The following is a 461373-nucleotide window of genomic DNA, read 5'->3' as shown; positions in this document are numbered from 1 at the left end:
CGTTCCAGACGCGGGTAACGCAACCCCGCGTGATAGGGAACGTCAACCGTCGCATAACGATCCCCGGCACGAACCAGCAGACGAATGGGGGGGGCACCGGTCGCGGTTGCCGCAGTGATGGCATCGGACAGGGTATCCGCGTCGAAGGCAAAGCCGTTAACAGCCACGATTTCCTCGTCCATCGTCAGCCCAGCCTGCCAGGCGGGACTGTTCCATTCGACATTCAGCAGTTTTCCCTTCTGGTTAAGGGAGAAGCCAAGGGAGAAGCTGTAATCATGCATCTTCAACAAGGCTTCGCGCGCGGACTGGTATGCGGTGGGTTCCGTCGCATAAGTCAGGCGATACCCACCCCGTGCCAGTCCTTCAAGCGGGGCATGGCGGGTTACAACATCCACACGGTCATGCAGAAATTTGGCCCAGTCATAAGGCTGGACTGCATTCAGTGCGGCAATCATGTCCTCACGCCGATAGGGGTGGGTCACGATGCTGCCATCATCAACACCAAAGAACCGACGCGCAACATCATCCAAGGAATGCTGCCCGTGCGACAGGTCACGCAATAGCGTATCCACCTCCAACCACAACAACTGCCCTTCGGAATAGTAATCCTCGCTCCGCTGCCAGCTACGCCAGGAAAGGGGCGTGCGTCGTGCGATGACGGGATCGTTGGTCGTATCCACCAGGGGACGCCACAAACGCCCCGCGCGCCCGTCATAGGTCGCGGCCACCATCGCGATCGCATCCAGCACCTGCTGCGGTGTCATCAAACCACTGCGTGCGGCCAGGACATAACCCCAATATTGTGTCTGCCCTTCATAGATCCACAGCAGGGCCCCGCGTTGGGGAGTATTGAAATCCGCAGCCCACAGGTCATCCGGCCGACGGAATTTTCCATTCCAGGAATGGGTGAATTCATGCGCAAGCAGGTCACGGACGGGAAAGGTCTTGTCCCATTTTGTGAAATAGCCGCGCGGTCCACTATTCTCGCTGGACTGATGATGTTCCAGACCTATGCGGCCAAGTTCTTCGGTCAGAGCAAGCAGGAAATCATAATGTTCATAATGATGGGAACCAAAGACTGCATTCGCCTGTACGACCAGGTTACGATGCACCTGAACCTGCGCATCCGTCGCCGCAAGTTCTTCTGGCCGGTCGGCTACGACATCAAGTGAAACCGGAACGCCATGTGGCGGCGTCAGGTCGAAACGCCGGAAATAACGCCCGGCAAAGACCGGAGAATCCACAAGTCGGTCAAACGAAGTATCCTGGAATGTGACACTGTCACCCGACACAGCCCCCATACGGGCACGTAGCGCCGTTCCATACTGCCACCCATGCGGCAACACCAGAGTTGGCGATACGGTAATGCCACGCGTAAAATATCCTGCGGGATAGAGGGTTACGGCATTCCATTGCACATTAAGCATGTCGGGCGTCATCACCACGCGTCCCACATCGGGGGATACAGGGGTCAGGATCTGAAAATCCAGTGTCACCGTGGTTGTGCCCGCAGGGATGGGGATATGAAAGGCACTGATATCCACCGTATCACGGACCCATGCGATATTCTGGCTACCGGCACGCACCGACAGGCCGCCAAACTGCGTGATCGAACCTGTTGGCGCATGGTCTCCCGGTACCCACATCGGATACCTGACGATGAAATCCCCCCCGTGGGCCGACAGTTCTGGCGCAACAGGAAGCGTTTCGTGAACGGTATAGATATGACGCGCAAGGTCTGTCCCATCGACCTTTAGCGCAATGGTCCCAGGCATGTGCGCATCCCGTGCCGCCGGTATCGGCGCGGGCAGGGGACGCGGCTGCGGCACAGGCGCATCAGCCCCCCGCGCGTTCGCATTCATCGCGACAAAAACAGCAAGTCCTGACAAGCCTGCAAACAGGATAGAACGCAAAACGCATACTCCATACAAACATAGTGTACCGGTCATATCCCGATACGAAATCCTGGCCTTTCAGGGCCTTTGTGGACAAACGGGCCTGAAGCAACATTCCGATGAAAATGGAAGTTCCTGTTTCATACTATATTTAAAGAAAGCCATATTCCGCATGACTTTTTAAAAACAGTTTCCCGGAAACTTCCATATCGGGGCATCATGCCGTCCAGAACATTTTTTCAAAGGCCACCAAAGCCGACACCAGAAATCCTGATAGTCCCATTTTAAAAAATCACCAGATTTTTACACGTGATTCTGGACTAATATACAGAGACTGTCCCGGCTGTACGTTCCAGGCCTTGTACCATGCATCGATATTGTGCATCGGGACATTGACGCGGGCACGCGGGGGGGAATGCGGATCGGTAATCACGCGCTGGCGGATCGTGTCATCACGCAGCTTTTCACGCCAGACCTGCGCCCATCCCAGGAAAACACGCTGATCCCCGGTCATGCCATCAATGACCGGGGCTTTCTTTCCCTTCAACGAGGCATGATAGGCATCAAGCGCCAGGGTCAGGCCGCCAAGGTCTGCTATGTTTTCACCCATCGTCAACTTACCATTCAGGTGTACGCCAGGCAGAACCTCGAACGCATCATACTGCGCCCCAAAGCGCGCCGAAAGTTGATTGAAGCGTTCTTCGTCTTTTTTGGTCCACCAATCGCGCAACTGCCCCTTTTCGTCGAATTTACGACCTTCATCGTCAAAGGAATGGGTCATTTCATGACCGATCACCCCACCGATCGCCCCGTAATTGATGGCCATATCCGCCGAAGGGTTGAAAAATGGCGGCTGAAGAATGGCGGCGGGAAAGACAACCTCGTTAAAAACCGGATTATTATAGGCATTAACGGTCTGTGGCGTCATATCCCATTCGTCACGGTCAACAGGCTGCCCAAGGTGGGCCAACCAGTAAGACCATTCAAACGCGACACCGCGCGCCGAATTGCCATATGCATCGCCGCCATGAACAACCAGCCCCGTATAGTCGCGCCATTTGTTGGGATAGCCGATCTGGATCGCAGAACTGTCCAGCTTGCGGATGGCAGCCTTACGCGTCGCCTTGCCCATCCACGCATTATGTTTCAGGCGGATGCGAAACGCCGCCTTCAGTTCCTGCGTCAGGCCCACCATCTTGTCACGATAGGGGGCGGGGAAATACCGGCTGACATAGACCTTGCCCAACGCCATGCCCATGGCTTCGCCTGTTGCATGTCCCGCCCGTTTCCACCGTGCGGTCAGTTGCGGCTGCCCTGACAGGGTCTTGCCATGGAAATTGAACGATGCATTGACAAAATTATGCGGCAGAACCTGCGCCGCATTATCCACAAGATGGAACGCCAGCCACGCACGCAGCGTCGTCATGTCTGTCCGGGCAAGGATCTGCGCCTCTGTCGTGATGGCGGACGGTTCGCCCACAATGATATGCCCCGACTGGGCCACGGCATCAGGAATGCGGGCCGCCTTCAGATAGGATGACCAGTCAAATCCGGGAGCTTTTTCCTGCAACATGGCAAGCGACATCGGATTATAAATCCGATCTGGATCACGCATATCCTGACGCGCCCAGTGCGCCTGTGCCAGAGCCGTCTCAAGCGCTACGATCGCGCCCGCGGCACCACGCGCGTCAGGCCAGCGGATCAGGGCGAGCATCTGTGCAATATATACCTGATAGGCGTCTTTTTTCGCCTGCATTTCGGGCTTCAGGTAATAATCACGATCCGGCATACCCAGCCCTGCCTGATCCAGTGTCAGGGCATATTTCGTGGGCGTACGGGCATCTGGCTGGATGCCCAGGGCAAACGGAGTGAACTGGAAACCATCCTGAGCAGTTCCCGACAGGGTGGCAAAATCGGTGATCGTGCGCAGCGCACGAATTTTCGAAAGATCATCGGACAGGGGACGAATGCCACGGTTCTCTATATTTTTTTCGTCAAGAAACGTGGCATAAAAAGTGCCAAGCTTCTGCTCGATTGTCTGGGGATCTTCGACCGGATGGGCGGACAGTTCCTCGAGAATGCTCCTGACGCGCGTCCGTGACAGTTCGGCCAGGGCATTGAACGGGCCATATGATGTCATGTCAGGTGGGATGACGATATCGCGTACCGCCGTACCATCCGCATATTCAAAAAAATCGTTCCCCGGCAGGGCTGAAGTATCACGTCCGGCGAGGTCAAATCCCCACCGTCCGAAATTGTCACTCACCACGCTGCCCGCCCCTTGTGCGGCCGGGGTGGCATGCGAAATGCCTGCACCACAGGTCGCCAGTAACGTGGCCCCCAAAAGTCCGGCGCGCATTGCCCGTCCTGTCATACCTGCCATTATGTATTCCCCGTTTCGAGAGCATGAGTAAGCATCTCCATTTTGACCTCAAAATGGAATCACGACAATATATCCACGCGTATAAGAAACATGAAGTTCACATCAGAAAACACAGATGTGACAATATGACGGTCCCCGCATCATGATACGGGGCAGGGCAGGGCAGGGCACGACATATCCGCATCACCGATTTTTCAGAAATGTATGCAAATTTGGTGTAACCGTATTTTTAAATTTTAAGGCTACAGATCCACCCAAAGGATAGATTTTTAAATATTCAAAGAAATATTCATGGTATTTTATTATTTTTAAATTTACTCTTATTGATCTTGATATTATTTTCAATGATATATTATTTAAAAATAAAAACACTAAAACAACTACTTTTATTAAATTATTATGTTCAAACTATCTCCTTTTCACAATAAAAAAGGCGCGACCCGTTACCGGATCGCGCCCTGACATCGAAACCGCACAATTAGAACTGTGCGGAAACCGAACCGAAGAACATACGCGGCGCAGCCACGTACAGGTTGGCGTTGTCGTCGCCACTCACACTCGCGGCGCCATACACACCACCAATGTAGTTCTTGTTGAACAGGTTGGTAATACCAAAGGTCGTCTTGATATTCTGCGCAAAACCGACCTTGCCAAAGTTGTAGCTGCCATTCAGGTTCGACGTCCAGTAAGACGGAATGTACTGGTCGTTCGTATAGGTCATGGCGCGACGGCTGGTATAGGTCGCATTGAAGTTGAACATCGCCCGATGCCACGTATAGGTCAGGTTCGCCTTATACATGAACTTCGGGTAATAGACCTGATGCTTGCCCTTCAGGCTCAGCATGCTGCCGCCATCGGGAATGCTGCCTTCATAAACTGCGTTATTCCAGCTGAAGCTGTTGGAAATCTCCAGCCCATGAACCGGACGGATGGCCGCCATCACATCCGCGCCGTTCATCGTTTCACGACCCACGTTCGCCACGGCACCATATGTGTTGCCGGTCGAACCCGACGTCACTGTCGCCAGACGGTTATAGTAGTCGGTGTGATAGAAATCAGCACTTGCCGTCAGCATCTTGGAGTTATAGCGATACCCCACGACGTAATTCCAGGTCCGCTCCGGACGCAGTGTATTCTTGTTGGCATTGAACACGCTCTGTGCCGAATTGGCCGCGCTGCCAAGACCGCCCCACACGGTGCCGGAGCTGCTCTGCTGACCATAGTCATAGGCGCGCATGTTCTCGGCAATATCGAAATACACTTCATGATGCCGCTGGAAGTGATAATCGAAATTGAAATGCGGCAGGAATGCATCGGCTGCCGTCATGCTGCCATCGGCAGGATGGCTGTAATACGTGCCCCAGTTGGAATATTTGGCAGAATTATCAAGCTTCGTGCCACCATGCGTATCCTGCAGCATGGATTTGAAGCCCGCACTGACCGTCATACCCGGAATGATATGATAGGTGTCCTGCAGATAGAACTGGAACGTATTGGTGTTGAAGGAATCAGAATACCACGTCGCCGCCTGCGATGCCTTGAAATCGCTCTTGGAATTGTGGGCTGCATCCACACCATCCTCATACATGCGCATGGGATAGTTGAAGGCATCATTTTCATACCAGATCCCGGTCTGGATATCGTTGCCATGCGTATGGATCGAGAAATTCTGTGTGAAGCCGATACGCTGCACATCAGGATGCCCGGTTTCCAGCGCCATCGGCACACCCGAGGTCGGGGAGACCAGGAACGGGTTGCTGCCGCTGTAATCGCCGCTGGAGACATGCGCATAGGCAATGGTCTTGGACGTTACGTTCGGGAAAATCTGGAATTCGCCTGTAATGGCGGACAGATAGTTACGCTGCGTCTGTGTACCGTCATAGGCGTAATCGCCAATTTCGTCATTCGACAGTATCCCTTCAAGATTGGAGGGAACGCCGCCATTCTGCGCGTAACCGGCATACTGCTTCGACAGGGCATAGTTGGGCTTCAGGTAGGTCGCGTTGCGCCCCATCTTCTGCCATATGTTCTTCGTCAGCCCCATGTAGTTGTACTGGGCAAAGTTCGAATAATCGAAAATCGCCGTGATCTTGCCGCGATCACCCACCGGCTGGACCAGCTTGAAATTAGCCTGCTGTTCCTGCTGGTCGCCAAAACCTTTCCACATATCCTGGTCCGTGCGCGCATAAGCCGCATAGAACCGGGTGCCCGTCGAATTCAGGACACCACTGTCGACGCGCCCGAACGTGCGGAATGCATTATAGCTGCCGAAGGTCTGACCGACACGTCCACCAGCCTTCAGCGAAGGATCGGACGTCGTATAGGTCAGCGCCCCGCCCAGGGTCTGCGCAGACGGCGTATCGAGCGCGCCGGCACCCTGCGACACGGTCATGCCCGCGACGTCTTCCTGGATTTCCATCTGATCGACACTAAGGCCGTTCCAGTTATGGAACCCCTGACCGCCCATCGGGATGCCGTCAAGTGTTTCACCAAGCTGCGTCTGGTTGAAGCCACGGACATACAGGGTGTTCGCCACCGTATCGAGACCGAAAGCATCATCCGATGCGAAATTAACGCCGGGCGTGGTCAGCGCAAGGATCTGGTTGGGGCTTGTGCCCTCAACGAAATGATCCATCTGCTCACGCGTTACGGCCTGAACCGCACCGTGGGAATGCACACGACCGACACTGACCTGCAGGGTTTCAGGCGCCGAATGCGGCACGGCAGTACTGCGTGCGGTGGCCTGCGCACGGGCAGGGGACACGCGGCCAGCATGCGTACTGGCAGCCTGCGGGGCATTCGTCCGGTGAAGACGATGGGCAGTCGTGCTGGAAGGGGTGGTCGCCCCTCCCTGCGTCGCGGCCACGGCCGTAGAACCGACCGACAGCAGCCACACAAACGCAGACCCTGCCAGCAAGGGCCGACGAGCCAGACGATTTTTTTCCCGCCTCACGATATTTGGCATAGAGGACTTTTTCCAATCACAGCCATGACGCGGTGCCGTATCGGATCATGCAATGATCCTGCACCGTCATATTGTTGATATTCACGCCGCGGCATGAGGAAAAAGTACGGAACATTTCGCTCATTGCTTCCCCCATAAAATCGGACCTGCCGACCGCCACAGCCTGTTTTTCAGATGAAAATCATTACAGTGTCAGAAGAGGGATTATTCAACGCCGAAAAAAGACAGCACACCACCCGTGCGCGCTTTGTGGTCAAAAAGCAACACATGGTCATGCCGACGCAAAAGTTCACATATGGATTTTTTTAAGTTTCCCGCATATGAAAATGCGAGTCATTAACATTTCACTTATTCATTTTTTTCATATATTTCAAAAAAAATCAAAGGTTGTTTTTGATTATATCTTTTATTGAATCCAGACAGAAATATAAATTCAATGCCCAAAAATATATTCCATCAGATACAGATCGATATCATTCTGTTATCACAATATTTTTCCACAGACCCATCATGCTTATGTCATAAAAAATACATAAAACATTCATTTTAGGGCTTGCTGTATCCAAAAAGCCCTAGCCAAAACCGGCAGAATAACATTCACGATAAAATATCATATTTTTCGAAAGATAAAATATGAAATGTACATTCCAAAGATAATGATCTTGCAAACCTATGCACGAACCTCTTTGCCAGCATCCTGTCATTCATTCTTTTTTTGATGATGTTAATTGAAATTACATACCATATTGAATAGGTTTTGCTTCGCCGTCTGTTGTCATAACAATAAGAGTAGAGGCAAAAGGTGCATCGCCACGAACCAGCCGCGCGATGCACCCCGCCAATTTTCACGTGATTGCCAGAGTCACAACCATCCAGATATCAGCCAAAACGCGCACGGACGCTGAAGGTCACGCTGGCAGGCTGGCCGGGAAGACCGTCACTGAACTGCTTGGAGCAGCCATAATTGCTCACCGCCTGTCCGGCGAACGGACCGCTGGTGAAATTCCCGCATGAAGAGGGGGAAATCTGGCGATATTTGTACTGCCAGTAGAACGTATTGAACAGGTTATAGACATTCACGTCGAAGTTCAGGGACTTGAGTGGCCCGGCATTCTTCAGGGGCATTTCGTAATTGAGATCAAGCGAGAAGATCATATAAGGCGCGATGCCGCCATGTGGGTCATACGTCGTGGAACCCGCCGTGGCATTATAATAGGCATAGCTTCCATAGCTGCCGATACCAGGAATCGGGCCGACATTCTCGCTGCCCGTCAGGTCATAGCTTGTATATTGATGCCCGGTATACTGTCCCTGAAAGCGTACATTGAAATCGTCGCCGTGACGGAACATGCTGCGTTTGTTGTAATCAATGCCGATCGTCGACAGCCATTGTGGTACACCGGTCACAGGGGAGCCGTTCGTCGCAATACCGAACTGATCTTCCTGAACCGAGATGGATTCCAGCGCCGTCGCCTTATAATGATCGCTGAGGTGAGAGAAATTGCCAAAGAGCTGGATCTGCGGCGTGACCTGATAGACCACCGACATTTCCTCGCCCTTCATGGCACGCTGTCCTGCGTTGGTATAAATTGACATGCCTGCATCGGGACCAGACTGATAATTGAACATGCCAAAGTCCCGATCAATCTTCTGATAGAAATAATCAATGGAGACAGTCAGGTTAGAGCGGTTATACTTGATACCACCTTCCGCCATATGAACGATGGAGGCGTTGGGCACACTTCCCATGACTTCGGGCGAAAAATCCGATGTCGGGGCATACAGGGCGGAATTCCCCCAACTTCCATACAATGACAGGCCCTTGGCCGCAGGCAGGACCTTATCAAGGTCATATGTCACGTTAATGAACGGCAGCCATTCACGATCCCATTTATGGGCGCTATAGGCACCGGTGCCACATCCGTATTGTTGGCAATATGCGCTAGATGCAAGGCCGGCTGGCACTGTCCCGCCATAGATCTTGCTGCCCGTCAGGCTGGACTGGGTTCCTTCGACCACAAAACCTGGCGTGATATGAAGGGTGTTCTTGAACAGGTCAATTTTATCCTGGAAATACCCCTGGTACATGACACGCTGCGGTCCCCCGTCATACCCGCTGATCAGGTTTGATGAGGTACGGGGAATATTTGATGTGCCCCATGCATATGTCGGGGAACTGTTGCCGGTTTCCTTTGCAATCAATGCGCCTACCTTGATGGTCTGCTGTATGCCCCACACTGTCGGGGGCGTAATCGTCAGGCGTGGACGGATGCCGTAGGTATCAGTGCGGGTATACGAAAGCTGCGCATTATATCCGCACGGGCTGGCCTGTCCGGCGGCACTCCACATATTTGCGACACTACTGGGACAGGCGGCGGAACCGGCGGGAAAACGTGATGCCCCGTCATAGGTATAGACCTGAGGGTCATAAAAGAGGTTCCCATACCCATACAATCCCTGCTCACCAAAACCTGCCGGGTTCTGGGCAAAGATGCTTGTGCCGGGCGGGTCATAGGCACCACTGCCCCCATTGGGCGCAAAAGCTGCGGGATTGGCATAGCTTTCCATGGTCGAATCAGAAAATTCGTAAAAACCTGTTACGCCCGCTGTAATATAATCATTGATATATTTATCATTTTTCAGGATCAGGGTAAAATAATCGTTGTTTTCTGAACTGAATGCCTGACTTGGGTCATAATTCGCATATTTCCCATATTCATTCAGATAGGCGATGGGCAATGGCTCTGCCACGAATTTCCCTGATCCGGTATTATACAGGGCCGTTAACTGGAACAATGACATGCCATCGTCATATGGCTTGTCAAAAGCAAATTCCATGTTGTTGTAACGCGCGGGGGTATGGTCGATATACCCACGTGTCTGCATGTTGGAATATTTGATCATCAGGCGCGGGGCATTGATCCCTTCACCCATCCAGCCATTGAGTTTGCCGCTATCGAACTGGAAGCCCTCGTTATAGGTGCCATAACTTCCAAGAGAGCCGAAAATATCAATCTGCCTTTTTTGCGCCGGGCGCAGGCTGTGATAATCAATGGTGCCACCAATCGTACCAAACGTCGTGGAGGCAGGGTAGGCGACACCAGGCATGATCGTCACGCCACTGATCTGATCAAGATTGAACCGCCCGCCGATGATGCTGTTGAGGTAGCCACCCGATCCCCCGTTCAGAAGATCCTGCATCGGCACGCCATCAAGGGTGGAGGCAACCTCTGACCCACGTGCACCACGGATGGACATGACCGGTTCATTATTACCGATCCCCTGTGAATAGACATTGACCGATGGGGCATCACGCAGGATGGAAACGATACTGCCCGTGATACCAGCCTGGCGGATATGATCTTCGCCCAGAACGGTCGCCGCACTTGGGGAATCTTTTTCACGCAGCAGGCGGCGCTGCGCCCGGACATAGATTTCCTCCATCTTGCTTTTCGGGCTGGCCACGGTCGTGCCCGCACCCTGTGCAGGTGTGGCAGCCGTCGGTGCGGTGGCAACCGGCGTTGCCTCTGCCTGGGGTACGGTCCGGGCAGGCGTCGTGGAGGTGGCGGATTGGGCATGATGCCCATGCGACGTGCCCCCTGACGCCGACGCCGGCGCCGACGCCGAAACCGCCGTCGCACTGTCCTGCGCGCGGACAGCATTACTGTAAAGCCCGGCGCATGTCGTCGCCATCAGGGCGACGGCCATCGTGGCTGACGGGTGCAGGACCCGATAGGCGCCGATGCTGCTTTTGTTCAAAGAGGCAGGTTCTCCCTGCTGCATTAACGTGCAATGCAGCAGGGGAATATTTATTTTCTTCATAGAGTTCCCCTTTGTGATGAGCCGATTCATGAACTATCGGTAATATCATTACAAAGGCGGAAACATCTGCGTTCAATACAAATATATAAAACTATAACATTAACTACTTTTAGTTGCCAAAAGACAACACAATGTAGTGTTATTATTTAAGTTTATATTTGTTTTTATTTAATGTTCCTCTCCTGCATCCATTCAGTCAGTTGCGTCCGCGCACGTGCATAAATCTCCGCATTGGACAGGATCTTGTCTGCTGCCTGTCGCGCCGAAATCAGGCTGCCACGCGAAGACGTGCTGGACGGATTACTCAACAATGCTTTGGCGATATCGGGATTCACCGTTTCTCCCGCAACTGCGGGCAACAGTTTTTCCTGCGACCATGGCGCCAGAAGTTTCCTGATGTCATCCTGATTTTCCAGAACAATATTCCAGACTTCGTCAGGATGTCCGCTTTCACGTGCGACAACCGCCAGCGATCTTACGATACGTCCGTTGGGAATGCTCCCGCTATAGGCGAAGGCAACCGTACGTCGTGTCAACGCCGTGTCATGTGATGCAGCCAGCGCGCCAAAGAAACGCAGCTTCTGTTCTGTATCCGGTGCCTTGCGGATGACATTTTCGATCTGGTCATATGTTTTGCCATCTGCTTCACGCCCTGCGATCGTGGCAACGGGATCAATCAGGCTGGCGGGCAGGGATTTAGAGGATTTCAGGTATTTTTCAAAACGTCCCTGCGCCTCGGTAATGATTGCGCGATCCCCGAACTGGCCCAATGCGTCGATCACCTTGGGACGCAGCAGGGTATCGGTAAAGGGTTCATCCGCACGCACATCCCAGCCAAGGCGCTGCATCTGTCCTTGAAGGATGGAACGGGCAAAATCGTGGAACCGTCCCTGCGCCGGCGTTCCCGTCATCATGACATCAAGGGCCTGCAGATGCGAAATTGTATCCTGCCAGACGGCGATATCAGCTTCCTGGGTGGCCGGAAGGTTGGCCACCAGTGACAGGTAATCCTTTAACGATGCCTGCCCGGACTGGAACATCGCAAACTCGTCACCCAGGATATTGGCACGGTCCGCCGGCCCGAAGGAAGCAAACTCCTTTTGCAGAAGCGCAAGGGATGCCGCGTCATAGCGGGTACGGTAATACCCATTTTCACCAAGGTTGATCTTGATCGCATGGTCACATCCCGCAATACGCAGGGTGGATGGGGCCTTGCCCAGCAGGATCTTGTGGACATCGCCACCAGCTGTTCCCGCAATGACCGGCACCTTCCACTTCAGCGCGGCTGCATGGGGATCATGGATGGTAAAGCGGCCCTGTGTCAGCGTCAGGACAGTTTCACCCGCCACACACCGGCGGGCAACATTGACCTGCGGGATTCCTGGCTGCTCGACAAAGCTACGCGCAACCGCGCCGATATCCTGACCCGAGGCATGCGACAGCGCGGCCCACAGGTCATCGCTGGTCGCATTGCCATAGGCATGGGCCTTCATGTAATCGCGCATGCCATCACGGAAACGGTCCTCGCCCAGCCAGTTTTCGACCATGCGGATCACCTGCTCACCCTTTTGGTAGCTGATCCGGTCAAATGCGCTGCTGGCCTCGCTTACGTCATGGATTGTCTGCTGGATGGGGTGGGTGGTGGATTGTGCATCCAGCGCCATCGCCGCTTCGCGATCGGAATGCTGGCGCGGCCAGATTTCCCATCCCGGATTGAAATGATTGGTGGCCTTGGTTTCCATCCACGAGGCAAAACCCTCGTTCAACCAGATGTCATTCCACCATCCCATGGTCACAAGGTCGCCTGACCACTGGTGCGCCATTTCATGTGCGACCACCAGGTACACCCATTCACGGGTTTCGGGGGAACTACGGCTTGGGTCAAACAGGACAGCGTCGTCAATGAACGTCATCGCCCCCCAGTTTTCCATGGCCCCCGCTTCGTAATTGCCGGGAATGGCCAGCAGGTCCAGCTTGGGCAGGGGATAGGGAACGCCAAAATACTGGTTATAATAAGGCAAGATGTCGGTTGCCGCGCCAAGCGCGTATTCACCGTTCTTCTGCTCCCCGCTGGGGGCGTAAACATTGATGGGTGTGTCACCCGCCTTGCCATGCACCGCACCAAGGTCGCCAGCCACCACGGCAAGGAGATAGCTGGACATACGTGGCGTGGTGGCAAAATTGACGTATTTCGTCCTTCCTGCCGCCTTTGTGACCGAGGTGACCGGCATGTTACTGACGGCGGTATAGGCGCGCGGCACACGCACGCTCAGTTGATAGGTCGCCTTCAGGCCCGGCTCGTCCCAGCTTGGGAACATGCGACGGGCATCGGCGACTTCGAACTGCGTCACCAGCATCCGCTTTTTCCGCCCCTTCGGATCACGGTAATCGTCATAATAGATACCGTTGGGGGTCTGGGGGATTGGCCCGGTATAGCGGATCGACAGCACATGCCGCCCCGCCGGAAGCTGCCCCGGGACAGGGACGCTCAACGTCGCGGTCTGGGCAGCCTCGTCTTGTGAAATCCGCAGGGCGGTGCCATCAACGCTTGCGGACTCAAGCTTCAGGCCCGCCTGATTCAATATGATCTGCCCCACCGGCTGTGTCACCGTCAGGTCGATATCTTCATGACCACTCAGTACGAGGGCCTTCATATCGGTATCGACACTGATACGATAGGCTGCGGGCACAACAGTCGTGGGCAATCCCCCCGGCGTCAGTTCGGGCGACGATGCATGGCCTGCTGCTATTGGTGCGGCGTGGGCGGCACCCCCTGCAAGCAGCGCCAGCACGGGAAGTGCCAGCATGGGCCGCATACGTGGCCCTGAAAACCTGCCTGAACCTTCGTCATCTGCAAAACGCACAATCATCCTCCGTTACGGAATGTTATTACCATTCCTGTCATAGCCACAAACCGTAACGGTTTCCTTTGTTGTTATGTAAAGTTAATGAAACAGCCAACGCAGGCATCGCACGCCGCCCACTGACCGGCCGCCATTGGGGCACCTCCACTGGTCCGCACCCATGGCGGGAAGGGAAGGGAAGGGGGCAGCCCCCAAGATGCAGTTTTTACACCCGATCCCGCACCAAGGTGTTTTTGGGCGTTCGGAACCGACCATTGCTATGATAAGGGCAATGCAACGATAACGCCCCATGGGCAACACTGGAGTGCAATGACATGAAACGGCTTTCCTGGCGGCACCTGCCGTCACTGGCAATCATGATTGCAGGCGTATCGTCAGGTGCGCTGGCTGAACGCTGCCTTGCGGCGGACACGCACGCTGCGACAAAGGCAACCGCGACGACCGATGCCTCCGCACTGATGGTACAGACCGGCAGCGATATTCCCGCCCATGTGGTTTTCCCCACCAGCGCGCGCAATTATGTCAAGCGTGACGTCATGATCCCGATGCGCGACGGTGTGAAGCTGCATACGGTCATCGTTATCCCCAAGGATGCATCTGGCGCGCCAATCCTGCTGACGCGCACCCCCTATCATGCCTCGGCGCGGGCGAACCGCATTCCTGATGCCCCCGACATCCGCTCCATCCTGCCTGAAGGCGACGATACGTTCGTCGAAGGCGGCTATATCCGGGTGTTTCAGGACATCCGTGGCAAGTACGGCTCCGAAGGGGATTACGTCATGACCCGCCCGCCGCGTGGTCCGCTGAACCCCACGAAAACGGATGAAACCACCGATGCGTGGGATACAATTGAATGGCTGGTCCATAACCTGCCCGAAAGCAATGGCCGCGTGGGCATGCTCGGCTCTTCTTACGAAGGTTATACGGTGGTCATGGCGCTGCTTGACCCACATCCGGCATTGAAGGTTGCCGCCCCCGAAAGCCCGATGGTCGATGGCTGGATGGGTGATGACTGGTATCATTATGGCGTGTTCCGTCAGGGTGGGCTTGATTATTTCACCATGCAGATGTCCGAACGCGCGGAAGGCCATGCCATCCCGCGTATCGACCATGACGATTACACCAATTTCCTGACCGCCGGTTCCGCCGGACAGTTCGCGCATAATGCGGGGCTGGACCAATTCCCGTGGTGGCAGCGCATGCTGGCCCATCCCGCCTACGACGCCTTCTGGCAGCAGCAGGCGCTTGATCACCTGCTGGCGCAGCGCAAGACAAGCGTCCCGACCTTATGGGAACAGGGATTGTGGGATCAGGAGGACATGTGGGGCGCCATCCATACATGGCAGGCCCTTCAGGCAACGGCCCCGACCGTGCCGAATGTCCTGGTCATGGGGCCATGGCGCCACAGCCAGGTCAATTATAACGGCTCCTCCCTGGGTCCGTTACAATGGAACGGCGATACCGCTTCGCAGTTCCGGCATGATGTGCTGCGCCCCTTCTTTGACCAGTACCTGCGGCCCGGTTCCGCCACCGTTCACCTGCCCGAAGCGATTATCTATAACACCGGCAAGAACCACTGGGACTATCTCGACCGCTGGCCACTGGCATGTGACGAACATTGTCCCCATTCGCTGCAACCTTTCTACCTCCATGCGGAACATGCCCTGTCGACCCGCCAGCCCACCCATGACGAACAGGCGTCGGATCATTACATCTCGGACCCGCAGCATCCGGTTCCCTTCCTGGCCCGTCCGTTCTCCTTTGTTTCAGATTCCGATCGCTGGAAGACGTGGCTGGTACAGGATCAGCGCTTTGCCGAAAGCCGTCCCGATGTCGTGACCTATGAAACCCCGGTCCTGACCGCGCCGGTCAAGGTCAGCGGCGTCCCGACGGCCGACATTTATGCCGCAACCACCGGGACGGATGCCGACTGGGTGGTAAAGGTCATTGACGTCAATCCGCCGACGACTGCCGACCGGCCTGAAATGGGCGGGTATGAACTGGCGGTGTCGATGGATATCTTCCGCGGACGTTACCGCCAGGGCTTTGACAAACCCACCGCCATCGTGCCGGGACAGCCGACGCGCTATCGCTTCACATTGCCGGCAGTCAATCATGTCTTTGAACCTGGACACCGGATCATGATCCAGATCCAGTCCAGCCAGTTCCCGTTATATGACCGCAACCCGCAGAAATTTGTCCCCAATATCCTGCAAGCCACCAAGGAGGACTATACGGTTGCCACGCAGGAAATCTATCACGACCACGCCCATCCTACGGCCGTATGGCTTCCGGTCGTGCCCTGAGTGCATGTGAATGCAGAGTTCAGACAGTGACGCCGACATGGAACCCATGTCGGCGTCTGGCAGGTCCGCCGCGTTCCGGGTCGTCCTTGCCATCGAGATATGGGAGCGGTTCGGGTTTTATGGCATGCAGGCGATCCTGCTGTTGTACATGGTCCAGAAACTGGGCATGCATGACACACAGGCCAACATGCTGTGGGGCAGTTTCGCGGCCATGACCTATGCCGCGCCGGTAGTGGGCGGATGGCTGGGTGATCAGGTGCTGGGGTCGCGACGGACAATGGTGATGGGCGCCATCATCCTTGCGACCGGCTACCTTCTGCTTGGGGGGATGACGGGCAACGCACATTCCCTGTTCCTCGGGATGGCCGTCATTGCGGTGGGAAACGGTTTTTTCAAACCCAACTCCTGCAACACGGTCAACCTGATCTATCGCGATCAGGAACAGAAGCTCGATGTGGCCTTTACGATATATTACATGTCGGTCAATATCGGCTCCACCTTCTCCCTTGTCCTGACACCATGGCTGCAACAGACATATGGTTGGGCCACGGCGTTCACATCATGTGGTGTTGGGCTGGTGCTGGGGATCGTGGCCTATTTCCTGCGCCGCCGCAGGCTGGATGGCATTGGCACGACGCCGGATTTCACACACGTCCCCCTGCGTCGCACCATCACGATCGCCGCGGCGACGCTGGCGGCCATCGCGGTCATCGCCCGCATCTTTGAATCCAATTCAATTCAGGGAATGCTGGTCATCGCGTCCGGCCTGACGATCATGGCGGCATGGATATTCCTGTATGTCCGCGCCGCACCGCATGAACGCCCCGGCCTGAAGATCATATATCTGCTGACATTTGAAGTTGCGCTCTACTTCGTCTTCTATCAGCAGATGGTGACGTCGCTGACATTATTTACCCTGCGCAACGTCAGCAAGGATTTCACCCTGTTCGGGCTGCATCTGTTTTCCATGTCGGCGGGCCAGTTCCAGGCGTTCAATCCCTTTTGGATCATGCTGGGCACCCCCATGCTGATCACGATATATAACTGGCTGGGACGCCGAAACGCAGATATCAGCATCGCCGGGAAATTCGTCATCGGCTTTGCCTGTGTCACCCTGTCATTCGTGATGTGGTGGATCAGCACGCGCCTGTGTGCGACCAATCAGGTCTCACCATGGTGGATGCTGTTCGGATATGCTCCCCTGTCGATCGGTGAACTGATGCTCAACAGCCTCGGGCTTGCCGCGATCGCCCGATATGTTCCCCAACGTATCAGCGCCTTCATGGCGGGCTGTTTTTATGTGCTGATCGGGTTTGCCATGTATGTCGGCAGCATGGTTGCCAATCTGGCGGCGATCGACAATGCGGGGGAAAGTGGTACTGATGCAGCACAGACGCTGGTGATCTATGGGACGCTGTTTCGTAACCTTGCCTTTGTGGCCGGGGCGGCAACCCTTGTATTCGCACTCCTGCTGCCACTGGTGCGGGGCTGGGAACGCGCGCGGCAAGCATAGGGGGCGCCTGACACTCACGTGGCGCCCTGAATATTTTTCCTAAATCCTATGAAAGATGCCGCCTTTTTCAAACAAGGCGACATCTGGATTACGGTCAGGCAGATGAACTAGAGCAGATCCTGTTTGAATGCGTGCATTCAAACAGGTGAAGATGCCCGTAAAAACAATAAACTGGAGCAGTTTCACCGAACCGGTTTTCGGTAAAAATGCTCTAGAGGCACAGCATACGGTCAAGGAATATCCGCGCCCGCGTGCTGCGCGGGGCCTCGAAAAAAGACGTGGCAGGGGTGGTTTCAAGTATCCTGCCACGATCCATAAAAACGATGCGATCGGCCACATGGCGGGCAAACCCCATTTCGTGGGTGACGAAAATGGCCGTGATACCTGCGGCACATAATTCATTGATGATGTTCATCACCCCACGGATGGCTTCCGGGTCAAGGGCGGCCGTCGGTTCGTCAAACAGCATGATCCGGGGCTGCATACATAATGCGCGTGCAATTGCCACGCGCTGCTGCTGTCCCCCGGAAAGCTGATGCGGATACATCTCCGCCTGTTCACTGATACCCACCTGCTCCAGAAAGCCGAGTGCAAGGGCACGCGCCTGCATCAGCGGCATATCGCGTACAAGCCGTGGGGCGAGGGTGCAATTATCAAGCACACTCAGGTGCGGAAACAGGTGATATGTCTGAAAAACCAGCCCCACCATACCCCGCAGCTTCACAAGGTCGGTCGTGCGGTCGATCACCTGCCCATCAATTGACAGGGTGCCACTGTCATGCACCTCTGTCTGGTTAAAACAGCGGATCAGGGTGGATTTACCCGCCCCAGAGGGGCCAAGGACAGCGATCTTCTCTCCTTTGAGGATATCAAGGTTGATATTGTCCAGCAGGTACATCTCCCCGCGTTTCCTGCATAATGCACGGGCCGCCACGACAATTGGCCGTGGCACCATCACGGGGTCGGAATCAACGTTCATGCGCACCTGCCCCATGGATCGGCCACCCAAGGCGATGTTCCATGATTTTCTGCAACATGATAAAAAACAGCACCATCAACAGGTAATAGACAAGAGCCGCCGCATAATATTCGCTGAATTCGAAACTCCGCGCGACCTCCACCTGCGCCACGGACAGAAGCTCGTGCAGTGAAATGACAGATGCAAGCGAGGTCGTCTTCAGCAGGGTAATAAAGTCATTGAGCGTGGGGGGCAGGGCAATGCGCAATGCCTGTGGGAAGACCACATGGCGATATGTCTGCCCCGTTCCCATTCCCAACGCACGTGCCGCCGCAATCTGCCCCGCATCCACCGCCACAAGGGCAGAGCGGTTGATTTCCGCCTGATAGGCACTCTCATTCAACGACAGGGATATCCACGCAGCAAGGAAGGGTGAAAACCATGCCTCCCTGAATATGGGACAGAACTGCGGCAATGCGTTCCATACAAACAGGAGCTGCAGCAGGGTTGGTACTGCGCGGAATATATAGATGTACAGGCCCAGCAGCGCACGTACAGGGCCCGGCTTCCCCCCAAGCCGCAGGGCGATGGGAATGGAAATGATGATGGCCGTCACATGCGACGCCAGTGCCAGCAGGAGTGTCACACCCGCACCACGAAGAAATGCCCCCGATGCCAGCGCACGGAAAAAATCCCCCCATGCAAAGGTGATGACAGGCCCTGCTGTCAGGTCCGTGGCACCGACCGGGTTGATCGACCACCTGCGCGCAATGGCATTGATCTGCCCATTGGCAGACAAAACGGCAATCGCATGCCGCAGGGCCTCATGGTCCTGCGCGTCCTTGCGCATATATAGGGCAAACTGCCGATAATCCGTATCATCGGTACGCAGGATGACATGCACCCTGCCATGAAGCTGCTTCTGGCGAAAATATATCTCCACATCCTGGCTGATGAAGGCAAAATCCCGCCCCAGCAGAACCTGCTGCACCACGTTTTCCTCGGTGGGGTACTGCTGGATTTCAATGGGCGCTCGATGCTGCGCCACAAGCTGCTCATTCAGATGCTCGACCATGGCGGTGTAACTGGTGCCCGCCTGCACGGCAATACGCCGGCCCGACAGGTCGGACATACGATCTATCGGTGGCGTCGTCGCCGGTGCGACAACCACCAGCGCCGTATCCAGATAGGGAACCGCATCAAAACTCCGCTCCCGACTGGGCAGGCGCGTAACCCCGCTTGCGACAAGCCCGCACCTGCCCGCCACGAGGGATGGGAGCAGCCCCACGAAATCCATGGAGGATACCTCCAGCCGTACATGCCAGTATCCCGCCAGCGCACGGGCAAGGTCGATATCCACACCGGAGGGCATGTCCGTATCACCCCCCGCATGTTTCATGAAAGTCATGGGCGGCAGCGTGGGATTGGTACAGACGTTCAGGACGCCATCATGGATAAATCCCGGCACAGGGGACGATTGCGCCCGGAGCAGGCACCCGGGAAAAAACAACAAAAGAAGACAGAAACAAACGAACTGAAGGCCCGTAACTGCATGAGGGGTGGAAGATCTCAATATGAGTCTTCCAGTATCGTGCGGAATGTTTCGATCATCATACTTGTATCGGGGGACGGGCGCACCAGGAAATGAAAGCTGGTCATCAGACGCAGGCTGTCGGGCGCGATCTGGCGCAACAGCCCGTCATCAACCAGGGGCCGGGCATATGCCTCTGGCAGGAAACCAATATAATTCCCCGAAAGAATCAGCAGGGCACGGGCATCCACGTTTTCCGCGCCAGCACAAAACGTCATCTGCCCCCTGATCCGATCCCATGCGGCAGAAGAAACCGCGCTGGAAACCTCGATCATGCGCTGCTGTTTCAGGATATCAAACGTAATGTCCGCTTCTTCCACCCGTGCCAGTGGATGCGTCATGGCGCAGTACAGACCAAGGGATTCCGTAAACAGCGCCGTACTTTGCATATCCGGCCGATGATGCCCATGCAGCACGATGCCCGCCGTGGCGCGCCCGTCAAGCACCGCAAGTTCCACTTCACGCGGGGATGCGGAACACATGTTCATGAAAACCGCGGGATGGCGCGCGGTAAAGGTCTTGATGGCGCGTATGACCGCCGTTTCGCCGTGAATCAGGATATTATCTGGCATATACAGCGAAAAACGTCCCGACAGGATACCGCTTGCTGTATTGATGCGCTGCTGGAAACGCTCGATATCCGTCAGCAACTCCTCCGTGGCCTCCAGCACCATGCGCCCTTCACCCGTCAGGGCAAAGCCGCTGCGCCCACGCTGGCACAGCTTGATGTTGAGGCGGCTTTCCAGGGCAGAGATATCAATGCTGATGGAAGATTTGCTTTTGCCCAGCGCGATTTCGGCTGCGGAGAATCCGCCGCGTTCGGCAACGGTGCGAAAGACACGCAGCAGCCTGAGGTCCACTTCGGCCACCTGGCCACGGAAACCACCACCCCGGCGTCGGCCCGCGGCCATCCGCTTTGTGGATGGCAGGGAAGGGGAGGAAAGGGTCATTGATGGGGCTGTCATGTGCGTCGGGGTCCGTCCATGGTGCCTGCGGGATAACGCTCAGGATGTCTTCAGTCAGATGGATATGACTGGCAAAGTCCGCTGATCGTTACTTGCCCGCTCCAGATTGTCCAGAGAATGCAACAATATGTGTCTGCGCACAAACAGGTTTTTTGATTGCGTGTGGTTAATAAAAAACCAAAGTGAACTCTGTATCATTCCTATCCCGTCATATCTGCCGCATTGCTACGCTGCTGTCTTTCCCTGCGATGCGGGGGTGCTTTTATCTGCGGGATTGTGACGTAATGAATACAAACCACTGGTTCATAGACAGCGAAAGCGGCGATCTGGCCGATGTGCTGTTGTGCCGGCCGGAACATTATTCATGGATACCAAGCAACGATATCGCGATTCAGACGCTGGCCCGTGGCCAGCGCACCAATCATGCGGACATGCTGTCACAGTTTGAAGAGCTGGTAGACGCCCTGCGCATGGCGGACGTCAACTGCCATTTCCTGACGCCACAGCCCGGCATGCCGTACGAGGTATATACCCGTGACAGTTCACAGACCACGCCATTCGGCACGGTCATTACCCGTCTGGCGCGTCCCGAACGCCGCGCGGAAGAAGGACCGGTGCGGCAGTTCCATGCGTCGGGTGAAGTCTGGAAAACCTGCACCCAGGGCCATATCGAAGGCGGCGACATACATTTCATACGTCCTGGCCTGCTGGTTGTGGGCGTAAGCGGTGGGCGCACCGACGAAGTCGGCGCCCGGCAGTTCACAGACTGGTTCACGCAAGAAGGCTGGACCTGCCGCCTGATCCGATTCCCGGCACATTTCCTGCATCTGGATGTCATCTTTACAATGATCAATGATGATACGGCCATCGCCGTCACTGATGTCCTGCCTGATGCCGACCTCGCATGGTTGCGGGCGCAGGGCATACGCCTGCTGTCCGTCACTTATAAGGAAGCAATGGAGGGCATGGGATGCAATGTCCTCGCCCTTGGGAAGGGACGGGTCATCAGCCCGCATCACAGCACGCGAATCAACCAGATGATACGTGCGGAAGGGATGGAGGTCCTGACACCACATCTTGACCAGTTTTCGCGCGGCGGGGGCAGCGTGCATTGCATGACGATGCCCCTGCGCCGGGCCTCCATCGGGGGCTGAGCATCCCACGCGACCATGTTCATAAGGCAACACCCGCGATGGCAACATGATCATTACGATATGTTTTTCATAATGGAACTTGATCGTAACGAATAACCCTGCATGATGCGTATTCATAATGATGGCCGTGGAATGTCGCGTGCCATCACCCTGATATAACGAGGAACGCATATATGAATACGGATGCGACTTTGTCGGCTGACGCCCAACGCGACCTGTTGCAGCGGGGATATTCGCGTCGGCAGTTTGGCCGGATCGGGGCGCTTCTGGGCACGGGCCTTGCGCTGGCGTCCCTGCCGGGACGGATCGCGCAGGCACGCGGGGTTGTGGCGTCGGCAGGCGATAACGCAGGCAAGGTGCTGATTGACAGCAACGAATGGTGGACCGGCCCCATGGAAGAAGGCGTCCGTGCCGGCGTCGCCATGGTGGCGCAGGGAAATCGTTACTGGCCCAACGGCAACCGTCAGGCACTGATCAAGGCTGTGGCCGAGATCGAGGGCGTACCGGCTGACCATATCATGCCATGGCCGGGATCTGGTGATCCGCTATGTCGCACCATCGTGACGTTCTGTTCACCGCAACGCGGGCTTGTCACGCTGGACCCGACCTATGAACCCTCATGGGAAACGGCCGAATGGCTGAAGGTCCCGCTGGCGAAGGTTCCTCTGCGGCGCGAAAAACACTGGAAAACGGATGTACGCGCCATGCTGGCGGCCGATCCGAACGCAGGTGTTTATTATATCTGCTCGCCAAACAATCCCACCGGCACGGTGACACCCATCGAAGATATCGAATGGCTGCTTGCCCATAAACCGGCAGGGTCGATCATCCTGGTGGATGAAGCGTATATCCATTTTTCGGGCACACGCAGCGCCGCCTCCCTTGTGGCAGCGGGCAAGGATGTGATCGTATTGCGCACATTCTCCAAACTATTTGGCATGGCAGGACTGCGCCTTGGCCTCAGTATGGGGCGTCCTGACCTGCTGGAAAAAATGATGCGCTATGACGGGTTTTCACAATCCTTCATGCTCTCCACCGTGGCACTTGCAACCGGACTTGCCAGTGTCACGCGCGCGCAGGAAATCGTCCAGCGTCGCAATCAGATGATTGCCAATCGGGAAATGACATTCGCACACCTGCGCCAGCGTGGGATCTCCTATATCCCCAGTATGGCGAACATGTTCATCGTTGACTGGAAACGCCCGGCCAAACCCGTGCGGGAAGCATTTGCAAAACAGGGTGTCCTTATCGGGCGTAACTGGCCCATATGGCCAAACTGTTCACGCATCACCGTAGGATCCGAAAGTGACATGCAAAGTTTCTGCAAGGCGCTCGATGTTGTCATCGCCTAATTCCACCATCACGGGGAACATGCCCGACGGTTCCCCCCATACACCACCATCACCCCGGTCAACCGTCACGGAACAGGCGCTGCGCCGCGAACTTGCCGCGGCCTATCGCCTGGTGGCGCATTTCGGGATGACCGACCTTGTCTATACCCATCTGTCGGCACGACTGCCGGGGGTGCGACATGCCTATCTGGTCAACCCGTATGGTTTCCTGTTTGAGGAAATAACCGCATCTTCACTGGTCACGGTCGATGCCGACGGCCATCCCCGCCAGCCAACCGCACATCCCATAAACCCGGCGGGGTTTGTGATTCATTCCGCCATCCATCGTGCCCGGCCTGATGCCGCATGCGTCATACATACCCACACCATCGCGGGCATGGCGGTTGCGGCACAGGATCGCAAGATCCTGCCCATCAACCAGATCAGCATGGAATTCCATGACCGCATCGGTTTCCATGCCTATGAGGGGCTGGCTGCGGAAGACAACCTGAGTGAACGCGAACGTCTTGTCCGCGACCTGGGGCAGAACCATGGACTGATCCTGCAAAATCATGGGCTGTTGACCGTGGGACGCACGGTGGCGGAATGTTTTTACCGCATGTACTACCTTGAACAGGCCTGCCGTATCCAGGTCGCGGCCCAGTCCACCGGCACATCGCTGCATTTCCCATCCCCCGCCAGCATCCTGCGCGCACGCCAGCAGTTCGAAGATGATACAGACCAGGGGCAACTGATATGGCAGGCGCTGCTTCGCAAACTCGACCGCGAACAGCCGGACTACCAGACCTGACCCCCTGACCATAAGGTTACGGATGGGGATGGATGTCCCATCCGCATCCGACTGCGTCCCCTGACATTTTCCAACAGGCCAATTTTAACGACTGCCCTGTGCCATGGGTTCCCCGCGCTCGCGGCATTGTAATCTCTATGCTATGAAAAATTGTCGTCACTACAAGATATAGCCTATTGCATATTTTGTAGCAGTGACGTTGAATGATGTGGCGACAAAGTTTTCAGGCAGGTTCCCATGTCCACTCCCCCCACCACGCCGCCCACGACACATGCCTGGCGTTTCACACGACAGGGAGCCGACAGCAGGAGCCTGCCGGAAGTCCATTCCAGCATTCACGTCCCCAACAGCAGCGCCCTGTGGTGGCGTCGTTTCCTTGCCTTCATCGGTCCCGGATACATGATATCGGTTGGGTATATGGACCCGGGCAACTGGGCCACCGACCTGCAGGGCGGATCGCAGTTCGGTTATCACCTGTTATGGGTAATCATGCTGTCGAACCTGATGGCGATCGTGCTTCAGGCCCTCGCGGCGCGATTGGGGATCGTAACCGGCCGGGACCTTGCACAGGCATGCCGGGACCATTTTTCGCCGGTGGTCAGTTACGCCCTGTGGGTGTCATGTGAACTGGCGATCATCGCGTGTGACCTGGCAGAGGTGATCGGAACCGCAGTCGCGCTGCAACTCCTTTTTGGCCTTCCGCTGATCGGGGGATGCGTGGTGTCCATCGCGGACGCCTTTATCGTCCTGCTGCTGATGCAGCGCGGCTTTCGCTATCTTGAGGCCTTTATAATCGGGCTCCTGATTATCATCGCAGGCTGTTTCGTGGTGCAGATCATCGCAGCCGTCCCCTCGATTTCCGCGATGCTGCATGGCTTCGTGCCCACAACGCAGATCCTGACCGACCCGTCCATGCTGTATATCGCCATCGGCATCATCGGGGCGACGGTCATGCCCCATAACCTTTATCTGCATTCATCCATCGTCCAGACCCGTGCATTCGAACGCACCCCGACCGGGCAGCGCGACGCCATCAAGTGGTCCACACTCGACAGCACGATTGCCCTTGTGCTGGCGCTGTTCATCAATGCTGCGATCCTGATCGTGGCGGCAGCGGCATTCCATGGCAGCGGCCATCAGGACGTGGCCGAAATCTCGGATGCCTACCGTCTGCTGTCGCCCGTGCTGGGGGTGGCGATCGCCTCGACCCTGTTTGCTACAGCCCTGCTGGCAGCGGGCATGAACTCGACAATAACCGGGACACTGGCGGGACAGATCATTATGGAAGGGTTCCTTCACCTGTCCCTTCCTGCGTGGGCGCGTCGCCTGCTGACACGTGGCCTTGCGGTCATTCCTGTCCTGTTCGTCACGCTGTTTTATGGCGAACATGGCGTGGGGGAACTGCTGATGTTCAGCCAGGTTATCTTGTCCATGCAGTTGCCGTTCGCGGTCATCCCGTTGGTGATGTTCGTATCAGACCGTGAAAAAATGGGGGAATTCACGATTTCGCCCGTCATGAAGGTCCTGGCATGGGTCATAGCCACCATCATCCTTGTCCTTAATTTCAAGCTGCTGTGGGACACCGTGACGTCTGCATCCTGAGTGAGATCAGCACGTCACGCCACACCATTCGTGCAAAGAGGGAACATGACAGGCCTATCCCATACGGCGGCCCCACCAGCGCAGGTGCATCTTGGCGCCCGACACACAGCGCCAGATTATTATATGGGCCGCCTTGTCATCATCGTCATGGCAATCGCGTGCATGACTCTGTTTTTCATCCTTCAATAACGCCGCGATCTGGCCACGCCACACAGGCATATGCATCAAAACGCATGCCTTCTTCTGGACGTGCGCGCGCATGTCGATTATTTTCCGGCATATGCCGGAGCCGGTTGCGCATCTGCTCCTGAAACGCGAATGAGACGGAAGAGCTGATGCCAGGCAAATCGTACGACCTTGTTTTAAAAAACGGGACTGTCGTCCTTCCCGATCAGACCGTGATGACGGATATTTTCGTCCACAATGGGCGCATTGCACAAATCGGCGGCACCGGGAATGCGCAACGTACGCTGCAATGTGATGGCCTGACCATCCTTCCTGGGGTGATCGACACGCAGGTCCATTTCCGCGAACCCGGCCCCGGTGATGCAGAAGACCTGGAATCCGGCAGTCGTGCGGCCGTGCTGGGCGGGGTAACGGGGGTGTTCGAAATGCCCAATACCCGTCCCCCCACCGATACCCCCGACGCCGTCACTGACAAGCTGGCCCGCGCACGGGGACGGATGTGGTGCGAACACGCGTTTTATGTGGGGGCCACAACTGACAACGCGGAACAGTGCGGGGAACTGGAAAAACTGCCGGGCACGGCGGGGATCAAGATTTTCATGGGTTCGTCCACCGGCAGCCTTCTGGTCTCTGACGATCGCATCCTTGAACGCGTCCTGCGTTCTGGCTCCCGCCGTGTTGCGATCCATGCAGAGGACGAAGACCGGCTGCTTGAACGGGTTAACCATCGCGTAGCGGGGGATCCGTCCTCCCATCCTGTCTGGCGGGACGAGGAAACGGCAATGCGGGCGACACAACGCATCGTCGCCCTGGCGCGCAAGACAGGCCGACGTATCCATGTCCTGCATGTCACGACGCCGGCGGAACTGGAATTCCTTGCTGCGAACAAGGATATTGCAAGCTGCGAGGTCACGCCGCAGCATCTGACCCTCGCGGCGGAGGACGCCTATCCCGAACTCGGCACGCTGGCACAGATGAACCCGCCGATCCGCAACCGTGCGGCGCGCGATGGTCTGTGGCACTGGATGGGGCAGGGGGTTCCTGACATCATCGGGTCCGACCACGCCCCCCACACCATAACGGCAAAAGAGCGATCCTATCCCGACTCCCCATCAGGGATGCCTGGGGTGCAGACGCTGCTGCCCCTTATGCTGGACCATGTTGCCCATGGGCGCCTGACACTGCGCAAGGTTGTGGACATGACCTCCGCCGGTCCACAGCGCCTGTTCGGGCTGGTGCGAAAGGGACGGATCGCCGTTGGTTATGACGCCGATTTTTCGATTGTTGATCCACAGGCCCGGTGGGAAATCAGGCAGGACTGGCTGGCATCACGATGTGGATGGTCTCCCTTTGTCGGTCGTACACTGACGGGTCGCCCCGTTGGCACCATTATCCGTGGCAATACCGTCATGTGGGAAGGGGAGTTGCCGGGCAAGGCAATCGGCCAGCCCTTCCGCTTTGACGCAACAGACCGGCCCCCGACAGTAAAATAGGACTGTATGATCTCGTACGGGGAACCTGGTGCTTATATCCGGCGCTTAGGTATAAAGCAGGTTAATCGCCTAAAATACAAAACCTATAATTTTATCAGTTTTTTCAATAAGTTCTTTTCAAGGTGACTCTGAAGACGGATTTGGGATGGTATGTAGATAATAGAATTACAGACCTGTACTCCTTTGATTTTCGCAACACACCACAATCCCACAGGATCACCCAACCGTCATGCCGGAAGCTACATGCAGATAAGTTCACGTGCGGCTGTGGCATTCCTGATTACATGCAGCCTGACGTCCCCGGGACATGCACAACCCGTTTCGCCTGACATCGCACAGGAAATGAATGACCTACGCTCGGCGATAAAAACGGAACTTGGGTCACAGGCCGTGCATCTCAACAGCAACCTGACCGACAAAGATCTTGCGCAGGCGAAACAGATTCTCGATGGGACGCATCTCTGGCCGGATACACCGCAGATCATACTGGTCGTGGACCGTTCCGAACGGGTGCAGCGATTGTGGATTGCCGTGGGGGGAGGGGAGCTTGAAAAGCTGACCGCGCTGGGTTCGGTCCGTGTCAGTACGGGACGTCCCGGCCGAACGGAGCATTTTCGTACCCCCGTTGGGGTCTTCATAAATGACGGGCAGATCTATGGTTATCGCGCGCAGGGAACGAAAAACGAATTCGGCGTGCGTGGAAATGGTAACAAAGGCATGCGCGTATGGGACTTTGGCTGGCAAACGACCGAGGACTGGCGCAAAAAGGACACGGTCGCGGTCGTGCGGCTGGAAATGCATGCAACCGATCCCGACCTGTTGGAAGGGCGTCTGGGCCGATCAGATTCCGAAGGCTGCATCCGCATTCCCTCGCGCTTTAATACGTTCCTTGACCATCATGGCCTGATTGATCGCGACCTCGATCATCTGATCCATGACGGACAGAATGCACGCGCCCTCCAGGCGCTGCTTGGCGCAAGCCACGATCCTGCCCCCCTTGCTGGGGACAGGGTGGTTGTGATCGATTCATCACAAACAGATGCGCAACTTTCGGACCCGGAACGGGCACGGAAGATACAAGATGATTTTGCAAAATTCCTTGCACAATCACAAAATCCCAATCCCAATCCCAATCCCAATCCCAATCCCAATCCCAATCCCAATCCCAATCCCAATTCTGCTCCTGCTCCTGCTCCTGCTCCTGCTCCTGCTCCTGCTCCTGCTCAAGGAGAACCTGCAGCGGAAGATACGACAACCCTATAATCCATATATTCTGAGTATTTCGTATATTTTTAAATTTACATATCCAATTAATATACCACATAATTTATATAATACTTAAGTATATGCACTTCACATCCAATTAAATATATATAATGAATCTATAGCATTCATAATGCATGCGGCAGCGACAGTAATTATGAATCCTACGGACTGATCGACCAGTGAATGCGAGATGATATTCTCCCGACCATTCCATCCAGAAGCCATAGGAATACGTAAAGGGAATAGACTTTCTCCACTACGGCGCATGGAAAACACAGCCCGCAGGTTTTGTAACAGGCCCAGATTATCGCCCAGATACCGATAAACTGAAAACCACTTTACCATGCCGCCATTCCGCTCACTTCAATCATCATCCCACTTCACCGATGACATGACCTGATCTGCTGGTGAAAAAAATCATCAGCTTCGGTCATGGCATGCGCCGAAATCTTCGGTGACAGATGATCAAATGCTTCATGGGCATAGGCGAATTCATGCGCCACCAACTGATCCAGCACGGCAGGCATCCTGACCAGGCGTGTTTCACGCGTTTGCGCCTTGGCACGGATCAGATCATCAATGATTTCGACTGTGCCATGTTCAAGTTCGCATTCACGCAGCAGGGAAGGAAAGTGCATCGGCACGACATTTTCCGCCGGATGCAGACGTAACCAACGCAGGGCAATCGCCGGACGCAGCGCATAAAACAGTTTCTTCAGCCGCATGTCCTGCCCCTGTCCGTTGCAATTCCAGTTATATTGTTTCTCGCCCAGATGCAGGTAGTGCCGTGCAACAAGGGGACGGCTACAGACCCGATGCGCCAGGGCCATGAACTGTGTCTGGAAGGCCGTGTCCATCCCATAGATAATGGGAGAAGACAGCCACTCCATGACCACCACATTTCCCTTCAGCAACAGGCGGACAGCCTTGGCCAGATCCCAGCCATTGACATCAAGTTCCTGCGTGAGCGGGATTTCGATGACATCACGCACGGGCCACAATGACAGATACTGCGCCATTGGCCTGATGAAGATGAACCGGCAATCATAATCACTGTCGAGGGAGGGAAAGCCCCATGCACGACTACCGCTTTCAATCGCCAGCGGGATGACGACGTCATGCTCCGCCCGGATCGTCGCAAGCGTCCGGTCGATATCCGTCAATGCGGTCTTACAGAAACTTTCGGGGATGGAGCGAAGCCATTCCTGTGCTTGCGTCATGTTCATCAGGCCAGTTCTGTATTTTCAATATATCTTTTCGGGTCAGGCGCACATCCTGCGCGCCAACGCGTGGTCCGGCAGGGGAGGCACGTCGTCGTCAGTATCCTAACATTATATTTCGCCATATGTTTTTGAATATAAATAACCGATATCCCCGGTTCAGGTATCATCGTCTGTCTTATATGCATTTGCCCACAGTTGGGTGGATGACAATCGCCATTTTCATATTACAGTTGCAATGACACCAGTATGAAAGAGGCCATTCATGCAGATCACGGCAATCAGTGATATCGATGGACAGTGTAGCCGCAGGGGCGCTGACATCCTGCTCGAAATTCTTGAAAGTGAGGGCGTCAAATATATCTTTGGCAATCCCGGCACGACGGAACTTCCGCTGATTGACGCCCTGCAGAAACGTCCGGACCTGCAATATGTGCTGGCCCTGCAGGAAGCCAGTGCTGTCGCCATGGCTGATGGTTATGCGCAGGCGGCGGGACGGCCGGGATTTTTGAACCTGCATACGGCAGGTGGTCTGGGCCATGGCATGGGAAACCTCCTCAACGCCAGCGTGTCGCAAACCCCCCTGGTTGTAACGGCAGGACAGCAGGATTCCCGCCATACCATCTCCGACCCCCTTCTGTTCGGGGATCTGGTCAGCATCGCCACCCCGGCCGTCAAGTGGGCGCAGGAAGTCATGCATGCCGATCAACTGCCGGTGTTGGTCCACCGTGCTTTCAATGACGCCATGGCGGCCCCGACCGGGCCTGTCTTCTTGTCATTACCCATGGATGTCATGGAGGAAATGAGTACCGTTTCCGCAGCCCCCCCATCGCGGATCGAACGTTGCTCCATCGCTGGCGGCCTGCCGGAACTGGCGCGGCACCTGGCGCAGATCGCACCAGGACGGCTGGGAATTATCGCAGGGGACGAAGTTCACGCCGCGGGGGCTGCGGCACAGGTGGCCGCCGTGGCGGAACTTCTGGGGGCACCGGTCTTCGGCTCCTCATGGCCGTCACGTGTTCCCTTTGCAACATCCCATCCCTTGTGGGAAGGCAACCTGCCAACACGGGCCACGGATATCGCGGCAAAGCTGGGAGATTATGATGCGATCTTTGCACTGGGTGGCAAATCGCTGATTACCATCCTGTATTCCGAAGGGTCTGCCGTGCCGCCGGGGTGCGCGATCTATCAGGTCTCCGCAGACATCGGGGATCTTGGGCGCACATTTTACACGCCACTATCGCTGGTGGGACATATCCGCGCCTCGCTCGAAGCGTTCCTGCCTTTGCTGGCCAAGGAGATCGAGGGGCGTCAGGATGTCTACGCCTCTGCGCGGGAAAAGGTCACGGCGCGTAACCGTGATCGCCGGAACGCGGCATTATCCATTGCACGACACAGGATGGAAGACCCCGTCATCGCGCCATGTGTCGCAGCCTATGAGGCCGTGCGCGCCATCGGGCCAGACATTGCCATCGTTGATGAAGCCATCGCCACCTCATCACACGTGCGCTCCTTCCTCAACAGCGACTGGCCCGCACAGTACTCCTTCCTGCGCGGCGGTGCGCTGGGCTGGGGGATGCCGGCCGCCGTGGGCGCATCGCTTGGTCTGGGGCGTGAACCTGTCGTCTGCCTGGTGGGGGATGGGGCCTCTCTTTACTCCCCGCAGGCAATCTGGACCGCAGCGCATGAGAAGCTGCCGGTGACTTTCGTCATCATGAACAATCAGGAATATAATGTCCTGAAGGGCTTCATGCGGGGACAAACGCACTACGTCTCCACCCGTAACGGCAATTACCTTGCCATGGACCTGAACGACCCGGTCATAGATTATCAGGCGATGGCTACATCCTATGGCCTGTCGGCATGCAGGATTACGCGGGCAACCGATATCGCCGCCGCCATTCAGGCAGGGATCGCATCGGGTCGCGCCAATGTGGTGGAAATCATGATCCGGGCTGAATAACCATGACATGATAACCATGACATGGGGGGGCAGGTGCTGCATGCCGCCCCATACCGGGCCACAGGATGCCATTTGATACGCCAAACCCCTTAATCCTGTTGGGTAATACGGGATATCCCCGATATGATGGAAGGCAGCTATTTGAAAAATAGGCTTTCCATGGATTGTGAAATCCCCCATTGCGTTATCAGCATGGCATATCGGGCGACCTGGACACCGCCAGAAGAGGTGATGACAGCCATTTCCAGTCGCGTGAAAGCCGCGCCACACGCGGGTTGCGCAAGGAGATTGTAAGCTGCTTCACCACATGGAATACCTGTTCCAGCATTATGGATATGGCGTAATCACCCTGATCGTCATGCTGGAAAGCATGGGATTGCCCCTGCCGGCGGAAACGCTGATCATCTCCGCCTCGCTCTATTGTGCGGCGACGCATCACATGGATATCGGCTGGGTTGCCGTGGCGGCCATCGTGGGCGCGATCATCGGCGATAATATCGGCTATATCATCGGGCGCATGGTCGGAATACCATTGCTGCAACGCTATGGCGCGCGGATCGGCATGACCCCGGATCGCCTGTTGCTTGGCCGGTTCCTGTTCCGTCGCCATGGCAGTGAAATTGTGTTCTTTGGCCGTTTCATCGCTGTGGTCCGTGTGTTCGTGGCCCTGCTGGCCGGTGCGAATCACATGACGTGGCCACGTTTCATGATCTTCAACGCGGCAGGCGGCATCTGCTGGGCTGGTGGCTATGCCATGCTGAGCTACTATCTCGGTCACAAGATCATGCAGCTTTCCGGTCCCGCCAGTGTCATCGGGGCCGTAACTGTTGTCATCGGGGTGGGAGGATGCGCCATTTTCCTACGCCGCAACGAAAAGCGGCTGACGGATAAGGCATTGCAGGAAGCCCGCCAGGACATGACTGACGACACCCAGAAAAATCCTTCGCAAAAGATACCGTGAAAATACCGATTACGATTTATCTTCGACGTCATGATGACTTTATGTTACCTCAGGTAACATGAGCCAGATGCATATCAGGTTGAAAATAATCACAATCTTATCGTTCGCGAGACTCTTATGACGGCTCCGTTTCCACCGGCTTCAACACAACATCCGCTGGCGGTCATTACCGGCGGGGCAGGGGGGATCGGTCGCCTTGTCATCGAAGGTCTGCTGACTGCCGGATACCATGTAATTGCGTTGACGCGACAGGGGAGTGTCCCGACACTGGAACACTCCCCCGGCATCACCAACATCCGCTGTGACCTTGGGGACCCGCAGGCCATCGGATTGGCGACGGACCGGATCAGGTCATTTGGCGCCCCCGTACGGGCACTCATCCACTGTGCGGGGGTCATCGTACCGCAGACCGTCTCCGACCTTGATGACGGGGCAATCAGGGAACAGGTGACGGTCAACCTGCAAACCCCCATCATGCTGACGACACGACTGCTGGACCTGGTGCCACGGGGCGGCCATATCGTCTTTGTCAATTCTATGGCTGCGATCGTTCCCCTGGGGGGGAGCAGTGTCTATGCCGCCACGAAATTCGGGCTGCGTGGCTTTGCCCTTTCCCTGCGGGAGGAGGTCCGGTCACGCGGCATCCATGTTTCCTCCATTTTCCCTGGGGCCGTGGATACGCCCATGCTGCAGAGGGAAATGCAAAATGGAGGGTCTGCCCTTAATTTCGTGACCTTACCAGTACCACCACAACACATCGCGACACTGATCCTGCGCGCCCTGCGTCAGCGGAGCCGGGATGTGTTCGTCCCTTCATCTGACGGGATTTTTGGCCAGCTTCTACTGATTTTTCCCGCCATCTGGCAGAAACTTCTGCCGGTCATGCTATGGATGGGGGAAAAAGGGCGGCGCAAATACCTGCGTGAACGCAAGGATGAAACGACCCCAACCTAAAAACCCCCAATCATGACATGAAGGCGGGGATCAGGCGATAACATCGATCATGCGCCGCACGGCATAGATATGGGTGGATGCCCCCAGAACCACCATGACGTGCCACAGCGCGTTGGAGAAAGGCAGCTTTTCGTAATTATAAAACAGCGTGCCAATCGAATAAAAAACAAGGCCAAGAATAATCAGGACAAGCACCTGCCACGGCAGGTGCCAGAAAACCGGATCTGGACACAAGAAAAACATCCATGCAACCACCAGATAGGGAAGGACCTGATATTTCTGGCTTTTTTCAAACCAGAACAGCTTCATCCCCATACCGGCAAAGGCCACGATCCATAACAGCACGCAGAAGTAGAAGCTGCGCCATCCATGCCCCCCGATAACGATGAAGGGCGTGTAGGTACTGGCAATAGCGACAAAGATCATGGCCTGATCAACCCGCTGCAACCCGCCCTTGATGCGACAGCCCGGACAGAAATTATATGCTGCCGAGCATATGCATACGAGGATCAGGCAGGTGCCATAAAGAACAACCGACTGCCGCACCATCCAAGTGGCAGTATGCGGCACCGAGACCCCCAACCATCCTGCACCGGCAATCATGACGGCCACCCCGACGACATGCACGATAAGGTCAGCAACACGTTCAAGCAGGGTGTAAGAGGGGAAGCGGGCTTTTATACTCATACCCGGCATTATATCGCAAATATCCCTCATCCGTGGACGCGGCAGCCATGCAGCACATGAATGAGAAAAAGTATGATCCTGTTGAAAATGATTATTCCCGGGCATTCCTGATTGGGCGGTGATATGTCTTTTCAGCTCGGCATGATCCGAAAGGCTGGTTGGAAAATTTGTGGCCAGTAACCTACTCGGGCATGTTGGAAATATCGCACATTGATGATCGCGACCGCGAGATGAATCATGGCAGCGAACGGCCTGTCAATCTTCTCGCGCTACCTGACGATGCACTCGAACTCCCTGAGCTTGCAGAAGCAAGCTCTCGATGAGAATGGAATGCTTTGGACAGGAGTTTATCGCGTTGAACACATACGGCATCATCTGGTCAGTGGATCATTGAGCGCCCTGCCGGCCAAAATTCATTTTGAATTCGCATTAAAAAGTAAATTCAAAATGAAATTTATTCTTAATTATTAACAAATTTTAAAATAACAAACATATTTTATATATTCCCAAAAAAAAATACCGAAGAAAATGCATTTATTATGTTTTTATATTCAAGGAAGAAAAATCTGCATCAAACCGAAATTATAGAATATTTCTCCCTACATCCTGACACTCCCATGAAAAAATCTTTCATGTTCATAAACAACGGATAAATCCATTTGCCGCATCGGCGATCATAACACTTATGAACCGAATTGACCGTATCCCTACAGGCAGGCTACGTTCGTCCCGACATAATCCATCTCAATGGCGACACCAGAGTAAAAGGTTCCATATTCATGAATTTCCGTTTTGATACAAAAGGATACCGGTCCCTGCTTCTTGGCTGTGTCGCCTCCCTTGCATGTGTTACGTCCGGGTGGGCCGCAGACCGTCTTCCCCCCGGACAGGCAGCACAGGCACCGGCGGTTTTCATGCCACAACCAATGCCGGACAGGCCCACGGCCTTCCGCTCGGCCGCAGGTATTCCGGGGCGTGCTTTCTGGCAGAACCGCGCGGATTATTCCATCCACGCCACAATACAGCCAGATACGAAAAGCCTTTCGGGGCAGGAAACCATTACCTATACCAACAACAGTCCCGATGCGCTGGATGTCATCTGGCTGAATCTGGAACAAAACGAATATAAGCCTGACTCACGTTCACAATATGCTTCGGAACGTTTTTCCACCCCGCGCACCGATGGTGTCCAGATTGAAAAAGTCGTTGTAGAATATAAGGGTATAAAGAAAGAAATCACCCCGATCATCAGCGATACCCGCATGCAACTGCGCCTGCCTGCCACCTTGCGGGGCAAGGGGGGGAAATTACGCATCCATGTAACATGGCATTACGTCATTCCCGGTCCGTGGGGTGGGCGTACATCTGTTACCCCAAGTAAAAATGGGGATATTTACGAAATCGCACAATGGTATCCCCGCATGGCGGTATATGACGACATCCGGGGATGGGATACTGCGCCCTATCTGACGCAGGAGTTCTATCTTGAATACGGAAATATCGACTATCGTGTAACGGTACCCTGGAATTACACGGTTGTGGGGTCAGGCACGCTGCTCAATCCCGGCGCCGTCCTGACCGCAACCGAACGACAGCGCCTGTCACAGGCCGCCCACAGCGATACACGCGTCCTGATCCGTACCGCACAGGATGTCACTGATCCGACCAGCCATCGTCATGACCATGGCGACATGACATGGCACTTCCGTATGGAAAACACCCGTGACGTGGCATTTGCCGCATCCCCGGCCTTTGTGTGGGATGCCGCGCGGATGAACCTGCCTGACCATGGGGTCAGCAAGGGTCCGCACCTTGCCATGTCCGTCTATCCCACAGAGGGGATTGGTCCTGATGGATGGGACCGATCCACCGAATATGTGAAGCACGCGATCGAATATTTTTCGGAACAGTGGTATCCCTATCCATGGCAGAATGCGATCAACCTGGGCGGTCATGGGGCAGGGATGGAATATCCCGGCATTGTCTTTGACGGCATGAAGGACCATGGGCCACAGCTATTCTGGATCACCACGCACGAACTTGGCCATGGCTGGTTCCCCATGATCGTAGGATCCAATGAACGACGCAACGCCTTCATGGACGAGGGATTCAATACCTTCATCGATACCTATGCGTCCGATCATTTCAACCATGGTGAATTCGCCCCCAAGAAGGACAATGAATTCGCCCCGCTGACGGGTATCCCGGCTGATGATATTGTCCCGCTCCTGCGTGACAAGGATGCCCCCCCGCTGATGGTGCCATCGGATCTGGTGCAGGAGCGTTATCGTCATCCGGTCACCTATTTCAAAGGGGCCTATGGGCTCAAGCTGCTGCGTGAACAGATTGTCGGGCCGGAACGCTTTGACCGTGCTTTCCGACGCTATATCGACGTCTGGGCCTACCATCACCCGACGCCATCGGATTTCTTCCGGTTCATGAGCAGCGAAACAGGCGAGGATCTGTCATGGTTCTGGCACGGATGGTATTTCGAAAACCGTGCGCCCGATTATGCCTGCACCGGCATTCATGCAACGTCCGACGGATACCGGATCAGTGTGCAGAACAAGGGCAGCCTGCCCATTCCGGTGACAATGCTTCTGACCTATGCGGATGGCTCGACCACGCGCCAGACCATTCCTACCGAAACATGGTATCAGCATACAGCCATCGACCTCCCGATCAAAACACAGGGTTCGCTGCGGACGGTGACGCTTGATCCCGACCATGCCATTCCCGACATTGATCGCAGCAACAATACCCTGCACACTCCCTGAACAGGGCTGGCGAATACACAATCGATTTTATCGCACTGCGCTCTGCTAGAGGACCGGGCGTATAATACGGGGGCCATTCGACAGGAATGGCCCCCTTTTTCATGATTTCGATCCGCATGTTACGCTGCGCAAACAGTGATCCAGACGGCCTGGCGGGATGGACCGGCATAAGCTGTCTCGCGCCATGCCACCATCTCGGCAAGGGATGCCGCATCCCCCGATTGACCCTATCATCCCATATATAATCGCAACCTTTGGCGCGTCACGGTCTTAAAAGCTGTAACGCCCCCGCATTTTCCGCCACGATGAAAGGCCATGATCAGACATCATGATACCCCGTAAATGCGCCGGTCCCATCCATGTTCCCCTTTCACGCCGCCTTGTCTTGCAGGCAGGGGCGGCGGTGACGGGACTGTTAAATACCCCATCGGCCGGGGCAGCAGGTTTGTCCGCACAGGGCCGGGATCACATGAATCCGGTCACGAATGACATCATGCAGCATGACGTGGATATCCGCCTGACAATCAATGGCACCTCCCATCACCTTGCAGTTGACACACGCACCACGCTGCTCGATCTGCTGCGTGAGCATCTGCATCTGACCGGCACGAAGAAGGGATGTGACCACGGCCAATGCGGTACCTGTACCGTCCTGCTTGATGGCAAACGGGTTCTGTCGTGCCTGTCGCTTGCCGCATCACATGACGACGCGCAGGTCATCACCATTGAGGGCTTGTGCAAAGAAGGGCACCTGCACCCCATGCAGCAGGCCTTCGTTGGACATGACGGGTTTCAGTGCGGATACTGCACGCCGGGACAGATCTGTTCGGCGATCGGTATGCTGCGTGAATGGAAGGCAGGTTTCCCCAGCATGGTTACTATGGAACGTAGGGAACATCCTCCCCACCTCGACCCCGCGGACCTGCGCGAACGCATGGCAGGCAATCTGTGCCGGTGCAGTGCCTATCCCAATATTCACGCCGCAATCATTGATGTCGCGCGACATTCCACATGAAACCATTTTCCTATGTCCGTCCCACCACAACCGAAGCCGCGACACGCGAAAGGGCAACAGGGGCCACGCTTCTGGCCGGTGGTACCAACCTGCTTGATCTGATGAAACTGCAGGTGATGCAGCCCGACCGTCTGGCAGATATCAACCGTATTGCACAATTACGCGGGATTACGACCGATGGCGCAGGTAACACGCATATCGGTGCACTGACCACCAATGCCGACGTGGCGGCGCACCCCCATATCCTGCACCATTATCCCGTACTGTCCCATGCCATCGTGGCGGGGGCATCGGGACAGATCCGCAACATGGCAACCACTGCCGGCAACCTGATGCAGCGGACACGATGTGTCGCATTTTACGACCGGGCGGCAGCATGCAACAAACGACATCCCGGCAGCGGGTGTGCCGCAATGGGGGGTGGCAACCGGATGAACGCCATCATTGGTGGCAGTGAGCAGTGCATTAGCGTTCACCCATCCGACATGGCCGTGGCGTTATGCGTGCTTGATGCACGGGTATGCACCCGGCGGGCAAACGGGCAGGGACGTGAAATCCCCATCGCTGACTTCCATCGCCTGCCCGGCGATACACCACATATGGAAACGGTGCTGCAAGCCGATGAAATGATCACCTCGATCATGATCCCGCCCACGCCGATAGGGCGACAGACCTATCGCAAGGTCCGCGACCGGGCCTCCTACGCGTTTGCGCTGGTTTCAGTCGCAGCCATAGTGCAGGTTCGGCAGGGATATATACAGGAGGCCCGCTTTGCCTTTGGCGGCATTGCCCCACGGCCATGGCGTATTGGGACGGCCGAGCAAGCCCTCATGGGACAACAGCCCACGCCTGCAATCCTGTCGCATGCGGCTGATATCGCCCTGACGGGTGCCAAAGGCCATGGCGACAATGATTTCAAAATTCCCCTTGCCCGACGGACATTGATGCAGGTTCTGACCATCCTGTCGCGGGAGGATGAAAATGACTGACCTTCCCCCCGGATCATCCGACCAGATTTCCTCTGCGATCCCGATGATCGGCGCGGGCATGCGCCGTGTGGAAAGCACACCGAAAGTAACGGGGCAGGCCCGCTATGCCTATGAACTGGATGCGTCCACACTGGGCGCAGCTGCCAACCCGCTTGTGGGGGTTATGGTACTGTCAACAATCGCCCGAGGACGTATCACTGCCAGCCTGACCGCGACAGCACGGGGCATGCCGGGGGTCCACCTCGTCCTGACCAGTGATAATGCCCCACCCCAGGCCCCATGGGGACCATTGCGCGCCAAGGACCGATTTGCACGTGCGCAACCCGTGCTGCGCGGTCCTGATGTCCATTATTATGGCGAACCCGTGGCCCTTGTCGTGGCGGATACATTTGAACAGGCACGCGCCGCCGCGATGGCCGTCGATGTGCGCTATGACAGCGAACCACATGCGGTGGTACTCGACCCCAGTACCGCGACAGAGCCGGAATTCCTCAATGGGTTCAAACCCGCCCATACGGATTATGGCGATTTTGATACAGCTTTTGCCAGATCCGCCGTCAGGGTGGATACGGTTTATGAAACGCCACACCAGAACCATGCCCAGATGGAACCCCACGCCACAACGGCGATGTGGCACAAAGACGGCCTGATCCTGCATACATCCGCGCAAAACCTTGTATCAATCCAGATGGGCATTGCCGCAACCCTGCAAATCTCGCCCCATCATGTGCGCGTCCTCAGCCCATATGTGGGCGGCGGATTTGGGGGCAAGCTGCCATATTTCGCCGATGCGATCCTTGCCGCACTCGCCGCACGCATGCTGGGCGCGCCCGTCAAGGTGGGCATGACACGCACACAGATGTTTTCCGCAACCACCCACCGCACCGCCACCCGCCAGACAGTGCGCATCGGTGCGGACCGGACGGGCCGCCTGTGCGCCATCTGTCATGATGCACTGTCACATTGCGCCTCGTTCGATAATTTCGTGGAGGACACAACCACCATCACGCGTGGCCTGTATCGTGCGGACGCCATACGCACGGATGCACACCTCAATCACCTTGACCTGCCACGTTCAGATTCCATGCGCTCCCCCGGTGATGCAGTCGGTATGGTCGGGCTGGAATGCGCCATGGACGAGCTGGCGCACGAACTGGGGATGGACCCTCTCGAACTTCGTCTGCTCAACGATACTCCCACCGACCTGACCGCAAACAGACCCTTCAGCAGCCGACATCTACGACAATGCCTGAAAGAAGGGGCCAGGCGTTTCAAATGGACAGCCCGCAATCCCCGGCCAGGGCAGGTAAGGGAAGGGGAGTGGCTGATGGGTATGGGGATGGCATGCGCGATGCGCTATAACCTGCTCAAACCCTGTCAGGCGCTGGCACATATTGATGCGCGGGCGAACCTGACGGTTCAACTGGCGATGACCGATCCCGGAACCGGCACCCAGACCATTCTGACACAGATCGCCGCAGGCACAATGGGGCTTCCCCTCACGCAGGTCCGTGTGGAAATGGGGGACACGACCTATCCCCCCGCACCGGGTTCGGGGGGATCATTCGGGGCCAAAAGCGCGGGATCAGCCGTCCTGCGTGCCTGCGAAAATCTGCGCACCCTGTTACTGGAGGCATCCATCCGTGATGAACACTCCCCCCTGTATGGACAGCCGATGGAGGCCATACAGCTTGACGCAGGCAGCCTTCACGCGGGGGGACGACATGAATCCCTTTCCAGCTTCCTGGAACGCGTATTTCCCCATGGCATGCAGGCTCACGGCGAAATCACGGCAGACCCGAACTCCCTGAAATGGTCGCAGGCTTCGTTTGGTGCGCATTTTTCCGAAGTTGCCGTTAACGCCATAACGGGCGAGGTACGGGTGCGCAGGATGCTCGGCGTTTTCGCATGTGGCCGCATCCTCAATAGCCGTACCGCGCGTTCGCAACTTCTGGGGGGTATGATATGGGGAATTTCAAACGCACTGCACGAAGAAAACACACCCGACCCACGCACGGGGCAATTCACGGCCCATGACCTTGCGAATTACCACATCGCCACCCATGCTGACATGCCTGATATGGAAGTTGTCATGATCGCGGAAGATGAACCGGTTTCCAACCCACTGCATATCAAGGGGCTGGGCGAAGTCGGGATCTGTGGCGCGGCAGCGGCAATTGGCAACGCCGTATTCAATGCCACGGGCATACGCGTGCGCAACTTTCCCATCACGATTGACCGGCTGCTGCCACATCTGCCGGAAATGCCAGCCTGAGTCATAAAGGACTGTTAAAAAATAAATCGCACCAGAAAAGTATTTTGTTGAAAACTCCTTACGAAATAAATGATTTTCTGATCACTACATGTCGGTATTAAAAAAGGGGGCACGCAATGACGTGCCCCCCTTTCATGCGATATGGTTCACTCAGAATCAGCGCTGCTGATAGAGCAGGCGCGCACGGATCGTACCCTTGAGATCACGCAGCTTGCCCAGGATGCGGTTGTCCTTTTCCACATCCCTGCCGGTATCGGCTTCTACGACAACATACCCCAATTCACCCGCCGTCTGTAGATACTGCGCCGTGACGTTGCAGCCCTCGCGGGAGAAGATTTCGTTAATCTGCAACATCACACCCGGCGCGTTGGTATGGACGTGCATGAAACGGGTGCCGTGCGGGTTTTCCGGCAGTTGCACAGTAGGAAAATTGACGGCCCCCAGTGTGGAGCCAATGTCGGAATAATCCAGAAGCTTGCGTGCGACTTCCTGACCGATACGTTCCTGCGCCTCGGCGGTTGACCCCCCGATATGCGGCGTCAGAATGACATTATCCAGCCCACGCAGCGGTGTTTCCAGGCTTTCGCCCGCAGCCTTTGGCTCCTTGGGGAACACATCGATCGCGGCACCCAGCAGGTGGCCATCCTTCAACGCCGCGGCAAGCGCGGCGAGATCCACAACATTGCCGCGCGCATTGTTGATCAGGAATGATCCCGGCTTCATCGCACGGATCTGCGCCTCGCCAATCATGTTCGCCGTTTCCGGCGTCTGGGGCACATGCAGGCTGATGACATCACTCAGTCCCAGCAGCTCCTCCAGCGTGGCGACAGGATGGGCATTGCCATGCACCAGTTTGTCGATCACGTCATAATAGAATACGCGCATGCCAAATGCCTCGGCCAGCACGGAAAGCTGCGAACCGATGGACCCATACCCCACGATGCCCAGCGTCTTGCCGCGCACTTCCCAACTGTTCGTTGCTGACTTCTTCCATACGCCTTCGTGGCATTCCACCGATTTGGGGAATATCCGGCGCATCAGCATGACAATCTCGCCCATCACCAGTTCGGCGACAGAGCGGGTGTTGCTGAATGGCGCATTAAAGACGGGAATCCCCCCCTCACGCGCGGCCACAAGGTCAACCTGGTTGGTCCCGATGCAGAAGCAGCCAATGGCGATCAGGCGGTCTGCACTCTCGATCACTTCTCGCGTCAGTTGCGTGCGCGACCGGATACCGACGATATGCACCCCCTCCAGCGCCTTGCGCAGGGCTTCGCCTTCAAGCGCGGTCTTGAGGCGGGTTACGTTTTCATACCCGTTTTCCTTGAGAAGCGACACGGCACTGTCATGCACGCCTTCAAGCAGCAGGATACGAATCTTGTCCTTGGACAGGGAAAGGTGGCCGACGGAGGGATGAGTCATGTGGAGTACTCACGCTTGTTCGATCAAAGGGATGCCCTATCCGATTGCTTGACGCATGGCTAGGGAGGAATGATGCAGGGCAGGGAATTAAGAGGCGGGGAAGTCAGGAAAACGTACTATTTCGCCAGAAGGCGACATGCCTGGTCCATAAGGGCGGGATTGCCGATGGCAAGGACACTGCCATCACCATCAAGCCGGAGCGGGCGCCCGGCCCAGTCCGTCATGCGACCGCCCGCACCTTCGACCACAGGGACAAGGGCGGCCCAATCCCATGGTTTCATGGTGCATTCGGCAATAATATCCACCTGTCCCAACGCCAGCAGGCCATATGCGTAACAATCCCCCCCCCAGCTCACGCGCTTGACCGCCCGCGACAGGGCCTCCCACCGCGGGCGGTAATCACCTTCGAGGATTTCAGGCGCGGTGCATGACAGTTCAGCCTGCGCCAGTGACGGGCACAGGCGTGTCCCGGCCTGTCCCGCAAGGCGTGAGACGTAACGCGTTGCCTCCCCCCGCACACCGATCCAGCGTTCACCGGTAATGGGCTGGTCAATAATGCCCAGTACCGGCACGCCATCATGCAGCAGCGCGATCAGGGTACCGAAGGTGGGACGCCCCGTCAGGAAAGCACGCGTCCCGTCAACCGGGTCAATCACCCAGCGATAGGCCGCGTCGGGCTGTTCCGTACCGAACTCCTCCCCCATGATCCCATGATGGGGCAGACGTTCGCCGATGACGGCGCGGATCGCACGTTCGGCGGAACGGTCGGCAATCGTCACCGGGCTGGCGTCGGCCTTGTCATCGGCGCGAACCCCCGCACGGAAAAACGGCCGCACAATACATGCGGCAACATCGGCCGCCGCCTGTGCCGCCGCAAGGAACTGCGTCTTTTGCGCCAGCGGGTCCGACATCAGTTCTTCTCTTCGACAAGGGTCTGGATATAGGCGACAAGGTTGGCCCGGTCTGTTGCCGATGTAATTCCAGGAAAGGCCATCTTGGTGCCCGGGGCAAAGGCATCAGGTTTCTTGAGCCATTCCGCCAGCAGGGCAGGGGTCCAGACGTCCTTCTTGTGCGCGCTCAGGGCTTCGGAAAATTCATAATCGGGAATATCACCGATATGCGTCCCCATAACGCCAAACAGGTCGGGACCGATGATGGACGGCCCATGCGGGGCAAAGCTGTGGCACATCGCGCACTGATGATCGGCGATCTCATGTCCCTTGGCTGCATCCGCGTGGGCCAGCAATGTCTCGATCGGCGGGTCCTGCCCGTCATCGGGCGTGGATTGCGGCATGGGAACCGCCGTCTGGGCTGCCGCGCGATGTGGCACGAGGAGGTTGCCCATACCCCAACTGCCCCCAAACGCCACCGCTGCGATCAGGAACGCTGCCCCCACCTGGTTAACCCGCATGCTGTTCATGAATAAAGACGCCTTTCGTGCGCGGTTGCATGACTTTGCTTCATTACCTAAACTGCCGTGCCGCTTGTGTGAAGCAGCCACAAGCTTGCACGTTTCGTGTCGCCTTGATGAACCGATGGGCCAAAACCAGATTTCATGAACCCGATTGTCATAATACCGGCCCGTATGGCGTCATCACGCCTGCCCGGAAAACCACTGGCGGATATCGCCGGACGCCCGATGATTGCGCACGTCCTTGAACGCGCCACACTGGCCGGAATCGGCCCGGTGGTCGTCGCCGCCTGCGATGCCGCTGTCGCGCAGGCCGTGGAGCAAGCGGGGGGACATCCCGTAATGACCGATCCAGACCTGCCATCGGGTTCCGACCGGGTATGGCAGGCATTGCAACGGGTTGACCCGCAGGGCAGGCATGACACGGTCATCAACCTGCAAGGCGACCTGCCCGGCGTCATGCCCGATATCCTGCACAAGGTTCTGCTGCCACTGCATGAGGCAGCCACCGATATCGCAACACTGGTGGCCCCCGTGCAGGACTCTGACGAAGCCGCCGCTGACTCGGTGGTGAAGGTGGCCTGTGCTTTTGCCGATGGCGCCGATACGGCACGCGCCCTGTATTTTTCCCGTGTCGCGATTCCATGGGGGCAGGGGCCATTATGGCACCATGTCGGCATCTATGCCTATCGCCGCACGGCCCTGCAGCATTTCGTCAGCAACCCGGAATCCCCGTTGGAACACCGCGAACGCCTTGAACAGCTTCGCGCGCTGGAGGCGGGGATGCAGATCGGATGCGCACGGATCGCGCATGCGCCATTCGGGGTGGACACCCCTGCCGACCTTGAACGCGCACGCGCCGCCGCGACTGCCACGATGCACGTGGCACAGGCACAGGCACAGGCACAGGCACTCACATGACCGGGGGCATCATCGCATTCCAGGGCACATTCGGCGCCTATTCCGACCTTGCCTGCCGACAGGCCCGTCCGGGCTGGACAACCCTGCCGTGTGAAACCTTTGCCGAGGCGATTGCCGCCGTGCATGAAGGCGGCGCGGATGCCGCGATGCTGGCCTGTGAAAACAGCCTGGCGGGACGGGTGCCAGATATCCATGCCCTGCTGCCACAATCCGACCTGTTCATCATTGGCGAACATTTCCTGCGCATCGAACACTGCCTGATGGGAATCCCCGGCGCGACCCTGCATGATGCGAAACGCGTCCATACCCATCCCGTCGCCATGGCGCAGATCCGGGGCCTGATAAAGGAAACAGGCCTGAAGCCGGTGGTGGAATTCGATACGGCCGGCGCTGCTGAACTTGTCCGTGGCTGGGGCCGCAAGGAAGATGTCGCCGTCGCATCGTCACTGGCGGCTGACCTGAACGGGCTTGTCATCCTGCGTCGCAATGTGGAGGACGCAACCCATAACACGACGCGCTTCTACATAGCGGCACGCACGCCCCCCGACCTGCCCGCGCGCATGCCCGAATGCATGACAACGGTGCTGTTTCGCGTCAGCAACCAGCCCGGGGCGCTGTATAAGGTGCTGGGCGGTTTTGCCACCAATGGCATCAACATGACACGCCTGGAAAGCTACATGCTTGACGGGTCGTTCGCGGCGACGCAATTCCTGCTCGACGTGGAAGGGCATCCCCATGACCCCGCCCTGGCGGCGGCACTGCGCGAACTGTCTTTCTTTGCAGAGCAGGTGGACCTGCTGGGGGTCTATCGCGCATCCCCCTTCCGCCGCAGGACCACGGATCAGGCGAACAGGGACCATGACGCGGCGGATACGGCCCGGACCGGAACGCCCGTCATGAAATGACAGCATGCCCCGCCCGCGGATGCTTTGCCATCCGCCCGCCCCATACCCATATCAGGGGATCATAGAGGCCGGGTCCATGCCCCGCCCCGTAACCGAGACAAAATTCAGGCCTGTCGCATTCATCTTTCAACCTGGCCCTTACGCCGGGGCGGACAGGACCTGCCAACAAAGTGGAAACAACCATGTTCAAGGGTTCCATTACCGCCCTGATTACGCCAATGAACCAGGATGGGTCGCTGGACCTGCCCTCCATGGGGCGTTTCATCGACTGGCAGATACAGCAGGGAACCTCCGCACTGGTTCCCGTGGGCACGACAGGGGAAAGCCCGACCCTGTCGCACGATGAACATGCGCAGGTGGTCGAATTCACTATCAAGACCGCCAATGGCCGCGTCCCTGTCCTGGCAGGAGCAGGATCCAACAGCACAGCCGAAGCCATCAAGATGGCCCTGCATGCGCAATCCGCCGGTGCGGCTGCGGTACTGGTGGTGACACCATATTATAACAAACCCACGCAGGAAGGAGTGTACCGTCATTTCATGGCGGTTGCCGATGCGATCTCGATCCCGGTCATCGTCTATAACATTCCCGGACGTTCCGTGATCGACGTATCCGTGGAAACCATGGCACGCCTAGCCAAGCATCCCAACATCATTGGCGTCAAGGATGCGACGGCGAACCTGTTGCGCCCATTACAGACGCAACAAACGGTGGGCAAGCCGTTCAACCAGCTTTCGGGTGAAGATGGCACGGCGGTGGCGTTCCTTGCTTCCGGCGGTGATGGCTGCATCAGCGTGACTTCCAACATCGCACCGGCACAATGCGCCGAAATCCAGGCCGCGTGGAATGACGGGCGGGTGATGGAAGCCATGGAAAAGCACAACCGGCTTTTCCCGGTACATGACGCCCTGTTTTGTGAAAGCAATCCCGTCCCTGTCAAATTCGCCGCCAGCGTGCTGGGATTGATGGGGGAAACCTGCCGCCTGCCGCTTGCCCCGTTGAGTGATGCATCCCGCGCACGTGTCAAGGATGCCATGTCCGCCGCAGGATTGCTGGACTGACCCCATGGCAGCGAAACAGAAAAATGGCAGCGGGATGATTTCTACGGGAATCGCAGCACAGAACCGCAAGGGCCGGTTCAATTATACGATTCTGGAAACGCTGGAGGCAGGACTGGTCCTGAAAGGGCCAGAGGTCAAAAGCCTGCGCATGGGACGTGCGACCATTACAGAGGCCTACGCCGCCGAACGTAATGGGGAGTTATGGCTGTTCAACAGCTATATCCCAGAATATCAGGGGGGGGTCCTGTCCCGCTTTGAACCACGTGCGCCACGCAAACTGCTGTTGCATGGCAAACAGATTGACCGCCTCCTTGGCGAAAGCGCACGCAATGGCGTGACCCTTGTTCCGCTGGATATCCACTTCAATAGCCGCGGTCTTGCCAAACTGACCCTTGGCATAGGAGAGGGACGCAAGAAAGCGGATAAGCGGCATGCCATTGCCGAACGTGACTGGCAACGTGACAAAGCCCGCCTGATCCGTAACAAGGGGCGGGAAGACTGATCTGACCGGTTACAGCACGACATAAAAAAACAGGGCGTCCCGTTATGGGAGGCCCTGTTTCCTTATGGCCGGGCGGCATGATGTTTTCACATCATGCCATCCAACACTCAATCAACGCTGATTGCAGCGGCTTCGGGGCCTTTCTGGCCTTCGACCACCTGCACATTGGCCGTCTGGCCTTCGGACAGGCTGGTCAGGCCGGAACGTTCCAGCGCGGATGCATGGACGAAAATATCCTTGCCGCCACTTTCCGGCGTGATGAAGCCAAAGCCCTTCGTGGCGTTGTACCACTTCACAATGCCACGCATGTCCTGCGCCTGCGACAGGTCAGGGGCGGGACGGCCAGAACGGGCGAACCCGCCACCGCCAGCACGCGGTGCACCACCAAAACCACGGGGGCGTTCCGGCTGCGCGGTGCTTTCGTCAACGGACACCACGGCGGCGACCTGGCGGCCCTTCGGGCCCTGACCAATGCGCACGACCAGCGTGCTGCCGGGGGAAACCGTCTCGAAACCGGTGGGGTTCAGTGCATTTGCATGCAGGAACACATCGCCCGATCCATCCGACAGCTCGACAAAGCCGAAGCCCTTTTCGCTATTGAACCACTTGACAGTGGCACCAATCTCCGGCCCGGATGCGACGATCTGCGGGCCTCCGCTGCCGGCAAAGGGGCGACGAGGGGCGGCAGGGCTGCTGGCGCGGTCATTGAATGACGGTGCCGACATGAAATCATCGTCAAATCCGCCGCGGCGCGGGGAGCGGGAGCTGCGGTCGGTCCTGTTACTTCTCAACGGTCGTAATCCCGAGGTCTAGGTGGCGGGTCCCGGTCACGGGAAGCCGCCGATATGGAAACGCTTTGTTCGCAGAATAGAGTTTTGCCTGTCTGGCATGACCGCAGTTCAGGCGGGCCGCCGGGAAACATTCTCTGTCCTGTCTTTGACCCTAGCATGAATCGCATCGGTATCACCAATATCTAAAGCATATTCCGGTGGCCGGATTCCACAGCATTTTTCACGTTCAAACATTTTTGTGACAAAGCAGGGGATCGCAAAGACATCTGCCCCCACCAGAACCCGCCTGCCCCTGCGCCGTTTCCATGGCATCAGGCGTCACGTGCGCGCATCCCGCGCCATCTCGGCCATGGGCATGTGCTTGGCATGTGCCTGACGCATGCCAAGCAAGCATTTATAAGAAGCAGGGAATATACCTGACATGAACCCGACGACCCTACCACCCGCCCCCCATAAGGTACGTGGGCGCGGACGCCCCCCCAAGGACATTTCCGAACAGCAGGACATCCGCCATCAACTCATACAGGCAGGAATCATCGCACTGACGGAAAAGGGATTCGGTGCCAGTGGCCTTGACGATATCCTGCGCGGGGCAGGTGTCGCCAAGGGATCATTTTACCACTACTTTGAAAACAAGGAAGATTTTGGGATCGCGGTCATCAGGGGATATGCCTGTTATTTCGATGCGAAACTCGCCCGGTGGCTGGATGATGACACCTATCCCCCAGTGCAGCGTCTGCGCCATTTCGTGGAGGACGCAAAAACGGGAATCATACGTTTCGACTACACACGTGGCTGCCTGATCGGCAATCTGGGGCAGGAGCTGGCTATCCTGCCAACTTCGTTCCATCAGGAACTGCGCGCCGTGCTGGCGGGATGGGAATGCCGGGTAGCCACATGCCTGACGGCAGCATTTGATACACCTTCTCCTGCCTGTGGCCATATCTGCCAGCGCTGGGCCGAATTTTTCTGGATCGGGTGGGAAGGGGCAATCCTGCGCGCCCGTCTTGAACGCTCGGTCAGGCCGATGAGCCTGTTTTCGGAAATCTTCCTCGAAATGGTAGAGGCCGGATGTGACCTGAAGGGCTAGGGCAGATCCTGTTTGAATGCGTGCCTTCAAACAGGTGAAGATGCGCGTAAAAACAATAAGCTGGAGCAGTTTTACCGAACCGGTTTCCGGTGGAAATGCTCTGGGTCCGGATTTTCACCCCGTCTTATTTTACCCTGCCTTCATGATCCGCTGCGCATCGGTGCGTGAGAAGAGTTCAAGCAATATGGCAATCGCCGCGTCGCGCCTGTGCACCGCTGGTGCGGTGCCGTCCACCACGCGTTGTGCATCCTGCGCCGCGGCGCGTAATAACTGCTCCACATGCACACCGGCTGCCATACGGAAATCCGGCAGCCCCGACTGACGGTGCCCCGCAAGATCGCCGCCACCACGGATTCGAAAATCTTCATCCGCGATGACAAACCCGTCTTCCGTATCACGCAACAACGCCAGACGCCGCCGCGCGGTCTGCCCCAACTGACCATCATGCAGCAGCAGGCAGAAGGAGTCTGCCTGTCCACGCCCCACCCGACCACGAAGCTGATGCAGCTGCGCCAGACCAAAACGTTCGGCATGCTCGATCATCATGACCGTGGCTGACGGGATATCCACCCCGACCTCGATTACCGTGGTGGCCACCAGGATACGTGTCTGCCCCTCGGCAAAGGCGCTGATCGCTTCTTCGCGCACGGCGATATCCTGCTGCCCGTGGGCCAGACCTACAAGATCGCCGAAATACTCCTTCAGCATCGCATGACGCGCCTCCGCCGCGGCGATGTCGAGTGCCTCGCTTTCGGATACCAGAGGGCAGACCCAGAAAACCTGCGCCCCACGCGCCAGCGCCCGGCGGACGGCCGCCACCAGTTCCGGCATGGCCGACAGGGCATGCAGCGAGGTGCGTATGGGCTTGCGTCCCGCCGGTTTCACATCCAGGCGGCTGACCTGCATATCCCCCCACTGCGTCAGCAGCAGGGTACGGGGAATGGGCGTGGCGGTCATGACCAGCACATCGGTCCGATCGCCCTTTTCACCAAGCATCATACGCTGCGCCACGCCAAAGCGATGCTGTTCATCAATGACGACCAATGCGAGGTCAGCGAATTCGACCTTATCCTGAAACAGCGCATGCGTCCCGATGACAAGGCGGGCCGCCCCGGTGCGAATGGCCTCCAGCGCCTGCTTGCGCGCACGCCCCTTGACGGAGCCACTCAGGAACGCCACGGGAACGGGGGAAAGCTTCTGGAAGGTCGCCAGATGCTGGCGCGCAAGGATTTCGGTGGGTGCCATCATCGCCGCCTGATGTCCGGCCTCCACGGCGCAGAGCATCGACAGCAGCGCCACCAGCGTCTTGCCCGCCCCGACATCGCCTTGCAGCAGTCGCGTCATGCGATGGGGGGCACGCAGGTCGCGGCCTATTTCCTCCAGCACACGGATCTGTGCCGTGGTGGGTTCATGACCAAATCGCGACAGGGCCACCGTACGCAACGCACCTGTGCCAATGATGGACCGGCCAGGCCGGTCGCGGTTATCGATCCGCGCACGCGCCATCGCGATCTGCATCGCCAGTAACTCGTCATAAGACAGGCGCGCGCGCGCGCGTTCGCTGGCGGCGGCATAACGTTCCCCTTCCATCAGGTCGGGGAAATCCGACGGGCGGTGCATGATGCGCAAAGCCTGCTCAAACGTCGGCCATTTGCGTTTGCGCATCATTTCGGGATCCAGCCATTCAGGCAGATCCGGAAAACGGGCAAAAGCCCCCTGCAGGGCGGTGCGCAACTGACGGGGAAAGAGTCCCCCCGTCAACGGCCATACGGGATCAAGCAGGGGAATCGTATTCTCCTGTTCCCCCATTACCAGGTAATCGGGATGCGGCATGCTCAGCCGATCACCGAACCGCTCCAGCATGCCTGATACGCATATCTGCATATCCACCCGCAACCGCTGTGCCTGATAGGGGGAAAAGAAGACCAGTTCGGCCTGACCCGTCCCGTCACCAACCACAATCCGCCATGGCTTGCGGCCCCGGCTGTTTTCGGGGGCGATGATCCGCACCACCCGTGCATGGAACGTACATACGCGCCCCGCCTCCGCCACAGCAAGCTGAGGGCGGTAACGCCGGTCCACCAGACCATCAGGCAGATGAAACAGCAGGTCGATCACGCGATCCCCCCGCGCCGCACGCGCGATCAGGCGTTCGACCGATGGGCCAATACCCGGCAACGTCCCCACACTGGCGAACAGGGGGGCCAGAAGCATGGCGTCCGGGGAGGAGGGGGCAGGGGGGCAGGGTGACACGCGGCTGTTCATCCGGCAGGTTGGCATGCAGGTCGTCCGGGCTGACATACGGCCCGGGGACGGCTATAGGACAAATGCGTTACAGAACAAAACGCAACCATAACGGGGTGGAACGCAATGCAAACCAATAATCCTGATCTGTCACGCCTTGATGCACGCCGGCGGCGTATCTATTACCGCGCAATGCATCGCGGCACACATGAAACAGATGTGCTGATCGGGGGATTTGTCGCCCCACGCCTTGAAGGCATGAGCGAAGCGGAACTTGACGCGCTGGAGGAAGTGATGGACCTGCCTGATGCCGACCTTGCCGACTGGCTGAGCGGACGACGCCCCATTCCGGCGGAAGTGGACACCCCCATGATGCGCGCCATCCTTGCCGATGCCAACGACCCCGAACGCCTGGCCGCGATCCGAGGCCCCAAATGAACGAGATCCGCGCCGCGCGACAGACATCCGGCCTGACCCATATCTGGGGCGTGCCGGAAGGGTATGACGCGTTTCTCCTCGCCCGTCGCCTGTCCGAACATGATGGCCCCCTGCTGCATGTGGCGCGCGATGACGCGGAAATGGCGCGGATTGGCGAACAGCTTGCCTTTATTGCACCCGATGCGGAAATCCTGCGTTTTCCGGCATGGGACTGCCTGCCTTATGACCGGGTTTCCCCCAATCCCGCCATCGTTGCCGAACGTGTCGCGACCCTGACCTGCCTGCTGGAAAAACCGACACGCCCACGCATCGTGTTGACGACGGTCAATGGCCTGATCCAGCGCGTCGCCCCACGCCGCGCATTCGCAGGGCAATCGCTCAACATCGCAACGGGCGAGGCACTGGACCAGGAATTCCTGATCGAACTTCTGGTCGCAAACGGCTACAATCGCACTGATACGGTGATGGAACCGGGTGAATTTGCGACACGCGGCGGGATTTTTGATATTTTCCCGGCCGGTGAAGCCGAACCCGTACGCCTTGACCTGTTCGGGGACGAGGTGGAAAATATTCGCGGCTTTGATCCCGCGACCCAACGCTCCACGACACAAAAAAACGCGCTGGTCATGCGGCCCGTGGCGGATTTCAGCCTCGATCCCGACAGCATCTCGCGCTTTCGCACCGGCTGGCGCGATCTGTTTGGCCCTGCGGCAGCCGAAGACCCGATGTACCAGCATGTCTCTGACGGGCGGCGGCATGCAGGCATGGAACACTGGTTGGCGCTGTTCCATGAACATATGGAAACCCTTGTCGACTATCTGCCCGGCGTGTCGATTTCACTGGCGCAGCAGGCGGAAGAGGCCTTTGCCGCGCGTCTGGAAATGATCACCGATCATTTCGAAGCCCGCCGCCAGCCCCCCCGCGAAGGAGAAGTGCCTTACCGCGCACTTCCGTCCCACCTGATGTATCTTGACCGCAAGGGATGGGACGCCATGCTGTCGGGACACCCGGCAATGGTGTTCATGCCCTTTGCACAGCCCGATGGTGCGTCAGGCATTGATGCAGGTGGCAGGCCGGGACAGATGTTCGCGCGGACCGCAACCGACGGCATGCGCGAAAATGTCTTTCCGATGCTGGCTGCGCGCATGAATGAATGGGCACAGACGGGACGGCGCACCTTTGTCACCGCCTGGAGCCGTGGCTCTGCCGAACGGCTGGGCGTACTTTTGCGCGAATATCATCTGCCGGTGCAGTCATTCGCGACATGGCGCGACGCGTCACGCATGAAGGCCGGCACGGTTGGATTGCTGACACTGGGGCTGGAACGCGGTTTCGTGGCCGAAGACATGGCGTTCGTGTCCGAGCAGGACCTTCTGGGCGAACGGATTTCGCGCCCACCGCGCCGCCGCAAGAAAGCCGACCAGTTCATTGCCGAAGCGTCTGAAATCGCGGAAGGCGACCTTGTCGTGCATCAGGATTACGGCATCGGCCGCTATGACGGGCTGGAGACGATTGGCGTGGGCAGTGCGCCGCATGACTGTCTGCGCCTGATCTACGACGGAAATGAAAAGCTGTTCCTGCCGGTCGAGAATATCGAACTGCTCAGCCGTTTTGGCTCGGAACAGACGGGGGTTGCGCTCGACAAGCTTGGCGGTGTGTCGTGGCAGTCGCGCAAGGCAAAGATGAAGCAGCGCATCCGCGACATGGCGGGTGAACTGATCCGTACGGCCGCGGCACGCGCCCTGCGCGAAGCCCCGGCGCTGACCCCGGCCGAAGGGCTGTGGGACGAATTCTGCGCCGGCTTCCCCTTTGTGGAGACCGAGGATCAGTCCCGCGCCATTGCCGACGTGCTTGATGACATGGCGTCGGGCCGCCCGATGGACCGGCTGGTATGTGGCGATGTCGGGTTTGGCAAGACGGAAGTGGCATTGCGCGCGGCCTTTGTCGCCGCGATGTCGGGCGGGCAGGTCGCGGTTGTCGTGCCCACCACATTGCTGGCGCGACAGCATTACCGCACGTTCGCCGCCCGTTTTGCCGACCTGCCGATCAAGGTGGCGCAACTGTCGCGCATGGTCACGGGCAAGGACGCCACCGCAGTGCGCAAGGGGCTGGAGGATGGCACGGTCAATATTGTCATCGGCACGCATGCGCTGCTGGCCAAGACGGTGAAATTCACGGATCTTGGCCTGCTGATCGTGGATGAAGAACAGCATTTCGGCGTTGCGCACAAGGAAAAGCTCAAGGCCCTGCGTGAAGATGTCCATGTCCTGACGCTCTCGGCCACCCCGCTGCCGCGCACCTTACAACTTGCGTTGACCGGTGTGCGGGAAATGAGCCTGATCGCCACCCCACCGACCGACCGCCTGGCGGTGCGCACCTTCATCATGCCATTCGACAGCGTCGTCATTCGCGAGGCCATCCAGCGTGAGCGGTTCCGTGGGGGGCAGGTGTTCTGTGTCGTACCCCGTGTCGAGGATCTGGACCGCATGGCAACGCGGTTACATGAAATCGTGCCCGATGCGCGGATGGTACAGGCACATGGCCGCCTGACCCCGACCGAACTGGAACGGGTCATGACCGAATTCAGCGATGGCAAATACGATATCCTGCTGTCCACCAATATCGTCGAAAGCGGTCTGGACATGCCTGCGGTCAACACGCTGATCATCCATCGTGCGGACATGTTCGGGCTGGGGCAACTATATCAATTGCGTGGGCGCGTCGGACGCGGCAAACAGCGGGGATATGCGTACCTGACATGGCCGCAGACACACATCCTGTCCGCTGCCGCGCAAAAGCGGCTGGAGGTCATGCAGACACTCGACACGTTGGGGGCGGGCTTTACGCTGGCATCGCATGACCTTGACCTGCGCGGCGCGGGAAACCTGCTTGGCGATGAGCAGTCGGGACATATCCGCGAGGTCGGGATCGAGCTTTACCAACAGATGCTCGAAGATGCTGTAGCGGACCTCCGCCATGAAAAAGGCCGTCGCAAGACAGAGGATCGCGACTGGACCCCCAACATCATCCTGGGCCTGCCCGTACTGATACCCGACACCTACGTGCCCGACCTGCCAGTGCGTCTTGGGCTGTATCGCCGGATCTCGGCCCTTGCCAACGATGCGGAGATCGAGGCGATGCAGGCAGAACTGATTGACCGGTTCGGCACCCTGCCCGATGAGGTACGCAACCTGCTTGATGTCGTCGCACTCAAGCGGATGTGCCGCATGGCAGGTGTGGAACGGCTGGAGGCCGGGCCAAAAGGCATGGTGATCCAGTTCCGCAATAACAGCTTCGTCAACCCGGCAGGACTGGTCACATGGATCGCACAGCAAAAGGACGCAAAAGTGCGCCTGCGCCCTGATCACAAGCTGGCGGTTATCAGGGAAATGACGAATGTGCAGCGTATCGCACAGGCCCGCAAGGTGCTTGGTGCGCTGAATGCGCTGGCGGATGCCGCCCCGGCCTGAAGAAGGCCGGACGGCTGCCATTGCTCAACAACATACACCCATCAGACAGGACAAAGTTTTCAGCAAATCCTTCGTCCAAACACGCCGGGGAAATCGTCACCTTATTAAAGGACGAAGGTAACATCCGGATACTTTGTGCCTGATCTGGAGCAGATCCACCGAAAACCGGTTCGGTGAAAATGCTCCGGTTTATGGTTTTTACGAGCATCTTCACCTGTTTGAAGGCACGCATTCAAACAGGATCTGCTCTAGGTGGCGCCCATCGGGCAGGTTGTGCGGGCCGTCATATCCCACCCGTGGCGATCAGGTTATCCCCCTGATCGCACACAGATTCAGTGGATGGGCAGGGGGATATGGTTGACCGTCAGGACACCTGCATCCCAGTTGACGTCCCATGACGTGCCAGTCGCGGAACGATGCCCGAACAGCTTGGCCAGCACCAACGCGGCGCTGGCTTTTGTCTGTCCACTCTCACGCAGGGTCGCGATGATATCATCAAGGTGCTGCACCGCAATATGACCTTCCCCGGCGGAGGCATCGGTATTGCCCGTCAGGGTTGCCTTGCCGTTGCCTGAAATCTGCATCGTGTCACGTACAGCCTTGATGGAGGTTAACTCCACCGGCACAGCGACACTTTCGCTCGGGTGTCCGACGATGGCTGCGGCAAGCGGCACGATCGAGGATGCCGGCATGGAAGCCGAGGCGAAGGCCTGCTGGGGCATGGTCGCCTCCAGCAGGTGGTTCTTGCTGCCATCAATGTTCACCCCCTGCGTCTCCAGCGTCATGACGGCAGGGGCATCGGGCGTGCGCCCGCCGGTCAGACGCAGATGGGCACGGCGAAAGGACAGGTGGGTCGCACCGGTGGACATGACCCCGTTATCCCATACCAGGTCATAACTCTTGCCCGACTGCACCCCGTCAAGGACAGGGGCGACAACCTGCAGGAAATAGGAATTCGGGCAATGGTCGGAATGATGCCCCGTCAGGGTCGCCACCATTACCAGGGATGCCGCATCCTCCAGATCATGCAATTCGGATGCATCCATCCCGCTACCACTTGCGGTGATATCGCCAGCGCGCAGTTCCTGATGGGCATTTTCCCCAGACAGGCGCAGGTCATACCCGCGGGAGACGATGCTGTCGGCCCCATGTGCCTGACTGCTGGTGGCGGTAGACACCGCACAGCCATCCGGCAGGGATGTCGCCCACGCGCCACCGGCAGCAGGGAAGGCGATCACCGGCGCACATGCGCCAAGGAGAAGCGATAAAAGAAGTTTCTTCATTGTGATGCGTAGACTGGCTTGGATACGTTAATTATGCAATCGGTGGCCGCACGTACAAAGCCAGATATCCCCCTGCAATCAGAAGTTTCAAACCCCATGTTCCGCAAGATCGACACGTTCCTGCTTTGCCTGGTTGCCACGATCCTTATCGCAACCTTTTTTCCCTGCACAGGCAACGAAACAAAATTTTTCCAGATACTGGCCATTATCGTCATCGGGATCATGTTCTTCTTTCAGGGCGCGCGACTGTCGCGACGCGCCATTCTCGACGGTATGACGAACTGGCGCATCCATCTTGCGATCCTTGGTTGCACTTTCGCGGTCTTTCCCCTGCTGGGGGTGGGGTTCCACCGCGTATTCCCCTCATTCCTTGATGCGGATACGTGGACGGGGCTTCTGTTCCTGTGCTGCCTGCCTTCGACAGTACAATCGTCCATCGCCTTTACCTCCATCGGGCAGGGGAACGTGGCGGCGGCGATCTGTTCGGCCACCATGTCCAACATCCTGGGCATTTTCATCACCCCAGTGCTGACCGGGCTGGTCATGCACCAGTCGGCATCCTCTCCAGGGGGGATCACGTCCATCATGCTGCAACTCCTGCTTCCCTTCATGCTGGGGCAGATGGCGCAGCCATGGATCGGGGGATGGGTCCATCGTTACAAGAAGCTGATTTCCATCACGGACCGGACCTCAATCCTGATTGTCGTCTACACCGCCTTCAGCGAAGCGGTGGTGCAGGGGTTGTGGCACCGTGTGCCGGCCGCACAGATCGGGCGCATCATGGTGGCGGACAGCCTGATACTGTTCACTGTACTGGTGTTGACTACCATCGGGAGCCGCCTGCTCGGGTTCAGCCGCCGTGACGAGGTGGCGATCGTGTTCTGTGGTTCGAAAAAAACACTGGCTTCGGGGGTGCCCATGGCCAATGTCCTGTTTGCTGGCCCCGTTGTAGGCATCATTGTCCTGCCCCTGATGATCTATCACCAGATCCAGCTTTTCGTCTGCGCGACCCTTGCCCGACACTATGCCCGTCGTGCCGCAGGCCATGACCCATCGAAACAGCCGCAACCCCGGGCGGGACAAAGGATCGAAGAGTAGGTATTTTTGCCACTCGCCGTTGCGACGCAGGAAGGCTATGACACGTGCGGTTTCATGGCGCGTGCCTGATCCGATTTATTGTTGCGCAAGAGGGTGGACGAACGAATCATGAGTGGACTGGACCCTGACAACTGGGACGCGCTGCGTCAGCTTGGTCACCGGATGCTGGACGACATGATCGATCGCCTCAGCCATCTGCGTGAACAACCGGTGTGGCAACCCATGCCCACCGACCTGCGTCAGGAACTGCGTACGGGCCTGCCAGATGCTCCATCCTCGCCCGAAGACCTGTATGCACGCTTTCAGGAACTGGTCGTCCCATATTCAACCGGCAATGTGCATCCGGGTTTCATGGGGTGGGTCCATGGTGGCGGCACCGCGATCGGGATGCTGTCGGAACTGCTTGCCGGGGGGCTGAATGCGAATTGTGGTGGTCGCGATCATGCCCCGATTGAGGTGGAGCGCGAGGTCATTCGCTGGGCCGCGCAGATCTGCGGCTTTCCCACCGACTGTTCCGGCCTGCTGGTGACGGGTTCGTCCATGGCCAACATGATCGCGGTCATTACCGCCAGCCGCGCCGTGCCTGACGGCCTGGCAATGCGCAAAGCCGGGGTGGGCACGCGGAAACTGACGGGATATGCCGCCGCCAGCGCACATGGCTGCATTTCACGGGCATTCGACCTGACAGGGCTGGGGTCCGACGCCCTGCGGATCATCCCGGTGGATCACAATAATCGCATGATCCTGTCAGCACTGGAAGATGCCATCGCGCGTGACCGCGACGCCGGATACGAACCGTTCATGGTGATCGGCACCGCCGGAACGGTGGATACCGGTTCCATCGACGATCTGGACATGCTGGCTGATATCACGGCGCGTGAAAAACTGTGGTTTCATGTCGATGGGGCATTCGGGGCACTGGCGGCCCTGTCTGCGGATCTGCGCCCGATGCTGCGCGGGATGGAACGCGCGGACAGCATCGCGTTCGATTTCCATAAATGGGCACAGGTCCAGTACGATGCGGGCTGCATCCTGGTCCGCGATCCTACATTGCAGGCCGCGGCCTTCGCACAATCACGCAGCTACCTCGCGCGTGAGGACAGGGGGCTTGCGACGAATGGCCCATGGTTCTGCGACCTTGGCCCAGACCTGTCACGCGGTTTCCGGGCGCTGAAGGTCTGGATGACGCTGGGTACCTACGGCGCAGAGCGGATGGGCGAAATGGTGGCGGGATGCTGCGCCATCGCCCGCCACCTTGCCCGCCGGGTGGAAGAAAACCCGCGTACGGAACTGCTGGCTCCAGTCACGCTGAATATCGTATGTTTCCGTGTTCTTGCCCCGGTGGACGACCTTGACCACTTCAACGGGGAAATCGTCAAGGACCTGCATGAAAGCGGCGTCGCAGCCCCATCCACCACCCTGATCCAGGGGCGCAAGGCCGTGCGCGCGGCAATCGTCAACCACCGCACGGTGGAAGCGGATGTGGACCGGATGCTGGATAAGCTGCTTGAACTCGCAGATGCGCGGCTTGCCCTCGAACAGCAGGACTGACTAACGGCAAAGGCCCGCGGGTTCCGTCTTTGTCAGAATGACGGAACCCGTTGACGCACTGTTTTCAAAAAATGACACGACAGGAGATGGCGTCAGCGCCGTCCCCGTGCCTTTTCCTCGGTAAAGAGTTCGGAAAGTTTCTGCATCATCGTGCCTCCGAGTTCTTCGGCATCGGTAATGGTGACGGCACGGCGATAGTACCGTGTCACGTCATGCCCGATACCAATGGCAAGCAGTTCGATGGCGCTGCGTGTCTCGATCTGCGCGATGACTTCGCGCAAGTGCGTCTCCAGATAGGAACCCGGGTTAACCGACAGGGTGCTGTCATCCACCGGCGCACCATCGGAAATTACCATCAGGATCTTGCGGCTTTCAGCACGGGCACGTAACCGACGCTGTGCCCATAGCAGTGCTTCGCCGTCGATATTTTCCTTCAGCAGCCCTTCGCGCAACATCAGGCCAAGATTCCTGCGCGCGCGCCGCCACGGCATGTCCGCAGCCTTGTACACTATATGCCGCAGGTCATTCAGCCGTCCCGGATTCGTGGGTTTTCCGTCTGTCACCCACTGTTCGCGACTGCGGCCACCTTTCCACGCACGGGTGGTAAAGCCAAGAACCTCCACCTTGACCGCGCACCGCTCAAGCGTGCGGGCCAGGATGTCACCACACATCGCCGCAACTGAAATGGGGCGGCCACGCATCGACCCTGAATTATCAATCAGCAGGGTTACGACAGTATCGCGGAAATCTGTATCGCGTTCATGCTTGTACGACAGAGAAAGCATGGGATTGACCACAACACGCGACAGGCGACCTGCATCGAGGATACCTTCCTCAAGGTCAAATTCCCACGCCCGTGTCTGCTGCGCCATCAGGCGGCGTTGCAGGCGGTTCGCCAGCTTCGAAACCACGCCCTGCATGCTCAACAACTGCTGATCAAGGGTCTGGCGCAGACGGAACAGCTCTTCCGCATCACAGAGATCTTCCGCCCCGACTTCCTCGTCATAGGCAGTGGTATAGGCATGATAGCCCGGAATCCTGTCCTGATCCGGTTCGTCCCCTTCATCAGAAGGGCCGCCGGCTTCCTCCGAACCGGACGCGGCGCCGTTCTGCTCGCCGTTATCCTGCTCGTCCTCTCCCATGCCGGTGCCCTGCGACATCTGCATCTGAAGCCCGGGTGCTTCTTCTTCCGCCGGACTGTCCTGCTCCTGCGGGTTCGGCTCCTCCGGTGCGTCAGAGGCATCGCTTTCATCTGACTGGGCAGTGGCGCTTCCGTCCTCATCTTCCGCCTGCGGGTCGATTTCCTGTTCGATCAGGTCGCATGCCACCAGCAATTGCCGGGCGGCACGGGCAAAATCGACCTGACTGTCCTGCCGGGCGACCATTGCATCAAGCGCCTGCAACACCGCCGCGGGCAGTTCATCCTGCCAGCGCTGCATGGTCATTTGCATGGATGCGGGCACAGGCTGGCCCGTCATACGCGCCCGCGCCAGCAGGCCGAACGCCATCGCAGACGGCATCGCGCGCCCGCCACCGGCATCATCAAACCCGGCCTCCGCACATTCCTGCGCCAGACGGGCCTGCAGGTTGGCCGCCATGCCGGACATGTATCGGGCGCCGACACTTTCAACACGCGCCTGTTCCAGCGCGTCATAGATTTCCCGCGCCTCGCCCGCATCTGGCTGTGCTGCGGCATGGACGGCCGCGTTATGATGGCGCACACGCAATGCCGCCGCGTCTGCCGCCCCACGCAGGCGCGTCATATCGGCATCGGACATACCCACCGCCGGCTGCGGCAGGCGCACCTGGGCACCAACCACCGATACGCCAGGGGCGACAGGGCCGTTCAGGAACATCACCTCCGTCGCGGCATTACCGCCCACGGCACGAACGGCCCCGACCGTCGCGCGCTTGAAACGCTCGGCGCGCGCGGTCCGCTGGGCCGGGCGTTCATCCGGGCGAGGGGATGGGGTCTTTTCACGCATGCCGTATGCCTGCCTGCTCTATGATCGTTTCAAGCCGCCTTACCGCCCGTGGGGCGGCATGGGGTCGGCATTGAAACAACGCTGGTAATATTCGGCCACGGTCGGTCGTTCCGCCTCGTCGCACTTGTTCAGGAACGTCACACGGAACGCGAATGCCAGATCATTGAAAATACGATAATTCTCGGCCCAACTGATAACCGTGCGCGGCGACATGACGGTGGAGATATCCCCCGCGATGAACCCCGAACGCGTCAGGTCCGCCAGGGCAACCATCGTTTCAATCCGTTTGGCGTCCTGCGGATCTTTCTTCGGGTCGATCCCCATCTTTGCCATGACGATTGTGCTTTCCTGCGCATGGGGCAGGTAATTCAGCGTCGTGACAATGTTCCAGCGATCCATCTGTCCCTGGTTGATCTGCTGCGTGCCATGATACAGGCCCGTCGTATCGCCAAGGCCAACCGTATTGGCCGTGGCAAACAGGCGAAAGGCCGGATTGGGGCGGATAACACGGTTCTGGTCCAGCAGCGTCAGGTGGCCTTCGACCTCCAGCACGCGCTGGATAACGAACATGACATCCGGGCGTCCTGCATCATATTCATCAAAAACCAGCGCGCAGGGATGCTGAAGCCCCCATGGCAGCAGTCCTTCGCGGAATTCGGTAATCTGCTTGCCGTCCTTCAGGACGATCGCATCCTTGCCGATCAGGTCGATACGCGAAATATGGCTGTCGAGGTTAATGCGCACGCTTGGCCAGTTCAGGCGCGCGGCCACCTGCTCGATATGCGAGGATTTGCCCGTACCGTGATAGCCCTGGACCATCACGCGGCGGTTGTACGCAAACCCCGCAAGGATGGCCAGCGTGGTGTCATGGTCGAACTGATAGGTCGGGTCGATCTGGGGCACATGGTCGGTGCGTAGTGAAAATGCGGGCACTTCCATATCGCTGTCGATACCGAAAACCTCTCGCGCCGACACTTTGCGGTCGGGCACGGAAATGGCGGAAATGGGGGGCAGGGGGTCACCCTGCGCGTTGACATTTCCGGGCGTGAGCTCTTCGAGTGCATTCATTGATATTGTGTCCGTCATATTCTGGTGCCCCCGCCATCATACGCCGCGATCCGGCACAACAGGTAAAGTCATGCGTGGCAGTATAGGAAGGGGACGGGCGATCAGCCATCACTTAAAACCTAGGCCGAACGGGCGAGATCACTGTCCGGCATCGCAACAAGATGGGCACGTATCGCCGTATAGGCAACATTGATTCCCTTCAGCCGCTCTTCCGCCGCGCGATCCCCACCATTTGCGTCGGGATGATGCTGTCGGGCGAGCGCCTTGTAACGTGTCTTGAGTTCCTCCATGGACAGGGGCCAGCCAAGATCAAGCACGCTAAGCGGATATTTCAGCGCATCCGGGGCGGTATGGCGCGGATCACGTTCCTGCGCGCGGCGGGCACGGGCGCGCGAACCGCCCTTCAGCAGGTCCAGCGGATCAAGGATTTCTTCCTCGTCAAAGGTGCGTGCACCATTGGCCTGCCCCAACCGCCATGATGGCCTGTTCCACGAAACGTCAGCACGGATATGCGCCTCGATCTGGCCGGGGGACATGCCCTTGTAATAATCCCAGCGCGCATTGTATTCGCGCACATGTTCCAGACAGAACCAGAAATACTGGTTCAGCGCATCGCGCGAACGTGGCGCGCGATAGCCAGCAGCCTCGGTGCATCCGGCCATGTCGCAGCAACGCTCCGGCGCATCCGGGTCGGGGTCAAAGGCCCTGGGACGTGTGTTCCTTCTCTTCATCATTGTCGTTATGTGCGTCCGTTCATGCTTCGTGCAAGAGCGAAGATGTGCGATGTGTTGGCCTATGGAGCAGAGGAAGCAGACAATGACAGACCGCACTGCGGGACGTGCCGCCCGAATCGAGACATGCCTTCGTGAACGCCTGACCCCGGTGGAACTGCATGTCCACGATGACAGCGCGCGCCATGCCCACCATGTAGGGATGCGTGACAATGGCGTGCAGGCCGGGGAAAGTCATTATAATGTCCTGGTCATCAGCGATGCCTTCGCCAATATGGGCCGGGTGCAGCGGTCGCGCCTTGTTCATGACCTGCTTGCCGCGGAATTCGCAGGGGGGATGCATGCATTGTCCCTGACATTGCGCACACCGGCGGAACATGAACGGATGGTGACGCAATGAAACCTGCATTCCCATTCCATGTGCGCCGCCTGATGGCTGGCGGCCTGCTGATGCTGCTGGGCGCATGCCAGGCCGTACCGGACAGCGCGACCCTAAGCCAGAAGGACGAGATCACGCGTGTCGAGCATTACCTTAACGACACGCACGGACTTGGCGCGCATTTTGTCCAGACATGGCCCGACGGGGGCAAGGGCGATGGCAAGCTGTATTATGATCCGGGCAGGCTGCGCCTGGATTACACCACACCTGCCGCGATGAAGCTGACGGCGGCGAACGGACATCTGGTGTTCATCGACCCGCGCCGCGATTCCGTGACACGCATGTCGCTTGGCCACCAGCCCCTTGGCCTGCTGCTGCAACAGCCCGTACATCTTGACGGGGCGATTGTCGTCACCGCCGTCCAGCACGGTACCAACAGCCTCCAGATATCCATGGCGCGTTCCGACAGCCCATCCCAGGGGCTGCTGACACTCGGTTTTTCGGATATCGCGGGTAAACTGAGCCTGATCGCCATCGAAATGACGGATGTCGAACGCCAGCATATCCGCCTTGACCTTGATGGCGCACATACAGGTCCTGCATGGCCTGACGATCTGTTTTCCCTCAACACCTCGAAGTAAGGGAAACAAGCCCCCGCCTGCAAAAGGCGTCCTGCCCCCCCCTTTGGTAACGCATGAAAATGCGAAAGATGGGGCAGGCGGGACAGGCTGCCCATTTATACCTGGAGGCACTCTCCCTCCACCGGCACGCTCCCGAAACACTCCTCCCAGCCTTCACACAGCGCGCGATCCAGCTCGTCCATGGTGATGTCCAGACCCAGTCGACGCAGACTGGTCACACCATATTCGCGGATTCCGCATGGGACGATCCCTTCGAAGTCCGACAGGACGGGATCAACATTGATCGCGACTCCGTGCCAACTGACCCAGCGCGAGACTCGCACCCCGATGGCCGCGATTTTCTCCTCCTGCCCACTGTTCGGGTCCACCACCCAGACACCTACACGCCCCTCGCGCCGTTCACCGGTCACGCCAAAACGGTACAGGGTCCGAATCAGCCATTCCTCCAGCGCGTGGACATAGGCACGGACATCGCGCGCAGGCACCGGGCCGTGCGGCTGCGTCAGGTCCAGCATGACATAGCACACACGCTGCCCCGGCCCGTGATAGGTCCACTGCCCGCCACGTCCCGCAGGCCATGTGGGATATCCCGCCGGATTGAACAGATCCTCCGCCCGGGCCGACGTCCCCGCCGTATAGGTGGGGGGATGTTCCAACAGCCAGACCCGTTCCCCCATCTCCCCGGCCCGGATTGCACGGGCGTCGTGCTCCATCCGGGCCAGAGCATCGGGGTAGGGAACCTGTATGGATGCCTTTTCCCATAAAATCTTGTTTTCAGTCATTGCCCGTTCGTCTTCCATCGGTTATACGGCCTGCATTGCTTCGCTATCGCTTACCCGATACCGAAGATAATGTATGCGGCCATGGCGGAATGGTAGACGCGCAAGCTTGAGGTGCTTGTGGGGGAAACCCCGTGGAAGTTCGAGTCTTCTTGGCCGCACCATACATTGTTCCAGACATACCGAACGGTTTTCGACAGGGCGGTGGTGGTTTATCCACCACCTGTTGGATCGTACCATTTGAATGGCAATTACGGACGGCATCGCCACAAAATCGGCACAATCATACATCTTTATAACGCCTGTCCTTCGGACCAGCCGATCAACATGTCGGCACATCATGCCAGCATAGCAATTATGGCATATCAGGTCCGGTCAGATCCGGAAAACCGTGCTGAATGCATGACAAAGCATGTCAGTTCCCCCTGTGGATGCATTCCAGACTAAAATAGTTGATTTAGGTCATGTTGTTGCGCGACACTGCGCCCTAAAGATGCAGTCGACGCGACGTTCCCGTGGTCCAGATATTGCCGATTGTCCTGGAATTCAGGAGGGCAGGAAAAGGGAAGTCCGAGGTTATTTGTAAAATAAGGTGAATTTTGTGATCAAGCCCCTGAAAAAAGCTGTCCTTCCTGTTGCAGGAATGGGAACCCGTTTCTTGCCCGCAACGAAATCGGTTCCCAAGGAGATGCTGCCGGTTGTTGACAGGCCGCTGATCCAGTACGCGATTGACGAAGCCCGCGAAGCCGGGATCGAGGAATTCTGCCTGGTGTCCAGCCGTGGCAAGGATTCGCTGATTGATTATTTTGACATTGCATTTGAACTCGAAGCCACGCTGACGGCACGCAAGAAAACATCGGCGCTGAAGGCTCTCGAACCGACCCGCGTCACGCCGGGTTCGATGATTTCCGTCCGCCAGCAGGAACCGCTTGGCCTGGGCCATGCCATCTGGTGCGCCCGCAGTTTCATCGGCAACGACCCCTTTGCCATCCTGCTGCCCGATGACGTTGTGCAGAGCAAGACCTCCTGCCTGAAGCAGATGGTCGAGGTCTATAACCGCACTGGTGGCAACGTTCTGGCGGTGACTGAGGTTCCGCGTGAAAAGACCGATCAGTACGGTGTGCTTGATGTCGGTAAGGACGATGGCAAGCTTGTTGAGGTCAAGGGCCTGGTCGAGAAGCCCAAGCCCGAAGATGCACCGTCCAACCTGTCGGTGATCGGCCGCTATATCCTGACGGCCGACGTGCTGCCGCATCTTGCCAAGCTTGAAAAGGGCGCCGGCGGTGAAGTGCAGTTGACCGATGCGATGGCCAAGATGATCGGCCACGTGCCGTTCCATGGCTTCCGTTACGAAGGGCGCCGCTTTGACTGTGGCAACAAGATCGGCTTCCTCGAAGCGCAGATCGCCTTCTCGCTGGAGCGTGAAGACCTGGCGGGTGAGGTGCGTGAGTTCCTCAAGACCTATCAGGCAAAATAAGGCCGGTGTCCTTTCGCCATCGCTTCGACCCGACAAGCCTGCGTGAATATGATATCCGCGGGATTGTCGGGAAGACCCTGACGGCACAGGATGCCTATGCCATCGGTCGTGCCTTTGGCAGCATAATCGCCCGCAGGGGCGGTACGAATGTTGTGATCGGTTATGACGGGCGCCTTTCCTCACCAGCACTTGAATCCGCGCTGGTGAGGGGGGCCATGGCGTCCGGCATGGCTGTAACCCGTGTGGGATGCGGCCCCACACCGCTTCTTTATTTCGCATCGGTGACACTTGGGGCCGATGGCGCGGTTATGGTGACAGGCAGCCATAATCCGCCGGACCATAATGGTTTCAAGATGATGCTGGATAGCAGGCCATTCTTTGGCAGGCAGATCCGCGATCTTGGCAATCTCTGCGCCACCGGCGATATGGTGCCTGAAACGACCGGAAACGTCCGTGACATGGACCTGACCGATGCGTATGTCCAACGTCTGCTTGATGATTGGGATGGCGGGGTACGCGCGCTGCATGTGGTGTGGGATAATGGGCACAGTGCGGCAGGCAGGGTGCTGGCCCGCCTCGTCCAGGGATTGCCAGGGCGGCATACCATCCTGAACGGCGAAATTGACGGGCATTTTCCCGTTCATCATCCTGACCCAACCATCCCGGAAAACCTTGAACACCTGATCGGCACCGTGCGGGCAGAGCATGCCGATATCGGCATTGCCTTTGATGGAGATGCTGATCGTATCGGGGTTGTTGACAATACCGGACGCATCATATGGGCGGACCAGCTTCTGGTCATACTGGCGCGTGACATACTATGTCATCATGCGGGCGCAACAGTCATTGCGGACGTCAAGGCAAGTCAGGTTCTGTTTGACGCGGTGAAAGGGGCAGGGGGCAATCCAGTGATGTGGGGGGCTGGTCACTCCCTGATAAAATCCAAGATGGCGGAAACCGGCGCCCTTCTGGCGGGGGAAATGTCAGGGCACATCTTCTTTGCCGATAAATGGTACGGTTTTGACGATGCGCTATATGCGGCCGTCCGGCTGTTGGGTATCGTCGCGCGTCTGCCAGGCCCACTGTCGGATATATGGCAGGCACTGCCGGTTATGATCAATACACCCGAATTGCGCTTTGCATGTTCTGACACACGCAAATTCGCTGTCATCCAAAATGTGGCCGAGCGTCTGCGCGCAGCAGGGGCGACGGTCTCTCTGATTGACGGGGTCCGTGTCAGCACTCCTGATGGATGGTGGCTGCTGCGTGCCTCCAACACACAGGCCATGCTGGTGGCACGGGCAGAAAGCATGACCGAAGCAGGACTGGCACGATTAAAGGCCGAATTGACAACGCAACTGCAGCAGTCAGGGATCAAAGCGCCCGACTTTTCCGCCCATGATCCCCATCATGGGTGCAATGGGTGAAAAGTCATTTAATGTACTGAAAACAAAATATTTTTTGTATATATCTGTTTGCAGTCACAGACGGTGGGTTTTGAAACAGGAGATTATTTCCAAACCATTCCTTCACTGACCATACGTGGGTGCCCCGGGATGATCGCGGGCCGTTTTTCATTGAACCTGACGCCAACAGGTTTAAAAGGCCCAAATCAGTCCTATATGATATTAGGCATTACTCCCGGGTTTATGGCTTCATGACGGCATCACTGCCCTTTCACTCATTTTTGATCCCTGGCCAGCATGTGGCCCATCCAGAACATCCCGAATGGGGAATGGGACAGGTGCAATCCGCCACGGGACGACGGGTTGTGGTAATGTTCCCCCATGCGGGGAAGGTTGCCATCGATGCAATGGTCATACAGTTGACGGTGGTGGACTGATTGGAACGCCTGATGACGCGCCCATTCCTTGATTCCTTTGGCCGGGCGGTGACGTATCTGCGTGTATCGGTCACGGATCGCTGCGACATGCGATGCCTGTATTGCATGGCCGAGGACATGACGTTCCTCCCCAAACCCGAAATCCTGTCTTATGAAGAACTTGAACGGATCTGTGCCGCGTTCATTCATAATGGGGTGCGGCGCATCCGTGTCACGGGCGGCGAACCACTTGTCCGGCGCGATGTCATGTCATTCTTTTCCGCCATGGGGGAATGGCTGCGTCGCCCTGTGGATGAACCCCGCCTGGACGAACTGACACTCACGACCAATGGTTCCCGCCTGGGTGAATTCGCAATTCCCCTTCATGCGGCAGGGGTAAGACGCGTGAATATCAGCATAGATTCCCTTGACCCCACGCGCTTTGCGACCATCACCCGACGGGGAAACCTGCGCAAAACGCTCGACGGCGTCCGGGCGGCAAAGGAAGCGGGCCTGAAAATCCGTATCAATGCCGTCGCCATGGCTGGCCTGAATGATGACGAATTCGACGATATGATCGCATGGTGCGGCCAGATCGGCGCGGACCTTTGCCTGATCGAGACCATGCCCATGGGCGAGACAGGGGACGACCGACAAAATCGCTATATCCCGCTGGACCGGGTACGGGCGGACCTTGCCCTTCGATGGACGCTGGAACCCCTGACCCATCGCACTGGCGGGCCTGCGCGCTATATGCGTGTGGCCGAAACAGGGCAGAAAATCGCCTTCATTACCCCGATGAGCCATAATTTCTGCGAAAGCTGCAATCGGGTGCGCCTGTCATGCACGGGACAGTTGTACTCATGCCTTGGCCACGAAGGCGCAAGCGACCTGCGTGGGCCACTGCGTGCCGGAATGGATGACGCCGGTATCCTGCGCCTGGTCCAGTCAGCCATAGGACGCAAGCCCAAGGGGCATGATTTCATGCTGGACCGGGCCGCCGACGACCCTGCCCGCATTTCGCGCCATATGAGTGTTACCGGCGGATAACCCCCGGAATTACAGGAATTCCCACCAGCTTTCCCCTGCGATAACATGGCAGGCCATATGCCCGCTTTTTGTTTTCCAATAAGTAATTTCAACCTGCTGTCGGCATATCCACACCACCATCTGCGCTACCGTCTTCGTCACCAAGGGCATCTTCAAGCGATGTCGTAAACTGCCCTGGTTTCAATGCACGCGGCTGTGTCACGGCAGGTGCCCACCCCGTCATGATCGCGACATGAAGCGGCATGGCCACATTTCCCTGTTCATCACGCGGCAACCCGGCCAATGCTGCGGGGAAAAGTGCGACAGGCGGGCTGGCACGATGCCGTTCAACCAACGCATTGGTTTCCCCTGCATCACGCAGATCACGCAGCAACATCATCGGCGAGCGATAAGCCAGTTCAATGACATCCGAATCGGCGACAGGCAATGCGAATCCAGCCCGCTGCAACAGGGCCGCACAATCGCGCAGTCCCGGGAACGGTGAAATCCGCACCGACGCCCCACCCAGCAGGTCATGTTCCGCCACAATCAGTGCCTGACGCAATTCCGCCAGTGTGGGCAGGATCGGCATACATGCCAGAAACAGTCCGTCAGGACGCAGGATATTGCGTATCTGCACCAGCGTGCCAGGCAGGTCATTAACCCAATGTAGCGACAAGTTGGCGATGACGAGATCGAATGTCCCCGCTCCGAAGGGAAGCCATTCCTCGTCCATACAGACGCATGGACCGGGTTCACGCGCGCACAGGGCAGGGGAGAGATCCGTGGCCACGACCTCGATTCCACGCGCCCTCAACATGGGGGCACTTACCCCACGGCCCCCAATATCCAGCGCATGGGAAAACCGGTGCGTCGTATCATCAAGCCGGTCCAAAAGCCGATCTGCGGCCGCCTGTATGATGGGCTGTACCCGCTGCAACGAGTTGCGCGCACGATCCCGGTGCAGGCGCACGGCATGACGGTCAAAAATTATCGGCGTCTCCATGACAGTGATGTGCGCCATCCGCTACCATCTGCCAAGGACACCATCACGTGAATGCGCCATGCTGATGTCGATATCTTTTCGCCTGTTTTCGCCATACCTGCACAAGGTCGCCGGTCAGGTTCTGGATCTGCTCCTGCCGCCGCACTGCCTGTCATGCGGGGAAGAGGTGGAGCAGGCCGGCCATGTCTGCGCGGCATGTTTTACACATCTGAACCTGATTTCCGCCCCGGCATGCCGCAAATGCGGCACTCCCTTTACATCCGAAGCCGCAGCCGGCGATGACCTGACCTGCCAGAACTGCCTTGATGCCCCGCCTCCATGGGACTCGGGAAGGGCGGCATTGGTATATGACGACTGGTCGCGCCGTCTTGTCCTTGGCCTCAAATATGGTGATCGAACGGAAAATGCGGCCTTTCTGGCACGCTACATGCATCTGTCCGCACGCGACCTGCTGATCCGCGACGCCATACTGGTCCCGGTGCCCCTGCACCGACGACGGTTATTTGCCCGTCGCTATAACCAATCCGCGCTGCTGGCGGGGGAACTCGCCCGGATGGGCGGCATGACGCACTGGCCCGATGCGCTGATGCGCACATGCCATACACGTCCACTCGGCCATCTTGCCCTGCCACAGCGCCGCGCGGTCCTGCATGGCGCGATTACGGTACGTTCCCACCGAATGGCGGCCCTGCGGGGAAGGCATGTCATCCTTGTCGATGACGTCATGACCACCGGCAGCACGCTTGCGGCATGCACCGTGGCATTGCGCGATCATGGGGCCGCACGTGTCGATGTCCTGTCCGCCACGCGTGTCTGCGTGACTGCGGATCGGCGACACCCGGCATCATATCCGTAACGGATACGGTTTCATTACCCACCAGCCACACGGACATGGCATTATGGGATGAAATTATCGTAGAGACGACATTGATCCAGCAGATGAAAGTTCCTCATGCCTAAAGTCGAGATCTATACCCAGCCCGGTTGCCCTTATTGCGTACGCGCCGTCAGGCTGCTGCAGTCAAAAGGGGTTACGTTCGAAGAAATTACCGCCCTGCACGGCACCGAAGCCCGCAGTACGGCGATCAGCCGTTCGGGCGGGCATATGACGATGCCCCAGCTTTTCGTGGATGGAAAATTCATCGGGGGCTGTGATGACATGATGGCGCTGGAGCGTGGGGGCAAACTCGACGCGCTGCTTGGCGTAGGCTGAACGGACGGGCGTGGGACAGGGGGCAGCCACATGATTCTCTACCGCCTGCGATGCGAAGGGGAGCATGAATTCGAGGGGTGGTTCCCCAACAGCGCCAGCTTTGAACGCCAGGCGGAAAAAGGATTGCTGTCATGTCCGTACTGTGGAGGACATGACATCACCCGCGCCCTGATGGCGCCCGCAATCCGCCGTGGCACCGGGGACGCTCCCGTCATGCCCGACACGCCTGACGCGCCCCCGGCGCAGCTCCCCGATACGGTCGCTTTACCCGATGCGGCGATGGCACTGTTGCAAAAAATGCGCGATGTCATCGAAGGACATTGCGTGAATGCTGGGGAGCAGTTTGCGGCAGAAGCCCTGAAAATGCATCGTGGTGAAAAGGAAGCCACGGCAATATACGGCAGCGTCACCGAAGATGAACGCGAAATGCTGGATGACGAAGGGGTCGAGGTGCTGACCATCCCCTGGGTCAGGCCCGCCGATAGCTGAACTGAGACTACGCTCGCTTCGTATCCACCGCATGTTACGCAGCGCACGACCAAGGAGAGGGTATCCATGCGCCGAACGACAGGAATGACCGGACGGATCGGTCAGGGACCGGAAACGGGCCGGGTCCGACCTCATCGCACGCCGGGTATCCTCACGCGGGTGCTGCTGGCCCTTGTTGCCGGTGTGGGCATGGGTGGTGCCCGTTCGCCCGCACACGCCACACCGGCGGCGACACCCTCCATCATCGGGGAATGGGAAACCAAGGATCATGACGGCGTCTTTCGCGTCATGCAGTGCGGCACGGAAATCTGCGGCGACCTTGTCGGGTTGAGCTATACCAAGGACGTTCCCAAGGACCATAACGGACATTCGGAATGTGGCCTGCGGATGCTGACGGGCTTTACGCCCGATCAGGGGGAGGCCGGCCACTGGAATGGCCATATCCTTGATCCCGACAGTGGCCACGTCTATCACGCCAAGATCTGGATTGCGCCTTCGGGGTCACTGAAACTCCGGGGGTTCGTGGGGGTTCCTCTGTTTGGGGAAACGGAAACATGGACCCCCTTCACCGGCAAGATCGGGCCGGAATGCCGCCTGCCATAGGCATGCAACCATTTTTGAAAATCTGAAATTGGGATAACTGAAATTCGATGAAGTCCAATCTTACCCGGCGCGCCGTTATTGCGGGGCTGGCGATGGCAGGGGTGCCGGTCGCATCGCGCCCGTCACTTGCAGAGCTGCCTCAGCGCTCACGGACCATCTGCTATATCGGTGGCTATACGCAGCACGGGCCACCGGGCGGCAGTGGCAACGGGGAGGGGATTTCAGTCTTCGAGATGAATCCCGACAATGGCAGCCTGTCGGCGTTGATGACATATGTCGATATCGCCAGCCCGTCCTTCATCGTCATTTCACAGGATTCGCGCTTTCTTTACGCCCTGAGTGAAATCGAGGATTTCAACGCCAATCACGAAGGATGCGTTACGGCATTTTCCGTCAATCGCAAAAGTGGCGAACTGACCAAGATCAATGTCATGCGTTCAGGAGGGGCCATTCCCGCCCATCTGAGCATCCATCATTCAGGCAAATATGTGATGGTTGCCAATTATATGGGCGGCAGTGTCGGCATCCTGCCCATTCGGCCCGACGGCAGCCTTGGCGACCCGACCGATGTGGTCAAGAACACCGGCCCGCGCATGCCCGATCGCGCCAGTGACAACCCGCCCGGGAATTTTGCCGTCAGCGACCATTCCGGCTCCCATGTCCATATGGTCGCATCCGACCCCAGCGGGCGCTTTGTCCTGGCCTGTGACGCGGGGCTGGACCGGGTCTATGTCTGGACGCTGGACCTGCACACGGGACGGTTGGTACCGGTCGCAAAGGCGCCGTTCATCAACATGACCCCCGGGTCCGCCCCACGCCACTTCGCCTTCAACGCGAAGGGAAACATGATCTATATCCTTGGCGAGCAGGATTCGAAGGTAGTGGCCGCCACCTTTAATGCCGAGACAGGCGAGATCGTCCCACAGCAGACCGTAAGCACCGTCACCCCGCATTTCCGCGGCAGCAGCCTTGCCGCGGGCATCCTTCTTTCACCTAGCGGGCGTTACCTGTACGTTTCCAACCGGCTTGGCGATTCATTGGCCAGTTTCCATGTCAATGACGATGGCACGCTCAACCTGGTCGATGAAATCTGGATGCATGCAGACTATGGCCGGTCGATGATGTTCGACCCCAGCGGATCGTTCCTGTTCTGCGCCAACCAGCGCAGCGATTCCGTCACATCATTTCGCGTCAATGGTGCAACGGGCGAATTGCAGTTCACATGGAACTTCACACCCGTTGGCAGCCCGACCACCTTTGCCTTTATGAACACGATCTGAGAATTTTTTTAAAACAGGCGACCGGCATTCCTGGATGCCGCTTTTTCGAATAAGCGGCATCTTCTGTAGCTTTCTGGAAACAGTTTCACCAAGAATTCAGTCCCGGCCCTGATCGTTTTCCCATCAGTCGCGCACGAGGCAGGCAATATAATTGACCCCGAGGTCACGGCTTTCACGCCATCCCCCCAGCGCGGGCACCATCCCGGCGATATCGGCGATTCGCAGTCCTGCCCGCACGGCCTGCTGCCCCAGTTCGGCAGGTGTTATGAATTTGCGCCATTCATGCGTGCCGACCGGCAACAGGCGCAGCACATATTCGGCCCCAATCTTTGCCATTGCCAGCGAACGCAGCGTCCGGTTCATGGTGGACACGACAAGTACACCCCCCGGCCGCAACATGGTGGCAAGCATCCCCAGGAACGCGGCGGGATCTGTGACATGTTCGATCACTTCCAGCGCTGAAATCGCATCGAACTGCGCGCCTTCGGCACATAACTCTTCCGCGCTGCCACAGCGATAGGCAAGGGGCCCGCTGCCTGCGGGTAACGGATGGTGACGCAGGTGCTGGCGTCCCGCCGTAATGGCTGCGCTGGAGGCATCAAGCCCTGTAACGTCGAATCCCGCCCGTGCGAACGCCTCGCTTGCCAGGCCCGCGCCACAGCCGATATCCAGCAGCGTGCGCCGCGTCCCCCGATCATCGGCGGTGGCGGGAAGGCGGGCCAGTGACCACGATATCCGCAGGTCATTCATCGCATGCAGCGGACGCATCGGTCCCGCCGGGTCCCACCATCTTTCGGCCAGTTCACTGAAACGGGCGATTTCCGAAGGGGAGACCGAACCCGGCCCCTGGGCTGACGAATCGTGAAGCTGCATGGGTGCAACGCCTTTCATATGGCTGTCTCGCGCTGGACGCAGAGGCGGGGGGGATGTATGTGACGCGCCTTGTACATAACCGCAATGCCCCGGACCACCCACCTGTGATAATGGCCCGGACAGCACGAATCCTGACCCACAGCGGAGAGCTTGTTCCAATGTCCACTACCGTACCGCGGATCGTTATGAAATTCGGTGGCACATCCGTGGCCAATCTGGAGCGGATTCGCGCTGTTGCCGAAAAGGTCCGCAAACAGGTCGATGCCGGATGCGAGGTCGCGGTTGTCGTCTCTGCGATGTCGGGCGTTACCAACCGGCTTGTCGGTTACTGCCAGGACCTGTCCACCCTTCATGACCCGCGAGAATATGATTCCGTCGTTGCCACAGGCGAACAGGTAACAAGTGGCCTGCTGGCGATCGCGCTTCAGGCGCTGGGGATCAATGCGCGTTCATGGCTGGGGTGGCAGATCCCCGTGCGTACGGATGACGCCCATGGCAAGGCCCGTATCGAGGGTATCGACGGACAGGCCCTGATCGCCTCAATGCAGGCGGGACAGGTTCCGGTGATCGCAGGCTTTCAGGGCGTGACCGCCGACAACCGCATCACCACGCTGGGCCGGGGCGGGTCAGACACCTCTGCCGTGGCGCTGGCGGCGGCGCTGCACGCCGACCGGTGCGATATCTATACCGATGTGGACGGAATTTATACAACCGACCCTAGGATCGTTGCCAAAGCACGCAAGCTCGATAAAATCACCTATGAAGAGATGCTGGAACTGGCGTCCGTCGGGGCCAAGGTCCTGCAGACCCGCAGCGTCGAACTTGCAATGAAAAAACGGGTGCGCGTACAGGTCCTGTCCAGCTTTACGGACGGCCCCGCACCTTCAGAAGGGCATCTGCCCGGTTCAATAGTCGTGGATGAGGACGAAATCGTGGAAAAGGAACTGGTGGCAGGGATTGCCTATTCCCGTGACGAGGCAAAAATTTCCGTGCGCCGGGTTCCTGACCGGCCGGGAATCGCCGCCGCCGTGTTTGGTCCCCTGACTGCGGCGAATGTAAACGTGGACATGATCGTGCAAAGCACCGGCGACGACGGCATGACCAACATTACCTTTACCGTGGGCAAGACCGATTTCGCACAGGCCATCAAGGCGCTGGAAGACGCACGCGACGTCATCCATTACGGCGAACTTGCCACCGATGACGACGTGGTGAAAATCAGCGTGGTGGGCGTGGGCATGCGTTCACATACCGGCGTCGCCAACACGATGTTCCGCACCCTCTCTGAACGCAACATCAACGTTCAGGTCATCTCGACCAGTGAAATCAAGGTATCGGTCCTGATCGCCGCCGAATATACCGAACTTGCGGTCCGCGCCCTGCACGCCGCCTATGGACTTGATGCAGCCTGACATGAACCAGACCAGCCCTTCCTCCACCACTCCCACGGATCCCCGCCGGGTTGCGGCGCGCGCACGCCTTGACCGGCTCTGGTCGGCGGGCACCAGCTTCCTTGGCAGCGAGGTCGCCCTCCTTGGCGGGGCAATGTCGTGGATCAGCGAACGCCACCTCGTCTCCGCAATTTCCAATGCGGGTGGCTTTGGCGTGCTGGCCTGCGGGGCCATGGAACCCGACCGTCTGGCAGAGGAAATCGCAGCCACACAGGCCCGCACCACCCGTCCGTTCGGCGTCAACCTGATTACCATGCACCCGCGTCTCAATGACCTTGTGCAGGTCTGCCTTGATGCGGGTGTCGGCCATGTCGTGCTGGCTGGGGGCATCCCGTCCGGTCCCGTGATCCGCGCGATCAAGGACGGCGGGGCAAAGGTCATCGCCTTCGCCCCCGCTTTCGTTCTGGCCAAGCGCCTGATGCGCATGGGGGTGGATGCGCTGGTGATCGAAGGCTCCGAAGCGGGCGGGCATATCGGTCCCGTATCGCTGACGGTACTCGCGCAGGAGGTCCTGCCCTTCGTCCATGACATTCCCGTCTTCGTGGCGGGTGGCCTGGGCCGGGGCGATGCGATTGTCTCCTATCTGGAGCAGGGGGCCGCAGGCGCGCAGCTTGGCACGCGCTTTGCCGCCTCCACCGACAGCATCGCGCATGAACGCTTCAAAAAGGCATTCATCCGCGCCAGCGCACGCGATGCTGTGACTTCGGTACAACTCGACGAACGCTTTCCCGTCATCCCCGTACGTGGCCTGCAGAACGAAGGAAGCCGCCGTTTCCTGAGCCATCAGGCAGAAACGCTGCGACGGTTCCAGTCGGGGGAACTGACGAAGGAACAGGCCCAACTGGATATTGAACATTTCTGGGCCGGTTCACTGCGTCGCGCCGTGATCGACGGGGATGTCGAAAACGGTTCGGTCATGGCGGGACAGTCCGTCGGCATGATCACCAGCGAACAGTCGGTGCGCGACATTATCGCCGAACTGGTGGAACAGGCGCTTGATGCCCTGATCCGGCAGGAAGACAGGATGCGCCGCGAATGAGCGAGGGCACACGCATGTTCCGCCAGAAAAATACGAACACCGGCGACACGGCCACCCCACCCACAGGCGGGGACCTTCCCCATAGTGTTGGTCAGGAACTGCGCGCGCGCCGGGAACAGTTGGGCTGGAGCCTGCCGGACGTCGCATCATGGCTGCGTATCCGCCTGCCATATCTGGAGGCGCTTGAGGAAGGCCGTGCACAGGCGCTTCCCGGCAGTGCCTATGCCATCGGCTTCCTGCGCACCTATTCCAAGGCACTCGGCCTTGCGCCAGAACAGTTGATCCAGCGTTTCAAGATGGAAACACGCGGGTCGTTCGATCGCAAACCCGACCTTTCATTTCCTGTTCCGCTGCCGGAAAAAAGCCTGCCGCTTGGCGTGATCCTGCTGGGTGGGATCGTTATCCTGGTGGGTGCCTATATAGGGTGGTACCGCATGACCGGGGCGTCGGAACATCCCGTCGTCACCACGCATACCGACCTGCCGGGCATTTCCACACCAGGCACGGCATCGCCACAAATCGCATCCGTCCTGCCCGCACCGGGGGAACTGCCGCCCAACCCGCCACAGCCCCTGCCGCAGCAGGAACAGAACAGTATCACGGCGCTGGCCCCATCCGGACCGCCCGAAGACACCAGCCCAGCCAAAGCGCCTTCCGGCCCGGTGGAAAAGATGGGAGAGGACAAGAACGCCCTTGCCAACACCCATCCTGACGCCGACCATCCCGCTGGTACGGATCCGGCAGGCCCCGCGGCGACAGCGGCGACGGACCAGATCACCCTGAACGCCTCCGCCCCGACATGGGTGCAGGTGCGCCAGCAGGGCGGTGGGGTCATCTATGACCATACACTGGGCAGCGGGGAGACATGGCAGGTGCCTGTGGACAAGCACGATCTTGTCCTGACCGTGGGCAATGCCGGTGGCCTTACACTCAGCGCGAATGGCGTGGTATCACCGCCGTTGGGACGGAACGGAGAGGTCCGGCGCAATATCATATTGAGTGCGCAGGCCATCAGCAGTGGCACCATCACACAGCCCCCCCCGACAACATCACGTGCGCCAATGCCGCCGCCCGCGGCGCGTCCGACGGGCACGATATCCGCCCCAATGCCGCCTTTGCCGCCAGTCGGACCCTCGGATGGAGGGAATAATGCGCTTCCCCCACTCCCACAAACCGACAAAGCGGAGTAATATGGTCGGCAACGACACGTTGTGAAGACAGCATGCGTATCCGTCACAGGATCTGAAAACAGGACTTCATCGCACCCCGTCATGGCATGACGGGGCGGCATGAACTCCCCGCCTCGTATGGAGGGCAGACAATGAGCAGCTATCGTCCTTATCAGCATATCGAACGCCGCAAATCGCGGCAGATCCACGTGGGCAAGGTTCCGGTGGGCGGGGATGCACCGATTTCGGTGCAGACCATGACCAACACCCTGACCACCGACGCGGAAGCCACGATCGCACAGATCCGCCGCGCGGAACTTGCCGGGGTGGATATCGTGCGCGTCTCATGCCCTGACGAAGAAAGCACGGCCGCACTTGCTGAAATCGTACGCGAAGTGAATGTCCCCATCGTCGCGGACATCCACTTCCACTACAAGCGCGCGATTGAGGCCGCCAAGGCTGGCGCGGCGTGCCTGCGCATCAATCCGGGCAATATCGGCAATGCCGCGCGCGTGCGCGACGTGGTCAATGCGGCCAAGGACTATAACTGCTCCATCCGCATCGGCGTGAATGCCGGGTCGTTGGAAAAGCACCTGCTGGAAAAATACGGGGAGCCAAACCCCGACGCGCTGGTCGAAAGCGCGTTGGAACATGCCAAGATCCTTGAAGATCATGACTTCCATGAATTCAAGATCAGTGTGAAGGCCTCGGACGTCTTCCTTGCCGTCGCAGCCTATCAGCAACTGGCCGATGTCTGTGACCATCCGCTGCATATCGGCATTACCGAGGCAGGCAGCAAACGCGCGGGCACCGTGAAGTCGTCCATCGGCCTGGGTAACCTGCTGTGGGCGGGCGTGGGCGATACGATGCGCGTTTCACTGTCGGCCGAGCCGGAAGAAGAGGTGCTGGTCGGATGGGATATCCTTAAATCTCTTGGCCTGCGTCATCGTGGCGTGAAAATCATTTCCTGCCCGTCATGCGCACGTCAGGGATTCAATGTGATCCAGACCGTCCAGACGCTTGAAGACCGGCTGGCGCATATCAAGACACCACTGACGCTGTCCATCATCGGCTGTGTGGTCAATGGCCCGGGCGAGGCACTGATGACCGACCTGGGTGTCACGGGCGGCGGCGCGGGACGACACATGGTCTATTCCGCCGGACGGCAGGACCATACGATGCCCGCCGGCGACATGGTCGAACATATCGTCGAGCTGGTGGAGGCAAGGGCCAAGGCCATGCAGGCCGAAGAAGACGCCCGCAAGGCAGCCGAAGACAAGACCCGCGCGTCGGAACTGACGCCCGCGGGCTGACACAGGCCGGGAGGGGAGGGAACGGCCCGCGGGCGTCAGTTCCGCGTCCCTTCCGGCTGGCCTGTCCCTTCGCATGTGGCGACGGAACGGGCATGATGTCGTTCAAGCAGGAATTTCGCAGTGAGCAGTTTACAGCCCGTCCGCGGCACCCATGACCTGATCGGGGAAACGCAGCGTCGTTTCGCCCATGTCATCGAAACGGCCCGTCGCATCACCGGACTTTACGGTTTTGACGAATGGGCGACACCGATTTTCGAGGATACGCGCGTTTTCAAGCGCACATTGGGCGATACGTCCGACGTCGTTTCAAAGGAAATGTACACCTTTGAGGATCGGGGGGGGTGAATCACTGACATTACGCCCCGAAGGAACGGCAAGCGTATGCCGGGCGCTGGTGACAAACGGGCTGACGCAATCCCTGCCACAGAAGGTTTTTTATGCGGGACCGATGTTCCGCTACGAACGGCCGCAAAAGGGACGTTACCGGCAGTTCCACCAGATTGGCGCGGAACTTCTCGGCCCGGCAGAACCGCTGGCCGATGCCGAAGTGATCGCGATGGGACGCGATATTTTGCAGGCCTTGGGCATTGCGCGCGATACCGTTCTGGAACTCAACACCCTTGGCGATATCGAAAGCCGGAATGCATGGCGCGCGGCCCTGATTACCTATTTTTCCGAACGGCGCGATGAACTTTCCAGCGAAAGCCTGAACCGGCTTGAACGCAACCCGCTACGCATCCTTGACAGCAAATCGCCACAGGACAAGGTCGTGGTGGAAGATGCCCCGCTGATTTCGGGATATCTCAACCCGCAGGCCCAGGCATTCTGGGATGACCTGCGCAAGACGCTGGATATCCTTGGGGTTCCATTCCGTGAAAACCCCCGCATCGTACGCGGGCTTGATTATTACAGCCATACGGCATTCGAATTCGTGACGGAACGGCTGGGTACGCAAGGTACCGTGCTTGCGGGTGGGCGATATGACGGGCTGGTCTCCGAAATGGGTGGACCACAGACACCCGCGATTGGGTGGGCAGGCGGGATCGAACGCCTTTCGATGCTGCTCGACGAAGCGCCTGCCGCCCCGCGTCCCGTCGTTGTCGTCCCGATGGGCGAAGGTGCCGCAGCAACCGGCATCACAGTGCTACAGGCATTACGGGGCGCGCATATCCGCGCGGAAACATCTTATCGTGGCAACCTCAAGCGACGCATGGAACGTGCAAACCGCCTGAACGCGACCCATGCCATCGTCATTGGCGAGGATGAGGTCGCACGGGGCGTTGTTCAGGTCCGCGACCTTGATAAGGGGCAGCAGGCCGAAGTTGCAATGGATCAGGTGACAGACTTCCTGCATGGCCTGTCGCGGGGCGCATAAGGGTGGCGCGGTTTGACGAACGACTTGACCGGATCGTAGCGCGTGGCGAGGAATTGCAGGCTCTATTGGCAGAGGGGCTGTCCGGGGCGGCATTCAGTCAGGCCTCGCGGGAATTCGCCGAACTTGACCCCATTGTCGCCAAGGTCAATGCCCTACGCGCCACCGAACAGGCGGTGCAGGACACGCAGGCCCTGCTTGATGATCCAGAAATGCGAAGTCTTGCGGAAAGTGAGCTTGCAGAACTGCGCAGGCGCATTCCCGAACTGGAACACGATATCCGCATTGCCATGCTTCCGCGTGACGAAGCGGATGATCGCAGCGCCATCCTGGAAATCCGCCCCGCAGCGGGTGGGGATGAAGCTGCCCTCTTTGCAGGGCAGATGTTCGGGGCGTATCAGCGATATGCGGATCAGCGTGGCTGGCGGTTCGAAATTCTTGAATACGATGAGTCCGAACTTGGCGGCCTGCGCGAAGGGATTGCCAGCATTACCGGCCGTGGCGTCTTTGCGCGCCTGAAATACGAATCAGGCGTGCATCGCGTCCAGCGCGTGCCCGCCACCGAAAGCCAGGGCCGCATCCATACATCCACAGTGACTGTCGCTGTCCTTCCCGAAGCTGAGGAAGTGGACGTGGAGATCAACGACAACGACCTGCGCATCGATGTCTACCGTGCCTCAGGCGCAGGGGGGCAGCATGTCAACAAGACGGAAAGTGCCGTGCGCATCACGCACATGCCCAGCGGTATTGTCGTGGCGATGCAGGAAGAGAAGAGTCAGCATAAAAATCGTGCAAAGGCGATGAAAATCCTGCGCGCACGCCTGTATGAACGCAATCGCGCCGCCGCCCATGAAACCCGGGCAGCAGACCGCCGCTCGCAGGTGGGGACAGGGGACAGGTCTGAACGCATCCGCACCTACAACTTCCCGCAAGGGCGCGTTACCGATCACCGCATTGGCCTGACGCTCTATAAGATCGACAAGGTCATGGGAGGGGAGTTCGATGAGTTCGTCGACGCCCTGACGCAGGAAGAACAGGCAGCACTTCTTGCGATGGACGAGGATTGAGAGGCGGCTTGTGCAGCCCCGCCTGATAACAGGCCAAAACAAAAAAGCTGTTGGCGAGGCTTTTCCCAGAAGGCCTTGCAAGACGACGTCTGAACTTTTTTCTGATATTTATCAAAGGATTATTTTCAGGCAGGTGCTACGCACGACAATCACGAGGTGGGGGCGGCACACAGGGAACTGCGGCCGGGATAATGTTCCACCACCGTGGGATCATCCGGGTCATCAAGATAGAATTCCGTAAAATTCTTTGCCCCCAATGCAACCAGATGATGGCCGTTGGGGGCATGCAGAACGCCTTCGCCGCTGACTTCGTGTGTTTCGGCTTTGCCAGAGGGCAGGCGGATCGTTATTTCTCCGCACAGGGCATAGCTGTGATTGACGCGGCCGACTGGCGTTTCGACATTGACAGTGCGTTCAGGATGGCGCGGATCAAGCTGAAATGTTGCGACCAGACGTTCGTCGATATACAGGCGCGACACCTCGGAAATCTCGTCCGAGGCACAACCATCTGTAACATCGAACGTACCCGCCAGTACCGGCGCTGCTGTGGCGACAAGGCCCAACATCGCCAGAGCAAGACCAAGACGAAGATGAACAACGGGTTTCATGATGACAGGGTATGATGGAAACACGCTCCAATGAAAGAGGATGATCCACCGCACACCCATGATTTACGCACGGTGCTGCAACAGGCCACCCAGCGCCTGTCAGCGGCAGGAGTGGAAACGCCACGACGTGAAGCACGGCTTTTGCTGGCGCATGCATTAGGGACCGACCTTGGTGGCCTGCTGCTGCGTGACTGGATCGAAAAAGGGGCGCTGGCACATTTTCATACGCTGCTGGAACGGCGGAGCCTGCATGAACCACTTTCCTACCTGACAGGCAGGGCCGGGTTCTGGTCCATGACGCTGGACGTTTCCCCGGCCACGTTAATCCCGCGCGCCGATACGGAAACATTGGTCGAGGCCCTTCTGGAACTGCGTCCCGATCGGACGGATATCAGCACAATCCTGGATCTTGGGACGGGAACGGGTTGCCTGTTGCTAGCAGCATTGCAGGAATATCCGCAGGCGTGGGGACTTGGGGTGGATCTTTCGCCCGATGCGGCACGTCTGGCCCTGGGCAATGCCCGGCATGTGGGCCTGTCGGATCGATGCAACATCATTTGCGGGAATTGGGCACAGGCCATTACAGGGCGCTTTGACGTGGTATTCAGCAACCCACCCTATATCCCGCATGCGGACCTGTCGGGCCTGATGCCTGATGTCCGCGATCATGAACCCCACCGCGCGCTTGATGGGGGGGATGACGGGCTGGTCTGTTACCGTATCCTGATGCAGTCCTTGCCACGACTTTTAAAACCGCGCGGCCTTGGGATCGTGGAACTGGGGATCGGACAGGATCACAGCGTCCCAGTGCTTGCACGTGATGCAGGTATGGACATCGTGGCGATACGTCCTGACCTGGGCGGTGTCGGGCGGGCGCTGATAGTGCGGCGGGCAGGGGAGCCGTGAAAAAATAATTTGGCGACCAATGATTTGCAGGTTATATTAACAGGGCATAACGGAACCGGAAACGTACGGCGTTTCACGGTTGCCCGGAAAGCGAACGATCCCGATTGTATATAATCAGGTGGCAGATCGTGGTCTGTCCTGTTGTCCCCGGACGTGGACCATGGGATCGGGGTTCGGCAATGATGTCGGGCATTCATTATTTATAACAGGCAGGGGCATAAAGACGTCCCTACGGTCAGATGCCCTGCGGGTGACCGTTAACATGAAAGTGCTGCGCAGCTTATGAACATAAAACGCATGCGAGGCCGTCACCATCGTTCTGGCGGCAGCAACGGCGGGGGGACGCGCCATAATAACGGACAGATTCCCCTGAACCGTAACCATGTCTTTGACAGTAACGGGCCTGATCTTCGCGTGCGGGGTACAGCACAGCAGCTTTTTGAAAAATATCTTCAGCTTGGTCGCGATGCCAGCGGCGCGGGCGACCGTGTGATGGCAGAAGCCTATTTCCAGCATGCGGAACATTATTTCCGTATTCTCAATGCCATGACGCAGGCCGCACAACAGAGCCAGCAGGAACGTCAGGAGCGTCAGGCCACCCGGCAGCAGCGCCAGCCCCACACACCGATACAGAATACGACAGAAGCCGATAGTGAGAGCGACGAGGAAGAAAATAACGAATCCGTCGCGGAAACGATCAAGCCAGAACCAAAGCCCGTCGAAAAAAGCCGCACCCGTACCCGCAGCAGCACTACGGCTTCGGCCACGAACGCCGAAGAACTTGCTTCCACCAATTCCTGAATAATGCATTGCTTGCCCCATGTGACGGCAGTGCGCTCACATGGGGCAAGATATTATTGCGGTGCCTCGCCATCAGGATGGCCCGGGGTGACAAGTTTCCATACCTTGCGCCGCCGTCCTGATGTCGGGTCGTCATCAACGCTGACCAATCCCTGATTGCGCAGCGCCTGAAGCGCAAGACGCGCATGATATGTGCCCATTTCGGGAAACATATCGCCTATTTCCTTGACCGACCGGGCTTTTCCATCAGACAGGATTTTCAGCACGATCTGTCGCTTGCTGTCATGGTTCGTCACACGCCAGGAACGATGTTGAAAAAACGTCATGGCTCACTCATACCAGATACGGCAGGCCTGACCTAGTGCAGATCAGGCAGGTATGCTGCCCATGTCCGCAGGGATACCCGCCGCGCAGGCAACATACGGCACCTTAAAAAAAGTCCCTGCGATTCTTTATCTCAGGAGCATCACAGGCTGTCGCCTTTTTATAAAAATATGATCCCACCGTTTCTAGCCTGCCGCGCCATCACGTATGACGCGCACGATGGCCGAGGTAAGACGTGACAGTTCGTCGGGACGCATGACAAAGGCCGGTGTCAGGTAAATGATGGTGCGGAATGGGCGCACCCATACCCCCAACGCGATCAGGGCGGCCTTCAGCCGGTTCATATCCGCGATCGTCGCCAGTTCCACAACTCCCACACCGCCAAGGACACGCACATCGCGCACATTTGGCAGGCCGCGACACGCCTCCAATTCGTGCGTCATCTGTTCACTGATGCGCGCGACCTGTTGCAGGCGGGGTTCCGTCCTGAACAGGTCAAGTGACGCATTCGCGCAGGCGCAGGCAAGGGGATTGGCCATGAATGTCGGACCATGCATCAGCGCATGTAACGGATTATCCGACAGGAAGGCTTCGAACACATGGGCACGCGTCACTGTTGCCGCCAGCGGCATGGTTCCTGCCGTCAGTGCCTTTGACAAGGTTATGATATCTGGCACGATATCGGCCTGTTCGCAGGCGAACATGGTACCGGTACGGCCAAATCCGGTAAAAATTTCGTCGAACACTAACAGGATATTATACCTGTCCGCCAAAAGACGCAGCCGCCGCAGCACCTCCGGCCCATGGAACAGCATCCCGCCGGCCCCCTGCACGAGGGGTTCCACCAGAATCGCAGCAATCTCATCGCCCGATTCGGACAAGAGTGTCTCAAGTGCTGCGAACGTGGCATCGTCATGGGGCAGGTCCACGATATAATGCTGTGGCAGGACACCGCTGAACAGCGCATGCATCCCCTCTTCGGGATCGCAGACTGCCATGGTGGCCAGTGTATCACCATGATACCCTCCCTTGAACGCCACCAGCCGATTGCGACGCGCAACGCCACGATTGATCCAGTACTGGATCGCAATCTTGATGGCGACCTCTACCGCGACGGAACCTGAATCGGTAAAAAATACCCGCTCCAGATCCCCTGGCAACATTTCCGCCAGCCGTGCCGCAAGCATCAGCGCAGGTTCATGCACCAGACCACCGAACATGACATGGGGCATACGTGACAGTTGCGCACTGACAGCCGCGCGGATGTAGGGATGGTTATACCCATGACAGGCCGTCCACCATGATGCGATGCCATCGGTCAGGATACGTCCATCCGCCAGATGAATATCACAGCCTGACGTGCTGACCGCAGGAAGGGGAGGCAGGACCGTCTTCATCTGTGTATAGGGCAGCCAGATGTGCGGCATGCCGTCATCCAGCCATTGGGGTCCACGCATGCGGGTTCTCCGTGATATTGGGACAGGCATGATTGGCCGATGCAGCAGCCATCGGCAGGAGAGGACGTTTCATGACGCGTTTTGATATTTTTTTCCAGACGGCGCTGAATACGTTGGAACAGGACGGCATACGCAGGACGCCGGCGACCATTACCCACCGCGACGCCGTGACGATCATGCGCGACGGACAGATGTTGCTGGACTTTTCCTCCAACGACTATCTTGGCCTTGCGCATCATCCACTCCTCATCGAGCGCGCCTGCGAGTGGGGGCATAGATGGGGCAGCGGCAGCGGTGCATCGCGCCTGGTCAGCGGCACAACCCCCGCCCATCGGCAGGTCGAAGCGCGGCTGGCAGATTTCAAGCAGACACAGGCGGCCCTGCTGTTCGCATCCGGCTGGCAGGCGAATGCATCCGTCCTGCCGGCCTTATGCCGCCTTGCCACAGCCCGGACGGGCGAGGCACCGCTGGTTTTTACCGACCGCCTGAACCACGCCAGCCTGCATCATGGCTGCCAGGCCGCAGGCATCCGCCAGATCCGCTTCCGTCATAACGACCTTGATCATCTCTCGACACTTCTGGAAACCCACCGTGACCGGCCGGGCATGCGCTTCATCGTCACCGAAAGCGTCTTCAGCATGGATGGGGACCGTGTTGACATACTGGCGTTACGTGCGCTGGCCGACGCGTATGATGCTTTCTTATACCTGGACGAAGCCCACGCGACGGGCGTGCTTGGGCCACAGGGGCGGGGGCTGTCGGGCCTGACGCATGATGCTGTTTCACAAGAGGCGGGTTCACAAGCGGCCCATGCACATGGGGTCGATCTGGTGATGGGCACTTTCAGCAAGGCTATGGGCAGTTTCGGGGCCTATGTCGCGGGATCACGCGCACTGTGCGAATGGCTGTCCAACTGCTGCTCCGGCTTTGTCTATACCACCGCGCTGCCCCCTGCGAACCTTGGGGCGATTGACGCGGCGCTGGAACTCGTGCCGTTGATGGAGACACAGCGACGGCGCCTGCAGGAGAATGCCCGGACCGTCCGGCAGGCGATCCATGAATGCGGCCTGTCGACCGGTGCATCGAACACCCAGATCATTCCCATCGAAATCGGGGATACACCCCGTACCATGGATTTTGCCGCCATTCTGGCGCGTGAAGGGATTCTGGGCATTCCCATCCGTCCCCCCTCGGTCCCGCCGAACGGCAGCCGTATCCGACTTGCCCTGAGCGCCGCCCATGATGATGCGATGATTGCAACATTGATCGCAGCCATCAGGACCGCCGCACAGGAGACGCGACATGCCCGCGACTGACCTGCCTCTGGTCTTTGTGCATGGATGGGCCTTCGGACCGGAAATCTGGGGCCAGATCCGGGCGGCACGCCCGAACCATACATGCCAGATGCTTGATTTCGGTTATTTTTCTTCCGTCGCGCAGACTGAAACGCCACAAAGGCCATTCATCGCGATCGGCCATTCGCTTGGGGCGTTATGGCTTCTCTCTACAATGCCGCAATATTGCCGGGGGATGGTACTGATCAACGGTTTTGCCCGTTTTACCGCGTCCGATGATTTTCCCCATGGTGTTCCGCCACGCCTGCTGACCCGAATGGCGCGAAAGCTTGCAACCGCCCCGGATGACACGGTACGTGATTTCCGACAGAAAGCCGGAACCGATCTGCCATTGCCCGGGCCGTCGCATCCCCAACGCCTGCATGATGGACTGCACCAGCTACTGACGCTTGATGCACGGCAGGATATGCGCATGGCCCATTGTCCCGTATCCTGTATTGCTGGCACAGGTGATCCGATTGCACCGCCGCCCCTGACACAGGGTTCCTTTGCGCCTGCAACCACCATTGAATGGCACGATGGCGGACACCTGCTGCCCCTGACGCATCCTGATGCCTGCCTGCAGGCCATCGACCACATGATGAAACGTATGACGCCGTGACCTCCTTGCATAAGCAGCTTATCGCCCGCAGCTTTGGCGCTGCCTCCGGTTATGACGCCGTGGCACGTATCCAGCGCATTGCCGCACGCCAACTGGCACAACGGATCGCGCAGACCTGCCCCACACCGGGACCACAACGTATCCTTGAAATAGGGTGCGGAACCGGGTTCCTGACACAACATCTGCGTCGGCTGTTTCCTGCGGCACAGATCGTGGCCACGGATATCGCACCAGGCATGTTGCATCAGACGCAGGCCAAGTTTCTTGATGATCCGGCTTTGTCCTGCCATGTCATGGATGCCGAACAGCCTGACCTGACGGGACCGTTCGATCTCATCTGTTCCAGCATGGCGATGCAGTGGTTCAGCGCACGACACGAAACCCTGCGACGGCTGGCCGCCCTGCTGTCGCCAGGAGGCGTGATGGCGTTCTCAACCCTGTGTCGCGACAGCTTTACACAATGGCGGGGATATTACGCCACACTGGGCCTGCCATGTCCGATGCCGGTTTATCCTGACCTTGCGATGCTTGAACAGGAATGGCCACGGACAGGAAAGGGATCATGGACCCATGAAACAATCATAGAGGTTCCACAGTCGGCGCTTAGCTTCTTACGTGAACTGCGTGCCATCGGGGCGGATGTTCCCACCACCTCACAAGTGCTGCCAGGTGGCCTGCGCCGTGTCCTGAAGCAGGCCGAGAGGGATGCCACCTTCAGCGTAAATTACAATATTGCATATGGAACATTCCGGCTCACCCAGAATTGCGGCGTGTTTGTTACGGGCACAGATACGGGTGTGGGAAAGACACTGACCTGCGCCGTGCTGGCGCGGGCATGGGATGCATTCTACTGGAAACCGTTGCAAAGCGGCATTGCCGATGAACCCGCCGATACCCTGAGCGTGGCGACATTGGCGCAACTCTCATCCGCACGGCTGCATCAGCCCGCCGGAATTTACGCGGCCCCGCTTTCCCCTGAGGATGCCGCCGCCTGCGAAGGGAAGGCAATAGATCCTGACCGGATTATCCTGCCCCACAATCCCGACAGCCGCCCTATGATCGTGGAAGGGGCAGGGGGTGTCATGGTGCCGATCAGTACGGACTTCCTGATGCTTGACCTGATGGAGCGCCTTGGCCTGCCCGTAGTGCTTGTGGCACGCAGCAGCTTGGGTACGATCAATCACACCCTGCTCAGCCTTGCCATGCTGCATCAGCGCAATATTCCCGTACTTGGCATCGTCCTGAACGGACCGGACAATCCCTATGCCCGCAGTGCCATCGAACGGCATGGCAAAGTCCGCATCCTTGCAGATTTCCCGCTGCTGGCAGATGTAAATGCCGAGGCCGTCGCGCAACTTGCCCATCGCGTGCCACGATGGGAGACACTGCGCCCCGGTAAAACCGATCCTTAATAACGCCGGATCAGCCCCGCAATGCTGCCCTGTATGGCAACCTTGTCGGCTGGCATGATGCGCGTCTCGTAACGCGCATTTGCTGGTTCCAGGGCGATCGTGCTGCCCTTGCGACGCAGCCGCTTGAGCGTCACCTCCTGTCCCTCGATCAGGGCGACAACAATTTCCCCGTTTTCCGCCTGTCGGTCCTGCCGCACGATCACGGTATCACCGTCAAGTATTCCCGCTTCGATCATCGAATCGCCACAGACTTCCAACGCGTAATAGGTCCCCACCCCGATCAGGCCCGCCGGCACGTCGATCAGGCGCGATGCATCGCTGATCGCCTCAATCGCGTGGCCTGCGGCAATACGCCCCAGGAATGGCACCTGAACCGCGTTGGCCGTATCCGCGACCTGCACGGCCGGAAGGGCAGGGGTAAAGTCTCCCTTGATGACGGTGGGGGAAAACATGTCGACACCACGCGCGCTGGCCGGTTCGACCGCTTCGATCTGCGGGATCTGGACCACCTCCAACGCGCGGGCGCGATGATGTTTGCGCCGCACGAACCCACGCTCTTCCAGTGCGGAAATCAGGCGGTGGATACCGGATTTCGACCTCAGGCCGAGTGCGTCTTTCATCTCGTCAAAAGACGGCGAAAAACCGGTCTGCTTCAGGTGCCTGTCGATATAAAGCAGGAGTTCATGTTGTTTACGCGTCAGCATGAAGGATATCTCCCGCCGGAAAGGAACAAAACCAGAAAACTTATTCTTCGTTCTATGTTAGTTCCTACTCTCAGGTCAACTCCCCCTATCCAGGAATATTCTGTCAGCAAATATCAAGACGGATGATCTGACACGCCTCTCCCTTGCTGGCAGGCGGGGCCTTGGCATCACGTATCACCAGCGCCTGACTGTCACACAGCACCTGCAACATTGCGGAATCCTGCTGTTCGAATGGCACGGCACGCAGCCGCCCTTCCTGGTCATGGTGCAACCGGGCGCGCAGGTAACTTTCCCGATGGTCATTCGCCCCCACATCCGCACCAAGGACCGCCATCGCGATTTCCGGCCCGACCTCGTGCCGTCCCATCAGACGCCGCAACGCCGGGGCGACGAACAATGTTCCACATACAAAGGCGGCCACAGGATTACCCGGTAGCCCGATCACCGGCATCGCACCCAGACGGCCATGCATCAGCGGCTTGCCGGGACGCATGGCGATCTTCCAGAAATCCATCTCCACGCCGATACGCTTCAGGGCCTCCTGCACAAGGTCATAGCGCCCCACGCTGGCCCCGCCGACCGTGACAAGCATGTCCATGCCCTCCACCATGCGTGCCAGCGCGACAAGGTCTTCCATCCGGTCACGGGCGACCGGCATCATGACCGGCTCCCCCCCGGCGGCACGGATCAGGGCCTCCAGCATGAGTGTATTGGAATTGACGATCATGCCCGGTTCCATCGGTTCACCCGGCAGGACCAGTTCATCCCCCGTCGCGACAATGGCCACCCGCGGGCGACGATGTACGCTGACCCATGGATGGTTGGCCGCAGCGGCAAGGCCGATGGTGCGGGCATCCAGACACCGGCCCGCAGGGATGATTTCGCGCCCCCGTCCAAAATCCTGCCCCCGCCTGCGCACATACAGCCCGACATCCGCAACCTGCGCCGTGGTTACGATATCATCATGCTGCGAGGCATTTTCCTGCAGCACGATCGCATCCGCCCCATTCGGCACGATACTGCCGGTATAGATCCGAACGCATTCCCCCGCCCCCACGGTACCGCCAAAGGGATGCCCCGCCGGGCTTTCGCCAATCAGGCGCAACCGGACACCCGCCGCCGACAGGTCGGCCGCACGCACCGCATACCCATCCATGGCGGAGATATCGGCAGGGGGATTATCAAGACGCGCCAATAAGGGCAGCGCAGTCACGCGGCCACCACCGCAGGAGAGGGAAACAACCTCCGGCGCGGTGGCCTGAAGCCCCTGCAGGATACGTTCACGGGCCTCTGAAACGCTCAACATGGCAGGCGAAACTCCTTTTTTTGCCGGTTAAGAGGATTTTGAAGGCGAATATCAAGACTAAAAGCTTGACCTGAGCCTTTTGTATGCGCATTTTCCGCCAAACTTGAACCACTGCTGCACCCGAGTGTTCCAGCAGCGGCGGAGCAGTGCTGAGGATATCATGGCAAAGACCAACACCATTCAGATCAAGCTCGTTTCCACGGCGGATACTGGCTACTTCTACGTCACGAAAAAGAACGCACGCGCCCAGACCGGCAAGATGGAAATGCGCAAGTATGACCCCGTCGCCCGCAAGCACGTCGCGTTCCGTGAAGCGAAAATCAAGTAATCCTGCAACTTGATGCGATATGAAAAACCCCGATCCATTCAGTTGGACCGGGGTTTTTTCATATCCACGCCCATAAGACGCGAAACGCAGGATCAGTAAAGCCGGTCATGCGGCCCATAGGGGACGACGATTTCATCCTGCCGGGCAAGGTTCTGCATGGATCGCGCCCGTTCATCCATCAGGTCACGATCAAGGGTATTTTCCTTGAGCCCGCGAACCCGGCGTAGCCAGACCTGCTGCTCGGCATAGGCATCTTTCTGCGCGCTATTGGCCTCGTCAAGCAGGCGAAGCTGTGCGGCATAACTATGCAGGCCATGTTCGCCGCCCATCACGTTCCACCCAAAATAGGCGGTCAGCCCGATAAAAAGGGCAGGGGGCAGGGCGCTTCCCACGACCCGTCTGATAATCTTGCCAATCTGCATCTGCTGTCCGGTATCCGTCCTTTTACCCCTGTCCGGTGGCATCCGTGAAACCGGATACCACCAACACGCACGCGACTTCAGCCCGCCTTGAGAATCGTGCGGCCCGCATATCGCGCAGCCGTCGCCAATTCATTTTCGATTCGGATCAACTGGTTATATTTCGCCGTCCGGTCAGAGCGGGAGAGGGAGCCCGTCTTGATCTGCCCACAATTCGTCGCCACTGCGAGATCGGCTATGGTGGAATCCTCCGTCTCACCCGAACGATGGCTCATAACGGCGGTATAGCCTGCATGCTGCGCCATCTGCACCGCCTCCAGCGTTTCGCTCAGCGTGCCGATCTGGTTGACCTTGACCAGCAGGGAATTGGCGACACCGGCCTTGATACCACGGCGCAGGCGATCCGGATTCGTGACGAACAGGTCATCCCCCACCAATTGCAGCTTCCCGCCCAGATTTGCCGTCAGTTCGGCCCAACCTTCCCAGTCATCCTCAGCCAGCCCGTCTTCGATCGACACGATGGGATAGCGCGCGGCAAGGTCCGCAAGATACGCAATCATCCCGCCCGCATCCAACGACTTACCTTCGCCCTTCAGCTCATAACGCCCGTCATGATAGAATTCCGTCGCCGCGCAATCGAGCGCGAACGTCACGTCATCACCGGGACGATAGCCAGCCGCCTCCACCGCACGACTGATGAAGCCGAGCGCCTCGTCCGCGGATTTCAGGGCGGGGGCGAACCCACCCTCATCACCCACATTGGTGTTGTAACCCGCACCAGACAGGCTCTTTTTAAGCTGAGCGAAAATTTCCGATCCCATGCGGATTGCGTCGGTTACGGTGGGGGCTCCCACCGGCTGGATCATGAATTCCTGGATATCGATGGGATTGTCCGCATGCTGCCCGCCATTGATGATGTTCATCATCGGCACCGGCAATGTGCGCGCATAAACCCCACCGACATAGCGGTAAAACGGGACCTGCAATTCTTCGGCTGTGGCCTTTGCCACGGCAAGGGAAACACCAAGTATGGCATTCGCACCCAGCCGGGATTTGTTAGGCGTGCCGTCGAGGTCGATCATCGCTTCGTCAATGGCGACCTGATCGCTGGATTCCGCCCCCTGCAGGACGCTGAGGATATCGTTTTCGACGTTGCCGACAGCCTTCAGCACGCCCTTGCCGCCATAGCGCGACTTATCGCCATCACGCAGTTCCACGGCCTCATGCGCGCCTGTGGACGCACCAGAGGGAACGGCCGCACGCCCCTTGGCGCCGGATGCAAGTTCCACATCCACTTCCACGGTCGGATTACCGCGACTGTCGAGAATTTCGCGGGCAATGATGTCGATGATGGCGCTCATGATATCCGTTTCCTCTTTTTCCAGAGTTTATTGAGGTATCGAAAACCGGATGCGCTTCCGATACCCGGTACGCGCGACGATACCAGAAACATATGACGTGTCACGTGCCTGAGTGCGATAAGAAGCTGTTTGATACTGCCTGTATGAAGACCATGGTCCAGATCACCATGAACATTCCTGATGAAGTGTGTGCAAAATGCGCCCCAGGCGCGTCATGTTTTTTCAAAATAACCGTGATCTGATTATTTTATATAAATATATCAAGACATTAAACAGATGACTCAAAGTTCAAAATAAATAAGGAGTGTCCCACACCGTGAAACGCCTTCCTCTTCTGGCCATCATCATGGGCATCGCCAGCCTGATCCCGATCATAGGATGTACCTGCGCGATCATCTTTCTTTCCCCCACCATAACACCACGCATGCTGGAGGTTACGGTGGGATATGGGGCGGTGATGCTGTCCTTTATGGGGGCGGTTCACTGGGGGCTGGCACTCGAAACACCCGCGATCATCACGCCGGGTCAGGAAGCAGGAAAAACCAATACCTACCGCCTGTTACTGGGCAGTGTGCCGGCAGGCATCGGCTGGCTGGCGCTATGCGCGGCGATGTTCCATGAACTGGCGGCGCTGCTGATGCTGATGGCGGGATTTGGTGGCATGCTGGTGGTTGAACGCGTGGCATGGCGCAAGGGGGCGATGCCACGCGGTTACATGACGCTGCAATGGATTGTCGTCACGGTGGTGGAGGTCTGCCTGCTTGCCGTAACGGTCATGGCGCTGTCATGGAAATACACTGCCTGAGGATAGCCTGCCTGTGACAGGCAGGCCCATAAGCCGTGACAGAGACATAATGACCTGGACATAACGAGGGCATTGTTTGAAAAGCCTTTTGGAAACAAACCTCGGCATAAGAAGCAGCATCCAAAACCTTCTGTATTTTCAACCAGCCCTCAGACGATGCCCTTTGTCAGCCGGTCATAACGCTGCAGATTGGACAGCAGGCCTTCCATCTGTGACAGCGCAATCATGTTGGGACCATCACTGGGGGCTTTATCCGGGTCTTCGTGCGTTTCGATGAAAACGGCGGCCACACCGATCGCAAGAGCCGCACGGCTCAAAACCGGGGCGAATTCACGCTGCCCCCCTGACGAACTGCCCAACCCGCCGGGCTGCTGCACTGAATGTGTCGCGTCATAAACAACCGGAAACCCGGTCCGTGCCATAATCGGCAGGCCACGCATGTCATTGACCAGCGTGTTGTAACCAAACGAGGTTCCCCGTTCGCACAACATGATACGCTCGTTACCGGTCGAGGCGATCTTGGCCGCCACATTGGCCATATCCCACGGGGCCAGGAACTGCCCTTTCTTCACATTGATGGCCGCCCCCGTTTCCCCTGCGGCAAGAAGAAGGTCAGTCTGGCGACACAGAAAGGCGGGAATCTGCAGCACATCGACGGCTTCGGCGGCGGGCGCACACTGCTCCGGCAGGTGAACATCGGTCAGCACGGGAATGCTGAAACGTTCACGTACACGGGCAAGAATTTCCAACCCACGATTCGCGCCAATTCCACGTGCGCTCGTCAGGCTGGTACGATTCGCCTTATCGAAAGAACTTTTATAGATCAGCCCGATTCCCAGCCGACGCGTCACGGCCTGTAGAAAATCAGCGGTCTCCACAGCATGGGATTCCGATTCGATCTGGCAGGGGCCAGCAATCAGGGTGAATGGCCGGTCATTGCCAATCACCAGATCCCCGACCCGGATTTCCACCTGCGCATTCTCCATCTGCACGTTCATTGGCGTGAAGTCCGCTTCAATGCCGCACCCACCAGCCCCGAAAACAGCGGGTGCGGATCAAACGGCTTGGACAGAAGTTCGGGATGGTACTGTACCGCGACAAACCACGGATGGTCGGGATATTCCACGATTTCGGGCAGGATTCCATCGGGCGACATCCCGGAAAAACGCAGACCCGTTTTTTCCAGTTGCTCGCGGTAATGGACATTCACCTCGTAACGATGCCGGTGGCGTTCACGGATGTCCGTCCGTCCATAAATATCCGCAACCCGCGATCCTTCGGCCAGACGTGCGGGATAGGAACCAAGCCGCATCGTGCCACCCAGTTCGCCGCCTTCGCGTCGACGCAACAGTTCATTGCCACGCGCCCATTCCGTCATCAGGCCCACAAGGGGCTCTTCCGTCGGACCGAATTCGGTGGAAGACGCTTTGGGAAGGCCCGCAAGATTACGTGCGCATTCGATCACCGCCATCTGCATGCCGAAACAGATACCAAGGAAGGGGATGTTGTTTTCACGGGCAAACTGCACCGCGCGGATCTTGCCTTCCGAACCCCGTTCCCCAAAGCCACCGGGGACAAGGATGGCATCGGAACGTGCCAGCGCCTGAAGGTTCGTATCAGACTTTTCAAAATCCTCGGCCTCGACCCAGTTCAGGCGCACCTTCGCACGATGGGCGATGCCACCATGGTGCAACGCCTCGATCAGGGACTTGTAACTGTCAAGGAGGGCCGTGTACTTACCCACGACCGTGATCGTCACCTCCCGCTCAGGGTGGCGGATCGCATCGACGATACGCTCCCACCGCGACAGGTCGGGTTCGTGGTCCGCAGGCAGCCCGAAATGGCGCAGCACCTCCGTATCCATGCCTTCGGCATGATAGGAAATGGGACAGGCATAGATCGTATCGACATCCCGCGCGGCAATGACCGCCTCGGGACGGACGTTACAGAAGCTGGCGATCTTGCGCCGCTCGTTGGTGGGAATCTCCCGGTCGGAACGACAGACCAGCATCTGCGGCTGGATGCCGACATTCTGGAGTTCCTTGACCGAATGCTGTGTGGGCTTGGTCTTGAGCTCACCCGCTGCCGCAATCCATGGCAACAACGTCAGGTGAATGAACATCGTCTGTTCGGGCGCAAGGTCATTACGCAACTGACGGATGGATTCGAGGAAGGGCAGGCTCTCGATATCGCCAACCGTGCCGCCAATCTCCACCAGGACGAAGTCCACGTCCTCTGTTCCCGCAACGATCATTTCCTTGATCGCGTTGGTGATATGGGGAATGACCTGCACGGTCGCACCAAGATATTCGCCACGCCGTTCACGTGCGATCACATCTGAATAGATCTGGCCCGTCGTGGCATTGTCTGCCTTGGTCGCGGGTACGCCTGTAAAACGCTCGTAATGCCCGAGGTCGAGATCCGTTTCCGCACCGTCATTGGTCACAAAGACCTCGCCGTGCTGATAGGGACTCATGGTCCCGGGATCGACATTCAGATAGGGATCGAGCTTGCGCAACCGGACCCGATAGCCACGGGCCTGGAGGAGGGCGGCAAGGGCTGCCGAAGCGATGCCTTTGCCAAGGGAGGACACCACGCCGCCGGTGATGAATACAAACCGCGTCATGGATGGCCTTCCTACACTGCTTGCGCCCGGCATGAAAGGCCCATGACGGGTGCAATCACGGATTGGGCGAAAAAATATCCAGCCCGGTGCCCCATGGGTGGGGAACCGGGCTGTTTGCATACGTCATTTGGTGGGCGTCGTCGTGGCCGGCACTGACGGGGCGGCAGGCTGCGCCAGGATGTCATGGCCCACACCAGAGGACGCGCCACGGTTCATGATCGCAAGCGTCAGCGACAGCACCATGAAAATGGTGCCCAAAACGGCAGTCGAACGCGTCAGGAGTGTGGCCGTGCCACGGCCCGACATGAAGGAGCCCATTCCCTGGGAACTGCCGATCCCAAGACCGCCGCCTTCGCTGCGCTGGATCAGGATCGTCCCGATCAGTGCCACCGTGACAAACAGATGCAACAAAAGAAGGACCGTGATCATACTTGTTCCCAGCTATCCCCTGCGGCGGGGGCGATAATATCAGATATCGACCGCCGCACGGACGATCGGCATGAACGTCTCCGCCGCCAGGCTGGCATTGCCGACAAGCGCACCGCCAACATCGGCGATGGGCAGGATATCGGCGGCGTTACGTCCATTGACCGACCCACCATAAAGGATTTTTATGGTTTTACCAGCGTCCCCGAACTGCCGGACCAGTTCCTCGCGGATGAACTGGGTCATGTCGGCGATGTCCTGCTGTGACGCCGCCGTGCCCGAACCGATCGCCCAGACCGGTTCATAGGCGACGATGCCGGTGAAACCCTGCGGCAGGGATCCCTGTATCTGCCATCCGACGGTTTCCTGCGAATCCCCATTGGAACGCTGGTCGGCGCTTTCGCCCACACATATGATGGGGATCAGGCCCGCGGCAGCGGCGGCAACCGCTTTTTCACGCACGGTCTCATCCAGTTCGTGATGGTCGCGCCGACGCTCCGAATGACCAAGGATTACGTATTGGACGCCAAGGTCACGCAGCATGCTGGCCGCAATGTCGCCAGTATGCGCGCCACAGGGATCCTGATGGCAGTCCTGTGCGCCAAGGGCGATCCCGTGTTCACGCAGTTTCGGCCCCAAGAGCGCGAGTTGCGTGAAGGGCGGACAGATGACCACCTGCGCGCCGGAAACATCCGCGCCCATGGCCGCGCCAATGTCATCGGCCGCCTTGGCCGCATCCGCGGTCATGCCGTGCATTTTCCAGTTGCCGACGATTATCTGCTTCATTTCTGCTTTTCCGGTTACTGCGCACACTGAAACTGTAAAATACCGCCGGCCTGCCCGTGCCTGATGGCAGGACCGGGGACGTTATGGCCCAACCTAGACCACGCCCCCCTGCAGGTGGCAACCCATCCGCACGAAGGGCAGGGACGCCCCCAACTGCCTTCTGGTCAAACGCACGGGGGGGCCGTATGGTGCCGCAGCTAAAAAATGGCCCATCCATGCCACGCGCGCATGGGTCATGTTGCGTTTACTTGCCGATTTTCGTCTGGGTCTGGTGTCTGCATGTTATCATTCTTGTGCCGTATTTTTGTCGATTCCTGGGTTGGCAGGGTTATCGTGGGGCTGTTTTTCCTGACATTCGTCGGGTGGGGTGTGGGGGATGTACTGATGAACATCGGTACCGAACGTGCCGATGTCGTGGCACGTGTCGGGCCGGACCCCATCCTTGTGCCAGCCTATGAACAGGCATTACGCACGGAAATGCCCCAGATCGCGCAGCAGATGCACCTTGACGATCCGTCGCAGATCCCGGCGGCCACGCGTGAACAGATCGCACAACAGGTCCTCCAGCGCCTGATCCTGCAGGATGAGGTCGCGCTTGCGGCACGCAACCATGGCCTGCTGGTGCCGGACAGCGCCGTGCGGGCCGAGATTTTCGCCATCCCGGCATTTCAGGACAAAAACGGGCAATTCGACCGCACCACCTTCAACAACCGCCTGCGCAGCAGCGGCATGACAGAAGCGCGGCTTATTGAACTGGTCCGTGCGGAACAGGCATCAAAAGCCCTGATGGAACCGATTCGCAACGGTGCGGGTGCACCCGACCTCCTGACGCGCCGCATCTTTGACCTTGAGGCACAGACCCGCAAGGTGGATATCGTGCGCGTTCCCTTTGCCGCGCAGACCCCCGCAGCCCCCAGCGACGCGCAGGCCCGCCGGTTCCATACCAACCATCCGTGGCTGTTTGAGGCGCCAGAGTACCGCCACGCCCGAATCGTGGTTCTGTCGCCTGAAACCGTGGCCCGCTCCATGACCATTCCCGATGCGGACCTGCATCATATGTATGAACAGCAGGCACAACGGTTCAACACCCCCGAAACCCGCTCCGTTCAGGTCATCACCGCCCCGAACGAGGCGCGCGCGCGCGAACTGCTGACGACATGGCAGGGCGGCGCAAGCTGGGACGCGATGCAGAAAAGCGCGGGCAAGGACAGCGCCAGCGTGGAAATGGACGATATCCGCATTTCCTCCATCCCGTCACAGGAACTCGGTCGGCAGATCTTCAACGCGCCGTCTGATACCGTCTCGCCCCCCATCCATACCGATGGCGGATGGGCCATCTTCCGCGTCCTCCATGTCACGCCTGCACATATTTCCGATTTTGAATCCGCACGTCCCGCCCTGCAGGCGCAGGCACTGGCCGAACGGGTGCAGACCCAGATTGGCGATCGGGTCCAGAAACTGCAGGACGCCATTGCAGGCGGCGGGCTGGATTCCATCCCATCCGAACTGGGCGCGGTGGCGGTCGCGGGCAATGTCGATGCCCATGGCATGACGCAGGAGGGCACACCAGCCCCCATCCCGGGCAGTGACGCCGTGCGCCAGGCGATTGTCGCGCGCGTCTTCTCCCAGCCAAAGGGCAGCAGCCCCGAACTGCTGCAGGCCCCCGAGGGAACATGGTACGCCGTTTCCGTGGATGGTGTGACACCCGCCCGTCCGCTGTCGTACGAGGATTTGGCGCAGAAGGTCCGTGACGCATGGATGGACGATGCCCGTCGTCATGCAGCAGACCAGACGGCAACGACGCTGTATACACAAGCCCAGACCATGGGGGGCCTTGCCCATATTCAGCCCGCTGTGCCCGACCTGGTACACAGCACCCCATTTTCGCGCGCACATGACGTGACCGAGGTCCCGCATGACATCGCGGAAATCGCCTTCCGCCTTGACCATACCGGACAGAGCCTGATGGTGGAGGCGGATGGGGCTTTTTATGTTGCGACGCTGACGGATATTTCCACCCCCGACCCGGCATCACAGCGCATGCTGTTCGACCGCATCCGCACGACACTGACGCAGGCCGTGGCCGATGATGTGGAGATGAGCTACGCTCAGGCACTGCAGAGCATCGTGAAACCCAAGCCCAACCCGAGCGCCATCAGCGCCGTTATGTCCGCCGTTTCCGGCAAGGGCAATCCAGAGGCAGGACAGTGAGCACAGACCCTTCGCAGTTCATTCCCCCGTTCCGGGCAACGCCGGCTTCCGACCGCGAAGAGGCTCTGGCCATGCTGCGCGATGGAAAGGCGACGGTTGCATGGCGGGTGAAACCTGCGGACCTGCTGACACCGGTTGCAGCCTTCTTGCATCTCTCACCACTGGCCAGTCGCCATGGTGGGGGCAGGGGCGGCCGCAATGCTTTCCTGTTCGAAAGCGTCGAAGGCGGCGTCTCGCGCGGACGGTATTCGGTGATCGGACTTCTGCCCGACCTGATCTGGCGCTGCCATGATGGTCAGGCCAGCCTGTGCATGGACCCAGCTGCTGCCCGACACGAATTCCACGCTGACGACCGCCCCCCGCTGGAGTCCCTGCGTGACGTGCTGCACGCCAGCCGGATCGGGCTTGCCGATCATCTTCCCCCGATGACCGGCGGGGTGTTTGGCTATCTTGGCTATGACATGATCCGACAGATGGAATACCTGCCGGATATTCCACCTGATGACCTTGACCTGCCCGAAGGCCTTATGATCCGCCCCGGCCTGTTCGCCATTTTCGATACGGTGCGCGACGAACTGCTGCTTGCGGTGCCGCTACGCCCCGACCTGGACACCCCCGCGGACGAGATATGGGACAAGGGACAGGCGCTGTTGCATCAGGCGCGTACGGCTCTGGCCACCCCATTACCGACGCCACCCCAGGAAACGGGGGCGATTACGCCGCCCATCCCCACATCCCCCTTCACGCGGGAGGAATTTTGCACGGTGGTGCGTCGTATCCAGGATTATATCGCCGCAGGTGATGCATTCCAGGTCGTACCCAGCCAACGTTTCGAGGCGGACTTCACCCTGCCGCCGTTCGCACTCTACCGCGCGCTTCGTCGGATCAATCCCGCGCCATTCCTGTTCTTTCTCGACCTTGACGGGTTCAGCCTTGTCGGCTCTTCGCCAGAGATCCTGGTACGCCTGCGCGATAACACGATGACGGTGCGTCCCCTCGCAGGCACACGCCCACGCGGCCGCACGGCCGCCGAGGACATGGCGCTGGAGCAGGATCTGCTTGCCGACCCCAAGGAACGGGCCGAACATCTCATGCTTATCGACCTTGGCCGCAATGATGTGGGCAAGGCCTGCGCGCTGGGCTCGGTCAAGGTCACGGAACAGTTCGTCATCGAACGCTTCAGTCACGTCATGCATATCTCCTCCAATGTAGAAGGGACGATCCGTCCGGGGCTGGAGGCACTTGACGCGCTGATGGCGGGATTCCCGGCGGGGACGCTGACTGGCGCACCAAAGATCCGGGCCATGGAAATCATCGACGAGGTCGAACCCACACGACGGGCGACCTATGCCGGGTGCATCGGGTATTTCGGCCCAGAGGGACAGATGGATACCTGCATCGGGTTGCGCATGGCGGTCGTCAAGGACGCAAAGATGTATGTACAGGCTGGCTGCGGTGTCGTCGCCGACAGTATTCCCGAGGCCGAGTACGAGGAAACCCGCCAGAAGGCCCGCGCCCTGTTCCGCGCCGCGGAAGAGGCCGTCCGTTTCGCCAGCCGCGAACAGCCTGAAAAAGCAGGTGAGTAAATGCTGTACGGAAATGCACACATTTATTTTATCGCTCGCCCCAACAGGGATTTGACCCTGCCACGCGGGGGGGTCATGATATCGCCATGATCCTTCTGATCGACAATTATGACAGCTTTACCTTCAACCTTGTCCACTATCTGGGGGACCTGGGGGAACGCTGTGACGTACGCCGCAACGATGCGCTGAGCGTGGAAGACGCGATGCGTCTGAAGCCTGAGGCGATCGTATTTTCACCCGGTCCCCGATCCCCGAACGAGGCGGGTATCTGCTGTGATCTGATCGCGCGCGCGGCGGGGGAAATCCCGATGTTCGGCGTGTGTCTGGGCCATCAGTCGATCGGTCAGGTTTTTGGTGGCCAGGTCGTGCGTGCCCCCATTCCGATGCATGGCAAGGTTTCGCCCGTAATCCATAACGGGACGGATATCTTTACCGGCCTGCCGGACCCGTTCCGCGCCACACGTTATCACAGCCTGACGGTTGACCCCGATACACTGCCGGATACGCTGGTGCCCACGGCATGGACGTCAGATGGTGTGATCATGGGGCTGCGGCACCGCGAACTGCCGATCTTCGGGGTGCAGTTCCATCCCGAAAGCATCGCCTCAGAACACGGCCATGATATCCTGGCCAACTTCCTTGCCATCGCGCGCACAGGGACTGCACCGTCCAAATCCAGGGCTGCCTGAACCGTCATGGCGAAGTCATCCGGCCAGTCCATGCCCGTCCCCATGGTTGGCGATTTCCGCTCCGCGATGCAGGCGCTGCTACTTGGCCGCGACCTCCCGCTTCAGGTCGCCGAAGAGGTGTTCGGCCAGGTCATGGACGGGCATGTCTCCGACATCCGCCTTGCCGCGCTCCTTACCGCACTCCATGCAAAAGGGGAGAGCGCGGACGAACTGCGCGGTGCCGTCAGTGCGATACGTGCGCGCATGGTGGGCGTCGACGGCCTGCCATCGGGGGCCATGGACGTCTGTGGCACAGGGGGCGACGGGCTTGGCACGTTCAATGTCTCCACCGCAGTGGCCTTCGTTCTTGCGGCTCTCGGCGTGCCGGTGGTCAAGCATGGCAACCGGGCATTATCCTCGCGTTCCGGGGCGACGGACGTGCTACGCGAACTTGGCGTTGGCCTGCCGGACGGGCATGATGATATCCGCGCGCTGGTGCATGCCTGCCGTGTGGCGTTCCTTGCTGCCCCCAACCATCATCCCGCCTTGCGGCATGTGGGGCAGGTCAGGCGGGAACTCGGCTTTCGGACCATTTTCAATCTTGTCGGCCCCTTATGCAATCCGGGACATGTCCGTCGGCAACTGGTGGGCGTATTCGATCCGAGCTGGCGGCGTCCGATTGTCCAGACCCTGCGTGACGAAGGATCGCTTTGTGTCTGGAGCGTCAGCGGCGCATGCGGTGATGGCCGCTGGGTGGATGAACTGACCCTTGCCGGGGAAAACCGGGTCTGCGCGCTTGATGACGGGATCATCCGTGAACTGTCCATCACGGCCACGGATGCGGGATTGCCCCCCACGCCGATCGAGGCGATCGCGGGCGGTACTCCAGACCATAATGCCCGCGCGCTGGAGGCCCTGTTGCATGGTGGGCGTGGCGCATACCGCGACACGGTCCTGCTGAACGCGGCCGTGGCGCTGCATGTGTCGGGGCATGGGAATATCATTCAGGGCGACGGACTTGCTATTGTCGCCCTGCGTAAGAACGTTGCCTTGGCCGCCAGCGTTCTTGACAATGGCGCGGCGCATGCCGTGCTTCAATCCGTTCGTGAATACCGGGCGGACAGGCCAGAATAGAGTAACACAGGGTAAAAAATGAACGACACGCCAATGATGCCGCAACAGACCGATTCTGTCCCGGACCTGGATGCCGATGATTTGCCCGATGTGCTCGACCGGATCTGCGCCCGCACCCGGGTGGATGTCGCGCAACGTGCAACCGTCATGCCGCTCAAGGAAATCACCGCGCGCGCGCGCGAGGTGGCAACCCCGCCGCGCGGCTTCGGACAGGCGCTGAAGCAGCGTACTGCCGACCACCAGATCGGGCTTATCGCGGAAATCAAGAAGGCGTCCCCCTCTGCCGGCATCCTGCGCGCCGATTACCAGCCCACCTTGATTGCACAGGAATATGAACAGGCAGGGGCGGCATGCATTTCCGTGCTTACGGAAGGATCGTGCTTTCACGGAAGCGCCGAAGACCTGACCCGCGTGCGCGAGGCGTGCAAGCTGCCGATCCTGCGCAAGGACTTCATCCTTGATCCGTGGCAGGTACATGAAAGCCGCCTGATCGGTGCGGACTGCATCTTGCTGATCATGGCGATCCTGACGGATGCAGAGGCTGCGGAACTCCTCGACATCGCACGCGGACTGGACATGGACGTACTGGTCGAAGTGCATGACGAGCAGGAACTAAACCGGGCGCTGGCGCTTGATACATCGCTTATCGGCATCAACAACCGCAACCTAAAGACCCTGAAGACCGACCTTGGTACGACACTGGAACTTGCACCGATGGTCCCGCCGGACCGGATCATCGTCTCTGAAAGCGGCATCCGCACGCACGAGGACATCGTGAAGCTGAATGCCGTGGGGGCGAGTGGATTTCTGGTCGGTGAAAGCCTGCTGCGCATGGATGACCCGGCGAATGCGGTCCGCATGCTGCTGGGCACCGCACCGGCATGACGGAAACGACACTGTCGCATCTTGATGCTGCGGGCAACGCCGTCATGGTGGATGTCTCTGGCAAGGCGCAAACCCGGCGTGAAGCGGTGGCAAAGGGCCGGATTACCATGCGCGGCACAACGCGGGACATGATCCTGTCAGGCACCGCGCCAAAGGGGGACGTACTGGCCACGGCACGGATCGCGGGCATCATGGCGGCGAAGAAAACTGCCGACCTGATCCCGCTCTGTCATCCGCTGGCATTATCATCGGTCAAGGTCGACCTTATCCCCACGACGGATACACCAGGTATTGAGATTACCGCACGCGTCAGCACCACCGGCCCAACCGGTGTGGAAATGGAGGCCCTGACGGCTGTCTGCGTGGCGGGCCTTACGCTGTATGACATGTGCAAGGCGGTCGATCGCGACATGGAGATCGGTCAAATTTGCCTGCACCATAAATCCGGCGGCGCATCAGGGCTTTATGAAAGGACGGCACCGCCATCCAGATAAACCGGACGCGACCCCTGGTTGCTGCGTGATTATCTGGCCTGGCCCGGTCTGTACGTCATGTAAGAAGGCAAGGACACTCAATGAGTGAAAAACAAGTTTCCGATGTCGTAGTCGGCCGTAACAGTCAGGCCATGACCCAGGCTGAACTGCAGGAAGCCTATTACCAGATGGTCCTGATCCGCCGTTTTGAGGAACGCGCGGGGCAGTTGTACGGGATGGGCCTGATCGGTGGGTTCTGCCATCTCTATATCGGGCAGGAAGCCGTGGTGGTCGGTATCCACATGGAGCTCAAGGACGGGGACAAAATCATCACGTCCTATCGCGACCATGGGCAGATGCTTGCCGCGGGCATGACGCCACGCGGGGTCATGGCGGAACTGACCGGACGTGAAGGCGGATATTCCCACGGCAAGGGGGGATCAATGCACATGTTCTCCCGCGAGAAGAACTTTTACGGCGGGCACGGCATCGTCGGTGCGCAGGTCTCCCTTGGTATCGGACTTGCCTTTGCCAACAAATATCGTGGTACGGACGAAGTTTCCGTCACCTATTATGGCGAAGGCGCATCCAATCAGGGCCAGGTCTACGAAAGTTTTAACCTTGCTGCCCTGCACAAGCTGCCGTGCGTCTTTGTCCTTGAAAACAACCATTACGGAATGGGCACCAGTGTGGAGCGGGCCTCTGCATCACGTGAATTGTGGCGCAACGGGGAACCATGGGGCATTCCGGGATTCCATGTCGATGGCATGGATGTGGAAGCCGTGCGCAACGCGGCACGTGACGCAGTCGCACATTGCCGCGCGGGCAAGGGGCCGGTACTGCTGGAGGTCGATACCTACCGCTATCGCGGTCATTCGATGTCCGATCCCGCCAAGTATCGCCAGCGGTCCGAAGTGGACGAAATGCGCAAGAACCACGACCCGATCGACCGTGTGCGCAAGGAACTCCTGAACATGGGCACGACGGAAGACGCGTTGAAAGCCATTGACGCCAAGGTCAAGGCCATCGTTGTCGATGCCAGTGACTTCGCCCAGACCAGCCCCGAACCCGATCCGTCCGAACTGTGGACCGATGTGCTTGTCGAAAGCTGAACACATGCCCATACAGATATTGATGCCCGCCCTGTCCCCCACGATGACAGAAGGGAAGCTGGCCCGCTGGCTGAAGAACACGGGGGAAGATGTCGCCCCCGGCGACGTGATCGCCGAGATTGAAACCGACAAGGCCACGATGGAAGTCGAGGCGGTGGAAGAGGGAACCATCGGGCGGGTTCTCGTTCCCGAAGGAACGGAAAATATCGCGGTCAATACCCCCATCGCCATCCTTCTTGCACCGGGGGAAGACAGTTCCGCCGCCAACGCGGCGCCTGTAGAACCCGTATCCGCAAACCCCGTATCCGCGACGGCGGCTGTACCGATGGCGCCCCCCCGGACGACCAGCGCCCCTGCCATACCCCCAGCCCCCCATATGGGCGCCGAAAAGGACTGGGGCGAAACCAGCGAGATCACAGTGCGTGAAGCCCTGCGTGACGCGATGGCCGCAGAATTGCGCCGTGACGGCGACGTTTTCCTGATTGGCGAGGAAGTCGCGCAGTATCAGGGCGCCTATAAGGTATCGCAGGGGCTTTTGGACGAGTTCGGAGAGAAACGTGTCATCGACACCCCGATTACCGAACAGGGCTTTACCGGCATGGCGGTTGGCGCGGCGCTGACGGGGCTGAAACCGATCGTGGAATTCATGACCATGAATTTCGCCATGCAGGCCATTGACCAAATCATCAATTCCGCCGCCAAAACGCGCTATATGTCCGGGGGGCAGATGTCCTGTCCCATCGTCTTTCGTGGGCCCAACGGTGCGGCGGCACGCGTGGGCGCGCAGCATTCACAGTGTTATGCAAGCTGGTACGGTCACATCCCCGGCCTGAAGGTCGTGGCCCCCTGGTCCGCCGCCGACGCGAAGGGGCTTTTGCGTGCGGCAATCCGCGACCCCAATCCCGTTATCTTCCTTGAAAATGAAATCCTCTACGGACAGAAATTCCCATGCCCGGTAGATGAGGATTTCATCCTGCCCATCGGCAAGGCCAAGGTCGAACGTGAAGGCAGCGATGTCACCATCGTGACATTTTCCATCATGGTCGGCGTGGCGCTGGAGGCTGCGACGCAACTGGCGGATCAGGGCATCAGCGCGGAAGTGATCAATCTGCGTACCATCCGTCCCCTTGATACCGAAACGATCGTGAACAGCGTCAAGAAGACCAGCCGACTTGTCTGCGTGGAAGAAGGCTGGCCCTTTGCCGGGATGGGGGCGGAAATCGCCATGCAGGTGATTGAACATGCGTTCGATTACCTCGACGCCCCACCGGTACGCGTCGCAGGTGCCGACGTGCCGATGCCATTCGCCGCCAACCTTGAAAAACTGGCATTGCCCAATGTCGAATGGATACTCAACGCCGTTCGGCAGATCGTCTGAGGGAGCAACGCGATGTCCACGAATATCCTGATGCCGGCGCTGTCTCCCACCATGACGGAAGGCAAGCTGCTGCGCTGGCTGAAAAAGGAAGGGGAGGCCGTTTCCGCCGGTGACGTCGTTGCCGAGATCGAAACGGACAAGGCCACAATGGAGGTCGAGGCGGTGGACGAGGGCATCCTTGGCCGTATCCTCGTGCAGGAAGGGACCGACGCAGTCAGCGTCAATACACCAATTGCCATCCTTGTGACCGAGGGGGAGGCCGTGCCCGATGCGCCCAGCCCCCCTGCCACACCCCCGACACCTGCTCCAGTCACAGCCCCGGCTGCCGCCGCCATCCCTGCCACGACCATGCCCGCCGCCACGGGGCAAGGCACGGGCCAGGAGGCCAGAGGACAGGCCAGGGGGCAGGCCAGGGGCCAGCGTATTTTCGCATCCCCCCTTGCACGGCGTATCGCCAGCCAGAAAGGGATCGACCTGTCCGCACTGAATGGAAGCGGCCCGAACGGGCGCATCGTCCGTCGCGATGTTGAACAGGCCACCATACAGCCCGCAGCGTCCCCTGCCGCACCACCCACGGCCACCGTCTCCACACCTGTACAGGACATCGCGGCCATTGCAGGCGATACCCCACACCACACCGTCGCCAATTCGACGATGCGTAAGGTCATTGCCCGCCGCCTGAGCGAAGCGAAATCGACCATTCCGCATTTTTATGTGGAGGTTGATGTCGAACTCGACGCGCTGCTTGCGCTGCGCACGCAACTGAACGCGGCATCCCCTGCGGATGGGCCGGGGGCTTACAAGATCTCGGTCAATGACATGCTCATCAAGGCCGCCGCCGTCACGCTGCGCCGGGTGCCTGACGTGAATGTCTCCTTTGCGGGCGACATGACGGTCCATTACGACACGATCGACATCTCGATGGCGGTCTCCATCCCCGATGGCCTGATTACGCCCATCGTCCGGCAGGCCGACCACAAAAGCCTTGGCCAGATCAGCGCGGAAACCCGTGACCTGATCAAGCGCGCGCGGGCGGGCAAGCTCAAACCCCATGAATTCCAGGGGGGAACATTCTCCATCTCCAACATGGGAATGATGGGGGTCAAGGCATTTTCCGCCATCATCAACCCGCCACAGGCCGCCATCCTTGCCATCGCGGCAGGAGAAGCGCGCCCTGTGGTGAAGGATGGGGGGATCAGCATCGCAACCGTCATGACCGTGACCCTGTCGGTCGATCACCGCGTCGTCGATGGCGCGCTTGCTGCGCAATGGGTTTCGGTCTTCCGTTCCGTAGTGGAAAATCCGCTAAGTCTCTTGGTCTGAGGACGCTGGCATGAGCACTTCCCAATTTGACATCATCATCATCGGTGGTGGTCCCGGCGGATATGTCAGTGCAATCCGCGCGGGGCAACTTGGCCTCAAGGTCGCGGTGGTGGAGGCCGCGCATCTGGGTGGTATCTGCCTCAACTGGGGCTGCATCCCGACCAAGGCGCTGCTACGGGCATCGGAAATCAACCATCTGCTGCATAACCTTGGGGAATTCGGGTTCGCGGCAGACAATGTACGTTTTGACCTTGAAAAGGTGGTCAAACGTTCCCGTGCGGTTTCGGCGCAGTTGTCGGCAGGTGTCGGACACCTGCTGAAAAAGAACAAGGTGACAGTCATCAACGGCTTTGGCCGCCTCGACGGCAGGGAGGGTGATAAGCGCCGTGTGTCAGTAACACCGGCCAAGGGAGGGGAGGCGATCTCCCTTGCCGCCCCGCATGTGATTATCGCCACGGGCGCACGGGCACGTGTTCTGCCAGGGCTGGAGCCGGACCAGAAACTGATCTGGTCCTATCGCGAGGCCATGGTGCCGACAACGTTGCCAAAACGTCTGGTGGTGATCGGGTCCGGGGCGATTGGAATAGAATTCGCGTCGTTCTATCGCAACATGGGGTCCGAAGTGACCATCGTGGAGGTTGCCGGACGTATCTTGCCGGTGGAAGACGAGGAGATAAGCGGTCTGGCCCGCAAGGCGTTCGAAAAGCAGGGAATGCAGATCCTGACGGGCGCGAAGATCGTGTCCGTTTCCAAAGGGGCCGAAACCGTGACCCTGAAGATCGAGGCTGGCGGCAAAACGCACGACATGACCGTCGATCGCGTGATTTCGGCGGTCGGGATTGTCGGCAATGTGGAGAATATCGGGCTGGAAGGCACGGCAATCGAAGTTGACCGCACCCATATCAAGGTCGATCCCTACTGCCGCACGGCGGAAAAGGGGATCTATGCCATCGGGGATATCGCCGGGCCACCGTGGCTGGCGCACAAGGCAAGCCATGAGGGGGTCATGTGCGCGGAAATGATTGCGGGGCGGGACGTCCATCCGATGGACCCGCTCAACATCCCCGGATGCACGTACTGCCGTCCACAGGTCGCTTCCGTCGGGATGACCGAGGCGCGGGCAAAGGATGCTGGCTATAAGATCAGGGTAGGGCGCTTTCCCTTTGTGGGAAATGGCAAGGCCATCGCGATGGGAGAACCCGAGGGACTGGTCAAGACCATTTTTGACGCACAGACCGGCGAACTTCTGGGTGCGCACATGATCGGGGCCGAAGTGACGGAGATGATCCAGGGTTACGTCATTGCCCGGACGTCGGAACTGACGGATGGCGAACTGAAGGAAACGGTCTTCCCGCATCCCACAATTTCCGAAGCCATGCACGAAGCCGTGCTTGCCGCCTATGATGGGGCGCTGCATTTCTGAAGGCTGCAAAGACCGCTTTCATGCGCCATGAACGGGGGAGGTATGTTACACTTTCCGCTTTTCCCGACCTTGTGATTGCCCGCCAGGTTCCGGGACGCAAGAATGCTTGACGCATGGAACGGTGCGTTCCACTTGTGGATATCTGCCTGTTTTTCGGGGTTTTACCGCTATGTCCGTACGTGTCCTGATCGATCATCGCAAGGAGGGTTCCCCCGCAGCGCGGCACCCGGAAAAAGCGCACCGGCCTGACAATCCCATTGCCAGAAAACCGGACTGGATCCGGGTGCGTGCGCCCAATAACCCCGTCTATCACGAAACCCGCAAGTTGATGCGTGACCAGAATCTGGTCACGGTGTGCGAAGAGGCAGCCTGCCCCAATATCGGTGAATGCTGGTCGCAGCGTCATGCAACCATGATGATCATGGGCGAGATCTGTACCCGCGCCTGTGCATTTTGCAATGTCACCACCGGGTTGCCAAACGCGCTGGATGCCGATGAACCGCAACGTGTGGCCGAAGCCGTAGCAAAGCTGGGCCTGCGCCATGTGGTCATTACGTCCGTTGACCGCGATGACCTGCCGGATGGGGGGGGCGCAGCATTTCGCCCGTGTCATCACCGCGATCCGGCAGGCGGCCCCCACCACCACCATCGAAATCCTGACCCCGGATTTCCTGCGTAAACCCGGATCGCTGGAGGTTGTGGTCAGGGCGCGGCCTGATGTTTTCAACCACAATCTTGAAACCGTGCCACGTCTGTATCCGTCCATCCGGCCTGGCGCACGTTATTACCAGTCGATGCGGCTGCTTGACGACGTCAAGCGCCTTGATCCGTCGATCTTCACAAAGTCAGGTCTGATGCTTGGGCTGGGGGAAGACAAGCCGGAAATACTTCAGGTCATGGATGACCTGCGTATAGCAGACGTTGATTTCATCACCTTGGGGCAATATCTCCAACCTACGGTCAAGCATGCTGCGGTGGCGCGATTTGTCACGCCGGATGAGTTCGCCGACTATGCCGCCATGGCCCGGGTCAAGGGGTTCCTTCAGGTAAGTTCCTCGCCACTGACACGGTCATCGTATCATGCAGACTCTGATTTTGCGGAATTGCGCGCCGCACGACAAAAGCGTCTGGAAGCCCAGAATGGCGCGATGGAGACGAAGTGATGCCCACCCATGCCGAACGTCGGTTGATCGCCTATTCTCCAGATCAGCTTTTTGATCTGGTGGCCGATGTCGGAAAGTATCCGCAGTTCCTGCCCTGGTGCGTCAATGCCAGCGTCAGGAGCCGCACCGCCACCCTGCTGGTGGCGGACCTGTCGATCGGTTTTGGCCCGTTTCGCGAAACCTTCACCAGCCGCGTTACCCTGGATCAACCACGGACCATCCGCGTTACCTATGAAAAAGGTCCGTTTCGATACCTTAACAACGTCTGGACCTTTACCCCTGATGAACGGGGATGCCTGATCGATTTCTTTGTTGATTTCGAATTCCGTTCCCGCCTGTTGCAGGCGGCAATTGGCGTTGTGTTCAACGAGGCCGTTCGCCTTATGGTTTCGGCCTTTATCCGGCGGGCCCGCGATATTTATGGTCCACCCACGATTATACCGCCCGCCAATCCCTCGACCATGCCCGCCAAGATGGGAAACGCATAAAAGCGGGCATGCCTATTTCCCGGAAAATGGTCTAATGAAATATTCTTCTTTCCTGATTTTCCTGCTGTCTGTAATGGCGGGGGCAGGGACGGCACATGCGTCTCCGGCTGGGGGGCATGCACATCATCACGCATCAACCAGCCAGCACCCCGCCCCCGGCAGCAACGCTGAAACAGCGGACCTCAACGCCATAAGCCTGAAAAAAGCCCGGGCCAGCATGACAACACCAGCAGCAGCCCCGCCGCAGGCCGTAACGAACGGCAAGGTTCAGCCTGTCCAGGCCGCAGGAACGGGAATGACTTCGCCGCCCATCCGCGTACCTGAAACCAGCGATACTGTCGCAATGTATTAAAACAGGATGTTACCAGACAGAAATTTGACTTTTTCTGCACGCGATCAGGTCATGGCACCTGATCGCAACATATATCAGATGTATATGAAATATACACTCGGATAATTACCAAATAATAGAAATAAAGTTATTTTTTATAAATTATACAGAACAAATTTTTATACGATTTATTTCGAATGAATGACATATTTTGGCTTTGTTATTTTTTGAAATTCCATCTCATTCCATAGAAAACATCCTACTTAACCAGTATGTAACGCCTCAAGCACCAGTGTCTGGGCATAAATAACTGCCTGCTGTCGGATTGAATCCCGGTTCCCGGAAAATACGACCGAAACCGTCCGGGTCTGCCGCTGCTTTATCGCAACCGCGAACCAGACCAGACCAACCGGCTTTTCAGCACTTCCCCCACCGGGGCCTGCAATCCCTGTTACAGATATCGCGACATCCGCATCAGGGGCGACCGCCACGGCCCCATCAGCCATGGCTGCGGCAACCTCGCTACTGACTGCGCCACGCAGGTCAAGCAGGATAGAAGGCACGTCCAGCAATCGCATCTTCATGGCGTTGGAATAGGTGACAAACCCACCCGCCACGAATTCGGATGCCCCTGCTGGCTGCGTCAGGGACCCGGCCAACAGGCCGCCGGTGCAGCTTTCAGCCGTGACAATACGACGTCCCTGCCGGGCCAGTTCTTCGAACAGCAGCAGCGCCCCCTGCATCATCGGGGTGGGCAATGACGGTTCCATATCCACTCTCCTGTTTCTACTTACCCCAACGCTGGGATCAGGCAATGGCATGCAGGGCCATGACAATCAGGCCCGCCCCCATACCCGCCACGATATCATCGCCCATGATGCCCACCGCATCATGACGCCTGTCAAACCAGCCAACCGGCCCCGGCTTCGTGATGTCAAACAGCCGGAACAGTGCGAACGCCAGCGCCAGCCACAGGCAATCGGCGCCACGCAGGGCAAAGGGGGAAAGTGGGGCAAGCGGCCACATCGACAGCCACATGCCTGCGACTTCATCAATGACGATCCAACCATGGTCTTCCCCATTGGACACCATGGCCGTGGCCCAATACCCGATGACACAGCATACCATGATGGCCATGCCCATCCACGCCACGTGCTGTAATAGCGGTATCCCCACCAGTAACGCCGCCAGAGACCCAACCGTCCCCGGTGCCCTGGGGAAAAAACCACAGCCACCAAAACAGGCAATCATCCGTGCGAGGAAACGCATTACCGTGCGACCTCCTGTCCTGTTATCGCCCGAGCCTGATAAACCGCCATATTTTCCATCACACGTTCCACATAATTGCGCGTTTCCTCGAACGGGATACTTTCAATCCAGTCGAGTACAACCTCGCCCGATGCATGGTCACGTGCAGGGTCCCCAAGGGAGGCAAGCCATGTATCAACACGATGCGGACCGCTGTTATAGGCGGCAAGCAAGTAGGGTACACTCCCACCAAAGCGCTCCATCAACTGCTGCAGGTAAGCAGCCCCCAGCGTCATGTTGACCTGCGGGTTCGTCAGCGTGGCTGCCGTTATCGTGCCAAATGACTGGTGCGTACGCCGCGCCAGCTCCTCGCCCGTGGCAGGACGCAACTGCATCAGGCCAACTGCATGCGCCCCACTGACGATGGTGGGATCAAAATTGCTTTCCTGCCGCATGACTGCAAGTTCCAGCCCCTGCGGCAGATCATGTTCTGCCGGAACATAGGGGCGCGGCCAGCCATCCTCCACCAATGCCAGCCCGTCACGACCTGCGCGGCGTGCAATCAGCACCGCGACATCAGGCATCGCAAGGCGGGTTGCCAACCGGGCAGCCATCACATGCTCCACCGGGTGGGTCGCTTCTTCATCCAGCTTGATGACGAAATCACGGGCATGATGAAAATCATTCCACGACGCCAGGATCTGGGCCGCACGCGCAAGGTCCGATGTCTCGAAACGCACGGACTCTTCGACCGTGGGTTCGGGCGGATGCAGGCGCACCAGATATTCACGCACGGACTGCCCGGCCTGACTTGGGGCCAACAGTCCATTGACCGCATTATCCTGCAGGCAGGTGATCGACATCTGGCCATAAAAAGTATTGGCAAGCTGTGCGGCCTCATCCCACGCAACACGGGACGCCGCGCGGTTGCCACGTGCGGCCTGCGCGCGCCCACTCCAGTATAATCCGCGGCTACGGGTAATCAGCGAAGTTGCCGTGGTCAGGGGGGCAAACGCCGCCAGCGCCTTTGCAGGCTGGTGCAGCCGTTGCAACATGATCCAGCCGCTCAGGAAACGCGTATCGTAAAAACTGACCTCCGGCAGGGCAGAACGGTCATCGGCAACCAGCAGGGCGTCACGATTACGCCCTTGCGCCAACAGATCACGCGCCAGCGCATCGCGAGCATGCCAGAATATCGCGGCCCCCGCCTTGTCCTGCTGCTGTTCTATGGTGAACCCCGAACGCTTCCATAACGCCAGGGCATCATCAAGGCGCTGCGCATGATCAAGCCAGCGCAACTGCTCCAGCACCAGTATGGCGTCATCGCGCTGGTCAGGTGGCACCAGTGCAAGCAGGCTTTCAGCGCCCATATCGTTATGATGAAAGGCAAGCCGCGCACGCGCAAGCGCCTGCTGCTGCGGATCAAGGAATGACACCTGCGCGTCCGCGGCGCCAAGGCGGCCTGTACGCTCCTGCCGATCGAAACGCCGCCAGTTATCCTGCGCGGTGAAGCTGGAACCAAACTGCTGCTGCATCAGGCGCGCATCGGCGGGTTGGTCATTTCCCGCGATCCATGCCGCACGCGCCCATTGCGTGATCCGCGATGGGGGAAGTGCCGCCCCTGTGGCACATCGGGCAAGGGCCTGTGCGGTGCCAAGTTGCCAACGCGCACACAACCGCGCGAGTACGGCAGGATCGCCTTCCTGTGACAGGGCACGCTCAAAACGCGCAACCATGACACCACGTCTGGGCCATGTGGTGCTTTCGGTCAGGAAATTGGCATATTCATCCGCCGTGCCGCCCGCAGGCGACAGCAGCCGCAGATAAACCGTCAGGCGGGCAGCGACCGGGCTGTCATCGGCATTGCCTGTCCCGGCCTGTCGCTCCGTAGGCCATGCGGGGGCAGGGGGGATGGCAGGACCTTCGGCATGAAGGGAAAGAACCGGGCAGGACATCCATACCCCGGCCGCCACGCAGGCAAGAAAGGCGCTACGCCGCAGCGCACCGTGCGCGCGACGCCGGAAATAACCGATAGCCCGACCGTCACCCGTCACGAAAGATGGGTCCACACTTCACCTCCGCCCTTGAAGATCAGCTCAACCGCCACAACCAGCACCACAAGCAGCCCGATCCATGAAATCCAGCGAAACCGCTCCAGCAGCCGTGCAATCAGCGACGCCGCGATGGCCATCATCAATACCGACACCACCAGCCCGGTTACGAGCACGCCTACATGTTCGCCCGCGGCCCCCGCCACGGCCAGCACGTTATCAAGGCTCATGGACAGGTCAGCCACGATGATGCGGATAATGGCGTTGCGCAATGACGCGGGGGCAGGGGCGCCATCTTCCCCCGCATGGCCGGGACCGCGCATTTCACGATACATCCGCCAGCAGACCCATAGCAGAAGGAGCCCCCCCGCAAGTGTCAGGCCGATGACCGCCAGCAGCCGGACGGCCACCAGTGCAAGGCAGATACGGATCAGTGCCGCACCCAATACCCCCGAAAGGATCGCAACCCTGCGCTGTGGGGCAGGCAGGCCGCGCACCGCCATCCCGACAACGATCGCGTTGTCGCCCGCAAGCGTGAGATCAATGAGGACAACCTGACCAAGCGCGTAAAGCGAGGAGGCGGAAACGGCAAATGACATGAAGCAGGGATATCCTGTTGCACCGCCCATAAGGGACGTGAAAGTAAGTTCGGTCTGCCCTGTTATATGCCGTGGGACGCGGATGCCATGCAATCATGCGTATCCGGATTTGAAATATGCACGAAAGGGAAGACGCGCGACGCGGAATTGGCTAGGAAAGGGTCCCACATTCCCCTATCGCGCATTTTGTTAAGGAAATCCAACCCTATGGTCCCGCGTTATACCCGGCCGGTGATGGCCGCCATCTGGTCCCCGGAAAACCGGTACCGCATCTGGTTCGAGATTGAGGCCCTCGCCTGCGAGGCGATGGCCGAATACGGCGCCATCCCCAAGGAATCCGCACGCACCATCCGTGAAAAGGGCGACGCCGCCATGGCGGCGTTCACGCAGGCCGACCTGGACCAGATTGACGAAATCGAAGCCGTGACACGCCATGATGTCATCGCCTTCCTGACATGGCTTGCCCAGAAGGTCGGCCCCGACAGCCGCTTCGTCCATCTGGGCATGACATCATCCGACGTACTTGATACCTGCCTGTCGGTGCAGATGGTGCAGGCGACCGACCTGCTGCTTGAGGATCTGGACAAGCTGCTCGCCGCGCTGAAACAGCGCGCATTCGAGCACAAACATACGCTGACGATCGGACGCAGCCACGCCATCCATGCCGAACCGACCTCGTTCGGGCTGAAACTTGCGGGACATTATGCGGAATTCGCGCGTAACCGCGAACGCCTTGTCCGTGCACGCGCGGAAATTGCCGTATGCGCGATTTCCGGGGCGGTGGGCACCTATGCCCATATCGACCCGCGCGTGGAGGAATATGTCGCACGCAAGCTGGGCCTCGAACCCGAAGGCGTTTCCACGCAGGTCATCCCGCGTGACCGTCATGCGGCCTATTTCTGCGCGCTGGCGGTCATCGCCAGTGGAATCGAACGCCTTGCGGTTGAAGTACGCCACCTGCAACGCTCCGAAGTGCGTGAGGCGGAGGAGTTCTTCCATCCGGGGCAGAAGGGATCGTCCGCGATGCCGCACAAGCGCAACCCGGTCCTGTCGGAAAACCTGACCGGGCTTGCGCGTCTGGTGCGTTCACATGTCATCCCGGCGCTGGAAAATGTGGCGCTGTGGCATGAACGCGACATCAGCCATTCGTCGGTGGAACGCAACATCTGCCCCGATGGCACGATCGGCCTTGACTTCGCGCTGATGCGCCTTGCCGGCATGATGGAAAAGCTGGTCATCTATCCCGATCGCATGCAGGCCAATATCGAAAGCCTGGGTGGCGTTGTCCATTCGGGTGAAGTGCTGTTGGCGCTTGCACGCGCAGGCATCCTGCGTGAAGATGCCTATCGCATCGTGCAGCGCAACGCGATGGAAACATGGACCAAACTGGGACAGCCCGACGGCAGGACGTTCCGCGAAAACCTCGACGCTGACCCGGAGGTTGCGGGACGCGTGCCTGCCGAAGTGCTGGATGCGGCGATGGACAGCACGGCGCATCTGCGGCAATTGGACCATACCTACAACCGCGTATTTGGTGAAACCGGCCCCCGGTCCGCATAAGGGAACAGTCGGCAGACCTGCCTGTCCGGTACCGGCGCGCGCCAAACCGGACAGGCCCAGACATACAGGATCAATGGCGTGTGTACTGTCGTTATCTCCCACCAGCCGGATGAGGCATGGCCGCTGCTGCTGGCGGCCAACCGCGACGAACGCCTCGACCGTCCGTGGGAAGCACCTTCGCGCCACTGGGGCGATCATCCCACCGTCGTGGGGGGACGCGACTGCGTGGCTGGTGGGTCATGGCTGACCATGAACGACGCAGGCGTCATCGGGGCGATCATGAACCGTGTCGGCAGCCTTGGTCCCGCGCCGGGCAAACGTTCACGCGGGGAATTGCCGCTTATGGTGGGGGATCATGGCTGTGCGCGCGACGCCGTGGCGCGGATCGCGGCCCTTGATGCGGGGGAATGGCGGTCATTCAACATGATCGTGGGTGATGGCACCGATGCCTTTTTCATCCGTGGCCCCGGCTATGGCACACCACAGGTTATCGCGCTCGACGTGGGAACGCACATGATCGCGACCACGGACCCAGATGATATGTCCATGCCACGGATCGCACGCCACCTGCCGCGTTTTCGTGCCGCGCCACGCCCCATGCCCCCCGCGTGGGAAAGCTGGACCGTGCTGCTGGCCGATCGCTCGCTTCCCGCTGGCAGCGAACTCAACATCCCCCCACGTTCGGGCTTTGGCACGTGCAGTTCCTCCGCACTCGGCATCTCGCGCGATCCTGCCGCCCCGAACGGACGGTCGTGGTTTTTCGCGGCTGGCGCACCAGACCGCGTGGGATATGCCCCGGTGGACCTGAACACCGCTCGCCCCGACATCAATGCAGGCGCAGGTTCCGGCACGGCGGCGACATAGAAACGTTATGGTATCTTCGACGCGCAATCGCTGCTATTGCATGCGCACATTCTGGGTCCTGTTGCGGACCCGCAGGGGAGGATGCCTGCGGCATGCTTCCCACAGCCGTATGTGAAGGACGAGTATGGGCCGCCGCCGCCAGCTTTATGAAGGAAAAGCAAAGATCCTTTTCGAGGGTCCGGAACCGGGAACCCTGGTTCAGTATTTCAAGGACGATGCCAGTGCGGGCAATGGCGCCAAGAAGGGCGTCATTACCGGCAAGGGCGTCCTGAACAACCGGATCAGCGAGCACCTGATGCTGCGCCTGCATGAAATCGGGATTCCCACCCATTTCATCCGGCGGCTGAACATGCGTGAACAACTGATCCGCGAGGTGGAGATCATCCCGCTTGAGGTCGTGATCCGCAATGTCGCCGCAGGCAGCCTCAGCAAGCGCCTCGGCATCAAGGAAGGCACCCGCCTGCCGCATCCGATCGTCGAATTCTACTACAAGAATGACAGCCTCAATGACCCGATGGTCAGCGAGGAACACATCACCGCCTTTGGCTGGGCATGTGCGCATGACCTGGAGGATATCGTTTCGCTGAGCATGCGAATCAACGATTTCCTGTGCGGCCTGTTTGTGGGGATCGGCATCACGCTGGTGGACTTCAAGCTGGAGTTCGGTCGCCTGTGGGAAAACGACAACATGCGCATCGTGCTGGCGGACGAAATCTCGCCCGATAACTGCCGCCTGTGGGACAGCAAGACCAGCCAGAAGCTCGACAAGGACCGTTTCCGCCAGGACATGGGCAAGGTCGAGGAAGCATATCAGGAAGTGGCCATGCGCCTTGGCATTCTGCCGGAGGCGACGAATTCCGACATGAAGGGACCGGAGGTAATGCAATGAAAGTACGCGTGACGGTCATGCTCAAGGATGGCGTGCTCGATCCCCAGGGCAAGGCAGTGGAACATGCGCTGCATGTGCTGGATTTCAAGAATGTCGGCGACGTGCGCATCGGCCGTGTGATCGACCTTGAACTTGCAGAAAGCGACCCGGCCCGCGCCATCGTTCAGGCCAACGAAATGGCCCGCGCGCTGCTTGCCAACCTCGTGATCGAGGATTTCGCAGCGGAGGTCGTTGAAGAATGAAGACGGCAACGGGCATTTTCCTCGCGGCCTGCGCGTTTGGCGCGGGCCTGCTGCCGCTGTCTGCTGCGCATGCGCAGCGGGTTTCGCGCATGCCTGCGTCGCAGCTTGGCACATTATGTACGCGTGCATCGGGCACGGGTCTGTGTGACTCCTACATTTCTGGCGTGGCGGACGCGGCAGCCCTTGCGCATCTGTTTGAACGCAACGCGGAAAAAGACCAGCATGACGTGGCCGCGTTCTGCATTGCACCTGCGACCAGCCTGTCGGACATGCGTGGCAAGGTCGTGGACTGGATGAAGGCGCATCACGACCAGTTATCCCGTCCGGCGGGGGAGGCTGTCTTTACGGCGCTTCATGAATCCTATCCCTGTGGCGACCACAAATGAAGGCGGGTATTGTTGTTTTTCCCGGCACCAACCGGGAACGTGACATGGCGATCGCGCTGCGCAGCGTGACCGGTGTCGCCCCCCGCATGATCTGGCATCGTGAAACGGACCTGCCGGACCTTGACCTTGTGGTATTGCCTGGCGGCTTCAGCTATGGCGATTACCTGCGCTGTGGGGCGATGGCGGCCCATGCCCCGATCATGCCCGCCATCCGCCGCTTTGCGCAGGCGGGGGGGCATATCCTTGGCGTCTGCAACGGTTTCCAGATCCTGACCGAAGCGCAACTGCTGCCGGGCGCGCTGCTGCGCAACGCCTCGCTGCGGTTCCTGTCACAGGACTGCTTCTTGCGTGTCGAACGCAACGATACGCCGTTTACACGTCACTGGGAACGCCACGACATCTTCCGCACCCCGATGGCACATGGGGATGGCAATTATATTGCCGACCACGACACGATCCGCATGCTTGAAGACACCAACCGCGTCGCCTTTCGCTATGTCGCGGCGGACGGGCGGCTTGACGCCATGGACACCACGCTCAACCCCAACGGCAGCATGGGGGCCATTGCGGGCGTCTTTAGCGAGAACCTGCGCATCTGCGGCATGATGCCGCACCCGGAGGACCTGGTTGATCCCCTGATGGGCGGAGAAGACGGAAAGCCCCTGTTTACGGGCCTGGTGGAGGCGCTGGTCGGATGAGCACAGCAGGACAGAAGCCCGTCAACGCGGCGCTGGCTAAGGAATTTGGCCTGACGGCTGATGAATATGGCAATGTGCTGTCCATCATGGGACGCACGCCGAGCCTGACCGAACTTGGCATTTTTTCCGTCATGTGGTCGGAACACTGCTCTTACAAATCATCGCGCGCGTTTCTCAAGACGCTGCCGACCAAGGCGCCATGGGTTATCCACGGGCCGGGTGAAAATGCGGGCGTCGTCGATATCGGACAGGGGCTGGCGGCCATCTTCAAGATGGAAAGCCACAATCACCCGTCCTTCATCGAACCGTATCAGGGGGCGGCGACAGGTGTTGGTGGCATCCTGCGTGACGTGTTCACCATGGGCGCGCGACCGGTCGCGAACCTGAACGCCCTGCGCTTTGGCGATCCTGACAACCCGCAGACGCGACGCATCGTCGATGGTGTGGTGCGTGGCGTTGGCGGATATGGCAACTGCGTTGGTGTTCCCACGGTTGGGGGGGAAATCAACTTCCACCCCGCCTATGATGGCAATCCGCTGGTCAATGCGATGACGGTGGGCGTGGCACGGCAGGACCGCATCTTCCTCTCGGCGGCGGCGGGCGTAGGCAATCCCGTCATCTATGTCGGGTCCAAGACCGGGCGTGATGGCATCCACGGGGCCACGATGTCCTCGTCCGAGTTTGACGAAGACGCACTGGCCAAACGTCCCACGGTACAGGTGGGTGACCCGTTTGTTGAAAAGCTCCTGATCGAAGCCTGCCTTGAACTGATGGCGACCGATGCGATCGTGGCCATCCAGGACATGGGGGCTGCGGGCCTGACATCGTCCGCCGTGGAAATGGCGGGCAAGGGCGGGGTGGGGATCGAACTCGACCTCGATCAGGTACCACAGCGCGAACGCGGCATGACAGCCTATGAAATGATGCTGTCGGAAAGTCAGGAGCGGATGCTGATTGTCATCCGTCCTGACCGCACGGAACAGGCACGCGCCATTTTCGATAAATGGGAACTTGATTTCGCGGTTATCGGTCATCTGACGGACACGGGACGCATCGTCCTGCGCCATCAGGGCCGGACAGAGGCGGACATCCCGCTTGCGCCGCTGGCGGATCAGGCCCCGATCTATCACCGTCCCACCGCACCGGCCCTGCCACCCGTGCCACTGGGGACGATCAGCGACCCGGTCGGCATCGAACAGGCGCTGCTGCGCCTGATCCGCTGTCCCGACCTGGCCTCGCGCGAATGGGTCTGGAACCAGTATGACAGCACGGTGGGCGGACAGACGGTCCGGCGTCCGGGTGCGGCCGATGCCGCCATCATACAGGTTGAGGATACGACCATCGGCCTTGCGATGACGACGGACTGCACACCGCGTTACTGCCGTGCCAACGCCCGCACCGGCGGCGCACAGGCGGTGGCCGAAGCATGGCGTAATCTGACCGCAACGGGTGCGCGCCCACTGGCGGTGACGGATAACCTCAATTTCGGCTCCCCCGAGAAGCCCGAGGTCATGGGGCAGTTCGTCGATGCCATCGCGGGGATGGGCGATGCCTGTCGCGCACTCGACTTCCCCGTCGTCAGTGGCAATGTCTCGCTTTACAACGAAACGCGCGGGCCGGATGGGGAGTCCGTTTCCATCCTTCCCACGCCCGCCATCGGCGGGCTTGGCGTATTGGATGATGTCACGAAAGCAATCGGGTTGGGCATGCCCGACGGATGTGACGTGATCGTGATCGGCGAAACACGCGGTGAACTGGGCCAGTCCCTATGGTTGCGTGAAATCCATGGCAGCCAGGATGGCGAACCACCTGCGGTCGATCTTCAGGCCGAACGCCGCAATGGCGACTTCGTGCGGGGGGCGATCCTGGATGGCACCATCGTCGCGTGCCATGACGTAGCGGATGGCGGACTGCTGGTCAGTGTGGCGGAAATGGTCATGGCGGGCACGGCGGGATGCACCCTGCTGGCACCGCAGGCCGGCATCCGCCCGGAAGCCTACTGGTTTGGTGAAGACCAGGCGCGCTACATCATCGCTGTTCGCGATGCAAAGGCGTTCATGGACCGGGCCGCGCAGGCCTCCATCCCGTGTCGCGTACTGGGTCAAAGTGGCGGGGACGGTTTGACATTGCCCAATGGCGCCACAATATCAAAGGCACGTCTTGTCGCGGTGAATTCGGAATTTTTCCCGCGACTTATGGATCGCTGAGCAGCAAGGACAGGCAGGAGAACAGCCGATGGCCATGACGGCCCAGGAAATCGAAACCTACATCCGTGGCGCTCTGCCGGATGCGCAGATCCACATTGACGACCTTGCGGGGGACGGCGACCATTATGCCTGCAAGGTGGTCAGCAATGCGTTTCGTGGCCTGTCCCGCGTAAAACAGCACCAGTTGGTTTACAACGCGTTGCAAGGACATATGGGGGGCAAGCTGCATGCGCTCGCCCTTCAGACAAGCACACCGGACTGATCCCCCGCATCAGGGACGGATAACCGGTTATCAGAACGAGGAGTCCAGTATTATGGCCGAAACCATCACCCAGCAGATCCAGGCGCAGATCGACGCCAATCCGGTCATGCTGTACATGAAGGGCGATGCAACCTTCCCGCAGTGCGGTTTTTCCGCACGCGTCGTGCAGATCCTCAAGCATCTGGGCGTACCGTTCAAGACCGCCAATGTCCTCGAAGATCCGGCCCTGCGTCAGGGTATCAAGGATTTTTCGAACTGGCCCACGGTGCCACAGCTTTACGTCAAGGGCGAGTTCATCGGTGGATGTGACATCGTGACCGAGATGTACCAGTCCGGTGAACTGGAAAAGCTCCTGACTGAAAAAGGTATCGTCCCGGCTTCTGCCTGAACGGACCGGAACAGCCACTGACAGAAAAAGCGGATGGGCAGCATAGGCGCCCGTCCGCTTTTTTTTGTTTCATATGATACTGAGCCTTGCCTTGTTTACCCGATTTTGCGTAGCTTCGCTGCAATGACTGAATTGGAGTGTTAGATGCGCCACACGTGCTTGCGAATCACGATCCTGTCGGTGGTTTGCGCGGGTTTCATCCACAGCGTCACGCCGCAGGCGCAGGCACGTAGCCATGCCATGACTGATATGGAAGCAGACCGCCTGACACTCAGCGCGCTGACTGCACCGCCCCCGCCGGTCCGTCACGTGACCTATCGCCATGCGGTGGGCACACATCATGCCCTGGTCACGTCTGCACACCATGTGACATCGTCGCACGTGCGCCATTCACTGGTTCATGAAGTGTCTTATCATCCACACGGTACGGCTGCCGTCCGGCATGCGACACATGCGAACATCCATCACCGGACCTGAATGCGTCCTGCCATCCAGCCTGTAGGTCACTCCATCCTGAATGCGTCCTCGATGCGGTGCATGTGACCATCGGGCAGGACAACAACCACGTCGAAGCGCATCCCGTCATATGCCCACCCCGCGTTGAGCATGCACAGGCCCTGCGCAGCGTTCATCAGGCGTTGCATGGTGCGAGGACTGATCGCATCGCCTGCCTGCATGATTGACGCGCGCGCCTTTACTTCCGTAAAGACCAGCAGCCCATCACGAATGGCGACAATATCAATTTCGCCCCAGGCCGTACGCGCACGATGCGCCAGAATGGTCCATCCCTCCGCCCGCAGATGGTCCATGACTTTCTGTTCTGCCTCAAGCCCCTTGTGATGGGAACGCCGTCCGACGGCACGCCTGCGCCATCCGGGCGACGAAGGGGGGACTGGCGATGTCACGACTCTCATCCTCATTTTCTGTAATCGGGGATAGCCCCAATATCGCATCCCAATATTACTGTACCCTGCGGGCACCGGATATGGCGGCCCATGTCGAATTTTCATGCTTTCATGGCGCGTACGGAATAATGACGGCATCATGATCTATACCTACGTCACATTCCTTGTCCCGATTGTGCTGGCCTTACGCCTGTGCATCATGGCGATCGTCATCGTCCATGTGCTGCTGACGAAACGTGACGTAGGGGCCTCCATCGGATGGATAGGCGTTACGGTCCTGATGCCACTGACCGGTGGTATCCTGTATCTGATGTTCGGCATCAACCGCGTGCGCCGCCGTGCCAAGCGTCTGGTTGGGCTGCATCCATGGTACAGCCGCACCATGACCTCACGCTGGCGCAGGGGCGAGGAGGGACGCTTCGCCCCGCTGGCGGACATGGTAACAAAGCTGACGCAACGCCCGTTGCTGGCGGGGAACCTTGTCATCCCCCTGCATGATGGGGACAGCGCATATCCGCAGATGCTGGCCGCAATCGAGGGCGCACGCAGCACGGTGCTGCTATGCTCCTATATTTTTCGACCTGACGAGATCGGACAGAAATTCTGCGATGCCCTGATTGCTGCACACCGGCGTGGCGCACAGGTACGGGTTCTGGTGGATGGCGTGGGCAGCGGATACTTCCATTGCGCAATCGCAGACAGGCTGCACAGGGCAGGGGTGCCGGTAGGCCGGTTCATGCATTCGCTGCTGCCATGGCGTATGCCGTTCATCAACATGCGCGATCACAAGAAGATCCTGGTTGTCGATGGCCGCACCGGTTTCATGGGGGGGCTGAACATCGGGGAAGAAAATCTGACGGCACGGCATCCCGCCCATCCCGTATCCGACACGCATTTCCGTATTTCGGGACCAGTCATCCATCAATTGAGCGAAGCCTTCGCGCGCGACTGGACCTTTACAACAGGGGAGGCCCTGGTGGCTGACCTGTTTTTCCCCGAACAGCAGGCCCATGGTGACAGCCTGACCCGCATCGTGACGGCAGGACCTGATTCCGACCTGGAGAAGATTGAATATACCATGCTGCAGGCCATTTCGATGGCCCGGCATTCAGTACGCCTCATGACCCCGTATTTCCTTCCTGACGAAAGGTTCCTGACGGAACTTGCCCTTGCGGCATTGCGTGGGATCGAGGTGGATATCATTGTCCCACGTCACAGCAACCATGTCGTGATCGACTGGGCACGTGCGGCAAACCTGCCACGTTTCCTTGATTCTGGCTGCCGGGTATGGCAGGCGCGGCCACCGTTCAACCATTCCAAGCTTCTGGTGGTTGACCGACACTGGTCGTTCGTAGGCAGTTCCAACATTGATGTACGCAGCCTGCGGCTGAATTTCGAAATCAATCTGGAGGTTTATGATGATGCGCTGGCAACCACGATTGACGATTTCATCATCCGTCACCGCCATGAACGCCTGACCCATCATGACCTTGACCGGCGTTCGCTACCGACAAAGCTGCGTGATGCCTCAGCCCGATTGCTGCTGCCTTATTTGTGAGGCAGCAGCTCAAGCCTTACGGCAATCGGCCGATGATCCGATGCGTAATTGTCGATCACGCGCTGCTCCACACAGGCAAGGCCGCGTATCAGGCATCGGTCAAGCCGGATCGGCAGGACGTCCGCCATGCGATGGGTTGGGGCACGTGGCCCGACATCACGGAAATGCCGGATCAACGTAGGGCCGACAAGATTGAAATCCCCAAGGATGGCCGCACGATACGGCAAAAGCTGTGACATGCGCCGCAATTGCCGACGGTTCAGTAATTGCCCATGCGACAGATGCACATTGGCGATGGCGAAGGGGCCACATTCGATAATCTGCGCCACACGCCGGATCAGCGTGCCAGAAGGCAGGGTACAGGTCATGGGGGGACGACGATAGGGCCAGGGGCTCCAGCATGCGACACCATGAATGCGCCCCGGCAGTGGAGAGCGTGCATAATGGCCACCGATCAAGGTTGGCAGGGCATCGATATCAACTGTCGCCTCCTGCATCAGGAGCAGGTCGGGCTTTTCCTGATGGATCAGGTGGACGACATCGCGCACCGTTGCGCCGATCTGGCGCAACAGGTTCCAACTGACGACCCGGATACTGTTTTCGGAATGGAAAGGTGGCTGGTATCCCGGCAGGGGACCTTTCCCCGGTTCGGCCACGATGGCCGGCAACCGCAGATACGGACGCGCAAGATTCATGGTTCGACAAATGGCTCCCTGACCTCGGGCGCCAGACGCGCGCCCGGATCGCCTGCGGCGAATTCCGCCGTCAGGGTATATCCCACACCAATAAGCACCGGGCCGAGGAAAATGCCAAGGCCGCCAAATGTCCAGATGCCCCCCAGAACACCCAGAACCGTCAACAGGTAGGGAAGTTGTGCCCCCCGGGCAATGAACATCGGTCGCATGATGTGATCGGCCCCCGACACGATGATGGTCCCGTAAAGCAGCAGGAACACGCCCCATCCGGGATGATGGGCGACAAACAGGAAAAACGCCGCAGGTATCCAGATCAGGGGGGCACCGATGGGCAGGACGGAAATGAAGGCGGTAATCCCGCCCCACAGCACGGGATTGGCAATACCCGCGATGGCGAACCCGATACCTGTCAGCACACCTTGCAACAAAGCCGTCCCGATGATGCCATACACGGTGCCCCGGATCGTGCGCCCGATGATCCCCAGGATACGCTCCGCGTACCCCCCGGCGATACGCCGCACGACGGAGACGAACGTAGCGCCCAGTGCCTCCCCGCCCAACCAGAAGAAAAACGCCATGAACAGCGCCATGCCCAGATGCGCCAGCCCGCTGGCCAGTTGCATGATCCCACCAAGGGCCCACTGCACCAGACGACCACTATAGGGACGTATCATCTGGTCGATATTACCCACATCCACCCGCCACTTTTCCCACGTTTCGTTCATCTGGGGACCAAGGTGGGGAATATGCTGCAACCACACAGGCAGCGACGGCAGATGGATGACGGTCGTGATGCTGTCGATGGCATCGGGCAGGGTCTGGGGCAGTTCGACAATGCCGCTGGATACCACCAGCGTCAGGGGAACAACCATCACCACGGCGGACATGACCGTCATGCCCAGCGCGGCGATAAGGGGATTAGTATGCCGCCGCAGCCGCACATAGATCGGCCATGTGGAAAATGTCAGGATCGCCGCCCACAGCAGGGCCGACATGAAAGGGTAGAGAATGAGTATGCAGCCAAAGGCGATCCCCCCCAGCATGAGCCCCATCATTATGCGTTCGACCATAACCGTCGCGATCCGTCCCGTGGCAATCCGTGCGAAGGCGTGATCCCGCTTTCGTCATGGCACAATATGCTGCACCTTATCGCAAAGCGCACAAACACCAAAGATTGGCCACAGACATGCATCCACTGATTTCCGCCGAAGACCTTGCCCACATCCTGTCGCATGACGATGTTGTCATACTGGACGCGACGCAGGCCCTGCCGGGACAGCAATTCGATCCCCAGGCCTGTTTCCTGTCGGGACACATTCCCGGCGCGCGCCAGTTCGATATCGACATGTTTTCGGACCCGGATTCCCCATTGCCGCATACAGTGCCGGGGCAGGCCCGCTTTACGCGCCTTGCCCGCGCACTGGGCCTGCATGATGGGACGCGGATCATTTTTTATGACCAAAAGGGTGTGGCCTGCGCCGCACGCGGCTGGTGGCTGATGGGGCTGTTTGGCCACGACCGCACGCAGGTGCTCGACGGTGGGCTGCCGGCCTGGCAGGGCGCCGGACTAAAGCTGGAAACAGGGCCAAGCACGGCCCCCATGGACACTTCCCCCCCATTCATCGCCCGCCCGCGCATGCGACGGCTGAAGGGACTGGGGGATATGCTCGACCTTACCCATGCGGCCGGGTCCTGCGTTATCCTCGATGCCCGGGCGCACGGACGCTTTACCGGCGAACTGCCCGAACCGCGGCAGGGCATGCCTTCGGGTCATATGCCTGGTGCCGCCAGCGTGCCGTATACCACCTTACTGGCATCAGATGGACATATGCTTCCCCCCCATGAGCTGCGCCAGATCTTCGCCGCCGCAGGCATGCATCCAGACAAGGAGGCCGTATGCACATGCGGCAGTGGCATGACCGCATGTGTGCTGGCACTCGGGCTGATGGCATCGGGATTAGGGCAACATGCCGTGTACGACGGGTCATGGGCGGAATGGGCCTCCACCCCCGGCACCCCGATCGTCACAGGGGACGCATAAGGGGGCGTTTGCAAAACGCCATCCCGGCGACCTGCCGAAATCATCGGATTTTCTGGATGCCTCCTTTGGGACAAAAGCGACATCCAGAAACTTTTATTTTTTTATCAACGGACTATTTTTAAAAATCCTGAAAACGTGGCTGGGGAAAGATTTAAATGGATCATGAAAACCTGCGTCACGCAGTCTCTCGCGGATGGCGGGACATGGCGTCACTTGCGGTGCGGGTGGCGCGTGACGCCCCGGTGGACGGGCAGGGCGTATTCGTCAACCCGGCGGTTGCACGCGGCTCAACCGTCCTTTTCTCCTCGCTTGAAGCGATGGAGAACGCCGGTCACAAACGCTATGGCGACGAACTGATCTATGGGGCGATGGGAACACCGCTGCAACACCGGCTGGAACATGCGATCGCCACGATCGAAGGGGCCACCCATACCCAGATCGCACCATCCGGGCTTGCGGCATGCACATTGCCCCTGCTGGCATTTCTTGACAGCGGTAGCCACTGCCTGATGTCAGATTCCGTCTATGGCCCGATGCGACGGTTTGCGGAAAAGGTGATGCGCCGCTTTGGCGTGGATATCACCTACTTCCCCCCCTGCGCCAGCGAAGAGGAACTGCAACGCCTGTGGCGGACGGAGACGAAGGCAATCTTTACCGAAAGCCCCGGCAGCCATTCGTTCGAGGTACAGGACATCCCCATGATGGCCCGCGTGGCCCATGGACATGGTGCACGCCTGATTGTGGATAATACGTGGGGGATCGGCATCTTCCAGCCCTTCCGCCATGGCGCGGACATTTCCATCCAGGCACTGACCAAATATCCCGCAGGCCATGCGGATACCATCATAGGGGCCGTATCCACCGCGAACGAATCCGACTGGCACCTGCTGCGCGATACCGCCATCCAGACCGGACAGGTCGCGGGACCGGATGACTGTGCCCTGACGTTACGGGGAATACGCACGTTACCAGTCCGTCAGGAACGACAATCCCAATCGGCAATTGATGTCGCCCTATGGCTCCAGTCGCGGGCAGAGGTCAGCCGCGTCCTGCATCCCGCCCTGCCATCATGCCCGGGACATGAATTCTGGAAACGGGATTTTTCGGGGGCATCATCGCTGTTTGGGGTCGTCCTGCGTCCTGATTTCACATTACCGCAGATGCAACACATGATTGATTCGCTGCAGATGTTTGGCATCGGCGCATCATGGGGCGGATATGAAAGCCTGATCCTGCCCACGACCCGGGGCATTACCCGTTCATGCGACAGCGTGACACAGGCTGGCCCGACATTTCGTATCCATATCGGGCTGGAGGATACACACGACCTGATTGCCGACCTGGCACGGGGTCTGGATGGGATGGCAAAGGGCAACACCTGATGCCTATGCCATACTGACACATATCAATGCCTTCCCACGGCTGCCTTGCCATTGTGATAACAGAAGTGGAGCACCCCCTCGGGACGAGGGCATGCGGATATTGAGGAGATGTTGAAATGGCCGGAAAGATGAAAGCAGCGGTTGTCCGCGAATTCGGAAAACCCCTGAGCATCGAGGAACTTGATATCCCCTCGATCCGTCCCAACCAGATTCTTGTGAAGGTCGATGCCTGCGGGGTATGCCACACGGATCTGCATGCCGCACGTGGCGACTGGCCCACCAAGCCCAAACCACCCTTCATCCCCGGTCATGAGGGGATCGGGCATGTTGTCGAAGTCGGTGCCGCCGTAGACTGGATCAAGGCCGGCGATGTCGTCGGGGTTCCATGGCTGTATTCGGCGTGCGGGCATTGCGAACATTGCCTGGGGGGATGGGAAACCCTGTGTGAAAAACAGGAGGACACGGGATATTCAGTCAATGGCTGTTTTGCTGAATACGTCGTGGCCGACCCGAATTATGTTGCGCACCTGCCCAAGGATATTGACCCGATCCGCACGGCGCCTGTCCTGTGTGCGGGCCTGACGGTGTACAAGGGCCTGAAGATGACAGATACACGCGCGGGCGAATGGGTTGCCATTTCCGGTGCGGGCGGCCTGGGGCAGATGGCCATCCAGTATGCTGTCGCCATGGGGCTGAATGTCGCGGCGGTCGATATCGACGACGGCAAGCTTGCCGAAGCCCGCAAGCTGGGCGCAAGCGTAACCGTCAATGCGCGTACTACCGATCCTGTTTCCTATATCCGGCAGAAAACCGGCGGCACGCATGGCGTTCTGGTTACGGCTGTTTCAAACACTGCCTTCACACAAGCGATAGGTTACGCACGCCGGGGCGGTACCATCGTCCTGAATGGCCTGCCCCCCGGTGAATTCCCCATCTCGATTTTTGACATGGTCATGAACGGCACGACCGTACGCGGTTCCATCGTGGGCACGCGTCTGGACATGATCGAAGCCCTGTCCTTCTTTACCGAAGGTAAGGTTTCTACCGTCGTTGCAACCGACAAGCTTGAAAATATCAACGATATCTTCGACCGACTGCAACATGGGCAGGTTGCAGGGCGGATTGTTCTGGATTTTCGTAACTGACGGAATGCAACCACAAGGCGCAGCCGACGTTGAAAACAGACATCCTTCGTCATGGAAACTATGCCCATGACGGCATGGGACAGGTTATCTCGGCCCCTCTCTTCACGTGGGGCAGGATGTCCGCCTGCTGTGCCTGAGTGTTTTTGGCGGATATCCATCGGACAAAATGGGTATTGGGAAATATGAGAAAAACATTACTGGTTGGATTTGGTATTATTGCCCTCATGAACGCATCGTCTTTACCGGCATGGGCTGATGACTGTGCCCAGGCGTCAGATTACGATGCCTGCGTGGCGGGAAAAAAGATAAAGCATGCGGGCCACACAGTTCATGACGAAGCAGCGGAAGATACGCAGCACGTCAAGAACTGGGGGAATAAAACCGGCAAGACGCTGGATCACTGGGGCCACGATACCGGAAACAAGATGGACCGCTGGGGTCATAAGACCGGTTCGGACATGGGCAAATTTTTCACGGGGAAATAGCCTGCACCCCCGACCCGACGTCCCAACCGGGTAAGAAAGGGATGCCACGACATCCAAGGACCAAAATAAAAGGCCCGGACGCCGTGGTGCCCTCATACCTTATTTATGATGGTCGCCCGCTTCATGCTCCCGCCAGCCGGTTTCCAGCGTGTGCAGGAATGACTTGAAATGCGCCTTCACATCAGAAGGGGAAGCCTTTTCAATCACTTCCTTCTTGGCCGCAGTCAGGATTGCCGCTGCATGAATCAATGCGGCATGAATGGCTTCTGACGGTTCCTTACTCATCAATCGGGTCCTTTTCCTTCGTTGGGATGCTTCACGATGAAAGGGAACATCGCTGCTAACAACTGTTATCCCCGCATACCGGCAAAACAGATCCGTCACGCCCCAAGCGGCAGCCTCCGCCTCCGTCCATAATTAAATCCAATAACGATTGGAAAATATCGACGATGAAATATAGCCATCTTGTATTCCCGATGTTTGCCTGCGCATTCATCCTTTCCCCTAAATTCGGCCATGCTGAACCTGGCGGATGCCTCAAGGGCGCCATGGCCGGTGGGGTCGCCGGGCATTTTGTCGGTAGTGGACACGCCAAGGGTGGGGCCGCCGCAGGTTGTGCTGCAGGCATGGTGCGCCGCCATAACGCACGCAAGGCCGCAGCAGCGCAGGAAGAGCATACAGCCCAACCATCATCCCCCGATGCGGATACGGGTTCGTCTTCTTCCCCTCACGAGACGACTTCGCCCCCACGATAAAAAAGAACCCGAAGATAGAAGACCGGTCATATCCGTATCGTCCAAAGGCTCCGTTTTTCTGGAGCCTTTTGAGAATTATACGTTTTTTCAGCACCTGAAACGGATATCACCGGACGAATATCAAACTGTCCTGCCCTGACTGAAAAACAGGTCACAGATATTGGCAGTCAGGACAACCGTATTTTTCATGCTGGTGATCGTCCGTATGGGCGGGGCCTGCCGACATATCTTATGGGCACCAGAACGTAGTCTGTTCCCGTGCCAGTGATACAACGGCATACTGGTTTTTCAGAGGAGTATAGTTGAAAACTGCATCTACGTGCCATGCGATAGCTCAAACAGGCACAACAAATCACCAAATTTTATTATACAAGTTTTTTATGAATATTTATTTCAGATAATATTTAAATTACACTATGCACAAAAATTAAATACACCGCAGGCAAAATTAATTTCTTACAATTACATTGTTTTCGCACAGTCTCCTAGACCCGTTCAACTGCCTTGCACTGCGACATGACAGGAGGCAGCATAATATTTATAACCATAACCCATCCTGCCACCGCAAGCACCGGTTCAGAATAATACCTGACAGATACTGGAAAAAGCAGACTCAATACCTGCCTTTATCAACAGGATATTTTCAGATGATCGCTTGGAGACCATTTAAAAATTCAGGATCGATAAAATCCTGAAATTACAAAGGTTTTTGGTAAAGCTTTTTCCAAAAAGCTTCAGAAGACGCCGCCTTTTTGAAAAAAGGCGGCACCCAAAAAACTTTTCCTGTTTTTTATCAATGAGTTGTTTTCAAACAACCTCTTATTTCAGAAAACCCACAAGGGACTCTGCCTCAGCCACGATGGGTTCAGCGATTACATTAGCCCGCCGCGCGCCATCACGAAGCGTATCACGCAGGAAACCCGGCTCTTTCAGCAGGCGGGTCGTCTCGTCTGCGATGGGGGCGATATGCTGGATCAGCACATCGGCCAATGCCTTTTTGAAGGGACCAAATCCTTCACCACCATGCTGGTCCAGCACGTCCTGAATTCCGCATTGCTGCAACGTGGCATAGATCGTCACGAGGTTGCGGGCTTCGGGACGGTTTTCCAGACCGGCTTCTTCGCTGGGCAGCGGTTCCGGGTCGGTCTTGGCACGACGGATCTTTTGCATGATCGTATCGGCATCATCTGTCATCTCGATCCGACTCTGGGCTGAAGGATCGGATTTCGACATTTTTTTCGTGCCGTCACGCAGGCTCATGATCCGCGCGCCCTGCGGTGGGATCAATGCTTCCACGATCGGGAAAAAATCCTGGCCATAATCATGGTTGAATTTCTGCGCGATATCGTTGGTCAGTTCCAGATGCTGGCGCTGGTCATCCCCAACAGGCACCGCCGTTGCCTTATAGGTCAGAATATCTGCGGCCATCAGGTCGGGATAGACATACAGCCCTGCTGAATGGTTTTCACGATCCTTGCCCGCCTTGTCCTTGAACTGCGTCATACGGTTCAACCACCCAAGACGCGCCACGCAGTTAAATATCCATGCAAGGCGCGCATGCGCCGTCACGGCGGATTGGTTGAACAGGATGTGACGCTGCACATCAATGCCCGAAGCCAGAAGCACCGCCGTCTGTGCCAGCGTCTGTTCGCGCAGGGCCTGCGGGTCCTGCCAGACGGTGATGGCGTGCATATCCACAAGGCAGAATATGCATTCGTTGTCACGTTGCAGCCCAACCCAGTTGCGTATCGCACCGAGATAGTTGCCAAGCTGCGGAATTCCAGTCGGCTGGATGCCGGAAAATATGCGTCGCATCCCGCTGTTTTCCGCTCTTTGCCGTATGGTCGTCAAGCGCGTTGATATCAGGGAAGGCGATGAATCTCATCAAGGCGGCGTCGTTCCTCGGCCACTGCGCTGGTGGGCAGGGGATGCGCCCGCACGGCCGCGATTTCATCGGCGCTAAACACCGGCGGCCGCTCCGAATCCCCACGCGCGGCAAGGTAGGTCAGGATAGACGCAATTTCATGATCGGACAGGCGGTTACGAAATGACGGCATTGAAAAATTATAATGCACGCCCCGGATGTCGAGTGGACCATTCAGACCATTAAGCAGGACATCCGCCAGATAATGTCGCCCCTCCGCCGTGGCGCCTATTACATCCACCCGCCCGATCAGGGGGGGAATCTCGCCCTTCATGCCCTCGCCATTATGATGGCAGATACCGCAATTGGTGCGATAGCGCGCAGCCCCTTCGTGCTTGCCCGAACAGGCCGACAGCAAAAATGCCCCCGCACAGAAGAGAACCATACCTTTTGCAACGCGAAACATATCCGGGAAAGTCAGCATGCGTCACGATACCCCCGTGGGCAGGGAAGGGATACGAAAAACGGCACCGGGATACGCCCCCGGTGCCGCTTTCTGTTCTAGCGCAGGATTACGCAACCGCCCCCTTAATGGGAACGCGAAACACCCAGAAGCTGGATCTTGAAGATCAGCGGGCTGTCCGGCTGGATGATGCCCATTGATTTATGCCCATAAGCCAGTTCCGGCGGGACATAAAGCATCCAGACATCGCCGACATGCATCATGGGCACGGCTTCCTGCCAGCCTTTGATGACCATTTCCAGCGGCATCTGCATGTAGGCGCCATGCCCATGCTGGTCCGAACTGTCAAAGATCCCGCCATCTGGCAGGCGACCTTCATAGATGACCATGACACTGTCGTTGACGGTCGGCTGCGCCCCGTCCTTAGGACCGGACTTCAGGACCTTATAGGCCAGTCCGTCCGGCAGGACCTTCACGCCGGGCTGCGTCTTCACGTTCGCCATGAACTGTGCGGGGGTCAGTTCAGGCTCATCTTCTTTTTTGCTTCCGCCACATGCCACCAGCGGTACCGCCAGCGCAGTCGCCAGAAGAAAGGGAATGACGCGTGAAAAACGTTTCATGACACCTCGGTTGATGGAATAGGGATGAATGGTAGGAAACCTCAAAGGGCGCCACCACGACGACCAATCTTGGCACCAAGACGCAGGCGCAGCGCATTCAGGCGGATGAAACCCTGTGCATCGGCCTGATTATAGGCGCCTTCATCATCCTCGAAAGTCACGACGCGGGTGTCATACAGGCTGTTGGGGCTTTCACGGCCAACACAGATCACGTTGCCCTTGTACAGCTTCAGCCGCACGCGACCGCTGACCGAATGCTGGCTCTGGTCGATCAATGCCTGCAGCATGCGCCGTTCAGGCGAGAACCACAGACCGTTATAGATAATCTCCGCATAGCGGGGCATCAGGCTGTCCTTGAGGTGCATCGCTTCGCGATCGAGCGTAATGCTCTCGATGCTGCGGTGCGCGGTCAGCAGGATCGTCCCGCCCGGCGTTTCATAGATGCCGCGCGACTTCATGCCGACAAACCGGTTTTCCACCAGGTCCAGCCGGCCGATGCCATTCATGCGCCCCAGATCGTTCAGGCGCGCCAGCAGCGTTGCAGGCGACAGGGCCTGCCCATTCAGCGCGACCGGATCGCCGGAGACGAAATCAATCGTGATTTCCGTCGCCTTGTCAGGTGCGGCCTCTGGGGAGATTGTGCGCTGGAAAACGATCTCGTCCGGCCCGACTGCCGGATCTTCGAGCAATTTTCCTTCGGACGAGGAATGCAGCAGGTTCGCATCAACGGAGAAGGGGGCTTCGCCCCGCTTATCCTTGGCGATGGGGATCTGGTTTTCCTCGGCAAAGGCAAGCAGCTTCGTGCGCGACGTCAGGTCCCATTCACGCCATGGGGCGATCACGGTGATATCCGGCTTCAGCGCGTAATAGGCCAGCTCGAAACGGACCTGATCATTGCCCTTGCCGGTCGCACCATGCGCCACCGCGTCCGCACCGACCTGTTCCGCAATCTCGATCTGACGCTGCGCGATCAATGGGCGTGCGATGGAGGTGCCCAGCAGGTACTGGCCTTCATACAGCGCATTCGCCCGGAACATCGGGAAGACGAAATCCTTGACGAATGTCTCGCGGAGATCCTCGACAAAAATTTCCTTAACGCCGAACATCTCGGCCTTTTTACGTGCGGGTTCCAGTTCCTCGCCCTGACCAAGGTCGGCGGTAAAGGTTACGACCTCACACCCATAGGCGGTCTGTAACCATCGAAGAATCACGGACGTATCGAGACCGCCTGAATAGGCGAGCACAACCTTCTTGACGTCCTTGGCGGCCATGGGGAGAGGTCTCCTGTCGACAAAACTGATAATTTTCCCTGCCGACCACCCTGTCGGCAGCATGCCGTCCTAGCATCCCAAAGCGCCCACGACCAGCAGCGAGGAAAGGTTTTATCAACCTCCCGGCAAAGCCATGCACGCAGGCACGGGCTCAGGCATTATCCGTGGTGGTGGCGGGCTGGCGACGGGCACGCTGGCTTTCGGTGCGCAACTGCCCGCATGCGGCAAGGATGTCACGCCCACGCGGCATGCGGATGGGGGATGCGAACCCGGCATCCATGACAATATTCGCAAACCGGTCGAGCTGTTCGCGCGTGGAGGGCTGAAACCGGCTGCCCGGCCACGGGTTGAACGGGATCAGGTTGACCTTGGCCGGGATACCCGCAATCAGACGCACCAGTTCACGGGCGTCGGCCTCGCTGTCGTTCACGCCACGCAACATGATATATTCAAACGTAATACGCCGCGCATTGCTGGCGGCGGGGTAACGGCGGCATGCGGCGATCAGATCGGCAATGGGATATTTGCGGTTCAGCGGCACCAGTTCATCACGCAGGTCGTCCCGAACGGCATGCAGGGAAATCGCCAGGTTGATGCCAAGTTCATCCCCGCATTGGTCCATCATCGGAATGACGCCGGACGTGGACAGGGTGATACGCCGCCGCGACAGGCCGATCCCTTCGCCATCCATGATAATCTTCATGGCCTTGGCAATATTTTCGTAATTGTACAGTGGCTCTCCCATGCCCATCAGTACGATGGTGGACAACAGACGCGGCGTTTCCCCCCGGGGACTGGGCCATTCGCCATAACTGTCGCGCGCAGCCATGAACTGCCCCACGATTTCCGCCGCGCCAAGGTTGCGTACCAGCCCCTGGGTGCCGGTATGGCAGAAGGTGCATGACAGCGTACAGCCAACCTGCGATGAAATGCACACCGCACCCCGGTCTTCGCGCCGGTCGGGGATATAGACGGTCTCCGCCTCCTGCCCGTCACGGAAACGGAACAGGAATTTGCGTGTCTCGTCACTCGACGTCTGGACAGTGGCAGCCTGTGGGCGGCTGATGACAAAACGCTCCGCCAGCTTTTCCTGCAGGGGCTTGGCAATCGAACTCATGCAGGAAAAATCGGTAGCCCCCTGATGATAGATCCAGTGCCATAACTGCTTGGTACGGAATGGCTTTTCCCCGATTTCCAGAAGAATTTCCGTCAATTCCTCCCGCGACAGTCCCACCAGTTCACGACGCCCGTCCGGCAGTACGGCCGAAGGCGGTGCGAACTGCGCCGATTTGGCAAGGATGCGGGTGCGTTCGTCATCGGTCAAAGCCGCTGCCGACGCGGCCTCCCGAACGGGATTGGCATATGGGGAAGTAACTTCGGACATAGCGAAACACGCCTTGATATTCGGGTCGGGACAGGTGCAGGAACGGGATTGCCCGCTCCCTAACACATCTGCCCCCCCGAAAGCGACCACAGACTATAAAGACTACGGCGAGAAGCCCTCTCATAAAATATGATGGAATTTCAAAAATCGGGGCCATCATGAATACGCAGATCCAACAGATGCCCCAACGGGAATGCCCACAATTAGGCAGGCAAGAGATCAAAGCCCTTGCGGGGGTATGACATGAAACCCACGCCGCATATAACGCTGTGCCGAGTTTCAGAACTGCCTGATCCTGTTGATATGATGCCGGCTTCCCCCGGCGTCCGACATGGCAGGCCCATAGGAGGCGGGCAGGGGGATGCGCGGACATGCACATCAGATACTGTTTTTTCGCCTTATCTTTAGCTACAACCGCCCATCCCTGAATATATTGACGGAACCTGACGGATAATGCGCATTGCCTATATCATAAACTCCCTTGAGGGTGGCGGCGCATGTTTCCCGGTTCCTGCCATCACATCCGTCTTTCGTCAGGCAGGACACGAAGTTGCGGTCTTCGCCCTGTCACGACGCGACGGCCTGGCACTTTCCCGACTGGAAGAGGCCGGACTTCAGGTGGAAATTTGTCCGACGGGGGAAAAACAACAGTTACAGACGCTGCGATGGCTCAATCAGGCGCTGACTGCATGGAAGCCCGATCTTCTGTGGACCTCGCTGATCCGCGCCACACTGCTGGGGCAGTTGATCGGCACGCGCCATCGCTGGCCCGTGGTCAGTTGGCAGCACAATGCAAATCCCAAACCCGCCAATCGACGCCTCCTGCTGGCGCAACGTCGGCTCTCATGTTTCTGGGTTGGGGATTCACAGTTCGTAACCGATGAAACGCACAGGATACTTGGCATTCCGCGCGACCGACTGGCGTGCTGGCCCATTTTCTATGCAACCCCAACGGCCCCGCAGGCACAGCCGTGGCGCAAGGGGGAAGTCATACGGATCGGGTCGCTGGGTCGCCTGTCGCGTGAAAAGGGATATGGGGATCTCTGTGCCGCTCTGGCACTGGTGCGCAAGGCAGGTCATAACCTGCCGCAATATGAAATTACCGTATGTGGTGAAGGAAACCACCGTGCCTTTATCGAGGAACGGTGCAGAGCGCATGGCCTCGACATGATCCGGTTTCCGGGTTTTGTGTCCAATACCCGCGATTTCATCGCGTCGCAGCATATGTATATACAGCCGTCACGCTGGGAAGGGTTCTGCGTCGCAATGCATGAGGCCATGCAGGGTGGCCTGCCGGTGCTTGGCACAACTGTCGGGGAAATGGGATATTCGGTGCAGGAGGGGAGGACCGGTTGGCGCGCCGCGCCACGAGACCCCCAATCACTGGCTGATGCACTGATCCGGGCACTGTCGCAACCGGAACGTTTCCATGACATGGGGCAGCAGGCGCGCGATTATGTCTGTACCCGGTTCAGTGAGCAGACCTTTACCCAGGCGGGGATGAGTATCCTGGAACGTGTGCGAACCATTACAGGAATTCGCAACTGATTGCCAAAGATCACCAACGCCATGCCATGGGCGCCATGTCAGGGACGTGGCGCCGGGAATTCATGATGGCTGGGGCCGGACATGGCGGATACGAAACCACGTCGCAGCACGCCGCAATGCGCCCCCGTCCGGTCTGCGCCTTATGTTCTATAATATATATTATGCCAACAATTATGTCCGTCTGGATGGGCATTGGCGCTTTGCGTCGCATTCCGGCATCATGAAATCCTGACTTACTGACGGATTGAATTCTGACCTATGGCTGACACGTTGCTGGCATGTATTCACGGCTTTGCGTTCTGTGGCATTGATGCCACACCCGTTAAGGTTGAAGTGCAACTTTCCACCGGGCTGCCATCATTCCTGATCGTCGGCCTGCCAGACAAGGCCGTCGCGGAATCCCGTGAACGTGTGCGTGCGGCCCTTTCGGCCATGGGGCTGGCGCTGCCGGCAAAGCGCATTGTCGTGAACCTGGCCCCGGCCAACCTCGCCAAGGAAGGATCACATTTCGACCTGCCCATCGCCCTTGCCCTACTTTGTGTCATGGGGGTCGTTCCTTATGATATGGCGAGCCGGTATGCGGCACTGGGTGAACTCTCGCTTGATGGTGGCATCAATCCCGTATGCGGCGTCCTGTCCGCGGGCATAAGCGCACATGATCTTTCGCTGGGCCTGATATGCCCACGCGCACAAGGCGTCGAAGCACGATGGGCCAGCGAGGCGATGGACATCCTCGCCGCGGACAGCCTCCCTGCCCTTGTCAATCATTTTCGGGGCCAGCAGATCCTGACGCCTGTTGAACTCCCCGACCTTGGGCGGGACACATCCGGTACGCCCACTCTCGACCTGGCAGATGTACGCGGTATGGAAAGTCCGAAGCGCGCGCTGGAAATTGCAGCAGCCGGCGGGCATTCGCTGCTGATGTCTGGCCCACCAGGGGCCGGGAAATCCATGCTGGCCGCACGCCTGCCAAGCATATTACCCAACCTGACAGCAGAAGAAATCCTGGAAGTCAGCCGTATCCACAGCGTCAGCGGCCTGCTATCGGACGGACATCCGATTATGCGCCCTCCTTTTCGCGACCCGCACCACTCCACCAGTCAGGCGGCACTGGGTGGTGGTGGCGCACGCGCACGCCCCGGCGAAGTCAGCCTCGCACATCGGGGCGTACTGTTTTTGGATGAACTGCCAGAATTTTCCCGCCATGCACTGGAAACCCTTCGCCAGCCCCTTGAAACCGGTTCCATCACAATCGCCCGCGCGGCAGCACACGTGACCTACCCTGCCCGTTTTCAGTTCATTGCCGCCATGAACCCATGCCGTTGCGGATATCTTGGCGATGCCGCGCAGGAATGCCGCAAGGCGCCGCGCTGTGGCGAGGATTATCAGGCCCGCATTTCCGGCCCGCTTCTGGACCGTATGGACATGTATGTACGCGTCGAACCCGTACCCCTGGGGCAGATCGCCGGGCTTGAACGTGGGGAAAGCAGCGCCATCGTGGCCGAACGGGTTGAGGCGGCCTATGCGCGGCAGCGCAACCGGCAGGACGGCCTGCGCAACGCCGAAGCCAGTATCGACCTGTTCCCCATTCAGGCGTCAGCACGCGATTATGCCGTCATGGCCTCCGAACGTCTGCATCTGTCGGCCCGTGGTTATACCCGCCTGTTGCGCGTGGCACGTACGATCGCCGATCTGGCAAGCGTGGCAGAGATTGAGCAGGGTCATGTTGCCGAAGCCCTCGCCTATCGTTTGCGCCGCCCTGTACGAAGATAAAAAATCCTGTCTTCAGGTGCTTGCATCCCATCAAAGGATCGACTAATAACACCTCACCGAACGGATGGGTGCGTAGCTCAGCGGTAGAGCATCGCCTTCACACGGCGGGGGTCACAGGTTCAATCCCTGTCGCACCCACCATCCGGCCTTCCCCTATAAGACAGAAATTTCTAGTGAATCTTGTTTCCATAAAAGATTCGCACGGCCACGCCCAAAAGAGCGATGTCCCGTTTTTTCTTATATAACCCCTTCCCGCCTCTATGCGTCAGTGACCGGACAGGTCGTGCGGCCCGCCCCTGTTTCGGGACGGGCCATATCAATTCCAGCCCGGATTAACGGACCTTCTTTTCCCCCAGGATGTGAAGGCACAGCGCCCGCAGTTCGTCTGCCGTCACGCCCTCCGGGTTATGTTCCGCCTTCTTGGCGATGTCCTTTTCAATACCGGCATGTTCCTTACCAACATGCGCGGCAAGCATGATGACTTCCTCACGGGTCAGCAGCTTGGGTTCATGCTGCCCGCGAGCAGCCAGCTTCTGCAGGTGTTCAGTAGCGGAAGGCGTATGTGAATCGGTCATTTCAGTATCATCCCTTTGTGATTCCATCACTCTATCGTGGCGATCACAGTCCGGTAAGAAACGCACGGGCATGGCGGGGTTACGTGAAAAGCGCGATACCCAGCCCCGCGCCAGGCGCGCAACATCGGGACACTGTTTGAAAACAGCCCCTTGTATACAGCAGCCTGCCCGGGCAGCTCTTCAGAACCCGAACATATGGTCCAGCGAAAACACGCCATCCGCGCGCAGGCGTCCATGATATCCGAACAGGCGGCAGGACTGGTCACGGATCATGACATATCCACCCGCCCCCGTGCGATCGATGGCATCCTGCCCGAAAATCAGGTGTGGCCAGAGCGTCAGCGACCCACGTGCGGGAATGCTGACCTGCCTTTCCCCTATCTTCCGGCCCGTTTCGTCATGCAGGACCAGCACGGTAGAAGATCTGTCATGCCACGCGCCCGACACAGGATAGATAAGATGACAGAAACTTGGCGCATGTCCCGCACCAGCCTGCAGGAAAAGACGTGTCGTCAACCCCGGCGGTGGCCCGGAATAAGATTGCGGTTCGTTGCGATAGGTCATGACCGTGTTGAAGATATGCGCCCCGAAACTGGTTTCCGCGACATGTCCCGTCATCAGATCTTCATACCGTATCAGGGCATGCAGCCAGCCATCCGCATGCCCCCCGTCACGGAAGTCATAGACCAGTTCCCCATGCCCTGCCCGCCCGGTGATGTCGGACAGGTCCTGCGCCATCTCAAAACCACGCGTCAGGCACCCAAGAAAACGTGAACCTGACGGTCGCCCCTCCTCGTCAAAACAGTCGATCCGCACTGGCATCGTCTCCAGCGCATGCGACATGGGCGCGGGTTGCAGTGTCGTGCGGTAACGCGCAGGATCGGGCACCGGGAACGGCAGGAGATAGCCCCGCCCGAAAAAACGCGATGGCAGGCTGGCAATCCCGGGATCATGCCCAAGGTCGCTGCGTTCCACATTCAGATGCGCAATGCGGATGCCGGTAGACGCCCGGATTTCATAGCGCGGACGCACCACATGATAACCGCCATGGAACTCAAGCTGCTCAGGCCATGCGGCGTGGGGCAGGTATTCGTTTACGCATACCCCCACCGTTTCATATGGGCCAAGGGGCCGGTCGATGGGAACCCGCGTATCATGACCCATGCGTCCCAACGCCATGGCGTTGGCGGGAACAGGCACCGCATGACTGTTCTGGACCCACAGGATCACCTTTTCCCCCCGTCGGGGCGCAGGCAGGTTGGCATAGCGTTCGGCAGGCCAGGCATTGGCATCATGCGTGACGGACAGGGTATTGCTGGCATCATCGCCATGGATTTCCAGCGCATATTTGACAACATCATGTCCCGCCACCCCAAGGACATGGATAAAAAGCTGGCCCGTAAAGGCGCCAAGGCCAAAACGACGCCGGACCTGCGCACTCTCCACAATGATTGACTGTTCTGGTGCGAAGGGGCCTTCAACCCAGCTTGCAAGGGGATGGCCATCCTGACCGAACAGGCGCAGCCATAACCGGACTTCGCCCGCGCCATAACGTGCCCAGTAATTGGTGGTGACAAGACGGGTGGACAGCCCCCCTTCATCGCGGAAAAATGCATGATTTGTCGCGAAATTCAGGCGATTGAGATAGGTCCCCGCGACAGTAAGCATCCCGTCAGGCAACCGGGCATCCGCCAGCGTGAAGATTTCCACCCCCACAGGCAGGATATCACGCAGCCGGGTGCAGACCCGTTCATGTTCGAAATCCAGCGCCCACACAGCCCGCACGGGGGCCTGCGGCAGATCGGCAAGTGCCCGGGTCAGGCCACAGGCCGTTGGCTGTCCCACCTTCTCGCTATCATGGACATAGATACCCTCAATCCGCATTTCCTGCGGCAGGAGCGCAAGGAGGGTAGCCGCATGTCCGGCCGGGTCATAGATCGCAACCGGCCCCTTATCGTGGAACACCCGCACCAGCGCCGCCAGACGCTCCGCCGCCAGGGGATGGGAAAATGCCTTGTAGGCGATATTGCCGCCAGTGCGTGCGTCATAGGTGCGGATATCGAGCATGCCTGTTTTATGTCATAATTGCCTGCTGGAAACACGCATTATTCGCAGATCATTTCAGGTTCAGCCTGTGACGCATTTCCTGCGCGACAGCCTGCGTGTCATCCAGCGGCGCAACCGGCCAGTCACGCATGCGCCCGTCAAATACCCGGATACGTCCCGCCTGTGTCAGGTCCTGCATGAACAGCCCGATCCGACGCGAACGCCCCGGCAACGCCGCGACCATGACCGGCGCCTGCGTCGCCACGGCCTCTGATATCATCGAAACACTGTCCGCCGTCACCACAATGGCGTCCGCGCAGGCAAGCAGGCCGAGATAGGGATTCTCCCCTTCCATGTCCCACACCCATGCCCCCTTGGGCGACAGGTGGTGCGACAGGATCTCCCTGACCTCCACACCGGTTCGCCGCGACGGGGTCAGCGCCAGGCCCACCCCGTCGCAGTCGATCATCCGCCCGAGCTGCGCGGCAAGGGCGTGCCCCTCCGCCGCACCAAGCCGGAATCGCCCATTCCCCCCACCGACAAGGACACTGACCAAGGGGCGTGGCAGGTGGGCAAGGCGTGGCGCCCATACGCGCCGGGCCTGCGCAAGGCATTCGGGGGAGACACCATGCAACGCCGTGCGTGACAGTACGACGTTCGGGCCTGAAATCTCGTCATGACGGTTGGCGATCACCAGGTCGAATTTCCGCAGGTCCATGCGCGGGTTCTGTATCTGCACCACCCGGCCACCACGTGCCCGCATGGCCGCGCCAACCGCCCCCCCCGTGCCACCGATGCTGATCATCACGCCCGACGGCCCCATGCAGGTTGCGGGCATCTGCAACGGACGGATGGCACGCAGGGGCATGGGCCACCATGATGCAGGCAGGTAACGCCAGCCGGGGCGTACCATGACCGGGCAGAGCACGGGGGTCAGCCCCGCACGCCGCGCGAGGCCGAAAGCCTGTGATTTCATGCCGGCAAAATCTTCGGCGATCACACCTGCCGTGGGATCGGCGGGGGGCATCAGTGGGGGCGTCATGGCATGCATCTGGCGCACCGGGAATCGCAACGTCAATCCCTTTCCCTTTTCCTGTGGGGGCAAAGCACTGTATGGCTTGGCGCGATGACCGAAGATCCCTGCGCCTCCTTTGTTGAAACCGGCCTTACGGCACCCGTGCGGGACAACCTGTCGCGCATGGGGGTACGCATTCCCTCGCCCATTCAGATACAGGCCATTCCCCCGATTCTGTCCGGGCGGGACGTGGAAGGCATCGCCCCGACCGGCACCGGCAAAACCATCGCGTTTGCCGCCCCCCTTACGCAGCGTCTGCTTGGGGCGCCACATGAACGCATCCCCCATGTGGCACGCATCATCTGCCTGTCCCCCACACGGGAACTGGCCAACCAGACCGGCGGGGCATGGCGCGGATGTGCGAAAGGCACCGGCCTGAAGGTGGTGGTGACCATCGGTGGCGTGCCAAGGGCGCGGCAGGTGCGCGACCTGGAGGCGGGCGCGGATATCCTTGTCGCCACGCCCGGACGTCTTGTGGACCTGTTATCCGATGGTGCGGTGGTGGCAGATGCCACGACGGCCCTTGTGGTGGACGAGGCTGACCGGATGCTCGATCTTGGTTTCATCGACGACATGATGTCCATCGCATCCCGCCTGCCGGTCACGCACCAGACATTGCTGTTTTCCGCCACCATGCCTGCCGAAATTGTCGATCTGGGGCGCAGGCTGCTGCACCGGCCAGTGCGGGTGAAGGTGGACGCCGCCGATGCCCCGCCACCACGTATCCGCCAGCAGGTCATGTTCATCCCCCCCCGACACAAGCTGGGTGCGCTGGTGTCTTTCCTGTCCACCCACCCGTCGCGGCGTGTTTTGATCTTTACCGAAACCCGGCGGCAGGCGGATGACCTGGCAAACGCTCTGGGACGGGAGATGACATGCGGTGTCATGCATGGTGAACACACGCAGGCGCGACGGGAACGTACGTTGCGTGATTTCCGCGATCACAAGCTGCATGTCCTGATCGCAACGGATGTGATGGCACGGGGTATTGACGTGGAAGATGTCATGCTGGTGGTCAATTACGATATTCCCCGCCAAGCTGAGGCTTATGTACATCGCATCGGGCGTACGGCGCGCGCGGGCCGCCAGGGAAGCGCACTGTCACTCTGCGCACCAGAAGAGCGCCTGTTGCTCAAGGACATCGAACGCGTGACTGGCGCGCGGCTGAAGGCAATCGATCCCCCCGCATAATCCCGACTGGATCAGTCCCACTGAATAATTCCCGCAGCGCAATCTGCCTGCGTAAAGCACGCGTGATGCTGGCGTATAAATGAACGTGCCATGGATTGCAGGCCGTGGGCGAGGCGATAAACTTGCCCCATGACCCCTCGCCTCCGTCCCCACCGGCATCCTGAAGGTGCGTGCTGCCCTACTGTACGGGACATGCTGCCCGCATGAAGCACCTTCCCCCTGTGGACGCCGTCCCGATACGCACGCGCCGTCGTGGCGTCTTCATGGAAACACTGCCCCCCCCGCCTGCGCCTTTGCCACGCTTCAAGGTCGAGGTTCCTCCCCCCGACCTGTCCGCATGGCGCGAGGGCAATTGCGGCATTCCCGGCGTCATGCATTTCGAAAGCCGCCGTGTCGGACCACATGTCGTGGTGGTGTGCCTGATCCACGGCAATGAATATACCGGCGCAATCGTAATGGACGAATTGCTGCGTGCGCGCATACGTCCCGCCACAGGGCGACTGTCTGTCATCTTCGCCAATATTGGGGCGCTGGCACAGTTTGATCCCGAACGTCCGGTGGCCTCACGCTTCATTGACGAAGACATGAATCGTGTCTGGTCCGAAGACACATTGCATGGCGCACGGTCTTCGCATGAACTCAACCGCGCGCGGCAGATCCTGCCGGTCATCCACACGGCGGACATTCTGATGGACCTGCATTCCATGCTGTGGCCCGGCAGGCCGCTGATCCTGTCGGGACGGGCTGCGCGCGGCATCACCCTTGCGCAACAGATCGGTGCGACGGAACTGATTGTTGCAGATGACGGCCATGCCGATGGCACACGCCTGATCGACTTTGCACGTTTTTCCTCCCCCCATACGCAGGCACGCGCATGCCTGCTGGAAGCAGGGCAGCACTGGCAGGTGCAAACACTGCATACCGCGCGCAGGGCCGTACGTGCCCTGTTGCGCCCGTCCTGCCTCCTGACAGGGAATATCCAAAAAACATGGGAGGTCGAAAAAACAATCGCCGAAACACCGCCTACAACGCGCATGCGATGCATGGTGGTCACGGACCTTGTTCGTGCGCAGTCCTCGCGCTTTACCTTTGTCTCGCCGTTCTGCGGCGGGGATATCATCGCACAGCGTGGCACGCTGCTGGCACGCGATGGCGATGACGAAATACGTACGCCCTATGACGACTGCATGCTGGTCATGCCCAACCTGCGACCGGGCCGGGGGCAGACCGCGCTGCGCCTTGCACGGCATGTCCCGTGATGGGCGGCAGGCAATAGAGCCCCAAACCCGGTATCGCGAGACGTAATCTGGCGTGGATTTTGACCGTAACACTTTGAAGGACGCCGCCTTCATGGAAAAAGACGGCGCCCGACAGTCACGTCATGACGTTATCCACGAACCTTCGCAGGCGGATAACGCATCAGACCCGATCAGGAATAGATCGGGAAACGCGCGCACAGCGCCTTGACACGTGCATGCACGTCCTGCTCCGTCTTCGGGCAGCCTTCTTCGCCCCCCTTTGCCAGCGCACTCAGCACTTCATCAATCATCAGGCCGACCTCACGGAATTCCGCCGCGCGGAAACCACGTGCCGTCGCAGCCGGACTGCCGAGGCGGATGCCCGACGTGATGGCAGGTTTTTCAGGGTCGAAGGGAATGGCGTTCTTGTTCGCGGTAATGCCCGCACGTTCCAGACTGCGTTCGGCGGCACGGCCCGTCACACCCTTGGGACGCAGATCAACAAGGATCAGGTGACAATCCGTGCCGCCCGTGACGATATCAAACCCACGTTCCACCAGTGTTTCACCCAGCACACGGGCATTGTCGGCAACCGCCTTCTGATACTCGATGAAATCGGGACGCAGGGCCTCGCCAAAGGCCACGGCCTTTGCGGCGATGACATGCATCAGCGGCCCCCCCTGAAGGCCGGGGAAAACGGCTGAATTGATCTTCTTGGCAAGATCGGCATCATTGGTCAGGATCAGGCCACCGCGCGGACCGCGCAGGGTCTTGTGCGTTGTGCTGGTCACGACATGGGCATGCGGAAGAGGCGAAGGATACAGTCCCGCCGCGACAAGCCCGGCGAAATGGGCCATGTCCACCATCAAGAAGGCGCCGACCTCATCCGCAATCGCACGGAAACGTGCGAAGTCGATGATGCGGGGATAGGCCGAGCCCCCCGCCACGATCAGCTTGGGCTTTGCCTCACGCGCCAGGCGTTCCATTTCCTCGTAATCCAGCAGGCCGTCTTCCTGACGCACGCCGTACTGCACCGCATTGAACCACTTGCCCGAATAGTTCGGGGCCGCGCCATGGGTCAGATGGCCACCTGCGGCAAGGCTCATGCCCAGCACGGTATCGCCCGGCTGCACCAGCGCCATGAATGCCGCCTGGTTGGCATTTGCGCCGGAATGCGGCTGCACATTGGCGAACTGCGCATTGAACATCTTCGTCACGCGTTCGATGGCCAAGGCCTCGACCTTGTCCACCTCCACACAGCCACCGTAATAGCGGCGACCGGGATAGCCTTCGGCGTATTTGTTCGTCAGGACACTGCCCTGCGCGGCCATGACGGCGGCGGACACCATGTTTTCACTGGCGATCAGTTCGATGCCGTCGCGCTGACGGATTTTCTCCGCCTCGATGATATTCGCGACATCCGCATCGACCTCGCTGAGGGGGGCACGAAAAAACTGCTTCAGGCCTGTCTGGTTCATAGGGTCCGACACCGTTATAATTCTCCATCGTCTAAAGACGGCTGATGCCTTCCTTGTGCAAGAGGGCATGGATACAGCGTTGCTATGTGCCATATCGTGGCGGTTAGACAACGCCAAAATGACGGAGCGTCCTGATTTGATCCTTTCCTGTGTCCCGATTGACGGGAAATATCGCGCATGACACGCACCGTAAGCAGTGGTTTCCTTGCATCCCTCCTGCGGCGGCAGGACGTGTCGGTCAAAGCCTCCTCAGCCGGGGGGCTGAAACGCGTGCTGGGGCCGGTCAACCTGATCGCGCTGGGCGTGGGGGGCACGATCGGCGCGGGCCTGTTCTCCCTGACCGGGATCGCCGCCTCCACCAATGCAGGGCCTGCGGTCGTACTGTCCTACCTGCTGGCGGCCATTGCATGCAGCTTTGCCGGGCTGTGTTACAGCGAACTCGCCAGCATGATCCCGATCGCCGGCAGCGCCTATACCTATGCCTATGCCGCGCTTGGTGAACTGGTGGCATGGATCATCGGGTGGGACCTTGTGTTGGAATATGCAGTCGGGGCGGCCGCCGTCTCCGTCAGTTGGTCACGCTATGTGACATCGCTGCTTGCGGGCTGGGGGATCGGGATTTCCCCGCGCCTGACCGCCTCCCCGTTTGAAACGGTACTGCTGTCCGATGGGACGCAGGCACATGGGCTGATCAACCTGCCTGCCGCCTTCATCATCGTGGCCATTTCCTTGCTGCTGATACGCGGCATTTCTGAATCCGCACGGGTCAATGGCGTTATCGTGGTCATAAAGCTGGCGATTATCGCGGCTGTGATCGGCTTTGGCCTGCCCTATATCAAGGTGGCGAACTATACCCCCTTCATTCCGCCCAATACCGGGGAATTCGGGCATTTCGGCTTTTCCGGCGTGATGCGCGCGGCAGGGACGATCTTCTTCGCCTATGCGGGGTTTGACGCCATTTCCACCACTGCACAGGAAACACGCAATCCCGCCCGTGACATGCCGATTGGCATCCTGGGCAGCCTGCTGATCTGTACGCTGGCCTATGTGCTGTTTTCCTTCGTGCTGACAGGGCTGGTCAATTACAAGGACATGCTGGGCGATGCGGCCCCCGTTGCGACGGCCATCGACCAGACACCTTTCGGCTGGCTGAAGGTCGCGGTGAAGATTGGTGTCATCTGCGGGTTTACATCGGTACTGCTGGTACTCCTTCTGGGACAGAGCCGGGTCTTTTACGCCATGTCACGCGACGGGCTGTTGCCGCGGATCTTCAGTGTGACCCATTCCGTGCGCCAGACGCCCGCCTATTCACACCTGTTCTTCATGCTGCTGACCGGCAGTTTCGCGGCGTTCCTGCCCATCGACCAGCTTGCGCACATGACCTCCATCGGCACATTGCTGGCCTTTGCCATTGTCTGCCTGGGCGTCATCATGCTGCGCATGCATGAACCCGACCGCACCCGCGCCTTTCGCGTGCCGGGGGGATATGTCATCCCGGTGCTGGGCATCATATCATGCCTTGCCGTCATGGCTTCGCTCGACGGGCTGACATGGGTCCGCCTTATCATATGGCTGGCGGTCGGGATCATGATCTACCTCTGCTATGGACATCGCAACAGTGTCCTGGGCCGCAGCAACGCAGGACATAAAGAGGACGATGCATAGGGCACGCACTGGATTTCATGTCCTGCGGGTTAACGCATCATAATTTGGCATCACACAGGCCCGGTTCCATACTCGGGCCGCTTTTTTCAGGAGGCTGCATTTCATGACCATCGGTCGTTTTCCCCATACCCGCCTGCGACGTAACCGACGGGACAGTTTCACCCGTCGCCTTGTGCGCGAAACCACGCTGACGACCGATGACCTGATCTGGCCGATTTTCGTTACCGAAGGCACGGATAGCGTCACCGATGTCGCCTCCATGCCCGGCGTGCGCCGCGTCAGCCTCGACCGGTTGGCCGCCCATGTGGAACCTGCGGCAAAGCTTGATATCCCTGCCCTTGCCCTGTTTCCCATCACGCCGACGGAACTGCGTGATGAAAAAGGGACCGAAGCCCTGAACCCCGACAGCCTGATGTGCCGTGCGGCACGCCTGCTGAAGCGTGAATTCCCGGAAATCGGCCTGATTGGCGACGTGGCGCTCGACCCCTATACCAGCCACGGCCATGATGGGTTGATCGAGGACGGATATGTCATCAACGACCCATCCGTGAAAATCCTGACCCAGCAGGCGCTGAACCAGGCGGCAGCCGGGATCGACATCATCGCCCCATCGGACATGATGGACGGGCGCATCGGTTCCATCCGTCAGGCACTTGACGCACAGGGCATGCACGACACGCGCATCATGTCCTATGCCGTCAAATATGCCAGTGCATTCTATGGCCCGTTCCGTGATGCACTGGGATCTGGCGGGTTGCTGAAGGGGGACAAGAAGACATATCAGATGGACCCTGCCAATAGCGACGAGGCCCTGCGTGAGGTTGCCCTTGACCTTGATGAAGGTGCCGACATGGTCATGGTCAAACCCGGCATGCCATATCTGGACATCATCCAGAAAGTGCGTGAAAGATTCGCGGTACCGACCTTCGCCTATCAGGTATCTGGCGAATATGCGATGATCATGGCGGCGATCCAGAACGGATGGCTGGACCGTGATCGCACGATCCTGGAAAGCCTGACTGCCTTTAAGCGTGCGGGCGCCAATGGGGTCCTGACTTATTTCGCACTTGATGCCGCACGGCTCCTGCTCGAAGGCTGATCTGCCCCCCCGATACCGACGCGAAAGAGATGTGATCGCGTCGGTATTGCGGTTTGTAATGCGATCCAGCCAAAGATACGTTATCATCACGGCCATCGTTCTGTTTTCCCATCCCTGCGCATTGGTATTTTTAACCGATGGAGGGAATGAAAACGGGCATCGTGAACTGCTGGTGAACCCGTATGACCTATACATCACCACGGCATCCGCAACTGTTCTATACAACTGCGCCGATGCCCTGCCCCTATCTGCCGGAGCGTATGGAGCGCAAGGTCGTTACCGATATTACCGGCCCACAGGCGGAACAGCTTCATAATCGGCTTTCCAGTGCTGGTTTCCGCCGCAGCCACACAATCGCCTATGCCCCGGTCTGCGCCGGATGTACCGCCTGCGTGCCCATTCGCCTGCCGGTCAACCGCTTCCGCCCCGATCGCACGCAACAGCGTATTTTCCGCCGTAACCGCGAACTGCTCAGCATGGATGTCCTGCCCCGTGCGACAGAAGAACAATTCGCCCTGTTCCGGCGATATCAACTGTCACGACATGGCAATGGCGACATGGCAGGCATGAATGCGGGCGATTACCGTAACATGATCGAAGATACGCCCATCCGGACCTTCATGATCGAATTCCGTGACCATAGCGGCCAACTGATCTGTGTCAGCCTGCTGGACCGGGTCGAAGACGGGCTCTCGGCCGTCTATACCTTTTTCGATCCTGATATGCCACGACGGTCCCTTGGTACTTATGCCATCCTGTATCTGGTGGAGCGTGTCCGCATGATGGGGCTGTCACACCTCTATTTAGGATACTGGATCAAGGGTAGCCCCAAGATGGCATACAAATCGCGCTTCCGCTCTGCAGAGATCATGCGGCGTGGCGTGTGGACCGAACTGGTGGAACCCCAGCACGATACGTCACATTTCCTGCCGGTACTGCCGGTTACGGTGGGATAGTCTCTCCTCCCCCCGACAACGGTTTGGGCAGCACGGTTTGAACTGTTCAAGTCCAGAGCATATGTCGACTGGACACCCCATGCCTCCAGAATTTATCGCCCATCAACAATGGAAAAATTCTCTCAATAATATTGGTTTTTTCTGAAGACAGGCGAAACATATTTCTGCCGTAGTGCTTAAAATCGCACATCCAAATAAATCATTAATACTTCCATACGCAAATAAAAAACCATTAGATCATATTATTTATTATAAGAGATAAAATTTATAGATACAATGATTGCATTTACTTAATTAGATTTATGATTCAAGTGTTATTATACTAAAAAACAAATATAAAAAATAAATACTACATGAATTATATTATGGAAAATCTCTCCATGTGGGAACCATTCCAAAAGAGATGTTGTAGAGGCACAGACACACATGACGCCCATTTGAATATATTTCTATTTTTTTTGTAGGATATTATGCATCTTAATTTGCATGTTTATGCGAATTATCCAAGGGCACTCTTAGGTGCCCTTGGATAATTGCTAGATACTGGTTTTCCGCCCGAGATGATATCAGGGGATATCTGTTCTGGGTACCTGGCTTTGCGGGGGTCAGTGATTCTGGATTTGCATGAAAATGGCTGACAGAGCGGAAAACCGACTTTAAGGCTCTACACAGCTTTCTACAAACACCTGTTCTCGTGCCTGTAAGGCATTGATTTTATTTCAGAAAAATAATGGCTGGGGGACCTGGATTCGAACCAGGGCTGACCGGGTCAGAGCCGGTAGTTCTACCGCTAAACTATCCCCCAGCAGATCTACCCCGTTAAGGTAGAAAGCGCTGTCGTTGCGGTGAAGGGGTGATAGCATCGGTGCATGAGGTGCGCAACCACCTTTTTTCGATCTTTTCATGCAATTACATATTTGACTTGCGTTTAATGCAGGACAGTCCCCACAATGATGGAATGCCTTGAAAGGCAAAGGATTGCACGCATGCTCCACGACGTTCCCCGTCCCGCTGTGCCGGGACAAGGCCACCAGATGTTCGGGATGTCTGATTTCAGGCGTCTTCCGTACGCCGCGCCCTTGTACGCGGCTCTGGATCTGGGAACTCACAACTGCCGCCTGATGGTGGCCGCTCCTGCCGGACGCGGCTTTCGTGTCATAGACAGCTTCAGTCGTGTCGTGCGGCTTGGCGAGGGACTGCATCACACGGGACGCCTTGGGCAGGATGCGATGGCCCGCACGGCCGACGCCCTGCGGGCATGTGCCTTACGAATGCGCCGTGCCGGACTGAAGAAATATACAGCCATCGCGACGGAAGCCTGCCGTCGTGCTGAAAATGGACTGGCGTTCCTTGATGGCATCCGCGACGAAACCGGATTGTCCATTTCCATCATCTCCGCGCGCGAAGAAGCGGAACTGGCGCTGACAAGTTGCGCCTCGCTGTTGCATGACGGTCGCTTCTCCCCCCTGCGGGAACGTGCATTGCTGTTTGATATCGGTGGCGGATCGACGGAAATTGCATGGGTGCGTACAGACCATGCCCGCGCGCGGCAGTCCCTGATCGGGTATCTGAGCCTGCCGATGGGCGTGATCACCATATCGGAACAGCTTGGCGATTCGGCATTTACGCCCGGGGGATACCGGCACATGGTCGCAATGGTCCGTGCGCAGCTGGAGGCGTTTGAGGACGTACATTGCATCCGGCGTGAAATTGCATGTGGCAATGTCGTATTGATGGGCACCAGCGGTACGGTAACGACGCTGGCCAGTGTCGCGCTGGGACAGATCCGTTATGACCGGTCCATGATTGACGGCGCGACCCTGTCAATGACGCAGGCGCTGAAGGTGATCAGGCGACTGAATGGCATGGATCGGGCGGGGTTGTCCGGCCATGTGGGAATCGGCCCTGACCGTGCGCGCTATATCATGGCGGGTTGCGCGATTTTCGAGGCAATCCAGCAGGCATGGCAGGTGCCCGAAGTGGTCGTGGCGGATCGAGGATTGCGTGATGGCATGCTTTTGCGCATGATTGACAGGAGTTCGCGTATCGCTTTGCAGCCGGTACCTTCATCCTTTTCTCCTGTCCGGCACAAGCTGAGGCCGACGAACGGTCCCTTACATGAAACGACGACCAGCAGACCCTAAACCCAGAATTCCGGGAAAATCACGTTCCAGCAGCCTGACCCCCGGCGAAACCCTGTCCAGTGCCGATTCCGGCGCTGTCCGTTCTGCCCGGAACCAGACCGTGACTGTCAAGAAGGCGCGCGGCCGCACCACGGCGCAGCATCGCTGGCTTCAACGGCAGCTTAACGACCCTTACGTGCAGGCGGCACAGAAACAGGGCTGGCGTTCACGTGCCGCATTCAAGCTGATAGAGCTTGACGACCGTTTTCACCTGATCCGGCCGGGCATGCGCGTGGTTGATCTTGGCGCCGCCCCCGGTGGGTGGGCACAGGTGGCGGTAAAACGGGGGGCAAGCCACGTCATAGGCGTGGACCTTTTGCCGGTTGACCCGGTGCCGGGCGCCACAATCATCGAGGGGGATTTTAACGATCCCGACATGCCAGAACGCCTGCGTGAACTGCTTGACGGTGCGCCGGACCTGGTGATGTCCGACATGGCCCCCAACACCACCGGACATGCCCCGACGGACCACCTGCGCATCATCGGCCTTGCCGAACTGGCACTGGATTTCGCGACCCAGATTCTCGCACCAGGGGGGAGCTTCATTGCCAAGGTGTTTCAGGGAGGGGCGGAAAAGCAGATGCTTCAGGCGCTGAAACGTTCCTTTGGGCAGGTCCGGCATGCAAAGCCACCAGCCAGCCGCAAGGAATCCAGTGAACTTTATGTCATCGCCACCGATTTCCGGGGACGTGATACGAACTAAGTGCCGGGGGCCTGTCCCCTTTTCTCCCGGTTCTGAGTGGGGGGACAGGCCGGGATTATGTTACGGGGTGTTCCACAGCCACGCGGCACCCCGGACGCCGGAACTGTCGCCATGGACATTCTTGACGATGGGGGTGTTGCAATTGGGGGTGATCGCATACCGCCGCATCATCGGGGGCACACGGTCATAAATGTCCTTGATATTGGACACACCACCGCCAAGCACGATGACATCAGGGTCAAGAAAGTTGATCGCCAGCGCACAGGCACGCGCCATGCGCTCCATGTACCGGTCCAGCGCCCCGATGGCTGTGATATCGCCACCTTCCGCCGCCTCCACAATACCGCCCGCGCTGCGGTGCCCGGGACCTTTCCAATCCTGCGCAAGGGCCGATCCACTCAGGAAACGCTCCATACACCCTTCGTTGCCGCAGAAGCATTTGGGCATGGGGAATTCCTCCAGCCGCGGCCACGGCAGTGGGACATGCCCCCATTCCCCCGCGATATGATGCGCCCCGATGATCAGCTTGTGGTCCGTGACAATGCCCGCCCCCATGCCGGTGCCGATAATGACGCCAAACACGGTCTTGTACCCCTGCCCCGCCCCATCAATGGCTTCGGACAGGGCAAAGCAGTTCGCATCATTTTCCACCCGGACATCGCGGCCAAGGGCCTCGGTCATATCCTTGTGCAGGGGCTGGTTATTCAGCCATGTGGCATTTGCATTTTTGATAACATGCGTGTCGGGACTGATGGAGCCCGGAATACCGATTCCCACCGTGCCCTGACCGCCAAGTTCGTGGTCCACGCCCGCGATCAGTTCACACATGGCACGAATGGCGCCACTATAATTGCCGGGATTGGTAATGCGCCGACGGACCAGCTCCTGCCCGTCCTGGCCAAGGGCCGCGATCTCGATCTTGGTGCCACCAAAATCGATTCCGATACGATAAGGCCCCATCAGCAGCTACTTTCGTGCGTCATGATTACATCCATGGCTTGTTTTCTTTTATGATCCGAACCTGGTCAGATTTCAAACCCCGCCCAGTCCCAACATGCCGGGGATGGGCCCCGTGTCAAAGGAACAGACGTGGCATGAACGAAATCCTACTTGATGCACGCGGACTGACATGTCCACTCCCCGTGTTAAAGGCAAACCGGATATTGCGTGGCATGCCTGGTGGTGGTCGCCTGCGTGTCATGGCCACCGATCGTGCATCCGTTGCCGATTTTCAGGCCTTCTGTCGGGAGACCGGGCATGCGCTCATCGCATTCGGTGAAGAGGGCGGCACCCTGTCTTTTGTCATTCGACGCAAGCAAGATACTGTAAATAAATAGTTTTTAATGGATTGGCATTGTCGTGGGCAGATATCCATGCAAGATGCCGTAACCTTTGCCAAGCAATCTGGCGACAATCGCGTGATATGTCCCCTTGGCAGAAGGCCGCCCAAAGTTGTAATTCCTGCGCCACCATGACGATGAAAGTGTGACATGCCGATGACAGATGACCTGACTTCCCTTTCCTTCGAGGATGCGCTTGCCGAACTGGAAGGCATTGTCCGTCAGTTGGAAGGCGGTCAGCTCAGGCTGGAAGATGCCATCAAGGCATATGAGCGTGGCGCTACCCTTCGCCAGTATTGTGAGACCAGGTTGAACGAGGCCGAGGCCCGCGTTCAGGCGATCATCCAGCGTGCCGATGGTTCGCTGGATACGAAATCTATGGATTGATGCGTCAGATGAGCCAAACAACAGCACCCTCGCCCGAAAAAGACGGCAAGGACCGTATGGTCCGTCTGCGCGCCTCCCTTGCCGCGCGGGCCGAAGCGGTCGAACACACGATTGATCGCCTGCTGGCCCCGGTCAGTGGCGGCGAAGCCCGCCTGATTAATGCCATGCGCTATGCCACGCTTGGCGGGGGCAAGCGCCTTCGTGGGTATCTGGTGGCCGAGGTGGCCAGCATGTTCAAGGTCGCGGAGGCCGGGGCCTATCGCGCCGCCGCGTCTGTCGAAATGCTGCATGCCTATTCGCTTGTGCATGATGACCTGCCGGCGATGGATGATGATGACCTGCGTCGCGGCCAGCCCTCCACCCATCGCAAGTTTGACGAAGCAACGGCCATTCTGGCGGGCGACGCGTTGCAGACCATGGCGTTCGGCATCCTGGCCGATCCCGCGACCCATCGCGATGCCGGTGTGCGTATCGACCTTGTCACCACACTGGCCGCCGCATCTGGCGCCGCCGGCATGGTGGGCGGGCAGATGATCGACATGGAGGGCGAAGGCCGTTCCCTGTCGCTTGAGGAAGTGGCGCGCCTGCATGCGCTCAAGACCGGCTGCCTGATCCGCTATTCGGCCGAAGCCGGGGCGATCCTCGGACAGGCGGCACCGGATCTGCGTGAACGCATCGCGGCCTACGGACGTGACCTTGGCGCCGCGTTCCAGGTGGCGGACGACGTGCTTGACGCCACTGCAAGCGCCGAGGAACTCGGCAAGACAGCAGGCAAGGACGAAGCCGCCGGCAAGTCCACCTATGTCGCCCTCCTTGGCGTAGAGGGCGCCGCACATGAGGCACGCCGCATCGCGGCGCAGGCCGAGGCGCATCTCGATATCTTCGGGTCCGAGGCAGATCGCCTGCGCGACCTTGTGAATTACGTGGTAGAACGCAGGAACTGAGCGCATGACTGATACCCCGACCCCCAAGGCGGATGCGTGGGGATCGATCCCGACGCTGGGCCGTTTTGCGCAGCTTGACCGTGTGCGTTACCCGCATGACATGCGCAACCTTTCGGTGGAGCAGCTCAGGGCGCTTGCGGACGAACTGCGGGCGGAGACGATCGACACGGTGTCGACCACCAGCGGGCACCTTGGCGCGTCGCTTGGGGTTGTGGAACTGACGGTTGCGCTGCATGCCGTGTTCGACACGCCCGATGACCGCGTGATCTGGGATGTCGGCCACCAGACCTATCCGCACAAGATCCTGACCGGGCGGCGCGACCGCATCCGCACCCTGCGCCAGCCGGGCGGCCTGTCGGGCTTCACCCGCCGCAGCGAAAGCGAATATGACCCGTTCGGCGCGGCGCATTCCTCCACCTCCATTTCCGCCGGGCTGGGCATGGCGGTGGCGCACCACCTGCGCGCCGAACACGACCCGTCCTATCGCGAACGCAACGTCATCGCGGTGATCGGCGATGGCTCCATCTCCGCAGGCATGGCGTATGAGGCGATGAACAACGCCTCGCATTGCGGACCTGGCGCGGAACGGCTGATCGTCATCCTCAACGACAATGAAATGTCGATCGCCCCCCCCGTCGGCGCGATGTCGAGCTACCTGTCGCGACTGATGTCCTCGCGCAAGTTCCTCAGCCTGCGTGACCTTGCCGCCAAGATGGCAAGGCGCCTGCCCGACCGGCTGGAGCGCACGGCGAAGAAGGCCGACGAATATGCGCGCGGCATCATCACCGGCGGCACCCTGTTCGAGGAACTCGGCTTCTACTATGTCGGCCCGGTCGATGGGCATAACATGACGCAGCTGGTCCAGATCCTGCGCAACCTGCGCGACGCGGATGACCTCGGCCCCGTACTGCTGCATGTCATCACCGAAAAGGGTCGCGGCTATACCCCGGCCGAATCGGCGGGTGACAAATACCATGCCGTCGCCAAGTTCAATGTCGTCACGGGCGAGCAGAAGAAAGGCCCCGCCGGGCCGCCGTCCTATACATCCGTCTTCTCACGCGAGCTGCTGCGGGTTGCGGAAGCGGACGACCGGATCGTGGCGATCACGGCGGCGATGCCCTCGGGCACGGGACTGGACAAGTTCGCCAAAGCCTTCCCGGAGCGTTTCTTTGACGTCGGCATCGCCGAACAGCATGCCGTGACCTTTGCCGCCGGCCTTGCGACCGAGGGGATGCGCCCGTTCTGCGCGATCTATTCCACCTTCCTGCAGCGCGCCTATGACCAGGTGATGCATGACGTGGTGCTGCAGAACCTGCCGGTGCGTTTCGCCATCGACCGCGCGGGTCTGGTCGGCGCCGATGGCGCGACGCATGCGGGCGCGTTCGACCTGAACTATCTCGGCTGCCTGCCGGGCATCACCATCATGGCGCCGAGCGACGAGCTCGAACTGCTCAACATGACCACCACATCGGCGGCGTTCGACGAAGGGCCGATCGCGCTCCGCTACCCGCGTGGCGGGGGGCTTGGCCTCGACCTGCCGGCGGTGGGACAGGTGATGGAAATCGGGCGCGGGCGCATCGTGCGCGAGATGACGCGCCAGTCCGGGCCGGAACGTGGCGGGATCGCGATCCTGTCGCTTGGCCCGCGCCTGGCCGAGGCGCTGAAGGCCGCCGACATGCTGGCCGCCCACGGGCTTGCCCCCACGGTGGCCGATGCGCGCTTCGTCAAGCCGCTCGACACCGCCCTGATCGAGCAGCTTGCCCGCAACCATGCCGTGCTGATCACCGTCGAGGAAGGCGCACCAGGGGGCTTTGGCGCCTTCGTCATGATGCACCTCGCCAGAACCGGGCTGCTCGACCGTGTCCGGTTCCGGCCCATGGCCCTGCCTGACCGCTTCATCGACCATAACACCCAGACCGCCCAATATCACGAGGCCGGCCTCGATGCGCAGGCGATCGTGGATACGGCCCTTGGTGCGCTGGGACGTTCCCCATCGCAGCAGATGGCCTGATCGGGCAACCCGGATCAGGTAACGGAGGGCAAGATGGCAAAACGGCGCGTAGACCAGATGCTGGTTGACCGGGGGCTGGTTGAAACGCGCACGCGTGCACAGGCCCTCATCATGGCCGGTCTGGTCTTTACGCCCAACCGCCGTATCGACAAGCCGGGGGACCAGTTAGCCGAGGACGTCCCCCTGACGGTCAAGGGGCAGGATCATCCCTGGGTATCACGTGGTGGCATCAAGCTGGCGCATGGGCTGGAACATTTCGGCTTTTCACCCCGGGGGTTGACCTGCCTTGATGTAGGTGCCTCCACGGGCGGATTTACAGACGTGCTGCTGACCCATGGTGCAGACAGAGTTTATGCCGTTGATGTAGGACATGGACAGATTGCGTGGAAGCTGCGCAATGACCAACGGGTTGTCGTGTTGGAAAAATGCAATGCACGACACCTGAATGCCGAAGTAATCCCGGATCATATAGGTGCACTGGTCTGCGACGCGAGTTTCATCGGCTTGCGGACTGTCCTGCCTGCGGCCATCGACCTGTGCGCACAGGGGACCTGGGCAATTGCGTTAATAAAGCCTCAGTTCGAAGCCGGTCGCGAGGCCATTGGCCCGAAGGGGGTGGTACGTGACCCTGCCATCCATGATGCCGTATGCACAATGATCCATGACTGGTGGCATTCCCTGCCGGGTTGGTCAGTCCTTGGAATTGAACCCAGCCCCATTACCGGACCAGAAGGCAACCGCGAATTCCTGATCGCAGCGCGCAAGGATGCCTGATCAAGCATAAAAATTTTCAGATGTAGTCTTGTGCAGCAAAGACAGCATTATGGAGGAAGCTTTTCTAACGCATCCATAAAAGATTGCTTGAAAACAAATCATCAATAAAAATAAGAAAAGTTTCTGGGCGCCCTCTTTTTTTTCAAAAAGAGGGTGGCTTCTGAAGTTTTGCAGGAAAATATTCAGAAAAATATTTATAATATCAGGATGTTATAGATCCTGGCTTTTCAAACAGTCTCTAACTGACAGAAATGAGTCATTTATGCTTTGGCAGGATACCGAGCATGGCGGCTGTCAAAAACATATGCCACGATCCAGCGACTCTACCTGAAACTCCGTCATATCGCTGACTTCAGTCGCGTGGCCTGCTCTGGTTCGGATAGCAGTGGTCTACACTGCCACCTAGGTCGAATACCCCATTATTCCGATTATAACCGCTTCTGGCACGAAGATGACCTGATATTACCACGCCACTTGCGATCAGTATGCTCTGCTCATGATCCCATCAGGTGCGTTTGTCGCGGCCCAGCGCACGAGGCAGCCACCAGAGCCCCCCGTCACTGCCCTATCTCCTGCCCCCCATGTTAAAATGAGCAGGAGGGTATTTGAAAAATTAGGATCAGCACCCCACTGGAAGCCTCAAAGTTTCAGGCGAAGCTTTTTTAAAGCTGAAAAGACACAGCATTAAAAAAACAAGCTAACACCTGAATTTTTACAACTCCCTATTAATGGGGTGTTTCAAATCCGCTCTTCCTAATGCCCGACCTCAGTCGGGTTTGCGTGGCTTGCGCATGGCCCATGCTGGAGCCGGGCGTCCCATGTCACCGCGTTTTCCCATCTGTTCCTTCATGTCCGACAGGGTCCGTACGCGCTGCGGATCGGGCCATGCCACCCCCGCATCCCCTGCAAACACCACGGCATCACGCAGGTGCCCTTCCTTATATTTCTGCAAGGCCACCCCAAGGCCCCGGGTCATTTCGGGCAACTGCGTCAATGCGAAGACAAGCATGCGCTTGTTGCTGCCGATAACCAGAACATGATCCCCCTGTGCCAGAGCACAGACCTGCGCGCTCTCACCTTCCTTGAGATTCAACACCTGCTTTCCGGTGCGCTTTTCCGCGACCATGTCCTCTTCACGCACAATCATGCCACGCCCTGCACTTGAGGCGAGAAGACGACGCGCATCCTGTGTCACCGGGAAGATCGTGATAATATCCTCCTCGTTCGACAGTTCGATCATCAGGCGCAGCGGTTGACCATCCCCGCGCCCGCGCGGCAGGTCAGCAGCACGTAGCGTAAAGGCACGGCCATCAGTGGCAAAACAACACAACCGGTCGGAACTCTGACATTCCACGATCAGGCGCAGCCCGTCACCTTCCTTGAACTTTTGGGCTTCGGGATCAACACCATGCCCGCGCACAGTCCTGATCCACCCCTTCTGTGACAGAATAACACTCAGCGGTTCACGCTCGACCGGCAGAGCCGCGGAAATATCGACTTCTGCTGGTGGCGCCGCCAGCGTGCTGCGGCGCGCGCCCAGCGTTCCGCCCCCGAATTTCTTCTGTATCCCCTTGATCTCGGACGTAATGTGCTTCCAGCGCAGGCTTTCCTTTTCCATCAGCGCCAGCAGGCCCGCACGCTCCTCCGTCAGGGCAGCATGTTCCTTGCGGATCTCGGTTTCCTCCAGCCTGCGCAGGCTGCGCAGGCGCATGTTCAGCACCGATTCCGCCTGAAGCTCACTCAGGTCAAAAGTCGCCATCAGGGATGCGCGCGCGTCATCTTCCTCCCGGATGATGCGAATAACCTCATCAAGGTTGAGGTAGACAGCAAGAAACCCGTCAAGGATTTCCAACCGCCGGTCCACCGCATCCAACCGATGGCGCGTGCGACGCACCAGCACGTCATGACGATGGTCCAGCCACGCCTGCAGCACTTCCTTAAGGCTGCGCACGCCAGGGACCTGATCTGCGCCCAGCACGTTCATGTTCAGGCCGAACCGGCTTTCCAACTGCGTTGCCCGGAACATGGTCTCCATCAGGACCTCGGGTTCGATACCACGTGACTTGGGTTCCAGCACCAGCCGGATATCAGCAGAACTTTCATCACGAATATCGCCCAGCAAAGGCAGCTTCTTCTGCTCCATCAGGTCCGCGACCTGTTCGATCAGGCGTGATTTCTGCACCTGATACGGGATTTCGGTCACTACGATCTGCCATGTGCCAAAACGCCCCTGCTCCACCTCCCAACGCGCACGTATGCGGAAGCTGCCACGCCCCGTTTCATAGGCGCGGGCAATAGCATCGCGATCTTCCACAATCATGCAGCCTGTGGGAAAATCCGGACCTGGCATGACCTCCAGCAATTTCGCAACCGTCACATCCGGGTCGCGGATCAGCAACATGGCGGCAGCGCAGATTTCCCCCACATTATGGGGGGGAATGCTGGTGGCCATGCCCACCGCGATTCCTGCCGCACCATTGGCCAGAAGATTCGGGAATGCCGCAGGCAGGACGACGGGCTCATGCTCCTCGCCATCATAAGTGGGACGGAAATCAACGCTGTCGTCGTTGATGCCCTCCAGCAGCGCCTTGGCAACTTCTGTCAGCCGTGCCTCGGTATACCGCATGGCGGCGGCGTTATCGCCATCCACGGAACCAAAATTCCCCTGCCCCTCCACCAGCGGATAGCGGACTGCGAAATCCTGCGCCAGCCGCACAAGGGCTTCGTAAACCGAAGCATCACCATGGGGATGGTATTTACCGATGACATCGCCGACCACGCGGGCGCATTTCTTGAACCCCGATGTCGGATCAAGGCGCAACTGCTGCATGGCAAAAATCATGCGTCGATGGACCGGCTTCATCCCATCGCGCACGTCCGGCAGGGAACGCGACATAATGGTGGACATCGCATAAGCCAGATAGCGTTCGCTCAGCGCGTCAACGAGTTTTGTATTCTCAACATGACCACGCGTGACATCGACAGACATGAAAATTCCTCCAGCACCGGAAGAACAGATAGCGAAAACGGCGGCATTGTCCAATGCCTCAATTCAGTAAAACTAAATCCCCGGCTCCGGCTGGTGGGATATATCACGCTTTTCAACCATCCTGCCCACCATATCCAGCAACCGGATACGCGCGGCAGGCAACGGGCGATGGCGTTGACCAAAGGCGTCACGCGCCAGGAAATGCCCCGTCAACCGCAACCCGGCCAACCACTGTTCAGGGGTACCTTCCTGCGTCGGATCCAGCAGGAAGGGTGGCAACACCAACAGGCGATCGCGCCATTGCCCCGCATGCCCATCACTGACGGCACGTCCACTGCGTGGGGAGACCCACGCCAGATCATCGGCCTGCCCACTGACGGCGCAGCATGAAAGGTCCAAACCGAACCCAAGATCGGAAAGCAAAAGCATTTCCCAACGTATCAGGGCCGCCATGCCCGACCGTTCGGCTTCTGCCGGCTCAAGGCTGATACGGGCCAGAAGCCGTGTCAGCTCCTCAAAAACCGCAAGATGAGGCTCACGTTCCGGCAGGCTGCTATCGGCCAGCGCACACAGGGACGCAAGCATGGCCAGGGGGTGCGCGTATTCCAGCACCCGCGCGGCAGAGGCATGAACCAGTTCGCCACGCAGGCTGCCAAGCTGCTCTGGCAGGCGTGCATTCCATCGGGCGGTAATGAGGTTTCCAGCCTGCCAGACCGGTCGGCCCTGCCGCGCCCCTCCGCCACGGACCATGCCGTGATAAAGACCATGTTCCCCCGTCAGGACATGGGCGATCATACTGCTTTCGCCGTAAGGCACCGCAGAAAGCACAAGGGCGGGAGCCTCCCATTCCATCAGGAAGCTCCCGCCCATTCAGTCATGCCGCAAAAATCCGGCAGGAAATCAGTGACCAGCGGCCTTTGCCACTTCGGCGGCAAAGTCGTTGTCTTCTTTTTCGATGCCTTCACCAAGCTGGAAGCGTTCGAAACCGATCAGCTTCGCACCAGCCTTTTCAACAATGGCACGAACACGGGTTTCGCCGTCATGCACCCACACCTGTTCCAGCAGGACCACTTCCTCATAGAACTTGCGGATACGGCCATCGACCATCTTGTTGATGATCGCATCAGGCTTGCCCGATGCCTTTGCCTGTTCCACCAGCACCGCGCGCTCGCGTTCCAGCGACTGCGGATCGACGCCGTCGATATCCAGCGACGCCGGACGGGTTGCCGCAACATGCATGCCGATCTGGCGGCCAAGCGTTTCAAGTGCTTCGCTGGCGCTGGGGGCTTCAACCGCTGCCAGCACGCCGATCTTGCCCAGGCCGGGGCTGACGGCGGAATGGATGTAGGTCGCAACCACACCCGACGGCACCTTCAGGACACGCGCGCGACGGATGGACATATTCTCGCCAATGGTGGCGATCAGGTGCGTCAGTTCGTCAGCAACCGTACGGCCGCTCTTCAGAACAGCGCCCTTGAGCTTTTCAAGGTCTTCACCAACCTTCAACGCAGCTTCGGCCACTTCGGCCACAAAGCCCTGGAAGTGTTCGTTACGCGCGACAAAATCGGTTTCCGCGTTCACTTCGACCATGGCGGCGACATTCGGGGCCGATGCAACACCAACAAGGCCTTCCGCAGTAACACGGCCGGACTTTTTGGCCGCAGCCGAAAGACCTTTTTTGCGCAGCCAGTCGATCGCGCCTTCGATATCGCCCTGCGCCTCGGTCAGCGCCTTTTTGCAATCCATCATGCCGGCGCCGGTCTTCTCGCGAAGATCCTTGACCAGAGCTGCGGTAATTGCCGCCATTATCTGTATCTCCTTACGACAGGCATGCGCCCTGCCGTCGGCAGGGCGCGTCCTTGTATCCGGTATAGGCCGGGTCGTATATCGACCCGTCCGGCACGCGGCCCCATGGGACCACATGCCGGTTGGTCACTCAGACCGCAGGGGTAGCGGCAGGCGCCTCTGCCGTGGCTTCGGTGGCGGCCACTTCGATCGCGGGATCGACGGGCAGTTCTTCAGCCGCACCAAAATCTTCGCCCGAAGCGCCAAGTTCAGCCGAAATACCATCCAGCACCGCGCCAGACACCAGTTCGCAATACAGTGCGATCGCGCGGATGGCGTCGTCGTTACCCGGGATGGGATAGGTCACGCCACGCGGGTCGGAGTTGCTGTCGAGGACCGCAACGACCGGAATGCCCAGCTTGTTCGCTTCTTCAACCGCCAGCTTTTCCTTGTTCGTGTCGATCACGAACAGGATGTCCGGCAGGCCGCCCATTTCCTTGATCCCGCCCAGCGAACGCTCCAGCTTCTCGCGGTCACGCGTGATGTCCAGAACTTCCTTCTTGGTCAGGCCCTGAGTGCCATTTTCCAGCATCTCGTCAATGCCACGCAGGCGCTTGATCGAACCGGTGATCGTCTTCCAGTTCGTCAGCATACCGCCCAGCCAGCGATGGTTGACGTAATACTGGCCGCAGCGCTTGGCCGCTTCGGCGATCTGGTCGGCCGCAGCGCGCTTCGTGCCGACGAACAGCACGCGGCCACCACCTGCAACGGTATCACGGATCGCCTTGAGCGCACGGTCCAGCATGGGGACGGTCTGCTGCAGGTCGATGATGTGAACCTGGTTGCGCACACCGAACAGGAACGGCGCCATACGCGGGTTCCAGCGGCGGGTGTGATGACCGAAATGCACACCGGATTCAAGAAGCTGGCGCATTGTAAATTCAGGCATAGCCATCTTGGCTCAATCCTTGTCTTCTGGTTTGTCCTCCGTGAAGCGCCGGTCCCGTCGGGACACCAGAGGCTCATGCTTCACGTGCGAATTGCCATGGTAAAAACAGCCATGGCACGGCGTCATATGACGACTTTCGGGACGGATTGCAAGTGGCACCCTCCCGGACAACAGGCATTTTTGAACGCATGTTCCCGCGCGGATGCTCCCCGTCCCCTATATCACTCCGCCACGCCATGCGGACGACGTCCGGGGGCAACCTTGCCGAACCATGTCATGACCGGTTTCATGCAGATCAGCAGCATCAGCAGCGATGCCAGAACAGAGGCACTTGCCGCCCCTTCAAGGTGCCAGCGCCACGCCATGAAATATACCAGCGGCAGATAGGCGATCGTCACGACGATGCGGGCCAGAAGAACCCGCGATACCTGCCCCACGACAGTCAGCAGCGGTTCCAGCGGCACGATGCCCAACCCCATGATGGCATTCCCCAGCATCAGCATGATCATCAGGTTGCCCCCCGGCCAATGCACACGCAGCATCCATGTCAGCAACGTATTGCCAGCCACCATGGCAAACAGCATCAACAGGAGCGAAAACCCCCCGATCAACATGAACAGCCGCAACGTTACGTGTTTCAGCCCATACCAGTCGCGTTTTTCACGCAGACGGATGAATTCGGGATACAACGCGGGCATCATCAACTGCGCGGGCTTTGCAATACCGTCACCGATCTGTCGTGAAACGCGATAGACGGCGGCATCCGCCGGTCCAAGCAGCCCGCCGACCAGAAGGGTGCCGAACTGGTTGAAGATCGTGCCAAGCACATGATTGCCACTGGTGGACAGGGTAAACCGCCAGATCCCAACCGCGTCACCTGCCTCAAGCTGTTGGAAAAACTGGAAACGCCCGACTTTCCCCCCGCTACGCAGCAGCCACCATCCCATGGCGCTGTTGGTGATGAACAGGGCAAGCTGCGTCATGCTCCAGACCAGCATGAAATAATACAGCCCCATATGCAGCCACAGGCCCAGCCCCGTGCCGACCATGCGCACGACAACGCCCGACAGGTCGCATACACTGCTAAGCCAGAAAGCATTGCACAGCCGGAAGACACCAGTGGACCACCCCGTGTTCATGACGCAAATGGTCAGCATGTAAACCATTGCGCCCACCTGATCCGTTTGCGGCCACCCCATCGAGGTACCAAACAATCCCACCCCCAGCATCCCGACAAGCGCGCCTGTCGCCCCACTCAGCAGGTCCGCGCGCATGCAAAACGACAGGAGACGACCGAAACGTGGCAGGTCGCCCTTGACGAACGGGTCCGTCCCGTAATGCAGCAGAGGTTGCCATGATGGCAGGTGGGTTGCCGACGAAATGGCGGAGCCGAACGTCGTCACCAGCATCAGCACACCGAACTGCGACAGACCAAGCGCACGCACGGACCATGCCATGTAAAGGAAACTGCACACGGCATTGGTCGCACGTCCCGCGACAAGAAAGCCCGTATTGCCGAAGATGCGCTTGAGCGCGGCGGTTTCCTCAACCACGATGGGAGGTTCCATGTGGCGCTTTGCCAGGTGAGTATGTCGGCGGCATGGGGGCAGGTAAGGAAATGATCACGCTTGTTTCCGTTTCTTGCCGCCGGTCACGGCGGGGAACGTCCACAAGGTGCGTCGTGGTCGGGCCAGAGGCAATGCTATCCATCGCGACATAGTGTAAAACGCTCCCGGCGGTAAGACTACCCCCACCGTTTCACGTCCCCTGCCCCATGTGCCCCTTGTCCGGTATGTCCGCGCCGGTGTGGCCGCTGTCCCATCCCTTGCGCGTTGCCGCCAGCGCCCAGCCAAGCGCGATGAACACCCATCCGGCCGTCGGCTGCGTGGTAAATGAACTTGTGGACTGCAACGGCCATATGATGACAAACGCCAGAACGCACATCACCATCTGTTCCGCCCCCCTATGGGCGCGCAATCCCCTTGCCATGGGATACAGCATGGCAATGACCACCAGACAGAACAGGATCGCCCCCGGCCATCCCGCCATGGTCGCAACCTGTATATAATAATTGTGCGGATGCAGGTTGCAGCCTGGCGCCCCGCCATGGGGGCCGTCAGGAATACCAAGGGCCGGCAGCCCCCGGAAATAGATCGGATTGGGACAGTTGATGCGAAACCCGTCATATCCCATTCCCACCCATGGATGGTCCGACACCATGACCCCCGCGCGGATGAACAGCATGCCGTACGGACTGTCAGCAAAACCATGCATCTGGTGTTCGAAACTGATGACCAGCTTGTTATAGGCCTGGGGCGCCACAACGGGCGAAACCGCGATCCCGCCCATCCCGATCACGCAGGCAAGGATAAAGGGCAGCCGTAAGGGGCGCACCATCAAGGCCAGGCACAGGGTGCCGAACAGGAATAACAGTGTCGGCATCCGCTGCGAAATCAATAGAAAAGTCAGGATCAAAAGGACAAGAAGCCCCCCCGCGCACAGCAGCCCCCCACGGGTGCGCCGCTGCGTAAGGGAAATGATGACCGGCATCAGGCCCGGGAACGCCGTCATGAACAACGCCTGCCCCGCCCGCGGGGCCCACAACGGCCCCAGCAGGGCTCCGTCTTCCCACCGGCCATACCCCATGATGTTACGTCCCCACAGATATTGCTGCCAGCTTCCGACGACCATCCACATCGCCACCCACGCATAGGCCCTGGCAAGATGATGCCTGTCTTTAGAATCGCTCAGTATCCAAAACGCCATGGCAGCGACAAACACCGGGTATCGCAACAGCAGAACGGATTGCACGACGGCATGCACTGACCCAGTGGCGGCGGATGCAAGGGCGATATCCGCCCCCAGCACGACCGACAGCACGAACCATGGCTGGCGCACCCATGACCAGTCGCGACATATGGCGCTGTGAACGACAAAGGCGCAGACGATCAGGCAGATAAGGATTTCGGCTGGCGCCAGCGCATAGCACAGCAAAAGCGGGAATGCATACATCCCCCACACGACAGGTTTTTTCATCCATGAGGAACCTGCGGGACAAGGGATGCGGGCACTGTCGGGCATAATGTTTCCAGATATTGGGACGGGTCGGGCCATGTGGAAATCGGGCCATATCCATCAAAAATTCCCCGCCCCTATTCCACATTTTCATACGGCCGCCCATCAGGTTTTCATGAACAGGCCGAATAGATGAAAAGAACCGAATGCCAGCACCTATTGCCGGAGGCGACGTTGTAACTGAAAAAGGTGTATCGCAGGCCAGAACCCCAGAACAGCCGCCACCAGCAGCGACATGCGCAGGGCATCAGCGCCAAAATGCGGCGTCAGCAGATCGCTGATCCACCCAAAGAGCGGTGGCCCAAGGCCAATGCCGATGGCGTTGGCAAGCAGCGCGTACAACCCCGTCGCGGCGGCGCGGCGATGCACAGGCACCACAGTGGGGATCGCGCCATAGATCGGCCCTGTACAAAGGGCCGAGATCACCGTCGTCAGCACCAGCATCACCAGCGAGAGACCAAGCGAGTGCGTCATTACCTGCAATATCTGGAACGGTTGGGCAACAAGATAGGCCCAGAAGGCAAAACGCATCGCACCGGAAAAGCCGAAGCGTACCGCCACACGATCGGCAATCGGTCCGCCGATGAAAGTACCCACCACGCTGGCGATACCAATCCCGATGCCGAACCACGCACCGGCGGCACCCGATGACAGGCCAAAAGAGCGCATATAAAAAGAAACACCCCACAAGGTGATCCCATAGCTTACGACCTGACTCGTCATCCCGTAAAAGAGCAGGGCACGTAATGGCCGGTTGGCCAGCAATGCCCGCCAGCTTTCCCCATTGCGCACCACGTGCGGCATCGGGGGTTCGGGGATGAACAGGTGCATCGCGATTGCCACCGGGATGCCCGCCAGGCCGACAGCCGCAAATGTCGCACGCCAGCCAATATGCTCAACCAGATACCCTCCTCCCGCCAATCCGATGACATAGCCGAGATAGGAAATGCCATAGGAAACCGCAAAGGACGTGCTGCGCTTCTCCGGTATGGAATAGGCTGCATTCAACGCGGAGGACGAAGGCGAAAACGCGGCCTGCCCAAGCCCCACGCAAATACGGGTTGCCGCCATGGTGGCAATCATGTGCGCACATCCCATCAGGGCTGTGGCGATACTCCACATCGCGATACCAAAAGATGCCATCCGTGCGGCAAATCCCCGATCGGAAATCAGGGCAAAAGGCACGATCATCACACCATAAAGCAGGGCGAAAGCAGTCCCGCCCAACAACCCCACCGTGGCATCAGAAAGGTGAAGATCATGCTTGATCGCATCATTTGCGGAAGAAAAGACAAAACGATCTATGAAATCGAGCATCCCCGCCACGCCAAGAAGCAGGATCACCGCAGGCGACCAGCCTTGGGGCGCAAGAACTGTAGCAGGAGTGCGATGAGCGCCGGGGTCGCGTTCGCTCATGCCCGGCCCCCTGCGTGCAGGCCCCGGTTCACCTGCCACCAGAACCATGGACCGAAGCCCCCCTGCCCAGACACCCCGGTCCTGTAAAACATCATGCATTACTTCCTTAATTTCGTACGCGCCAAAACCGGTACCATATTCACACACAGGGTAATGCGCCCCCCACCAAGGGCAAGACACATATCTTCTGCCCCATCTCCCCGAACACGGACACGGGCATGCATACCAAGGTCGCATTGGTATCGCCTGCTACTACATAGATGGCAGGGTCTTTCTTCCGGGCTTAGAGACTGTTTGAAAAGTCAGGCTCGATAACACCCTGAAATTATAAAGGTTTTTGGTGAATCTTTTTCTAAAAAGCTTCAGAAGACGCCGCCTTTTTGAAAAAAGGCAGCACCCAAAAACTTTTCTTGTTTTTTATCAATCACTTGTTTTCAAACACTCTCTTAGAGCCTGATTCGAAAGTTTTTCAGCACTGACAATGCCTTGCGGTTCTGCGGGTCAGCATGCGGATTGAGGCGATCAAAGTCCACGCTGTTGATGAGGCTATGGACTTTTCCCAGTCTTTGGCGAGCCGCCTGCATCGACCGAGCCAGGCGAATGTTCGTTCGACCACCCAGCGGCGAGGCAGGATTTCAAAGCCCCTGCCTGTGTCTGATCGCCTGATGATTTCGACCGTCCATTTTCCCATGCTGGCGAGCGTGGATCGCAGTTTATTACCGGCATAGCCGCCATCGGCGAAGATGTGGCGAAGCCATGGAAAGTGTTTGCGTATTGCCGCCAGGACATCGACAGCCCCGTCACGATCCTGAATGTCAGCGGCATGAACAAGGAGGAAGATCAGGAAGCCGCAGGTATCCGTCAGAATATGGCGCTTGCGACCTTTGACCTTCTTTCCAGCGTCATAACCGGAAATTCCCCCACTTTCCGTGGTTTTCACCGACTGGCTATCAATCACGCCCGCGCTCGGGGAGGCCTTACGCCCTTCGATCTCCCGCAGGTTCATGACCAGTAATGTGTTCATCGCTTCGAACAGTCCGGCATCACGCCATGCGTAAAAGTAGCGCCTGACGGTCGAGACCGGTGGAAAGCATTTCGGCAGCAGACGCCACGCACACCCACCCGAGGCGATATAGAGTATCGCGTTTACAACCTCGCGCATATCCGCCGTGCGAGGCCGTCCGCCCCGTTTCGCCGGGGGCACGAACGGCATAATCAAAGCCCACTCCGCATCCGTCATATCCGATGGATATCGCAATCCCTCCCGGCTATGTTCGTGTCGGGCAATACCAGTCCATGCCACCATTCACTCCATCTCTTCGCAAAGACGGATGAATCACAACATGCCGGTATTGTTCAAAAACTTTCGGATCAGGCTCTTAGGTTACTGCCGTGCCTCCCCATCTGCGGGTACCGGACCGAGGACGATATTGTTGCCCACGATGATTGCACTGGGGAATGTTTCGTTTATTGCGCAGACCGACCACCATGCAGTGCAGGCATTGCCCCCAGCCCCAGCCGAGCACATAATCAGCGCCCGTCCATTACACCGCCCTGTCCCGTTTCGGTGAGCTCATACATACTGCCATCAGCATCGGTCAGATACGCGCCATCAGAGATGGAGCGTATATATCCGTTTCCCATCTCCAGCGCATAGAACTGTGTGTTATTGTAGGCGCAAGATACCAGACGCAGCAGATTGGCCGCATCCTTCACCACACCGATATGTTGTGTACCTGTCCGGTTACTGGCACCACATTGCACATGCACGAAGAAGTTGGTGAGTTCACACGCGCCCGTCTGCTACTTTTCCATATCCGATCGGAAGCGCAGCATGAGCGAGATCATGCCCGCAGCAAAAGCCGGACGATAGGAGATGGCGGCATTCGGGCCGGATGGAATGCGCGTCATCAGTGCAGGTACCAGCACGATCGCGGCGTATAAATCGCCTCTACATATGCATATTTCGCAAGGATATAGCGATTGCAGATATTTGCATTGGTACCGAAAGTGATGGAACCACTTGTCTGATTATGCAGAAATACATGGCGTCCAAACCATCCGCCGACCAAGGTTTCCACAGTCGCCCCGTCTGACGTATTAAACTCGGCATAATCCGCGATATTCGCAGGAAGTGTAGATATGGTCGATGCCGCGATAATGGACATCGTTCTGTCCGGGCCGATGTTATGCGCGATTTCTGCCGCCACCACGTTCGCATCGCTGACGGTGAAATTGATCGGATACGCGATGCCGTTCATGTCGTTGCCGACAATGACCGTATGATCGTTTGCGCCTGCTGCTGAAACCCCTATGGCAGAATTGCCTGTCCCCTCGCCCCCACAGGATGAGGGCATGCGGTTGTTCGTGATAATGAATCCTGAATCGCCCTTCGATATAAAAACGCCTGTTCCAGAAGAACTGTTACCGCAGAACTGGCTGCCTGTTATGGTAACATTTTGCACACCCGTCCCGGCATGGAATGCGTCGCCATTCGCCAGGTAGAAGCGATGCCCCACGAACATGTACCCATTGACGTTGCCCCCGCCATTATTATTGATGGCGACATCCATGCTCTGCGCGTTAGCGGTCCATGACCCATCGAATTTCATGTCTGATGCCGTGGAAGTCGCCGCCCCCGTATCAATTTCCATCCCATATTGCTGCGCGGAATCCGAAAGGACCGTATTGGATGCAAACATATGAAAAACGGTCTGCTTTGCCTGCGGGTTAATAAGGGTCCCGATCTTTCCGCCAACCATGTCGTTGTTCTGTAACGTCAGGCCACCAGCATCCAGTATTTCGGTAAGAATGGCAGATGACGCATTAGTAGCGCCCGCGAAATAATCACCACTTACCGTGGTATTGATGATTCTCGGGTCCGTATTATTCCCCCCTGTCGACCCATGCCCGACACGGATGCCGACTGCTTTCACACCCTGAATGAAGACGGTATCGACCGTGACATTGTTCCCAGACATGTCGATCCCGTAATATGTACCGCCCTCGATCTGAAGATGGTCGATCTGGGATGAAACAGGCGCATTGGTGGCCGCATCAATCGGGTATTTCTGTGCCGATGTTACACCGCTGACGTTAATATACAGATCAGACAATCGGCTTCCGACCCATGAGTTCGTGACGTTATTCCCTGTAAAAAGAATCTGGGAATTATCACCAAAGATCAGTTCTGATCCTGACATACCGGTTCCCGACAGCCAGACCCCACGCGGCAGATTGACGGTTCCGGTAATGACACAGGCTTTACCAGGGATAAGGACGTGATGCAGGACACTGCCACCAGATCCGGTTTTTGTATCTGCAACCGCAGCAGTCGCCGCATTGAATGCCACCGTATCATCGGTCGTGCCGTCACATTTCGCCCCGAAATCCAGAACAGACAGGGCTTCCCCAAACTTGTCGGACACCAGGCGTGCATCAGGAGCATTGAGCGGAATGGAGGTGGATGCACCGATATTCATCCCGACTGCCGTGCCGTTCGTAATCGTAGGCCTGCTTAGCACTTGCCCTGTCGCGATGCCGCCATTGATGGTCGGTGTCGTCAGGCTCTGCCCCATTGCGGCGCCACCATGGATTGTTGGCGTTGTCAGGATCTGGTTAATGGAAGTGTCATCATTCCTGTTCAGCTTGAGCGCTTCCCCATCGCTGGCGCGCAGGATTTCATTTTCCAACGCCTGCCCAAGCGGCACCCCGTTATAAAGCAGTGCAGACTTCCAATCCGCAAGCGACGGGATATAGTTCTGCGTCCATTGGGATGGAGGCACCGGGGAACGCGCCTGCGCGCTGATGGGAACCAGCAGGGAAAGCGCCAGCGCAATATGTTTCATAATTCGGTCTCTCCATCGCCTGATCCTTGGCCGAGGGCGACTGCATTCTGGTAGGGCCTGCGTCATCCGATCGGACTGTCACCAATCGCAAGGATACCAAGGCGGCTGTGAGACATGTCGGCCGCAATATACTGGCTGTCACGGTTGGCGATATCGCGCGGTGCAAGGCCTGTGTTCTGCACGCCATTCAGCCTATCCGCAAGCATCAGATCTGCAAGAGGCGTCTGGTCCATGCGCATCAACACGATCAGGCGGTCCATATCGTCAGGGGTTCCCCAACCGCGATATCGTCGCCTATCGCAATGCGACCTCGAATTACGGGCACACCATGCGCCGCATCGCCGCATGGTGTGCAGCCAGGGGCATTCCGTTTTCCCGCTTCCGCATCCGTGACCTGCGCCATCCGGTGGTTCTAAGGCCGGTGGGGACATCTACCGGCTGAATCGCCATTGGGGGCACATCTCGGTCAAGATGACCGAGATCTACCTGTTCGTCCTGACAGCAGATGAGTTGGACCCTGTGCTGCATGTCGGTACAGAAGCAGGCATAGAAGCCCCATGAAGACAGCGGTTTTTGTACGCCCTACCCCTAGACGGCAGCGGAATACCTAGCTAAACAAGCCTCTATGGAGAGGTGGCCGAGCGGTTGAAGGCAGCGGTCTTGAAAACCGCCGTGCGTGTGAGCGTACCGTGGGTTCGAATCCCACCCTCTCCGCCATGCGCCCTTCTGCACGGCCAAGTTTTCATTTCACAGAACATAGACGATATGTGAACCGGAATGCCGGACCAAGAGATGCTGCCTTATAGGCAATATCTGCCTTATATTTCCGCGCATTTCTCCAATGCAAGAATGATTTTATATATAATCTGTATTCATGATGTTTTTACTGACATCAGCCACTGAACACACCAGAAATATATTGACAGACGACCGCACTTACTTTCGTTGTTACTTTTCCATACATCATGGGAAGGTTTAAATACAAAAAGCCCGCATCCGGGATGGATGCGGGCTTTTGCGTCATAGCAGACGCGTTATCGCATCAGGCGACGCGACGCCCCCCGCTGCGTGGACCACCATGACCACCGGGACGACCGCCGCGACCATTGCCGCCGCCACCGCCCGAGCGACCGCCACGCCCGCGACCACCACCGCCCAGCACCGGAGGACGCATCGTGGAATTAGCCGCCGCCTCGGAATGATAGGGATGTTCCAACACGACCGGAATCTTCTTGCCGATCGTCTTTTCAATATCGCGCAACCATGCACGCTGTTCTGCATCGCACAGCGAAACGGCCCAGCCATCACGCCCCGCACGCGCGGTGCGACCAATGCGGTGCACATAGCTTTCGGGAACATTCGGCAGGTCATAATTAAAGACATGCGTTACGTCATCGACATCAATGCCACGTGCGGCGATATCGGTGGCAACCAGCACCTTCACCGCGCCGGAACGGAAACCCGACATCGCACGTTCACGCGCACCCTGCGACTTGTTGCCGTGGATGGCTTCCGCCGTGATGCCATGTTCATTCAGGAACGCGGCAACCTTGTTGGCCTCATGCTTCATCAGGGTGAATACGACAGCGCGTTCAACCTTGGGCGAGTCCACCAGCAGCTTCAGCGCCTCGCGCTTGTTGCCCGTGTCCACATACATAACAGCCTGACGGATACGGTCCACCGTGCTGGACGGCGGTGTCACCTGTACCGTGGCGGGATCACGCAACAGGCCATGCGCCAGTTCGGAGATGCTCTTGGGCATCGTCGCGGAAAACAGCAGGGTCTGGCGATCGGTCGGCAGGGTGGCGACAATCTTGCGAATATCGCGGACAAAGCCCATGTCGAGCATCCGGTCGGCCTCGTCAAGGACAAGGATCTCAAGCCCGGCAAGATCGACATGCCCCTGCCCCATCAGGTCAAGCAGACGGCCCGGGGCTGCAACCAGCACATCAACGCCGCGACGCAGGGCCTCGATCTGTCGTCCCTGCCCCACTCCACCGAATACCACGGCATGGGTGAACTTCATGTGCCGCGCATACGAAGCAAAGCTGTCCGCGATCTGTGACGCCAGTTCGCGCGTCGGCGCAAGCACCAGCGCACGCGCCCCCTTGGGGTGGGCGCGGCCCTTGCTGGTCAGCAGGTGATTGAGGATCGGCAGCGCGAAGGCCGCCGTCTTGCCAGTGCCGGTTTGCGCCAGCCCGAGCAGGTCACGCCCCTGAAGCAGATAGGGGATTGCACCAGCCTGAATCGGGGTGGGCGTGGTATAGCCTTCCTCGTTGAGGGCACGCAGCAGCGGCTCCGCAAGATGAAGATCGGCGAACGTTGTCATGAAAAGCGCCTCCTGGCGCAAGGAAATATGGCCGGAAACGTCACGACAGCATGCGCGTCCGGAAAAACCTGATGAAGGAACACAAGACCTGCCCCTGCCGGTTCGCGCGGGGCGGCCGTCTGTCGTCGCAAAGTATCAGGTGTCGGGATGTAACTGGTCCTGTCGCTTCTGTCGTGTCCCCCGCGTCAAGGACACGCGCCTACATACCAGCAACCGGGACAGGCGCGGTCCGTCCCTTGGCGCGGCTTCTATCGGTTTGTGTCCATGCCCGCAAGTTTTTTCCACCACCCCACCCTGTCGGGCGCGGTGATGGGGATGGAATTCAGGATGGGAAACGATCGGTAAGGATGACTTCGGCATCAGGCAGGGCGCCCACGCGTGGCAGTGCGTCCTGCGTGGCACGGCCGATCACGACGAACATCGCCACTACATGGTCGTGCGGCAGGTTGATCAGCTTTCCCACGGCGTCATAGTCAAATCCATCCATGGGACAGGTCTGGTATCCGCGTGCCGTCGCCGCCAGCATCAGCGTCTGTGCCGCAAGGCCCGCGCTGCGCATGGTTTCATCACGCTGCACCTGTTCACGCCCCTGGTAATAATCACGGATCATGCCCGCCATCTGGGCCTGCACCTCCGTGGGGGCGCCGTTGAAATAACGGGCCGGATCCTTTTTCCATGCCGCCATGTCGGCACATACGACCACCAGCACGGACGCATCTGTGACCTGTGCCTGGTCCCACGCCACCTTGCGCAGTTCCGCGCGCAGGGCCGGGTCCTTCACCACGACGTACCGGCAATGCTGAATGTTGAAGGCACTGGGCGCATGCCTGGCCGCATGCAGCAGCGTCGTGAGTTCGGCCTCCTCAAGGCGATAGGTAGGATCATATGCCCTTATTGCGCGACGCGTGCGGATTGCCTCGAATGTATCCATGACCTTGTTCCCTTCTGTCCTGATTTATGTCCGGGACGTCACGTTGTTCCCGATGCGCCGAGATGCGTATCCCCGCGACGCAGCAGGAACAGTGCCTGTTCCCCGAACAGGTTGGCCAACCGGATGGAACGCCGCCATGGCGCACGTTCCCCATCCTCATCCACGGCCATCCATTCCTGCACAACGTAGCCTTCGTCACGACACAAGGTCAAAAAATCCAGAATCGTGCAGGGATGGATATTGGGGGTTTCATACCATGGCGTATCCCACACCGCCGTCATCGGCATGCGTCCGCTTAGCAACAGCTTGAAGCGAAGCTGCCAGTGACCGAAATTCGGGAACGACACGATGGCATGACGCCCGATCCGCAGCATCTGGCGCAATACCTCACGAGGGCGTTCGACGGCCTGCAACGTACGCTGAAGCACCACATAATCAAACGCATCATCGGGATAGTGTTCCAGGTCATGATCGGCATCCCCATGCATGACCGGCAACCCGTGCGCGACCGAACGCGTGACCTCCTGCATGTCGATCTCGATCCCGCGCGCATCGCATCCACTGACGCGGAACAGGTAATCCAACAGCAGTCCGTCACCACTGCCGATATCAAGCACCCTCGTCCCCGGCCGGATCATCCCGGCGATCAGTTTCTGGTCAAGACGCATGGTCAGGCAATCCGCGCATATTCTGCCGCCCCGGCCACAAATCCCCGGATGGTGCGGTCAAGATCAGGTTCATCAAGCAAGAAAGCATCATGCCCCTTGTCGCTGTCGATCTCGACAAAGGAAACATTGGCCGCGACCCGGTTCAGCGCACGCGCCAGCAGCCGTGCCTGTGACGTGGGGAACAACCAGTCTGAAGAAAACGAGACAATGCAAAAGCGCGTATGCGTTCCCCGGAACGGTCGCGACAGGTCGCCTTCATACTCCGCCCCGATGTCAAAGTAATCCATGGCCCGGGTAATGGTCAGATACGAATTGGCGTCAAAACGGCGGACAAAGGTGGACCCCTGATGCCGCAGGTAGCTTTCGACCTCGAACATCTCCCCGAACAGGGAACCTGGATTGGCCCCTGTGCCCTGTGGGGCGCTGCGGACGCGTCGCCCGAATTTACGGTTCAGCGCCTCTTCGGACAGGTAGGTGATGTGCGCCATCATCCGCGCAACCGCCAACCCACGTGCCGGGATCGCGTCATGTTCCCAGTACCGGCCACCATACCATTGCGGATCGGCGAAGATCGCCTGTCGGCTGACCTCGTTAAAGGCGATATTCTGTGCGGAATGAAAGGGCGCTGTCGCAATCGGGATCGCGGCGAACACCATTTCTGGAAAAGCAGCCGCCCATTCCAGCACCTGCATTCCCCCCATGGAACCACCAAGCACCGCGAACAGTCGGGTAATGCCCATATGGTCGATCAGCAGCTTTTGCGCCTGCACCATGTCGCGAATCGTGATAGGCGGAAAATCCGTGCCCCACGGTTCACACCGGCCATCAGGACATGGCCGCGGGGAACGCGGCCCGGTGCTCCCCATGCACCCACCAAGAACATTGATGCAGATGACGAAGAAGCGATCCGTATCAATCGGCAGGCCCGGCCCGACAAGGCGGCTCCACCATCCCGGCTTTCCCGTCAGGGGATGTGGTTCGGCCACATACTGATCCCCCGTCAGGGCATGGCAGATGAGGATCGCATTATCACGGCGGGGCGAAAGCGTGCCATAAGTGCGATAGGCCACCTCTACCGGGGCAAGGTGGAAGCCGCATTCAAGCATCAGGCCATCGGGAAACGCCACATGCTGATGCGAAAGGTACGATGCGGAAACGGTCTGGTCCATGGTCAAGCCGGCATCCCGTCAACACGTGACATGGACAGGTCGCCATGCCCCGATCCCCTGCGAACTCAGGGTGCAGCGGTATGGCATCTGCACGCAACATGCGCAAGATTTCCATATCAGGAATGCCCCCGCCCGACAGGCAGTCGCATTTGCCCATCACAGCAGCGTGACACCGGCACTCTCAACCTTCATGACATATGACCGTTATAACGCGATGTCCTTGCTACGACCGACCTCCCACGGTCGTAGCCTTCCCCAGCAGACGGAGCATGACATCATGGCAATCAAGAAATACGGCACGGCACAGTGGACCGGGGGCCTGAAGGATGGGAAGGGAAACGTCTCGACCGAAAGCGGTGCCCTGTCCAAGCAACCCTATGGCTTCAACACCCGCTTTGAGGCCACACCCGGCACCAACCCCGAAGAACTGATCGGTGCGGCGCATGCGGCATGCTTCGCCATGGCGCTTTCCGGCGTTCTGGGCAGCAAGAACATCACGGCGGATCTGCTGGAAACCAAATCCACCGTAACGCTGGAAAAGAAGGATGACGGGTTTGCGGTGACTGCCGTGCATCTGGACCTGCATGCAACGGTGCAGGACATCGACTTCGCCGCATTCAGCGAACTGGCCAATACGGCCAAGGCCGGGTGCCCGATCTCCAAACTGCTGAACGCCCCCATCACGCTTGAAATCGTGCTGGAACAGTAATTCACCAAGACGCCAAGGGTCGCCTTTATCCCCAGATAAGGCGACATCCCCTGATCCCCCTTATCAGGCCTCATAAACGCCCTGTAGAGTTCAGCTTCCCACCTGTCCCCTGTGCCGCAGCAGGTGATCGGCCAGTACACAGGCCATCATCGCCTCGCCCACCGGCACGGCGCGGATACCGACACACGGGTCATGGCGCCCCTTTGTCATGACATCCACGTTTTCGCCCGATCGCGTGACTGACGGTACGGGGGTCAGGATCGAACTTGTCGGCTTGACGGCGAAACGCGCGACGACAGGCTGCCCCGTGGAAATCCCGCCCAGTATGCCGCCCGCATGGTTGGAGGCGAACTCCAGCATATCGTCGCGCATGCGCATCGGATCGGCATTTTCTTCCCCCGTCAGGGCAGCCGCGGCAAAACCTTCGCCGATTTCAACCCCCTTGACGGCATTGATGCTCATCAACGCCATGGCAAGATCGGAATCCAGCTTGCCATAGATCGGTGCGCCAAGCCCCGGGGGCACACCTTCGGCCACAACCTCGATCACCGCACCGATGGAAGAACCGGCCTTACGCACATCCGCCAGCAGGTCTTCCCATTGCACCAGAGCAACCGGATCAGGACAGAACAGCGGGTTGCGCGACACAAGGTCCCAGTCCCAGCGCGCGCGCTCCACCTTGTGCGCGCCGACCTGCACCAGGGCCGCGCGGATACGGATCCCCTGTCCCAGCACCTTGCGCGCCACGGCGCCAGCGGCAACACGCATCGCCGTTTCCCGTGCGGAAGAACGCCCCCCGCCACGATAATCACGGATGCCATATTTGCGGTCATAGGTAACATCGGCATGGCCGGGGCGGTACCGTCCGGCAATATCGCCATAATCACGCGACCGCTGATCGGTATTATGGATCATCAGGGAAATCGGCGTCCCTGTTGTCTGCCCCTCGAACACACCGGACAGGATCTCCACCCTGTCCGCTTCCTGCCGCTGTGTCGTGAATTTCGACTGCCCCGGCCTGCGGCGGTCCAGCCAGGGCTGGATGTCCGCCTCGCTCAGCGACAGGCGCGGCGGGCATCCATCAACTACGCAGCCAATCGCCGGCCCGTGGCTTTCACCCCAGGTCGTGACACGGAACATGTGTCCGAAGGTATTGTACGACATCGTGCTATGCCCTGCCGTGCTGGTGGTTTCAGCTTCCCGCGACGGTCATGTCAGGGGCCGTGGGATTTTTCATGCCCACGATATGATATCCCGAATCGACGTGGTGGATTTCCCCCGTCACCCCCCCCGACAGGTCGGACAGCATGTAAAGACCCGCACCACCCACTTCCTCCAGCGAAACATTACGTTCCAGCGGGGAGTTGTACTGGTTCCATTTCAGGATATAGCGGAAGTCCCCGATGCCATTGGCCGCCAGCGTCATGACCGGCCCTGCCGAGATGCCGTTGACACGGATGCCATCGGCGCCAAGGTCCACCGCCATGTAACGGACCGAAGCCTCCAGCGCGGCCTTGGCCACGCCCATCACGTTGTAATGCGGCATGACACGCTCCGCCCCCAGATAGGTCAGGGTCAGCAGCGAACCACCAGACTTCATCAGGCGTGCGGCACGACGCGCCACCGCGGTAAAGGAATAGCATGAAATGTCGAGCGCCTTGAGGAATGCCTCACGCGGGGTGTCGACATACCGGCCCCGCAGGAACTGCTTGTCGGCCCAGCCGATCGCATGCACCACGAAATCAATCTGCCCCCATTCCTTCTCGATCGCGGCGAAGGTGGCGTCGATGGCCGCGTCATCGCTGACATCACACGGCAGGACAAGGCTTGATCCCACAGATTCAGCCAGCGGCCGCACCCGCTTGCCCAATGCCTCCCCCTGATAGGTGAAGGCCAGTTCGCCGCCCTGCTCCGCCACGGCGCGGGCGATACCCCACGCGATGGAGCGGTCGTTCGCGACGCCCATGACAAGTCCGCGCTTGCCTTTCATCAAAGAACCTGTAGCGGAGATTTTGGCCGCGGCGTCTGACATGCTACTACCCTTGGTGGTGAATGGCGTATGAAATTTCGGCATGGTGGTCGCACAAGCCGAAGCATCGGACAAGGTCCGGTGCGTGGAATTGTAGCGATTAATCCCGCCGTCGTAATTTACCTTATATTTCGATATGTTTCGTACCGGACCATGCCCTGCCTGTCATAACGTGGTCCCCAGACCGGATAAACACACATGACCACCAAGCTGATTGACCTTGATGCGGACCCTTTCGCCCTGTTCGATGCCTGGATGCGCGACGCAGTGGCGCATGAACCCAATGACCCTAACGCCATGGCGCTGGCCACGGCCACACCGCAGGGACTGCCGTCGGTGCGGATGATCCTGCTCAAGGGTGCTGACCGGCGGGGGTTCGTGTTCTACACCAACCTCAACAGCCGCAAGGCGGCCGAGCTGAAGGCCAACCCCCATGCGGCCCTGCTGTTCCATTGGAAAAGCATCCGCCGCCAGATCCGTATCGAAGGCCCCGTCGAACCCGTCACCCCGGCAGAGGCTGATGCTTATTTCGCAAGCCGCAGCCGGATATCCCGCCTGGGCGCCATTGCGTCAGAACAGTCACACCCCCTGCCGGACCGGGCCGTGTTCGAAGCACGGCTGCGGAATCTGGAAGACCGTTATCCCACCGAGGATACCCAGATCCCGCGTCCCGCCAACTGGAGCGGCTTTCGCCTGGTGCCGGACAGCTTCGAATTCTGGCAGGACCGTCCCCATCGCCTGCATGACCGCGCAACATGGACCCGTACGGCCGGGACAGACTGGACCCGGCAGCGTCTTTATCCCTGAACTTGCGGCGTTCTTATCCGTTTCCTGAAAGAGTGAGTTTTATACGACACGAAAAACAGGAACGGATACGAAAGGGGCGTCCATGCACATCCGCAAGATATTGCTGCCTTTGTCCGGCGCGGAAAATGCCGGGAGCGCCCTTGCAATCGGGGTGATGTTCGCCCAGCGTTTCAACGCCCATATCGCCGGACTGCATGTCGGCAGCGACTGGCAGGAAGTCAGCCCCATGGCAGGCGAAGGCCTGTCGGGCGCCATGGTGCAGGAAATGATCGCAGCCGCCCTGCATGAAAGCGCGGGGCACCTGAAAGAGGTCCGCCAGGCATTTCATACCTTTATCGAGGGGGCTGGCCTGCCGATTGTTGCGCCGCGCTCCGCGCTTTCGACCATTCCGATGGACAGGCCAAGCGCCAGCTTCACAGCCATGGCGGGCAACATGTACACCGTTGTCGCACATCAGGCGCGGATGTCAGATATCGTCATCGTGCGCAACACCGGGGCCAGCGGACAGGTCTCCTCCTCTGACGCCCTGCATGCCACCCTGTTCGACAGCGGGCGCTGCGTTGTCGTCGCCCCCATCGAACGCCCCGTCAGCGTGGGGCGACGCATCTGCATCGCATGGAATGGCACGACAGAGGCCGCAACCGCCCTGCGCCATGCCCTGCCGTGGATTGTGGAAGCAGAGGAAGTACGCATCCTGTATAGCCGCAGCTACCAAAGGCTTGGCCCGGAGGCGCGGCACGTCAAACATTACCTGGACATCCATGGCGTGGACACGACCATGCATGAATTCCACGCAGATGGCCGCGGCGTGGGCGCCGCCCTGCTGGAGGCATGCCACGATTTCAATGCGGATATGATGGTCATGGGGGCCTACTCACACTCCCGCCTGCGCCAGATGATCCTTGGCGGTGTGACACGCCATGTGCTGGAAAACGGGAAACTATCCGTTTTCATGAGCCGTTAATGCACAGTTAAAAATAGTGCAATAAGGCACTCCAGAGCAGGATGCTTGCCATGCAGACAATGAAGAATATATATCATTCCCCTTGCATGCATGGGGATTAGTGATTAACTCCTCCCCAATTAACGATTAAATATCGTGAACTGCGGAGGGAGATCGCAAGGTGCAGGTTGATCCGTCAATTATACGATCCCTGCAGGCCGAGGGGAATACCGCACATGATGTCATGCGGATTGCCCTGACGGGTACGCTGCGTGGACGTATCGGGCTGGTGTCCTCCTTTGGTGCGGAATCCGCCGTCCTGCTGGCCCTCGCCGCCGAAATTGATCCGGCGGTCCCCGTCCTGTTCCTGCAGACCGGGCAGCATTTTCCCGAAACGCTGGAATACCGGCAGGATCTTGCACGCTTTCTTGGCCTGACCAATGTGCGCGATATCCACCCCGCCCCCCCCCAGATCCAGAACCGCGACCCCGAAGGGCAATTATGGGCTTTTGACCCCGATGCGTGCTGCGCCCTGCGCAAGGTCGAACCCCTTGACGAAGCCCTTATCCCGTTTGACGGATGGATTACCGGGCGCAAACGCACACAGGCCAGCACACGCGCCAACCTGCCACTGGTGGAAAACGCCGATGACGGTCGTATCAAGATCAATCCGCTGGCCCGCTGGACACCGCAGGAACTGGATGCGGAAATGACGCGCAGGAACCTGCCGCGCCATCCGCTCAGCCTGCGCGGTTATCCCTCGATCGGCTGCGCGCCATGCACCCTGCCCGTGGGTGCGGATGCGGACCCGCGTTCCGGGCGCTGGGCGGGTCAGAACAAGACCGAATGCGGCATCCACGTCCGCAAGGCCTCCTGACCCTTACGGCAAGGGCACCCGCTTTTATGGTAAACCTGTCTTTAACCTTATCATCCCGCCACTCCTTCTTCCCCGGAAAGGAAGGTCTGTAAGTCCATGGACGATCTCGATCAGCTCGAAGCGCAGAGCATTTTCATCCTCCGCGAGGCGTATCGCAAGCTCAAGCCACTGGCGATGCTCTGGTCGCTGGGCAAGGATTCCAACGTGATGGTATGGCTTGCGCGCAAGGCTTTCCTTGGTCGCGTGCCGTTTCCGGTCATGCATGTCGATACCGGCAAGAAATTTCCCGAAATGTACCAGTTCCGCGACGAATATACCAAGAAGTGGAACCTCGACCTGCTGCTTGGCGACTGCCCGGCCGTGGAAGAGATCGACCCGACCCTGCCGCCTGCCGCACGGTCCGCCGCGCGCAAGACGGCCGGCCTTGCCGCGATGATCGAAAAGCACAAGCTTGCAGGCGTCATCGCAGGTATCCGCCGCGATGAACAGGCCACCCGAGCGAAAGAACGTGTCTTCAGCCCCCGCGGTGCAGGCCACAAATGGGATGTGCGCAACCAGCCCCCCGAATTCTGGGACCAGTATGCAACCCCGCATGAAGCGGGCATGCATATCCGTGTCCATCCCCTGCTGTCATGGCGTGAGATCGACATCTGGCGTTATATCGAGCGCGAGGGCATTCCGCTGGTTGACCTGTATTTCGCCAAGGACGGCAAGCGTTATCGCTCCCTTGGGGATCAGGACATCACCAGCCCGGTGGAAAGCAATGCCAGCACCGTGGCCGAAGTGATTGCCGAACTGGAAACCTCGCGCACGTCGGAACGGGCGGGCCGCGCAATGGACCATGAATCCGAAGATGCGTTCGAGCGTCTTCGCGTTGCCGGTTATCTGTGAACGTCGGGCCGAGCGGAGTATCAAGGACATGAATACGATTTCCCCTCCCGCCTCGCAGGAGGCAGCGACACCGATCGTCATCGTCGGGCATGTGGATCATGGCAAATCCACCCTGATCGGGCGGCTGCTTTACGACACTGACAGCCTGCCTGACGGACGTGTGGCGCAGATCATTGAATCCAGCACCAAGCGTGGCCTGGCGGTTGAATGGAGCTTCCTGCTCGACAGCCTGCAGATCGAGCGTGACCAGGGTGTGACAGTCGATTCCACGCGCATTCCCTTCCGTCTGGGACACAGGCAGTTCGTCATTGTGGACGCACCGGGCCACCGGCAGTTCCTGCGCAACATGATCACGGGCGCCGCCGATGCCGAAGCGGCCGTGCTGGTGATTGACGCCGCCGAAGGCGCACAGGAACAGACCCGCCGCCATGCGATGCTGCTGCGCCTGATCGGCATCCGCCACGTGATCGTCCTGATGAACAAGGTCGATCTGCTGGATTATGACGAAGCGAAAATCACCGCCTCGGAAAAGAGTGTGGCCGCCCTGCTCAAGCAGTTGGAGATTGAACCGACCCTGTTCGTGCCGGCCTCCGCGCGCGAAGGCGACAATATCGCATCGCGTTCGGAACGGATGGCCTGGTACAAAGGCCCCACCCTGACCGAGGCCCTGGCCCTTGTCCCGTCGCCTTCGTCACGTGCCGACCTGCCGCTGCGCCTGCCGGTGCAGGACGTCTACCGCTTTGATACGCAACGCGTTGTTGTTGGCCGTATCGAACGCGGCAGCATCCATATCGGTGACAGCGTGGTGATCGGACGCCATGGCACGGTGGCCCGCGTTGCCACCATCGAAAGCTGGCATACCGCGCCACAGACCACTGCCATCGCGGGACAATCGGTGGCCATCACGCTGGAACCCGATGTGATCCCCGATCGCGGCGACCTCCTGTTCCCGCCTGACGAAGCCCCGTTGAGCAGCGCGCGCGTGCGTGCACGCCTGTTCTGGCTGCGTCAGGAACCGTTGCGTGTGGGGGAAAGCTTCCGCCTGCGCCTGGCGACGGCGGAACATCAGGTAACGGTCGCATCCATTGATTCCGTCGTGCGGCTGGAGGACCTGACCGAACATCCTGCCGATATCGTCCCGCCCGAAGGCTTTGCCGAAATCACGTTGGCGGTGTCCGAAACGATGCAGTTCGATCCCTTCGTGCCGGGAACGGCGGACGGGCGTGGCGTACTGGTGGACCGCAACCAGCAGATCGTCGGCGGTGTGCCGCTGATCGGTGTTGCGGACATCGCCGCCGGGACAAGGGCAATCCACCCGACCGGCAGCACGGTATCGACATGGGATCGCGCCCAGGCCAAGGGGCATCGTGGTGGCGTGTTCTGGATGACCGGCCTGCCTGGTGCGGGCAAGAGCACGATCGCCCGTGCGGCGGAAATGCAGCTTTTCTCACGCGGGGTCGATGTTTCGGTTCTGGATGGGGATACGCTGCGCGCGGGCCTGTGTTCCGACCTTGGCTTCAGCGAAGCGGACCGGCGCGAGAATGTCCGTCGCGCGGCGGCCGTGGCGCGTATCTTGGCCGACAGTGGGCAGGTCGTGCTGGTTGCCCTGATCTCCCCCACCCTTGCGGATCGCGAATGCGCACGCCAGATCGTGGGGGACGGGTTCCATGAGGTGTTCATCGACACCCCACGGGAAACCTGTGAAACACGTGATCCGAAGGGACTTTACGCAGCGGCCCGCGCGGGAAAGATTACCGGCTTTACCGGGATTGATGCCCCGTATGAGGCCCCCGATAAACCGGCACTGCGTCTGGTGACAGAAAAACGCGACCCGTCCGAGAGCGCACGTGACCTTGTCACGTTCATCACCCAGACGACCGCGCTGACGCAGCCCACTTCCGGCAACGCCTGAGGGATGGGCGGACGGGGCGGATGGGCACCTTCCACCGCCCTGCCCGCCCCTTTGCGGGATGGTCCGTCACCATGGTCATGCCGGTCGATATATCTGGATTTATGCGTAAATATAAAATATACACACATAACTGTATGAATTAAGCATGCCTCCATCCATAAGGGTGGAATATGCCGCCTGCCTCGCCTGAAAGGGATTGACCAGAAGTGGATGTCAGGAACAACCGCCGCACAACAGCAGGCTCAAGCGTCATCACGGCCAATCGCCTGCTTGATGGGCGGATCGTCTGGCTGACGGATCAGGGAACATGGTCCGTGGATATTGCCTGCGCCGCGACATGGCCGAACGACCGGATTGAAACCGTGATCGCCGATACCGCCCGCCACCAGCAGGATCAGGGCGTCGTGGGCGTTTACGGCGTGCAGCTTGCGGATCAGGCGGCGGGGATCACCCCGCTTACGGTGCGGGAACGCATTCGCGCCTTTGGCCCCACCGTGCATCCACACTTCGTCCCCTCACATGAGGATACCCCCCATGCCTGACACAGCCCTGGCCCCAGCCGTTGGCCGTTATGCCTATGACCAGGTGGACCGCACGTTCCTGCATGAACGGGTGGAGCAGTTCCGCGACCAGGTGGCGCGCCGTATCGCTGGCGACCTGACCGAGGACCAGTTCAAGCCATTGCGGTTGATGAACGGCCTGTACCTGCAACTGCACGCCTATATGCTGCGTGTGGCTATCCCTTATGGCATGCTTGGTGCGGCACAGATGCGTGAACTGGCGCAGATTGCGCGCACCTATGACCGGGATTACGGGCATTTCACCACCCGGCAGAACCTGCAGTTCAACTGGATACGTCTGGAGGATACCCCCGATATCCTTGCCCGACTGGCGGCTGTGGACATGCATGCCATCCAGACCAGCGGCAACTGCATCCGTAACGTGACATGCGACGAATTCGCGGGGGCTGCGGCGGACGAGGTTCTGGACCCGCGCATCCATGCGGAAATCCTGCGCCAGTGGTCCACCCTGCACCCGGAATTTTCCTTCCTGCCGCGTAAGTTCAAATTCGCCATCACCGGCAGCCCCCATGACCGGGTGGCGGCACGTTTCCACGATGTCGGCCTGATCGCCCGCCCCGGCGATGACGGTCGCGCGGTGTTCGATGTATATGTCGGTGGCGGGCTGGGACGCACGCCGGTCATTGGCGTCCTGCTGCATGATGGCCTGCCGGAAGAGGATCTCCTTGCATGGCTGGAGGCGATCGTGCGTGTCTATAACGCGCACGGGCGTCGGGATAACATGTACAAGGCCCGCATAAAGATCCTTGTACAGGCCCTTGGGATCGAGCGTTTTCGTGAAGAGGTCGAAGCCGAATTCGCACGGATGGACCGGGCGCGCTATCGGCTGGACCCCGCCATTGTCACGGGCATTCGCGCACGTTTCGCCGTGCCCGACCTGCATGCCCCCGCCGATGCGGCACAGAAATTGCAGGCCAGTCGTGCCAGTACTCCCGCCTTTGACCGCTGGGTGCGCACCAACACGCATCCGCACAGGGTCGCCGGTTTCATCTCTGCGGTCATTTCGCTCAAACCCGATGGCGGAATTCCCGGTGACGCCACGGCGGATCAGATGGATATCATCGCCGGGCTTGCCGAACGTTACAGCTTTGGCGAAATCCGCATTACCCACATGCAGAATGTCGTGCTGGGCCATGTGCGGCAGGACCAGTTACTGGCGCTGTGGCAGGAACTCGCATCGGCGGGACTGGCAACGCCGAACATCGGCCTTGTGGGGGACATCATCGCCTGCCCGGGACTGGATTACTGTTCCCTGGCGAATGCGCGCTCCATTCCCATTGCGCAAAAGCTCAGCGCACGCTTTGCCGATCCCGGCCTGCAGGAACGCATCGGCGCATTGCGCATCAATATCTCCGGCTGCATCAATGCCTGCGGGCATCACCATGCAGGCCATATCGGCATCCTTGGCGTGGACAAGCGCGGGGAGGAATATTTCCAGCTTACGCTGGGCGGGTCGGGTGAAAATGATGCCGCCATTGGCCAGATCATCGGCCCGGCCCTGCCAGAGGACGAAACCGTGGACGCCATCGCGGCGCTGATTGATGCGTATCTGGTGCATCGACACGACGGCGAACGGTTTGTTGATACCTATCGGCGGCTTGGCGCTGCCGTCTTCAAGGATGCTGTCTATGCCCCTGCTTGAAAATGGCCGGATCGTCGCGGATGACTGGGTACATGTCCCTGATGATGCCCCCTGTCCTGCCGACGGGGCGGTCATCGTATTATTCGCCCGGGTGGAAGAAGCACTGGCGCGCCCTGGTGCCGCACCAGTGGGCGTACGCCTGAATCCCGACACGGATGTGGCGACCCTGAACACCGTGCTGCCGCGCCTTGGGCTGGTCAATGTGGACTTTCCGGGCTTTCGCGATGGACGCGCCTTTACCCAGGCCCGCGCCCTGCGTGAGCATCTGCACTTCACCAAAGAAATCCGCGCAACCGGGCATGCCCTGCCTGACCAGTACGAATTTATGCTGCGCTGTGGCATCACTACGGTCGAAATCGCTGAAAATGCCGACCCCTCCGTATGGGAAAAGGCGCATACACGCTTTACCGTGGCATATCAGCCTTCCGTCCTGAACGAAAAGTCACAGGGATTTGGCCTGCGCCGCTTTCTTGATGCCTGAAGGAATGCCGGGGTAAAGGGCACACCAGCTTGCACTTTCGCCCCGGCATCCCCCATGCTACCGCAAGAACATGCAAACGCATGTACCGCAACCGTGCAGCCTGACATTCCGCGACAGGATATGCGGCCACCTGTCATCCGCCGCGTGGGCGGGGGTGGCGACGATGCTTGCCCCCATATTGCGTATCCATCTTGCGCGGCGCGTTCGCAGGGGCAAGGAAATCGCCGCGCGCGTGGGCGAACGGCAGGGGATCGCAACCTGCCCGCGCCCTGACGGGCCGTTATTATGGCTGCATGCTGTCAGCGTGGGTGAAACCCTCTCCATACTCCCCGTCATCGCTGCATTACACCATGACCGGCCGGACCTGCATTTCCTTGTCACCACGGCCACCACCACGTCAGCAGCCCTGCTGTCCCAACGCATGCGCGGACTGCCCCATGGGGGACGGATCATCCATCAGTTCGTACCGCTGGACGTACCCGCGTGGATGCGTCGGTTCGTGCGCCATTGGCACCCCGATGCCGCAATACTTACGGAAAGCGAGTTATGGCCGAACATGACAGCGGCCTGCCTGCATGACCATGTCCCCGTACTCCTGATAAACGGGCGCATGTCCGATCGATCCTTCGCCATGTGGCGACGCCTGCCCTGCCTGATCGGCGCCATGTTACGCAGGCTGACATGGGCATGCGCACGTTCGGCAGAGGATGCACAACGTTTCCGTATCTTGGGACGCGACACCATCACGGTGCTTGGCGACCTCAAGGACGCAGCCCCGCCCCCACAGGTAGACACGGACCTTGCACTGCTGCGACGCCAGATTGGCCAGCGTCCCGTCTGGATCGCGGCCTCCACGCATCCAGGTGAAGAGGAAATCATCCTGCATGCAGCCTCCCTGGCGCGCGAGCATGTTACAAACCTGCTGACGATCCTGATACCACGCCATCCCGAACGCGGGGCAGCCGTGATGCAAATGGCGCGGCAAGACATCCCGCGTCGCGCCCTGGGGCAGGTTCCCGGCGAACAGGACAGCATATGGATATGCGACACCGTGGGGGAGATGGGCCTGTTTTACGCACTGCATTGCCCGGTCCTGATGGGGAACAGCCTGCTGCCTGCCCCACAGGGGGGTGGCCACAACCCGATGGAGCCAGCACGCCTTGGCAACGCATTGGCAAGCGGCCCGTCGATCGCCAATTTCCGGCAGGCGTTCATGACGCTGGGCGCGGCCGTGACATATGTGACCAATGCGCATGAACTGGCGCATTGGGTGGTGGACATGCTTTCCCACCAGGACAGGTTGCGCGACGCCATCAGGGCAAGCCAGTGCGTGGCAGCCAATGATACGCAGGTCGCCCGACGTGTCGCCACAGGGATCATAAAGGCGGTGTATCACTGATGCGCGCTCCACGCTTTTGGGACTGGCGGGCCGGGGGGCACGATTTTCCGGCAGGGCTGCTTTCCCCTGCGTCATGGCTCTATGCCGCCATTGGCACCCTGCGTCAGCGCCGCCACCCATGGTGCGCACCGGTGCCCGTCCTGTGTTGCGGCAACCTGACGGTAGGGGGAACCGGCAAGACGACAGTGGCACTGGACCTTGGCCGCCGACTTGTTACCCGTCATCGCCGGGTTGCATTCCTGACACGGGGATATGGGGGCGACATACGCCATTCCGTGCGGGTACAGGCCGGGATGCATACGGCACGCGATGTGGGCGACGAAGCCATGCTGCTGGCACAGGTGGCCCCGTGCTATGTCGGGGCGGACAGGACACAGACCGCACGCCTTGCGATCGCGGACGGGGCTGATTGCCTGATTATGGATGACGGGCTGCAAAATCCCGGCCTGCGGCGTGATTTTTCCATCGTGGTGGTGGATGGCCATCAGGGATTCGGCAATGGACGCGTGCTTCCGGCCGGGCCATTGCGTGAACCCGTATCGTCCGGCCTGTCACGCGCGCAGGCTGTGCTGCTGATCGGTGAGGACCGGACCGGCGTGCTCGGCAACCTTGCCCCCCACCTGCCGTGCCATCATGCGACATTGCAGCAGGAAAGAAGCAATCTGCCTGCGGGCTGCCATGTCGTGGCATTCGCGGGAATCGGACGGCCTTCCAAATTCTTCGACGGGATACGCCGCCTGGGCCTTGATATGCGACAGAGCGTCGCCTTTGCCGACCACCACCCCTATCACCCTGCCGAACTGGCACAATTATTGAAGACCGCACACGCGATGAACGCCCGACTGGTTACGACGCCCAAGGATTTTGTCCGCCTGCCCCCCGATTTTCAGGCAAAGGTCACAGCCATCGGGGTTTCACTCTGCTGGACCAACCCACAGGTGCCTGAACGCCTGCTGGATACCTGGTTGCGAAAGGCCGGGCAGTGACCCCGGCGCATGACAGGCCGCCACCGCGCCACATGAAGATAGAGGCGGCGCTACTGTCTGGCCTGCTTGCCATATTACGGCGCATGCGGCCGGAACAGGCATCCAACGTGGCGGGCCGGACCTGCCGCATGCTTGGCCCGTGGCTGCCGGTTTCAAAAGTGGCTGATGCCAACCTGCGCTATGTCATGCCACATCTGGGCCGTCGTTCACGGGCGCGAATCATCCGCGACATGTGGGAAAATATCGGCCGTAATGCCGGCGAACTTCCCCACATTGCACAGCTTCCACAAAATCCTGCATCCGGCCCCGGATGGGACGTTGTTGGCGCCGAACATCTGCGCGCACAGGCCGATACAGGCAAACCGGTCATGTTCGTATCGGGGCATATCGGCAACTGGGAAATGCTGCCTCCGGCTGTGGCACGCTATGGGCTGGTATTCTCTTCCTTCTACCGTGCGCCGAACAACCCCTATGTGGACCGGATGCTATGCGATCTGCGTAACAAGGCTATGGGACAGGCCGTGCCCCTGTTTGCCAAGGGCGCGCGCGGCGCGCGACAGGCACTGGCGCACCTGATCCGTGGTGGCCATCTGGGGATGCTGGTCGATCAGAAGATGAATGATGGAATCGAGGCCCGATTCTTTGGCAGGCCCGCAATGACCGCCAGCGCGATGGCGGCAATGGCGCTGCGACAGGAATGCCCGGTCATTGCGGGATATGTGGAACGACTAGGCCCGGCCCGCCTGCGCATCCATGTTTCCCCGCCACTGCCGCTGCCCGATACGGGCGATCGCAAGCAGGATCAGTTGCTACTGACGCAGCAGGTCAACGATTACATTGAACAAAAAATACGCCAACATCCGGGCAGCTGGTTATGGCTGCACCGCCGATGGAATGGGCAATTGAACAATTAATGGTCAATTAACGACTCTAAAGCGCAACAAAGCATTGCTTTTTTGTCACGCTTGGCAATTTCTGCCTCATTCTTCGGCTTCCTGCGACAGATTCAGTTTGGCAAGTACTCATGCAAGACTTACGGTCGAGACGTGCTGTTAACGCATAGGATATGTCAGAGGGCCGACATCATGAGCATGATGAATCATCAGTTTCCTGCCTCCAATGTTATTCCGCTTCGACAGGGGTTCCTGCCCCGCCATTACGAATATCTGATGCGTTGGCTGGAAGCGGGCACCTGCATGGGACTGTGTGATGTTGATGTCGCTTCGGCCGAAGATGGCGAAGGCATCGAGCATGTGCTTGTCTGGGTCCGTGAAAACGCTGACCCGGCCTACATGATCCAGCCCGAAGGCATGCGCTGGGTCCTGATCGACCAGTTGCGCGAACGCCGCCTGTCGTCCTATCGCAGCTTTGAAGCCGCGCTTTACGCCATACGTCCCGTGCTGTCCTGTGGTGCGACCGCTGCGGCATGAGCGCCGCAGCCTGACAGGCCTGACGCCATAGGGCGGGAAAAGTTCCCGCCCGTGCTTTTTATGCTTAGTTCGTGCCGTTCTGCAGCCGTCCCGAAGGGGCCTGGACCATCTGGCTCCCTCCTTCGGGCAGTATCTGGAAAATTGCCAGATCACGGCGCGTCCGGCCATTGGCTGTAAAGCCAAAGACGCCATCCACCCCGGAAAACCCTTCATTACGGGTCAGTGCCGGTAGCGAATACCCATTCCGCGCGCCGCTGGCTGGTGGCACCTGATCCAGCGCCTTGACCAGGGCCGCCGCGTCATAGGACAGATCCGCCAGCGGGGTTGGCATATGGTGGTACTGCGCCATGAACAACTGCACGAAATGCTGTCTGCTTGCCGGGTCCGGCGCGGCGTACCAGGCATTATGCAACTGCGCCAGCTTGCCCGCGAACGCCCCCCACAGGCCCGGTCCCATGATCCGTATCTGGGATGGGGAAACCTGCGCCACCCGTAGCCCTTCGATCACATGGCCAAGTTGCAGCCCCGTATCCGCCAGCAGCAGCGCATCGAATGGCGGTGGCGGCAGGGTGGATGCGTCTGCCGGCTGTGATGTGGGCGCCGGTACGGGGTCTGCCGGTGTTGATTCAGGGTTGGCTGGATCGACACCGGCGGGTGGGGCCTCAACCGGGGCAGCCGCCGCCGCCTGTGTCGCCGCACTCGCGGCGCGACTGTCATAGGCAGAGAGTGTCTTTATCTGTGCGGTAATTTCAGCCGGTGTTGTCCCATGATACATGATCTGGGGCGATTGCAGGCCATGTTCGCTACAGCTTTGCAAAAGGGCATCGCCCATGGCGTGCCCCAGCGCCGTATTGGGCAGGAAGGCCGCGAAATGCTGCCGGTTTTCACGGATGGCGGCCCCGACCATACGACGGACCTGCTGTTCGGGGGCGATACCCAGTATCCAGACATCGGAACGTGCGACCGACACATCGGATGTAAAGGACAGCATGGGCAGCCCTGCCTGCGTCGTGACAGCCGCCGCCTGTGTTGCATCCCCTGCCGTCAACGGACCAAGAATGATCCCGTCGCCCGCCTGCACCGCAGCCTGTGCCGCAGCGGTGGCACCACCGGGGGCGGCCGTGTCGTGGATATCGAGTTTGGGGGCCGTTGGCGTATTCATGGCCATACGCGCGGCACTGAGCATTTCCTGCCCCAGCCGCGCATTATTACCCGTCAGCGGCAGAAGCACGCCAACATTCCGCCCGGCATGAGGGGTCTTCGTCCCCTCCCCCCCACCGGCGCATGCCGCGAGCGTGGACATAACGACCCCGGCCAGCAATAAGGCCTTGCAAGGAAATCCCTGAGTGGCAGAAACAGTATCCTGTCCAAGCTTGCGGGTTACCAATGTCTGACGACTCATTTCTTTCGCCTTTGCAATCTCGATCCGCGACGATCCATAGCGGAGATGCGAAGCCACGTCATGCGGGGATGGAGGATATGCATGTCATATCGTCGCATGATGCAGGCATATTGACGCTGGTGGCAACGCCGATCGGTAATATGGGCGATATTTCCGCACGCGCCGTTCAATGCCTGAACGAAGCTGACCTGATCCTGTGCGAAGATACGCGCACCAGTGCGAAGCTTCTGCAGGCGCACGGCATCAAGACACGCACACGCCCCCTGCATGACCATAACGAGCAGGACCGCATCCCCGGCCTGCTGGAACAATTGCAACAGGGGCGCAAGATCGCCGTTATTTCCGATGCCGGCACCCCCCTGATGTCGGACCCTGGATATCGTCTGGTGCGCGCCGTTATCGCAGGTGGCGGGCATGTCACAGCGGTGCCGGGGGCCAATGCCGCCGTCATGGCGCTGACCCTGTCGGGATTGCCCCCCCATCCCTTCATGTTTTCCGGTTTTCTGCCGCCACGCGATGCCGCACGCCGTGAAAACCTGTCGGTCCTGCGCGCGGCGGAACAGGCGGGACTTTCGGCAACACTGGTCTGGCACGAAGCACCGCATCGCCTGGCGGAAATGCTGGCATCGCTTGCAGCGGTGTTTGGCCCGGATCGCCCGGCTGCTGTCGCACGCGAACTGACCAAAAGATTTGAGGAAGTCAGGCGTGGGCCGGTGGGCGAACTGGCACACTATTATCAGAACCATGCGGCCCGGGGGGAAATCACGGTCATCCTTGGGCCGCCACCGGCGGATGATACGGGACCACAGGATCTGGACACCCATCTGCGCGAAGCCCTGAAATCGCTTTCGCTCAAGGATGCGGCGTCACTGGTGGCAGGCATCGTCAACCTGCCCCGACGCACCGTTTATGCCCGTGCGCTGGAACTGACACGCGACGCACAGTGACAGGGAATCATGCATCCTGGGGGGAGCTTTTTTTCGAGATTGCGCCGCCCCCATGATGCTTTTGGGAAAAGACTTTTCCAAACTCTTTGTGTTTTCGAGGCGTGTGGAAATTATATTTCCCTATTTTTCGCCAATATCCGTGTTGAACAGGCGATCCGGCGGTTCCGCCCCCCCCACGGTGGCATGCAGCAGGTCCACCCGCGTGCTTTCCCCTTGCGCATCCTGAACGATCCATCCCCGCAGGCGCAGCCCCTTATCCTCTTGGAACAAAAGCGTCAGGCTGCCATCGCCGGGCGAATCAGCACGGACCAATGTAATTTCGATCTCCGGCCCCTCATGCATCAGGGCTGTCACCCGCACATCGCCTGACAGTTCAAGATGCGGACGCAGCAGGAGGCCGATCGGCGTCTTGTCCATTGGCATCGTCGTGGTCTGACCCAGTTCGCTGTCGTTAAAGACAACCTGATCATGGTTGGCAACCAGCAGAAGCGGGCTGGGTGGATCGTACTGGAAACGCATGCGACGATTCCTGCGGTCCAGCCACGCAGTGCCGGTGGACTGCTTTCCATCCGATGCTACCTGATGAAACTGCGCGGTCAGCAGCGTGATGGTGTTAAGGTGTTCCTCGATTCGATTGATGAGGGCATGGTCCTGATCCGAGGCGCCTACGACCATCTGCGCCTGTGCCGATGCTGGCTGGGCATAGGCCCCAAGCCCAAGCACCAAGGGCATCACCAGCATGAACGGGCGCATGCAGCGCAGGCGCAACAGAGAAGAACGGTCACGATGTTTCATCGGGCAATGATCCAACCAGAAAAAGCGCATGCACGTGCCTGCCCGATCACTTCGTCAAGATCAAGGCAAAGAGAGTATTTGAAAACAGATCATTGATAAAAAAGAAAAGTTTTTGGGTACCGCCTTATTTGGGAAAAAGGCGGCGTCTTCTGAAAGTTTAAAAAAACCTTCACCAAAAACCTTCATAATTTCAGCACGTTATCGATCCAGACTTTTCAAACAGTCTCAAAACGGCAGGCCCGACCGGATCAGCCCGTACTGCCAATCAGAACACCTGCGGCAAATACCAGCGCCCCACCAATGACAATCTGCACGATTGCCGATCCAAACGGCGTATCCTGATACCGCCAGCGTATCCATGAAATGACGAACAGTTCGACCACCACCACAGCGATGGCAGCCATCAGGGCCGTGGTGAAATTATCGATCAGGAACGGCAGCGTATGCCCGATTCCTCCCGCCGTTGTCATCAGCCCGCAGATCAATCCGCGCAAAAGCGGCGCACCACGGCCGGACAGCTTGCCATCATCGGACAATGCCTCTGCAAAGCCCATGGAAATCCCTGCCCCGACAGAGGCAGCCATTCCCACCAGAAACGCATTCCACGGCAGGTGCGTCGCAAACGCGGCCGCAAAAACCGGCGCAAGCGTGGAGACGGAGCCATCCATCAACCCCACAAGACCGGGCTGTATGATCTGCAGGACAAAGCGGCGGCGGGCGTCCTCGTCCTCGTCCTCGCGCTTGGAGGCAGGAAGGCGATCGAGTTCGATGGCGCCTGCCGCCTGTTCATGCCGGTCTTCGGCCAGGGCCAGATCCCCCAGCAGCTTGCGCGTTGCGATATCCGTCGTGCGTGTCGCCGCCTGACGATAAAACCGCGCCGCATCAAGTTCCATCTGGCGGGCATGGCGACGCACCGCATCAATCCCCTGCCCCTGGATCTGCCATGCAGGCTTACGGATCAGGAAACCTGCGATATCCTGCCGCCGGATCAAGGGAATATGCTGGCCGAAGCGGCTGGCATACAGGTCGATCAGGTCACGGCGGTGCTGATCCTCCTCTGTCGCCATGTCAGTGAAAATTTTCGAGGTGTCGGGAAATTTCTCCCGCATGGCATAGGCAAAATCAGAATAGATGCGGCCATCCTCTTCCTCGTTTGAAATGGCAAGGGCAAGGATTTCCTGATCCGTCAATGTCGAGAACTTTCGCATGCGTTACTGTATGCAGCAAAGTAGCCATCATGCTCAAGCCATTTCATAAACGAAAATAATTCTTATTATACAATAACGATTGAATTCAGTTCTTGATAATAAAAGTCACTATTAATGAACCCAACCTGAAATCGCGCCAGAGTTCCAGAAATCAATTCCAATATATGGATTTTCTTCAACCCAGACACAGGACAGGTTCGTTTCATGGCATCTTCATGCGTCACCGGACACGATAACGGGCGTAACGGTCCACGCAACACAATCCGTTGAACGTTCACACACCGTATGGCGCGTTCTTCTGTCCCGCACGCTTCATATTTCGGATATGACCTCATCGAAAATCGTGGATATGATCTAACCAATGTACATTATTCATCTGATCCATCAGTAAGATACAGCACTTCAAACGAAGTTTTGATGATTATTTTAGAAATTTACAACAAACAATATAACACATTAAAATATATAGAAATTTTTCACCACTTCACACCATCCGCACTTACTGTACTCACCACATAACCAAAAGCTATTTACCACGCTTAATTTCGAAATAGACGTTTTTCTTTATCAGGACGCACACTTCAGTTCGGAATCGTAACATATTGATATGCTCACGATCGTATTCAGGAGTGGCAGGACAATGACGACAAGAAAGCGCTTAAAAATCCATTTATTGCCCTTTACGGTCATATCCTCTGGGGCAGTGATCTTTTTCATGGAACAGGGCCATGCGGCATCGCCACCACCTGTTACGCCAGATACAGGCAGAAGACAGCCTATCTCTGCTCAAACACCCCCTGCTTCCGCCAAGGGTTCACACTTACAGAAGAAGGAAAAGACCCCTTCAAACAGCGAAGTTATCATGGTGACGGGAACCCATATTGCCAATTCACGCATCAAGTCACCAACACCCATCAGTTCCCTGAGCCAGAGCGAAATCCAGAACCAGGCCCCCAGCAACAACCTTGCTGATCTCGTCAACCAAATGCCGCAATTTGCCGGCAGCACGACACCACAGAATTCAAGACTGTCGCTGAGTAGCGGACTTGCCGGGATCAATGCCCTGAATCTGCGAAATCTTGGGGCGGAACGCTCGCTCGTGCTGCTTGATGGGCGACGTATAACGCCTTCAGCCATTACGGGCATTGTCGATATCAACACAATCCCCCAGCAATTGGTAAAACGTGTTGATGTCGTGACGGGTGGCGCATCCGCACAATATGGTTCGGACGCGGTTGCGGGCGTTACCAATTTTGTACTCGACAAGACCTATACAGGGCTGAAAATTGACGGGGATTCCGGCATTTCAGACTATGGTGACGGCATAAACTACCATACTGCGGTGACGGGCGGATTTGGTTTTGCACATGGCAAGGGCCATGTCCTGCTGAGCGGTGATTACGCCCATCAGGACGGCATCTACAGCGTTGACCGCCCCTGGAATTTTAATGGCCAGCGCATTATTGCGAACCCGGAATATGCAAGCGGTAATGGGCAACCGTATTATATCAGGGTTGGCAATGCAGGCACGAACTATGCCCTTCCGGGCGGGATCATCAATTCTTCGACCGGTGGCGTGACGAATTCGCTCCGTGGCATCTATTTCGGTCAGGGGGGCAGCGTAAACCACTATAATTACGGTTCTCTTTCGACCTCAAGCGTTACGGTCGGAGGCGATCATGCACTTGCCAATGATGGCAAGGACATTGGCCTCGAACCGATGAGCGATCGAAAGAATATTTATGGACGTCTGAGTTATGACGTCGCGCCCTGGATGACGCTGTATGGTGAAGGTTCATACAACCAGAGCGAATATATCTATAACGCCGGGCCACAATATCTGAGCGCCATCAAGCTAAGTGGATCCAATCCGTATCTTGTTGATGCGCTGGGATCATCTGCATTGCAAAATGTTTCGTCCGTAACGTTGGGGACAACGGCACTCGACCTGCCATATCGCCGTACTGACAACCGGCGATCGGTACAGCGCTACACATTTGGTGGCGAAGGTAATTTTACGCTGTTTGGCAAACCTGCATCGTGGAATGCCTATGCCCAATATGGGGTCATGCATTCAAAGGAACAGATTTACAACGTCATGAATACGGCAAAAATTGCGAATGCAACCAATGCCGTGCGCTCGTCAACAGGGCAGATTGTCTGTGCCTCGTCGCTGACTGATCCATCGAACGGATGTTCGCCCATCGACTGGTTGGGCACCGGCGTCATATCGACTGCGGCAAAGGATTATGTTCTGGGCAACCCATGGCGTGAGGAAAGATTTCAGGAAATCGTATCCGGCGTAAACCTGTCGATGATTCCGTTTGCGACCTGGGCTGGTGACGCCAATATCGCCGTTGGCGGAGAGTATCGTGATGAACGTGCGTCCGGATACGTTCCAACCCAGTATCAATCAGGCTGGTCCGTAGGTAATTTTCTGCCGACATTTGGTCATTATGATGTCAAGGAAGCCTATGTCGAAGGTGCAGTACCCCTTGCAAAGGGCCTGTCGGTCAATGCCGCCGTGCGCGCAACCGATTATTCGACATCGGGTTATGTCACGACATGGAAAATTGGCGGCACCTGGCAACCAATCCAGGATATCCTGTTCCGCGCAACGGAATCACATGATATCCGTGCGCCAAATATTGATGAATTGTATAACGCCGGAACATCCCAGACAACATCCGTTCTGAACCCGGTGACCGGTGCAACAGAAACCGTACTGTCAAGAACAACAGGAAACACGAAATTAAAGCCTGAAAAGGCGAATACAACAACAATCGGGGCCGTGATTACACCACGTTATACGCCGGGACTTTCCATTTCTGTTGACTGGTTTCATACCAAGATCAAGGATGCGATCGAGCAGTTCTATCCGCAGACCATTATTGACGAATGCTATTCAGGCTATACCCAGTTCTGCGCTGCGATCAAACCGGACCCGACCGGAACACGCGACCTTCTCATGTCTGCGTCACCCTTCAACTTTGCAAAACTTGAAACCAGCGGGATTGATATTGATGCCTCCTACCGGTTTCCTTTGCGCCGTATCCTGAAGAATGCAAACGGGTATTTCGTCATCCATGGGCAGGCCACCAACTATCTGAAATATGTCTCTGCCTCCGGGCTGGGTTATGCTGTCGATACGTCGGGGGACATTTCATCTGGGCCGCCACGGTGGATCTATCGCTTTTCAGCATCCTATACTACATCACGCTACAGCATTACCGCAGTCGCGCATGGTATCAGTTCAGGACATTACTCCAACAGCTATGTGACATGCACGACATCCTGCGGCGCATATAATGCCGACTATCCGTCTATCAACAACAATCATGTCGCCGGTCTTTTTTACTTTGATCTCAATGGCACATACACACTTCCAGTCCAGAACTCAGCAAAAGTACAATTGTTCCTTAACGTCACAAACCTGGCGAATTCCCATCCACTTCTAGTTCCAGAAAGCGGACTTGCGGCGGATACCACCTACAGCAACCTTCTGGGCCGCACATATCGTGGAGGAGTCAGGATGGAATTCTGAAATTTACCTTATATTCCTGCCAACAAAATATTTCACATAAGCCAGGACCGTCTTCTGATATGGGCGGCATGAAGAATACCCTTCATTTCATTATGATCCCATTCCAGTATTTTTATATATGTGCTGGAATGGGCAACCTGACGATGCGCCATATTTCCTATAATTCTTTGTCCCATGCGTATATTTTTTAAAATCATGCCATCAAGATACGCTGGATACTCATGCCATATGGCAACATCAGGATATATTGTGTAATCTGTACAAGCTGTTTTGTGCTGACAGTTACCAAACAGAGAAATATATACCCTCTAATATCCTGCAAGAAATAGAATCATACCAGAAGGTTTCTTTACCTTCCTGCTCGCAAGGAGGATATTTATCCCTACCCTGCGCGCGCCTGATGATGCCGCCATATCAGAACGCACCATTTCATCGAAATCTTCTTGGAGACTATTTGAAAACAGGCCGTTAATAAAAAATAAGAAAAGTTTTGGGTACTGATTTTTTTCAAAAAGGCAGTGTCTTTCGAAGGTTTTTGGAAAAATCTTCACCAAAAACTTTTATAATTTCAGGATGTTACCGCGCGTGGACTTTCAAACAGTCTCTTATAAAATCATACGATATTCAAAAATATCTCTGCATAAGACAACAGACAGACCATACGCAGCCACAGGCCATCTTGACGCACATCCCATGAAAAAAGCGCCTGTTTTATTAACAGGCGCTTTTTCAATAACGGATGGGATCATTGACTGGCGATGATCCCACCTGAAACAGTTCAGATCGCCGCTTCGTCAAAAATACGGGTTACATCCCCACCCCAGCGACCATGATAGGCCTGCAACCATGCTTCAGCCTGTGTCGGGCCGCCTGAAGTAATTTCATGCAAGGGGTCGAGGTAATGCGCCTCATCACGTCCGGTGGCGTCCTTTTGCGCCCTGGCATGCAGACCATCCGTGGCGATATCGACCATACGCTTTGCCAGATCACGCACACTTCCGCCCGCCCATGGCGCGTGCAGACCCAGACGCGGCACCTCGGCGCGCAGGCTGACATAACTCTCCCACGGCTGTTCATGCACAAGGGCATCAGCCGCCGCCAGCGCGGCGTCATCATACAGCAGGCCAACCCACAATGCCGACTGCGCCAGCATCATTTCGGGCGACCCGGCATCCGCACCACGCATTTCAAGAAACTGCTTCAGCCGGACATCAGTAAAGGCGGTGGTCATGTGATCTTCGAAATCACCCATGGTCGGGGTCAGGCCCTCCAGCCCCTTTTGGGCTTCACCCTTCATCCATGCGCGGAAGGACCGGCCCGCCACATCATGAATCCTGCCATCGCGCATGATGAAATACATCGGCACATCCAGCAGCCATTCGACATATGCCTCGAACCCGAAATGAGGGGCAAAGAATTCGACGGGCATTCCCGAACGCCGGTTATCCGTGTCGGTCCAGACATGGGCACGGTTCGACAGAAGGCCATTGGGGTGGCCCTCGTAAAATGGTGAATTCGCAAAAAGTGCTGTCGCCACTGGCTGCAACGCAAGGGAGACACGCAGCTTGCGTGCCATATCCTGTTCGGATGCGAAATCAAGATTGACCTGCACCGTGCAGGTCCTCAGCATCATGTCCAGCCCCAGCGTGCCGACCTTTGGCATGTAGTCACGCATAATGGCATAGCGGCTCTTGGGCATGGTGGGCATGTCCCCGCGCCGGGCGAAGGGATGAAACCCCAGCGGCGCAAACCCAATGCCAAGCCGGTCACAGATGGGATGCAGGCTGTTGAAATGCCCGTCCATCTCCGTCCGGGTTTCATGCAGTGTCGCCAGCGGCTTACCCGACAGTTCGAACTGTCCCGCGGGCTCAAGGGAGATTGAGGCCCCCTTGTGCGCCTCAGCCCCCTTCAGGCCGATCAGCGCCCCTTTGTCGCGGATATCGTGCCACGCCCTGCCTTCGCCCTGTTGCAGGGCCGACAGGACGGCATGGATGCCATCGGGCTCATATGGTGGTGGCAGCCATGGGCTGCGCCCCGCTGGCGTGGCCTGGGGGCGGATGAAACCGAATTTTTCATGTTCCGTGCCGATCCGCCACGCATCTTGTGGTTTTGACCCCTGCGCCAGCAGGCTGGCCAGTTGGGTAACCGATTCGATCGGAGTTATATCTTGATCGCCAGGATTGGACATGACGTGGCGGGAATCCTCGTTACAGAAAGAATGCAAAACCATTGTGGACCGGATTTGGTCCCTATGCCAGAGAACGGTCGGACCTCTCCCTATCCGGCCATTCCCATACGGATACCAGCCCCCATCAGGGCCAGCCCCGCCGCCGCCGCCGTATCGGCCCGCAGGACAAGCGGCCCCAGCGACAACAGACGCGTTGCGGGCCGCCCACGCAGGAAGTCCTGTTCACGCGGTGAAAAACCGCCTTCCGGACCAATCAGCAGGGCATCGCCGGGACACGCACGGGGAACTTCGCTTTCCTGCGCCGTGGGGTCCAGACGTTCCAGTGCGACAAACAGTTGCATATCAGTGGGGGCATGCGCAATCGCCTCCATCATCGGCCGGATCGGGGCGATGGCGGGAACATCAAGGCGTTCGCACTGCTCGCTGGCTTCGCGCGCAATAGCAGACAGGCGCCCCTCGTTCAGGCGATGGGTATTCGTGCGTTCCGTAATGACCGGATAAAAGCATTCCACACCCAGTTCCGTTCCCATACGGATGATCATTTCGGTCGCATCGCGTTTCAACGGCGCGAACATGATCCCAGGCCCCTGCGTCACGCTTGGCGGACGGTCCATATGCACCAGGCGGATTGCCCCACGATCACGGCGCAGCACCTCTATGGTCGCGGACCATTCACCATCGCGGGCATTGAACACAACCACGCGCCCGCCTGCGGACAGGCGCAGCACATTACCCAGGTAATGCGCCCGGTCCGGTTCCAACCGGATCACCGCATCAGGGCACATGGGTGGAAATGCCTGTGGGTCCATGAACAGGCGGGGGCTGTCCCTCATGATGTTTCCTTTGGTCTATGGCGCATCTGTGGCCCGTTTCGGGGCCGCCATCATATCGGCCATCGTATCAGCTATCGTCTCGGCCCGGACTTGACCACGCACGATCATCCGGCCCATCTGTGTCCGCATTAGCAGTCAGGTCGCCCGGCGTCATCGTCATGTCGGGCCTTATCGCCGGGAGAATACATGCAGTGACCCAGCCTGCGTCGCATACCGACATCCGTACTGACGGCTGGATCGGCCGCCTTCCGGCCCCACTGCGTCCTTATGCCCTGCTGGCGCGGCTTGACCGTCCCATCGGGACATGGCTGCTGTTCCTGCCGGGGGTGTGGGGCATCCTGCTGCCCGCTGATGTGGCCCCGCGCGAACGTCTTCGCCTGATCGTGCTTTTTGGTATCGGCAGCATCGTCATGCGTGCAGCCGGGTGCGTGGTCAATGACATGTGGGATCGTGATATCGACCGCATGGTTGCACGTACCGCCGGACGGCCACTGGCCAGCGGTGCGCTGCGCATGCGCGAAGCCGGGCTGTTCCTGCTCGCACTGCTGCTGATCGGGTTTAACATCCTGATGTGCCTCAATCCCCTGTCGCGGGCACTGGGTGCATCATCGCTGCTGTTGGTGGCGCTTTACCCGCTGGCCAAGCGGGTGACATGGTGGCCGCAACTGGTGATGGGATTTACGTTCGGGTTTGGCGCGCCACTGGGATACGCGGCGGCAGCGGACCGGATCGACCTTGCGCAAGGCGCACTCTATGCCGCGACCATCGTGTGGCAACTGGGGTTCGATACGATCTATGGCTTTCAGGATATGGAAGACGACGCCCGCATTGGCGTCAAATCCACGTCGCGCCTGATGGCACGCAGGGCACGTGGGTTTGTCGGGACATGTTACGCCCTCGCTCTGGCGGGGATTGCGGCGGCGGCTATCCTGTCACATCAGGGATGGGGATTCTGGGCCGGCCTGCCGGTGCCCGCCGCGCTGCTGACCTGGCAGGTCATGCGTCTTGATGAACACGATGCACCGCAATGCCTGCGCCTGTTCCGTTTTAACCGCGAAACCGGCCTTGCCGTGGCGCTGGTGTTGCTCGCAGGGTTGCTGACGCGCGGCATGTCCTGACGCAGGCACGCAGCCCTTGATGCACATGGGGGCGTACTGCCCCCGCACTCATGTCAGGTTACGGTGGAACAAGGCCCCGGCCATATCCATACATTGTAAAAAGAGCGCCGCGTCGTACCGTGGCCCCTCGTCACGCAGGAAGGCATGCTGCGCATTGAATTCATGCCATTCATAACGCGTGCCCGCCTGTTCCATCCGTTCGCGGATCAACTGCCGTCCCGCGAATGGCACATGCGGGTCCTGACGTCCCCACACCATCATCACCTCACCGCGGAGCTCAGGCAGGCGCGCCAACGTATCATCATGCTTTCCCTCCCCAAGGGAAGCACTATGGATATCGGTGGCATAAAAACATGCCGCCGCGCGCACGCGCGGATCGAACGCCGCCCGGAATGCAAGATGCCCGCCAAGACATACGCCAAGTGTGCCCACACGCCCTGAACAGGCCGCACATTCTTCCATCAGCCATGAGACCGCCGCGCATGCATCATCGTCATATGCCGCAAGGGGCTTGGCATATTTCAGGGTATTGCCCCGATCCGTGCCGACCTTGTCATAGGCCAGGACCGTGCCCGCGGGTTCGTACTCGTGATATACCTCGGGCACAGCGACGACATATCCCTGTCCCGCCACCATGGCCGCGAGCCTGCGTATGGGGGCTGTGACCTGATAAATCTCGGAAAACAGCACGATGCCCGGAAAACGCCCTTCCGCCATGGGGCGGAAGACATGCAGGCGCATCCGGCCAGAGGGCGTGTCGATATCGAATGTTTCGTCAGTCCGGATAATCATGTTTCTTCCATCAAAGGTGCACAACGCCCCGATCATGCCATATCAGCGGCCAAGGTCACGCAGCCTGCGTCCCTGCATCAGGTGATCTTCGATCGCTTCGAGGGAGACGCCCTTGGTTTCTGGCACGAAGCCCAGGGTAATGACGATGAATATCGCGTTCATCAGCGCAAAAAGCCAGAAGGTCCGTGCCTCTCCCAACCCTTCGAGCACCGAAAGGAACGTGTTGCTGATCAGCCAGTTGGCGGCCCAGTTCGTAAATGTCGAACATGCAATCCCGAAATCACGTCCCCGCAATGGCTGTATTTCAGAACACAGCGTCCATACCAGCGGCCCCGCCCCCATGGCGAACCCCGCGACAAACAGCAACAATGCCGCCACCATTCCGATTTCCTGCGGCAGGGTCGAGGCCCCCATCGCGACCAGCCCCCCCGCGACCGCCATGCTCAGCGTCATGACAACGCAACTCAGCAACAGCAGAGGCCGCCGCCCCCAACGGTCAATGAACATGATCGCAAGCCCCGTGGCCGCCATGTTGACCAGCCCGATGATCGCCGTGGACCAGGTGGAGGCGGCAACCCCGAAATGCGCGGCCTGAAACACCTTGGGCGCATAATACATCAGCACATTGATGCCCGTCAGTTGCTGCATCACCTGCAACAGCATGCCCAGCCCGACGGAGCGGCGGAAATTTGGGTTGGTGCGAAAAAAGGTCCACACGTTTGTGTGTTCTTTCTTCAGCTCGCTGGCGATATCGTCAATTTCACGATCCGCCTCCTGCGGGCTGGAGCGGAGATAGCGCATGACAAGCCGTGCATGGCGCGTATCCCCACGCATCATCAGCCAGCGCGGACTGTCGGGCAGGAACAGGCATCCGATGCAAAACACCACCGCCGGCAACGTCATCAGCCCCAGCATCCATCGCCAGTGCCCGCCATAGGACAGGAAACTGTCCACCACATAGGCAAGGAAAATACCCAGTGTCATCATAAGCTGGTAGCATGAGATCAGAGACCCGCGCGCTGATTCCATCGCCACCTCGGAAATATAGAGCGGTGCGGTGAAAGCCGCGATCCCGACCGCAAGGCCGAGGAAGATGCGACCGATGACAAGCACCACGACAGACGGCGCAAGCGCACAGGTGATCGACCCGAGCAGGAACAGGATCGCCGCCCCCATCAGCGCCTTGCGCCGGCCGAAACGGAACGACAGGTTCCCCGCGATGATCGACCCCACGGCTGCGGCAGCCATCATGGAGGAGACGATCCATTCCTGCATCTGTGCGGAGGCATGGAATTCATCGCCAATAAATGTCAGCGCCCCGGCGATCACCCCGGTATCAAGGCCGAACATCAACCCGGCAAGGGCCGCCAGCAGACTGACCCCCACGGAACGGGCCAGGAATTCCGATGATCCTGCCCCATCGTCGCGTGTTGCTGGTGCCGGGGGCTGAAGTGACGACATGACAGTTTCCTTATCCGGTTTTTATGCTGAAAGCGCCGGTGGCTTTCATTCTGTCTTGTTATTTGCAACTGTTGTCATTGCTCGAATAATGCCGCGACGTGGGTATCCCCTGGCGGGCATGTCCCGACAGCTTATGGCAAAGGATTAATTTTTCCAGTCACCATCCCGACACGGATGCACACGAACACGCATCCCCCCGGACATTCCCCACGTTATGCCTGCATCACGCATGCAATCCCGCACACCCTGCCATATTGTGATACAAACCGCGTCAAGCCACTCACGATAATAATAATTTTCAGATGTGATGATGTCTCCTTTTCTTGCCGTTACCATTGCCGTCATGGCCATACTCGCCGTGATCGTGCTGATCGGGCGTTGCCGGATCAACCCGTTCATCGTGCTGTTCAGCGTATCGGTGCTGTTGGCGCTGTGCGCGGGCATGCCGCCGCAAAAGGCCATTTCCTCGTTCGAAGAAGGCGCGGGCAAGGTCCTGGGCCATGTCGCCACCGTCATCGCGCTGGGTACGATGCTGGGCAAGATGCTGGCGGAATCAGGCGGTGCGGATCAGATCGCGCTGACCATCACCCGCATTGCGGGCGAACGCCGCGTCAGTTGGGCCATGATGGTCATTGGCCTTCTGGTTGGACTGCCGGTCTTTTTCGAGGTCGGGTTCGTCCTGCTTATCCCGCTGGCCTTCACACTTGCGCGGCGAACACGCACGCCGCTGCTGATGGTGGCGCTGCCGATGGGGGCGGCACTTTCGGTCACGCATGCAATGGTACCGCCCCATCCGGCAACCCTGCTGGCACTGGCGGCCTATCATGCCGATACGGGCCGCACGATCCTGTGGGGTGCCGTGATTGGCACGCCCATCGCGGCACTTGCCGGGCCTGTCTATGCCCGGTTCATCACCCCCCGAATCGGCACAACGAACGAGGCCGCGCTTGCCAGCCAGTTCGTCAATAATGAAGCACCCGCCAACCTGCCGCCCTTCATGACCACGGTCTTTTCGATTCTGTGCCCGGTTATACTGATGCTGGCGGGATCCGTGGCGGATCTCGTGTCGCGGCCGGGTGGCGGCACCAATACGTTCCTGCATTTCATCGGCAATACAGATATCGCGCTGTTGATCGCGACGCTGCTGTCATTTTACGTGCTGGGGGTGGCGCGCGGGTTTTCACGTGCGACGATCCTGAAATTCACCAATGACTGCCTTGCCCCCACCGCCCTGATCATGCTGCTGGTCGGTGCAGGGGGCGGTTTCGGCCGTGAACTGGTCGATAGCGGGATTTCATCGGCCATCACCACACTGGCACTTGGCGCGCATGTGCCGTTGCTGGTGCTGGCATGGCTGTTGGCGGTCGTGGTGCGTGTGGCCACGGGGTCCGCCACCGTGGCCATGAGTACGGCCTCGGGAATCGTGGGGCCAATCCTGTTGCATTCCCATGGCGTGTCACCTGAACTGATGGTGATTGTCACGGGGGCTGGCTCGGTGGCGCTTGGTCCGCTCAACGATGCGGGTTTCTGGCAGATCAAGGAATATCTGGGTCTTACAGTGGGACAGACCATCCGAACATGGTCGGTCGTGGAAACCCTGATCGCTGTACTGGGCCTGCTTTTCACGCTGCTGGCATCGCTGTTCATCTGAAGGGCGCCAACATATCAAATATAAATAATTTTTCAGGCCTGTCGGGAATTATCGTGCATTGGGGGCTGCGCATGATCTGCCCCCCATTCCACCACATTGCGGTGTTCCTGGACGCCGAACCATGCACAAGAGATCCCGATACGCTGTGGCCTGCCCCAACAGACAGGCCATTGCCGGGGGAAGTTCCCGCGATGGGGCATGACCAGACAGGCCCGGACCAAGAGAGTGTTTGAAAACAAATCATTGATAAAAAACAGGGAATTTTTTTTGGGTGCCGCCTTTTGAGCGAAAAAGGCGGCGTCTTCTGAAGCTTTTTAGAAAAAGCTTCACCAAAATTTTTTGTAATTTCAGTATGTTATTGAGACTGCCTTTTCAAACAGTCCCTAAAAACTTTCCTCTTCCTGCCGGTTGGCAGCATGACCGCCTCAATGGATCATAAGGAGTATATGATGCGTCAGGAACTGCATACCCTGCATGCCACGACGCGGGGCAAGGGACTGGTGCCCATTACACGCCCGGTGCTCGACTGGGTTGGGGCCACGGGGATCAGGACCGGCCTGCTGACATTATGGTGTCGGCATACTTCGGCAAGCCTGACGGTGCAGGAAAATGCCGACCCCACGGTGTGCGAGGATATCGCGCGATATTTCGAGGCCCTGGTGCCCGAGGATCCCTCGCGTTACATCCATGATGACGAAGGGCCGGACGACATGCCCGCCCACCTGCGCACCATGCTGACCAATACCCAGCTTTCGTTACCGGTGGCGGACGGGCGGCCCGTACTGGGCACATGGCAGGGCCTGTATTTGTTTGAACACAGGCGCATGGCCCATCGGCGTGAAATCGTGCTGCATCTTATCGGCACCTGACACCCCGACGGGCCATCCCTGCTGGCTGCGTTACGTCAGGTCATGTGCACGCGCCGCCCAGGATGGCGGCATGATGGCTGACATGCTCCTCGATAAAGGACTGAATGAACCAGTAGGAATGGTCATACCCCTTGTGCAGCCGCAGCCTTAGCGCCTGACCTGCCATTGCTGCGGCATCGCGCAGCAGTTCGGGGCGCAGTTGCCCGTGCAGGAACTGGTCTGCTTCCCCCTGGTCGATCAGGATGGTTGTGGGGTGTGTATGCCCTGCCTCCAGCAGCAATGTCGCATCATGGGCCGCCCATGTAGTACGATCGGAACCAAGATAGGTCGAAAACGCCTTTTCCCCCCATGGCACGATGGCTGGATGGACAATCGGGGCAAAGGCAGAGACGGATTTCCACCGCTGCGGCGCGCGCAGGGCATGGACCAACGCGCCATGGCCGCCCATCGAATGCCCCATGATCCCGCGCCGTGCCCCATCCAGCGCGAACAGACGCTCGGTCAGGTGTGGCAGTTCCTCGCCCACATAGGTACCCATGCGATAATGCGCGTTCCATGGCGGACACGTCGCATCAAGGTAGAATCCTGCACCGCTACCAAGGTCATAGGCATCATCTTCCCCCGCGACCCCTGCCCCGCGGGGGGAGGTATCGCTTGCCACAAGGGCGATGCCATGCCGCGCCGCGAAACGGATGATGTTGGACTTGATAAGGAACGTCTCCTCGGTGCAGGTCAGGCCCGCCAGCAGATGAATGACGGGCACACGCCGTGCCATGCTGGCCCCATCGGGCATGAACACGGCGAAACGCGCCTCAAGCCCCAGGGCATGGGATACATGGCTGTAGAATCCCACCCGGCCACCACAACACGCATGTTCTGCACGGATCGTCAGTTCATTGCCGGGATCGGACAGGGTCGTGGCATCCATGGTCAGAATTCGACCACGGTGCGGATGCTTTCGCCGCGCGCCATCATGTCAAACCCCTCGTTAATCCGTTCGAGCGGCAGGCGATGGGTGATGAGATCATCAATGTCGATGCGGTTTTCCATGTACCAATCCACGATCTTTGGCACATCAGTGCGTCCGCGCGCCCCACCAAAGGCCGAACCGATCCAGCGCCGCCCGGTCACAAGCTGGAACGGACGCGTGCTGATTTCCTGCCCCGCACCCGCGACGCCGATAATGGTGGACACCCCCCATCCCCGGTGCGCGCATTCCAGCGCCTGACGCATAAGGGTGGGATTGCCGATACATTCGAACGAATAATCCGCGCCCCCCCCGGTCAGTTCGACCAGATGCCCGACAAGGTCCCCATTGGGGCCAAGGTCGTTGGGGTTGACGAAGTCGGTCATGCCGAATTTGCGGGCGATGGCTTCACGCGCGGGGTTGATGTCCACGCCAATGATCCGGTCGGCCCCAACCATCTTCGCACCCTGAATGACATTCAGACCGATACCGCCAAGCCCGAACACCACGACCGACGCCCCGGCCTCCACCTTGGCGGTGAACAGGACCGCGCCGATACCGGTCGTCACACCGCAACCGATATAGAACACCTTGTCGAACGGAGCATCAGGACGGATCTTCGCCAGCGCGATTTCAGGCAGCACCGTATAGTTCGCAAATGTCGAACACCCCATATAATGATGGATCGGCTGTCCCTTGAATGAAAAGCGCGATGTCCCGTCGGGCATCAGGCCCTTGCCCTGTGTCGTACGGATGGCGGTACACAGGTTGGTCTTGCGCGACAGGCACGATTTACATTCCCGGCATTCAGGGGTGTAGAGCGGAATGACATGGTCGCCCGGCTTCAGGTGGCGCACACCTGGCCCGACCTCAACCACGACGCCTGCGCCCTCATGGCCAAGGATCGCGGGGAACAATCCTTCGGGATCGGCACCGGACAGGGTGTATTTGTCGGTATGGCACAGGCCGGTTGCCTTGATTTCCACCAAGACCTCACCTTCGCGCGGGCCTTCGAGTTGTACGGTCTCGATTTCCAGAGGTTTTCCGGCTTCGAACGCAACGGCTGCCCTGACATCCATGATCTGTAAACCCTTTTACGGTATGATAAAATGACGCGTGACAGAGACGCATAAGGAATGTCCGCCCCCCTCTGCGTCAATGTCGATGGGACAGTGTTACCGTGTGTGGCGGGTATTACAAATTATGCAATCGTGAGGTCAGGGCATTCCCCCCTCCGCCGATATGGTATGTGCAGTAATGCAGTACGGACCTTACGGACCGGATCTTTTTTCATCGACCCCATCATTTTCAGGACATTATCCAGATGATCGTGAACCGCAGGATCGGATTATGGATACTCATGCGCGAAAGCCTGCTGTCCCTCGTGCTGCTTGGTGCGTGGGACGTGGTGGTCGTGGTCATGTTCCAGATCTATCATCAGGACTGGATGGAACAGCCGACTCTGCCGATCTCGCTGATCGGTTCCGCGCTGGTCCTGTTCATGAGCTTTCGCAACAATACCGCCTATAACCGCTGGTGGGAGGCACGCACCCTGTGGGGGGCCGTAACCAACAACAGCCGCTCCTTCGCACGGCAGGTCGGGACGATCCTGCAGGGCAGCCCTGATCTTGCGCGCGCGATGGCGGCCTATCCGCATGCACTGCGCGGCGCGCTGGGGCGCACCGACACGATGGAGGATATCAGGCGCCTCCTGCCCGCCGAGATGCAGAACGGAATCGCCGGCCATGCCAACATCCCGGCGGCGATCCTGTTCCAGATCGGGCTGGGTGTTGACGCGCGCGCGCGGGCATTGGGCATTGATGGCGCCCTACATGGGCAGATCGACCGGATTCTGTCGGACATGAGCAATGCGCAGGGCGGGCTGGAGCGTATTCGCAACACGCCCCTGGCGATCCAGTTTTCCGTGCTGCCCAAACTGGTGGCGACGGTGTTCTGCATCATCCTGCCGCTGTCGATGGTGCAGACACTGGGCTGGATCACGCCGCTGGGGTCCTCGCTGGTGGGGCTGCTGTTCGTGGCGCTGGACAAGATTGGCAGCGACCTGCAGGAACCATTTGCCTCCACCCCGCACGGCATGCCGATGCGCACGATGGCGCGCACCATCGAAATCGACCTGCTGCAATCATGTGGACAGACCGCCCCCCCCGCCCTGGTCCCGGTGCGGGGCGTGCAGAACTGAAACATTCGGCGGCGTTACCATGGCTTTCGATCAGGTCAAGACATATGGGGAAATTTATGTTATATGACATGTCATGAGCATGTTCAGAACGACCCCGAAGGGCAGTGTGACCGATGCGATGGCGCGGACCGCCGCAGCAGTGACCGCCGCCGAAGCCAAGAGCAGCAAGCCGGAAAAGGACGAAGACCCGTTCCGCGAAGGTGACGCCATCGTCTATGCGGCGCATGGCGTGGGGCGGGTTGACCGGATCGGCATTGACGAAATCGCGGGCACAAAACTGGAAATGATCCAGATTTCGTTCCCCGGCAACCAGATGACGTTGCGCATCCCCCTGTCCAAGGCCCGCAAGTCCGGCCTGCGCAAGATCGTCTCGCGCGAGATCGTGGACAAGGCCATGGCCATCATCAAGGGCAAGCCCCATGTCAGCCGTGGCATGTGGGCACGTCGTGCCGTTGCGTATCAGGAAAAGATCAATTCGGGCGACCTGGTCCAGATCGCAGAGGTCCTGCGTGACCTGCGTCGCAATGTCGACAGCCTCGACGGCAGCTTCAGCGAGCGCAAGCTGTTCGAAGCCGCGCAGGAACGTTTCGTGGCAGAGGTCGCGGTGCTGGAAGGCAAGGAACCCGCCATTGTGCTGGAAACGCTGACCGCTGTCATGAAGGCCGCCTGACCCTCTTCCCTCCCCATCCCTGACACGTCTTCCCCGCCTGCCAGACCCCACGTCTGGCAGGCTTTTTCATACCCTGCGAAGCATAAGCGAGCCTGTTTCAAACAGATGCACCGTGCGCCAATCCTGGGGAAAGGGCATGGGGATGATCGTCGCCTTATCGCCGGTCTGTCGTGGGATTTTTCTCAGTAATTGAACTGATAAAGAAGCCCGATGCTGCTGCCCGGATCATTTTCGGGTGTTGTAAAGCCGGTCACATTCCCACCTGTCCCGACCGTTGTGTTGATCTTGAGACGTTTTGTCAGGTCCACCTGGACCTGTGCCTGCGTGCCGGAACCGGACGTGGCCTGCTTTGCCCCGACATAAACACCACGCATGACGTATTTTCCGGCTTCGATGCTGCCGGTATCATTGCCGCCCGAACCATTGGACGAACTGCTCATCTGCAGGCGATCGAGATGCAGGGTCTTGCGCACGATACCAAGCGGATCAAAGGCAGAGCCACCACTGATGGTGGCGATGGCCGATGCGATTTCCGCCATCTGTGTCGGGGATAGGGATTGTGAATCCGTCCCGAACAGCAGGATCGCAAGGATCTGGTCCTGTGACAGTGGCGGGGTGGAAGAGAACGTGATCTTGGGCGCGCTGGCATATCCCCCGACATTCAGGCGTGCCGTCCCTTCGTTGGTGCTGCGCTCCGCCACGAAATCAAGGCTCGGGTCGATGGCGTGGGTGACACCAATACCGTCAAAGCCGACCTTGCCCTTGCTGAAATTAAGGGAAATCCCCCCCAGGGCGAAGGTGCCCTTGGCCATGGAAAATGACCCCGTCACGATGGGGGTGTCACTGGTCCCGCCCAGATGCAGATTACCGTGCATTTCGGTATTCAGCCCGTGTCCACGCACAAAAAACTGTCCCGGCGAACGTAGGCCAAGGTCAAGGCCGATGACCAGCGGGGATGTGGGCTGCTGCGCGACGGTCGCTGCGTCTTCGGGACGGATGACGTCGAGATGGGCAACCGATGTCGGCAGTGAATCGGGAATATTCACATCAACCCGCGAAAGGGTGATGTCCCCCCCCGCATTGATGCGTGATGCAAGCTGTCCCTTGATGTTCAGGTTGGCATCAAGGGTCGCGGTGATAAGGTCACTGGCCAGTGGCCGGGCATTGCGCGCGGTGACGGTCAGGTCGATCGGGTGTCCGGGTTCGAATATCCCATAGGACCCGGCAGCCGTGATGGTTCCCTTGCCCGCACCGGCGCTGAGGGACTGGATGACCAGCCGGTTTCCCTGGGCCAGCACGCTGCCCCGGATCGCCGAAAGCTGCACGCCCTGCGCATAATCGTGGAAAGTGCCATCCGCAAGGTCGAGCGTCCCGGAAACAAGCGGAACCTTTGGCGTACCGCGCACATCCACATTCATCCGCACCACGCCCCCAGCCTGCCGCGCCTGTGCGCCAAGATAGGCATTCGCGGCCGCAAGGTCGATTGAACCCGCGGCATGCAGCGACAGCGCACCATTCAGACCTGTCGGTGCGTTCCCCTGCACATTCAGGCTGACCTGCTTTCCGGCGTTCAGGCTGGCGTCCACACGGGCCACCGTTCCGTTCAGGACGGCTGTTGCATCAAGGTTGGCTGCGGCGAGGGAGGATGTGTAATCCGTATGATATTTCAGCCCATCCGCGCGAATTGTGATCCGCCCCCCCGGCCGCGCCAACGTCCCGGTCAGGCGCGCCTGGGCCGAAATATCCCCTTCGGCGCGTAATGATGGCATCAGCGGCCGCAAAAGCGCGGGGGTGATGTGCGTCAGGTCCGCCTTGAGGTCCAGCCCCGGCCGGAGCGATCCGGCAATATCGATACTGGCGGCCTGTCCCTGCGGCGGTGTCAGGGTCGCACGCACATGTTCCACCCCCATCGCCGCGCCATAGCTGACGGTGGCGGGGGCAAGCAGTTGCAACCGTTCGCCACGTGCCTCCGCCGTCAGGGTGCGGGCCGTGGCCTTGTGCCCCGCAATATCAAGCAGCAGCACAGTATCCAGCGCCGCTGGCCCCACTTGCGGTGTGGACAGGCGTGATGTCGCACTGACCAGCAGGGCATTCAGCGGACCCCTGGCCGTGACATGTGCATTGGCATGGATGTCATTGACATCGGCATCGTCAATTTTCAGGTCCAGATCCGTATGGGGCGCATCCACCGGGTCACGGATCGTACCGCCAAGCTGGAGCCGCCGGATATTCGCCCACGGGGAACCGATGGCGCCATCAAGGTTGAGGGACACGACAGGCGGTGTCGCGCCAATGCGCGCCGTTGTGTGGATACCGGCGGCAACATGTCCCGTGATGTCATGACCCAGCAGGTCACGCCAGTCGGCAAGCCGCGTCATATGGATATCCATCGTTCCCGAAGGCACCATATGCCCATGCGGCAGGGCCATATCCGCCTGCCCCGACAGGCTTTTCCATGACAGTTGCCCAAGGCGGAGATGCCGTGTCCCGTCCGTCCCCGTTACAAGCGACGCGGCAAGGGCGACCGGTGCACGATCCAGCGTTCCCTTGATGGTGGCCTCCCCTTCGCGCACTGCGGGCAGGTGACGGAAATTCAGATCGGTCATCAGCTGGCCGGGCTGAATCTGTGGTGTCCCGATCTGTGTTTGCGCATGCACGGTCGCGGTCAGGTCATCGACCGCCCCCTTTGCCGTCAGCGTCACGCTGGTCTGCCCACGCAACGACGGGGCAAGCTTTTGCAGGTCCAGAAGCTCCAGTCGCGCCGTCATGTCCACCTGCGTGGGCGATGACAGCGTGACGGTGGCATCACCTGCATCCAGGTGCAGGGTCTGCCCGTCCACCTTCAGGTCCTGCACATGCACGATGCGCGGTGAACCATCGGCGGGGGGCATGCTTGCACTGAGCTGCACATGACCCGCCCTGCCGATCAGGCCGACAGCCTGTGCCTGCCCCCCCGTGATCGCCACCTGACCATCCAGCGCAACCCGTCCTGCCGTCCGTGCATCCGGGATGTCAAAATTGGCATGCAGGTACGTATTACCCTCCAGCCGGGTGGAGGCCAGCGCGGCAAACGGGGCAAGTCGCGGCAGGTCAAGCGTGACGTCGCCCTGACGGGGGGCCGTGGTGCGTATGTGCCCATTCACCTGCAACAGGTCATGATGCACGGTAATGTCGGCGGGGGCACCTTGCGCGTCCGGCCGCCATGACACGTCGATCGCCACCGGTTGCGCCGCGAAAAGGGTGGGATGCGCACCTGGTATCCGCAACCCGTCGATATCAGCATGTATATTTATGGCGTCATTCGCGCTCCGCCCCGACAGACCGCTGAAGACAGCATGCAGGGTATTAAGGCCCGCCCCCCCCTGATTCAGTTGCCCGATATCAAGGGTGCCATGACCGGTGGGCCGCTCCATCGTTCCGCCAAGCTCGCTTCGCAGCGCAATCGACTGCCATCCGGTATCCGGTCCCAGCATCATGGCCGGGGCCTCCAGACTGGCGCGCAACTGCATCGCATGGTGAACCAGCCCGACGCGTCCGTCGATATGCGCCTGCGCCGCACCAGCCTGTATGGCCACCGCCAGCGTGCTCTGGTCACGCGGGCCGCTGACATGCATGTCGAGGTTGAGCGGCGCCAGCATCGGCAGGCCGCTTAATGTGCCAAGGAAACCGTTCTTTTCCTCATGCGCATGGACATCCAGCGCCAGCGTCCCGCGCCCCAGTTGCGTGCGGACCGACACTGTCCCCGGCTGGTCCAGGCGCTGTACCTGCAGGTTGATGTCAGCGGCCGGCAATGTCGCAACCGATATGCCATTGAGGACCGGCGCGATATCCGCCAGACGCGCATGCCCGTCAAGGCTGAAGGTCGCGGGCAGGCGTGCAAGCGGCGCGCCCACATCAATGCGGGCGATATGGGCATGGCGGATATCCACGCTCATATGCACGTTGTCACTGCTGTCCTTGGACGGGGGCGACGGATGCGCCGGGTCTTCCTCGCTCAGGCGCGGGATGGAAAGGCGTGCGATGGAAATGTCGTCCACCACGGCCCGACGCAACAGCAGCCGTGTGGGGGACCAGTCCAGCGCCAGATCGTCAATCGCAAGCCATGTGCCACGGTAATCGTTGAGTTCCAGATGCGCGATCCGCAATGAATCAGGAAACCGCCCCGACAGTCCCGTCATCCGAACGCTGCCGCCGGTAAGGCCGGGCAGGCGGCGTTCGATCTCATGACGGCCCATCCCCGTGTTCGCCCCCACCAGGATCAGCATGAACGCCAGCAGCACCAGCCCCAGCGGAACGCCAAGGACAAGTCCCCCAATCTTCAGCAGGGTCTTCCACAATGCAGGGCGGGCCGGATTTTGCGTCTCGTTCATCAGAACGTTTCCCCCAGCCCGACATACAGTTCCCATTTATCGCCACGTCGCGGGCGGTTTAGCGGAACGGCAATATCCAGCCGCACGGGACCGATGGGCGTATAATAACGCGCCCCCGCCCCCGCCCCGGCACGCAATGTTCCCTTGAACGGCGTGCTGCCATCAGAAACCTGCCCCGCGTCGATGAAGCCAACGGCGCCGAATTTCTGCAAGATACGCTGCCGATATTCAAAAGACCCCGCATCCATCGATGTCCCGCCAATGGCATAGCGGCTGTTGGCGAACTGCGGCCCGACCCCCTGATAACGGTATCCACGCACGGTCGCACTGCCACCGGCATAAAGCCGCTGGTCAGGGGGAATGGCATAGGTGGACGCCCCTTCCACATTGCCGATCGTCCCGCGTACGGCCAGCACGCTGCGCCCCTTTCGCGCAAGGCCAAGATTCGCAAGGTCGAAATAGGTCGAAACCGTCGCCTGCATGATCATGAAGAACGATGTACGATCCTCCAGCGATGCCGAAGGCGTGACATTCATGCTGACACGCACGCCGTGGGTCGCAGGCGTGATGGGATTATCCACACCCGTTCCGTCATAGGTCGCGCTTAACGGCAGGGAGACGATGAAATAATTATGCGTCTGTGACATCTGGTCGATGCGTTCTTGCTCCACCTCACCGCCAAAGGCGACGTTCCAGTGGGAACTGATGCGGCGTACGATCCCGGCGCGAGCCAGGATCGCAGTCTGCCGATAGGAATACAGAAGCTGGCGGATACCCTCGATCCGGGCGCTGAGATTCTGGTTACGCGACCCGAAATCAGGCTTCATCAGATCCGCATACAGGTCATAGCCCAACCCCTGTTCAGCCGAACCGCCCAACCCGGTGGCCAGTGCCGTCAGGCGCAGGCGCTCGGCATTGCCAAACAGGTTGCGGTGCGTCCACGACACACCGGCACGCCCGCCAAGGTCGGTGGAATAGCCCCCTTCGACACCCACGCTATGCCGCTTCGATTCCGCAAAGCTGAAGTCCAGCGGCAATGTCCCGTCGGACGCCAGTTGCTGATCATGATGGACCTGCACATCGGAAAATACCCCCATTGATGACAGGCCCTGACGCGCCGCCTCAATGCGGGAAGGCTGGTACAACTCCCCCGGGGCAATGGTCAGGCGCCGCACGACATAGGCGGGATGGGTGCGACGCAGGCCGCCAAAACTGAAGGCACCAAGATTGACAACCGGCCCGCGCGTCACCGTAAAGGCAACGTCGATCGTACGCGTCTGTGGCCGCAGCCACGCCTGCGGCGTGCTGACATCGGCCAGTGCATATCCCTCTTCGGCAAGGGTCGTCTGAAGCTGGGAACCGGCCTTGAGGATATTGGCCGCGATCGCGGGATCGCCGGTCCTGATGCCCAGGGATTCGGTTTCGTGGGCATCAAGCTTGACAGGTGGCTTGCCCTTTGCCGGGACAATGCTGATGGAACCGATCCGGAACTGTGGCCCCTTGGTGATGGAAACGGTGATTTCCATCTTCTGGCTGGCCGGGATGGCCTGCATCCATTCAGGCAGGTCAGGATCGTGCCCGTCCTGCGGGTTGGTGGCCCCGTTCTTGGACGCAATCGCCGCCTGGATCACAATGGTCGGCGCGTAATACCCGAAACTTTCGAGTGCGCTGCGGATGCGGGCGTAATCATTGTGAATCCGGCCCACAAGGGCAAAAGGACTGACGGTATGTGTCTTCTGCAGTCCCAGCAGATCGGAAGAGGCATGCACGGCGGTATCAAGGTCGGCATTCCCCGTGGGACGGATGACCGTGACATAGGGTTGCGGGTCCGCCGCACGCGCAGGCGTAACACCCCCCGCAAGCGCAGCCACGCACAGCGCCATTGCAGGCAGCCGCGCAGGCGCCCACCACTGTGGTCTATTGGAAAATGTCCCGTTTTCAGCGGGTACGGGCAATGCATGCCATGTCGTCGGAAAGTGACGAAAAAACGTCAAGTCGTCCCCATTCGCACTTCTGTCATCCATCCACCTGCCATGGGCATGTTAAGCACGAACTCTGCGCATGGCGATAATGGAAAATCCCTCTCATGGGGTGTCTGGCACTGCGGCACCGCATATTCCAACCCATATTTTCACCGGCGACCTCACATAGAGGACTGATTAAGGGATAAATATGGTCAGAAGGTGAATATGTCCGCACCCGACCGACACGCCGCCCGCCATAATAAAGATGGGATGGCAACATGCACCGGTCATGCACCGGCATCGCATGACATTTTGCGATATGTCGTCCGATGCCCAGTTCCCGGCCCTTTTTCCCCGTGCCATCCCCGCCCAGGCCCTGCGATGCCTGTGGCGTCGGCATGGGCGCCGGGCGGGGCGATGCCAAAACTGTCCTTGACAAAACCCCCGCGTCATCCGCCATGATCGCATTACAGGATATATTTTGAATCGGTCATCCCATCGGGGGATAATGTCACGATATGGGTCCTTTATCCTTTATGACATGTGGTTTCGGGTCTTGACCATCCGCGCGACACACACGATGTGTTTGCGCCGCCTCGCGGGATTGTCCCGCCCGATGTCAAGGAACCCGTTTGCGTGAATGATATGACCCCCCTTCCCTGCGCCTCCACCGTGCGCTCCGGCAAGCAGGCACGCGGATTGCATGTCATTACGTGGGGCTGCCAGATGAACGTATATGACAGCGAACGGATGACCGATGTCCTGCGCCCATTGGGATACGAGGCGGTTGACGCCCCGGATCGCGCCGACATGATCATCCTCAATACCTGCCATATCCGTGATCGCGCCGCAGAAAAAGTCTTCTCGGAACTTGGGCGGCTGCGTCTGGTGAAAGAAGCCCGCGCACAGGCCGGACAGCAGACCGTCCTTGCCGTCGCAGGGTGTGTGGCGCAGGCCGAGGGACGCGAAATCCTGGCGCGCGCGCCCTATGTCGATATCGTGCTGGGGCCACAGACCTATCATCGCCTGCCCGAAATGGTGGCCCGCGCCGCCCGCGCCGCCGGGGCCGTGATCGAAACCGATTTCCCGGTGGAACAGAAATTCGACTTCCTGCCCCCCGAACGCGAGGTACCGGCTGGCGGGGCCGCGTTCCTGACGATTCAGGAAGGATGTGATAAATTCTGCTCCTTCTGCGTGGTGCCCTATACCCGTGGCGCAGAGGCCAGCCGCCCCGTGGCGGCAATCATGGACGAGGCACGGCGGCTGGTGGCGCATGGCGTGCGCGAAATCACGCTGCTGGGCCAGAACGTCAATGCCTATCACGGTGATGGCCCGGACGGGACGACATGGGGGCTGGCGCGGCTGACGGCGGAACTTGCAGGTCAGGTTGGGGTCGAACGCATCCGATATACCACGTCGCATCCGCGTGATATGGATGACGGCCTGGTTGCCGCCCATCGTGAACAGCCCGCCCTGATGCCGTTCCTGCACCTGCCGGTGCAATCAGGGTCGGACCGTGTGCTTGCTGCGATGAACCGGGGGCACACGGCACAGGAATATCGCGACCTTGTGGCGCGCCTGCGCACCGCGCGACCCGACCTTGCGCTGTCGTCGGATTTCATTGTCGGCCATCCCGGCGAAACCGACGAGGATTTTGAACAGACAATGCAACTGATCCGCGACATCGGCTTTGCCCAGGCATATTCGTTCAAATACTCGCCCCGTCCGGGAACCCCGGCATCCAATGCCGGCGCGCAGGTGCCCGAAGACGTGAAGGATGCGAGGTTGCAGAGGTTGCAGGCGTTGCTGCGTGAACAGCAAGACGCCTTCAACGCGGCCAGCGTGGGACAGCGCGTGGATGTGCTGTTTACCGGCCGTGGGCGCAAACCGGGGCAGATTTCGGGCAAAAGCCCGTATCTGCAGGCCGTACATGTCGAAGGCCCCGACAGCCTGATCGGACAGGTGGCCGAGGTCGATATCGTGAAGCTGCACACCAATTCGCTGGGTGGTGTGCTGACAGGGGAGACAGACAGGGTTTGAGAGAACACGCGGCATCCATGATCCCGTCCCGCCGCCCCGGGGGCGGTCGGCATCCGTCCGTCACCGGCAGGCCACCCGCCGCGGCAGTGGCCCATACCGTGACGATGCAGTTCGACGACAACCCCCTGCTGGCGCAGTTGGTGGGGGACCATGACCGCCATCTCCTCCACCTTGAACGTGGGTTCGATGTCCGGCTGTCATGTCGGGGCAACAGGATCGCCATTACCGGAAGCCCCGAACGGGTTGCCGTGACGCAATCCGCACTCACGTCGCTTTACCGCAGGCTGCAAGGTGGACACCCCCTTGATAGCGGCGAGGTGGATGCCGCAATCCGCATGTCCGCCCAGCTTTTTTCCGCCCCGGAAACATCGCAGGACCCGCGCCCCATGACCGCAGCCCCCCCCTTTGCACGACCAGATACGACAGCCGCGCGCGCGCCGGAACTTCCCTCCATCATGACGCGCCGCGGCGCGATCGCGCCGCGTTCTGCCGGTCAGGCACGCTATATGGACATGCTGGCACGGCAGGAAATGGTCTTTGGCATCGGTCCGGCCGGCACGGGCAAGACCTACCTTGCCGTGGCGCAGGCCGTCGCCATGCTTCAGGCCGGGCTGGTGGATCGTATCGTCCTGTCGCGTCCCGCCGTGGAGGCGGGGGAACGGCTTGGCTTCCTGCCTGGCGACATGAAGGACAAGATCGACCCCTACCTCCGCCCGCTTTATGACGCGCTGCATGACATGATGCCGGGCGACCAGGTGGTGCGGCGCATGGCGACAGGGGAAATCGAGGTCGCCCCCCTCGCCTTCATGCGGGGGCGTACGCTAGCCCACAGCTTTGTGATCCTTGATGAAGCGCAAAATACGACATCTGCACAGATGAAGATGTTCCTGACCCGCATGGGCGCAGGCACACGCATGGTCATTACCGGGGACCTGAGCCAGGTTGACCTGCCACGTGGGGTCACATCCGGCCTGCGGGAAGCGGTCGAGACCCTCGAAGGGTTGCCCGGAATCGCCATGACACGGTTTGAATCGCGTGACGTAGTGCGTCATCCGCTGGTTGCGCGTATAGTGGATGCATACGATCAGCGTGCCGAGGCCAGCAGGGAAGCCACGCGCACCAGATCGCGGCAGGAGAACAATGGAACCGCGAAGTAGAACATGCCCCGTCCCGTCGGTGGATGGGGCGCATGAAGATACCACGCCGGCCGGTCAGGATGACGGGCCGGTTCCACAACCTCCCTTCGGGGACGACATTGATGTCAGCATTACCGAGCGTCGATGGCATAGGGCAATGCCCAACCCGGCGCGCGAGGTGCAACGCGCGGTACGCGCCGCGATGCGTGAACTGGATGTATCCGGGGCGGTCACGGTCGTGCTGGCCGATGACCTGACGGTCCGGCGGCTGAACCATCTTCACCGCGGCAGGAACAGGCCAACCAATGTCCTGACATTCGAATATGCCCCTGCCGATTATGCCCCCACCGATTCGGGGTCTGGCATCTGGCTGTGGGGCGGGGACATCATCCTCGCCTTCGCCACGGTCGAGCGCGAGGCACGCGCGGCGGGACGTTCGGTGCGCAACCACATGATGCACCTGCTGGTGCATGGCGTGCTGCATCTGTCGGGATATGACCATCACCACGCGGGTGACGCGCGCGCCATGGAAATGGAGGAATCGCGCATCCTGGGGCGCATGGGAATCCCCAACCCGTGGAAACACCGCGGCGGACGTGAAGGCGGGGCAGCACAATGAGCCGCCCTCCTTCCGCTGCGGAACCCGGTTCGACCACCCCGCCCCCCCGGGGGCGGGGTTTCCTGTCGCTGTTCGGGCGGCGCCGCAACAGCGATCAGGGTTTGCGGCATTCGATCGCCGCATTGGTCAAGGAAGCGGACGCCGCGGCCGACGACACGACGGATTCCACACCTTCGGAACTGGACCGGCAGGAACGCGCACTTTTGGCCAATGTCCTGCGCCTGCGCGGTATTACCGCCGATGACGTGATGATCCCACGCGCCGATATCGTGGCCATGCCCGCCTCCATCAGTCTGGATGAGGCACTGGCGATGATGCGGCGTGAAAACCATTCACGCATGCCGGTCTATCGCGATCAGCTCGATGACATCGTGGGCATGATCCATGTAAAGGATCTCATCGCCTATCTTGGCACCAGCGAGGCCTTCAGCATCGAACCCCTGCTGCGCCAGCCCCTCATGGTCGCGCCACAGCTTCCGGTGCTGGACCTGCTGTTACAGATGCGCCTGCGCCATGTGCATCTCGCGCTTGTGATCGACGAATATGGCGGGATCGACGGGCTTGTCACCATCGAGGACCTGATCGAAACCATCGTGGGCGACATTTCCGACGAACATGATGAACCCACGGTGGCGATGCTGCAGGAACGCAATGACGGCACGTTCGACGTCGATGCGCGCCTGCCCATCGCACAGTTCGAACTGCGCACGGGACCGATCCTGACGCAGGATGAACGCGAAGCGGAAATCGAAACGGTGGGTGGGCTGGTCTTCCGCCTTGCGGGTCATGTACCCACCCGAGGCGAGGTCGTGACACATGAAAGCGGTACCGTGTTCCGCATCCTTGACGCCGACGCCCGCCATATCCGCAAACTGCGCGTCCGGCCCGTCGCCGATCCCCAGGCGCCCCCCACGGCCGAGGCGCAGAAGTAAGGCCAACCATCTGGCTGCATGACCTGAGCCAATGATACAAGGCCAGTGATACAAGGCCAGTGATGCCCGGCATGGTGGTCCCCACACGCCCCGGCATGACCATGCGTCATTGGCCTTGACGCATCCGGCCTTTGACAGTTCTTTGCGATATCACGATGCGTTTTCTTAACCGGAGGTCCCCTGCAATGCTTATTACACGTCGTACACTGCTTGCTTCCGCCGCGCCTGCCCTGCTGCTGGGCGCCGGAATGGCGTCGGGCGCGCGGGCGCAGGCGGCCGACCCGCGCCTTGCCATCCGCGCGCTGGGCAATCCGTCGGCAAAGGTGCATGTGGAGGAATGGTTTTCCCTGACATGCACCCACTGCGCGCGCTTTTCTGAAGAAGTGTTCCCAGAGGTACGCAGCAAGCTGATTGATACGGGCAAGGTCTATTATATCTTCCGTGATTTCCCGCTGGATCAGGTTGCACTTTCGGCGGCGATGATCGCGCGTTCCCTGCCCGGCGACCGGTACGAGGCGTTCGTGCTCGCCCTGCTCGCCAGTCAGGATCGCTGGGCATTTGGCAAGGATGTCAACCCGCAGGACGAACTGCGCAAGATGGCGGCGTTGGCGGGAATGTCTGCGGACCTGTTCCAGCAGACGCTGGCCGATGACAAGCTGCGTCACGCCATCATGGATGAAGAGGACCGTGCCCAGGCCCAGTACAAGATCGACGGCACCCCGACATTCCGGTTCAATGACAAGGAACAGGTCTCGCAGGAACTGACGTATGAGCAGTTCGCCCAGAAGGTCGAATCCCTTTCCTGATTTCCCAAGGCAGCCGGTTTCTTCATGACAGCACGTTTCGCCCGCCTTCGCATCGCCGGGTTCAAAAGCTTTGCCGACCCGGCCTCCATCGAAATCCTGCCGGGCCTGACGGGAATTGTCGGGCCGAATGGCTGTGGCAAATCGAACGTGGTGGAGGCCCTGCGCTGGACCATGGGGGAAACCTCCGCGCGGTCCCTGCGCGGGGGCGAAATGGATGACCTGATTTTCGCAGGCACCGCCGCACGCCCCGCACGCAACACGGCCGAGGTCACATTGTCACTGGAAGGTACGGCGGATGTCGCCCCGCCCCCGTTCCAGGGACAGGATGAACTGCAGGTCGTGCGACGCGCAGAACGCGGCGCGGGTAGCGGATATCGCATCAATGGCAAGTCCATGCGCGCACGCGACGTGCAGACCCTGTTCGCCGATCTGGCGTCGGGGGCGCGGTCATCCGCAATGGTCAGTCAGGGGCGTGTCTCTGCTCTGGTCAACGCACGTCCCGAGGAACGACGCAGCATCCTGGAGGAAGCGGCAGGCATTACCGGCCTGCATGGACGGCGGCATGAAGCGGAACTGAAATTACGCGCAACCGAGGCCAACCTCGAACGTGCAGAGGATCTCCGCCTTCAGCTTGAGGCGCGATTGGGCGACCTGCAGGCACAGGCAACGCAGGCGGCCCGGTACCGTGAACTGTCGCAGGGGTTACGCGAAAGCGAAGTGACGTTGCTGGCGCTGCTGCATGCCCGCGCACGCAACGCGGTGGCGCAGGCCCGCGAAAACCTCCACACCACGCGTCACGCGCTGCTTGCGGCGGAACAGGCGGCAGAAGACGCGACCATTGCACAGTTCGAGGCGACACAGGCCCTGCCCGGTTTGCGCACGCAGGCCGACACCCAGCGCAGCCAGCTTGAACGGCATCGCGTTATGGCGGAAAATATCGCGGCAGAGGTCGCGCGCGCCAATGCCGCCGTGGCAGAGGCGCAGGCCCGCCTTGAACAATGCCAGCAGGACCATGAAGCCGCCCTTGCGCGACAGGGGGATGCGCGGACCATGCTGGAACGTCTGGAGGCAGAGCGCGCAGAGGCGCAGGCCGCCCTTGACGCCCTGCCGGGACGTCAGGCGCAGGCCCGCGACGAGCTTGCCACCTTACAGACGCAGGTGCGCGAACAGGCCGGGGCCCTGGAGCAGGCCAGTGTGGCCGCACGCGAAGCGCAGTTGCGCTTTGCCCAGATGGAAGAAGCCCGCATCGCGGCAAGTGAACGTCAGGCCCACCTGCAGGCCCGGCATGACGAGATCACGGCGGAGGTTACGCGCCTGCGCACGGAAATGCCCGGCACGGAGGCGCTTGCGGCACTTGACCACGTTGTGGAGGCCGCGACACAGGCCGCGCATGACGCCCGCGTTGAACTGGAAACCGCGACACAGCTTCAATCGGATTGCGTGCTCAAGGCGAATATCGCACGCAACGAGGCCGCGCAAACCCGCCGACAGCATGAACAGGCCGCCCAGGAACTGGCCCAGGCAGCCGCACGGCTGGAAACCCTGCACCGTGACCATGCCGCTCTGGCCCAGCGGGAGGTTGAGGCGCGCGAACTGCTGGTGGCGCAGGACCATCTGGAACAGTTGCGCGACAGTGTCGCAACGGCTGAGGCCGCCTTTGTCGCCGCGCGTGAGGCACTGGAACGCGCCGAAATCGTCCGTACCGAACTGACCGCAACGGAAATGGAAGTCCGCGCCCGGGTCGAACAGGCCGCATCGCGACGTGGCGCGTTGGAACAGGCGACACGTGCCGCACGTTCCGCCTGCGCGCGGGCGGCCGCACAACTGGCGTCGCTGGCGGAAGAAACGGCACGGATCGAGCAAAATGCCCTTCCACCGGGTAAGCTGGATGGCGCCATCGCAGCCCGCAAGGCCGCAGAACAGGCCCATGCCAGCGCCGAAGACGACCTGCGGACAGCGGAACAGCAGATTGCCCAATGCCGCACACACAGCGAAACACAGGCACGACGCCTGAACGAACTTAGCGCCACCGTAACCGGCATGGAGGCCGAAGCGGACGGCCTGGCCAAGGCTCTTGCGGCGGATGGGGAGGTTCAGGACGGCGATGCCCCGGATATCGCCACGCTGTTACATATTCCCGAAGGGCTGGAAACGGCCCTTGCCGTAGTGCTGTCAGAAGGGCTGGAGGCATCGGTTTCATCTGCGGCGGCACGGCAGTGGCGTGACCTGCCCGTGCTGGAGGCACCGGCCTTTCCCGATGGGGACATCCGCCCCCTGTCCGGCCTGATTAACGCGCCCGGCGCATTGGCGCGTGTGCTGGCATTTGCCGGGCTGCTTGATGACGGGGCGGATGGGGACAGCCTGCAACGCCAGCTTGCGCCGGGGCAGTGCCTTGTGACACGTGACGGGGCATTGTGGCGGTGGGATGGCTATCGGCTTGCCGGGAACCTGCCCAGTCGCGCGGCCCTGAAGCTGCGCCAGATCAATCGGCTGCGCGATATTCGCGCGGAACTCGACCGTCTGCGGGCGGAGGTCCCGGAACGCAGGCAGGCTGCCGATGATGCGCGCATCGCGCTGGAAGCAGCCACGACAGCTATGAAGGAAACCCGCGCCCGGCGCGCCGGTGTTGAGGAGCAGCTTGGCTTGCTGCGGCGGCAGGAAGCGGAACTCGGGCGGCAGGATGCGGCGGTGCGCACGCGCCTTGATACGATTGCCGTGCAACTTGAGGCGGCGCGCGCCGCCGATGCCGAGGCACGGCAGACGCTGGAAACCGCACAGCAGGAAGAAGCCGCAGAACCGGCGCCCGCCCTGTTGCAAGCCGAGCTTGAACGCGCATCGGCGGCGGCACTCGTGGCTCGGCAGGACGAAGGACAGGCGCGGCAGGCCCGGCAGGCGGCGCAGGTGGCGCATGACGCCGCGCAGCGCAGCCTGAATGAAGCCACCAATCGCCATGGCGAGGCAGAGACACGCCTTCAGGCAATCATGCCCGCCCTCGCCCGTATGGCGCAGGATCTTGCGCAGGCCCAGCAGGACCATGCACGCGCACAGGCATATCAGGCTTCGCTCCCTCCCGCAGAGCAGGCTACGGCCACGCTTGATATGGCGGAACAGGCTGCAAAAGCGGCGGCGCAACGACTGTCCACCGCGCAGGACAATCGCGGCGCGACGCAGGCGACCCTTGATGAGGCGACACAGACCCGGACCGAGGCCGGAAACCGCCAGCACGAAATACGCAGTATCCTCGATGCGCAGGAACCGCGCCTTGACGACATCAGGCGCGAACTCGCCACCGTCTCCGAAAACTGCGCACGGATTGTCACGGAGCAGGCGGCCCTGCCGGACCCCGAACTTCTGGCCCGGGACCTTGAGGCCCTGCGCGAAAACCATGCCGCGACGCGGGGGATGGAACAGGACGTGCGTGACCTGCTCGGGCGGATCGATAACGAGCATGAGGCACTGACCCAACGCATTGCTGGGGCACTTGCCGCCATGGGGGAATGGCGCGACCGCGTTGAGGGGACACAGCGCGATGTGGACGCGACCCACGACCGCCTGCGGATCGCCCACGAAGACCATGGGCGCATCGCCCTGCAACCCGAAGAGATCACATCACGCAGCGAGGCCATTTCCACCGACCTGTCCGCAGCGGAAGGACGCTACAACCAATCGGCCGAAGCCCTGAAAACGGCGGAAACCACACTGTCCACGGCGCAGGATGCACGCGAAAAGGCGGATGCCGCAATGATCCGCATGCGTGAGGACGTCCTGCGTGCCGAAGGCAAGCAGGAGCAGGCCGAAGCCATCCTTGCGCAGTTGATGGCGGAATCACAGCCGCCCGCCGGTATCGTGCCAACGGACCTGAGCGAGGCAGCCGAGGCCGGGTTACGCCGCAAGGTCGGCCGTCTGGCCCGCCAGCGTGAAGAACTTGGCCCTGTAAACCTGCGTGCGGAAATCGAAGCCAATGAGGCGGGAGAGCAGATCAACACGATCATGACCGAACGCACGGAGCTTGAATCCGCCATTGCCCGGTTGCGTGGGACGATCGGCAATCTCAACCGCGAGGGCCGCGAACGGCTGATGGCGGTCTTTTCACAGATCGACCAGCATTTCCAATCGCTGTTCACGCGGATGTTCAATGGCGGGCGCGCCCATCTGGGCATGGTCGGCAATGACGATCCCCTGCAGGCCGGGCTGGAAATCTATGCCCAGCCGCCCGGCAAGAAGCTGGCCACCCTGTCGCTACTGTCGGGGGGGGAGCAGGCATTGACGGCGCTGTCGCTGATTTTTGCGGTATTCAGGTGCAATCCCGCCCCGATCTGCGTGCTGGACGAAGTTGATGCACCGCTGGATGATGCCAATGTCGGCCGGTTCTGTGCCCTGCTGGGCGATATGGTGGCAGAGGCCGGGACACGGTTCCTGGTTGTCACCCATCATCAGTTGACGATGGCGCATATGGACCGGCTGTATGGCGTGACCATGCAGGAACGCGGGGTCAGCCGTGTGCTTTCGATCGACCTTGAACGTGCCTCTGCCATGGTGGCGCAGGACAGAATGCACCCCACGGATGCGACATCGCCCTGAGGGGGCCAGCCGGGTAGCTGGCAAACAGAGCGCACTTCGATGGATGGCCAGCCCGCGCCATAAAGACACGGGCTGGCTGTAGGCAGGGTCAGGACGGGAGCATGGAACCCGTTTCAATGAAGCGCTGGTGCCATGACAGGGCTTCGGTCAGCAGATGCGGCGACTGCTGCCCGAACGACCCGGCACGGGCGCGCTTGTAGTAATCCTGGAGCATCGGACGGTAGTCAGGATGCGCACAGTTGGCGATGATGACTTCGGCGCGCTGCTTGGGTGACAGGCCGCGCAGGTCAGCCAGCCCCTGTTCCGTTACCAGAACCTGCGAATCCTGCGTGATGTGATCGACATGCGACGCCATCGGCACGATGGCCGAAATCTTGCCCCCCTTGGCGGTCGAGGGCGTCATGAAGACGGAAATATAGGCATTACGGGCGAAATCGCCCGAACCGCCAATGCCGTTCTGGATCTTCGACCCCATGATCTGCGTCGAATTGACGTTCCCATAGATGTCGGATTCGATCAGGCCGTTCATGGCAATACAGCCAAGGCGACGGATCAGGCCGGGATGGTTGCTGATGTCCTGCGGGCGCAGGATGATCTTCTTCTGGAATTCCCGCATGCGGGAATTCAGCGATTCCGCGGCTTCGGGGCTGAGCGAGAATGCTGTGGCCGAGGCGACGCGCATCTTTCCCGATTCCAGCATGCCCAACATGCCGTCCTGAATCACCTCGGTAAACGCGGTCAGGTTTTCGAATGGCCCTTCCTCCAGACCACCCATCACGGCATTGGCGACATTGCCCACGCCGGACTGCAACGGCAGCAACGACGACGGCAGGCGGCCACGGGCGACTTCGTGGCGGAAGAACTCCATCAGGTGTCCGGCGATGGCCTTGGCCGACGCGTCTGGCGGGCTGAACGGGGCGTTGCGGTCGGGCGCATGGGTTTCGACGATGGCCACGATCTTGGCCGGGTCCACACGCAGCGACGTCTCCCCGATGCGGTCATCGGGACGAAGCAGGGGGATGGGCTGGCGGTGCGGCGGCAGCGCGGTGCCGGTCCAGATGTCGTGCATCCCCTCAAGCGCGCTGTCCTGCCAGCTATTGACCTCGATGATGACCTGCTTGGCCGTGTCGAGCCACGTCTTGGAATTCCCGACGGAAGAGGACGGAACGATGCTGCCGTCTTCGCGGATGGCGGTGGCTTCGATCACGGCGGTGTCGATATCGCCAAAGAAGCCAGCCCAGGCCATCGGCGCGACATGGCTGAGATGCATGTCGAGATATTCGGTTTCGCCCTTGTTGATGCGCGCACGCAAGGCCGGGTCGGAGTTGTAGGGCATGCGAAAGGCAATGCCGTTGACCTTGGCCAGCGCGCCATCAAGTTCCGGCCCGGTGGAAGCCCCGGTCAGCAGGCGGATACGGAAATCGCGCCCCTTGGCATGCTCGCTTTCCATCAGGGCGGCCAGCGCTTCGGGGACCGCCTTGGGGTAGCCTGCGCCGGTAAAGCCACTGGTGCCAACCGTCATGCCGGGCTTGATGAACGATGCGGCCTGTTCCGCTGTCGTGATCTTGGCCCGGAGCGCCGCATTCCGGATTCGGGTGTGGTCGATCATGAACTTTCCCTCAAAGTCTTTTTTGTGTGCGCCAGCGCATGTATTGCACCGGGCCGGTTATCCTTGGTGATGGCCCCGACACGGTGCGGGACGTTGCCTGCCCCCATTCCGCGCGAACCACCTGATGCGCAATTTCCGTATGTCGCCCGTTTTCCCGGTCGACCCGTGCCGTGACGCTTTGGCCGTGAGGCTTTATCCCCTTACAGGATTGCTACGGTTCAGGCGAACGGGGGAATGCGCATCGTTTTCCCTCCTGACATCTGTTCTCCGTCTCGGGGCGGGCGTCACAACAAAAGCATGTGACAGTTGCGTCCTACATGCATCGTTGCCTTCACGATTGCTCTAGTGAAGGGGGCGTAAACGATAATTGCAACCTTCTCATGCGTTTTTTGCATGACTTGGGGGTCTGAAGCATTATCTATTGTCGATACGCAACATCGTGGAGACGTCGAGACAAGCCATCCCTGTGTTTGCGGATAGTGCAAGGATTGTTATCCTGATGGATAAGGGCCCCTGCGTGCGCACGCCTGGCGCATCTGCTTTGATATGGTTCGGTCAGGAAGTGGCGATGGGCCATCATTCATGTTTCAGGGAGAGGACTTTCGTTTGAGACGTCGATTACCCTCCCATCCCCCATATGCCTTTTCGGGCGACGCCGTACATCGCGCAGGCTTTCCCCTCCATGTGCCGCCGTCTGCAGCAATGGGGACAGACCCGATGGGAATGCCCCGATATGCGCCGACACCGGATAATGACGCCATTGCCCGGATGATCGGCGGGCGTCGCATACGTATCGTGGGCGATGTGCATGGGGACCTGCATGCCTTCCGCCATGCGGCGGCCACGGACCGGTTCCTGATACAGTTGGGCGATCTGGTGGATTACGGCCCCGACAGCGTGGGGACGTTCCGGTTGATGCAGCAACTGATCGACGAACGGCGTGGGCTGTTCGTGCTGGGCAACCATGACCGCAAGCTTGCACGCGCCCTGCATGGCCGCAAGATGCGACGCGACCCGCCCCTGATGGAAACCCTGGCGCAGTTTCTTGCCCCCGAAAACGAAGACGTACGGACACGCGCGATTGAAGACCTGTCGATGGCACCCGCATGGATCGTGCTGGGGAAATATGTCTTCGTACATGGGGGGTTTCATGTACGTATGCTTGACGAAGTTTCGCCCCCCGGCCTTGGCACGGTTACGCCCCTGCTGTCGCGCGCACTGTTTGGGGAAACAACCGGCCGGATGCAAAAAGACGGGTATCCCGAACGACGCCTGAACTGGGTGGATCACATTCCTGCCGGCTATACCGTCTATTGCGGCCATGACCGGCGTTCGACCGATGGGCGGCCATGGGTACGAACCGGTCGCGCCGGTGGCACGGCGATCTTTACGGATACGGGTGCGGGCAAGGGCGGCCATCTGGCGTGGATCGACCTGCCCGGACTTGACCTGCCGGGGACCGACCCCGCTGTTCACGCAATGTGAATGTGACGCGATCACGCCTGCCGCCGATCCTGATGACCCCTATCATACAGACCTGCTTTTACTGGGAGCCCTGACCTACATGAATGAAACACCCGTGACCGCCGTGCCGGACGAAGCGCGCGATGCACTTTTGGAACTGCGCCGCAGCATCGACAACATTGATGCGGCGCTGGTTTACCTGCTGGCGGAACGGTTTCGCCATACGCAGGCCGTGGGCCGCCTGAAGGCACGTTACCAGATGCCCCCTGCCGACACGACGCGTGAGGCCCAGCAGGTGGAGCGTCTGCGCGCATTGGCCCGCAGCGCAAACCTGGACCCCGATTTCGCGGAAAAATTCCTTGCCTTCATCATCAAGGAAGTCATCCGGCATCACGAGGCCATCGCCCGTCACGCCGATGACAGGCCGCAATCCTGAAATCCCCCACGATGTCCGATCCTGATGATGGCTGGCGGCAGTCCCCGCAGCGGCTGGTCCTGATGCGCCATGCGCAGGCCGCGCCCGTGCCCTTTGGCGACTTTGGCATGGATGCCGATATCCAGCGCCCCCTGACGGCACAGGGACGCCTTTCGGCCCGGCAGCGGGGCCATGAGTTGCAGGCAATGGGGTTCGTGCCCGATCTTGCCCTGATCAGCCCATCGTTACGCACATGTGAGACGTGGGCGGCAATGGGATCATTTTTCGGAGATCACGCCCCCGATGTCCAACATGTGAACGCACTTTATGAAACCTCTGCGGACCGTATCCTTGAGGTGCTGTGCGAGGTAGATGAAAAATACCGTAATATCATTGTGTTATCCCACAATCCGGGCATCGGTAACCTGGTCATGGACCTTGCGGGGCGCGATGCTTCGGGCAATCTGCCCCCTGCCCTGTCACTGGGCTTCCCCCCTGCGGCAATGGCGTGCTTTTTCAGCGCAATTCCGTGGAATAATAACCAGAATCATGAAATGAGCCTGTATCGCGCCCTCTGTGACTGATGTCCGCCGGGCATGGCTGCCCCGGATTGCCATGGATGCCATTTCGTCCTTATCTCGGTTTCAACGCCCATCATGATCCGCACTGGACGGGTGGGCACATAAAACGTGGGCAGGCACGAAACTGTCGCCAGAACGACAGGCTGTCCCGAGGTTGGAGACACGTTTCGCCATACCGCAACAGCGACGGCGGACGACCAGGAGGAAGTGTTTGATGAGCGAGTCAGGAAAAACCGCGACTATCTCGCTAGGCGAAAAGAGTGCGGCGCTGCCGGTTCTGTCTGGCACGTTGGGTCCGGATGTCGTCGATATCCGCAAGCTGCCTGCACAGACGGGTGTATTCACCTTCGATCCCGGCTATGGCGAGACGGCATCGTGCACCAGCAAGATCACGTTTATCGATGGTGAAAAGGGCATCCTGCTGCACCGTGGGTATCCCATTGCACAACTGGCGGAAAAAGCCACATTCATGGAGGTTGCCTACCTCCTCCTGAATGGCGAGCTGCCGGACCAGAAGGCGTATGACACCTTCGTGACGGATATCAAGCATCATACCCTGCTGCATGAACAGATCCGCAATTTCTTTAACGGGTTCCGTCGCGACGCGCACCCGATGGCGATCCTGTGCGGCACGGTGGGCGCGCTTTCATCCTTCTATCACGACGGGATCGACATCTCTAACGCGGCCAGCCGCAACCTGTCGGCCATGCGCATCATCGCCAAGATCCCGACCATCGCGGCATGGGCCTATCGTTATACGCAGGGGGATGCCTTCATCTATCCGCGTAACGACCTGTCCTATGCGGAAAATTTCCTGTCCATGATGTTCGCGGTTCCCAGCGAGCAGTACAAGATCAATCCTGTACTGGCCCGCGCCATGGACCGTATCCTGATCCTGCATGCGGATCATGAACAAAATGCCTCGACCTCCACGGTGCGCCTTGCCGGTTCCACGGGGGCCAACCCGTTTGCCTGCATCTCTGCCGGGATCGCGGCGCTGTGGGGACCTGCGCATGGCGGCGCGAACGAAGCCGTGCTGAAGATGCTGGCCTCCATCGGGCATAAGGATAACATTCCCGACTTCATCGCCAAGGTAAAGGACAAGAGTAGCGGCGTGCGCCTGATGGGCTTTGGCCATCGTGTGTACAAGAACTTCGATCCCCGCGCCAAGATCATGCAGGCCACCTGCCATGAAGTCCTGAGCGAACTGGGCATCAAGGACGACCCGCTGCTGGATCTGGCCATCGAGCTCGAAAAAATCGCGATCAGCGACGAATATTTCGTCAAGCGCAGCCTGTATCCGAATGTCGATTTCTATTCGGGCATCATCCTCAAGGCCATGGGCATCCCGACCAGCATGTTCACCGTGCTGTTTGCCGTGGCGCGCACCACCGGCTGGATCAGCCAGTGGAAGGAAATGATCGAAGAACCGGGCCAGCGTATCGGCCGCCCGCGTCAGCTTTATGTGGGTTCGCCAGAACGCGATTTCACCCCCATTTCCGAACGTTCCTGATCCCCTGCCCTTTCCCGGCCCACGGGCCGGGAAAAACAGGTCACACCAATGAAAACGGGCCTCTTCCACCCATGTGGAAGAGGCCCGTTGCATATATATATGTGTGCGTTGCCTTGTCCGGGTGATGCGTCACCACCCGGATGCGTCAATCCTCAAGCACACTCACAGCCCGTCGTCGGACCGGGACGATGATGGACGACATGGTGGTCAATCCATTCGGACACCAGACGCCGCGCTTCGTTTAACGATGCCTCGGGGTGATGGATGCGATACAGCGTCGTGCAGGCATGGAAGGCGGACACATCCGTCGTCCCCACCTGACGCAGTTCCTGGTACGCGGTAACAACGGCCCGTTCGCAGTTGCGAACGATATGGCTTGTTTCAGAACCCACGATAAGACACCACCCGAAAATGATAATTATTATTAACTTGGCGGAAGTGTAATCTATAACCTGCCTGGAAATCAAGAAAACACTTGTCACCATTTCGCAAAATCATATCTGTCCACGGAATTCATACCAGCATGACGGAATGTTTCGCCCATCCGCTCTAATTATGGATTTTCCGCGCTTTTCCCGGTAAGCGTCTTTTCAACATTTCATATCCACAATCTGGAGGCAGGGTAGATGCACGACGCAACAGGAAATGGCGCTGGCCTTTCAACCGGTTCAACCGCATGGGATCGGGATGCCGCGCTGACGACCGCGCGTCTTCTGCTGGAAATCAAGGCCGTCAATTTCCGCCCGGATGAACCTTACACCCTGACCTCTGGCTGGAAATCGCCTGTTTACATTGACTGCCGCCGGATCATCTTCTTCCCCCGCGCGCGACAGAAGATCATGGAACTGGGGGTGGAAAAAATCGGCCGCCATGTCGGTTATGAAAGCATTGACGCCGTGGTTGGCGGGGAAACGGCGGGTATTCCCTTTGCCGCGTGGATTGCCGACCGGATGATGGCGCCGATGGCCTATGTCCGCAAAAAGCCCAAGGGCTTTGGCCGCAATGCCCAGATCGAGGGCGATGTGCCCGAAAACATGCGCACGCTGCTGGTGGAGGACCTGACGACGGATGGTTCGTCCAAGGTGCAGTTTGCACAGGCCCTGCGCGATGCAGGGGCTATCGTGGACCATACGTTCGTCGTGTTTTTTTATGGCGTGTTTCCCGGCGCATACCAGACACTGGCGGACATGAACATCACGCTGCATGCACTGTGCACATGGTGGGATATCCTCGAAGCCTGCGCGGGCAAGCCCTATTTCTCTGAAAAAGATGCAAACGAAGTCCGCCGCTTCCTTGAAAACCCCTGCGCATGGTCGGCCAAGCATGGTGGCGTCGCCAGCGCGGAAGAAGCCCTGACGCGCAAGCTCACGGCGGATAAGGCGTCCTGAACCCATGGTGTGACGGGACGTGCGGATTCTTGCATTTGATTCAGGTATCGGCGGCCTGGGAATCGTGCGCTGCCTCAGGACAGACCTTCCGGGGGCACGCATCGACTACCTCGCCGATACGGCCGTTTTTCCCTATGGGGAACAGGCTGATGATTTTCTGGTAACACGCATCCTTATCCTTGTCGGGCAGGCCATCGCACGGTTGCGACCGGACCTGGTGGTCATCGCCTGCAACACCGCCAGCACCCTTGCCCTTGATGCCCTGCGCGCGCGCCATAAGCTCCCTTTCGTGGGATGTGTACCCCCGATTAAATGGGCAGCCGACCTGACGCAAAGCGGGACCATCGGCCTGCTGGCAACACGTGCGACACTGACGCGCCCTTATCTGAGCAACCTGCGAAACAGGTTCGCCCCGGGCTGCACCCTCATTACCTATGGCGCGCGCAACCTTGCGGACCTGTCCGAACTGGCCTTTCGGGGGCGCCCCGTTCCCGAAAGGGCCATAAGGATGGAAATGGATGGGCTGTTTTCACAGCCCGGGGGCGACGCCATTGATGTCGTGGGATTGGGCTGCACCCATTATACGTTCCTGCTGGATCGCTTTCAGCGGCTGGGGCGGCCCGGCCTGCGCTGGATTGATCCGGCGCAGGCGGTCTCACGACAGGCAACACGTCTTGCCCATAACCTCGGCACGGTTGCCGCAAAAGGACCGTATCAGCCGGGGCATGCATTCTTTACCGCATTGCCGCAGGATATGGGGGCCTTGCTCCCCGGATTGCGTCACATGGGATATGACGCAGCCTATCCCTTTATGGGAGAGGACCACCAGAACGCGCAGGACACCTGCATAAGATAACAGGCCGCGCATTGTGGTACTTCTGAAAACAAGAAAAGTTTCTGGGTGCCGCCTTTTTTCAAAAAGGCGGCGTCTTTCGAAGCTTTTTAGAAAAAGCTTCACCAAAAACTTTTATCTTTTCAGTATGTTACTGGATCTGTTTTTACAAACCACCTCTTAGCGCAGGCGGCTGACGGTATAGGACGCGGTATCCTGCAACAACTGCTTCAGGCGGGAATGCGGGAAGATATCCAATGCCTGCGACGCGGCCTCCGCATAGCGTGTGGCATGATCAAGCGTAATGCCAATGGCATTGGTCCGCGCAATCAGTTCCAGCGCATGGTCGAGATCATCCGACGTCTGCTCGCTTTCCTCAATGACGCGACGCCAGAAAACGCGGTCTTTTTCATCCCCTGCGTTATAGGCCGTCAGTACGGGCAGGGTGATCTTGCCTTCGCGGAAGTCATCGCCGATCGTTTTGCCCAGCGTGGCCTGATCCGCCGCATAATCCAGCGCATCATCGACAAGCTGGAACGCCATGCCGAGGTTGGTGCCATAGGAATCGAGGGCTTCTTCCACCTTCAACGGCTGATCGGCAACGACGGCCCCCACCCGGCAGGCCGCCGCGAAAAGGGCGGCGGTCTTGCCATGGATCACTTCGAGATATTTCTCGATACTGGTCGAAAGGTCGTTCTGCGTGGACATCTGCAGCACCTCCCCTTCCGCAATGGTCGCGGAGGCAGAGGACAGGATGTTCATCACCTTGAGCGAGCCATCATCGGTCATGAGCTGAAACGAACGGGCAAACAGGAAATCACCCACCAGCACCGATGCCTTGTTACCGAAGATGGCATTGGCACTAGCCAATCCCCGCCGCAGGGTGCTTTCGTCCACGACATCATCATGCAGCAACGTTGCGGTGTGGATGAACTCCACACATGCCGCAAGCGCGACATGGCGCTGATGCGTGGCGTCGGGTTCATACCCGCACAACCGCGCAGACGCCAGTGTCAGCAACGGACGCAGCCGTTTCCCCCCCGCCGCGACAAGGTGCGCCGCCAGTTGAGGGATCAGCGCGACCGGACTGTCCATGCGTTCAACGATTGCGCGATTGCATGCCGCCATGTCATCGGCGAGATATTCAGCCAGGTCGCGCAAGGCAACCTCAGATCCGTCTGCCATCGGGCGTCGAGCCCCTTTGTCTTTCTGACTTGCCGTTTTATCGGATTCCGGCAGACTAACTGCAAGGCCCAAAAGGTTATTCTCCCGGTTCCGAAGGTTCAATGTATCAGAGTATATGAGGGGCACCGGAAAGGCGGTCAAGCCAGAGGACGATACCGAATGCTGAATGCGCACGTATGACGGCGGTCTCGCGCATGGATACACTGCCCCCCATGACGTTGGGAACGCTCCTTGATGGGCGTGTCCGCTATCGTCAATTTTGCGATGGATACCGGACAGGACTGGAACCTGTCCTGATGGCCGCGTGCGTACCTGCACGCGCCGGGCAATATGTACTCGAAGGGGGATGCGGCGCGGGCGCGGGGCTTTTGTGCCTTGCGGCACGGGTGCCGGGTGTGCGCGGGATCGGGCTGGAATGCGATTCCCATACTGTCGCCCTTGGTCAGGTGAATGTTGGCGATAACGGATTCGACACGATTCGTATCCTGCAGGCCACCTTGCCGGCGATGCCTGATGACCCGTATCTGAGCGGACCGGGCGTGCGGCGTATCGACCATGCCTTTGCCAATCCGCCGTGGCATGACCATGCCAGCACCCCCTCCCCCCTGTCGCGTCGGGACAGGGCGCGCCGCCTGCCGCGCGCGGGCCTTGCACACTGGGTCGGCAGCCTGTCGGCACAGTTGCGTCACCATGGAACCCTGACACTTGCGGTGCCTGCCACATTGCTCGATCACGCAATCAGCAGCATGGGCGACAGCCATCTGGGGGATATTACGGTCTTCCCCTGCTGGCCCCGGCAGGGCGTTGCGGCAAAGATCGTGCTGATACGGGGACGCATGGGATCACGCACCCCTGCGCGACTTCTGCCTGGCATTGTGCTGCATCATGCGGATGGCACCTTCACGCAGGCCGCCCATGCCGTCCTGCGTGAAGGCCAGCCGCTCCTCGACTAACCTAAACCCCAACACATTATAAAAATTTTACTGACCACCTCATCCCGGAACCAAGGCGGCAGATTTTGACTCCAAACCAGATCCCCTGAAAACTTCTATTATTACAGTCAGTTATGTGGCCCCTTGCAAGGAGCCACACAGGATCAGTCGAAGGCTTCGCCCCATGTTCCCTGCGTCGCCGCACGGCTATATTCGGTGGAACGGTTTTCAAAGAAATTGGCATGCTCGACCGCGTTGACCATCTCATCCACCCATGGCAGCGGATTGGTCGCAACATCATACAGCCCATCAAGGCCAAGCTGGCCCAGACGACGGTTGGCCACAAAGCGGATATAGCGTTTCACCTGCGCGGCATCGAGCCCTTCCACCGGCCCCATTTCAAATGACAGGTCGATAAAGGCATCCTCATGCTCCACAATATCGCGGCAGATCTGGCGGATGTCATCTTGCAGCTTCTGCGTCCAGATTTCCGGGTTTTCCTGCACAAAAACCCGAAACAGCCGCGCCATGGAGACACAATGCAGCGTTTCATCACGCACCGACCATGAGACAATCTGTCCCATGCCCTTGAGCTTGTTGAAGCGCGGGAAGTTCAGCAGGATCGCGAACGAGGCAAAAAGCTGCAATCCCTCGGTAAACGCACCGAATGCCGCAAGCGTACGGGCGATCTCGTATTTGTTCGAGACCGAGAATTCCTGCATGTAATCGTACTTATCCTTCATTTCCTTGTATTTCAGGAATGCGGAATATTCCGATTCAGGCATGCCGATCGTATCGAGCAGATGGCTATAGGCCGCGATATGGATCGTTTCGATATTGGAAAATGCCGACAGCATCATCAGCACTTCGGTCGGTTTGAAAACCTGACTGTAATGCTTCATGTAGCAGTTGTTCACTTCCACGTCCGACTGCGTGAAGAAGCGGAAAATCTGCGTCACGAGATGCCGTTCGCTTTCGGTCAGGCTGCGATGCCAATCCTTGACATCATCGGCAAGGGGCACCTCTTCGGGTAGCCAGTGTACCTGCTGCTGCGTCAACCAGGCATCATATGCCCAAGGATAGCGGAAGGGCTTGTAAACCGGGTTCGCGGTTAGCAGGTCAAAGTGCTGCTCGGTCCGGGTGTCCGGGCTGGATGATGTATCGCTCATGGTGCTCACCCTATTTGAAGCCAAACAGGACCGCCGCTTCTCCTGGCTCCTGCATGAACACAACAGGGGATGTGATATCCCCTGCGGCAGGCGCGCCTGCTCTGGCTGAGGCAGGACAGCCGCGATCATATCCGGCTAATGATAAAAGTTTTTGATAAAGATTTTTTCAACACGCTTTGGCAGATGTCGCCTGTTGGAAGGCAGGCGACACCTGAAACGCCATATCGTTCTTTATGACGACGTCATTGCCAAACGTCCCCTTACTGACAGGCGAGGCATTCCTCGTAATCCGTCGAGGATGCAGGGGCCGCTGGGGGGATCGGTGGCAGGGCCTCGTCCGTTTCCTTTTGCATGATATCGTTCTTCACCTTGCCATCACTGACGGCATCAGCGCGCTGGACCGACAGGGAACGGCAGTAATACAGCGATTTCACGCCACGTTTCCACGCCATGTAATGGATCTGGTGCAGGTCGCGCTTATGCACGTTGGCGGGCAGGAACAGGTTGATTGACTGTGCCTGGCAGATGAAGGGCGCGCGATCCGCCGCATGTTCGATCACCCAGCGCTGATCCAGTTCAAAGGCGGTTTTGAACACATCCTTTTCCTGCTGATCCAGGAAATCAAGATGCTGCACACTGCCCTTGTTCAGGGTGATGGACGACCATACGTCATCCGTGTTGCGCCCCTTTTGCGTCAAAAGCCGGTCCAGATGGCGATTACGCACCGTAAAAGACCCTGAAAGCGTCTTTTGCAGGAACACATTGGCCGCGATTGGTTCGATACCGGGGCTTGCATTGCCTGCGATAATGGAAATCGATGCCGTCGGCGCAATCGCCATCTTGTTCGAAAACCGCTCCATAACGCCATATTCCGCGGCATCGGGACATGCGCCCAGCGACTGCGCCAGCTTATGGGACGCAGCGTCGGCCTGCTTGCGGATATGCTCGAAAATCCGCTTGTTCCACACCTTGGCAATCACGCTTTCGAACGGGATGTTCTTGGCCTGAAGGAAGCTGTGGAAGCCCATGACCCCCAACCCGACCGAACGTTCGCGCGCGGCGGCGTATTTGGCGCGTTCCATGTCATCGGGGGCACGGTCGATAAAATCCTGCAACACCCGGTCGAGGAACAGCATAACGTCCTCGATGAACTGCGGATCATCCTTCCATTCATCCCAGGTTTCAAGGTTGAGCGACGACAGGCAGCACACCGCCGTACGTTCCTTGCCATGATGGTCCATGCCGGTCGGCAACGTGATTTCGGCACACAGGTTGGAGGTCTTGACCTCCAGCCCCGCCAGCTTGTGATGCTGGGGGCGCGCATTGTTCACGTGATCGGAATAGATGATGTACGGTTCGCCCTGCTCCATACGGGCGGTCAGGATGCGTATCCACAGCGACCGGGCCGACACCTTGCGGATGTGGCTGCCATCCTTGGGCGACAGCAATGCCCATTCCTCGTCCGCCGCCACAGCGCGCATGAACGCATCCGAAATCAGGATTCCATGATGGAGGTTGAGCGCCTTGCGGTTGGGATCACCACCGGTGGGGCGACGCAGTTCGATGAATTCCTCGATTTCAGGATGCCAGACCGGCAGATAGACCGCAGCCGACCCGCGACGCAGCGACCCCTGGCTGATGGCCAGCGTCAGGCTGTCCATAACGCGGATGAACGGAATGACGCCGGATGTCTTGCCATTGCGGCCGACATTCTCCCCGATCGAACGCAGGTTGCCCCAATAGGAACCGATCCCGCCGCCCTTTGAGGCCAGCCACACATTCTCGTTCCACAGATCGACAATACCGCGCAGGCTGTCATTGGCTTCGTTCAGGAAGCATGAAATCGGCAGGCCGCGCGTGGTGCCCCCGTTCGACAGCACAGGGGTGGCCGGCATGAACCAATGACGCGAGATATAGTCATACAGACGCTGCGCATGTCCTTCGTCCGCGCCGTAATACGACGCGACGCGGCCAAACAGGTCCTGATACCCCTCGCCGGGCAGAAGGTAGCGGTTATCGAGCGTCGCCTTGCCAAACGCCGTCAGCAGCGCATCGCGGCTGCGGTCAACACGGACGGAAAAGCCGTCTGGCAACTGGACGACGTCATCAAACATCTCGGGCATGGGGGCCGCATCCTTTCTGTGGATGGCATCGTGTTCGTCACTATATCCCTCGACCGTAGAACCGGAGATGCCATCCAGACTCATCCACTTAAACTCCATAAGCTGCCCGTGACTTGTCGCAGGATCGGGTGATCCTGTTCCTATGTGTCCGGTCATTGCTGCTATGGCGCTATATATGGACCAATCTGCGTCCTGATGCACTATATATATGGACGCAGTGGCCTTTTCCGACTCTTGGACAATCCGTCGTCAAGAGGAAAAAAGTTATTTTTCACTCCACTTTGGCAGGCAAAACCGCTCAACGTCCGGCGGGAATATCCAGGCTGTTCCCGTCTGCGTCATCCCATCGCCGCAGGCATTGTGCGTCATGTTCGCGCGGCTGCACCCATTGGGTGCGACCATCGCTGAATTCCTCTTTTTTCCAAAAAGGCGCCCGGCTCTTGAGCCAGTCCATGACGAACTCGACAGCCTGAAACGCGGTGCCACGATGGGCTGCCGTGCAGATTACCAGTACGATCGGGGCCCCAACCCCAAGCCGTCCCACGCGATGGATGATGGTGCAGCCCGACAGCCCGAATCGCGTGGCCGCCGATTCGGCGATTCGCGTCATCATCGATTCGGTCATGCCGGGATAATGTTCCAGTTCCAGAGAGCGCAGCCCCCCATCCCCACGGACCATGCCGATGAACGACGCCATGGCCCCGACATCGGAATGTCCCGCCAGCAGGCTGGCGCTTTCATGGGTGGGATCAAATATTTCGGTCTGAACGCGGATATGGATGCGTGGCATGGCGCTGCTATCCCCCCGTGACCGGCGGGAAGAAGGCGATTTCGTCATCGGGCCCTATGCATGTATCCAGCGCTGCAAAGGACTGGTTCACCGCGACGCGCACCAGTTCGGGCTGCCCGAAGATTTCACCATATTCACCGCCCCGGTCATGCAACATCTGCACAAGGTCACTTACCCGCGTGACGCCGGACGGCAGGCTTATGGCTTCGCGGTCATGGCCCAGGCGGTCTCGTAGCCATGCGAAGTAGAGAATGTCCGGCATCCGCCCACCCTTTTGCTGCGTCAGGTTCTGGTATGCGTAGCGCTATATCAGGGATGCGGTTGCTCGACCACCGCGCCATCGGCATGGATCACGGTTTTGCCGCCATCGGCATGGGGAACGATGATATCCGCATTTTCCGCCATGGCATGGCTTCTTGCCGGATGGCCCTTGCCCTCGTGCCCGTCCTGTATCGTCGGCATGGCGGCGGGCAGGTCGGCCGGCAGATCGCCTGCATCCGCCTCACCGATGCTGAGCGATGCCCCGTCGAGCAGTTGTTGCGCGCCATCGGCGGAACGACGGACGAAATGCCCGGACTGTGCATGCACACGTCCCGAACTGATATCCGCCAGCGTGGGCATGGACTGTATCCTGGTGGGCCATATGTCCTGCCCCTGCGGCAGGATCGGGGGCTCCGCCACGGCATGCCCCATGGAACGACGCAGGTTTTCCGATTCCATCTTTGGCATGTTGGGCAGGCTGCCAGGCAGTTGCGTGTTATCGGCAAGAATGTCGCCAAACCCACCACACCCCGTCAGGCATAAGAGTAGTAGAAACGGGGCTTTCGGACGCATCGCATTCTCCCTGGTTCATGGCCGGCACAACCATAGGGAGAATTTGCCCGCATAATCTCACAACCACAAGTGGTATATGCACCCGGCAGAACCGCCAGCAGAAAATTCAGGGGACGATATTACCTACCGACTGGTTGTTACGGGTGACATGCTGGATACCGGTGGAAAGATAATCCCACCCGGTCACCAGCGTCAGGGCCGCGGCAACCCACAGCATGATCGCCCCCAGCAGGTTGACCGGCAACCATGTGATATCCAGCAAGCTGGCGGTGCTGTCCCCCGCCAGCAGGAAACCGATGGCAGTCATCTGGAACCCGGTTTTCCATTTGGCAAGGCGCGTAACCGGCAGTCCCACCTTGGTCGTCGCCAGATATTCACGCAGGCCACTGACCAGTATCTCCCGCGAGAGGATGATGATCGCGGGATAGAGCGTCCAATAAGGAAGCCGCGCAAGCCCGGCCAGCACCATCAGGCACGCCCCCACCAGAAGCTTGTCAGCGATCGGGTCGAGCATGCGGCCAAGGTCGGAATTCTGGTGCCATGCGCGCGCCAGCTTGCCATCAAGGTAATCGGTAATCCCGGCCAGGATGAAGATGACGCATGCGGCGCAGTCCGTGCCGGGTGTACTGATGACAACCAGCAGCACAACGACCGGCACAGCAACAATCCGCGACAGGGTCAGGAGATTAGGCAGGTCAGTAAGCATGGTTCACCAGCTATATCCAAGGACAGCGCGAAACAAAAACATCTATAACGCTGGTCTGCCCGCTCATTTGCTCACATCTGCATGACACAAGGTTCATTCCCCGGTCCAGTCGGGATGGAAAAAACCGTATATTGTCCGTGCCGTATCCCGGCTGATGCCCGGTGCGGATTCCAGTTCCCCCAACCCCGCCTGACGCACGCCACGCGCCGAACCGAACCGGTTCAGCAGCGCGCGCTTACGTGCCGGGCCGACACCGGGAATATCATCGAGTTCGGATTTGACCAATGTTTTTGACCGCCCGGCACGGTGTGTCGTGATGGCAAAGCGATGGGCTTCGTCACGCAGGCGTTGCAGGTAGTACAGGACCGGGTCACGCGGGGGCAACTGGAACGGTGGACGGGTCGCGGTGTGAAACCATTCGCGGCCCGCGTCGCGGTCAATCCCCTTGGCGATCCCCACAAGGGTCACATCCGTCACCCCGAGTTCATCAAGCACCGCGCGCACGGCGGAATACTGTCCCGCCCCCCCGTCGATCAGCAGGATATCGGGCCAGTCATCTGGACGTATGCCCTCCTCACGGTCCCGCAGGGCGCGGCTGAAGCGACGCTCCAGCACCTCGCGCATCATGCCGAAATCGTCACCGGGCGTGACCGGCCCCTTGATGGCGAATTTACGATAGGCCCGCTTTTCAAACCCTTCGGGACCGGCAACCACCATCACGCCATATGCATGTGAGCCCATGATATGGCTGTTATCATAGGTTTCGATCCTGCCGGGCGGGTTTGCCAGACCGAAAAGATCGGCCACACCACGCAGCAGACGGGCCTGCCCCGCGCTTTCCGCCAGCTTGCGTTCCAGCGCCTCGCGCGCGTTCAGTTCGGCATGTTCAAGCACCGCGCGTTTTTCCCCGCGTTGCGGATGGATGATCTCAACACGTTTCCCCCGACGCAGTTCCAGCGCACGGCCCAGCAGTTCGTTATCGGAAATGGCGTGATTGACCAGAATCTGGCCCGGTGGCGGCTTGTCGTCATAAAACTGCGCAAGGAATGCCGCCAGCACATCAGCCGCGCCTTCGTCGCGGGCATGGCTGGGGAAAAAGGCGCGATTGCCATTGTTGCGACCGCCACGAATGAAAAAGACCTCGATGCAGGACTGCCCCGCAATCTGCCAGATGGCGACGATATCGGCATCGGACATGGTGGTCGGGTTGATGACGCTGGCGTCCTGCTGCATGGCCGACAGGCCACGGATACGATCACGGATGGCGGCCGCGCGTTCGAATTGCAGCGCGCCTGCCGCCTCTTCCATCTGCCGGACCAGCTCCTCATGCATGCGGGGATTTTTGCCGGACAGGAAATCACGCGCCTGCTGCACCAACGCGCCGTAATCCTCCTGGCTGATCAGATCGACACATGGGGCGGAACAGCGATGGATTTGATGCAACAGGCACGGGCGTGTCCGTGATTGCAGCACGGAATCGGTGCATGAACGCAGCAGGAATGCCTTTTGCAACAGGTTCAGCGTCTGGTTCACCGACCATGCGGATGCAAACGGCCCCCAGTAAGATGCACCCTTGACCGGTTTTCCGCGATGTTTCGCAATCTGGGGGAACTCATGCCGATCGGTCAGGATGATCCATGGATAACTTTTGTCATCACGCAGCAGGATGTTGTAACGCGGCTGCATGCGCTTGATATAGTTGGCCTCCAGCAACAGGGCTTCGGCCTCGGTATGGGTGGTGACGATCTCCATATACGCCGTTTCCGACACCATGCGCCGCAACCGTTCCGGCAACCGGTGAACCTGCGTATAGGACGTGACGCGCTTTTTCAGTGCGAGCGCCTTGCCGACGTACAACACCTCCCCCTTGCGGCCCAGCATGCGATAGACCCCCGGTGACAGGGGCATGGTCTGGAGCGCCTTGTGAATCGCGGCAACCCCCACCGGGGTTGCGCTTTCGTGCGATGGGAGGGCCGGGGAAGTGGGGATCGTGGTGATGGTCTTTTCGTCCGGGATCATTGAAAATCGTTCATCCACCGAAGTTGTGGATAAGTCTGTGGAGCAGAGGCAGATAAAATCATGCGCATGGCGGTTTTCCTCCCCTGCCTTTGGATTGCCCAAAAAAACATCACAACGCATAACCGTTTGATATGAAACAATTATGGATGGATGCAGGACCAAAGGATACCCTTCAGGCACGCAACTTGCTGGAAAACAATGATGTCAAGCCCTCAGGTGAATAAAATTCAGACCTGAAGGCCGTTGAGGGGTATTTCGAGGTTTTCCCATGTGATTTCAAGGCTTCTTTTGGATCTGTTCTACTTTCGTACGAAAGTCTGGACTTCTCCCTCCTGTCCCCACTTTGCATTTTCGTGGAAATGTTGGCGCTTCCTGGCGCGAATTGCCCTTGTCAGGGGCGGGCTGATGGGTAATTCACCCCTATGCGTATCATGACATGGAATATCAATTCGCTTCGTCTGCGCCTGCCCCTGCTGGAGCGGTTATGCGCGGAGAACCAGCCGGATATCGTCTGCCTGCAGGAAACCAAGGTCACGGACGACCTGTTCCCGCTGGACGCGGTGCAGGCGTTGGGATTTCCCCATGTCTGTTTTCGCGGCATGAAAAGCTATAACGGTGTCGCGATCCTCAGCCGCCAGCCCATGCGCATGCTGACCGATACGCCAGACTGGTGCGACAGGGGCGATTGCCGCCATATCGCCGTGGAATACGGAGAAGGCGCGGACGCCGTGACCGTGCATGATTTCTATGTCCCGGCGGGCGGCGATATTCCTGATCCGGTGGAAAATCCGAAATTCGCGCACAAGCTTGCATTCGTCGAGGAAGCCCGCGCATGGTTCGCGCAACGTGATGTCCGCCGAACGGTGGTGGTGGGGGATCTGAATATCGCACCACTGGAACATGATGTCTGGAGCCACCGGCAGCTTCTGAAGATTGTCAGCCACACGCCCGAAGAAACGTCACGCCTGCTGGCATGGCAGAACAGCGGCTTTGTTGACGCCATGCGGCACTTTGTTCCGGCGGATGAAAAGCTCTACACATGGTGGTCCTATCGCAACCGGGACTGGAGCGCGTCCAACCGTGGACGGCGTCTGGACCATGTCTGGGTGACGCCTGACCTTGTGCCAGCATTACGCGACATGTCGGTCCTGCGTCCCGTTCGCGATTGGGAAAAGCCGTCAGACCATGTCCCGGTGATTGTAGACCTGGCGATATAGCCATGCCCGCATAACCATGGCTCCCGTGTCGTGCGCCCCTGTGGTGATGCCCTGTGGTGACGCCCCTTTGCCGTAGGGCCGGGATACCTCACCCGCCGCCAACGGTTTTAAAACGGGCCGTCGATAGGGCATGTCCAAATTTTTCCGGGAAGTGCCCTTTTGAAAACAGGGCACGTGCGGACAGCATTGGGGACCCTGCCCGCCACACACTCCATGCAGTGAAACACTCAGGGTCCCTCACCGCATGACATGAGCTGAAAAAAGCGGGATCAGGCCGCGCTCTTGCCGCCTTCGGGGTCAAGACGATACCCGCCGCCTTCGGTGACAAGCAGCGTGGCATTGGTCGGATCGGGCTCGATCTTCTGACGCAGGCGATAGATATGCGTCTCCAGCGTGTGGGTCGTCACCGCTGCGTTATAACCCCAGACCTCGTTCAGCAGCACCTGCCGTGGCACGGGACGTGTACCGGCGCGATACAGGAACTTCAGGATCGCGGCTTCCTTTTCCGTCAGGCGGATGCGGCGGTTCTTTTCCGTTTCCTGCAGCAGCTTGGCCGAAGGGCGGAAAATATACGGGCCAATGGCAAAAACGGCATCTTCGCTATTTTCGAAAATACGCATCTGCGCACGCAGCCGCGCCAGCAGTTCCGCGATACGGAACGGCTTTGCCACGTAATCGTTGGCGCCGGCATCAAGGCCGCGCACCACATCCGTTTCATCATCCGACCCCGTCAGGATGATAATCGGGATACGCTTCCCCTTACGCCGCAGATCGGCGCAGAAATCCCGCCCGTCGCCATCAGGGAGTGAAACATCAAGGATGATCGCATCGAAACGGGCACCCGGCGCATTCAGCTTTTCCCATGCTTCAGCGACGGACCCTGCCTCGATTGCTTCAAATTCACTTTCAACCTGCAGCTGTTCAACGAGCATTTGACGTAACGTCTGATCGTCGTCCGCTATCAGAATGGGACGTGCACCCGCCATCGAACCCTCTTTATAACTTTGTCCGTTCCGAGATTCGGAATCGGTTATTCGACTTTCATGATACGATAACATGTCGCATCAGGCTGTCGCCCAATGATCGCGAAACCATATCCAGCCATACGCAGGCCGGACATAACACACATGCGACCTTACACAGAGAAATTCATGATACGCGCTATTTTGCAATCGAATACCGGTCTGGACGCACAACTGCATTGCATGAACAGGCGGATCCCCGCAGCCATTGGCGCGAATGGCGTCACACTGCATAAAATCGAGGGAGATCATGCCACTCCGGTTGGAATCCTTCCGCTGCGGCGGGTTTTCTATCGTGCCGACCGGGTCGCGGCCCCGGTTTGCCGCCTGCCGGTGGAACCATTATCGCCGCACGATGGTTGGTGTGACGATCCGGCAGAGAGCGATTATAACCAGTATGTGATCCTGCCACATGCCGGTCGGCATGAACGCCTGTGGCGTGACGATCACGTCTACGACATCATCGTCGTTCTGGGTTACAATGATTCGCCGCCTGTACGCGGACGTGGCTCCGCCATCTTCCTTCACCTTCCCCAGACAGGCGGTCGCCCGACCGAGGGCTGCATCGCGGTGCCCGAATCTGACCTGCGGCATCTGCTGGAAATGGGGCTGTCTGAAATCGAGGTCCTGCCCCCCGGCATGACGCGCTGAATCCCGCGCCCCCTATGCCGCCACAGGGGCAGGGGATGCAACCGGCGGGGGCTGGAATACGATGACCATATCCCCCTCGCCGGCTTCGGAACGGACCTCATCCTCGGCAGAGATGACCCATATCGCCACCCCTTTGCGAATCACCATGAAAACCATCGCATGTCCCTGCGCGATATCATTTTCCTGCAACGGGTCCGTTATAACATGACAGTGGAAACGCCATCCCCTGTCAAAGAGGGAATCAATCATGGAAAAATTCCATGACGGTTCCCCCAAGACCTTGCCCCGCGATTCCCGGCTGACACCACGATACAGGTCAAGCCGTGCCACGCCCGGACTGACCTGGAATACGCGCTGCCGCCCAAAATCCGGGGCCAGCCGCGCACAGACCAGCCCGTTATAGATCGCATCAGGCGTCGCCGCGATCAGATAATCCGCAGGTCGCTCCTCCAGCCGTTCAAGCCCTTCTTCGGACAGGAGTTCGGCCTTCAGGGTCGGCACGCCCTGCCGGTCGGCCTTTTCCAGCGCCCCGGAATAGGTATCGACCAGGACCACCGGAATCCCCTGCTGATGAATGGTGGTCGCCAGATTGGTGGACCATGCATTGGCCCCCATGATCGCCAGCGCGGGTTCATCCGACAGTGTCAGCCGCAGATAGCGTGCCAGTGGCCGGAGGGAAAACCCGTGCAGGATCATGGTCGTGGCGATGACGGCAAACACCGCAGGCGTAATCAGTGCGGCGCTGGGATCACCCGCATCACGCAACTGAAGGCCCGCCGCCCCCGCGACCGCGGCGGCGACGATCCCGCGTGGGGCAATCCATCCAACGAACAGGCGTTCCTGCCATGACAGGTCGGACCGGATGGTGGAAAGGAAAATCCCCAGCGGCCGGACCACGAACAGCACAGTCAGTGTCAGTGCAAGAATCGGCAGAGACAATTTTTGCAGCACATCGCGATGAAGGTCGGCCGTCAGGACGACGAACAGGCATGACACCACAATGACACCAAGGGATTCCTTGATACGGCGCAGTTCGGAAATGCCCACAACATTCAGGTTGGCCAGCGCCATGCCGAACACGGTGGCCGCCATCAGGCCCGTACTCGCCATCACAAGGTTGCATATGGCAGCCATGCTCATGGCAAAGGTCAGGATGATGGGAATACGCAGGATTTCAGGCAGAAGGTCACGACTGGACAGGAATTTGACCAGCAGCGCGGGAAAAATGCCGCAGCCGATCGCAAACATGGTGCTGAACAGCAGGTGTGGCCAGATCTCTATCGCCGCAAGGGAGACATCGCCTGTTGGCGAAGGCTGAAGCAGCAGGAATTCCATGACAAGGGTGGCAAGGATCGCCCCGATCGGGTCGTTGACGATCGCCTCCCACCGCAGGAAGGCCGCGACCCGTGGGCGCAATTTGGTATGACGCAACAACGGCAGCACCACCGTGGGGCCGGTCACGACAATGATCGCGCCGAACAGCCATGACGTCCCCCAATGCAGGTGGCCGACGAAATGCGCGGCAAGGGTGCCCAGCACCCAGTTGATCGGAAGCGCCACAGCCGTCAGCCGCAACACCCCCTCCCCCGAAGTGCGCCATTGCCGCACATTCAGCGCCAGCCCGCCTTCGAACACGATAAAGGCAACCGCCAGCGAAATCAGGGGATGAAAATAGCTGCCGATCGTCGCGGATGGGTGCAGCAGGCCCAAGCCCGGGCCATAAACCAGCCCCAGCGCGAACAGCAGGACGATGGCGGGCAGCCTGAACCGCCACGCGACCCATTGCGCCGCAATGCCGCCCCCCAGAATGCACAGAAGCCCGATCGCCAGATTATGCTGCATGTATGTTTCCCGTATCGTTATGTCCTGTCGGGAACCCCGATGGCGCGGCCCGGAAAAAGAACAGGGCTACGCCGCATCGACCAGTATGGGGCCGACACCCGTCGCATGGGGTCGATATTCGTACATCAGGAGTAAAAAAATCCTGTCAGGCGACACGTTCCATCACGGCGGTAAAAAAGCCATCCGTCCCGTTTCGCAGGGGGGAAAGACTCATTTGCCCCCCCACCAGCAGGCCCGCTGGCATGATCCCTTCGCCCTGGGGGGGCGTCACCAGCCGAAAAGCGGGGTTACGTTGCACAAAGGCCGCGATCTGGTCATGGTTTTCTTCGTTCAGGATGGAGCACGTGGCATAGACCAGCCGCCCGCCCGGGCGCAGCAATGCCGCCGCACGATCCAGAATGTCTGACTGCTTTTCCATCAGTTCGAGCAGATCACTCTCCCGCAGGCGCAGGCGTGCATCTGGATTCCGCCGCCATGTGCCCGTCCCGGTGCAGGGTGCATCCACCAGCACGCGGTCAAAACTGCCCGCACGCCTGCGTGCCCATTTGTCACCCGTTGCCAGAAGATGGCGTTCGGCATTGTGCACGCCGGCACGGCGCAGGCGCCGCACCGCCCCGTCCAATCGCGGTTCGGACACGTCACAGGCGACAATGTGGCCACGATTATTCATCGTCATGGCCATCGCCAGCGTCTTGCCCGCCGCCCCGGCACAGTAATCCAGAACCCGCATGCCCGGCTCTGCCCCCACGGCGGCGGCGACAAGCTGGCTGCCTTCGTCCTGGATTTCAATCAGCCCGGCACGGAACGCTGCGGTGGAGGTCACAGGCTGCCGCCCCGCGACACGCAGCCCCCATGGCGAAAGCGTGGTGTCCTGCGTCGTGATCCCCTCCTGCGCCAAGGCCATGCGCGCAGCTTCCCGCGTGGTCTTGAGCAGGTTGGCACGCAGGTCCAACGTGGCCTCACCCATCATCGCCTGAAGTTCCGCATCGGCCTGCGCGCCAAAGGTGGCCTCCACCCGGGGCAGCAGCCAGTCAGGCACCTCCAGCGTGACCGCCCGTGGCATTTCGGGATGGTCCATCGACTTGCCCCGCAGGAAAGCACACAGGGCACGTTCTTGCGGATCAAGGCGGGACGGCGCGTAACGTTCCCCGCTGAACAGTTCCTCCGGTGTCATCCGGTCCTGACGCGCCAGAACCTCCAGCGCCAGTACAAGGGTGCGCGGCGTGACCGGGGCGTCGGCCCGTTCAATCCACCAGCACAGGCGACGCCAATGGCGCAGGGTATCCCAGACCCGGGAGGAAATGGCCCTGCGGTCCCCCCCGCCGATATACCGGCGTTCGCGGAAAAAAGAATTGGCAACCGCGTCGGCCGGCCGGAACGGCGTGGCCTCCATCGCGGATATAAGGTCGATGGCGGCCGACAGCCGTGCACTGGGGGTCATGGACGTGTAATCGCTTTTGTAATGATGCCGTCAATCCTGCCGGTAATTCGGCGCTTCGCGCGTGATGGACACGTCATGAACGTGACTTTCACGCAGGCCCGCGCCGGTGATGCGGCGGAACCGCGCGCGCTGCTGCAGGTCGGTGACGGTGGCTGAACCGGTATAGCCCATACCCGCGCGCAGGCCGCCCACCAGCTGGTGGATGACAGCCCCCATCGCCCCCTTATAGGCGACGCGGCCTTCGATCCCTTCGGGCACCATCTTGTGGGTGTCCTTGATTTCCTGCTGGAAATAACGGTCGGCCGACCCACGCGCCATCGCGCCCAGGCTGCCCATCCCGCGATAGGATTTGTACGTGCGCCCCTGATACAGGAACACTTCGCCGGGGGCTTCTTCGGTCCCGGCCAGCAGGGACCCGATCATGACGACATCCGCGCCCGCGCCAATGGCCTTCACGATATCGCCAGAGGTACGGATGCCACCATCCGCAATGGCGGGGATATCGAGTTCATGACAGGCGGCCGATGTTTCCATGACGGCGGAAAACTGCGGCACGCCCACGCCCGCCACGATACGCGTGGTGCAGATCGAGCCCGGCCCGATGCCGATCTTTACACAGTCGGCACCCGACTTGATCAATGCGCGCGCCGCTTCCGGCGTTGCGACGTTACCTGCGATAATCTGGATGTCTTCGCGGATGGCCTTGATCTTCTCGATGGAGGTCAGGACGCCACGTGAATGGCCATGGGCGGTATCAACCACGATGACGTCCACCCCGGCGTCAATCAGTTCGCGCGCACGCGTCAGGCCGTCCTCGCCCACGCCGGTCGCCGCGGCACACAAAAGGCGGCCGAGCTCGTCCTTGTTGGCGTTGGGGTGCATCACCGCCTTGTCCATGTCCTTGACGGTAATCAGGCCGACGCAGCGATCCTCGTCATCAATGACCAGCAGCTTTTCAATCCGGTGACGGTGCAGCAACTGGCGTGCCTGCTCCCGCGCGACATCCTGACGCACGGTCACCAGGTTTTCACGGGTCATCAGTTCATAAACGCGCTGTCCCGGATCGGTGGCGAAACGCACATCACGATTGGTCAGTATTCCCACAAGGCGCGTGGTGTCGCGTTCCACAACCGGCAGGCCGCTGATGCCATGGCGCGACATGATGGCGTTCACCTCCGCCAGTGTCTGGTCGGGGAAAACCGTGACGGGGTTGACGACCATGCCGGATTCAAAGCGCTTGACGCGACGGACCTGCTCGGCCTGCTGTTCGATCGTCAGGTTTTTGTGAATGACACCCAGGCCACCGTTCTGTGCCATGGCGATGGCCATGTTATCTTCCGTCACGGTATCCATGGCGGAAGAGACCAGCGGGATATTCAGCTCGATCCGGCGCGTCAGGCGCGTTCTGGTCGAAGTTTCCGAAGGCAGGACGTTGGATTCATCGGGCACCACCAGCACGTCGTCAAACGCCAGGGCCTCGCGGATACGATCCTCGATACGGGGAATGGAAACCGGTTTCGTCGTGGAAGACATGCTGCAGGAACCTCAATCAGACAGTGGAGGGTCCCCAGTGCCGCGGGTACCCGACCGTTGGCGCACCCTCATAAGCCGTGAATCGGGGCCTTGCAAGCGTTGTGCGCATCCTTTGGCCCGGATTCGGCATGGAAAATAAAATGTCAGGGGGTCATCCGCGCCGCACGCCCCCACGCCCTGTCGCCTCATAGGTCGCCAGAACCGTGCCATCATCCGCATCGCGTTCAAGCAACTGAACACCATACCCCCACAGGTCCGCCATGTACTGCAATGTCCTGCGCGCGTCATCGGCATGGAACTGGTGCCCCCGCGTCGTGCGGTGTTCCAGTGTCAGCATACGGTCGGTATGCATGTTGGCGCCGGTGATCTCGATTTCCGCATTCATGTTGGCGGGATCGTGGTTCTGCGCCACCGTGCGCCGGATATCGCGATATCCGGCGTCATCATGGATCGCATCCACCAACAGGTATGGCGCTGCGGTATCGTCATGGATGCGGAACATGCGGAACCTGCGCATCACAGCAGGGGACAGATATTGCAGGATGAAGCTTTCGTCGCGAAATTCGGCCCATGCATGTTTCAGGGTTTCGATGGGCCGGTCATTGCCCGCGATTTCAGGGAACCATGCACGGTCCTCTGCCGTGGGCGACGTGCAGATACGTGCAATGTCACCCATCATCGCAAAGCCCAGCGCATAGGGATTGAACGACGGCCCCCCGCCCGCGTCAAAATCGGGTTGCGTGATGACATTGCTGGTGGAATGGATCGCCTCCAGATACGACGCGTCGTCGATACGCCCGTTTTCATGCAGGCGACGCATGATGTAATCATGAACCCATGTCGCACATCCTTCGTTCATCATCTTGAGCTGTGGCTGGGGATAAAAATACTGTGCGATCATGCGCACGATGCGGATGACCTCGCGCTCCCACGGGGCAAGCAGCGGCGCATGTTTTTCAAGAAAGTAGAGCAGGTTTTCTTCCGGCAGGCCAAGGCGCCGGCGCATCGGGTCGTTCGATGTGGTGTCGGGCTGCTGCTCTTCATCGACGGGCACGGTGCGCCACAGGTCGTTAAAGGTCGCCTCCTCATGCAGGCGTCGTGCCTGTGCGCGCTGCTGTTCCGCACGCAGGTCAAGGCGTCTTGAGCCCGAATGGCGATGCACCCCCTGCCCCTGCAACGCATGGGCGGCGTCAAGGATACGTTCCACCGCCGCGATGCCGTGACGTTCCTCGCACTGGTGGATATAGCCACGCGCGAATTCCAGGTAATCGAGGATTTCCGACGCGTTGGTCCATTCACGGAACAGGCGGTTGTTATGAAAGAAATGATTGTGGCCGAACGCGGCATGCGCGATCACCAGCGTCTGCATCGTGGCGGAATTTTCCTCCATCAAATAGCTGATGCACGGGTCGGAATTGATGACGACCTCATACGCCAGCCCCATCATGCCCCGGCGATAGGCATTTTCATGGGCAATGAAACGTTTGCCCAGCGACCAGTGCCGATAGCCAAGCGGCATGCCATGGGCGGTATAGACATCCAGCATCTGTTCAGACGTGATGATTTCCAGCCGGTTGGGATAGGTCGTCAGGCCAAGTTCACGTTCCGCGATGTCCGCCACGGCATCATAGCAGTCGCGCAATATCTCGAAATTCCAGTCGTTGCCCTGATAGAGCAGGCCGGAGCATGTGCCTGTGACAGGGGATGCGGGGCGAAGGTCCATCATGCGTTTTCCCTTTCAGGCTGCTGCGAGAAGAGGTCACGAAAGACAGGGAAGATATCCTTGCGTTCGGTGACACGCCGGACGGCAAGGTGGGGAACATGCATGGAAATATCGTGATAGGCACGCCACAGGTCGGTCTGTCCCCGGATCACCGCGCCAGAGGCCGAAACCTCGATATAGGCGAAATACTGCACGTTCGGCAGGATATCCCCGGTCAATATGCCGCAGGCACGGGCCATGTCCGAAGGCAGGTTGTCACCGTCGGATACCTGCGCCGCATAGATGTTCCAGCTCTGGACCGGATAGCGCTTCTTTTGGATATCAGCCATCAGTTCAAGCGCTGAGGACACCAGCGTGCCCCCTGTGCTGGGGTCGTGGAAGAACGTATTTTCATCCACCTCTTCCGCCCGTTCGGCATGGCGCACGAACACGATATCCAGCGTGCGGTAACGCCGTTCAAGGAATACGTGCAGCAATGCGAAAAACTGCTTGGCCAGATCCTTCATCCGTTCGGTCATGGAGCCGGAAACATCCATCAGGCAGAACATGACCGCCCGTGTGACGGGCTGTGGCACCACGGCGTGGCGGCGGTAACGCAGGTCAACGGGGTCCACCCACGCAATGCGTGCAAGCCGACGCTGCATTGTTGTGCGCTGTTCACGCAACTGATGCAGTTCATCAAGGTCGTGCGCACTTAACGGGCGTTGCGCCTCCAGCGCCTCGATGCGCTGTTCCACCTGCACCATTTCATCGGGGCGCGGGCGACGCAGGCCGATACGCCGGGCAATGGACCGGCGCATCGTGCGCGACAGGTCCAGTTGAGATGGGGACCCCTCGTTACTCAGCCCCGCGCGCATGGGGGCCGTCGTCTCGGTCGTGGACAGTTCACGCTTGACCAGGTCAGGCAGTTCAAGATCGTCCAGGAACAGATCGAGGAATTCCTCCCGGCTCAGGACAAAGCGGAAGCTGTCTTCCCCTTCCCCCGCGTCCGACGGGTTTCCCTCCCCCGTGCCGCCACCGCCCTGACCACCGGCAGGAGGACGTTGCAGTTTGTCGCCACGGCAGAACTCCTTGTTCCCCGTCAGGATGAAGTGACGGCTGCCCCCGCTGAAAACCCGGTGGAACGAGGGTTCATGCAGCGCATCCGCCGGTACGGTGACGCTTCTGTCATGTCCGGTCTCCTGTATGCTGCCGTGCGCTATGGCCTCGCGCACGGATTTCTGGACGGCGTCGCGGGCGCGTTCGATCACGCGACGCCGGTTCTCGATATTTTTCCCATGGGGATTGGAACGTCTGTCAATGATGTCCACTGCGCATTACCACCATGTTCCATGTGTCAGGCCGACTGCTTGACCCGCATGTACCATTCAACCAACCGACGGACCTGGCGTTCCGTGTATCCCCGCGCAATCATGCGCCCCACGAATTCATCGTGCTTGTGCCCGGTCTCACGGTCCTTTTTTGAACCGAAGCTGATGACCGGCAACAGGTCCTCCACCTGGCTGAACATCCGTTTTTCAATGACGTCGCGAATTTTCTCGTACGATGTCCATGACGGGTTGCGTCCGGCATTGTTCGCGCGCGCGCGCAGGGCGAACTTGACGACCTCGTTACGGAAATCCTTGGGGTTGGCGATGCCCGCGGGCTTTTCCGTCTTCGTCAGTTCGGAATTGAGCAGGTCGCGGTTCAGCATCTGCCCCGTATCTGGGTCCTTGAAGTCCTGATCCTCGATCCAGGCGTCGGCATGTTCAAGATACCGGTCAAACAGGTTCTGGCCATAATCGTTATAGCTTTCCAGATAGGCTTTCTGGATCTCGTGCCCCAGATATTCGGCATAACGCCCGGCAAGGTCGGATTTGAGGGTGGCAAGATATTGCGCCTCCACCTCTGCGGGGAACTGTTCGCGCCGGATGGCATGTTCAAGCACATACATCAGATGCACCGGGTCGGCGGCGATTTCCGTCGGGTCATGGTTGAACGTGGCCGACAGCACCTTGTAGGCAAAGCGGGTGGAAATGCCGTTCATCCCCTCGTTCACGCCGGCCGCGTCGCGATATTCCTGCATCGTGCGGGCCTTGGGGTCGGTCTCCCTGATGTTTTCCCCGTCATAGACCCGCATCTTTGCGAACTGGGTGGAATTCGGATGGGGTTTCAGGCGCGACAGGACGGCAAACCGCGCCAGCATCTCCAGCGTATTGGGCGCGCACGGGGCCTGTGACAGGCTGGATGTGTCGATCAGCTTGTCATAGATCTGCGCTTCCTCGCTGACGCGCAGGCAGTACGGCACCTTGATGACGCAGACGCGGTCCAGGAACGCCTCGTTGGAACGGTTGTTGCGGAAAGCCTGCCATTCGGCCTCGTTCGAATGGGCAAGAATGACACCGGTAAAGGGGATGGCCCCGATATTTTCCGTGCCGACATAATTCCCCTCCTGCGTGGCCGTCAGCAGCGGATGAAGCATCTTGATGGGGGCCTTGAACATCTCCACGAATTCAAGGATGCCCTGGTTGGCACGGTTCAGCCCGCCGGAGAAGCTGTAGGCGTCGGGATCGTTCTGGCTATAGTTCTCCAGTTGCCGGATATCGACCTTTCCCACCAGGGCGGAAACGTCCTGGTTATTGTCATCCCCCGGTTCGGTCTTGGCGATCGCGATCTGGCGCAGGCGGGAGGGATGAAGTTTCACCACGCTGAAACGCGACAGGTCGCCGTCGAATTCCTCCAGCCGCTTGATGGCCCACGGGCTTGCAATACCCGTCAGCAGGCGTCGCGGGATGCCGTACTGCGCCTCCAGCAACGGTCCCATACGTTCGGGATCAAACAGGCCAAGCGGGCTTTCGAAAACCGGGCTGATGTGACGCCCGGCCTTAAGCGCATAGATCGGCTCTTTCTCCATCAACGCCTTGAGGCGTTCGCCCAGCGATGACTTGCCGCCCCCCACCGGCCCGAGAAGGTAGAGGATCTGCTTGCGTTCCTCCAACCCCTGCGCCGCATGCCGGAAAAAGCCGACGATCTGTTCGATCGTCTCTTCCATCCCGTAAAAATCGGAAAATGCGGGATAGGTCCGCACCGTGCGGTTCATGAAGATGCGCGACAGGCGCGGGTCGCGGGACGTGTCGGTCGTCTCCGCCTCTCCGATCGCGCGGAGCATGCGTTCCGCCGCAGTGGCGTAACAGGAAGGATCGACCTTGCAATGTTCGAGATAGTCGGACAGCCCCATTTCGACTTCGCGGTGTTCATCGCGCATTGCCGTCGCAAGGGAGAAGACATTGAACTCATTTGCCATCAGCAGATTTCTCCGAAATCAGCAGGGTTCGGGGTGAACCGTAGGATGAGTATGCGTCGTATCTTTTGCCTGGGCCCCCTTCATGCAGGGGGCAGAGTTTCAGCAACCTGTCGTTCTGGTCTGGCGATGATGGACACGACCGCTCGCCTGCATGGGCGTGGTATCGTGAGGCCGGGCATTATTGCCCTGATATAACCTAGTGATTTTGTCACCCCGTAAAGAACGGGTCCCGATTTGCAGGATCGGCCCGTCTGTTTACGCTATCGCCGGGGATGTGCCGGATTCAACCTAAATCTTCACAATGAACCATCGGTAGGGTCTGCGTCATGTAGCCGCCAGGCCCGTCAGGTCAGGTCCGCAGGGTCAACCCGTCATAGGCGGCCTCGACCCCGGCCGGAAGATGCCGCTGCATCCAGGCCCAGTCCATGTCCGGCCCCATATGGGTCAGGACGGTACGACGCGGGCGGATACGTTCACGCCATTCGAATACGCGTTCCAGCCAACCGTGGGAGACATGGGTCGTACGCTGGAAACAGCCGACCACCCACGTATCAACGCCATGGAGGATATCAAGCGCGGTATCGTCAAGTTCCGCCACGTCCGTACAATAGGCCATTGGCCCCACACGCAGGCCAAGCGTCAGGGTATGGCCATGCACCTGCCTGAAAACATGCACATTCATGCCTGCGATCATGGCTTCGCCCCCGGCTTCGATCACATGGGGCGTCAGGACCGGGCGATAGAAGGAAGGGGGCGTCCAGGGGCGAAAGACATAATCGAAGCGCGTGACCAGTTCGTCGATGACATCGCGCGTGCCATAGGCGGGAATCGGACGACCGATGATGCGGTTGATTGCACGCAGTTCATCCAGCCCGGCGATATGGTCCGCATGGGCATGGGTGTACAGCACCGCGTCGACACGTGTAATCCGCTGCGCCAGCAATTGTGCCCGCAGGTCCGGCCCCGTATCGACCAGCAGCGCATTGCCCGTATCATCACGCAGCAGCACCGATGAACGCAGACGTGCATTGCGCGGTTCGCACGGATCACACAGGCCCCAGTCCCCTGCCCCGTCCACCCCGCCGACCATTGGCACCCCGGCGGAGCCACCACACCCCAGAATGGTCATTTCCATCGCTTCAGGCCGCCTTGGTAAACAGACGGTGGAAGTTGACGGTGGTCAACGCGGCGAACGCGTCATCCTCCATCCCGCGCAACCGTGCAACCACCTGCGCGGTATGGGGGACATAGCCTGGTTCGTTGCGCTTGCCGCGCTTTGGCACCGGGGCAAGGAACGGCGCATCCGTCTCCACCAGCAGGCGTTCGGCGGGAATTTCCGCGGCAACCGCGCGCACGGCCTCCGCCCGGCCAAAGGTCGCAATGCCAGAAAAACTGATATACCCGCCAAGTTCAACCGCCGTGCGCGCCAGTTCCGGGCCGGAGGAAAAGCAGTGTACCAGAAAGGGAAACGCCCCGTTTTCCACGGTCTCGTCGCGCAGAATGGACATCATGTCCGCATCCGCATCACGGGTGTGGATCACCAGTGGCAGGCCCGTCTGTCGTGCCGCATCGATATGGGCGCGAAAACTCTCTTGCTGAAGGGGACGGATTTCAGGCTTGCCATGGAAATAATCCAGACCGCTTTCACCAATCCCGATGACACAGTTGTCGTGCGTCTGGGCAATGATGTCATGCGCTGTCGGCACCGGGGTTTCATCGACATGGTCGGGATGCGTGCCCACCGTACACCAGACGCGCACGCGATCGGAATCAAAACCGGCAAGCCGCTTCTGCTCCGCCGCGCGCGACAGGCGCGTGCCGATGGTGACAAGCCCGCTGACCCCCGCCGCGCATGCGCGCGACAGCAGGTCAGGCAATTCTTCGTCCGAAAAATGGTCAAGATGACAATGGGAATCCGTCAATCCACCCCGCGCCATCACTGGGATTCCGCCTCGACAAAGCGTGGGAATATGCCCTTGGGCGCGGGAAGCGGGCGACCTGCGGGTAACGGCGTCCCAAGGGCCGCGAAATCGCGTTCCGTCGCTTCCACACCCAGTTGTGTCAGCATCGTATCCATGCTGCCGGGCATATAAGGCTGCAAGACCGTGGCGATGGTACGCAAGACATCGGCGAGTACGCGCAGGACATCGGCCATGCGTTGCGGATCGGTCTTCTTCAGCGCCCACGGAGCCTGATGGTCGATATAGGCGTTGCTGGCGCGGATTACCTTCCACACCTCCTCCAGCGCATCGGTCAGCGCCTGACGGTCGATCTGCCCATGCATGAGATCAGGCAGCAGGCTGGCCTGCGCCAGCAGCGCCGTATCCTCCGCCGTGGGCGTTGCGCGTTCGGGCAGCAGGCCGGCACAATTGCGCGCGATCTGTGACAGGGTGCGTTGCGCAAGGTTGCCAAGGTCATTGGCCAGTTCGACATTCATGCGCGTGATGATGGCCTTGCGATTGATATCACTGTCGCCGCCAAAGGGCATTTCACGCATCAGGAAGAAGCGCACCGGATCAAGGCCGAATTCCGCCACCAGATCGCGCGGGTCAAGGACATTGCCCAGCGACTTGCTCATCTTCTGCCCCGCGATGGTCCACCATCCGTGGGAAAACACACGCTCCGGCAGCGGCAACCCTGCCCCCATCAGCAGTGCAGGCCAGTAAATGGCATGGAAACGCAGGATGTCCTTGCCCACCAGATGCAGGTTCGCGGGCCAGAAATCCCAACGTGGCGCGCCTTCGTCAGGATAGCCCACGGCCGACAGGTAATTGGCCAGCGCATCGACCCAGACATACATCACATGTTTCGGATCGCCCGGAACGGGAATGCCCCAGTTGAAGCTTGTGCGGCTGATGGACAGGTCACGCAGCCCCCCCCGGACGAAGCTGCGCACCTCGTTACGGCGTCCCGCAGGTTCCACGAATCCGGGGTGGGTTTCGTAAAGTTCCAGCAGCCTGTCCTGGAACTTGGACAGGCGGAAGAAATAGGAAGGCTCCTTCACCCATTCCACCGGTGCGCCGGTCGGGGCTGTGCGGGTGCCATCCGCTGCGGTGACAAGTTCCTCTTCCTGATAGAAACATTCATCGCGCAGCGCGTACCAGCCTTCGTACGCCCCGAGATAGATATGGCCGTTCTCCTCCAGCTTCTTCCACAACGCGGCGGCCCCTTCGGCGTGGCGGGGTTGGGTCGTGCGGATGAAATCATCGTAGGAGATGGCCATCTTGTCATACATATCGCGGAAATCCGCGGCGACACGGTTGGCCAGTTCGATCGGGGTCACGCCGGCTGTCTGTGCCGCCTGCTCCACCTTCTGCCCATGTTCGTCGGTGCCCGTCAGGAAAAAGACGTCAAAGCCCGCCAGCCGCTTGAACCGCGCGATCACGTCCGCCGCGACGGAGGTATAGGCGTGTCCGATATGGGGCGCCCCATTCACATAATAGATCGGTGTCGTGACGTAATAGCGCCGTGTCATATTGCATTCACCCGCGCAAGCGCCGTCAGGAGCGCCTGCTGCTTATCCAGATTGAAATTTTCAGTCTCCGCACGTAGCCGGACCAGATCCTGCCACGCATCGGCCATGCGTTCGGGCCGCATGTCGCGTGACTGCCCCTGGCCTTGTGGCGCACGGAGGAGTTCGCGTGTCCTTACCGATATGGCATCGCATAACAGATCGAAAAAGACTGAAAAGCCATTTTCCGATTCCGTGATGCTACTGGCGATGCGATAGGCATCCGTCCCGCCATCCTGTCCATCCATCACCTGCGCCACCAGCGCGGACAGCTTTATCCCGTCCCTGTGCAGCAGGGAAATCGCCCGTCCCGCCGATCCATGGGACAGGGGGATGATATTTTCGATATCCGCGCGGTACGCATCATCAACCACATCTGTCAGCACGGCATGTAAATCATGTGCTGACAGCGGGCCGAGGTCCAGCGTACGGCAACGGCTGCGGATGGTTGGCAAAAGGCGACCGGGCGCCGCGCAGGTCAGGATCAGGATCGCACCTGCGGGGGGCTCCTCCAGAATCTTGAGGATGGCGTTGGAGGCGGTGCGGTTCATGTATTCGGCGCCATCGACGATCACCACCCGCCACCCGCCCTCGGCCGCGGTGCGACGCAGGAAGGCCCCGATCGGGCGCACGTCATCGCCCACGATTTCACGGCGGGGACGACGGGTTTTGTCATCCACCCCCCGTGCGATCACCAGCAGGTCGGCATGCGTCCCGGCGGTGATGCGCCGGCCGACCGGGCTGTCGTGGTCATGTGCCTTCAACAGGGCGCGGGCCATCATGAAGGCCATTGTCGCCTTGCCGATCCCGTCCACCCCCGTCAGCAGCCACGCATGATGCAGGCGGCCCGCACGCATCACGGATGCGAACTGCTGCCACGCGGCGTCATGCCCATGCAGACGGGTGCGTTCGCGCGGGGCTGTCATCGGGCTGTCATCCCTGTCCCCACGACATCGGCAGACGCGTCGCGACATGCCGCGCGACGGCCTGGGCCACGATATCAGGCGGCTGGGCCGCGTCCAGCGTGATGCACCGGCCCGGTTCCTGCCGGGCGATGGCGGCAAACCCTTCGGCCACACGGGCATGGAAGGCCTCCGCCGCGGTTTCATACCGGTCGGGGCGATTGCCGCGTGTGCGCAGGCGTTCACGCGCCATGGCACGCGGAACATCGAGGATGAAGGTCATGTCGGGCCGGGCGCCAGTCTGCTGGCGCAGGGATGCGATCAGGTCGAGGATTGCAGGATCACCCATACCCCTGCCATATCCCTGATAGGCGGCGGTGGAATCGGTGAAACGATCGGAAATGACGACCTTTCCCGCCTCCAGCGCCGGGCGGATCAGGCGATCGACATGGTCATAGCGCGCGCCAAAATGCATCAGTGTTTCAGCGCGCAGCGACAGGTCATGTTCGCCGAACAACAGGAAGTCGCGCACGGCCTCCGCCCCGGGCGTCCCGCCCGGTTCACGGGTGCGGACAATCCTGTCGGATGGCATGATCGTGGCAAGATGTTCTTGCAGCAGGCGAACCTGCGTCGATTTCCCGGCCCCTTCCCCCCCTTCGAACGTAATGAACAGTCCCGTCATTGCCCCTGTCATCACCTCTGCCATCGCCTCAGTGACGTCCCAGTTTCTGCCCCAGCACGGCAGAAGCCCGGCCAAACAGGCCAAGCCGCCCGACATCGTTCCCAGCCACCAGCGGCACCATGATGTCGGCCAGACCAGTATTGGAAATCACAAGCTGTCCCAGCACCTGCCCCGCCTTGATCGGTGCGGGCACGGGGCTTTTGTAATCCAGTGCGATGCGCACGCGGTTCTGCCAGCCGTGGGGCAGCGTCAGCAGGACATCGCGCGTGGCGACAAGCGGCACGGTCGCCGCCTTACCAAGCCAGACGGGCGCGCTGTCGATGACCGCCCCATTATGTACCAGCGTCGCATTTTCGAAATTGACAAACCCCCATTCGAGCAGCCTCTCCCCCTCGAACGCGCGGGCATTGCTTGATGGCAGGCCGTTGATGGCCATGACGATCCGGTTTCCATTACGTTCGGAACTGGCGCACAGGCCAAAGCCGCCCGCGTCGGTATGCCCGGTCTTCAGGCCGTCGGCGATCCCCTTGACCACCAGCGCATTGCGGTTTTCCTGCGAAATCCTGTTGTATCGGAACCCTTTTTCCGCAAAGAAATGGTAATATTCGGGAAAATCGTGGATCAGGTGCATCGCGATGGTCGTGACGTCGCGCGCGGACATGTAATGCCCGTCCGCAGGCCAACCGGTCGCATTCATGAAATGCGTATTGGTCATGCCAAGCTGTACCGCCTGTGCATTCATCAGGGACACGAACTGGTCCTCGGACCCCGCGACACCTTCGGCAAGGACGATACAGGCGTCATTACCCGACTGGATCACCATGCCCTGAATCAGATCAGACACCGCGACCGCGCCCTGCAGGGGGACGAACATCTTCGACCCCTGCATGCGCCATGCCTTTTCACTGACGGTCAGGGTCTGATCAAGCTTCAGCCGTCCCGCGCGCAGCATCCCGAAGACGACATAAGCCGTCATCATCTTGGTCAGCGAGGATGGTGGCATGCGTTCGTCCGCCGCCTTTTCCAGCAGCACGGCGCCGGTGGTATAGTCGATGATGCACGCCCAGCGCGCGGGGGTATCGACCGGCCCGATCAGGCTGTTGGCAGGGGAATAGGACCCGGCAGGCGCCTCTGCCCCCCCGGCGGCGGGGGCTGACGGGCCAGGTGCGGGATGATGTCTGCGTGCGGCAAACGCCTGCCCCGCAGGCAACAGGGCCAACCCGCTTACCGCGCCAGACAGGACTGCGCCCGAAAGGACCGCGCGGCGTGTGGGATACCGGCCCGGCATGGCGGCGGGAAGCTTGGCTGTGCGAAGCTGTGCGTGTCCTGATGTCATGTAATCTCGTTACCCAGAAGCCCAACGGCCAGTGCATAGAAATCCGACGGATTATAACGACGGATTGCGTTAAAATTACGATAGACCATGAAGGATTCGCCCCCCACCCCATCGGGGCGCAGGATCGCGCCGCGCATGTCCGCGCGGGGGAATGCGCTGCCGTCGATCTGCCGCACCCCGGCATCCATCCATTCCTGCAAGGTCCTGGTATGCGTCCGTCCAAGCGCAGCCTGCGCCAGGGTATCGGGCACCGTGACCTGCTGTCCCCACGGTTCGTCGCCGATCCAGCCGGAATGCGACAGATAACTGGCGATGGAGCCGAATACGTCGGCCGTGGAATGCCAGATGTCACGCCGCCCGTCGCCATCCATATCCACGGCATAGCGCAGATAGGCGCTGGGCATGAATTGCGGCTGTCCCATCGCGCCAGCATAACTGCCGATCATCTGTTCGGGGGCGATATCCCCCATCCCCAGGATATGCAGCGCCTTCATGAGTTCATCGTGGAAGAATTTGGCCCGACGTCCGTCATAGGCCAGCGTACACAACGCATCGATGACGCCAAATGTGCCCATGCGCGTGCCATAGGCGGATTCCAGCCCCCATATCCCCGCAATCGCCCCCGGCGCGACATTATAACGCGTCAGCGCCTGATCAAGCAGCGCGCGCTGCACCGCTACGGCCGTGCGGCCATCTGCGATCTTGCGGGCGGTAATGACGCGCTGTCGGTACTGCGCCCATGTCAGGTGGAATTCCGGCTGCGTGCGATCCAGCCGAAGCACCTGCGCATTGGGCGTGGACAGGTCCAGCGCCCTGTTGGCAATCCCGGTATCGAGCCCCTGTCGAATCGCGTCATCGCGCACACCCGCGACGAACGTGGCGTAATCCTGCGCATGCCCATAGGCCCGCCCCGCGCGCAGGGCGGGGGCGATCACCCCGGTGGACAGGGCAACGGCGGACAGCAGGAATGTGCGGCGTACAAGCATTGTGATGCTCTGCCACGGAGGCGGGGTGGTTTCAATCCTTCAGGCCCCATTCCGGGCGGTTTGTGTCGCATGCCGTGACTGGTGGACACAATCAGGTAACAACTTCGGGTTTGTCCGTATCGCGGAAGCATGCAACAAGGTCGCCATAACACGGTTATGCGCGGGCCGGATTGCGACGACCTGTGTCGGACACGGGGCGCGCAGGGGCGGCGCCAGCGCCTTAGTGCGCTATCATTCGCGGCCTTCCGACATGTCGCGTCACGCCGTCCCGTGGCGTTGGGCCTGCATCGGTCATGAGTTGAAAGAGGCTTGTCAGTTATTGGTCACGTTCCCCTCCCCTTTGCCGCCATGTGTGCGTTAGCTGGCCGTAGATGTCTTTATCCCTGACTTCATTCCTTGCCACGGCGGGGGCCTCCCCCCTGCTGCAGGGGCTGGCCATTATCGTCGGCACGTTCATCCTGGAGGATGCGGCAACGATCGTGACCGCCATGCAGGTGCAGACGGGGCATGTGGACCTGCCGGTCGCGCTGGTGGCGCTGTATATCGGCATCGTGGTGGGGGATATCGGGTTGTACGGGCTTGGCTATCTTGCCGCGTGCTGGCCCCCTGCGCGCCGATGGGTCACATTGCCGAACGTGGAACATGAAGGCCACTGGTTCGACCGCAACGTCTTTCGTATCGTCTTCATCAGCCGGTTCATTCCCGGCGCACGCCTGCCATTATATACCGCCTGTGGTTTTTTCCGCGCGCGGCTGGGCCTGTTCTGTGTCGCGGCCGTGCTGGCAACCCTGATCTGGACAACGCTGCTGTTCGCCGTGTCCCTGCGTGTCGGACAATTCCTGATTTCCCACCTGGGGACATGGAAATGGCTGGGACTGGCGGGCTTTATCGTAACCATCTTCCTCATCAGCCGTACCATTGCCCGATTGCAAGGCCAATCCCGATGACCGACATGTCCACCATCTCCACGCCCGCCTCCTCCCCCACGAAGGCCCCGTCCCCCCTGTCCATGTTCGAATTCTGGCCGGGATGGATCTTCTATACCCCGGTGGTGATGTACTGGATCATGATGGGCCTGCGTTATGGCGACCTCAGCCTGCCGACAGCCGCCAACCCACGCATCGAGACAGGCGGTCTGTGCGGGGAAAGCAAGAGTTCGATCCTCAACATGGCGGGCGAGACCGCGCGCCGCTGGATTGCGCCCTATACGCTGGTGGAAACGGGACACAACGACACCGCCCGCGCCATACAGGCCATGGACCATGCCGGACTTGGCTTTCCGGTGGTGTTGAAGCCCGACATCGGGTGCAACGGCACGGGGGTCAAGCTGGTGGCCGATGCCGGGGCGCTGGCGCAGGCACTGGCAACATTCCCGCGCCATGTCTCGCTGATGCTACAGCGCCTGATCCCCTATTCACACGAAGTCGGGATTTTCTATATCCGCCATCCCGACGAAGCGCACGGGCGCATCACCTCCATGACCTACAAGGAGGTTCCGCTTCTGGTTGGGGATGGTCGCTCCACGGTGGAAGAACTGCTGCATGCGGACCCGCGCACGCGGCTGGTGCCCCAGATCTATATCCCGCGTCTGCGCGGCCGCCTGGCCGACGTTCCAGCCAAGGGCGAGGCACTGCCCCTCGTCTTTACGGGCAATCATTGCAAGGGTGCGATTTTCCACGACTGCACGGCCGATGTGACGCCTGATCTTGAGGCACGGATCGACGCCATCATGCACGATATCCCCGATTTCCATTTCGGGCGTATCGACGTAAAGGCAGACTCCGCCGCCGCTCTGTTACGGGGTGAGAAATTCGAGATCATCGAAATCAATGGGGTCGGATCCGAAGCCACCCATATCTGGGATTCGCGCACAACCCTGCGTGATGCCTATGCCGCGCAGTTCATGCATTACCGCGAAACATTCCGCATCGGGGCGAAGAAACGCAAGGCGGGCTGGAAACCCAGTGGCGCGATGACAATGCTGCGCTGCTGGCTGCGACAGCGCAGGCTGCTGGCGTCCTATCCCATGAATGACTGATGCCCGGTGGCCATGCGGAGTGGCCATGCGGATCGTTCAGGAAGGGTCCGTAGGCAGGCCACCATTGCCAAAGATGTAATTGCTGACCTGCTGTTCCAGGCTGACCGGTTCATGGGTGTCGGTTATGGGCGCATCGGGGGGAAGCGTGGCCTTACTGTCGCCCGCCCGCACCATCAGCGCCATATCGGCCGTCAGCGACGGGCTGCCGATGGACAGGCTTGTATCGGCGGGCAGATTGACGGCACGATCCACCGTAAAGCCCACATTCGCCATATAGGTCGTGGGGTCAAGGACGATGGAAGTGACCCGCCCGACCGAAACCCCGCCCAGTTCCACATCGGCACCGACCTTCAGCCCGTTGGCGGAAATAAACCGCGCCGTCAGGGGGCGACCGCCACGGTCCGGCCCCATCTGGGACGCACGGGCATAGGCACAGAACCCCGCTGCCACCAGCAATACCAGACCACTGGAGATGATCGCGCCGCTTCTTTCCCTTGCCATGACGATCCTTTGCCCATTTATGTATCGCAGCAATGGCATCGACCATCGCATCCAGACGTTGCATATAGACTAATTCGCCACGGATATCCCGACAATGACACTCCTGCAGGCAATCATCATTGCAATTATCCAGGGGGCAACCGAACTGTTCCCTGTCAGCAGCCTTGGGCACGCGGCCATCGTGCCCGCACTCCTGCACTGGTCGGTGGACCTGCATGGGGACACGTTCCTGCCTTTTCTGGTCATGCTGCATCTGGGGACTGCCACTGCCCTGCTGCTGTTTTTCTGGGGGGACTGGCGCGCCCTGCTGTCTGGCGCATCGGGACGCGATGGCGTGCAGCGACAGATCGAGAGCGTACGCATCTTCATTCTGCTTGGCGTTGCGACGGTTCCGGCGGTGATCGTGGGGGGCCTGTTCGAACACATGATCCGTCACCTGTTTGGCACTGCGCGCTATGCGGCGATTTTCCTGACGCTCAATGGTGCGATGCTTTTGCTGACGGAACGGATCAAGGGCCGGGGCACGCAAAATGTCCTGAGCCGGCCCATCGCCTCTCTGGGCATGGTGGAAGCCGTCATCATCGGCCTGTGCCAGTGCCTTGCATTTTTCCCCGGGATTTCGCGTTCCGGGGCCTGCATCGTGGGGGGGCTTGTCTGTCGGCTGTCGCATGAAAATGCGGCGCGTTTTTCATTCCTGATGGCACAGCCCGTCATCCTGATGGCCACCGTCAAGGAAGCGTTCGAGATGCGGCATATCACACTTGCCCCCGGGCAGTTGCAGACGGCCGGGATCGCAGCGGTGGTGGCGGCGGTGGTGGCGCTGTTCAGCACCGTCATCCTGATGCGGTATTTCCACGATCATGAAAAATGGGCGCTGCAGCCTTTTGGATATTACTGCATTGCCATGGGGGTATTCGCCTTCATCTATCTGGGCTGACGGCGATTGGTGGCGATGCAGGCACAGGACGCCAACCCGGCCATTCATGCCGTATCGCGCATGCAAACCCAATGGTGGCGGGAGCGTTTTTTGCGCAAGCAGCACCATATCCGCCACACCGCATGCGACCTGGTCTGGTTTGGCGATTCCATTACCCATAACTGGGAACGCCACGGACCACCGGCATGGCAGGACTTTGCCCCGGTGTGGCGGGCCTATTATGGGGATCGCCGTGCGATCAATCTTGGCTTCCGGGGGGGATGATACGCGCAACCTCCTGTGGCGTCTCATGCATGGGGAACTGGATTTCCATAACACCCCGCGCGTTTTCATCGTGATGATCGGGGTCAATAACCTCGGGCATCTCGGCCAATACGCGGGACAGGCCGCAGGAGGCATCCGCCGCATTGTGGAACGCATACACCATGCATTCCCCGACAGCCCCCTCATCCTCCCTGGTGTTCTGCCCTCCCTGCGATCAGCATGGGTGACATCGCAGACAACGCGCCTGAACCATATGTTGCGCACCTATGCCGCACCGCGGGGGCGATGGCTGCATTACATCGACCTTGCCCCCTGCCTTCAGACCGGCGGCAAGGTTGACGCCAGCCTGTTCATGGACCCGCTTCTATCGCCGCCGGGCCTGCCGTTGCATCCGTGCGCCATGGCGCAGGCGCGCATCGCACGACATCTGGAACCACTCATATGCAGGCTGCTAGGTGACTATCCGCATCATCTCCTGCCGCCTCGCGCTGCCTATTGCGGCGTTCCCTGACCCTGCCCCCTTGTTCCGTTGGGCGGTGGCCCTGCCTTGCGCGGCCCTGAATACGCCCCAGGAGGCGGCCGGTCGATCGGCGGGGAGAGCATCATGGGATCGTACATCGCACTGCGTCCCGAAACCGCGGCAACATGGGACAAGCGTTCACGTGGCAGGGCCTCGGGGCATTCATCGCGCAGGAAGGCAATGATCTGTTCGCGTATTTCACAGCGCAGGTCCCAGCTTTGCATCGCAGAACGGGCACTGGCGATTACGCGGATGGTCATGACCTGTGCGCTGCAATCCGCGACCTGTACGTCGAATACCTTGCCATCCCACAAGGGGGCTGCATGCACGATTTCGCGCAGACGTTCGCGAATACGGTCCATCGGGGCGTGAAAATCCACATACAGGAACACCACCCCGATCAGGGCTGCCGAATTATGGGTCCAGTTCTGGAACGTATTTTCAAGAAAATATGAAATCGGCACGATATGCCGCCGCCAATCCCATACCCGCAGAACAACATATGTGGAGGTTATTTCCTCCACCCAGGCCCAGTCACCATTAATGATGATCAGGTCCTCCATACGGATGGGCTGTGTCATCGCGATCTGCATGCCCGCGAACAGATTGGTCAGCAACGGGCGCGCGGCCAACCCCACCACGAGTGAGGCCGCACCCGCCGATGCAAACAGGCTCAGCCCATACTGGCGCACCGGTTCGAACGTCATGAGCGAGGCCCCGACCGTCAGCAACCCGATCAGCAGGTCCGCCGTCCGGCGCAGCATGCGCACCTGTGTCATATGCGTGCGCAGCAGGATATCGTCCTTGTCGTTCTTGTCACTGATCCGCGCAAGATAGGCTTCCGACAGGATACGGGTGGCGACAACTGCCGCATATCCCAGCATCAGCACAAACAGTACCAACAATGTATGCGTCGTGGCCTGGATCATTTCATATGGCAGGCCGGACGCCGGCAGCGCCGTTCCGACAAACAGCACGACCAGCATGATGCGCACCGGGCGCTGCATGGCCATGGTGAAGGTACGCACGAACGCGCCGCGCTTCTGTCCCGGGATACGAAGGATAAGCTTTGTGAAGAAACGGCTGAAAAGTTCTGCCATCAGTCCGGCAGCGCAGAGCATGAGAATGGAGGAAACAGGCCCAGGCAACCACCCGAAAAGATTTTTAAGGTCAGTAAGAACGGTAATGAATTCGTTTTTCACGAATGAATCTCAGCTTTTCTCTTATATAGTCTGGGGTATGGTACGCATATTGCGCACATGGCGACAACGCGACCTTGCGGCCTGAATTCTTTTTATAAGGGAATCATGGCGATAACGGGTTGACTTCTCCCTTGGGCGGGGATATTTCGCACTCATCCTAACGCGATGGCGGCGTAGCTCAGCGGTAGAGCAGGGGAATCATAATCCCTTGGTCGGCGGTTCAAATCCGTCCGCCGCTACCATCCGCGTTAGGATTGATTCCCAAAGACTTAGCGACATGATCTGGCCTCCTCTGGCAGTGGTATGCTAGTCACGATTTCTCCCCCTTCCCAAAACGCTAGTCACTCCCCTCGCCTGCCGCCTTTCATCAAGCGCGCGACTGGACAGCTTTGCAATGGCGTTAACCGCCCTCGTTTTCTGTTCTGCGTGCCGCACATAGACGCTGACGGATGTGGCAGATGTGTGTCCTGTGATCGACATGACCTCCCGTTCCGTGCATCCCGTTTCAGCCAGCCACGATGCTGCTGTCGCGCGCAATCCGTGCCAGACGACGCCATGCAGGCCCGCTGCTCTGCCCGCTAATCTGATTGCCTTAACTAACAGCGGTTTGAAACGAGTTGAGTTCCCACGACGTCCTAACGGTAGACGTTAAAATCGTTTTATCTGTCCGCATGCCCCTTTCCATGGCATACCCTATAAGGATCGACAACACCGTCACGGCCTGCCGTCCGCTTTGACAAGGCCGATGAACTGGTCCTTTCCGGTGCCGTGGATCTCGACGTCGTAGATTTCTTTGCCGAATGACACGTCCCGGAAAATATCAGGTGCACTGCGTCAATGTTCTGTCATTGCGCTTTCCTTAACCATGGACGAGCCTGAAATTCCACTAGACAACGAAGAACGTGATTTCGGCCCCCGCGTGACGCGCAGCGCCTATCGCATCGAGCCTGCGGTGCGCCAGCAGGAGCCGAAAGGATTCAAGGCTGCCCGCTTCATTCCTGGTCAGCGTAAGGCCAAGGCCTGCGGCATGCGCGAGTCCTCGGTATGGATGGAAAAGCGTTTCCGTAACACGGAAATCGCTACGGCGTGTCGTCAGTTATCCGCTCCCACTGGTAGTCACGTAAGCCATAGCGCCGCATCTATTGTTCTCCCCCAAATCCGAAAAAAACAGTCATGACAGAGCAACAGAAAGTACACCCCTCAGCTCAGAGCCTGTTTGAAAAGTCAGGCTCGATAATATCATGAAATCATAAAAGTTTTTGGTGAAGCTTTTTCCAAAAAGCTTCAGAAGACGCCGCCTTTCTGAAAAAAGGCAGCACCCAAAAACTTTTCTTATTTTTTATCAATGAGTTGTTTTCAAACAAGCTTTCAGGGCTTAACTGACGACACGCCGTAAGGCCCTGAACACCACCGCCACGACCGCCGGTGATCGAAAAATACGGCCCAGAGGCATGCCCCCTCCCCGTCTGCCGCAATCCATAAAGCAGACAGGCAGTTATGGGAGAAAACGAAAGGTCCGGGCTTTTGGTGGGTAAGTGCAATAGCTGACGTAGTGACAACTCGATTTTTCTTGCCGCTCCCAAATAAGTCCTGCTACGTATTACAAAACGTAATACGGAGATGAGGCCATGGAAACGGTCGTCGTGCGCAAACAGGGCAATTCTGTCGGCGTTACTCTTCCGGCGGAAACACGTATCCGCCTTGGTCTGGAAGTCGGACAGGAACTTACGCTGGTCGAAATGGTCGACGGAATCAAGCTGGTGAAGCGCAATCTCAAGCTTGAACGCCAGATGCAGATGGCGCGCGAGACGCTGCGTGAGCAGGCTGACGTTCTTCAGGAACTGGCCAAGCGCTGATGCCGGATCTGCCTGAGTTTCTGGAACCTGACGTGGTGCTGTTCATGCACGATCAGGCCCTGAAGGAATATGGCGGGACCCATGGCCTCAGAAACGAGGACATGCTGCACAATACGTTAGCCCGCGCCGAAAACTGCTGGCACTCTACTGAAGTACCGGCGCTGGACGCCGCTCCCCTGGCTGCTGCCTATGCTTGTGGCATTGCGCGTAATCATTCCTTCAATGACGCCAACAAGCGGACAGCCTGGAACTGTTGCATCCTTTTCCTTCGGCTGAATGGAACCCGTGTGCAGGTCAACGCCCCGGATGCCGTCGAGGCGATGGTGGCTCTTGCATCTGGCGCAATGGCGGAAGATGCGTTTGCGGCGTGGCTTCGGCAACATTTTCAAAATCAGTAATTCATATATTTTCGACATCGGACCAGATTTTCTCATGAGCACGACACCCAATACCGCCTCCCTATCTTCCATGATCTGGCAGGTCGCCGATCTCCTGCGTGGCGATTTCAAGCCAGCCGAATACGGCCGGGTTATCCTGCCCTTTACCGTTCTGCGCCGCCTTGATGCCGTGCTGGCCCCGACCCGTGACAAAGTGCTGAAGGAAAAGGAGAAGTGGGAGCGCAAAGGGATCGACCCAATGCCTTTTATGGAGAAAGCCGCTGGTTTGCGGTTCGTAAACACGTCTGACTTCACGCTGAAAGGCGTGCTGGATGATCCGGATAACCTGGCCGAGAACCTGTCCGCCTATATCAACGCCTTCTCCCCCGCCGCCCGTGACATCTTCGACCATTTCCGCTTCACCGAACAGACAGACCGGCTGGCCAAAGCCAATCTCCTCTATCTGGTGCTTGAAAAATTCATCAGCTTCGACCTCAGCGATAAGGCCGTTGATAACCACCAGATGGGGCAGGTGTTCGAAGAACTGATCCGCAAGTTCTCGGAAGCCTCCAACGAGACCGCTGGTGAGCATTTCACCCCGCGCGAAGTCATCAAACTGATGGTGAACCTGATCTTTGCTGAGGATGACAGCCTGCTGACCCCCGGGAATGCTGCGGTCCGCACCATCTATGACCCCACTGCGGGCACCGGCGGCATGCTTTCTGTCGCGGAAGAGTTCCTGCTCGACCACAATCCGGATGCCCGCCTGACCATGTTCGGGCAGGAGCTGAACCCGGAATCTTATGCCATCTGCAAGGCTGACATGCTGATCCGTAATCAGGATGTCAGCAATATCCGCCTTGGCAACACGCTCTCCGATGATGAACTGGCGGACCATAAATTCGATTACATGCTTTCCAATCCGCCTTTTGGCGTGGAATGGAAGAAGGTCGAAAAAGCCGTCCGGGCCGAGCACGAAAAGCAGGGTTATGACGGACGCTTCGGCCCTGGCCTGCCGCGTATCTCCGACGGTTCCATGCTGTTCCTGCTGCATCTTGTTCACAAGATGCGTCTTACCAAAGATGGGGGCGCACGTTTCGGGATTGTCCTGAACGGCTCCCCCCTGTTCACGGGGGCTGCGGGGTCTGGCGAGTCCGAAATCCGGCGCTTTGTGCTGGAAGAAGATCTGGTCGAAGCCATCATCGCATTACCGACCGATATGTTCTTCAACACCGGTATCGCCACCTATGTCTGGGTGCTGACCAACCGGAAGCCGCAAAACCGCAAGGGCAAGGTGCAACTGATCGACGCCTCCTCCTTCTGGCGGAAAATGCGAAAAAGCCTCGGCTCCAAGCGCAAGGAAATGGGGGAGGACGACATCACCCTCGTCACCCGCCTGTTCCGGGATGCGCAGGAAGCGCAACTTGCCACCATCACCGCCACAGACGGCACGCAGACACGTGCAGTCGTGATGCAGGGCGAAGCGCCACCGGAAGCGCCAGAAGGCGGCAAGGTCCGGCTCGCGCCGCTCAGCCGCATCTTCAATAACGAGGATTTCGGTTATCAGACCATCACCGTGGAGCGTCCGCAACGCGACGGGGACGGCAAGATCGTCCTCGGCCAGCGCGGCAAGGCGAAGGGCAAGCCCATGCCCGATAGCAGCCTGCGCGATACGGAAAACGTGCCGCTGAACGAGGATATTCACGCTTATTTCAAACGCGAAGTCCTGCCCCATGCCCCGGATGCGTGGATTGATGAGGACAAGACAAAGATCGGCTACGAAATTCCGTTTAACCGGTATTTTTATGTGTTCGAGCCACCGCGCCCGCTTGCGGAGATTGATGCGGATCTGAAAGAGGTGACTACGAAAATCATGGCAATGCTTGGGGAGCTTTCGGCATGAGCTTTCCGAAGTATCCGGCTTATAAGGACAGTGGGGTTGAGTGGATCGGGGATATTCCGGTTGGGTGGGAAATTACTCCATTAAAAACAGTGGCAAGTATTTCAACAAGCAATGTAGATAAGAAATCTTACAACGGCGAGCACTCTGTATATTTATGCAACTACGTAGATGTTTTTTATAATAACGACATAACGTCTGATATAAAATTTATGCAGGCGACTGCATCTAAGAAACAAATAGAGACATTTTCTCTGATTACTGATGATGTTCTTATCACAAAGGATTCTGAGTCAGCCGAGGAGATAGCGATACCAGCATACATTCCGCATCATTTAGATAATACGCTGTGTGGTTATCATCTGGCAATATTACGATCAAATCGCAGATTATCTGGACGATTTCTTTTTTGGTTCTTTTTAAGTGCTGCGCTTAAATTTGAAGTTAAGTGCAAGGCTAATGGACTAACGCGAGTTGGATTGTCTCAATACGCATTGAACAATATCGTCTTCCCTCTCCCCCCACTCCCCGAACAGCAGGCAATAGCCAGCTTTCTGGATCGCGAGTGTGGGAAGATTGATGCCCTGATTGCCGAACAGGAGCGGCTGATTGCCCTCCTTGCGGAAAAGCGGCAGGCCGTCATCTCCCACGCCGTCACAAAAGGCCTGACCCCCAACGCCCCCATGAAGGACTCAGGCATCCCGTGGATCGGGATGGTGCCGGAAGGGTGGGAAATTCTTTCACTCAATAAAGTAGTTAGAAATTTTATTGATTACCGTGGTGTTACACCTAATAAAGTCGAAAGTGGTATTCCACTTATTACTGCCTCATGCATAAAGCATGGTCGAATTGATCATTCCATAGATCCTGTTTTTATAACAGAAAAAGAATATAACAGGAGAATGACACGCGGGTTTCCGAGAGCAGGAGATGTAATTCTCACTACGGAAGCTCCGCTTGGTGAAGTTGCTATCGTAGAAGATGCATTAATATCTCCAGGTCAGAGAATGATTTTATTTAAACTACATGAAAGTATGTCAAATTTTTATATGAAATTATATTATTTATCTGATATTGGTAGACAGGAACTTAGAAGCCGCGCCAGTGGGTCAACAGCAAGTGGCATAAGAGCTGACAGACTGCGTGCAAGTGCTATCCCTGTTCCTCCCCTGAATGAGCAGAAGGAAATATGCGCTTATATTGACAGGAAGACCTCTACTTTTGAGAGCCTCGAACAACAGATAAGATATGAGTTGGACATCCTAAAAGAACGCCGCGCCGCCCTCATCTCCGCCGCTGTCACCGGCAAGATCGACGTTCGCGCCCAGAGCAAGGCGCGTGCAGCGTGATCGACACCAAGGGCCGCTCTCTGGAGCTTTTCTATATCGACGGTCATCCGGACGGGATGATTACTGCCGAACTCTTCAACTGGACGGGGCATGTGTTCGTCACGCCCCGCACACGTCTGACCGAGGCGCTGCGACGGGAGGAAGCCGGTTACGCGGGCGTGTACCTGCTGCTGGGGGAAAAGGACGGGCAGGATTTCGCCTATATCGGCGAGGCCGAGGACCTCAGCACGCGACTGAAGCAGCATGCGGCGGCCACTGACAAGGACTGGTGGGAAACCGCCGTTCTGATCTCCGCCAGTGCAAATCGGCTCAACAAGGCGCATGTGAAATATCTCGAAGCGCGGCTGATCGCCATGGCGCGGGAGATCGGGCATACGCCGCTGCATAACGGCAACGCGCCCTCCCTGCCGGGACTGACGGAGGCGGATATTGCCAAGATGGAGGCGTTTCTTGGCAGCCTGATGGTGGTGCTGCCGGCCATCCGGGTGGACATGTTCATTCAACGCAGCCGTCCGGCGGGATCATCGCGCCCCGTTCCGGCGTTTGAGGCGGCGGAAGCGGACACGGATCATGCGATAACGCAGACCGCTCGTTTTATTCTGAACAAACCCCGCATTGACCTGACGGCGAAAGCGGTTTTTCAGGACGGCGAATTTATTGTCGAGGCCGGGTCGCAGGCACGGAGTGAGTGGCAAAGGCAGGACAGTGCACAGGCTGGTTCCTACAGACCGTTGCACGATGAACTGGTGCGGTCGGGTATTCTGCAAATGGCGGGAACACATCGGGTGTTTACCAAAGATTATGCATTCAGAAGCCCAAGCGCGGCCGCCGCAGTTGTTTTCGGCCATTCCGTGAGTGGTCCTGCCGCATGGAAGCTGGAAAGCAACCCGGAGGTTTCGTTCCGGGACTGGCAGGCCCGTCAGCTTGATGCAGTAACAGAAAAAGACGCTAGCACATGACAGACCTCCACAAAGAGCACCATCTGGAAACCGAAATCTGCGATGACCTCGCGCACTCCGGCTGGCTTTATGATGAGGTTTCGGCGGCCCGATATGACGTGGGACTGGCGCTGTTCCCCGAAGACCTGCTGGCGTGGGTGCGCGAATGCGAGCCCGAGGCGTGGGAGACGCTGGAGAAAACGCATGGTGGCGCGGCGGGTGCTGTGTTGTGCCAGCGGGTGCGGGATGCGCTGAACATACGGGGCACGCTGGTTGTGCTGCGGGACGGGCTGGACATTATCGGCCTGACGAAGACGCTGAAAATCTGTCAGTTCCGTCCGGCCCTGACAATGAATCCGCATCTGCGTCATCGCTATGACGCCAATCGCCTGCGCGTGGTGCGGCAGGTGCGCTATTCGGCCAGCAACGGCAATGAACTGGATCTGGTGCTGTTTCTGAACGGCATTCCGGTGGCCACGGCGGAGCTGAAATCGAACTACACACAGTCGGTGCAGGACGCGGTGGAACAGTATTGCACCGACCGCCTGCCGAAACCGCCCGGCAAGCCTGCAGAGCCGCTGCTTTCAGTCCCTGGTGGTGCGGTCGTGCATTTTGCTGTCAGCAACAGTGATGTGAGGATGTGCACCCATCTGGATGGCGCGCACAGCCGCTTTCTGCCGTTCAATCAGGGGAATCATGGTGGGGCGGGCAATCCCGATACCACGGCATATCTGTGGCGCGAGGTCTGGCAGCCGGACTCATGGCTGGATATTCTGGGCCGCTACGTCATTGCGGTGAAGAAAAAGGGGAAGATCTCGGGCTGGATCTTTCCGCGCTATCACCAGCTTGCCGCCACACGACTGTTGGTCTCCACTATTCTGGAGGAAGGGCCGGGACAGCGTTACCTGATCCAGCATTCCGCAGGATCGGGCAAAACGAACTCCATCGCGTGGACGGCGCATTTCCTGTCCGACCTGCATGACGTTCATAATCACAAGCTGTTTGATACGGTCATCGTGGTGTCGGACCGCACTGTTCTGGACCGGCAGCTTTCGGAAACCATTGAAAGCTTTGAGCGCACGCGTGGCGTGGTGGCGTCAATCTCCGGCAACGGCGGCAGCAAGAGCCAGGAACTTGCGGCGGCCCTGCATACCGGCAAGAAAATCATCATCTGCACGATCCAGACCTTTCCGTTCGCTCTGAAGGAAATCCGTCAGCTTGCGGCGACCGAGGGCAAACATTTCGCCGTAATTGCTGATGAGGCTCACTCCTCGCAGACCGGGACATCAGCCAGCAAACTCAAGGCAGCTCTTTCAGCCGGTGAACTGGCGGAGCTTGCAGACGGTGGGGAGATCAGCACGGAAGACGTGATGACGTCGGAAATGTCGCAAAGGACTGCGGCAGACGCAGGCATTTCCTTCATTGCTTTCACGGCCACGCCAAAGGCCAAAACGCTGGAACTGTTTGGGCGTGTGCCGCATCCGGATCAGCCCAAAGGCGAGCACAACAAACCTGGGGCGTTCCATGTCTATTCCATGCGGCAGGCTATCGAGGAAGGCTTCATCCTTGATGTGTTGCAGAATTATGTGTCCTGGAAACAGGCGTTTCGCCTGAGCCAGAATGGGCAGATTCTGGATGACACGGAAGTCGAGGCTTCGGAAGCGAAGAAAGCGCTGATGAAGTGGGTGCGCCTGCATCCCACCAACATCTCCGCGCGTGTACAGATCGTGGTGGAGCATTTCCGACAGAATGTGCAGCCTCTTCTTGGTGGCAAGGCGCGCGCCATGGTCGTGACGGCCAGCCGCAAGGAGGCCGTGCGCTGGAAACTGGCTATGGATCGCTATGTTAAGGAAAAGCATTATCCATTCGGGCTTCTCGCAGCATTCTCGGGCGAAGTGGAGGATCTGGAAAGTGGTCCGGAGCCCTTTACGGAAAGCAATATCAACCCGGCCCTCAAAGGGCGCGACCTGAGGGAAGTCTTTGCCGAAGATCCATGGCGGATTCTGATCGTGGCGAACAAGTTCCAAACGGGTTTCGATCAGCCATTGCTGTGCGGCATGTATGTGGATCGTAAGCTTGGCGGGATTCAGGCCGTTCAGACGCTTTCGCGCTTGAACCGCTGCTATCCGGGCAAGGACATGACCTTTGTGGTCGACTTCGAAAATGATCCCGAAGACATCCTCAAGGCGTTCCAGCAATATTACACAAAGGCCGAGCTGACGGACCTGAGTGACCCGAACTGCGTGGTGAACCTGCGTCACAAGCTGGATGATGCCGGGTTATATGATCAGCCTGAAGTGGACCGGGTGGCTCATATCCTTATCAATCCGAAAGCGTCACAGCAGCAGCTTGATGCGGCGATTGTGCCGGTCAGTTCCCGTGTGCTGGACCGGTATCGTGATGCCCGGAAAATTGTTCAGGCCGAACCGGAAGGCTTACAGGAGCGGAAGGAGGCAAAGGAACGCATTGACGGATTGGTTCAGTTCCGAAGCGATCTGGCATCTTACGTGCGGATGTATGAGTTTTTCAGCCAGATGCTGAACTATGGCAATCCGGATTATGAAAAGCTGTACCTGTTCGCAAAAATGCTCTGGCCTTTGCTGAAGTTCGACCGTGAGCGAGAGACCATTGACACGACGACCCTGCGTCTGACGCATCACCGGATGAAGGATCTGGGCAGGCAGAAGCTTGGGCTGAAGAACGAAGCCGGTGACGGGCTGGAGCCCATAAAAGAAGCCGGTTCGGGACAACCGCAGGATAAGGTGAAGGTTCAGCTCTCCCACGTTATTGAGGCAATCAATGACCTGTTCGAAGGCGATCTGACGGATGGTGACAAGGTGGCGTTTGTCACCGGGCTGGAAACCAAGCTGGCGGAATCAGAAAAATTGCGGGAACAGGCAAAGGCCAACACCAAGGACCAGTTCGCCAACTCACCAGATCTTCACGAAGAAGGACTGAATGCGACCATCGAACTGATGGAAGCACATGAAAAGATGGGCAAACAGATGCTGAACGATAGTGCGCTGTTGCGTGCCGTTATTGCCGCCATCGTGAAACAGGGCGGGTTATGGGAAGCGATGCAGAAATAAAGCGTGTTATCCCATTCAGGTAAGGCACGACACGCACAGGCCAACGCGGCAAGAGACCCAGAGTGATCGTTAAGGGACTGTTTGAAAAGTCAGGCGCGATAACATCCTGAAATCATAAAAGTTTTTGGTGAAGCTTTTTTTCAAAAAGCTTCAGAAGACGCCGCCTTTTTAAAAAAAGGCGGCACCCAAAAACTTTTCTTATTTTTTACTCTCTAACTGAACAGAGACCTGTCGCCGCCCCTCAAAACTCTTATACCTGTTTGTGCATGGTTTTGGGGAATTGGGCTGTTACATTCGGTTTCATAAGGAATTTGGAGATCTGTATTCCCCATGAAACCGTTTCGTCTTGCCCTTGCCACGACCATCCTGCTGGCAGGCGTCTCCACATCCGCTTTCGCAAATCGTGCGGAGCGGCTTATGAAAATGTCCGAGGCGGAAATTCAGGAAAAGACAATGGTCGTGAACCAGCCGTGGGATCCGGCCATCATGATCGGACAGAACCGATTGCCGCCAAAGGGATCGGTGGATGAGGCGCGGGCATGGCTGGATGCCGCCATCCTGACGAAGCCCAGTCCACTTGGGAAGTCTGGCGACGCGCTGTTTTACGTGGGGGCCGGAGCATGGGGCAAGAAAGCGTATACCGGCAGTGAATTCCGGGATTATGCCCACATGAAATATATGGACAGTCCCGGCCCTGCGTTCATCAACGTCAACCAGACGAACAAGAATGGCGAGTGCTCGGAAACAATCATGCCACATGGCGGGATTGTCGACGGGTTCCTGCCCCGCGAGACGATCGAGATGGATTGCGCGCATAGCGTCGAACTGCTGTCACCCATCCTGCGTAGCACGGTTGAATATATCGCCAGCCTGGACCATCCGTGGGAATTTCAGTTCGTCGCGACGGATGGAACCGCTGACGTGCCCCCCGAAAATGTAACCATTTTAAAGTAGAGTCCGATCGAGAAGGATACGGACGAATGAAACGCAGTCGTTTTACGGAAGAGCAGATCATAGGGGTGCTGAAGGAACAGGAGGCTGGGCTCAAGGTCTCTGATCTTTGCCGCAAACACGGGATCAGTGATGCGACGTTTTACAAATGGAAGACCCGCTATGGTGGCCTTGAGGTATCTGAGGCCAAACGACTGAAGGCCTTGGAAGATGAAAACGGTCGTCTGAAGCGTCTCCTGGCGGATGCGATGCTGGATAATGCGGCGTTGAAGGAAATTGTTGGAAAAAAGTGGTGACGCCTGTCGCAAAGCGGCAGGCGGTCCTACACCTTCAAAAGGCTCTGGAGGTGAGTGAGCGTCGCGCCTGTGCCCTTGTTGGTCTTGCCAGGCGTGTTGCGCGGTATGTTTCCACCCGGGCAGATGATGCCACCCTGCGCCAGCGCCTGCGGGATCTGGCGAGCCAGAGACGCCGCTTTGGCTATCGCCGCCTGGGTTATCTTCTGGCACGCGAAGGGTTCAGCCCCAATCACAAGAAGCTGTTCCGTCTTTACCAGGAGGAAGGGCTGAAAGTCCGCCATCGGGGCGGCCGCAAGAGGGCACTGGGGACGCGTTCTCCCATGACCATCCCTCAGGAACCCGGGCAGCGCTGGAGCCTGGATTTTGTCTCGGATGCCCTGATCTGTGGCCGCCGGTTCCGCATTCTGGCTGTTATCGACGATTTCAGTCGCAAGAACCTGGCATTGGTTGCCGACACGTCATTATCAGGTGGACGTGTGGCGCGGGAACTGACGGCCCTGGTGGAACGATATGGCAAACCCCTCATGATTGTCAGCGACAACGGTACGGAGTTCACATCCCATGCCATCCTGAAATGGGCGGATGAGATGAAGGTTGAATGGCACTATATCGCCCCCGGGAAACCGCAACAGAACGGCTTTGTCGAAAGTTTCAACGGCCGGTTGAGGGATGAATGCCTCAACGAGACGCTGTTCACGTCTCTCAGCCATGCCCGACAGGTTCTGGCTGACTGGCGGGAAGACTACAATACGGTGCGTCCCCATTCCCAGCTGGATGGCAGGACACCGGATCAGATCGCCAGACAAGGGTCTCGGGGGCATGCCCCCGAGACCCTTGTCATTCCATCAACCCCAAGCCATAAAAAACGGGAACTCTCCTTTTAAGTGGATACAAAAAAGGGGGCACGTCACCGCCTTCACGGATATCATAACCCCGAATGAAGCCAAGGCGTTGCTGGATAGGGTTGATGAAGAAAAGGCCAAAATGGCCAAATAATTCATATCCGCGTTTCCCGATATTCGATCGGGAAACGCAGGTGATCATAAAGTCGACCGCCTCAATGCCATGCGGGAAAAGGCTGATGATGAATTCTTTTATATTCGCTTGCGAAATATTGGAAGGCTTGGCTAAAGCCGGTTAAGTCTACCGTACTCGTACCTGAATCGCTTGTGGCACTGAAGGTTTCAGCACTCATCAGTGCTTGAAGTGCTGGCGTCCAGCGGGAAAAATGAGCATCATCCACGGCCCACGCTCCTGGTGGGGTCGTAACCCAACCGTTAATGTGATGATAGGAGCCAAAATCGAACGTGACGTTTTTATTTATATCTTTGTTATGGGGATCATAATAATATAAAACTGGAACCCTTTTTTTTTCCGGGCTTCCCTCGTCAATCGCAGTTCCTATGTTGAAACTTGGCTCTGTTTTACTTTCTCCGCAAAAAACAATAACTTCCTCAAATGTATGTGGAGAAGGACCAACCATGCAGTTTCCAAATTCCCGTGGCATTACATCTGGGTCAGCATAGGCGTCCGGAACAAGAACTGTCCCGGATAGAATGCATGTCCCAAGGAAAGAAGCAGCCAGCAGACCAAAATATCGTTTAATTCGAATCATGGGACAAATAATCCAAGTGTTACTTTATGGTGATATAATCTAGCAGTTTATAATGCAGACTGCCTGTACGACATTGCATGCCTGCCATCACGTCACCGGTCTATGCCCCGTCTGCCTGCTTACTTCTGACAATCGACAATTACATATATTGAAATTATCTATTCCGAAATTTCTTGAAATACTTGCTTTTATATAAATCCTGACAAGAACAGGATGACCATTCAGGATGGGGCAGTTCGGTTTGCTATTGCCATCGCATGCGATGCAAGAAAGCGAAACCGGGCCTGCTCCTCCGGGTAGGCAGGAATTCCCTGCAAGGCATGAGACATCTTTCGATGGTTCCTGAATCTACCGCGCCGCTCCCACGGGCGGTCGGGATGCTGCTGGTTCCAGATATTCATCGCCAGCAGTTCAAGTTCGGGATTGGGCACTCCCAGATCAGACTTCGTCATCATATCCACCTCCCTATGCATATGCGGTGTTGGGGCGTTGGAACATTCACGAGGTATCTGCGATATTGCATTGCTGCACACCCCCAACGCATCATAGGCATCAAAGTTCGGTTCCCATGTCCTGATCACCGACACGGCAGGACGGAAAGAGCGCAAACCAGCACGGCCAGGGTTCGCCAGATTGTCAGCCTTATTGACTGCATACACAGAGACGGCAAAATCAGTACGAATGTCATCAGCCGCCATCACGTGCCACCCTTTTTGATGAGATGGGGCAAAGGAGCCCTCTGCCATGTCCTCTTTCTCTTTGTACAAGACGTTTCTGGCGATAACTGCATGCGCCATGCTGGTGACATTGCAGGCAGCCACCCTGCCCCCGGCGGCGGCGCAGGACGCGACGCACCATGGCCCCACCCCCGAACAGAAGGCCGAGCTGGAGCGCGCGGTTCACGCCGCGGTGCAGCACGATATGCAGGCCGTCGCACAATATCCCCTGCCAAAAGATTTCTTCGCACGCATGCTGCCCCTCATGCAGCAGATCGAGCAGGCGCACCTGTCCCCACCCAAGGCAACCCCGAACACGACCCTTGCGATGTCCATCCGGCGGACCGAGGCAATGCAGCCATTGCAACCCCTGCTTCAACGCAGTGGCATGACCGCACGTGATTTCGTCATGGGAATTACCTGTTTCGGCATGACGGAGGCGCTTCTCCAGAAACATGGGCAGGCACACGGAAACCTGCCCCCCCTGAACCCGGCGAATGTCAGCCTGATCAAGGAGCATGATGGACAGGCGCAGGAACTGATACAGATCATGAGCGCCGAAGATGAGGAAGAAGAGGGCCTCCTCTAGATCCGGCGGATGGGCAGGTATGGCCCCTGCCCTCTTCATAGGCTTCAGACCTGATCGCTGGCCTGTATTTCGGGAAGTAGTCGCGTCGCGGATGGCGGGTGTGCATATTTTCCGCGCACGCGCAGATAGATTTCCCTCAACCGGTCCTTCACATATCTGCTTCTGATGCAGGTCGCTGGCGGAAGGTAGGAGAGGCAGAATTCCATAATGCCCATGTTCTTGAGGAAACAGGACTGACGACGCACCCATGGCCAGATCCCGGGGGCGATGACAGACGCAAGCATCCGGGGGGGAACCTTGATGGCGACATCGGGACCAAGCAACAGGCGTCGCATGAAAACAAAGTACGTATCATTGCTTGCCCCCCTCTCCTCCCATGGTTTGGACGTCAATGCCGCATGAAGGATAAGCGGGGCCTGCCCCTGAAAACGGCAGTCAAGGGTATGGCGATCGCGCGTTTCAAGGAAACGGAAATCCCAGCGATAAACCTGCTTTTCAACAGGGGCGAGTGAGATGGCGTCCACCTCATACTCGCTCATCAAGATCGCATTAAGGGCATCCTGGTCAGACTGGGCGGTGGGCGAATCCCATTCGCTTCCTTCCTGATAGGTCGGATGGGAATGAATTGCCTCGCATGCCCGCCACCAGCGTTCCAGCAGGTTGGGCCAGACATCCGTTGAAAAAGCGACGAAACCGGAACAGATATATGTCTGGCGGCGTGGTGGATGCTGTAACGCAAAGATATCCTGCCACTGTGCATACCACCGGTCGTCAATTGGGTTGGCAAAGGCGCAGATCCCTCCCCTACGGGCCTGCGCGACAAGCGGGTTGAGGGAACCGGTGACAATCATGTCGGAATCTATGATCACGGCAATGCCGGATGCATTGGCAATATGCGCGAAAGCCTTGTACTGCCCGGGGTTCTTGATTTTTCCCGGGTCCAGGGGAAAGAGTTCCACCTGCCTGCAAGTCCTGAGCACATCCCGCTGTGCAGGGGTCAGGCCACAATCCCCCACCCGGATGGGCTGCGTATGACCCGCAAGGATCAGGGAATTTATCAGGGCAACAAGGCCTGGAAAATAAGGCGCATTGCTGATGGTATAAAAGCAGAAATCATTGTCCGTAGCCATGTCCGTTCTCTTTTTTATATATTTCAAGCAGAAACGGCAGAATGAGTATTTACGTGTCCTGACCCTATAGCTTTGGAAGTGGTATGTGCGGGGAAAACAGGCATCCCACTACGATCCCGGACAGGAAAAGAATGACCATCAATGTGGTCAACATGGCATGTTTGCGTTCCTGTGGTGTCGCAAATGGGGGCTTGAGGCTTTTATCTGCCAAAGGAGGCGGTTCGCCACTTTTCTTGGAATTATTAACCATCTGGCACACCTTTTATTAAAGATTGCGCCCGTAAACGTTGCCTACATCCCTTTGGTTTCCATATTTTCAAGAATATAATTTAGACTATGGAATTTTAATTTATAAATAAAACTGATTATTATTTTCAGACAAGGACGCCCGCCCCTTGCCGTCGCATATTATTGCACTTGCCCCACGACCGTCAGAGGCAGGATCAGGCCGTGTTGATGAATATGCCCAGCGCATAAACTGACCACCATGGACAGGACAGGCAAAAGCCATACATGCCAGATCCTGCCCCCCAAGGCCCCCCGCATTGCGCTTTCGGGTGTTTTGGCCCTGATTATCGGTACGCACTCTGGTTATTTTGCGAAGAGGCGGCTATGCCTCCTGTATCGTTCCTCGCTTTATTTTCGTATGGGCTCGTCAATGAAAAACCGGTTACGAATCACCCTCTCCACACCTTATCGCAAATGGGCGGCGGCGGTCGGGATCATGGTGGCTCTTGCTGGCTGTTCATCGCACAAACCCTTTAACCGGGGGCCTTACCTGGCATATGGGCTGGGGCCGAATGCAGCCTTTGTCCCGGTGGAACCGTATAAAGCGGCGGAAAATATCCGCCGTGCGCTGGCGTGCAATAATCTCCGCACGAAACCGTTCATGTGGCATGACCTGCAAGAAGACCGGTTTTTGATTTCCAACGCCGTTTTGCCGGGAACGACCAAAAGCTATGAGATCATAGCGGCATGGTCATTCACCGGCACATTGTTACAGGTCCGATCATCAGAGGCGGTGCCGCAGGTCGTCACCACCATCAGTAATTATGCAAAACAGGGTGCCGACTGCCCCGCCGCGGCCATCAACAAGAGCAGCAATTGATCCGCAACCGGTCGTAGCGCAAGCAATAATGGGGCATGCAGCAGGCTGTGCCCCATCGACGCATCGCTGGTTATTTCAGGTCTGCTTACTTCAGGCGGAAGGCCCACGTGCGGGATAAGCTGCATGCTGGATACAGGTTGCCGCCATCAGGTGCCCATTGGTAAATGGCTGCACGCACGGTTCATCCGCAGGACAGGTGCCCAACGTGTCGCACTGCCCATCCTCGGCGGCGGCCTTCTGCACCATGCCCAGCAATGCCGCCTGCTGCATGGGGGTCAGCATTTCCACCGCTGCGGCAAGGGCGTGTTCAAGGCCCGAAATATGGGCCTCATACACCAGGATCTGTCTGGCAGACATGGGAGCGGTTTTTCTTTCTGTCATGATATTTATTGCCCCTGAGATATGAACCTTTAGCCAATGGTCCATAATTTCCGTTACCCACCGTAACTGTAATCAGCACATCCCGCTTTGACATCAGGCAAAGTTCTTGCGCGTGAGTGTTTATTGGGTGGCATTTAATACAGTATCTTTTATATATCAAAAAAAACGTTAATACAGGTTAACATACAGTGTTCCTTATGGGGAGCACATTAATGTCATTCTGTCGGGCAATATTTATTTCATGACAGGCGTGGGGGTATTTACGCTGACGCAGGTTCAGTAATCACCACGCAATCGGCTTGATGCGACTTTCTGGGCATGGCCTTTCATCTCTTGGGCGATGCCACTCCGGGCGATTTTCCGGCTGCCGGTAACGTAGCCAATTTCCTGCTTGAGCTGGCCGGCAAGGATATTTGCCGTGCTAAAAATAATATTCTTCAAATTCGTCATATAGTTATCCTTATCCGGGCATGACAATATGTCTGACCGCCTGCGGATGCAGGCGCAGGTGGCACAGAAACATAACGCATATCAGGCATGCAAGTAATAAATGATGCCGCCCGCAAGGACGAAATAATCGAAACTTATTCCCCGATATTACGTAATTTTTTTCCAGACAAAAGGTTGGCTTCAATGGTTTCCAATGGAACATCCTTGGTTTCGGGCACGAATGTCAGCGTAAACACAATGAATATAACATTCATCAGGGCAAACCCGGCGAATGTCTGACCAAAACCGATGACGGACACAATGCTCAGGAAAGTATTGCTGACAATCCAATCCGCCCACCAGTTAGCCAGCGTGGAGCAGCCCACGCCAAAGTCCCTGCCTTCCAGCGGCTGGATTTCGGAACACAGGGTCCAGACCAATGGCCCTGCCCCCAGACCGAACCCGCCGACAAAGCTCAACAACGCCCCCAGAAGGCATAATGTCGCAATACCGCCCGACAGATGAAGGCCAGTAATGCCCGCAGCAACAGCCAGAGAACAGGCCATAATCGCAGCACTGGTGCAGAGCAGGGACCGCCTGCCCCATCTGTTGACCATGAAAATTGCAGCAATACCCACAATGGTATTGATGACACCGATCAGGACCGTGGCCCATGCCGCGCCTGATGTGCCGAAATGTGCATTTTGCAGGATTTTCGGGGTATAATACATGACGACATTGATCCCCGTAAGCTGCTGCATGACCTGAAGGCAGATGCCCAGCATGACAGAGCGCCGGAAACCCGGTTGCTGACGTAACAGCTTCAGCCCGCTTATACGGCCCTTTGCAGCTTCATTCTTGATGCAGGTGAACTCCTCATCTGCCTCCGCCGGGGTATCACGCAGGGCGCGCAGCACTGTCCGTGCTTTTGTATCCTCCCCACGTGCAATCAGCCATGACGGACTGGCGGGCAGGAAGAAACAGCCGGCAAACAGCAACGCTGTCGGCAACATGGGCATACTGACCATCCAGCGCCAGTGCCCCCCGGATGACAGCAGCCCACCCAGGAGATATCCTGCAAGGATACCGGCGGATTGCAGCATGGAAAACGTCGAAACCATGCTGCCACGCTGGTGGCCCGACATGGTTTCGGAAATATAAAGCGGGGCCGTAAAGGTACACACGCCAATGGCGATACCGATCAGCAGGCGTCCCACCAGGATTTGCGCAATTCCCATGGCATTGGCACACAGACCCGCGCCAAGGAACATCAGCACCATGGCGGCGGTCAACACCAGCCTGCGGCCAAAGCGGGCGGAAAACGTTCCCGCCCCCAGCGACCCCACCGATGCCCCCAGCATAAGGACCGACACGATCCATTCCTGATCACGTGTGGAGGCATGGAAGTCCGTGCCGATAAATCCCAGTGCCTCAGCGATCAGGCCGGTATCGAGTCCGACAAGAAGCCCGGCACAGGCCGTGATAAGGCCTGCACGGAAAGCTTTCTGTCCGGGACGGGAAGAAGGTGCTGGTATTACAACAGTGGGGCTCACGTTCTGTTTTCCTCCCGGCCGGGATGGTTTTTACATCTGTGTTGACGTCATAATGACCGATACGGCATCCATCCATGATGCAACACCAGAACATGTGTTTTTCCGTTCGAATTTTATGCTGCCACATAACGCCAGCGCATGGTCCATGGCAGGCATGGACCCACACAGGAAGGGTTTCATGACAAATACGGGAATCATGCGCTTCATGGCCGGGAACAGGACAAGAGTCTTTGCCCTCGGTGCGGTCTTTATATTTGTCTTGTGGGCCAATGTTGTAACCCCGCTATGGGCCGATGATTATTGCAGAACCATTCCATTTGACCTGAAAAATACATTCCATATCGTTTATGGGAATTATTTTTATTGGACAGGCAGGTATTTTACGACACTGATAACCTTCCTCGTTCTGGAACTTCACGCCTATGGGTCCATTTTCATTTTTGATATTCTGAATACCGTAATTTTCTGCCTGCTTGTCCATAATGTCTGCATGATATGCAGAAATATATCAATATCGGACCAGAATACATCAAATGGATTTTGGGACATCATATTTGTATTTCTAGCTGTCTGGTGGATACCACGCGATATTTCTGAAGTTGCCCTGTGGAAAACTGGGGCGATTGGCTATCTGTGGCCTATGACGGGGGAATTATGGATTTTACGGCAGGTCCTTGAACGACGCTTGCCTTTTGGGGTTCTGTCCTGCGGTTTTGCCTTTTTCATCGCGACATTTCTTGAACCCCTCTCCCTTATGATAAGCATGGTGCTGATCGGCTCTGCAATCAGCAGTTATCGTCATAAGGATCCTGTCGCCCTACCCTTTATTGGTGCGCATGTGCTTGGCACCCTTTTTCTATGGCTTGCCCCAGGCAATTATGTCCGGGCACGCACGATGGAACATGATACGCTTCTGACCCGTCTGGATGGCGTATTTGGAAATCTTGGCAGCCTGTTTGACCTGTACTGGCTTCCATTTGTCATCATCCTGCTCATTTGCCACGTGTCCGTGACAGCCGATATGACACAACGACATCGCATGTGGAAAAATATTGCGATATTTACGGCATGTGCCGTCACCTACATGATGATCCTGCTGCTGTTCCCGCGCTCATCCCTTGCCGCGCGGGTATCTTTTCCTGCCAGCATCTATCTGGTGTGTGTATTGGGAACATTGTTTATCAACCGCGCCAATCATCCCGCCCTGCGCAACCGGATGGTGGGGATCGGAATTTCCGGCCTTGTCATCTGGCATATATGTATTTGTGTGCCGGATCTTTTGAAACTTGCCCATATCAGTGCCATATGGAACCAGCAGGCGCGTATCGCAGGGGCCGGGTTTGAAGATGTCACCCTTCCCCGCGTCACCATGGGACCACATCATAAAATTCTGTATGTACACAAGGACATTCTGTTCGTAGGTATTTCCCCGGACCCGCACAACATGATGAATGTCTGCTTCGCACGTGCTCTTGGCATCAAAAGCGTCCATTCACAGGGGGAATGAATGCTGATGGTCCACCAATTCCGAGAGATTGTTTTAAAATTCAGGCCCTGTAGCCACATGGACTTATAAAAGTTTTTGGGTGCCACCTTTTGATCGAAAAAGGCGGCGTCTTCTGAAGCTTTTTAGAAAAAGCTTCACCAAAGACCTTTATGATTTGACGATGTTATTGAGCCTGATTTTTCAAACAGCCGTCAAAAAACATCGCAATTTAAGGCTCAGGGACTTTTATTATTCCTGATCGAGACGCTACTTTTACAGCGCATCCCAGAAAAATAACAGTTCCTGAGCGTGACCATTCCCAAAAACGATAACATCCCTTCAAAGTTTTAAAAAAACTTCCATACCGTCAGAAAATCCTGAACCTGCTTTTTAAAACATCTTGTAATTACCTGAAAAGATCATGTTATTTGATGTTTTCAAAGCAGGCCATGCACCATACAGGTCACTTCGTCGGGGCGTAAGGATTCTGGGAACCGCGCAGCAGCAGGCGAATGGGCGTGCCCGGCAGGTCAAATGCTTCACGCAGGCCATTGACCAGATAACGCTGATAATCCTCGGGCATCTGTTCGGTCCGGGTGCCGAACAGGATGAATGTCGGCGGCCGGGACTTTGCCTGCGTGATATAGCGCAGCTTCAGCCGCCGGCCCTGTACCAGCGGCGGCGGATGGCGCGATACCATCATTTCGAACCAGCGGTTCAATTCACCCGTTGGCACGCGCCGGTTCCATACCTCATACGCACGCCGCACCGTCGGCAGCAGCTTGTTGACCCCTGCCCCGGTCAGGGCGGAAAATGCAACGACCGGAATGCCCCGCATCTGGCTGAGGGACATTTCAATGCGATCGCGGATCGCCTGTCGGGTGACGTTGCGATCCTCTACCGCGTCCCATTTATTCAACGCAAGGACACAGCATCGTCCCTCACGCTCGATCAGGCGGGCAATCTGAAGGTCCTGTTCATGGACGCCCAATGTCGCATCCAGCGCAAGGATGACGACTTCAGCCATCTTCAGCGCCTCGATGGAGGCGGAGACGGACATTTTTTCCAGCGTCTCGTCAATACGCGCCTTACGCCGCAGCCCCGCAGTATCGACAAGCTGTATCGGCCCTTCGTCGTCATGCAGCATGACAGATACCGAATCCCGCGTCAGCCCCGGTTCCGGCCCGGTAATCATCCGCTCTTCACCCAGCAGGCGGTTAAGCAGCGTGGACTTGCCCGCATTCGGGCGCCCCACGATGGCAAGGCGCAGCGGCCCGGGCGGCCGGACATCCCCGTCTTCGTCTTCGCTTTCCACACGCCGGGGCGCACGGCGGGGGTGTAAGGGGCCGGCAGGAATGCGATCGGCAATCTCCCCCATCAGATCTGCCAGACCCTCGCCATGTTCCGCCGAAATGCCAAGCGGCGCACCAAGCCCGAGCGAGAACGCCTCCATCGCGGCGGCGGCACCCTGACGCCCCTCCGCCTTGTTCGCAAGGACAAGGACCGGACGCCCCTGCCGACGCAACCATGCGGCGAAATGTTCATCCGCAGGCGTAATGCCCGCACGCGCATCCACGCAGAACAGCACCAGATCGGCCATCGCCACGGCGGATTCGGATGAAGCGCGCATACGACCGAACAGCGTATCGGGGGCGGCTTCCTCCAACCCTGCCGTATCAATCAGGCGGATACGCCTGCCACGCACGGTGGTTTCGCTTTCCTTACGGTCGCGCGTGACACCCGGCGTATCGGCAACCAGCGCCTGCCGACGACCAACCAGACGGTTGAATATTGTAGATTTGCCGACATTGGGGCGACCGGCGATAACCACGACGGGCAGGTCGTGCCCCGGATCAGGGGGGAATGAAGAGGTCACGACAGGAACTTTCTCAACTATAGGCCATCAGGCCGCCGCTGTTGTTAAGCAGGAGCATAAGCCCGTCAACAACAATCGGTGTCACGGTAACAATATCGGGCAGGGTATGCAGCGAGAGGATATGCCCCATCGCCGGATCAATGATGACAACACCATTCTGCGGCAGGCTGGAGATACATACCAGCTTTCCCCCCGCCAGGATCGGGCCGGTCCACACGACGCCCCCCTTCTGCTTGATGCTGTTTTCGTACTGACGCAACTGCGTGATCCAGCGCACATGCCCCGATTCCCGGTCAAGGCAGGCCAACTCCTCCTCCATGGACAGCAGGAATATCCAGTCACCGATGACAACGGGCGTATTCTGTCCCGAAATCGAACGTTCCCACAACCGCCGCCCCGAACGCATGTCGATCGCGACCAGCACTGAACCGGTACTGATGGCATAGGCGGTGCCATCGCTGATGACCGGCATGCCATGCACGCATGAAAAATCAATCAGCGCGCCCTGTCCGTTCGAACTGCCCAGGGTATCGGCCCACACGACCTCACCACCTTCGGCACGCAACGCGACAAGGTCACCAGACCCGAACCCGGCCAGCACGACCCCGTCCATGACGGCGGGCGCAGGCTGTCCCGCGATGATGGTATCGGCGGCGGTCGCAACATATGTCCACAGGATATCACCGTTGGAGGCGTTCACCGCAAACAGCTTCTCGTCAATCGTGCCAAAGAACAGGCATCCATTGGCAAAGGTCGGCGCGGAACGTCCCGGCGTGCCAAGCTGCAGGCGCCATTTCAGCTTGCCCGTATGCGCATCCACCGCCAGCGCCTGCCCGATACCATCAACGATATACAGGGTATCGCCCTCAATGGTCAGGCCGCCACCGATATTGTTCGACAGCATTTTCTTCGGCTTGGGGTTATATTCCCACACCTTGTGCATGCCAGGCCATGTATAGGCGCGGATGACGCCCTGCGCATCCGCCACATACAGCCGCCCGTTCTGCACCACGGGCGGCGACTGGATCATGCCGCGCCCCGACTTGCCCAATGCAACATAGGACAGGAATTCCGGTTCTGAATTCCCTGCACCGATCCGATGGCTCCACTGGTGCTGCATGTTGCCCGCCCAGGCGACATTTATACCACCATGCCCCGGTGTCAGGCCCGGTTGCGGCCACGCATTGACCGCAGTGGCGGCAGGCACCGTCACCGTGGCCGTCTCATCCGCATCGACCGTCAGGCCCGCGCCGGTATTGAGCACATCGGTCCGCCGACCGATCAGAAGCGGCTTTTTCTTCGGCGTCCCGCCATTACATTCCGCAAGCAACGGCAGCATGGCGGCCCCGATCAGGGCGCGGCGGCGGGTCAGGGTCTTTTTCATTGCGTTCATGCCTGTCGGGTGGGTGGGCTGTACCATGGCGGGGGGCACCTTATCCGCCGGCATGGCCGGTCCCCAGCGTCTGCAGCAGTCCGTCGGCACGTGTGCGCACCCCGTCGGACACGTTCATATCCATGCTCAGCCGTTCCAGACGGCGGCGGGCCTCGTCATCATGGCCCTGCCGCAGGTCCAGCAGCGCCTCGCACTCCAGCGCGAGGCCACGCCAGGGCTGCTGCGCACCATCAAGCAGCGCCAGACGCGAACGCAGCATCGCAGGGTCCGCCGTATCAATCTGGTGCTGCACCCACAAAAGACCGGCAAGCGAACTGATGGTCGGATCGGCCCCCTGGTCCGCGTTCACCTGCGCCCACAACGCAAGCGCCCGGGCGGTGTCCCCACTATTGACCAGCAGGGCTGCGCGCTCCATCCGTGACAGTGCCCGCAGGGGCGGACGCGCCGTCTTTTCCAGCGTCGCAAGCTGTTCAAGCGCGGTTTTCTGCTGCGCATTCAGCGGCGCCGGCTGCCCATCGGGGCTGTGCGCTGTCGTGGCGTTCTTGAGCGCCGCGAAATAGGCATCGGCACTTGCCTGATCCGCCTGATGCACCCGCCATGCATTATACTGCCATGCGCCGCCACCGATGCAGATGGCCACGACGATGACGCCCGCCAGCATCATGTAACGCCGCGCCAATGCGCGCAGCCGCTCGGCGCGCATTTCTTCATCGACTTCCCTGAAGATGTCGTCAGCCACGTTTAACCCGCTCTCCGCTTGCTGCCATGCACGATGCACGGCACCCGTCCCGCCGGGACGATACCTGTCATGAAGCGCAGACCATACCTGTCATGCGCGGGGACGGCAAACCCGCATATACCCGACATGCAACGCCATGAACCACCCCGATCGCGCCCACGCACGCATTCCGTGTGCCGCAGGCTGCCACATGCCCGCACAAAGGTCGCGCGCGCCTGCGCCTGTGGCAGTGCCTATCTGGTGGCGAGGCGGTCGTGCCCTTTCTTCATTTCCGCTGACAGGCGCGCGAACTGCTCGGAAACCTGCTTCTGGACCAGGGCTGCGGAATCGTGGACGCGACGCATGCGCGCGCTGGCATCCGCGCTGATGGCGGCCTGTTCCCTGCCCGATGCCCCGGCCACACACGTGGCGTAGGCACGCGCCGCCTTTTCATAGGCATTGACACGATCAACGCTGGCGTTGAAACGCGCCACGTCGCCTGAATCGACCTTTGGCGCGACCGGGGCCGCCCCACAGGCCCGGGGCGTCCATCCCCCCGCAGGCTGCGCCCATGCCGCCGCAAGGGGCAACAGGCATCCCAATGCAGCGATCCCACACAGGGTCACGATACCGCCGAGCATGTCCTTCATGATCGTTCTCAGGCCTTAAGGAAATTATATGATTGCAGGGATGTAAAGGCACGTCATGGCAAGAACGGGGCAGACACTCCCCCCGTTCCCCCCATCTGCCCGGCGCGCCTTTAGCCTGCTTTTGATACTCCCGCCAGTAGCCTCAGCGCCGCATCCACAACACTGGATACACCAAGGTCGCGCATGTCCGCCCGCCCTGCGGGACCGGGGGCGACCACATGGGCCACACTGCGCCCGCACGGGGCGTATTCATCCACGCGGCTTGGCCCGAACAGGCCCAATGTCGGAACGCCCGCCGCAGCGGATAGGTGCATAAGGCCCGAATCGTTTCCCACGAACAGCATGCATCGTTGCAACACCGCCGCCACCTGCGAAATGCTCAGTCCCCCACCGGTATCGCACGCGTCACCCAGGGCGGAAATGACACCATGCGCCATCTGGCGTTCCGTATCCCCGGGGCCATACAGGATGACGGGTCGCGCCGGGCCATGACGGGCGACGAAATCATGCCAGAACGCGACGAATCGCGCGGCGGGCCAGACCTTGCCGGCCCAGTTCGCCGTGGGGGCAAGGGCCACCCATGGCCCCTGCCCGTCCGGCAGCAGCGCCTGCGCTGCGTCACGTTCGGCCGCACTGGTCCATACCACCGGCATGGGCGGCGGTGACAGGCGCAGCACCTGGGCAATGTGGCCGACACGCGGCCCCGGCCGCCGGCCGCCGCGCATGCCCCGCCGGATGGAAACCCGCAACAGGTACGGGATGACCGATCCGCGCAGGTCCACACACATATCCCACCGCGTTCCCACGCACTGCCGCCACAGATCCACCCAATGCATGTCATAGGGGCGTTTGGCCATGATGATGGTGCGGTCACGACGCGGCATATGCGCGAACAGGCCCGCCGCGACAGGGCCGCAGACAATGGTGAACCGTGCCTGCGGATACCGCCGGAGCAGGTGATCCAAAAGCCCGGTCGAAATCACGGCATCACCCAGCCGGGTGGAGGTAATGAACAGGATGCGCATGCATGCGTGCATATTCATCTTCGAGCGCGATGCCAAATCTCCGTTATCCCCTTGCCTGACACCACATGTATCCCCACAGTACGCACCATGGTTAAGTTTGCGTATCTGCCGGACCGTGCGGTGCTGGCTGTCTCTGGCAAGGACCGGGTTTCGTTCCTGCAGGGACTTGTCTCCAATGACATGACGACCGTCACACCAGACCGGGCCGCATGGACTGCCTTCCTTTCGGCACAGGGGAAATGGCTGGCGGATTTTTTCGTCTTTGCCGACCCGCATGGCGAACGCCTGCTGCTGGATTGCGATGCAACGCAGGCAGCGACACTGCGGACACGTCTGTCACGCTATCGGTTACGCACCGATGTGGACATCAGTGAAACCGGCTACGCCGTTCATGCGCAATGGGATGGGACCGCCCCCGCCGATGAACGTTTCCCCGGCAGCGCGGACCCACGCCTGCCCGATATCGGCTGGCGCATGCTGCTTGGTCATGTCGCACCGGACGTCACGGCGGATGCGCTGGATTATGACCGTCACCGCCTTTCCCTTGGCCTGCCTGATGGCGTGCGCGACTGTGAATCCGGCAAAACGCTTCTGCTCGAAGCCAATTTCGATCAGCTCAACGGCATTTCCTGGACCAAGGGATGCTATATGGGGCAGGAACTGACGGCGCGCACGCGCTATCGCGGTCTGGTACGACGCCACCTCCTGCCGGTGGAGGGCGCGCATGATCTGCCGGAACCTGCGACCCCCATCATGCATGACGGGCACGAAGTTGGTGAAATCCGGTCGTCCCGCGATCAGGCCGGCATGGCGATGATCCGCAGTTCCCACATCCATACACCGGGCCTGACGGCGGCGGGCCATCCCGTGAGCATCCGTGTGCCACACTGGTTCCGGTTGCCGCAAAAAGGGGGCGAAGGGTAGACAGGCCCCCATGTTGCAGGCATGTGCTTGGTAAGTGCCCTCTTTCCCGGATTGACTGATCCCATGGCCTATATTCCCCCCGACACCGCCACACGCACCCGCATGATCGAACAGGTCCGCTTCAACGATGCAGGACTGATCACCGCCGTGGCGCAACAGCATGATACGGGGGAGGTGCTGATGCTGGCATGGATGAACGCCGACGCCCTTGAGGAGACACTGCGCACTGGCCGCGTATGCTATTTTTCCCGCAGCCGTGGGACATTGTGGCGCAAGGGGGAAACATCGGGACAGGTGCAGACCCTGGTGGATGCACGGCTCGACTGCGACCGTGACGCGGTCCTTGTGCTGGTGGATCAGAAGGGCGTGGCGTGCCATACGGGACGTCGTAGCTGTTTTTTCAACGCCATGCGCCCACAGGGTCTGGTGGAGATTTCACAGCCCCTGATCGGGGCGGATAAGCTGTATAAACACAAACACGACTGAGCCTGATACATCCGTCCGATCACCGCGTGGGGGTTCCCCACATCCCCATACTACTGCTGGAAAGAGATCATATGCCCGCCGACCTTCCCCCGGAACAGGATCCCCGCGCCAAGCTGATCTGGATCATCCTGACGATCTGCCTGACTGTCGCGCTTGGTGGGTATATGGTCATCTCGCAGATGCGGGCGCTTGTGAATGCACAAGTCGAACTGCCCCCGCAGCCCGATGACAGCGACAGGACAACGCAGCCTGCCGTACCGGTCCCGCCAGAAAACAGCCCCCAACCATCCAAGACCCCCAATAACGCGCAATAAGGGACTGTCTGAAAAGACAGATCCCATAACATACTGAAATTATAAAGGTTTTTGGTGAAGCTTTTTCTGAAAAGCTTCAGAAGACGCCGCCTTTTTCGATCAAAAGGCGGCACCCAAAAACTTTATCTTGTTTTTTATCAATGATTTGTTTTCAAATAATTCCTAATGGGCTGTCTTTTTAACAATCCATTACGAAGAAATGGCAAAGGCTTCCCGAACTCCCTTCTTTCAAGAAGGAACATCTTTCAAATATTCCGTGACAAAATCCTTACCCAACACTTTTATTCGCCCAGTAGATTTCAGGGGATTCCTGGGGCTGCCTTTTCCGACCGCCTCCAACCAGAGTGATATGGAACAGCCCGGTCGTGCGGGGCGCGGATCCTTTGCACACGTGGTTCTACTTATGTCCCGGCGGGTAGGCATCCAGCAGGGCAAGGATTTCCCCTGCGGCGGCAGCGGTCGGATCGCCCTGCGGCCCGTGTAACGCTGCAACCACCTTCCTGAACCCGGCCTTTTGCATGCGCGCACTGTGCCCATCCGTCAGCAGGCGCATGATGGTATCAGCCAGCAGATCCGCCCGACAACGTTCCTGCAACAGTTCGGGCACCAGTCGATGCCCCGCCAGCAGATTGACCATCGCCACATAAGGCACCCGGATCAGGCGGCGTGCAATGGCGGCGGTTACGGGATTGACGCGGTATGTCACCGCCATGGGCACCCCTGCCAATGCAAGTTCAAGCGTCGATGTCCCTGATTTGGTCAATGCCACACCTGCCGCGGCAAAGGCATCATGCTTGTCCTGCAGGTCCGTCACGATAATGGGACGCACCGGCCAGTCCGCCACACCTTTGCGAATGGTATCGGCAATGACAGGGGCCACCGGCACAACCGGCACAATCCCGCGACAGCGCGACTGCAACAGGTGCAGCACCTTGCCAAATACCGGCAACAGGCGCGGGGCCTCCGAACGGCGGCTGCCGGGCATCAGAACCAGCACCGGCGCGTCCGCCGCAATCCCGTGGCGCGCACGAAAGGCGGCACCATCCCCCTGATCCGCCCCGGATTGCACCACCGGATGCCCGACGAACCGTCCCTCCACCCCATGACGGGCGAAAAAAGCGGGCTCGAACGGCAAAAGACACAGCATGCGTTCCCACAGGCCAGGGAATTCGCGCACACGATGCTCCCGCCATGCCCAGACCTGCGGTGCGACATAATGCACCCGGGGCACGGATAACGCGGCAACCCGCCGCAACAGGCGCAGCGTGAAACCGGGACTGTCGATGGTGATGATCAGGTCAGGACGGATCGCATGGATATGCGCCACCGCCTGATCCAGCCGCCGTGACAGAAAACGCAGGCGCGGCAGAACCTCCACCAGTCCCATGACCGCAAGGTCACGCATGGGGAACTCACTACGCAGGCCCGCTGCCTCCATCCTTGCGCCACCGACCCCGACAAATCGCAGGCCCGGATCACATCGCGTCAGTTCACCCATCAGGCGCGCGCCCAGAACGTCCCCACTTGCCTCCCCCGCCAGTATCCAGATCGTCCGCCCTGTTGCGGGCATGATGGAGGGAAGCGGTGAGGTCATCAGTGCCAGAGTCCCCGACGATGGTTGCAACATGGTGTCATATCCGCGCCTGTCATGCCCGTCCGTGGAAGGTTCGCCCTTAATCCTGGAGCATTTCCACCGAAAACCGGCTCGGTGAAGATGCTCCGGTTTATGGTTTTTACGAACATCTTCACCTGTTTGAATGCACGCATTTTTGAATGCACGCATTCAAAATAGGATCTGCTCCAGCAGAGCTGTTTAAAAAGCCGGGATCAATAACATACTGAAATTATAAAGGTTTTTGGTGAAGCTTTTTCCAGAAAGCTTCAGAAGACGCCGCCTTTTTCGATCAAAAGGCAGCACCCAGAAACTTTTCTTGTTTTTTATCAATGAGTTGCTTTCAAACACGCTCTTACTGCTTCAGGAAGCTTTCTATCCCGACCTTTACCTCCGGCGGCAGGGGCACGTATTGCAGTTTACGCGCCGTCTCGTCCCCCCGGTCGAATGCCCAGACAAAGAAATCCCGCACCGCGCGCCCCTGCGCGGGATCGGTGGGATCAGTGGGGATCAGGACATAGGTCGCAGCCATGATCGGCCACGCCCCTGCCCCCGCCGCATCAAGGACATCGACACGCCGTGTGGCGTCATCCGCCCATTTCGCGGAACGGGCGGCAGCCTCGAAACTTGCATGGTCGGCCACCACATCCTCCCCATGGCGGTTACGCATCTGCGCCATGACCATGTGGTTGCCCGCGGCATAGGCATATTCAAGATAGCCGATACTGCCCTGTGTATTGCGCACTGCGGCGGCAATCCCGTCATTGCCGCGCGCCCCCTCGCCAACCGGCCATTGGATGGAGGTGCCTGCCCCTTCCTGCGCCTGCCATTGGGGCCATGACTGCGAAAGATAGGTCGTGAACACAAAGGTCGTGCCAGACCCGTCTGCCCGCCGCACCGGCGCTACAGGGATATCGGGCAGGGCAAGGCCCGGATTGACGGCGGCGATACGCGCATCATTCCACGACGTGATTTCCCCGTCATAAACCTGCGCCAGCAATGCACCCGTCAGGTGCAACTGATTATCCCCCACACCGGGCAGGTTGATGACAGGGACAATCGCCCCCATGACGGTAGGAAACTGCGCAAGGCGCGCATCGTGCAGCGCGGTGGCGGACATCGGTGCATCCGACGCCCCGAAATCAACCGTACGGGCACGGGCCTGATTCTGTCCCGCCCCGGAGCCGATCGTCTGGTAATTCAGGGTGATGCCCACATCCTTCGCCGCATCCTCGCCCCACGCGCCATAAATGGGCGCGCCAAAACTGGACCCCGCCCCCGTAATCGCCGTGGCGCCAGCGGTGCCGGCATATCCCGCCATCAGGACAACAAGCCCCGTCCCGATCCATCCCCCTATGGCGCGCAATGACCTCTCCCCCCCTGATCAACATGCGAATGCCGGATGCATGGGCGCGACAGGAGCACAGCCCCGTCGCGCCATCAGGCATTCAGCCACGCAGTTCGGCATTGCAGGTTTTCTGCGCGGCGGCAATCACGCGTGCGCACACCGCCTCGATATCCGCATCAGTCAGGTTGCGGTCGATGGGCTGGATCGTGATCTCCACCCCCATGGACTTGTACCCGGCCGGGATCTTGTCACCTTCGTACACATCGAACAGGCTGACGGCGGAAATCAGGTTGCGTTCCGCCCCCCTGACAGCGCGCAGCAGTTTTTCCGCAGGGACATCGCCCGCCACGATAAAGGCGAAATCACGATGCAGCGGCTGGAACGGCGACAGGTTGGGCGGCGCGCGGCGGCGGCGCTTGGGTTCGGGCACATCCTCAATGAACGTCTCGAACCCCACCACCGGCAGGTCGATCCCGCGTTCAGACAGCAGCGCGGGATGCAATTGCCCGAAATACCCCAGCACCAGCTTCGGCCCCTGACGCACCGTGCCGGAACGGCCCGGATGATAATGCGCGGGCGCGTCGGGGGTAATGCTCAGCCCCTCCATCGCAGCCCCCGCGATGCGCAGGACCTCAAGGATATCCGCCTTGGCCGCCCACAGGTCCACGGGCGTTGCCGCATGACCGGGGATGCGCGCCGAATGGCCACTGCGAATGCCCGCCACGACCTGACGCTGTCCTGCCTCGGCAAAGCCAGCCCCGATTTCAAACAGGCCGAGGTCGGGATATCCACGTACCGCATTATGCTGCACCGCGTTCAGCAGGTTGACCAGAGGCGTCGGACGCATCTGATCCAGATCGGCGGCAATGGGGTTGAGCAGATGCAGGCTTTCGGGTGTTTCGCCAAACGCTGCCGCCTGGGCATGCGCGACAAAGGAAAAACCGACCGTCTCCAGCAGGCCACGCGCGGCCAGGTGCCGCCGCGCCGAGGCCACGCGCACCTGCGCCGCCGTCAGGGCGGGCACCGGTACGGCGGATACAGGCGGCAGGGAGACCGCCGGGACCGCATCCATGCCCTGCAACCGCAGGACTTCCTCAATCAAATCCACTTCTGAATCGACCGCCATCGCGCCCTGCGCCGCGCGGGCAGCCTGTTCAGGTGGCAGATCCCGCGCCTGATCCAGCACCATCGGCGTTGCGATGTCATTGCGCCATGACGGCACGCTGACGACCACATGTTGCGCATCGCGCTCGCGAACCTCAAAGCCCAGCCCCTCCAGCGAGGCCACCGCCTGGTCTGGCGCAACCGTCAGTCCGCCAAGCGTCGCGATACGGGCAAAGCGCAGGTGCGCGTCGCGCTGCCATGTGGGCGGCGCACCGGCTGAGACGACCTCGCTGGCCTCCCCCCCGCACAGATCAAGGATCATGCGTGTCGCCGCCTCCAGCGCGGCGGGGGGCAGGGCCTGGTCCACACCACGTTCAAAGCGCTGACGCGCATCGGAATGCAGGTTATGCCGCCTGCCGCTCAGGGCGATATGCACGGGATCAAACAGCGCGCATTCAACAAAGACGTCGGTCGTCGCCGCGTCCACGCCCGTTGCTTCCCCCCCCATGATGCCAGCCAGCGATTGCACGCCGTTGGCGTCGGCGATCACGCAGTCCTCCACCGTCATCACATGTTCCGCACCGTCAAGGGTACGCAGTGTTTCGCCCTCTCCACGACACAGGGTCAGCACCTTGCCCCCCACCTTTGCCACATCAAAGACATGCAGCGGGCGGCCAAGGTCGAACGCGAAATAGTTGGTGATGTCCACCAGCGCGGAAATCGGGCGCAGCCCCACGGATTCCAGCCGCCGCTGCAACCATTCGGGGCTTGGCCCATTGCGCACGCCACGGATCGTACGGCCCAGAACCCACGGGCAGGCCTGCGTAAATGTATTGGCCCATGACAGCGGGGACGCGAACGTCCCTTCCACCGTTTCGGCAAGCCAGGGCCTGAGCGTGCCCATCCCCGCCGCGGCAAGGTCGCGCGCAATGCCACGGATGGCCAGTGCGTCGCCCCGGTTCGGCGTGATGGCGATTTCGATGACCGGATCATCCATATCCGCGAACAGGGCATAGGACTGCCCCACCACCGTATCATCGGGCAGTTCGGCAATGCCGTCGGTTTCCTGCCCCAGCCCCAGTTCACGCAGCGAACACAGCATCCCGCCGCTGGCCTCGCCCCGGATCTTGCCGGCCTTGATGGTAATGTCGCTGCCTGGAATCCATGTGCCCGGCGGGGCAAAGATGACCGACAGGCCCGTGCGTGCGTTGGGCGCGCCACAGACAACCTGCACGCGCGCAAACCCCTCGCCCGCGTCCACCTGGCATACCCGCAGGCGATCGGCATTGGGGTGCTGTTCCGCGCTGAGGATACGTGCCGTGCGGAATGGGGCGAGGACCGCGCCACGATCCTCGATCCCCTCGACCTCCAGCCCGATGGTATTCAGCCGTGCGCAGATGTCCGCGACGCTTGCCGTCGTGTCCAGATGTTCACGCAACCATGACAGTGAAAACTTCATTGATCACAGACCTTCATGCAGCAGGGCGGGTGACAGGGGGCTGGTTCCGTAATGACGCAGCCAGCGTACGTCACTGTCGTAAAAGGAACGCAGGTCGGGAATGCCATGGCGCAGCATGGTCAGACGTTCGATCCCCATGCCAAAGGCAAATCCCTGCCATTCACGCGGGTCGAGGCCACAATTCGCCAGCACGCGCGGATGCACCATGCCCGACCCCAGCACCTCCAGCCAGTCATCGCCACCACCGATCTGTCCCGTCTTGCGCGACCAGCCGATATCAACCTCCATCGACGGTTCGGTGAAGGGGAAATAAGAGGCACGGAACCGCACCGGCAGGTCAGGCTGCGCAAAGAAGGCGCGCAGGAAATCCGACAGGCAGCCCTTGAGATGGCCCAGCGTGATGTCGCGGTCGATCACCAGTCCCTCGCACTGATGAAACATCGGTGAATGGGTCGCGTCATGATCGGCGCGATAGGTGCGCCCCGGCGCAATGATGCGAATGGGCGGTTCATGCGCCAGCATGGTGCGGATCTGCACGCCCGATGTCTGGGTGCGCAACACACGCTCCGCCGTTTCCGTCCCCTCCCGCGGGAGGTAGAACGTATCCTGATCCGTGCGCGCAGGATGGTGCGATGGGGTATTGAGGGCGGCGAAATTATGCCAGTCGGTCTCGATATCCGGGCCTTCGGCAACCTTGAATCCCATCGCCCCGAAAATCGCGGTCATTTCCTCGATCGTGCGGCTGATCGGATGCAGCGTGCCTTCGGCCTGCACGGCGGCAGGCAGGGTGACATCGACCCGTTCGGCAGCCAGACGGGCATTGAGGGCCTCGGCCTCCAGTGCTTCGCCACGGGCCGCGATCTCGCGCGAGAGTTCGTCACGCAGGCGGTTCAGCGCGCTGCCACGCAGCTTGCGCTCCTCCGGCGACATCCGGCCCAGTTCCTTCAGCAGGCCGGTCAGGCGTCCTGACTTGCCCATTGTCGCGACGCGTACCTCGTCCCATGCCCGCAGGTCAGGTGCCGCGGCCAGCGCCGCAAGGGTATCTTGCTTCAGGGTTTCGAGATCGTCACTCATGCTACCTCGCACAGGCTCACCGGACAGGCAGGCCGAGGCGCATTCGACAGATGGCGGCCATGCCGGGTATCGGATTAGGTATCGGATTACGTGGGGTGGGACCATCGCCGCGCCGCTGTCGCGCATCAGGACACACCGGGGTACTCAAAACAAAACGGGCCGCCCGGCAGGACGACCCGTTTCGCGGACCTGTCACCACATTATGGGGTGGACAACAGGTTCAGGCCAGAGCGGCCTGCGCCTTCTTGACGATTTCGGCAAAGGTCGCGGCATCGTCGAACGCAATGGCGGCCAGCACCTTGCGATCAATTTCGATCCCTGCCTTGTCCAGACCGTTGATGAAACGGCTATAGGTCAGGCCATGTTCACGCACGGCGGCATTGATGCGCTGAATCCACAGGGCGCGGAATTCACGCTTCTTGTTGCGACGGTCGCGATAGGCATAGCGAAGGGCCTTTTCAAGCCGTTCGAGCGCAATGCGATAATTGGTGGACGACCGGCCCCGGTACCCCTTGGAGAGTTCCAGAACCTTCTTGTGACGGGCGTGTGAGGTAACGCCCCGCTTGACGCGTGCCATGTATCAGATGCTCCTTATGCCAGCCCGTAGGGCGCCCACTGCTTCACAGTGCGGCCATCCATTTCCGTCAGGGTCTGCGAACCGCGGTTGGTACGCTTCATCTTCTGCGAACGGTTGATAAGGCCGTGACGCTTGTTGCCGGGGCCAGCCAGCACCTTGCCGGTCGCGGTGATCTTGAACCGCTTCTTGACCGACGACTTGGTCTTCATCTTGGGCATTTTCATCTCCATCGGTTTTTCGCATCCCATGGCCCACCGGACCGGTCGGAACGCGAACGTGACATTGCGGCCGGGCATGCCCTTGATCAGGCCCGGACGCGCGAACATCGCTGCCTATAAACAACGCCGCGACACCAATCAAGCCCTGATCGCCCCTGATCGCCTCTGATCACCATGGCGCGTTGTCTCCCCCCGGACGGCAGCCTATAACGCAACGGCAACATGGGGACCGGTCCCCAGACGGGAGAGAACGATCATGACAGCACAACGCGTGGCGATAGTGACCGGCGGCAGCCGTGGAATTGGGGCCAGCATTGCCGAAGCCCTGGCGAAGGACGGGTTCGACATTGCAATTTCCTATGCCCGCAATGCAACGGCGGCGGATGCGACTGTGGCGCACATCACGGCACTTGGCCGCACGGCACGGGCCTATCGCGCGGGTGAGGGCACGGACGCGGCACGGGAACTGATCGAACAGGTTGTGCAGGATTTCGGGCGTCTGGACACGCTGGTGTGCAATGCCGGCATCTATCCCTATGCCAAGGTGCAGGAAATGACGGTGGCGCAGGTGGATGCGACGCTGGACCTGAACGTACGCGCCGTCATGCTGGAGACGATGGCCGCCGTGACGCATATGAAGCGTGGCGGGCGCATCATCCTGATCGGTTCCACCTTTGGCGAACGCGCGCCCTTCCCCGGCATCTCGCTCTACAGCGCGACGAAGGCCGCGCTGGGTGGTTTCGTGCGTGGCGCGGCGCGTGACCTGGGGCCGGAAGGCATTACCATCAACGTGATCCAGCCCGGCCCCATTGATACGGACATGAACCCTGCCGATGGCGCGGGTGCGGACATGCTGCGCGGTTTCCTGTGCGTGCCGGAATATGGCAAACCGGCTGACATCGCCTCCATGGCGTCCTTCCTGGCCCGCCCCGAAAGCGACAACATCACCGGCGCGGCCCTGACCGTGGATGGGGGGCTGGCTGCCTGACGCCGCGTTTGCGCAGGGAAACAGGCTGTTTCCCTGCGGCACCCTTTGCGGAGCCTGCCCGACTGTCGCCCCGGCTTCCTGCACCCGCCTTGATTTTTTAAATCAAGACTGCATGCAAAAGCTTTTTTGCGAAAATGATACCGCAACCGCATCCCGCTTCCGGCTTTGCCGGGACTTCGGCCTGCACTTTACGCATGCGCCTTAACGGATGTGGCCCGGATGCTGCGCAATACTTCGTAATATACACAGCGATCGTCCCCTCATGCCCCAAATCCCGCCAAAGCGGATCACCCTGCCCTTTTCCTGCCGGAAACTGGCGGCAGGTACATCACTTTCGCGGGTTGTCACATTTTCCATTTCTGATTAGGCGTCGTGAATACTTTGCCGTGGAAAATGGTCATGACCATACTCAATACTACATCCCTGCCCCATCTGCCGCCGGAAATCATGGTTCCGTCCTATGACCGCGGCAAGGTTACGCCGGGCATTGCCCATCTGAGTGTCGGTAATTTCCACCGCGCGCACGAAGCGGTCTACCTTGAACGCATTCTGGCGCGCCCGGGGCAGTCGGACTGGGGCATCGTGGGGATCGGCCTGATGGACAGCCCCGGCGAGGCGGACAAGGCCGATGCCATGAAGGCGCAGGACTGCCTGTATTCCCTGACGGAATGCGCGCCCGACGCACCCGATACCGTGCGGGTCATCGGCTCCATCATCGAATATGTCCACGCCCCGGCCGATCGTGCGGCAGCCATCGAACGCCTGACTGACCCCGCGATACGCATCGTCAGCATGACAATTACCGAAGGCGGTTATTACGTTGATGAAAACGGGCATTTTCCGCTCGACCTGCCTGTCATTGCCGAAGACCTGAAGCGCGATGTGCCCCATACCGCCTTTGGCGTCCTGACCGAGGCGTTGCGCCTGCGCCGTGACCGCGGGGTTGGTCCATTCACCGTCCTGTCTTGCGACAACCTGCCGCAAAATGGCCACGTGGCGCGCAACGCCACCCTGACATGGGCCAGGGCACGCGATGCGGCGCTGGCGGAATGGATGGCAGACAACGTCACCTTCCCCTGCACGATGGTGGATCGCATCACCCCGGCGGTGCGCCCCGATGACGTGCGCCGCCTTGATGCCGCCAGTGGCCTTGATGACCGCATCCCTGTCTTTTGCGAGGATTTCATACAATGGGTGATCGAGGACAAATTCTGCGCAGGCCGGCCGGAATTCGATGCCGTGGGCGTGCAGTTCACGGACAATGTCCATCCGTATGAGGAAGTAAAGCTGCGGATGCTCAATGCCTCGCACTCGCTGCTGGGACTGTCGGGCGTGCTGTCGGGATACCGCATTGTCAGCGACATCATGGCTGACATGAACGAAGTCTCCCTGGTGGAGCGTTACCTCGGCCTTGACGCAGAACCGCTGCTGACGGCACCGCCGGGCATGGAACTGCATGAATATGGCGCACTGCTGCTACGGCGTTTCCGCAATCATGCCATCAGCGACCAACTGCTGCGCATCGCATCGGACAGCACGTCAAAGCTACAGATGTTCATCCGTGAAACGGCGATGGGCCTGCTGGCGACGCACCGCACCCCGATCCGCGTGGCCTTCGTGATCTCGTGCTATCTGGAATATCTGCGCGGCCATGATGACAATGGCGCGACCTATCCGATCATGGAACCACATCTCAGCGCGCCGGACCGTGTCCTTGCCACTGGCGCGGACCTTGATGCGGCCCTGAACATGTCGGTGTTCGCGGGCTGGGGACTGACGGAGTCACCGGATTTCGTCACATGCTATCGCACGGTCCGGCAGGCCATCCGTGCGCACGGCACGCGCAGGACACTGGCGGAGGTCGTTCTTACGGCGCAATAACCCTTCTTTTTCCACGATATACGACCCGTCCTGTGCGCCCTCCGCCATGCCTGCATCGCGGAGGGCTTTGACACGTCATCGTTAGAAATAACTTCTTGACCTGCGCCTGATTTATAAGCTGTCTCCTGAACTAAGGCCCGCGCCCGCCGTTTTTCGCTCTGCTTCAGGAAGATCATGAATACTCCCCCCACCCGTCCTGGTCCCCTCCTCCTCCTCGCCATTGCCCTATGTGCGATATCCGGCCTTTACCTGCTGGGTGGTGGCATATGGCTGGCCGTTCTGGGGGGATCTATTTATTATGTCCTTGCCGGGGTGGCATTGCTGGGCACGGCATGGCTGCTGTTCATGCGGGCACAGGCCGCGCTGGGCCTGTATGCCCTCCTGCTTGCGGGTACGATGATATGGGCCGTGCGGGAAGCCGGTTTCGATTTCTGGGCGCTGGCCCCGCGCGGCGACATTCTGGTGCCGATTGGCATCCTGCTGCTTCTGCCGGGGGTGACGCGGCACCTCAGGGCGCCAGTCGGGGCGCCACGCCTTGTGCTTGGGGCGGTGATTGCTGCGGCGGTCGCGGTTGTCGGCATTGCCCTGACGCAGGACCCGCAGGACATCGCCGGCAGCCTGCCGGCCGTGGCGCAGAATGCCCCGACGCCCGGCGATGCCGGCCAGATGCCCGACGAAGACTGGCAGGCTTATGGCCGCACGGAGTTCGGGGACCGTTTTTCTCCCCTCAAGCAGATCACGCCTGCGAATGTCGGCAAGCTGAAAGTCGCGTGGACATTCCGTACGGGTGACATGCGTGGTCCGGGCGATCCGGGGGAGACGACGGACGAAGTCACGCCGATCAAGATCCGCGATACGATTTACCTGTGTTCACCGCACCAGATCCTGTTCGCGCTGGATGCCGCCACAGGCAAGCAGCGGTGGAAGTTCGATCCGCAGATCGTCCATAACCCAACGTTCCAGCACCTGACCTGCCGTGGCGTTTCCTATCACGAAGCCCCGGCGGATGCGGCGCCTGCCGAATGTGCGCAGCGCATCTTCCTGCCAACGAATGATGGCCGCCTGTTCGCCCTTGATGCGCATAGCGGGGCGCGTTGTCACGGGTTCGGCACGGATGGGGAAATCGACCTGAAGGACGGCATGACGGTCAAGACGGCGGGTTTTTACGAACCCACCTCCCCCCCGGTTGTGACGGACAACATGGTCATCGTATCGGGTGCGGTGACGGACAATTATTCCACGCATGAACCCTCTGGCGTCACGCGCGGCTTTGACGTCAATACGGGTGAACTGAAATGGGCGTTCGACCCCGGCAACCCTGACCCCAACGAAATGCCGTCCGAACACCACCATTTCGTGCCCAATTCACCGAATTCATGGATCACGTCGTCCTATGACGCGCATCTGGACCTGATCTATATCCCCATGGGTGTCCAGACCCCCGATATCTGGGGCGGAAACCGCAATGCGGATTCCGAACGCTATGCCAGCTCGATCGTCGCGCTGAACGCATCGACGGGAAAACTGGTATGGAGTTACCAGACCGTCCATCATGACCTGTGGGACATGGACATCCCGGCACAGCCCAGCCTGGTGGATATCCGCATGCCCGACGGGCAGGTTGTCCCGACCCTGTATGCCCCGGCGAAAACCGGCAATATCTTTGTGCTGGACCGCCGTGACGGCAAACTGGTGGTGCCCGCCCCCGAACGCGCCGTCCCGCAGGGCGCGGCGCCAGGGGATCACCTGTCGGCCACGCAGCCTTTCTCCCAACTGACATTCCGGCCGAAAAAGAACCTGACGGATGCGGACATGTGGGGCGGCACGATGTTCGACCAACTGATCTGCCGCGTCATGTTCCACCAGCTCCGCTATGATGGGCCATTCACGCCGCCTTCGCTGCAGGGAACACTGGTCTTCCCCGGCAACCTCGGGATGTTTGAATGGGGCGGACTGGCGGTCGATCCGGTCCGGCAGATCGCGATCGCCAACCCTATCGCCATCCCGTTCGTGTCCACCCTGATCCCGCGCGGCCCCAACAACCCCGCAACCCCTGACAAATCCCAGCCATCCGGCAGCGAAAGCGGCGTGCAGCCACAGTTCGGCGCACCTTATGGCGTTGACCTGCATGCATTCCTGTCACCGCTGGGCCTGCCGTGCAAACAGCCTGCATGGGGATATATGTCCGGCATCGACCTGCGTACGAACAAGATCGTGTGGAAGCATCGCAACGGCACGATCCGTGACAGCGCACCACTGCCGATCCCCTTCAGGATGGGCGTACCCAGCCTGGGCGGCCCGTTGACCACCGCAGGGGGGGGTCGCATTCCTGACCTCCACGCTCGATTACTATATCCGGGCATATGACGTCACAACCGGACAGCAGTTGTGGCAGGACCGCCTGCCCGCCGGTGGGCAGTCCACGCCGATGACCTATGCCGTCAATGGACGCCAGTTCATCGTGACGGCCGATGGGGGCCACGGCTCCTTCGGGACCAAGATGGGCGATTACGTGGTCGCCTACAGCCTGCCTGAATAACGGCGGCACATACGCAACCGGGACGACGCGGCATGTCGTCCCGGCTTGACCCGGCGGTGACTGTCTGTATATACTCAGATATAGACATGGTTCACCGGGGAAACAACGTTCCCCGCCACCCTGCCCCATCCGCCATCAGGCCCCTGTAAACGCCACTTATTCAGGCTTTTACAGATGATCTTTCGTGGGGTATAAAGATCCAAATAAGTCTTATAAGTGTTTTCACCTTACGTTAGGTGGAAGCCCTTGATTAGGAAACATCAAGACTGACTGTCCGCCGCGAGGAAGGAGCGCCCCTGCGCGTCCTGTTGCTCCGGTGCCGGAAAGCAGCATGCACATGCATGTTGGTTTCTTTGTTTCTGAAGACGTAGCGCCGAAACTCGGGGCGGATGATACGGGGTGATAAAATGACTTTCACAACCGCGAGAACATCGTGATTAAACGCATTGCAGCAGCGATTGTGGGAATCGGTGTCGCCGGTGGCGTCGGATTCCTTGCGTACGCGTGGTATCCGGAGATTGCTCCGGTTGCGCCGCCGTCTCCCTCCTCCTTCAGCAAGGCACAGATCGAACATGGTCGTGTGCTGGCCGCCGGTGGTTACTGTGCGGAGTGTCATACCCGCACCGACGGCAAGCGCGGTATCGAACTGGCGGGCGATTACAAGATGGACACGCCCTTTGGCGCCATCTTTTCCTCCAACATCACGCCCGACCCGGAAACCGGCATCGGTCACTGGTCGCAGGCCGCGTTCAAGCGTGCGATGCGCAAGGGCATTTCACGTGACGGGACACAGCTTTTCCCGGCGTTCCCGTTCGATCATTTCACGCATATGACGGATCAGGACATTGATGACGTCTATGCGTTCCTCATGACGCGCGAACCGGTCCATTCGGTCAAGCGCGACAACACGGTGGCCTTCCCCTTCAATATCCGCCTGGAACAGGCTGGATGGAAGCTCCTGTTCCTGCATGAAGGGCCGCTGAAGAATAACGATGCCAAGGATGCGCAGTGGAATCGTGGTGCCTATCTTGCCGAAGGGCTGAGCCACTGCTCTGCGTGCCATACACCGCGCAATGCGATGGGCGCGGAAAAGAGCAGCGCCCCCTATGACGGCGCGCCGGTGGATAACTGGATTGCCCCGCCGCTCAACGAACATAACCCCACCCCTGTCGTGTGGACCGAGGACGAGTTCTTCAAGTATCTGCGTTACGGTTCCGCCCCGCTGCATGGCAGTGCGGCTGGCCCGATGTCGCCTGTCGTCCATGGTGGCCTGAGCGAGATGCCGGAATCCGACGTCCACGCCATCGCGCACTATCTTGCGGATATCGACAAGGCCGCCACCCGCGTCAACGAAGACCCCAAGGCCATCGCCTGGGCCATGAAGGCGTCCATGCGTGACCTCGTCGGCCCGCAGACAGACCCCAACGCACGCCTGTATGCCGGGGCCTGCGCCGCGTGCCATGCCAACGCCGGCCCGCAGCCGGTTGACGGACGCCCCGACCTGGCGCTGAACAATGCGCTGTGGCTGGATGAACCGACCAACCTGTATCAGGTGATCCTGCACGGAATTGGAACGCAGGAAGGCATCTCCACCGTGTCGATGCCCAGCTTCTACCATTCCTTCTCCGACGCGGACCTCGCACGTCTGGCCGCCTACCTGCGCGCCACGCGGACGACCCTGAAACCCTGGACCGACCTTGAGAAGAAAGCCGCAGACGTCCGCAAGACGCTGGCTGCCTCTCCTGTCGCCTCTTCTCATTGAGATGAAAGACGGAGCTAGAACATGACGACCTTTCACCTCAATGGACGCGAAGTCACCGTTGACGTCCCCGAAGATACCCCGCTTCTGTGGGTTATCCGTGACGAAGTTGGCCTGACCGGGACAAAGTTCGGCTGTGGCATCGGCATGTGCGGCGCATGCACCGTGCATATCGGCGGTCGCGCCACCCGGTCGTGCATCACCCCCATCAGCGCCGCCGAAGGCGCTGACATCACCACGATCGAAGGGCTTGACCCCGAGGGCAAGCATCCCGTGCAAGAAGCATGGCGTGAACTGCAGGTGCCGCAGTGCGGGTACTGCCAGTCGGGACAGATCATGCAGGCCGTCAGCCTGCTCAAGGATTATCCCTCCCCCACGGATGAGGAAATCGACGCGGTCATGGCCGGAAGCCTGTGCCGTTGCATGACCTACATTCGCATACGCGACGCCATCAAGAAGGCCGCGGCAGCCGCACGCGGAGATTCGTCAAATGGGTAGACTGAACCGTTTTCTTACTGGAAAAGGCTCCGGCTCAGGACAGGGACTGTCCCGGCGCGGCTTCCTTGTCACCTCGCTTGGCGCGGGCGTCATGTTTGGATTTGCCCGGCAGGCATCGGCCAACCAGGTTTTCCCGCTTGATAAATCCGGTCCCGGCGATGGTGCGTTCGAACCCACCATCTGGTGTGCGATCGCACCGGATGGGGAGATCACGGTCAATATCATCCGTGCGGAAATGGGCCAGCATATCGGCTCCGCCCTTGCCCGCATCATCGCGGACGAGATGGAGGCCGACTGGGACAAGGTACGGATCAATTATGTCGATACCGACCCCAAATGGGGCCTGATGGTCACAGGTGGCAGTTGGTCCGTCTGGATGACGTGGGATATTTTCCGTCAGGCAGGCGCGGCAACGCGCACGGCCCTGGTGGAAGAAGCCGCGCGCCTGCTGGGCACGACGCCCGACAAGTGCAGCGTCAGCAAAAGCATCGTGTCCGCCGCCAATGGCAAGCAGATCAGCTTTGGCGACATTGTCACGCAGGGTCATCCCAGCCACTCCTTCACGCCCGAGGAAATGGCCAAGCTGCCCCTGAAACCTGCGAGCGAGCGTCGCCTGATCGGTAATTCGGAACTCAAGAAGGCACTCGACATTCCTGCCAAGACCACGGGCGAGGCCATTTATGGCATCGACGCCAAGGTCGAGGGCATGGTCTATGCCCGCCCGAAGATGCCGCCGACGCGCTATGGCTCCAAGGCGCGTTCCGTTGATGACAGCGAGGCCCGCAAGGTCAAGGGCTATATCCGTTACCTGAAGATCGACGACCCGTCGGGCGTGGTGCAGGGGTGGATCGTGGTGCTTGCCAGCAGCTACAGCGCCGCCATCCGTGCGACCGACGCGCTGAAGGTGGACTGGATCCCGGGGGAGACCGCCCATGTCAACGAACGCGACATCCAGGATCGTGGCCGTGAACTGATCAACCACAAGGAAGGTGGTGTTTACGTCTTCAATGACGATGGCGTGGATCAGGCGTTCAGTTCGGCCCATACGGTCATGGACAAGGAATATACCTGCGCATCCGTCCTGCATTACCAGCTGGAGCCGATGAACGCCCTCGCCTTTGTCAAGGACGGCGTTTACGAGATCCATGCAGGCAACCAGTGGCAGTCATTGATCCTGCCGACACTGGCAAAGGCGCTGGAAGTCCCGGAAAGCAAGATCGTGCTGCGCAGCTACCTGCTGGGTGGCGGGTTCGGGCGTCGCCTGAACGGGGATTACATGATCCCGGCCGCCCTCGCTTCCAAGGCACTTGGCGGCAAACCGGTCAAGCTGATCCTGACGCGTTCGGACGACATGGTGTTCGACTCCTTCCGCTCACCATCCGTGCAGCGGGTCCGCATGGCGTTCGATGCCTCCAACAAGATCACCGCCATGGATTATCAGGCGGCGGCCGGCTGGCCCACCGGGGTCATGGCGGAAGCTTTCATGGCCAAGGGCGTACATGACGCCCCATATGACCAGTTTGCCATTGCTGGTGCCGATCACTGGTACGAAGTGGGGGCATTTCGCGTGCGGGCGTTACGCAACGACCTGGCGGAAAAAACCTTCCGTCCCGGCTGGCTGCGCTCGGTCAGTCCCGGCTGGACCAGTTGGGGGGGTGGAATGCTTCCTGGACGAAGTCGCCCATGCGCAGAAAAAGGACCCCGTGCAGTTCCGTCTGGATATGCTGACGGCCACCGGACGCAACAAGGGCGAAGCCCCCGATGCCGTTGGCGGGGCATTGCGGCAGGCTGCGGTTCTGCGCCGCCTGGCGGAAAAGGTGGGCTGGGGCCAGCAGACGCTGCCCAAAGACACCGCGCTGGGTATCTGCACGACCGCAGGACAGGAACGCGGCATGCCGACATGGATCGCCTGCTGTGCGCAGGTGCATGTTGACCGCTCTACCGGTGTTGTCCGCTGTGAAAAGCTGACGATCGTGGTGGATGCCGGTACGGTGGTCGATCCCGACGGCGCACGTGCCCAGACCGAGGGTGCGGCCCTGTGGGGCCTGAGCATGGTACTGTTCGAGAACACGGAAATCGTGAACGGACAGCCGGTGGACCGGAACCTGAACACCTATACCCCCCTGCGTATGGCCGATACGCCGGAGATGGATATCGAGTTCCTGCCCAGCACCGAAAAGCCGATGGGCCTTGGTGAACCCGGAACCACGGTTGTCGGCCCGGCCATTGGCAATGCGATCTTCAACGCCGTCGGTGTCCGGCTGCGCCATATGCCGGTGCGCCCGGCGGATGTCCTGCGTGGGCTTCAGGGAAGCTGAGCCTGCCCCGGACAGGGCATGAAAAAGGGGGCTGGCGCATGATGTGCCAGCCCCCTTTTCTTTTGCCGTTTGGAAACGGCGTCTTTGCCTAACGTCCGGGATGTTGCCTGATGTCGATGTTGCCTGATGTCAAAGACTGTTTGAAACATTGGTCCGGGAAGCAGCTTGAAATCATAAGGAAGTTTTTGGATGCTGCTTTTTTCAAAAAGGCAGCATCTTCGAAAGCCCTTTTGAAAAAGCTTCATCAAAAACCTTTATAATTTCAGGATGCTATTGAACCTGACTTTTTCAAACAGCCCCTGATAAATTTTCAAAGCTTTCCCCAAAGCTTTGAAAGACATCGCATCTTCAAAAAAAAACGAGGCGACGACTGAAAACTTTTCCCATTCTTTTTCAATGGGTGTTTTCAATCCGCACCGAGGGAAGAGGCAACGTCTTTCGCAACTATTCCCCTAGCGGAATCCCTACCAGAAACGCACCGTCAGCAAACAGGCGGCGCGTCACATCCGCACGGCCTGTCGGCCAAGCGCCGGGTCATCCGTAAAGAACCCGTCCAGCCCAAGATCAAGATAGCGCCGGATTTCCGCGATGGCCCCGTCGGGATTGCGGGCATTATCCCCCATCGCATTACGCAGTTGCAGCGGCAGGAAACAGTTTTCGGGCCGGAAGGTATACGAATGCACCAGCAACCCGGCCCTGTGCGCATCCTCGATCAAGGATGACGGCGCAAGCCATGCCCCGGAGGCATCGCGCGGAATGATGTCTACATTCGACGGACCAATCACATCCGCATACTGCCGCACGTTACGCAGGCCCTCTGGCGTCATCAGGTCGCCAAATGTCGTGCCCTGCCCAGCCGCCGCAAGGTCCGGCACCCGTTGCGTGCGCTCCCCCATCAGGAACATCAGACGTGCCTGCGGGTTGATCGCCTTTACCTTGCCAGACAATGTCTTGAGATTCGTGGTCTCAAACGACTGCACCTCCAACGGGCAATAACGCGTATATTCATGCGCCCCGATCACCTGCAGGAACGTTTCTTCCGGTGTATGACCCAATTTGTGGAAATGGGTGGAGTTCTTGATCTCCGGGATCAGGCCGATCACACGTCCACGTGCGGCAGCCTCTGCCGCCACGAAATCAATGACTTCCTCGAACGTGGGGATATCGAAATGTCCATCATAACGCGTGTTATGGGCACGCACCATCGGCAGACGTTCCCGCGCGCGCAGGGTTTTAAGCTCCTTCAGCGTGAAATCCGTCGTGAACCATCCGGTTTCCGACACGCCATCAATCACGACCGTCCGCTTGCGCGATGCGAATTCAGGATGGCTTGCGACATCCGACGTTCCCGCGATATTGCTTTCATGTCGCGCCACCAGCACACCATCGCTGGTGGGGACAAGGTCGGGTTCGATATAATCAGCACCATCCGCAATGGCCCTGGCATAGGATGCCAGCGTATGTTCCGGCCGCAATGCGGATGCCCCACGATGCGCCATGACCAGGGGCACCGGTGCCAGTGATGGCGCGGCACGTCCGGGCCGCACCGGCAACATTATCGCGCCCCCCGCCAGAACGATTGCCTGCCTGCGTGTCAGCATGGCCTTATCCATGAATTTTTCCAGTCTGATTGTCTTGGCGCCATGACCCGGTTGGGGCTGTCGGAAAAGATGATCCATGGGGCAACTGGGAAATATAAAAGCTTTCCGGGCGTCGACTTTTCAAAAAAGCCCATGTTTTTCAAATATTTTCAAAAACATGCACCGACACTTTTATTTCCCAGTCATGGAGAGATTCCCATGGGGGCATTCGCCCCCTGCCCCATCACGGATCAGAGCGGAGAATGGGCCGCAGCATCATGCTCGATCGTACAAGCCTGCGGATTGGGTTTGGGGGCTTCGTGGCGCAGGCTCTCCAGTTCTGTCCGTGCGGCATCCAGATCCGCCCGGAAGGCAGGGTTGCCGTGCATGGCGGCAATATCGCCCGCCCCGGTCATATATCCCTCCAGCACGTCACTGGCCCAATGCACGCCACAGACGATACGGCTTTCACCGAATACGCGCCCACGTTGCAGGATTTCGGTCGAACGGTCCGGCAGAAGTTCCGCCAGCACCAGCGCCGTACTCCAGCCAAGAAGGGTGTGCCCGGAAGGATAAGCCCCCGATGTCGCCAGGTGGGACCGATCGTCCTCTGTGCAGATCGACTGCGTATTGCCCACGAAAGGACGTGCGCGATGCCATGATGCCTTGGCGTTGCGCATATCGGGAATTTCGCTGACATCCATCCGATGGATCAGCGCGGCAAGGCGCGGTGCCTTGCTGGCGTCGATCGTAAAGCCTGCCGCACAGGAAAAGCTGCGCAGCAGCGCCTCGATACGCAGGTCCGCATCGGATGTCGCCAGTGCCCAGCGCGCGCCGCCCTTCAGCCCACGCGTGGATTCAAAGGCATGGTCATCCGCGGCCTGACGCGCCGAGCCTGCCTGCGGCGGCGGGGGAAGGTACTGTGTGGCATCAGGCTGCGTCGCAGGTGTCAGATACCCTGCCTCCGGCGCGTGTGCTGACGGTGCCGTACGGGCCACGCAATTTCCTGAAACCATGAACAGTGACGAACACAGGACTGACAATAGATAATGTTTCCGCATGACATCCCACAATAATAAAACACAATAACGCGCCAGATACGGCCCCCGCCGCCGGGTCACCGGTATGTTTCCGACGGTGACATGTCCGTCACCTTTTTCAATACAAATCTGGAACGACCATATCATCGGGCACGGGCTGGCGGATATAATCCGGGCCGAAGACACGTTCAGGCAGCGTGACTTCGGGCTTTTCCACGTCCTGATAGGGAACCTGCGACAGCAGGTGACTGATGCAGTTCAGGCGCGCTTTTTTCTTGTTATCAGCCGGGACGATCCACCATGGCGCATCCGCGATGTTTGAACGTTCCAGCATGATTTCCTTGGCCAGCGTATAAGCTTCCCACCGCCTGCGGCTTTCAAGGTCCATGGGGCTTAGCTTCCACTGCTTCAGTGGATCTTCCATCCGGGCACGGAAACGCAGTTCCTGTTCGTCATCGGAAATCGAAAACCAGTATTTGACGATCTGTATTCCACTGCGCACCAGCATCCGCTCGAACTCCGGCACCGAACGGAAGAATTCCTCATATTCCGCATCCGTGCAGAAATTCATTACCCGTTCAACACCTGCGCGGTTGTACCAGCTTCGGTCAAACAGCACGATTTCACCTGCGGCAGGCAGGTGGCTGACATATCGTTGGAAATACCATTGCGTGCGTTCACGGTCATTGGGCGCAGGCAGGGCGGCGACACGGCAGATGCGCGGGTTCAGGCGTTGGGTAATGCGTTTGATCACGCCCCCCTTTCCCGCCGCATCGCGTCCTTCGCAAATCACGACCAGCCGATGCCCGGTCTCCTTAACCCAGTCCTGCAATTTCACCAGTTCGCCCTGCAGGCGCAGCAGTTCACGGAAATAGACCTGACGAAAATCCAGCGGGTCACAATTCTTTCCCGACCCCAGACGTGCGTCATCAAGCTCAAGCTCGATCTCTTCATCAAGGTCGTCAAGGATCTCCTCGCGCAGGCGGATCTTGTCACGCGATTCGCGATCGCAACTATGCTTCATGAGGAAACTGGCCATCCTGTCAAATGGGGTCGTGGTGATCGATACCACGCATTAGCCGTCAGAATTCGTCGTGGATATAGGCATCCTCGTCATCAATCGGCGCAAGCGCGTCATGCGGGGCATCATGCAGGGCCCTGTCCCTGTTGCCCGCGCTTTCATGCCGACGGTCCTTCCACACCAGAACCAGCGCGGGACGCCATTCCTCGATGATGTCCTGCTTCTTTTCGCGCGACGTGTCCTGCATGACCCACTCTTTGTCAGACCAATGGATCAGCGGACCATAGTCCTGATTTTCCTTATGGAATGTGAACGTTTCTTGAAATGTCATTTTGGTCTCAAAACATAAATATCGCCATGTGCGAGAAACTTCACCTCCCCCGCACGGTTGCAATGGGGTTCGCCTACACACCGCCATCAGCCCGATCGCTGTGGAGGGCGGAGCCTGCACTTTCGTGTTGCAATTGCGATTCGTTTGCAATATGGATAATGAACTCACGGCGTATCAGACAGTTCCCCAACCGTCGATTTCCCAGCCCTAACGCCGTGAAAACTCTGCGGCATCGTCCACCTTCCTTGGGGCGATGCCGCACCTTTTTTTCAGTGCAGGGACAAAGCCACCATGCCCGACACCACAGGATGCACACCCGACTGGCACCTGGAGCACTCACGCCCCGCCCTGTTCCTTGACTATTTCAATCCGCGCACATTCTTTTCCTCCCAGGTCAACAGGCTGACCACGCGGTTCCGCGATATTCAGGCCTTGTGTGACGAAGGTGAAAATCCACCGGACCTGACGCGGCTTCGCAATGAACTTGCCTTTCACCTCATCAAGATGTCCCGCTGGTGGGGTTTTGATTTTTGTCCACGTGGCGTCACGAATGTGCGTAATCCGCTTTTCATGACCTATGTAAAGACACATATCGAAAATTCGATCGAGGACGAAAGCCTGTTCGACCTTCTGACGGTGCAACGTCATATGCATGCGGGCGATGCGGGCCATATCCTTGTTCTGGGACATGAAGGCGGTGCCGACCCGACACTGAGTGTACTATTCGGTATAGACGGGCAACGCGGATTCCGCTTTGCCATTGGGTCGACCGGCCTTGCCCCCCTGTGGAATGGGCAGACTTATCCCGATTTCGCCAGCGCATGGCTGGCGGCACGCGCCGTGCATGCACTGATTGCAGACAGCCACGCCAACGTGCAGGAATATGAAATCGCGCATCAGGAACATATCTGGGCGCGTGCATGGCACAGGCGGCATTTTCACCGTCATATCACCCGTCCCGCCATGGACATGTATGTTCAGGCCAAGGAACAGCTTGGTGCCTGCCAATCGGAATTCGGCAGGCAGGAATTTGAAACGATCGTAAACAAGGCCGCGTTCCACATCACCTGGAGCGCATTTCACCGGAACATGACAATCGCGGACATGATCGCGGAAAGCAACATGGGCGAAACAGAACTGCGTCAGGCCAACATCATCAAACGACGTGCCCGGACCTATATCACCACATGTGTCGACCCGATCCAGCGCCCGGAAATGGATATCCTGCTTGATCGTGTCATTTCATACCTGCCGCGGCGATGCGCCTGACAGGCACCACCGCGACAGCACACGGGTACTACCACCCGCCGCCCCAACCACCCCAGCCCCATCCCCCATAAGGATAGGCATAATATCCGGGATAGCCGTAACCATATCCGGGATAACCATAATAGGGATACGGACCACCCCAACCATAGCCATATCCCCCGCGATCCCAGCCACCGCCACGATCCCAGCCGCCACGGTCGCCACCCCAGCCGCCATCTGGGCCGCCTGGACCTCCACCACGGGGGCCTCCTCCGCCCCAGCCGCCGCCCGGTCCACCACGACCGCCGCCACCGGGTCCTCCCCCCCCATGACCGCCACCGGGTCCACCACCGCCACCCGGGCCGCCACCATGCTGCGCATGCGCCTCTGTCAGGGTCAGGACCGGCGCCACAGCCAGCGACATGGCCATCAGCGCCACCGTCCAGTATTTTGTCTGCTTCACCTTATTTCTCCTCCACCGGCGGCCCATGCCATGCGCTGCCACGATGTTCGCGCATGATCCGGGGGCTTCACAAGACATAGTGCTGCATGGGACCTACGTGAATGATGAGGAGCATATTCTAACATTTCGTGACATTTGCCGCTTTCCCCCACGGGAACACCCACAAGACTGCGCAATCATGGCACCCGCTTTGCCCGGCCCCGAGATCTGGCGCGGATACTGCGGTGAAGCAAAAAACAAGCCTCAGAGGTCAGAAGGCAAGACATCATTCCGGCCCTGACGGCCAGGCCCCACCGCCCTGAAACCGCCCCGAACCCGAGGGGCTTTCCTTCCTCATGCATATCCCCATCATGAACCAAACGGTACAATACATTCCGCCAGTTATGGGCCAGAAGCCGACGACGGCAATGCCTGACCCGCTGGGGATACATTAGCCACCATCGCAACATTTACTGTACCATACGGCATAGCGCGCAACAGGAGGATATCCGCGGTGGATATGTCCGCAATTTCGGCTGCCACCTTAAACAGTCAGTACTTATTCAAAATATCTTTTTTTGCCAGAGACAATGCGAAGACGAATGTATCATATCTCACTTTGTTCTTTTTACATTCCTCCTCACAATCTGGAAATACTATGCTAATTCTATCTACTCCATCGTCCACAGATAAAAGACATATATATATGCTCCATCAATATATATCTCACAAACCAGCTTGTGATATTCAGAATCACTAAATATTTTTGTTTCTATTATTGACCCATGAAAATTAAAATTCATGGTTATAGAAATCCTCTAAATATACCGTCAGCATCGAAGCGTGCTCCTTGAGCCGTCACATTTTTTCCCTCCAGATCTGTTCCCGTTATTCATTACGTATTCGATTCATTTTCGAAACAATAAAAACCATTCACGCATTCCCTGTTCCCACCAGAGGCTACGTCCTTCGAAGGCTTCATGAAAAATCATTCATGAAAAACCGTTATAATACCGACATGTTCCTGACACTGCCCTTTCAACTGACCAGCCCCCATCACCGTCAGATGGGACATACCCCACTGGCACATTGCAGATGCGCCCAGTCAACAACTTCCTTTACATCATCATCATGTATCGCAGCGGCAATTGCCGCGAACTTCCCGGCGGAGATTTCCTCCTCCGGCAGGTATTCATAACCAAGAGCGGAATCCGGACGGCTGGGCAATATGGCACAGCAGCGGATATGCGGTTGGTGGGTCGCGACCAATGCACGGAATTCCGCCAGATCATACCGGTTGGTATATACCTTAAGCGTATAAGACACCTGGTTGCCCTGTTCCGCCCCGATCCAGTATTTTTCCAGCAGTTCCAACCAGCGATACTGTGCCTCTGGCGTGGCTTCGGGCGCCGTGACAATCCGTTCCCCCATGCCCAGGCGCTGAATCAGCGGCACGGTGGGAAAGCCCACGATGCTCATGCCCGGAAAACTGCGCAATGAACGCACCGGATATCCCCGTTTTTCATACGCCGGAAGCAGCGGGTCGGCCCCCTCCTCCCACGTGCCATCTTCGCGCTGCACGCCCTTGAACTGCACCCAGCGCAGGTACTGCCGCCGTGCCGGCAGGTGTGCCCCTTCCGTCAGGCCAAACAGCTTGGACGTCGTGCCGGCGGGCTTGATGGTTGTCACCGTCACCGGACGCACAGTTCCGGTTTCGCGGGCATAGAGATTGGCTTCTTCCTTGGCTATGATTGAAAGTTCCTGCACTGCGCACCAGAACGGGGCGGCGCGCTCCTCGTCCAGCAGGTCGTTAAAATCCAGACCGAAGCGCACCCACGCCCATTCGTGCAGGCCGGTTGGTCCGATCCCGATACGGTTGGTCCGTCGCACTTCCTCCCCATACAGGGCGTCCATGCGATTGGCACGCAGCAGGAACCTTACACCCAACCTGACGGAATCACGCACACGCGCATCCCACACCTGCGTAACCGCATGCGGTATGCGCCCGGGCGTCACGTCCCCCGGTGGTATCGGACAGGCCAGCAACGGTGCAAAATCACCGATCACGCAGTACCCACCCGTTACATGCAGCGTAATTTCGCCACACGGGTTGGTCGTCACCGGGAAATGCGCATGTGCCGCACGCCCGGCAAGATCCGCCAGAAGGGCGGCCGCCTCTGTCGCCTGATACCGCCCCGAGCGGAAATCCCGCCCGTCCGCATGTATTTTCTTCTGCCGGGCACTCCCGGTCCGGTTGTCCTCCAGCCGGTCGCCATTGATGAAACCAGGCTCCCCATTGATCCATGCGCATCGCGTGGCCTCGGCAAAGACCCTGCGGGCATGCCCGGCCAATGAACCGGTCATGGCCGGGTCGTTCACAAAACCCCAGAATTCGCGGTCCACCATTACGGAATGGTTGGCCGTCCACAGGCCGCCTTCTTCCTTGGCACGGATAAAGTGCAGCACATCGGCATCGCGCCAGGACTTGGTGGCCATACGTGCGGCACGGCGGGCGCCACCGACCTGCACCTCCACCGACAGGTAATGATCCACCCGCAACGCCTGTTCCCACAGGGGCATAGCCTTGTCCCGTCCCGCCTCGATCACGTGACGGCGAATGTTCAGCAACCCGCGCAAAAGGGAAATCGGGCCAGATGCGGGGCGCCCCTGCATGCCCGCAATCGGGCTGCCGGCGCACCGGATGGCACTGAGGTCCAGGACAAGCCGATGGTCATGCTGTTCCCTGAATGCCATGGCCTCGATCTTCTCGATCGCCTTGCCCCAGCCTTCGCGACTATCCTCGATGACATGGACACTTATCGCGGCACTGTTTCGCATCTGTGGCGCAGGCACTTCGGGCAGGATGGACGAGGCGCGGAACGCACGGACCTGTGCCTCCATCCCTGCGTCAAAGGTTTCCAGCGTTGTCCCCCATGGCACGACCTGCATATCCAACCCGAACCGCAATAACCCGGCACGATCACGGGGATAATCCGGATGCGTCGGCGCAAGGACGAACGACAGGTCAGGCGCCCGCGTCCAGTCCACCACACAGAGTTCATCATCATAGGCCCGCCCCACGCCGGAGCCATTGAGCAACAAGTAGAATTTGGCGAAGGAACAGATGGCAGTGGCGCAATTGGTGAACATTTCCATGTTCCGGCCCGGTTGCGTGGCATCACCATGTTGCAGATGCCGACCGGATGTCAGTAATGCACCGGTGGCGATGGCGTTACGCAACTGCGCACGTTCCCGCGCGTCCACACCGGGCAGTAACGCCGTATTGCCCCGCGCCACACGCGCGGCCACATGGCCGAAATCCTCGTGATCGGTGGGGCGGAACACGGTCCGCCGCCCCACAGCCGCCCCCATCCCACGATCCAGCGAACGGGCAGGCAGCGGGGATAGGCCGAATGCCCCTTCGAAGGGATCACGTATCTGCGCACGCGCGCCGCCAAACAGCGAAAAACCTCCGTCCATGCACTGGCTCCCTCGTGCAGGCGAACGAGGGCCATGCGAGGACACCGGTTCGCGCATTTAGTGGAAAGAAGGCAATCATGACACCAGATATGGTGTCATGCACGGAGAAATTTTATCCAGAGCGTGTGAATACCCCCACGAAGGGCAGGACTTTCGCCGCGCGACTCATGAAACAGTTTTTTTGTAACATCCGATGATCGCAGAGTCGGAAAACATCAGCCTCCTGCCATGCTGCGCAAACACAGGCGATGGCACAGGGCATGCGGGGAACACCGCGAGGTCGGGTTGGGGGATCTCGTGTCCGGCGGTTCATCCCCGCGTATGCGGGGAACACTCTTCGTGGAACCACTTGATTTTAAACGGTTATTTTATTGTCAAAGAATCTACCAACTTTAACCTCTGTATTTATCCCTTTCCAGATCGGGATGAAAGTGACCTGACAGTCGGGCCGGGATGCGCCGGCAACGCGGCTTCTGGGCCAAAAGACACCAGACGCAGTCCATCCAGATCGACCGGGATACGACGGTTTTTCCCACAGGTGTCGAATTCGAACCCAGCATCATTGGGCGTGGCCCAAGCGATCACGGCATTTCCCGTATCTATATAGGCACATACCTGTCCCCATATCATTTCACGCACGCGTCGCCCGTAACTGCCGATATAGACACCTGCACGTACCTCCAGCAGCCATACAGCCAGACGCCCACGCAGACGTGGCGGGGCATTTTCAACCACGATGACCAGCATCACCCAGCCCTTTACGATCCATGAACGCAATTGGCATGGCTTCTTCCTGTGCTGAGGGAACCTCCATCCCGCCCGCAGCCAGCACATCCTCGATCATGGGAATCAGCCGCCCAAGGATCTTGGTCTTGCGGAACTGATCGCGGCACCGCTGCCTTACTGCCCCCACCGGGTCCACGATATCCTGACCATCCAGTGGCCGTTTCCGCTGCACCGCTGCCGCCACACGAAATGCCTCTGGCACCACAAGATCGAATTTCACGATATCCGCAATATCATAGACTAAAGCTCTGTGGTTTTCCCGTATGCAGAAAACCAATGGCAGGCGCATAGCCAGCCGCCAAAATGGCGGCCTCGGTAATGCCATACAGCGCCGCCGTCGCGGCAGACAGACAGCGATTGACCACATTGGCTGTTTCCCATTCATGCGGATTGTAACGGCGGCCATCCCATTGCGCCCCATGCGACTGCGCCAGCAGACGATAGGTTTCGCGCACGCGTGCCCCCTCGATACCACGCAACTGGTCTATGGAACGCCTTTCTGGTGCTTCTTCACCAAAACGCAGCGCGTACATTCTGCGCACGACCTTCAGGCGCGCGGTGTCGTCAAGCGCCAGACGCGCCTGAAACAGTAACCTGTCCGCACGCGCCCCTCCTGGTTGCCCGGACGCATACAGCCGGACGCCCGCCTCCCCCACCCATATCAGCAATGTGCCCGCCCTGGCCGCCAGCGCCGCCGCCGCGTGACTGACCCGCGTGCCAGGTTCCAGCATAAGGCAGGCTACACCGCCGATGGGAATGTGGGTACGCACCCCTCCTTTATCCACCAGCACGAACGCACCATCAATTACGTCAAGCTGCCCCATCGCCACAAACAGGATGGAGGCACGCTCCTTCAGCGCAATGGGCTGCGGGGGTGGCAGCCCCGGCATGGGTCGGGACATGGGTTCCCTTCCCTCAACGCGCGCGACGGATCAGCATAAGGCCGCACCCGAATGCCCGCGCCCGACCGTATCCACCAAGCAGGGCAGACATGAAAAGAGCGGGATCTGTAACCCGCAGTTCCCCCGTCATGTCCACCACGCCAAAAGTCGCCGCCCCGGTTTCGCGCACACGGGGAACACGCAACATGTCACAACTTTCGACATTCAGGGTATCAGCATCCGGACAGAACCCGGACCGTACGCCCTGCCGTGCCAGCCACGCGGCAATGACGGGGGGCACGACTTCATCACGTGCCTGCGCACGTTGGCCCGGCGGAATCCTGTGCAGTGCATCCATCACGATATCATGCCGCTGACTGCGTGCGCGGCCCGGCACCTTGCGGTCAACTGTGGCATTGGCGCGCAAAAGGAATCGCAGATGATCCCCCTCCTTCAGCACGGGTGCGAACGTACGGCTTTCGATATCGAACAACCCGTGTGTATCCACCGGTTCACGTGCCGACAGAACCATGAAATGCGCAGGTTCCGTCTGACGCCACAAAAAATCCCGCCTGCGGTCCGGGGTATCGCCAAACAGGGTCCATAACAGGTGATGCGCGGCCCCGTGCTGGCGGCCTTCCCCCTGCGGCACCAAAAGCGCGGCGATGGCCTGCACGGCGGCATCACGCCGCAATGCCACGCGCGACAGGAACCCCGAATTCATGTCCGTGCTCCTTTCGTGCCACACAGGATCGCTTCTTCCCGCAGCGCAAATTGCCACGCTGTACGTGAAAGGGGCTGATCGCGTCGTATTTCGCGACGGATCACATCATGCCCAGCCCCCTGCTGTGCGACATCCGCTGCATCAAGCACCACAAGTGTATCCATCCCACCTCCACGCCCTGCAAACTGGTCACGCAGATGCCCATAACGCATCGTAATCCGGCTTTCCGGTCCATCTGCGTGCCTGGCAAGAAGGACGGAAACCACATTTTCACCGTCCACCAGTTGTGGGGCCAATGGCAGGCCGGGCGGACAGGATTTACGCCCCAAAGAGGGTGTGAAGACAGGTTCACACATCGCGTGGCACAGATCCTCCAGCGTCCAGCGCGGCGTTTCATCACGTGCCCAGATCGCCCCCAGATGCCAGCTTCCCATCCGGTAATCCCGACGGGACAGGATCGTCGCCAGTTCACCAGCCCCGGCCAGTTCTTGCGCACGGGTCGCGGGATGCCAGTTCCGGCGCGATGGCGCGGTCTGGGCGGTATGATAATCCGTCAGCAGCCGACCGGGCGCATGGCACAGAACCGCCAGTCCATATCCCATGCCAAGAGCCTCCTGCGCGTTCCTATCATCGCGCGTGATGCCAAGGCAGGCCCCCATCAACCCCAGGATGGCAGAGCGCGCGGGACGATCCCCGCCGTCCCGCCTTTCCCCCACCGCAAGCGTGCCGAATGAGGCCATTGGCCCCACCATGGCAAATGTCAGAAATTGCCCCATACCCGTCAGGTCCGGCAGAATGCAACGATATCAGCCAGCGTGGCGCTGCCGGCATCCCCAAGCGCAAGTTCGCATGTTTCATCCACGCCCGCGCCATAAACCCGCGCCAATTCAGAACGAAACGCCTTCAGCGCCGCGATGGAACCGCCCATCAGGTCATGCCCCCCAACGGGCCGGGCGAATGCACCCGCCAGCGTACGGGGCTGTGCATTGCCTTTTTCCACCAGCACGTAGCCCGCCCGCGCAAGGGCTGCGAAACTGTTCTGCTTGCCAGACGGGGAGACCGTCATCGCTGCCTCCACCAAGGCGCCGAGCGCGGCTTGCGCGACACCGGTGTCACAGTCATCACCAAGGTTTTTCCCAAGCAGGTCACGATTTACGCACAGATAGAGATAGAAAACCCCTGAACCGAACCCGGCCTCCCCCAGGAAGCCCGCGCCGGCATCGTCGTCATCCCCCTTCAGGTCGTCAATCGCGGTATAGTAATCATCCTCTACCGTCACACGATGCGTCGTGATGGCATGCGCCACCTGCACCGCCGCTTCGCGGTTAAAAGACGGGGCGCCGGCCAGCATGCGGCCAAACAGAGCAATATCCGCCGTTGAGTCCGCACGATGCAGCAAGATGTCCTGCTCTTTCCGAAGGTCCACCTTTTCCCCCGCGGCCATGCGGTCCGCCACCGACAGCGCCATTTCACGTTCGGACGGGGAAATGAATACAAGCTGCTCGGTACGGGTGGGATGTGCGTCCTTGTCCCCCTTCACCTTGCCATAAACGCCGGCAATTTCCCGCGCGATCGCAACGGCTTTTTTCTCGTCCACTTCTTGCGCACGCAGATGCGCAAGGACTTCTTCCCCCAGACGTTGCGTCCGCTGTCCCATGTGTCCCGTCAGGGCGGAAGAAAAAATATCGGATGTCCGCCACGCGCGCTTGAGCGCCTGCGAGGAAATCCGCAACCGCGTCACCCCACCGACCGTTGCGGTCTTGGGGTTGCCGGTATCGTCACGATTGACGTTGGAAGGGGGATAAAAAGTCAGGAGGTGAATCTGAAGGAAACGGCTCATTTCTAATATCCTTATTTAAAATCAAGAATTGTTCTACTTGTCCTGATCCACGGATCCGGCGTTCCAGTAATGATAGACCCAGTCACGCCGGACCCGATCGCCCACACTGTCATCATACGCGCCCTCTCGTGGCCACATCATGAGGGCTTCGGCCAGATCGGCCACATTCACCCCTCCGCCCGCCAGCGCCACAAGTCGCCGGAATGCACGCAGGCATTCGTCAAAGGTTGCGGCATCCATCAACCGCCGGAAGCGCAGGGGCTTACACAATGCCGTTGCATCATCCTTCAGATCCGCGGGACCGACCTGGCGCGCCACCCGTATTCCGGGCTGATCCGCACGTACATGCGCACATACCGCAGCGACAAGGGCAAGACGCGCAAGTTCGGTGTCACCACGCGCACCGCACCTGTGCACCAGCTTCTGGACCTGTGGTTCAAACAGGGCATCAACCACGCTGCCGCAGCGCCGCAGTGCCGCAAGTGCCGCGCGATCCCCCGCCTGTTTTTTTACAGGATCGGGTTGGAGGTCATGCCACCATCCCATGATTGATCGCACGGTTGCCTTATCATCACTCCGCATCAGGAGGCTGCTCCCGTTATTTTTTGTTTCTTTTTTAATGGCAAAGGAATATCCAAAATTTCCATGATTTTTGCCCCTTCCTTTCCCATACCCGATACCGCGGCGCCAAGCCGCCTGCGCGCCAGTGCGGAACGTCGTGCCTCCGTCTCGGCCGTATCCGGTTCCAACGTAACGGTGGCGTCAAATTCCTTCATGGCTGCCTGCCCAAGCGTCCGCAGCCATGACTTTTTCAGGGCCAGGTCCGCATCATCCCCTGTACTGGTCCCGGCCCCGTGCAATACGGCAAAAAAGCTTCCTTCCGTATCCATCCAGAACCGTTCCTGCACATTGGAAATACCCGTTGCATCGACGGATACTTTTTCCTTGCCAAACAGGGCGTCACGCACACAGCTACGCAGGATATCCGCCACCTGCTTTGCCGCCGTAACACATTGACGCGCCAGTTCGTCCAGCACCTCCTGCCGATCCGCATCAGACGTACCGGGAAGCGGCATTTCACTTTCCACGAAACTGCGCGCCTTCATGTTATCCATGTCGAAACCGGCTGTCAGAAGACGGGGATTTTCCGAAAGACCAGCATCACGCCCACGTTCGTTACGCCATGCGACCACACAGCTTGCGGGCAGGCGGTTGGCATCCGCGCTTTCCACGACTACACCAGCCCAATGCCGATACCCGATCCCCCCGGGTTGTGGATGCACGGCAAGCCAGTCCGTGCCCTCTTTTTGTCGATAGCGCGGCGTCAGGGGATGCACGGTGCCCCCCGCACCATATGGCATCCCGATCCAGCCCGCATATTTCGGCCCATAAGGCCTCTGCCGCCATCCCGTCACCACAACAGCATCTGGAGATCCCGTAAGATCACAGATACCATCAGCAATATTTTCAAAATCAAGCCGGATGCGCCGGGGCATTCCCCACCAGCATTGCAACAGGGATGCATTTACATCCGCACACACATCCCTTCCCCCCTTACCCGCGATCGTGGGGGCCATCCATGGGAATGTTGTTCCCATGGCCTCCTCCTTCACGGGGGCGCCATACGGCACATTCGCCCAGATCACGTTCCACAGGCTCCCCCCTTCGATCGGCAACACCAAGGTTGTAAGTGGCCCACCCCCACGCAGGCCAGTCAGGTTGCCGGCCCCACCACTTGGCGCCCATGATTGCAAAGTGAACAAAGCCATGGCCGCCGCCGGGCGGCCAAGCCTCCCGACCTGTCCCCGATGCACGAAAAGATCCGCATTGCGCTTTATGGTGCTTTCACCGGGCGCATCAATCAGCAGACGTTCTACAGGTTCCGACCCGCTGCTGAGGTCTTCATGATCCTGCAAAAATCGTGGCCCGGGCCCATCAAGCCAGAACGCATCGGCGATGCGCGCAAAGGCATCGTCCAGCGTCGCGACAGAAGGCGCCCTGCGCCATACCCCAAGCCATGAGCGCCGATCAGTCGGGGGACAGGCGGTTGCCACAAGCCCGATCAGGAATTCATAAGCAGCAACACGCAAATCCGCCCGTGGCCATGCGAATTCGACAACCGGATCGTCCGCCACCCCGTCCACGATCTGTGCCGGACGAATGACATCACATGCACCAGACCTGCGACGTACAGGCAACCAGGGATCTGAAATAAGGTTGAGCGCACGATCTTCCATCATCAAATGGATGTTCCTTTAAAATACCCTGATTCCTGGCATTTGACCGCGATCCAGAAACAAGGACTTTGCCAAACATGCGTATGCAGAGCGTATGATTTACGGACAATAAGTACCAAACGTTACAATTCTGCATTGATTGCCATGCCGCCCCCATGGATCACTGGGATGACTTTTTCTGCTTAGCCTGACTTTTTTCACCAGTCAAAATAATTTAACCTAACGGTTCAAGACTTATTGATATACACAAACTGAAACAGATACAGGAAATCCCTGCTAACGCAGGGAACCACCTGACCTTACGGTGCAAGACGGTTCATCCCGTTAAGAAACAGGAAGCATCTGTAAACCATACTGTTGATCGTATCGGATCACAATCTCTTTCCCTTTTTCGTCATATCCCCGCCCTTCCATACCGTCTTCACCTTCATCAAGCAGAAGCAGGAGAAACTGCGTCTCGTCCTCACGCTCCCAACGTGACCAGGCGGCACGCGCGGTCATCACGGCCCCTGCCCACACCGCCGGAACCGCACATGCGGCAAGGGAATGCCGCGCCACCGATATCTCAGACAATGCCCATGCCCTCCGCAGCACTTCGGGCGGAGCAAGACTGCTGTCTTTCAATACGGCCCAAGGCAACACCTGCCCATCGCGTATGACGGCCAGGCGCACAGTGACATAAGGACGTTCCTCCAAACGTGTGGGAGTACTGACATCGCGTTCCCACAAGGCGCCATCGGGTGCATATCCCGTCGCATAATTCAGGACGTTACGACTTGCCGCCCCACGGGCTGCCCAGCCCTTCCCCCGCGCTTCGTCACTGGCGGCCATCAGTCCGGGCGGCACCATGCGATCGTCCCCGGCCTCTTCAATTAATGCACGGATATTATCGGGAGTACATATCCTTCCGACACGTTGCAGCACCCTTGCAGTACGCCACAGCAATGCCGGATCACGATACACTGCCGCCGTGCCAGGCAGAAGGCGGGCAAGCCATTGCGGGTCCGGGTCATCAACTGGTTCTGGTGACAGGACCCATACTTCCTCACGATCCACCGGGCGCCCATGCCGTTCATGACGACGCAGACGCCCAGCCCGCTGGATAATCAAATCCATCGGCGCAAGATCCGTAAACAGGACATCGAAATCAAGGTCCAGGGACTGTTCGATCACCTGGCTTGCAACCAGTACCCCTGCACGCACGGTGTCGTCACCGTCCCGGCCAAAACGCGCCAGAACATCACGTTCTATTGCCAGCCGATCCACCATGGCGAAACGCGCATGAAATACCGTTACCGCCGTACCTTCCTGTGCCATCAACTTTGCAGTGGCGATGACATCATCCACTGTATTGCGCACCCACGCGACTGCCGCGCCCTGTCGTGCGGCATTGGACGCCGCGACCATGACTGCCTGCCCATCCGCCAGGCACCGGACAGCAATATCACGCCGCAAGCCAGGGCGCGGCGCACACGGCAGTTCCTCTACCCCTGCGCGCGCCACAAGGGTCACAAGCGGATAGGCAGTGCTGGACAGCGCCTCCCCCCCTTCGTGGTGCAAGCCCTCCCTGAACGCCATAGTAAGTTTGTGGCGCACTGATTGGGTCAACGTAGCGGACAGGAGGATGGCAGACCCGCCCATCGCAGCATGAAAACGCAGCAGAGCCGCCATCTCTTCGTGCATGTAGGGATCATAGGCATGACATTCATCAACAAGCAGGATCTTCCCCGCAAGCCCGGCCTGCCTGATGGTGGCAAAGCGAACCGGGAGGACCGCCATGAATGCCTGGTCAATCGTACCCACCCCCACCTGCGCAAGCAAGGCACGCCGCGCCTCACTCCCCAACCATGCGCTACAACAGATCTCTGCCGCATCTGTGCGTTCTGCCTGCACGGACATACCGTCCACATGATCGTCAGGCGCCACAACGGAAACAAACCGTTCATCCAGCCGCGCACGTCCATGAGCTAGCGCAAGAGAAGGATGCGACGAAGGCTGAAACAAGCCACGATATGCCGAGGCAAGCCGGTCGAACATGGCATTCGCAGTCGCCATGGTGGGCAGGGCGACAAACAGCCCATTGGCATGCCCCGACGCCATCAGCCGATGTGCCGCCACCATCGCCGCCTCGGTTTTGCCCGCACCCGTCATGTCCTCAATCACGACCAGCGTTGGCCCTTCCGGTATGTCGATGCCTTCCATCAATGCCTGAACGGGGGATGGTATGCTGATACGCGGAAACAGACGTCCAATGCCCCGGAAGGGCGCAACATCGACTGGCCCAAGACCAGCACGTGCGATTGCCGTGCGCGCATGAGGCAGGGCATGGTTCCAGAAATATCCTGCGGCATCCTGCACCGCATCGGGCGCAACATAGGGAAACCATTCCCGCCGCGACCCGATCCAGTCCGCAGTGACCGTCAACCCGGCAAGCCGCCATTCCAGACGCAGCAGATCCTGTGGCGACAGACAAGGGATCGGCGGGGGACGAAAAATATCAAACAAAAGAGCGCAGAACTGTCGCGCATAAACCCCACAGACCGCTTTTTGCAGGCCACGCGCCCTATTCCCCGTCACGGCGACCGGTTGACCATGATGCCCTGCGATGGCACGCCATATCTGGCGTTTATCGACAGGCGACCAGTCAAAACCATTATCATCCACACCAAAGAGCGGCGCCAGCACATCTTCGCAGACATAATCAAGAAGCAGCAGACCATCGACATCATGGCGCGAGAGCGTTACCGCATCAGCATACGGGCCGAGTGCCTGGTGCGGCCAACACGCCGGCACCTTTGCCTGAAACGCAGGCATTATTTTACCAATATCATGTAACGCCACCAGTAAACCAAGCTGCCGACGATCCAGCCCCGTATGCACGTTCCCCGGCAAGAGAACAGCTACGGCGGCGACATCCAGCATGTGGGCGACAAGCGGATGATAATCAGGCTCTCCCGGCTTTTTTCCATCGCCTGATTGAGCCTTACCCAAAAAAAACTTCAGCATATCGTCGCCTGCATCCAGCATGACACCGCCTTTTTATGCACTCGACAGGTTTTGCAAAAAAACCATACCCAACATACTTGGATTTGTAAGTTTAGAAAAAAGCAGAACAGCCTTTCAACCAACGCATCAAATATCTATTTACAATATCATCTGCCGACATCCCCGCGTGTGCGGGGAACACGTGTGCATGTGTGTGCGCACATGTAATGTATGTGGTTCATCCCCGCGTGTGCGGGGAACACGCGCTGTTCGCCGGTTTTGATCCGGCTGATGGCGGTTCATCCCCGCGTGTGCGGGGAACACTTCTGCACCTCGGCAATCTTGTCGCCAAGCTCCGGTTCATCCCCGCGTGTGCGGGGAACACTCTTCCTGGAACCCATTGATTTTAAATATTTATTTTATTGTCAAAATTCCACCGTGTGAAACACCCTAAATTATTAGCTTTTTTTCTTCCTCTGCGAAAGCTACAAGGCCGCGGTTCAAACGGTCATATTCTGAGAAAACAAGCGGTCATTGATGATGCTGCCTCAAAGCCATTGAATGATAGTCTGCACACTCCATAAAAACATGCCGAGTCAAGCGTGACCCAACAACAGAATCCTATATATAAATATTAAAAGTGAAATAATGCATATTAATACAATATAAATATAGTAATTTTTTTAAAAAAATTAATAAATTTCATGCCAAACAATAAAATATCATTTATTTCACCATGTTATATATTGAAATTATTTATATTTTATTTGATTGGGAGAAGTGAACAGAACAGACGCTTTTGTGGACGAGACATGTGCGATCTGGAAACCTCTGATTGGGGGAGTTCGCCCAAGGGGCAAAACGCAACCCTATGATCTGCAGCATACGATAGCAGCGATTTTCTGGCGCCATGAGCATGGCGCGAAATGGCGGAGCATCACCGCTGAACTGGGTCCGGGGTGGCGGGCGGCCCAGCTTTTCATCCGCTGGGCGAAACTCGGCGTATGGGAACGCCTGCTCGAACGGGTTAAGGAACAACACGGAGCGGTGCTCGGAATGACTTTTCTGGGTGGCTCGAACATCGGGGCTTACCACCAAGCGGCGGAAGCCCGAAAAAGGGGGCTCTTTCGAAGAGCGAGACCATTATGAAGCAATGGGCCGTTCCGGCGATGGCTATGGCACAAAAGCCTGCGTGATCGCGGACGGGCATGGAAAAGGCTTGGTTTTGCGTTGCCCCGGGACAGGCTCATGAACTGTCTCTGGCACCAGCCATGCTCGACAGCGTTCCCGCTATTCCCCTGTGGACGTCGCGAACAAGAACTACGCGTCGAACGTCTTTCGTGAACGGATATGGGACATGGGAGCCCAGCCGGCCATTCCCGCGAAACGACACGATGGGTCGGTCGCCTGCCCCACATAAAAAACTTAAGGCCGCATACTTAGTAAATATGCGGCCTTAAACACAAAAATAAAAACAGATTTATAATATAAATAATTTATTCAATGGAAATAATTTCCCCTCATTCCCACTCGATCGTGCCGGGCGGCTTGGAGGTGATGTCGTATGTCACCCGGTTGATGCCACGGATTTCGTTGACGATGCGACCTGCAACACGATTGAGGAAGCCCATGTCGAACGGGTAAACATCGGCCGTCATGCCATCCGTGCTGGTGACGGCGCGCAGCGCGCAGGCGTAATCATATGTGCGTCCATCGCCCATGACGCCCACCGTCCGCACCGGCAGCAGCACGGCAAAGGCCTGCCAGATGGCATCATACAGCCCTGCCGCACGGATTTCCTCCAAGAAGACCGTATCGACACGACGCAGCAGCGCGAGCTTTTCGCGCGTGATCGCACCGGGGATACGGATCGCCAGTCCCGGTCCGGGAAACGGGTGACGTCCGACGATCGCCTCGGGGATGTCAAGTTCCCGGCCAAGGGCACGGACCTCGTCCTTGAACAGTTCACGAAGCGGTTCAACCAGCTTCATCTTCATCCGTTCGGGCAGGCCACCCACATTATGATGCGACTTGATGGTGACGGACGGGCCGCCGGTAAAGCTGACGCTTTCAATCACGTCGGGATACAACGTGCCCTGCGCCAGAAACTCCGCCCCACCAAGCTTGGCGGCTTCCTCCTCGAACACCTCGATGAACAGGCGGCCGATGGTCTTGCGCTTGATTTCAGGATCACTCACCCCTTCCAGCGCAGAAAGGAACAGGTCCGAGGCATCGCGATGGATCAGGTGGATGTTGAAGCGATCACGGAATGTCTTGATGACCTCATCCGCCTCACCCGCGCGCAGGATGCCCGGATCGACGAAGATGCATGTCAGCTGCTCCCCGATGGCCTGATGGATCAGCACTGCCGCGACCGAGGAATCCACACCACCGGACAGGCCGCAGATCACCCGCCCCTTGCCCACCTGTTCGCGGATACGCGCGATTTCCATGTCGCGGAACCCGGCCATGGTCCATGTGCCGCGACATCCCGCGACATCATGGGTGAAATTACGCAGCAACGCCGCACCATGCGGTGTATGGACCACCTCTGGATGGAACTGCACACCATACAGGCGCCGCCCCTCGTCCGCGATGATGGCATAGGGCGCGCCCTCGCTGATGGCGACGGCCTGAAAACCGGGCGGAAGCTTTGTGACACGGTCGCCATGGCTCATCCACACCTGTTCACGGCTGCCGCGTGCCCATGTGCCACGGAACAGGGCGCAGTCCTTGACGATCTCGATATGGGCGCGACCAAATTCGCGATGTTCGTGATGTTCGACCGCACCGCCAAGCTGCAGGCACATGGCCTGCTGACCGTAACAGATCCCCAGCACGGGAACATTCAGGGCAAAGACGACATCCGGGATCCGGGGGGCACCTTCGTCAAGCGTGCTTGCCGGGCTGCCTGACAGGATGATCCCACGGGGGGCAAAGGCGCGTATCTTCGCCTCGTCACTGGAAAAGGGCCAGATTTCGCAGTACACACCGCTTTCACGGACACGGCGCGCAATCAGCTGGGTCACCTGGCTGCCGAAATCAAGGATCAGGATCCGGTCTTCGTGCAGGGTCTCTTCCAGGGCCTCGCCTGCGCTGTCGATCTGGGATGCTTTCACACTCTCGCTCATTCTCACTCTTTCGGTCGCGGCATGACGCATGCAACGGGCACGGCCCCTGCCGGGCCTGATGTTGCAGATGTCGGATATGCGTTGCCACACGACGTAGCACAACATCATTGTGCATGTCGGCTGAATATATGGCGTGACGATTATATTGACCTGACTTCACACCTTGATTTTTTTTCGTACGGAATCACATGGCTACACCATGAAAACGTTGCATGCCGGTTTGTTTGTCCTGATGGCGGCCACGGGCGCCATGATATTTTCTCCTGCATCGGCCCATCCGGCGGATGCGGAACATGACCCGATCGGACTATGGACGGGCACACTCGTCACCGATCAGGGCACGTGCGAGGAAACACGCGCGCCCTCCACCTTTCAGGTGGATCAGACGCGCACGACCTTCACCCCCGCCGATGGGTCGATTACCCTGCATGGCAGGCCTGAACCCCTTCATCAGCATTATCACCTGCAGGAAGTCATCTCCCCCCCCGGTAGCAAGCCATTCCCGATGGTGTTCGAGGCCCATCCGCAGGGCAATACGATTGTCGGCACTTACGGCACGCCGCGCTGCCGGGCACATATCGTGCTGACCCGCCCCTGACGGAGGGCAGCAGGCACCATCACGCAATAGGCATCACCCATACCCCACCCGCGCATGGCCTTTTACCCCTGCCGGGCGCTATAATGCATGCATGTCTGGGATTTCGACAATTTCTGGCGCGGTCCTTGCGGTCGTGACACGTGGTGACCGCCTGCTGCTGGTGCAGCGCCGCAATCCCCCGGACCAGGGTTTGTGGGGGTTTCCCGGCGGACGCATCCATGCCGGGGAAAGCTTCATGGATGCCGCCGAACGCGAATTGCGTGAGGAAACCGGCGTCGTAACGCGGGCGGAAGGACCACTGACGGCATTTGACCTGATCGAACGCGATGCGACGGGCGCCTTGCGCTTCCACTACCTGATCGTGGCGGTGAAATGCACGGATCCCGGCACGCATACCCTCAAGGCAGGGGATGATGCCTGCGATGCAGGCTGGTTCGACATATCACATGTGCGTGATAATCCCCAACTCATGAGCAACGGCCTGCTGGAACTTGGGCAACTCGCGCTGTCACCACGCGGGGTCATCCCATGGCCCCATACGACACAGCACCGTGGATATCGTCAGGTTCCAGCGACGACCGAGGGTACAGACACATGACACAGCACACCCGCCGCGTCCTTGTCGTTGAAGATGAGGAAATGATCGCAAACCTGCTTCTGACTGTCATAGAGGCATCAGGCCCACAGGTATCCTCCTGCGCCAGCGTGGCCAGTGCGATGGACACGCTGGCACAGGGCACGTTCGACGCCGCCCTGGTGGACCTGACATTGCCGGATGGTACGCCCGATGGGGTTATTGCGGCCCTGCGGGCGAAAAACGTGCCCGTTATCGTCATCAGCGGTGATCCGGACCGCCTTGGCCGCCATCCCGACCTGCCGGGGCTGAGCAAGCCGTTCCGCATGAAAACACTTATGGCGCAGCTTGAAGCATGTCTTGCGGAAGGGATGCCTGCGGCCCCGTCATAGGCGCGCGCGACAGGATGGCGATACCCGGTGGCTGATCGGGCGGTACAGGATCGGCCATGCGCACGCGATACAGATCCAGCGTTTCCGCATCACGGATGCGCCCATGGCGACGCAGGCTGCCCACGGCCTCGACCGTTGCGAAATAGCGCCGGTCAAAAACACGCCGGGGATTGCATAGCATAAGCCCCTGCCCGCGCAGTTCGTGCGGCAGGTTGAACAGCGCCCATCGCGGCTCCATCCCCGCAACCGTGCGGTGCGGCAGATACAGCGCCAGTTCGGACGCGGTCCCATAATCGCAGGCCGTCACAAAGTCCCCCGGCATGGCACGGCCATCCACATCCGCCGCCAACGCGGGCCATCCCCCCACCTGCCGCAGCATCACGTCCGTATGCGCGGACAGGGGCAATGGTTCAAACGCCGCCTGGACAAAAACCAGGGCACACAGAACACCGCCCAGTGCCACGGCGGGCTTCCACCCGGCCCATGTCACCTGCGCCGCGGCAACCGCCAGCAACGGATACACGATCACAGGCCAGTTCGCCTGCACCCGGTCGCCAAGCGCATGCATGGTAAACACGACCATGGGAACCAGCATCATCCACAGCAGCACACCCTGTGCGGGTACGCGCCGCGCGTTGCGCACCACCAGCATCATCCCCACGATGAACATGACAAAGATGCCCGGTGTCGCCAGCCCGACCTGCCCCCCCACCAGTTCCCCCAGGAAGCCGAGCGCCCGCCCCGCGTGCCAGTCCCCCACGCGCCCCCCCTGCCGCAGCAGGCTGGCCCAATGGTGGGTGGCGTTCCACCAGATAACGGGGGAAACAGCGGCCAGAGCCACAATTCCACCCAGCCATGGCGCGGGACGGCGCAGCCACGCGCGCCCTGCGCCATGCAGCAGCAACCATGCAACGATCCCCGCCCCCGGCAACACGGCCGTATATTTGCTGTCGAACGCCAGCCCTAGCGCCGCGCCACATACCAGCCACCAGCGCGCATGGCCCGTCGCCATCAACCGTCCGACCGCCCACAACATGACTGTAATGAAAAACAGCAACGGGGTATCAGGCGTCATGACCACGGCATTGACCCCCATCGCCAACGTCGCCTGCAACAGGGCAACACCACGGATCACGCCACCATCATCGCCCCTAGCTGACGGTTCGGGGAATGGCGCATGGAAATCGCGGATTGCCTGCGCCAGAAAGGGAATCGCAAACATGGACGCCATCGTCCCGATCCAGCGGATCCCCGCCCCACCATCACCAAACAGGGCACAGCCCGCGCGTATCCACAGGGCAACCATGGGTGGATGATCCAGATATCCCGCCGCCGGGGCATGCGCCCATACCCAGTAATAGGCCTCATCCGGGGAAACGGGCAGGTACCAGCCAAGGACAAGGCGCAGGCAGAGCGTCCCCGCCAGAAGCCCGCACCACATCCGCAGCGACATCACCGGATTTTCCATATAAGGGTGGAAGACACGGCATAATTCCAGACTGCGGCGATGGCGGCCCCCGCCATGCTTGCGCTGCCCCAATGGCGTGGCCCGCTGCTGAGGAGCATCTGCGCCACGCCGACATTCGCCACCGCCCCGACTGAACAGATCAGCACGAACAGGCACAGCCCAGCCACCAGCGCCACCCCATGCAGACGACAGTCCCGATAGGTCAGCCGGTTGTTCAGCCCGAAATTGACGATCATGGAAACATAGGTCCCGACCACCTGCCCCACCGGAAATGTCACCCCACACTGTAACAGAACCGACAGCACCCCAAGGTTCACACCGATACCCAGCAAACCGACAAGGCAGAAGCTGATGAACCGGACCGGAAGATACCCCCGGCACAGCCGGTCCAGCATCATGGCCGCGAACTGCAGCAGGACAACAGAATCCAGCTTGCTTTCACCCGCCGCGCGACTGCGGAAGACAAACGGGATTTCCGCCACCCGCAGGTCCATGGGGGCCGACATGATGATATCGAGCAGGATCTTGAACCCCGTGCCGGACAGGTGTGGCGCGGTCGCGATGAACACGCTGCGGCGGATCGCGAAAAAACCGCTCATCGGATCGCGGACATCGACGGGCATGAGACGTCGTGCCACCCGGATTCCGACATCCGACAGCATCTGCCGCCAGCGATTGGCAAGGCCACCGGCATCCCCCCCTGCGACATGACGGCTGCCGATGGCGATATCGTTCCCACCCGATGCAATCGCATCAAGCAGTTGGCCAAGGCAGCGTTCATCATGCTGCATGTCGCCATCCATAACCGCGACAATCATGGCAGAGGATGACAGCACCCCCTCGATCACGGCAGAGGACAGGCCACGCCGCCCCAGCCGCGATATCCCGCGCACACGCGCGTCGTGCGCGGCAAGGGCACGCACGACATCCATAGTCCCGTCAGGGGAGCTGTCATCAACAAAAATGACCTCCCATGACCGTCCCGCCAGCGCATCGGCCAGCGCATCGACCATGGGACGCACATTGTCGCGTTCATTGTAACAGGGCACCACGATACTGACCTGCGGCGGCGGGCAGGGTTCCCGCCCCGGCAGGCCATGATCGTCAGCCATCAACACCAATGCCGCGTCCTTCCGGCAAAACATGGCGCATACATGCCCGCGCCCAAATGTATCAGACCGGAACGCCCGGCCGTTCAAGGCTGCTGCGGATGGTCTGCAGCGTCTGGACCCGGACCACATGGGCGGCTTCGGTCAGGCGACGCGTCAGCATGTTTTCATGCGTCGCATCACGGGCAACCAGACGGACGAGGAAGTCCCCACCACCACGGATCATGTGGCATTCGCGCACCTCGGGCCATGCCGAAATCTCGGCCTCGAACGCGGACAGGACCGCCTCCTTCTGACTGTCGAGGCCGATCAGGGCGAACAGCGTGATCGACCAGCCAAGGCTCGCCGCGTCGGTCTGCGCGTGATAGCCAAGGATGACCTTCTCTTCCTCCAGACGCCTGACGCGGCGCAGGCATGGCGGGGCGGAAATACCCACCCGGCGTGCCAGTTCCACATTCGTCATGCGTCCATCGGCCTGAAGTTCGGCAACAATCCGCCGGTCAATCGCGTCGAGTTCCGTCATCCGTTCAGCCATGTCCGTTTCAATCTCAATCCCCCGGGATCGTTATCCTGTCCCGATATGCGGTAATGATGCCTCTCCTAGCCTAACCCTTGCCTTCACGCCAGTGGACGATCATACCATTCCCACCATCAATCATTTCTCCACCGTTCACCACTAAGCAAACCGGTTCTGATCCCATGCCCAACACATACACTACCGACCTGCTTGTCATCGGCGCAGGCCCCGCCGGATATACGGCCGCCATCTATGCCGCGCGCGCCAGCCTCTCCCCCATCCTTGTCGCGGGACTACAGCCGGGGGGGCAACTGATGATCACCACGGATGTCGAGAATTATCCCGGCTTCGCCAAGGGCGTGCAGGGCCCCGAACTGATGATGCAGATGGCGGCACAGGCCGAACATGTCGGCACGAAACTGGTGGATGACATCATCGTTTCATGCAGTCTGACACGCGACCCGCAGACGGGGATGTTCCGGGCGGTGGGGGATTCGGGCGATACCTACCTCGCACGCAGCGTCGTCATCGCCACCGGCGCACAGGCGCGCTGGCTGGGCATTCCCGGTGAAAAGGAATATCAGGGCGGCGGTGTCTCGGCCTGCGCCACGTGCGACGGCTTCTTTTATCGCGGCAGGCGGGTGGTCGTCATTGGCGGCGGCAATACAGCAGTGGAAGAGGCGCTGTACCTGACCCACCATGCCACCCATGTGACGCTGATCCACCGTCGCGACACATTGCGCGCGGAAAAAATCCTGCAGGACCGCCTGTTTGCCAACCCACGGATTTCGGTCATGTGGAACACTGCGGTTGACCGCATTATCGGGTCCGGCACCCCGCCCGTCGTCACCAGCATCGACGTTCACGATACCGTGACGAATGCACCCGCCACGGTGGAGACAGATGGCGTGTTCGTCGCCATCGGCCACAGCCCGAACACCGAACTGTTCCATGGGCAGGTCGAAATCGATGCCGATGGCTATATCACGACCACACCGGGCAGCACCCGCACATCGGTCGCAGGCGTGTTCGCCGCAGGCGATGTACAGGACAAGGTCTTCCGCCAGGCCATCACCGCTGCAGGTACCGGATGCATGGCGGCACTGGAAGCTGAACGCTTTTTGGCAGAAAATCCGTCATAAACTCGCCATAGTTCTTGACCTGCTCTGGTATTTCCTTCACCACAGCCAGAACGTCATAACAAATGGCAACTTTGAATTAGGAACGGAGTCAACGCGTGGACTGGGATAAACTCCGGATATTTCATGCAGTAGCCGAGGCTGGGTCCTTCACCCATGCCGGCGACGTGCTTAACCTGAGCCAGTCTGCGGTGTCCCGACAGATCTCCGCTCTGGAAGAGGCGCTGCAGGTTCCCCTCTTCCATCGACATGCACGTGGCCTGATCCTGACCGAACAGGGCGAAACCCTGAACCAGACGGTGCGTGAAGTCTTTTCCAAGCTGGCGATGACGCAGTCCCTGCTGACCGAAAGCAAGGAGAAAGCGGCCGGGCGCCTGCGGGTCACGACCACGACGGGCTTTGGCACATGCTGGCTGACGCCACGCCTGCATCGCTTTATGGACACAAACCCCGACATCTCCATCACCCTGATCCTTGAGGATAACGACCTCGATCTGGGCATGCGTGAGGCAGATGTTGCGGTGCGCATGCACCCACCACGCCAGCCCGACCTGATCCAGCGCCATCTGGCGGATTTCCCGCTGCCGATCTATGCCGCGCAATCGTACCTGAATGAACACGGGACCCCCACCACGCTTGAGGAGCTGAATGCCCATAAGCTGGTGCTGTTCGGGGGGTATCACCCACCGGTGCCGCACATCAACTGGCTGGCGGAAACCGGGGTGCCGTCCGATGAACGCCGTCAGGCCCGGCTGGAGGTCAACAGCCTTGCCGCCATGGCGGGCGCCATCGCGGCAGGCATCGGGATCGGGTCGATCCCGCTTTATGCGGCAAACCAGTATCCCAATCTTGTCAAGATCCTGCCCGAGGTGCCGCTGCCGACGGTGGATGCCTACTTTGTCTATCCAGAGGAACTACGCACCTCCAAGCGTGTGGCCGTGTTCCGCGACTTCCTGCTTGCGGAAATCAACGCCCGCCACTGACCACGGGCAAAAACGACCCAGCATGAAAAAAGGCCCTGCTTTCTAGCAGGGCCTTTTCATTATGCAGCGCCATGGGCACATGGCATCAGCGACATGCCGCCACCCGTCAGCTTTCCGCGCCATCCTGATGGTTGACCCGTTCACGCAGTTCCTTGCCCGCCTTGAAAAACGGAACGACTTTTTCTTCCACGGCGACAATTTCACCCGTGCGCGGGTTGCGGCCCGTGCGCGAGTCCCGCTTTTTTACCGTAAATGCGCCAAAACCACGCAATTCAACCCGATCCCCCCGGGCCAGCGCCGCGCTGATTTCATGAAATATGGTTTGTACAATCTGCTCTATATCACGAGCGGGAAGATGTGGATTGGCTGCGGCAAGTTCGGCAATCAACTCCGATTTGGTCATCCTGCTTCCCTCTATATATTTTATGTAAATTAAGGTTTCCAGATCGCAACGGCCCCGTCAAGATCACCACCGGGCCGAAACAGGCCATCCAGACGATCCGATTCCGCAACAATCCCCATGACACTTCCCAACAGATGCCGCATCCAGTCAAGATGAAATGACGGGCGCGGTTTCATATCTTCAACATCAACAGTTTCAGACAGATGCAGGGTCCGGATCAACCATTCCTTTGCCTCCTCCTCCCCCCCGATCTGATCCACCAGACCAAGCGAGAGGGCCTGCGACCCCGTATAAGGGCGCCCATCCGCCAGTTCGAGCACCTTTTCGCGTGGAAGGTGGCGTCCCTGCGCCACCATGGTGACAAACATGTCATAAAGATCGGCGATCACACCCTGCAACATTTCCCGCCCCTGTGGCGACAGGGGCTGCACGGAAGAGGGCTGCCCCTTCATCGGGCCGGAGACAAGCTGGTCAACCCGCACCCCGACCTTGTCCAGCAGGCCAGAGACATCCGGGGCCTGCATGATGACCCCGATGGACCCGGTAAGGGTGGAATGATGGGCAAACAGACGCTGTGCGGGGACGGCAATCATATAGCCAGCCGATGCGGCAAGACTGCCCATCGATACGGCCACGGGCTTCTGCCGCGCGAATTCCGCAATCGCGTCATGTAATGTTTCACCCCCGGTAACGGCACCGCCGGGGGTATTGATATCCAGCAACATCCCCTTCACGGCGGGATTGCTGCGTGCCCTGCGGATCAGGGCAAGCGTATCGGTGGTATCCGAACCGACCACCCCATCAATACGCAGCCGCACGAGATGGTCACGTCCATCACCGCGCGCGCCCCATATGCCCCGCCCGGATATCGCCAGAAGGCCACAGGCAAACATGGCGACCGCAACGACACGCCACAATATCAGCCGCCGCCGCAGGGACAGACGTTCCAGTGCCAGATCTGCGTCAAATGCCATGCGACCCGCGCAACTTCATGACTGCATCAATAAAAACCGGAACAGGTCCCGGCCATGGCATCCCACGGCCGGGCATCATACCCCATTCAGGACGCCTTGCGCCCACGACGCGGCTTGGCCGGGGTTTCGGCGCTGGCCTCGCTCGGGGCTGCGGTGATCTTGCGCCCCAGGCCGATTTCACGCGCCAGGGTCGAACGACGCTCGGCATAGTTGGGGGCGACCATTGGATAATCGCTCGGCAGGCCCCAGCGTTCACGGTACTGTTCGGGCGTCATGCCATAGGCGCTCTGCAGATGACGCTTGAGCATCTTGAGCTTTTTGCCATCTTCAAGGCAGACGATGTAATCGGGGAAAACCGAACGCTTGATCGGCACGGCAGGCTGAAGCTTCTCCGGCTCGACCTGCGGCTGATCCAGAGAGGTCAGGGCCTGGTAAACCTGCTTGATGAGATCAGGAACAGTATCCGCCCCAACGGCATTATTGGAAACATGAGCCGACACGATCTGCGTGGTCAGTTCAAGAAAAGAGAAATCCTGTTCAGCATCCGACATAATTCTGTTCCATTTCTTCAATCATGATGGATGCCGTCTTTAAAACATCCATCATCTGCATCCTGAATACGCACTACCCAATAAAACGCGCAAATACAATATGCATCTTATGTGGCTTCGGATTAAAATACGGAAATAACCTTTAATAAACATCCCTTCCCCATCACGAAACCATCACGACAGAGCGGCTCTGGATCATGGTTTTCATGATATCCGCCACGTTTCCGGCGAAATCATCGCATATGAAATCATAAAACATATTTTCAGATTGAAACTTGATGTAACATTGTCCGGGTCTGAAAATAATGATTATTCAGACCCGGCCGCCGGCGAATGGCAATCCTGCATAACGCGCGGTCATGGCGCCGGATGAACAGGAACAGCGATACTATTCCCCGCACGCAACGCGCGCAAAACGTGCGGCGGATACCTGCGAAGAACGTGAAGCGACCGGATTCACGGCCCCTGCCCCGCATTCCTGCATACCGGGAACCGCGTCACAAATATTAATATCGGGGTCCATTATTGAAAACATCAGGCGAATACGCGTTGCTTCTTCGTCCGTAATGATCCGGTAAATGACCTGTCGCGCTTCCTTGCGGGTCACGACTATTTCCGCACGCCGCAATTCGGCGAGCTGCTGGCTCAGGGTCGGTTGGCCTATACTGGTGGCACTTTCGATCTGGCCGACACTTTTTTCCCCTTCCAGCAGGGTCGCAAGCACAAGCAGCCGCTGTGGCTGGGCAAAAAGGCGCAGACGATGGGCCAGAAGTTCAGCAGCCTCCCGCGTGCGGGGGAGCCTGTCTACTATCGCATTCATGATCAGTTACCGTAACATTGCCGAATATGGCAGCCGAGGAAGAAAAAAAGAAACCATGCCCTAATGCCGCGACGTCCATATGCAACCCCATCGACATTGTATGTTCACAGGCCTCATTACCCATATGTCGATTACACCCCAAGAGTTTACATAAAATACGGATTATTTTACATACATGAATATATTAACTGTATAACAATTTGCCTCCCTCCGGGGATGGGCGCATACCCGGACAACCGCGTCACGCGCGCACCGAATGCAGGATTCATACGATGCAACTCTATTCCCTCAGCCCAGATTTCACCGCCGCATCCCAGATCACGCCCGATGACCTGCCGCAAATTGTCCAACAGGGATTCCGCAGCATCATCTGCATGCGCCCCGATGCGGAAGAATATGGACAGCCGACAGCAGAAAGCCTGAAGGACGCGGCACTGGCCGCCGGCCTGCAATTTGCGTTCCTGCCGGTCGTGCCGGGACATATCACCGAACATGAAATCACGCAGATGCGCGCGGCGCTGAAGGACATGAACGGCCCGATTCTGGGTTACTGCCGTTCGGGCAACCGTGTGGGACAACTCTGGACCCTTGCCCGGCAGCCCTGATTTCACCACTGCCGTCCCTGCTTCAAGCCTTAAGATTACTGCCTACGGAGTGCCCCATGCCCACGGTTGTCCTGGCCCACAGTCTGGATTTCGTGACATGGCGCAACGCCACGCGCACACTGGCCCTGCACGGTATTTCCGCGACGGATATCACCTGGCGCATCCGCGATCCAGCGGATGCGGCCATGCAGACCGGCATTACCGCCCCCCTTCACGCCGACACATCGCCACGCTCCACCTTTGGCGTTCCCCGGGCCATGATGCGCCTGGTGCAGGACATATTGCAGGCCGAAACGCCGGATCGCTTTGACCTTGCCTATCGCCTCGTCCTGCGGCTGGCCACTGGCGAAGACCCTGCCCGCAGACCTGCCGATGACGCCGAAATCCTGCGCGCCCGGCACATCGCACAGGACGTGCGGCGCGAAACACTGGCCTTTCGCACCCATGTCGCGGCATCCCACGATCCCACGCAGGCCATCATATGGGACGCCGCCGACAGCCTCGTCGCATACTGCAACGCACGCTTTGTCACGCTGCAACGTTCATTCCATCCATGGCACGTTCAGATGGGGGAACGCGCGATGCGGTGGGACGGCACCACCCTGCATCCCGGCACGCCCCTTGAAGGCGCGGATCCCGCCTCCTTCCCCTCACCCGCCCTCCCTCTGGCGGAGGGGATGGACATCGAACGCATCACAGCCCTGCCCGCCGTGGCAGAGGCCGCGCGATCCTGCCTGACCTGCACCATGGCGCACCATGCGACCCAGACCGTCTTTGGCGAAGGGACCACCACCGCGTCACTGATGTTCGTCGGGGAACAGCCCGGCGATCAGGAAGACCTGGCGGGCCGTCCCTTTGTCGGCCCGGCGGGGCAACTGTTCGACCGCGCCCTGCATGAGGTCGGCATCGCACGCGATGATGTTTATGTGACCAATACGGTGAAGCATTTCAAATTCTTCAACCGCAATGGCCGACGCATCCACCAAAAAGCAGGCATGGAGGAAATCCGTGCCTGTGCCCCATGGCTGCATGCCGAACGCCGCATGGTGCGCCCACGCCTGCTGGTCATGCTCGGCGCGACTGCGGCCAGCGCAATCCTGCAACGCTCTGTCGTTATAGGACGCGAAAGATCCCGCCCGATCACACTTGATGACGGGACATGCGGACTGGTGACGGTGCATCCCTCTTTCCTGCTGCGCCAACCCACAGAGGAAGCGCGATCGCGCGAATATCTGCGCTTTATCGAGGATCTGCGCCTTGCGCGGAGCCTGATAACATCATGATCCGCATCCCATCCATTCACGGATGGAACAAATGCAGCGATCATCCCCTTTCCATGACAGGTGCTGCGTCCCTGCCACGAGGAAAGCCAATGACTGATATGCGCTCCCGACACCGTTACCTGCCGCATTCTTGGTTTATCAAGGGACCGCCCCCAGTACCGCCGGAAGCCGCATATTGTGCCTGCTGAACTGAAGATCGTCCCCTCTTTCGTCGCGCGTGTCTTCCGTGGACGAGATTTCTCGATTCTCTCTCCCCCCGGCTACAACCGCATGAGTCGCCTCAAGTGGCTCTACGCCCCCACGCCAGAGGCCATAGCCTTCGCGCTACGTACGACGTTCGCCGCCCTTATGGCGCTGACCATCGCGATGTGGATGGAACTCGACAGTCCGCCCTGGGCGGCCATGACGGTGTGGATCGTGGCGCAGGGGTCGCGCGGGGAAAGCCTGTCAAAGGCGCGATGGCGTCTGGTGGGCACGGCACTGGGCGCGATCAGCGCGGTGGTGATCGTCTGTTCCTTTCCCCAATCGCCCTGGCTGTTCTTCCCGGCATTGAGCATCTGGATCGGCATCTGCTGCGGTTGTGCGACGCTGGTGCGCAACTTCCGCTCCTATGCACTGGTGCTTGCGGGCTATACCTGCGCGATCATCGCCCTTGCCGCCAGTCAGGACCCGGACAACATCTTCATGATCACCATGTCGCGCACGACCTATATCGTGCTCGGCATCTCGTGCGAAACGCTGGTGGCGGTCCTGTTCGCGCACAATCTTGCCACCGCCGCGAAAAAGAACATGCGGCAGAAGATCCAGACCGCGCTCAGCACCTCTACAGAGGCGGTGGCCAACCTGCTTGCTGGCGACGAGCAGGCCTTCATCCGGTCACGTGCGCTGTTCGGCACCATCTTGTCGATCAATGACCAGATCGAATTCAGTGAAGTCGAGATGGGCCCCCACGGGCATGAAGGCGATCACGCGCGCGCGGCACTTGCGGCCGTGTCCGTCCTGCTGTCACGCGGGCTGGGCATGATGGCGCGCATCAAGGCGCTGGGCACGGTCAACCCGGTCTTTACCGAAACCAGCCTGCTGACGCGCACCTTCCTGCTGGGCCTTCCGGGGCGGCTGGAATCGGACACACAGATACAGCAGGTCATGACGGACCTGCAGGACCTGCGCAGCGTGTGCCGCCAGCGCATCATCGACGCCCTGACCGAAGAACTCGCCGCGGCGGCACCGCACGATACCGACACGATCGAACGACTGCTCAACTGCCGCATCCTGCATAACGCGCTTGACGAACTTCTGGGCGAGCTGGAGCAGGCCATTACGGAGTTTGACGCCAGCCAGCACGAAATCCGCGGCGATCATTTCCATTTCCGCCTGCAAGCACACCGCGATTTCAAGGAAGCCCTGTATAACGGCATCCGCGCGGCAGTGGCGATCGGCGCATCGGCACTGATCTGGGAGGTCACGGCCTGGTCGAACGGGATTGGTTTCATCACCATGGTGGCGGTGACGTGCGGCCTGTTCGCCACACGCGAAAACCCGGTCCTGGGCACCCTGAACTTCCTGCGCGGCGCGTGCTGGGCGGTGTTCGTGTCGGCCTTTCTCGTGCTGCTGTTCATCCCGCGCCCGGCAGAATTCGAAATGCTGGCCGCCGTCCTTGCGCTGCCGATGATTGCCGGTGGCCTTGCGGCACGCAACCCGGCAACGGCGGGGGCTGCGGCGTCCTACTCCCTGTTCCTGCCCAACCTTGTCAATCCCGGCAACCAAAGCCGCCTGAATGAAATTGCATATTTCAACGCCTCCTTTGCCCTGTTGTGCAGCATCGGCTTCGCCGTACTGATTTTCCGCGCCGTCCTGCCTTTCAACAGTGACGAAGAACGCTGGCGCATGCGCAACCGCACCCTGCATGACCTGCGCCACCTGGCATCGGCCAACCCGCTGCCGCAGCCAAGGGCCTGGATCGGGCGCAATACCGACCGTTTCTCCCGCCTGATCCGCCATGCGGGGCCGACCCCTTCCCCCACGATCGAGGCCTATTTGCAGGGCACTTTGTCCGCGATGACAATCGGGCTGAACATCATCCGCCTGCGTGTCGTGCTGGAACGCAGCCAGTTGCCGGAATCGGCCAACCGCGCCATCACCCTGTTCCTGCATCGCATGGCGCAGTTCAGTGGCCGCTATGGCCGTACGGCCCGCGTGGCCCGTGGCGCGACGCGGGTGCTGCGTATCCTCGAAGGGAAGGAAACCAACATTACCTCCCGCGTGGAAATGACACGCGCCATTGCCTATCTGCTGGTCATTTCTTATGAACTGGATGCAAATGCAGCGTTCCTTGACGCCTCGCAGCCCTATCGTTCCAGCGAAATGATCGGCTAGCAGCAGGATGCCCGCACCACCCACGCCCGATATCCTTGCCCTGCGGGGGCGGGTCGTCACTTTTCGCGACAACCCGTTCACCACCGACCCGGTTGCTGCCCTCCATCATGAGGAAGACGGGCTGATCATCATCCGCGACGGGCGGATCGCGCAAATGGGCACATATGCCGATACCCTGCGCCACCTGCCCGCCGACACGCAGGTTACACATTACCCAGACTGCGTGATTTCAGCCGGTTTCGTGGACACCCACGTCCATTACCCACAACTGCCCATGATCGCCGCATATGGCGAACAGTTGCTGGAATGGCTCGAACGCTACACCTTCCCCACCGAAAGCCGCTTTCGCGATCCGGCTTATGCGCGTGATATCGCACGCAGGTTCCTTGCCGGACTTCTGCGATGCGGCACGACCACGGCGGCGGTTTTCTGCACCGTCCATCCCCAATCGGTTGAGGCGTTCTTCAGCGAATCAGAACGCCTCAATACACTGATGATCGCGGGCAAGGTGCTGATGGACCGCAATGCCCCACCAGACCTGCGCGATACGGCACAACGCGGGTATGACGAATCCCTTGCACTGATGACGCGCTGGCACGGGCGCGGGCGGCAGATGTACGCCGTCACCCCGCGCTTTGCCCCCACCAGCAGCGAGGAACAGCTTGAACTGGCGGGCGCACTTCTGGCCCGTGACCAGACCGTCTTCATGCAGACCCACCTTGCGGAAAACCTGGACGAGGTCGCATGGGTACGCAGCCTGTTCCCCGCACGCCGGTCCTATCTGGATGTTTACGCGCATGCAGGGTTGGTGCGGCCACGCGCCATCATGGGCCATGCCATCCATGTTGATGAACCCGACCTCATGACCTGCCATGACAGTGGATGCGCACTGGCCCACTGCCCGACCTCCAACCTGTTCCTTGGCAGTGGCAGCTTCCGCCTGTTCGATGCGCTGGACCCACGACGCCCCGTCCGTGTGGGGCTGGGCACCGATATCGGCGCGGGCACCAGCCTGTCGCAACTGCAGAGCCTGAACGAAGCCTATAAGGTCGCGCAGGGAACGGGCCGTCGCCTCCACCCCGCGCAGGCCTTCTGGCTGGCGACGGCAGGCGGTGCGCAGGCGCTGCACCTCGACCACAGGATCGGGACGATTGCACCGGGGATGGAGGCGGATTTGTGCATCCTCGACCCGGAGGCAACACCATTGCAGGCCCTGCGGGCACAATCGTGCGATTCGATCAGCGACCTGCTGTTTTCCCTGATGATGCTGGGTGATGACCGCAGCATCCGCGCCACTTATGTCGCAGGACGCAGGGTGCATGAACGCGCATGATACCCCAGACATCCGACAGGCGGCAGCTCCTCATGCGGTGATGGCCCGGCCGCAAGATCGTCCGTATGCGCGACCCCGACGGGCCAACCACCCCTGTTTGGGGTCGATACCTGCCTCACGAAGATCGTGACTGCCGGAAACTGCTGATTTTTTTGTGGGTTCTGCTGTTGCGCCTGCCTGCTCAGGTTTATGACGGCATGGCGTGACACTGGCGGAGAGGGTGGGATTCGAACCCACGGTACGCTTGCACGCACAACGGTTTTCGAGACCGCCCCGTTCGACCGCTCCGGCACCTCTCCAAATGTCAGCGGCGTTGGTGCGGGCTTATACGGTGCGCCCGCAACGCGCGCAAGGGGGCAGGTGGATGTTTTTTACCTTCCCCGCCCTGCCCCCATACCGGCCCCCACAATGATGCACGACATGGCAGGAATCATACCCTGAATCATGCCCTGCCGTGGGATTAGCGATTGACGCGCCCGACATTGCCCGATAGAAGCCAGCCCTCAATCCCTGCGCAGACAGGGGGTGCCGCGCGTGGTTTCGCGGCCAATGTCAAAAAGCGACCGGGTCCTGCCGCCTGTACCATCATCCCAGATGGCGCCGCGCTGACCCAGAGATCGGAAAGATAGAGAATTATGTTTGCAGTTATCCGCACCGGCGGAAAGCAGTACCGCGTTTCCAAGGACACCGTCCTGAAGATCGAGAAGCTGGAAGCCGAAGCCGGCGCCACCATCACGTTCGATCAGGTTCTGGCCGTTGGTGGCGAAGGCGCCGCAACGATCGGCAGCCCCACCGTTGCTGGCGCGACCGTCACCGCGACCGTGATCGCGCAGGACCGCCTTGCGAAGGTGATCATCTTCAAGAAGCGCCGCCGGCAGAACAGCCGCCGCAAGAACGGCCACCGTCAGCCCGTGACCGTGGTGCGTATCGCCGCAATCAACGCTGCCTGATCCCCGCCCCCACGGGCAATGAGACTGCCCATGGGACCAGGTCGAGATCAGTCAACAAGTTTCAGGAGTTCAGGCAATGGCACAAAAAAAGGCAGGCGGTTCCTCCCGCAACGGACGCGATAGCGCCGGTCGCCGCCTCGGCGTCAAGAAGTTCGGTGGCGAAAGCGTCATCGCAGGCAACATCATCGTCCGTCAGCGCGGCACGAAGATGAAGCCGGGTCAGAATGTCGGCCTTGGCCGCGACCATACGATCTTCTCGCTCGTCGATGGGCATGTGAAGTTCGAACGCCGCGCCGAAGGCCGCGTGCATGTTTCGGTCGAAGCCCTGCCCGCAGCAGCGGAATAAAAAACGCTCCCACCCGGGAGACAGTTTTCGACCAGAAGGGGACGGTCACGTGGGGCCGTCCCCTTTTTCGTATCGATACCACGGCGTGTTTCTGATATCAGACACGTCCATGGGGCTGCCACCGGCCCAGATCGGACCCGTGAGCGATGAAGTTTCTTGACCAGGCCAAAATTTTCGTAAAGTCCGGTGATGGCGGTGATGGCGTCATCGCGTTCCGGCGCGAAAAATATATCGAATTCGGCGGCCCCGATGGCGGCAATGGCGGACGGGGCGGCGATATCATTTTCGTGGCCGTAGCCAACCTGAACACCCTGATTGATTTCCGCTATACGCAGCATTTCCGCGCGCGTAAGGGCGGCAATGGCGCAGGGTCGGACCGCACGGGGGCCGCGGCCCCCGCCGTGGTCATACAGGTGCCGGTGGGCACGCAGATTTTCGATGATGACCGCGAAACGCTGCTTGGCGATCTTGATGAGGCAGGCAAGCGCCTGCTGCTGTGTCGCGGTGGCGATGGTGGCCGGGGCAATGCGCATTACAAGACCAGCACCAACCGTGCCCCACGTCGGGCCGATCCGGGCTGGCCGGGGGAGGAACGCTGGGTCTGGCTGCGGCTGAAGCTGATTGCCGATGCCGGCCTGGTTGGCCTGCCCAACGCGGGCAAATCGACCTTCCTGTCGGTTGTATCGGCCGCACGGCCCAAGATCGCCGATTATCCTTTCACCACCCTGCATCCGCAATTGGGCGTCGTACGCCTGTCGGTGACGGAAGAATTTGTCATCGCTGACATTCCTGGCCTGATCGAGGGCGCGCACGAAGGTACGGGGCTGGGTGACCGCTTCCTTGGCCATGTCGAACGCTGTGCCGTGCTTGTACACCTGATCGACGGCACACAGGAAGATGTGGTTGCCGCATGGCGGACCATTCGCCACGAACTGCATGAATATGGTGGCGGCCTGGCGGAAAAGCCGGAAATCATCGTCCTGAACAAGATCGATGCAATGCTGGACGAAGACATTGCCGAACGCTGCGCCCTGCTGGAACAGGCCAGCGGCGCACCGGTGATGACCATGTCAGGCGTATCGCGGCAGGGCGTGGACAAGGTGCTGCGCCTTGTGCAGGATCAGATCACCCGCATCCGCGCGGATGAATCCGACACCCCCGCCTGAACGCGTGGATAGAGACAGCCGTGACAGTCCCCCTTCCCTTGCCCAGCCTGCAGAACGGACAGCGTATCGTCGTCAAGATCGGCAGCGCCCTGGTTGTTGATGCCGAAACCGCCTCCCCCCGGCAGGAATGGCTGGAAAGTGTCGCGGCCGATATCGCCGCCCTGCGCACACGCGGCGCGCAGGTCATTGTCGTCTCCTCCGGTGCGATCGCCCTTGCCCGTCACCAGCTTGGCCTGACGCGCCGGGTGCTGCGACTGGATGAAAAACAGGCCGCTGCGTCCGTGGGGCAGATCCGCCTGGCGCAGGCATGGACCAACGCCCTGTCGCGACATGGCCTGAATGCAGCGCAACTGCTGCTGACGCCCGATGATACGGAACATCGCCGTCGCTATCTCAATGCACGTGCGTCGCTCAATACACTGCTGACGCTGGGCTGTGTGCCGATCATCAATGAAAACGATGCCATTGCGACGACCGAAATCCGTTTTGGCGACAATGACCGTCTGGCCGCGCGTGTGGCGGAAATGACCACGTCGGACCAGCTTGTGCTGCTGTCGGACATTGACGGTCTGTATACCGCCGACCCGCGCACAGACCCCGGGGCGCGGCATCTACCGGTGGTCGAAAGCCTGACGGAAGAGATCGAATCCATGGGGGGCGCCCCTCCGCCCGGCTATTCCTCTGGCGGGATGCGCACAAAGCTGATGGCCGCACGGATCGCAACCCAGGCAGGATGCGCCATGGTCATTGCACAGGGCAAGCCGCTGCATCCGCTGCGCGCACTGTGGGATGGTGGGCGCTGCACATGGTTCCTGCCCTCGCCCGATGCACGATCTGCGCGCAAGAAATGGATTGGCGGCAGCCTGACGCCCGCAGGGCACCTTGTCATCGACGATGGGGCGGTCCGCGCATTGCAGAGCGGTTCCTCCCTGCTGCCTGCGGGAGTACAGGCGATTGCGGGCGAATTCGATCGCGGCGACCTTGTCAGCGTAATGGACATGCATGGACATTGCATCGCCCATGGCCTGTCTTCCTATGGCGCGGCGGATGCCGTGCGTATCGTGGGCCGTCAATCGGACGAGATCGAAAATATCCTTGGCTGGCACGGTGGCGATGAAATCATCCATCGCGACGATCTGGTGCTGAATGACCGGTCCTGTGCGCAGGCTTCCTGAACCCTTTGGGATGCAACGGCAGCCAACCAAGGGGCCTCGCTGCACAAGCAGGACAAACACCCCACTGAAATAATGAAGCCTGTCGAAAACAAGTTGTAGAGAGTGCTTGAAAACAAGAAAAGTTTTTGGGTGCCGCCTTTTTTCAAAAAGGCGGCGTCTTCTGAAGCTTTTTAGAAAAAGCTTCACCAAAAACCTTTATGATTTCAGATCTTCTTGAGCCTGACTTTTCAAACAGTCTTCGTATTGACGTTTTTGGCAACGGCCGTCCCATCCCCAAAAACCCTTTCCCCCATCTAAGGGGGATATGACCAAAGCTTCTTTCCCGGATATTTCCGGGACGCCGCAGGGATCATCATGGTCGTGGGGGCCAGCGCAATGTCGGTTCCGAACGCTGCCGCCGTTCCGCCCAGCGCGCCATGCGGGGAAGCCCCGTTTCCACCTTCCGCGCCATGGCGGCACGCGCCCCCCCATCCTGCCCGGTCGCGCCCACCGCAGGCGGAACCCGGGCACGCAATGGCATGCGCGGGGCATCCGGCACCACCGGGGATGATGACGGCGGCTGCGTGCCCTGCTCCTGCTGCTCCTGCTGCTCCTGCTGCGCACTCTCCTGCCATGGGGGGGGCGTGGAACGGGGGGCATGTTCACGTGGCCGTGGCGGACCCGGCGGCATATCGGATCGTATGCGGTCATCATCACCATCGGCCACATGGACCGTTGCCGCCGCTGGCGCATCAGCCGCTGGCGGCGATGCACGACGTTCATAGGCAGGAATATCGCACTGCGGATCTTCGGGGTCCAGCATGCGGGCCGGACGGGCGTGGGCGGCCTGTGCGGCCCCAGTCCGGTCCGGGTCTTCGTGATCCTGATTACGCCCCTGCACGTAATCCCGTGCGCGATCCTGTGTGCGCAGAACTTCGGACAAGGGCTCGCCCGATGTGCCCTCCGCTTCTTCACGGATGGCGGCGGAATTGCTGGACATTGCCATGACGCGCAATTCGGCCTGCAGATCATCAATCTGCACCGCCAGGGCATCCAGCCGCCCCTTCACCCCGATCACCGCAAAGGGAACCAGCATCCACAACACGGCAAATACCAGCCCCACGATCAGGACCAGCGCCTGCGCCCATTGCGGCAGCCATTCGGGCCAAGGTAGCGTCATGGGTGTCTCCTGACCTTCTGCATGACAGGAAACATACCCTTAACCCCGGCGGGGAACCATATGCCCATCATCCCGACGGAACATTACATGCCCAGCGCGCGACGATAGATGTCCAGCAGGGTTTCCTGTTCCTCCACCTCGGCGGGTTCCTGCTTGCGCAGGCGGATGATCTGGCGGATCACCTTGGTATCAAAGCCTGCGGACTTCGCCTCGGTATAGATGTCCTTGATATCCCCGGCCAGCGCCTTGCGCTCTTCTTCAAGGCGCTCCACACGTTCGATGATACTGCGCAACCGGTCGGCGGCGATGCCCCCAACGGCCGCGCTGCTGTCGTCAGTTTCGAAATTATCGGCACTCATGTCCGCTGCCTCCGGATATAGTGATGGGGCCGTCATACACCCCGCCATGCCTCCCACAAGCAGGCGGCACGCATAACGTATTTGAACGGCGGGCTTATCGCGATGATGAACGCGGGTCAATGCCAGCTTGACATGCTCCAAAAGGCAGCCCTAATCGGTCCCTGAGCGTTGGTACCGGCGCATCCGCGTTCCCGATATGCCATGCATGGCGGAAATACGGGGCTGGAAACAGAACATCAGGCAGGAGGCCGATTTTCATGGCACATCTTCCCCCCGTCGATACGTTCGACTACATCGTCTTCGGTGGAACGGGCGACCTGACCATGCGCAAGCTGCTACCTGCGCTGTATTACCGCTTTCGCGACGGGCAGGTCCCGGCGGATGCGCGTATCATCGCGACCGCACGCTCCCCCCTCTCGCGGGGGGAATATCAGGACCGTGCGCGACAGGCACTGCAGGAGCACATCCCCCCCGCCTCGCTGGAGGCGGACACGGTCACGCGCTTTATCGAACTGGTCCATTATGTCAGCCTGAACGGTGCCGAGGCACAGAGCAACTGGGCCGACCTGCGCGGCCTGCTTGATCAGGAACCCGAAACCCGCATCCGGGTCTATTACCTTGCGACATCACCCGCACTGTATGGCCAGATCTGCGAGAACCTGAGCAAGCAGAGCCTGATAACCGAGCAGTCGCGCGTTGTCCTTGAAAAGCCGATCGGCACGGACCTGCAGAGCGCGAACGCCATCAATGACAGCGTCGGGCGGCATTTCCCCGAAAACCACATTTTCCGCATCGACCATTACCTGGGCAAGGAAACGGTCCAGAACCTGATCGCGCTGCGTTTCGCCAATCCGGTGTTCGAACGCCTGTGGACCAGCGACGCGATTGATTATGTGCAGATCACGGCCGCGGAAACCGTGGGGGTGGAAGGGCGCGGCGCATATTATGACCGGTCCGGCTGCCTGCGTGACATGATCCAGAACCACCTGCTGCAGGTGCTGTGTCTGGTCGCGATGGACCCGCCGGTATCGCTGGATGCGGACAGCGTGCGCAATGAAAAGCTCAAGGTGCTGCACGCACTCAAGCCGATCCGGCCGTCCGATGTCGCGATCTATACCTCCCGCGGGCAGTATATGCGCGGACATGTCAACGGGCAGACGGTTGGCAGCTATCTGGAGGACCTTGGCGAAGGCGTTACGAGCGAGACGGAAACCTTTGTCGCGCTGAAGGCCGAAATCCTGTCATGGCGATGGGGCAATGTGCCGTTCTACCTCCGGTCGGGCAAGCGCATGGCAGAGAAATGCAGCGAGATCGTGATCCAGTTCAAGTCCGCGCCGTGGACCATCTTTGCCAACCGTCCCGCCGCGAACCGCCTGGTTATCCGCATCCAGCCCGACGAGGGCGTCATGCTGTCGGTTTCCACCAAGGACCCCACCCCGACCGACAGCCTGTCCCTGCGTGAGGCGGACATCAACATCGAGTTTGAAAAGGCGTTCAATATCCGTTATCCCGATTCCTATGAACGGCTGCTGCTTGATGTCGTGCGCGGCGATCCGATCCTGTTCATCCGGCGTGATGAGGTGGAGGCCGCATGGAAATGGATCGACCCCATCCTGCAGGGATGGAGCAAGAACGAAGCCCCGCTTGAACCCTATCCCGCCGGGACATGGGGGCCTGAGGGCGCGCGCAACCTGCTGGCGCAGTCGGGACACCTGTGGCACGAGGACATGAAATAACGCATGGCCGTTTCCCCCCGCCTTTCCGGCCGCAAGCGCGCGCCCATGACCATCCGCCAGCGGATCGTCCGGCGCGTGCTGATGGTGATCCCCATGGCGCTGCTGGCCTTTATCGTCATGCGCATGGGGTGGCTGGACCAGGCCGCCGACCGGCTGACCTTTTCAAAGGTCAGCTGGTTCGACAACACCGCACTTGTGGAACATTTCCGCACGATCGTGACGCATAACGGCATGACGCACGACCGCAAGGACTGCCTGCTGTTCGTCCTCAACGGCAACGACCCGCCCGATGCCACCAACCTTGACGTCATGGAACGCCATTCCGGTTCCTGCCCGGGCGACCACAATACCCTGCCGCGCCTGTTCACACTGCGTGTGGACCGCCTGTCACAAAGCGTGCAGACCGACTGGCAGACCCCCGGCGTGTTCCACGCCATGCCGCAGTAAACAGCGATGGCACGCCGCAAGCCCTGCATAAAGCCCGCGCTGCGGCTTTCCCGGAAACGTTCAAAAACGCCGCCTTTGTAAAGCGGCGCCCCCCGGATGACTGAGGGTTCCGTTACATCTGGATGCATGGTTCAGGTGCGGGCGAATGCTTCACGCAAGTGTCGCGCGCCATAGCGGATCGCGGATTTCCCGCCGGGCAGGAATGAGTAGAAATTAAGAAAACCGTGGACCGTCCCCGGCCATGTCCGGGTGATGGCCCGCGACCCCGCTGTGCACATCGCAGCGGCATATCCCGTTCCCTCATCATGCAGGGGATCGCACTGCGCAAGGGCGATGACCGCGGGCGGCAGGTTGGCAAGCGAAGACGCAAAGACCGGCGCCAGACGTGGATCGCGCAGATCCTGCGGGTCGCGGATATATTCCTGCGCATACCATTCCATCACACGGGTGCTGAGCACATAGCCATTTGCATAGACTTCACGCGAGGGAACCGGGCGCTCTCCATAAAGTGAAGGGTAATACAGTAATTGCAGGGCAAGCGGCGGATGCCCCCACCCACGGCTCATCTGGCTGAGGACCGCAGCAAGCGTACCGCCCGCGCTGTCCCCCGCCACCGCGACCTTCCCACCCCACCGCCATGCCTCTGCCACCAGCCATTGCAGCGCAGCCCAGCAGTCATCCACGGCGGCAGGAAACCTGTTTTCCGGCGCAAGGCGGTAGTCAAAGGACAGGACAGCCGCCCCTGACTGCCGCGCAAGGCGACAGCAGATCCCATCGTGGGAGTTCAGGCCACAATGGACATATCCCCCCCCATGCATGAACAGTACGACGCCGCGCACCTTGCCATAAGGAACATAAAGCCGCGCGGGCCGCAGTTCAGTCGCACCGGGGACGCGCATGTCGATGACACGCCGGACCTGCAGGCGCGACAGACGTTGCGGAAAACAGGGACGGTCAAAGCGTCGGCGAATATCCTCCAGCGAATGGGGGACATGATTGTGACGGGCCGCACTCGCCTTCGCCCCCATCAGGAACAGGCGGGTCAAAAGCCCCGGAAGCCGCCCGCGCGGAAGGGGCGCGGACGCCGCGACATCAGAAACAGACAACAGCACGCCTTTCGTAATCGGTCATGAGTTTTCGCGTCCCAAGGCTTTAGCCCTTGACGCGGGACGCATGCACCGCCAGTTTCCGCATGCCAGACGGTCGGACGACCGCTGTCGGCGCGCCCGTGCGCAATGATGGAGGAAAGTCCGGGCTCCACGGAAGAACGGTGCCGGCTAACGGCCGGCGGGGGCGACCCCAGGGACAGTGCCACAGAAAACAGACCGCCCCCACGGCTGATGGACCGGTTTTACGATCGGGCCGGATGTTGGGGGTAAGGGTGAAACGGTGCGGCAAGAGCGCACCGCGCGCATGGTAACATGGGCGGCAGGGCAAACCCCACCGGGAGCAAGACCGAATAGGAACGGCAGGCGGGCGGATTCCGGTCCGCGCCGTCAGGGGCCTTTCCGCCCCGTCGTTCGGGTTGGTCGCGTGAGGCGTGCCGCAAGGCGCGTCCCAGAGGAATGGTCGTCCCATCCCTTCGGGGATGGACAGAACCCGGCTTACAGACCGTCTGGCATCTTTATCCCCCTGCATGGGCCTGCATGGCACGAACCCAGAGGCGGGATTAAGTATTCATTAAAAAGAACAAAACATAAACATCTGCCGACTGGTGGCATTTATGCCCCCGGTCTGCCGGATATATTCCTCTTTACCTGTCATTACACCCCTTACGGCTGAACAATAGCAGTCTGCCGCCATTTTTTGCATATCTTTAATTGACCGCCCATGAAATCCCATGATATCCCACATAGACCCAGTGAAGTTGAGTGAAGGAAGCACCTTTCACCCGCGCCGGGCACGGTCTCGGACCTTCTGTAATTCATGCCGGGGAGGGCATCGCGCAGCGTGAGTGTATTCCTTGGCACGCATCAGAACCGGCTGGATGCCAAGGGGCGGGTCTCCATCCCGTCGGCTTTCCGCGCGACGCTGCGCACCCTTTCACGGGCGGGCGAACCGCTGGTCATCATGCGCCCGTCCCATCTGCATCCCTGCCTCGAAGCATGGCCAAGCGCCTCATTCTCCGCACTTGCGCGCCCGCTGGACGAAGTGGACATCTTTTCCGAGGACCATGACGACCTTGCCACCGCGCTCTATGCCGATGCCTATCCCATCGACGCGGACAAGGAAGGACGCATCCTGCTGCCTGAAACACTGCGTGCGCACGCCAACCTGACCGAACAGGTCACGTTCATGGGGCTGGGACGCATCTTTCAGGTATGGGACCCCGACGCCGCGGCGCAGCGCCGGGACGAGGCGCGCACACGGGCGCGGGCACTGACATCGGGCAGGAAGACGGCCGCCTCCCCACCGGAAGGATCGGCATGACCACGACGCCCCCCACCCCACCCCGCATTGATGGCGGCCACATACCGGTCATGCTGGCAGAGGTGCTCTGTGACCTCGCACCGCGTGATGGCGCGACCTACCTCGACGGGACGTTTGGCGGCGGCGGATATGCGCGCGCCATCCTGTCGGCCGCGGAATGCACGCTGTGGGCCATCGACCGCGATCCCGCCGCCATCGCACGTGGCGCGGCGCTGGCCACGTCCTTCCCCGACGGGCAGGAACAGTCGCGCCTGCGCCTGATCAAGGGCGGGTTCGGGGACATGGCCTCCCTCCTCGCCGCGCGTGGGGTGGATGCACTTGATGGCGTGGTGCTTGACCTTGGGGTCTCCTCCTATCAGATCGACCAGCCCGAGCGCGGATTCTCCTTTCGCATGGACGGGCCGCTGGACATGCGCATGGGGGACGAGGGCACGACCGCCGCCGATGTCGTCAACCGCTATCAGGAAAGCGAACTGGCCGACATCATCTATACCTATGGCGAGGAACGGATGTCGCGCCGGGTGGCGCGCGCCATTGTCGCGGCAAGGGCGGAAAACCCGATCACCACCACGGCGGCGCTGGCGGACATCGTGCGTTCGGTCGTGCGGGCGGACCGTTCGGGCATCGACCCCGCGACGCGCACGTTCCAGGGCCTGCGCATTTATGTGAATGACGAACTGGGGCAGATCGAACGCGGGCTGGAACAGGCGCTTGGCCTGCTGGCGCCGGGCGGGCGGCTGGTGGTCGTGTCCTTTCATTCGCTGGAGGACCGGTTGGTAAAGCTTGCGATGAACCGCGCATCAGGCCGCATGCCCGGCCCTTCACGCCACGACCCGGGCGCCGCCATGCAGAGTACGCAACGCCCCGCCTTCCGCCTTGTCCGCAACAAGGCCATCCGCCCGTCGGATACGGAATGCCGCCATAATCCGCGCGCACGCAGCGCGCGGCTGCGCACGGTCGAACGCGTCATGACATTCCCGGACACGGATTCCGCCACATACATGGGACAGCAGCAATGATCCGCATCATCACGCTTTTATGCGCCCTCATGACGGCGGGGTCCGGGCTGTTCCTGTATACCAAGAAACAGCAGACTTCCGCGCTGGACCAGAAGATCGCACAGATCGTGATGCAGACCGAACGCACGCGTGACCAGACGGCCATGCTGCGCGCGGAATGGACGATGCTGAACCAGCCCGACCGGCTGCATGTCCTGGCCGAACGTTATGACCCGACGCTGCGCCCTGTGGCGCCAACGCAATTCGTACAGATGGCCGCCCTGGGTTCACATCTGCCCACGCCGGGATCCACGCCCATTGCACCGGCCAACCCGCGTGCGAATATGGGTATCTCCCTTGCTGCGGACCACATGACCGTCACCACGCCCGACCCCGTGCCGCATCCCCATGCCGCGCCCATGGTGATGGCGCAGGCCAGTACCCCGCGACCGCCCGTGATGTCGCCATCCCCCACGCCGGTGACACGCCATGCGCAACCCGCCCGTGTGGAGGCCGCCCGTGTGGAGGCCACCGCCCTGCATGCCGACCGACCGGAACATGACGTGCCAAAGCCCGCGCCACGTCCGGTTGAACGTCCCGCCACCGTCATGGCGGAGAATGAGGCCCCGGCCCACCTGCCCGCACGCGTGACCCACACGGCGGCCCCCACCCATGACGTCGTGCTGGCCAGCACCCATGTCGCGCCCTATCGTTACCATCCCGCGCATGAAGTGTCGGATGCGGCATGGCATCCGGCAGACACACTTTCCTCCGTCCGTGGCGGGGGTGGCAGTTCGCTGGCCAATTCCCGTACGTCCGCCCTTCCCCCGCCCGTACCCGTCAGCAACTGACGACGGTCGCTTCCGCTGCCGGATACCGTCGGTGACATGAACGATACGCCCCGCCCGCCCAGCCAGGATACACATACGGACAGTTCCCGCCCCACAGGCGGGACTTTGCGCATGAACATGGCACGCTACAAAACGGACACCCGCCTGCTGGTCGTGGCGGGGGTTTTCTGCGTGCTGTTCGGCGCGGTGGGCGTGAAGCTGAGCATTGCGACGATCATCATGCCGCTTGCCCCACAGCAGCACCAGATCGCGCCACAGGTTCCGCCCATCCCCAAAAGCGACCCGAAGGGCATGGTGGCCAACGACATCGTCCTGCCGCAGGTGCATCGGGCCTCCATCGTGGATCGCAACGGCCAGGCGCTGGCGATTTCCCTGCCGGTGGCGCAGGTTTATGCCAACCCGCAGGAAATGATCGACCCGCAGGACGCCACACGCAAGCTCAAGCAGGTACTCCCCCATATTGATGCGGCGGAAACCCTGCGCCGCCTGTCATCGGCACGGCAGTTTGTTTATCTGGCGCGTGACATTTCGCCGGCAGAGGAACTGGCGATCAATAACCTGGGCATTCCCGGAATCTATTTCGAACCGGGTGAACGCCGTCGCTATCCCATGGGGCGCGTCGCGGCGCAGATCATGGGCGGGGTGGACATCGACGACCATGGCGTCGCCGGAGTGGAACGGTTCTTTGACAAGCGCCTCGACAGTAACCGCGCGCCGCTCACGCTCTCGCTCGACGTCCGGGTGCAGAATGTGGTCCATGATGAACTGCAATCGGCCATGGATACATTCCAGGCGATCGGCGCATGCGCCATCGTGATGGATGTACGCAATGGGGAGATCATCGCCATGGTCAGCCTGCCTGACTATGACGCCAATGATTTCGGCCATGCCCCCGCCGACGCCCGCTTCAACCGCGCGGTGACGGGCATGTATGAACCCGGCTCCACCTTCAAGCTGCAGACGACGGCCATGGCGCTGCAGGATGGGGTCGCGCACATATGGGACCGTTTTTCCAGCGTGCCGATCAAGGTCGGGCGCTTCACCATTTCCGACATGAAAAACGACCATTTCGACCCGTGGCTTTCCCTGCCAGAGGTCATGGCCCATTCCTCCAACCCTGCGGCGGCGCATATCGCGCTTGATGCGGGGGCGGCGCGCCAGCAGGACTGGCTGCGCAACATGGGCTTTTTCGCGCGCGTTCCCATCGAACTGCCCGAGGCCGGGCACCCCATTATCCCTTCCACGCGCAACTGGGGTGTTTCCACTGTCATGACCGTCGCCTTCGGACATGGCGTGGCAGAACCTCCCCTGGCCATCGTGCGCGGCACGGCGGCGACGGCCAATGGTGGCTTCCTGCTCAAACCCACGCTGCTGCTGCATGACCAGGACAGGACGCCGGGCGGCACCCCCGTGCCCGATACGGACATGGCGGCACAGACCCCGGATGCACAACGCCTGATCTCGGCGGAAAATTCATCCATCCTGCGCAAGATCCTGCGCCTTGACGTGACCAAGGGCACGGGCGACCGGGCGGAATCCGCAGGCTATTACGTGGGGGGCAAGACGGGTACGGCCGAAAAGATCGGCGCGCATGGCGGCTATCTTAAGCATGTTAACGTTTCGGCCTTTACCGGCATATTCCCGATGAATGCACCGCGTTATGCGGTCTATGTCATGCTCGACAGTCCCAAACCGACGGCACAGACACATGGATGGACCACGGCGGGATGGAACGCCGCGCCGACGGCATCGCATATCATCACCCGCATCGCACCGATGATGGGCCTGTTCCCCGACACCGCGCATCAGGAGGCGATCGAGAATTCCCTGTTCATCCCGATGCGCCCGCCCGTCCCGCATGGATATCGCGCGCTGGGTCCGGGGAATGATCCTGGCACCATGCACCTGCATGAAAGCGAGGGCAGTCGCCATGGCAGCCATCATGGGACAGGGGAAATGACGTCCGAAGCGGGGCATTTGGCGCGCATGCATGCCGCACGGGACGAACGCGAAGGGGCCATGCCGTTAAAGAAGCGGCAGGAACGGGGATAGATATGAAACTGACGACAGCACTGCACCGCGCGGGCCTTCCGACGGATGGCTGCGGCCATGACCCGGAAGTCAGCGGGATCACGGCCGACAGCCGGCAGGTGCGCCCGCGCATGATCTTCGCCGCCATCGCGGGCAACCGCGCCGATGGCCGCGCCTTTATTACGCAGGCGCTGCAACAGGGTGCGTGCGCCATCATTTCGACACCGGATGCCTGCGCTGCGGTGCGGCAGGCGGGACATGACATTGCATGCATCGCAACCGACGACCCGCGCCACGCCCTGTCAGTGATGGCGGCAGCGCTGATGCCCGCGATGCCCGGCCATGTTGTCGCCGTGACCGGCACGAATGGCAAGACGAGTACGGTCGAATTCGTGCGCCAGATCTGGCAGCATCAGGGACATGCCGCCGCGAGCATCGGCACGCTTGGCATCATCTCCCCCACCGTGCCCGCGCTGTCGGGACCATCGCTGACGACACCCGATGGCGTGACAATGGCGCTGACGCTTGGCACCCTGCATGAACATGGGGTGGATGACATCGCCATTGAGGCCTCCTCCCATGGCCTTGCACAGCGCCGCCTTGACGGGGTGCCCCTTGCCGCTGCCGGGTTCAGCAACCTGACGCGCGATCACCTTGATTACCATGGTGACATGGACAGCTATCGCGCGGCAAAGCTGCGCCTGTTCGATACGCTGCTGCCGCCGGGTGGCCTGGCGGTGGCCAACGCGGACATGGAGGGCGCAACGCTGGAGGCGCTGCGCGCCATTGCCGTGAAACGGGGGCTGGACCTGCGGCTGGTGGGGGAAGGCGGGGATGCGATCCGCCTGCTGCGCGTGACCCCGCGCCCGGATGGGCAGGTGCTGGATGTGGAATGCAATGGCACGCGGCATGAGGTCGCCACACGGCTGCCCGGACGTTACCAGGTGGATAACATGCTTCTGGCCGCCGGGCTTGCGGCGAGCAGCAGGGATATGATGTCCGCGGCCATCAACTGCCTTCCCGCCCTTGTCGGCGTGCGCGGGCGGATGGAACATGCCGTGACCCTGCCCAACGGGGCGGCGGTTTATGTTGATTACGCCCATACGCCCGACGCGCTGGAACGGCTGTTGCTGTCCTTGCGGCCACATGCGTCGGGACGGCTGGTGGCGGTATTTGGCGCAGGTGGCGACCGTGACCGGGGTAAACGGCCATTGATGGGCGCGGTTGCGGGGCGCCTGGCCGATATGGCCATCGTCACCGATGACAACCCCCGTACGGAGGATGCAGCAGCCATCCGGCGCGAGGTCATGGCGGGCGCGCCGGACGCCAGCGATATCGGCGGGCGCAGGCAGGCAATTGCCGAGGGGCTGTCGCGGCTCAAGGCCGGGGACGTGATGGTCGTCGCGGGCAAGGGCCATGAACAGGGGCAGACGGTCGGTACGACGGTCCTGCCCTTTGACGATGTTTCCGTCATCCGCGAACTGGCGAACGCCCCATGACCGCCCCCATCCTGTGGACCGGCACCGAACTCCTCACGGCGACGGGCGGGCATTTCCGCGCGTCCGCCCACCCCGGCGCGGCATCGTGCGAGGGTCTGCGCGCAACCGGTGTTTCCATCGACACGCGGACACTGGCGGCAGGTGACATCTTCGTCGCACTGGTGGGGGAAAACTCCGACGGGCATGCGCACATCGCCCGCGCACTGGATGCTGGTGCGGCCGTTGTGATCGCCCATCGCGATCCCGGCGTGGATGACGCGCGCATCTTGCTGGTGGATGACACGCTGGCCGCGCTCAACGCCATGGCGGCATTTGCGCGCACGCGGTTCGCGGGCCGGATGATCGCCGTGACCGGCAGCGTGGGCAAGACCACCACCAAGGACATGCTGCGCCATGCGCTGGGCGCGTGCGGGCCGACCCATTGGGCGGTTGCGTCTTACAACAATCACTGGGGTGTGCCGCTCACACTGGCGCGCCTGCCTGCGTCGGCCATGTTCTGCGTGTGTGAAGTGGGCATGAACAACCCTGGCGAAATCGCCCCTCTGGCACAGATGGTGCGGCCTGATGTCGCGGTCATCACGACCATCACCGGGGCGCATCTGGGACATATGGGCAGTCTGGAGGCCATCGCGCGTGAAAAGTCGGACCTGATCGCGGCCCTGCCGCAGGACGGGGTGGCGATCGTGCCCGATGACGTGACGGGCATGGCCATCTTCGCCACACAGGCCCGTAACCATGGCGCGCGCCTGTGGACGGCGGGCACGCACCCCGGCAGCACGGCGCGGATGGAAGATTTCCAGCGCCGCCCCGATGGTGGTGCGTTCCGTGCCCTGATCGACGGATGGTCGGGCACGGTCGACCTGCATGCACCAGGCCGCCATATGGCGGGCAATGCGCTGGTTGCGCTGACGGCGGCATACGCGGTGGGGGCGGACATGGTATGCGCGGTGCGGGGCCTTGCGGATTTCCGCCCCGGGGCCGGACGCGGGGCGATCACCCCCATACTGCACGGGCAGGCAAGCCTGCTTGATGAAAGCTACAACGCGTCGGTCGCCTCGATCCGCGCGACGCTTGATGTCCTGGGGCAGGTCCCGGCACGGCGGCGTATCGCAGTGCTTGGCGACATGCTCGAACTGGGCGCGTTTGCGCGTGACCAGCATGAATCCCTTCTTCCAGATGTCCGCGAACATGCGGACCTTGTTTTTTGTTGCGGCCCGAACATGAAATATCTCTTTGATCTCCTGCCCCCCTCCCGACGTGGTGCATGGGCACCCGATGCCGCGACCCTTGCCCCACAGGTGCGCGCGGCGATGCGCGCGGGTGACGCCATCCTTGTCAAAGGCAGCCTCGGGCTGAAGATGCGCCAGGTGGTCGATGCCCTGAACACCCTTGGCACGCATGATGACGCGCGGGGGCGCGCCTGATGCTTTATGACCTGTTCCAACGCCACGCGGCGGGCCATGTCTCGGTCCTTAACCTGTTCCACTACATCACCTTCCGCGCCGGGGCCGCATGCCTGACGGCGCTGGTGCTCAGCCTCATGCTGGGGAACCCGCTGATTGCGCGCCTGCGCCGTATCCAGCGCGGCGGACAGCCCATCCGCACACTGGGGCCGGAACGCCATCTGGTGGAAAAGGCCGGGACCCCCACCATGGGGGGGGTCCTGATCCTTGTCTCCCTGCTGGGATCGACGCTGTTGTGGGCTGACCTGACGAACGGGTTCGTCTGGGCGGTCATGACCATCACCCTTGCGTTCGGCGCGGTCGGCTTTGCCGATGATTACCTCAAGCTGTCGCGGCGCAACACCGACGGCGTGTCCATGCGCATGCGTCTGGGCTGTGAATTCGCGGTCTCCCTGATTGGCGGGATCTGGATCGAGGGGCTGATGCCACCGGACCTTGCGAACCACCTTGCCTTCCCCTTCGTCAAAGACCTGCTGCTGCCGCTGGGCTATGCCTTTCCGGTGTTCGCGATGATTACGATCACGGGCTTTGGCAATGCGGTCAATTTCACCGACGGGCTGGACGGACTGGCGATCGTGCCCGTAACCATCGCGGCACTGGTCTTCGCGCTGATTTCCTATCTGGTGGGCAATCATATCTTTGCCGATTACCTGCAACTCCATGCCGTGCCGGGCACCGGGGAACTGGGGATCTTCTGCTCCGCGCTGGTGGGGGCGGGGCTGGGATTCCTGTGGTTCAACGCGCCACCTGCCGCAGTGTTCATGGGGGATACCGGATCACTCGCCCTTGGCGGGGCGTTGGGGGCCGTGGCGGTTGCGGTCAAGCATGAACTGGTGCTGTGCATCGTCGGTGGGCTGTTCGTGATCGAGACGTTTTCGGTCATCATCCAGGTCTTCTGGTACAAGCGTACCGGGCGCCGGGTTTTCCTGATGGCGCCCCTGCATCATCACTTTGAGAAAAAGGGATGGCCTGAATCCAAAATCGTCATACGCTTCTGGATCGTTTCCATTGTGCTGGGACTGTGTGGCCTTGCCACACTGAAACTGAGATGAACATATTTCCCACCGACCTGTTCACCGGACAACACATCGCCGTGCTGGGCCTTGGCCGCAACGGCATGGCCGCTGCCCGTGCGCTGGGCGCGATGGGGGCACGGGTGCAGGCGTGGGACGATACGTTGTCGGGACATGCCCCCCCTGACGCCCCTGCGGGCGTCAGCTTTGCCCCACTGGTGGACATGTCGGGGTTCGATGCGCTGGTGATGTCACCCGGCATCCCGCACATCCTGCCGGCCCCCCATCCGGTGGCGGCGATGGCGCGCGCGGCGGGGGTGCCGATCGTGTCGGATGCGGAATTCCTGTTCCGCGCCGTCCGCCGTGCGGGATCGCATGCACGGTTCGTGGGGGTGACCGGCACCAATGGCAAATCCACGACCACCGTTCTGCTGGCCCATCTGCTGGATCATGCCGGCAGTCCCGCCATTGCCGGTGGCAATCTTGGCCCTGCGGCCCTGTCACTGCCCTTATTGCCCGATAATGGTGTCTATGTTCTTGAAATGTCATCGTACATGCTCGAACGCCTCGACAGGATGCATTTCGATGCGGCCTGCCTGCTGAACCTGACACCCGACCATCTGGACCGGCATGGGGACATGGCGGGCTATAGCCGTGCAAAGCTGCATATCTTCGACCGTCAGGGCGCGGGCGATCTTGCCGTACTGGGCGATACGTTGCCGGATTGCGTCAGACTGACGGCGGATCTGCGGGCACGCGGCATCGACGTGATGGTGGCTGGCGGGGGGGCCGATGCACCGGACATGTCGGTTCACGACGGGCTGCTGCGTGACCGTACGGGCGTGATTGCCGACCTTGCGCACGCCCCTTCCCTGCCCGGCGCGCATAATGCGGAAAATGCCGCCACCGCGACGGCCATTGCGCTGTGGCTGGGCTGTCCCCGCACCGTCATCGGGGCCGCCATGGCATCGTTCGACGGGCTTGCCCACCGGCAGAAAACCATCGGCACAATTGACGGCATCCGTTTCATTGATGACAGCAAGGCCACAAACGCGGATGCCGCCGCACGCGCGATGTCGTGTCATGAGCGCATGATCTGGATCGCGGGCGGAATTGCCAAGGCAGGCGGGATCGCAGATCTTGTCCCCCTGTTCGATCGTGTGGCGCATGCGTTCCTGATCGGGCGCGATGCCCCCGAACTGGCGCACACACTGCGCGAACAGGGGGTCGCCCATACCATTGTCGGCACGCTGGACCATGCGGTGCCCGCCGCCCTGTCGGCCGCGCGCACGCTTCATACCCCTGTGGTGCTGCTCTCGCCTGCATGTGCGAGCTTTGACCAGTTCACAGGGTTCGAGGCACGCGGCCAGCACTTTGCCGGGCTTGTCAGCGCACTGGCGGCGGATGCGCACGCCCCGCGACGGGATGGGGCATAATGGCGGCACTGTCACGTATCAACACATCGCCCATGGCGCGGTGGTGGCGCAATGTGGACCGCGTCACCCTGATCTGCGTGGGTATCCTGATCGGGTTCGGCTATATCCTGATGCTGGCGGCAAGCCCGGCCGTGGCGGTGCGTATCGGCGCATCACGCGACATGTTCATCTTCAAACAGGTGTGCTTCCTGCTGCTTGCCGCGGCCATCGTGATCGGCACATCGCTGCTGTCGATACGCACGATAAAGGTGGTGGGTGCCGTGGGATTCGTGCTGGGCATCATGGCCACCGCGCTGACACTGGTACATGGGATCGAGATCAAGGGCGCACGGCGCTGGATCGCATTGCCGATGATGTCGGTACAGCCGTCCGAGTTCCTAAAGCCCTTCTTTGCCGTGGTGACGGCATGGCTGCTGACGGAACGGCAGAAACGTAAATTCTTTCCCGGCATGCTGATTGCGCTCGGCCTGTTCGGGATTGTGCTGCTGCTGCTGAAGTCACAGCCCGACATCGGGATGCTCAGCGTCATTACGACCGTCTTCATCACGCAGCTTTTCGTCGATGGGCTCAGCCTGTTCCTCGTGGCGGGTGGCGTGGGATGCATGATCGCGGCCTTTATCGGCGCCTATGCCGTTTTCCCCCATGTCCGTTCCCGCGTGGAGCGCTTCCTCCACCCCGAGGTGGGCGACCATTACCAGATCGACACCGCCCTGCGCGCCTTTGGCAATGGCGGGCTGCTGGGCCGTGGTCCGGGCGAAGGGCGCGTAAAGGACCTGTTGCCTGATGCACATGCCGACTTTGTCTTCGCCGTCGCGGGGGAGGAATTCGGCATGATCGTATGCATGTTCATCATCGGGGTCTTTGCCGTGATCGTCATTCGCGCGCTGCTCAAGCTCCTGCGTGAAAACGATCCTTTCATCGTCATCGCCACGACCGGGCTGGTGACGGGCTTCGGGTTGCAGGCATTCGTGAACATGGGATCGACGCTGCACCTGATCCCGACCAAGGGCATGACGCTGCCCTTCATTTCATATGGCGGTTCGTCCGCCATGTCCGTTGCCCTGACGATCGGCATGGTCCTTGCGCTGACACGTACGCGCGTCAACACCAACGACAGCCAGTTCGGGCCATCCACGCCCGCGTTCCTGAACCGGAGAGCCCGCCCATGACCCGCCCGCGCCCCATCATCATCGCAGCCGGCGGCACGGGGGGGCATTTCTTCCCGGCGGAGGCATTGGCAAGTGAACTGGTCCGGCGCGGGCACGAGGTCGGCCTAATGACCGACCGCCGCGCGGGCATCCGTGAAAAGGGGATTTTCGCCGGCCGGCAGCAGTTCGTCCTGCCCGGCGCGGGAATTGCCGGACGTGGCGCGGTACGCGCCGCGCGCGCCGCCCTGGCGCTGGCGCACGGGACATGGCGCGCGCGCGCGATCCTGCGCGGGCTGCAACCTGCGGCGGTCGTGGGATTCGGGGGGTATCCTTCCGTCCCGCCCCTTCTGGGTGCGCACCTGATGGGCAGGGACCGGCCGCTGATATTCCTTCATGAAGGAAACGCGGTCATGGGCCGGGCGAATGCATTCCTGTCACGCTGGGCGCGGGCGATCGCAACCTCCTTCCCCACCGTGGCTGGCCTGCCCCCGGGCGTTCCCGTCACCGAAACGGGCATGCCGGTACGCCCCGATATCGCAACGGTGCATGACGTGCCCTATCACCCCTCAAGCGGCGTGATAAGACTGCTGGTCTGGGGCGGATCACTTGGCGCGCGCATCTTCAGCGATATCGTCCCCGCAGCCCTTGCGACGCTGCCCCCGCCGCTGCGTGCGCGCATCGAGGTCACACAACAGGTCCGCCCCGAGGATATGGAGCGTGTGCGCGCGGCCTATGGCGCCTGTGCCATCCCGGCGTCCGTCGCGCCGTTCCTTGACAACGTGCCCGACCTGCTGCGTGACGCGCATCTGGTGATCGGACGCGCCGGCGGATCATCGGTGGCAGAGGTAACGGTCGCGGGACGTCCTGCGATTCTCGTGCCGCTGCCCATCGCCGCCAGTGACGAACAGAGCGCGAATGCCCGCGCGCTGGTCGCCGCGGGCGCGGCATGGATGATCCCGCAGGCCGAACTTACCCCCGACAGGCTGGCGGCGATGCTGGTGGAACTGCTGGGTGATCGCGATGCGCTGGCGCGTGCCGCCACGGCCGCGCGCGCGATTGGACGCCCCGACGCCGCCGCACGTTTGGCGGACATGATAGAAGGATGCTTGCATCCCATGGCCAGTGCCGCCTAATCCGGCAGAGCGAAGACGGAGACTGATACATAATGAGAGCCCTGCCCCTTTCCATTGGCACCATCCACTTTGTCGGCATAGGCGGCATCGGCATGTCCGGCATTGCCGAGGTGCTGCATATGCTGGGTTACGCGGTACAGGGGTCCGACATCGCCGAAAGCGCCAATGTCGCACGCCTGCGCGCGTCGGGCATCCCGGTCACGATCGGCCATGACGCCGCCAACCTTGGCGCGGCGCAGGTGGTCGTGACCTCCACCGCCGTGCAACGCGACAACCCCGAAGTACTGGCCGCGCGCGCGCGCCTGATCCCGGTTGTGCGCCGTGCGGAAATGCTGGCCGAACTGATGCGCCTGCGCTGGTCCGTCGCGGTTGGCGGCACACATGGCAAGACCACGACCACCAGCCTTGTCGCCGCCGTGCTGGAGGCTGCGAAGCTGGACCCCACCGTCATCAATGGCGGCATTATCGAGGCCTATGGCACCAATACCCGCATGGGGTCGGGCGACTGGATGGTGGTGGAAGCAGACGAAAGCGACGGCTCCTTCCTGCGCCTGCCCTCCGTCATCACCGTGGTGACGAACATGGACCCCGAACATCTGGACCATTGGGGCACGGAAGAGGCGATGCAGGCGGCATATGACCAGTTCGTCTCCAACATCCCGTTCTATGGCTTTGCCGTTCTGTGCATCGACCATCCCGCCGTGCAGCAGATGATCCCGCGCCTGTCGGACCACCGGATCGTCACCTACGGCTTTTCCCCGCAGGCCGACATCCGCGCGGAAAAGGTCATTACCGACAAGCTTGGCGCCACGTTCGAGGTGGTCGTCACCAGCCGCAACCGCAACCGTTCACGCCGCGCGGGGCCGTTCCGCCTGCCGATGCTGGGCCATCACAATGTCCAAAACGCGCTGGCGGCCATCGCGGTGGGCGTGGAAATGGAAATTGACGATGCGACAATCCGTTCCGCCTTTGCCGCGTTCAAGGGGGTAAAGCGCCGGTTCACCCGCACGGGGGAAACGGGCGGCATCACCGTGATCGATGATTACGGCCACCACCCCGTGGAGATCGCCGCCGTCCTGAAGGCGGCGCGCCAGGCGGGGGCGAACAATGTCATCGCGGTGATGCAGCCGCACCGGTATTCGCGACTGCAGAGCCTGTTTAACGAATTCTGCACATGCATGAACGATGCTGGCACCGTCATCATCGCCGACGTATATGCCGCAGGCGAACAGCCGATAGAAGGAATGGACCGCGATGCCCTGGTCGAGGGCCTGCGTGAACGCGGGCACCGTTCCGTCGTGCCCCTGCCCGGGCCGGAACATCTTGCTGAAATGATCAATGCAATCGCCCGCCCCGGTGATTTCGTGGTCTGCCTTGGCGCGGGGTCGATCACCCACTGGGCGCAGGCCCTGCCGGGGCAGCTTGCCGAACTGCAATCCGCCCCGTCCGCCCCGGCGGCGCACAAGGGGGAAGATGCGGCGTAATGACACAGGCTGCAACTGGCGCACCTGCCGCCCCCACCCCCGTACAATGGCGCGAGGACCTGATCCGTGCGCTGGTGGATTTCCGCGGGCGCCTCACGCCTGATGCCCCGCTGGGGCCACGGACATGGTTCCGCGTGGGCGGGGCGGCGGAACTGCTGGTGCAGCCGGCCGATGCACGCGACCTCGCCCTTGCGCTGCGCCATATCCCGCTGGAGGTGCCGGTACGCGTGCTTGGCGCCTGTTCGAACACCATCATCCGCGATGGCGGCATTGATGGCGTGGTCATCCGCCTGGGTCGTGGCTTTGCCGACATCGCGCATGACGGCAACGGGCTGATCGCAGGGGCCGCATGCCTGGACATGACGGTGGCGGAACATGCCGCAACCTGCGGCCTTGCGGGGATGGAATTCCTTGCGGGCATCCCCGGCGCGCTAGGCGGGGCGGTGTCCATGAACGCGGGGGCCTATGGCTCGGACATTTCCAACATCCTTGACTGGGTGGAAATCATCACCCGCGATGGCGAGGCCCTGCGCCTGCCGGGCGGGGCGCTGAAGTTCAGCTACCGCCATGCCCTTGTGCCACAGGGGGCCGTGGTGGTGCGCACGCGCCTGTGCGGGCAACCGTCGAACGGCACGGCCATCCGCGAACGCATCGCACAGATCCGCGCCGCGCGCGAAGCGGCACAGCCCGTGCGTGCGCGTACCGGGGGGTCCACCTTTCGCAATCCCGCGCCGGACATATCGGACCGCAAGGCATGGGAACTGATCGATGCGGCAGGATGCCGGGGGCTGACGCTCGGCGGGGCGCAGGTCAGCGAGAAACACTGCAACTTCCTGCTCAATACCGGCGCTGCCACCGCCGCGGAGCTGGAGGAACTGGGCGAGAGGGTGCGCGCGCGCGTGCGCGAACATACCGGCGTGACCCTTGAATGGGAAATCCGACGGATCGGGCGGCCCGCCGCACATCCCCCCGAACAGCACCCGGACAAGGAGACGCCGGGCAAGGAGACGACAGCATGACACGACAGAATATCTCCGTCCTGATGGGGGGCATGTCGGCGGAACGCGAGGTCAGCCTGAAATCCGGTGCAGGTGTGACGGACGCGCTGCGCTCACTTGGCTATCCGGTGCGGCAGGTCATCGCGGGTGAGGATTTGGGCGCGCTTGTCTCCGAACTTACAACGCACCGCCCCGATGTCGTGTTCAATGCATTGCATGGCAGGTTTGGGGAGGACGGGTCCATACAGGGCGTGCTGGACTGGATGGGCATTGCCTATACCCATTCCGGGGTCCGTACCTCTGCCGTTGCGATGGACAAGGCGGCGGCACGTGCCGTGTTCACGGCGGCGGGCCTGCCGGTGGCGCGCGGGATGGTCGTTGCCATGTCGGAACTGGAGGCTGCGGACCCCCTGCCCGTGCCATATGTCATAAAGCCGCTGAACGAAGGGTCATCCGTCGGGGTGCATATCATCCGCGCGGGTGCGAACACCCGCGCCAGCATCGCCCGGTCATGGCGGTTTGGAACTTCCGCACTGGTTGAGGAGTTCATACCTGGACGCGAACTGACAGTAGGTGTGATGGGCGACCGGGCGCTGACCGTAACCGACATCACGCCACGCGATGACGGCGGGAACGGCTTTTATGATTATGACGCCAAGTACCAGCAGGGCGGGTCATCGCATGTACTGCCCGCGCGCATCCATCCCGATGCGTTCGAACACGCCCGCGCGCTCGCGCTTGCGGCGCATCGGGCGCTGGGATGCCGGGGGGCGTCACGCACCGATTTCCGTTATGACGATACCCGCGATCCCGACGGGGCCGGACGCCTGGTCATACTGGAGACCAATACACAGCCCGGCATGACCGAAACCTCGCTTCTGCCGGAACAGGCGGCGGCATGTGGCGTGGCCTATCCGCAGCTATGCCAGTGGCTGGTGGAACAGGCGACCTGTCGTACATGAAGCGGGCGGCCGACAACCTGAATGACCGCCCATCGCGGCTGTCCATCTTCGTACGTCGGCAGAAGCGGCTGATCCGTCCTGCGCTGCTTACCTTCGTGCTGTGCGCCGTGGGGGCAGGATGTGTCGCATTCGCCCATCGCCTGGGGTCGGATGAACGTTTTGCCCCCTTACGTGCACGCATTGTCAACATGCTGCCGCTGCGTATCACGAACATCACGGTCACGGGCAACGAACTGACGGGGGATGACGCCCTTCAGGATGCGCTTGGCGTGCGCAGGGGGGACTTCATCCTCGGCTTCTCGCTCAATGCCGCGCGGCAACGGATCGACGCCCTGCCGTTCGTGGACCATTCCGTGATCGAACGCCACCTGCCCGATACGATCATCATCCACCTGATCGAACGCCGCCCCTTTGCGGTATGGCAGAACCACGGGCATTTCATGCTGATCGACCGCGAAGGCAACCAGGTGCGCGATCAGGGAATGACCGGCAAGGATGCACAGGCGTTCATGCAGCTTCCGCTGGTGGTCGGGCCGGACGCCAACATTGCCGCGGCCGCGCTGATGGATGAACTCTCCGCGCAACCGGAAGTACGTGCCCATGTCGCGGCGGCCGTACGCGTGGGGCAACGACGGTGGAACCTGACACTGCGCGACGGCACGGTCGTACTCCTGCCCGAAGGGGAAGAAGTCCCCGCGCTCAGGCGGCTGGCGCAGATGCAGCAGGACATGCGCATTCTCGAACGTCCCGTCCTCTCCATCGACATGCGCCTGCCCGACCGCCTGATCATCCGCGAGCCCCCGCACCCCGCAGGCAATGACAATACGCCCCCCGGCACGGCAGCCCCCAGCGGGTTGCCCGCCCCAGACATGCCATGGACCCGCCCGGACATGGCCAATGTGCGGAGACGTGCATGAGTAACCTGATCATCCGCCCCGATCCCCCCACCGCCCCACAGCGTACGCCCGCCGTACCCGCTGTACCAGCCCTGCGGCAGGCTGCCCCGGTTCCCGCCCTGCCGAACACGGCACGGCGCGACCGGCGCGCGGTGACGAACATCATCCCGATGGCGGAGGACCGCCCCCAGCGCAAGCTGCGTTCCGGCCTGTTCAGCGTGCTGGACATCGGTTCGACCAAGATCGTGTGCCTGATTGGCAAGGGGGAGCCGGACGGATCGCTGCGGGTGCTTGGCCACGGGTGGCGCCGCTCGCACGGCGTGCGCTGTGGCGGGATTGTCGACCTCAAGGAAGCAGAAGCCGCGATACGTGCCGCCGTAGGACAGGCCGAAGACATGGCGACCCTGCGCAAGGACGAGATTTTCATCAACCTGTCATGCGGCCATCCCGAAAGCCGCCACCTCAACATCCGCTGGCCCATCGGCGGGCGCGAGATCGGGGACGCGGACATGCGCCGGATCACGACCGAAGGACGCATGCGTGCCCTGACGGAAGGGCGTTCGGCCATCCATACGCTGCCGCTGGATTACGCCGTGGACGAAACGCAGGGCGTGCCTGACCCGCGCGGCCACCTGTGCGATCACCTCTCCGCGCGCATGCATGTGATCGACGCCAACACCACGGCGCTGCGCAATGTGGAGGCAGTGCTGTCGCGTGTGGACCTGACGATCGCGGGCATGGTCTCGGCCCCGCTGGCATCCGGCCTTGCCGTCCTGAATGAGGAGGAGCGCGACCTTGGCGTCACGGTGGTGGATATGGGCGGGGGCACCACCTCCATCGCCGTATTCAGCGAAGGCAGGCTGATCCATACCGCCAGCATCCCCATCGGCGGTCAGCACATCACGCGTGACATTGCCCATGGCCTGTCCACCTCCATCGACAATGCGGAACGGCTGAAGACCATGCACGGGTCAGCCGAAATCTCCTCCGGCGATGATCAGGAAATGGTGCTGGTGCAGCTTATTGGCGACAACGACCATCATTATGTCAGAATTCCCCGCTCTAGGATCGTCTCCATCATTCATCCGCGCGTGGAGGAAACACTGGAAATGGTCAATGACCGCCTGGAAATGGCCGGGCTGGGGCCTGCCGCCGATGGGCGTGTCGTCCTGACGGGTGGCGGTTCCCTGCTGGAGGGAATCGGCCCGATGGCGGCGCGTGTCCTTAACCGGCGCGTCCGACTTGGTCATCCACGCCATATCCATGGCCTGCCGGAAAACCCGGCGACATGGCCAATGTTTGCGACGTCCGCCGGTCTGCTTGCATGGGCGGCAGGTGCGGGCGACGCGCTGAACGATACGGGAATCAGCGATGTACGCCCGACCGGCCTGTTCCGACGTTTCGTCGATTTCATCCGCGACAGGGTATGATATTAACGATAAAGTCTTTATTTAATACCCGATAAGCAAGCGCACAATGCGCGCCCCCATCCACCCATCCCTCGCCTTCGGGAGCCGACCATGACCCTGAATCTGACCATCCCGCAGCAGAACCATTCGGATTTCACCCCACGCATAACGGTGTTCGGGGTTGGCGGCGGTGGCACCAATGCCGTTGACAACATGATCAACATGCAGTTGCAGGGCGTGGAATTCGTGGTGGCCAACACCGATGCGCAGCAATTGTCCCACAGCAAGGCCGATCGTCGCATCCAGCTTGGCCCTCATCTGACGCAGGGGCTTGGCGCGGGGGCAAAACCCGAAATCGGGCGGGCCGCAGCCGAAGAAGCATGCGACGAACTGTCGCGCCATCTGGATGGCGCGCACATGATCTTCATCACCGCCGGGATGGGGGGTGGCACGGGCACGGGGGCGGCGCCGGTCATCGCCCGCATGGCGCGCGAACGCGGCATCCTGACGGTGGGCGTCGTGACCAAGCCCTTCACCTTCGAAGGTGGCCGCCGTGCCAAGTCGGCGGATGCGGGGATTGCCGAACTCCAGCAGTTTGTCGATACGCTCATCGTCATTCCCAACCAGAACCTTTTCCGGCTGGCCAATGAACGCACCAGTTGGCAGGACGCGTTCAAGATGGCCGACAACGTCCTGTATATGGGCGTACGTGGCGTGACCGACCTGATGATGGCGCCGGGGCTGGTCAACCTCGACTTTGCCGACATCCGCACGGTCATGGCGGAAATGGGCAAGGCCATGATGGGCACGGGCGAGGCGGAGGGTGAAAATCGCGCCATCGCCGCCGCCGAAGGGGCGATTTCCAACCCGCTGCTCGAAGACACGTCGATGGGTGGCGCGCAGGGCCTGCTGATCAACATCACGGGGGGCGAGGACCTGACCCTGTTCGAGGTGGATCAGGCCGCCAACCGCATCCGCGAGGAAGTGGCGGACGACGCCAACATCATCTTTGGTTCCGCGATCGACCCGAACCTGAATGGCCGCATCCGCGTATCCGTGGTGGCGACAGGCATCGAAAGCGCGACGGACCACGCCAAGGCCGCCGCCGCGGCACCGCCGCCACCCGCGGCAACCCCTGTGGCAGAAAGCGCGCAGCAGCAGCCCCCCGCCCCGGCACAGGCGACGGCACAGGCGGCACCGCCCGCCACGCCCCCCATGGGACAGCAGCCCCCCGCCGCCCCGCCGATGGGGGCGGCAACACCGCAACATCTGTCCGCCGGGGCCACACCGCTGCGTCAGCCCAACATGCCCCCTTCGGCCCCGTCCCCGCATACGGTGCCACAACAGGTGGCACAGGCGCAGCGCGGGTCGCCGCGTTCATCGCTGTTTTCCGATGGGGCCAAGGCCACCGTCACCGAACCGCAGCAGCCGCAGCGCAACCTGTTCGGCATCGTTACCGGCGCGCTGCGCCGCCGTTCGGCCACCCCGCAGCAGCCTGAACCACAGGCAGCCCCCCCGGCCCAGGCGGAGCGGACCGAACCATCCCTGCCGCAGGGGCAGTCACGCCCCCCCCAGGGTGGTAGCGCACCACAGGGCAGCGCCCCCCCACAGGGCAACGGCGGCACGCCTGATGACAATGGCCTCGACATTCCCGCATTCCTGCGTCGCGGATAATCGAAAAAAACACCAGCCGGGCATGGCGTTGCAGAATGTAACACCATGCCCGGCCATGTTTTTTCACGTGTCTGGACATGGTAACGCTTGGCAATAATCATTGACTGGTGAAACCGGACACGTCGGGCCTACTATTCCCTCACCTGCTCCGTAGCCAACATATTCACCTGTATCGAGGGATGCGCACAATGGATGGCATGTCGATAGGTCCGCGTGAACTTAGCGATTCGTGCGTTACCGAAACGGTCATGCCCCGGCCCGATGCGCCTGATGCCATGTGGCAGCACACGTTGCGCCGCCCCATCAGCAGCATCGGCACGGGCCTGCATACCGGGCGGCGCATTGCGCTGTCTCTGGCCCCCGCCCCCGTCGATACGGGCATCATTTTCCGTCGCACCGACCTTGATGGCCGCATCATCCCTGCCGTTTACGACCATGTGGTCGATACGCGGCTCAGTACGGTTATTGGTGATGCGGCGCCGTCTTCGCCCCTGCGGGTGGCGACCATCGAACACCTGATGTCCGCCCTGTGCGGATGCGGGATCGACAATGCGTATATCGACCTCGATGGACCAGAAGTGCCGGTCTTTGATGGTTCGGCATCCGAATTCATGTTCCTTCTGGACTGCGCCGGGCGTGAACGTCAGGCCGCCGCCCGCCCCACGCTGGAGATCCTGCGCACCGTGCGGGTGGAGGACGGGGACGCGTTCGCCGAACTGTCCCCCCCCACGACCGATGGCCTGACCATCAGCATGTCGATCGAATTTGCGGCACCGGCCATCGGGCGGCAGATATTTTCCGCACGGGTCTGTGCCTCCTCGTTCCGGCGTGACCTTGAAAACTGCCGCACATTTACCCTGCGCCACGAAATTGATGCGCTGCATGCGGCGGGGCTTGCACGGGGGGGGTCACTGGAAAACGCAATCGTTGTCGATGGCGACCGCATCCTCAACCCCACCGGCTTGCGCAGGCCGGACGAATTCGTGCGCCACAAAGTGGTTGATGTGATTGGCGATCTTTACCTGTCCGGCGCGATGATCCACGGCGATTTTCATGGGCATAAATCAGGGCATACCCTGAACAACCGCCTGTTGCGGGCATTGATGGCCGATACGACCGCATGGCGCCTGCATGGCGCCCCCCTGCACAAGGGGCAGATCGGTCGCGTCGCCGCATGAAGCACATGAAAACGATACGATGCTCTTCACCACGCTTGCGCACATGATATAAAGCACGCGCAACTGGAAGAGCCGGCATGTCACCACGCAGAACTCGACACTCCCTCCTTCTCCGCCGACTTGGTGGCATCGCGCCGCGCCTGCTGGGCCTGCCCGTGCTGGCTTTCCTTGCGGCGTGTAACGGCAACAGCGCGATCATGGAGCATGCGCCCCGCGTAGGATCGGCAGAAACCCTGTATAATCATGGTGTTGATGCCCTGCGCACCAACCGCTATGTCCTTGCGACCATCCAGTTCGACGTGCTGCAACGTAACTATCCCTACTCCCAATACACTGCCAATGCACAGTTGATGGAGGGGTATTCCGACTATCTGCAGAGCAAGTATCCCGAGGCGGTGCAGCAGCTTGACCGATTCCTTGAACTGCATCCCACCAGTTCTGATGCCGCCTATGCCTTCTATCTGCGTGCGCTGTGCTATTATGAACAGGTCGCCGACGTACAGCGTGACCAGCAGGGCACCATCGAATCGATGGATGCGCTCGAAGAGGTCATCACACGCTTTCCGCAGACACCTTATGCCCGCGATGCACAGTTGAAGATCGATCTGTGCCGCGACCATCTTGCGGGCAAGGAAATGCTGGTCGGGCGTTTCTATCAGGAACAGCGCAATTATCAGGCGGCGGTCAACCGCTACCAGCGTGTGGTGCAGGATTTCCAGACGACCAACCATGTGCCCGAAGCACTTGAACGCCTTGTGGAGGTGTATCTTGACCTCGGGCTGCTGGAACAGGCGCGCAAGACGGGTGCGGTGCTGGCCTATAACTACCCCGACAGCAAATGGTATCACGACGCCTATGACCATCTGCGTGACCATCACCTCATCAAGGGCGTCCCCCCCCGCGCCAGCAAGCAGGGACGCAACGCATTTTCGCGGGCATGGCATTCGATCTTCTAGGGCAGATCCTGTTTGAATGCGTGCATTCAAACAGGTGAAGATGCTCGTAAAAACCATAAACCGGAGCATTTTCACCGAACCGGTTTTCGGTGAAAATGCTCTAGGTCGCGCCCATTGTGCCTGACCTGATGATCGGATCATCCGCATGCTGACACATCTCTCGATTCGCGATGTCGTCCTGATCGAGAAGCTCGACCTGTCCTTTATCGCCGGGCTGACGGTGCTGACGGGGGAAACGGGGGCCGGGAAATCCATCCTCCTCGACAGTCTCGGCCTCGCGCTGGGCGAACGTGCCAGCGCGTCGCTGGTGCGCGCGGGCACGGAACAGGCCAGTGTCAGCGCCAGCTTTGAAATCGCAACCGACCATCCGGTGCATGCGCTGCTCGCGGAACAGGGCATCGCCATAGAGGAACCCGCAGAGCCGATCCTGCTGCGCCGCATCGTGACGGTGGACGGACGGTCGCGTGCCTATATCAATGACCAGCCGGTCGGCGTGACGCTGCTGCGCCGTGCGGCTTCGCTTCTGGTGGAAATCCAGGGACAGCATGAACAGATGGGGCTTGCGGATCAGGGCACCCATCTTGACCTGCTTGACGCCTTTGGCGTGCCCGGCGCCTTGCGCACGAACACCGCACGCGCCTATCGCGCCTGGATCGAGGCGACGGCGGCACTTGCCGCCGCGCGTGCGGAAATGGAAAGTGCAGCGCGGGAGGAAGACTGGCTGCGTCAGGCCGCCGACGACCTGTCCACCCTTGCCCCGATGGAGGATGAGGAGACACACCTTGCGGGCATGCGCCAGTCATTGCAACAGGGGGAGCGCCGGGCCGAAGCGATTGCCGCCGCCCTGAGTGATCTGTCCCCGCGCGAACGCCGCGGTGTCAGCCCCGCATCTGCCCTGCGCAACGCCAGCCGCGCGCTGCAACGCCTGCTGCCCACACCGACCGACCTCAACCCCGGCGCGATCGGGGCGGAGGAGCAGGCCGCGGCACAGGAGGCGCTCAATGCGCTCGAACGCGCGGAAGAGGCGCTTGCCGAAGCAGAAAGCCTGCTTTCACGCCTTGCCTCCGACGCGCAGGCTGATCCGCGCCTGCTGGAACAGACCGAGGAACGGTTATTTGCCCTGCGTGCCGAAGCGCGCAAGCACGGGGTTTCGGTGCCGGAGCTGCCCGGGCTGCTTGCCGCGTTCAACGAACGGCTTGGCGCACTGGATTCAGGCAATGCCCGCATCGAGGTGCTGGAGGCCGCGATGGCGGAAACCCGTGCGAAGTTCGAGGACACGGCGCAGAAACTGACGGCCGCGCGCGAAAAGGCCGCACGCCGTCTGGAAACGGCGGTGATGGCGGAACTGCGCCCGCTGCGTCTGGAACGCGCGCGTTTCATTGTCGAACTCCTGCCCCTCCCGCCCGAGGCATGGAACCTGCGCGGCAAGGAGCAGGCATCCTTCCTGATCGCCGCCAACCCCGGCCAGCCCCCTGGACCATTGGCCAAGGTGGCGTCGGGCGGTGAACTGTCACGCTTGATGCTGGCGCTCAAGGTCGTACTGGCGGGACGTTCGGCAATTCCCACGCTGGTGTTTGATGAGGTTGATTCAGGCGTGGGCGGGGCCACGGCATCGGCCATCGGGGAACGGCTGTATATGGTCGGGCGCGATGTGCAGGTGCTGGTTGTCACCCACAGCCCGCAGGTCGCGGCACGGGGGGATGCGCACCTGCGCATCAGCAAGAAGGTGGTGCGCGACCGGACCGAAACCCATGCAGCCCCCCTCGACAATACGGCACGGCTGGAGGAAATCGCCCGCATGCTCTCTGGTGACACGATCACACCCGCCGCGCGCGCCGCTGCCGACAGCCTTCTGAAAGGGGAATGACATGACGGAATCCGCCAAGGACCTGGCGCGGTCCTGTCAGGACATCCTTGCCCGCGCGGCGGGGCCGGACATGTCGGCATCGCAGGCGGCGAGCGAACTTGCGCTGCTGGCGGATGTGATCGCGCAACTGGATCGCGCCTATCATCAGGATGACGCACCGGTCGTGACCGATGCGGTGTATGATGCCTTGCGTCGGCGCAATAGCGAACTGGAACAGGCCCATCCGCGCGAACGCCGTGACGACAGCCCCGACACCCGCGTGGGCGCGGCACCTTCTGGCGCATTTCGCCGCCATCGACACCTGACGCCGATGCTGTCGCTGGACAATGTGTTCAGCCGGGAGGAATTCGAGGGCTTCATCAGCCGCGCCGCGCGCTTCCTCGGGCTTGACGATGCGCAGGCCACGCAGCTCGACTTCGTGGCCGAACCCAAGATCGACGGGCTGTCGATCAGCCTGACCTATGAAAATGGGCATTTCGTGCGCGGCACCACCCGTGGTGACGGGACCGAGGGGGAAGACGTTACCGCCAATCTGCGCACGCTGCGTAACCTGCCGCAGCAGTTGCACGGCCCCGCCCCCGACCTGATTGAAATCCGGGGTGAAGTGTTCCTGGCCAAATCCGACTTTCTGACGCTTAACGCGGCACAGGTTGCGGCGGGACAGAAACCCTTTGCCAACCCACGCAATGCCGCGGCCGGGTCGCTGCGCCAGCTTGACGCCGAAATCACGCGCCAGCGTCCCCTGTCGCTGTTTGCCTATGCCGTGGGATATTGCAGCGCCCCGGTGGCCGACACCCATGACCTGTATCTGCGACAGCTTGGGGAATGGGGATTCGCGGTCAGCCCGCTGTGTACGCGGGTCGCGAATGAGGCGGAGGCCGAAGCGTTCATGGAACGGATTGCGCGCGAACGCTCCGCCCTTGATTACGACATTGACGGTGTGGTGTACAAGATCAACGAACGCGCGCTTCAGGAACGCCTTGGCTTTGCCGGGCGGGCGCCGCGCTGGGCCGTGGCGTGGAAGTTTGCCGCTGAACAGGCCATTACACGCCTGACGAAGATCGATATCCAGGTGGGTCGTACCGGGGCACTGACGCCTGTTGCCATTCTGGAACCGGTGAACGTGGGCGGCGTGATTGTCACGCGCGCCAGCCTGCATAACGAAGATGAAATCGCCCGCAAGGATGTGCAGGAAGGCGACCTTGTGCGCATACAGCGCGCAGGCGACGTCATTCCGCAGGTTCTCGACGTCGTGCTGCCACGTGACCATTCCCCCCACCCGTTTGTCTTCCCCCATGTCTGCCCCGTCTGTCATGCCCATGCCGAACGCCCCGAAGGCGAGGTTGTATGGCGGTGCTCCGGCGGATTGACGTGCCCGGCGCAACTGGTGGAGCGGCTGATCCATTTCGTGTCGCGCGATGCCTTCGATATCGAAGGGCTGGGTGATCGTACGATTGCCGAATTCCACGCCGACGGGCTGCTGGGCACACCGGCCGACATCTTTCACCTGCCCGCGCATGAAGAAGCCATTGCGGTGCGTCCCGGATGGGGCACGCTGTCGGCGCGTAACCTGATGAATGCGATCGCGGCGCGGCGGACGATTTCACTGTCACGCTTTATCTACGCCCTGGGCATCCGTCGCATCGGCATCAACACGGCGCGACTTCTGGCGCGCCATTACGGGTCGTATGACAACTGGCACCAGCAAATGTTGCGCGCGACGACCGTGGGATCGGACGAACGGCTCGAACTGGGCAGCATCACCGGAATCGGCACTGCCATTGCCGACGAACTGGTGGCATTTTTCATCGAGGCACATAACCGCCAGACGCTTGAGGATCTGACACATGTGCTGGAGGCCATCACGGACGAGGAAATGCTTGCGGCGGGGGAACTGTCGGGCAAGGTCATCGTCTTTACCGGCACGCTGACGACCATGAGCAGACCCGAAGCCCGCGCCATTGCCGAACGCATGGGCGCGCGCGTCTCTGACAGTGTATCGCGCAAGACGGACATCGTCGTACTGGGCGAAAAGGCAGGGTCAAAGGCACGCAAGGCGGCGGAACTGAACCTGCATACCGTGGACGAGGCCGGGTGGCGCAGCCTTGCCGGGCTGCCTCAGCTCTCATGAATATCCTGTGAATATCCTGCGATCATGACCCCCCTCCCTGCCATCGACGGTCGCGACGCCCTGCTGATTGTCGATGTGCAGAATGATTTCCTGCCCGGCGGCACCCTGGCTGTGGCGCAGGGCGGGCGGATCATCCCGATCATCAACCGCCTGCAGGACCTGCCATTTGGTCGGATCGTGGCGACCCAGGACTGGCATCCACGCGGTCATGTCTCCTTCACGGCGGACAATCCCCCCGCCCCCGACCGGTGGCCCGAACACTGCGTCGCCGCAACATGGGGGGCTTCCTTTCCCGATACGCTGGCGCAGGCACATATCGGACTGGTGCTGCGCAAGGGCATGCAGCGCGACATCGACAGCTATTCCGCGTTCCGCGACAACGAAGGCGGGCATGAAAGCGGACTTGCGCCCTGGCTTGCGGCCTGTGGCATCCGGCGTGTTTTTGTCTGTGGCATCGCGCTGGAATACTGCGTGCGGGCCAGCGCCCTGGACGCAGTGACGGACGGGTTCGACACTTTTGTACTCGACGATGCGTGCGCCGCGATCAATGATGACAGGCGTGATGTCCATCGTGCCCTGCGTGACGGGGGGATCGGCATCATCACCACGCGCGATCTGCTGGAGGGCAACGAAACTTCATAACTCAAAGACGACACGACGCCCACGCCAGAGGGAGGCATGGGCATCATGACCGGGGGAGAATACACAAAGATGGATGTTACAGGACCGCGGGGGCGGTTACTGGCTTCACGACGCGCCATGCTCGGCCTTGCGGGGATGGCGGCGGGATCGACCCTGCTGCCCTTGCGCGCGGGACGGGCGGATACGGGGCGGGTGCCACGCCCGTCAATCGCACCAGCGGACGCACTGATTGCCTTTGGCCATACCGGCCCGATCACCGATGGGGGATGGAGCATGGTGCATAACCGTGGCGTGCAGGCCGTGCGGCAGGCATTCCCGGGAATCCGCACCGTTTATGTCGAAAGCGTCCCTTATTCCGCCGATGCGACGCGCATCTTTCGCCAGTTCGTGGCGGAAGGGGCGAACATGGTGTTCGCAACATCGGAATATGGTGATTTCATCAAGGACGTATCCGAGCGCGCACCTGACGTCGCCTTCATGGAATGCGATGGCAATTCCCTGACATCCAACCTTGGCTGGTATTATGTCAGCCATTGGTACGCCAGCTATATCATCGGGATTGCCGCCGGCCTGCTGTCGAAAACCGGCAGGATCGGATTCCTGGGCGCGTTTCCCATCCCCTCGGTCTATGCCAGCGCGAATGCGACGCTGCTGGGCGCGCAATCGGTCAACCCGGCCATCACGTTGCAGGGCATCACCATCAATGCATGGTTCGACCCGCAGGCCGCGACACAGGCGGCCACCGCACTGGTGGATAATGGGTGCGATTTCCTGTGCGGGATCATGGACGAACCGGCCTATCTGCGTGTCGCGGTGGCACGCGGTGTCAGGGCGGCGATGTGGAATACGGGGATGCTGCAATACGGACCGGACGCCTATGTCAGTTCGGTGATGCTGGATTTCAACCAGTTCTATGTCGCGCAGGTGCGCGCCCTGCTGGAGGGGGGATGGCACCCTTCCGCCGCGTTCCTCACACTGGGCCATGGGGTGGATCGCGACAGGTGGGGCCCCACGGTGCCAGAGGCGGTCGCGCGACAGGCCGATGACATGCGCACACGCATGCTGGCGGGATATAACCCGTTTCGTGGCCCGATCCATGACAATCACGGGCGGCTGCGTGTGCCGGCGGGCGTGACACTGGATGATGAGCAGATCTATCACTGTGACTGGGCCGTGGCGGGGGTGTCGGGTCTTGGTTGACGTTTCCACGCGCCCGCCCCTTGCGCCGGGCACACCGCCGATCCTGCAACTGCGTGGCATCGGGAAGTTCTTTCCCGGCGTCATCGCCAACAGGGATGTGGATCTGGCGGTCTGGCCGGGAGAAATCCATGCCCTGCTGGGTGAAAATGGCGCGGGCAAATCAACCCTGATGAATGTCGTGACCGGCATTTACCAGCCAGAGGAAGGCGACATCCTGCTTGATGGCTACGGGCAGGTATTCAATTCCCCCCAGGAGGCGATCCGTGCGGGAATTGGCATGGTCCACCAGCATTTCAAGCTGGTACAGGCCTTCACCGTGGCGGAGAATATCCACCTTGGCTGGGACGAAGCGCCGCGCCTTGTCTCCGCCCGCGCGATGGAGGAACGCACGCGCGCCATCGCCGAACAGTTCGGGTTTCCCGTACGCCCCGATGCGCGCGTCAGCGACCTGTCCGCCGGGGAACAGCAACGCGTGGAAATCCTGCGCGTACTGTCGCGCCGGGCGCGCCTGCTGATCATGGACGAACCGACCGCCGTGCTGGGGCCGGAGGAAACGCGCGAACTGTTCCGTGCGCTGCGTGCCTTTCGCGCGCAGGGGAATGCCGTCATCATCATCAGCCATAAGCTGGATGAAGTGATGGAAATTTCCGACCGCGTCACCATCCTGCGTGGCGGGCGCAGAATTGGCACGTTCGATACTGCCGCCTGCACCCCCGCCATGCTGGCGACCACCATGGTCGGGCGTGACATCATACGTCAGAACATGCGCACACGCCCCCCGGGCGCCCGGCCGGTCAGCGCCAGTCCCATCATGGGCCTGCGCAATGTCACGATACGCGATGCACGCGGTGTCGAAAGCCTGCGTGACGTGTCGCTGGACCTGCATGGGGGTGAAATCCTGGGTATCGCCGGGGTTGCGGGCAATGGGCAGCGCGAGTTGGCCGGGGTGCTGACGGGACTTCTGAAACCCGCCGTGGGACATGTCCTGCTGGATGGGACGGAGATGGAGCGCATCGACCCGGCCATCTTTGCCCATGCAGGGGTGGGCCATATTCCCGAAGACCGGTTGCGCAGCGCGCTGGCCCCTTCCCTGTCAATCACGGACAACATGGCGCTGCGCGAATATGCGACACCCCCGGTCGGGCGGCGCGGGCTGTATGACAGTACGGCCGCCGCCATGCTGGCGCGCGGGATTGCACAGGTCGCGCATGTCACCATCCCGGACTTTGCCATGCCGGTGCGCAACCTGTCGGGCGGTAACCAGCAACGCCTGGTCGCACGACGCGAAATCCGCATCGCCCACAGGGTGCTTGTCGCGGCCTATCCCGCGCGCGGGCTGGATATCGGCGCAATCGCCACCATGCTGTCCTACCTGACGGAACTGCGCGATCAGGGCGTGGGCGTGGTCTTCATTTCCGAAGACCTGGAAGACCTCCTCAACGTCTCGGACCGGATCGGGGTGATGTTCCATGGGCGCATGATGGCAGTGCTCGATGCCGCAGAAGCGGACATGGCGACGATCGGCCTGTTGATGGGGGGACGCGACCCGTCCAGCCTGCCAATGGGGAGGGACGGATCATGACCGCGCAGAACCGTTTCCAGCGCCTGCCCGTTGTCCCCGCCATGCGCCTGATGCTGTGGCGTGTGGGGGCGATCGTGTGCGCCCTGCTGATGACGGCGGGTATCCTTGCCCTGTCGGGATACAGTCCTGTCGATCTGGCGTTGCTGGTGATGCGTTCCACCATCGGTTCGCGCTTCGGGATGGAGGATCTGGCCCTGTTCATGTCACCGCTGCTGCTGACGGGGGCGGCGGTGACGGTATGCAGCCGTATCGGCCTGTGGAATATCGGCGCGGAGGGACAGTTCTATGCCGGGGCCATCGGCGCGGCGGCGGTTGGCCTGTTCATCCCGGCCCCAGCCATTGTGGTCCTGCCGCTGATGGCGATTGCCGGGATCGTGGCGGGGATGGGATGGATCGCAGTGCCAACCCTTGCGCGTGCCTATGCCGGGGTGAACGAGATCATCACCACGCTTTTGCTGAATTTCGTCGCGTCCCTGCTGACCTATTACCTGACGACCGGACCATGGCGTGACCGGGTGACGGGCGCGCAGGTCTCAAGCGCGCGCCTGCCGGTTTCCATCCCCGATATCTGGGGTGTGGTGCATTGGGGGTTCCCGCTCGGGCTGGGGATCGTTACGATACTGGCATGGATCATGGCGCACACGCGCTGGGGATATGAAATCCGCATCGGCGGCGCAAACCCCGATGCCGCGCGTTATGCCGGGATCGCGGTGCGCGCACGCATCATCGCGGTCATGCTGCTGTCAGGCGGCCTTGCCGGATTGGCTGGCATGTTCGAACTTGCCGGGACGGTTCACCGGCTCCAGGGGGGGATGGCCAACAATTTCGGCTATCTGGGGATCGTGGTCGCCGTGCTGGCGCGCGGGTCGTGCCTGAATGTCATTCCTGCCGCCCTGCTGATGGCGTTCATCCTGGATGCCGGGATCGTGCTGCAGACGCAGCAGCTGACGGCATCGGTGGTGCTGGCGATCACGGGACTGATGCTGTTCATGATCGCGCTGGCGGACGAACTGGCCCATTACCGGCCCGTCGCCAGCCTTGCAAAGGAAACCGGGCCATGATCGCATTGCTGGGTGGTATGCTGGCGACGGCAGTACTGGCGGGGGGTGTCCTGACACTGGCCGCGTTGGGCGAGGTCATGGCCGAACGCGTGGGTGTCACCAATCTCGGGGTTGAAGGGCTGATGGCTCTGGGCGCGGTTGTTGCGATCATGGCGGTCGGCAGTACGCACAATCCGTGGGCCGGGCTGCTGGCGGCGGGGCTGACCGGGGCGGTTGGCGGCATGGTGTTTGCGTTTGGCGCGGTCATCATGCGGGCGAACCAGGTGCTGTGCGGGCTGGCGGTCACGTTCATGGGACAGGGCCTGTCCACCGCGCTGGGACATGATTACGCGGGCCAGCCATCGGCCACTATGTTCGGCCATGTGGCCATACCCGTGCTGTCGAACATCCCGGTCATCGGGCCGGCATTGTTCGGGCAGAACATCCTGGTCATCCCGATTTATGTCATGCTGCCACTGCTGGTGCATTTCGTGATGTTCCGCACACGCCATGGCCTGAACATGCGTGCCGTGGGGGAAAATCCCGCCGCGGCGGATGCAGCGGGCATCCCGGTGATGGCCATGCGCTTTGGCTATGTCACGCTGGGCGGGGCGATGGCGGGAATGGCGGGTGGGTATCTGACGTTGACCTATGTTCCGGTATGGTCCGAAGGCATGGTCGCGGGGCGCGGCTGGATCGCGCTGGCGCTGGTGATCTTTGCCGGGTATCGCCCCATCATGGTGGCATGCGCCGCGTTGCTGTTCGGGTTGATTACCGCGCTGGCCTTTGTGGGGCAGGCACGTAACTGGCCCATAGACCCGGCATTCCTGAACATGCTGCCCTATCTTGGGACGGTGGCGTTCATCATCGTGCCGGTCGTGGTCTGGCACCGCATGCGCCGCATCATGGCAGCCCCCGCCGCACTGGCGCAGCCTTATTACCGCGACGTACGATAAGGGGGCGACCCGAAATCATCCGGCCCTGGCAAAGGTTTTTTCAATCTGGTGATGGCGCGCGCCCTGCACGCCCATCATGGCGGCCCGTTATGATGCAGCAGGTCCATCGAAATGGCGCGCGCATACGCCGCCGAACCCAGCGTATCGGGAAACCGGCCAAGCAGCTTCATTTCGTCAATATATTGCGCAAGCTGTACACGCAGTTCAGCCCCCGTGGGGCAGATCCCCAGCACTTCATGACGCATCATCGCCATGATCCCTGCCTGCGCCATGCCATCAATGCGCCCATCAAGCAGGCCGGCCGTTTCAGGGATATGGGTTTTCAGCCATCGCGCGGCATCCTGCAATGCGACCACAAGGGCCGCCGCCGCGGCGGGTGAGTGTTCCAGCATCGCGTGTCCCACCCCCAGCGCAAGATTCGTGCGTTGCGCATAAAGCCCGTTCACACTGTTGACGAGTTCCCCCAGACCAAGCGACGGATCATTGAGCAGACGCCATGCCAGCGGATCATGTACCGCCACGGCATCGACATCCCCGCCACGGATCGCCCCGTCCATGTCCTGCGGTGAGACGACACGCCATATCGGCCCGGTGTCGGGGTTCATCCCCTTGCGCCGCAGCACGACGGAAAAGAACAGCCGGTCCGCCATATCTGGATTGGTAATGGCGATACGCCGACCGACCATATCCTCCACCCGCGTCAATTTCAGGCGACGGCGCACCAGCAGACGGAACGTCCCGGCCTGCAACCCCATGACCAGCCGTGCCTGCACCTCCCCCTCATGCAGTTTGTCCAGCCACGACAGCACAGGGGCCACCGCCACGCTGCTGCGCCCGGCCTGCAGGTCCCCAATCGCATCACGCCCCGTGACGCCCCCCTCCGTCAGACGCACATCCAGAAGATAACGTTCAAAAAATCCCTGCCGCTGCGCCACATTGAACAGGATGGAAATCGGCGCGGATGGCCAGGACAGGTCGATCTGGTGTGCCTGCCCATCAAGGACATCGCCCACATGCAGCCGCCCGGCGCGCCGACGCTGGGCGCGCCATTCCCACAGCCCCACCCCGGCAAGGACGCTCGCCCCGCCAAGGCCGGCCATGACCCTGCGACGCGGTATCACCGCCATGACTGCATTGGCACACCCATGTGACCCGCCATGTGATCCGCTCCTTTCCCATGATTTAACGCCATATCTACAGGATGTTATGGCACAGCCCGCCGATTTTGGGCATATGGCAAAAAAAGTGGAAAAAGGGGGTTTACGACCCCCAGCCACTGTGGCTATAAGCTGCTCACGCTGTTCCCGAATAGCTCAGTTGGTAGAGCAAGCGACTGTTAATCGCTGGGTCGTAGGTTCGAGTCCTACTTCGGGAGCCACGTTTCCTTATAATTCAGAAATATTGCCGCCATTCCATAAATATGGAATGCCTGTGAGCGCATGCGCCTGCTGAATGAGCGTCCAGCTTTGACGCACATCATTCATCCGCGCGCCTCCCCTCCCCCCTCTCTATTTCCGATCCCTGCTGTTGGGGTATGCAACCTCGTCCTGCATGCGGCGTTTGCCCAGGATACGATGCATGCCACCGACAGCCGTTACCACTCCGATATTCGGCTCCGATACCACATATGGCACCGGTCACGGCATCGCCGCCGCCAGTGCTGCGCCGGATGCGGATGGGATGCATTTCCGGTATGGAAAATGGTCAGGAATATGTTCCTACAATAAATAGTTTCCATGCTTCCGACACGTTTGACATATTAACGCCATATTCATAATCGACCTTACGTCTTGAAATAACAAGGCTTCGTCCTTCATGGGCAAGATCGAAAAAACGCCTATGTGATCATGCACTAATCGAACCTGACCAGAACGGATCGCCTTTATGTTTCCTAAACCGGCACGTAATCCCCGGTGACATGCGCCCGATGTCTGACAAGGGTGCGGCCACGGGGCAAGGGAATAACTGAAATGTCCGCGACAGGTCCGCATCGGCTGCGAAAATCACAGCAGGTTTCCACCAATGTAGGGGTCGTGATCGTCGATGATGACAATGCGATCGTTGTCTTCAACGATATGGCCGAACATATGTCCGGGCATGCACGCGATGATGTCATGGGCCGCCACAGCAGCACCGTCCTGCCCATGGAAATCCAGACACCCCTTTCACAGTCGGGCGAAAAAGCAACCCAGCCCTTGCGCGGCGGCCTCCATACCCTGAGCATTACACGGCGCGACGGCACATGTTTCAATGCGGAGCTGGAAGTTTCATCACTTCAGATGCAAGGACGCCGCCTGCATGTCATTACGCTGCGTGATGTCTCCCCGGCGGAGGGGCGTGTCCTGGGGGACGGGATCTGCGCGACCATCGTTCATGAAACCGATCGCGGCATCCTCGTTTTGGATGGGCAGAGCCGGATCATGCATGCCAACCCTGCCTTTGGCATCTTGTGCGGATATTCCGAAGATGAAGTCGCGGGAAACGATTTTTCCATTCTGTTTTCCGGTCATGGCCGTGACATCCGCACCCTGCAGCAATTCCGTCAACAGGTGGGCGAAGGCAACAGCTTTGAAATAGACATTCAGGCGCGACGCCGCGATGGCACCAACATCTGGCTGCGCGCCGCCGCGACCCCTGTGCATGACGACCATGGTGCGCTGGAACAGACCATAATCATCCTCAGTGACGTCAGTCGCGACCGCGACCTGCGCTATCTGCAGCAGGACGTGGTGGAAGCCCTGGCGAGTGGGCTGTCACTGCGTGAAGTCATGGATTTCATATGCCGCCGCATTGAACGCATCGTCCCCGATGTGCAGGCGCTGGTGATGATGACCGAGGATGGCCAGGTCATGCACCCTATCGGCCGCGCCTCCCTGCCCAAGGCGGTGGTGGCGCAATATGACGGCGCGCGGATCGGCCCCGCCGCCGGGTCGTGCGGCACGGCAATCCACCGGCATGAGGAGGTGATCGTGCCGGATATCGCCACATCCCCCCTGTGGGCGGGGCTGGCGGATGTGCCACTTGACCATGGGCTGCGCGCCTGCTGGGCGCGGCCCATCATCCTGCGCGACGGACAGGTGGCCGGTGCGTTCACACTTTTCTCCCCCACACCAGGCCATCCCAGCACCTGGTGCCGTCGCGTTGTCGGGGCATGTGTGCATCTGTGCATGCTGGCGATCGTGCAGGAACATGCCCGACAGTCCATCGACCGGCTGGCGCATTATGATGGCCTGACGGGGCTGCCGAACCGTGCATGGCTGCGGCATTACTGCACACAGGCGCGGCAGCATTCCCTTGCACGCGTCATTATGGTCCTTAACCTGGACCGTTTCCAGAAAATCAACGAAGCAATGGGCCATGCGGCGGGCGACACATTGTTGATGGAGGTGGCGCGCCGCCTGCGCCATGCCCTGCTGCCTGATGACATCCTGACGCGCACCGATGGCGACGAATTCGTCATTGTCACGGAAACCGCCCCGCAACAGGCCGCCGTACAGGCGGAACGGCTGCTGCGGATACTTGATGCCCCCCTTATGATCGAGCAGGTCGAGCTTCGTCCCAGCGCCAGTATCGGCATCAGCATCAGCGATGGCACCGACCCATCGGACGAGATGAAGACGGTGATGAAGCACGCCTATTCCGCCCTGTCACAGGCCAAGGAAGCAGGGCGCAACTGCTATCGTTTCTTCAGCCCCGAAATGAATCGCGCGGCGGAGGACCGCATCACCCTTGCCGCGGCACTGCGTCGTGCCATCCGGGAAGACCGCTTGAGCCTTGTCTATCAGCCACAGGTCATGACCGGCAGCCGACACCTGCATGGGGTGGAGGCGCTGGCGCGCTGGATCGACCCGGAACTTGGCTTCATCTCTCCCGGGCGCTTCATCCCGCTGGCGGAGGAAACGGGACAGATCGAGATCCTGGGCGAATGGTCATTGCGTACGGCATGTCGGCAGATGACATCGTGGATGATGCACGGCATCGACATCCCCATCGTATCCGTCAACCTGTCGGCCATCCATTTCCGCGACCGCAACCTGCCTGATACCATCGCGCGCATCATGCATGAAACCGGGATGCCACCGGAACGGCTGACGATAGAGTTGACCGAAAGCACCATGATCGACAATTTCGAACAGACGGTCGAAATCGTCACCGCCATCCGCAAACTGGGCTGTGGTGTATCAATGGATGATTTCGGCACCGGTTTTTCCAGCCTGTCGAACCTTGCCAGCCTGCCCGTCAGCGAAGTCAAGATTGATCAGAGCTTCATGAAAGGGTTCGAAGAACCCGCGGGCAAGGTCTATTCAGTGGTGCGCGCCATCGTGCGCATCGGGCAAAGCCTGGGCATGACCGTGGTGGCGGAAGGTGTCGAAACGCAGGCCCAATACCAGCTCCTCCGGGCGATGCAGTGCGATGTCATACAGGGCTATCTCTTTTCGCGCCCGCTCTCCCCCACTGACCTTGCACAATGGTGCATCACCGCCACCCCACGGAACGCGCAGGCGGTGACATGCATGAACGTTCCCCCCGCCCCACGACAGGCCAAGGCCGCACAGGCATGAAGCAGCATAAGGTCATGCTGGGCGAACGCGTTCTGTATCAGGCGGCCCAGCTTTCACATGCCCAACGCTTTGCCGCCGCGCGCCGGGCCGAAGGACTGGATTGCCACGTCGTGCCCGATACCACGACACGCACAAAGCGCGTACGGATCAACGCGCTGACGGGAAAGCCATATTCCGGCCGGATGCCTGAAGGATAATTTCCTTACAAAAAAGAATAAGACAGAACTGAATATCGAATATAACCCGACCAACCCGGTACGCGTTGTGTCACCAACCCACGCTGGGGCCGCAAGCCCTCAGCCATGGCTGGAACGACAATAGAGCGCAACCATGTCAGACGCGTCCTGCGAACACCCCGTCTTTAACATCATGGAAACCGGCATCCCACAATGGGTGCATGTCAGCCTGTCCCGCCAATATGCGCATATCCTTGACGAACCGGTGCCGGCGGAACTGCTGGCCCTGCTTATGCCCGAAGGACAGTTGGCAACAGATGCGCCCACCCTCGCCGACACATCCCCCCATGAAATGGCTGCCAACATCCATGCCTGCGCGGTAGTATGAAGCATCACCGGCCACCCCATGGACGGCTGAACCAAACCTGTTGATAAAATAATAAAAATTTTAGGCCCCCTCCGCCCCGAAATAACGGCGGGCAATGTGGGTTTAAAGAAACCTCCGGAAACTTGCTGGTTTTACAACATGTTTCGCAGGCAACCCGTACAGGCAGCCACCAGGTTCGCCATCATCCAGGCGACACCATAATCACGCCCCGGCGGACGACCTTCCATATGACGCGCACCTTCTATCGCCATTGCACGGCAGACCGTGTAAAACCACGTCATCACCCAGATGGAAGATCCATATGCCGACTGTTCGCTGGAATATTGCTGTTTCACCAGATGTGGATCCATCCATCCGCAGACATCACACCATCAGCCACGAAAGTCGTAATACCCCCAGCCTGCATCTGAAAGACTGGACCCTTGCGCAATGACCGACATCTGCAAGGTTCTGATGATCTTTCCCCTTTTCAATGCAGGATCATTCTGGAATTACAAGGAAGCCTGTGATCTGACCGGTGCGCGTTATCCGGCCGCGCCGCTTGGCCTGATTACGGTTGCGGCCCTGCTACCCAAAGAATGGGATGTCAGGCTGGTCAATCGCAATACCGAAGACCTGAGCGATGAGGACTTCCGCTGGGCCGACATGGTGATGACCGGCGGGATGCTGCCACAGCGTAATGACACGCAGCATATCATCGACCTCTGCCGCGCCAGCAACAAGCCGGTGGTCGTTGGCGGGCCCGATGTCACATCCAGTCCAGCCCTGTATGGCAATGCGAATTTCCAGGTCCTGGGCGAGGCCGAGGAAATCATGGGCGATTTCATCGCGGCATGGCGCCGCGGCGCGCGGGAGGGCACTTTTCAGGCCCCCATGGGCAAGACCGACGTCACCAAAAGCCCGCTTCCCCGCTTTGACCTGCTGAAACTGGACCAGTATCTTCATGTCGGGGTCCAGTTTTCACGCGGGTGCCCGTTCAGTTGCGAATTCTGCGATATCATCGAACTGTATGGCCGCGTGCCGCGCACCAAGACGAATGCGCAGGTCATGGCCGAACTCGATGCGCTGTATAACCTTGGCTATCGCGGCCATGTGGATTTTGTCGATGACAACCTGATCGGCAACAAAAAGGCGCTCAAGAAGTTCCTGCCGGACCTGAAACGCTGGCAGGCCGAAAGGAAATTCCCGTTCGAGTTCTCGACTGAAGCCTCAATCAACCTTGCCGATGACCCAGACCTTCTGCATAGCCTGTCGGATACGAATTTTTTTGCGATCTTCGTCGGGATCGAAAGCCCGGATACCGATACGCTTGTCATGACGCAGAAAAAGCAGAATACAAGGCGCAGCCTGCAACAGAGCATCGAGACAATCCACAGGGCCGGTATTTTCGTGAATGCGGGGTTCATCGTCGGCTTTGACAGCGAAAAGAGCAGCGTCGCCGCCGGCATGATCGCATGTATCGAGGATACGGCAATCCCGGTCTGCATGGTCGGGCTGCTTTATGCCCTGCCCACGACGCAACTGACACGCCGCCTGCTGGCCGAAGGACGCCTTTTCCCTGCCGATGACCAGACGCAGTCGGGGGACCAGTGTACGGCGGGCCTGAATTTCGAAACGAAACGGCCACGTCGGGATGTGCTCAATGATTACCGGACGGTGCTTAAGGCGATCTATGACCCGGTGGCCTATTTCGGCCGGGTGCGCCGCCTGGGCCGGATGCTGAAGCGGGAGCGCGCACACCGGATGATCAAGGGCGACCTGCGCAGTTTCGCCCGCCTGATACTGCGCATACACCGCGCAGGCCCCGGCACGGCCGGACAGTTCTGGCGCATGCTGATCGACTGTGCCCTGCATAATCCCAAGGCCGTGCCCTATGTTATCATGACAAGCGCCCTCTATCTCCATCTCGGCCCGTTCTCACGGCAGGTCATCGCAGAAATCGATCGTGAAATCGCAAATGTCGATCAGGGGCGATGGCACGCCCCCGTGCCGCAGAAATCACCAGCCCCCATGCCCGTATCCATACCAGCCTGAACCTGCGGGAATCACAAAGGCGGCCTGCCAAGGCGGGGCCGTCAACCTGCTGAAGCCATAAAGGTCTTTGTGAAGGTTGCACCGAATGTCGATCGGGCCATCATGCAGTGCTGCATGGCGGGAGAGTGACAAACATGGCCGATACACTGCGGCCCAACATCGCAGGAACCAGAATGGTGGACCTCACTTTCAGGCAGGTTGATGTCTTTGCCGCCGAACCCTTCAGGGGAAATCCCCTCGCCGTGATTGCCGGAGCGGATGGGCTGTCTGATGAACAGATGGCGCAGATCGCAAACTGGACCAATCTTAGTGAGACGACCTTCCTCCTTGATCCGGTACACCCGGATGCCGATTATCGTGTGCGTATCTTCACCCCGCACGCCGAACTTCCCTTTGCTGGACATCCGACACTTGGCACCGCGCATGTCTGGCGTTCTTTGGGCGGCGTTTCAAAAACCGGCCTGATCGTACAGGAATGCGGTGCGGGCCTTGTCCCGGTAAGACTGCACGAAGACCGTCTGGCCTTTGCCGCCCCGCCGCGGCGCCGTGCCGGCCCCGTCGATCATGCCGACCTGATGCCTGCACTCCTTGCCCTGCGCCTTGCCCCTGCGGATATTCTGGATGCCCAATGGGCGGATAATGGCCCGGGATGGGTGGTGCTGCGATTGCGCAGTTGCGCCGATGTGCTGGCCCTTCGACCGGATTGGCAGGCACTGAAGGGACAGATGATCGGGGTGGTTGGGGCATGTGACACAACGGACGATGCCCAGTTCGAAGTCCGTGCCTTTGCCGGGATCGGACAGGGGTGGGAAGACCCCGTTACGGGAAGCCTGAATGCCGCGATCGCCCAATGGCTGATCGAAAGCGGAACCGCACCCCCACAATATGTCACCCGCCAGGGCACCGCCCTGGGCCGGGCGGGCCGCGTCTTTGTGCATGAGGTTGATGGGACGATCTGGATCGGGGGAAATGTCGTCACCCGCATTGCGGGCACTATTGCCATATGAATATTGTTTGTGGCCGGAAATCCCACGATCACCTGGAATCAACCCATTGATAATGGAATAAAAAATCCACAGGCGATGTCTTTCGCACCTTTGGGGAGAATCCCCAACACTCGCTTCATAATGGATCATGCTGCAAAGGGACTACGTTCAGCCCATGCACCCGCATGATCGGGGAATTTCACGGCCAGAACATTGAAAAATGGCGCGCCCAGTTGGACATAATTGCCGCCACTCATCCGAGGAAAGCCATGACCGACCTGTTCTCCACCTTCGATCTTGCCGGCACGACGCTGGCCAACCGCATCGTGATGGCGCCTATGACCCGCTCCCGCGCGCCCAATGACATCGCAACCGACACGATCGCTCTCTACTATGCACAGCGCGCAACGGCAGGGCTGATCGTCAGCGAAGGCACACCAATCTCGCGCGAGGGGCAGGGCTATCTGTTTAATCCGGGAATCTTCACGCCAGAACAGATAGCCGGATGGCGACTGACCACCCAGTCCGTCCATTCGTTAGGTGGCCGGATATTCGCGCAGCTCTGGCATGTTGGCCGCGTCTCCCATCCGTCAATCCAGACCGATGGCGCGACACCCGTCAGCGCGAGTTCGTTAATCGCGAAGGGCGCGACGGCGTTCGGCTATGACGAGGATGGCAAGCCAGGCTTCGTGGCAACCCCGGCGCCCCGTCAGCTCGCTACCGGAGAAGTATCGCGTATCGTCGGGGATTTCGCCACCGCTGCCGCCAATGCGATCGACGCGGGCTTCGATGGTGTCGAGATCCATGGCGCCAACGGCTACCTGCTTGAGCAATTCCTCAACCCAACCGTCAACGATCGAACCGATCGCTATTCTGCCGACACGCTGGAAAATCGGCTGCGCTTCGTTCTCGAAGTGGTTGATGCCGTAATCGCGCGCATCGGCGCCCAGCGTACGGGAATTCGTCTGTCCCCTTTCGGCAAGCTGTTTGACATGGCACATTACGATGCGATCGAGGAAACCTATGCTGCGCTGATGGCGGCTTTAGGTCGGCGTCGGATCGCTTACGTTCACATCATGGACCAGACCGGCTTTTTCTATGACGAGGGATCGACGGTCCCGGTATCGGATCGAATCCACGCCCTGATGCGTCAAGCCCGCCCGCATTTGTCGACGACGGCACTGATCCTGGCCGGGGGCATGACGCGGGAACGTGCCGAAACCCTGATCGCGGATGGTACTATCGACCTGGCGGCCTTCGGGCAGCCTTTTATTTCGAACCCGGATCTGGTGGCACGACTGCAGAATGGTTGGCCACTGGCGACACCCGATCGTGCAACGTACTATGGCGGCGATACGAAGGGGTTTGTCGATTATCCTGCTTTCGAAGACCAATGAGACAAAGAATGATCGGGTTAATCCCCGATCATTCCTTTACAGACCCGATCTCAAGAGCAATCGCCCTGATTGTTTCAGATAGCTTGTGCCCGGCCGCTGTCATTCAAATAAAAACTGTGAATGGCTTTTTTTGGGTAACCTCGAACCAATAGCCGCCCCCTCCTGAACTGCCTGTCCGTTTAAGGAGCGTGGAACAGACAGGCGGCATTCGCCTTCAAGACTTTCGCCACCTCTTGCAGAGCAGACATCGCAAGGTTGGATTTGTGTGGCCGCTTTAGGCCGGGAGCAGACTGGCCGCTTTTGGATAGATATTTGGAATAGCTGAGATCATGTTAAAATGCGGTTTGAATAGGTGCTGATTGCCCGGTGTTCGATGTACCATATCCGACGGTATTGTACACTACTTCCTGGACTGCTTTTTGCACTCAGCCGCCTCGAAACGTTTGCGGTGGTCTGTAATGCTCTGATGCGAAAGCTGACCACCTTCAACCGGCTTCCTGATTTTTGCACCGTCCAAGAAAGCATAGGTTTTGTCTGTTAAGTATCGACTCTTCTTCAGTTTCGCGCCGCCCGCTTCGAACGTAATCTGGAACGCATCGAGCAATGCGTGGATGTCCGAACGGAGCAGGATCCCATTCTCGGAGGCATTTAAATCGGCACCATCGATTGTTCTGACGTGTGCAGCCTGAAGTGCAGCCGCAGTCTTGCAGCCTGTGATGGCACATCTACCACCATAGTTTCTACGAATTCGCTCTGAGAACTCGGTCTGGCCAGGTCTTCGCGATATTTCGGCTTGGTGTTTAGTACGTTCGACCTCGTCTTCGGCGTCCCGCTCGTAAGTGTTACTACCCAACATCCTGTATCCGACGACCTCATCTCCCATTGAGTTAAAAGTCCAACCAGTGATCTGGCTCTCGGCCTTTTTGACGGGGGTAGAGAATTTCACTCCCTCACTCAAAACGTTTTTGAGTTTATTCACGAGGGCTTCGTCATTTTTATTTTGGAACGAGGATGTCACGCTGATCTGGATAGGGTTCTGCCCAACGACAGCAACCAGATCAGCTTTGACGAGCATTCCGACTAGGTGAGAGCTTTCAGGGAACGACAGTGGGCCGCCCAGATGACGACTAGCCCTTTCGTTTTCACGGAGCTGCTGGAAAACTTGCGTGAACCATCTCATCTCAACACGAGCCAACTGATTTCCTCGCTCATTAATTCGAATCGCCAAGCATCGCTCAGCTGGCACGCCGATGTTTATCATCCAGCCGTTATGCAGCAAGCGTAACCTATCTGCTTCTTATGTGGTATGGTTTGCGCTCCCCCATACCACAGCGTGATGCCCGCTTTAGAAAGCTTCGACAGAGCGGAGGAATGACCGGTTCGGGGTGCATAGTGGTCTCAGGCACCATGCCTGTGAATGGCTGCATCTTTCTCCCTCATGTCCGTCAACGGACCTTCCTCTCCCCCCCAATCATGACCCTTCAAACATATCAACCGGGCGTAACAGCAGCATTTGCACGAGATATTGCGAAAGCCGCGGTTCAAGCCCATCGGAGGAAAAAATCCCGGCGATGTAACCGTCTGGACGCACGAGCACCCACTGACCGGGGTCGATCCCGTATGCCTCGGCAATATGGCCATTATCGTCGACGAGTTCCTGCCCCGCGCCGACGGTGACGATACGGATCCCTGCGATGCCCGACGGGCGGTCACGTGGCTGATAGCCGAGCAAGGTCCAGTAAGGCCCTTTAAAAACCGTGAACAGCCGTGTCCGCTGCCCACCCTGTCCGCGACAGGGTGCATCGGGTGCGCGGTCGCCCGCCTGCACTTTGCCGCCCACCGAACCGGGTACGTTCAACGATGAACCGCGATAGCCGAGGTCGAGTTGCCGCGCCTCGCGATCACGCCGCATGATGCCCTGCTTTGCTTCACCGAGCAGTCGCGTCGAGAGACGCAGCATGTTCGACGCGACCGGCCGGCGCTCCGCCTCGTAGCTGTCGAGCAGCGCTTCTGGTGCACCCGCAAGCACGGAGGCCAGCTTCCAGCCGAAATTATAGGCGTCCTGAACGCTGGTATTGAGACCCTGAGCACCGGTTGGCGGGTGCACATGCGCGGCGTCCCCCGCGATAAAGACCCGCCCAACCCTGTAACGATCGGCCAGACGGGCACTCATTACATAGACCGAGGACCAGGACACGGAGCGGACGATAATGTCCCCTCTGCCAGTCCGGGCCCCGATGAGCGCAGTCAGCCCGGCCGGAGACAGATCGATCTCTCCATCCATGGCTACGGGGGCCTGAAGCTGGAACAGGTCCGTTCCCGCCAATGGACAGATCATCACCTGTGTCGCGGGCGTATCGAGCTGGAAACGATGCCAGGCGGACCGATCCAACCCTTCCAGCCGCACGTCGGCAACGATCGCACGCACACCCAGTGCTTCTCCCGGAAAATCAATCGCCAATGCATGACGCACGAAACTGCGGCCACCATCGGTTCCAACAAGGAAGCGGGCACGGATAACTTGCTCGCTGCCTTTCCCTTCGATCCTTGCCGTAACGCCATTGGCGTCCTGTTCAAACCCGGTCAGCCGTATCCCAAAGTGGGGATGATGGCCCAGTTCGGCAAGCCGCTCCCGCATGACGGCCTCGGTTGCGAACTGCGGCAGCATCAGCGGCGCAGCATAGGGCTCGGCTGCGGTCGGGAAGACGTCCGCTTCCGTCAGAAGCGACGTCGTATGGGTTCCATCAGGGCGATACTGACACAGTGGTGGATAGGGGCCGCCTGCTGCGGCCATACGGTCAACGAAGCCAAGATCTTCAAAAATCTCCATCGTCCGGGGCTGGATGCCCTTGCCGCGCGATCCGTTGAACGGCTGCGCGTTCTGCTCGATCAGTTGGAACGAAACCCCGCGTCGGGCGAGGTCGATGGCAAGTGTCAGGCCTGCGGCCCCCGCACCCGAGATCAGGACGTCTGTATCGAAAGACACTGGCAACTCCACGAATCAATGTGTATTATTCACGTATATGGCATTGATACCAAAGGCAACGATAAACGTGAATAATGCACACGATTCTGAAATCCTGTGCGGGCTGCATACCGCGATCATTGACCTTGTCGATGAAATCAACCGCCCCCGCCGTGACGATCGCCTGATCGAAGAAGCCGGAATTCCTCTGGATCGCGCCCTTTTCCCGCTTCTGGCACGGGTATGGCGTTACGGTCCTATCGGCGTTGTCGAGCTCGCGGACCGTACTGGGCGTGATCATACGACGATCAGCCGACAAATGAGCAAGCTTGAAGAACTGGATCTTATTGAGCGCAAGCCATCCATAACGGATAGGCGTGTTCGCGAAGCGACAGTGACTGGAAAGGGACAGGAAATGATCGACCTACTGAACGCGGCCCGTCAGAGACTGGCGGACCGCATTCTCGCCGATTGGACCGATGAAGACCTCGATCAGTTGAGGACACTTTTGCGGCGCTTTGCTGACGATCTGATGCGATGATAACTCCAGTGCAAATCTGTCATCAAAATCAAAGTCGCTTGCTTCTCTTGTAAAGCTGTATGTCGTCTTCAATTACGAAACAGACAGGCGATAAACGCTTTCATGTCGGACGTTCACTCGTATCGGATATTTTTCATAAAGCAGGCATCACCGCACACAGGATGCATCAGTTGATACTGAGTGCAGAATTCAGAACAAATAAAGAATAATGCGTTTTTATACCTTACAAAGGCATTATTGATGATCCGCGCTATCCTAAGCCTGCTTTGCGCCGTCTGCTGCACACGCGGGCACCAAGCCGGAGTCTTTGAAGGAACTGTCTTACAACGACAATACGATGTTCAACGAGGAGCTTAATGGAAAGGCGTTTCTCAATGGGCGATTGATCGTGCGCGTCGCGCGTGTTTCGACTACAGATCTGGAGCTATGAAATGGAGGACGCGTTTGTAGAGCGCGCCCGGCCGACACTCCAGTTGGCTTACATGCTGCTGCTCTATACCGTTCAGCGACCGAGCGACGTGCTGTCCATGGATGCGTCGCTGATTTCGGAACGCAATGGGCGCCTGTTCATTGCCCTGCGCCAGTCCAAGACGGGCACGCTGCTGGATGTTCCCATCCATGAAAGGCTGGCGAGTCGCATCCGTGAACGGATGCGACAGATCGAGCAGGAAACGCCAGGCAGGACCGGCAGGAGGGTCGGCCGGACAGGCAGCCCTGCCCCCCGACTGCTGGTGCCAAGCCCGACGGGCCGGCCCTGGGCCCGACGCAATTTCAGCCGTGCGTGGGACCAGGTCGTGCGACAGATGGCGTTCAGCACGGCGAAGCAGTTGTTCAAAGAGGGCCTGACGAAGGACGAAGTCCGCGCCCACCTTCAGGAAAATCATCGCCAGCGCCGTGACCTGCGCCGCACCGGGATCGTGCGCCTGGCCGAGGCGGGGGCCACGACACCCCAGATCGCCTCCATCAGCGGTCACGGCATCGACTACTGCCAGAGAATCATCGACACGTACCTGCCCCGACGCACCGAGGTCGCGATCGCTGGCATGCAACTGTGGGAGCGGCACCAGGACCGCAAGATCAGCAAGGTCGTCTCGATTGCAGCAACACGCGGACGTCTGGGATGACCCATGATGCATGTGCACACCATCTGCAAACCACATGCCAATCGTGCAAACTTTTTTTGAAGGCTAAGTCATTGAAAAATGGCGCGCCCTGTTGGATTCGAACCAACGACCCACAGCTTAGAAGGCTGTTGCTCTATCCAACTGAGCTAAGGGCGCGGAGCACCGCCTTGTGCCAGATGGAAGCTAGTGCGTCCAGTTCTGGATACGGTCGGAACGGAAATTATCGGCATAAGCCTTGGGCCTGCGCACACGTGGAACAGGCAGTTCCAGATCATAGCCAATATTATTGTGCCGGGCATAGGCGACGGCAGCATCCTGTGTTGGGAACTGCAGGCGCAATTGCGATAATGTATCGCGGCTGCCGGTCCATCCCATCAGGGCATCAACATGCCGGGGCTGCGTCTGACCATATTCCAGCACCCATGTATGGGTATTGGCCTGACCCGACTGTGTGGCTGTCTTTGCTTCCTGGTAAATCCGGGCACGCATTAAAACGATCTCCCATTATGGTGGTCGGGGCGCCCGGACTCGAACCGGGGGCCTCGTGTACCCAAAACACGCGCGCTACCAGGCTGCGCCACGCCCCGTCACCATGTGGGGGAAACTATGTGTCATTGGCCGCGCTGGCAAGCACCTTATTGAAAAAAGTATCGCTTTGCCCCCTTTGATGACAACCCGCACGGCCATGAAAACACGGTGTGACGACAACGCATTCCCGTGAACGCCACGTATAACGCCACATATTATGCCATGCCACCGCGCCAGATTGGGTCAGGATCTGGGGGTATCATCCCTGCGTGCCAGGGGCGGGATAAACAGCGGCGCGGTATCCCACGGGAACAGCACCCATGTTTCCTGCGGCACCTCCACCACGAACAGGTCCGTCAGGGACCGGCCGGCAGGTTTCGCATACAGGCATGCGAACAGCGCCTTGGGCAGCAGCCCGCGCACGACCTGCGCCGTAACGCCAGAATCCACCAGATCGTCGATAATCAGGAAACCTTCCCCGTCGCCTGCGGCCTCCGGCTGCTTGATGACGGTCGCGCTGCCCTGCTTTTCCTCGTCATAGGTGACGACGGACACCGTCTCGATCAGGCGGCAATCCAGTTCCCGCGCAATGATCGCAGCCGGGATCAGGCCGCCGCGCGTAATCGCCACAATCCCCCGGAATGGGCCACGCGGCATAAGCTCCGCCGCCAACTGGCGGGCGTCGCGATGAAGCTGGTCCCACGTAACAGTTGCATAACTGGTTGCCATCAGAACAGTTTTCCTCCGTCGGGGACGCGACTGTCCGGACGGATCAATACCGCCTCCCCTTTCTGGTCACGCATGCTCAGGGTCAGGACCTCGCTCCGGAACGGGCCGATCTGGCGTGGCGGCACATTGACAATCGCACAGACCTGCCGCCCCGCCAGCCGTGATGGCGTATAGCGGTGATTGACCCGCACGGCCGACGTGCGTGCGCCAATATGCGGCCCGAAATCGATTCGCAGCCGATAGGTGTCACGATACGTATCGGGAAGCGGGCTTGCCTCCAGTATCGTGCCGACCCGGATATCAAGGTGCCCGTCCATCCCGGCACCGGCGGAAACATCCGGTGCGGACATGTCCGGTACGGGGGGCTGCGCAAGGTCTGTCATGGGAATGTTTCTGCCTGTGTTCGCGTCATCTTGTAAACCTGCGATCATTCCTTTTCGATAGGGAATTCGTGTCGAATTCACCCCTCTGGCTGCTATAGCTTAGGGCATCATGACGCGATCGAAGAATTTTCCCGCCCCACCGGGAAACATCCCCCCGCCGGCCCACGCCACCAACACCGCCAATGCGCGCCCCGACGCGCACAACATTGCAGGGGATTGCGCCGGTGGCACCCCCACACCGCCACCAGGCCGGCTGGTGCATCATCCCGGCCTTCTGGCGTTCCTGATGGCGCGGACGTCATCTTCCTTTTCATCATGCGTGCAGGCGGTGGCGGTGGGCTGGCAGATCTATGCCCTGACCCACAGCGCGCGCGCCCTTGCGATGGTGGGACTGGCGCAGTTCCTGCCCATGATCTGCCTGACCATGGTGGCGGGACATGCGGCCGACCATATGAACCGCCGCCGCATCGCCATGACATGCCAGGCGGTCGAGGCCACCTCCGCACTGGTGATGGCCATCGCCGCATTCGGGGGATGGACGACACCGGGCATGATCTACGCCATGGTCATGGTCTTCGGCGCGGCGCGGGCATTTGAAATGCCATGCCAGCAGACCTTCCTTCCCTCCATCGTGCCACCGCACATGTTTCCACGCGCCGCCGCGGTCTCATCCTCCCTGTTCCAGGCGGCGGCGGTGACGGGGCCTTCGGTGGGGGGGCTGCTTTACGGTGCGGGGGCGGGCGTGTGCTATATGGTCTGCGCGCTTGGCTTTGGCATGGCCATGCTGGGCACGTTCCTCCTTCCCCTGCGCAACATGGCACGGGCACGCCAGCCGCTGTCGGTTTCCATGTTCATGGAGGTCTGGCATTTCATGCGTGAACGCCCCGACATGCTGGGGGCGATTTCACTGGACCTGTTCGCCGTGCTCCTCGGTGGGGCGACGGCCATGCTGCCTGTCTATGCCAGCGACATCCTGCATGCAGGCCCCACCGGGCTGGGCCTGCTGCGGGCGGCACCGGCCATGGGGGCTGTCGCGTGTGCCCTGTTCTTTGTGTGGAAACCACTCAACAAACATGCGGGCGCCTTCATGTTCGCCGCCGTCGCGACATTTGGCGTGGCAACCATCGTCTTCGCCTTTTCCACCTCCATGCCGCTGTCGATCTTTGCGCTGGCGGTCCTTGGGGCGGCCGATGTCATCAGCGTGGTCGTACGTGGGGCGCTGGTACAGCTACGCACGCCCGATTCCATGCGTGGGCGCGTCTCCGCCGTCAACATGCTGTTTATCGGGTCATCCAACCAACTGGGGGAATTCGAAAGCGGGATGCTGGCATCACTTGTCGGCCCGGTGGAGGCCGTGGCGCTGGGCGGGGCGGGCACCATCGTGGTCACGTTGCTGTGGATGCGGATGTTTCCCGGCCTGCGCCGCCTCGACCGGCTGGATGATATCCATGCGGACTGATCCGCAACAAAATTACACGCTCCACGAGTATGTTTTTTATTGCATATCAGGAATGCGTTATGCTCATCTTGTGATGGACGCCCATCAAAGTGCGGCCACCATCAAGGAGAAGGTGACATGTATCAGTTCACGGACATGCTCTTTGCAAAAACGAATATTCTGATGGGGCAGCTTAAACACGAAATTGGACGTGCTGCCGGCAGCAGAAACCTTCAGGCGCGGGGCATCGCGCAGAAACGTCGCGGCCGTCGCCATACCGAACGGGTGGACCGTATCCACCAGGCCATCCTTGAACAGGGCGGGGCCTATGACCTGGGACGGGACCGCCGCGCCCACCTGATCCGCTTTCAGTAACGCCGCGTTCGGCATTTCCCCCTTACAATGGCCCCGGCACTGCGCATGCAGGTCGGGGCTTTTCCATGGAAAGGCCACGCAGTCGGCAATCTCCTAGATCTACAGAATATTTCTGCATTTTCCAAAAAGACCTTAATCCTCATCAGTGCATGTTCGGACAGTGTGCATGATGCACATCAATCCGGATGGAAAACACACTGCCCCCCTGATACCCGCAGGCGCACCTGCCAATGGAAGGCGGAAAAGGACATGCCCTCCCGCGATATGCGTCTCCACCCCAATCCGCCTGATCCCACATGCCCTACAGGCACAGAAGTGACCTATGACCGATCTCTGTGCATGAAGATGCACAGAGCGGTCGTGGAATGGCACGAGCCATAGCCCCTGCCTTCATTCCATATGCCATCCCATTCCCATACCGGCGATGGAAACGGGCATAAGCCATGGCAGAAACACCAGATATACAGATGGAATTTTCATCTTCCCCTCCCCGGTCGGAGCGTTCAGGCAGTATCAGATGCGCGCAGTTGCCGCTTTTTACGATCGCGCGCGCACAGGGGCACGATCACCTTCAGGATTTCCATCGCGGCGGGAGAAGACAAACCAGTCTCCTCCGAAAATTTCCTGATTTCCTCAGGGGAAAACAGGGCATGGATCATGCTTTCGGTCGTAGGTGCAGGATTGTCGCGCTCCTGCCACTGTGACACGGCATCGAACACATCGGGGGTGCGGGAACGCGTCTCCAGCCGTGTGGGCTGGTCCTTGCGCGTGATGGGCCCCAGCATTTCATTGAGCACGGTAATCAGGCCCGACTGATCGCCCGTCGCACCGGTCAGGAAATCACCCGCACGGGTAAAGAAATTGGATTCGGTCATTGAGTGTCTCCCCTTTCTGGGAATTACATCGGATGACCTGTGATGAACGTCGCCTCATATGAAGGAGTTTCGCACGGACCGGGACGGGGCTGTTCACACTCTCGCGCGATACGCGCGGGGACTGGAACCTGTCATGCGCACACCCGACAAACCCTGTCGAAGCTCTGACACGACCGGGCTAGACAAGGAAACGTGAAAGATTTGAAAGAAAGGGTTTAAAAAGACGTTGCCTTTAACTCTCCACAAATCTTTAGAGACTGTTTGAACCCAAATCATTGATAAAAAATAAGCAAAGTTTTTGGGTGCCGTCTTTTTTTCAAAAAGGCGGCGTCTTCTGAAGCTTTTTAGAAAAAGCTTCACCAAAAAACCTTTATAATTACAGTATGTTATCAAGCCTGACTTTCTAAACAGTCTCTTATGATTTCAGCGCATTACTGGTCCAATTCTTGAAACAGTCTCTAAAACTGTTCAACGCGGCCCACACCTTCAATCGACTTGATCATCTGCGCGATACGTGGCGTCACACGGTAACGTTCGCCTAACGTTACCTCCACATCCCGCGTTTCCGCCACCGAAGGCAGCAGGATAATACGCCCGCGTCCCCCACTATGTCCCTGCAGGATATCACGGATGGGCACAATGGCATCCGCACGGTCGAACCATATCCGCAATTCAGCCGCAGCATCTGCCGCTGCCTGTTCAAGTTCCATCACATCGGACGCGGTAATGCGCAATGCCTCCCCATCCAGTCGCAGTTCCGCCGTTACAACAACTGCATTCCCCGCGCTCAGGATCTCGCGCGAGCGGGACAGGACTTCGGAAAAGAATGTGACCTCGCACCCGCCACTGGCATCCGAAAGGCGGACCCACGCCATCTTGTTACCGGTTCGTGTTGGCCGTTCCTTGCGATCGACCACACATCCCGCGATTTTCACACGCGTAATGCCTGCGGCCGCCGCAGTCTCCAGCCCGGTGGATTTCACAACGCCCAGACGCCGCATCAACGGACCATAGGAATCCAGGGGATGGGCCGTCAGGTGAAAGCCGATGGCGTCGGCCTCCATGTTCAGGCGGTCGAATTCAGGCCAGTCCGGGACCGAAGGCAGGCGCAATGTTTCTTGCGCGGTGGCTTCCCCCCCGCCACCAAACAGGCCGATCTGGCCACTTGCGGCCTCCTGCGCGTGGGACTGCGCACGGCGCAACACCGTTTCGGCTGCGGCACAGGCCTGCGCACGATTGGGCAGGATGGTGTCGAACGCCCCCGCACGTGCCAGGTTTTCCAACTGCATCTTGTTCACATTCCGCGGGTCGATGCGCGCGGCAATATCCGTCATATCGGCGAATGGGCGTTCGCCACGCACGGCGACAAGTGCCTGCATCGCACTCAGCCCCACCTTCTTGACCGCCGCCAGAGCGTAACGGATGCCATATTCCCCATCCGGCAGTTTTTCCACCGTGAAATCCGCATCCGACGCATTGATGTCTGGCGGCAGGACCTTGATGCCCAGACGCTCGGCCTCCTGCCGCAGGGCCGCAAGCTTTTCGGTTTTTTCCCGCGCCAGAGACATGCATGCCGCCAGAAAGGCCACCGGATGATTGGCCTTCATCCATGCCGTCTGGTACGACACCAGCGCATAGGCTGCGGCATGGGATTTGTTAAAGCCATAGTCGGCGAATTTGGCCATCAGGTCGAAAACCTCGACCGCCTTGTCATGCTCGATACCGCGCTTGGTCGCCCCTTCGGTAAAGATCACGCGTTGCTGGTCCATCTCCGCACGGATCTTCTTGCCCATCGCACGACGCAGCAGATCCGCACCGCCAAGGCTGTAGCCGGCCATCTTCTGCGCAATCTGCATCACCTGTTCCTGATAGACCATGATGCCATAGGTCTCGGACAGGATATCGCGGATTTCCTCGTGCGGGGGCTCCCATGCCTCCCCATGCTTGCGCCTGCAATAATCGGGGATGTTGGCCATCGGACCCGGTCGGTACAACGCCACCGCCGCGATCAGATCCTCCAGCCGGGTCGGGCGCATCTGCTTGAGCACGTCGCGCATGCCCGCCCCTTCGAACTGGAACACCCCGCCGGTATCACCGCGCGCCAGCATGTCATAGGTCAGCGCATCATCCAGCGGCAATGCGGCAAGGTCCACTGTCACGCCCAGCCGCTCAAGGAACTGCGCCGCGCGTTGCAGGATCGTCAGGGTTGTCAGGCCAAGGAAGTCGAACTTGACCAGTCCCGCCTGCTCCACGAACTTCATGTTGTACTGCGTGACCAGCATGTCGCTTTTTGGATCGCGATACAGCGGCACAAGCTCCACAAGCTCACGATCCCCGATCACGACACCGGCTGCGTGCGTACTGGCATGCCGGAACAGCCCCTCCAGTTGAAGGGCGATTTCCATCAGGCGGCGCAATGTCTCGTCATTGTCGCGCATTTCCTGAAGACGTGGCTCCCCGTCGATTGCCTGTTTCAGGGTAACAGGCTTGGCCGGGTTATTGGGGATCAGTTCGGCAACCTTGTTGACCATGCCGAACGACAGGCCAAGCACCCGCCCCACGTCGCGCACTGCGGCGCGGGCTTGCAACTTTCCAAACGTAATGATCTGCGCCACACGGTCGGGGCCATATTCCTGCCGGACATAACGGATGACCTCGTCACGTCGGTCCTGACAGAAATCAATATCAAAGTCAGGCATCGACACGCGTTCGGGATTAAGGAACCGTTCAAACAGCAGGTTGAACGGAATCGGGTCGATATCCGTAATCGTCAGCGCCCATGCCGCAAGCGATCCCGCACCCGACCCACGTCCCGGCCCGACCGGAATGTCATGCGCCTTTGCCCACTGGATGAAGTCCGCAACGATCATGAAATAGCCCGGAAATCCCATACGGGCGATAATATCCAGCTCGAAAGCCAACCGCTCCTCATAGGTCTGGCGTGTCTGTTCATCAATATCCATGCGCGCAAGGCGACGTTCCAGGCCGTCGCGCGCCATGCTGCGCAAGGTTTCATCCTCTGTCGCACCGGGCGCCACCTTGGGGCAGACCGGCAGCAACGGTTTGCGCGTCTCCACCTTGATCGCGCACAGGCGCGCAATTTCCAGCGTGTTGTCGCAGGCCTCTGGCAGGTCCGCGAACAGTTCACGCATCATGTGCGGCGGCTTGAACCAGTGTTCGGGCGTTACACGCCAGCGATCCTGTTCAGCCATCGTACGCCCCTGCGCAATGCACAGCAGGGCATCATGCGCCTCGTACATATCCGGTCGGGGAAAGAAACATTCGTTCGTCGCCACCAGCGGAATACCCGCACGATCCGCCAGTGCGATCATCCCCGGTTCCACCGCACGTTCGACCGACAGGCCATGACGATGCAGTTCCACCGCCATATACCGCCCGAATGCCGCATGCAGTCGTGCCAGCAGCCGCGCGGCATCCGCCTCCAACCCTTCGGCCAGCATGCGAAACAGCGGCCCGCGCGTGCCGCCCGTCATCAGGAACAGCCCGTCCGCACGATCGCATAGTATGTCGAGCGGTACCGTCGGTTCATCCGTTTCATGCTGCAAAAACCCGGCCGAGGACAGGTATTGCAGGTTCATCAGGCCGGTTTCATTCCGCGCCAGCAGGACCATCGGTTCGGCGGGGCTGCCGGGTTTGTCACACCGCGCAGGCAGTGCGATCTGGCAGCCGATGATGGGCTGTATCCCCTTTTTGGAACAATATTGCGAAAATTCCAGCGCACCGAACATGTTGCCCGTATCGGTAATTGCAACACCGGGCATGCGCATTTCATGCGCAAGGCTGATGATTTCAGGAACGCGGATCGCCCCCTGACTCAACGAATAGGCGGAATGGACACGCAGGTGGATGAAATTGGCATGGGACATGCCCGCATTCTATCGCAGCGTGCAAGGGTGCGGCAACGCCCCATGCGCCGGTTATGCGGTGGTGGGCGCGACCTCCACCAACTGCCCATCCCGCAATGTCACGATACGATCCATGCGCACCGCAAGGTCCATGTTATGTGTGGCGATCAGGGCCGCGACCCCATGATCGCGCACCATCGCAATCAGCGCGTCGAACACCGTGTCGGATGTCTGCACATCCAGGTTGCCGGTCGGTTCATCCGCCAGCAGGATGCGCGGACGGTTCGCCAACGCACGCGCAATGGCCACGCGCTGTTTCTCCCCCCCCGACAGCTTGCCCGGCAGGTGATCCAGCCGGTGCGACAGCCCGAACGCACCCAGCAGTTCGTCGGCCCGTTCACGCGCATGGCGGCGCGACACACCTGCGATCATCTGCGGCAGGATAACGTTTTCCCGCGCGGTGAATTCCGCCAGCAGATGATGGAACTGATAGACGAAGCCAATGCGATCACGCCGGATTTCCGTACGCTGCATGTCATTGAGCCGCCCGGCATCAACACCGTCGATTACCACGCGCCCCGCATCGGGATATTCCAACAGCCCGGCCAGATGCAGCAACGTGGACTTACCCGTGCCCGACGGCGCGACAAGGGCCACGATCTCGCCCGGATGCAGCACCAGATCCGCGCCATCAAGGACGCACAAGGTTTCCTCCCCACTGCGATAGGAACGGCTGACCTGCTCAAGCCTCAGCGGCAGGGAGGACATCGGTTCATTCATGGCGCAGGGCCTCCACCGGGTCGGTCCGCGCCGCCCGCCATGATGGATACAGCGTCGCCAGCAGCGACAGCACAAGCGCCATGGCAATCACCTCGAACACCTGCGCCCACACCAGCTTTGCCGGCAGGTGTTCGAGGTAGTACACCTCCGGATTGAATAGGTCGGTGCCGGTGATCTTCTGCAATCCCTGACGGATATGTTCAATGTTAAGGCAGAACACGATTCCCAGCCCTGTCCCCACAAAGGTACCCGTCACGCCCACCGACGCCCCGCACATCAGAAAGATGCGCATGATCGCCCCCCGTGTCGCCCCAAGCGTGCGCAGCACGGCGATATCAGCCGTCTTGTCCTTGACCATCATGATAAGCGACGAAATCACGTTAAACGCCGCGACAAGGATGATAAGCGTCAGGATCAGGAACATGACGTTCTGTTCCACCTGCACCGCACCGAAAAAGGCGTTGTTGCTTTGTGTCCAGTCCATAACGCGCACCTGCGTGCCACCAAGCGCCTGTTCAATATTCGCGCGGATGGGACCGACATTTTCCGCATCATGGGTCATGACCTGGATCTGCGTCACCTGCCGCGGCATCTGGAAATAGATCTGCGCCGCGTGCAGGGGCAGGAAAACATAGCTGGCGTTGTAATCATTCACGCCCGCATCGAAAATCGCAATCACGCGATAGGCCCGGACACGTGGCATCGTGCCAAAGGCCGTCGCCGCCCCATTGGGTGACACCAGCGTCAGGCGCGCGCCTACACTCAGGCCCGCGCGCTCCGCCAGGGTCGTGCCGACGACGATGGTATCGTCCGACCCGAATTCATCCAGGGACCCGGCCACCAGCGACCCGCTGATTTCCTTCAGCCCCTGCAGGTCAGCCTGCGTCATCCCGCGCACAAGGCCACCGGCGTTATAGCCCCCAGAATTAAGCAGCACCTGCGCCTCGATCAGGGGATTTGCGCTTTCGACCCCCGGCACCTTGCGTATCCGCCCCGCCAGCGCGTCATAGTCGGAAATCGTACGCGAAATGCCATAGACGCTAAGATCCCCGTTCAGCCCCAGTATCCGCCCCAGCAGGTCGGCCTTGAACCCGTTCATGACCGACATGACGATAATCAGCGTCGCGACACCAAGCGCGATCCCCACAAGGGAAAAGATCGCAATGACCGACACGAACCGCTCCCCCCGCCGGGCATGCAGGTAACGCCCGGCGACGGCACGTTCAAAGGGACCGAACATGCGGATCAGGTGCCCACGCCAATGCGGGCCAGCACCGCATCAACCGGCAGTTCGCTGCGCTCGCCACTCGCGCGGTTCTTCAGCTCCACCACCCCGGCCTTCGCCCCGCGCGGCCCGACGATGACCTGCCACGGATGGCCCATCAGGTCGGCATCCGCGAACTTCACGCCCGCGCGCTCTGGACGGTCATCATACAGCAGCCGGTCAGGGGCTGCGGCATAAAGCCGTTCGCAGATTTCGTCACACTGCGCATCGCCGTTCTTGAGGTTGATGATGACAGCACCGAAAGGAGCAACCGTTTCAGGCCAGATGATGCCCTGTTCGTCATGGCTGGCCTCGATGATCGCGGCGACAAGGCGCGAAACGCCGATGCCGTATGACCCCATTTCGGGGAACAGCGGTGCGCCATCGGGACCACTGACGGAAATATCCATCGATTCCGTATATTTGCGGCCAAAGTGGAAGATATGCCCCACCTCGATCCCGCGCCCTTCGCGGCGACGCTCGACAGGGACTTTGGCCCATTGCGCCTCGTCATGCTTCTCGTCCGTCGCGGCATAGAACGATGTCATGCGCGCAAAGAACTTCGCCAGCGAGGCACGATCGGCGATATCCACCTCTTCGGAAAGCCAGTCCTGTTCCTCAAACGCGCCATCGAAAAACACGCCGCTTTCGCCCGTGGGGGCAAGGACGAGGAATTCGTGGCTGAGTTCACCGCCGATCGGCCCGGTATCGGCCACCATGGGGATCGCCTTTACACCCAGGCGCTGGAACGTGCGCAGATAGGCCAGCATCATGCGACGGTAGGAATCCACAGCCGCATCATAATCCGCATCAAAGCTGTAGGCGTCCTTCATATAGAACTCACGCCCGCGCATCACACCGAAACGGGGACGCACCTCATCACGGAACTTCCACTGCACGTGATACAATACCTGCGGAAGTTCGCGATAAGACTTGACCACCTGCCCGAACAGGTCCGTCACCATTTCCTCGTTCGTGGGTCCATACAGCAGGTCACGTTCATGGCGGTCACGGATACGCAGCATTTCCGGCCCATAGGCGTCATAACGCCCCGAACGCTTCCATAATTCGGAAGACTGCAACGTGGGCATCAGCATTTCCTGTGCCCCGATGGCGTCCTGCTCTGCACGCACGATGTTGGCGATGTTGCGCAGGACCTTCAGGCCCGCTGGCAGCCACGCATAAATCCCGGCGGAAGTCTGGCGGATCAGGCCAGCCCGCAGCATCAGGCGGTGCGAGGTGATCTGCGCCTCTGCGGGATTTTCCTTGAGTGTGGGCAGAAAACTGCGTGACAGACGCATGTGCGTATCAACCTTATATTCAGAACCGATCCAGATGGCGCGAACCGTAACCCAATAATATGAAGCGTGGAATGGGGCATATGCACGACATGTGGCGGCGGGTTGCATCACCACACCCAAGCGTGATCGAAAACGCCCCTCCGCGCCGTTCAACATCCGCGTGAGGCAGGTGACACGCCACGTGGGCCATGTCTAGATTGTCGCCACGATCCGAGTGTCGAAAACGCCGCCGGGTTTAGGGAAAAAACGTCCTATAAAAAAGAAATGGCAGGAGACGGTGCGCTGTCCCCTGCCATTTCAAATTCACCACCCCGCCGATTACGTGACAGGATGCGACACCATCAGACCCGCAGCAGATGCACGTCCACCAGCGGACGCTTCTGCAGCTTCCGCCCCAGCGCACGGCGCAGGGCCGTCTTGGCCGCATCACGGAACGTCACGTCATTTTCACGCAGTTCGTCAGGAATTTCATCCAGCGCGTTGCCAAACTCTTCCGTCACGCGCGCGGTCTCGGGGTCTTCGGCATCCAGCAGGCCCGGCGCGCTGACCTTCGGGTCCCCGATCAGGTAGCCTTCCTCATCCACCGCAAAACTACCCAGCACGACACCGTTGAACAGCATGCGCCGACGCGCGGACAGCACGCCGCCATTCATCTGCAACAGGCGACCGCCATCAAGGACAAGCCGCCCGGTCGGCGCGGTATCGACAACATCGAAGGACGCATCCTTCATATTGAGGATATCGCCATCCTCCAGCAGGATCGGCGTGATGTCGAGTTCCTGCGCAATCGCGGCATTGGCCGTCAGGTGACGCCATTCGCCATGCACAGGGACAAGGTATTTCGGCTTCACCATTGCATACAGACGGCGCACGTCGCCCCCCGTCGCATGGCCCGATACATGCACCAGATGGTCACGATCGGTAATCACGTTGACCCCGCGCCGCGTCAGGTTGTCCTGCACCTGAATGACCGCCTGCTCGTTCCCCGGGATCATGCGGCTGCTGTAGATGACGTTATCCCCCTCGCCCAGCGAAATGTTGGGATGCGTATCCACCGCGATGCGCGACAGGGCAGAACGTGGTTCGCCCTGGCTGCCGGTCACGATCAGCAGGATCTGATCGTCAGGAACGGAATTGGCTTCCTGCTCCGACAGGAACGGCGCGACGTCGGAAAGATAGCCACACTCACGCGCCGCGACCTCCAGATTACGCAGCGACCGGCCCACGACGGCCACGACACGGTTGGCGGCCTTCGCAGCCTTGGCAATCGTCTCCACGCGCGCGACATTACTGGCGAAACACGTCACCGCGACCCGTCCCTCCAGCGTCGCGATCAGCTTCGTCATTTCCTGGCGGACATCCGCTTCGGATGCCGACGGGCCTTCGGTGCGGACATTGGTGCTGTCGCACACCATCGCCAACACGCCTTCACGGCCCAGCGCCTCGAACGCGGCAATATCGGTCGGCGGTCCCACCAGCGGGTTCGGATCGAACTTCCAGTCACCGGTATGGACCACGATCCCCTGCGGCGTGCGCAGGACAAGGGCCTGTGCCTCGGGCACGGAATGGGTCACGGGAATGAAGCTGAGGTCGAACTCGCCCACGCGGAACGCGCCACCGGTCGGGATCGTATGGATCGGCACCTGCTGGAGCAACTGCGCCTCCCCCAGCTTGCGCCGCAGGACAGCGGCGGCAAACGGCGTGGCATAGACCGGGCAGCCAAGTTGCGGCCACAGATGGGCCACCGCGCCGAGATGATCCTCATGCGCATGGGTGATGACCAGCCCGACAAGATCCTTGCGCCGTTCGGAGATGAAAACCGGATCAGGCAGAAGGATTTCAGCTTCGGGCGTATCGTTGCCGCTGAAGCCGATGCCGCAATCTACCGCCAGCCAGCTTTCGCCCTGACGGTAAAGATTGAGATTCATCCCGATTTCGCCTGTTCCCCCCAGGGGGAGAAATTCCAGTTCAGTCATGTCATTCATATGATACCCTTCTGTTCACTGTTCATATTTCCGTTTTCAGACAGGCAGGGGCGCACCCCCCACCAGAATTCCGTTCCAATGTGCCCCGCCCCGGGGCAAAACCCTTACCCGACGCCACCGCGCGTCACGGTCAATCCCCCCTGCGAAGCCACACCCACATCCCCATGACGACCGCCTGTGGCGGTGCGTCGGCGGGAGCGGGGGCTCAAACGCAGGTCGTATGACCCTCTATACCCATCAATATGGGTATAAGGGATTAACATGTAATCCCCCATGCTCAAACGCATTATGAATTCCGGCCGTTCCATCGCATACGATCCACGACTGCATGCCATGCCACATGCGCTGTCACGCGCGACCGAGCAGGACCTCGCCCGTGGATATGTGCCGGAGACCGTCTGGCGTGCGCAAGAGCAGCAGCCCGTCACCGCCAATGCCTGCGAACGTTCCGCAGATCGTCCCCGTGGCGGACACAACGCGCACCGGTGTGCCGACCGGGTGGGCACGGTGCAGCCATGCCGTGCGGATGGCCCCGAACCCGTCGGTCGCATATCGTGCCATCCAGACGTCAAGCATCGTCAGCACGGCGGACGCCACCTGTCCCACATCGGGTACGGGACCGGCCTGCGCCATGCAGGCAAGTTCGCGTCCCTCGATCACCGGGGCGGCACACAGGTTGGCCCCCATGCCCAGCGACAGCCACCGCCCGTCCCCCTCATCCCCGGCTTCGATCAGGATGCCCGCCATCTTGCACCCGTCAAGCAGCAGGTCATTGGGCCATTTCAGGCCAAGCACATGTCCCGGCCCCACCCATGGGGCCAGGGCATCGTAAAAAGCCAGCCCCGCAATGAATGGCCACAGCCCGACCGGCGCTGTATCCCGGTCCGGACGCAGCAGGACCGACATCGACAGGTTGCCGCCCGGATCGACCCATCCGCGCCCACGGCTGCCCCGCCCCTGTGTCTGTTTCAGCGCAAGGATGGCCAGCCCCCCGGCTGCCCCTTCCCGCGCGCGTTGCAGGCACAGGTCGGATGTAGAGCCCAGTTCCCCATGAATTTCAAGATGCCACGGACCCGCATGGATCCGTGGCACCTCCACGATCGTAACATCCGTGATGGGACGCATTACCTCAGCAATGCCTGCGCCGCAGCCTGCGCCGCAGTCGAAACCGGCCCCAGAACCACGATGAACAGACACGTCACAAGCCCCATGCCCACGGAAATGAACGACAGGGAAACGGGCGGACGATCAAAGGCTTCCTCCGCCGTATCAAAGAACATCACCTTGACAATCCGGACATAGTAATAGGCACCGATGATGCTGCTGATGACGCCAATCGCCGCCAGCGCATACAGATGCGCGTTGATGGCCGCATAGAAAACCATCAATTTGCCAAAAAATCCAGCCAGCGGCGGCGCACCGGCCATGCTGAACATAAAAATGGCCATCGCCGCGGCCATCCCCGGCGCGGTTTTGCCCAGTCCGGCCAGGTCGGAAATGCGCGTCACGGCAAAGCCCTTGCGCCGCATCGCGACAATACCCGCAAATGCGCCGACATTCATGAACAGGTAGGTGACAAGATAGACCAGGGTTCCACGCGTTCCCTCTGGCGTCGCGGCGGCCATGCCCATCATGGCATATCCCATATGCCCGATGGAGGAATACGCCATCAACCGCTTGATATCCGTCTGCGCAATCGCGGCGATGGAACCGAACAGCATGGATGCAACCGACACCAGTTCAATCAGCAGCCGCCACTGTTCCGTCATATGCCCAAACGGCCCGATCATCACCCGCAGCAGCACGGCAAAGGCCGCGATCTTGGGCGCACCGGCCATGTATGCCGTTACAGAGGACGGCGACCCCTGATACACATCAGGCGTCCACATATGGAATGGCACCGCCGACAGCTTGAACGACAATCCGACCAGCATGAAGACGATCCCGATCATCAATCCCGTCGGCAGCGCCGCAGTCCCCGCAACCGCCGTCTGCAAGCCGCCATATTCCAGCGTGCCGGCAAAGCCATATATCAGCGATATACCATACAGCAGCAATCCCGAAGCCAGGGAACCAAGGACAAAATATTTCAGGCCCGCTTCCGCCGCGCGCACCTGGTCACGCGCAAAGGCGCACAGGATATAGATGGCAAGTGACGACAGTTCCAGCCCGACAAACAATGTCATCAGGTTGCCTGACGACGCCATCATCATCGTACCCAGCGTGGAAAACAGGATCAGGACAGGGAATTCAAACTTCGCGACCTCCATTTCCCGTGCATAGCCCACGGTCATCATGGTCGCGAGGAACGCACCACACAGTGACAGGACCTTCATGAAGCGCGCGAAGTCGTCATTTACGAAAATATGGTTGTACCCGACACCGTCGGGCGTGAAGAGCACAAGCAGCCCGGTTATGAAAAATGCCGCCATCACCAGCATGGCACACGGGAAAAACGGATTTTCCCTTTTTTGCACCACGCCAAACACCAAGATGGCGAGGCCTGATATCGCCAGCACGATTTCAGGCAGAGCAAGTGTCCAGTTCATAGGTTCACCCTCGTCATCATGGCTTCAGTTTGTCAGCAGCATGGTGGACAGCAGCACCACCAGGCCGATCAGCATCGTAAAGGCATAGACCGCGATCGAACCGGTCTGGATCTTCACCGCCTGCCCCGCCGACGCCACGGTCATGCGGGCCAGCCCTTCGGGAATGCCCTCGACCATGCCTTCATCCACATCCTTCCACAACACGCGTGCCAGCGCCTTGTACGGACGGATGAAAATCAGGTCATACGCTTCGTCAAAATACCATTTATTGAGCAGGAACAGGTAAAGCGGACGCAGCGCACGCGCCAACGCCCCAGGGATTTCCGGGCGCAGCATGTAACAGACATAGGCAACAAGGATGCCCCCCACGGCGGCGATACTGGGCACGAGGGAGATGAACGCCGGCGCATGTTCCATCATTTCGATGATGTCGTTACCCGGCGCGTTCGCAATCGCCCCGTTCCAGAACGCCACCTGTCCCTTGCCAATATAAAGCGGCGCCAGCAGGATGCCGCCAAGGACCGCACCAAAGCCCAGCAAGATGACCGGACCGGTCATGGAAATCGGGCTTTCGTGCGCGCCTTCATGCAGGTGCGTGTCACGCGGCTTGCCATGGAACACCAGGAAGATCAGGCGCCAGCTATATAATGCCGTCAGGAATGCGGTGATGCAGCCCATGACCCAGCCATAGGTCCCCATCGTCGCAGGTGACATCCAGGCCGCATCAAGGATCGCATCCTTCGACCAGTATCCGGCAAAGGGAAAGATCCCCGCCAGCGCAAGGCTGCCAAGCCACATGCACACATAGGTCACCGGGATCTTGCGCCACAGCCCCCCCATGCGGAACATGTTCTGTTCGTCATGGACGGCATGGATCACGCAGCCCGCGCCAAGGAACAGCAGCGCCTTGAAAAACGCATGCGTCGTCAGATGGAACATCGCCGCCTGATAGGCACCAACACCAATCGCGACGAACATGTAACCAAGCTGCGAACAGGTGGAATAGGCAATCGTGCGCTTGATGTCGGGCTGCACCAGCCCCACGGTCGCGGCAAAGAAACAGGTCGTCGCGCCAATCAGGATGATGAAATCACGCGTCAACGGCGCGAATTCGACCACCGGCGACATCCGCGCCATCAGGAACACACCCGCCGTCACCATCGTCGCCGCATGGATCAGGGCAGATACGGGGGTCGGCCCCTCCATCGCATCCGGCAGCCACGTATGCAGGAACAACTGTGCCGACTTGCCCATCGCGCCGATGAACAGCAGCATGCAGATCACCTCGATGGCGCGATGGGCGCCAAACAGGTGATACACATCGTTGATGTGCGTGGGCACCATCGCAAAGATGTCGTCATACGTCACCGTGCCGAATTCAACATACAGCAGCGCAATACCAACCAGGAAGAACAGGTCCGCCACACGGTTGACGACAAAGGCCTTGATCGCCGCCGCGGCAGCGGACGGGCGCGTGTACCAGTACCCGATCAGCAGGTAACTGGCGAGGCCGACGCCTTCCCACCCGAAGAACAACTGGATGAGGTCATTGGACGTAACCAGCATCAGCATCGCAAACGTAAACAGCGACAGGTAGGAGAAGAAGCGGAAGCGCGGCATGGTTTCATGCGCCATGTACCCCGTGCTGTAGATATGCACGAGCGTGGAAACCACGCACACCATGGCGACGATGGACACCGACAGCGCATCCATGCGCAATCCCCACGAAACATGGAAATTACCCGCCTGGATCCAGTCCGACACGGGGACAAGGGCAGTCACCATACCACCCTGCCCCTCGATCAGCAGCGCACCGATGGCAGCAAGGCTTGCGATAAGCATCAGGATGATCGTCAACGCCTGTGACAGGGCGTCACCGATGATGCGCCCCCCCATCCCGGCGGTCAGGAACCCGACCAGCGGCGCGAAGACCGCAATTTCAAAAAGGCAGGATGCCGTTTGCATGATCCGATCACCCTTTCATCATCGTAATGCGATCGACCTCGATCGAGCCGCGATTACGGAAATAGACAGTGACGATGGCAAGGCCGATCGCAGATTCCGCAGCCGCGATGGTCAGCACGAACAGCGTGAACACCTGGCCCGACAGATCACCAAGCGTTGCGGAAAACGCCACGAAATTGATATTGGCCGACAGCAGGATCAGTTCGATCGACATCAGGATGATGATGACGTTCTTGCGGTTCAGGAAAATACCAAACACGCCAAGCACCAGCAGGATCGCGCTGATGACAAGGTAGGACGTGACGCCAATGGTGGCGATTGCACTATTCATTGTCCCGACTTTCTTTTTTCGTGACATCCTTGACCACGACAAGGGCGGTGCCTTCCTCAAGCGCCTGCTCCTCCTCGCGATAGGCCTGCGTGCCATAGGTTCCCGGCACGGCAGCGACGTCATAGGACCTGCGCGGGCGCAGGAAACCGCCCAAGGCATTCACACTGCGGCCAAGCGGCAGCGAAAGCATTTCCATGGACTCCGCGGGGTCGCGTTCATGCTGGCGTTCGATATCCTGACGCCGCCCGGTGGGCCGGTCACGCAGGGTCAGCACGATCGCCCCGATCATCGCCACAAGCAGCACGAGCGCACAGGCCTGGAACAGGAAGATATAGTGCGTATAAAGTACATCCCCGATCGCCGCCGTATTCGACCGCGTGGGCGTGGACGGAACCAGATGCGCGACATCACCGATATTGGATGCAACACGCCAGTGCATGAACGCCAGCACCAGTTCCCCCAGCAGGACCGCGCCGATGGCCGCGCCAAAGGGGGCGTAACGTTGCAGCCCCTCGCGCGCCTGTGCGATGCGGATGTCAAGCATCATCACAACGAACAGGAACAGCACGGCAACCGCACCGACATAGACGATGACCAAAATCATCGCCAGGAATTCGGCCCCCGCAATAAGGAACAGTCCCGCCGCGTTGAAAAACGCCAGTATCAGGAACAGGACCGAATGCACGGGATTACGGGCGCTGACCACCATCGAGGCAGAAAGAACCAGGACCGCCGCAAATATGTAAAAGACGATTTGGGTCATCATGGGTGACCTTCCTGCCGCATGGATATTTCCTCCTGCTGTCCGCATGTCCCCCGGCCATCACGCGAATGGATGCGGGACATGCGATCCGCCACGTCAACGGTACGGCGCATCCAGCTCCAGCCGGCGCGCAAGAACGCTTTCCCAGCGATCGCCATTGGCGAGCAGCTTGTCCTTGTTGTACATCAGTTCTTCGCGCGTCTCTGTCGCGAATTCGTAGTTGGGGCCTTCAACAATCGCATCCACGGGGCATGCTTCCTCGCACAGCCCGCAATAGATGCACTTCGTCATGTCGATATCGTACCGGGTGGTACGACGTGACCCGTCATCACGCGGCTCGGCCTCGATCGTGATGGCCTCCGCCGGGCAGGTCGCCTCGCACAGCTTGCACGCAATGCAGCGCTCCTCCCCATTGGGATAGCGACGCAGCGCATGTTCGCCACGAAACCGCGGTGACAGCGGCCCCTTTTCATAGGGATAGTTGAGCGTCACCTTGGGCTTGAAAAACGCCTTGAGCGTGACACTCATGCCCGAAACCAGTTCGGTCAACAGGAACGACCGGGCGGTACGGCTCAGATATCCCATCAGCTTGCTCCTCCGGGCAGCAGGCCCGTCACCATCAGAAAACCGGCCGTAAGCACCATCCATGCCAGCGAGAACGGCAAGAACACCTTCCACCCCAGCCGCATCAACTGGTCATAGCGATAGCGCGGGAACGTCGCGCGCACCCATATGAAGACAAACAGGCAGAACAGGATCTTGGCGATCAGCCACAGCGGCCCCGGCACCCATGTCAGCGGCGCGATCGCAAGCGGCGGCAGCCAGCCACCAAGGAACAGGATGCTGATCATGCCCGACATCAGGAACATGTTGGCATATTCACCAAGAAAGAAGAGACCGAACGCCAGTGCCGAATATTCGACGAAGAACCCGGCCACCAATTCGCTTTCCCCTTCGGGAAGGTCGAACGGCGCACGGTTTGTTTCCGCCAGTGCAGAGATGAAAAAGACGATGAACATCGGGAACATCGGCAGGCAGAACCAGACATGACGTTGCGCCAGCACAATGTCATTAAGGTTCAGGCTGCCAACCGCCAGCAGGACGGACACGATGACAAGGCCGATCGACACCTCGTACGATACCATCTGTGCCGCCGAACGCAGGCCACCAAGGAACGCGTATTTGGAATTGGATGCCCACCCTGCAATCAGGATGCCATAAACCCCAAGCGAGGAAATCGCGAGCAGGTAAAGCACGCCAACATTGATGTCCGCGACCGCAAGGCCATTGCCGGTCGGAATGACAGCCCATGCCACCATCGCAAGGGAGAAGGTCAGGAATGGCGCGAACAGGAACAGCATCCGGTTCGCACCGGCCGGAATGACCGTTTCCTTCGTCAGCATCTTGATGGCGTCGGCAAAGGCCTGCAACACGCCGAACGGGCCATTGACATTCGGCCCCTTGCGCAACTGCATCGCGGCCATGACCTTGCGTTCCGCAAGGGTCAGGTACGCCACCCCAAGCAGGAGCGGCACCAGCACGGCAAGCGTTTCAAGGACAACCAGCAGGACCTGCCCCACAAGCGTATGCAAAAAGAAATGCGTCACCTCACCTTACTCCGCTGCCTGGGCCGGGGGATGGACATAGGTCCGCGAACAGGTCTCCATCGTCGGGCTGGCGCGACAGATGGGACTGGTCTGGTAATAATCGGCGATGACCGGGACAAAGGGTGTGCCCGCGATGGCCACCTTGCCGCCATCGGGACTGATACCCTGTGGTGTTGCGAAACGGGGGTTCCCCTGTCGCGCGAACACAGGGTTGGCCTGTGCCAGACGCGCACGCAGTTCCTCCAGCGTGTCATAAGGGAGGGTATGGCCCACCACTTCGGAAAATGCCCGTAATATACGCCAGTCTTCACGCGCGTCACCCGGCGGCATGACCGAACGGAACGCCTGCTGCACGCGGCCTTCGGTATTGACATAAGTGCCCGGCTTTTCAGCGTAAAGCGCGCCGGGCAGGATCACATCCGCACGTGCGGCGCCCGCATCGCCATGATGCCCCTGGTAAATGACGAATGTATCATTGCCGATGCGATCGACAGGGAATTCATCCGCCCCCAGAAGCCACAGGATTTCAACCCCGTCACCAAGCATGCCCGCAACATCGCGCCCGCCCTTGCCCGGGACAAATCCCATATCCAGCCCTGCGACACGGCTGGCGGCGGTATGGAGCACGTTGAAACCATGCCATTGCGCATCAAGGGCGCCGACCTGGCCCGCGATATCCCATGCGGCCTTGAGGATCGCGCGCGCATCGGGACGTGTCAGGGCACCATGTCCGACGATGATCATCGGCTTTGCAGCTTTTTTCAGCACATCGAGGAACGGGGAACGTCCTGCCGCCAGATCCGCCAGGGCATCCGGCCCATCGCCCAGCACGTCCACCGCATAGGTCGGATCCGCCTGTGGCGCACCGATCATCGCGATCGGGAACCCGCCACGCCCGGCGGCGACGAAACGCTTGCGGATGCGGGCGTTCAGCACCGGCGCATCCTGACGCGGGATCGCACCGACAATCAGCAGGGCATCAGCCTCTTCTATCCCGGCAATGCCCGTATTGAAGGTATAGAAATCACGCTGTGACAGGTCATAATCCGCCCCGTCCTGCCGACAGTCGATATTCACCGACCCCAGCGCACCCATCAGGTCCTTCAGCGCCAGCATGCTTTCGGCATCGCACAGGTCCCCCGCAATCGCGCCGATCCGATCCCCTGCGACGCCCTTCAGCCGCTTTGCAAGGGCCACGAACACATCCTGCCACGATGCGGGCTGCAATTTGCCATGCACGCGCACCCATGGCCGGTCGAGGCGACGATGGCGGAAACCGTCCACCACGAAACGCCCCTTATCCGCCAGCCATTCTTCATTCACTTCGTCATTGGTACGCGGCACGATCCGCAGAACGCTTGCGCCACGGGCCTGCATCACGATGTTGGTGCCCACCGCATCGCACACATCAATGGAATCCGTGCGCTTGAGTTCCCATGGGCGCGCGGTAAAGGCATAGGGCTTGGACGTCAGCGCACCCACCGGGCAGATATCGATCAGGTTGCCCGACAGTTCGGACGTCAGCGCCTTTTCGACATAGTTGGTGACTTCCATGCTCTCGCCGCGCGAAACGGCGCCAAGTTCGGGCACCCCCGCGATCTCGGTCGCAAAACGGATGCAGCGCGTGCACTGGATGCAGCGCGTCATCACAGTCTTGACCAGGGGGCCAAGATACTTGTCCGTCACCGCACGCTTGTTTTCAGCATAGCGCGACTGGTCCGCGCCATAGCCGAAAGCCTGATCCTGCAGATCGCATTCGCCACCCTGGTCACAGATCGGGCAGTCCAGCGGATGGTTGATAAGCAGGAATTCCATGACCGCGCGCCGTGCCTTGCGCACGACCTCGGTATCGGTCAGGATCTGCATCCCTTCGCCCACCGGGAAACCGCACGATGCGACGGGCTTGGGCGCGCGCACCACCTGCACCAGGCACATGCGGCAGTTCCCCGCCACCGACAGACGTTCATGAAAGCAGAAACGCGGGATTTCCTTGCCTGCCGCCTCGCATGCCTGCAACGCACTGGACCCTGCGGGCACTTCGACGGGAATGCCGTCAACGGTTACTTTTACCATGTCCCTTACTCCGCCGCTGTCGGCAGGTCAGCGGGAACCTGCACCAGACGCCCGCCGCCATGCGCGGCCTTATAGGCATGGATGCGTTCCTCCATCACCGGGCGGAACCGCCGGATCAATCCCTGGATCGGCCACGCCGCCGCATCGCCCAGTGCGCAGATCGTATGGCCTTCGACCTGACGCGTTACCTGTTCCAGCATGTCGATCTCCTCGATCTCCGCACGGCCTTCGACCATGCGTTGCATGACACGCATCATCCACCCCGTCCCCTCGCGGCAGGGTGTACACTGGCCGCAGCTTTCATGCTTGAAGAACTGTGAAAAACGCGCGATGGCGCGGATGATGTCGGTGGATTTGTCCATGACGATCATGCACGCGGTACCCAGCCCGGAACCTTCGGCACGCAGGCTGTCGTAATCCATCAGGACCGTGTCGCACACTTCACGCGGCAGCATCGGCACCGAACAGCCGCCGGGAATGACCGCAAGCAGGTTGTCCCACCCCCCACGTACACCGCCGCCATGTTTTTCGATAATATCCCTGAGCGGCACGCCCAGCTCTTCTTCGAACACGCATGGTGTATTTACATGGCCCGAAATGGCCATCAGCTTCGTGCCTGCGTTGTTGGGACGGCCCAGCCCGGAAAACCATGCAGCCCCACGACGCAGGATGGTGGAGGTAACGGCGATGCTTTCCACATTATTGACCGTGGTGGGACACCCATACAGGCCCATCGCCGCGGGGAATGGCGGCTTCATCCGTGGCTGGCCCTTCTTGCCCTCAAGGCTTTCAAGAAGCGCCGTCTCTTCGCCGCAGATATACGCACCCGCACCGCGATGGATGTAGAAATCGAAGTCCCACCCCGATCCGGCCGCATTTGGACCGATCAGTCCAGCTTCGTACGCTTCCTCAATGGCGTGCTGCAGGTGCTGCGCCTCATTGAAGAATTCGCCACGGATATAGATATAGGATTTGTGCGCCCCCATCGCGAACGACGCAATCAGCGCACTTTCGATCAGCTTGTGCGGATCATGGCGCAGGATCTCGCGATCCTTGCAGGTGCCGGGTTCGGATTCGTCGCCATTGATCACCAGATAATGCGGGCGGCCATCCGATGCCTTTGGCATGAACGACCATTTGACACCGGTTGGAAACCCCGCCCCCCCGCGGCCACGCAGTCCTGATGCCTTCATTTCCGCAATGATGGCATCACGCCCGCGCGCCAGGATGGCGGCTGTGTCGTTCCAGTCACCGCGCTGTCGCGCGCCCGCCAGACGCCAGTCGTTCTGACCGTACAGATTGGTAAAAATCCGGTCCTTGTCCTCAAGCATGTCCCGTCTTTCCTACCCGTTATCCTGCGTGCCGGTGCCCTGCCCCGCAGCACTATCCAGCAGCGTCTTGCGCCCCCCCACGGGGGCAGAATCCATGCGATCGATGGTCGGGCCTGCTTTTGGCCGTTCGCCACGGCGCAGGGCGGCGATCAGTTCGGTCGTGCGCGGGCCGTCCATATCCTCGTAATAATCATCATCAACCTGAAGGATCGGGGCGTTCGCGCAGGCGCCAAGGCATTCCACCTCGGTCATCGTGAACATCCCGTCCGCGCTGGTTCCGCCAAACGCGTCGATGCCGGTCGCAGCCTTGCACGCCGCCGTCACATCATCCGATCCACGCAGCCAGCATGACGTTGTGGTGCAGACCTGCAGGTGGTATTTCCCGATCGGCTTCGTATTGAACATCAGGTAAAAGGTCGCGACCTCATAAACCCGGATCGGCGCCATCTCCAGCCGATGGGCCACCGCGTCCATCGCGACACGGGGCACCCATGCACTGCCGGTCAGGCGTCCCATCTGCTTCTGCACCACATAAAGCAGCGGTATGACGCCGCTCGCCTTGCGTTCAGGGGGATATTTGGCAAGTATCTGCGCGATCTGCCGTTCACTTTCCGCATCGAAAGCGAATGCGGCAGGCTCCGCGTCATGGGGGATGTTGGACTGCGCGGACATGTCGTTCACCTGTCTATTTCACCAAACACCAGATCCAGCGAACCGATGATCGCAACCGCGTCGGCCAGCATGTGCCGCCGCGCCATCACGTCCATGGCCTGCAGGTGGGCGAACCCGGTGGGGCGAATCTTGCACCGATAGGGACGGTTGCTGCCATCAGCGACCAGATAGACGCCGAATTCGCCCTTGGGGCTTTCGACGGCGGTATAGGTCGCGCCCGGCGGCACATGGTATCCTTCGGTAAACAGCTTGAAATGATGGATCAGGGCTTCCATCGAGCGTTTCATCTCCCGCCGTGGCGGGGGGGCAATCTTGCGGTCCTGGACCTTGATGGGACCGGGCTTCATCTGGGCAAGGCACTGCGCGACGATCTTCACGCTTTCACGCATTTCCGCAACGCGCACCAGATACCGGTCATAGCAGTCGCCCTGACGCGCCACCGGCACGTTGAACTCAACCTTGTCGTAATTGTCATATGGCTGTGAACGGCGCAGGTCCCAGGGCACGCCCGATGCGCGCAGGCATGGTCCGCTGAAGCCCCAGGCCAATGCCTGCTCGCTGGTGAAAACGCCAATGCCGACCGTGCGCTGTTTCCAGATACGATTGTTTGTCAGCAGGGATTCAAGGTCGTCGATCCAGCGCGGGAATTCCGTCGTCCACTGCGCAATGCGTTCCTCCAGCCCGGCAGGCAGGTCGCGCGCGACGCCGCCGGGACGGAAATAATTGGCATGAAAGCGTGCGCCCGATGCTGCCTCGTAAAACTCCAGCAGCTTTTCACGCTCTTCATACCCCCACAGGGCCGGGGTCAGCGCGCCGCAATCCAGACCGAAGGAGGTCAGGTTAAGGATATGGTTCAAGATGCGCGTGATTTCCGCGAACATGACACGAATCCATTTCGCGCGGTCCGGGATTTCAAGGTTCAGCAGCTTTTCCGTCGCCAGCGCGAACGCCTGCTCCTCACACATGGGGGAGACGTAATCAAGCCGGTCGAAATATGGCAGCGCCTTGGGATAGGTCTTGTATTCAATCAGCTTTTCCGTGCCACGGTGCAAAAGCCCGACATGCGGGATGGCGCGGGTCACGACCTCGCCCTCCATCTCCAGGATCAGGCGCAACACACCATGGGCAGACGGATGCTGGGGACCAAAATTCAGCGCATGCGAGTCGATTTCGACAACATGCCTGCGGGCATCGCCGTCACTTCCTTCCGGCAGCAGCGCTTCGGGAACATTCGGGTCCAGGGTCACATCACTCATCGTTCGGTTTCCCTTATTCCTGGCGCTTGATGTTCTGGCGGAACGCATGCGCCTTCTCGTCACCGGGCAGGGTCAGGATGCCTTCCCACGGCGATTCAAAGTCGAAATTGCGGAAGTCCTGCTTCAACTGCACAGGCTCATAGACCACCTGCCGACGTTCCTCGTCATAACGGGTCTCGACATAACCGGTCAGCGGGAAGTCCTTGCGCAGCGGATATCCCTCGAACCCGTAATCGGTCAGGATACGGCGCAGATCGGGCTGATCGGCAAACAGGACGCCGAACAGGTCATAACATTCGCGCTCCCACCAGGTGGCCGACGGCCACAACCGGTGGACGGAGGCGACGGGCTGGGTTTCATCCGTGGTGACGATAACGCGGATACGGTGGTTATGGGTGACGGACAGCAGGTTATAGACGACGTCGAAACGCTCCGCCCGATCAGGATAATCCACCCCACACAGATCCATCATCTGCTCGCACGCATAACGTGGATCATCACGCAGCATGGTCATGATCGCCAGCAGGTAGGGGCGCGTCGTGCGCACCACAAGTTCCCCGCCCTCGATCCCGGCGGAAATGATGCCTGGCACCGACGTGCCAAGCGCGAACGCCACGGACCCAAGCGACGCCTGCGCCTGCGTCTGGAGCGCAGGCAGGGTGTTTGAGGACTCAGCCACGGAGAATCGTCCCTGTCCTGCGGATTTTCTTCTGAAGCTGGAGGATGCCGTAAATCAGCGCCTCCGCCGTGGGGGGACAGCCGGGGACATAGACATCCACAGGGACGATCCGGTCACAGCCACGCACCACGGAATAGGAATAATGGTAATATCCCCCCCCGTTCGCACATGACCCCATGGAAATGACCCAGCGTGGCTCTGCCATCTGGTCGTACACACGACGCAGGGCGGGAGCCATCTTGTTCGTCAATGTGCCCGCGACGATCATCACGTCCGACTGCCGCGGCGACCCGCGCGGAATGATACCCATGCGGTCCAGGTCATAGCGCGGCATGTAGGCGTGGATCATTTCCACCGCGCAGCAGGCCAGGCCAAAGGACATCGGCCACAGGCTGCCGGTGCGCCCCCAGTTCACGATCTTGTCCAGATTGGCGACGACAAAACCCTTTTCCGTGATTTCGCCCGTAACACCACGGATAACGGCGTCCTGTTCCGGGCCGGGGGGCAGCATGTCGCGATTCCACGCGATACTGTCCGATGGGCGCCCCTGCCCTGATGAATTGCTGCTCATGCTTCCTGTCTCCTTCCCTGCTGCCTCAATCCCACTCCAGCGCGCCCTTGCACCATTCGTAGATGAAGCCGACCGTGAGGACCGCGAGGAAGCCCATCATCGACAGGAACCCGAACCATCCGATGCGCGACAGGCTGACCGCCCAGGGGAACAGGAAGGCCACCTCAAGGTCGAAAATAATGAACAGGATCGCCACAAGATAAAAACGCACGTCAAACCGCCGCCGCGTGTCATCGAACGGTTCGAAACCGCATTCATATGCGGATGTCTTTTCCGAATACGGCTTCTGCCAGCCGAAAAGCAGTGAACTTCCCAGCATGGCGGCCGCGATTACAACCGCGATTGCACCGAATATCAGTACAGGGAAATAATCCGCGATGACGGAATGCATGGCCCAGGTCCCCAAACCTTGTTGATTGAACCATCCGTGTCTTGAGCGACTTCTGTATGGCTGGGGCAAAGTTAGCCACAAACCCCCATGCCCGAACAGACGGTTAGCCCGCATTAAGGCAGGAACATTACCGTGATGTTAGGGAATACCGCAGAAATACAGTCATTGTGCCCGCATTACTTATCGGGAACTTTTTGTTGTCTTCATATTTCTGTGTTCTGGAAGGTTCGATGCCCTCAGGCAGCATACGGCCGCATACAATCCCACACGCCACAATATCGGGGCATGACAGGAAGCGCAGGATTTTCATTTGGGGAAATGGCGCGAGTGACGGGGCTCGAACCCGCGACCTCCGGCGTGACAGGCCGGCGCTCTAACCAACTGAGCTACACCCGCGTAGGTGTGTGGGGGATCTCTACCGATCCATCCCGGTGGCGTCAACAGGGTATGACACCTGAAACGTCCTGATCGCGATAATATCGTCATCTTATGACGATCACCGGATCAGTATCATCATGCAGCATGCTGCATGGTGGGCGATGACGGGATCGAACCGCCGACCCTCTCGGTGTAAACGAGACGCTCTACCGCTGAGCTAATCGCCCTTGTGATGCATCAGAAACAGAGGGGCCGGTAATCCACATCGTGGACCAGCACCCCTCAACCTGAGGCAAGCTGCTTATTTGCTTACAGCTTCTTTCAGGTTCTTGCCAGGCTTGAATCGCACGGAAGTCGAAGCCGGAATGTCGATCTCTTCACCCGTGCGCGGGTTGCGGCCCTTGGCGGCCTTGCGGGTTGCGGTCACAAACGTACCGAAACCGACCAGACGTACTTCCTGTCCGTTGGACAGGGCCTTTTCGATCGCGCCGAACACAGCATCGACCACTTCGCCCGCCTTCGCCTTTGCCAGGTCGGCGTTCTCGGCAACAGCAGCAACGAGTTCCTGCTTGTTAAGTGGCTTCTCCATTTTACGCCTTTCTATGTAACTGACTGCGACCGCTTCATCACGTATGTTTTGGCGTCGCATTTTCTGCCTGCACTATGCCGCTGTTTTCTCTCACGTCAACCGACCGAAGGCAGGGAATGACCCACAAAATCGGTCATTCCCCCCTGTCATGACAATTTTGCTACGCTTGACAGGTGCCCCAATCAGTGCGGTAGCGACGCCAGCGCCGGTTCGGCGGCCGGATTGGTGGCCACGCCTTCAGGCGGTTCCACCCATTCGATTGGATCGGGTGCATGGACCAGCGCCTTGGAAATGACCTCGTCCACGTGGGCGACGGGAATCACCTTCAGGTCGTCGATCACCGTCTTGGGGATATCCACCAGATCCTTTTCATTATCCTTGGGGATAAAGACCGTGCGTATTCCCGCGCGATGCGCCGCCAGCAGCTTCTCCTTCAGCCCACCAATGGCCAGCACACGCCCACGCAACGTGATTTCCCCGGTCATGCCGACATCACGACGCACGGGAATACCGGTCATCACGCTGACGATCGACGTGGCCATGGCGATGCCTGCCGACGGGCCATCCTTGGGCGTCGCGCCTTCGGGCACATGCACATGCAGGTCACGCTTTTCAAACAATGTCGGCTTGATGCCAAACGACACGGCCCGGCTGCGGACATAGGACAGGGCCGCCGCCACGCTTTCCTTCATCACGTCGCCAAGCTTGCCCGTCAGCTTGATGTTGCCCTTGCCCGGCACCATCACGCTCTCGATCGTCAGGATCTCGCCCCCCACTTCGGTCCAGGCAAGGCCGGTGACGACCCCGACCATATCCTCGGTTTCAGTTTCGCCATGGCGGAAACGCTTTACGCCTGCATATTTTTCGAGGTTGTCCTTCGTGATCGCAACCGACTTGGCCTTGCCCGTCACGATTTCCGTCACGGCCTTGCGCGCAAGGGTGGCGATCTCACGCTCAAGGTTACGCACCCCGGCCTCACGCGTATAGCTGCGGACCAGTTCAAGCAGGGCGTCGTCACTGACGGACCATTCGCCGGGTTTGAGGTTGTTGGCCTCCGCCTGCTTGGACAGCAGGTGGCGCTTCGCAATCTCGACCTTCTCATCCTCGGTGTAACCTGACAGGCGGATGATCTCCATGCGGTCAAGCAGCGGCTGCGGCATGTTCAGGCTGTTGGCCGTGGTGATGAACATCACATCCGACAGGTCGTAATCCACCTCCAGATAGTGATCGCCAAAGGTTGCGTTCTGCTCCGGGTCCAGCACCTCAAGCAGAGCCGAGGACGGATCGCCACGCCAGTCGGCACCGAGCTTGTCTATCTCATCAAGCAGGAAGAGCGGATTCGACGTCTTCGCCTTTTTCATGCCCTGAATGATCTTGCCGGGCATGGAACCGATATAGGTCCGCCGATGACCGCGAATCTCCGCCTCGTCACGCATTCCACCCAGCGACATGCGCACATACTGCCGTCCCGTCGCCTTTGCGATCGAACGTGCAAGCGACGTCTTGCCCACGCCCGGCGGCCCGACAAGGCACAGGATCGGCCCCTTGAGCTTCTGCGCACGACTCTGCACCGCCAGATATTCAAGGATGCGTTCCTTGACCTTCTCCAGCCCATAATGGTCGGTATCGAGGATCTTTTCCGCTTCGGGCAGGTCGTGGCGCACCTTGGAACGCTTTTTCCACGGAATGCCCAGCAGCCAGTCGAGGTAGTTGCGCACCACCGTCGATTCGGCTGACATCGGGCTCATGGTCCGCAGCTTCTTCAGCTCCGCCACCGCCTTGTCGCGGGCTTCCTTGCTCAGCTTGGTCTTGGCGATCTTTTCCTCAAGCTCGGCGGTCTCGTCCTTACCGTCCTCACCTTCGCCAAGTTCCTTCTGGATCGCCTTGAGCTGCTCATTCAGATAGTATTCGCGCTGCGTCTTTTCCATCTGCCGCTTGACGCGGTTGCGGATGCGCTTTTCCACCTGCAGGACACCGATCTCGGCCTCCATGTGGGCGAAAACCCGTTCCAGACGTGCATTGACATCCTGGATTTCAAGGATTTCCTGTTTTTCGGAAATCTTGAGGTTCAGGTGGCTTGCGATCGTATCCGCCAGCTTCGACAGGTTGTCGATCTGATTGAGGGAGACGAGAACCTCCGGCGCGATCTTCTTGTTCAGTTTGATATACTGCTCAAACTGGGAAATGATCGTGCGGCCCAGAGCCTCGGCTTCCTTGCCGTCGGTTTCCTCTTCCGACACTTCCTCGATCTCGGCCTCGAAATGGCCGTCGATCTCATGCAGGGTGGAAATGCGCGCACGACGCCCGCCTTCAACCAGCACCTTGACCGTCCCGTCTGGCAGCTTCAGCAACTGCAGGATCGTGGAAACCGTGCCATAACGGTAAATATCATCGACAGACGGATCATCCTGCGACGCGTTCTTCTGCGCCACCAGCAGGATCTGCTTGTCGTTCTTCGTGACGGCTTCCAACGCACGGACGGATTTTTCCCGCCCCACGAACAGCGGCACGATCATGTGGGGAAACACCACGATATCACGCAGCGGCAGGACGGCCATCGTGTCCTTTTCGCGCGGGGCAATGTCGTCGCCTTCATGCGACGACACCGATACCGGCACATTCTTTTCCGTATTTTCGGGGGTGCCGGGCACCTGGTCCAGTCTTTCGGATTCAGACATGTAACTTGACCTCCTGATGGACGATCCCGGGTCCACACCCGACACGCGGCCTGCGAACCCGTAACACCACACATGCGGTGACCTGATGAGTCATGTTGTCACTTGCCTTCACTGGCACAAGTGAGAGAATCGCAAATGACATGCATCATCAAAAACGAAAAACCTTTGCCAAAAGCAAATCCGGCGCGACTCAGGCGGACTGCTCTTCTGGCTGGGCCTTGCCATAGACATAGACCGGCGGGGCCTTGTTTTCCGCCGCGTCCTTGTTGACCACGATTTCCTCTACATTCTTCAGGCCCGGAAGGTCGAACATCGTCGTCAGCAGAATGCTTTCCAGAATGGCGCGCAGGCCACGCGCACCGGTGCGCCGCGCAATCGCGCGCTGGGCGATCGTACTCAACGCCTCATCGGAGAAGGTAAGCTTCACATCTTCCATCTGGAACAGGCGCGCATACTGCTTGACCAACGCATTCTTGGGCTTGGTCAGGATCTCGATCAACGCGGCTTCATCAAGGTCTTCAAGCGTGGCGAGAACCGGCAGACGACCGATGAATTCAGGGATCAGGCCGAACTTCAACAGGTCCTCGGGCTCGATATCGCGCAGGATCGCGCCCGTGCGGCGGTCATCGGGGGATTGCACATCCGCGCCGAACCCGATTCCCGATCCCTTGCCCCGGGCGCTGATGATCTTGTCGAGGCCTGCGAACGCACCACCACAGATAAACAGCATGTTGGTGGTGTCCACCTGCAGGAATTCCTGCTGTGGATGCTTGCGCCCGCCCTGCGGCGGGACAGAGGCCACCGTCCCTTCCATGATCTTGAGCAATGCCTGCTGCACGCCCTCCCCACTGACGTCGCGGGTGATCGAGGGATTGTCGGACTTGCGCGAAATCTTGTCGATCTCGTCGATATAGACGATGCCGCGCTGTGCCTTCTCCACATTGTAATCTGCGGCCTGCAGCAGCTTGAGGATGATATTCTCCACGTCCTCACCCACATAACCTGCTTCGGTCAGGGTCGTGGCGTCGGCCATGGTGAATGGAACATCAAGGATTCGCGCCAGCGTCTGCGCCAGCAGCGTCTTACCCGATCCTGTCGGGCCGATCAGCATGATGTTCGACTTTGCGATCTCGACGTCGTTGTTCTTCTGGCTGTGGGCCAGACGCTTGTAATGGTTATGGACCGCAACCGACAGCACCTTCTTGGCGTGCATCTGTCCGATGACATAGTCATCAAGGATATTGCAGATCTCACGCGGGGTCGGCACGCCATCACGCGATTTCACAAGGTGCGTCTTATGCTCCTCGCGGATGATATCCATGCACAGTTCGACGCATTCATCGCAAATGAACACGGTTGGACCGGCGATGAGCTTCCGGACCTCGTGCTGGGACTTGCCACAGAACGAGCAATAAAGGGTGTTTTTGGAATCGCCGGATTTGTTGTTCATAACCGCTCCTATTCCCCCGCAAGGAGGAACCTGTCCATTCCCGACGACCGGAACCTTTCACCTGTCCCGGTGCGCCGCAGCTTATCCAGTCGCCAAGGGATTGAAGATGCACCGCGCGGCATCCCCTTTCCCCAATAACACGCCAGCCGTATCACGCGACGGTGGCTTTCGTCGTGCCTGCAGGGACATGGGAACGCGCACGCGACATCGCGCATCGCAGTCCCGTGTCGCCCGCATGCATATCAGTCGGCGGCCTTTTCGGTTGCATGGTTGCGTACGACTTCATCAACGATGCCAAACGCACATGCCTCTTCCGCCGACATGTAGCTGTCACGTTCGAGCTTGCGCTCGATTTCCTCAAGCGTGCGACCGGTGTGGGTTTCATAGATCTCGTTCAGGCGCTTGCGGATGGTCAGGATTTCCGTTGCCTGAATTTCGATGTCACTGGCCTGCCCCTGCGCCCCGCCGGAGGGCTGATGCACCATCACGCGGGAATTGGGCAGCGCGAAACGGCGACCCTTCTCCCCGCCGGCCAGCAGCAGCGACCCCATCGACGCCGCCTGGCCAATGCACACCGTACTGACGGGGCTGCGGATATACTGCATGGTGTCGTAAATCGCGAGACCAGCCGACACCACCCCACCGGGGCTGTTGATATAGAACGAGATTTCCTTGGTCGGGTTCACGCTTTCCAGATACAGGAGCTGCGCGGACACGACGGCGGAAACCTGATCGTATACAGGCCCGGTCAGAAAGATGATGCGCTCTTGCAGCAGGCGGGAATAGATATCGAATGCCCGCTCCCCGCGAGAGGTCTGCTCGACCACCATCGGCACAAGAGCATTATTGAAGATCTCTACGGGATTGCGATCCCTCATAGCCATATTCCCGATCCTGAAAAGCAAAAGCCCGACCTGCCCTGATTTTCCGACGTGCATGGGCGCGCCATCAAAACGGAGCAGCCGGACCTTTCCCGGTTACTTATGACAAAATAGAGACAAACACGCCAGATACCACCCCATTGCCGTCATTTTAGACAATATGATGCGAACATGACCTGCTGGCCCCGTCACGAAGGTCGTTGGACACGTAAAAACCACAACCGATCTTTACGCGTCCAGCCGACGTCCGCAAGGCCTGAACCGCAGCCTCAGATGACCGCAGCCTCAGACACTGGCTTCCGGCATCTCGGCCAGTTCCTCGGGCGTCACTTCCTTGTCTTCGACCTTTGCCAGTTCGACGATGTAGTCGATGACCTTGTTTTCAAAGATCGGGCCGCGCAGGCTGTCGGCGGCCTGCGGGTTCTTGCCAAAGAACTCGAACACGGCCTGTTCCTGGCCGGGATAGCGCATGGCTTCGGCACGGATCGCCTGCACCATCTCGTCCTGCGTGACGGAGATGTTGTTGACGCGTCCGATTTCCGCCAGCAGCAGGCCAAGCTTCACACGGCGTTCGGCAATCTTGCGATAGTCGGCGCGCAGCGTGTCTTCGTCCTTGTCCTTGTCCTCGTCATCCAGACGACCAGCCTTGCGGTCTTCCTCGATACGGTTCCAGATCTGCGTGAATTCGGCGTCAACCATGCCCGGAGGCGCGTCAAACGCCGTCTTTTCCGCCAACTGGTCCAGCAGGTCGCGCTTCAGGCGCAGGCGCGAAAGCTGCTCGTATTCCTGTTCCACCTGCTTGGTGATCAGTTCACGAACCTGCTCCAGCCCTTCAAAACCAAGCTTCTTGGCCAGCTCGTCATCAATCGGCGCATCGACCGGACGCTTCAGCTCCTTCGCCTTGATGTCAAAGGTGGCTTCCTTGCCTGCAAGGTTCTCGGCCTGATAATCGGCCGGGAACGTGACATGGATCACCTTTTCGTCACCAGCCTTCATGCCTTCAAGCTGCTCGGCAAAGCCGGGGATGAAGCCCGCGCCACCGATCTCGACATTCACGTCGTCGGCGGAACCGCCATCGAACGCGACGCCGTCGATCTTGCCGACGAAATCAACCATCAGGACATCGCCGTTTGCGGCGGGACGGTCCTCGGTGATCGTCTCAAACTCACGCTGGCGACCGGCGATTTCCTTCAGCGCCTTGTCAACCGTTTCCGCGTTCACCGCGGACTTCAGCCGTGTCAGCGACAGTGCCGAAAGGTCAGGCACCGGGATTTCGGGCAGGATCTCGAACGCAAGCGTGTATTCAAGGTCGGCCTTGCTGTCGGGTTCCCCGCCGGAGACGAGGTCAACCTTCGGCTGCATCGCCGGGCGCAGGCCGCGTTCATCCAGAAGCGTGCGCGTCGCGTCACCGATGACCTGATCCAGGATTTCCCCCTGGACCTCGGCCCCGAAACGCTGCTTGACGATGCTCAGCGGCACCTTGCCGGGACGGAACCCGGGCAGCTTCATGGACTGTCCAATTTCTTTCAGGCGCGCCGTGCGCTTGCTTTCAATTTCCTGCGCCGGAACCGTGACGGTAAAACCGCGCTTCAGGCCATCGGAAAGCGTTTCAGTAACCTGCATCTGCCAGGCCATCCTCTCGGTCAGAACGTATCAAAGAACGCAAGAGGCCGGTTGGGCCACCACGTCTGCTCGCATAACGCGAATTGCCGGGGTTTTATGGTACGGGCGAAGGGACTTGAACCCCCACGACTTGCGTCACCAGAACCTAAATCTGGCGTGTCTACCAATTCCACCACGCCCGCACATTGCCCAAGCTACAAGCGCGCGGCTTTAGCGCAGAGTAGCCATCGGGGCAAGATGCGAACCAGAATAACACACTCTCAGCCGTGCTTTTTTTGCCCTTCCGCCTCGGCCTTTGCGCGCGCCTCACCCAGATGCAGGTCGAACTGCTCCGCAATGGGCCATGGCCCCGCGCGCATCGCGGCCTCTCCATGCAGCCACACGGCCGCGCATGCCCCCTCCCACGCGGGCATACCCGCAGCCAGCATGGCGGCGATGATCCCGCTCAGCGTATCGCCTGACCCCGCCGTACCCAGCGCGGGCGTCGCATGATCGTTGATCGCAACCCGCCCATCCGGGGCGGCGATGATCGTATCCGGCCCCTTCATCACCACCACGGCATCAATCAGGACCGCCGCCGCGCGCGCCGCAGCCAGACGATCATCACCGGGATGGCCGAACACACGCGCGAACTCCCCCGCGTGGGGGGGTGACGACGGCCGCCCCACGCAAAAGGCCGGGCCGCCCCGCCGCCATGGAAAATGCCCCCGCATCCGCCACAACCTGCCGCCCGGCCTCCACCAGCACGGGAAAGACGCTGCCCACCTCCTCCACCGTCAGGCCGGGGCCACAGACCCATACCCTGCGCCGGGCGTCGGCCAGAAGGTCGGTCAACGGTGCGGCATCCACAATCAGGCCCGCCGGGACCTGCATGCGGTACAGGTCGGCAGCCCCCCCCACCGCCAGCCGCACCAGCCCTGCGCCGCTGCCCCGCGCGCCCGCCGCCGAAAGCCGCGCCGCACCGGGCATCTGCGCGCCACCACATATACTGACGACACCACGGCTGTATTTATAACTCTCCACCCCGCAATGCGGCACCTGCCACAGGCCCGGCGCATTGCGCCATGTCCGCACGCCCACCTGCCCCACGGCATTTTCGGGAATGCCGATATCCGCCACTTCGCACCGTCCGCACAACTCCCGCCCCGGCAGGAGGAGATGCCCCGGCCTGGGCCTGCAAAACGTGACCGTCAGTTCCGCGGCCGGGGCATAACCGCGCACCGCCCCGGTCGCCCCGTCCACACCCGTGGGCATGTCGATGGCGATGAGCCGCCGCGCCGCACGCAGCACATCGGCGACCTCTCCTTCCACCGCGCGTGACAGGCCCGCGCCGAATACCGCATCGATCACAAGGTCGAACCGCCCCACCTGCGCGACATCGAACGGCACCATGGGCCCCGACCACAGCGCGGCGGCGGCAGCCGCGTCGCCACCCGGCCGCGGCGGCGCAAGGGCCGCGACACTGACGGGCCATCCGGCCTGCGCCAGACGGCGCGCGGCGACATAGCCATCCCCCCCATTGTTCCCCGGACCACACAGCACAAGCACGCGGCACGGCCGCACATGACGACGCACCGCACGTTCCACCGCGCGCCCCGCATGTTCCATCAACGTGCGAATCGGCACCACCCGCGCGGCAAGGGCATCCACACGCCCCATCTGCGCCGGATCGGGAAGAAGCAGTCTGTATGCGGCGTCATTCATGATCGGTCCCCCTGCGTGCATGGCCTGCCTGCGGGCCGGGATATCCGGGCATGGAGGCAGATGGGGCAAAATATGCCCGACGGCATGCAATATCTTGCATTATGGACGCAAAATCGGGAAACAACCGTCCATGCTTTCCCGATGGGCGCCATGCCGGATACGCATTCGCCCGTCCCATCGTTTTCCAAACCGGAGGCGTCATGTCCCACTCCATTCTCTGGAGCCTTGTGCTCGCCGTTCACCTTCTTGGCATGGCCGCATGGGTGGGCGGCATGATCTATGCCGTGTTCGTACTCCGACCGAGTCTCGGCCTGCTTGACGCCATCCCCCGCGCGTCCGTCCATCTGCAGACACTCAACCGCTTCTTCCGCATCGTATGGCATGTCATGCCGATGGTGCTGGTGACGGGGTGGCTGATGATCCTGCACGAAGGCGGATTCGCAGCAATCGCGTGGCAGATCAACCTGATGCAGTTGCTGGGCCTGATGATGGCCCTGATTTTCGCACGGATCTATTTCGGCCCGTACCAGAAGGCCCGCCGCGCCATGCGCCCGCAACCGGCGATGTTCGATTCGATCCGCTCACAGATCCTCATCAATATCGGCCTTGGGGTGCTGACGATCATTACGGCATCCCTTGCCCACCCGTTCTGAGACACCTTCCACAGCAAGCGGGCATGCCCAGCAGAGGTAAATGCCCAAATAACTGATGCACATGCGCACAGGCATCCTTGATTTTCATACGGGATGCAGATAGGCAGGGGACGTGTGGAATGTAGGGATTCGCCCTTGGTCCACAGGCCCCTGCGTTGCTGCAGGCGATCAGGCGCGCTAACCTGATAGGCGGTATGGTAGCAATCCGGACGGGACCTCACCACTGACACGTTCGAGAGAATTTTGAGCGCCAAGAAGAACACGACATCCGCTCCGGCCGGTTCCGCCAAGGTGGGCCGGCGCGTTGCCGCGACCGCAGGCGACATAATGCCGATATCCGACATTGAAATCGTTACCCCTCCGGAAACGGAAGACGCGCCACAGCCGCTGTTTTCCGAACTGGGCCTGTCCGCGCCGATCCAGCAGGCGATCGAGGAGATGGGCTATCGCCATCCCACCCCCATTCAGGCACAGGCGATTCCCTATATCCTGATGGGGCGCGATGTTCTGGGCGTGGCGCAGACGGGCACGGGCAAGACCGCGTCCTTCACGCTGCCCATGCTGGAAATCCTGTCCGGCTCACGTGCACGGGCCCGCATGCCGCGCTCCCTCATTCTGGAGCCCACGCGCGAACTGGCGCTTCAGGTGGCGGAAAACTTCGTCAATTATGGCAAGCACCTCAAGCTGACACATGCGCTGCTGATTGGTGGCGAAAGCATGGCGGAGCAGAAAGAGGCCCTCAATCGCGGCGTTGACGTCCTGATTGCGACTCCGGGGCGGCTGATTGACCTGTTCGAACGCGGTGGCCTGTTGCTGACGCAGACGAAGCTGCTGGTTATTGACGAGGCAGACCGCATGCTCGACATGGGGTTCATCCCCGATATCGAGAAGATCGTCAGCATGCTGTCGCCGATACGCCAGACGCTTTTCTTCTCTGCCACGATGGCACCTGAAATCCGTCGCCTGGCGGACATGTTCCTGCACAACCCCAAGGAAATCACCGTCAGCCGCCCCTCTTCGGTCGCGTCCACCATCGAGACGGGACTGGTGATCGTGGAAGAAGATGACAAGCGTCGCGCCCTGCGCAAGCTGCTGCGCGAGAGCGACATGCAAAACGCGATCATCTTTTGCAATCGCAAGCGCGACGTGGACGTCTTGTGCAAATCCCTGCTCAAGCATGGGTTTTCGGCCGGGGCACTGCATGGCGACCTGCCACAGTCGCTACGCTTTTCCACGCTGGAGGCGTTCAAGTCTGGCGAACTCAAGATCCTCGTCTGCTCCGACATCGCCGCGCGCGGGATTGATATCGGCGGGCTGTCGCATGTCTTCAATTTCGACCTGCCGTTCCATGCGGAAGATTATGTCCACCGCATCGGTCGCACGGGCCGCGCAGGCCGCACCGGCCATGCCTACAGCCTTGCGACCCCTTATGAGCAGCCGTTAGCCGAAGCGATCGAAAAACTGACCGGCAAGCCAATCGTCCGGCTGGAGGTCAAGGGAATCGACCAGACCGAATGGTCTGATGAACCACGCCCGCGTGGCCGCAAACGTGGTGGCAAGCCTGCTGAAGTGCGTACAACACCACAGGCGCCCGCGCCCACTGGCAAGACCTCTGCGCCATCGCGCAAGCCAGCAGTCGAATCGCGCAATGCCGTTGCCCCCACGGCTGTATCCGCCACCGCGGCGCCACCAGCGCGTCCGGCATCCCCGCCGCGCCACGCGGCAACGGCCCATGCCCGCGAAGAACATGGCAATGAGCGGCCCCAGGCCGGGTTTGGCGGTGATATCCCCGCCTTCATGCTGCTGCCGCGTCGCACGGCGCCTGTCATCCCCACGCCCGAGGATGAAATCCGGCCGGACTGACCCGAAAGACTTTGCCCGTGTCTGAAATCATGCAGGTTCATATCGATGCCCTTGGCGCGGAAGGGCACGGTCTTGCACGCCTGCCTGATGGTGCCGCCCTGTTCGTCGCGGGCGCACTCCCCGGCGAGGACGTTACCGTTCTTCCGACAGGGGACGGCAGGGCACGGTTGGAAAAAATCCTCCATCCCTCCGCCGACCGGGTGGATCCGCCCTGCGACCTGTTCGGACGATGTGGCGGATGCTCCGTGCAGTATATGTCCCTGCCCCTGTCATTGCGGTGGAAGACGGACACCGTCCTGCGTGCCCTGCATGGCGCAGGCTATACCGACCCGATCCCCGTGACTTCATGGCAGGGGGCGCCACTGACACGCCGCCGGGTGGATCTTGCCTTTGCCCGCACGGAACAGGGTATGGTCATCGGGCTGCACCGCAAACGTGGCGAGGTCGTGGACATGACCCAATGCCACGTGCTGGAACCCGCGCTGTTCGCGCTACTTCCCCTCCTGCGGCCAATGCTGCATTCGCTGCCTGCCATCCGGCGTGGCGGGGACCTGCAGATCAATATGCTCGATAGTGGACCGGACCTGCTGCTGGCCACGGATGGCCCGCTTGGCCCTGATGACCGCCGTATCCTGGCGCAGTTTGCAGCCAGCCAGCGTATTCCACGGATTTCGTGGCGTCCCCAGGGCAGTCATGACATCCCGGAAACCGCAGCACAGACGGGTGGGGTATGGCATGAATTTTCCGGTGTGCGCACGGCACCGCCCCCGGGTGCTTTCCTTCAGCCCAGTCGGGCGGGTGAGGACGCAATCCGGCGCGCCATTCTCGAGGCCCTGCCGACCAAGCGGCTCAAGGGAGATATTATCGAACTTTATGCCGGATGCGGCACGCTGTCCTTCGCCCTTGCCGAACGGGGACGGGTCATGGCCCATGAAGGGGACGCAGCCGCCTTTGCCTGCCTGAAACAGGCATGTGGCGGCACACGGGTGCAACCATTCCATCGCGACCTCAACCGGCAGCCAGTCATGGGTGCTGTCCTGGCAAAGGCTGGGGCGGTCGTGCTGGACCCCCCTCATGCCGGCGCGGGCGCGCAGCTTCATCAGATTACCGATGGCAAGCCACTGAATGTCATTTATGTCAGTTGCAACCCCACCGCCCTGCGCCGCGATGCAACAGCATTGCGACAGGCCGGATACCGGCTGGACCGCCTGACGGTAATCGACCAGTTCCTGTGGTCCACCGAGGTCGAGAGCGTATGCCTGTTCACCCGACCAGCCCCACCACGACGCCGCTGAAACAGCGCGGACCCAACAATGCCGCGCTTACAAAGTGCTGGCCCTGAATCTTCTGACAGGCCACCGATGGCTGAAGCTTTTTCTTCTTTCATCGGCGGGTCATTTCCAAACAGCCCCCAGAAGACTGTTTGAAAAGTGAGTCTCAATAACATCCTGAAATTATAAAGGTTTTTTGGTGAGGCTTTTTCTGAAAAACTTCAGAAGACGCCGCCTTTTCGAAAAAAGGCGGCACCCAAAAACTTTTCTTTTTTATCAAAGAGTTGTTTTCAAACAATCTCTAGACGTGGAAGCTTTCACCACAACCGCAACGCCCTTTTTCATTGGGGTTGGAAAATGTGAAGCCCGCTTCAAGCTGCTTGACCTCGTAATCCATCACCGACCCGATCAGGAACAACGTCGCCTTGCGATCCACCAGCAGGGTGACACCATGATCGCGGACCACTTCATCCCCTGGTCCTGCCTCATTGACGAATGACATGTCATAGGCATGACCGGAGCAGCCTTTGGTCGAAATGCCGATCCGCAGCAATTGCCCGGCATGGGCATTGGCGTAAAGGGAAACAAGGCGTTTTGCCGCGCGATCCGTCAGCGTCATCAAGGGCGGCAGCTCACGGCGTGCAGCGGTCGTGGGGGCCGTTGTGGCAGGGGCGGGATCGGTATGGGTTGTCATGGCTGTATTCCCGTGGATCAGAACATGTTCAGGGTCAGGCGGGCATCCTCGCTCATACGCGACATGTCCCATGGCGGCTCCCACACGATTTCGACCGTGGCGGTGCTGACCTCGTCAATCTTTTCGACCGCTTCCTTGACCTGCGCAGGAAGCTCCTGCGCACTTGGACAATTGGGGGCCGTCAGGGTCATTTCAATCTTGACGGTACCATCATCATGCAGGTCGATGGCGTAAATCAGCCCCAGTTCATAGATATTGACCGGGATTTCCGGGTCAAAGACAGTTGCGATCGCCTCGATCACCGCATCTTCCGACGCCATGCCATCGGTCGTGCGCGCCACAGGCTGCGCGCCATCAGGGGTCCAGACAGACATGACCTCCCCTTCCCCTGCCGGGGCATGGTCTTCCTTCAGCGAGAAAGCCGCAGGGTCCTGCGTTTTTTCCCGTTCGGGGACGGATCGCGTATCGTCGGATTTCACTTCCATGACGCTTTACCTGTCTTTCAAATCATTCAGCATGGCGGTCAGTGCGGTCCATGGCAGGGTCGCGCAACGGATGCGCGAACGGTACTGGTGCAGGGGGGCGAATACCGCCAGATCCCCTGCCGCCTCGACCGGGTGCCCGGTTTTCAACATTGCCTCGAACACCGCGCCCAATTCCGCCACCCACGCGGGATCATGGCCGGTCACATGTTCGGCCATCAGGTCTGCTGATGCCGCACAGATGGCGCAACCACGGGTTTCATGACGCACGGCGGCAATCTGCCCCCCTGGTGTCATGCTCGCCGTCAGACGCACCCGATCACCACATAATGGATTCGTACCTTCGCCACGCATCTGCGCATCCTCGACTTCTCCCCCGAACATGGGGGTGCGGGCACGCTCGACAACCAGACGACGATAAAGATCCTCCTGCGTCATCACGCCCCCCTGCTCATCGCACCCTTACACAAAGAACTTGCGAATTTGTTCAAGGGTGCGCGCAAGGAAGTCGATTTCCTCCCGCGTGGTATAGATCCCGAAACTTGCACGCGCCGTAGCACTCAGCCCCATGCGGCGCATCAGCGGTTCGGCGCAGTGATGACCAGCACGCACGGCAATGCCATTGCGATCCAGCAGCGTCGCGATGTCATGGGGGTGGACATCATCCATCGTAAAGGAAATGACCCCCCCCCGGTCCCGGGCCGTACCGACGAAGTTCAGTCCTGTCACCACGCCCAACCGTTCCAGTGCGTGATCCGTCAGCGCGGCTTCATGCGCGCCAATGGCATCAAACCCGATGGCATCAATATAGGACAGCGCCGCACCCAGGCCGATGACCTCGACAATCGCGGGGGTTCCGGCTTCGAACTTGTGCGGGACAGGTGCCCATGTCGATTTTTCGAACGTGACGGAAGAAATCATGTCCCCGCCCCCCATAAAGGGCGGCATAGCCTCCAGCAGTTCACGCCGCGCCCACAGGAAACCAACCCCGGTCGGCCCGTACAGCTTGTGCCCCGTCACGACATAGAAATCAGCGTCAAGCGCCTGCACATCAACGCGGCGATGCACCGCAAGCTGGCTGCCGTCGAACAACACACGCGCACCGGCTGCATGCGCCATGTCCGCGATGGCGCGGGCATCGGTAATGGTACCCAGCACATTGGACATATGGGTGACAGCCACCAGCGCCACCTTGCCATCGGCAAGTGTGCGTGACAGGGACGCCATATCCAGTTCGCCACGATCGGTCACGGCAGCGACACGCAGTTCGATGCCGGCACGGTCACGCAACATCTGCCACGGCACCAGATTGGCGTGATGCTCCATTTCGGAAATCACGACCGCCTGCCCTGGTTTGAGCAGCGAACCATAGGAATGCGCGACGAGGTTGATGGCCTCCGTGCTGTTACGGGTGAACACGATTTCCTCGCGCCCGGCGGCATTGATAAAGGCCGCAACCTGGTCGCGCACGGCCTCATACGCCTCGGTCGTACGCTCGCTCATCCAGTACAGCCCGCGATGGATGTTCGCATACTGCATGCGCATCGTGTCAGCCATCGCGTCGATGACCTGACGTGGTTTCTGCGCCGATGCCGCACTGTCGAGGAAGACGAGCGGCTTTCCATGCACCTGCTGCGACAGGATCGGGAAATCGGCCCGCAGGTGACGCAGGGCATCCGCCCGGTCCACCGTCTTTGACAGGGTCCTGTCCATCACGCGTTCCTCTGGTTCCACCACGCCTCGACCGCCAGGTCGAGGCTGTCCCGCAGGCGCGTATCCTCCAGCAGGTGCACCACGTCATGCAAAAAGGCACGGATCAGCATCGAACGCGCATCCGACAGCGTAATGCCACGGCTGCGCAGGTAGAAAAGCTGTTCCGGGTCAATCGCGCCCACGGTCGCACCGTGGCTGCACTTGACGTCATCGGCGTAGATTTCAAGTTCGGGCTTGGCGTCGATTTCCGCCGTATCCGACAGCAACAGCGCCTGGTTCATCTGGTAGCCATCGGTCTTCTGGGCGATGCGCTCCACATGAATCTTGCCCTGAAACACGCCGCGCGCATGACCGGCCAGCACGTTCTTGACCGTCTGGCGCGAAACACAGTTGGGGGCCGCATGGGTAATGATGCTGCTCAGATCGCCATGCTGCTTCGCATCAAGCAGTTGCGCGCCATTGACATGCACACAGGCCCGTTCGCCAAGCAGGGTGGCATGCACTTCATGCCGGCTGAGCAATGCGCCAAGGGTCAGGTTGAAACTGTCATACAGCCCGTCCGACGCCACCTGCGCATGGGTCACGGCGATCTGCGATGCCTGCTGCCCCTCGGCCTGCAGGCGGGCATGCGTCAGACGCGCGCCATCAGTCACCCGAACCTCGAATACAGGATTATGCAGGTAGTTCCCGACGCCAACCGTGGCCTCCAGCATCGCAAGGCGTGCACCGGCGCCAAGGTCGATGCGATGGCGCGGATGGAACGAAATCGGGGCGTCACCCGCCACCGCGATGCTGACCAGCAGCAGCGCCCCCGCGTCCACGCCTGCATCCACCCGCACGACCGCGCCGTCATCCGCCATGACGGTATTCAGCGCGGTACCCACGTCGCCGCAGGGATCAATCCAGTCGGCAAAAACCGGGTCAGCCGCGAACGCCGTGACATGTACGCCCTGCGGCAGTCGCGACAGCGATGCATCGAAACGTCCGTTGACAAGGACGATGCGCGATGTCCCCGCGCCAAGCCCGGACACGGTTTCCACCGTCGCCAGCAGGCGCGCGACCTCCGCCGCATCAACCTGCGCGGGGGGCGTGGCATAGGGCACATCCGCGAAATGACGCAGGGAAGTGTATTTCCATGCCTCCACGCCTGCACGCGGCAGGCCCGCCTGCGTCAGGAAGGCCGCCGCCGCACGGCGTTCCGGCCCATCCCCTTTTCCCCGGCCGAGGAAGGCGCCAGCACTGATCCCGACCGGTGCGATGGCGTTCACGCCGCCTCCGCCAGGAACTTGGCGTAACCCTGGGCCTCCAGTTCGCGGGCCAGTTCGGGACCACCGCTGTGGATGATGCGCCCCTTGGCCATGACATGGATGCGATCCGGGACGATATAGTCAAGCAGGCGTTGGTGATGGGTGATGACCAGCGCCGAAAAATCGGGGGAACGCAGCGAATTCACGCCCTCGGCCACAATGCGCAGGGCGTCGATGTCCAGCCCGCTGTCGGTTTCGTCAAGGATGGCGAAGGACGGCTGGAGCATACGCATCTGAAGCACTTCGTTGCGCTTCTTTTCCCCACCGGAAAACCCGACATTGACGTTACGCTTGAGCATGTCGTCGGACATCGACAGGTGCTTTGTCTCCTTGCGCACGGCCTTGAGGAAACCGACCGCGTCCAGTTCCTCCTGCCCGCGGGCACGGCGCACGGCATTGACGGCGGTGCGCAGGAAATTGGCGTTGTTCACACCGGGCAGTTCCACCGGAGCCTGAAACGCGAGGAACAGGCCAAGGGCTGCGCGTTCCTCTGGCTCCAGCGCCAGCAGATCCTGTCCCTTGAACGATGCGCTTCCGCCCGTGACCTCGTAATCCTCACGTCCGGCAAGGACATAGGACAGCGTGGACTTGCCCGACCCGTTCGGCCCCATGATGGCATGGACTTCGCCCGCGGGGATTTCCAGATCGACACCGCGCAGGATTTCCTTGGGCGTCCCGGCATCCGAAATACGGGCACACAGGCCGTCGATCCTTACAAATTCGTTACTCACGTCTCTATAATCCCTGTTCAACCGACGCTGCCTTCAAGGCTGATCTGCAGAAGCTTTTGTGCTTCCACGGCGAATTCCATCGGCAGTTCCTTAAGCACATCCTTGCAGAACCCGTTGACGATCAGGCCAACGGCGTCCTCTTCCGACAGGCCGCGCTGGCGGCAGTAGAACAGCTGGTCCTCGGAAATCTTGGATGTGGTTGCTTCATGTTCGATGCTGGCGGACATGTTGCGATTTTCGATATAGGGCACCGTATGCGCCCCGCAGCGATCCCCGATCAGCAGGCTGTCACATTGCGTGAAATTGCGCCCGCCCGATGCCTTGGGCATCATGCGCACCAGCCCGCGATAGGTACTGTCGGACTGTCCCGCACTGATGGTCTTGGCGATGATGGTCGAACGCGTATTGCGCCCGATATGGATCATCTTCGTGCCGGTATCGGCCTGCTGGTGGTTATTGGTCACCGCCACGGAATAGAACTCCCCCACCGATCCTTCGCCCTGGAGGATACATGACGGATATTTCCATGTGATGGCGGAACCGGTTTCCACCTGCGTCCACGAAATCTTGGACCGTGCGCCACGGCACGCGCCGCGCTTGGTCACGAAGTTGTAGATGCCGCCACGCCCGTTTTCGTCCCCCGGATACCAGTTCTGGACCGTGGAATACTTGATCGACGCATCTTCCATCGCCACCAGTTCGACCACGGCGGCATGAAGCTGGTTTTCATCACGCATCGGCGCGGTGCAGCCCTCAAGGTAGGAAACGGACGCCCCGTCCTCCACCACGATCAGGGTGCGTTCGAACTGCCCGGTATTGCGGGCATTGATACGGAAATAGGTCGAAAGCTCCATCGGGCAGCGCACGCCCTTTGGTACGAACACGAACGACCCGTCGGTAAAGACGGCGGCATTCAGCGCGGCATAGAAATTGTCCGTCACCGGCACGACACTGCCAAGGTATTTGCGCACCAGGTCGGGATGTTCCTGCACGGCCTCTGAAATGGGGCAGAAGATCACGCCCGCTTCGGACAGGGTCTTGCGAAAGGTGGTCGCGACCGACACGCTGTCGAATACGGCATCCACCGCGATGGAGGGGCGCGCCTCCTCCCCTTCGGGCACTTCCACGCCGGCAAGCAGTGCCTGCTCATGCAGGGGAATACCCAGCTTTTCATAGGTGCGCAGCAGTTCGGGATCGACTTCGTCCAGGGATTTCGGACCCGGCTTCTTCTTCGGCGCGGCGTAATAATGCACGTCCTGATAATCAATGGGCGGGTGGCTGACCTTCGCCCATGTCGGCTCAGACATCTGCAGCCAGGCATGATAGGCCTTCAGCCGCCAGTCCAGCATCCATTCCGGCTCGTTCTTGCGGGTGGAGATCAGGCGGATGATGTCTTCGTTCAGGCCCTTTGGCGCGATATCCATCTCGATATCGGTCTCGAACCCCCATTTATAGGTGTTCTGGCCCAGTGTCTCGACTGTCTTGCGGGTCTCGGCAACTGCTGGCATGTGTCTTCACTCCTCCTGTCAGGCCGTGGCCAGGGGGCCGAGGGCCGCGGACGGGGCATCGGGGGCCCGCCGGGATGTCACTGTATGGTTCTGCATGTCGGACAATGAAATGGACGACAGCGCATCAAGGATCGCACCGTTGACCGCATCCCACTGCCCCACCAGCCCGCATTTCGACCGTGCGTCGCATTCCCCCCCATCCACGCAGGTCGTCAGCGAGATCGGCCCGTCGATCGCCTGTATCACGGCCGCAACCGAAATCTGCGCCAGCGGACGCGCAAGGCGATACCCGCCGCGCGCCCCGCGCTGTGAAATGACGATCCCCTGCGCGGCCAGCACCTTGAGCACCTTGGCGATGGTCGGTTCCGGGATGCCGGTGGAACGCGACAGCACGGGAGAGGTCGTGACTTCCTCTTTCTGTCCAAGACGGACCAGGGCCACGACGGCATAATCGGTCAGTTTTGAAAGTTTCAGCATCCTGCTCTCCCGTACCTGTCACGTCCGACGTTAAATGGACCAGACTGGTACTGATTTACTCAGTTCCAGATGGGACACCTGCCGCGGTTCGTCAAGTTCATTTGCACCATCATGATACTTTCCTAGCCGATACCGGTGCCGAATATAAGCTGTAGTAACACCGACAGGCCGCATCCGGCCAGAAACCCGACCAGCGTCCCGTTGAAGCGTACATACTGCAGATCGCGCCCGACCCGCAGTTCGAGCCGGTCGCTCAAGGCGTTCGCGTCCCACCCCGCAACGACCGAAGCAATAAAACGTGACATGCTGTCGCGCAGGAACGGCAGGCTGCTGTTGACCATGCGCTGCGCCGCATTGTTCACGCGCTGACGCATCTGTGCATCATGGTACATCTGCTCTGACAAACGCTGCAACGCGTCACGCACGATGGATGCGGTCCATCCCTCCTCCCCCCGGGCGATGTCGGTTTCGATCACCTGCCGCAGACGGTGCCAGATATCCCCACTCCATCCCCGGATGCTGTCATGCGACAGGACGCCCATGATCGTGCCCGTCAGGTCACGGCGGCGTTCGGGGTCCTGTTCGATCCGGTCGATCTCTGAGCGGACCCATGCGGTAAATCCTTCGCGCAGCTCAGAGTTCTGCGGGTCAACCCGGTCCAGCTCCTCGCTCGCCGCGGTCAGGACCTTGGTGGCGATGGAACCACCAATGGCCCAGCCCAGGATGCGCCCCCCCTGTTCGCGCACGCGCTCCTCGATCATCTTGCGCAGGGAGGGTTCCTTGGACTTCAACCCGTCCTTGAGCCGCATGAGCAGGAAGGACAGCACCTCCTGATGGCGGTCCCCATCAACCAGCGCACGCATGCTGCGGATCATGATGGGGGCGATTTCCTCCCCCCCCAGCAGGCTGGGCACCAGACGGGAGATCGCATTGCTGGCCCGCCCGTCCTCCAGCCGGTCCAACATGTGCGGCACCGCGCCGATAACCGCGCGGTTCACGGTGGAAATGGTCTCCGGGTCCTTCAGGACGTCGCCAATGACGCTGGGCAGGTCGATGCGCTGCATCGCCACCGCCACATCCTTTTCGGTAAAGACGTTGGTGGAAACGAACCGCCCGAGCGCCTGGGCCAGGCGTTCCTGCTGCGCGGGCAGGATGGCAGTATGGGGAATGGGCAGCCCCATGGGGCGGCGGAACAGGGCCGTGACCGCAAACCAGTCCGCAAGCCCGCCGACCACCCCGGCCTTTGCCCCAGAACGCAGGACGTCGAGCCATGCATGGTCAGCCATCACCCCCGATGCCGGCAGGGCATAGCCCGCGACCGTCAGGCCCGCCATCCCGACGAGCAGCCCGGTTGCCGACCATTTGTAACGTTGCAGGACGCGCCAGGCATCCCTGTCGGCTTGTGGAATGTCGTTCATGAACCTTTTGATACCATTGTG

Annotated in this window: 390 protein-coding genes, 12 tRNA genes, 1 other RNA gene and 8 pseudogenes (1 of these 411 only partly in view); 214 read left to right on the top strand and 197 right to left on the bottom strand. The window is 59.7% G+C overall.

Features of this window, described 5'->3' with window-relative positions; genetic code table 11:
- The 5 genes from FYB92_RS09235 to FYB92_RS09215 all read right to left on the bottom strand — a co-directional run.
- Positions 1-1862, bottom strand: partial view of a peptidase M61 gene (locus FYB92_RS09235; protein WP_332828998.1) — the 5' portion only. Its footprint begins 61 nt before the window's first position; the window shows 1862 of its 1923 coding nt (coding positions 1-1862); the start codon lies at positions 1860-1862; its stop codon lies beyond the left edge, outside the window.
- A 325-nt stretch (positions 1863-2187) separates the two neighbouring features.
- Complete coding sequence (locus FYB92_RS09230) at positions 2188-4278, bottom strand: M13 family metallopeptidase (RefSeq protein ID WP_075631625.1); 2091 nt, start codon at positions 4276-4278, stop codon at positions 2188-2190.
- 478 nt (positions 4279-4756) lie between these two features.
- Positions 4757-7243: a TonB-dependent receptor domain-containing protein gene (locus tag FYB92_RS09225; RefSeq protein WP_332828510.1), complete on the bottom strand. Its 2487-nt coding sequence runs from the start codon at positions 7241-7243 to the stop codon at positions 4757-4759.
- Between the two features lie 879 nt (positions 7244-8122).
- Complete coding sequence (locus FYB92_RS09220; RefSeq protein WP_332828509.1) at positions 8123-11002, bottom strand: TonB-dependent receptor domain-containing protein; 2880 nt, start codon at positions 11000-11002, stop codon at positions 8123-8125.
- Positions 11003-11229: 227 nt separating this feature from the next.
- Positions 11230-13881 (bottom strand): M1 family aminopeptidase, encoded by a 2652-nt coding sequence (locus FYB92_RS09215; protein WP_075631634.1) that lies wholly within the window; start codon positions 13879-13881, stop codon positions 11230-11232.
- A gap of 362 nt (positions 13882-14243) precedes the next feature.
- Between FYB92_RS09215 and FYB92_RS09210 the strand changes: the two genes are divergently transcribed.
- On the top strand, positions 14244-16235 hold the full coding sequence (locus tag FYB92_RS09210) for a CocE/NonD family hydrolase (RefSeq protein WP_003619990.1): 1992 nt from the start codon (positions 14244-14246) through the stop codon (positions 16233-16235).
- Between the two features lie 10 nt (positions 16236-16245).
- Positions 16246-17748, top strand: coding sequence for an oligopeptide:H+ symporter (locus FYB92_RS09205; RefSeq protein WP_332828508.1), 1503 nt, complete (start codon positions 16246-16248; stop codon positions 17746-17748).
- Positions 17749-17959: 211 nt separating this feature from the next.
- Here the strand turns inward: FYB92_RS09205 and FYB92_RS09200 are convergent, their stop codons facing one another.
- The 3 genes from FYB92_RS09200 to FYB92_RS09190 all read right to left on the bottom strand — a co-directional run bounded on the left by FYB92_RS09200 (position 17960) and on the right by FYB92_RS09190 (position 21247).
- Positions 17960-18727, bottom strand: a complete 768-nt coding sequence (locus FYB92_RS09200) for an amino acid ABC transporter ATP-binding protein (RefSeq protein WP_281649902.1) — start codon at positions 18725-18727, stop codon at positions 17960-17962.
- Entirely contained in the window at positions 18717-20174 is a 1458-nt protein-coding gene (locus FYB92_RS09195; protein WP_332828507.1) for an ABC transporter substrate-binding protein/permease, read from the bottom strand. The genes FYB92_RS09200 and FYB92_RS09195 overlap by 11 nt, the downstream gene beginning before the upstream one ends.
- Positions 20175-20275: 101 nt before the next feature.
- Positions 20276-21247: a LysR family transcriptional regulator gene (locus FYB92_RS09190; protein WP_003619997.1), complete on the bottom strand. Its 972-nt coding sequence runs from the start codon at positions 21245-21247 to the stop codon at positions 20276-20278.
- Positions 21248-21546: 299 nt separating this feature from the next.
- On the opposite strand from FYB92_RS09190, the gene FYB92_RS09185 reads away from it, so the two are divergent.
- The 6 genes from FYB92_RS09185 to FYB92_RS09160 all read left to right on the top strand — a co-directional run bounded on the left by FYB92_RS09185 (position 21547) and on the right by FYB92_RS09160 (position 29102).
- Positions 21547-22416 (top strand): dimethylarginine dimethylaminohydrolase family protein, encoded by an 870-nt coding sequence (locus FYB92_RS09185; protein WP_075624296.1) that lies wholly within the window; start codon positions 21547-21549, stop codon positions 22414-22416.
- Between the two features lie 173 nt (positions 22417-22589).
- Complete coding sequence (locus tag FYB92_RS09180; RefSeq protein ID WP_062808856.1) at positions 22590-23768, top strand: pyridoxal phosphate-dependent aminotransferase; 1179 nt, start codon at positions 22590-22592, stop codon at positions 23766-23768.
- Positions 23769-23787: 19 nt separating this feature from the next.
- Entirely contained in the window at positions 23788-24558 is a 771-nt protein-coding gene (locus FYB92_RS09175; RefSeq protein ID WP_332828997.1) for a class II aldolase/adducin family protein, read from the top strand.
- 237 nt (positions 24559-24795) lie between these two features.
- Positions 24796-26160 carry an Nramp family divalent metal transporter gene (locus FYB92_RS09170; RefSeq protein WP_062808857.1) on the top strand — a complete coding sequence of 455 codons (1365 nt, stop codon included), beginning with the start codon at positions 24796-24798 and terminating at the stop codon, positions 26158-26160.
- 335 nt (positions 26161-26495) lie between these two features.
- The gene (locus tag FYB92_RS09165) at positions 26496-27839 is read left to right on the top strand and encodes a dihydroorotase (RefSeq protein WP_075624294.1); all 1344 of its coding nucleotides are present in this window, start codon (positions 26496-26498) and stop codon (positions 27837-27839) included.
- Between the two features lie 243 nt (positions 27840-28082).
- Complete coding sequence (locus FYB92_RS09160; RefSeq protein ID WP_332828506.1) at positions 28083-29102, top strand: L,D-transpeptidase; 1020 nt, start codon at positions 28083-28085, stop codon at positions 29100-29102.
- A 383-nt stretch (positions 29103-29485) separates the two neighbouring features.
- Here the strand turns inward: FYB92_RS09160 and FYB92_RS09155 are convergent, their stop codons facing one another.
- A complete protein-coding gene (locus tag FYB92_RS09155; protein ID WP_332828505.1) occupies positions 29486-30331 on the bottom strand; it encodes a nucleotidyltransferase domain-containing protein in 846 nt (281 codons plus the stop codon).
- 259 nt (positions 30332-30590) lie between these two features.
- Here FYB92_RS09155 and FYB92_RS09150 point away from each other — a divergent pair, with 259 nt between their 5' ends.
- From FYB92_RS09150 to FYB92_RS09140, 3 genes are all read left to right on the top strand, one after another.
- Entirely contained in the window at positions 30591-32288 is a 1698-nt protein-coding gene (locus FYB92_RS09150) for a thiamine pyrophosphate-binding protein (RefSeq protein WP_281649419.1), read from the top strand.
- Positions 32289-32595: 307 nt separating this feature from the next.
- A complete protein-coding gene (locus tag FYB92_RS09145; RefSeq protein ID WP_003620016.1) occupies positions 32596-33249 on the top strand; it encodes a DedA family protein in 654 nt (217 codons plus the stop codon).
- Between the two features lie 117 nt (positions 33250-33366).
- Positions 33367-34203: an SDR family oxidoreductase gene (locus FYB92_RS09140; RefSeq protein ID WP_003620018.1), complete on the top strand. Its 837-nt coding sequence runs from the start codon at positions 33367-33369 to the stop codon at positions 34201-34203.
- Between the two features lie 30 nt (positions 34204-34233).
- Here the strand turns inward: FYB92_RS09140 and FYB92_RS09135 are convergent, their stop codons facing one another.
- Positions 34234-34890, bottom strand: coding sequence for a PAQR family membrane homeostasis protein TrhA (locus FYB92_RS09135; RefSeq protein WP_332828504.1), 657 nt, complete (start codon positions 34888-34890; stop codon positions 34234-34236).
- Positions 34891-35669: 779 nt separating this feature from the next.
- Between FYB92_RS09135 and FYB92_RS09130 the strand changes: the two genes are divergently transcribed.
- From FYB92_RS09130 to FYB92_RS09115, 4 genes are all read left to right on the top strand, one after another.
- Positions 35670-37667, top strand: coding sequence for a M1 family metallopeptidase (locus FYB92_RS09130; RefSeq protein ID WP_332828503.1), 1998 nt, complete (start codon positions 35670-35672; stop codon positions 37665-37667).
- A gap of 469 nt (positions 37668-38136) precedes the next feature.
- Complete coding sequence (locus FYB92_RS09125; protein WP_332828502.1) at positions 38137-38682, top strand: 2Fe-2S iron-sulfur cluster-binding protein; 546 nt, start codon at positions 38137-38139, stop codon at positions 38680-38682.
- Complete coding sequence (locus FYB92_RS09120; protein ID WP_192263659.1) at positions 38679-39671, top strand: xanthine dehydrogenase family protein subunit M; 993 nt, start codon at positions 38679-38681, stop codon at positions 39669-39671. Before FYB92_RS09125 ends, FYB92_RS09120 begins: the two co-directional genes overlap by 4 nt.
- Entirely contained in the window at positions 39664-41946 is a 2283-nt protein-coding gene (locus FYB92_RS09115; protein ID WP_332828501.1) for a xanthine dehydrogenase family protein molybdopterin-binding subunit, read from the top strand. Before FYB92_RS09120 ends, FYB92_RS09115 begins: the two co-directional genes overlap by 8 nt.
- Before the next feature lie 156 nt (positions 41947-42102).
- Here the strand turns inward: FYB92_RS09115 and serA are convergent, their stop codons facing one another.
- The 3 genes from serA to FYB92_RS09100 form a co-directional block, all read right to left on the bottom strand.
- The gene (serA, locus tag FYB92_RS09110) at positions 42103-43368 is read right to left on the bottom strand and encodes a phosphoglycerate dehydrogenase (protein WP_003620030.1); all 1266 of its coding nucleotides are present in this window, start codon (positions 43366-43368) and stop codon (positions 42103-42105) included.
- Between the two features lie 116 nt (positions 43369-43484).
- Positions 43485-44279 (bottom strand): inositol monophosphatase family protein, encoded by a 795-nt coding sequence (locus FYB92_RS09105; RefSeq protein ID WP_003620031.1) that lies wholly within the window; start codon positions 44277-44279, stop codon positions 43485-43487.
- Positions 44279-44788, bottom strand: coding sequence for a cytochrome c family protein (locus FYB92_RS09100; protein ID WP_003620032.1), 510 nt, complete (start codon positions 44786-44788; stop codon positions 44279-44281). Before FYB92_RS09100 ends, FYB92_RS09105 begins: the two co-directional genes overlap by 1 nt.
- Positions 44789-44923: 135 nt before the next feature.
- Between FYB92_RS09100 and FYB92_RS09095 the strand changes: the two genes are divergently transcribed.
- The 4 genes from FYB92_RS09095 to smpB all read left to right on the top strand — a co-directional run bounded on the left by FYB92_RS09095 (position 44924) and on the right by smpB (position 48168).
- Positions 44924-45700, top strand: a complete 777-nt coding sequence (locus FYB92_RS09095) for a 3-deoxy-manno-octulosonate cytidylyltransferase (protein WP_192263647.1) — start codon at positions 44924-44926, stop codon at positions 45698-45700.
- A complete protein-coding gene (locus FYB92_RS09090) occupies positions 45697-46605 on the top strand; it encodes a prephenate dehydratase (RefSeq protein ID WP_003620034.1) in 909 nt (302 codons plus the stop codon). The genes FYB92_RS09095 and FYB92_RS09090 overlap by 4 nt, the downstream gene beginning before the upstream one ends.
- A 170-nt stretch (positions 46606-46775) precedes the next feature.
- A complete protein-coding gene (gene dapA / locus FYB92_RS09085) occupies positions 46776-47666 on the top strand; it encodes a 4-hydroxy-tetrahydrodipicolinate synthase (protein WP_175576248.1) in 891 nt (296 codons plus the stop codon).
- A gap of 4 nt (positions 47667-47670) precedes the next feature.
- Entirely contained in the window at positions 47671-48168 is a 498-nt protein-coding gene (gene smpB / locus FYB92_RS09080; RefSeq protein WP_003620036.1) for an SsrA-binding protein SmpB, read from the top strand.
- Positions 48169-48275: 107 nt separating this feature from the next.
- Here the strand turns inward: smpB and FYB92_RS09075 are convergent, their stop codons facing one another.
- Positions 48276-48959: a cold-shock protein gene (locus FYB92_RS09075; protein WP_075596166.1), complete on the bottom strand. Its 684-nt coding sequence runs from the start codon at positions 48957-48959 to the stop codon at positions 48276-48278.
- Positions 48960-49380: 421 nt separating this feature from the next.
- Between FYB92_RS09075 and FYB92_RS09070 the strand changes: the two genes are divergently transcribed.
- Positions 49381-50049, top strand: a complete 669-nt coding sequence (locus tag FYB92_RS09070) for a TetR/AcrR family transcriptional regulator (RefSeq protein WP_062808870.1) — start codon at positions 49381-49383, stop codon at positions 50047-50049.
- Positions 50050-50178: 129 nt separating this feature from the next.
- Here the strand turns inward: FYB92_RS09070 and recG are convergent, their stop codons facing one another.
- Positions 50179-52314: an ATP-dependent DNA helicase RecG gene (recG, locus tag FYB92_RS09065; RefSeq protein ID WP_408902395.1), complete on the bottom strand. Its 2136-nt coding sequence runs from the start codon at positions 52312-52314 to the stop codon at positions 50179-50181.
- A 105-nt stretch (positions 52315-52419) separates the two neighbouring features.
- On the opposite strand from recG, the gene FYB92_RS09060 reads away from it, so the two are divergent.
- Positions 52420-52731 carry a succinate dehydrogenase assembly factor 2 gene (locus FYB92_RS09060; RefSeq protein WP_003620044.1) on the top strand — a complete coding sequence of 104 codons (312 nt, stop codon included), beginning with the start codon at positions 52420-52422 and terminating at the stop codon, positions 52729-52731.
- Entirely contained in the window at positions 52728-56201 is a 3474-nt protein-coding gene (gene mfd, locus FYB92_RS09055) for a transcription-repair coupling factor (RefSeq protein ID WP_332828500.1), read from the top strand. The genes FYB92_RS09060 and mfd overlap by 4 nt, the downstream gene beginning before the upstream one ends.
- A 332-nt stretch (positions 56202-56533) precedes the next feature.
- Here the strand turns inward: mfd and FYB92_RS09050 are convergent, their stop codons facing one another.
- On the bottom strand, positions 56534-57484 hold the full coding sequence (locus FYB92_RS09050) for a hypothetical protein (RefSeq protein ID WP_003620050.1): 951 nt from the start codon (positions 57482-57484) through the stop codon (positions 56534-56536).
- 96 nt (positions 57485-57580) lie between these two features.
- On the opposite strand from FYB92_RS09050, the gene FYB92_RS09045 reads away from it, so the two are divergent.
- Together FYB92_RS09045 and FYB92_RS09040 are read left to right on the top strand one after the other, a co-directional pair.
- Positions 57581-58582, top strand: a complete 1002-nt coding sequence (locus FYB92_RS09045; RefSeq protein ID WP_247066691.1) for a bile acid:sodium symporter family protein — start codon at positions 57581-57583, stop codon at positions 58580-58582.
- Positions 58583-58690: 108 nt separating this feature from the next.
- Positions 58691-60133, top strand: coding sequence for a pyridoxal-dependent decarboxylase (locus FYB92_RS09040; RefSeq protein WP_003620054.1), 1443 nt, complete (start codon positions 58691-58693; stop codon positions 60131-60133).
- Positions 60134-60225: 92 nt separating this feature from the next.
- Here FYB92_RS09040 and cobT read toward each other — a convergent pair whose 3' ends face one another.
- The 3 genes from cobT to FYB92_RS09025 form a co-directional block, all read right to left on the bottom strand.
- The gene (gene cobT / locus FYB92_RS09035) at positions 60226-62118 is read right to left on the bottom strand and encodes a cobaltochelatase subunit CobT (protein ID WP_332828499.1); all 1893 of its coding nucleotides are present in this window, start codon (positions 62116-62118) and stop codon (positions 60226-60228) included.
- 39 nt (positions 62119-62157) lie between these two features.
- On the bottom strand, positions 62158-63186 hold the full coding sequence (gene cobS / locus FYB92_RS09030; RefSeq protein WP_003620059.1) for a cobaltochelatase subunit CobS: 1029 nt from the start codon (positions 63184-63186) through the stop codon (positions 62158-62160).
- 119 nt (positions 63187-63305) lie between these two features.
- Entirely contained in the window at positions 63306-63920 is a 615-nt protein-coding gene (locus FYB92_RS09025) for a J domain-containing protein (protein ID WP_003620061.1), read from the bottom strand.
- An 82-nt stretch (positions 63921-64002) separates the two neighbouring features.
- Between FYB92_RS09025 and FYB92_RS09020 the strand changes: the two genes are divergently transcribed.
- The gene (locus tag FYB92_RS09020) at positions 64003-64317 is read left to right on the top strand and encodes a BolA family transcriptional regulator (RefSeq protein ID WP_281649407.1); all 315 of its coding nucleotides are present in this window, start codon (positions 64003-64005) and stop codon (positions 64315-64317) included.
- Complete coding sequence (locus tag FYB92_RS09015; protein WP_003620065.1) at positions 64314-64937, top strand: outer membrane lipoprotein carrier protein LolA; 624 nt, start codon at positions 64314-64316, stop codon at positions 64935-64937. The genes FYB92_RS09020 and FYB92_RS09015 overlap by 4 nt, the downstream gene beginning before the upstream one ends.
- 95 nt (positions 64938-65032) lie before the next feature.
- Here FYB92_RS09015 and lipB read toward each other — a convergent pair whose 3' ends face one another.
- The gene (lipB, locus tag FYB92_RS09010; RefSeq protein WP_075596160.1) at positions 65033-65737 is read right to left on the bottom strand and encodes a lipoyl(octanoyl) transferase LipB; all 705 of its coding nucleotides are present in this window, start codon (positions 65735-65737) and stop codon (positions 65033-65035) included.
- A gap of 57 nt (positions 65738-65794) precedes the next feature.
- On the opposite strand from lipB, the gene FYB92_RS09005 reads away from it, so the two are divergent.
- From FYB92_RS09005 to moaA, 5 genes are all read left to right on the top strand, one after another.
- Positions 65795-65880, top strand: a tRNA-Leu gene (locus FYB92_RS09005).
- Positions 65881-66317: 437 nt separating this feature from the next.
- Entirely contained in the window at positions 66318-67193 is an 876-nt protein-coding gene (gene galU, locus FYB92_RS09000; protein ID WP_040511958.1) for a UTP--glucose-1-phosphate uridylyltransferase GalU, read from the top strand.
- A 5-nt stretch (positions 67194-67198) separates the two neighbouring features.
- Entirely contained in the window at positions 67199-68620 is a 1422-nt protein-coding gene (gene pgmG, locus FYB92_RS08995) for a phosphoglucomutase/phosphomannomutase PgmG (protein WP_247066689.1), read from the top strand.
- A gap of 230 nt (positions 68621-68850) precedes the next feature.
- Positions 68851-69036 carry a DUF3553 domain-containing protein gene (locus tag FYB92_RS08990; protein ID WP_040511959.1) on the top strand — a complete coding sequence of 62 codons (186 nt, stop codon included), beginning with the start codon at positions 68851-68853 and terminating at the stop codon, positions 69034-69036.
- A gap of 12 nt (positions 69037-69048) precedes the next feature.
- Positions 69049-70065, top strand: coding sequence for a GTP 3',8-cyclase MoaA (gene moaA / locus FYB92_RS08985; RefSeq protein ID WP_075631753.1), 1017 nt, complete (start codon positions 69049-69051; stop codon positions 70063-70065).
- Positions 70066-70153: 88 nt separating this feature from the next.
- On the opposite strand, the gene FYB92_RS08980 is transcribed toward moaA, so the two are convergent.
- Positions 70154-71050, bottom strand: coding sequence for a methyltransferase domain-containing protein (locus FYB92_RS08980; protein WP_062808877.1), 897 nt, complete (start codon positions 71048-71050; stop codon positions 70154-70156).
- Here FYB92_RS08980 and FYB92_RS08975 point away from each other — a divergent pair.
- From FYB92_RS08975 to FYB92_RS08955, 5 genes are all read left to right on the top strand, one after another.
- Complete coding sequence (locus tag FYB92_RS08975; protein WP_239021073.1) at positions 71049-71906, top strand: ComF family protein; 858 nt, start codon at positions 71049-71051, stop codon at positions 71904-71906. The genes FYB92_RS08980 and FYB92_RS08975 overlap by 2 nt on opposite strands.
- A 96-nt stretch (positions 71907-72002) precedes the next feature.
- On the top strand, positions 72003-72263 hold the full coding sequence (grxC, locus tag FYB92_RS08970; RefSeq protein ID WP_003620082.1) for a glutaredoxin 3: 261 nt from the start codon (positions 72003-72005) through the stop codon (positions 72261-72263).
- Positions 72264-72293: 30 nt separating this feature from the next.
- The gene (locus FYB92_RS08965; protein ID WP_075631729.1) at positions 72294-72752 is read left to right on the top strand and encodes a DUF1178 family protein; all 459 of its coding nucleotides are present in this window, start codon (positions 72294-72296) and stop codon (positions 72750-72752) included.
- A gap of 66 nt (positions 72753-72818) precedes the next feature.
- Positions 72819-73355 carry a DUF2147 domain-containing protein gene (locus FYB92_RS08960; RefSeq protein ID WP_247066688.1) on the top strand — a complete coding sequence of 179 codons (537 nt, stop codon included), beginning with the start codon at positions 72819-72821 and terminating at the stop codon, positions 73353-73355.
- Positions 73356-73402: 47 nt separating this feature from the next.
- Positions 73403-74635, top strand: coding sequence for a lactonase family protein (locus FYB92_RS08955; RefSeq protein WP_062808878.1), 1233 nt, complete (start codon positions 73403-73405; stop codon positions 74633-74635).
- Positions 74636-74758: 123 nt separating this feature from the next.
- On the opposite strand, the gene ubiG is transcribed toward FYB92_RS08955, so the two are convergent.
- Complete coding sequence (gene ubiG, locus FYB92_RS08950) at positions 74759-75508, bottom strand: bifunctional 2-polyprenyl-6-hydroxyphenol methylase/3-demethylubiquinol 3-O-methyltransferase UbiG (RefSeq protein ID WP_247066687.1); 750 nt, start codon at positions 75506-75508, stop codon at positions 74759-74761.
- 158 nt (positions 75509-75666) lie between these two features.
- Between ubiG and FYB92_RS08945 the strand changes: the two genes are divergently transcribed.
- The 6 genes and pseudogenes from FYB92_RS08945 to prfA all read left to right on the top strand — a co-directional run bounded on the left by FYB92_RS08945 (position 75667) and on the right by prfA (position 82919).
- The gene (locus FYB92_RS08945) at positions 75667-76920 is read left to right on the top strand and encodes an aspartate kinase (RefSeq protein WP_040511963.1); all 1254 of its coding nucleotides are present in this window, start codon (positions 75667-75669) and stop codon (positions 76918-76920) included.
- Position 76921: 1 nt separating this feature from the next.
- Complete coding sequence (locus tag FYB92_RS08940) at positions 76922-77998, top strand: nitronate monooxygenase family protein (protein ID WP_040510813.1); 1077 nt, start codon at positions 76922-76924, stop codon at positions 77996-77998.
- The gene (locus FYB92_RS08935) at positions 77995-79188 is read left to right on the top strand and encodes a RodZ domain-containing protein (protein WP_075631727.1); all 1194 of its coding nucleotides are present in this window, start codon (positions 77995-77997) and stop codon (positions 79186-79188) included. The genes FYB92_RS08940 and FYB92_RS08935 overlap by 4 nt, the downstream gene beginning before the upstream one ends.
- Positions 79189-79319: 131 nt before the next feature.
- Entirely contained in the window at positions 79320-80480 is a 1161-nt protein-coding gene (gene ispG / locus FYB92_RS08930) for a flavodoxin-dependent (E)-4-hydroxy-3-methylbut-2-enyl-diphosphate synthase (protein WP_062808881.1), read from the top strand.
- Between the two features lie 120 nt (positions 80481-80600).
- Positions 80601-81855: pseudogene (gene hisS / locus FYB92_RS08925) on the top strand (histidine--tRNA ligase).
- Positions 81856-81857: 2 nt separating this feature from the next.
- Complete coding sequence (gene prfA, locus FYB92_RS08920; protein WP_062808883.1) at positions 81858-82919, top strand: peptide chain release factor 1; 1062 nt, start codon at positions 81858-81860, stop codon at positions 82917-82919.
- Positions 82920-83068: 149 nt separating this feature from the next.
- On the opposite strand, the gene FYB92_RS08915 is transcribed toward prfA, so the two are convergent.
- On the bottom strand, positions 83069-83527 hold the full coding sequence (locus FYB92_RS08915; RefSeq protein ID WP_332828498.1) for a hypothetical protein: 459 nt from the start codon (positions 83525-83527) through the stop codon (positions 83069-83071).
- Positions 83528-83557: 30 nt separating this feature from the next.
- Here FYB92_RS08915 and prmC point away from each other — a divergent pair, with 30 nt between their 5' ends.
- Positions 83558-84433 carry a peptide chain release factor N(5)-glutamine methyltransferase gene (gene prmC / locus FYB92_RS08910; RefSeq protein WP_332828497.1) on the top strand — a complete coding sequence of 292 codons (876 nt, stop codon included), beginning with the start codon at positions 83558-83560 and terminating at the stop codon, positions 84431-84433.
- 282 nt (positions 84434-84715) lie between these two features.
- Positions 84716-85234 carry a DUF4167 domain-containing protein gene (locus FYB92_RS08905; protein WP_075596151.1) on the top strand — a complete coding sequence of 173 codons (519 nt, stop codon included), beginning with the start codon at positions 84716-84718 and terminating at the stop codon, positions 85232-85234.
- A gap of 53 nt (positions 85235-85287) precedes the next feature.
- Here the strand turns inward: FYB92_RS08905 and FYB92_RS08900 are convergent, their stop codons facing one another.
- Both FYB92_RS08900 and FYB92_RS08895 read right to left on the bottom strand, forming a co-directional pair.
- On the bottom strand, positions 85288-85560 hold the full coding sequence (locus FYB92_RS08900; RefSeq protein WP_003620110.1) for a hypothetical protein: 273 nt from the start codon (positions 85558-85560) through the stop codon (positions 85288-85290).
- A 183-nt stretch (positions 85561-85743) separates the two neighbouring features.
- A complete protein-coding gene (locus FYB92_RS08895) occupies positions 85744-87015 on the bottom strand; it encodes an adenosylmethionine--8-amino-7-oxononanoate transaminase (RefSeq protein WP_332828496.1) in 1272 nt (423 codons plus the stop codon).
- A gap of 71 nt (positions 87016-87086) precedes the next feature.
- Here FYB92_RS08895 and FYB92_RS08890 point away from each other — a divergent pair, with 71 nt between their 5' ends.
- From FYB92_RS08890 to bioD, 3 genes are read left to right on the top strand one after another with little or no spacing between them, the layout of a single operon-like run.
- Positions 87087-88331, top strand: coding sequence for an 8-amino-7-oxononanoate synthase (locus tag FYB92_RS08890; RefSeq protein WP_003620115.1), 1245 nt, complete (start codon positions 87087-87089; stop codon positions 88329-88331).
- Complete coding sequence (locus tag FYB92_RS08885; protein ID WP_332828495.1) at positions 88318-88971, top strand: alpha/beta hydrolase; 654 nt, start codon at positions 88318-88320, stop codon at positions 88969-88971. The genes FYB92_RS08890 and FYB92_RS08885 overlap by 14 nt, the downstream gene beginning before the upstream one ends.
- Positions 88968-90383: a dethiobiotin synthase gene (bioD, locus tag FYB92_RS08880; RefSeq protein ID WP_332828494.1), complete on the top strand. Its 1416-nt coding sequence runs from the start codon at positions 88968-88970 to the stop codon at positions 90381-90383. Before FYB92_RS08885 ends, bioD begins: the two co-directional genes overlap by 4 nt.
- Here the strand turns inward: bioD and lexA are convergent.
- Both lexA and glp read right to left on the bottom strand, forming a co-directional pair.
- Complete coding sequence (lexA, locus tag FYB92_RS08875) at positions 90380-91087, bottom strand: transcriptional repressor LexA (protein WP_003620122.1); 708 nt, start codon at positions 91085-91087, stop codon at positions 90380-90382. The genes bioD and lexA overlap by 4 nt on opposite strands.
- A 103-nt stretch (positions 91088-91190) precedes the next feature.
- A complete protein-coding gene (gene glp, locus FYB92_RS08870) occupies positions 91191-92393 on the bottom strand; it encodes a gephyrin-like molybdotransferase Glp (RefSeq protein ID WP_332828493.1) in 1203 nt (400 codons plus the stop codon).
- A 160-nt stretch (positions 92394-92553) separates the two neighbouring features.
- Here glp and rpmG point away from each other — a divergent pair, with 160 nt between their 5' ends.
- Positions 92554-92721 (top strand): 50S ribosomal protein L33, encoded by a 168-nt coding sequence (rpmG, locus tag FYB92_RS08865; RefSeq protein WP_003620129.1) that lies wholly within the window; start codon positions 92554-92556, stop codon positions 92719-92721.
- Between the two features lie 92 nt (positions 92722-92813).
- On the opposite strand, the gene FYB92_RS08860 is transcribed toward rpmG, so the two are convergent.
- Together FYB92_RS08860 and eno are read right to left on the bottom strand one after the other, a co-directional pair.
- Entirely contained in the window at positions 92814-93143 is a 330-nt protein-coding gene (locus FYB92_RS08860; protein WP_003620130.1) for a septum formation initiator family protein, read from the bottom strand.
- Between the two features lie 77 nt (positions 93144-93220).
- Entirely contained in the window at positions 93221-94501 is a 1281-nt protein-coding gene (gene eno, locus FYB92_RS08855; RefSeq protein ID WP_075631721.1) for a phosphopyruvate hydratase, read from the bottom strand.
- 316 nt (positions 94502-94817) lie between these two features.
- On the opposite strand from eno, the gene FYB92_RS08850 reads away from it, so the two are divergent.
- The gene (locus FYB92_RS08850; RefSeq protein ID WP_075631720.1) at positions 94818-95306 is read left to right on the top strand and encodes a DUF3429 domain-containing protein; all 489 of its coding nucleotides are present in this window, start codon (positions 94818-94820) and stop codon (positions 95304-95306) included.
- 149 nt (positions 95307-95455) lie between these two features.
- Here FYB92_RS08850 and kdsA read toward each other — a convergent pair whose 3' ends face one another.
- The 4 genes from kdsA to tpiA all read right to left on the bottom strand — a co-directional run bounded on the left by kdsA (position 95456) and on the right by tpiA (position 99144).
- The gene (gene kdsA / locus FYB92_RS08845) at positions 95456-96304 is read right to left on the bottom strand and encodes a 3-deoxy-8-phosphooctulonate synthase (protein ID WP_408902350.1); all 849 of its coding nucleotides are present in this window, start codon (positions 96302-96304) and stop codon (positions 95456-95458) included.
- Complete coding sequence (locus FYB92_RS08840) at positions 96301-97932, bottom strand: CTP synthase (RefSeq protein WP_332828492.1); 1632 nt, start codon at positions 97930-97932, stop codon at positions 96301-96303. The genes kdsA and FYB92_RS08840 overlap by 4 nt, the downstream gene beginning before the upstream one ends.
- A gap of 123 nt (positions 97933-98055) precedes the next feature.
- Positions 98056-98361, bottom strand: a complete 306-nt coding sequence (secG, locus tag FYB92_RS08835; protein WP_247067756.1) for a preprotein translocase subunit SecG — start codon at positions 98359-98361, stop codon at positions 98056-98058.
- 39 nt (positions 98362-98400) lie between these two features.
- Positions 98401-99144 (bottom strand): triose-phosphate isomerase, encoded by a 744-nt coding sequence (gene tpiA / locus FYB92_RS08830; protein ID WP_003620139.1) that lies wholly within the window; start codon positions 99142-99144, stop codon positions 98401-98403.
- Positions 99145-99423: 279 nt separating this feature from the next.
- Here tpiA and FYB92_RS08825 point away from each other — a divergent pair, with 279 nt between their 5' ends.
- From FYB92_RS08825 to FYB92_RS08765, 13 genes and pseudogenes are all read left to right on the top strand, one after another.
- The gene (locus tag FYB92_RS08825; protein WP_332828491.1) at positions 99424-101355 is read left to right on the top strand and encodes a SurA N-terminal domain-containing protein; all 1932 of its coding nucleotides are present in this window, start codon (positions 99424-99426) and stop codon (positions 101353-101355) included.
- Between the two features lie 71 nt (positions 101356-101426).
- Positions 101427-102941 (top strand): anthranilate synthase component I, encoded by a 1515-nt coding sequence (trpE, locus tag FYB92_RS08820; protein ID WP_332828994.1) that lies wholly within the window; start codon positions 101427-101429, stop codon positions 102939-102941.
- A gap of 86 nt (positions 102942-103027) precedes the next feature.
- Entirely contained in the window at positions 103028-103630 is a 603-nt protein-coding gene (locus FYB92_RS08815) for an aminodeoxychorismate/anthranilate synthase component II (RefSeq protein WP_003620142.1), read from the top strand.
- Between the two features lie 6 nt (positions 103631-103636).
- Positions 103637-104743 (top strand): anthranilate phosphoribosyltransferase, encoded by a 1107-nt coding sequence (gene trpD, locus FYB92_RS08810; protein ID WP_332828490.1) that lies wholly within the window; start codon positions 103637-103639, stop codon positions 104741-104743.
- 33 nt (positions 104744-104776) lie between these two features.
- Positions 104777-105628: an indole-3-glycerol phosphate synthase TrpC gene (gene trpC, locus FYB92_RS08805; protein WP_003620145.1), complete on the top strand. Its 852-nt coding sequence runs from the start codon at positions 104777-104779 to the stop codon at positions 105626-105628.
- Positions 105625-106122, top strand: coding sequence for a cyclic pyranopterin monophosphate synthase MoaC (gene moaC, locus FYB92_RS08800; protein WP_003620146.1), 498 nt, complete (start codon positions 105625-105627; stop codon positions 106120-106122). The genes trpC and moaC overlap by 4 nt, the downstream gene beginning before the upstream one ends.
- A gap of 131 nt (positions 106123-106253) precedes the next feature.
- Positions 106254-107213, top strand: a complete 960-nt coding sequence (gene pdhA / locus FYB92_RS08795) for a pyruvate dehydrogenase (acetyl-transferring) E1 component subunit alpha (protein WP_174805748.1) — start codon at positions 106254-106256, stop codon at positions 107211-107213.
- Between the two features lie 4 nt (positions 107214-107217).
- A complete protein-coding gene (locus FYB92_RS08790) occupies positions 107218-108591 on the top strand; it encodes a pyruvate dehydrogenase complex E1 component subunit beta (RefSeq protein WP_332828993.1) in 1374 nt (457 codons plus the stop codon).
- Positions 108592-108603: 12 nt separating this feature from the next.
- Entirely contained in the window at positions 108604-109914 is a 1311-nt protein-coding gene (locus FYB92_RS08785) for a pyruvate dehydrogenase complex dihydrolipoamide acetyltransferase (protein ID WP_332828489.1), read from the top strand.
- A 10-nt stretch (positions 109915-109924) separates the two neighbouring features.
- Complete coding sequence (gene lpdA, locus FYB92_RS08780; RefSeq protein ID WP_003620153.1) at positions 109925-111337, top strand: dihydrolipoyl dehydrogenase; 1413 nt, start codon at positions 109925-109927, stop codon at positions 111335-111337.
- A 169-nt stretch (positions 111338-111506) separates the two neighbouring features.
- Positions 111507-112500, top strand: a pseudogene (lipA, locus tag FYB92_RS08775) (lipoyl synthase).
- A complete protein-coding gene (locus tag FYB92_RS08770) occupies positions 112500-112988 on the top strand; it encodes a type II toxin-antitoxin system RatA family toxin (RefSeq protein WP_003620158.1) in 489 nt (162 codons plus the stop codon). The pseudogene lipA and the gene FYB92_RS08770 overlap by 1 nt, the downstream one beginning before the upstream one ends.
- Positions 112989-113022: 34 nt before the next feature.
- Positions 113023-113340, top strand: coding sequence for a hypothetical protein (locus FYB92_RS08765; protein WP_003620159.1), 318 nt, complete (start codon positions 113023-113025; stop codon positions 113338-113340).
- A gap of 242 nt (positions 113341-113582) precedes the next feature.
- On the opposite strand, the gene FYB92_RS08760 is transcribed toward FYB92_RS08765, so the two are convergent.
- From FYB92_RS08760 to FYB92_RS08745, 4 genes are read right to left on the bottom strand one after another with little or no spacing between them, the layout of a single operon-like run.
- On the bottom strand, positions 113583-114089 hold the full coding sequence (locus FYB92_RS08760; protein WP_003620161.1) for a CinA family protein: 507 nt from the start codon (positions 114087-114089) through the stop codon (positions 113583-113585).
- Between the two features lie 37 nt (positions 114090-114126).
- Positions 114127-114588, bottom strand: coding sequence for a phosphatidylglycerophosphatase A (locus tag FYB92_RS08755; RefSeq protein WP_003620163.1), 462 nt, complete (start codon positions 114586-114588; stop codon positions 114127-114129).
- On the bottom strand, positions 114588-116621 hold the full coding sequence (locus FYB92_RS08750; protein WP_332828488.1) for a lytic transglycosylase domain-containing protein: 2034 nt from the start codon (positions 116619-116621) through the stop codon (positions 114588-114590). The genes FYB92_RS08755 and FYB92_RS08750 overlap by 1 nt, the downstream gene beginning before the upstream one ends.
- Complete coding sequence (locus FYB92_RS08745; protein WP_003620166.1) at positions 116618-117217, bottom strand: YjbE family putative metal transport protein; 600 nt, start codon at positions 117215-117217, stop codon at positions 116618-116620. The genes FYB92_RS08750 and FYB92_RS08745 overlap by 4 nt, the downstream gene beginning before the upstream one ends.
- Before the next feature lie 207 nt (positions 117218-117424).
- Here FYB92_RS08745 and purB point away from each other — a divergent pair, with 207 nt between their 5' ends.
- From purB to FYB92_RS08695, 10 genes are all read left to right on the top strand, one after another.
- Entirely contained in the window at positions 117425-118777 is a 1353-nt protein-coding gene (purB, locus tag FYB92_RS08740; protein ID WP_003620167.1) for an adenylosuccinate lyase, read from the top strand.
- A gap of 78 nt (positions 118778-118855) precedes the next feature.
- The gene (locus FYB92_RS08735) at positions 118856-119641 is read left to right on the top strand and encodes an NRDE family protein (protein WP_332828487.1); all 786 of its coding nucleotides are present in this window, start codon (positions 118856-118858) and stop codon (positions 119639-119641) included.
- A gap of 124 nt (positions 119642-119765) precedes the next feature.
- Positions 119766-120530, top strand: a complete 765-nt coding sequence (gene purC / locus FYB92_RS08730) for a phosphoribosylaminoimidazolesuccinocarboxamide synthase (RefSeq protein WP_003620169.1) — start codon at positions 119766-119768, stop codon at positions 120528-120530.
- The gene (purS, locus tag FYB92_RS08725) at positions 120527-120772 is read left to right on the top strand and encodes a phosphoribosylformylglycinamidine synthase subunit PurS (protein WP_003620170.1); all 246 of its coding nucleotides are present in this window, start codon (positions 120527-120529) and stop codon (positions 120770-120772) included. Before purC ends, purS begins: the two co-directional genes overlap by 4 nt.
- Entirely contained in the window at positions 120769-121158 is a 390-nt protein-coding gene (locus tag FYB92_RS08720; RefSeq protein WP_003620171.1) for a Rap1a/Tai family immunity protein, read from the top strand. The genes purS and FYB92_RS08720 overlap by 4 nt, the downstream gene beginning before the upstream one ends.
- Positions 121155-121856, top strand: coding sequence for a phosphoribosylformylglycinamidine synthase subunit PurQ (purQ, locus tag FYB92_RS08715; RefSeq protein WP_075596133.1), 702 nt, complete (start codon positions 121155-121157; stop codon positions 121854-121856). Before FYB92_RS08720 ends, purQ begins: the two co-directional genes overlap by 4 nt.
- Positions 121853-124063: a phosphoribosylformylglycinamidine synthase subunit PurL gene (gene purL, locus FYB92_RS08710; RefSeq protein ID WP_075631714.1), complete on the top strand. Its 2211-nt coding sequence runs from the start codon at positions 121853-121855 to the stop codon at positions 124061-124063. The genes purQ and purL overlap by 4 nt, the downstream gene beginning before the upstream one ends.
- A 28-nt stretch (positions 124064-124091) precedes the next feature.
- On the top strand, positions 124092-124325 hold the full coding sequence (locus FYB92_RS08705; RefSeq protein ID WP_003620177.1) for a BolA family protein: 234 nt from the start codon (positions 124092-124094) through the stop codon (positions 124323-124325).
- 52 nt (positions 124326-124377) lie between these two features.
- Positions 124378-124713, top strand: coding sequence for a Grx4 family monothiol glutaredoxin (grxD, locus tag FYB92_RS08700; protein ID WP_003620180.1), 336 nt, complete (start codon positions 124378-124380; stop codon positions 124711-124713).
- A 144-nt stretch (positions 124714-124857) separates the two neighbouring features.
- The gene (locus FYB92_RS08695) at positions 124858-125190 is read left to right on the top strand and encodes a hypothetical protein (RefSeq protein WP_332828486.1); all 333 of its coding nucleotides are present in this window, start codon (positions 124858-124860) and stop codon (positions 125188-125190) included.
- A gap of 26 nt (positions 125191-125216) precedes the next feature.
- On the opposite strand, the gene FYB92_RS08690 is transcribed toward FYB92_RS08695, so the two are convergent.
- On the bottom strand, positions 125217-125618 hold the full coding sequence (locus FYB92_RS08690) for a YraN family protein (protein WP_225578812.1): 402 nt from the start codon (positions 125616-125618) through the stop codon (positions 125217-125219).
- 139 nt (positions 125619-125757) lie between these two features.
- Here FYB92_RS08690 and cls point away from each other — a divergent pair, with 139 nt between their 5' ends.
- Positions 125758-127176, top strand: coding sequence for a cardiolipin synthase (gene cls, locus FYB92_RS08685; protein WP_075596271.1), 1419 nt, complete (start codon positions 125758-125760; stop codon positions 127174-127176).
- On the opposite strand, the gene FYB92_RS08680 is transcribed toward cls, so the two are convergent.
- Positions 127167-127871, bottom strand: coding sequence for an endonuclease/exonuclease/phosphatase family protein (locus FYB92_RS08680; RefSeq protein WP_062808902.1), 705 nt, complete (start codon positions 127869-127871; stop codon positions 127167-127169). The two genes, cls and FYB92_RS08680, sit on opposite strands and share 10 nt — an antisense overlap.
- Positions 127868-128941, bottom strand: coding sequence for an AI-2E family transporter (locus tag FYB92_RS08675; protein ID WP_062808903.1), 1074 nt, complete (start codon positions 128939-128941; stop codon positions 127868-127870). The genes FYB92_RS08680 and FYB92_RS08675 overlap by 4 nt, the downstream gene beginning before the upstream one ends.
- 116 nt (positions 128942-129057) lie before the next feature.
- Between FYB92_RS08675 and FYB92_RS08670 the strand changes: the two genes are divergently transcribed.
- The 4 genes from FYB92_RS08670 to FYB92_RS08655 all read left to right on the top strand — a co-directional run bounded on the left by FYB92_RS08670 (position 129058) and on the right by FYB92_RS08655 (position 132924).
- Entirely contained in the window at positions 129058-129912 is an 855-nt protein-coding gene (locus FYB92_RS08670; RefSeq protein ID WP_075624262.1) for a sulfurtransferase, read from the top strand.
- Positions 129913-130067: 155 nt separating this feature from the next.
- On the top strand, positions 130068-131294 hold the full coding sequence (metC, locus tag FYB92_RS08665) for a cystathionine beta-lyase (RefSeq protein ID WP_408902349.1): 1227 nt from the start codon (positions 130068-130070) through the stop codon (positions 131292-131294).
- A 116-nt stretch (positions 131295-131410) separates the two neighbouring features.
- Complete coding sequence (gene adhP, locus FYB92_RS08660) at positions 131411-132439, top strand: alcohol dehydrogenase AdhP (RefSeq protein WP_247067401.1); 1029 nt, start codon at positions 131411-131413, stop codon at positions 132437-132439.
- A 143-nt stretch (positions 132440-132582) separates the two neighbouring features.
- Positions 132583-132924 (top strand): hypothetical protein, encoded by a 342-nt coding sequence (locus FYB92_RS08655; protein ID WP_139312480.1) that lies wholly within the window; start codon positions 132583-132585, stop codon positions 132922-132924.
- 99 nt (positions 132925-133023) lie between these two features.
- Here the strand turns inward: FYB92_RS08655 and FYB92_RS08650 are convergent, their stop codons facing one another.
- Complete coding sequence (locus FYB92_RS08650) at positions 133024-133308, bottom strand: hypothetical protein (RefSeq protein ID WP_239015719.1); 285 nt, start codon at positions 133306-133308, stop codon at positions 133024-133026.
- A gap of 65 nt (positions 133309-133373) precedes the next feature.
- On the opposite strand from FYB92_RS08650, the gene FYB92_RS08645 reads away from it, so the two are divergent.
- Positions 133374-133679: a hypothetical protein gene (locus FYB92_RS08645; protein WP_332828484.1), complete on the top strand. Its 306-nt coding sequence runs from the start codon at positions 133374-133376 to the stop codon at positions 133677-133679.
- 819 nt (positions 133680-134498) lie between these two features.
- Here the strand turns inward: FYB92_RS08645 and trpS are convergent.
- The 5 genes from trpS to rlmN form a co-directional block, all read right to left on the bottom strand.
- Entirely contained in the window at positions 134499-135494 is a 996-nt protein-coding gene (trpS, locus tag FYB92_RS08640; protein ID WP_003620195.1) for a tryptophan--tRNA ligase, read from the bottom strand.
- Between the two features lie 47 nt (positions 135495-135541).
- On the bottom strand, positions 135542-136027 hold the full coding sequence (locus FYB92_RS08635; RefSeq protein WP_003620197.1) for a cytochrome c: 486 nt from the start codon (positions 136025-136027) through the stop codon (positions 135542-135544).
- Between the two features lie 104 nt (positions 136028-136131).
- A complete protein-coding gene (locus tag FYB92_RS08630; protein WP_003620199.1) occupies positions 136132-136626 on the bottom strand; it encodes an FKBP-type peptidyl-prolyl cis-trans isomerase in 495 nt (164 codons plus the stop codon).
- Positions 136627-136667: 41 nt separating this feature from the next.
- Positions 136668-137897, bottom strand: coding sequence for an argininosuccinate synthase (locus FYB92_RS08625; protein WP_003620201.1), 1230 nt, complete (start codon positions 137895-137897; stop codon positions 136668-136670).
- Positions 137898-138048: 151 nt separating this feature from the next.
- Positions 138049-139281, bottom strand: coding sequence for a 23S rRNA (adenine(2503)-C(2))-methyltransferase RlmN (gene rlmN / locus FYB92_RS08620; RefSeq protein ID WP_062808909.1), 1233 nt, complete (start codon positions 139279-139281; stop codon positions 138049-138051).
- A 453-nt stretch (positions 139282-139734) separates the two neighbouring features.
- Between rlmN and FYB92_RS08615 the strand changes: the two genes are divergently transcribed.
- From FYB92_RS08615 to FYB92_RS08605, 3 genes are all read left to right on the top strand, one after another.
- On the top strand, positions 139735-140829 hold the full coding sequence (locus tag FYB92_RS08615) for a glycosyltransferase family 4 protein (RefSeq protein ID WP_075632259.1): 1095 nt from the start codon (positions 139735-139737) through the stop codon (positions 140827-140829).
- A gap of 258 nt (positions 140830-141087) precedes the next feature.
- Entirely contained in the window at positions 141088-142602 is a 1515-nt protein-coding gene (locus FYB92_RS08610; protein WP_332828483.1) for a YifB family Mg chelatase-like AAA ATPase, read from the top strand.
- Between the two features lie 66 nt (positions 142603-142668).
- A tRNA-Val gene (locus tag FYB92_RS08605) sits at positions 142669-142743 on the top strand.
- Positions 142744-142934: 191 nt separating this feature from the next.
- On the opposite strand, the gene FYB92_RS08600 is transcribed toward FYB92_RS08605, so the two are convergent.
- The 3 genes from FYB92_RS08600 to FYB92_RS08590 all read right to left on the bottom strand — a co-directional run bounded on the left by FYB92_RS08600 (position 142935) and on the right by FYB92_RS08590 (position 146250).
- Complete coding sequence (locus tag FYB92_RS08600) at positions 142935-143177, bottom strand: hypothetical protein (RefSeq protein WP_003620213.1); 243 nt, start codon at positions 143175-143177, stop codon at positions 142935-142937.
- A 180-nt stretch (positions 143178-143357) separates the two neighbouring features.
- Positions 143358-145244: a hypothetical protein gene (locus FYB92_RS08595; protein ID WP_332828482.1), complete on the bottom strand. Its 1887-nt coding sequence runs from the start codon at positions 145242-145244 to the stop codon at positions 143358-143360.
- 49 nt (positions 145245-145293) lie between these two features.
- The gene (locus FYB92_RS08590) at positions 145294-146250 is read right to left on the bottom strand and encodes a mitochondrial fission ELM1 family protein (protein ID WP_003620218.1); all 957 of its coding nucleotides are present in this window, start codon (positions 146248-146250) and stop codon (positions 145294-145296) included.
- Positions 146251-146349: 99 nt separating this feature from the next.
- Here FYB92_RS08590 and FYB92_RS08585 point away from each other — a divergent pair, with 99 nt between their 5' ends.
- Complete coding sequence (locus FYB92_RS08585) at positions 146350-147489, top strand: DEAD/DEAH box helicase (RefSeq protein ID WP_281649384.1); 1140 nt, start codon at positions 146350-146352, stop codon at positions 147487-147489.
- A 203-nt stretch (positions 147490-147692) separates the two neighbouring features.
- A complete protein-coding gene (locus FYB92_RS08580; RefSeq protein WP_332828481.1) occupies positions 147693-148748 on the top strand; it encodes a succinylglutamate desuccinylase/aspartoacylase family protein in 1056 nt (351 codons plus the stop codon).
- 170 nt (positions 148749-148918) lie between these two features.
- On the opposite strand, the gene glyA is transcribed toward FYB92_RS08580, so the two are convergent.
- Positions 148919-150205 (bottom strand): serine hydroxymethyltransferase, encoded by a 1287-nt coding sequence (glyA, locus tag FYB92_RS08575; RefSeq protein ID WP_062808915.1) that lies wholly within the window; start codon positions 150203-150205, stop codon positions 148919-148921.
- 177 nt (positions 150206-150382) lie between these two features.
- Between glyA and FYB92_RS08570 the strand changes: the two genes are divergently transcribed.
- The 3 genes from FYB92_RS08570 to FYB92_RS08560 all read left to right on the top strand — a co-directional run bounded on the left by FYB92_RS08570 (position 150383) and on the right by FYB92_RS08560 (position 153925).
- Positions 150383-151870, top strand: a complete 1488-nt coding sequence (locus FYB92_RS08570; protein ID WP_332828480.1) for an amino acid permease — start codon at positions 150383-150385, stop codon at positions 151868-151870.
- A 103-nt stretch (positions 151871-151973) separates the two neighbouring features.
- Complete coding sequence (gene hemB, locus FYB92_RS08565) at positions 151974-152969, top strand: porphobilinogen synthase (RefSeq protein ID WP_003620228.1); 996 nt, start codon at positions 151974-151976, stop codon at positions 152967-152969.
- A 182-nt stretch (positions 152970-153151) separates the two neighbouring features.
- Positions 153152-153925 (top strand): arginyltransferase, encoded by a 774-nt coding sequence (locus tag FYB92_RS08560; RefSeq protein ID WP_062808917.1) that lies wholly within the window; start codon positions 153152-153154, stop codon positions 153923-153925.
- A 731-nt stretch (positions 153926-154656) separates the two neighbouring features.
- Here FYB92_RS08560 and FYB92_RS08555 read toward each other — a convergent pair.
- Positions 154657-154730: transfer RNA gene (locus FYB92_RS08555), tRNA-Gln, on the bottom strand.
- Positions 154731-154911: 181 nt separating this feature from the next.
- Here FYB92_RS08555 and FYB92_RS08550 point away from each other — a divergent pair.
- Both FYB92_RS08550 and FYB92_RS08545 read left to right on the top strand, forming a co-directional pair.
- On the top strand, positions 154912-156069 hold the full coding sequence (locus tag FYB92_RS08550; protein WP_239015781.1) for a Ppx/GppA phosphatase family protein: 1158 nt from the start codon (positions 154912-154914) through the stop codon (positions 156067-156069).
- On the top strand, positions 156044-156811 hold the full coding sequence (locus FYB92_RS08545; RefSeq protein WP_062808918.1) for an RlmE family RNA methyltransferase: 768 nt from the start codon (positions 156044-156046) through the stop codon (positions 156809-156811). The genes FYB92_RS08550 and FYB92_RS08545 overlap by 26 nt, the downstream gene beginning before the upstream one ends.
- Positions 156812-156871: 60 nt before the next feature.
- Here FYB92_RS08545 and FYB92_RS08540 read toward each other — a convergent pair whose 3' ends face one another.
- A complete protein-coding gene (locus FYB92_RS08540; RefSeq protein WP_003620232.1) occupies positions 156872-157771 on the bottom strand; it encodes an ROK family protein in 900 nt (299 codons plus the stop codon).
- 134 nt (positions 157772-157905) lie between these two features.
- Between FYB92_RS08540 and FYB92_RS08535 the strand changes: the two genes are divergently transcribed.
- From FYB92_RS08535 to FYB92_RS08515, 5 genes are all read left to right on the top strand, one after another.
- Positions 157906-158148 carry a sulfurtransferase TusA family protein gene (locus FYB92_RS08535; RefSeq protein ID WP_003620233.1) on the top strand — a complete coding sequence of 81 codons (243 nt, stop codon included), beginning with the start codon at positions 157906-157908 and terminating at the stop codon, positions 158146-158148.
- Positions 158149-158307: 159 nt separating this feature from the next.
- The gene (locus tag FYB92_RS08530) at positions 158308-158538 is read left to right on the top strand and encodes an exodeoxyribonuclease VII small subunit (protein WP_247067648.1); all 231 of its coding nucleotides are present in this window, start codon (positions 158308-158310) and stop codon (positions 158536-158538) included.
- 56 nt (positions 158539-158594) lie between these two features.
- Positions 158595-159482, top strand: a complete 888-nt coding sequence (locus tag FYB92_RS08525) for a polyprenyl synthetase family protein (RefSeq protein ID WP_247067649.1) — start codon at positions 158595-158597, stop codon at positions 159480-159482.
- Positions 159483-159486: 4 nt separating this feature from the next.
- Complete coding sequence (gene dxs / locus FYB92_RS08520; protein WP_332828479.1) at positions 159487-161493, top strand: 1-deoxy-D-xylulose-5-phosphate synthase; 2007 nt, start codon at positions 159487-159489, stop codon at positions 161491-161493.
- A gap of 33 nt (positions 161494-161526) precedes the next feature.
- A complete protein-coding gene (locus FYB92_RS08515) occupies positions 161527-162267 on the top strand; it encodes a TlyA family RNA methyltransferase (protein ID WP_332828478.1) in 741 nt (246 codons plus the stop codon).
- Positions 162268-163033: 766 nt separating this feature from the next.
- Here FYB92_RS08515 and parC read toward each other — a convergent pair.
- The 11 genes from parC to FYB92_RS08460 form a co-directional block, all read right to left on the bottom strand.
- Positions 163034-165256 carry a DNA topoisomerase IV subunit A gene (parC, locus tag FYB92_RS08510; protein WP_247066105.1) on the bottom strand — a complete coding sequence of 741 codons (2223 nt, stop codon included), beginning with the start codon at positions 165254-165256 and terminating at the stop codon, positions 163034-163036.
- 72 nt (positions 165257-165328) lie between these two features.
- A complete protein-coding gene (gene recO / locus FYB92_RS08505; RefSeq protein WP_332828477.1) occupies positions 165329-166108 on the bottom strand; it encodes a DNA repair protein RecO in 780 nt (259 codons plus the stop codon).
- A 48-nt stretch (positions 166109-166156) separates the two neighbouring features.
- The gene (tsf, locus tag FYB92_RS08500) at positions 166157-167062 is read right to left on the bottom strand and encodes a translation elongation factor Ts (protein ID WP_003620248.1); all 906 of its coding nucleotides are present in this window, start codon (positions 167060-167062) and stop codon (positions 166157-166159) included.
- Positions 167063-167192: 130 nt separating this feature from the next.
- Positions 167193-167996 carry a 30S ribosomal protein S2 gene (rpsB, locus tag FYB92_RS08495; RefSeq protein ID WP_040510824.1) on the bottom strand — a complete coding sequence of 268 codons (804 nt, stop codon included), beginning with the start codon at positions 167994-167996 and terminating at the stop codon, positions 167193-167195.
- 215 nt (positions 167997-168211) lie between these two features.
- Positions 168212-169558, bottom strand: coding sequence for a lipopolysaccharide biosynthesis protein (locus FYB92_RS08490; RefSeq protein WP_003620253.1), 1347 nt, complete (start codon positions 169556-169558; stop codon positions 168212-168214).
- Positions 169559-169748: 190 nt separating this feature from the next.
- The gene (locus tag FYB92_RS08485; RefSeq protein WP_239015851.1) at positions 169749-171026 is read right to left on the bottom strand and encodes an O-antigen ligase; all 1278 of its coding nucleotides are present in this window, start codon (positions 171024-171026) and stop codon (positions 169749-169751) included.
- 195 nt (positions 171027-171221) lie between these two features.
- On the bottom strand, positions 171222-172529 hold the full coding sequence (locus FYB92_RS08480) for an MFS transporter (protein ID WP_075632669.1): 1308 nt from the start codon (positions 172527-172529) through the stop codon (positions 171222-171224).
- A gap of 421 nt (positions 172530-172950) precedes the next feature.
- Complete coding sequence (locus tag FYB92_RS08475) at positions 172951-173787, bottom strand: IS5-like element IS1031C family transposase (RefSeq protein WP_332828476.1); 837 nt, start codon at positions 173785-173787, stop codon at positions 172951-172953.
- Positions 173788-174011: 224 nt separating this feature from the next.
- The gene (locus FYB92_RS08470) at positions 174012-174200 is read right to left on the bottom strand and encodes a hypothetical protein (RefSeq protein WP_332828475.1); all 189 of its coding nucleotides are present in this window, start codon (positions 174198-174200) and stop codon (positions 174012-174014) included.
- Between the two features lie 191 nt (positions 174201-174391).
- The gene (locus FYB92_RS08465; RefSeq protein WP_332828474.1) at positions 174392-176329 is read right to left on the bottom strand and encodes a hypothetical protein; all 1938 of its coding nucleotides are present in this window, start codon (positions 176327-176329) and stop codon (positions 174392-174394) included.
- 62 nt (positions 176330-176391) lie between these two features.
- Positions 176392-176589, bottom strand: coding sequence for a hypothetical protein (locus FYB92_RS08460; protein WP_332828473.1), 198 nt, complete (start codon positions 176587-176589; stop codon positions 176392-176394).
- 367 nt (positions 176590-176956) lie between these two features.
- On the opposite strand from FYB92_RS08460, the gene FYB92_RS08455 reads away from it, so the two are divergent.
- A tRNA-Ser gene (locus FYB92_RS08455) sits at positions 176957-177046 on the top strand.
- 325 nt (positions 177047-177371) lie between these two features.
- Here FYB92_RS08455 and FYB92_RS08450 read toward each other — a convergent pair.
- The 4 genes from FYB92_RS08450 to FYB92_RS08435 all read right to left on the bottom strand — a co-directional run bounded on the left by FYB92_RS08450 (position 177372) and on the right by FYB92_RS08435 (position 181426).
- Positions 177372-178658, bottom strand: a complete 1287-nt coding sequence (locus tag FYB92_RS08450; protein WP_075632668.1) for a DEAD/DEAH box helicase — start codon at positions 178656-178658, stop codon at positions 177372-177374.
- Positions 178659-178980: 322 nt separating this feature from the next.
- Positions 178981-179589 carry a nitroreductase family protein gene (locus FYB92_RS08445; protein ID WP_332828472.1) on the bottom strand — a complete coding sequence of 203 codons (609 nt, stop codon included), beginning with the start codon at positions 179587-179589 and terminating at the stop codon, positions 178981-178983.
- A gap of 38 nt (positions 179590-179627) precedes the next feature.
- On the bottom strand, positions 179628-180257 hold the full coding sequence (gene metW / locus FYB92_RS08440) for a methionine biosynthesis protein MetW (RefSeq protein ID WP_332828471.1): 630 nt from the start codon (positions 180255-180257) through the stop codon (positions 179628-179630).
- A gap of 2 nt (positions 180258-180259) precedes the next feature.
- Entirely contained in the window at positions 180260-181426 is a 1167-nt protein-coding gene (locus FYB92_RS08435; protein WP_062808972.1) for a homoserine O-acetyltransferase, read from the bottom strand.
- A 277-nt stretch (positions 181427-181703) separates the two neighbouring features.
- Here FYB92_RS08435 and FYB92_RS08430 point away from each other — a divergent pair, with 277 nt between their 5' ends.
- A complete protein-coding gene (locus tag FYB92_RS08430; RefSeq protein WP_040511989.1) occupies positions 181704-182135 on the top strand; it encodes an OsmC family peroxiredoxin in 432 nt (143 codons plus the stop codon).
- 90 nt (positions 182136-182225) lie between these two features.
- Here the strand turns inward: FYB92_RS08430 and aroC are convergent, their stop codons facing one another.
- Both aroC and fabI read right to left on the bottom strand, forming a co-directional pair.
- Entirely contained in the window at positions 182226-183299 is a 1074-nt protein-coding gene (gene aroC / locus FYB92_RS08425) for a chorismate synthase (RefSeq protein ID WP_332828470.1), read from the bottom strand.
- Positions 183300-183327: 28 nt separating this feature from the next.
- On the bottom strand, positions 183328-184167 hold the full coding sequence (gene fabI / locus FYB92_RS08420) for an enoyl-ACP reductase FabI (protein WP_075595268.1): 840 nt from the start codon (positions 184165-184167) through the stop codon (positions 183328-183330).
- Positions 184168-184362: 195 nt separating this feature from the next.
- On the opposite strand from fabI, the gene pdxH reads away from it, so the two are divergent.
- The 12 genes from pdxH (at position 184363) to FYB92_RS08360 (ending at position 196113) form a co-directional block, all read left to right on the top strand.
- Positions 184363-184971 (top strand): pyridoxamine 5'-phosphate oxidase, encoded by a 609-nt coding sequence (gene pdxH / locus FYB92_RS08415; RefSeq protein ID WP_003620279.1) that lies wholly within the window; start codon positions 184363-184365, stop codon positions 184969-184971.
- An 82-nt stretch (positions 184972-185053) separates the two neighbouring features.
- Positions 185054-185935 (top strand): universal stress protein, encoded by an 882-nt coding sequence (locus tag FYB92_RS08410; protein ID WP_003620280.1) that lies wholly within the window; start codon positions 185054-185056, stop codon positions 185933-185935.
- Between the two features lie 160 nt (positions 185936-186095).
- Complete coding sequence (locus FYB92_RS08405; protein ID WP_332828469.1) at positions 186096-186791, top strand: phosphoadenylyl-sulfate reductase; 696 nt, start codon at positions 186096-186098, stop codon at positions 186789-186791.
- Positions 186792-186887: 96 nt separating this feature from the next.
- On the top strand, positions 186888-187682 hold the full coding sequence (gene cysD / locus FYB92_RS08400; protein ID WP_003620283.1) for a sulfate adenylyltransferase subunit CysD: 795 nt from the start codon (positions 186888-186890) through the stop codon (positions 187680-187682).
- 28 nt (positions 187683-187710) lie between these two features.
- Positions 187711-189594, top strand: a complete 1884-nt coding sequence (gene cysC / locus FYB92_RS08395) for an adenylyl-sulfate kinase (protein WP_040510829.1) — start codon at positions 187711-187713, stop codon at positions 189592-189594.
- A 206-nt stretch (positions 189595-189800) separates the two neighbouring features.
- Positions 189801-190136 carry a DUF2849 domain-containing protein gene (locus FYB92_RS08390; protein ID WP_003620288.1) on the top strand — a complete coding sequence of 112 codons (336 nt, stop codon included), beginning with the start codon at positions 189801-189803 and terminating at the stop codon, positions 190134-190136.
- Positions 190129-191817 carry a nitrite/sulfite reductase gene (locus FYB92_RS08385; protein WP_332828468.1) on the top strand — a complete coding sequence of 563 codons (1689 nt, stop codon included), beginning with the start codon at positions 190129-190131 and terminating at the stop codon, positions 191815-191817. Before FYB92_RS08390 ends, FYB92_RS08385 begins: the two co-directional genes overlap by 8 nt.
- Positions 191804-192298: a DUF934 domain-containing protein gene (locus FYB92_RS08380; RefSeq protein ID WP_075595270.1), complete on the top strand. Its 495-nt coding sequence runs from the start codon at positions 191804-191806 to the stop codon at positions 192296-192298. The genes FYB92_RS08385 and FYB92_RS08380 overlap by 14 nt, the downstream gene beginning before the upstream one ends.
- 70 nt (positions 192299-192368) lie before the next feature.
- Positions 192369-193697 (top strand): 3-deoxy-D-manno-octulosonic acid transferase, encoded by a 1329-nt coding sequence (locus FYB92_RS08375; RefSeq protein ID WP_247066088.1) that lies wholly within the window; start codon positions 192369-192371, stop codon positions 193695-193697.
- Positions 193697-194683, top strand: a complete 987-nt coding sequence (gene lpxK / locus FYB92_RS08370) for a tetraacyldisaccharide 4'-kinase (RefSeq protein ID WP_075595272.1) — start codon at positions 193697-193699, stop codon at positions 194681-194683. Before FYB92_RS08375 ends, lpxK begins: the two co-directional genes overlap by 1 nt.
- A 32-nt stretch (positions 194684-194715) precedes the next feature.
- On the top strand, positions 194716-195597 hold the full coding sequence (locus tag FYB92_RS08365) for a lauroyl acyltransferase (protein ID WP_247066117.1): 882 nt from the start codon (positions 194716-194718) through the stop codon (positions 195595-195597).
- 177 nt (positions 195598-195774) lie between these two features.
- Positions 195775-196113, top strand: coding sequence for a hypothetical protein (locus FYB92_RS08360; protein ID WP_003620298.1), 339 nt, complete (start codon positions 195775-195777; stop codon positions 196111-196113).
- Positions 196114-196177: 64 nt separating this feature from the next.
- Here the strand turns inward: FYB92_RS08360 and FYB92_RS08355 are convergent, their stop codons facing one another.
- The gene (locus FYB92_RS08355; protein ID WP_332828467.1) at positions 196178-197416 is read right to left on the bottom strand and encodes a penicillin-binding protein activator; all 1239 of its coding nucleotides are present in this window, start codon (positions 197414-197416) and stop codon (positions 196178-196180) included.
- Between the two features lie 167 nt (positions 197417-197583).
- Here FYB92_RS08355 and rsmI point away from each other — a divergent pair, with 167 nt between their 5' ends.
- Positions 197584-198462, top strand: a complete 879-nt coding sequence (rsmI, locus tag FYB92_RS08350) for a 16S rRNA (cytidine(1402)-2'-O)-methyltransferase (RefSeq protein ID WP_332828466.1) — start codon at positions 197584-197586, stop codon at positions 198460-198462.
- Positions 198463-198582: 120 nt separating this feature from the next.
- On the opposite strand, the gene FYB92_RS08345 is transcribed toward rsmI, so the two are convergent.
- Both FYB92_RS08345 and mbfA read right to left on the bottom strand, forming a co-directional pair.
- The gene (locus FYB92_RS08345; protein WP_408891875.1) at positions 198583-199203 is read right to left on the bottom strand and encodes a LolA family protein; all 621 of its coding nucleotides are present in this window, start codon (positions 199201-199203) and stop codon (positions 198583-198585) included.
- A 302-nt stretch (positions 199204-199505) separates the two neighbouring features.
- The gene (gene mbfA, locus FYB92_RS08340; RefSeq protein WP_003620304.1) at positions 199506-200465 is read right to left on the bottom strand and encodes an iron exporter MbfA; all 960 of its coding nucleotides are present in this window, start codon (positions 200463-200465) and stop codon (positions 199506-199508) included.
- 607 nt (positions 200466-201072) lie between these two features.
- Here mbfA and FYB92_RS08335 point away from each other — a divergent pair.
- Positions 201073-204009 carry a TonB-dependent receptor domain-containing protein gene (locus FYB92_RS08335; RefSeq protein WP_332828465.1) on the top strand — a complete coding sequence of 979 codons (2937 nt, stop codon included), beginning with the start codon at positions 201073-201075 and terminating at the stop codon, positions 204007-204009.
- A gap of 778 nt (positions 204010-204787) precedes the next feature.
- On the opposite strand, the gene FYB92_RS08330 is transcribed toward FYB92_RS08335, so the two are convergent.
- Positions 204788-206197 carry a glutamate--cysteine ligase gene (locus FYB92_RS08330; protein ID WP_332828464.1) on the bottom strand — a complete coding sequence of 470 codons (1410 nt, stop codon included), beginning with the start codon at positions 206195-206197 and terminating at the stop codon, positions 204788-204790.
- A gap of 89 nt (positions 206198-206286) precedes the next feature.
- Positions 206287-207030 (bottom strand): RsmE family RNA methyltransferase, encoded by a 744-nt coding sequence (locus FYB92_RS08325; protein WP_332828463.1) that lies wholly within the window; start codon positions 207028-207030, stop codon positions 206287-206289.
- Between the two features lie 191 nt (positions 207031-207221).
- Here FYB92_RS08325 and ubiA point away from each other — a divergent pair, with 191 nt between their 5' ends.
- Positions 207222-208148: a 4-hydroxybenzoate octaprenyltransferase gene (gene ubiA, locus FYB92_RS08320; RefSeq protein ID WP_332828462.1), complete on the top strand. Its 927-nt coding sequence runs from the start codon at positions 207222-207224 to the stop codon at positions 208146-208148.
- Positions 208149-208196: 48 nt separating this feature from the next.
- Here ubiA and FYB92_RS08315 read toward each other — a convergent pair whose 3' ends face one another.
- Entirely contained in the window at positions 208197-208940 is a 744-nt protein-coding gene (locus FYB92_RS08315; protein WP_040510841.1) for a dienelactone hydrolase family protein, read from the bottom strand.
- Positions 208941-208982: 42 nt separating this feature from the next.
- On the bottom strand, positions 208983-210401 hold the full coding sequence (locus tag FYB92_RS08310) for a sugar porter family MFS transporter (RefSeq protein ID WP_003620324.1): 1419 nt from the start codon (positions 210399-210401) through the stop codon (positions 208983-208985).
- 310 nt (positions 210402-210711) lie between these two features.
- On the opposite strand from FYB92_RS08310, the gene FYB92_RS08305 reads away from it, so the two are divergent.
- Both FYB92_RS08305 and FYB92_RS08300 read left to right on the top strand, forming a co-directional pair.
- Complete coding sequence (locus FYB92_RS08305; RefSeq protein WP_003620326.1) at positions 210712-212052, top strand: gluconate:H+ symporter; 1341 nt, start codon at positions 210712-210714, stop codon at positions 212050-212052.
- A 449-nt stretch (positions 212053-212501) separates the two neighbouring features.
- Positions 212502-212921 carry a secondary thiamine-phosphate synthase enzyme YjbQ gene (locus FYB92_RS08300; protein ID WP_075632665.1) on the top strand — a complete coding sequence of 140 codons (420 nt, stop codon included), beginning with the start codon at positions 212502-212504 and terminating at the stop codon, positions 212919-212921.
- 40 nt (positions 212922-212961) lie between these two features.
- Here FYB92_RS08300 and fghA read toward each other — a convergent pair whose 3' ends face one another.
- Positions 212962-213849, bottom strand: a complete 888-nt coding sequence (gene fghA, locus FYB92_RS08295) for an S-formylglutathione hydrolase (RefSeq protein WP_075624711.1) — start codon at positions 213847-213849, stop codon at positions 212962-212964.
- Positions 213850-213851: 2 nt separating this feature from the next.
- On the bottom strand, positions 213852-214967 hold the full coding sequence (locus FYB92_RS08290; protein ID WP_003620331.1) for an S-(hydroxymethyl)glutathione dehydrogenase/class III alcohol dehydrogenase: 1116 nt from the start codon (positions 214965-214967) through the stop codon (positions 213852-213854).
- Between the two features lie 245 nt (positions 214968-215212).
- Here FYB92_RS08290 and FYB92_RS08285 point away from each other — a divergent pair, with 245 nt between their 5' ends.
- The gene (locus FYB92_RS08285; protein WP_075632649.1) at positions 215213-216088 is read left to right on the top strand and encodes a bestrophin family protein; all 876 of its coding nucleotides are present in this window, start codon (positions 215213-215215) and stop codon (positions 216086-216088) included.
- A gap of 73 nt (positions 216089-216161) precedes the next feature.
- Complete coding sequence (locus FYB92_RS08280) at positions 216162-216758, top strand: CarD family transcriptional regulator (protein WP_040510844.1); 597 nt, start codon at positions 216162-216164, stop codon at positions 216756-216758.
- A gap of 182 nt (positions 216759-216940) precedes the next feature.
- Here FYB92_RS08280 and FYB92_RS08275 read toward each other — a convergent pair whose 3' ends face one another.
- Positions 216941-221128, bottom strand: a complete 4188-nt coding sequence (locus tag FYB92_RS08275; protein ID WP_332828461.1) for a translocation/assembly module TamB domain-containing protein — start codon at positions 221126-221128, stop codon at positions 216941-216943.
- Positions 221128-223011, bottom strand: a complete 1884-nt coding sequence (locus tag FYB92_RS08270) for an autotransporter assembly complex family protein (protein ID WP_040511998.1) — start codon at positions 223009-223011, stop codon at positions 221128-221130. Before FYB92_RS08270 ends, FYB92_RS08275 begins: the two co-directional genes overlap by 1 nt.
- Positions 223012-223737: 726 nt before the next feature.
- Between FYB92_RS08270 and miaB the strand changes: the two genes are divergently transcribed.
- From miaB to FYB92_RS08240, 6 genes are all read left to right on the top strand, one after another.
- On the top strand, positions 223738-225132 hold the full coding sequence (gene miaB, locus FYB92_RS08265) for a tRNA (N6-isopentenyl adenosine(37)-C2)-methylthiotransferase MiaB (protein WP_048858843.1): 1395 nt from the start codon (positions 223738-223740) through the stop codon (positions 225130-225132).
- A 17-nt stretch (positions 225133-225149) separates the two neighbouring features.
- On the top strand, positions 225150-226289 hold the full coding sequence (locus tag FYB92_RS08260) for a PhoH family protein (RefSeq protein ID WP_003620339.1): 1140 nt from the start codon (positions 225150-225152) through the stop codon (positions 226287-226289).
- Positions 226273-226887: an rRNA maturation RNase YbeY gene (gene ybeY, locus FYB92_RS08255; protein ID WP_332828460.1), complete on the top strand. Its 615-nt coding sequence runs from the start codon at positions 226273-226275 to the stop codon at positions 226885-226887. Before FYB92_RS08260 ends, ybeY begins: the two co-directional genes overlap by 17 nt.
- On the top strand, positions 226884-227819 hold the full coding sequence (locus FYB92_RS08250; protein ID WP_003620342.1) for a hemolysin family protein: 936 nt from the start codon (positions 226884-226886) through the stop codon (positions 227817-227819). Before ybeY ends, FYB92_RS08250 begins: the two co-directional genes overlap by 4 nt.
- 185 nt (positions 227820-228004) lie before the next feature.
- Positions 228005-228625, top strand: coding sequence for a thioredoxin domain-containing protein (locus FYB92_RS08245; protein WP_003620344.1), 621 nt, complete (start codon positions 228005-228007; stop codon positions 228623-228625).
- A gap of 24 nt (positions 228626-228649) precedes the next feature.
- Positions 228650-233206 (top strand): AAA family ATPase, encoded by a 4557-nt coding sequence (locus tag FYB92_RS08240; RefSeq protein ID WP_332828459.1) that lies wholly within the window; start codon positions 228650-228652, stop codon positions 233204-233206.
- An 88-nt stretch (positions 233207-233294) separates the two neighbouring features.
- Here the strand turns inward: FYB92_RS08240 and FYB92_RS08235 are convergent, their stop codons facing one another.
- Positions 233295-234815: an acetyl-CoA hydrolase/transferase family protein gene (locus FYB92_RS08235; protein WP_003620348.1), complete on the bottom strand. Its 1521-nt coding sequence runs from the start codon at positions 234813-234815 to the stop codon at positions 233295-233297.
- Positions 234816-235532: 717 nt separating this feature from the next.
- Between FYB92_RS08235 and FYB92_RS08230 the strand changes: the two genes are divergently transcribed.
- The 4 genes from FYB92_RS08230 to FYB92_RS08215 all read left to right on the top strand — a co-directional run bounded on the left by FYB92_RS08230 (position 235533) and on the right by FYB92_RS08215 (position 238788).
- The gene (locus FYB92_RS08230; RefSeq protein ID WP_332828458.1) at positions 235533-236300 is read left to right on the top strand and encodes a metallophosphoesterase; all 768 of its coding nucleotides are present in this window, start codon (positions 235533-235535) and stop codon (positions 236298-236300) included.
- A 79-nt stretch (positions 236301-236379) separates the two neighbouring features.
- Positions 236380-236715 (top strand): chorismate mutase, encoded by a 336-nt coding sequence (locus FYB92_RS08225; protein WP_040512008.1) that lies wholly within the window; start codon positions 236380-236382, stop codon positions 236713-236715.
- Positions 236716-236726: 11 nt separating this feature from the next.
- Positions 236727-237278 carry a histidine phosphatase family protein gene (locus FYB92_RS08220; RefSeq protein WP_247066065.1) on the top strand — a complete coding sequence of 184 codons (552 nt, stop codon included), beginning with the start codon at positions 236727-236729 and terminating at the stop codon, positions 237276-237278.
- Between the two features lie 211 nt (positions 237279-237489).
- Positions 237490-238788 carry a citrate synthase gene (locus tag FYB92_RS08215; RefSeq protein WP_003620353.1) on the top strand — a complete coding sequence of 433 codons (1299 nt, stop codon included), beginning with the start codon at positions 237490-237492 and terminating at the stop codon, positions 238786-238788.
- 152 nt (positions 238789-238940) lie between these two features.
- Here the strand turns inward: FYB92_RS08215 and FYB92_RS08210 are convergent, their stop codons facing one another.
- Positions 238941-239180, bottom strand: coding sequence for a hypothetical protein (locus FYB92_RS08210; protein ID WP_040510847.1), 240 nt, complete (start codon positions 239178-239180; stop codon positions 238941-238943).
- Positions 239181-239414: 234 nt separating this feature from the next.
- Between FYB92_RS08210 and FYB92_RS08205 the strand changes: the two genes are divergently transcribed.
- Complete coding sequence (locus FYB92_RS08205) at positions 239415-240176, top strand: orotate phosphoribosyltransferase (RefSeq protein ID WP_003620355.1); 762 nt, start codon at positions 239415-239417, stop codon at positions 240174-240176.
- Between the two features lie 19 nt (positions 240177-240195).
- The gene (locus tag FYB92_RS08200) at positions 240196-241032 is read left to right on the top strand and encodes an aspartate/glutamate racemase family protein (protein WP_332828457.1); all 837 of its coding nucleotides are present in this window, start codon (positions 240196-240198) and stop codon (positions 241030-241032) included.
- Between the two features lie 156 nt (positions 241033-241188).
- Here FYB92_RS08200 and FYB92_RS08195 read toward each other — a convergent pair whose 3' ends face one another.
- Positions 241189-242193, bottom strand: a complete 1005-nt coding sequence (locus tag FYB92_RS08195; protein WP_332828456.1) for a polyprenyl synthetase family protein — start codon at positions 242191-242193, stop codon at positions 241189-241191.
- 194 nt (positions 242194-242387) lie between these two features.
- On the opposite strand from FYB92_RS08195, the gene FYB92_RS08190 reads away from it, so the two are divergent.
- A complete protein-coding gene (locus FYB92_RS08190) occupies positions 242388-243146 on the top strand; it encodes a tRNA1(Val) (adenine(37)-N6)-methyltransferase (RefSeq protein WP_040512010.1) in 759 nt (252 codons plus the stop codon).
- A gap of 143 nt (positions 243147-243289) precedes the next feature.
- Here FYB92_RS08190 and FYB92_RS08185 read toward each other — a convergent pair whose 3' ends face one another.
- The 7 genes from FYB92_RS08185 to uvrC all read right to left on the bottom strand — a co-directional run bounded on the left by FYB92_RS08185 (position 243290) and on the right by uvrC (position 250766).
- Entirely contained in the window at positions 243290-244294 is a 1005-nt protein-coding gene (locus FYB92_RS08185; RefSeq protein ID WP_332828455.1) for a ribonucleotide-diphosphate reductase subunit beta, read from the bottom strand.
- 260 nt (positions 244295-244554) lie between these two features.
- A complete protein-coding gene (locus tag FYB92_RS08180) occupies positions 244555-246417 on the bottom strand; it encodes a ribonucleoside-diphosphate reductase subunit alpha (RefSeq protein WP_003620361.1) in 1863 nt (620 codons plus the stop codon).
- 298 nt (positions 246418-246715) lie between these two features.
- Positions 246716-247207, bottom strand: coding sequence for a molybdenum cofactor biosynthesis protein MoaE (locus FYB92_RS08175; RefSeq protein ID WP_075595288.1), 492 nt, complete (start codon positions 247205-247207; stop codon positions 246716-246718).
- A gap of 7 nt (positions 247208-247214) precedes the next feature.
- Positions 247215-247469 carry a molybdopterin converting factor subunit 1 gene (gene moaD / locus FYB92_RS08170; RefSeq protein ID WP_003620365.1) on the bottom strand — a complete coding sequence of 85 codons (255 nt, stop codon included), beginning with the start codon at positions 247467-247469 and terminating at the stop codon, positions 247215-247217.
- Positions 247470-247516: 47 nt separating this feature from the next.
- Positions 247517-248041, bottom strand: coding sequence for a hypothetical protein (locus FYB92_RS08165; protein WP_003620367.1), 525 nt, complete (start codon positions 248039-248041; stop codon positions 247517-247519).
- Positions 248042-248147: 106 nt separating this feature from the next.
- The gene (pgsA, locus tag FYB92_RS08160) at positions 248148-248747 is read right to left on the bottom strand and encodes a CDP-diacylglycerol--glycerol-3-phosphate 3-phosphatidyltransferase (protein ID WP_003620370.1); all 600 of its coding nucleotides are present in this window, start codon (positions 248745-248747) and stop codon (positions 248148-248150) included.
- 93 nt (positions 248748-248840) lie between these two features.
- The gene (gene uvrC, locus FYB92_RS08155) at positions 248841-250766 is read right to left on the bottom strand and encodes an excinuclease ABC subunit UvrC (protein WP_003620371.1); all 1926 of its coding nucleotides are present in this window, start codon (positions 250764-250766) and stop codon (positions 248841-248843) included.
- A gap of 422 nt (positions 250767-251188) precedes the next feature.
- On the opposite strand from uvrC, the gene xth reads away from it, so the two are divergent.
- Positions 251189-251983 carry an exodeoxyribonuclease III gene (xth, locus tag FYB92_RS08150; RefSeq protein WP_062808996.1) on the top strand — a complete coding sequence of 265 codons (795 nt, stop codon included), beginning with the start codon at positions 251189-251191 and terminating at the stop codon, positions 251981-251983.
- Positions 251984-252252: 269 nt separating this feature from the next.
- On the opposite strand, the gene FYB92_RS08145 is transcribed toward xth, so the two are convergent.
- Positions 252253-252969, bottom strand: coding sequence for a response regulator transcription factor (locus tag FYB92_RS08145; RefSeq protein WP_003620373.1), 717 nt, complete (start codon positions 252967-252969; stop codon positions 252253-252255).
- A gap of 219 nt (positions 252970-253188) precedes the next feature.
- Between FYB92_RS08145 and FYB92_RS08140 the strand changes: the two genes are divergently transcribed.
- A complete protein-coding gene (locus FYB92_RS08140; RefSeq protein ID WP_081254484.1) occupies positions 253189-253656 on the top strand; it encodes a L,D-transpeptidase in 468 nt (155 codons plus the stop codon).
- Positions 253657-253668: 12 nt separating this feature from the next.
- Here FYB92_RS08140 and FYB92_RS08135 read toward each other — a convergent pair whose 3' ends face one another.
- The 13 genes from FYB92_RS08135 to FYB92_RS08075 all read right to left on the bottom strand — a co-directional run bounded on the left by FYB92_RS08135 (position 253669) and on the right by FYB92_RS08075 (position 270895).
- Positions 253669-255498, bottom strand: coding sequence for a sodium:proton antiporter (locus FYB92_RS08135; protein WP_332828454.1), 1830 nt, complete (start codon positions 255496-255498; stop codon positions 253669-253671).
- A 145-nt stretch (positions 255499-255643) separates the two neighbouring features.
- Entirely contained in the window at positions 255644-256939 is a 1296-nt protein-coding gene (locus FYB92_RS08130; protein WP_332828453.1) for an RsmB/NOP family class I SAM-dependent RNA methyltransferase, read from the bottom strand.
- Positions 256940-256969: 30 nt separating this feature from the next.
- Positions 256970-258472, bottom strand: a complete 1503-nt coding sequence (guaB, locus tag FYB92_RS08125; protein WP_003620379.1) for an IMP dehydrogenase — start codon at positions 258470-258472, stop codon at positions 256970-256972.
- A gap of 151 nt (positions 258473-258623) precedes the next feature.
- Entirely contained in the window at positions 258624-260198 is a 1575-nt protein-coding gene (locus FYB92_RS08120) for a SpoVR family protein (protein ID WP_003620381.1), read from the bottom strand.
- On the bottom strand, positions 260195-261505 hold the full coding sequence (locus FYB92_RS08115) for a YeaH/YhbH family protein (RefSeq protein ID WP_332828452.1): 1311 nt from the start codon (positions 261503-261505) through the stop codon (positions 260195-260197). The genes FYB92_RS08120 and FYB92_RS08115 overlap by 4 nt, the downstream gene beginning before the upstream one ends.
- 26 nt (positions 261506-261531) lie before the next feature.
- Positions 261532-263478: a PrkA family serine protein kinase gene (locus tag FYB92_RS08110; RefSeq protein WP_003620383.1), complete on the bottom strand. Its 1947-nt coding sequence runs from the start codon at positions 263476-263478 to the stop codon at positions 261532-261534.
- Between the two features lie 349 nt (positions 263479-263827).
- Entirely contained in the window at positions 263828-264613 is a 786-nt protein-coding gene (locus tag FYB92_RS08105; protein ID WP_062809001.1) for an MBL fold metallo-hydrolase, read from the bottom strand.
- Positions 264614-264617: 4 nt separating this feature from the next.
- The gene (locus FYB92_RS08100) at positions 264618-265415 is read right to left on the bottom strand and encodes a TatD family hydrolase (protein WP_332828451.1); all 798 of its coding nucleotides are present in this window, start codon (positions 265413-265415) and stop codon (positions 264618-264620) included.
- Positions 265415-266953, bottom strand: a complete 1539-nt coding sequence (metG, locus tag FYB92_RS08095) for a methionine--tRNA ligase (protein ID WP_075624721.1) — start codon at positions 266951-266953, stop codon at positions 265415-265417. Before metG ends, FYB92_RS08100 begins: the two co-directional genes overlap by 1 nt.
- Complete coding sequence (locus FYB92_RS08090) at positions 266950-267915, bottom strand: DNA polymerase III subunit delta' (RefSeq protein ID WP_075632635.1); 966 nt, start codon at positions 267913-267915, stop codon at positions 266950-266952. The genes metG and FYB92_RS08090 overlap by 4 nt, the downstream gene beginning before the upstream one ends.
- A 7-nt stretch (positions 267916-267922) precedes the next feature.
- A complete protein-coding gene (gene tmk / locus FYB92_RS08085; protein ID WP_332828992.1) occupies positions 267923-268573 on the bottom strand; it encodes a dTMP kinase in 651 nt (216 codons plus the stop codon).
- Between the two features lie 28 nt (positions 268574-268601).
- Entirely contained in the window at positions 268602-269861 is a 1260-nt protein-coding gene (locus FYB92_RS08080; RefSeq protein ID WP_332828991.1) for a D-alanyl-D-alanine carboxypeptidase family protein, read from the bottom strand.
- A 44-nt stretch (positions 269862-269905) separates the two neighbouring features.
- Positions 269906-270895, bottom strand: a complete 990-nt coding sequence (locus FYB92_RS08075; RefSeq protein ID WP_062809004.1) for a lytic transglycosylase domain-containing protein — start codon at positions 270893-270895, stop codon at positions 269906-269908.
- 371 nt (positions 270896-271266) lie between these two features.
- On the opposite strand from FYB92_RS08075, the gene FYB92_RS08070 reads away from it, so the two are divergent.
- Complete coding sequence (locus tag FYB92_RS08070; protein WP_075595299.1) at positions 271267-271842, top strand: DedA family protein; 576 nt, start codon at positions 271267-271269, stop codon at positions 271840-271842.
- A complete protein-coding gene (locus tag FYB92_RS08065) occupies positions 271839-272933 on the top strand; it encodes a D-alanine--D-alanine ligase (RefSeq protein WP_332828450.1) in 1095 nt (364 codons plus the stop codon). The genes FYB92_RS08070 and FYB92_RS08065 overlap by 4 nt, the downstream gene beginning before the upstream one ends.
- 36 nt (positions 272934-272969) lie before the next feature.
- Here the strand turns inward: FYB92_RS08065 and FYB92_RS08060 are convergent, their stop codons facing one another.
- Entirely contained in the window at positions 272970-273434 is a 465-nt protein-coding gene (locus tag FYB92_RS08060; RefSeq protein ID WP_075595301.1) for an MlaD family protein, read from the bottom strand.
- Positions 273435-273528: 94 nt separating this feature from the next.
- On the opposite strand from FYB92_RS08060, the gene FYB92_RS08055 reads away from it, so the two are divergent.
- From FYB92_RS08055 to FYB92_RS08045, 3 genes are read left to right on the top strand one after another with little or no spacing between them, the layout of a single operon-like run.
- Positions 273529-274371, top strand: coding sequence for an undecaprenyl-diphosphate phosphatase (locus tag FYB92_RS08055; RefSeq protein WP_075595302.1), 843 nt, complete (start codon positions 273529-273531; stop codon positions 274369-274371).
- Positions 274372-274386: 15 nt separating this feature from the next.
- Positions 274387-274635, top strand: a complete 249-nt coding sequence (locus FYB92_RS08050) for a hypothetical protein (RefSeq protein ID WP_332828449.1) — start codon at positions 274387-274389, stop codon at positions 274633-274635.
- Positions 274604-275146, top strand: a complete 543-nt coding sequence (locus FYB92_RS08045; protein WP_332828448.1) for a GDSL-type esterase/lipase family protein — start codon at positions 274604-274606, stop codon at positions 275144-275146. The genes FYB92_RS08050 and FYB92_RS08045 overlap by 32 nt, the downstream gene beginning before the upstream one ends.
- Here FYB92_RS08045 and FYB92_RS08040 read toward each other — a convergent pair.
- Positions 275128-276357 carry a mechanosensitive ion channel family protein gene (locus FYB92_RS08040; RefSeq protein ID WP_040510856.1) on the bottom strand — a complete coding sequence of 410 codons (1230 nt, stop codon included), beginning with the start codon at positions 276355-276357 and terminating at the stop codon, positions 275128-275130. The genes FYB92_RS08045 and FYB92_RS08040 overlap by 19 nt on opposite strands.
- Before the next feature lie 167 nt (positions 276358-276524).
- Here FYB92_RS08040 and FYB92_RS08035 point away from each other — a divergent pair.
- A tRNA-Met gene (locus tag FYB92_RS08035) sits at positions 276525-276599 on the top strand.
- A gap of 64 nt (positions 276600-276663) precedes the next feature.
- Here FYB92_RS08035 and FYB92_RS08030 read toward each other — a convergent pair.
- Positions 276664-276894: a hypothetical protein gene (locus FYB92_RS08030; RefSeq protein WP_332828447.1), complete on the bottom strand. Its 231-nt coding sequence runs from the start codon at positions 276892-276894 to the stop codon at positions 276664-276666.
- Positions 276895-277222: 328 nt separating this feature from the next.
- Here FYB92_RS08030 and FYB92_RS08025 point away from each other — a divergent pair, with 328 nt between their 5' ends.
- Positions 277223-277534, top strand: coding sequence for a hypothetical protein (locus FYB92_RS08025; protein WP_332828446.1), 312 nt, complete (start codon positions 277223-277225; stop codon positions 277532-277534).
- A gap of 70 nt (positions 277535-277604) precedes the next feature.
- Here FYB92_RS08025 and FYB92_RS08020 read toward each other — a convergent pair whose 3' ends face one another.
- Complete coding sequence (locus FYB92_RS08020; protein WP_192266079.1) at positions 277605-277940, bottom strand: hypothetical protein; 336 nt, start codon at positions 277938-277940, stop codon at positions 277605-277607.
- Positions 277941-277985: 45 nt separating this feature from the next.
- Here FYB92_RS08020 and FYB92_RS08015 point away from each other — a divergent pair, with 45 nt between their 5' ends.
- From FYB92_RS08015 to FYB92_RS07980, 8 genes are all read left to right on the top strand, one after another.
- Entirely contained in the window at positions 277986-278213 is a 228-nt protein-coding gene (locus FYB92_RS08015) for an AbrB/MazE/SpoVT family DNA-binding domain-containing protein (RefSeq protein ID WP_003620405.1), read from the top strand.
- Complete coding sequence (locus FYB92_RS08010) at positions 278213-278611, top strand: type II toxin-antitoxin system death-on-curing family toxin (protein WP_332828445.1); 399 nt, start codon at positions 278213-278215, stop codon at positions 278609-278611. The genes FYB92_RS08015 and FYB92_RS08010 overlap by 1 nt, the downstream gene beginning before the upstream one ends.
- A 70-nt stretch (positions 278612-278681) precedes the next feature.
- Complete coding sequence (locus FYB92_RS08005) at positions 278682-280493, top strand: N-6 DNA methylase (protein ID WP_075632171.1); 1812 nt, start codon at positions 278682-278684, stop codon at positions 280491-280493.
- The gene (locus FYB92_RS08000) at positions 280490-281839 is read left to right on the top strand and encodes a restriction endonuclease subunit S (RefSeq protein WP_332828444.1); all 1350 of its coding nucleotides are present in this window, start codon (positions 280490-280492) and stop codon (positions 281837-281839) included. The genes FYB92_RS08005 and FYB92_RS08000 overlap by 4 nt, the downstream gene beginning before the upstream one ends.
- Positions 281836-282798 (top strand): GIY-YIG nuclease family protein, encoded by a 963-nt coding sequence (locus FYB92_RS07995; RefSeq protein WP_332828443.1) that lies wholly within the window; start codon positions 281836-281838, stop codon positions 282796-282798. The genes FYB92_RS08000 and FYB92_RS07995 overlap by 4 nt, the downstream gene beginning before the upstream one ends.
- On the top strand, positions 282795-285866 hold the full coding sequence (locus tag FYB92_RS07990) for a type I restriction endonuclease (protein ID WP_332828442.1): 3072 nt from the start codon (positions 282795-282797) through the stop codon (positions 285864-285866). The genes FYB92_RS07995 and FYB92_RS07990 overlap by 4 nt, the downstream gene beginning before the upstream one ends.
- A 330-nt stretch (positions 285867-286196) precedes the next feature.
- Positions 286197-286820 (top strand): hypothetical protein, encoded by a 624-nt coding sequence (locus tag FYB92_RS07985; RefSeq protein WP_332828441.1) that lies wholly within the window; start codon positions 286197-286199, stop codon positions 286818-286820.
- Positions 286821-286846: 26 nt separating this feature from the next.
- Positions 286847-287997, top strand: a protein-coding gene (locus FYB92_RS07980) for an IS3 family transposase (RefSeq protein ID WP_237915129.1) whose coding sequence is annotated in 2 segments (ribosomal slippage) — positions 286847-287105 and positions 287105-287997 — 1152 coding nt in all. Because the reading frame shifts where the segments join, the coding sequence is not laid out codon by codon here.
- A 173-nt stretch (positions 287998-288170) separates the two neighbouring features.
- On the opposite strand, the gene FYB92_RS07975 is transcribed toward FYB92_RS07980, so the two are convergent.
- Together FYB92_RS07975 and FYB92_RS07970 are read right to left on the bottom strand one after the other, a co-directional pair.
- Positions 288171-288728 (bottom strand): hypothetical protein, encoded by a 558-nt coding sequence (locus FYB92_RS07975; RefSeq protein WP_332828440.1) that lies wholly within the window; start codon positions 288726-288728, stop codon positions 288171-288173.
- A 221-nt stretch (positions 288729-288949) separates the two neighbouring features.
- Positions 288950-289474 carry a hypothetical protein gene (locus FYB92_RS07970; RefSeq protein WP_332828439.1) on the bottom strand — a complete coding sequence of 175 codons (525 nt, stop codon included), beginning with the start codon at positions 289472-289474 and terminating at the stop codon, positions 288950-288952.
- Here FYB92_RS07970 and FYB92_RS07965 point away from each other — a divergent pair.
- A complete protein-coding gene (locus tag FYB92_RS07965; protein WP_332828438.1) occupies positions 289473-290033 on the top strand; it encodes a hypothetical protein in 561 nt (186 codons plus the stop codon). The genes FYB92_RS07970 and FYB92_RS07965 overlap by 2 nt on opposite strands.
- A gap of 44 nt (positions 290034-290077) precedes the next feature.
- Here the strand turns inward: FYB92_RS07965 and FYB92_RS07960 are convergent, their stop codons facing one another.
- Positions 290078-291163 (bottom strand): hypothetical protein, encoded by a 1086-nt coding sequence (locus FYB92_RS07960; RefSeq protein WP_332828437.1) that lies wholly within the window; start codon positions 291161-291163, stop codon positions 290078-290080.
- 562 nt (positions 291164-291725) lie between these two features.
- On the opposite strand from FYB92_RS07960, the gene FYB92_RS07955 reads away from it, so the two are divergent.
- Positions 291726-292271, top strand: coding sequence for a hypothetical protein (locus tag FYB92_RS07955; RefSeq protein WP_139312468.1), 546 nt, complete (start codon positions 291726-291728; stop codon positions 292269-292271).
- A gap of 90 nt (positions 292272-292361) precedes the next feature.
- On the opposite strand, the gene FYB92_RS07950 is transcribed toward FYB92_RS07955, so the two are convergent.
- The 3 genes from FYB92_RS07950 to FYB92_RS07940 all read right to left on the bottom strand — a co-directional run bounded on the left by FYB92_RS07950 (position 292362) and on the right by FYB92_RS07940 (position 294634).
- On the bottom strand, positions 292362-292628 hold the full coding sequence (locus FYB92_RS07950; protein WP_003620426.1) for a hypothetical protein: 267 nt from the start codon (positions 292626-292628) through the stop codon (positions 292362-292364).
- Between the two features lie 300 nt (positions 292629-292928).
- Positions 292929-293102, bottom strand: coding sequence for a CsbD family protein (locus tag FYB92_RS07945; protein WP_003620428.1), 174 nt, complete (start codon positions 293100-293102; stop codon positions 292929-292931).
- A gap of 134 nt (positions 293103-293236) precedes the next feature.
- Positions 293237-294634, bottom strand: coding sequence for a sugar porter family MFS transporter (locus FYB92_RS07940; protein WP_332828436.1), 1398 nt, complete (start codon positions 294632-294634; stop codon positions 293237-293239).
- A 52-nt stretch (positions 294635-294686) separates the two neighbouring features.
- Between FYB92_RS07940 and FYB92_RS07935 the strand changes: the two genes are divergently transcribed.
- A complete protein-coding gene (locus tag FYB92_RS07935; protein ID WP_332828435.1) occupies positions 294687-296141 on the top strand; it encodes a DUF6056 family protein in 1455 nt (484 codons plus the stop codon).
- 442 nt (positions 296142-296583) lie between these two features.
- Here the strand turns inward: FYB92_RS07935 and der are convergent, their stop codons facing one another.
- The 5 genes from der to FYB92_RS07910 all read right to left on the bottom strand — a co-directional run bounded on the left by der (position 296584) and on the right by FYB92_RS07910 (position 301782).
- A complete protein-coding gene (gene der / locus FYB92_RS07930) occupies positions 296584-297996 on the bottom strand; it encodes a ribosome biogenesis GTPase Der (protein ID WP_003620437.1) in 1413 nt (470 codons plus the stop codon).
- Positions 297997-298009: 13 nt separating this feature from the next.
- Positions 298010-299380 carry a PQQ-like beta-propeller repeat protein gene (locus FYB92_RS07925; protein WP_003620439.1) on the bottom strand — a complete coding sequence of 457 codons (1371 nt, stop codon included), beginning with the start codon at positions 299378-299380 and terminating at the stop codon, positions 298010-298012.
- A gap of 49 nt (positions 299381-299429) precedes the next feature.
- Positions 299430-300128 carry a tetratricopeptide repeat protein gene (locus tag FYB92_RS07920; protein WP_040510867.1) on the bottom strand — a complete coding sequence of 233 codons (699 nt, stop codon included), beginning with the start codon at positions 300126-300128 and terminating at the stop codon, positions 299430-299432.
- A gap of 233 nt (positions 300129-300361) precedes the next feature.
- Positions 300362-300757: a hypothetical protein gene (locus tag FYB92_RS07915; RefSeq protein WP_332828434.1), complete on the bottom strand. Its 396-nt coding sequence runs from the start codon at positions 300755-300757 to the stop codon at positions 300362-300364.
- Between the two features lie 110 nt (positions 300758-300867).
- On the bottom strand, positions 300868-301782 hold the full coding sequence (locus tag FYB92_RS07910; protein WP_332828990.1) for a glycosyltransferase family 9 protein: 915 nt from the start codon (positions 301780-301782) through the stop codon (positions 300868-300870).
- Between the two features lie 87 nt (positions 301783-301869).
- On the opposite strand from FYB92_RS07910, the gene FYB92_RS07905 reads away from it, so the two are divergent.
- The 3 genes from FYB92_RS07905 (at position 301870) to FYB92_RS07895 (ending at position 303506) form a co-directional block, all read left to right on the top strand.
- Entirely contained in the window at positions 301870-302706 is an 837-nt protein-coding gene (locus FYB92_RS07905) for a folate-binding protein YgfZ (RefSeq protein WP_062809015.1), read from the top strand.
- 63 nt (positions 302707-302769) lie between these two features.
- Positions 302770-303192 carry a phosphoribosyl-AMP cyclohydrolase gene (gene hisI / locus FYB92_RS07900; protein ID WP_332828433.1) on the top strand — a complete coding sequence of 141 codons (423 nt, stop codon included), beginning with the start codon at positions 302770-302772 and terminating at the stop codon, positions 303190-303192.
- Between the two features lie 71 nt (positions 303193-303263).
- Positions 303264-303506 (top strand): hypothetical protein, encoded by a 243-nt coding sequence (locus FYB92_RS07895; protein WP_003620453.1) that lies wholly within the window; start codon positions 303264-303266, stop codon positions 303504-303506.
- Positions 303507-303903: 397 nt separating this feature from the next.
- Here the strand turns inward: FYB92_RS07895 and lpxB are convergent, their stop codons facing one another.
- The 6 genes from lpxB to rpmI form a co-directional block, all read right to left on the bottom strand.
- Positions 303904-305100 carry a lipid-A-disaccharide synthase gene (lpxB, locus tag FYB92_RS07890; protein ID WP_332828432.1) on the bottom strand — a complete coding sequence of 399 codons (1197 nt, stop codon included), beginning with the start codon at positions 305098-305100 and terminating at the stop codon, positions 303904-303906.
- 373 nt (positions 305101-305473) lie between these two features.
- Complete coding sequence (pstS, locus tag FYB92_RS07885) at positions 305474-306439, bottom strand: phosphate ABC transporter substrate-binding protein PstS (RefSeq protein ID WP_048858846.1); 966 nt, start codon at positions 306437-306439, stop codon at positions 305474-305476.
- A gap of 127 nt (positions 306440-306566) precedes the next feature.
- Positions 306567-309029, bottom strand: coding sequence for a phenylalanine--tRNA ligase subunit beta (gene pheT, locus FYB92_RS07880; protein ID WP_332828431.1), 2463 nt, complete (start codon positions 309027-309029; stop codon positions 306567-306569).
- 3 nt (positions 309030-309032) lie between these two features.
- Positions 309033-310103 carry a phenylalanine--tRNA ligase subunit alpha gene (gene pheS, locus FYB92_RS07875; RefSeq protein ID WP_003620464.1) on the bottom strand — a complete coding sequence of 357 codons (1071 nt, stop codon included), beginning with the start codon at positions 310101-310103 and terminating at the stop codon, positions 309033-309035.
- A gap of 220 nt (positions 310104-310323) precedes the next feature.
- A complete protein-coding gene (gene rplT / locus FYB92_RS07870) occupies positions 310324-310680 on the bottom strand; it encodes a 50S ribosomal protein L20 (RefSeq protein WP_003620466.1) in 357 nt (118 codons plus the stop codon).
- Positions 310681-310694: 14 nt separating this feature from the next.
- Entirely contained in the window at positions 310695-310898 is a 204-nt protein-coding gene (gene rpmI / locus FYB92_RS07865; protein WP_012554749.1) for a 50S ribosomal protein L35, read from the bottom strand.
- A 256-nt stretch (positions 310899-311154) separates the two neighbouring features.
- On the opposite strand from rpmI, the gene FYB92_RS07860 reads away from it, so the two are divergent.
- From FYB92_RS07860 to FYB92_RS07835, 6 genes and pseudogenes are all read left to right on the top strand, one after another.
- Positions 311155-311886 carry an SDR family oxidoreductase gene (locus FYB92_RS07860; RefSeq protein ID WP_332828430.1) on the top strand — a complete coding sequence of 244 codons (732 nt, stop codon included), beginning with the start codon at positions 311155-311157 and terminating at the stop codon, positions 311884-311886.
- Positions 311887-312279: 393 nt separating this feature from the next.
- A complete protein-coding gene (locus FYB92_RS07855; RefSeq protein WP_332828989.1) occupies positions 312280-313767 on the top strand; it encodes a mannitol dehydrogenase family protein in 1488 nt (495 codons plus the stop codon).
- Between the two features lie 174 nt (positions 313768-313941).
- Positions 313942-316306, top strand: a pseudogene (locus FYB92_RS07850) (glucose/quinate/shikimate family membrane-bound PQQ-dependent dehydrogenase).
- A gap of 433 nt (positions 316307-316739) precedes the next feature.
- Complete coding sequence (locus FYB92_RS07845; protein WP_003620476.1) at positions 316740-318068, top strand: cytochrome c; 1329 nt, start codon at positions 316740-316742, stop codon at positions 318066-318068.
- 21 nt (positions 318069-318089) lie between these two features.
- Positions 318090-318563 (top strand): (2Fe-2S)-binding protein, encoded by a 474-nt coding sequence (locus FYB92_RS07840; RefSeq protein WP_003620477.1) that lies wholly within the window; start codon positions 318090-318092, stop codon positions 318561-318563.
- Positions 318556-320881: pseudogene (locus FYB92_RS07835) on the top strand (molybdopterin cofactor-binding domain-containing protein). The gene FYB92_RS07840 and the pseudogene FYB92_RS07835 overlap by 8 nt, the downstream one beginning before the upstream one ends.
- A gap of 500 nt (positions 320882-321381) precedes the next feature.
- Here the strand turns inward: FYB92_RS07835 and FYB92_RS07830 are convergent.
- From FYB92_RS07830 to FYB92_RS07815, 4 genes are all read right to left on the bottom strand, one after another.
- Positions 321382-322482 (bottom strand): glycerophosphodiester phosphodiesterase, encoded by a 1101-nt coding sequence (locus FYB92_RS07830; RefSeq protein ID WP_332828988.1) that lies wholly within the window; start codon positions 322480-322482, stop codon positions 321382-321384.
- A gap of 230 nt (positions 322483-322712) precedes the next feature.
- Complete coding sequence (locus FYB92_RS07825; protein WP_239015913.1) at positions 322713-323459, bottom strand: phosphatase PAP2 family protein; 747 nt, start codon at positions 323457-323459, stop codon at positions 322713-322715.
- A 160-nt stretch (positions 323460-323619) separates the two neighbouring features.
- Entirely contained in the window at positions 323620-324525 is a 906-nt protein-coding gene (gene ppk2 / locus FYB92_RS07820) for a polyphosphate kinase 2 (RefSeq protein WP_003620483.1), read from the bottom strand.
- A gap of 58 nt (positions 324526-324583) precedes the next feature.
- On the bottom strand, positions 324584-324769 hold the full coding sequence (locus FYB92_RS07815; protein ID WP_062809906.1) for a hypothetical protein: 186 nt from the start codon (positions 324767-324769) through the stop codon (positions 324584-324586).
- Between the two features lie 375 nt (positions 324770-325144).
- On the opposite strand from FYB92_RS07815, the gene FYB92_RS07810 reads away from it, so the two are divergent.
- Positions 325145-326122, top strand: a complete 978-nt coding sequence (locus FYB92_RS07810) for a hypothetical protein (protein WP_332828429.1) — start codon at positions 325145-325147, stop codon at positions 326120-326122.
- Positions 326123-326150: 28 nt separating this feature from the next.
- Here the strand turns inward: FYB92_RS07810 and FYB92_RS07805 are convergent, their stop codons facing one another.
- From FYB92_RS07805 to cas3, 10 genes and pseudogenes are all read right to left on the bottom strand, one after another.
- Complete coding sequence (locus FYB92_RS07805) at positions 326151-326564, bottom strand: hypothetical protein (protein ID WP_175576172.1); 414 nt, start codon at positions 326562-326564, stop codon at positions 326151-326153.
- A 1041-nt stretch (positions 326565-327605) separates the two neighbouring features.
- Complete coding sequence (locus FYB92_RS07800) at positions 327606-330023, bottom strand: recombinase (protein WP_332828428.1); 2418 nt, start codon at positions 330021-330023, stop codon at positions 327606-327608.
- 405 nt (positions 330024-330428) lie between these two features.
- Positions 330429-330770: a type I-E CRISPR-associated endoribonuclease Cas2e gene (gene cas2e, locus FYB92_RS07795; protein WP_003620490.1), complete on the bottom strand. Its 342-nt coding sequence runs from the start codon at positions 330768-330770 to the stop codon at positions 330429-330431.
- A pseudogene (gene cas1e / locus FYB92_RS07790) lies at positions 330751-331711 on the bottom strand (type I-E CRISPR-associated endonuclease Cas1e). Before cas1e ends, cas2e begins: the two are co-directional and overlap by 20 nt.
- A gap of 13 nt (positions 331712-331724) precedes the next feature.
- Positions 331725-332414: a type I-E CRISPR-associated protein Cas6/Cse3/CasE gene (cas6e, locus tag FYB92_RS07785; RefSeq protein WP_075632187.1), complete on the bottom strand. Its 690-nt coding sequence runs from the start codon at positions 332412-332414 to the stop codon at positions 331725-331727.
- Positions 332411-333190: a type I-E CRISPR-associated protein Cas5/CasD gene (gene cas5e / locus FYB92_RS07780; RefSeq protein ID WP_003620493.1), complete on the bottom strand. Its 780-nt coding sequence runs from the start codon at positions 333188-333190 to the stop codon at positions 332411-332413. The genes cas6e and cas5e overlap by 4 nt, the downstream gene beginning before the upstream one ends.
- Positions 333191-333195: 5 nt before the next feature.
- Positions 333196-334254, bottom strand: coding sequence for a type I-E CRISPR-associated protein Cas7/Cse4/CasC (gene cas7e, locus FYB92_RS07775; protein ID WP_062809028.1), 1059 nt, complete (start codon positions 334252-334254; stop codon positions 333196-333198).
- Between the two features lie 33 nt (positions 334255-334287).
- A complete protein-coding gene (gene casB / locus FYB92_RS07770; protein WP_332828427.1) occupies positions 334288-334836 on the bottom strand; it encodes a type I-E CRISPR-associated protein Cse2/CasB in 549 nt (182 codons plus the stop codon).
- The gene (gene casA, locus FYB92_RS07765; RefSeq protein WP_408902394.1) at positions 334836-336491 is read right to left on the bottom strand and encodes a type I-E CRISPR-associated protein Cse1/CasA; all 1656 of its coding nucleotides are present in this window, start codon (positions 336489-336491) and stop codon (positions 334836-334838) included. Before casA ends, casB begins: the two co-directional genes overlap by 1 nt.
- Positions 336492-336815: 324 nt before the next feature.
- Positions 336816-339497 carry a CRISPR-associated helicase Cas3' gene (gene cas3 / locus FYB92_RS07760; protein ID WP_332828425.1) on the bottom strand — a complete coding sequence of 894 codons (2682 nt, stop codon included), beginning with the start codon at positions 339495-339497 and terminating at the stop codon, positions 336816-336818.
- A gap of 780 nt (positions 339498-340277) precedes the next feature.
- On the opposite strand from cas3, the pseudogene FYB92_RS07755 reads away from it, so the two are divergent.
- Positions 340278-340893: pseudogene (locus FYB92_RS07755) on the top strand (IS5 family transposase); the annotation flags it as partial.
- Positions 340894-340996: 103 nt separating this feature from the next.
- On the opposite strand, the gene guaA reads toward FYB92_RS07755, so the two are convergent.
- Complete coding sequence (guaA, locus tag FYB92_RS07750) at positions 340997-342607, bottom strand: glutamine-hydrolyzing GMP synthase (protein WP_040510884.1); 1611 nt, start codon at positions 342605-342607, stop codon at positions 340997-340999.
- Between the two features lie 199 nt (positions 342608-342806).
- Between guaA and FYB92_RS07745 the strand changes: the two genes are divergently transcribed.
- The 3 genes from FYB92_RS07745 (at position 342807) to FYB92_RS07735 (ending at position 344171) form a co-directional block, all read left to right on the top strand.
- On the top strand, positions 342807-343205 hold the full coding sequence (locus FYB92_RS07745; RefSeq protein ID WP_048859278.1) for a hypothetical protein: 399 nt from the start codon (positions 342807-342809) through the stop codon (positions 343203-343205).
- A 91-nt stretch (positions 343206-343296) separates the two neighbouring features.
- Positions 343297-343803: an NUDIX hydrolase gene (locus tag FYB92_RS07740; protein ID WP_062809031.1), complete on the top strand. Its 507-nt coding sequence runs from the start codon at positions 343297-343299 to the stop codon at positions 343801-343803.
- Positions 343800-344171 (top strand): response regulator, encoded by a 372-nt coding sequence (locus tag FYB92_RS07735; RefSeq protein WP_040510886.1) that lies wholly within the window; start codon positions 343800-343802, stop codon positions 344169-344171. The genes FYB92_RS07740 and FYB92_RS07735 overlap by 4 nt, the downstream gene beginning before the upstream one ends.
- On the opposite strand, the gene FYB92_RS07730 is transcribed toward FYB92_RS07735, so the two are convergent.
- From FYB92_RS07730 to FYB92_RS07720, 3 genes are all read right to left on the bottom strand, one after another.
- Positions 344116-345624 carry a glycosyltransferase family 39 protein gene (locus FYB92_RS07730; RefSeq protein WP_332828424.1) on the bottom strand — a complete coding sequence of 503 codons (1509 nt, stop codon included), beginning with the start codon at positions 345622-345624 and terminating at the stop codon, positions 344116-344118. The two genes, FYB92_RS07735 and FYB92_RS07730, sit on opposite strands and share 56 nt — an antisense overlap.
- Positions 345624-346751: a glycosyltransferase family 2 protein gene (locus FYB92_RS07725; RefSeq protein WP_332828423.1), complete on the bottom strand. Its 1128-nt coding sequence runs from the start codon at positions 346749-346751 to the stop codon at positions 345624-345626. The genes FYB92_RS07730 and FYB92_RS07725 overlap by 1 nt, the downstream gene beginning before the upstream one ends.
- 61 nt (positions 346752-346812) lie before the next feature.
- Complete coding sequence (locus FYB92_RS07720; RefSeq protein WP_040510887.1) at positions 346813-347283, bottom strand: Lrp/AsnC family transcriptional regulator; 471 nt, start codon at positions 347281-347283, stop codon at positions 346813-346815.
- Positions 347284-347447: 164 nt separating this feature from the next.
- Between FYB92_RS07720 and trxB the strand changes: the two genes are divergently transcribed.
- Complete coding sequence (gene trxB / locus FYB92_RS07715; RefSeq protein ID WP_003620512.1) at positions 347448-348407, top strand: thioredoxin-disulfide reductase; 960 nt, start codon at positions 347448-347450, stop codon at positions 348405-348407.
- A 95-nt stretch (positions 348408-348502) separates the two neighbouring features.
- Entirely contained in the window at positions 348503-349387 is an 885-nt protein-coding gene (locus FYB92_RS07710; protein WP_040510888.1) for a LysR family transcriptional regulator, read from the top strand.
- Between the two features lie 106 nt (positions 349388-349493).
- On the opposite strand, the gene ihfB is transcribed toward FYB92_RS07710, so the two are convergent.
- From ihfB to FYB92_RS07690, 4 genes are all read right to left on the bottom strand, one after another.
- On the bottom strand, positions 349494-349790 hold the full coding sequence (gene ihfB, locus FYB92_RS07705) for an integration host factor subunit beta (protein WP_003620514.1): 297 nt from the start codon (positions 349788-349790) through the stop codon (positions 349494-349496).
- A gap of 29 nt (positions 349791-349819) precedes the next feature.
- Positions 349820-350764 (bottom strand): signal peptide peptidase SppA, encoded by a 945-nt coding sequence (gene sppA, locus FYB92_RS07700; RefSeq protein ID WP_332828422.1) that lies wholly within the window; start codon positions 350762-350764, stop codon positions 349820-349822.
- An 86-nt stretch (positions 350765-350850) separates the two neighbouring features.
- Positions 350851-351315 carry a MucR family transcriptional regulator gene (locus FYB92_RS07695; RefSeq protein WP_003620516.1) on the bottom strand — a complete coding sequence of 155 codons (465 nt, stop codon included), beginning with the start codon at positions 351313-351315 and terminating at the stop codon, positions 350851-350853.
- A 388-nt stretch (positions 351316-351703) separates the two neighbouring features.
- Positions 351704-352135, bottom strand: a complete 432-nt coding sequence (locus FYB92_RS07690) for a helix-turn-helix transcriptional regulator (protein ID WP_003620518.1) — start codon at positions 352133-352135, stop codon at positions 351704-351706.
- Positions 352136-352407: 272 nt separating this feature from the next.
- Here FYB92_RS07690 and FYB92_RS07685 point away from each other — a divergent pair, with 272 nt between their 5' ends.
- The 4 genes from FYB92_RS07685 (at position 352408) to guaD (ending at position 357732) form a co-directional block, all read left to right on the top strand.
- Positions 352408-352740 carry a TIGR01244 family sulfur transferase gene (locus FYB92_RS07685; RefSeq protein WP_062809034.1) on the top strand — a complete coding sequence of 111 codons (333 nt, stop codon included), beginning with the start codon at positions 352408-352410 and terminating at the stop codon, positions 352738-352740.
- Positions 352741-352796: 56 nt separating this feature from the next.
- Positions 352797-354023, top strand: a complete 1227-nt coding sequence (locus tag FYB92_RS07680; RefSeq protein WP_332828421.1) for a UdgX family uracil-DNA binding protein — start codon at positions 352797-352799, stop codon at positions 354021-354023.
- Between the two features lie 177 nt (positions 354024-354200).
- Positions 354201-356399 (top strand): FUSC family protein, encoded by a 2199-nt coding sequence (locus FYB92_RS07675; RefSeq protein ID WP_040510889.1) that lies wholly within the window; start codon positions 354201-354203, stop codon positions 356397-356399.
- A gap of 7 nt (positions 356400-356406) precedes the next feature.
- Positions 356407-357732 (top strand): guanine deaminase, encoded by a 1326-nt coding sequence (gene guaD / locus FYB92_RS07670; protein ID WP_075632195.1) that lies wholly within the window; start codon positions 356407-356409, stop codon positions 357730-357732.
- A gap of 209 nt (positions 357733-357941) precedes the next feature.
- On the opposite strand, the gene FYB92_RS07665 is transcribed toward guaD, so the two are convergent.
- A tRNA-Ser gene (locus FYB92_RS07665) sits at positions 357942-358031 on the bottom strand.
- Positions 358032-358367: 336 nt separating this feature from the next.
- Between FYB92_RS07665 and rplU the strand changes: the two genes are divergently transcribed.
- The 4 genes from rplU to proB all read left to right on the top strand — a co-directional run bounded on the left by rplU (position 358368) and on the right by proB (position 361369).
- Entirely contained in the window at positions 358368-358682 is a 315-nt protein-coding gene (gene rplU, locus FYB92_RS07660) for a 50S ribosomal protein L21 (protein WP_003620526.1), read from the top strand.
- A 76-nt stretch (positions 358683-358758) separates the two neighbouring features.
- Entirely contained in the window at positions 358759-359028 is a 270-nt protein-coding gene (gene rpmA / locus FYB92_RS07655) for a 50S ribosomal protein L27 (protein ID WP_003620528.1), read from the top strand.
- Positions 359029-359174: 146 nt separating this feature from the next.
- The gene (gene obgE, locus FYB92_RS07650; protein ID WP_003620531.1) at positions 359175-360194 is read left to right on the top strand and encodes a GTPase ObgE; all 1020 of its coding nucleotides are present in this window, start codon (positions 359175-359177) and stop codon (positions 360192-360194) included.
- Between the two features lie 20 nt (positions 360195-360214).
- A complete protein-coding gene (proB, locus tag FYB92_RS07645) occupies positions 360215-361369 on the top strand; it encodes a glutamate 5-kinase (protein ID WP_332828420.1) in 1155 nt (384 codons plus the stop codon).
- A gap of 352 nt (positions 361370-361721) precedes the next feature.
- On the opposite strand, the gene FYB92_RS07640 is transcribed toward proB, so the two are convergent.
- Together FYB92_RS07640 and FYB92_RS07635 are read right to left on the bottom strand one after the other, a co-directional pair.
- A complete protein-coding gene (locus tag FYB92_RS07640) occupies positions 361722-362528 on the bottom strand; it encodes a hypothetical protein (protein ID WP_332828419.1) in 807 nt (268 codons plus the stop codon).
- 83 nt (positions 362529-362611) lie between these two features.
- Positions 362612-362887, bottom strand: a complete 276-nt coding sequence (locus tag FYB92_RS07635; protein WP_040510890.1) for a DUF2312 domain-containing protein — start codon at positions 362885-362887, stop codon at positions 362612-362614.
- Positions 362888-363144: 257 nt separating this feature from the next.
- Between FYB92_RS07635 and zwf the strand changes: the two genes are divergently transcribed.
- Positions 363145-364623: a glucose-6-phosphate dehydrogenase gene (zwf, locus tag FYB92_RS07630; RefSeq protein ID WP_075632199.1), complete on the top strand. Its 1479-nt coding sequence runs from the start codon at positions 363145-363147 to the stop codon at positions 364621-364623.
- Between the two features lie 3 nt (positions 364624-364626).
- Entirely contained in the window at positions 364627-365070 is a 444-nt protein-coding gene (locus tag FYB92_RS07625; protein ID WP_003620543.1) for a hypothetical protein, read from the top strand.
- A gap of 131 nt (positions 365071-365201) precedes the next feature.
- On the opposite strand, the gene FYB92_RS07620 is transcribed toward FYB92_RS07625, so the two are convergent.
- Positions 365202-366098: an alpha/beta hydrolase gene (locus FYB92_RS07620; RefSeq protein WP_332828987.1), complete on the bottom strand. Its 897-nt coding sequence runs from the start codon at positions 366096-366098 to the stop codon at positions 365202-365204.
- A 167-nt stretch (positions 366099-366265) separates the two neighbouring features.
- On the opposite strand from FYB92_RS07620, the gene rnpB reads away from it, so the two are divergent.
- The 26 genes from rnpB to FYB92_RS07490 all read left to right on the top strand — a co-directional run bounded on the left by rnpB (position 366266) and on the right by FYB92_RS07490 (position 398047).
- An RNA gene (gene rnpB / locus FYB92_RS07615) (RNase P RNA component class A) lies at positions 366266-366693 on the top strand.
- A gap of 327 nt (positions 366694-367020) precedes the next feature.
- Positions 367021-367500 carry a division/cell wall cluster transcriptional repressor MraZ gene (gene mraZ, locus FYB92_RS07610; RefSeq protein ID WP_003620548.1) on the top strand — a complete coding sequence of 160 codons (480 nt, stop codon included), beginning with the start codon at positions 367021-367023 and terminating at the stop codon, positions 367498-367500.
- The gene (gene rsmH / locus FYB92_RS07605; protein WP_003620553.1) at positions 367497-368519 is read left to right on the top strand and encodes a 16S rRNA (cytosine(1402)-N(4))-methyltransferase RsmH; all 1023 of its coding nucleotides are present in this window, start codon (positions 367497-367499) and stop codon (positions 368517-368519) included. Before mraZ ends, rsmH begins: the two co-directional genes overlap by 4 nt.
- Complete coding sequence (locus tag FYB92_RS07600) at positions 368516-369349, top strand: hypothetical protein (RefSeq protein ID WP_062809041.1); 834 nt, start codon at positions 368516-368518, stop codon at positions 369347-369349. The genes rsmH and FYB92_RS07600 overlap by 4 nt, the downstream gene beginning before the upstream one ends.
- Positions 369350-369385: 36 nt before the next feature.
- Positions 369386-371401: a penicillin-binding protein 2 gene (locus tag FYB92_RS07595; protein WP_003620557.1), complete on the top strand. Its 2016-nt coding sequence runs from the start codon at positions 369386-369388 to the stop codon at positions 371399-371401.
- A gap of 2 nt (positions 371402-371403) precedes the next feature.
- On the top strand, positions 371404-372879 hold the full coding sequence (locus FYB92_RS07590) for a UDP-N-acetylmuramoyl-L-alanyl-D-glutamate--2,6-diaminopimelate ligase (RefSeq protein ID WP_062809042.1): 1476 nt from the start codon (positions 371404-371406) through the stop codon (positions 372877-372879).
- Positions 372876-374303 carry a UDP-N-acetylmuramoyl-tripeptide--D-alanyl-D-alanine ligase gene (gene murF / locus FYB92_RS07585; RefSeq protein WP_332828418.1) on the top strand — a complete coding sequence of 476 codons (1428 nt, stop codon included), beginning with the start codon at positions 372876-372878 and terminating at the stop codon, positions 374301-374303. The genes FYB92_RS07590 and murF overlap by 4 nt, the downstream gene beginning before the upstream one ends.
- On the top strand, positions 374303-375394 hold the full coding sequence (gene mraY / locus FYB92_RS07580) for a phospho-N-acetylmuramoyl-pentapeptide-transferase (RefSeq protein WP_003620564.1): 1092 nt from the start codon (positions 374303-374305) through the stop codon (positions 375392-375394). The genes murF and mraY overlap by 1 nt, the downstream gene beginning before the upstream one ends.
- Positions 375391-376791, top strand: coding sequence for a UDP-N-acetylmuramoyl-L-alanine--D-glutamate ligase (murD, locus tag FYB92_RS07575; protein ID WP_332828417.1), 1401 nt, complete (start codon positions 375391-375393; stop codon positions 376789-376791). Before mraY ends, murD begins: the two co-directional genes overlap by 4 nt.
- A complete protein-coding gene (locus tag FYB92_RS07570) occupies positions 376791-377960 on the top strand; it encodes an FtsW/RodA/SpoVE family cell cycle protein (protein ID WP_003620568.1) in 1170 nt (389 codons plus the stop codon). The genes murD and FYB92_RS07570 overlap by 1 nt, the downstream gene beginning before the upstream one ends.
- Positions 377957-379072: an undecaprenyldiphospho-muramoylpentapeptide beta-N-acetylglucosaminyltransferase gene (gene murG / locus FYB92_RS07565; RefSeq protein WP_062809046.1), complete on the top strand. Its 1116-nt coding sequence runs from the start codon at positions 377957-377959 to the stop codon at positions 379070-379072. The genes FYB92_RS07570 and murG overlap by 4 nt, the downstream gene beginning before the upstream one ends.
- A 32-nt stretch (positions 379073-379104) precedes the next feature.
- Positions 379105-380556, top strand: coding sequence for a UDP-N-acetylmuramate--L-alanine ligase (gene murC / locus FYB92_RS07560; RefSeq protein WP_003620573.1), 1452 nt, complete (start codon positions 379105-379107; stop codon positions 380554-380556).
- Positions 380556-381575 carry a UDP-N-acetylmuramate dehydrogenase gene (gene murB / locus FYB92_RS07555; RefSeq protein WP_003620575.1) on the top strand — a complete coding sequence of 340 codons (1020 nt, stop codon included), beginning with the start codon at positions 380556-380558 and terminating at the stop codon, positions 381573-381575. Before murC ends, murB begins: the two co-directional genes overlap by 1 nt.
- Positions 381572-382516 carry a D-alanine--D-alanine ligase gene (locus FYB92_RS07550; RefSeq protein WP_062809047.1) on the top strand — a complete coding sequence of 315 codons (945 nt, stop codon included), beginning with the start codon at positions 381572-381574 and terminating at the stop codon, positions 382514-382516. The genes murB and FYB92_RS07550 overlap by 4 nt, the downstream gene beginning before the upstream one ends.
- Positions 382513-383433, top strand: a complete 921-nt coding sequence (locus FYB92_RS07545; protein WP_332828416.1) for a cell division protein FtsQ/DivIB — start codon at positions 382513-382515, stop codon at positions 383431-383433. Before FYB92_RS07550 ends, FYB92_RS07545 begins: the two co-directional genes overlap by 4 nt.
- On the top strand, positions 383430-384842 hold the full coding sequence (gene ftsA, locus FYB92_RS07540) for a cell division protein FtsA (protein ID WP_052955185.1): 1413 nt from the start codon (positions 383430-383432) through the stop codon (positions 384840-384842). Before FYB92_RS07545 ends, ftsA begins: the two co-directional genes overlap by 4 nt.
- Before the next feature lie 90 nt (positions 384843-384932).
- Positions 384933-386495: a cell division protein FtsZ gene (gene ftsZ / locus FYB92_RS07535; RefSeq protein ID WP_332828415.1), complete on the top strand. Its 1563-nt coding sequence runs from the start codon at positions 384933-384935 to the stop codon at positions 386493-386495.
- Between the two features lie 188 nt (positions 386496-386683).
- Positions 386684-387673 (top strand): UDP-3-O-acyl-N-acetylglucosamine deacetylase, encoded by a 990-nt coding sequence (gene lpxC, locus FYB92_RS07530; protein WP_062809911.1) that lies wholly within the window; start codon positions 386684-386686, stop codon positions 387671-387673.
- A 77-nt stretch (positions 387674-387750) separates the two neighbouring features.
- The gene (locus FYB92_RS07525) at positions 387751-388629 is read left to right on the top strand and encodes an outer membrane protein assembly factor BamD (RefSeq protein ID WP_332828414.1); all 879 of its coding nucleotides are present in this window, start codon (positions 387751-387753) and stop codon (positions 388627-388629) included.
- Positions 388630-388774: 145 nt separating this feature from the next.
- Positions 388775-390496, top strand: coding sequence for a DNA repair protein RecN (gene recN, locus FYB92_RS07520; protein WP_192266014.1), 1722 nt, complete (start codon positions 388775-388777; stop codon positions 390494-390496).
- Positions 390497-390566: 70 nt separating this feature from the next.
- Positions 390567-392627 (top strand): NAD-dependent DNA ligase LigA, encoded by a 2061-nt coding sequence (ligA, locus tag FYB92_RS07515; protein ID WP_332828986.1) that lies wholly within the window; start codon positions 390567-390569, stop codon positions 392625-392627.
- Between the two features lie 24 nt (positions 392628-392651).
- Entirely contained in the window at positions 392652-393269 is a 618-nt protein-coding gene (locus FYB92_RS07510) for a nicotinamidase (protein WP_003620586.1), read from the top strand.
- 69 nt (positions 393270-393338) lie between these two features.
- Positions 393339-394469, top strand: coding sequence for a BMP family ABC transporter substrate-binding protein (locus FYB92_RS07505; RefSeq protein ID WP_040512059.1), 1131 nt, complete (start codon positions 393339-393341; stop codon positions 394467-394469).
- Positions 394462-396051, top strand: coding sequence for an ABC transporter ATP-binding protein (locus FYB92_RS07500; RefSeq protein ID WP_003620588.1), 1590 nt, complete (start codon positions 394462-394464; stop codon positions 396049-396051). Before FYB92_RS07505 ends, FYB92_RS07500 begins: the two co-directional genes overlap by 8 nt.
- Positions 396048-397112 (top strand): ABC transporter permease, encoded by a 1065-nt coding sequence (locus tag FYB92_RS07495; protein WP_062809054.1) that lies wholly within the window; start codon positions 396048-396050, stop codon positions 397110-397112. Before FYB92_RS07500 ends, FYB92_RS07495 begins: the two co-directional genes overlap by 4 nt.
- Positions 397109-398047: an ABC transporter permease gene (locus tag FYB92_RS07490; protein ID WP_332828413.1), complete on the top strand. Its 939-nt coding sequence runs from the start codon at positions 397109-397111 to the stop codon at positions 398045-398047. The genes FYB92_RS07495 and FYB92_RS07490 overlap by 4 nt, the downstream gene beginning before the upstream one ends.
- Positions 398048-398121: 74 nt before the next feature.
- Here the strand turns inward: FYB92_RS07490 and FYB92_RS07485 are convergent, their stop codons facing one another.
- Entirely contained in the window at positions 398122-399174 is a 1053-nt protein-coding gene (locus FYB92_RS07485) for an ABC transporter substrate-binding protein (RefSeq protein ID WP_062809055.1), read from the bottom strand.
- Between the two features lie 175 nt (positions 399175-399349).
- On the opposite strand from FYB92_RS07485, the gene FYB92_RS07480 reads away from it, so the two are divergent.
- The 8 genes and pseudogenes from FYB92_RS07480 to FYB92_RS07450 all read left to right on the top strand — a co-directional run bounded on the left by FYB92_RS07480 (position 399350) and on the right by FYB92_RS07450 (position 407590).
- Positions 399350-399425: transfer RNA gene (locus FYB92_RS07480), tRNA-Asn, on the top strand.
- A 592-nt stretch (positions 399426-400017) separates the two neighbouring features.
- Positions 400018-402609, top strand: a complete 2592-nt coding sequence (locus FYB92_RS07475; protein ID WP_332828412.1) for an EAL domain-containing protein — start codon at positions 400018-400020, stop codon at positions 402607-402609.
- Positions 402606-402806 (top strand): hypothetical protein, encoded by a 201-nt coding sequence (locus tag FYB92_RS07470; protein ID WP_003620601.1) that lies wholly within the window; start codon positions 402606-402608, stop codon positions 402804-402806. The genes FYB92_RS07475 and FYB92_RS07470 overlap by 4 nt, the downstream gene beginning before the upstream one ends.
- Before the next feature lie 133 nt (positions 402807-402939).
- Entirely contained in the window at positions 402940-403173 is a 234-nt protein-coding gene (locus tag FYB92_RS07465) for a hypothetical protein (RefSeq protein WP_075624106.1), read from the top strand.
- A 429-nt stretch (positions 403174-403602) separates the two neighbouring features.
- Positions 403603-404586 (top strand): annotated as a pseudogene (locus tag FYB92_RS15475) (B12-binding domain-containing radical SAM protein); the annotation flags it as partial.
- 33 nt (positions 404587-404619) lie between these two features.
- Complete coding sequence (locus FYB92_RS15470; protein WP_408902310.1) at positions 404620-405207, top strand: DUF4070 domain-containing protein; 588 nt, start codon at positions 404620-404622, stop codon at positions 405205-405207.
- A 134-nt stretch (positions 405208-405341) separates the two neighbouring features.
- A complete protein-coding gene (locus tag FYB92_RS07455) occupies positions 405342-406214 on the top strand; it encodes a PhzF family phenazine biosynthesis protein (protein ID WP_332828411.1) in 873 nt (290 codons plus the stop codon).
- 248 nt (positions 406215-406462) lie between these two features.
- Entirely contained in the window at positions 406463-407590 is a 1128-nt protein-coding gene (locus FYB92_RS07450) for an alkene reductase (RefSeq protein WP_003620613.1), read from the top strand.
- Between the two features lie 400 nt (positions 407591-407990).
- Here FYB92_RS07450 and FYB92_RS07445 read toward each other — a convergent pair whose 3' ends face one another.
- Positions 407991-408869 carry an HNH endonuclease gene (locus FYB92_RS07445; protein WP_139312491.1) on the bottom strand — a complete coding sequence of 293 codons (879 nt, stop codon included), beginning with the start codon at positions 408867-408869 and terminating at the stop codon, positions 407991-407993.
- Positions 408870-409061: 192 nt separating this feature from the next.
- Complete coding sequence (locus FYB92_RS07440) at positions 409062-410576, bottom strand: FAD-dependent oxidoreductase (RefSeq protein ID WP_332828410.1); 1515 nt, start codon at positions 410574-410576, stop codon at positions 409062-409064.
- A 67-nt stretch (positions 410577-410643) separates the two neighbouring features.
- Between FYB92_RS07440 and FYB92_RS07435 the strand changes: the two genes are divergently transcribed.
- Positions 410644-411096 (top strand): MarR family transcriptional regulator, encoded by a 453-nt coding sequence (locus tag FYB92_RS07435; RefSeq protein WP_332828409.1) that lies wholly within the window; start codon positions 410644-410646, stop codon positions 411094-411096.
- A 431-nt stretch (positions 411097-411527) separates the two neighbouring features.
- On the top strand, positions 411528-412220 hold the full coding sequence (locus tag FYB92_RS07430) for a tyrosine-type recombinase/integrase (protein WP_081254521.1): 693 nt from the start codon (positions 411528-411530) through the stop codon (positions 412218-412220).
- A 79-nt stretch (positions 412221-412299) separates the two neighbouring features.
- Here the strand turns inward: FYB92_RS07430 and FYB92_RS07425 are convergent.
- The 5 genes from FYB92_RS07425 to FYB92_RS07405 all read right to left on the bottom strand — a co-directional run bounded on the left by FYB92_RS07425 (position 412300) and on the right by FYB92_RS07405 (position 413860).
- Positions 412300-412376, bottom strand: a tRNA-Arg gene (locus tag FYB92_RS07425).
- Between the two features lie 27 nt (positions 412377-412403).
- A complete protein-coding gene (locus tag FYB92_RS07420) occupies positions 412404-412709 on the bottom strand; it encodes an ETC complex I subunit (protein WP_003620694.1) in 306 nt (101 codons plus the stop codon).
- A gap of 21 nt (positions 412710-412730) precedes the next feature.
- Positions 412731-412807, bottom strand: a tRNA-Pro gene (locus FYB92_RS07415).
- 184 nt (positions 412808-412991) lie between these two features.
- Entirely contained in the window at positions 412992-413477 is a 486-nt protein-coding gene (gpt, locus tag FYB92_RS07410; protein ID WP_003620696.1) for a xanthine phosphoribosyltransferase, read from the bottom strand.
- A complete protein-coding gene (locus tag FYB92_RS07405; RefSeq protein ID WP_003620698.1) occupies positions 413477-413860 on the bottom strand; it encodes a tRNA-binding protein in 384 nt (127 codons plus the stop codon). The genes gpt and FYB92_RS07405 overlap by 1 nt, the downstream gene beginning before the upstream one ends.
- A 109-nt stretch (positions 413861-413969) precedes the next feature.
- On the opposite strand from FYB92_RS07405, the gene FYB92_RS07400 reads away from it, so the two are divergent.
- Positions 413970-415319, top strand: coding sequence for an MFS transporter (locus FYB92_RS07400; protein ID WP_408902346.1), 1350 nt, complete (start codon positions 413970-413972; stop codon positions 415317-415319).
- Positions 415320-415436: 117 nt separating this feature from the next.
- On the top strand, positions 415437-415673 hold the full coding sequence (locus tag FYB92_RS07395) for a CsbD family protein (protein ID WP_048859340.1): 237 nt from the start codon (positions 415437-415439) through the stop codon (positions 415671-415673).
- A 503-nt stretch (positions 415674-416176) separates the two neighbouring features.
- On the opposite strand, the gene FYB92_RS07390 is transcribed toward FYB92_RS07395, so the two are convergent.
- From FYB92_RS07390 to FYB92_RS07250, 29 genes and pseudogenes are all read right to left on the bottom strand, one after another.
- Positions 416177-416548 carry a hypothetical protein gene (locus FYB92_RS07390; protein WP_075595098.1) on the bottom strand — a complete coding sequence of 124 codons (372 nt, stop codon included), beginning with the start codon at positions 416546-416548 and terminating at the stop codon, positions 416177-416179.
- Between the two features lie 458 nt (positions 416549-417006).
- Complete coding sequence (gene dnaE, locus FYB92_RS07385) at positions 417007-420435, bottom strand: DNA polymerase III subunit alpha (protein ID WP_062809064.1); 3429 nt, start codon at positions 420433-420435, stop codon at positions 417007-417009.
- Positions 420436-420486: 51 nt separating this feature from the next.
- Positions 420487-421194 (bottom strand): ABC transporter ATP-binding protein, encoded by a 708-nt coding sequence (locus FYB92_RS07380; protein ID WP_332828408.1) that lies wholly within the window; start codon positions 421192-421194, stop codon positions 420487-420489.
- Positions 421187-422434 (bottom strand): lipoprotein-releasing ABC transporter permease subunit, encoded by a 1248-nt coding sequence (locus FYB92_RS07375; RefSeq protein WP_332828407.1) that lies wholly within the window; start codon positions 422432-422434, stop codon positions 421187-421189. The genes FYB92_RS07380 and FYB92_RS07375 overlap by 8 nt, the downstream gene beginning before the upstream one ends.
- Positions 422435-422439: 5 nt before the next feature.
- Positions 422440-423759 carry a proline--tRNA ligase gene (gene proS / locus FYB92_RS07370; protein WP_062809915.1) on the bottom strand — a complete coding sequence of 440 codons (1320 nt, stop codon included), beginning with the start codon at positions 423757-423759 and terminating at the stop codon, positions 422440-422442.
- 341 nt (positions 423760-424100) lie between these two features.
- Positions 424101-425744 carry a ribonuclease J gene (locus FYB92_RS07365; protein WP_062809066.1) on the bottom strand — a complete coding sequence of 548 codons (1644 nt, stop codon included), beginning with the start codon at positions 425742-425744 and terminating at the stop codon, positions 424101-424103.
- A gap of 348 nt (positions 425745-426092) precedes the next feature.
- Positions 426093-426869 carry a biotin--[acetyl-CoA-carboxylase] ligase gene (locus FYB92_RS07360; protein ID WP_003620709.1) on the bottom strand — a complete coding sequence of 259 codons (777 nt, stop codon included), beginning with the start codon at positions 426867-426869 and terminating at the stop codon, positions 426093-426095.
- On the bottom strand, positions 426869-428293 hold the full coding sequence (gene nuoN, locus FYB92_RS07355; protein ID WP_003620711.1) for an NADH-quinone oxidoreductase subunit NuoN: 1425 nt from the start codon (positions 428291-428293) through the stop codon (positions 426869-426871). The genes FYB92_RS07360 and nuoN overlap by 1 nt, the downstream gene beginning before the upstream one ends.
- Before the next feature lie 24 nt (positions 428294-428317).
- The gene (gene nuoL / locus FYB92_RS07350; RefSeq protein ID WP_332828406.1) at positions 428318-430258 is read right to left on the bottom strand and encodes an NADH-quinone oxidoreductase subunit L; all 1941 of its coding nucleotides are present in this window, start codon (positions 430256-430258) and stop codon (positions 428318-428320) included.
- Between the two features lie 7 nt (positions 430259-430265).
- The gene (gene nuoK / locus FYB92_RS07345) at positions 430266-430589 is read right to left on the bottom strand and encodes an NADH-quinone oxidoreductase subunit NuoK (RefSeq protein WP_332828405.1); all 324 of its coding nucleotides are present in this window, start codon (positions 430587-430589) and stop codon (positions 430266-430268) included.
- The gene (locus FYB92_RS07340; protein ID WP_075595124.1) at positions 430582-431355 is read right to left on the bottom strand and encodes an NADH-quinone oxidoreductase subunit J; all 774 of its coding nucleotides are present in this window, start codon (positions 431353-431355) and stop codon (positions 430582-430584) included. Before FYB92_RS07340 ends, nuoK begins: the two co-directional genes overlap by 8 nt.
- A 93-nt stretch (positions 431356-431448) precedes the next feature.
- Positions 431449-431937 carry an NADH-quinone oxidoreductase subunit NuoI gene (nuoI, locus tag FYB92_RS07335; protein WP_003620721.1) on the bottom strand — a complete coding sequence of 163 codons (489 nt, stop codon included), beginning with the start codon at positions 431935-431937 and terminating at the stop codon, positions 431449-431451.
- Positions 431937-432959, bottom strand: coding sequence for an NADH-quinone oxidoreductase subunit NuoH (gene nuoH, locus FYB92_RS07330; protein WP_003620724.1), 1023 nt, complete (start codon positions 432957-432959; stop codon positions 431937-431939). The genes nuoI and nuoH overlap by 1 nt, the downstream gene beginning before the upstream one ends.
- 6 nt (positions 432960-432965) lie before the next feature.
- Positions 432966-435032 (bottom strand): NADH-quinone oxidoreductase subunit NuoG, encoded by a 2067-nt coding sequence (gene nuoG, locus FYB92_RS07325; RefSeq protein WP_332828404.1) that lies wholly within the window; start codon positions 435030-435032, stop codon positions 432966-432968.
- Positions 435033-435037: 5 nt separating this feature from the next.
- The gene (nuoF, locus tag FYB92_RS07320) at positions 435038-436363 is read right to left on the bottom strand and encodes an NADH-quinone oxidoreductase subunit NuoF (protein ID WP_062809070.1); all 1326 of its coding nucleotides are present in this window, start codon (positions 436361-436363) and stop codon (positions 435038-435040) included.
- Between the two features lie 12 nt (positions 436364-436375).
- A complete protein-coding gene (locus FYB92_RS07315; RefSeq protein WP_003620731.1) occupies positions 436376-437035 on the bottom strand; it encodes an NAD(P)H-dependent oxidoreductase subunit E in 660 nt (219 codons plus the stop codon).
- Positions 437036-437040: 5 nt separating this feature from the next.
- Positions 437041-438291, bottom strand: a complete 1251-nt coding sequence (locus tag FYB92_RS07310) for an NADH-quinone oxidoreductase subunit D (protein ID WP_062809071.1) — start codon at positions 438289-438291, stop codon at positions 437041-437043.
- 13 nt (positions 438292-438304) lie between these two features.
- Complete coding sequence (locus tag FYB92_RS07305) at positions 438305-438970, bottom strand: NADH-quinone oxidoreductase subunit C (protein WP_003620735.1); 666 nt, start codon at positions 438968-438970, stop codon at positions 438305-438307.
- Positions 438963-439541, bottom strand: coding sequence for an NADH-quinone oxidoreductase subunit B family protein (locus tag FYB92_RS07300; RefSeq protein ID WP_003620737.1), 579 nt, complete (start codon positions 439539-439541; stop codon positions 438963-438965). Before FYB92_RS07300 ends, FYB92_RS07305 begins: the two co-directional genes overlap by 8 nt.
- Before the next feature lie 25 nt (positions 439542-439566).
- Complete coding sequence (ndhC, locus tag FYB92_RS07295; protein ID WP_003620739.1) at positions 439567-439932, bottom strand: NADH-quinone oxidoreductase subunit A; 366 nt, start codon at positions 439930-439932, stop codon at positions 439567-439569.
- Positions 439933-440251: 319 nt separating this feature from the next.
- Positions 440252-440328: transfer RNA gene (locus tag FYB92_RS07290), tRNA-Asp, on the bottom strand.
- Between the two features lie 134 nt (positions 440329-440462).
- Positions 440463-440537, bottom strand: a tRNA-Val gene (locus tag FYB92_RS07285).
- A 74-nt stretch (positions 440538-440611) separates the two neighbouring features.
- The gene (locus FYB92_RS07280; protein WP_159107935.1) at positions 440612-440959 is read right to left on the bottom strand and encodes an HU family DNA-binding protein; all 348 of its coding nucleotides are present in this window, start codon (positions 440957-440959) and stop codon (positions 440612-440614) included.
- 122 nt (positions 440960-441081) lie between these two features.
- Positions 441082-443577, bottom strand: coding sequence for an endopeptidase La (lon, locus tag FYB92_RS07275; RefSeq protein ID WP_003620744.1), 2496 nt, complete (start codon positions 443575-443577; stop codon positions 441082-441084).
- A 190-nt stretch (positions 443578-443767) separates the two neighbouring features.
- Positions 443768-445027 carry an ATP-dependent Clp protease ATP-binding subunit ClpX gene (gene clpX, locus FYB92_RS07270; RefSeq protein ID WP_003620747.1) on the bottom strand — a complete coding sequence of 420 codons (1260 nt, stop codon included), beginning with the start codon at positions 445025-445027 and terminating at the stop codon, positions 443768-443770.
- Positions 445028-445269: 242 nt separating this feature from the next.
- Positions 445270-445905 (bottom strand): ATP-dependent Clp protease proteolytic subunit, encoded by a 636-nt coding sequence (locus FYB92_RS07265; RefSeq protein WP_062809073.1) that lies wholly within the window; start codon positions 445903-445905, stop codon positions 445270-445272.
- A 288-nt stretch (positions 445906-446193) separates the two neighbouring features.
- On the bottom strand, positions 446194-447531 hold the full coding sequence (gene tig / locus FYB92_RS07260; protein ID WP_062809916.1) for a trigger factor: 1338 nt from the start codon (positions 447529-447531) through the stop codon (positions 446194-446196).
- Positions 447532-447628: 97 nt separating this feature from the next.
- Positions 447629-447713, bottom strand: a tRNA-Leu gene (locus FYB92_RS07255).
- A gap of 78 nt (positions 447714-447791) precedes the next feature.
- Positions 447792-449235, bottom strand: a pseudogene (locus FYB92_RS07250) (NAD(P)H-hydrate dehydratase).
- A gap of 200 nt (positions 449236-449435) precedes the next feature.
- Here FYB92_RS07250 and FYB92_RS07245 point away from each other — a divergent pair.
- The 3 genes from FYB92_RS07245 (at position 449436) to FYB92_RS07235 (ending at position 453046) form a co-directional block, all read left to right on the top strand.
- The gene (locus FYB92_RS07245) at positions 449436-449888 is read left to right on the top strand and encodes a CopD family protein (RefSeq protein ID WP_040510914.1); all 453 of its coding nucleotides are present in this window, start codon (positions 449436-449438) and stop codon (positions 449886-449888) included.
- A 243-nt stretch (positions 449889-450131) separates the two neighbouring features.
- Positions 450132-451751 (top strand): DEAD/DEAH box helicase, encoded by a 1620-nt coding sequence (locus tag FYB92_RS07240; RefSeq protein WP_075595088.1) that lies wholly within the window; start codon positions 450132-450134, stop codon positions 451749-451751.
- 29 nt (positions 451752-451780) lie between these two features.
- On the top strand, positions 451781-453046 hold the full coding sequence (locus FYB92_RS07235; protein WP_332828985.1) for a class I SAM-dependent RNA methyltransferase: 1266 nt from the start codon (positions 451781-451783) through the stop codon (positions 453044-453046).
- A gap of 277 nt (positions 453047-453323) precedes the next feature.
- On the opposite strand, the gene FYB92_RS07230 is transcribed toward FYB92_RS07235, so the two are convergent.
- The 9 genes from FYB92_RS07230 to FYB92_RS07190 all read right to left on the bottom strand — a co-directional run bounded on the left by FYB92_RS07230 (position 453324) and on the right by FYB92_RS07190 (position 461352).
- Positions 453324-453716, bottom strand: coding sequence for an iron-sulfur cluster assembly accessory protein (locus FYB92_RS07230; RefSeq protein ID WP_003620759.1), 393 nt, complete (start codon positions 453714-453716; stop codon positions 453324-453326).
- 17 nt (positions 453717-453733) lie between these two features.
- On the bottom strand, positions 453734-454201 hold the full coding sequence (locus FYB92_RS07225; RefSeq protein WP_003620760.1) for an SUF system Fe-S cluster assembly protein: 468 nt from the start codon (positions 454199-454201) through the stop codon (positions 453734-453736).
- Between the two features lie 6 nt (positions 454202-454207).
- Positions 454208-454636, bottom strand: coding sequence for a Fe-S cluster assembly sulfur transfer protein SufU (sufU, locus tag FYB92_RS07220; RefSeq protein ID WP_062809076.1), 429 nt, complete (start codon positions 454634-454636; stop codon positions 454208-454210).
- 24 nt (positions 454637-454660) lie between these two features.
- Positions 454661-455911, bottom strand: a complete 1251-nt coding sequence (locus tag FYB92_RS07215; protein WP_075632499.1) for a cysteine desulfurase — start codon at positions 455909-455911, stop codon at positions 454661-454663.
- Complete coding sequence (gene sufD / locus FYB92_RS07210) at positions 455911-457179, bottom strand: Fe-S cluster assembly protein SufD (protein WP_332828403.1); 1269 nt, start codon at positions 457177-457179, stop codon at positions 455911-455913. The genes FYB92_RS07215 and sufD overlap by 1 nt, the downstream gene beginning before the upstream one ends.
- Positions 457176-457949, bottom strand: a complete 774-nt coding sequence (sufC, locus tag FYB92_RS07205; RefSeq protein ID WP_003620767.1) for a Fe-S cluster assembly ATPase SufC — start codon at positions 457947-457949, stop codon at positions 457176-457178. Before sufC ends, sufD begins: the two co-directional genes overlap by 4 nt.
- A gap of 17 nt (positions 457950-457966) precedes the next feature.
- Positions 457967-459457, bottom strand: a complete 1491-nt coding sequence (sufB, locus tag FYB92_RS07200; protein WP_332828402.1) for a Fe-S cluster assembly protein SufB — start codon at positions 459455-459457, stop codon at positions 457967-457969.
- 18 nt (positions 459458-459475) lie between these two features.
- Complete coding sequence (locus FYB92_RS07195) at positions 459476-459934, bottom strand: SUF system Fe-S cluster assembly regulator (RefSeq protein ID WP_003620771.1); 459 nt, start codon at positions 459932-459934, stop codon at positions 459476-459478.
- Between the two features lie 122 nt (positions 459935-460056).
- Positions 460057-461352 (bottom strand): DUF445 domain-containing protein, encoded by a 1296-nt coding sequence (locus tag FYB92_RS07190; protein WP_003620773.1) that lies wholly within the window; start codon positions 461350-461352, stop codon positions 460057-460059.
- Between the last annotated feature and the right edge of the window lie 21 nt (positions 461353-461373).

This window comes from Novacetimonas sp. GS1 (assembly GCF_036686925.1).
In the GTDB taxonomy this organism is placed as follows: domain Bacteria; phylum Pseudomonadota; class Alphaproteobacteria; order Acetobacterales; family Acetobacteraceae; genus Novacetimonas; species Novacetimonas hansenii.
This window is presented reverse-complemented; position numbering and strand designations above follow the sequence as displayed.

Bases quoted from the DNA above. Each gene is read 5' to 3' on its own strand.
- FYB92_RS09230 (WP_075631625.1), bottom strand. From the start codon at position 4,278: ATGGCAGGTATGACAGGACGGGCAATGCGCGCCGGACTTTTGGGGGCC.
- FYB92_RS09225 (WP_332828510.1), bottom strand. From the start codon at position 7,243: ATGCCAAATATCGTGAGGCGGGAAAAAAATCGTCTGGCTCGTCGGCCC.
- FYB92_RS09215 (WP_075631634.1), bottom strand. From the start codon at position 13,881: ATGCGGCCCATGCTGGCACTTCCCGTGCTGGCGCTGCTTGCAGGGGGT.
- FYB92_RS09210 (WP_003619990.1), top strand. From the start codon at position 14,244: ATGAAACGGCTTTCCTGGCGGCACCTGCCGTCACTGGCAATCATGATT.
- FYB92_RS09205 (WP_332828508.1), top strand. From the start codon at position 16,246: ATGCAGAGTTCAGACAGTGACGCCGACATGGAACCCATGTCGGCGTCT.
- FYB92_RS09200 (WP_281649902.1), bottom strand. From the start codon at position 18,727: ATGAACGTTGATTCCGACCCCGTGATGGTGCCACGGCCAATTGTCGTG.
- FYB92_RS09190 (WP_003619997.1), bottom strand. From the start codon at position 21,247: ATGACCCTTTCCTCCCCTTCCCTGCCATCCACAAAGCGGATGGCCGCG.
- FYB92_RS09185 (WP_075624296.1), top strand. From the start codon at position 21,547: ATGAATACAAACCACTGGTTCATAGACAGCGAAAGCGGCGATCTGGCC.
- FYB92_RS09180 (WP_062808856.1), top strand. From the start codon at position 22,590: ATGAATACGGATGCGACTTTGTCGGCTGACGCCCAACGCGACCTGTTG.
- FYB92_RS09175 (WP_332828997.1), top strand. From the start codon at position 23,788: ATGCCCGACGGTTCCCCCCATACACCACCATCACCCCGGTCAACCGTC.
- FYB92_RS09170 (WP_062808857.1), top strand. From the start codon at position 24,796: ATGTCCACTCCCCCCACCACGCCGCCCACGACACATGCCTGGCGTTTC.
- FYB92_RS09165 (WP_075624294.1), top strand. From the start codon at position 26,496: ATGCCAGGCAAATCGTACGACCTTGTTTTAAAAAACGGGACTGTCGTC.
- FYB92_RS09160 (WP_332828506.1), top strand. From the start codon at position 28,083: ATGCAGATAAGTTCACGTGCGGCTGTGGCATTCCTGATTACATGCAGC.
- FYB92_RS09155 (WP_332828505.1), bottom strand. From the start codon at position 30,331: ATGAACATGACGCAAGCACAGGAATGGCTTCGCTCCATCCCCGAAAGT.
- FYB92_RS09150 (WP_281649419.1), top strand. From the start codon at position 30,591: ATGCAGATCACGGCAATCAGTGATATCGATGGACAGTGTAGCCGCAGG.
- FYB92_RS09145 (WP_003620016.1), top strand. From the start codon at position 32,596: ATGGAATACCTGTTCCAGCATTATGGATATGGCGTAATCACCCTGATC.
- FYB92_RS09140 (WP_003620018.1), top strand. From the start codon at position 33,367: ATGACGGCTCCGTTTCCACCGGCTTCAACACAACATCCGCTGGCGGTC.
- FYB92_RS09135 (WP_332828504.1), bottom strand. From the start codon at position 34,890: ATGAGTATAAAAGCCCGCTTCCCCTCTTACACCCTGCTTGAACGTGTT.
- FYB92_RS09130 (WP_332828503.1), top strand. From the start codon at position 35,670: ATGAATTTCCGTTTTGATACAAAAGGATACCGGTCCCTGCTTCTTGGC.
- FYB92_RS09125 (WP_332828502.1), top strand. From the start codon at position 38,137: ATGAATCCGGTCACGAATGACATCATGCAGCATGACGTGGATATCCGC.
- FYB92_RS09120 (WP_192263659.1), top strand. From the start codon at position 38,679: ATGAAACCATTTTCCTATGTCCGTCCCACCACAACCGAAGCCGCGACA.
- FYB92_RS09115 (WP_332828501.1), top strand. From the start codon at position 39,664: ATGACTGACCTTCCCCCCGGATCATCCGACCAGATTTCCTCTGCGATC.
- serA (WP_003620030.1), bottom strand. From the start codon at position 43,368: ATGACTCATCCCTCCGTCGGCCACCTTTCCCTGTCCAAGGACAAGATT.
- FYB92_RS09105 (WP_003620031.1), bottom strand. From the start codon at position 44,279: ATGTCGGACCCGCTGGCGCAAAAGACGCAGTTCCTTGCGGCGGCACAG.
- FYB92_RS09100 (WP_003620032.1), bottom strand. From the start codon at position 44,788: ATGAACAGCATGCGGGTTAACCAGGTGGGGGCAGCGTTCCTGATCGCA.
- FYB92_RS09095 (WP_192263647.1), top strand. From the start codon at position 44,924: ATGAACCCGATTGTCATAATACCGGCCCGTATGGCGTCATCACGCCTG.
- FYB92_RS09090 (WP_003620034.1), top strand. From the start codon at position 45,697: ATGACCGGGGGCATCATCGCATTCCAGGGCACATTCGGCGCCTATTCC.
- smpB (WP_003620036.1), top strand. From the start codon at position 47,671: ATGGCAGCGAAACAGAAAAATGGCAGCGGGATGATTTCTACGGGAATC.
- FYB92_RS09070 (WP_062808870.1), top strand. From the start codon at position 49,381: ATGAACCCGACGACCCTACCACCCGCCCCCCATAAGGTACGTGGGCGC.
- recG (WP_408902395.1), bottom strand. From the start codon at position 52,314: ATGAACAGCCGCGTGTCACCCTGCCCCCCTGCCCCCTCCTCCCCGGAC.
- FYB92_RS09060 (WP_003620044.1), top strand. From the start codon at position 52,420: ATGCAAACCAATAATCCTGATCTGTCACGCCTTGATGCACGCCGGCGG.
- mfd (WP_332828500.1), top strand. From the start codon at position 52,728: ATGAACGAGATCCGCGCCGCGCGACAGACATCCGGCCTGACCCATATC.
- FYB92_RS09050 (WP_003620050.1), bottom strand. From the start codon at position 57,484: ATGAAGAAACTTCTTTTATCGCTTCTCCTTGGCGCATGTGCGCCGGTG.
- FYB92_RS09045 (WP_247066691.1), top strand. From the start codon at position 57,581: ATGTTCCGCAAGATCGACACGTTCCTGCTTTGCCTGGTTGCCACGATC.
- FYB92_RS09040 (WP_003620054.1), top strand. From the start codon at position 58,691: ATGAGTGGACTGGACCCTGACAACTGGGACGCGCTGCGTCAGCTTGGT.
- cobT (WP_332828499.1), bottom strand. From the start codon at position 62,118: ATGCGTGAAAAGACCCCATCCCCTCGCCCGGATGAACGCCCGGCCCAG.
- cobS (WP_003620059.1), bottom strand. From the start codon at position 63,186: ATGAATGCACTCGAAGAGCTCACGCCCGGAAATGTCAACGCGCAGGGT.
- FYB92_RS09025 (WP_003620061.1), bottom strand. From the start codon at position 63,920: ATGATGAAGAGAAGGAACACACGTCCCAGGGCCTTTGACCCCGACCCG.
- FYB92_RS09020 (WP_281649407.1), top strand. From the start codon at position 64,003: ATGACAGACCGCACTGCGGGACGTGCCGCCCGAATCGAGACATGCCTT.
- FYB92_RS09015 (WP_003620065.1), top strand. From the start codon at position 64,314: ATGAAACCTGCATTCCCATTCCATGTGCGCCGCCTGATGGCTGGCGGC.
- lipB (WP_075596160.1), bottom strand. From the start codon at position 65,737: ATGGAAGACGAACGGGCAATGACTGAAAACAAGATTTTATGGGAAAAG.
- FYB92_RS08990 (WP_040511959.1), top strand. From the start codon at position 68,851: ATGACGGCATCACTGCCCTTTCACTCATTTTTGATCCCTGGCCAGCAT.
- moaA (WP_075631753.1), top strand. From the start codon at position 69,049: ATGACGCGCCCATTCCTTGATTCCTTTGGCCGGGCGGTGACGTATCTG.
- FYB92_RS08975 (WP_239021073.1), top strand. From the start codon at position 71,049: ATGACAGTGATGTGCGCCATCCGCTACCATCTGCCAAGGACACCATCA.
- FYB92_RS08980 (WP_062808877.1), bottom strand. From the start codon at position 71,050: ATGGAGACGCCGATAATTTTTGACCGTCATGCCGTGCGCCTGCACCGG.
- grxC (WP_003620082.1), top strand. From the start codon at position 72,003: ATGCCTAAAGTCGAGATCTATACCCAGCCCGGTTGCCCTTATTGCGTA.
- FYB92_RS08965 (WP_075631729.1), top strand. From the start codon at position 72,294: ATGATTCTCTACCGCCTGCGATGCGAAGGGGAGCATGAATTCGAGGGG.
- FYB92_RS08960 (WP_247066688.1), top strand. From the start codon at position 72,819: ATGCGCCGAACGACAGGAATGACCGGACGGATCGGTCAGGGACCGGAA.
- FYB92_RS08955 (WP_062808878.1), top strand. From the start codon at position 73,403: ATGAAGTCCAATCTTACCCGGCGCGCCGTTATTGCGGGGCTGGCGATG.
- ubiG (WP_247066687.1), bottom strand. From the start codon at position 75,508: ATGCAGCTTCACGATTCGTCAGCCCAGGGGCCGGGTTCGGTCTCCCCT.
- FYB92_RS08945 (WP_040511963.1), top strand. From the start codon at position 75,667: ATGTCCACTACCGTACCGCGGATCGTTATGAAATTCGGTGGCACATCC.
- FYB92_RS08940 (WP_040510813.1), top strand. From the start codon at position 76,922: ATGAACCAGACCAGCCCTTCCTCCACCACTCCCACGGATCCCCGCCGG.
- FYB92_RS08935 (WP_075631727.1), top strand. From the start codon at position 77,995: ATGAGCGAGGGCACACGCATGTTCCGCCAGAAAAATACGAACACCGGC.
- ispG (WP_062808881.1), top strand. From the start codon at position 79,320: ATGAGCAGCTATCGTCCTTATCAGCATATCGAACGCCGCAAATCGCGG.
- FYB92_RS08915 (WP_332828498.1), bottom strand. From the start codon at position 83,527: ATGAAACCCGTTGTTCATCTTCGTCTTGGTCTTGCTCTGGCGATGTTG.
- prmC (WP_332828497.1), top strand. From the start codon at position 83,558: ATGAAAGAGGATGATCCACCGCACACCCATGATTTACGCACGGTGCTG.
- FYB92_RS08905 (WP_075596151.1), top strand. From the start codon at position 84,716: ATGAACATAAAACGCATGCGAGGCCGTCACCATCGTTCTGGCGGCAGC.
- FYB92_RS08900 (WP_003620110.1), bottom strand. From the start codon at position 85,560: ATGACGTTTTTTCAACATCGTTCCTGGCGTGTGACGAACCATGACAGC.
- FYB92_RS08895 (WP_332828496.1), bottom strand. From the start codon at position 87,015: ATGCGTGGACCCCAATGGCTGGATGACGGCATGCCGCACATCTGGCTG.
- FYB92_RS08890 (WP_003620115.1), top strand. From the start codon at position 87,087: ATGACGCGTTTTGATATTTTTTTCCAGACGGCGCTGAATACGTTGGAA.
- FYB92_RS08885 (WP_332828495.1), top strand. From the start codon at position 88,318: ATGCCCGCGACTGACCTGCCTCTGGTCTTTGTGCATGGATGGGCCTTC.
- lexA (WP_003620122.1), bottom strand. From the start codon at position 91,087: ATGCTGACGCGTAAACAACATGAACTCCTGCTTTATATCGACAGGCAC.
- glp (WP_332828493.1), bottom strand. From the start codon at position 92,393: ATGTTGAGCGTTTCAGAGGCCCGTGAACGTATCCTGCAGGGGCTTCAG.
- rpmG (WP_003620129.1), top strand. From the start codon at position 92,554: ATGGCAAAGACCAACACCATTCAGATCAAGCTCGTTTCCACGGCGGAT.
- FYB92_RS08860 (WP_003620130.1), bottom strand. From the start codon at position 93,143: ATGCAGATTGGCAAGATTATCAGACGGGTCGTGGGAAGCGCCCTGCCC.
- eno (WP_075631721.1), bottom strand. From the start codon at position 94,501: ATGAGCGCCATCATCGACATCATTGCCCGCGAAATTCTCGACAGTCGC.
- kdsA (WP_408902350.1), bottom strand. From the start codon at position 96,304: ATGAACGTGCAGATGGAGAATGCGCAGGTGGAAATCCGGGTCGGGGAT.
- FYB92_RS08840 (WP_332828492.1), bottom strand. From the start codon at position 97,932: ATGACGCGGTTTGTATTCATCACCGGCGGCGTGGTGTCCTCCCTTGGC.
- secG (WP_247067756.1), bottom strand. From the start codon at position 98,361: ATGATCACGGTCCTTCTTTTGTTGCATCTGTTTGTCACGGTGGCACTG.
- tpiA (WP_003620139.1), bottom strand. From the start codon at position 99,144: ATGAAGCAGATAATCGTCGGCAACTGGAAAATGCACGGCATGACCGCG.
- FYB92_RS08825 (WP_332828491.1), top strand. From the start codon at position 99,424: ATGTTATCATTCTTGTGCCGTATTTTTGTCGATTCCTGGGTTGGCAGG.
- trpE (WP_332828994.1), top strand. From the start codon at position 101,427: ATGCTGCGCGATGGAAAGGCGACGGTTGCATGGCGGGTGAAACCTGCG.
- FYB92_RS08815 (WP_003620142.1), top strand. From the start codon at position 103,028: ATGATCCTTCTGATCGACAATTATGACAGCTTTACCTTCAACCTTGTC.
- trpD (WP_332828490.1), top strand. From the start codon at position 103,637: ATGGCGAAGTCATCCGGCCAGTCCATGCCCGTCCCCATGGTTGGCGAT.
- trpC (WP_003620145.1), top strand. From the start codon at position 104,777: ATGATGCCGCAACAGACCGATTCTGTCCCGGACCTGGATGCCGATGAT.
- moaC (WP_003620146.1), top strand. From the start codon at position 105,625: ATGACGGAAACGACACTGTCGCATCTTGATGCTGCGGGCAACGCCGTC.
- pdhA (WP_174805748.1), top strand. From the start codon at position 106,254: ATGACCCAGGCTGAACTGCAGGAAGCCTATTACCAGATGGTCCTGATC.
- FYB92_RS08790 (WP_332828993.1), top strand. From the start codon at position 107,218: ATGCCCATACAGATATTGATGCCCGCCCTGTCCCCCACGATGACAGAA.
- FYB92_RS08785 (WP_332828489.1), top strand. From the start codon at position 108,604: ATGTCCACGAATATCCTGATGCCGGCGCTGTCTCCCACCATGACGGAA.
- lpdA (WP_003620153.1), top strand. From the start codon at position 109,925: ATGAGCACTTCCCAATTTGACATCATCATCATCGGTGGTGGTCCCGGC.
- FYB92_RS08770 (WP_003620158.1), top strand. From the start codon at position 112,500: ATGCCCACCCATGCCGAACGTCGGTTGATCGCCTATTCTCCAGATCAG.
- FYB92_RS08765 (WP_003620159.1), top strand. From the start codon at position 113,023: ATGAAATATTCTTCTTTCCTGATTTTCCTGCTGTCTGTAATGGCGGGG.
- FYB92_RS08760 (WP_003620161.1), bottom strand. From the start codon at position 114,089: ATGGAACCGTCATTGCCCACCCCGATGATGCAGGGGGCGCTGCTGCTG.
- FYB92_RS08755 (WP_003620163.1), bottom strand. From the start codon at position 114,588: ATGCGTTTCCTCGCACGGATGATTGCCTGTTTTGGTGGCTGTGGTTTT.
- FYB92_RS08745 (WP_003620166.1), bottom strand. From the start codon at position 117,217: ATGTCATTTGCCGTTTCCGCCTCCTCGCTTTACGCGCTTGGTCAGGTT.
- purB (WP_003620167.1), top strand. From the start codon at position 117,425: ATGGTCCCGCGTTATACCCGGCCGGTGATGGCCGCCATCTGGTCCCCG.
- purC (WP_003620169.1), top strand. From the start codon at position 119,766: ATGGGCCGCCGCCGCCAGCTTTATGAAGGAAAAGCAAAGATCCTTTTC.
- purS (WP_003620170.1), top strand. From the start codon at position 120,527: ATGAAAGTACGCGTGACGGTCATGCTCAAGGATGGCGTGCTCGATCCC.
- FYB92_RS08720 (WP_003620171.1), top strand. From the start codon at position 120,769: ATGAAGACGGCAACGGGCATTTTCCTCGCGGCCTGCGCGTTTGGCGCG.
- purQ (WP_075596133.1), top strand. From the start codon at position 121,155: ATGAAGGCGGGTATTGTTGTTTTTCCCGGCACCAACCGGGAACGTGAC.
- purL (WP_075631714.1), top strand. From the start codon at position 121,853: ATGAGCACAGCAGGACAGAAGCCCGTCAACGCGGCGCTGGCTAAGGAA.
- FYB92_RS08705 (WP_003620177.1), top strand. From the start codon at position 124,092: ATGGCCATGACGGCCCAGGAAATCGAAACCTACATCCGTGGCGCTCTG.
- grxD (WP_003620180.1), top strand. From the start codon at position 124,378: ATGGCCGAAACCATCACCCAGCAGATCCAGGCGCAGATCGACGCCAAT.
- FYB92_RS08695 (WP_332828486.1), top strand. From the start codon at position 124,858: ATGCGCCACACGTGCTTGCGAATCACGATCCTGTCGGTGGTTTGCGCG.
- cls (WP_075596271.1), top strand. From the start codon at position 125,758: ATGATCTATACCTACGTCACATTCCTTGTCCCGATTGTGCTGGCCTTA.
- FYB92_RS08680 (WP_062808902.1), bottom strand. From the start codon at position 127,871: ATGAATCTTGCGCGTCCGTATCTGCGGTTGCCGGCCATCGTGGCCGAA.
- FYB92_RS08675 (WP_062808903.1), bottom strand. From the start codon at position 128,941: ATGGTCGAACGCATAATGATGGGGCTCATGCTGGGGGGGATCGCCTTT.
- FYB92_RS08670 (WP_075624262.1), top strand. From the start codon at position 129,058: ATGCATCCACTGATTTCCGCCGAAGACCTTGCCCACATCCTGTCGCAT.
- metC (WP_408902349.1), top strand. From the start codon at position 130,068: ATGGATCATGAAAACCTGCGTCACGCAGTCTCTCGCGGATGGCGGGAC.
- adhP (WP_247067401.1), top strand. From the start codon at position 131,411: ATGGCCGGAAAGATGAAAGCAGCGGTTGTCCGCGAATTCGGAAAACCC.
- FYB92_RS08645 (WP_332828484.1), top strand. From the start codon at position 133,374: ATGAAATATAGCCATCTTGTATTCCCGATGTTTGCCTGCGCATTCATC.
- trpS (WP_003620195.1), bottom strand. From the start codon at position 135,494: ATGCGACGCATATTTTCCGGCATCCAGCCGACTGGAATTCCGCAGCTT.
- FYB92_RS08635 (WP_003620197.1), bottom strand. From the start codon at position 136,027: ATGCTGACTTTCCCGGATATGTTTCGCGTTGCAAAAGGTATGGTTCTC.
- FYB92_RS08630 (WP_003620199.1), bottom strand. From the start codon at position 136,626: ATGAAACGTTTTTCACGCGTCATTCCCTTTCTTCTGGCGACTGCGCTG.
- FYB92_RS08625 (WP_003620201.1), bottom strand. From the start codon at position 137,897: ATGGCCGCCAAGGACGTCAAGAAGGTTGTGCTCGCCTATTCAGGCGGT.
- rlmN (WP_062808909.1), bottom strand. From the start codon at position 139,281: ATGTCCGAAGTTACTTCCCCATATGCCAATCCCGTTCGGGAGGCCGCG.
- FYB92_RS08615 (WP_075632259.1), top strand. From the start codon at position 139,735: ATGCGCATTGCCTATATCATAAACTCCCTTGAGGGTGGCGGCGCATGT.
- FYB92_RS08610 (WP_332828483.1), top strand. From the start codon at position 141,088: ATGGCTGACACGTTGCTGGCATGTATTCACGGCTTTGCGTTCTGTGGC.
- FYB92_RS08600 (WP_003620213.1), bottom strand. From the start codon at position 143,177: ATGACCGATTCACATACGCCTTCCGCTACTGAACACCTGCAGAAGCTG.
- FYB92_RS08595 (WP_332828482.1), bottom strand. From the start codon at position 145,244: ATGCTCGATATCCGCACCTATGACGCACGCACTGGCGGCAATATCGCC.
- FYB92_RS08590 (WP_003620218.1), bottom strand. From the start codon at position 146,250: ATGCCCCCCGCCGATCCCACGGCAGGTGTGATCGCCGAAGATTTTGCC.
- FYB92_RS08585 (WP_281649384.1), top strand. From the start codon at position 146,350: ATGACCGAAGATCCCTGCGCCTCCTTTGTTGAAACCGGCCTTACGGCA.
- FYB92_RS08580 (WP_332828481.1), top strand. From the start codon at position 147,693: ATGAAGCACCTTCCCCCTGTGGACGCCGTCCCGATACGCACGCGCCGT.
- glyA (WP_062808915.1), bottom strand. From the start codon at position 150,205: ATGAACCAGACAGGCCTGAAGCAGTTTTTTCGTGCCCCCCTCAGCGAG.
- FYB92_RS08570 (WP_332828480.1), top strand. From the start codon at position 150,383: ATGACACGCACCGTAAGCAGTGGTTTCCTTGCATCCCTCCTGCGGCGG.
- hemB (WP_003620228.1), top strand. From the start codon at position 151,974: ATGACCATCGGTCGTTTTCCCCATACCCGCCTGCGACGTAACCGACGG.
- FYB92_RS08560 (WP_062808917.1), top strand. From the start codon at position 153,152: ATGACCTATACATCACCACGGCATCCGCAACTGTTCTATACAACTGCG.
- FYB92_RS08550 (WP_239015781.1), top strand. From the start codon at position 154,912: ATGCTCCACGACGTTCCCCGTCCCGCTGTGCCGGGACAAGGCCACCAG.
- FYB92_RS08545 (WP_062808918.1), top strand. From the start codon at position 156,044: ATGAAACGACGACCAGCAGACCCTAAACCCAGAATTCCGGGAAAATCA.
- FYB92_RS08540 (WP_003620232.1), bottom strand. From the start codon at position 157,771: ATGGGGCCTTATCGTATCGGAATCGATTTTGGTGGCACCAAGATCGAG.
- FYB92_RS08535 (WP_003620233.1), top strand. From the start codon at position 157,906: ATGAACGAAATCCTACTTGATGCACGCGGACTGACATGTCCACTCCCC.
- FYB92_RS08530 (WP_247067648.1), top strand. From the start codon at position 158,308: ATGACAGATGACCTGACTTCCCTTTCCTTCGAGGATGCGCTTGCCGAA.
- FYB92_RS08525 (WP_247067649.1), top strand. From the start codon at position 158,595: ATGGTCCGTCTGCGCGCCTCCCTTGCCGCGCGGGCCGAAGCGGTCGAA.
- dxs (WP_332828479.1), top strand. From the start codon at position 159,487: ATGACTGATACCCCGACCCCCAAGGCGGATGCGTGGGGATCGATCCCG.
- FYB92_RS08515 (WP_332828478.1), top strand. From the start codon at position 161,527: ATGGCAAAACGGCGCGTAGACCAGATGCTGGTTGACCGGGGGCTGGTT.
- parC (WP_247066105.1), bottom strand. From the start codon at position 165,256: ATGTCTGTCGATGTCACGCGTGGTCATGTTGAGAATACAAAACTCGTT.
- recO (WP_332828477.1), bottom strand. From the start codon at position 166,108: ATGGAATGGGAGGCTCCCGCCCTTGTGCTTTCTGCGGTGCCTTACGGC.
- tsf (WP_003620248.1), bottom strand. From the start codon at position 167,062: ATGGCGGCAATTACCGCAGCTCTGGTCAAGGATCTTCGCGAGAAGACC.
- rpsB (WP_040510824.1), bottom strand. From the start codon at position 167,996: ATGGCTATGCCTGAATTTACAATGCGCCAGCTTCTTGAATCCGGTGTG.
- FYB92_RS08490 (WP_003620253.1), bottom strand. From the start codon at position 169,558: ATGGAACCTCCCATCGTGGTTGAGGAAACCGCCGCGCTCAAGCGCATC.
- FYB92_RS08485 (WP_239015851.1), bottom strand. From the start codon at position 171,026: ATGAAAAAACCTGTCGTGTGGGGGATGTATGCATTCCCGCTTTTGCTG.
- FYB92_RS08480 (WP_075632669.1), bottom strand. From the start codon at position 172,529: ATGGTTCTGGTGGCAGGTGAACCGGGGCCTGCACGCAGGGGGCCGGGC.
- FYB92_RS08475 (WP_332828476.1), bottom strand. From the start codon at position 173,787: ATGGTGGCATGGACTGGTATTGCCCGACACGAACATAGCCGGGAGGGA.
- FYB92_RS08465 (WP_332828474.1), bottom strand. From the start codon at position 176,329: ATGAAACATATTGCGCTGGCGCTTTCCCTGCTGGTTCCCATCAGCGCG.
- FYB92_RS08460 (WP_332828473.1), bottom strand. From the start codon at position 176,589: ATGGACCGCCTGATCGTGTTGATGCGCATGGACCAGACGCCTCTTGCA.
- FYB92_RS08450 (WP_075632668.1), bottom strand. From the start codon at position 178,658: ATGACAACGTTCGCCGATCTTCATCTTGCGGAGCCGCTGCTGCGTGCC.
- FYB92_RS08445 (WP_332828472.1), bottom strand. From the start codon at position 179,589: ATGGATACATTCGAGGCAATCCGCACGCGTCGCGCAATAAGGGCATAT.
- metW (WP_332828471.1), bottom strand. From the start codon at position 180,257: ATGCGTCTTGACCAGAAACTGATCGCCGGGATGATCCGGCCGGGGACG.
- FYB92_RS08435 (WP_062808972.1), bottom strand. From the start codon at position 181,426: ATGGACCAGACCGTTTCCGCATCGTACCTTTCGCATCAGCATGTGGCG.
- FYB92_RS08430 (WP_040511989.1), top strand. From the start codon at position 181,704: ATGGCAATCAAGAAATACGGCACGGCACAGTGGACCGGGGGCCTGAAG.
- aroC (WP_332828470.1), bottom strand. From the start codon at position 183,299: ATGTCGTACAATACCTTCGGACACATGTTCCGTGTCACGACCTGGGGT.
- fabI (WP_075595268.1), bottom strand. From the start codon at position 184,167: ATGTCAGACGCCGCGGCCAAAATCTCCGCTACAGGTTCTTTGATGAAA.
- pdxH (WP_003620279.1), top strand. From the start codon at position 184,363: ATGACCACCAAGCTGATTGACCTTGATGCGGACCCTTTCGCCCTGTTC.
- FYB92_RS08410 (WP_003620280.1), top strand. From the start codon at position 185,054: ATGCACATCCGCAAGATATTGCTGCCTTTGTCCGGCGCGGAAAATGCC.
- cysD (WP_003620283.1), top strand. From the start codon at position 186,888: ATGGACGATCTCGATCAGCTCGAAGCGCAGAGCATTTTCATCCTCCGC.
- cysC (WP_040510829.1), top strand. From the start codon at position 187,711: ATGAATACGATTTCCCCTCCCGCCTCGCAGGAGGCAGCGACACCGATC.
- FYB92_RS08385 (WP_332828468.1), top strand. From the start codon at position 190,129: ATGCCTGACACAGCCCTGGCCCCAGCCGTTGGCCGTTATGCCTATGAC.
- FYB92_RS08380 (WP_075595270.1), top strand. From the start codon at position 191,804: ATGCCCCTGCTTGAAAATGGCCGGATCGTCGCGGATGACTGGGTACAT.
- FYB92_RS08375 (WP_247066088.1), top strand. From the start codon at position 192,369: ATGCAAACGCATGTACCGCAACCGTGCAGCCTGACATTCCGCGACAGG.
- lpxK (WP_075595272.1), top strand. From the start codon at position 193,697: ATGCGCGCTCCACGCTTTTGGGACTGGCGGGCCGGGGGGCACGATTTT.
- FYB92_RS08365 (WP_247066117.1), top strand. From the start codon at position 194,716: ATGAAGATAGAGGCGGCGCTACTGTCTGGCCTGCTTGCCATATTACGG.
- FYB92_RS08360 (WP_003620298.1), top strand. From the start codon at position 195,775: ATGATGAATCATCAGTTTCCTGCCTCCAATGTTATTCCGCTTCGACAG.
- FYB92_RS08355 (WP_332828467.1), bottom strand. From the start codon at position 197,416: ATGTCCACGCTCGCGGCATGCGCCGGTGGGGGGGAGGGGACGAAGACC.
- rsmI (WP_332828466.1), top strand. From the start codon at position 197,584: ATGGAGGATATGCATGTCATATCGTCGCATGATGCAGGCATATTGACG.
- FYB92_RS08345 (WP_408891875.1), bottom strand. From the start codon at position 199,203: ATGCTGGTGATGCCCTTGGTGCTTGGGCTTGGGGCCTATGCCCAGCCA.
- mbfA (WP_003620304.1), bottom strand. From the start codon at position 200,465: ATGCGAAAGTTCTCGACATTGACGGATCAGGAAATCCTTGCCCTTGCC.
- FYB92_RS08335 (WP_332828465.1), top strand. From the start codon at position 201,073: ATGCTCACGATCGTATTCAGGAGTGGCAGGACAATGACGACAAGAAAG.
- FYB92_RS08330 (WP_332828464.1), bottom strand. From the start codon at position 206,197: ATGTCCAATCCTGGCGATCAAGATATAACTCCGATCGAATCGGTTACC.
- FYB92_RS08325 (WP_332828463.1), bottom strand. From the start codon at position 207,030: ATGAGGGACAGCCCCCGCCTGTTCATGGACCCACAGGCATTTCCACCC.
- FYB92_RS08315 (WP_040510841.1), bottom strand. From the start codon at position 208,940: ATGATTATCCGGACTGACGAAACATTCGATATCGACACGCCCTCTGGC.
- FYB92_RS08310 (WP_003620324.1), bottom strand. From the start codon at position 210,401: ATGTCGTCACTTCAGCCCCCGGCACCAGCAACACGCGACGATGGGGCA.
- FYB92_RS08305 (WP_003620326.1), top strand. From the start codon at position 210,712: ATGTCTCCTTTTCTTGCCGTTACCATTGCCGTCATGGCCATACTCGCC.
- FYB92_RS08300 (WP_075632665.1), top strand. From the start codon at position 212,502: ATGCGTCAGGAACTGCATACCCTGCATGCCACGACGCGGGGCAAGGGA.
- fghA (WP_075624711.1), bottom strand. From the start codon at position 213,849: ATGGATGCCACGACCCTGTCCGATCCCGGCAATGAACTGACGATCCGT.
- FYB92_RS08290 (WP_003620331.1), bottom strand. From the start codon at position 214,967: ATGGATGTCAGGGCAGCCGTTGCGTTCGAAGCCGGAAAACCTCTGGAA.
- FYB92_RS08285 (WP_075632649.1), top strand. From the start codon at position 215,213: ATGATCGTGAACCGCAGGATCGGATTATGGATACTCATGCGCGAAAGC.
- FYB92_RS08280 (WP_040510844.1), top strand. From the start codon at position 216,162: ATGAGCATGTTCAGAACGACCCCGAAGGGCAGTGTGACCGATGCGATG.
- FYB92_RS08275 (WP_332828461.1), bottom strand. From the start codon at position 221,128: ATGAACGAGACGCAAAATCCGGCCCGCCCTGCATTGTGGAAGACCCTG.
- FYB92_RS08270 (WP_040511998.1), bottom strand. From the start codon at position 223,011: ATGGCGCTGTGCGTGGCTGCGCTTGCGGGGGGTGTTACGCCTGCGCGT.
- miaB (WP_048858843.1), top strand. From the start codon at position 223,738: ATGACCCCCCTTCCCTGCGCCTCCACCGTGCGCTCCGGCAAGCAGGCA.
- FYB92_RS08260 (WP_003620339.1), top strand. From the start codon at position 225,150: ATGATCCCGTCCCGCCGCCCCGGGGGCGGTCGGCATCCGTCCGTCACC.
- ybeY (WP_332828460.1), top strand. From the start codon at position 226,273: ATGGAACCGCGAAGTAGAACATGCCCCGTCCCGTCGGTGGATGGGGCG.
- FYB92_RS08250 (WP_003620342.1), top strand. From the start codon at position 226,884: ATGAGCCGCCCTCCTTCCGCTGCGGAACCCGGTTCGACCACCCCGCCC.
- FYB92_RS08245 (WP_003620344.1), top strand. From the start codon at position 228,005: ATGCTTATTACACGTCGTACACTGCTTGCTTCCGCCGCGCCTGCCCTG.
- FYB92_RS08240 (WP_332828459.1), top strand. From the start codon at position 228,650: ATGACAGCACGTTTCGCCCGCCTTCGCATCGCCGGGTTCAAAAGCTTT.
- FYB92_RS08235 (WP_003620348.1), bottom strand. From the start codon at position 234,815: ATGATCGACCACACCCGAATCCGGAATGCGGCGCTCCGGGCCAAGATC.
- FYB92_RS08230 (WP_332828458.1), top strand. From the start codon at position 235,533: ATGGGAATGCCCCGATATGCGCCGACACCGGATAATGACGCCATTGCC.
- FYB92_RS08225 (WP_040512008.1), top strand. From the start codon at position 236,380: ATGAATGAAACACCCGTGACCGCCGTGCCGGACGAAGCGCGCGATGCA.
- FYB92_RS08220 (WP_247066065.1), top strand. From the start codon at position 236,727: ATGTCCGATCCTGATGATGGCTGGCGGCAGTCCCCGCAGCGGCTGGTC.
- FYB92_RS08215 (WP_003620353.1), top strand. From the start codon at position 237,490: ATGAGCGAGTCAGGAAAAACCGCGACTATCTCGCTAGGCGAAAAGAGT.
- FYB92_RS08205 (WP_003620355.1), top strand. From the start codon at position 239,415: ATGCACGACGCAACAGGAAATGGCGCTGGCCTTTCAACCGGTTCAACC.
- FYB92_RS08195 (WP_332828456.1), bottom strand. From the start codon at position 242,193: ATGGCAGACGGATCTGAGGTTGCCTTGCGCGACCTGGCTGAATATCTC.
- FYB92_RS08190 (WP_040512010.1), top strand. From the start codon at position 242,388: ATGGATACACTGCCCCCCATGACGTTGGGAACGCTCCTTGATGGGCGT.
- FYB92_RS08185 (WP_332828455.1), bottom strand. From the start codon at position 244,294: ATGAGCGATACATCATCCAGCCCGGACACCCGGACCGAGCAGCACTTT.
- FYB92_RS08180 (WP_003620361.1), bottom strand. From the start codon at position 246,417: ATGCCCGAGATGTTTGATGACGTCGTCCAGTTGCCAGACGGCTTTTCC.
- FYB92_RS08175 (WP_075595288.1), bottom strand. From the start codon at position 247,207: ATGCCACGCATCCATATCCGCGTTCAGACCGAAATATTTGATCCCACC.
- moaD (WP_003620365.1), bottom strand. From the start codon at position 247,469: ATGCCGGACATTCTCTACTTCGCATGGCTACGAGACCGCCTGGGCCAT.
- FYB92_RS08165 (WP_003620367.1), bottom strand. From the start codon at position 248,041: ATGCGTCCGAAAGCCCCGTTTCTACTACTCTTATGCCTGACGGGGTGT.
- pgsA (WP_003620370.1), bottom strand. From the start codon at position 248,747: ATGCTTACTGACCTGCCTAATCTCCTGACCCTGTCGCGGATTGTTGCT.
- uvrC (WP_003620371.1), bottom strand. From the start codon at position 250,766: ATGATCCCGGACGAAAAGACCATCACCACGATCCCCACTTCCCCGGCC.
- xth (WP_062808996.1), top strand. From the start codon at position 251,189: ATGCGTATCATGACATGGAATATCAATTCGCTTCGTCTGCGCCTGCCC.
- FYB92_RS08145 (WP_003620373.1), bottom strand. From the start codon at position 252,969: ATGGCGGGTGCACGTCCCATTCTGATAGCGGACGACGATCAGACGTTA.
- FYB92_RS08140 (WP_081254484.1), top strand. From the start codon at position 253,189: ATGAACAGGCGGATCCCCGCAGCCATTGGCGCGAATGGCGTCACACTG.
- FYB92_RS08135 (WP_332828454.1), bottom strand. From the start codon at position 255,498: ATGCAGCATAATCTGGCGATCGGGCTTCTGTGCATTCTGGGGGGCGGC.
- FYB92_RS08130 (WP_332828453.1), bottom strand. From the start codon at position 256,939: ATGACCCCCAGTGCACGGCTGTCGGCCGCCATCGACCTTATATCCGCG.
- guaB (WP_003620379.1), bottom strand. From the start codon at position 258,472: ATGTCTTCCACGACGAAACCGGTTTCCATTCCCCGTATCGAGGATCGT.
- FYB92_RS08120 (WP_003620381.1), bottom strand. From the start codon at position 260,198: ATGATGGACCTTCGCCCCGCATCCCCTGTCACAGGCACATGCTCCGGC.
- FYB92_RS08110 (WP_003620383.1), bottom strand. From the start codon at position 263,478: ATGGCAAATGAGTTCAATGTCTTCTCCCTTGCGACGGCAATGCGCGAT.
- FYB92_RS08105 (WP_062809001.1), bottom strand. From the start codon at position 264,613: ATGGAAATGACCATTCTGGGGTGTGGTGGCTCCGCCGGGGTGCCAATG.
- FYB92_RS08100 (WP_332828451.1), bottom strand. From the start codon at position 265,415: ATGGCGCGGGGTGGATTGACGGATTCCCATTGTCATCTTGACCATTTT.
- metG (WP_075624721.1), bottom strand. From the start codon at position 266,953: ATGACACGGCGCTATTACGTCACGACACCGATCTATTATGTGAATGGG.
- FYB92_RS08090 (WP_075632635.1), bottom strand. From the start codon at position 267,915: ATGACAGCCCCGCGCGAACGCACCCGTCTGCATGGGCATGACGCCGCG.
- tmk (WP_332828992.1), bottom strand. From the start codon at position 268,573: ATGACGGGACTGTTCATTACGTTCGAAGGGGGGGAAGGGGCCGGGAAA.
- FYB92_RS08080 (WP_332828991.1), bottom strand. From the start codon at position 269,861: ATGCCGGGCCGGTATCCCACACGCCGCGCGGTCCTTTCGGGCGCAGTC.
- FYB92_RS08075 (WP_062809004.1), bottom strand. From the start codon at position 270,895: ATGCTTGTACGCCGCACATTCCTGCTGTCCGCCGTTGCCCTGTCCACC.
- FYB92_RS08070 (WP_075595299.1), top strand. From the start codon at position 271,267: ATGTCTTTATCCCTGACTTCATTCCTTGCCACGGCGGGGGCCTCCCCC.
- FYB92_RS08065 (WP_332828450.1), top strand. From the start codon at position 271,839: ATGACCGACATGTCCACCATCTCCACGCCCGCCTCCTCCCCCACGAAG.
- FYB92_RS08060 (WP_075595301.1), bottom strand. From the start codon at position 273,434: ATGGCAAGGGAAAGAAGCGGCGCGATCATCTCCAGTGGTCTGGTATTG.
- FYB92_RS08055 (WP_075595302.1), top strand. From the start codon at position 273,529: ATGACACTCCTGCAGGCAATCATCATTGCAATTATCCAGGGGGCAACC.
- FYB92_RS08050 (WP_332828449.1), top strand. From the start codon at position 274,387: ATGCAGGCACAGGACGCCAACCCGGCCATTCATGCCGTATCGCGCATG.
- FYB92_RS08025 (WP_332828446.1), top strand. From the start codon at position 277,223: ATGGACGAGCCTGAAATTCCACTAGACAACGAAGAACGTGATTTCGGC.
- FYB92_RS08015 (WP_003620405.1), top strand. From the start codon at position 277,986: ATGGAAACGGTCGTCGTGCGCAAACAGGGCAATTCTGTCGGCGTTACT.
- FYB92_RS08010 (WP_332828445.1), top strand. From the start codon at position 278,213: ATGCCGGATCTGCCTGAGTTTCTGGAACCTGACGTGGTGCTGTTCATG.
- FYB92_RS08005 (WP_075632171.1), top strand. From the start codon at position 278,682: ATGATCTGGCAGGTCGCCGATCTCCTGCGTGGCGATTTCAAGCCAGCC.
- FYB92_RS08000 (WP_332828444.1), top strand. From the start codon at position 280,490: ATGAGCTTTCCGAAGTATCCGGCTTATAAGGACAGTGGGGTTGAGTGG.
- FYB92_RS07990 (WP_332828442.1), top strand. From the start codon at position 282,795: ATGACAGACCTCCACAAAGAGCACCATCTGGAAACCGAAATCTGCGAT.
- FYB92_RS07985 (WP_332828441.1), top strand. From the start codon at position 286,197: ATGAAACCGTTTCGTCTTGCCCTTGCCACGACCATCCTGCTGGCAGGC.
- FYB92_RS07975 (WP_332828440.1), bottom strand. From the start codon at position 288,728: ATGATTCGAATTAAACGATATTTTGGTCTGCTGGCTGCTTCTTTCCTT.
- FYB92_RS07965 (WP_332828438.1), top strand. From the start codon at position 289,473: ATGTCCTCTTTCTCTTTGTACAAGACGTTTCTGGCGATAACTGCATGC.
- FYB92_RS07970 (WP_332828439.1), bottom strand. From the start codon at position 289,474: ATGGCAGAGGGCTCCTTTGCCCCATCTCATCAAAAAGGGTGGCACGTG.
- FYB92_RS07960 (WP_332828437.1), bottom strand. From the start codon at position 291,163: ATGGCTACGGACAATGATTTCTGCTTTTATACCATCAGCAATGCGCCT.
- FYB92_RS07950 (WP_003620426.1), bottom strand. From the start codon at position 292,628: ATGTCTGCCAGACAGATCCTGGTGTATGAGGCCCATATTTCGGGCCTT.
- FYB92_RS07945 (WP_003620428.1), bottom strand. From the start codon at position 293,102: ATGACGAATTTGAAGAATATTATTTTTAGCACGGCAAATATCCTTGCC.
- FYB92_RS07935 (WP_332828435.1), top strand. From the start codon at position 294,687: ATGACCGATACGGCATCCATCCATGATGCAACACCAGAACATGTGTTT.
- FYB92_RS07925 (WP_003620439.1), bottom strand. From the start codon at position 299,380: ATGAAAAAGACCCTGACCCGCCGCCGCGCCCTGATCGGGGCCGCCATG.
- FYB92_RS07915 (WP_332828434.1), bottom strand. From the start codon at position 300,757: ATGAAGGACATGCTCGGCGGTATCGTGACCCTGTGTGGGATCGCTGCA.
- FYB92_RS07910 (WP_332828990.1), bottom strand. From the start codon at position 301,782: ATGCGCATCCTGTTCATTACCTCCACCCGGCTGGGTGATGCCGTGATT.
- FYB92_RS07905 (WP_062809015.1), top strand. From the start codon at position 301,870: ATGGTTAAGTTTGCGTATCTGCCGGACCGTGCGGTGCTGGCTGTCTCT.
- hisI (WP_332828433.1), top strand. From the start codon at position 302,770: ATGGCCTATATTCCCCCCGACACCGCCACACGCACCCGCATGATCGAA.
- FYB92_RS07895 (WP_003620453.1), top strand. From the start codon at position 303,264: ATGCCCGCCGACCTTCCCCCGGAACAGGATCCCCGCGCCAAGCTGATC.
- lpxB (WP_332828432.1), bottom strand. From the start codon at position 305,100: ATGACCTCACCGCTTCCCTCCATCATGCCCGCAACAGGGCGGACGATC.
- pstS (WP_048858846.1), bottom strand. From the start codon at position 306,439: ATGGCGGGATATGCCGGCACCGCTGGCGCCACGGCGATTACGGGGGCG.
- pheT (WP_332828431.1), bottom strand. From the start codon at position 309,029: ATGAAGTTTTCACTGTCATGGTTGCGTGAACATCTGGACACGACGGCA.
- pheS (WP_003620464.1), bottom strand. From the start codon at position 310,103: ATGAGTGACGATCTCGAAACCCTGAAGCAAGATACCCTTGCGGCGCTG.
- rplT (WP_003620466.1), bottom strand. From the start codon at position 310,680: ATGGCACGCGTCAAGCGGGGCGTTACCTCACACGCCCGTCACAAGAAG.
- rpmI (WP_012554749.1), bottom strand. From the start codon at position 310,898: ATGCCCAAGATGAAGACCAAGTCGTCGGTCAAGAAGCGGTTCAAGATC.
- FYB92_RS07860 (WP_332828430.1), top strand. From the start codon at position 311,155: ATGACAGCACAACGCGTGGCGATAGTGACCGGCGGCAGCCGTGGAATT.
- FYB92_RS07855 (WP_332828989.1), top strand. From the start codon at position 312,280: ATGGTCATGACCATACTCAATACTACATCCCTGCCCCATCTGCCGCCG.
- FYB92_RS07840 (WP_003620477.1), top strand. From the start codon at position 318,090: ATGACGACCTTTCACCTCAATGGACGCGAAGTCACCGTTGACGTCCCC.
- FYB92_RS07830 (WP_332828988.1), bottom strand. From the start codon at position 322,482: ATGCTGACACGCAGGCAGGCAATCGTTCTGGCGGGGGGCGCGATAATG.
- ppk2 (WP_003620483.1), bottom strand. From the start codon at position 324,525: ATGAAGCATAGTTGCGATCGCGAATCGCGTGACAAGATCCGCCTGCGC.
- FYB92_RS07815 (WP_062809906.1), bottom strand. From the start codon at position 324,769: ATGCAGGACACGTCGCGCGAAAAGAAGCAGGACATCATCGAGGAATGG.
- FYB92_RS07810 (WP_332828429.1), top strand. From the start codon at position 325,145: ATGCCCGACACCACAGGATGCACACCCGACTGGCACCTGGAGCACTCA.
- FYB92_RS07800 (WP_332828428.1), bottom strand. From the start codon at position 330,023: ATGGACGGAGGTTTTTCGCTGTTTGGCGGCGCGCGTGCGCAGATACGT.
- cas2e (WP_003620490.1), bottom strand. From the start codon at position 330,770: ATGCTGGTCATCGTGGTTGAAAATGCCCCGCCACGTCTGCGTGGGCGT.
- cas6e (WP_075632187.1), bottom strand. From the start codon at position 332,414: ATGAATTCGGGGTTCCTGTCGCGCGTGGCATTGCGGCGTGATGCCGCC.
- cas5e (WP_003620493.1), bottom strand. From the start codon at position 333,190: ATGGGGCAATTTCTGACATTTGCCATGGTGGGGCCAATGGCCTCATTC.
- cas7e (WP_062809028.1), bottom strand. From the start codon at position 334,254: ATGAGCCGTTTCCTTCAGATTCACCTCCTGACTTTTTATCCCCCTTCC.
- casB (WP_332828427.1), bottom strand. From the start codon at position 334,836: ATGCGGAGTGATGATAAGGCAACCGTGCGATCAATCATGGGATGGTGG.
- casA (WP_408902394.1), bottom strand. From the start codon at position 336,491: ATGGAAGATCGTGCGCTCAACCTTATTTCAGATCCCTGGTTGCCTGTA.
- cas3 (WP_332828425.1), bottom strand. From the start codon at position 339,497: ATGCTGAAGTTTTTTTTGGGTAAGGCTCAATCAGGCGATGGAAAAAAG.
- guaA (WP_040510884.1), bottom strand. From the start codon at position 342,607: ATGAGCGAGAGTGTGAAAGCATCCCAGATCGACAGCGCAGGCGAGGCC.
- FYB92_RS07745 (WP_048859278.1), top strand. From the start codon at position 342,807: ATGAAAACGTTGCATGCCGGTTTGTTTGTCCTGATGGCGGCCACGGGC.
- FYB92_RS07740 (WP_062809031.1), top strand. From the start codon at position 343,297: ATGTCTGGGATTTCGACAATTTCTGGCGCGGTCCTTGCGGTCGTGACA.
- FYB92_RS07735 (WP_040510886.1), top strand. From the start codon at position 343,800: ATGACACAGCACACCCGCCGCGTCCTTGTCGTTGAAGATGAGGAAATG.
- FYB92_RS07730 (WP_332828424.1), bottom strand. From the start codon at position 345,624: ATGTCGCTGCGGATGTGGTGCGGGCTTCTGGCGGGGACGCTCTGCCTG.
- FYB92_RS07725 (WP_332828423.1), bottom strand. From the start codon at position 346,751: ATGGCTGACGATCATGGCCTGCCGGGGCGGGAACCCTGCCCGCCGCCG.
- FYB92_RS07720 (WP_040510887.1), bottom strand. From the start codon at position 347,283: ATGGCTGAACGGATGACGGAACTCGACGCGATTGACCGGCGGATTGTT.
- trxB (WP_003620512.1), top strand. From the start codon at position 347,448: ATGCCCAACACATACACTACCGACCTGCTTGTCATCGGCGCAGGCCCC.
- ihfB (WP_003620514.1), bottom strand. From the start codon at position 349,790: ATGACCAAATCGGAGTTGATTGCCGAACTTGCCGCAGCCAATCCACAT.
- sppA (WP_332828422.1), bottom strand. From the start codon at position 350,764: ATGGCATTTGACGCAGATCTGGCACTGGAACGTCTGTCCCTGCGGCGG.
- FYB92_RS07695 (WP_003620516.1), bottom strand. From the start codon at position 351,315: ATGTCGGATGCTGAACAGGATTTCTCTTTTCTTGAACTGACCACGCAG.
- FYB92_RS07690 (WP_003620518.1), bottom strand. From the start codon at position 352,135: ATGAATGCGATAGTAGACAGGCTCCCCCGCACGCGGGAGGCTGCTGAA.
- FYB92_RS07685 (WP_062809034.1), top strand. From the start codon at position 352,408: ATGCAACTCTATTCCCTCAGCCCAGATTTCACCGCCGCATCCCAGATC.
- FYB92_RS07680 (WP_332828421.1), top strand. From the start codon at position 352,797: ATGCCCACGGTTGTCCTGGCCCACAGTCTGGATTTCGTGACATGGCGC.
- guaD (WP_075632195.1), top strand. From the start codon at position 356,407: ATGCCCGCACCACCCACGCCCGATATCCTTGCCCTGCGGGGGCGGGTC.
- rplU (WP_003620526.1), top strand. From the start codon at position 358,368: ATGTTTGCAGTTATCCGCACCGGCGGAAAGCAGTACCGCGTTTCCAAG.
- rpmA (WP_003620528.1), top strand. From the start codon at position 358,759: ATGGCACAAAAAAAGGCAGGCGGTTCCTCCCGCAACGGACGCGATAGC.
- obgE (WP_003620531.1), top strand. From the start codon at position 359,175: ATGAAGTTTCTTGACCAGGCCAAAATTTTCGTAAAGTCCGGTGATGGC.
- FYB92_RS07640 (WP_332828419.1), bottom strand. From the start codon at position 362,528: ATGACGCTACCTTGGCCCGAATGGCTGCCGCAATGGGCGCAGGCGCTG.
- FYB92_RS07635 (WP_040510890.1), bottom strand. From the start codon at position 362,887: ATGAGTGCCGATAATTTCGAAACTGACGACAGCAGCGCGGCCGTTGGG.
- zwf (WP_075632199.1), top strand. From the start codon at position 363,145: ATGGCACATCTTCCCCCCGTCGATACGTTCGACTACATCGTCTTCGGT.
- FYB92_RS07625 (WP_003620543.1), top strand. From the start codon at position 364,627: ATGGCCGTTTCCCCCCGCCTTTCCGGCCGCAAGCGCGCGCCCATGACC.
- FYB92_RS07620 (WP_332828987.1), bottom strand. From the start codon at position 366,098: ATGGGGGCGAAGGCGAGTGCGGCCCGTCACAATCATGTCCCCCATTCG.
- rsmH (WP_003620553.1), top strand. From the start codon at position 367,497: ATGACCACGACGCCCCCCACCCCACCCCGCATTGATGGCGGCCACATA.
- FYB92_RS07600 (WP_062809041.1), top strand. From the start codon at position 368,516: ATGATCCGCATCATCACGCTTTTATGCGCCCTCATGACGGCGGGGTCC.
- FYB92_RS07595 (WP_003620557.1), top strand. From the start codon at position 369,386: ATGAACGATACGCCCCGCCCGCCCAGCCAGGATACACATACGGACAGT.
- FYB92_RS07590 (WP_062809042.1), top strand. From the start codon at position 371,404: ATGAAACTGACGACAGCACTGCACCGCGCGGGCCTTCCGACGGATGGC.
- murF (WP_332828418.1), top strand. From the start codon at position 372,876: ATGACCGCCCCCATCCTGTGGACCGGCACCGAACTCCTCACGGCGACG.
- mraY (WP_003620564.1), top strand. From the start codon at position 374,303: ATGCTTTATGACCTGTTCCAACGCCACGCGGCGGGCCATGTCTCGGTC.
- murD (WP_332828417.1), top strand. From the start codon at position 375,391: ATGAACATATTTCCCACCGACCTGTTCACCGGACAACACATCGCCGTG.
- FYB92_RS07570 (WP_003620568.1), top strand. From the start codon at position 376,791: ATGGCGGCACTGTCACGTATCAACACATCGCCCATGGCGCGGTGGTGG.
- murG (WP_062809046.1), top strand. From the start codon at position 377,957: ATGACCCGCCCGCGCCCCATCATCATCGCAGCCGGCGGCACGGGGGGG.
- murC (WP_003620573.1), top strand. From the start codon at position 379,105: ATGAGAGCCCTGCCCCTTTCCATTGGCACCATCCACTTTGTCGGCATA.
- murB (WP_003620575.1), top strand. From the start codon at position 380,556: ATGACACAGGCTGCAACTGGCGCACCTGCCGCCCCCACCCCCGTACAA.
- FYB92_RS07550 (WP_062809047.1), top strand. From the start codon at position 381,572: ATGACACGACAGAATATCTCCGTCCTGATGGGGGGCATGTCGGCGGAA.
- FYB92_RS07545 (WP_332828416.1), top strand. From the start codon at position 382,513: ATGAAGCGGGCGGCCGACAACCTGAATGACCGCCCATCGCGGCTGTCC.
- ftsA (WP_052955185.1), top strand. From the start codon at position 383,430: ATGAGTAACCTGATCATCCGCCCCGATCCCCCCACCGCCCCACAGCGT.
- ftsZ (WP_332828415.1), top strand. From the start codon at position 384,933: ATGACCCTGAATCTGACCATCCCGCAGCAGAACCATTCGGATTTCACC.
- lpxC (WP_062809911.1), top strand. From the start codon at position 386,684: ATGGATGGCATGTCGATAGGTCCGCGTGAACTTAGCGATTCGTGCGTT.
- FYB92_RS07525 (WP_332828414.1), top strand. From the start codon at position 387,751: ATGTCACCACGCAGAACTCGACACTCCCTCCTTCTCCGCCGACTTGGT.
- recN (WP_192266014.1), top strand. From the start codon at position 388,775: ATGCTGACACATCTCTCGATTCGCGATGTCGTCCTGATCGAGAAGCTC.
- ligA (WP_332828986.1), top strand. From the start codon at position 390,567: ATGTCGGCATCGCAGGCGGCGAGCGAACTTGCGCTGCTGGCGGATGTG.
- FYB92_RS07510 (WP_003620586.1), top strand. From the start codon at position 392,652: ATGACCCCCCTCCCTGCCATCGACGGTCGCGACGCCCTGCTGATTGTC.
- FYB92_RS07505 (WP_040512059.1), top strand. From the start codon at position 393,339: ATGGATGTTACAGGACCGCGGGGGCGGTTACTGGCTTCACGACGCGCC.
- FYB92_RS07495 (WP_062809054.1), top strand. From the start codon at position 396,048: ATGACCGCGCAGAACCGTTTCCAGCGCCTGCCCGTTGTCCCCGCCATG.
- FYB92_RS07490 (WP_332828413.1), top strand. From the start codon at position 397,109: ATGATCGCATTGCTGGGTGGTATGCTGGCGACGGCAGTACTGGCGGGG.
- FYB92_RS07485 (WP_062809055.1), bottom strand. From the start codon at position 399,174: ATGGCGGTGATACCGCGTCGCAGGGTCATGGCCGGCCTTGGCGGGGCG.
- FYB92_RS07475 (WP_332828412.1), top strand. From the start codon at position 400,018: ATGTCCGCGACAGGTCCGCATCGGCTGCGAAAATCACAGCAGGTTTCC.
- FYB92_RS07470 (WP_003620601.1), top strand. From the start codon at position 402,606: ATGAAGCAGCATAAGGTCATGCTGGGCGAACGCGTTCTGTATCAGGCG.
- FYB92_RS07465 (WP_075624106.1), top strand. From the start codon at position 402,940: ATGTCAGACGCGTCCTGCGAACACCCCGTCTTTAACATCATGGAAACC.
- FYB92_RS15470 (WP_408902310.1), top strand. From the start codon at position 404,620: ATGATCGCATGTATCGAGGATACGGCAATCCCGGTCTGCATGGTCGGG.
- FYB92_RS07455 (WP_332828411.1), top strand. From the start codon at position 405,342: ATGGCCGATACACTGCGGCCCAACATCGCAGGAACCAGAATGGTGGAC.
- FYB92_RS07450 (WP_003620613.1), top strand. From the start codon at position 406,463: ATGACCGACCTGTTCTCCACCTTCGATCTTGCCGGCACGACGCTGGCC.
- FYB92_RS07430 (WP_081254521.1), top strand. From the start codon at position 411,528: ATGGAGGACGCGTTTGTAGAGCGCGCCCGGCCGACACTCCAGTTGGCT.
- FYB92_RS07420 (WP_003620694.1), bottom strand. From the start codon at position 412,709: ATGCGTGCCCGGATTTACCAGGAAGCAAAGACAGCCACACAGTCGGGT.
- gpt (WP_003620696.1), bottom strand. From the start codon at position 413,477: ATGGCAACCAGTTATGCAACTGTTACGTGGGACCAGCTTCATCGCGAC.
- FYB92_RS07405 (WP_003620698.1), bottom strand. From the start codon at position 413,860: ATGACAGACCTTGCGCAGCCCCCCGTACCGGACATGTCCGCACCGGAT.
- FYB92_RS07400 (WP_408902346.1), top strand. From the start codon at position 413,970: ATGACGCGATCGAAGAATTTTCCCGCCCCACCGGGAAACATCCCCCCG.
- FYB92_RS07395 (WP_048859340.1), top strand. From the start codon at position 415,437: ATGTATCAGTTCACGGACATGCTCTTTGCAAAAACGAATATTCTGATG.
- FYB92_RS07390 (WP_075595098.1), bottom strand. From the start codon at position 416,548: ATGACCGAATCCAATTTCTTTACCCGTGCGGGTGATTTCCTGACCGGT.
- dnaE (WP_062809064.1), bottom strand. From the start codon at position 420,435: ATGTCCCATGCCAATTTCATCCACCTGCGTGTCCATTCCGCCTATTCG.
- FYB92_RS07380 (WP_332828408.1), bottom strand. From the start codon at position 421,194: ATGAATGAACCGATGTCCTCCCTGCCGCTGAGGCTTGAGCAGGTCAGC.
- FYB92_RS07375 (WP_332828407.1), bottom strand. From the start codon at position 422,434: ATGTTCGGTCCCTTTGAACGTGCCGTCGCCGGGCGTTACCTGCATGCC.
- proS (WP_062809915.1), bottom strand. From the start codon at position 423,759: ATGCGTCTGTCACGCAGTTTTCTGCCCACACTCAAGGAAAATCCCGCA.
- FYB92_RS07365 (WP_062809066.1), bottom strand. From the start codon at position 425,744: ATGAATGACATGACTGAACTGGAATTTCTCCCCCTGGGGGGAACAGGC.
- FYB92_RS07360 (WP_003620709.1), bottom strand. From the start codon at position 426,869: ATGCGTCCCATCACGGATGTTACGATCGTGGAGGTGCCACGGATCCAT.
- nuoN (WP_003620711.1), bottom strand. From the start codon at position 428,293: ATGAACTGGACACTTGCTCTGCCTGAAATCGTGCTGGCGATATCAGGC.
- nuoL (WP_332828406.1), bottom strand. From the start codon at position 430,258: ATGCAAACGGCATCCTGCCTTTTTGAAATTGCGGTCTTCGCGCCGCTG.
- nuoK (WP_332828405.1), bottom strand. From the start codon at position 430,589: ATGAATAGTGCAATCGCCACCATTGGCGTCACGTCCTACCTTGTCATC.
- FYB92_RS07340 (WP_075595124.1), bottom strand. From the start codon at position 431,355: ATGATGACCCAAATCGTCTTTTACATATTTGCGGCGGTCCTGGTTCTT.
- nuoI (WP_003620721.1), bottom strand. From the start codon at position 431,937: ATGGGATATCTGAGCCGTACCGCCCGGTCGTTCCTGTTGACCGAACTG.
- nuoG (WP_332828404.1), bottom strand. From the start codon at position 435,032: ATGGTAAAAGTAACCGTTGACGGCATTCCCGTCGAAGTGCCCGCAGGG.
- nuoF (WP_062809070.1), bottom strand. From the start codon at position 436,363: ATGCTTGAGGACAAGGACCGGATTTTTACCAATCTGTACGGTCAGAAC.
- FYB92_RS07315 (WP_003620731.1), bottom strand. From the start codon at position 437,035: ATGTCCGCGCAGTCCAACATCCCCCATGACGCGGAGCCTGCCGCATTC.
- FYB92_RS07310 (WP_062809071.1), bottom strand. From the start codon at position 438,291: ATGAGTGATGTGACCCTGGACCCGAATGTTCCCGAAGCGCTGCTGCCG.
- FYB92_RS07300 (WP_003620737.1), bottom strand. From the start codon at position 439,541: ATGAGCAGCAATTCATCAGGGCAGGGGCGCCCATCGGACAGTATCGCG.
- ndhC (WP_003620739.1), bottom strand. From the start codon at position 439,932: ATGCATTCCGTCATCGCGGATTATTTCCCTGTACTGATATTCGGTGCA.
- FYB92_RS07280 (WP_159107935.1), bottom strand. From the start codon at position 440,959: ATGCGACGCCAAAACATACGTGATGAAGCGGTCGCAGTCAGTTACATA.
- lon (WP_003620744.1), bottom strand. From the start codon at position 443,577: ATGTCTGAATCCGAAAGACTGGACCAGGTGCCCGGCACCCCCGAAAAT.
- clpX (WP_003620747.1), bottom strand. From the start codon at position 445,027: ATGAACAACAAATCCGGCGATTCCAAAAACACCCTTTATTGCTCGTTC.
- FYB92_RS07265 (WP_062809073.1), bottom strand. From the start codon at position 445,905: ATGAGGGATCGCAATCCCGTAGAGATCTTCAATAATGCTCTTGTGCCG.
- tig (WP_062809916.1), bottom strand. From the start codon at position 447,531: ATGCAGGTTACTGAAACGCTTTCCGATGGCCTGAAGCGCGGTTTTACC.
- FYB92_RS07245 (WP_040510914.1), top strand. From the start codon at position 449,436: ATGTCCCACTCCATTCTCTGGAGCCTTGTGCTCGCCGTTCACCTTCTT.
- FYB92_RS07235 (WP_332828985.1), top strand. From the start codon at position 451,781: ATGCAGGTTCATATCGATGCCCTTGGCGCGGAAGGGCACGGTCTTGCA.
- FYB92_RS07230 (WP_003620759.1), bottom strand. From the start codon at position 453,716: ATGACAACCCATACCGATCCCGCCCCTGCCACAACGGCCCCCACGACC.
- FYB92_RS07225 (WP_003620760.1), bottom strand. From the start codon at position 454,201: ATGGAAGTGAAATCCGACGATACGCGATCCGTCCCCGAACGGGAAAAA.
- sufU (WP_062809076.1), bottom strand. From the start codon at position 454,636: ATGACGCAGGAGGATCTTTATCGTCGTCTGGTTGTCGAGCGTGCCCGC.
- FYB92_RS07215 (WP_075632499.1), bottom strand. From the start codon at position 455,911: ATGGACAGGACCCTGTCAAAGACGGTGGACCGGGCGGATGCCCTGCGT.
- sufB (WP_332828402.1), bottom strand. From the start codon at position 459,457: ATGCCAGCAGTTGCCGAGACCCGCAAGACAGTCGAGACACTGGGCCAG.
- FYB92_RS07195 (WP_003620771.1), bottom strand. From the start codon at position 459,934: ATGCTGAAACTTTCAAAACTGACCGATTATGCCGTCGTGGCCCTGGTC.
- FYB92_RS07190 (WP_003620773.1), bottom strand. From the start codon at position 461,352: ATGAACGACATTCCACAAGCCGACAGGGATGCCTGGCGCGTCCTGCAA.